The organism is Meiothermus sp., assembly GCF_026004075.1.
Lineage (GTDB): Bacteria > Deinococcota > Deinococci > Deinococcales > Thermaceae > Meiothermus.
Genome location: NZ_BPIK01000002.1, coordinates 166,655 through 607,960 on the forward strand (window position 1 = coordinate 166,655; position 441,306 = coordinate 607,960).

The 441,306-nt window shown below is 61.8% G+C and carries 439 protein-coding genes, 7 tRNA genes, 1 rRNA gene, 3 pseudogenes, 3 CRISPR repeat arrays and 2 riboswitches (2 of these 455 only partly in view); of the genes and pseudogenes, 189 read left to right on the top strand and 261 right to left on the bottom strand.

Features of this window, described 5'->3' with window-relative positions; all coding sequences use genetic code 11:
• Both Q0X18_RS16145 and Q0X18_RS13155 read right to left on the bottom strand, forming a co-directional pair.
• Positions 1–1,737, bottom strand: partial view of an MDR family MFS transporter gene (locus tag Q0X18_RS16145; protein WP_308446052.1) — the 5' portion only. It extends 954 nt beyond the left edge of the window; the window shows 1,737 of its 2,691 coding nt (coding positions 1–1,737); the start codon lies at positions 1,735–1,737; its stop codon lies beyond the left edge, outside the window.
• 9 nt (positions 1,738–1,746) lie between these two features.
• Positions 1,747–2,169 carry a MarR family winged helix-turn-helix transcriptional regulator gene (locus Q0X18_RS13155; protein WP_297563296.1) on the bottom strand — a complete coding sequence of 141 codons (423 nt, stop codon included), beginning with the start codon at positions 2,167–2,169 and terminating at the stop codon, positions 1,747–1,749.
• A 125-nt stretch (positions 2,170–2,294) separates the two neighbouring features.
• On the opposite strand from Q0X18_RS13155, the gene Q0X18_RS13160 reads away from it, so the two are divergent.
• Positions 2,295–2,705: a DUF3197 domain-containing protein gene (locus Q0X18_RS13160; RefSeq protein ID WP_297563297.1), complete on the top strand. Its 411-nt coding sequence runs from the start codon at positions 2,295–2,297 to the stop codon at positions 2,703–2,705.
• Between the two features lie 146 nt (positions 2,706–2,851).
• Here Q0X18_RS13160 and Q0X18_RS13165 read toward each other — a convergent pair whose 3' ends face one another.
• The 7 genes from Q0X18_RS13165 to Q0X18_RS13195 all read right to left on the bottom strand — a co-directional run bounded on the left by Q0X18_RS13165 (position 2,852) and on the right by Q0X18_RS13195 (position 10,405).
• Positions 2,852–3,181: a metal-sulfur cluster assembly factor gene (locus tag Q0X18_RS13165; protein WP_297563299.1), complete on the bottom strand. Its 330-nt coding sequence runs from the start codon at positions 3,179–3,181 to the stop codon at positions 2,852–2,854.
• Positions 3,182–3,278: 97 nt separating this feature from the next.
• On the bottom strand, positions 3,279–4,097 hold the full coding sequence (locus Q0X18_RS13170; RefSeq protein WP_297563300.1) for an ABC transporter ATP-binding protein: 819 nt from the start codon (positions 4,095–4,097) through the stop codon (positions 3,279–3,281).
• A gap of 74 nt (positions 4,098–4,171) precedes the next feature.
• Positions 4,172–5,380, bottom strand: a complete 1,209-nt coding sequence (locus tag Q0X18_RS13175) for an ABC transporter substrate-binding protein (protein WP_297563301.1) — start codon at positions 5,378–5,380, stop codon at positions 4,172–4,174.
• Positions 5,381–5,481: 101 nt separating this feature from the next.
• Positions 5,482–6,558, bottom strand: a complete 1,077-nt coding sequence (locus Q0X18_RS13180) for a branched-chain amino acid ABC transporter permease (protein WP_297563302.1) — start codon at positions 6,556–6,558, stop codon at positions 5,482–5,484.
• Between the two features lie 111 nt (positions 6,559–6,669).
• Entirely contained in the window at positions 6,670–7,566 is an 897-nt protein-coding gene (locus Q0X18_RS13185) for a branched-chain amino acid ABC transporter permease (RefSeq protein WP_374707532.1), read from the bottom strand.
• Positions 7,567–7,579: 13 nt separating this feature from the next.
• Positions 7,580–9,520 (bottom strand): long-chain fatty acid--CoA ligase, encoded by a 1,941-nt coding sequence (locus Q0X18_RS13190; protein ID WP_297563304.1) that lies wholly within the window; start codon positions 9,518–9,520, stop codon positions 7,580–7,582.
• 114 nt (positions 9,521–9,634) lie between these two features.
• Positions 9,635–10,405, bottom strand: coding sequence for an ABC transporter ATP-binding protein (locus tag Q0X18_RS13195; protein ID WP_297563305.1), 771 nt, complete (start codon positions 10,403–10,405; stop codon positions 9,635–9,637).
• Between the two features lie 410 nt (positions 10,406–10,815).
• Between Q0X18_RS13195 and rpmH the strand changes: the two genes are divergently transcribed.
• The 7 genes from rpmH (at position 10,816) to Q0X18_RS13230 (ending at position 15,658) form a co-directional block, all read left to right on the top strand.
• On the top strand, positions 10,816–10,974 hold the full coding sequence (rpmH, locus tag Q0X18_RS13200; RefSeq protein WP_297563306.1) for a 50S ribosomal protein L34: 159 nt from the start codon (positions 10,816–10,818) through the stop codon (positions 10,972–10,974).
• A 79-nt stretch (positions 10,975–11,053) separates the two neighbouring features.
• Positions 11,054–11,386 (top strand): ribonuclease P protein component, encoded by a 333-nt coding sequence (gene rnpA / locus Q0X18_RS13205; protein WP_297563307.1) that lies wholly within the window; start codon positions 11,054–11,056, stop codon positions 11,384–11,386.
• 44 nt (positions 11,387–11,430) lie between these two features.
• A complete protein-coding gene (gene yidD, locus Q0X18_RS13210; RefSeq protein WP_297563996.1) occupies positions 11,431–11,688 on the top strand; it encodes a membrane protein insertion efficiency factor YidD in 258 nt (85 codons plus the stop codon).
• A 13-nt stretch (positions 11,689–11,701) separates the two neighbouring features.
• Positions 11,702–13,078 (top strand): YidC/Oxa1 family membrane protein insertase, encoded by a 1,377-nt coding sequence (locus tag Q0X18_RS13215; protein ID WP_297563308.1) that lies wholly within the window; start codon positions 11,702–11,704, stop codon positions 13,076–13,078.
• Positions 13,079–13,340: 262 nt separating this feature from the next.
• Entirely contained in the window at positions 13,341–13,958 is a 618-nt protein-coding gene (locus Q0X18_RS13220) for a R3H domain-containing nucleic acid-binding protein (protein ID WP_297563309.1), read from the top strand.
• Positions 13,942–14,871 carry a peptide chain release factor N(5)-glutamine methyltransferase gene (prmC, locus tag Q0X18_RS13225; RefSeq protein WP_297563310.1) on the top strand — a complete coding sequence of 310 codons (930 nt, stop codon included), beginning with the start codon at positions 13,942–13,944 and terminating at the stop codon, positions 14,869–14,871. Before Q0X18_RS13220 ends, prmC begins: the two co-directional genes overlap by 17 nt.
• A 10-nt stretch (positions 14,872–14,881) precedes the next feature.
• Positions 14,882–15,658, top strand: a complete 777-nt coding sequence (locus tag Q0X18_RS13230) for an inositol monophosphatase family protein (RefSeq protein ID WP_297563311.1) — start codon at positions 14,882–14,884, stop codon at positions 15,656–15,658.
• Positions 15,659–16,022: 364 nt separating this feature from the next.
• Here Q0X18_RS13230 and Q0X18_RS13235 read toward each other — a convergent pair whose 3' ends face one another.
• Positions 16,023–16,727 carry an ABC transporter ATP-binding protein gene (locus Q0X18_RS13235; RefSeq protein WP_297563312.1) on the bottom strand — a complete coding sequence of 235 codons (705 nt, stop codon included), beginning with the start codon at positions 16,725–16,727 and terminating at the stop codon, positions 16,023–16,025.
• A complete protein-coding gene (locus Q0X18_RS13240; protein ID WP_297563313.1) occupies positions 16,727–17,866 on the bottom strand; it encodes an ABC transporter permease in 1,140 nt (379 codons plus the stop codon). The genes Q0X18_RS13235 and Q0X18_RS13240 overlap by 1 nt, the downstream gene beginning before the upstream one ends.
• A 93-nt stretch (positions 17,867–17,959) precedes the next feature.
• Here Q0X18_RS13240 and Q0X18_RS13245 point away from each other — a divergent pair, with 93 nt between their 5' ends.
• Positions 17,960–18,508: an LOG family protein gene (locus Q0X18_RS13245; RefSeq protein ID WP_297563315.1), complete on the top strand. Its 549-nt coding sequence runs from the start codon at positions 17,960–17,962 to the stop codon at positions 18,506–18,508.
• A gap of 29 nt (positions 18,509–18,537) precedes the next feature.
• On the opposite strand, the gene Q0X18_RS13250 is transcribed toward Q0X18_RS13245, so the two are convergent.
• The 4 genes from Q0X18_RS13250 to Q0X18_RS13265 all read right to left on the bottom strand — a co-directional run bounded on the left by Q0X18_RS13250 (position 18,538) and on the right by Q0X18_RS13265 (position 22,483).
• A complete protein-coding gene (locus tag Q0X18_RS13250) occupies positions 18,538–19,080 on the bottom strand; it encodes a hypothetical protein (protein WP_297563317.1) in 543 nt (180 codons plus the stop codon).
• Between the two features lie 69 nt (positions 19,081–19,149).
• A complete protein-coding gene (locus Q0X18_RS13255; protein WP_297563319.1) occupies positions 19,150–20,442 on the bottom strand; it encodes an ABC transporter permease in 1,293 nt (430 codons plus the stop codon).
• Entirely contained in the window at positions 20,439–21,152 is a 714-nt protein-coding gene (locus tag Q0X18_RS13260; protein WP_297563320.1) for an ABC transporter ATP-binding protein, read from the bottom strand. Before Q0X18_RS13260 ends, Q0X18_RS13255 begins: the two co-directional genes overlap by 4 nt.
• Entirely contained in the window at positions 21,149–22,483 is a 1,335-nt protein-coding gene (locus tag Q0X18_RS13265) for an efflux RND transporter periplasmic adaptor subunit (protein WP_297563321.1), read from the bottom strand. Before Q0X18_RS13265 ends, Q0X18_RS13260 begins: the two co-directional genes overlap by 4 nt.
• A 368-nt stretch (positions 22,484–22,851) precedes the next feature.
• On the opposite strand from Q0X18_RS13265, the gene Q0X18_RS13270 reads away from it, so the two are divergent.
• Complete coding sequence (locus Q0X18_RS13270; RefSeq protein ID WP_297563322.1) at positions 22,852–24,489, top strand: restriction endonuclease; 1,638 nt, start codon at positions 22,852–22,854, stop codon at positions 24,487–24,489.
• Positions 24,490–24,630: 141 nt separating this feature from the next.
• Here Q0X18_RS13270 and Q0X18_RS13275 read toward each other — a convergent pair whose 3' ends face one another.
• The 9 genes from Q0X18_RS13275 to Q0X18_RS13315 form a co-directional block, all read right to left on the bottom strand.
• On the bottom strand, positions 24,631–24,792 hold the full coding sequence (locus Q0X18_RS13275) for a hypothetical protein (RefSeq protein WP_297563323.1): 162 nt from the start codon (positions 24,790–24,792) through the stop codon (positions 24,631–24,633).
• Positions 24,793–24,824: 32 nt separating this feature from the next.
• Positions 24,825–25,883: a TolC family protein gene (locus tag Q0X18_RS13280; protein WP_297563324.1), complete on the bottom strand. Its 1,059-nt coding sequence runs from the start codon at positions 25,881–25,883 to the stop codon at positions 24,825–24,827.
• The gene (locus tag Q0X18_RS13285; protein WP_297563326.1) at positions 25,884–27,212 is read right to left on the bottom strand and encodes a TolC family protein; all 1,329 of its coding nucleotides are present in this window, start codon (positions 27,210–27,212) and stop codon (positions 25,884–25,886) included. It lies immediately after the preceding gene.
• A gap of 184 nt (positions 27,213–27,396) precedes the next feature.
• The gene (locus Q0X18_RS13290) at positions 27,397–28,293 is read right to left on the bottom strand and encodes an MBL fold metallo-hydrolase (RefSeq protein ID WP_297563327.1); all 897 of its coding nucleotides are present in this window, start codon (positions 28,291–28,293) and stop codon (positions 27,397–27,399) included.
• Between the two features lie 19 nt (positions 28,294–28,312).
• On the bottom strand, positions 28,313–29,668 hold the full coding sequence (locus tag Q0X18_RS13295) for a M20/M25/M40 family metallo-hydrolase (protein ID WP_297563329.1): 1,356 nt from the start codon (positions 29,666–29,668) through the stop codon (positions 28,313–28,315).
• 84 nt (positions 29,669–29,752) lie between these two features.
• Positions 29,753–31,372, bottom strand: a complete 1,620-nt coding sequence (locus Q0X18_RS13300; protein ID WP_297563330.1) for a long-chain fatty acid--CoA ligase — start codon at positions 31,370–31,372, stop codon at positions 29,753–29,755.
• Between the two features lie 99 nt (positions 31,373–31,471).
• Complete coding sequence (locus tag Q0X18_RS13305) at positions 31,472–32,386, bottom strand: MBL fold metallo-hydrolase (protein WP_297563331.1); 915 nt, start codon at positions 32,384–32,386, stop codon at positions 31,472–31,474.
• 87 nt (positions 32,387–32,473) lie between these two features.
• Positions 32,474–33,175, bottom strand: a complete 702-nt coding sequence (locus tag Q0X18_RS13310; protein ID WP_297563333.1) for an endonuclease V — start codon at positions 33,173–33,175, stop codon at positions 32,474–32,476.
• A 143-nt stretch (positions 33,176–33,318) separates the two neighbouring features.
• A tRNA-Arg gene (locus Q0X18_RS13315) sits at positions 33,319–33,394 on the bottom strand.
• A gap of 43 nt (positions 33,395–33,437) precedes the next feature.
• On the opposite strand from Q0X18_RS13315, the gene Q0X18_RS13320 reads away from it, so the two are divergent.
• The 3 genes from Q0X18_RS13320 to Q0X18_RS13330 all read left to right on the top strand — a co-directional run bounded on the left by Q0X18_RS13320 (position 33,438) and on the right by Q0X18_RS13330 (position 37,291).
• The gene (locus tag Q0X18_RS13320; protein WP_297563335.1) at positions 33,438–35,288 is read left to right on the top strand and encodes a peptidyl-prolyl cis-trans isomerase; all 1,851 of its coding nucleotides are present in this window, start codon (positions 33,438–33,440) and stop codon (positions 35,286–35,288) included.
• Positions 35,289–35,630: 342 nt separating this feature from the next.
• A complete protein-coding gene (rlmB, locus tag Q0X18_RS13325; protein WP_297563337.1) occupies positions 35,631–36,341 on the top strand; it encodes a 23S rRNA (guanosine(2251)-2'-O)-methyltransferase RlmB in 711 nt (236 codons plus the stop codon).
• A gap of 44 nt (positions 36,342–36,385) precedes the next feature.
• The gene (locus tag Q0X18_RS13330) at positions 36,386–37,291 is read left to right on the top strand and encodes a restriction endonuclease (RefSeq protein ID WP_297563338.1); all 906 of its coding nucleotides are present in this window, start codon (positions 36,386–36,388) and stop codon (positions 37,289–37,291) included.
• Here Q0X18_RS13330 and mltG read toward each other — a convergent pair.
• Genes mltG through alaS form a run of 3 tightly spaced genes read right to left on the bottom strand, consistent with a single transcriptional unit; the run spans position 37,288 to position 41,500 of the window.
• Entirely contained in the window at positions 37,288–38,364 is a 1,077-nt protein-coding gene (mltG, locus tag Q0X18_RS13335) for an endolytic transglycosylase MltG (RefSeq protein ID WP_297563341.1), read from the bottom strand. The two genes, Q0X18_RS13330 and mltG, sit on opposite strands and share 4 nt — an antisense overlap.
• Before the next feature lie 32 nt (positions 38,365–38,396).
• A complete protein-coding gene (gene ruvX / locus Q0X18_RS13340) occupies positions 38,397–38,801 on the bottom strand; it encodes a Holliday junction resolvase RuvX (RefSeq protein ID WP_297563342.1) in 405 nt (134 codons plus the stop codon).
• A 47-nt stretch (positions 38,802–38,848) separates the two neighbouring features.
• Entirely contained in the window at positions 38,849–41,500 is a 2,652-nt protein-coding gene (alaS, locus tag Q0X18_RS13345; RefSeq protein WP_297563343.1) for an alanine--tRNA ligase, read from the bottom strand.
• Positions 41,501–41,841: 341 nt separating this feature from the next.
• On the opposite strand from alaS, the gene Q0X18_RS13350 reads away from it, so the two are divergent.
• Entirely contained in the window at positions 41,842–42,954 is a 1,113-nt protein-coding gene (locus Q0X18_RS13350; protein WP_297563344.1) for an IMP dehydrogenase, read from the top strand.
• Positions 42,955–42,956: 2 nt separating this feature from the next.
• Here Q0X18_RS13350 and Q0X18_RS13355 read toward each other — a convergent pair whose 3' ends face one another.
• From Q0X18_RS13355 to Q0X18_RS13370, 4 genes are all read right to left on the bottom strand, one after another.
• The gene (locus Q0X18_RS13355; RefSeq protein WP_297563345.1) at positions 42,957–43,430 is read right to left on the bottom strand and encodes a DinB family protein; all 474 of its coding nucleotides are present in this window, start codon (positions 43,428–43,430) and stop codon (positions 42,957–42,959) included.
• Between the two features lie 253 nt (positions 43,431–43,683).
• Positions 43,684–43,778 (bottom strand) — tRNA-Ser (locus tag Q0X18_RS13360).
• A 79-nt stretch (positions 43,779–43,857) separates the two neighbouring features.
• Positions 43,858–43,947 (bottom strand) — tRNA-Ser (locus Q0X18_RS13365).
• A 74-nt stretch (positions 43,948–44,021) separates the two neighbouring features.
• Complete coding sequence (locus Q0X18_RS13370; protein WP_297563346.1) at positions 44,022–45,239, bottom strand: MFS transporter; 1,218 nt, start codon at positions 45,237–45,239, stop codon at positions 44,022–44,024.
• A 117-nt stretch (positions 45,240–45,356) separates the two neighbouring features.
• On the opposite strand from Q0X18_RS13370, the gene rlmN reads away from it, so the two are divergent.
• The 6 genes from rlmN (at position 45,357) to Q0X18_RS13400 (ending at position 50,457) form a co-directional block, all read left to right on the top strand.
• Positions 45,357–46,385: a 23S rRNA (adenine(2503)-C(2))-methyltransferase RlmN gene (rlmN, locus tag Q0X18_RS13375; protein WP_297563348.1), complete on the top strand. Its 1,029-nt coding sequence runs from the start codon at positions 45,357–45,359 to the stop codon at positions 46,383–46,385.
• A 43-nt stretch (positions 46,386–46,428) separates the two neighbouring features.
• Complete coding sequence (locus Q0X18_RS13380) at positions 46,429–46,920, top strand: FKBP-type peptidyl-prolyl cis-trans isomerase (RefSeq protein ID WP_297563354.1); 492 nt, start codon at positions 46,429–46,431, stop codon at positions 46,918–46,920.
• An 89-nt stretch (positions 46,921–47,009) separates the two neighbouring features.
• On the top strand, positions 47,010–47,840 hold the full coding sequence (gene rapZ, locus Q0X18_RS13385) for an RNase adapter RapZ (protein WP_297563355.1): 831 nt from the start codon (positions 47,010–47,012) through the stop codon (positions 47,838–47,840).
• A gap of 15 nt (positions 47,841–47,855) precedes the next feature.
• Positions 47,856–49,181: a uridine diphosphate-N-acetylglucosamine-binding protein YvcK gene (gene yvcK, locus Q0X18_RS13390; RefSeq protein WP_297563357.1), complete on the top strand. Its 1,326-nt coding sequence runs from the start codon at positions 47,856–47,858 to the stop codon at positions 49,179–49,181.
• 136 nt (positions 49,182–49,317) lie between these two features.
• Positions 49,318–50,004, top strand: a complete 687-nt coding sequence (locus Q0X18_RS13395; protein WP_297563358.1) for a glucodextranase DOMON-like domain-containing protein — start codon at positions 49,318–49,320, stop codon at positions 50,002–50,004.
• Between the two features lie 81 nt (positions 50,005–50,085).
• Entirely contained in the window at positions 50,086–50,457 is a 372-nt protein-coding gene (locus Q0X18_RS13400; protein ID WP_297563360.1) for a phage holin family protein, read from the top strand.
• Positions 50,458–50,473: 16 nt separating this feature from the next.
• On the opposite strand, the gene cobT is transcribed toward Q0X18_RS13400, so the two are convergent.
• The 23 genes and pseudogenes from cobT to Q0X18_RS13515 all read right to left on the bottom strand — a co-directional run.
• Entirely contained in the window at positions 50,474–51,520 is a 1,047-nt protein-coding gene (cobT, locus tag Q0X18_RS13405; protein ID WP_297563362.1) for a nicotinate-nucleotide--dimethylbenzimidazole phosphoribosyltransferase, read from the bottom strand.
• A 96-nt stretch (positions 51,521–51,616) separates the two neighbouring features.
• The gene (locus Q0X18_RS13410) at positions 51,617–52,033 is read right to left on the bottom strand and encodes a bifunctional adenosylcobinamide kinase/adenosylcobinamide-phosphate guanylyltransferase (RefSeq protein WP_308446053.1); all 417 of its coding nucleotides are present in this window, start codon (positions 52,031–52,033) and stop codon (positions 51,617–51,619) included.
• 6 nt (positions 52,034–52,039) lie between these two features.
• The gene (locus Q0X18_RS13415) at positions 52,040–52,585 is read right to left on the bottom strand and encodes a histidine phosphatase family protein (protein WP_297563364.1); all 546 of its coding nucleotides are present in this window, start codon (positions 52,583–52,585) and stop codon (positions 52,040–52,042) included.
• On the bottom strand, positions 52,582–52,917 hold the full coding sequence (locus Q0X18_RS13420; protein WP_297563366.1) for a hypothetical protein: 336 nt from the start codon (positions 52,915–52,917) through the stop codon (positions 52,582–52,584). The genes Q0X18_RS13415 and Q0X18_RS13420 overlap by 4 nt, the downstream gene beginning before the upstream one ends.
• Entirely contained in the window at positions 52,918–53,718 is an 801-nt protein-coding gene (locus Q0X18_RS13425) for an ABC transporter ATP-binding protein (RefSeq protein WP_297563367.1), read from the bottom strand.
• Complete coding sequence (locus tag Q0X18_RS13430) at positions 53,715–54,722, bottom strand: iron ABC transporter permease (RefSeq protein WP_297563998.1); 1,008 nt, start codon at positions 54,720–54,722, stop codon at positions 53,715–53,717. Before Q0X18_RS13430 ends, Q0X18_RS13425 begins: the two co-directional genes overlap by 4 nt.
• A gap of 64 nt (positions 54,723–54,786) precedes the next feature.
• On the bottom strand, positions 54,787–55,665 hold the full coding sequence (locus tag Q0X18_RS13435) for an ABC transporter substrate-binding protein (protein ID WP_297563368.1): 879 nt from the start codon (positions 55,663–55,665) through the stop codon (positions 54,787–54,789).
• 125 nt (positions 55,666–55,790) lie between these two features.
• Positions 55,791–55,967: riboswitch (cobalamin riboswitch) on the bottom strand.
• A gap of 56 nt (positions 55,968–56,023) precedes the next feature.
• Positions 56,024–57,229, bottom strand: a complete 1,206-nt coding sequence (locus Q0X18_RS13440; RefSeq protein ID WP_297563369.1) for a TIGR02710 family CRISPR-associated CARF protein — start codon at positions 57,227–57,229, stop codon at positions 56,024–56,026.
• Between the two features lie 178 nt (positions 57,230–57,407).
• On the bottom strand, positions 57,408–57,815 hold the full coding sequence (locus tag Q0X18_RS13445) for a putative toxin-antitoxin system toxin component, PIN family (RefSeq protein ID WP_297563370.1): 408 nt from the start codon (positions 57,813–57,815) through the stop codon (positions 57,408–57,410).
• Between the two features lie 8 nt (positions 57,816–57,823).
• The gene (locus tag Q0X18_RS13450) at positions 57,824–58,030 is read right to left on the bottom strand and encodes a hypothetical protein (protein ID WP_015586271.1); all 207 of its coding nucleotides are present in this window, start codon (positions 58,028–58,030) and stop codon (positions 57,824–57,826) included.
• Positions 58,031–58,087: 57 nt separating this feature from the next.
• Positions 58,088–59,999: direct repeats of the CRISPR family, unit length 35 nt; unit sequence GTTTCAATCCCCTTACGGGGCTTTTTGTTTGCAAC.
• A gap of 376 nt (positions 60,000–60,375) precedes the next feature.
• Positions 60,376–60,651, bottom strand: a complete 276-nt coding sequence (gene cas2 / locus Q0X18_RS13455; protein ID WP_297563373.1) for a CRISPR-associated endonuclease Cas2 — start codon at positions 60,649–60,651, stop codon at positions 60,376–60,378.
• A 1-nt stretch (position 60,652) separates the two neighbouring features.
• Positions 60,653–61,624 carry a CRISPR-associated endonuclease Cas1 gene (gene cas1 / locus Q0X18_RS13460; protein WP_297563374.1) on the bottom strand — a complete coding sequence of 324 codons (972 nt, stop codon included), beginning with the start codon at positions 61,622–61,624 and terminating at the stop codon, positions 60,653–60,655.
• Positions 61,621–63,087 (bottom strand): TIGR02710 family CRISPR-associated CARF protein, encoded by a 1,467-nt coding sequence (locus Q0X18_RS13465; protein WP_297563375.1) that lies wholly within the window; start codon positions 63,085–63,087, stop codon positions 61,621–61,623. The genes cas1 and Q0X18_RS13465 overlap by 4 nt, the downstream gene beginning before the upstream one ends.
• Entirely contained in the window at positions 63,041–63,829 is a 789-nt protein-coding gene (gene cas6 / locus Q0X18_RS13470) for a CRISPR-associated endoribonuclease Cas6 (protein ID WP_297563376.1), read from the bottom strand. The genes Q0X18_RS13465 and cas6 overlap by 47 nt, the downstream gene beginning before the upstream one ends.
• Positions 63,830–63,857: 28 nt before the next feature.
• Entirely contained in the window at positions 63,858–64,145 is a 288-nt protein-coding gene (locus tag Q0X18_RS13475) for a type II toxin-antitoxin system VapC family toxin (protein ID WP_297563377.1), read from the bottom strand.
• Positions 64,145–64,399 carry a type II toxin-antitoxin system VapB family antitoxin gene (locus Q0X18_RS13480; RefSeq protein ID WP_297563378.1) on the bottom strand — a complete coding sequence of 85 codons (255 nt, stop codon included), beginning with the start codon at positions 64,397–64,399 and terminating at the stop codon, positions 64,145–64,147. The genes Q0X18_RS13475 and Q0X18_RS13480 overlap by 1 nt, the downstream gene beginning before the upstream one ends.
• A 51-nt stretch (positions 64,400–64,450) precedes the next feature.
• Entirely contained in the window at positions 64,451–65,476 is a 1,026-nt protein-coding gene (gene cmr6, locus Q0X18_RS13485) for a type III-B CRISPR module RAMP protein Cmr6 (RefSeq protein WP_297563379.1), read from the bottom strand.
• Positions 65,473–65,835 carry a type III-B CRISPR module-associated protein Cmr5 gene (gene cmr5 / locus Q0X18_RS13490; RefSeq protein ID WP_297563381.1) on the bottom strand — a complete coding sequence of 121 codons (363 nt, stop codon included), beginning with the start codon at positions 65,833–65,835 and terminating at the stop codon, positions 65,473–65,475. Before cmr5 ends, cmr6 begins: the two co-directional genes overlap by 4 nt.
• Positions 65,832–66,674, bottom strand: a complete 843-nt coding sequence (gene cmr4 / locus Q0X18_RS13495; protein WP_297563383.1) for a type III-B CRISPR module RAMP protein Cmr4 — start codon at positions 66,672–66,674, stop codon at positions 65,832–65,834. The genes cmr5 and cmr4 overlap by 4 nt, the downstream gene beginning before the upstream one ends.
• A 10-nt stretch (positions 66,675–66,684) precedes the next feature.
• Entirely contained in the window at positions 66,685–67,863 is a 1,179-nt protein-coding gene (cmr1, locus tag Q0X18_RS13500) for a type III-B CRISPR module RAMP protein Cmr1 (RefSeq protein WP_297563384.1), read from the bottom strand.
• A 1-nt stretch (position 67,864) separates the two neighbouring features.
• Positions 67,865–68,974 carry a type III-B CRISPR module-associated protein Cmr3 gene (locus tag Q0X18_RS13505; protein WP_297563386.1) on the bottom strand — a complete coding sequence of 370 codons (1,110 nt, stop codon included), beginning with the start codon at positions 68,972–68,974 and terminating at the stop codon, positions 67,865–67,867.
• Positions 68,964–70,718, bottom strand: coding sequence for a type III-B CRISPR-associated protein Cas10/Cmr2 (cas10, locus tag Q0X18_RS13510; protein WP_308446054.1), 1,755 nt, complete (start codon positions 70,716–70,718; stop codon positions 68,964–68,966). The genes Q0X18_RS13505 and cas10 overlap by 11 nt, the downstream gene beginning before the upstream one ends.
• 92 nt (positions 70,719–70,810) lie before the next feature.
• Positions 70,811–71,110 (bottom strand): annotated as a pseudogene (locus Q0X18_RS13515) (HD domain-containing protein); the annotation flags it as partial.
• A 177-nt stretch (positions 71,111–71,287) separates the two neighbouring features.
• Between Q0X18_RS13515 and Q0X18_RS13520 the strand changes: the two are divergent.
• Positions 71,288–72,082: an enoyl-ACP reductase gene (locus Q0X18_RS13520; protein ID WP_297563389.1), complete on the top strand. Its 795-nt coding sequence runs from the start codon at positions 71,288–71,290 to the stop codon at positions 72,080–72,082.
• A gap of 201 nt (positions 72,083–72,283) precedes the next feature.
• On the opposite strand, the gene Q0X18_RS13525 is transcribed toward Q0X18_RS13520, so the two are convergent.
• Entirely contained in the window at positions 72,284–72,670 is a 387-nt protein-coding gene (locus Q0X18_RS13525; protein ID WP_297563391.1) for a S1 RNA-binding domain-containing protein, read from the bottom strand.
• A gap of 214 nt (positions 72,671–72,884) precedes the next feature.
• On the opposite strand from Q0X18_RS13525, the gene Q0X18_RS13530 reads away from it, so the two are divergent.
• Entirely contained in the window at positions 72,885–74,069 is a 1,185-nt protein-coding gene (locus Q0X18_RS13530) for an acyl-CoA dehydrogenase family protein (protein WP_297563392.1), read from the top strand.
• Positions 74,070–74,111: 42 nt separating this feature from the next.
• Complete coding sequence (locus Q0X18_RS13535) at positions 74,112–75,212, top strand: quinone-dependent dihydroorotate dehydrogenase (RefSeq protein ID WP_297563393.1); 1,101 nt, start codon at positions 74,112–74,114, stop codon at positions 75,210–75,212.
• 88 nt (positions 75,213–75,300) lie between these two features.
• On the opposite strand, the gene Q0X18_RS13540 is transcribed toward Q0X18_RS13535, so the two are convergent.
• Entirely contained in the window at positions 75,301–76,131 is an 831-nt protein-coding gene (locus tag Q0X18_RS13540) for a patatin-like phospholipase family protein (RefSeq protein WP_297563394.1), read from the bottom strand.
• A 152-nt stretch (positions 76,132–76,283) separates the two neighbouring features.
• Positions 76,284–76,691 (bottom strand): thiol-disulfide oxidoreductase DCC family protein, encoded by a 408-nt coding sequence (locus Q0X18_RS13545; RefSeq protein ID WP_297563396.1) that lies wholly within the window; start codon positions 76,689–76,691, stop codon positions 76,284–76,286.
• Between the two features lie 111 nt (positions 76,692–76,802).
• Between Q0X18_RS13545 and moaA the strand changes: the two genes are divergently transcribed.
• Positions 76,803–77,777, top strand: coding sequence for a GTP 3',8-cyclase MoaA (gene moaA, locus Q0X18_RS13550; RefSeq protein WP_297563397.1), 975 nt, complete (start codon positions 76,803–76,805; stop codon positions 77,775–77,777).
• A 118-nt stretch (positions 77,778–77,895) separates the two neighbouring features.
• Here the strand turns inward: moaA and Q0X18_RS13555 are convergent, their stop codons facing one another.
• A complete protein-coding gene (locus Q0X18_RS13555) occupies positions 77,896–78,327 on the bottom strand; it encodes a hypothetical protein (protein ID WP_297563399.1) in 432 nt (143 codons plus the stop codon).
• A gap of 98 nt (positions 78,328–78,425) precedes the next feature.
• Positions 78,426–78,965, bottom strand: a complete 540-nt coding sequence (locus Q0X18_RS13560; RefSeq protein WP_297563400.1) for an inorganic diphosphatase — start codon at positions 78,963–78,965, stop codon at positions 78,426–78,428.
• Between the two features lie 108 nt (positions 78,966–79,073).
• Between Q0X18_RS13560 and Q0X18_RS13565 the strand changes: the two genes are divergently transcribed.
• The 5 genes from Q0X18_RS13565 to Q0X18_RS13585 are packed head-to-tail and all read left to right on the top strand — an operon-like array spanning position 79,074 to position 83,224.
• Positions 79,074–79,685, top strand: coding sequence for a TetR/AcrR family transcriptional regulator (locus Q0X18_RS13565; protein ID WP_297563401.1), 612 nt, complete (start codon positions 79,074–79,076; stop codon positions 79,683–79,685).
• Complete coding sequence (gene ccmA / locus Q0X18_RS13570; protein WP_297563402.1) at positions 79,672–80,547, top strand: heme ABC exporter ATP-binding protein CcmA; 876 nt, start codon at positions 79,672–79,674, stop codon at positions 80,545–80,547. Before Q0X18_RS13565 ends, ccmA begins: the two co-directional genes overlap by 14 nt.
• Positions 80,544–81,665 carry an ABC transporter permease gene (locus Q0X18_RS13575; protein WP_297563403.1) on the top strand — a complete coding sequence of 374 codons (1,122 nt, stop codon included), beginning with the start codon at positions 80,544–80,546 and terminating at the stop codon, positions 81,663–81,665. Before ccmA ends, Q0X18_RS13575 begins: the two co-directional genes overlap by 4 nt.
• A gap of 57 nt (positions 81,666–81,722) precedes the next feature.
• Positions 81,723–82,574, top strand: a complete 852-nt coding sequence (locus Q0X18_RS13580) for a hypothetical protein (protein ID WP_297563405.1) — start codon at positions 81,723–81,725, stop codon at positions 82,572–82,574.
• Entirely contained in the window at positions 82,571–83,224 is a 654-nt protein-coding gene (locus Q0X18_RS13585) for an outer membrane lipoprotein carrier protein LolA (protein WP_119361596.1), read from the top strand. Before Q0X18_RS13580 ends, Q0X18_RS13585 begins: the two co-directional genes overlap by 4 nt.
• Positions 83,225–83,428: 204 nt before the next feature.
• Here Q0X18_RS13585 and Q0X18_RS13590 read toward each other — a convergent pair whose 3' ends face one another.
• Positions 83,429–85,030 (bottom strand): DUF262 domain-containing protein, encoded by a 1,602-nt coding sequence (locus Q0X18_RS13590; protein ID WP_297563407.1) that lies wholly within the window; start codon positions 85,028–85,030, stop codon positions 83,429–83,431.
• A gap of 53 nt (positions 85,031–85,083) precedes the next feature.
• Between Q0X18_RS13590 and Q0X18_RS13595 the strand changes: the two genes are divergently transcribed.
• Positions 85,084–85,890 (top strand): IS5 family transposase, encoded by an 807-nt coding sequence (locus Q0X18_RS13595; protein WP_119342530.1) that lies wholly within the window; start codon positions 85,084–85,086, stop codon positions 85,888–85,890.
• A 374-nt stretch (positions 85,891–86,264) separates the two neighbouring features.
• Positions 86,265–86,720, top strand: a complete 456-nt coding sequence (locus Q0X18_RS13600; protein ID WP_297563409.1) for an isoprenylcysteine carboxylmethyltransferase family protein — start codon at positions 86,265–86,267, stop codon at positions 86,718–86,720.
• A gap of 76 nt (positions 86,721–86,796) precedes the next feature.
• Here the strand turns inward: Q0X18_RS13600 and Q0X18_RS13605 are convergent, their stop codons facing one another.
• The 4 genes from Q0X18_RS13605 to Q0X18_RS13620 form a co-directional block, all read right to left on the bottom strand.
• Positions 86,797–87,447 carry an HAD family phosphatase gene (locus Q0X18_RS13605; protein ID WP_119361591.1) on the bottom strand — a complete coding sequence of 217 codons (651 nt, stop codon included), beginning with the start codon at positions 87,445–87,447 and terminating at the stop codon, positions 86,797–86,799.
• Positions 87,416–88,519 (bottom strand): sugar MFS transporter, encoded by a 1,104-nt coding sequence (locus Q0X18_RS13610; protein WP_297563410.1) that lies wholly within the window; start codon positions 88,517–88,519, stop codon positions 87,416–87,418. The genes Q0X18_RS13605 and Q0X18_RS13610 overlap by 32 nt, the downstream gene beginning before the upstream one ends.
• Positions 88,520–88,567: 48 nt before the next feature.
• Positions 88,568–88,642, bottom strand: a tRNA-Glu gene (locus Q0X18_RS13615).
• 66 nt (positions 88,643–88,708) lie between these two features.
• Positions 88,709–88,782 (bottom strand) — tRNA-Gln (locus Q0X18_RS13620).
• Positions 88,783–88,904: 122 nt separating this feature from the next.
• Here Q0X18_RS13620 and Q0X18_RS13625 point away from each other — a divergent pair.
• From Q0X18_RS13625 to Q0X18_RS13670, 10 genes are all read left to right on the top strand, one after another.
• On the top strand, positions 88,905–89,534 hold the full coding sequence (locus Q0X18_RS13625) for a hypothetical protein (RefSeq protein WP_297563411.1): 630 nt from the start codon (positions 88,905–88,907) through the stop codon (positions 89,532–89,534).
• 12 nt (positions 89,535–89,546) lie between these two features.
• Complete coding sequence (locus Q0X18_RS13630; RefSeq protein ID WP_297563412.1) at positions 89,547–91,409, top strand: hypothetical protein; 1,863 nt, start codon at positions 89,547–89,549, stop codon at positions 91,407–91,409.
• A gap of 94 nt (positions 91,410–91,503) precedes the next feature.
• Positions 91,504–92,265 carry a sugar phosphate isomerase/epimerase gene (locus tag Q0X18_RS13635; protein WP_297563413.1) on the top strand — a complete coding sequence of 254 codons (762 nt, stop codon included), beginning with the start codon at positions 91,504–91,506 and terminating at the stop codon, positions 92,263–92,265.
• A 183-nt stretch (positions 92,266–92,448) separates the two neighbouring features.
• A complete protein-coding gene (locus Q0X18_RS13640) occupies positions 92,449–93,204 on the top strand; it encodes a cytochrome c (RefSeq protein ID WP_297563415.1) in 756 nt (251 codons plus the stop codon).
• A gap of 14 nt (positions 93,205–93,218) precedes the next feature.
• Positions 93,219–93,710: a cytochrome C gene (locus Q0X18_RS13645; RefSeq protein WP_297563416.1), complete on the top strand. Its 492-nt coding sequence runs from the start codon at positions 93,219–93,221 to the stop codon at positions 93,708–93,710.
• A gap of 24 nt (positions 93,711–93,734) precedes the next feature.
• The gene (locus Q0X18_RS13650; RefSeq protein WP_297563418.1) at positions 93,735–94,379 is read left to right on the top strand and encodes a ubiquinol-cytochrome c reductase iron-sulfur subunit; all 645 of its coding nucleotides are present in this window, start codon (positions 93,735–93,737) and stop codon (positions 94,377–94,379) included.
• A gap of 9 nt (positions 94,380–94,388) precedes the next feature.
• A complete protein-coding gene (locus Q0X18_RS13655; protein ID WP_297563419.1) occupies positions 94,389–95,678 on the top strand; it encodes a cytochrome bc complex cytochrome b subunit in 1,290 nt (429 codons plus the stop codon).
• A 65-nt stretch (positions 95,679–95,743) separates the two neighbouring features.
• Positions 95,744–96,256 carry a hypothetical protein gene (locus Q0X18_RS13660; RefSeq protein ID WP_297563421.1) on the top strand — a complete coding sequence of 171 codons (513 nt, stop codon included), beginning with the start codon at positions 95,744–95,746 and terminating at the stop codon, positions 96,254–96,256.
• A gap of 467 nt (positions 96,257–96,723) precedes the next feature.
• Complete coding sequence (locus Q0X18_RS13665) at positions 96,724–97,266, top strand: FAD-dependent oxidoreductase (protein WP_297563422.1); 543 nt, start codon at positions 96,724–96,726, stop codon at positions 97,264–97,266.
• Positions 97,267–97,290: 24 nt separating this feature from the next.
• The gene (locus Q0X18_RS13670) at positions 97,291–98,031 is read left to right on the top strand and encodes an NAD(P)/FAD-dependent oxidoreductase (RefSeq protein WP_297564000.1); all 741 of its coding nucleotides are present in this window, start codon (positions 97,291–97,293) and stop codon (positions 98,029–98,031) included.
• Here the strand turns inward: Q0X18_RS13670 and Q0X18_RS13675 are convergent.
• The 11 genes from Q0X18_RS13675 to Q0X18_RS13725 form a co-directional block, all read right to left on the bottom strand.
• Complete coding sequence (locus Q0X18_RS13675; RefSeq protein WP_297563423.1) at positions 97,973–98,947, bottom strand: hypothetical protein; 975 nt, start codon at positions 98,945–98,947, stop codon at positions 97,973–97,975. The two genes, Q0X18_RS13670 and Q0X18_RS13675, sit on opposite strands and share 59 nt — an antisense overlap.
• Before the next feature lie 71 nt (positions 98,948–99,018).
• Positions 99,019–99,303 (bottom strand): hypothetical protein, encoded by a 285-nt coding sequence (locus Q0X18_RS13680; protein WP_297563424.1) that lies wholly within the window; start codon positions 99,301–99,303, stop codon positions 99,019–99,021.
• Between the two features lie 22 nt (positions 99,304–99,325).
• Positions 99,326–99,592: a hypothetical protein gene (locus tag Q0X18_RS13685; protein ID WP_297563426.1), complete on the bottom strand. Its 267-nt coding sequence runs from the start codon at positions 99,590–99,592 to the stop codon at positions 99,326–99,328.
• A gap of 465 nt (positions 99,593–100,057) precedes the next feature.
• Positions 100,058–100,756: a hypothetical protein gene (locus Q0X18_RS13690; protein ID WP_297563428.1), complete on the bottom strand. Its 699-nt coding sequence runs from the start codon at positions 100,754–100,756 to the stop codon at positions 100,058–100,060.
• A gap of 586 nt (positions 100,757–101,342) precedes the next feature.
• A complete protein-coding gene (locus tag Q0X18_RS13695) occupies positions 101,343–102,140 on the bottom strand; it encodes a hypothetical protein (RefSeq protein WP_297563430.1) in 798 nt (265 codons plus the stop codon).
• Positions 102,141–102,160: 20 nt separating this feature from the next.
• Positions 102,161–102,967, bottom strand: a complete 807-nt coding sequence (locus Q0X18_RS13700; protein ID WP_297563432.1) for an IS5 family transposase — start codon at positions 102,965–102,967, stop codon at positions 102,161–102,163.
• Positions 102,968–103,097: 130 nt separating this feature from the next.
• Positions 103,098–103,808, bottom strand: coding sequence for an adenosylcobinamide-GDP ribazoletransferase (locus Q0X18_RS13705; protein ID WP_297563433.1), 711 nt, complete (start codon positions 103,806–103,808; stop codon positions 103,098–103,100).
• Position 103,809: 1 nt separating this feature from the next.
• Complete coding sequence (locus Q0X18_RS13710; RefSeq protein WP_297563434.1) at positions 103,810–104,043, bottom strand: DUF5522 domain-containing protein; 234 nt, start codon at positions 104,041–104,043, stop codon at positions 103,810–103,812.
• A gap of 194 nt (positions 104,044–104,237) precedes the next feature.
• On the bottom strand, positions 104,238–104,675 hold the full coding sequence (locus Q0X18_RS13715; protein WP_297563436.1) for a CBS domain-containing protein: 438 nt from the start codon (positions 104,673–104,675) through the stop codon (positions 104,238–104,240).
• A 111-nt stretch (positions 104,676–104,786) separates the two neighbouring features.
• A complete protein-coding gene (locus tag Q0X18_RS13720; RefSeq protein WP_297563438.1) occupies positions 104,787–105,929 on the bottom strand; it encodes an MFS transporter in 1,143 nt (380 codons plus the stop codon).
• A gap of 199 nt (positions 105,930–106,128) precedes the next feature.
• Positions 106,129–107,013 (bottom strand): SIS domain-containing protein, encoded by an 885-nt coding sequence (locus Q0X18_RS13725; protein WP_297563439.1) that lies wholly within the window; start codon positions 107,011–107,013, stop codon positions 106,129–106,131.
• A gap of 111 nt (positions 107,014–107,124) precedes the next feature.
• On the opposite strand from Q0X18_RS13725, the gene Q0X18_RS13730 reads away from it, so the two are divergent.
• Positions 107,125–108,303: an MFS transporter gene (locus tag Q0X18_RS13730; protein WP_297563440.1), complete on the top strand. Its 1,179-nt coding sequence runs from the start codon at positions 107,125–107,127 to the stop codon at positions 108,301–108,303.
• Between the two features lie 330 nt (positions 108,304–108,633).
• Positions 108,634–109,266, top strand: a pseudogene (locus Q0X18_RS13735) (transposase).
• A 509-nt stretch (positions 109,267–109,775) separates the two neighbouring features.
• On the opposite strand, the gene purD reads toward Q0X18_RS13735, so the two are convergent.
• From purD to Q0X18_RS13750, 3 genes are all read right to left on the bottom strand, one after another.
• Entirely contained in the window at positions 109,776–111,017 is a 1,242-nt protein-coding gene (purD, locus tag Q0X18_RS13740; RefSeq protein ID WP_297563441.1) for a phosphoribosylamine--glycine ligase, read from the bottom strand.
• A gap of 345 nt (positions 111,018–111,362) precedes the next feature.
• A complete protein-coding gene (locus Q0X18_RS13745; protein ID WP_297563442.1) occupies positions 111,363–112,067 on the bottom strand; it encodes an L-type lectin-domain containing protein in 705 nt (234 codons plus the stop codon).
• Between the two features lie 244 nt (positions 112,068–112,311).
• Positions 112,312–114,651 (bottom strand): tetratricopeptide repeat protein, encoded by a 2,340-nt coding sequence (locus tag Q0X18_RS13750; RefSeq protein ID WP_297563443.1) that lies wholly within the window; start codon positions 114,649–114,651, stop codon positions 112,312–112,314.
• A 385-nt stretch (positions 114,652–115,036) separates the two neighbouring features.
• On the opposite strand from Q0X18_RS13750, the gene Q0X18_RS13755 reads away from it, so the two are divergent.
• Positions 115,037–115,549 carry a DsrE family protein gene (locus Q0X18_RS13755; RefSeq protein ID WP_297563444.1) on the top strand — a complete coding sequence of 171 codons (513 nt, stop codon included), beginning with the start codon at positions 115,037–115,039 and terminating at the stop codon, positions 115,547–115,549.
• 61 nt (positions 115,550–115,610) lie between these two features.
• Here the strand turns inward: Q0X18_RS13755 and purN are convergent, their stop codons facing one another.
• Together purN and Q0X18_RS13765 are read right to left on the bottom strand one after the other, a co-directional pair.
• Entirely contained in the window at positions 115,611–116,210 is a 600-nt protein-coding gene (gene purN, locus Q0X18_RS13760) for a phosphoribosylglycinamide formyltransferase (RefSeq protein WP_374707536.1), read from the bottom strand.
• Complete coding sequence (locus Q0X18_RS13765) at positions 116,207–116,860, bottom strand: HAD family phosphatase (RefSeq protein WP_297563445.1); 654 nt, start codon at positions 116,858–116,860, stop codon at positions 116,207–116,209. The genes purN and Q0X18_RS13765 overlap by 4 nt, the downstream gene beginning before the upstream one ends.
• 823 nt (positions 116,861–117,683) lie before the next feature.
• On the opposite strand from Q0X18_RS13765, the gene Q0X18_RS13770 reads away from it, so the two are divergent.
• Complete coding sequence (locus Q0X18_RS13770; RefSeq protein ID WP_119342530.1) at positions 117,684–118,490, top strand: IS5 family transposase; 807 nt, start codon at positions 117,684–117,686, stop codon at positions 118,488–118,490.
• 6 nt (positions 118,491–118,496) lie between these two features.
• Here the strand turns inward: Q0X18_RS13770 and Q0X18_RS13775 are convergent, their stop codons facing one another.
• The 3 genes from Q0X18_RS13775 to Q0X18_RS13785 are packed head-to-tail and all read right to left on the bottom strand — an operon-like array spanning position 118,497 to position 120,643.
• Complete coding sequence (locus Q0X18_RS13775) at positions 118,497–119,177, bottom strand: hypothetical protein (RefSeq protein WP_297563446.1); 681 nt, start codon at positions 119,175–119,177, stop codon at positions 118,497–118,499.
• 9 nt (positions 119,178–119,186) lie between these two features.
• Entirely contained in the window at positions 119,187–119,708 is a 522-nt protein-coding gene (locus tag Q0X18_RS13780) for a hypothetical protein (RefSeq protein WP_297563447.1), read from the bottom strand.
• A 35-nt stretch (positions 119,709–119,743) separates the two neighbouring features.
• Positions 119,744–120,643: a nuclear transport factor 2 family protein gene (locus Q0X18_RS13785; RefSeq protein WP_297563448.1), complete on the bottom strand. Its 900-nt coding sequence runs from the start codon at positions 120,641–120,643 to the stop codon at positions 119,744–119,746.
• A gap of 109 nt (positions 120,644–120,752) precedes the next feature.
• Between Q0X18_RS13785 and Q0X18_RS13790 the strand changes: the two genes are divergently transcribed.
• Positions 120,753–123,074, top strand: a complete 2,322-nt coding sequence (locus Q0X18_RS13790) for a helix-turn-helix domain-containing protein (protein ID WP_297563449.1) — start codon at positions 120,753–120,755, stop codon at positions 123,072–123,074.
• Between the two features lie 55 nt (positions 123,075–123,129).
• Here the strand turns inward: Q0X18_RS13790 and Q0X18_RS13795 are convergent, their stop codons facing one another.
• Both Q0X18_RS13795 and Q0X18_RS13800 read right to left on the bottom strand, forming a co-directional pair.
• Entirely contained in the window at positions 123,130–123,912 is a 783-nt protein-coding gene (locus Q0X18_RS13795; protein ID WP_297564001.1) for an ABC-2 family transporter protein, read from the bottom strand.
• A gap of 110 nt (positions 123,913–124,022) precedes the next feature.
• Positions 124,023–124,457: a universal stress protein gene (locus Q0X18_RS13800; protein WP_297563450.1), complete on the bottom strand. Its 435-nt coding sequence runs from the start codon at positions 124,455–124,457 to the stop codon at positions 124,023–124,025.
• Between the two features lie 239 nt (positions 124,458–124,696).
• Here Q0X18_RS13800 and Q0X18_RS13805 point away from each other — a divergent pair, with 239 nt between their 5' ends.
• The 3 genes from Q0X18_RS13805 to ndk all read left to right on the top strand — a co-directional run bounded on the left by Q0X18_RS13805 (position 124,697) and on the right by ndk (position 126,506).
• Positions 124,697–125,809 (top strand): type IV pilus twitching motility protein PilT, encoded by a 1,113-nt coding sequence (locus tag Q0X18_RS13805; RefSeq protein ID WP_297563451.1) that lies wholly within the window; start codon positions 124,697–124,699, stop codon positions 125,807–125,809.
• 78 nt (positions 125,810–125,887) lie between these two features.
• The gene (locus tag Q0X18_RS13810) at positions 125,888–126,076 is read left to right on the top strand and encodes a hypothetical protein (protein WP_297563452.1); all 189 of its coding nucleotides are present in this window, start codon (positions 125,888–125,890) and stop codon (positions 126,074–126,076) included.
• Positions 126,077–126,089: 13 nt separating this feature from the next.
• Positions 126,090–126,506, top strand: coding sequence for a nucleoside-diphosphate kinase (ndk, locus tag Q0X18_RS13815; RefSeq protein WP_297563453.1), 417 nt, complete (start codon positions 126,090–126,092; stop codon positions 126,504–126,506).
• On the opposite strand, the gene uvrB is transcribed toward ndk, so the two are convergent.
• Genes uvrB through Q0X18_RS13830 form a run of 3 tightly spaced genes read right to left on the bottom strand, consistent with a single transcriptional unit; the run spans position 126,503 to position 129,168 of the window.
• The gene (gene uvrB / locus Q0X18_RS13820) at positions 126,503–128,506 is read right to left on the bottom strand and encodes an excinuclease ABC subunit UvrB (RefSeq protein ID WP_297564002.1); all 2,004 of its coding nucleotides are present in this window, start codon (positions 128,504–128,506) and stop codon (positions 126,503–126,505) included. The genes ndk and uvrB overlap by 4 nt on opposite strands.
• Positions 128,507–128,560: 54 nt before the next feature.
• Positions 128,561–128,956, bottom strand: a complete 396-nt coding sequence (locus Q0X18_RS13825; protein WP_297563454.1) for a type II toxin-antitoxin system VapC family toxin — start codon at positions 128,954–128,956, stop codon at positions 128,561–128,563.
• Positions 128,944–129,168: a type II toxin-antitoxin system Phd/YefM family antitoxin gene (locus Q0X18_RS13830; RefSeq protein ID WP_297563455.1), complete on the bottom strand. Its 225-nt coding sequence runs from the start codon at positions 129,166–129,168 to the stop codon at positions 128,944–128,946. The genes Q0X18_RS13825 and Q0X18_RS13830 overlap by 13 nt, the downstream gene beginning before the upstream one ends.
• A gap of 56 nt (positions 129,169–129,224) precedes the next feature.
• Here Q0X18_RS13830 and Q0X18_RS13835 point away from each other — a divergent pair, with 56 nt between their 5' ends.
• Together Q0X18_RS13835 and Q0X18_RS13840 are read left to right on the top strand one after the other, a co-directional pair.
• Positions 129,225–129,461 carry a ribbon-helix-helix protein, CopG family gene (locus Q0X18_RS13835; RefSeq protein ID WP_297563456.1) on the top strand — a complete coding sequence of 79 codons (237 nt, stop codon included), beginning with the start codon at positions 129,225–129,227 and terminating at the stop codon, positions 129,459–129,461.
• A complete protein-coding gene (locus Q0X18_RS13840) occupies positions 129,461–129,859 on the top strand; it encodes a type II toxin-antitoxin system VapC family toxin (RefSeq protein WP_297563457.1) in 399 nt (132 codons plus the stop codon). Before Q0X18_RS13835 ends, Q0X18_RS13840 begins: the two co-directional genes overlap by 1 nt.
• Positions 129,860–129,905: 46 nt before the next feature.
• On the opposite strand, the gene Q0X18_RS13845 is transcribed toward Q0X18_RS13840, so the two are convergent.
• Positions 129,906–132,527 carry an S-layer homology domain-containing protein gene (locus tag Q0X18_RS13845; protein ID WP_297563458.1) on the bottom strand — a complete coding sequence of 874 codons (2,622 nt, stop codon included), beginning with the start codon at positions 132,525–132,527 and terminating at the stop codon, positions 129,906–129,908.
• A gap of 688 nt (positions 132,528–133,215) precedes the next feature.
• Between Q0X18_RS13845 and glmS the strand changes: the two genes are divergently transcribed.
• Complete coding sequence (glmS, locus tag Q0X18_RS13850) at positions 133,216–135,030, top strand: glutamine--fructose-6-phosphate transaminase (isomerizing) (RefSeq protein WP_297563459.1); 1,815 nt, start codon at positions 133,216–133,218, stop codon at positions 135,028–135,030.
• 68 nt (positions 135,031–135,098) lie between these two features.
• Complete coding sequence (locus Q0X18_RS13855) at positions 135,099–135,908, top strand: DUF72 domain-containing protein (RefSeq protein ID WP_297563460.1); 810 nt, start codon at positions 135,099–135,101, stop codon at positions 135,906–135,908.
• On the opposite strand, the gene Q0X18_RS13860 is transcribed toward Q0X18_RS13855, so the two are convergent.
• The 3 genes from Q0X18_RS13860 to Q0X18_RS13870 all read right to left on the bottom strand — a co-directional run bounded on the left by Q0X18_RS13860 (position 135,905) and on the right by Q0X18_RS13870 (position 138,970).
• Positions 135,905–137,083 (bottom strand): MFS transporter, encoded by a 1,179-nt coding sequence (locus Q0X18_RS13860; protein ID WP_297563461.1) that lies wholly within the window; start codon positions 137,081–137,083, stop codon positions 135,905–135,907. The two genes, Q0X18_RS13855 and Q0X18_RS13860, sit on opposite strands and share 4 nt — an antisense overlap.
• A 48-nt stretch (positions 137,084–137,131) precedes the next feature.
• The gene (locus tag Q0X18_RS13865; RefSeq protein ID WP_297563462.1) at positions 137,132–138,091 is read right to left on the bottom strand and encodes a branched-chain amino acid transaminase; all 960 of its coding nucleotides are present in this window, start codon (positions 138,089–138,091) and stop codon (positions 137,132–137,134) included.
• A gap of 78 nt (positions 138,092–138,169) precedes the next feature.
• Complete coding sequence (locus Q0X18_RS13870; RefSeq protein WP_297563463.1) at positions 138,170–138,970, bottom strand: DUF721 domain-containing protein; 801 nt, start codon at positions 138,968–138,970, stop codon at positions 138,170–138,172.
• 30 nt (positions 138,971–139,000) lie between these two features.
• Here Q0X18_RS13870 and Q0X18_RS13875 point away from each other — a divergent pair, with 30 nt between their 5' ends.
• Positions 139,001–139,792: a sulfite exporter TauE/SafE family protein gene (locus Q0X18_RS13875; protein WP_297563464.1), complete on the top strand. Its 792-nt coding sequence runs from the start codon at positions 139,001–139,003 to the stop codon at positions 139,790–139,792.
• A 9-nt stretch (positions 139,793–139,801) separates the two neighbouring features.
• Here the strand turns inward: Q0X18_RS13875 and Q0X18_RS13880 are convergent, their stop codons facing one another.
• Together Q0X18_RS13880 and recF are read right to left on the bottom strand one after the other, a co-directional pair.
• On the bottom strand, positions 139,802–140,176 hold the full coding sequence (locus tag Q0X18_RS13880) for a hypothetical protein (RefSeq protein ID WP_297563465.1): 375 nt from the start codon (positions 140,174–140,176) through the stop codon (positions 139,802–139,804).
• Positions 140,173–141,246: a DNA replication/repair protein RecF gene (recF, locus tag Q0X18_RS13885; protein ID WP_297563466.1), complete on the bottom strand. Its 1,074-nt coding sequence runs from the start codon at positions 141,244–141,246 to the stop codon at positions 140,173–140,175. The genes Q0X18_RS13880 and recF overlap by 4 nt, the downstream gene beginning before the upstream one ends.
• An 83-nt stretch (positions 141,247–141,329) precedes the next feature.
• Between recF and Q0X18_RS13890 the strand changes: the two genes are divergently transcribed.
• On the top strand, positions 141,330–142,166 hold the full coding sequence (locus tag Q0X18_RS13890; protein ID WP_297563467.1) for a DMT family transporter: 837 nt from the start codon (positions 141,330–141,332) through the stop codon (positions 142,164–142,166).
• Positions 142,167–142,177: 11 nt separating this feature from the next.
• On the opposite strand, the gene Q0X18_RS13895 is transcribed toward Q0X18_RS13890, so the two are convergent.
• From Q0X18_RS13895 to Q0X18_RS13905, 3 genes are all read right to left on the bottom strand, one after another.
• Positions 142,178–142,783: a GNAT family N-acetyltransferase gene (locus Q0X18_RS13895; protein WP_297563468.1), complete on the bottom strand. Its 606-nt coding sequence runs from the start codon at positions 142,781–142,783 to the stop codon at positions 142,178–142,180.
• Complete coding sequence (locus Q0X18_RS13900) at positions 142,783–144,954, bottom strand: primosomal protein N' (protein ID WP_297563469.1); 2,172 nt, start codon at positions 144,952–144,954, stop codon at positions 142,783–142,785. Before Q0X18_RS13900 ends, Q0X18_RS13895 begins: the two co-directional genes overlap by 1 nt.
• Positions 144,955–145,043: 89 nt before the next feature.
• Positions 145,044–145,979, bottom strand: a complete 936-nt coding sequence (locus tag Q0X18_RS13905) for a diguanylate cyclase (RefSeq protein WP_297563470.1) — start codon at positions 145,977–145,979, stop codon at positions 145,044–145,046.
• 110 nt (positions 145,980–146,089) lie between these two features.
• Between Q0X18_RS13905 and Q0X18_RS13910 the strand changes: the two genes are divergently transcribed.
• Positions 146,090–147,148, top strand: a complete 1,059-nt coding sequence (locus Q0X18_RS13910) for an MFS transporter (RefSeq protein WP_297563471.1) — start codon at positions 146,090–146,092, stop codon at positions 147,146–147,148.
• Between the two features lie 6 nt (positions 147,149–147,154).
• Here Q0X18_RS13910 and Q0X18_RS13915 read toward each other — a convergent pair whose 3' ends face one another.
• Positions 147,155–147,769, bottom strand: coding sequence for an MBL fold metallo-hydrolase (locus Q0X18_RS13915; protein WP_297563472.1), 615 nt, complete (start codon positions 147,767–147,769; stop codon positions 147,155–147,157).
• Between the two features lie 35 nt (positions 147,770–147,804).
• Positions 147,805–148,491 (bottom strand): sulfurtransferase, encoded by a 687-nt coding sequence (locus Q0X18_RS13920; RefSeq protein WP_297563473.1) that lies wholly within the window; start codon positions 148,489–148,491, stop codon positions 147,805–147,807.
• Positions 148,492–148,536: 45 nt separating this feature from the next.
• Here Q0X18_RS13920 and Q0X18_RS13925 point away from each other — a divergent pair, with 45 nt between their 5' ends.
• The 4 genes from Q0X18_RS13925 (at position 148,537) to meaB (ending at position 151,348) form a co-directional block, all read left to right on the top strand.
• Positions 148,537–149,124 (top strand): GNAT family N-acetyltransferase, encoded by a 588-nt coding sequence (locus Q0X18_RS13925; RefSeq protein ID WP_297563474.1) that lies wholly within the window; start codon positions 148,537–148,539, stop codon positions 149,122–149,124.
• A 276-nt stretch (positions 149,125–149,400) separates the two neighbouring features.
• On the top strand, positions 149,401–149,859 hold the full coding sequence (locus Q0X18_RS13930) for a hypothetical protein (RefSeq protein WP_297563475.1): 459 nt from the start codon (positions 149,401–149,403) through the stop codon (positions 149,857–149,859).
• Between the two features lie 158 nt (positions 149,860–150,017).
• Entirely contained in the window at positions 150,018–150,395 is a 378-nt protein-coding gene (locus Q0X18_RS13935; RefSeq protein WP_297563476.1) for a RidA family protein, read from the top strand.
• A gap of 26 nt (positions 150,396–150,421) precedes the next feature.
• On the top strand, positions 150,422–151,348 hold the full coding sequence (gene meaB, locus Q0X18_RS13940; protein WP_297563477.1) for a methylmalonyl Co-A mutase-associated GTPase MeaB: 927 nt from the start codon (positions 150,422–150,424) through the stop codon (positions 151,346–151,348).
• Positions 151,349–151,353: 5 nt separating this feature from the next.
• On the opposite strand, the gene Q0X18_RS13945 is transcribed toward meaB, so the two are convergent.
• Complete coding sequence (locus Q0X18_RS13945; RefSeq protein ID WP_297563478.1) at positions 151,354–152,520, bottom strand: aminotransferase class I/II-fold pyridoxal phosphate-dependent enzyme; 1,167 nt, start codon at positions 152,518–152,520, stop codon at positions 151,354–151,356.
• A 343-nt stretch (positions 152,521–152,863) separates the two neighbouring features.
• Between Q0X18_RS13945 and Q0X18_RS13950 the strand changes: the two genes are divergently transcribed.
• A complete protein-coding gene (locus Q0X18_RS13950) occupies positions 152,864–153,100 on the top strand; it encodes a hypothetical protein (RefSeq protein WP_297563479.1) in 237 nt (78 codons plus the stop codon).
• 46 nt (positions 153,101–153,146) lie between these two features.
• Positions 153,147–159,586: direct repeats of the CRISPR family, unit length 29 nt; unit sequence CGGTTCATCCCCGCGGGTGCGGGGAATAC.
• Positions 159,587–159,606: 20 nt separating this feature from the next.
• Here Q0X18_RS13950 and cas2e read toward each other — a convergent pair.
• The 13 genes from cas2e to Q0X18_RS14015 form a co-directional block, all read right to left on the bottom strand.
• Positions 159,607–159,987, bottom strand: a complete 381-nt coding sequence (gene cas2e, locus Q0X18_RS13955; protein ID WP_297563480.1) for a type I-E CRISPR-associated endoribonuclease Cas2e — start codon at positions 159,985–159,987, stop codon at positions 159,607–159,609.
• The gene (gene cas1e, locus Q0X18_RS13960) at positions 159,941–160,903 is read right to left on the bottom strand and encodes a type I-E CRISPR-associated endonuclease Cas1e (RefSeq protein ID WP_297563481.1); all 963 of its coding nucleotides are present in this window, start codon (positions 160,901–160,903) and stop codon (positions 159,941–159,943) included. The genes cas2e and cas1e overlap by 47 nt, the downstream gene beginning before the upstream one ends.
• 3 nt (positions 160,904–160,906) lie before the next feature.
• The gene (gene cas6e, locus Q0X18_RS13965) at positions 160,907–161,572 is read right to left on the bottom strand and encodes a type I-E CRISPR-associated protein Cas6/Cse3/CasE (protein ID WP_297563482.1); all 666 of its coding nucleotides are present in this window, start codon (positions 161,570–161,572) and stop codon (positions 160,907–160,909) included.
• Positions 161,559–162,278 carry a type I-E CRISPR-associated protein Cas5/CasD gene (gene cas5e / locus Q0X18_RS13970; RefSeq protein WP_297563483.1) on the bottom strand — a complete coding sequence of 240 codons (720 nt, stop codon included), beginning with the start codon at positions 162,276–162,278 and terminating at the stop codon, positions 161,559–161,561. The genes cas6e and cas5e overlap by 14 nt, the downstream gene beginning before the upstream one ends.
• Entirely contained in the window at positions 162,278–163,543 is a 1,266-nt protein-coding gene (gene cas7e / locus Q0X18_RS13975; protein ID WP_297563484.1) for a type I-E CRISPR-associated protein Cas7/Cse4/CasC, read from the bottom strand. Before cas7e ends, cas5e begins: the two co-directional genes overlap by 1 nt.
• Positions 163,540–164,142 (bottom strand): type I-E CRISPR-associated protein Cse2/CasB, encoded by a 603-nt coding sequence (casB, locus tag Q0X18_RS13980; RefSeq protein WP_297563485.1) that lies wholly within the window; start codon positions 164,140–164,142, stop codon positions 163,540–163,542. Before casB ends, cas7e begins: the two co-directional genes overlap by 4 nt.
• Positions 164,139–165,653 (bottom strand): type I-E CRISPR-associated protein Cse1/CasA, encoded by a 1,515-nt coding sequence (gene casA, locus Q0X18_RS13985; RefSeq protein WP_297563486.1) that lies wholly within the window; start codon positions 165,651–165,653, stop codon positions 164,139–164,141. Before casA ends, casB begins: the two co-directional genes overlap by 4 nt.
• 17 nt (positions 165,654–165,670) lie before the next feature.
• On the bottom strand, positions 165,671–168,367 hold the full coding sequence (gene cas3, locus Q0X18_RS13990; protein WP_297563487.1) for a CRISPR-associated helicase Cas3': 2,697 nt from the start codon (positions 168,365–168,367) through the stop codon (positions 165,671–165,673).
• Positions 168,368–168,370: 3 nt separating this feature from the next.
• Positions 168,371–169,366: a YafY family protein gene (locus Q0X18_RS13995; RefSeq protein WP_297563488.1), complete on the bottom strand. Its 996-nt coding sequence runs from the start codon at positions 169,364–169,366 to the stop codon at positions 168,371–168,373.
• Between the two features lie 583 nt (positions 169,367–169,949).
• Positions 169,950–170,999, bottom strand: a complete 1,050-nt coding sequence (locus Q0X18_RS14000) for a LysM peptidoglycan-binding domain-containing protein (RefSeq protein WP_374707539.1) — start codon at positions 170,997–170,999, stop codon at positions 169,950–169,952.
• 68 nt (positions 171,000–171,067) lie between these two features.
• Positions 171,068–172,234, bottom strand: a complete 1,167-nt coding sequence (locus tag Q0X18_RS14005) for a cation:proton antiporter (protein WP_297563490.1) — start codon at positions 172,232–172,234, stop codon at positions 171,068–171,070.
• Positions 172,234–172,404 (bottom strand): CBS domain-containing protein, encoded by a 171-nt coding sequence (locus tag Q0X18_RS14010; protein ID WP_297563491.1) that lies wholly within the window; start codon positions 172,402–172,404, stop codon positions 172,234–172,236. Before Q0X18_RS14010 ends, Q0X18_RS14005 begins: the two co-directional genes overlap by 1 nt.
• A gap of 63 nt (positions 172,405–172,467) precedes the next feature.
• Positions 172,468–172,689: a CBS domain-containing protein gene (locus tag Q0X18_RS14015; RefSeq protein ID WP_297563492.1), complete on the bottom strand. Its 222-nt coding sequence runs from the start codon at positions 172,687–172,689 to the stop codon at positions 172,468–172,470.
• A 167-nt stretch (positions 172,690–172,856) separates the two neighbouring features.
• Between Q0X18_RS14015 and Q0X18_RS14020 the strand changes: the two genes are divergently transcribed.
• From Q0X18_RS14020 to Q0X18_RS14040, 5 genes are all read left to right on the top strand, one after another.
• Positions 172,857–174,104, top strand: coding sequence for an S-layer homology domain-containing protein (locus Q0X18_RS14020; RefSeq protein WP_297563493.1), 1,248 nt, complete (start codon positions 172,857–172,859; stop codon positions 174,102–174,104).
• A gap of 92 nt (positions 174,105–174,196) precedes the next feature.
• On the top strand, positions 174,197–174,622 hold the full coding sequence (locus tag Q0X18_RS14025) for a hypothetical protein (protein WP_297563494.1): 426 nt from the start codon (positions 174,197–174,199) through the stop codon (positions 174,620–174,622).
• A gap of 156 nt (positions 174,623–174,778) precedes the next feature.
• Positions 174,779–176,005 (top strand): DNA polymerase, encoded by a 1,227-nt coding sequence (locus Q0X18_RS14030; protein ID WP_297563495.1) that lies wholly within the window; start codon positions 174,779–174,781, stop codon positions 176,003–176,005.
• A 117-nt stretch (positions 176,006–176,122) separates the two neighbouring features.
• Positions 176,123–177,970 carry a DNA polymerase III subunit gamma/tau gene (dnaX, locus tag Q0X18_RS14035; protein ID WP_297563496.1) on the top strand — a complete coding sequence of 616 codons (1,848 nt, stop codon included), beginning with the start codon at positions 176,123–176,125 and terminating at the stop codon, positions 177,968–177,970.
• Positions 177,971–178,033: 63 nt separating this feature from the next.
• A complete protein-coding gene (locus Q0X18_RS14040) occupies positions 178,034–178,309 on the top strand; it encodes a metal-sensitive transcriptional regulator (protein ID WP_297563497.1) in 276 nt (91 codons plus the stop codon).
• 3 nt (positions 178,310–178,312) lie between these two features.
• Here Q0X18_RS14040 and Q0X18_RS14045 read toward each other — a convergent pair whose 3' ends face one another.
• Positions 178,313–179,209 carry a hypothetical protein gene (locus Q0X18_RS14045; RefSeq protein ID WP_297563498.1) on the bottom strand — a complete coding sequence of 299 codons (897 nt, stop codon included), beginning with the start codon at positions 179,207–179,209 and terminating at the stop codon, positions 178,313–178,315.
• 96 nt (positions 179,210–179,305) lie between these two features.
• Between Q0X18_RS14045 and Q0X18_RS14050 the strand changes: the two genes are divergently transcribed.
• Both Q0X18_RS14050 and Q0X18_RS14055 read left to right on the top strand, forming a co-directional pair.
• Positions 179,306–180,964, top strand: a complete 1,659-nt coding sequence (locus Q0X18_RS14050; RefSeq protein WP_297563499.1) for a sugar phosphorylase — start codon at positions 179,306–179,308, stop codon at positions 180,962–180,964.
• Positions 180,965–180,986: 22 nt separating this feature from the next.
• Positions 180,987–182,033: a zinc-binding dehydrogenase gene (locus Q0X18_RS14055; protein WP_297563501.1), complete on the top strand. Its 1,047-nt coding sequence runs from the start codon at positions 180,987–180,989 to the stop codon at positions 182,031–182,033.
• Here Q0X18_RS14055 and Q0X18_RS14060 read toward each other — a convergent pair.
• On the bottom strand, positions 182,010–183,155 hold the full coding sequence (locus tag Q0X18_RS14060; RefSeq protein ID WP_297563503.1) for a transposase: 1,146 nt from the start codon (positions 183,153–183,155) through the stop codon (positions 182,010–182,012). The two genes, Q0X18_RS14055 and Q0X18_RS14060, sit on opposite strands and share 24 nt — an antisense overlap.
• A gap of 44 nt (positions 183,156–183,199) precedes the next feature.
• On the opposite strand from Q0X18_RS14060, the gene Q0X18_RS14065 reads away from it, so the two are divergent.
• Both Q0X18_RS14065 and Q0X18_RS14070 read left to right on the top strand, forming a co-directional pair.
• Entirely contained in the window at positions 183,200–184,270 is a 1,071-nt protein-coding gene (locus Q0X18_RS14065) for a Gfo/Idh/MocA family protein (protein WP_297563504.1), read from the top strand.
• Positions 184,267–186,123 (top strand): glycoside hydrolase family 36 protein, encoded by a 1,857-nt coding sequence (locus Q0X18_RS14070; RefSeq protein ID WP_297563505.1) that lies wholly within the window; start codon positions 184,267–184,269, stop codon positions 186,121–186,123. The genes Q0X18_RS14065 and Q0X18_RS14070 overlap by 4 nt, the downstream gene beginning before the upstream one ends.
• Positions 186,124–186,226: 103 nt before the next feature.
• Here Q0X18_RS14070 and Q0X18_RS14075 read toward each other — a convergent pair whose 3' ends face one another.
• The 3 genes from Q0X18_RS14075 to Q0X18_RS14085 form a co-directional block, all read right to left on the bottom strand.
• The gene (locus tag Q0X18_RS14075) at positions 186,227–189,403 is read right to left on the bottom strand and encodes an ExeM/NucH family extracellular endonuclease (protein WP_297563506.1); all 3,177 of its coding nucleotides are present in this window, start codon (positions 189,401–189,403) and stop codon (positions 186,227–186,229) included.
• Positions 189,404–189,719: 316 nt separating this feature from the next.
• Complete coding sequence (locus tag Q0X18_RS14080) at positions 189,720–189,923, bottom strand: DUF2892 domain-containing protein (RefSeq protein ID WP_297563507.1); 204 nt, start codon at positions 189,921–189,923, stop codon at positions 189,720–189,722.
• 151 nt (positions 189,924–190,074) lie between these two features.
• Positions 190,075–190,287, bottom strand: coding sequence for a DUF2892 domain-containing protein (locus tag Q0X18_RS14085; protein ID WP_297563508.1), 213 nt, complete (start codon positions 190,285–190,287; stop codon positions 190,075–190,077).
• A 183-nt stretch (positions 190,288–190,470) separates the two neighbouring features.
• Here Q0X18_RS14085 and Q0X18_RS14090 point away from each other — a divergent pair, with 183 nt between their 5' ends.
• Positions 190,471–191,076, top strand: coding sequence for a metalloregulator ArsR/SmtB family transcription factor (locus tag Q0X18_RS14090; RefSeq protein ID WP_297563510.1), 606 nt, complete (start codon positions 190,471–190,473; stop codon positions 191,074–191,076).
• Between the two features lie 136 nt (positions 191,077–191,212).
• Here Q0X18_RS14090 and Q0X18_RS14095 read toward each other — a convergent pair whose 3' ends face one another.
• Together Q0X18_RS14095 and Q0X18_RS14100 are read right to left on the bottom strand one after the other, a co-directional pair.
• A complete protein-coding gene (locus Q0X18_RS14095) occupies positions 191,213–191,749 on the bottom strand; it encodes a DinB family protein (RefSeq protein ID WP_297563512.1) in 537 nt (178 codons plus the stop codon).
• Positions 191,750–191,766: 17 nt separating this feature from the next.
• Complete coding sequence (locus Q0X18_RS14100; RefSeq protein ID WP_297563514.1) at positions 191,767–191,994, bottom strand: hypothetical protein; 228 nt, start codon at positions 191,992–191,994, stop codon at positions 191,767–191,769.
• A 282-nt stretch (positions 191,995–192,276) separates the two neighbouring features.
• Between Q0X18_RS14100 and Q0X18_RS14105 the strand changes: the two genes are divergently transcribed.
• A tRNA-Leu gene (locus tag Q0X18_RS14105) sits at positions 192,277–192,363 on the top strand.
• A 58-nt stretch (positions 192,364–192,421) separates the two neighbouring features.
• Here Q0X18_RS14105 and Q0X18_RS14110 read toward each other — a convergent pair.
• The 4 genes from Q0X18_RS14110 to dnaK form a co-directional block, all read right to left on the bottom strand.
• Positions 192,422–192,967 (bottom strand): DUF4256 domain-containing protein, encoded by a 546-nt coding sequence (locus Q0X18_RS14110; RefSeq protein ID WP_297563516.1) that lies wholly within the window; start codon positions 192,965–192,967, stop codon positions 192,422–192,424.
• Between the two features lie 7 nt (positions 192,968–192,974).
• Positions 192,975–193,850 (bottom strand): DnaJ C-terminal domain-containing protein, encoded by an 876-nt coding sequence (locus tag Q0X18_RS14115; RefSeq protein ID WP_297563517.1) that lies wholly within the window; start codon positions 193,848–193,850, stop codon positions 192,975–192,977.
• A 53-nt stretch (positions 193,851–193,903) separates the two neighbouring features.
• On the bottom strand, positions 193,904–194,458 hold the full coding sequence (locus Q0X18_RS14120; RefSeq protein WP_297563519.1) for a nucleotide exchange factor GrpE: 555 nt from the start codon (positions 194,456–194,458) through the stop codon (positions 193,904–193,906).
• Between the two features lie 67 nt (positions 194,459–194,525).
• Entirely contained in the window at positions 194,526–196,391 is a 1,866-nt protein-coding gene (dnaK, locus tag Q0X18_RS14125; protein ID WP_297563521.1) for a molecular chaperone DnaK, read from the bottom strand.
• A 280-nt stretch (positions 196,392–196,671) separates the two neighbouring features.
• Between dnaK and ftsH the strand changes: the two genes are divergently transcribed.
• Positions 196,672–198,552, top strand: coding sequence for an ATP-dependent zinc metalloprotease FtsH (gene ftsH, locus Q0X18_RS14130; RefSeq protein WP_297563523.1), 1,881 nt, complete (start codon positions 196,672–196,674; stop codon positions 198,550–198,552).
• 22 nt (positions 198,553–198,574) lie between these two features.
• Positions 198,575–199,747: an alanyl-tRNA editing protein gene (locus Q0X18_RS14135; RefSeq protein WP_297563524.1), complete on the top strand. Its 1,173-nt coding sequence runs from the start codon at positions 198,575–198,577 to the stop codon at positions 199,745–199,747.
• A 151-nt stretch (positions 199,748–199,898) separates the two neighbouring features.
• Here Q0X18_RS14135 and Q0X18_RS14140 read toward each other — a convergent pair whose 3' ends face one another.
• Positions 199,899–202,103, bottom strand: a complete 2,205-nt coding sequence (locus Q0X18_RS14140; protein WP_297563525.1) for an MMPL family transporter — start codon at positions 202,101–202,103, stop codon at positions 199,899–199,901.
• 199 nt (positions 202,104–202,302) lie between these two features.
• Between Q0X18_RS14140 and Q0X18_RS14145 the strand changes: the two genes are divergently transcribed.
• The gene (locus tag Q0X18_RS14145; RefSeq protein WP_297563526.1) at positions 202,303–202,536 is read left to right on the top strand and encodes a hypothetical protein; all 234 of its coding nucleotides are present in this window, start codon (positions 202,303–202,305) and stop codon (positions 202,534–202,536) included.
• A 55-nt stretch (positions 202,537–202,591) separates the two neighbouring features.
• Here Q0X18_RS14145 and Q0X18_RS14150 read toward each other — a convergent pair whose 3' ends face one another.
• Both Q0X18_RS14150 and Q0X18_RS14155 read right to left on the bottom strand, forming a co-directional pair.
• Entirely contained in the window at positions 202,592–202,942 is a 351-nt protein-coding gene (locus Q0X18_RS14150; RefSeq protein ID WP_297563527.1) for a P-II family nitrogen regulator, read from the bottom strand.
• A gap of 11 nt (positions 202,943–202,953) precedes the next feature.
• Positions 202,954–204,315 carry an ammonium transporter gene (locus Q0X18_RS14155; RefSeq protein WP_297563528.1) on the bottom strand — a complete coding sequence of 454 codons (1,362 nt, stop codon included), beginning with the start codon at positions 204,313–204,315 and terminating at the stop codon, positions 202,954–202,956.
• 256 nt (positions 204,316–204,571) lie between these two features.
• Here Q0X18_RS14155 and Q0X18_RS14160 point away from each other — a divergent pair, with 256 nt between their 5' ends.
• The 3 genes from Q0X18_RS14160 (at position 204,572) to Q0X18_RS14170 (ending at position 208,114) form a co-directional block, all read left to right on the top strand.
• Positions 204,572–205,480 carry an HrcA family transcriptional regulator gene (locus tag Q0X18_RS14160; RefSeq protein ID WP_297563529.1) on the top strand — a complete coding sequence of 303 codons (909 nt, stop codon included), beginning with the start codon at positions 204,572–204,574 and terminating at the stop codon, positions 205,478–205,480.
• Between the two features lie 46 nt (positions 205,481–205,526).
• Positions 205,527–206,225, top strand: a complete 699-nt coding sequence (locus Q0X18_RS14165) for a molybdenum cofactor biosynthesis protein MoaE (protein WP_297563530.1) — start codon at positions 205,527–205,529, stop codon at positions 206,223–206,225.
• A gap of 221 nt (positions 206,226–206,446) precedes the next feature.
• Positions 206,447–208,114: a 30S ribosomal protein S1 gene (locus tag Q0X18_RS14170; RefSeq protein WP_297563531.1), complete on the top strand. Its 1,668-nt coding sequence runs from the start codon at positions 206,447–206,449 to the stop codon at positions 208,112–208,114.
• 137 nt (positions 208,115–208,251) lie between these two features.
• Here the strand turns inward: Q0X18_RS14170 and Q0X18_RS14175 are convergent, their stop codons facing one another.
• On the bottom strand, positions 208,252–209,325 hold the full coding sequence (locus Q0X18_RS14175) for an aminopeptidase (RefSeq protein ID WP_297563532.1): 1,074 nt from the start codon (positions 209,323–209,325) through the stop codon (positions 208,252–208,254).
• A 144-nt stretch (positions 209,326–209,469) separates the two neighbouring features.
• On the opposite strand from Q0X18_RS14175, the gene Q0X18_RS14180 reads away from it, so the two are divergent.
• The 7 genes from Q0X18_RS14180 to Q0X18_RS14210 all read left to right on the top strand — a co-directional run bounded on the left by Q0X18_RS14180 (position 209,470) and on the right by Q0X18_RS14210 (position 214,258).
• Entirely contained in the window at positions 209,470–210,792 is a 1,323-nt protein-coding gene (locus Q0X18_RS14180) for an E3 binding domain-containing protein (RefSeq protein ID WP_297563533.1), read from the top strand.
• A gap of 139 nt (positions 210,793–210,931) precedes the next feature.
• Positions 210,932–211,441, top strand: a complete 510-nt coding sequence (locus tag Q0X18_RS14185; RefSeq protein ID WP_297563534.1) for a hypothetical protein — start codon at positions 210,932–210,934, stop codon at positions 211,439–211,441.
• A 15-nt stretch (positions 211,442–211,456) separates the two neighbouring features.
• Positions 211,457–211,831, top strand: a complete 375-nt coding sequence (locus tag Q0X18_RS14190) for a hypothetical protein (protein ID WP_036199965.1) — start codon at positions 211,457–211,459, stop codon at positions 211,829–211,831.
• Positions 211,832–211,841: 10 nt separating this feature from the next.
• On the top strand, positions 211,842–212,540 hold the full coding sequence (locus Q0X18_RS14195) for a DUF4384 domain-containing protein (protein ID WP_297563535.1): 699 nt from the start codon (positions 211,842–211,844) through the stop codon (positions 212,538–212,540).
• The gene (locus Q0X18_RS14200; protein ID WP_297564004.1) at positions 212,467–213,114 is read left to right on the top strand and encodes a PEGA domain-containing protein; all 648 of its coding nucleotides are present in this window, start codon (positions 212,467–212,469) and stop codon (positions 213,112–213,114) included. Before Q0X18_RS14195 ends, Q0X18_RS14200 begins: the two co-directional genes overlap by 74 nt.
• Positions 213,115–213,208: 94 nt before the next feature.
• Complete coding sequence (locus Q0X18_RS14205; RefSeq protein WP_297563536.1) at positions 213,209–213,772, top strand: YeeE/YedE family protein; 564 nt, start codon at positions 213,209–213,211, stop codon at positions 213,770–213,772.
• 3 nt (positions 213,773–213,775) lie between these two features.
• Positions 213,776–214,258 carry a DUF6691 family protein gene (locus Q0X18_RS14210; RefSeq protein ID WP_297563537.1) on the top strand — a complete coding sequence of 161 codons (483 nt, stop codon included), beginning with the start codon at positions 213,776–213,778 and terminating at the stop codon, positions 214,256–214,258.
• On the opposite strand, the gene Q0X18_RS14215 is transcribed toward Q0X18_RS14210, so the two are convergent.
• The 4 genes from Q0X18_RS14215 to Q0X18_RS14230 all read right to left on the bottom strand — a co-directional run bounded on the left by Q0X18_RS14215 (position 214,255) and on the right by Q0X18_RS14230 (position 216,897).
• Positions 214,255–214,944, bottom strand: a complete 690-nt coding sequence (locus Q0X18_RS14215; protein WP_297563538.1) for a class I SAM-dependent methyltransferase — start codon at positions 214,942–214,944, stop codon at positions 214,255–214,257. The two genes, Q0X18_RS14210 and Q0X18_RS14215, sit on opposite strands and share 4 nt — an antisense overlap.
• A gap of 71 nt (positions 214,945–215,015) precedes the next feature.
• Positions 215,016–216,206, bottom strand: a complete 1,191-nt coding sequence (locus Q0X18_RS14220) for an anion transporter (RefSeq protein ID WP_297563539.1) — start codon at positions 216,204–216,206, stop codon at positions 215,016–215,018.
• Positions 216,207–216,311: 105 nt separating this feature from the next.
• Entirely contained in the window at positions 216,312–216,515 is a 204-nt protein-coding gene (locus tag Q0X18_RS14225) for a hypothetical protein (RefSeq protein WP_297563540.1), read from the bottom strand.
• A gap of 160 nt (positions 216,516–216,675) precedes the next feature.
• Positions 216,676–216,897: a hypothetical protein gene (locus Q0X18_RS14230; protein ID WP_297563541.1), complete on the bottom strand. Its 222-nt coding sequence runs from the start codon at positions 216,895–216,897 to the stop codon at positions 216,676–216,678.
• Positions 216,898–216,962: 65 nt separating this feature from the next.
• On the opposite strand from Q0X18_RS14230, the gene hrpB reads away from it, so the two are divergent.
• The 3 genes from hrpB to Q0X18_RS14240 all read left to right on the top strand — a co-directional run bounded on the left by hrpB (position 216,963) and on the right by Q0X18_RS14240 (position 219,853).
• A complete protein-coding gene (hrpB, locus tag Q0X18_RS14235) occupies positions 216,963–219,443 on the top strand; it encodes an ATP-dependent helicase HrpB (RefSeq protein WP_297563542.1) in 2,481 nt (826 codons plus the stop codon).
• A gap of 103 nt (positions 219,444–219,546) precedes the next feature.
• Entirely contained in the window at positions 219,547–219,735 is a 189-nt protein-coding gene (locus Q0X18_RS16200) for a type II toxin-antitoxin system VapC family toxin (RefSeq protein WP_374707540.1), read from the top strand.
• A 34-nt stretch (positions 219,736–219,769) separates the two neighbouring features.
• Positions 219,770–219,853, top strand: a complete 84-nt coding sequence (locus Q0X18_RS14240; protein ID WP_297564005.1) for an ATP-binding cassette domain-containing protein — start codon at positions 219,770–219,772, stop codon at positions 219,851–219,853.
• Between the two features lie 82 nt (positions 219,854–219,935).
• Here the strand turns inward: Q0X18_RS14240 and Q0X18_RS14245 are convergent.
• A tRNA-Arg gene (locus tag Q0X18_RS14245) sits at positions 219,936–220,013 on the bottom strand.
• A 208-nt stretch (positions 220,014–220,221) separates the two neighbouring features.
• Here Q0X18_RS14245 and gatB point away from each other — a divergent pair.
• From gatB to Q0X18_RS14260, 3 genes are read left to right on the top strand one after another with little or no spacing between them, the layout of a single operon-like run.
• Complete coding sequence (gatB, locus tag Q0X18_RS14250; protein ID WP_297563543.1) at positions 220,222–221,646, top strand: Asp-tRNA(Asn)/Glu-tRNA(Gln) amidotransferase subunit GatB; 1,425 nt, start codon at positions 220,222–220,224, stop codon at positions 221,644–221,646.
• Entirely contained in the window at positions 221,643–222,650 is a 1,008-nt protein-coding gene (purM, locus tag Q0X18_RS14255) for a phosphoribosylformylglycinamidine cyclo-ligase (protein ID WP_297563544.1), read from the top strand. The genes gatB and purM overlap by 4 nt, the downstream gene beginning before the upstream one ends.
• Before the next feature lie 15 nt (positions 222,651–222,665).
• The gene (locus Q0X18_RS14260; RefSeq protein ID WP_013012374.1) at positions 222,666–223,298 is read left to right on the top strand and encodes a histidine phosphatase family protein; all 633 of its coding nucleotides are present in this window, start codon (positions 222,666–222,668) and stop codon (positions 223,296–223,298) included.
• On the opposite strand, the gene Q0X18_RS14265 is transcribed toward Q0X18_RS14260, so the two are convergent.
• Positions 223,299–223,532 (bottom strand): hypothetical protein, encoded by a 234-nt coding sequence (locus Q0X18_RS14265; RefSeq protein ID WP_013012373.1) that lies wholly within the window; start codon positions 223,530–223,532, stop codon positions 223,299–223,301.
• Between the two features lie 33 nt (positions 223,533–223,565).
• On the opposite strand from Q0X18_RS14265, the gene Q0X18_RS14270 reads away from it, so the two are divergent.
• Genes Q0X18_RS14270 through aguB form a run of 3 tightly spaced genes read left to right on the top strand, consistent with a single transcriptional unit; the run spans position 223,566 to position 226,640 of the window.
• The gene (locus Q0X18_RS14270; RefSeq protein ID WP_297563546.1) at positions 223,566–224,672 is read left to right on the top strand and encodes a PLP-dependent aspartate aminotransferase family protein; all 1,107 of its coding nucleotides are present in this window, start codon (positions 223,566–223,568) and stop codon (positions 224,670–224,672) included.
• Between the two features lie 29 nt (positions 224,673–224,701).
• Positions 224,702–225,748, top strand: a complete 1,047-nt coding sequence (locus Q0X18_RS14275) for an agmatine deiminase family protein (RefSeq protein ID WP_297563547.1) — start codon at positions 224,702–224,704, stop codon at positions 225,746–225,748.
• A 10-nt stretch (positions 225,749–225,758) separates the two neighbouring features.
• A complete protein-coding gene (gene aguB, locus Q0X18_RS14280; protein WP_297563548.1) occupies positions 225,759–226,640 on the top strand; it encodes an N-carbamoylputrescine amidase in 882 nt (293 codons plus the stop codon).
• 10 nt (positions 226,641–226,650) lie between these two features.
• Here aguB and Q0X18_RS14285 read toward each other — a convergent pair whose 3' ends face one another.
• Together Q0X18_RS14285 and Q0X18_RS14290 are read right to left on the bottom strand one after the other, a co-directional pair.
• Entirely contained in the window at positions 226,651–227,055 is a 405-nt protein-coding gene (locus Q0X18_RS14285; protein WP_297563550.1) for a type II toxin-antitoxin system VapC family toxin, read from the bottom strand.
• Positions 227,048–227,302 carry an AbrB/MazE/SpoVT family DNA-binding domain-containing protein gene (locus Q0X18_RS14290; RefSeq protein ID WP_297563552.1) on the bottom strand — a complete coding sequence of 85 codons (255 nt, stop codon included), beginning with the start codon at positions 227,300–227,302 and terminating at the stop codon, positions 227,048–227,050. Before Q0X18_RS14290 ends, Q0X18_RS14285 begins: the two co-directional genes overlap by 8 nt.
• A 92-nt stretch (positions 227,303–227,394) precedes the next feature.
• On the opposite strand from Q0X18_RS14290, the gene Q0X18_RS14295 reads away from it, so the two are divergent.
• Positions 227,395–228,165 (top strand): SDR family NAD(P)-dependent oxidoreductase, encoded by a 771-nt coding sequence (locus tag Q0X18_RS14295; protein WP_297563553.1) that lies wholly within the window; start codon positions 227,395–227,397, stop codon positions 228,163–228,165.
• 7 nt (positions 228,166–228,172) lie between these two features.
• Here Q0X18_RS14295 and Q0X18_RS14300 read toward each other — a convergent pair whose 3' ends face one another.
• The 5 genes from Q0X18_RS14300 to Q0X18_RS14320 all read right to left on the bottom strand — a co-directional run bounded on the left by Q0X18_RS14300 (position 228,173) and on the right by Q0X18_RS14320 (position 231,227).
• Positions 228,173–228,451, bottom strand: a complete 279-nt coding sequence (locus Q0X18_RS14300; protein WP_297563555.1) for a DUF4160 domain-containing protein — start codon at positions 228,449–228,451, stop codon at positions 228,173–228,175.
• 189 nt (positions 228,452–228,640) lie between these two features.
• Complete coding sequence (locus tag Q0X18_RS14305) at positions 228,641–229,132, bottom strand: 8-oxo-dGTP diphosphatase (protein ID WP_297563556.1); 492 nt, start codon at positions 229,130–229,132, stop codon at positions 228,641–228,643.
• A gap of 16 nt (positions 229,133–229,148) precedes the next feature.
• Positions 229,149–229,886, bottom strand: coding sequence for a zinc ribbon domain-containing protein (locus Q0X18_RS14310; RefSeq protein WP_297563558.1), 738 nt, complete (start codon positions 229,884–229,886; stop codon positions 229,149–229,151).
• Between the two features lie 60 nt (positions 229,887–229,946).
• On the bottom strand, positions 229,947–230,468 hold the full coding sequence (nrdR, locus tag Q0X18_RS14315; RefSeq protein WP_297563561.1) for a transcriptional regulator NrdR: 522 nt from the start codon (positions 230,466–230,468) through the stop codon (positions 229,947–229,949).
• Between the two features lie 39 nt (positions 230,469–230,507).
• Entirely contained in the window at positions 230,508–231,227 is a 720-nt protein-coding gene (locus Q0X18_RS14320) for an SDR family NAD(P)-dependent oxidoreductase (protein ID WP_297563562.1), read from the bottom strand.
• 354 nt (positions 231,228–231,581) lie between these two features.
• On the opposite strand from Q0X18_RS14320, the gene Q0X18_RS14325 reads away from it, so the two are divergent.
• Positions 231,582–232,544, top strand: a complete 963-nt coding sequence (locus Q0X18_RS14325; RefSeq protein WP_297563563.1) for a GNAT family N-acetyltransferase — start codon at positions 231,582–231,584, stop codon at positions 232,542–232,544.
• On the opposite strand, the gene Q0X18_RS14330 is transcribed toward Q0X18_RS14325, so the two are convergent.
• On the bottom strand, positions 232,501–232,698 hold the full coding sequence (locus tag Q0X18_RS14330) for a hypothetical protein (RefSeq protein ID WP_297563564.1): 198 nt from the start codon (positions 232,696–232,698) through the stop codon (positions 232,501–232,503). The genes Q0X18_RS14325 and Q0X18_RS14330 overlap by 44 nt on opposite strands.
• A gap of 27 nt (positions 232,699–232,725) precedes the next feature.
• Here Q0X18_RS14330 and Q0X18_RS14335 point away from each other — a divergent pair, with 27 nt between their 5' ends.
• From Q0X18_RS14335 to Q0X18_RS14350, 4 genes are all read left to right on the top strand, one after another.
• Positions 232,726–233,715, top strand: coding sequence for a GNAT family N-acetyltransferase (locus Q0X18_RS14335; RefSeq protein ID WP_297563565.1), 990 nt, complete (start codon positions 232,726–232,728; stop codon positions 233,713–233,715).
• On the top strand, positions 233,712–234,677 hold the full coding sequence (locus Q0X18_RS14340) for a GNAT family N-acetyltransferase (RefSeq protein ID WP_297563566.1): 966 nt from the start codon (positions 233,712–233,714) through the stop codon (positions 234,675–234,677). Before Q0X18_RS14335 ends, Q0X18_RS14340 begins: the two co-directional genes overlap by 4 nt.
• 199 nt (positions 234,678–234,876) lie before the next feature.
• On the top strand, positions 234,877–235,764 hold the full coding sequence (locus Q0X18_RS14345; protein WP_297563567.1) for a GNAT family N-acetyltransferase: 888 nt from the start codon (positions 234,877–234,879) through the stop codon (positions 235,762–235,764).
• A 142-nt stretch (positions 235,765–235,906) separates the two neighbouring features.
• Complete coding sequence (locus Q0X18_RS14350; protein ID WP_297563569.1) at positions 235,907–236,707, top strand: GNAT family N-acetyltransferase; 801 nt, start codon at positions 235,907–235,909, stop codon at positions 236,705–236,707.
• Between the two features lie 10 nt (positions 236,708–236,717).
• Here Q0X18_RS14350 and Q0X18_RS14355 read toward each other — a convergent pair whose 3' ends face one another.
• The gene (locus Q0X18_RS14355) at positions 236,718–237,242 is read right to left on the bottom strand and encodes a chromate transporter (protein ID WP_297563570.1); all 525 of its coding nucleotides are present in this window, start codon (positions 237,240–237,242) and stop codon (positions 236,718–236,720) included.
• Complete coding sequence (locus Q0X18_RS14360) at positions 237,229–237,831, bottom strand: chromate transporter (protein WP_297563571.1); 603 nt, start codon at positions 237,829–237,831, stop codon at positions 237,229–237,231. Before Q0X18_RS14360 ends, Q0X18_RS14355 begins: the two co-directional genes overlap by 14 nt.
• Positions 237,832–237,856: 25 nt before the next feature.
• On the opposite strand from Q0X18_RS14360, the gene Q0X18_RS14365 reads away from it, so the two are divergent.
• The 3 genes from Q0X18_RS14365 to Q0X18_RS14375 all read left to right on the top strand — a co-directional run bounded on the left by Q0X18_RS14365 (position 237,857) and on the right by Q0X18_RS14375 (position 240,374).
• Positions 237,857–238,642, top strand: coding sequence for a metallophosphoesterase family protein (locus Q0X18_RS14365; RefSeq protein WP_297563572.1), 786 nt, complete (start codon positions 237,857–237,859; stop codon positions 238,640–238,642).
• A 19-nt stretch (positions 238,643–238,661) separates the two neighbouring features.
• Complete coding sequence (locus tag Q0X18_RS14370; RefSeq protein ID WP_297563574.1) at positions 238,662–239,756, top strand: C45 family peptidase; 1,095 nt, start codon at positions 238,662–238,664, stop codon at positions 239,754–239,756.
• A gap of 126 nt (positions 239,757–239,882) precedes the next feature.
• Positions 239,883–240,374: a macro domain-containing protein gene (locus tag Q0X18_RS14375; RefSeq protein ID WP_297563575.1), complete on the top strand. Its 492-nt coding sequence runs from the start codon at positions 239,883–239,885 to the stop codon at positions 240,372–240,374.
• Here the strand turns inward: Q0X18_RS14375 and Q0X18_RS14380 are convergent.
• Entirely contained in the window at positions 240,371–241,576 is a 1,206-nt protein-coding gene (locus Q0X18_RS14380) for a TCR/Tet family MFS transporter (RefSeq protein ID WP_297563576.1), read from the bottom strand. The two genes, Q0X18_RS14375 and Q0X18_RS14380, sit on opposite strands and share 4 nt — an antisense overlap.
• A gap of 74 nt (positions 241,577–241,650) precedes the next feature.
• Between Q0X18_RS14380 and tsaE the strand changes: the two genes are divergently transcribed.
• The 6 genes from tsaE (at position 241,651) to Q0X18_RS14410 (ending at position 247,376) form a co-directional block, all read left to right on the top strand.
• Positions 241,651–242,076 (top strand): tRNA (adenosine(37)-N6)-threonylcarbamoyltransferase complex ATPase subunit type 1 TsaE, encoded by a 426-nt coding sequence (gene tsaE / locus Q0X18_RS14385; RefSeq protein WP_297563578.1) that lies wholly within the window; start codon positions 241,651–241,653, stop codon positions 242,074–242,076.
• A gap of 180 nt (positions 242,077–242,256) precedes the next feature.
• The gene (locus tag Q0X18_RS14390) at positions 242,257–243,501 is read left to right on the top strand and encodes an extracellular solute-binding protein (RefSeq protein WP_297563579.1); all 1,245 of its coding nucleotides are present in this window, start codon (positions 242,257–242,259) and stop codon (positions 243,499–243,501) included.
• Between the two features lie 102 nt (positions 243,502–243,603).
• Positions 243,604–244,518, top strand: a complete 915-nt coding sequence (locus tag Q0X18_RS14395) for a carbohydrate ABC transporter permease (RefSeq protein ID WP_297563581.1) — start codon at positions 243,604–243,606, stop codon at positions 244,516–244,518.
• The gene (locus tag Q0X18_RS14400; RefSeq protein WP_297563583.1) at positions 244,518–245,330 is read left to right on the top strand and encodes a carbohydrate ABC transporter permease; all 813 of its coding nucleotides are present in this window, start codon (positions 244,518–244,520) and stop codon (positions 245,328–245,330) included. The genes Q0X18_RS14395 and Q0X18_RS14400 overlap by 1 nt, the downstream gene beginning before the upstream one ends.
• 133 nt (positions 245,331–245,463) lie before the next feature.
• Positions 245,464–245,673 (top strand): hypothetical protein, encoded by a 210-nt coding sequence (locus Q0X18_RS14405; RefSeq protein WP_297563586.1) that lies wholly within the window; start codon positions 245,464–245,466, stop codon positions 245,671–245,673.
• Positions 245,673–247,376: a glycoside hydrolase family 125 protein gene (locus Q0X18_RS14410; RefSeq protein ID WP_297563587.1), complete on the top strand. Its 1,704-nt coding sequence runs from the start codon at positions 245,673–245,675 to the stop codon at positions 247,374–247,376. Before Q0X18_RS14405 ends, Q0X18_RS14410 begins: the two co-directional genes overlap by 1 nt.
• On the opposite strand, the gene Q0X18_RS14415 is transcribed toward Q0X18_RS14410, so the two are convergent.
• The 6 genes from Q0X18_RS14415 to Q0X18_RS14440 all read right to left on the bottom strand — a co-directional run bounded on the left by Q0X18_RS14415 (position 247,366) and on the right by Q0X18_RS14440 (position 251,125).
• Positions 247,366–247,992: a PepSY-associated TM helix domain-containing protein gene (locus Q0X18_RS14415; protein WP_297563588.1), complete on the bottom strand. Its 627-nt coding sequence runs from the start codon at positions 247,990–247,992 to the stop codon at positions 247,366–247,368. The genes Q0X18_RS14410 and Q0X18_RS14415 overlap by 11 nt on opposite strands.
• Entirely contained in the window at positions 247,976–248,470 is a 495-nt protein-coding gene (locus Q0X18_RS14420) for a DUF2271 domain-containing protein (protein ID WP_308446055.1), read from the bottom strand. Before Q0X18_RS14420 ends, Q0X18_RS14415 begins: the two co-directional genes overlap by 17 nt.
• A 38-nt stretch (positions 248,471–248,508) precedes the next feature.
• Positions 248,509–249,285: an FAD:protein FMN transferase gene (locus Q0X18_RS14425; protein ID WP_297563591.1), complete on the bottom strand. Its 777-nt coding sequence runs from the start codon at positions 249,283–249,285 to the stop codon at positions 248,509–248,511.
• Between the two features lie 211 nt (positions 249,286–249,496).
• Positions 249,497–250,204, bottom strand: a complete 708-nt coding sequence (locus Q0X18_RS14430) for an intradiol ring-cleavage dioxygenase (RefSeq protein WP_297563593.1) — start codon at positions 250,202–250,204, stop codon at positions 249,497–249,499.
• 85 nt (positions 250,205–250,289) lie between these two features.
• Entirely contained in the window at positions 250,290–250,550 is a 261-nt protein-coding gene (locus Q0X18_RS14435; RefSeq protein ID WP_297563595.1) for an SHOCT domain-containing protein, read from the bottom strand.
• 110 nt (positions 250,551–250,660) lie between these two features.
• Positions 250,661–251,125 (bottom strand): hypothetical protein, encoded by a 465-nt coding sequence (locus Q0X18_RS14440; RefSeq protein WP_297563596.1) that lies wholly within the window; start codon positions 251,123–251,125, stop codon positions 250,661–250,663.
• Between the two features lie 181 nt (positions 251,126–251,306).
• Here Q0X18_RS14440 and Q0X18_RS14445 point away from each other — a divergent pair, with 181 nt between their 5' ends.
• Both Q0X18_RS14445 and Q0X18_RS14450 read left to right on the top strand, forming a co-directional pair.
• Positions 251,307–251,969, top strand: coding sequence for a response regulator transcription factor (locus Q0X18_RS14445; protein WP_297563597.1), 663 nt, complete (start codon positions 251,307–251,309; stop codon positions 251,967–251,969).
• Positions 251,966–253,306: a HAMP domain-containing sensor histidine kinase gene (locus Q0X18_RS14450; protein ID WP_297563598.1), complete on the top strand. Its 1,341-nt coding sequence runs from the start codon at positions 251,966–251,968 to the stop codon at positions 253,304–253,306. Before Q0X18_RS14445 ends, Q0X18_RS14450 begins: the two co-directional genes overlap by 4 nt.
• On the opposite strand, the gene Q0X18_RS14455 is transcribed toward Q0X18_RS14450, so the two are convergent.
• From Q0X18_RS14455 to Q0X18_RS14465, 3 genes are read right to left on the bottom strand one after another with little or no spacing between them, the layout of a single operon-like run.
• Positions 253,294–253,914 carry a cell wall metabolism sensor histidine kinase WalK gene (locus Q0X18_RS14455; RefSeq protein WP_297564006.1) on the bottom strand — a complete coding sequence of 207 codons (621 nt, stop codon included), beginning with the start codon at positions 253,912–253,914 and terminating at the stop codon, positions 253,294–253,296. The genes Q0X18_RS14450 and Q0X18_RS14455 overlap by 13 nt on opposite strands.
• A gap of 5 nt (positions 253,915–253,919) precedes the next feature.
• Positions 253,920–254,567, bottom strand: coding sequence for a HAMP domain-containing protein (locus Q0X18_RS14460; protein ID WP_297563599.1), 648 nt, complete (start codon positions 254,565–254,567; stop codon positions 253,920–253,922).
• Positions 254,568–254,581: 14 nt separating this feature from the next.
• Positions 254,582–255,259 (bottom strand): response regulator transcription factor, encoded by a 678-nt coding sequence (locus Q0X18_RS14465; RefSeq protein WP_297563600.1) that lies wholly within the window; start codon positions 255,257–255,259, stop codon positions 254,582–254,584.
• 135 nt (positions 255,260–255,394) lie between these two features.
• Between Q0X18_RS14465 and Q0X18_RS14470 the strand changes: the two genes are divergently transcribed.
• A complete protein-coding gene (locus tag Q0X18_RS14470; RefSeq protein ID WP_297563601.1) occupies positions 255,395–256,678 on the top strand; it encodes an MFS transporter in 1,284 nt (427 codons plus the stop codon).
• A 47-nt stretch (positions 256,679–256,725) separates the two neighbouring features.
• Here Q0X18_RS14470 and Q0X18_RS14475 read toward each other — a convergent pair whose 3' ends face one another.
• Positions 256,726–256,965, bottom strand: coding sequence for a ferredoxin (locus tag Q0X18_RS14475; RefSeq protein WP_297563602.1), 240 nt, complete (start codon positions 256,963–256,965; stop codon positions 256,726–256,728).
• A 201-nt stretch (positions 256,966–257,166) separates the two neighbouring features.
• On the opposite strand from Q0X18_RS14475, the gene Q0X18_RS14480 reads away from it, so the two are divergent.
• Complete coding sequence (locus Q0X18_RS14480) at positions 257,167–258,234, top strand: [LysW]-lysine hydrolase (protein WP_297563603.1); 1,068 nt, start codon at positions 257,167–257,169, stop codon at positions 258,232–258,234.
• Between the two features lie 19 nt (positions 258,235–258,253).
• Here Q0X18_RS14480 and Q0X18_RS14485 read toward each other — a convergent pair whose 3' ends face one another.
• Positions 258,254–258,730, bottom strand: a complete 477-nt coding sequence (locus Q0X18_RS14485; RefSeq protein ID WP_297563605.1) for a tRNA (cytidine(34)-2'-O)-methyltransferase — start codon at positions 258,728–258,730, stop codon at positions 258,254–258,256.
• Positions 258,731–258,892: 162 nt separating this feature from the next.
• Here Q0X18_RS14485 and Q0X18_RS14490 point away from each other — a divergent pair, with 162 nt between their 5' ends.
• Positions 258,893–260,527 (top strand): GGDEF domain-containing protein, encoded by a 1,635-nt coding sequence (locus tag Q0X18_RS14490; RefSeq protein WP_297563606.1) that lies wholly within the window; start codon positions 258,893–258,895, stop codon positions 260,525–260,527.
• On the opposite strand, the gene Q0X18_RS14495 is transcribed toward Q0X18_RS14490, so the two are convergent.
• The 4 genes from Q0X18_RS14495 to Q0X18_RS14510 all read right to left on the bottom strand — a co-directional run bounded on the left by Q0X18_RS14495 (position 260,524) and on the right by Q0X18_RS14510 (position 264,825).
• On the bottom strand, positions 260,524–261,630 hold the full coding sequence (locus tag Q0X18_RS14495) for a DUF58 domain-containing protein (protein WP_297563607.1): 1,107 nt from the start codon (positions 261,628–261,630) through the stop codon (positions 260,524–260,526). The two genes, Q0X18_RS14490 and Q0X18_RS14495, sit on opposite strands and share 4 nt — an antisense overlap.
• Before the next feature lie 4 nt (positions 261,631–261,634).
• Positions 261,635–262,564 (bottom strand): MoxR family ATPase, encoded by a 930-nt coding sequence (locus Q0X18_RS14500; protein WP_297563609.1) that lies wholly within the window; start codon positions 262,562–262,564, stop codon positions 261,635–261,637.
• Positions 262,561–263,886, bottom strand: coding sequence for a DUF4129 domain-containing protein (locus tag Q0X18_RS14505; RefSeq protein ID WP_297563610.1), 1,326 nt, complete (start codon positions 263,884–263,886; stop codon positions 262,561–262,563). Before Q0X18_RS14505 ends, Q0X18_RS14500 begins: the two co-directional genes overlap by 4 nt.
• 132 nt (positions 263,887–264,018) lie before the next feature.
• Complete coding sequence (locus Q0X18_RS14510; RefSeq protein ID WP_119342530.1) at positions 264,019–264,825, bottom strand: IS5 family transposase; 807 nt, start codon at positions 264,823–264,825, stop codon at positions 264,019–264,021.
• 72 nt (positions 264,826–264,897) lie between these two features.
• Between Q0X18_RS14510 and Q0X18_RS14515 the strand changes: the two genes are divergently transcribed.
• Positions 264,898–265,080: a hypothetical protein gene (locus Q0X18_RS14515; protein ID WP_297563612.1), complete on the top strand. Its 183-nt coding sequence runs from the start codon at positions 264,898–264,900 to the stop codon at positions 265,078–265,080.
• Between the two features lie 145 nt (positions 265,081–265,225).
• Here the strand turns inward: Q0X18_RS14515 and Q0X18_RS14520 are convergent, their stop codons facing one another.
• Genes Q0X18_RS14520 through Q0X18_RS14530 form a run of 3 tightly spaced genes read right to left on the bottom strand, consistent with a single transcriptional unit; the run spans position 265,226 to position 266,558 of the window.
• Complete coding sequence (locus tag Q0X18_RS14520) at positions 265,226–265,513, bottom strand: metal-sensitive transcriptional regulator (RefSeq protein WP_297563613.1); 288 nt, start codon at positions 265,511–265,513, stop codon at positions 265,226–265,228.
• Between the two features lie 8 nt (positions 265,514–265,521).
• Positions 265,522–265,884 carry a rhodanese-like domain-containing protein gene (locus Q0X18_RS14525; RefSeq protein ID WP_297563614.1) on the bottom strand — a complete coding sequence of 121 codons (363 nt, stop codon included), beginning with the start codon at positions 265,882–265,884 and terminating at the stop codon, positions 265,522–265,524.
• Positions 265,881–266,558 (bottom strand): thioredoxin family protein, encoded by a 678-nt coding sequence (locus Q0X18_RS14530; RefSeq protein WP_297563615.1) that lies wholly within the window; start codon positions 266,556–266,558, stop codon positions 265,881–265,883. Before Q0X18_RS14530 ends, Q0X18_RS14525 begins: the two co-directional genes overlap by 4 nt.
• Positions 266,559–266,661: 103 nt before the next feature.
• Here Q0X18_RS14530 and Q0X18_RS14535 point away from each other — a divergent pair, with 103 nt between their 5' ends.
• Both Q0X18_RS14535 and Q0X18_RS14540 read left to right on the top strand, forming a co-directional pair.
• On the top strand, positions 266,662–267,021 hold the full coding sequence (locus tag Q0X18_RS14535) for a rhodanese-like domain-containing protein (RefSeq protein WP_297563616.1): 360 nt from the start codon (positions 266,662–266,664) through the stop codon (positions 267,019–267,021).
• 68 nt (positions 267,022–267,089) lie between these two features.
• Positions 267,090–267,746: a DUF2726 domain-containing protein gene (locus Q0X18_RS14540; RefSeq protein WP_297563618.1), complete on the top strand. Its 657-nt coding sequence runs from the start codon at positions 267,090–267,092 to the stop codon at positions 267,744–267,746.
• Between the two features lie 37 nt (positions 267,747–267,783).
• Here the strand turns inward: Q0X18_RS14540 and Q0X18_RS14545 are convergent, their stop codons facing one another.
• The 4 genes from Q0X18_RS14545 to Q0X18_RS14560 all read right to left on the bottom strand — a co-directional run bounded on the left by Q0X18_RS14545 (position 267,784) and on the right by Q0X18_RS14560 (position 271,571).
• Positions 267,784–268,413: an MBL fold metallo-hydrolase gene (locus Q0X18_RS14545; RefSeq protein ID WP_297563620.1), complete on the bottom strand. Its 630-nt coding sequence runs from the start codon at positions 268,411–268,413 to the stop codon at positions 267,784–267,786.
• A complete protein-coding gene (dxs, locus tag Q0X18_RS14550) occupies positions 268,413–270,278 on the bottom strand; it encodes a 1-deoxy-D-xylulose-5-phosphate synthase (RefSeq protein ID WP_297563622.1) in 1,866 nt (621 codons plus the stop codon). The genes Q0X18_RS14545 and dxs overlap by 1 nt, the downstream gene beginning before the upstream one ends.
• Before the next feature lie 129 nt (positions 270,279–270,407).
• Entirely contained in the window at positions 270,408–271,088 is a 681-nt protein-coding gene (locus Q0X18_RS14555) for a hypothetical protein (RefSeq protein ID WP_297563624.1), read from the bottom strand.
• A 9-nt stretch (positions 271,089–271,097) separates the two neighbouring features.
• Positions 271,098–271,571, bottom strand: coding sequence for a hypothetical protein (locus tag Q0X18_RS14560; protein WP_297563626.1), 474 nt, complete (start codon positions 271,569–271,571; stop codon positions 271,098–271,100).
• A gap of 25 nt (positions 271,572–271,596) precedes the next feature.
• On the opposite strand from Q0X18_RS14560, the gene Q0X18_RS14565 reads away from it, so the two are divergent.
• Entirely contained in the window at positions 271,597–272,355 is a 759-nt protein-coding gene (locus Q0X18_RS14565; protein ID WP_297563628.1) for a hypothetical protein, read from the top strand.
• Positions 272,356–272,432: 77 nt separating this feature from the next.
• Here the strand turns inward: Q0X18_RS14565 and Q0X18_RS14570 are convergent, their stop codons facing one another.
• Complete coding sequence (locus Q0X18_RS14570) at positions 272,433–273,095, bottom strand: PspA/IM30 family protein (protein WP_297563629.1); 663 nt, start codon at positions 273,093–273,095, stop codon at positions 272,433–272,435.
• A gap of 102 nt (positions 273,096–273,197) precedes the next feature.
• Positions 273,198–273,491: a hypothetical protein gene (locus Q0X18_RS14575; protein WP_297563631.1), complete on the bottom strand. Its 294-nt coding sequence runs from the start codon at positions 273,489–273,491 to the stop codon at positions 273,198–273,200.
• Between the two features lie 95 nt (positions 273,492–273,586).
• Positions 273,587–274,465: direct repeats of the CRISPR family, unit length 35 nt; unit sequence GTTTCAATCCCCTTACGGGGCTTTTTGTTTGCAAC.
• Positions 274,466–274,877: 412 nt separating this feature from the next.
• Here Q0X18_RS14575 and Q0X18_RS14580 point away from each other — a divergent pair.
• Positions 274,878–275,888 (top strand): polyprenyl synthetase family protein, encoded by a 1,011-nt coding sequence (locus Q0X18_RS14580; protein ID WP_297563634.1) that lies wholly within the window; start codon positions 274,878–274,880, stop codon positions 275,886–275,888.
• A gap of 58 nt (positions 275,889–275,946) precedes the next feature.
• Positions 275,947–277,017, top strand: a complete 1,071-nt coding sequence (locus tag Q0X18_RS14585; protein WP_297563636.1) for an LLM class flavin-dependent oxidoreductase — start codon at positions 275,947–275,949, stop codon at positions 277,015–277,017.
• Between the two features lie 5 nt (positions 277,018–277,022).
• Here Q0X18_RS14585 and Q0X18_RS14590 read toward each other — a convergent pair whose 3' ends face one another.
• The 5 genes from Q0X18_RS14590 to Q0X18_RS14610 are packed head-to-tail and all read right to left on the bottom strand — an operon-like array spanning position 277,023 to position 280,837.
• Entirely contained in the window at positions 277,023–277,892 is an 870-nt protein-coding gene (locus Q0X18_RS14590) for a DMT family transporter (protein ID WP_297563638.1), read from the bottom strand.
• 1 nt (position 277,893) lies between these two features.
• Positions 277,894–278,220, bottom strand: a complete 327-nt coding sequence (locus Q0X18_RS14595; RefSeq protein WP_297563640.1) for an AzlD domain-containing protein — start codon at positions 278,218–278,220, stop codon at positions 277,894–277,896.
• Entirely contained in the window at positions 278,213–278,926 is a 714-nt protein-coding gene (locus Q0X18_RS14600; protein ID WP_297563641.1) for an AzlC family ABC transporter permease, read from the bottom strand. The genes Q0X18_RS14595 and Q0X18_RS14600 overlap by 8 nt, the downstream gene beginning before the upstream one ends.
• Complete coding sequence (locus Q0X18_RS14605) at positions 278,917–280,176, bottom strand: pyridoxal-phosphate dependent enzyme (protein ID WP_297563644.1); 1,260 nt, start codon at positions 280,174–280,176, stop codon at positions 278,917–278,919. Before Q0X18_RS14605 ends, Q0X18_RS14600 begins: the two co-directional genes overlap by 10 nt.
• A 4-nt stretch (positions 280,177–280,180) precedes the next feature.
• Positions 280,181–280,837 carry a GntR family transcriptional regulator gene (locus tag Q0X18_RS14610; protein ID WP_297563645.1) on the bottom strand — a complete coding sequence of 219 codons (657 nt, stop codon included), beginning with the start codon at positions 280,835–280,837 and terminating at the stop codon, positions 280,181–280,183.
• A 162-nt stretch (positions 280,838–280,999) separates the two neighbouring features.
• On the opposite strand from Q0X18_RS14610, the gene Q0X18_RS14615 reads away from it, so the two are divergent.
• The gene (locus tag Q0X18_RS14615; RefSeq protein ID WP_297563647.1) at positions 281,000–282,655 is read left to right on the top strand and encodes an N-6 DNA methylase; all 1,656 of its coding nucleotides are present in this window, start codon (positions 281,000–281,002) and stop codon (positions 282,653–282,655) included.
• 90 nt (positions 282,656–282,745) lie between these two features.
• Here the strand turns inward: Q0X18_RS14615 and Q0X18_RS14620 are convergent, their stop codons facing one another.
• The 5 genes from Q0X18_RS14620 to dnaA all read right to left on the bottom strand — a co-directional run bounded on the left by Q0X18_RS14620 (position 282,746) and on the right by dnaA (position 289,683).
• On the bottom strand, positions 282,746–283,885 hold the full coding sequence (locus Q0X18_RS14620) for a hypothetical protein (protein WP_297564007.1): 1,140 nt from the start codon (positions 283,883–283,885) through the stop codon (positions 282,746–282,748).
• A 24-nt stretch (positions 283,886–283,909) separates the two neighbouring features.
• Entirely contained in the window at positions 283,910–285,334 is a 1,425-nt protein-coding gene (gene pyk / locus Q0X18_RS14625; protein WP_297563648.1) for a pyruvate kinase, read from the bottom strand.
• A gap of 17 nt (positions 285,335–285,351) precedes the next feature.
• Positions 285,352–286,626, bottom strand: a complete 1,275-nt coding sequence (gene eno, locus Q0X18_RS14630; RefSeq protein WP_297563649.1) for a phosphopyruvate hydratase — start codon at positions 286,624–286,626, stop codon at positions 285,352–285,354.
• Positions 286,627–286,722: 96 nt separating this feature from the next.
• Positions 286,723–287,808 (bottom strand): DNA polymerase III subunit beta, encoded by a 1,086-nt coding sequence (gene dnaN, locus Q0X18_RS14635; RefSeq protein ID WP_297563650.1) that lies wholly within the window; start codon positions 287,806–287,808, stop codon positions 286,723–286,725.
• Between the two features lie 555 nt (positions 287,809–288,363).
• Positions 288,364–289,683, bottom strand: coding sequence for a chromosomal replication initiator protein DnaA (gene dnaA, locus Q0X18_RS14640; RefSeq protein WP_297563652.1), 1,320 nt, complete (start codon positions 289,681–289,683; stop codon positions 288,364–288,366).
• A 147-nt stretch (positions 289,684–289,830) separates the two neighbouring features.
• Between dnaA and mnmG the strand changes: the two genes are divergently transcribed.
• The 4 genes from mnmG (at position 289,831) to Q0X18_RS14660 (ending at position 294,003) form a co-directional block, all read left to right on the top strand.
• Entirely contained in the window at positions 289,831–291,639 is a 1,809-nt protein-coding gene (gene mnmG, locus Q0X18_RS14645; protein ID WP_297563653.1) for a tRNA uridine-5-carboxymethylaminomethyl(34) synthesis enzyme MnmG, read from the top strand.
• A 75-nt stretch (positions 291,640–291,714) separates the two neighbouring features.
• On the top strand, positions 291,715–292,443 hold the full coding sequence (gene rsmG, locus Q0X18_RS14650) for a 16S rRNA (guanine(527)-N(7))-methyltransferase RsmG (RefSeq protein ID WP_297563655.1): 729 nt from the start codon (positions 291,715–291,717) through the stop codon (positions 292,441–292,443).
• The gene (locus tag Q0X18_RS14655) at positions 292,437–293,201 is read left to right on the top strand and encodes a ParA family protein (protein WP_297564008.1); all 765 of its coding nucleotides are present in this window, start codon (positions 292,437–292,439) and stop codon (positions 293,199–293,201) included. The genes rsmG and Q0X18_RS14655 overlap by 7 nt, the downstream gene beginning before the upstream one ends.
• Positions 293,185–294,003: a ParB/RepB/Spo0J family partition protein gene (locus tag Q0X18_RS14660; protein WP_297563657.1), complete on the top strand. Its 819-nt coding sequence runs from the start codon at positions 293,185–293,187 to the stop codon at positions 294,001–294,003. Before Q0X18_RS14655 ends, Q0X18_RS14660 begins: the two co-directional genes overlap by 17 nt.
• Positions 294,004–294,021: 18 nt before the next feature.
• On the opposite strand, the gene Q0X18_RS14665 is transcribed toward Q0X18_RS14660, so the two are convergent.
• The 3 genes from Q0X18_RS14665 to Q0X18_RS14675 form a co-directional block, all read right to left on the bottom strand.
• Positions 294,022–295,929 (bottom strand): ComEC/Rec2 family competence protein, encoded by a 1,908-nt coding sequence (locus Q0X18_RS14665; protein ID WP_297563659.1) that lies wholly within the window; start codon positions 295,927–295,929, stop codon positions 294,022–294,024.
• A 128-nt stretch (positions 295,930–296,057) separates the two neighbouring features.
• The gene (locus Q0X18_RS14670) at positions 296,058–296,411 is read right to left on the bottom strand and encodes a ComEA family DNA-binding protein (RefSeq protein WP_297563660.1); all 354 of its coding nucleotides are present in this window, start codon (positions 296,409–296,411) and stop codon (positions 296,058–296,060) included.
• Positions 296,412–296,450: 39 nt separating this feature from the next.
• Positions 296,451–297,272, bottom strand: coding sequence for a hypothetical protein (locus tag Q0X18_RS14675; protein ID WP_297563661.1), 822 nt, complete (start codon positions 297,270–297,272; stop codon positions 296,451–296,453).
• Positions 297,273–297,404: 132 nt separating this feature from the next.
• Between Q0X18_RS14675 and Q0X18_RS14680 the strand changes: the two genes are divergently transcribed.
• Complete coding sequence (locus Q0X18_RS14680; RefSeq protein ID WP_297563662.1) at positions 297,405–298,085, top strand: glycerophosphodiester phosphodiesterase; 681 nt, start codon at positions 297,405–297,407, stop codon at positions 298,083–298,085.
• Positions 298,086–298,139: 54 nt separating this feature from the next.
• Positions 298,140–298,334, top strand: a complete 195-nt coding sequence (locus Q0X18_RS14685; protein ID WP_297563663.1) for a hypothetical protein — start codon at positions 298,140–298,142, stop codon at positions 298,332–298,334.
• 7 nt (positions 298,335–298,341) lie between these two features.
• Here Q0X18_RS14685 and Q0X18_RS14690 read toward each other — a convergent pair whose 3' ends face one another.
• Positions 298,342–299,361, bottom strand: coding sequence for a low specificity L-threonine aldolase (locus tag Q0X18_RS14690; protein WP_297563664.1), 1,020 nt, complete (start codon positions 299,359–299,361; stop codon positions 298,342–298,344).
• Between the two features lie 33 nt (positions 299,362–299,394).
• On the opposite strand from Q0X18_RS14690, the gene Q0X18_RS14695 reads away from it, so the two are divergent.
• A complete protein-coding gene (locus tag Q0X18_RS14695) occupies positions 299,395–300,999 on the top strand; it encodes an acyl-CoA dehydrogenase family protein (protein ID WP_297563666.1) in 1,605 nt (534 codons plus the stop codon).
• Positions 301,000–301,003: 4 nt separating this feature from the next.
• Here Q0X18_RS14695 and Q0X18_RS14700 read toward each other — a convergent pair whose 3' ends face one another.
• Positions 301,004–303,019, bottom strand: a complete 2,016-nt coding sequence (locus Q0X18_RS14700) for a molybdopterin-dependent oxidoreductase (protein ID WP_297563668.1) — start codon at positions 303,017–303,019, stop codon at positions 301,004–301,006.
• A gap of 57 nt (positions 303,020–303,076) precedes the next feature.
• On the opposite strand from Q0X18_RS14700, the gene Q0X18_RS14705 reads away from it, so the two are divergent.
• The 3 genes from Q0X18_RS14705 to Q0X18_RS14715 all read left to right on the top strand — a co-directional run bounded on the left by Q0X18_RS14705 (position 303,077) and on the right by Q0X18_RS14715 (position 304,947).
• On the top strand, positions 303,077–303,256 hold the full coding sequence (locus Q0X18_RS14705) for a hypothetical protein (RefSeq protein ID WP_297563669.1): 180 nt from the start codon (positions 303,077–303,079) through the stop codon (positions 303,254–303,256).
• Between the two features lie 416 nt (positions 303,257–303,672).
• Entirely contained in the window at positions 303,673–304,173 is a 501-nt protein-coding gene (locus Q0X18_RS14710) for a hypothetical protein (RefSeq protein ID WP_297563670.1), read from the top strand.
• Between the two features lie 228 nt (positions 304,174–304,401).
• On the top strand, positions 304,402–304,947 hold the full coding sequence (locus Q0X18_RS14715; RefSeq protein WP_297563672.1) for a hypothetical protein: 546 nt from the start codon (positions 304,402–304,404) through the stop codon (positions 304,945–304,947).
• Here Q0X18_RS14715 and Q0X18_RS14720 read toward each other — a convergent pair.
• A complete protein-coding gene (locus tag Q0X18_RS14720; protein WP_297563674.1) occupies positions 304,944–305,222 on the bottom strand; it encodes a hypothetical protein in 279 nt (92 codons plus the stop codon). The genes Q0X18_RS14715 and Q0X18_RS14720 overlap by 4 nt on opposite strands.
• A gap of 229 nt (positions 305,223–305,451) precedes the next feature.
• Here Q0X18_RS14720 and Q0X18_RS14725 point away from each other — a divergent pair, with 229 nt between their 5' ends.
• Together Q0X18_RS14725 and Q0X18_RS14730 are read left to right on the top strand one after the other, a co-directional pair.
• Positions 305,452–306,036 (top strand): hypothetical protein, encoded by a 585-nt coding sequence (locus Q0X18_RS14725; protein WP_297563675.1) that lies wholly within the window; start codon positions 305,452–305,454, stop codon positions 306,034–306,036.
• Positions 306,037–306,250: 214 nt separating this feature from the next.
• Entirely contained in the window at positions 306,251–306,697 is a 447-nt protein-coding gene (locus Q0X18_RS14730) for a hypothetical protein (protein ID WP_297563677.1), read from the top strand.
• Positions 306,698–307,963: 1,266 nt separating this feature from the next.
• Here Q0X18_RS14730 and Q0X18_RS14735 read toward each other — a convergent pair.
• Positions 307,964–308,104 (bottom strand): annotated as a pseudogene (locus tag Q0X18_RS14735) (IS5/IS1182 family transposase); the annotation flags it as partial.
• A gap of 371 nt (positions 308,105–308,475) precedes the next feature.
• Between Q0X18_RS14735 and Q0X18_RS14740 the strand changes: the two are divergent.
• The 7 genes from Q0X18_RS14740 to Q0X18_RS14770 all read left to right on the top strand — a co-directional run bounded on the left by Q0X18_RS14740 (position 308,476) and on the right by Q0X18_RS14770 (position 313,045).
• Positions 308,476–308,598, top strand: a complete 123-nt coding sequence (locus Q0X18_RS14740; RefSeq protein ID WP_297563678.1) for a hypothetical protein — start codon at positions 308,476–308,478, stop codon at positions 308,596–308,598.
• A 327-nt stretch (positions 308,599–308,925) separates the two neighbouring features.
• A complete protein-coding gene (locus Q0X18_RS14745; RefSeq protein WP_297563679.1) occupies positions 308,926–309,282 on the top strand; it encodes a hypothetical protein in 357 nt (118 codons plus the stop codon).
• A 32-nt stretch (positions 309,283–309,314) separates the two neighbouring features.
• Positions 309,315–309,719 (top strand): hypothetical protein, encoded by a 405-nt coding sequence (locus Q0X18_RS14750; RefSeq protein WP_297563681.1) that lies wholly within the window; start codon positions 309,315–309,317, stop codon positions 309,717–309,719.
• A gap of 255 nt (positions 309,720–309,974) precedes the next feature.
• Positions 309,975–310,529: a C39 family peptidase gene (locus tag Q0X18_RS14755; RefSeq protein WP_297563682.1), complete on the top strand. Its 555-nt coding sequence runs from the start codon at positions 309,975–309,977 to the stop codon at positions 310,527–310,529.
• Entirely contained in the window at positions 310,526–311,296 is a 771-nt protein-coding gene (locus Q0X18_RS14760; RefSeq protein ID WP_297563684.1) for a hypothetical protein, read from the top strand. Before Q0X18_RS14755 ends, Q0X18_RS14760 begins: the two co-directional genes overlap by 4 nt.
• Positions 311,297–311,303: 7 nt before the next feature.
• A complete protein-coding gene (locus Q0X18_RS14765; RefSeq protein WP_297563686.1) occupies positions 311,304–311,579 on the top strand; it encodes a hypothetical protein in 276 nt (91 codons plus the stop codon).
• An 89-nt stretch (positions 311,580–311,668) separates the two neighbouring features.
• Positions 311,669–313,045, top strand: a complete 1,377-nt coding sequence (locus tag Q0X18_RS14770; protein ID WP_297563688.1) for an FAD-dependent oxidoreductase — start codon at positions 311,669–311,671, stop codon at positions 313,043–313,045.
• Here Q0X18_RS14770 and Q0X18_RS14775 read toward each other — a convergent pair.
• From Q0X18_RS14775 to Q0X18_RS14800, 6 genes are all read right to left on the bottom strand, one after another.
• A protein-coding gene (locus tag Q0X18_RS14775; protein ID WP_297560458.1) for an IS5 family transposase occupies positions 313,042–313,913 on the bottom strand; the annotation gives its coding sequence in 2 pieces (ribosomal slippage) (positions 313,042–313,565 and positions 313,565–313,913; 873 coding nt in all). The genes Q0X18_RS14770 and Q0X18_RS14775 overlap by 4 nt on opposite strands.
• 67 nt (positions 313,914–313,980) lie before the next feature.
• Entirely contained in the window at positions 313,981–314,541 is a 561-nt protein-coding gene (locus Q0X18_RS14780) for an IS630 family transposase (RefSeq protein ID WP_297563689.1), read from the bottom strand.
• The gene (locus tag Q0X18_RS14785) at positions 314,541–315,053 is read right to left on the bottom strand and encodes a winged helix-turn-helix domain-containing protein (protein WP_119361502.1); all 513 of its coding nucleotides are present in this window, start codon (positions 315,051–315,053) and stop codon (positions 314,541–314,543) included. Before Q0X18_RS14785 ends, Q0X18_RS14780 begins: the two co-directional genes overlap by 1 nt.
• A gap of 211 nt (positions 315,054–315,264) precedes the next feature.
• Positions 315,265–315,861, bottom strand: coding sequence for a hypothetical protein (locus tag Q0X18_RS14790; protein WP_297563691.1), 597 nt, complete (start codon positions 315,859–315,861; stop codon positions 315,265–315,267).
• Positions 315,862–315,870: 9 nt separating this feature from the next.
• Positions 315,871–320,346, bottom strand: a complete 4,476-nt coding sequence (locus tag Q0X18_RS14795) for an alpha-2-macroglobulin (protein ID WP_297563692.1) — start codon at positions 320,344–320,346, stop codon at positions 315,871–315,873.
• Positions 320,347–320,358: 12 nt separating this feature from the next.
• Positions 320,359–321,093, bottom strand: coding sequence for a DUF1175 family protein (locus Q0X18_RS14800; RefSeq protein WP_297563694.1), 735 nt, complete (start codon positions 321,091–321,093; stop codon positions 320,359–320,361).
• A 77-nt stretch (positions 321,094–321,170) separates the two neighbouring features.
• On the opposite strand from Q0X18_RS14800, the gene Q0X18_RS14805 reads away from it, so the two are divergent.
• Entirely contained in the window at positions 321,171–321,782 is a 612-nt protein-coding gene (locus tag Q0X18_RS14805; protein WP_297563695.1) for a lysoplasmalogenase, read from the top strand.
• 164 nt (positions 321,783–321,946) lie between these two features.
• Here the strand turns inward: Q0X18_RS14805 and trmB are convergent, their stop codons facing one another.
• On the bottom strand, positions 321,947–322,867 hold the full coding sequence (gene trmB, locus Q0X18_RS14810) for a tRNA (guanosine(46)-N7)-methyltransferase TrmB (RefSeq protein ID WP_297563696.1): 921 nt from the start codon (positions 322,865–322,867) through the stop codon (positions 321,947–321,949).
• Between the two features lie 181 nt (positions 322,868–323,048).
• Between trmB and Q0X18_RS14815 the strand changes: the two genes are divergently transcribed.
• Positions 323,049–323,723 carry a hypothetical protein gene (locus Q0X18_RS14815; protein ID WP_297563698.1) on the top strand — a complete coding sequence of 225 codons (675 nt, stop codon included), beginning with the start codon at positions 323,049–323,051 and terminating at the stop codon, positions 323,721–323,723.
• Here Q0X18_RS14815 and Q0X18_RS14820 read toward each other — a convergent pair.
• From Q0X18_RS14820 to Q0X18_RS14835, 4 genes are all read right to left on the bottom strand, one after another.
• A complete protein-coding gene (locus tag Q0X18_RS14820) occupies positions 323,720–324,397 on the bottom strand; it encodes a queuosine precursor transporter (protein WP_297563699.1) in 678 nt (225 codons plus the stop codon). The genes Q0X18_RS14815 and Q0X18_RS14820 overlap by 4 nt on opposite strands.
• Before the next feature lie 66 nt (positions 324,398–324,463).
• Positions 324,464–324,988, bottom strand: coding sequence for a hypoxanthine phosphoribosyltransferase (gene hpt, locus Q0X18_RS14825; RefSeq protein WP_297564009.1), 525 nt, complete (start codon positions 324,986–324,988; stop codon positions 324,464–324,466).
• On the bottom strand, positions 324,906–325,811 hold the full coding sequence (locus Q0X18_RS14830) for a pseudouridine synthase (protein ID WP_297563700.1): 906 nt from the start codon (positions 325,809–325,811) through the stop codon (positions 324,906–324,908). The genes hpt and Q0X18_RS14830 overlap by 83 nt, the downstream gene beginning before the upstream one ends.
• Before the next feature lie 48 nt (positions 325,812–325,859).
• On the bottom strand, positions 325,860–326,666 hold the full coding sequence (locus Q0X18_RS14835) for an enoyl-CoA hydratase/isomerase family protein (RefSeq protein WP_297563701.1): 807 nt from the start codon (positions 326,664–326,666) through the stop codon (positions 325,860–325,862).
• A gap of 64 nt (positions 326,667–326,730) precedes the next feature.
• Between Q0X18_RS14835 and truB the strand changes: the two genes are divergently transcribed.
• Positions 326,731–327,660 (top strand): tRNA pseudouridine(55) synthase TruB, encoded by a 930-nt coding sequence (gene truB / locus Q0X18_RS14840; protein ID WP_297563703.1) that lies wholly within the window; start codon positions 326,731–326,733, stop codon positions 327,658–327,660.
• Positions 327,661–327,663: 3 nt separating this feature from the next.
• On the opposite strand, the gene Q0X18_RS14845 is transcribed toward truB, so the two are convergent.
• Positions 327,664–328,113, bottom strand: a complete 450-nt coding sequence (locus Q0X18_RS14845; protein ID WP_297563704.1) for an Lrp/AsnC family transcriptional regulator — start codon at positions 328,111–328,113, stop codon at positions 327,664–327,666.
• Positions 328,114–328,222: 109 nt separating this feature from the next.
• Between Q0X18_RS14845 and ald the strand changes: the two genes are divergently transcribed.
• Positions 328,223–329,326, top strand: a complete 1,104-nt coding sequence (gene ald, locus Q0X18_RS14850) for an alanine dehydrogenase (RefSeq protein WP_297563705.1) — start codon at positions 328,223–328,225, stop codon at positions 329,324–329,326.
• On the opposite strand, the gene Q0X18_RS14855 is transcribed toward ald, so the two are convergent.
• The 12 genes from Q0X18_RS14855 to Q0X18_RS14910 form a co-directional block, all read right to left on the bottom strand.
• A complete protein-coding gene (locus Q0X18_RS14855) occupies positions 329,310–330,362 on the bottom strand; it encodes a 3-dehydroquinate synthase family protein (protein WP_297563708.1) in 1,053 nt (350 codons plus the stop codon). The genes ald and Q0X18_RS14855 overlap by 17 nt on opposite strands.
• Positions 330,343–330,888, bottom strand: coding sequence for a shikimate kinase (locus Q0X18_RS14860; protein ID WP_297563709.1), 546 nt, complete (start codon positions 330,886–330,888; stop codon positions 330,343–330,345). Before Q0X18_RS14860 ends, Q0X18_RS14855 begins: the two co-directional genes overlap by 20 nt.
• A gap of 49 nt (positions 330,889–330,937) precedes the next feature.
• Positions 330,938–332,089, bottom strand: a complete 1,152-nt coding sequence (gene aroC / locus Q0X18_RS14865) for a chorismate synthase (protein ID WP_297563711.1) — start codon at positions 332,087–332,089, stop codon at positions 330,938–330,940.
• 106 nt (positions 332,090–332,195) lie between these two features.
• Positions 332,196–333,713 (bottom strand): secretin N-terminal domain-containing protein, encoded by a 1,518-nt coding sequence (locus Q0X18_RS14870; protein ID WP_297563712.1) that lies wholly within the window; start codon positions 333,711–333,713, stop codon positions 332,196–332,198.
• Positions 333,714–333,722: 9 nt separating this feature from the next.
• A complete protein-coding gene (locus tag Q0X18_RS14875) occupies positions 333,723–334,739 on the bottom strand; it encodes a hypothetical protein (RefSeq protein WP_297563713.1) in 1,017 nt (338 codons plus the stop codon).
• Positions 334,736–335,359, bottom strand: a complete 624-nt coding sequence (locus tag Q0X18_RS14880; RefSeq protein WP_297563714.1) for a type 4a pilus biogenesis protein PilO — start codon at positions 335,357–335,359, stop codon at positions 334,736–334,738. Before Q0X18_RS14880 ends, Q0X18_RS14875 begins: the two co-directional genes overlap by 4 nt.
• Before the next feature lies 1 nt (position 335,360).
• A complete protein-coding gene (locus Q0X18_RS14885) occupies positions 335,361–336,026 on the bottom strand; it encodes a flagellar protein FliT (RefSeq protein ID WP_297563716.1) in 666 nt (221 codons plus the stop codon).
• Complete coding sequence (pilM, locus tag Q0X18_RS14890) at positions 336,019–337,155, bottom strand: type IV pilus assembly protein PilM (protein ID WP_297563717.1); 1,137 nt, start codon at positions 337,153–337,155, stop codon at positions 336,019–336,021. Before pilM ends, Q0X18_RS14885 begins: the two co-directional genes overlap by 8 nt.
• A gap of 177 nt (positions 337,156–337,332) precedes the next feature.
• Positions 337,333–338,340: an isocitrate/isopropylmalate dehydrogenase family protein gene (locus Q0X18_RS14895; RefSeq protein ID WP_297563718.1), complete on the bottom strand. Its 1,008-nt coding sequence runs from the start codon at positions 338,338–338,340 to the stop codon at positions 337,333–337,335.
• 373 nt (positions 338,341–338,713) lie between these two features.
• Complete coding sequence (locus Q0X18_RS14900; RefSeq protein ID WP_297564010.1) at positions 338,714–340,177, bottom strand: lyase family protein; 1,464 nt, start codon at positions 340,175–340,177, stop codon at positions 338,714–338,716.
• Between the two features lie 59 nt (positions 340,178–340,236).
• Positions 340,237–342,189, bottom strand: coding sequence for a diguanylate cyclase (locus tag Q0X18_RS14905; RefSeq protein WP_297563720.1), 1,953 nt, complete (start codon positions 342,187–342,189; stop codon positions 340,237–340,239).
• 2 nt (positions 342,190–342,191) lie between these two features.
• Complete coding sequence (locus Q0X18_RS14910; protein WP_297563721.1) at positions 342,192–343,433, bottom strand: S8/S53 family peptidase; 1,242 nt, start codon at positions 343,431–343,433, stop codon at positions 342,192–342,194.
• A gap of 228 nt (positions 343,434–343,661) precedes the next feature.
• A riboswitch (cyclic di-GMP riboswitch) is annotated at positions 343,662–343,747 on the bottom strand.
• A 459-nt stretch (positions 343,748–344,206) separates the two neighbouring features.
• Here Q0X18_RS14910 and Q0X18_RS14915 point away from each other — a divergent pair.
• The 17 genes from Q0X18_RS14915 (at position 344,207) to Q0X18_RS14995 (ending at position 360,926) form a co-directional block, all read left to right on the top strand.
• Entirely contained in the window at positions 344,207–345,244 is a 1,038-nt protein-coding gene (locus Q0X18_RS14915; protein WP_297563723.1) for an HD domain-containing phosphohydrolase, read from the top strand.
• A gap of 115 nt (positions 345,245–345,359) precedes the next feature.
• A complete protein-coding gene (locus Q0X18_RS14920; protein ID WP_297563724.1) occupies positions 345,360–346,193 on the top strand; it encodes a carbohydrate ABC transporter permease in 834 nt (277 codons plus the stop codon).
• A gap of 34 nt (positions 346,194–346,227) precedes the next feature.
• A complete protein-coding gene (locus tag Q0X18_RS14925) occupies positions 346,228–347,022 on the top strand; it encodes a carbohydrate ABC transporter permease (protein ID WP_297563725.1) in 795 nt (264 codons plus the stop codon).
• A gap of 128 nt (positions 347,023–347,150) precedes the next feature.
• Entirely contained in the window at positions 347,151–348,350 is a 1,200-nt protein-coding gene (locus Q0X18_RS14930) for an ABC transporter substrate-binding protein (protein ID WP_297563726.1), read from the top strand.
• Between the two features lie 239 nt (positions 348,351–348,589).
• Positions 348,590–349,828 (top strand): LeuA family protein, encoded by a 1,239-nt coding sequence (locus Q0X18_RS14935; protein WP_297563727.1) that lies wholly within the window; start codon positions 348,590–348,592, stop codon positions 349,826–349,828.
• Positions 349,829–349,880: 52 nt separating this feature from the next.
• On the top strand, positions 349,881–351,131 hold the full coding sequence (locus Q0X18_RS14940) for a 3-isopropylmalate dehydratase large subunit (protein ID WP_297563728.1): 1,251 nt from the start codon (positions 349,881–349,883) through the stop codon (positions 351,129–351,131).
• Entirely contained in the window at positions 351,124–351,627 is a 504-nt protein-coding gene (locus Q0X18_RS14945) for a homoaconitate hydratase (protein WP_297563729.1), read from the top strand. Before Q0X18_RS14940 ends, Q0X18_RS14945 begins: the two co-directional genes overlap by 8 nt.
• 21 nt (positions 351,628–351,648) lie before the next feature.
• Positions 351,649–351,957, top strand: a complete 309-nt coding sequence (locus Q0X18_RS14950; RefSeq protein WP_297563730.1) for a paraquat-inducible protein A — start codon at positions 351,649–351,651, stop codon at positions 351,955–351,957.
• A 22-nt stretch (positions 351,958–351,979) separates the two neighbouring features.
• A complete protein-coding gene (lysW, locus tag Q0X18_RS14955) occupies positions 351,980–352,144 on the top strand; it encodes a lysine biosynthesis protein LysW (protein WP_297563731.1) in 165 nt (54 codons plus the stop codon).
• A gap of 50 nt (positions 352,145–352,194) precedes the next feature.
• Complete coding sequence (gene lysX / locus Q0X18_RS14960) at positions 352,195–353,040, top strand: lysine biosynthesis protein LysX (RefSeq protein WP_297563732.1); 846 nt, start codon at positions 352,195–352,197, stop codon at positions 353,038–353,040.
• A 3-nt stretch (positions 353,041–353,043) separates the two neighbouring features.
• Entirely contained in the window at positions 353,044–354,084 is a 1,041-nt protein-coding gene (gene argC / locus Q0X18_RS14965) for an N-acetyl-gamma-glutamyl-phosphate reductase (RefSeq protein WP_297563733.1), read from the top strand.
• Between the two features lie 3 nt (positions 354,085–354,087).
• Entirely contained in the window at positions 354,088–354,654 is a 567-nt protein-coding gene (yjjX, locus tag Q0X18_RS14970; RefSeq protein WP_297563734.1) for an inosine/xanthosine triphosphatase, read from the top strand.
• A 21-nt stretch (positions 354,655–354,675) separates the two neighbouring features.
• A complete protein-coding gene (locus tag Q0X18_RS14975; RefSeq protein ID WP_013014967.1) occupies positions 354,676–355,485 on the top strand; it encodes a [LysW]-aminoadipate kinase in 810 nt (269 codons plus the stop codon).
• A gap of 26 nt (positions 355,486–355,511) precedes the next feature.
• Positions 355,512–357,290, top strand: coding sequence for an acyl-CoA dehydrogenase (locus Q0X18_RS14980; RefSeq protein ID WP_297563735.1), 1,779 nt, complete (start codon positions 355,512–355,514; stop codon positions 357,288–357,290).
• 227 nt (positions 357,291–357,517) lie between these two features.
• Positions 357,518–358,948 (top strand): phosphodiester glycosidase family protein, encoded by a 1,431-nt coding sequence (locus tag Q0X18_RS14985; RefSeq protein ID WP_374707541.1) that lies wholly within the window; start codon positions 357,518–357,520, stop codon positions 358,946–358,948.
• Between the two features lie 216 nt (positions 358,949–359,164).
• Positions 359,165–360,430, top strand: a complete 1,266-nt coding sequence (bshA, locus tag Q0X18_RS14990; RefSeq protein WP_297563739.1) for an N-acetyl-alpha-D-glucosaminyl L-malate synthase BshA — start codon at positions 359,165–359,167, stop codon at positions 360,428–360,430.
• A 22-nt stretch (positions 360,431–360,452) separates the two neighbouring features.
• Entirely contained in the window at positions 360,453–360,926 is a 474-nt protein-coding gene (locus tag Q0X18_RS14995) for a CYTH domain-containing protein (RefSeq protein ID WP_297563742.1), read from the top strand.
• A 716-nt stretch (positions 360,927–361,642) separates the two neighbouring features.
• Here the strand turns inward: Q0X18_RS14995 and Q0X18_RS15000 are convergent.
• Positions 361,643–361,882, bottom strand: a complete 240-nt coding sequence (locus Q0X18_RS15000; protein ID WP_297563744.1) for a transposase — start codon at positions 361,880–361,882, stop codon at positions 361,643–361,645.
• Positions 361,883–361,995: 113 nt separating this feature from the next.
• Between Q0X18_RS15000 and ilvA the strand changes: the two genes are divergently transcribed.
• Entirely contained in the window at positions 361,996–363,228 is a 1,233-nt protein-coding gene (gene ilvA / locus Q0X18_RS15005; protein ID WP_297563747.1) for a threonine ammonia-lyase, read from the top strand.
• On the opposite strand, the gene Q0X18_RS15010 is transcribed toward ilvA, so the two are convergent.
• The 3 genes from Q0X18_RS15010 to crtI are packed head-to-tail and all read right to left on the bottom strand — an operon-like array spanning position 363,225 to position 366,687.
• Positions 363,225–364,382, bottom strand: a complete 1,158-nt coding sequence (locus Q0X18_RS15010) for a DNA cytosine methyltransferase (RefSeq protein WP_297563748.1) — start codon at positions 364,380–364,382, stop codon at positions 363,225–363,227. The genes ilvA and Q0X18_RS15010 overlap by 4 nt on opposite strands.
• Positions 364,383–364,386: 4 nt before the next feature.
• Positions 364,387–365,037, bottom strand: coding sequence for a SinI family restriction endonuclease (locus tag Q0X18_RS15015; RefSeq protein ID WP_297563750.1), 651 nt, complete (start codon positions 365,035–365,037; stop codon positions 364,387–364,389).
• Between the two features lie 9 nt (positions 365,038–365,046).
• The gene (gene crtI, locus Q0X18_RS15020; RefSeq protein ID WP_297563752.1) at positions 365,047–366,687 is read right to left on the bottom strand and encodes a phytoene desaturase family protein; all 1,641 of its coding nucleotides are present in this window, start codon (positions 366,685–366,687) and stop codon (positions 365,047–365,049) included.
• Between the two features lie 127 nt (positions 366,688–366,814).
• Here crtI and Q0X18_RS15025 point away from each other — a divergent pair, with 127 nt between their 5' ends.
• Positions 366,815–367,786: an NADPH:quinone oxidoreductase family protein gene (locus tag Q0X18_RS15025; protein ID WP_297563754.1), complete on the top strand. Its 972-nt coding sequence runs from the start codon at positions 366,815–366,817 to the stop codon at positions 367,784–367,786.
• A complete protein-coding gene (gene solA, locus Q0X18_RS15030; protein ID WP_297563755.1) occupies positions 367,783–368,952 on the top strand; it encodes an N-methyl-L-tryptophan oxidase in 1,170 nt (389 codons plus the stop codon). The genes Q0X18_RS15025 and solA overlap by 4 nt, the downstream gene beginning before the upstream one ends.
• 183 nt (positions 368,953–369,135) lie before the next feature.
• Here the strand turns inward: solA and Q0X18_RS15035 are convergent, their stop codons facing one another.
• The 3 genes from Q0X18_RS15035 to Q0X18_RS15045 all read right to left on the bottom strand — a co-directional run bounded on the left by Q0X18_RS15035 (position 369,136) and on the right by Q0X18_RS15045 (position 372,722).
• Positions 369,136–369,630 carry an NUDIX hydrolase gene (locus Q0X18_RS15035; protein WP_374707537.1) on the bottom strand — a complete coding sequence of 165 codons (495 nt, stop codon included), beginning with the start codon at positions 369,628–369,630 and terminating at the stop codon, positions 369,136–369,138.
• Positions 369,631–369,928: 298 nt separating this feature from the next.
• Positions 369,929–371,417, bottom strand: a 16S ribosomal RNA gene (locus Q0X18_RS15040).
• Between the two features lie 168 nt (positions 371,418–371,585).
• Positions 371,586–372,722: a site-2 protease family protein gene (locus tag Q0X18_RS15045; RefSeq protein ID WP_297563762.1), complete on the bottom strand. Its 1,137-nt coding sequence runs from the start codon at positions 372,720–372,722 to the stop codon at positions 371,586–371,588.
• A 58-nt stretch (positions 372,723–372,780) separates the two neighbouring features.
• On the opposite strand from Q0X18_RS15045, the gene rsmI reads away from it, so the two are divergent.
• The 5 genes from rsmI (at position 372,781) to Q0X18_RS15070 (ending at position 377,039) form a co-directional block, all read left to right on the top strand.
• Positions 372,781–373,581: a 16S rRNA (cytidine(1402)-2'-O)-methyltransferase gene (gene rsmI / locus Q0X18_RS15050; RefSeq protein WP_297563763.1), complete on the top strand. Its 801-nt coding sequence runs from the start codon at positions 372,781–372,783 to the stop codon at positions 373,579–373,581.
• A gap of 161 nt (positions 373,582–373,742) precedes the next feature.
• Positions 373,743–374,711: a 6-phosphofructokinase gene (gene pfkA, locus Q0X18_RS15055; RefSeq protein ID WP_297563764.1), complete on the top strand. Its 969-nt coding sequence runs from the start codon at positions 373,743–373,745 to the stop codon at positions 374,709–374,711.
• 39 nt (positions 374,712–374,750) lie between these two features.
• A protein-coding gene (locus Q0X18_RS15060; RefSeq protein WP_297557946.1) for an IS5 family transposase occupies positions 374,751–375,622 on the top strand; the annotation gives its coding sequence in 2 pieces (ribosomal slippage) (positions 374,751–375,099 and positions 375,099–375,622; 873 coding nt in all).
• A gap of 211 nt (positions 375,623–375,833) precedes the next feature.
• A complete protein-coding gene (gene msrA, locus Q0X18_RS15065; RefSeq protein WP_297563765.1) occupies positions 375,834–376,379 on the top strand; it encodes a peptide-methionine (S)-S-oxide reductase MsrA in 546 nt (181 codons plus the stop codon).
• Between the two features lie 27 nt (positions 376,380–376,406).
• Positions 376,407–377,039, top strand: coding sequence for a viroplasmin family protein (locus Q0X18_RS15070; protein ID WP_297563767.1), 633 nt, complete (start codon positions 376,407–376,409; stop codon positions 377,037–377,039).
• A 6-nt stretch (positions 377,040–377,045) separates the two neighbouring features.
• Here Q0X18_RS15070 and Q0X18_RS15075 read toward each other — a convergent pair whose 3' ends face one another.
• Positions 377,046–377,531 carry a hypothetical protein gene (locus tag Q0X18_RS15075; RefSeq protein WP_297563768.1) on the bottom strand — a complete coding sequence of 162 codons (486 nt, stop codon included), beginning with the start codon at positions 377,529–377,531 and terminating at the stop codon, positions 377,046–377,048.
• Between the two features lie 75 nt (positions 377,532–377,606).
• Between Q0X18_RS15075 and Q0X18_RS15080 the strand changes: the two genes are divergently transcribed.
• From Q0X18_RS15080 to pheT, 3 genes are all read left to right on the top strand, one after another.
• Entirely contained in the window at positions 377,607–377,780 is a 174-nt protein-coding gene (locus tag Q0X18_RS15080; RefSeq protein WP_297563770.1) for a hypothetical protein, read from the top strand.
• Between the two features lie 198 nt (positions 377,781–377,978).
• The gene (gene pheS / locus Q0X18_RS15085) at positions 377,979–379,058 is read left to right on the top strand and encodes a phenylalanine--tRNA ligase subunit alpha (RefSeq protein ID WP_297563772.1); all 1,080 of its coding nucleotides are present in this window, start codon (positions 377,979–377,981) and stop codon (positions 379,056–379,058) included.
• Between the two features lie 12 nt (positions 379,059–379,070).
• The gene (pheT, locus tag Q0X18_RS15090) at positions 379,071–381,425 is read left to right on the top strand and encodes a phenylalanine--tRNA ligase subunit beta (protein ID WP_297563773.1); all 2,355 of its coding nucleotides are present in this window, start codon (positions 379,071–379,073) and stop codon (positions 381,423–381,425) included.
• A 3-nt stretch (positions 381,426–381,428) separates the two neighbouring features.
• On the opposite strand, the gene Q0X18_RS15095 is transcribed toward pheT, so the two are convergent.
• From Q0X18_RS15095 to Q0X18_RS15110, 4 genes are all read right to left on the bottom strand, one after another.
• The gene (locus tag Q0X18_RS15095; protein WP_297564012.1) at positions 381,429–381,896 is read right to left on the bottom strand and encodes an NUDIX hydrolase; all 468 of its coding nucleotides are present in this window, start codon (positions 381,894–381,896) and stop codon (positions 381,429–381,431) included.
• Between the two features lie 23 nt (positions 381,897–381,919).
• Positions 381,920–382,996: a peptide chain release factor 1 gene (prfA, locus tag Q0X18_RS15100; RefSeq protein WP_297563775.1), complete on the bottom strand. Its 1,077-nt coding sequence runs from the start codon at positions 382,994–382,996 to the stop codon at positions 381,920–381,922.
• Positions 382,997–383,064: 68 nt separating this feature from the next.
• Positions 383,065–383,679 (bottom strand): lysophospholipid acyltransferase family protein, encoded by a 615-nt coding sequence (locus tag Q0X18_RS15105; RefSeq protein ID WP_297563777.1) that lies wholly within the window; start codon positions 383,677–383,679, stop codon positions 383,065–383,067.
• A gap of 36 nt (positions 383,680–383,715) precedes the next feature.
• Complete coding sequence (locus Q0X18_RS15110) at positions 383,716–384,585, bottom strand: ion transporter (RefSeq protein WP_297563779.1); 870 nt, start codon at positions 384,583–384,585, stop codon at positions 383,716–383,718.
• Positions 384,586–384,921: 336 nt separating this feature from the next.
• Between Q0X18_RS15110 and Q0X18_RS15115 the strand changes: the two genes are divergently transcribed.
• Positions 384,922–385,152, top strand: a complete 231-nt coding sequence (locus Q0X18_RS15115; protein ID WP_297563780.1) for a hypothetical protein — start codon at positions 384,922–384,924, stop codon at positions 385,150–385,152.
• Between the two features lie 116 nt (positions 385,153–385,268).
• Here the strand turns inward: Q0X18_RS15115 and Q0X18_RS15120 are convergent, their stop codons facing one another.
• Entirely contained in the window at positions 385,269–385,931 is a 663-nt protein-coding gene (locus Q0X18_RS15120) for an SDR family NAD(P)-dependent oxidoreductase (RefSeq protein ID WP_297563782.1), read from the bottom strand.
• A 79-nt stretch (positions 385,932–386,010) separates the two neighbouring features.
• Here Q0X18_RS15120 and der point away from each other — a divergent pair, with 79 nt between their 5' ends.
• A complete protein-coding gene (der, locus tag Q0X18_RS15125) occupies positions 386,011–387,372 on the top strand; it encodes a ribosome biogenesis GTPase Der (protein WP_297563784.1) in 1,362 nt (453 codons plus the stop codon).
• A gap of 23 nt (positions 387,373–387,395) precedes the next feature.
• Here the strand turns inward: der and Q0X18_RS15130 are convergent, their stop codons facing one another.
• The 4 genes from Q0X18_RS15130 to Q0X18_RS15145 all read right to left on the bottom strand — a co-directional run bounded on the left by Q0X18_RS15130 (position 387,396) and on the right by Q0X18_RS15145 (position 392,205).
• Positions 387,396–388,442 (bottom strand): protease complex subunit PrcB family protein, encoded by a 1,047-nt coding sequence (locus Q0X18_RS15130; protein WP_297563785.1) that lies wholly within the window; start codon positions 388,440–388,442, stop codon positions 387,396–387,398.
• 104 nt (positions 388,443–388,546) lie between these two features.
• Positions 388,547–389,614 carry an ABC transporter permease gene (locus Q0X18_RS15135; RefSeq protein ID WP_297563787.1) on the bottom strand — a complete coding sequence of 356 codons (1,068 nt, stop codon included), beginning with the start codon at positions 389,612–389,614 and terminating at the stop codon, positions 388,547–388,549.
• The gene (gene nikB, locus Q0X18_RS15140; protein WP_297563788.1) at positions 389,607–390,527 is read right to left on the bottom strand and encodes a nickel ABC transporter permease; all 921 of its coding nucleotides are present in this window, start codon (positions 390,525–390,527) and stop codon (positions 389,607–389,609) included. The genes Q0X18_RS15135 and nikB overlap by 8 nt, the downstream gene beginning before the upstream one ends.
• 127 nt (positions 390,528–390,654) lie before the next feature.
• On the bottom strand, positions 390,655–392,205 hold the full coding sequence (locus Q0X18_RS15145; protein WP_297563789.1) for a glutathione ABC transporter substrate-binding protein: 1,551 nt from the start codon (positions 392,203–392,205) through the stop codon (positions 390,655–390,657).
• Between the two features lie 220 nt (positions 392,206–392,425).
• Here Q0X18_RS15145 and Q0X18_RS15150 point away from each other — a divergent pair, with 220 nt between their 5' ends.
• A complete protein-coding gene (locus tag Q0X18_RS15150) occupies positions 392,426–392,803 on the top strand; it encodes a YkvA family protein (protein ID WP_297563790.1) in 378 nt (125 codons plus the stop codon).
• Here the strand turns inward: Q0X18_RS15150 and Q0X18_RS15155 are convergent.
• From Q0X18_RS15155 to Q0X18_RS15190, 8 genes are all read right to left on the bottom strand, one after another.
• A complete protein-coding gene (locus tag Q0X18_RS15155; protein ID WP_297563791.1) occupies positions 392,800–393,345 on the bottom strand; it encodes a GNAT family N-acetyltransferase in 546 nt (181 codons plus the stop codon). The two genes, Q0X18_RS15150 and Q0X18_RS15155, sit on opposite strands and share 4 nt — an antisense overlap.
• A 4-nt stretch (positions 393,346–393,349) precedes the next feature.
• Entirely contained in the window at positions 393,350–393,694 is a 345-nt protein-coding gene (locus Q0X18_RS15160) for a cupin domain-containing protein (protein WP_297563793.1), read from the bottom strand.
• A 16-nt stretch (positions 393,695–393,710) separates the two neighbouring features.
• On the bottom strand, positions 393,711–394,424 hold the full coding sequence (locus Q0X18_RS15165; protein WP_297563794.1) for an ABC transporter ATP-binding protein: 714 nt from the start codon (positions 394,422–394,424) through the stop codon (positions 393,711–393,713).
• Positions 394,411–395,217 (bottom strand): ABC transporter ATP-binding protein, encoded by an 807-nt coding sequence (locus Q0X18_RS15170; protein WP_297563796.1) that lies wholly within the window; start codon positions 395,215–395,217, stop codon positions 394,411–394,413. The genes Q0X18_RS15165 and Q0X18_RS15170 overlap by 14 nt, the downstream gene beginning before the upstream one ends.
• A complete protein-coding gene (locus tag Q0X18_RS15175) occupies positions 395,214–396,647 on the bottom strand; it encodes a branched-chain amino acid ABC transporter permease (protein WP_297563798.1) in 1,434 nt (477 codons plus the stop codon). Before Q0X18_RS15175 ends, Q0X18_RS15170 begins: the two co-directional genes overlap by 4 nt.
• Positions 396,644–397,624: a branched-chain amino acid ABC transporter permease gene (locus Q0X18_RS15180; protein WP_297563799.1), complete on the bottom strand. Its 981-nt coding sequence runs from the start codon at positions 397,622–397,624 to the stop codon at positions 396,644–396,646. The genes Q0X18_RS15175 and Q0X18_RS15180 overlap by 4 nt, the downstream gene beginning before the upstream one ends.
• A 364-nt stretch (positions 397,625–397,988) precedes the next feature.
• Entirely contained in the window at positions 397,989–399,149 is a 1,161-nt protein-coding gene (locus Q0X18_RS15185) for a branched-chain amino acid ABC transporter substrate-binding protein (RefSeq protein WP_297563801.1), read from the bottom strand.
• 282 nt (positions 399,150–399,431) lie between these two features.
• Entirely contained in the window at positions 399,432–400,793 is a 1,362-nt protein-coding gene (locus tag Q0X18_RS15190; RefSeq protein WP_297563803.1) for a glutamine synthetase family protein, read from the bottom strand.
• A gap of 294 nt (positions 400,794–401,087) precedes the next feature.
• Here Q0X18_RS15190 and Q0X18_RS15195 point away from each other — a divergent pair, with 294 nt between their 5' ends.
• Positions 401,088–401,837 (top strand): hypothetical protein, encoded by a 750-nt coding sequence (locus Q0X18_RS15195; protein ID WP_297563804.1) that lies wholly within the window; start codon positions 401,088–401,090, stop codon positions 401,835–401,837.
• A 42-nt stretch (positions 401,838–401,879) separates the two neighbouring features.
• Here the strand turns inward: Q0X18_RS15195 and Q0X18_RS15200 are convergent, their stop codons facing one another.
• The 3 genes from Q0X18_RS15200 to Q0X18_RS15210 form a co-directional block, all read right to left on the bottom strand.
• Positions 401,880–402,983, bottom strand: a complete 1,104-nt coding sequence (locus Q0X18_RS15200; protein ID WP_297563805.1) for a sorbosone dehydrogenase family protein — start codon at positions 402,981–402,983, stop codon at positions 401,880–401,882.
• Positions 402,984–403,065: 82 nt separating this feature from the next.
• Complete coding sequence (locus Q0X18_RS15205) at positions 403,066–404,247, bottom strand: sorbosone dehydrogenase family protein (protein ID WP_297563806.1); 1,182 nt, start codon at positions 404,245–404,247, stop codon at positions 403,066–403,068.
• Between the two features lie 43 nt (positions 404,248–404,290).
• On the bottom strand, positions 404,291–405,469 hold the full coding sequence (locus Q0X18_RS15210) for an IS256 family transposase (RefSeq protein WP_297559156.1): 1,179 nt from the start codon (positions 405,467–405,469) through the stop codon (positions 404,291–404,293).
• Between the two features lie 208 nt (positions 405,470–405,677).
• On the opposite strand from Q0X18_RS15210, the gene Q0X18_RS15215 reads away from it, so the two are divergent.
• Entirely contained in the window at positions 405,678–407,345 is a 1,668-nt protein-coding gene (locus tag Q0X18_RS15215; protein WP_297563807.1) for a bifunctional UDP-sugar hydrolase/5'-nucleotidase, read from the top strand.
• Positions 407,346–407,670: 325 nt separating this feature from the next.
• Positions 407,671–410,259, top strand: a complete 2,589-nt coding sequence (locus tag Q0X18_RS15220; RefSeq protein ID WP_297563810.1) for a GAF domain-containing protein — start codon at positions 407,671–407,673, stop codon at positions 410,257–410,259.
• A gap of 34 nt (positions 410,260–410,293) precedes the next feature.
• Here Q0X18_RS15220 and Q0X18_RS15225 read toward each other — a convergent pair whose 3' ends face one another.
• The 5 genes from Q0X18_RS15225 to gabT form a co-directional block, all read right to left on the bottom strand.
• Positions 410,294–411,319: a spermidine/putrescine ABC transporter substrate-binding protein gene (locus tag Q0X18_RS15225; protein ID WP_297563812.1), complete on the bottom strand. Its 1,026-nt coding sequence runs from the start codon at positions 411,317–411,319 to the stop codon at positions 410,294–410,296.
• Positions 411,320–411,354: 35 nt separating this feature from the next.
• Complete coding sequence (locus Q0X18_RS15230; RefSeq protein WP_297563813.1) at positions 411,355–412,140, bottom strand: ABC transporter permease; 786 nt, start codon at positions 412,138–412,140, stop codon at positions 411,355–411,357.
• Between the two features lie 58 nt (positions 412,141–412,198).
• Entirely contained in the window at positions 412,199–413,104 is a 906-nt protein-coding gene (locus Q0X18_RS15235; protein WP_297563815.1) for an ABC transporter permease, read from the bottom strand.
• Positions 413,097–414,152: an ABC transporter ATP-binding protein gene (locus Q0X18_RS15240; RefSeq protein ID WP_297563816.1), complete on the bottom strand. Its 1,056-nt coding sequence runs from the start codon at positions 414,150–414,152 to the stop codon at positions 413,097–413,099. The genes Q0X18_RS15235 and Q0X18_RS15240 overlap by 8 nt, the downstream gene beginning before the upstream one ends.
• Before the next feature lie 99 nt (positions 414,153–414,251).
• Positions 414,252–415,556: a 4-aminobutyrate--2-oxoglutarate transaminase gene (gene gabT / locus Q0X18_RS15245; RefSeq protein ID WP_297563817.1), complete on the bottom strand. Its 1,305-nt coding sequence runs from the start codon at positions 415,554–415,556 to the stop codon at positions 414,252–414,254.
• 72 nt (positions 415,557–415,628) lie between these two features.
• Here gabT and Q0X18_RS15250 point away from each other — a divergent pair, with 72 nt between their 5' ends.
• Entirely contained in the window at positions 415,629–415,871 is a 243-nt protein-coding gene (locus Q0X18_RS15250) for a hypothetical protein (protein WP_297563818.1), read from the top strand.
• 19 nt (positions 415,872–415,890) lie between these two features.
• The gene (locus Q0X18_RS15255; RefSeq protein WP_297563819.1) at positions 415,891–416,574 is read left to right on the top strand and encodes a TIGR02466 family protein; all 684 of its coding nucleotides are present in this window, start codon (positions 415,891–415,893) and stop codon (positions 416,572–416,574) included.
• Here the strand turns inward: Q0X18_RS15255 and glyA are convergent.
• Positions 416,571–417,803, bottom strand: coding sequence for a serine hydroxymethyltransferase (gene glyA / locus Q0X18_RS15260; RefSeq protein ID WP_297563820.1), 1,233 nt, complete (start codon positions 417,801–417,803; stop codon positions 416,571–416,573). The two genes, Q0X18_RS15255 and glyA, sit on opposite strands and share 4 nt — an antisense overlap.
• A 52-nt stretch (positions 417,804–417,855) precedes the next feature.
• Between glyA and Q0X18_RS15265 the strand changes: the two genes are divergently transcribed.
• From Q0X18_RS15265 to Q0X18_RS15275, 3 genes are all read left to right on the top strand, one after another.
• Positions 417,856–418,110, top strand: coding sequence for a hypothetical protein (locus Q0X18_RS15265; RefSeq protein ID WP_297563822.1), 255 nt, complete (start codon positions 417,856–417,858; stop codon positions 418,108–418,110).
• Between the two features lie 3 nt (positions 418,111–418,113).
• Positions 418,114–418,989, top strand: coding sequence for a DMT family transporter (locus Q0X18_RS15270; protein ID WP_297563824.1), 876 nt, complete (start codon positions 418,114–418,116; stop codon positions 418,987–418,989).
• Positions 418,990–419,097: 108 nt separating this feature from the next.
• Entirely contained in the window at positions 419,098–421,221 is a 2,124-nt protein-coding gene (locus Q0X18_RS15275; protein ID WP_297563826.1) for an alpha-amylase family glycosyl hydrolase, read from the top strand.
• Here Q0X18_RS15275 and Q0X18_RS15280 read toward each other — a convergent pair.
• The 13 genes from Q0X18_RS15280 to Q0X18_RS15340 all read right to left on the bottom strand — a co-directional run bounded on the left by Q0X18_RS15280 (position 421,180) and on the right by Q0X18_RS15340 (position 431,298).
• Positions 421,180–421,839 carry a histidine phosphatase family protein gene (locus Q0X18_RS15280; RefSeq protein ID WP_297563828.1) on the bottom strand — a complete coding sequence of 220 codons (660 nt, stop codon included), beginning with the start codon at positions 421,837–421,839 and terminating at the stop codon, positions 421,180–421,182. The two genes, Q0X18_RS15275 and Q0X18_RS15280, sit on opposite strands and share 42 nt — an antisense overlap.
• 10 nt (positions 421,840–421,849) lie before the next feature.
• The gene (locus tag Q0X18_RS15285; protein ID WP_297563830.1) at positions 421,850–422,344 is read right to left on the bottom strand and encodes a hypothetical protein; all 495 of its coding nucleotides are present in this window, start codon (positions 422,342–422,344) and stop codon (positions 421,850–421,852) included.
• A 44-nt stretch (positions 422,345–422,388) separates the two neighbouring features.
• On the bottom strand, positions 422,389–423,195 hold the full coding sequence (locus tag Q0X18_RS15290) for an IS5 family transposase (protein WP_297563831.1): 807 nt from the start codon (positions 423,193–423,195) through the stop codon (positions 422,389–422,391).
• Positions 423,161–423,655, bottom strand: a complete 495-nt coding sequence (locus Q0X18_RS15295; RefSeq protein WP_297563832.1) for a hypothetical protein — start codon at positions 423,653–423,655, stop codon at positions 423,161–423,163. The genes Q0X18_RS15290 and Q0X18_RS15295 overlap by 35 nt, the downstream gene beginning before the upstream one ends.
• Positions 423,645–424,319, bottom strand: a complete 675-nt coding sequence (locus Q0X18_RS15300; protein ID WP_297563835.1) for an ABC transporter ATP-binding protein — start codon at positions 424,317–424,319, stop codon at positions 423,645–423,647. Before Q0X18_RS15300 ends, Q0X18_RS15295 begins: the two co-directional genes overlap by 11 nt.
• An 11-nt stretch (positions 424,320–424,330) precedes the next feature.
• Entirely contained in the window at positions 424,331–425,563 is a 1,233-nt protein-coding gene (locus tag Q0X18_RS15305) for an ABC transporter permease (RefSeq protein ID WP_297563837.1), read from the bottom strand.
• A gap of 9 nt (positions 425,564–425,572) precedes the next feature.
• Positions 425,573–426,304: an outer membrane lipoprotein-sorting protein gene (locus Q0X18_RS15310; protein WP_297563838.1), complete on the bottom strand. Its 732-nt coding sequence runs from the start codon at positions 426,302–426,304 to the stop codon at positions 425,573–425,575.
• Positions 426,305–426,318: 14 nt separating this feature from the next.
• The gene (locus Q0X18_RS15315; RefSeq protein ID WP_297563839.1) at positions 426,319–427,554 is read right to left on the bottom strand and encodes an FtsX-like permease family protein; all 1,236 of its coding nucleotides are present in this window, start codon (positions 427,552–427,554) and stop codon (positions 426,319–426,321) included.
• Between the two features lie 15 nt (positions 427,555–427,569).
• Positions 427,570–428,058 (bottom strand): GbsR/MarR family transcriptional regulator, encoded by a 489-nt coding sequence (locus Q0X18_RS15320; protein WP_297563841.1) that lies wholly within the window; start codon positions 428,056–428,058, stop codon positions 427,570–427,572.
• 113 nt (positions 428,059–428,171) lie between these two features.
• Positions 428,172–428,528, bottom strand: a complete 357-nt coding sequence (locus tag Q0X18_RS15325) for a DUF4383 domain-containing protein (protein ID WP_297563843.1) — start codon at positions 428,526–428,528, stop codon at positions 428,172–428,174.
• A gap of 9 nt (positions 428,529–428,537) precedes the next feature.
• Positions 428,538–428,987 carry an Hsp20/alpha crystallin family protein gene (locus Q0X18_RS15330; RefSeq protein WP_297563844.1) on the bottom strand — a complete coding sequence of 150 codons (450 nt, stop codon included), beginning with the start codon at positions 428,985–428,987 and terminating at the stop codon, positions 428,538–428,540.
• Between the two features lie 234 nt (positions 428,988–429,221).
• Positions 429,222–430,358 carry a VLRF1 family aeRF1-type release factor gene (locus Q0X18_RS15335; protein WP_297563845.1) on the bottom strand — a complete coding sequence of 379 codons (1,137 nt, stop codon included), beginning with the start codon at positions 430,356–430,358 and terminating at the stop codon, positions 429,222–429,224.
• Positions 430,359–430,437: 79 nt separating this feature from the next.
• A complete protein-coding gene (locus Q0X18_RS15340; protein ID WP_297563846.1) occupies positions 430,438–431,298 on the bottom strand; it encodes a bacterial transcriptional activator domain-containing protein in 861 nt (286 codons plus the stop codon).
• A gap of 125 nt (positions 431,299–431,423) precedes the next feature.
• On the opposite strand from Q0X18_RS15340, the gene Q0X18_RS15345 reads away from it, so the two are divergent.
• Complete coding sequence (locus Q0X18_RS15345) at positions 431,424–431,858, top strand: universal stress protein (protein ID WP_297563847.1); 435 nt, start codon at positions 431,424–431,426, stop codon at positions 431,856–431,858.
• A gap of 224 nt (positions 431,859–432,082) precedes the next feature.
• Complete coding sequence (locus Q0X18_RS15350; protein WP_297563848.1) at positions 432,083–432,949, top strand: DMT family transporter; 867 nt, start codon at positions 432,083–432,085, stop codon at positions 432,947–432,949.
• A gap of 25 nt (positions 432,950–432,974) precedes the next feature.
• Here Q0X18_RS15350 and Q0X18_RS15355 read toward each other — a convergent pair whose 3' ends face one another.
• Positions 432,975–433,535 (bottom strand): IS630 family transposase, encoded by a 561-nt coding sequence (locus Q0X18_RS15355; protein WP_297557198.1) that lies wholly within the window; start codon positions 433,533–433,535, stop codon positions 432,975–432,977.
• Positions 433,535–434,047 (bottom strand): winged helix-turn-helix domain-containing protein, encoded by a 513-nt coding sequence (locus Q0X18_RS15360; protein ID WP_119361502.1) that lies wholly within the window; start codon positions 434,045–434,047, stop codon positions 433,535–433,537. Before Q0X18_RS15360 ends, Q0X18_RS15355 begins: the two co-directional genes overlap by 1 nt.
• Before the next feature lie 237 nt (positions 434,048–434,284).
• Here Q0X18_RS15360 and Q0X18_RS15365 point away from each other — a divergent pair, with 237 nt between their 5' ends.
• Positions 434,285–436,333 (top strand): prolyl oligopeptidase family protein, encoded by a 2,049-nt coding sequence (locus Q0X18_RS15365; protein WP_297563849.1) that lies wholly within the window; start codon positions 434,285–434,287, stop codon positions 436,331–436,333.
• Here the strand turns inward: Q0X18_RS15365 and Q0X18_RS15370 are convergent.
• On the bottom strand, positions 436,305–436,976 hold the full coding sequence (locus Q0X18_RS15370) for a phosphoribosyltransferase (protein WP_297563850.1): 672 nt from the start codon (positions 436,974–436,976) through the stop codon (positions 436,305–436,307). The genes Q0X18_RS15365 and Q0X18_RS15370 overlap by 29 nt on opposite strands.
• Before the next feature lie 105 nt (positions 436,977–437,081).
• Here Q0X18_RS15370 and Q0X18_RS15375 point away from each other — a divergent pair, with 105 nt between their 5' ends.
• The 3 genes from Q0X18_RS15375 (at position 437,082) to Q0X18_RS15385 (ending at position 440,665) form a co-directional block, all read left to right on the top strand.
• On the top strand, positions 437,082–438,074 hold the full coding sequence (locus Q0X18_RS15375; protein ID WP_297563851.1) for an ATP-binding cassette domain-containing protein: 993 nt from the start codon (positions 437,082–437,084) through the stop codon (positions 438,072–438,074).
• Positions 438,075–438,134: 60 nt separating this feature from the next.
• Positions 438,135–439,733 (top strand): glycerol-3-phosphate dehydrogenase/oxidase, encoded by a 1,599-nt coding sequence (locus Q0X18_RS15380; protein ID WP_297563852.1) that lies wholly within the window; start codon positions 438,135–438,137, stop codon positions 439,731–439,733.
• A gap of 125 nt (positions 439,734–439,858) precedes the next feature.
• Positions 439,859–440,665: a M48 family metallopeptidase gene (locus tag Q0X18_RS15385; protein WP_297563854.1), complete on the top strand. Its 807-nt coding sequence runs from the start codon at positions 439,859–439,861 to the stop codon at positions 440,663–440,665.
• A 13-nt stretch (positions 440,666–440,678) separates the two neighbouring features.
• On the opposite strand, the gene pdxH is transcribed toward Q0X18_RS15385, so the two are convergent.
• On the bottom strand, positions 440,679–441,306 hold the 3' portion of the coding sequence (gene pdxH / locus Q0X18_RS15390; protein WP_297563855.1) for a pyridoxamine 5'-phosphate oxidase. Its footprint extends 5 nt past the window's final position; only the last 628 of its 633 coding nucleotides appear in the window; its start codon lies beyond the right edge, outside the window; it ends in the stop codon at positions 440,679–440,681.

Sequence of the window (441,306 nt, forward strand, 5' to 3'; positions counted from 1 at the left end):
CATCAGGGCCTCGTAGGCTTTGATATCCCCCTCGAGCGCCGACACCATCAGGCGTTCCATCCGCTCAAACTGCGCTGGAATACCCCCTCTGGTCAGCTTCGATTTGAACTCCGCCGGCAGGTTGGGGTCGCGCATCAGGGCCTCATAGGCCTGGATATCGCCCCTGAGGGCCGCTACCACCTGGCCCTCGAGCCGCTCAAACTGCGCCGGGATGCCGCCTTTGATCAGGCCTTCCTTAACCTGGGTGGGCACCTGGGCATCCTGTAGTAGGGCGCTGTAAGCCTGGGTATCCCCCTTGAGGGCGGCTACAATCTGGGCCTCGAGCCTGGCAAACTGCTCATCGAGGTTAAGACCAACCCCCGCCTCGTTACTCCGCTGCACCAGCGCACCCGGGCGGCAAGCCGCATCGTCGGGGAATACCTTGCAGGTTTCGGCGCTAAGGCTCTTGGCTAAGAGCGTGCCCATCAAAGCGATGCCCACAGTCGAGCCAATCTGCCGCATCAACTGGGTAAAGGCCGTGGCCGAGCCCAACCGCTGGGGCGGTACCTTGTTCTGAGCAGCAATCTGCAGAAGCGACTGGGCAGGCCCCAGCCCCAGCCCCAGCAGGAAGAAGAACAGCACCGCCAGCCAGAGGGGGGTATCTACTTTAATCAGGAAGTGCAGGGTGAGAAAAATTGCCAGCAGCCAGCCGGTTCCCAGCAGCAATAGGGGCTTGAAGCGGCCCAGCCGCCCCGAGAGCACCCCACTGCCGGTGGCCCCCAAGACCACCCCTAGCGTAAGGGGCAGCACCGTCACCCCCGAAGCCGAGGCCGAGACCCCCTTGACCACCTGCAAGTACAGGGGCAAGAAAGCCACCGCCCCCAGGAAAGCAGGGCCATAGAAAAAGGTCGCCGCCGAGGCCAGGCTAAAGCTGCGCACGCGCAGAATCGAGAGGTCAAAAAGCGGGTGTTGTACACGGTTCTGCGACCAGACCCACAACACCAGGGCCAGCGCGCTCAACCCCAGAAGGCCCAGAATCTGAGCGCTTAACCAGGGGTAGGTACTGCCCCCCCAGGAAAAAGCCAGCATCAGCGGCACCGTCCAGACCACCAGCAAGGCAGCCCCCAGGTAGTCGAAGCGTTCGCGGTGCTCCGGGCTAAGGCGGGGCATATAGCGCAGAATGAACCACAGCGCCACCGCCCCTACGGGCATATTGATGTAAAAAACCCAGTGCCAGGAGAAGTGGTCGGTTAGGAGACCCCCCAGCCACGGCCCCACCGCACTGCTCACCCCAAAGATGGCCCCAAACAGCCCCCCCACCCGTCCACGCTCGCGTGGGGGGAAGAGCACCGCGATGGTGGTCAGGGCGAGGGCGAATAAAGCCCCACCGCCTATCCCCTGAACGCCCCGGAACAGGATTAACTCGGGCATGTTCTGCGACAAACCTGCAAGCGCCGAGCCCAGGAGGAAGATGGCAATCGCCACCAGCAAAATAGCCTTACGGCTGAAAAGCTCGGTCAGGCGACCAAAGATGGGGGCCGAAACGGTAGAGGCCAGCAAATAAGCGGTGGTCACCCAGGCATAAAGCTCTGCACCGTTGAGATCGGCGATGATTTTTGGTAACGCTGTTGAAACGATGGTCTGATCCAGTGCAGCCAGAAAAAGTCCGAGCAAAATACCAATCAGAGTTAGCCGGGTCTCACGGGAGACGTCATTAGAAGAAACTTGGGTGTTGGGTTCGCTCGAGGGGTTGCTCATGATTGCTGCTTACTCCTTTGGGGTGGAGGCCTCTTCCTGGGCTAGAATTTCCAGCCATTCGGCAAATTGCTGACGCTGGGTGGGGCTCAACCGCTCCAGTCTGCGTTCCAGGGCCTCCAGCATGTGCCGACGGCTTTCTTCCAGCACCGCCTGACCGGCCTGGGTCAGCGCAAAACGGTAGCGGCGCAAGTCGGTAGGGTCGAGTGAGCGCACCACCAGACCGGCCTGCTCGAGCCGCTTCAGCATCTGGCTCACAGTCGGAGCCGGTATCTGCATAGCCCGCACCGCTTCAGTCGGGTAGTGGTGCCGTTCGATTTCAGCCAGGAGCCAGGGGTCGGTTGGGGCTAAACCAAGGCGCTCGAGGTGGGGCGTTACCTCTTCCCGCAAACCACGGGATAGCCGCCATAGGTTGGTAAGCAAGCCCCAGGTCATACTTCCGTCAATATACTTTCAAAATGAAGTATTATCAAGTGAAGTATTCATGAATGAAATATTTGCGAATCTACTTTTCACTCGCAAAACACCAAGGTTACAAACAGGACGATAAAATGGTGATTATGGAAATTGTAGGCCTTCGCGGCGCACCCCAAGAAACCCTTCGAGCTCTCAAGGAAGCCCTGAAAGGCATTGACTTCCCCGAGGCCGTAGTGACCTATATCACCGACTGGCAGGATCAGCGGGCCAGGGCTCGTTTTGCCGTTTTTGTACGGCAGGGCAAACACCGCGTTTTGAGCCGGGATGCCTTCGGCCCGCGGTTCGGCCTCGAGGGCGACGCAGCCCTCAAAGAGCTAACCCTTTGGTTTATCGAACGCGGCGTAACCGAGTTTAGGGAGGCTGTGATTCCCCCCTCCGAGTACGCCGCCTTGTTTGAGCTCGAGGCGGAAGAAGCCCAGAAGCTGATTGTGGCCAGCTCCAACCCCACCGACCCCGCGCTCTACGTCAAGCGGGAGTTCACCAGCCGCATGTAGCAGGCCGTTATACCATTTCCGCTTGAATCCTTCACCATTAGACGTAGTCAGGAGGTGAAGGATTCAAGCCGACCGAAGGGAGTAGAAAAGCATTTCGGCGGTATCGTTTAGGCTTTCAAAAGTGACTGATACTGCCGAAATGCGTATTAGACGTTGAAGCCAAACATCCGCATCTGGCGCTTGCCATCCTCGGTCATGCGGGCGGGTGTCCAGGGGGGCGTCCAGACAAAATCCACGTTTACCGCATTGACGCCTTCCAGGCGCATGACCGCAATCTCGGCATCGGCCTTGACAATGTCCTGCGCGGGGCAGCCAATGGAGGTCAGGGTCATGGTGATGTCTACAATGCCCCCTTCCTTGACCTCGGCGTCGTAGACCAACCCCAGGTCCACCACGTTCACCGGAATCTCCGGGTCGCGCACAACCTTGAGGGCCTCCAGAACCTGTTCTTTGGTGGGCAGCGTGGTCTCGCTCATGGCTCCCATGGTACTTTAGGCCGGGCCGGTTCATTCTGACCTATGTTGCAAAAAAAAAGAGCGAGCCCTCGCTCGCTCCTCCAAGCCATACCGGCCCTCACATAAAGCGCTTGCGCCGCCGGTAGCTCTTAACGTCCTTGAAGCTCTTGCGCCCGCCCGACTTGGCTACGCCTAAATAGAACTCCTTCACGTCGGGGTTGGTTTCCAGGTATTCCTTGGTGCCCTCGAGGGCAATCCGGCCCGACTCCATGATGTAGCCGTAGTGGGCCACCGAAAGGGCCACTCGAGCGTTCTGTTCCACCACCAGCACCGTCACGCCTTCCTCGGCGTTGATCTGGGCTACGATGTCGAAAATTTCCCGTACCAGCAGAGGGGCCAAACCCAAACTCGGCTCATCCAGTAGCAAAAGCTTGGGGTTGGCAAGAAGCGCCCGCCCAATGGCCAGCATCTGCTGCTCACCCCCCGAGCAGTAGCCCGCCAGGCGGTTTTTGATCAGGGCCAGCTTGGGAAAGTAGTGGTAGATGCGCCCCAAGTCCTCCTTCACCTTGGCTCCATCCCGCCGGGTCGCCGAGCCCACCCGCAGGTTTTCCTCCACCGTCAGGTGCTTGAACACCCGCCGTCCCTCCGGCACCTGCACAATGCCCTTTAGCACAATCTGCTCGGGCGGCTTGTTGGCAATGTTTTCGCCCCGGTACAGGATGGAGCCCGCCACCACCTTGCCGTCCTCGGGCACCAGTAACCCCGAGATGGCCCGCAGGGTGGTGGTTTTTCCAGCTCCGTTGGGGCCCAGCAAAGCGGTAATCTGACCTTCAGGCACCTTCAGCGATACCCCGCGTAGCACCTGGATGATGTCCTTGTACACCACCTCGATGTTGTTGACTTCCAGTAGGATGTTCCCAAGGTCTTCGGGGCGCATATCACCTCACAGGAAATTGAAGGCCAAAAGCATCGAGCATAGGTCTGCCTTTGGCCTTCAGCTTTTTGCCTCCTTTAGGGGTTCCGTACCTGCCGGAACAGCGCCGAGGTAAAGGGGTCGGTTACCGGAACAAACTTACCGCCTTTGGCCTCCAACACCCGCAGGCCCTCGGCCCCAGTCTGCTCGGTACGGGTAAAGTCAATCTCGATACCTGCCTTGGTCGAAACCGCAAAGCCGGGCTTGAAGGCGTTGGGGCCGTTCATACCAATAATAGCCTGGTAAACGGTCTCGTTGTCTATGCGCCCATTAAAACGCTGGGCCGCCCGCTTCATGGCCTCTACCGCAATGGCCGCTGCCAACATCCCGGCGGTGTAGTTGGTGGAGTTGAGGATATCGGCGCTGCGGTTGTATTTTTGGGCTAGTTGTTTCTGCAGGTTGATGCCAGGGGCGTTCTCGTCCAGGGTATAGTAGCTGCTGGCCCACAAGAAGCCTTCGGCCGCATCGCCTGCCAGGCGAATCAGGTCAGCGCCACCGGTATAAACCGCCCCCATCTGCTTAATCTTTTTGTCCAGGCCCAAGCGCTTCGCGTCCTTGAGAATGTTGGCCACCGGCCCGGCTACATTTTGGTGGATGATGAACTGAGCACCAGCCGCATCAAGGGCCCGCAGCAAAGCAGTATTGTCCAGGTTTCCACCACCCACCTCCCGTACATCCACAATGGTCTGCCCCAACCGCTGGGCAGCCCGGCGGGCATGGTCTACCACTGCCCGCCCAAAGGGGCTGGGGTTAACCACCAGGGCAATCTTGGCATTCTTAGTGGTGCGGTTGATGTACTCCATCAGCGCCACCACCTGCTCGGAGTAGCTGCTTACTGGCAAGAACATGTACTGGTTGTTGGGTGGGTCAATCAGGCCAATATGGGCCGAAGCCGGAATGGTGGGCATCTTCACTTCGTTGATGAGGGGCTTGAGTTGCAGCATGGCCCCAGTGGAGTAGCCCAGATAAATAGCTGGCTTGGCCCGATCCAGGGCTTCTTCAAAGATACGCTGAGTATTGGGGTTCTGGTACTGGTCGTCACGCACCGTGCAGTTCAGGGTTACGTTGGGAATCAGCTTTTGCTCGTTGGCATACTTGCAGTAATCCTCAATGCCCGCCCCATACGGCCCCCCCACATCCGAAGTAGGGCCGGTTATGGCCCCCGACCACAGCAGGTTCACCGTGCGCCCCTGGGCCATGGCCAGCCCCAGGCATGCCACCGTTGCTAACACTATTGCTCGCTTCATGTTGCCTCCTCTGCTCTGTTTACTTCAGCTCTGATTGCAACGCGCTTAACGCGATGTTGCCCATCTCGACGGGAGAATACATTTGCTTCACTCCCCAGCAGCTAGTACTTAAACGGCCACGTTCGGAAATAGCTTCGCAAAAGCCGCCACCAGTTGTACAAGCCCCTTGGCTCGAAAACCAGGAACAGCACGATCACCAGGCCAAAGGAAAGGGGCAGCAGGGCCGAGGCCACATCCACACCCGCTGGAGTGATGCTCTGGATGAAGGCGTTGGACTTCATCCACTCAGAGAGGCGCTCCATGTAGAGCCGCAAGAACTCGATAAAGGCCGGGCCCAGTAGGCTACCCACCACAGTGCCCAGCCCGCCCACAATGGCCATGGCCAGGAGTGCCACCGAGCGGCCCAGGGTAAACTCTTCAACCACCACCGCCCGCTGCATATAGGCCAGCAAGCCTCCGGCCACCCCGCCATAAAAGGCCCCCAGGGCAAACGCCATGAGCTTGGTGCGGCCCGGATCCATGCCCATGGCATCGGCTGCGCGGTCGTTATCGCGCACGGCGATAAGCGCCCGGCCATACTTGCCCCTTAGCAGGTTGCGCCAGGCTATCACCATAAGCACCAGCACGAACAAAATTACGTAGTACCAGAAGTAGTTGTGGTTGCGGAAACCGATTTCCAGGCCCAAAAAGTTGCGCATCTCCACCGGAATGGCCGCCCCCTGTGCCAGGGCCGGGCTGCGCCCCACCACCCAGACGAAAATCTCTTGGAAGGCCAGCGTGGCCAGCGCCAGGTAGAGGTGTTTGACCCGAAGGCTGGGAATCCCCACGATGAACCCGACGATGGCCGCCGTAAAACCACCCAGGGGGATGGTCAGCCAGAAGGGCAGGCTGGGTGCACTCAGGGCCACCGTATAGGCCCCTACCCCCATGAACGCTGCCTGTCCCACACTGATCAGGCCCGCGTAGCCGGTGGTGATGTTGAGCCCCAGCACCGCAATGGCGTAAATCAGGATGAAGTTGAGCACCAGCACCTGTGAGCGCTCCAAAAACATGGGCAGGACACACAGGGCCACCAGCAGCAACACCACCGAGACAATCTCGCGGTAGTTGGCAAAAATGGTGGTGTCCTGCACGTAGGAGGTGCGGTAGTTGCCGGTCTGGGCCCAGGGGTTACGCATGGGCACCTCCGGTGCGGCAAAGTGCAAGCTTCGATGGTTGGCTCATATCAACTCTGCGCGTCCGAGGGACGTTTTCCCAACCTTTTGAGCCACTCATTACCAGGCTTGGAATCATACCCGCTCGATCTCCTCGGTGCCAAACAGTCCGTGTGGCTTGAACCAAAGCATGACCAGCAGCACCACAAAGGGCATCACGTATTGCGAACCACCCCCCACCAGTCCAATCTGGCTGAAGAGGCCATCCAGGTAGGCAGTGGAAAAAGACTGCAAGATACCGATGACGATACCCCCCACCACCGCACCCGGCACCGAGTCCAAACCGCCCAGAATTACAGCGGGGAACACCGCCAGACCAATGGCGATAAGGCCATCCTGGTTCAAGCCCGAGACCGTCCCCACCACAATACCGGCTGCGGCTGCAGTCAGACCAGCCACCGCCCAGGCCAGCGCAAACACCCGCTGCACCGAGACCCCCACGCTCATTGCGGCCATCTGGTCGTCGGCCACAGCCCGCATCGAGACCCCCAGCACCGAGCGCTGGAAGAACCAGCCAAAAAGCAGCAAGAAAACCACGGTGAAGCCAATGGCCAGAAGCTGCGGGTACGAGATGTTGATGGCCCCCAGATTGAGCCCTCCTGCGGGCAAAAAAGCCGGGAAGGTAAAGTTGCCCGAGCCAAAGGGGGTGAGGTACATCAGCCCGTCTAACACGCTGGCCAGCCCAATGGTCACCATGATGACCGAGATAATCGGCTGGCCCACCATCCGGCGCAAAAATACCCGCTCTACCAGAAAGCCCAGCCCCGCCGTCAGCAGCATGGCGGCCAGCGCTGCCAGCCATATGGGGAGTTTGATCCAGACCGCCAGGGCATAGGCCATGAAAGCCCCAATGGCAATAAACTGACCGTTGGCAAAGTTAATAACCCGGCTGGACTTGTAAATCAGCACAAATCCCAGCGCTGCCAGGGCGTATATGCAGCCCACGGCCACACCAGAAATGAGGTTTTGCATAAAGTCAATCACACTACACCCCCACCAATTCGGGCTTTCCGTCGGCCTCGAGCACCCGTACCTCCACCGAGACTTTTTGCACCGTGCCGTCCTGGTATTTGAACTCGGTATCTACCTGTACTTTGTCGGTGCCGCCATACAGCGCATCCACAATGGGCTGGTAGCGCTGCATGATGAACTTCCGGCGCACCTTGCCGGTGCGGGTTAGCTCGTCGTCGTCGGCGTCGAGCAGCTTATAGAGCAGCACGAAGCGCTGAATGCGCAGGTGCTCGGGCAGCCCCTCATTGACGGTCTGGACCTCCTTGCGGATGAGTTCGGCCACCTGCGGTTTTTGCGAGAGGTCAATGTAGGTGGTGTAGGCAATCCGGTTGTCCTCGGCCCATTTGCCCGCGGTCTGCGGGTCTACGTTGATGAAAGCGGTTAGGAAGGGCTTCTGGTCCCCAAAGACCACCGCTTCTTTGATGTAGGGGCTAAACTTGAGTTTGTTCTCGATAAACTGCGGACTGAACATCTGCTGGGTACTGGTGTGCATCACATCCGATACCCGGTCAATTACCACCAGGTGCCCTTCAGGCGTGAGGTAGCCGGCGTCACCGGTGTGCAACCAGCCATCGGCAAAGGTCTCGGCGGTGGCCTCGGGATTCTGCCAGTAGCCCGCCACCACCGCGTCCGACCGGCATAGAATTTCGCCGCGCTCACTGATTTTTACCTCGCCGCCGGGAATGGGAACCCCCACTGTGTCGGCCCGCACATCGCCGTCGCGGTGCACGAAAGCAATCCCGATAATCTCGGTCTGGCCGTAGATTTGCTTGAGGTTGACCCCAATGGCGTGGTAAAAGCGGAAGACATCCGGGCCCAGCGCCGCCCCCCCGGTATAGGCCCGGCGCAGCCGCAAAAAGCCGAGCTGGTCGCGCAAGGGCTTGAACATAATCTGGTCGGCGAACCAGTAGGCCAGGCGCAATCCTAGGGGCATGGGTTTACCGCGCATGCGATAGTCGGCGGCGCGGTAGCCAATTTTGAGCATCTGCTGGTAGACCCAACGGTTGAAGGCGTAGGTCTCGGAGATGCGCACCCAGATCTGGCTCTGTGTACCCTCCCAGACCCTGGGCGGGCTGAACATCACGTGCGGCCCGATCTCCTTGAGGTCGCTCATGGCGGTCTCCACCGACTCGGGCATGTTGACGGCAAACCCACCGGCCAGGGCCATCCCCACCGACATCATCTGCTCACCAATCCAGGCGAAGGGCAGGAACGACAGGTAGTCATCGGTGGGCTTTAGAGGGTCAATCTCCTGCAGCGCCACCCCCATGTGCAGCAGGTTGCGGTGCCGCAGCATGGCGGCCTTGGGGCGGCCCGTGGTGCCGGAGGTGAGCGAGAGGTGGCAAACGTCCTCGGGATGGCCCTGAGCGATGCGTTCCTCAACGGCCTGGGGGTGCTTCTGCAGGTATTCCTCGCCCAGCCGCTCCACCTCGTCGAAGCCGATAATCCAGGGGTCGTCGCGGTAGGCCCGCATCCCCCTGGGGTCTTCGTAGATGACCTTACGCACGCTGGGAATTTCGCTGCGGATTTCCAGGAGTTTGTCTACTTGCTCCTGGTCTTCGGCCACCACGAAGGCTGCCCCGGTGTACGAGAGCACATAGGCGATCTCGGGGGGCAGTGAAGACTGATACACACCCACCGAGATGCCCCCTAGAGCCTGCGTGGCCAGTTCGGCGTAGAGCCACTCGGGGATGTTGTCGGCAATTACCGCCAGCCGCTCCCCTTTTTCAAAGCCCAGGGCCAGAAGTCCCGCAGCGAAACGGGTCACGTGGCGGTAGTAGTCGGCAAAGGTGATCTCGTTCCAGATGCCCAGATCCTTCTCGCGGATAGCCACCTGTTTGGGCATCGCTTTAGCCCGCATTTGCAGCACTTGCGGGAGGGTGTATTTCTTGAGTTCGTAGCCCGAAGGCATCATGGTTGACCTCTGAAGAGCGGGTAAAGGCGAAAAAAGAGAAAGGTGGAAAGAGGTAAGCAAAGGCCTTTGAATTCCCTTTTATCTTTGCTCTTTCCCCTTTCCACGCCTCTCGCTTTATGCCACATGATCCACCCCCACATAGGCCTCCTGTACCCGCGGGTTCTGGCTGACCTCCTCGGGCAAGCCGGAAGCGATGACCTGACCGAAATCCAGCACATACACCCGGTCGGAGATGTCCATCACCACGCCCAGGTCGTGCTCGATGAGGATGATGGTGGTGCCCCGTTCGGCCCGGATATCCAGGATGAAGCGCACCATGTCTTCTTTTTCTTCCAGGGTCATGCCAGCCATGGGCTCGTCCAGCAGCAAGAGCTTGGGCGAGAGGGCCAGGGCACGGGCCACCTCGACCCGCTTGCGCACCCCGTAGGGCAGGTCGCCCACCAGGGCTTTGCGGTAGGGCTCGAGCTCCATGAAATCTATAATCTCTTCGCAAAAACGGCGGTTCTCCACCCCCACCCGCATGGCCCGGCCATAGATCAGAATGTTGTCCAGCAGGTTGTAATGGCCAAAGGTATGGCGGGCCATCAGGAGGTTCTCCAGCACCGACATGCCGGTGAATAATTCGATATTTTGGAAAGCCCGGGCAATGCCAAATTTTGTGACCTGGTGTGGCGAGGCGTGGGTCAGGTCGTGGCCCTCAAAGGTAATGCGGCCCGCGCTGGGGTGGTAGAAACCGGAGATGCAGTTAAGCAGGCTGGTCTTGCCCGCGCCGTTGGGGCCAATCACCGAAACCAGCTCGCCCTGGGCGACCTCGAGGGAAACGTCGCTCAACGCTTTTACCCCGCCAAAGTTTAGTGAAACGTGTTCTACCTTGAGCTGCACCAAGCCTCCTGAAACTTCCTAATGAACACCTCTAAGGCGCGTCGCTTTCGTTGCCCAAATGACTAACAAACGAGCGTTTGGTTGGGGCTGAGTATACCGATGGGCCCTGTGGTATGTCAACGCTTTACGGCTTGACATGCAAAAAAACGTTATATTGCAGGTATTGCACAAAACCTTGGTTTTTTGTCATGGGAGCGGTTCCCGGCAACAACCCGCGCCAAGCAACCCACATCCTAGTTCCGTCGCAGGGATCACTTCAAAAGGCTCAGAAACTCCCTACCTTCCCATCTCTTCGGCCCTCGGCCCTACCCCCGCTTCCCGCTTTTGGGTGAGTGTGCTACACTTTTGGGGTTGCCTGGCTCGACCCGGCAGGATATCTCATCTGGCCTCGCAGCCAGTTTTTGGAGGAAGCGATGAAACGCACTTGGCAACCCAACAAGCGCAAACGGGCTAAAACCCACGGTTTTCGCGCCCGCATGAAGACCGCCGATGGCCGCAAAGTTCTGGCCCGCCGCCGCGCCAAAGGCCGCGTAAAGCTGACTGTCAGCAGCGAGCCCCAGCTCCGTCGCTAGGCCCAGGGCGGCCTCCTAGCTCCCCGTTGCTGGGGAGTTTTTTCCTGCTTTTGGTCGCTCCTTTTCTTTTAGCGCACCCATGCCATTCTCTTCCCTCAAAGGTGAAAAAGCCTTCCAGCGCCTTCGTGGGGGGCGCGTGGGGCGTGGCAGGTATCTGACCGTGCGCTGGTTTCCGCTGCGGCCCACCGCCTTCAACCCGGTGCGGGTGGGTATTGTGGTCTCGAATAAGGTCTCTAAAAAGGCCACCGTGCGGAACAAAATTCGGCGTCGCCTGCGGGAGATTCTGCGAAAAATGTACCTTCCGCCGTGTGAGATGGTGGTCGTGGCCCAGCCCGAAGCGGTAAACGCGTCCTACTGGGACTTGCTCAAAGATTTAACCCATGCCCTAAAAAAGAGCGGGCTGGTACAATGACACAGGTTGGTTTGCTCTATCGTAGGAGCTTGGAGCATCGGGTGATGATCAATCTGTTCTTAAAAGGAAGCGTGCGCTTCTACCAGCGCTTCATATCCCCCTTAAAACCACCCACCTGCCGCTTTTATCCAACCTGCAGCCACTACGCGCTGGAGGCGCTCGAGCGTCATGGGCCTTTTTGGGGCCTGTACCTGAGCGTCAAGCGCATTCTCAAGTGCCACCCCCTGCATCCGGGTGGGCTGGACTATGTACCCACAGAAAGGCCTCGAGTCCGCTGGAATCCCCTGGACTCGCTGAAATAGAAGGAGCAACTGGATGAAACGTTGGTTCTGGATAAGTTTGGCTTTATTTGCCCTAGCCCCCGCCTTTGCCCTCACCCCCGAGTGGCGCGATGTGGACGTAAACAAAGACGGCAAGCCCGAGAAGGTGGCCGTCACCAACCTGGCCGATATCGCCTTCAACGAGCAGGGGCAGATAGTGGGTTGGTACATCAAAACCGTGCGCGCCACCGACTTCAAGGGCAACTACGACCGCGCCCCCAACCTGGTACGGGCTGGCCAGACCTTGCCCGGAACCCTCGAGGGCTTCACCCCCACCAGCCGCGAGTTTACCCGCCGGGAACAGGGCAACCCCGAAGCCGACTTCATCGCCCGCTTCAGCGACGGCAGCACCACCCTGACCTACACCATCCACCCCCGTTTCCTGACCATAGACGTAGACGTGCAAAGCCCCACTCCGCGCAAGCTGGTCTGGACGGGCATCGGCGGCACCGACACCCCCATCACCAAGTGGCTGGGGCAGGGCAACAACCAGCCCCTCAATGCGGGGCAGGGCCCGGCGGTGTATGTGGGCTGGCAAACCCAAAGGGGCGCGGGTTTTGCCATGTTTGTGCGCCCACAGACCCCCACCCCCATCACCCTCACCCAGCTCAACGGCGCGGGAATTGCCGAGATTAGCGTTCCGGCGGGCAACTTCAACCTAAAGGTATACGGTGGGGCCAACGAGCTGGTGCGCCTGAGCGTGGAGAACTTCTACGAGCTGCCGGGGGTTTTCCAGCCCAACATCTGGGGTCAGGTGTCGCTGGGCCTGCTGTGGCTGCTGGAGGAAGCCCACCGCCTGGTAGGGGGTAGCTGGGTACTGGCCATTGTGTTGGTGACCATCCTGATCCGGCTCTTGATGTGGCCCCTGATGCACCAGCAGTACAAGAGCATGGCCGAAATGCAAAAAATCCAGCCCCTGATCAAGAAAATTCAGGAAAAGTACAAAGACAACAAAGAAAAGCAGCAGGAAGAGATGATGAAGCTCTACCAGGAACACAAGATTAACCCCCTGGGCGGCTGTTTTCCCTTGCTGCTCCAGATGCCCATCTTGTTCCTGATGTACAAGATTATGGTGGGCTACGAGTTCGGGCAGGGCTTTTTGTGGATCAGAGACCTCGCGCTACCCGACCCCCTGTATATCCTGCCATTTTTGTATGTGGTGGTGTTGCTGGCCTCTACCTGGCTCTCGGCAGCCGGGAACAAAGATGCCCTGCGGCAGGGCATGCTAATCAACCTGGTGTTCGCTTTTCTTCTGTTCAGCTTCCCTGCCGGTGTAACGCTGTACTGGCTACTCTCAACGGTTATTAGCGTGGGGCAGCAGTGGTTCATCAACAAGCAACTGGGCCTGCCCATGTACCCAGCCAAAAGCTAATCGGTCTGATCACGCTCACCGGTACGGAACATGCGCCGTACCGGTGTGATTTTTGGAAAATTCTGGACACCCGCCTGGTTACGGTGCTTCTTATACGCATTTCGGTAGTATCGTTCACTTTGACAAGCCTAAACGATACTACCGAAATGCTTTTCTACTCCCTTCGGTCGGCTTGAATCCTTCACCTCTGACTGCGGCGGGCGGTGAAGGATTCAAGCGGAACCGGTATTATGCCTGGTAAGCTATAATCGGACGATTAGTTATGGATGACAAAAAGCGCGGACTCGACGATCTGTTATCCGACCTGGGGATTGGGGAAAACGAAACCGCCCCCGAGGTCGTACCGAAGGAGGAAGAGGCGGCCCCCATCGTGGCCCAACCCGCCCCAGCGCAAGACCCTAAAAGTGTCCTCGAGCACTTCATGGTGGGGCTCTTGTTGCGCCTCGACCCGGCTTACTCGGTGGATATTGTTCAGGAGGAGAACCTCTTCCGGGTCGAGATTCTAGGGGGCGACTCGGGGCGGGTGATTGGGCGCGAGGGCAAAACCCTGCAAAGCCTCGAGTTCATCGCCAACGTAGCCATGGCTAAACACTTTGGCTCGGCCTACCGAGTGGTGCTGGACGCTGCCGGTTACCGCCGCCGCAACGAGGAGCGCATCCGGCGGATAGCCTCGGACGCCGCGCTGCAGGTGGAGGTGAGCGGCCAGCCCATCGAACTACCCCCCATGCGCCCTAGCGAACGGCGCATGATTCACGTAATGCTCAAGCAGCACCCCAAAGTGACCACCACCTCGGTGGGCGAGGGGGAGGAGCGTCACGTCGTCGTGATGCCTAGGGATACCAGTAACCCCCCTGCCTCACTAGATGAAGCCGACGGGTAAAAGTTACCTGGAACTCCTGAGGGAGTTTCAGCGAAGGCTCGAGGTTGCTGGAAAGCCGGCTGTGGAGTCCCGCTGGATTCTGGGCCACGCCGCCCGCCTGGGTGAAAAAGAGCTGACCACCCGGCTGATGCAGCCGGTTCCGGTGGATGTAGAAGAGGCGGCCTGGGGCCTCTTGAATTTGCGCCTGAGCGGCCACCCCCTGCAACTGCTGCTGGGCGAGGCCGAGTTTTATGGGCTTAGGCTCAAAGTAGAGCGCGGGGTTTTGATCCCAAGGCCGGAGACCGAAGGGCTGGTCGAGCAGGCCCTGGTTCACCTGCCATCGGATGCACCCGCACGGGTTCTGGATATCGGCACGGGCAGCGGGGCCATTGCGCTGGCCGTCAAGGCCATGCGGCCCCAGGCCACGGTCTGGGCCACCGATATTAACCCCAAAGCCCTCCGGCTCGCCAGAGAAAATGCCCTGCGCCTGGGCCTCGAGGTCTCCTTCCTGGAGGCCCCCTTTACCGCCAACCTGACGGGGCTCGACCTGATTATCTCCAACCCGCCCTACCTGCCCGACAGCTACCGCGAGGAGGCCCCACCCGAGCTGGCCTACGAGGATACCAGCGCCCTCTACGCCGGCCCCGAGGGGCTCGACGTGGCTCGAGCGCTCCTGCCCCAGGCCTGGGAGGCCCTCCAGCCCGGCGGCTGGTTGTGGCTCGAGCTGGCTCCAGAAAACATCTACACGCTACTGGCCGAGGCCGCCGCCCAGGGCTGGCGGGAGGCTCGAGTACTGTACGACCTGGCCCAAAGGCCCCGTTACCTGAGCGCTCAAAAACCTGCCCAGGCCGCTGCTGAGCTTGAAGATGAGAAGGCTGGGCTGGCTGGCCTCGAGCAGGAACTAACTCAGCAGCCCCAGCAAAAACCGCGATAGAATCTGACCCATGGACTTGCGTGCCTATCTGCAAACCGCCCTCGACGCTGCCTATTTAGCCAAAGGTATCCACCAGTACTACCAGGAAAAAGGCTTTACCCAGAGCACCAAGTCCACCCCCACCGATCTGGTCACCCAGGCCGACCACGAGACGGAGGCGGCCATCCGAGAACTCATTGCTTCGCGCCACCCCGACCACGTGGTGCTGGGCGAGGAGCAGGGCCAGGACAAAGAGGGGGCCTTCCGCTGGATTGTAGACCCCCTGGACGGCACCGTAAACTATGCCCACGGTTTTCCCTTTTACGCAGTGAGCATTGGCCTGGAAGCCCACGGCGAGGTGGTGCTGGGGGTGGTTCTGGATACCGCCCGGGGCGAACTGTTTACCGCTACCAAGGGAGGTGGGGCCTTTATGAATGGCCGCCCTATTCGGGTCTCCACGCGTTCAAACCTGGTAGGAAGCCTCCTGGCCACCGGGTTCCCCTACGATGTGAACAAAGACGCCGAGAACGTGACCTACTTCCAGCGGGCCCTGTCCAAGGGACTTATGGTGCGACGGCCCGGTGCGGCGGCCCTCGACCTGGTGTATGTGGCCGCCGGGCGCCTGGATGGCTTTTGGGAGGTGAAGCTCAACCCCTGGGATGTGGCCGCGGGCTGGCTCATCATCACTGAGGCCGGGGGGCGGGTAACCGGCCTTCAAGGGGAGGAGTACCGGCTGGGCAACCGCTACCTGGTGGCCTCCAACGGCCTGATCCACGAGTCGCTCCTGGACACCATCCACGGACGATAAATAGGGGGTATTTTGGAGAAATCCCCTGGAGTTAGGGTGGCCCTGGGGTACACAGTACCCGCTGCCGACGCGGACATATTCCTCGACCCCACCAGGCGGGTCTGCCTGACCTGTGGAATGGAACTGCCCAGGGATTTTGCGACTGCTTGTGGTTTGCAACGGCGCTGCCCCATACTGTGCGCACAAATACCCACTGGGTGACTGTGCAGATTGATGGAGGATTCGCTCGCTGGTCGAGGCCGCCCCTGCACCGGAACCGGGAGGCTACCCTGTTGCTGCTTTAAGCCGCTATCAGTTGTTGGCTTGGGTGGTTCGGGCGTTGCAGCTTTCCGCTTCTAAAAGCGTTGCACTGGATATGCGTGGTTTATCGAATACTCGAGGCAGTTGGTGTAGCTGAGGTGGCTTCTTCCATCTCTACCAGCCGGCCATCCCTTAGTCGAAGAATGCGATCGGCTTTGCGAGCCAGCTCGAGGTCGTGCGTCACCAGAATCACCGTGCGACCCTCCTGGGCTTGCTGTAAAAGCAACTCCACCACACGGGCCCCTGAAACCGAGTCGAGGTTGCCGGTAGGCTCGTCGGCAAACAGGATGGGGGGATTCAGGGCCAGGGCGCGGGCAATGGCTACGCGCTGCTGCTCCCCGCCCGATAGCTTGCTAGGCAGGTGTCTGGCCCGCTGGCCCAGCCCTACCGCCTCCAGAAGTGCAGTAGCCCTGGCGGTGCGCTCCTTGGGGCTAACGCCCGCCAGCATCATGGGGAAAGCCACGTTTTCCAGCGCGGTTAGGGTGGGAATCAAATTCCACTGCTGAAATACAAAGCCCATGTATTTCAGGCGCACCTCCGAGCGGCCATCCTCGGTTAAGGCAGAAAGTGGAATGCTGCCCATGCGCACCTCTCCCTCGCTGGGGACATCAAAGCCGGCCAGCAGGTTCAAGAGGGTAGTTTTACCCGAACCCGAGGGCCCCACAATAGCCGTTAAGCCCGCCGGAAACCGGTATGTGAAGTGATCTACAGCCACCACGTCAATCTCGCCCTGGTGGTAGCGCTTTTGTAAGTTAATGGCCTCGAGCATCACAGCCTCCCCAGCGCCTCGACCACCTTGAGCCGGCTGGCGGTTCGGGCCGGCAAAAACCCAGCCAGCAGCCCCAGCACCACCGCCACCAGGAGCGCGAAGAAGGCCAGGCGAAAGGTGATGGCGGAGAGGGCCAGGCCCACCTCGCGCCCGGTGAACCAGTTCACCAGCCCGGAGGCTACCTGGCCCAGGAGCAGGCCCAGAAGCCCCCCCACCACCCCCAACAGCAGGGCTTCCAGGAGCACCAGCCTAAAGATAAAACCCTGCTTGGCCCCCAGGGCCCGCATCAGGCCAAACTCCCGGATACGCTCGTAGACCGACATCATCACCGTGTTGGCGACCAGCAAGCCCCCCACCACCAGCGCCACCAGGCTGATGCCAAAACGCACCAGATCGGAGATGCGCACCGCGCGCTCGGCGAAGCGCAGCACATCCCCGGTGGTCTGGGCGTTCACCCCGGCGATCCGGGCCTTGATGGCCGCGGCCACCTGGTCGGCTTTGAATCCTTCCCGCACACCTACCGCCGCTGCCGTGTAGTTGCGTGTGCCCAGGGCCTCCTGCACGACGCTAGAAGGAACGTAGATGATGTTGTCGGAGAGGCCCCCGTTGGGCTTCAAAATACCCTCTACCCGCAGCGAGATGCTGGGCGAGAGGCGCAGCACCTTACCAAGGCCGAGTTGGTTGCGCTCGGCCAAGCGGCTACCCACCACCGCACCTTTGGGGCCTGGAACCAGGCTGCCCGCGGCCAGGGTAAGGTTGGGGTACAGCGCTTGGGGGCTGAGACCTTCGGGGATCCCCTGAAAAACGAAGGCGCTCTGGGGATCCAACCCCCCTCGAGTCAGTACTACATACGGGATCACCTGGCTGATACCCAGTTCGGAGGCAGATTTTTTCAGGGCCTCTACCGTTTCGGGCCGCAGCTCTGGGTAGCCTGGGCTAAAGGCTTCGACACCCTCCGGCAAGACCAGCACCGCAGGCCCCACGGTGGATAACTCGGCTCCCAGGGCTTTACGCAGCCCCTCGCCAAATGACAAAAAAAGCACCATAGAGGCTGTCGAAACTACGATGCCCAGCAAAGTTAGGATGCTGCGAACAGGCCGGGCCCGCAGGTTGCGGTAGATGAGTGCCAGAACTTCCACGCCCATCAGAATACCTGTAAAAGGTGGTCGGAGGTGGGTAATCCACGCCAAGATTCTCGCCAGCGGCCCTCCTACCCACGATAGACTGTAGGCATGCAGCTCATTACGGTGTTTGGTTCATCGAGGGCACAGCCGGGCACACCTGCTTTTGCCGAGGCCCAGGCCTGGGGGCGGGCCATTGCCCAGGCCGGGTTCGGCGTGGCCACCGGCGGCTACAACGGGGCCATGGAGGCCGTCTCGCAGGGGGCCAAGGAAGCCGGGGGGCTGGTAATAGGCATTACCGCACCCAGCCTGTTTCCCCAGCGCAACGGGCCCAACCTGCACGTGGATTTGGAGCTGCCCTCCTCCTCGCTGCTCACCCGCATCGAGCGGCTGATTGACGTGAGCGTGGCCTGCCTGGCCCTGCCCGGTGGGGTGGGCACCCTGGCCGAGATTCTGGCGGCCTGGAACCTCAACCACATCGCGCAGCTACACGGCAAGCCGCTCAAACCGCTGGGGGTGCATGTGGGCTGGCTCGAGGTCATCCGCCCCGGCCTCGAGGTCACCCCCGACAACCTGGAGCTGCTCACCCCCATTGACTCGCTGCAAAGTCTGAAAAGGTTTCTAAACGGGCTTCCTAGCTCTCCAGCTCCCAGAAGGTAAAGCCGCTCGAGGCCCCGGCTCACCCGCCCTTACTTTTTGCTCAAGAGGGCAATTAGGTTCTTGAGGTTATCGGCCGCACGGGGCTGCTCTTTGAAGGGGTTATAGGGCTTGCCCTGGGTCACGGCCTGGAAGAACCCCCCTGGGCCCCCCTGCCGCGGCTGGCCCTGGAAGTTGCCCTGACCGGCCTGGGGGTTCTGCCCGGCGCTTTCGCGCCGCTGGCGGGCCTCCTCCCGCTGCTTGAGGATGGTCTGGTCGATCCACTTGAGCTGGGCCGGGGTGAGGATGTTGTCCTCGATGTTGCTCAGTATCTTGCTGGCCTCGGCGGGCTTGAGGTCGGTGCGGTTTTGCAGGTCGCGCAGAATGGGCAGTAGCTTCTGGGCCTGGGCCTTGGTAAAGGCCAGGCCCCGCTGCTTGTCCAGCTCGTCCAGAAGCCCAATGGTAGCCACCAGATCCAGCACCGGACGGTAGGCCTCGAGCCGCTGTCGCATCTCCGGGCTAAGGTTGGGTGGCCCGCCCTGGGCCAGCGCTAAACCTAAAGCCAGTATGGCCAATAAGCCCATCAGTCTCTTCATGTGTGCCTCCCGTTTGGGTAGTTTGCAACCGCTTTGTGTAGAAGCGATAAAGATTGGCCTGGCCGGATGCTACTCGTACCTGAGCGACTCCACCGGGTCGAGCCGGGCCGCCCTCGAGGCCGGGTAAAAGCCGAAGAACACCCCCACCGCCACCGAGAAGACAAAGGCCAGCACCATGCTAAAGGGGTCGAAGACCGGTGTCACCCGCAGCAGTTGCCCCACACTGCCGGCCATGGCCAGACCCAAAAAGATGCCCAGAATGCCGCCCCCCACCGAGAGCACCACCGACTCCACCAAAAACTGGGTCAGGATGTCGCGGGGCTTGGCCCCCAGGGCCTTGCGGATGCCAATCTCGCGGGTGCGCTCGGTCACCGAGACCAGCATGATGTTCATGATGCCGATGCCCCCCACCAGCAGGCTAATCCCGGCCACCCCGCCCAGGAATAGGGTCATGGTCTGGGTTACCTGGTTGACCGAGGCCAGCGCGTCGGCCTGGTTCTGCACACTGAAGTCGTACTCGCTGGGGTCGGTCACTTTGCGGCGCTGGGCCATAAAGTCGGTGAGTTCCTGCTGCAAGCGGCTGAGTGAGTCCTTGTCGGGAGCCTGCACATAGATGGCATTTACCCTGGGCTCGCCGGTGCTGCTGCGCGAGAGGCGTTGGAGGTAGGTCGAGAGCGGCACCATCACCTGGTAGTTGGGGCTGGCAAAGCCGGAGTCGCCCTTGTCGGGCAGCACCCCCACCACCGTAAAGGAGATGCCGGCGATGCGGATACGCTGCCCCAGGGGATCCTGGCCGCCGAACAGGTCCTGGGCGATGCCATACCCAATCACCGCCACCCGGCGGCGGCTTTGCAGGTCGGCCTCGCTAAAGAAGCTGCCCTGGGCGGGCTGGGCGTTGCGCACGCTGGCGTAGTCGGGCCAGGTGCCAATCACGGTGACGTTGAGGTTGTTGGCCCCCACCTTGACCTGCTGGTTGCTTTGCAGGGCCGGTGCCACACCGGCCAGGCGATCCGCGAAGGCCGATTTCACCGCTTCGGCGTCGGCCAGGGTGATGGTCTGGGGACCTCCAAAGCGCACCAGGCCAAAGCCCCCGCCCCGCCCCCCGGTGTTGCTGCCGATGGTGAGCAGGTTGGTGCCCAGGCTTTGCAGGCTGCGGGTGATGTTGGCCGTGGAACCCTGCCCCACCATGGTCAGGGCCACCACCGCCGCCACCCCGATAATCACCCCCAAGGTGGTGAGCACCGAGCGCAAAGGGTTGCCCAGAATGGCCCGCCAGGCAATGCGGAACACCTGCCAGAGGTTCATGCCGGCTGCGTGCGAACGCACTTTTTTGGGTGCTTGCGTCGCTATGGATGCGCTCATGCCACACCTCCTACAGCCCGTTTGCGGTGGGGGTTGGGGCCGTCGGACTCGATCTGCCCGTCCCGGATGCGCACGATGCGCCCGGTGTACTCGGCGATATCGGCCTCGTGGGTCACGATAATCACGCAGGTGCCCTCGTCGTTGAGCTCCTGGAACAGCCGCATCACCTCGGCGGCGGTTTTGGAGTCGAGGTTGCCGGTCGGCTCGTCGGCCAGCAGGATGGAGGGGCGCATGGTCAGGGCCCGGGCGATGGCCACCCGCTGCTTCTGGCCGCCCGAAAGCTGGGAGGGCAGGTTCTTGAGCTTGTCGCCCAGGCCCACTTTTTGCAGCACCTCGAGGGCGCGCTCCCGCCGTTCGTGGGGGCTATAACCGGCGTAGGTAAGAGGAACCTCCACGTTCTCCAGCACATTCAGGCGCGGCAACAGGTGAAAAGCCTGGAAAACAAAGCCGATCTCCTGGTTGCGCACCTCGGCCCGCTCGTTTTCGGTCAGGGTGGTGACGTCCCGCCCGGCTAAAACATAGCGCCCCTCGGTGGGCCGGTCGAGCAGGCCGATAATCTGCATCAGGGTGGTTTTGCCCGAACCCGAAGGCCCCATCAGGGCCACCATCTCGCCCTGGCGAATCTCCAGCGAAACGCCCTTGAGGGCCTCGAACTCGAGCGCCCCGCTTTTGTACACCTTGCGCACCTGGTGGAGGGCCACCACCGTCACCGGCCACCTCCGATAGGCAGGCGCAGGCCGCCCTGGCCGCTGGAGTTGTTGGAGGTGGGCTGTACCCGGCTGGGCAGCACCACGGTCTGGCGCGGCTCGAGGCCCTCTAATATCACCTGGTTCACCCCGTCGTCGGGCCCCAGCACCACCCGCACGGTCTCCCTGCTGCCGTCGGGTTGCAACACGTCCACATAGGCCCGGTTGCGCACGGTCTGCACCGCTCGCTTGGGAATGGTCAGGGCCTCCGGAATCTCCTCGGCGATGATCTCGCCCTCGGCGGTCATGCCGGGGCGCAGCTTGCGCTCGGGGTTGGGCACCTTGACGGTCACGTAGAACACCGCGATGTTCTGCTGGATGCGGGCGCTGGGCGAGATGGCCGTCACCACCCCCTCAAAGGTCTCGTTGCTGAAGGCGTCGAGGGTCACCTCCACCTTCTGGCCCACCCTGACCTTGGCAATCTCGCTTTCGTCAATCTGCACCAGCAGGTTGACGCTGCTGTCGTCAATCAGGGTGAGCAGGGCGGTGCTGTTGCTGACCGTAGCCCCCACCCCGATGCTCCCCACCTGGGCGTTGACCTCCGAGACCACCCCGTCGAAGGGGGCGTAGATTTTGGTGCTGGCCAGGTTTTCCTCGGCGTTTTTGACCTCGAGGCGAGCCTGCTCCACGGCGATCTGGGCGTTCTTGAGATCCTGCGCGTTGGCGTTGCTGCGGAGCGTGAGGGCCTGCCGAGCGGTGTTGAGATTGACCTGGGCGATCTCCAGGCTGGCCTGGGCCTTGGCGTAAGCGTCGCGCGCGCTTTGCAGGCTCTGGGCGCTGGCCCCTCCCAGGTCGAAGAGCTTCTGGGTGGCCTCGAGGTTGGTGCGGGCGGCCTCGAGGTCGCGCCGGGCGTTGGCATAGGCCACCTCGGCGCTGGCCAGGTTCTGCCGGGCCGTAGCCAGGGCGCTCTGCTGGTCGGCCCGCAGCTTGTCCAGGTTGGCCTGGGCTTTTTGCAGGGCCAGCCGGGCATTCTCCAGGGCGCGGTTGTAGTTGGTGGGGTCGAGCTGCACGATGAGCTGGCCTTTTTGCACCCGGTCGCCCACGGTGGGCAGCTTGAGCACCGTGCCGTTTACGGCAGGCTTAACCGCCAAGGTTTGCACGGCCTCGAGGGTGCCCGGCCCCGAGACCGAGACCCGGAACACCCCCCGCTGCACCGTGGCGGTCTCGATCGTAGGCGCAGTGCTGGTGGGCTTGGGCCGCAGGAACCAGTAGGCCGCACCCCCCAGACCGGCCAACACCAAAGCCACAACCAGCCAAAGCCAGGGTACGCGGATACGGGAACGGGCTTGTGTCATGTTCACCCCTCGAGTTTCTCCCAGGATATCCAATGTTCGGTGTATGCCATGCGAAGATTTGGTGAAGATGTGCCGCGCTTGATTTGGAAGGGAGTTGTGCCTAGTATGAGGCTATCAAAAAGTTTTGTGTAGGAGCCTTGAGGCGTTGGGCGACGAATCCTTCGATGCAGCGCCAGAAAGGAAAAGATTTTTGGGCGGTTATTTCTACGTGAAGGGTTGAGTGGAAAGGTTATATAAACCTTTGGTGTAGGTGTACAGGTGTAATTGTAAGACGAAATGATATGTGCTCGATATTGACCGCACCCGTACGTAAAACTTCAAGATGGGTCAAGAACCAATGGTAGGGAACTTTTTTTGGAGAGCGAGTTATGGCCAAACTAGGTGTTTCTAGCTTTATTAAAGCAATCGCCCGTGACGCGGCTCGAACCCGTCGCCAACAAGAGATGAATCGCAAGCGCAAACTACGTGAACAGGAAGCTCGTCGTAGAGAAGATGAGCGTCGTAGAGCGCAAGCTGAGATTCTCGTCAAACGCCAACAAGCACAAACTGAACGAGAAAGAAAACAACTAGAAAAAGAGGAAAAACAGCAATATATTCAATCTCGCATTGAGGAAGTTGATGAACTCAACGCCGAGTTGAGTGAACGGATAAGAGATCTCAGCCAGATATTGCAGCATACCCTGGATAAAAATGACACAATTGCCTTTAGCTCTCTACGAGTTGTTGAAGAATTTCCACCTTTTACACCTCCCCAAGAGTTACTTACTGTTGAGCCGCCAGATAAGCAGTCATACTTACAAAAAGTCAAGCCAATGGGAATTATTGAAAATGCATTGGGCATGAGGGGCAGGTATCAGCGTGAGCTCCAGGCGGCAGAAGCGCAGTATCTCAGTGCACTTAAGACATACGAGGAAAAGAGGGTTAGGCTTGAACAACTCAAGAAGGAATATGAGAATGCCCGCCAAGTATTTCTAAGAAAGGTTCAGCAACGTGATCAAGAAGTTGCTGAACTCGAAGCAGCTTATAAAGAGGGTGAAGCATCAGCAGTTATGACGTATACAAGTATGGTTTTGGAGCGTTCTGAATATCCTGAGGACTTCCCTCAAAGTTTTCGATTAGCTTACTCACAAGAGTCCAAAGAAATGGTGGTTGAATACGAATTTCCTGGAATTGATGTAATCCCAGTCGTTGCTGAGTACAAGTACAACAAAGCCAAGGATCTTATAGAGGAGAAGCCTCGAAAACCAGCAGAAATCAAGGCTCTTTATCAGGATATTGTAATCGCGATAACCCTGCGAACTATTCACGAAATTCTCGAAGCCGACCAAGGAAATCACATACAGGTAGTTACTTTCAATGGTTTCGTTAACGCAGTGGATCCAGCCACGGGGAAGGATGTGCAGCCTTGTCTTATATCGGTAAGAACAACAAAAGATGTATTTATGGACATCAACCTAGAAAGAGTTGATAAACAGGTATGTCTTCGGAATCTCGGAGCTCGAGTTTCTTCAAGTCCAGAGGAACGGCTGCCGGTCAAACCTGTTGTTGAATTCGATATGGTAGATAGGCGGTTTATTGATCAAGAAAATATCCTGAACAATCTAGACTCACGCCCCAACTTGATGGATTTGAGTCCAACAGAGTTTGAGAACCTAGTTAGCAATTTATTCGGCAAAATGGGCCTAGATACCAAATTAACTCGATCGTCCAAAGACGGTGGAGTTGACGCTGTTGCTTTCGATACTCGCCCGGTATTGGGGGGAAAAGTTGTCATCCAAGCAAAGAGGTATAAAAATACGGTGGGTGTTTCTGCGGTGCGCGACCTCTACGGCACTATGTTAAATGAGGGTGCTAGCAAGGGAATCCTTGTAACGACAAGCAGTTATGGATCCGATGCTTACGACTTTGTCAAGGATAAGCCGCTTGAGCTAATTGATGGTGGAGGACTTCTCTATTTATTGGATCAGGTCGGTATCAAAGCGAAGATTATTATGCCATCGGAATAGAAACTGAGCTTTCTAGAACTTTGAGCGCTCCAGATGCACGATAAAGTCGCAATGTTTTGACTGTTTCGAGGGTGCTTTGTAGCTGAACTATAGCGCTAAAAACTCCTCAGTGGAGATTGAGGGCAAGCGCTTATGGAGTGCTTACCCTTCGTCCTCGGGCATGGCCTCGAGCTCGGCTTTCAGGTCCTCGTCGCCCGAAGCCGTCCAGGCCTCGAGCAGCCCGATGAACCGCTGGGCCTCCTGACGCATCTCTTCCAGCAGTAGGCGGTTGCGGGCTTGGATTCGCTCGAGGCCGTCTATCATCCCTGCGTCTCCTCGATTAGGACTCCAAAGGGCTAGGGCGCACTGGCTGCCCGCACCAGGCCGGTGAAGTCCTGGCCGGCGGCCACCGAGAAGGCCGCCAGGGCCCTCCAGTAGTTGCCCAGGGCCTGCACCAGGGCGTACTCAGCGCTTCTAAGCGAGACCTGGTCGGCCTGGAGCTGCAAGGCCGAGATGGTACCGGCCCGCAGGGCGGCCTGGCTCTGCTCCACCACTTTTTGGGCGTTGGTCAGGTTGGCCTGGGCCAGGGCGATGTTTCGGAAGGCGTTCTGGGCGGCCTGGTAGGCGTTGGTGAGGCTGGTCTGGGCGTTTTGCTGGGCGGTTTGCAGGGTGCGCAGGTTGTTTTCCAGGCTGGTTTTGGCGGTGTTGAGCTGAACTGCCGGGGTGTAGTCGTTGTCGGCCAGCTTAACGTTGAGCTGGGAAAGCTCCACCGCCTGCTGGGCTTGCAGCACGCTGGGGAGGCGCTCAAACAGGCCGTTGCGCAGGGCCTCGAGGTTGGCTTCAAGAGCGGGCGGGTTTGGGGGAGCCGCCACCGTCACGTTGCCCAGTTCGCTCAGGCCCAGGAGCGCGGCGAGCTGGGCAGACAGCACCGGTATCTGCGACTGGGCGTTGGTGAGCGACTGCCTCGAGCTGTCCAGGGTGGTCTGGGCGCGGGCCACGTCCAGCGCGGTGGCGTTGCCCGCGGCCTGGCGGGCCTTGGCCACGTCCAGGTTGCGCTGGTTCAGGGCCACCTGGGCCTGGAACAGGGCCACGTTCTGCTGGGCTTCGTAGAGGTTCGTATAGGCGTTCACCACGCTCTGCATCACCGAGAGCCGGGTGGCCTCGAGGTTGACCTGGGCCAGCCGGGCGTTGTGCTCGGCCTGGGTGAGGGCCACAATCAGGGTGCTGGGGTCGGCCTTGAGGGCGTTGAGCTGGAGGGTGGCGTTTTGCAGGGTGGCCTGGGCGCTTTGCAGCGAGGGGCCCCGGCTATAGGCCTGCGCAAGGGCCTGTACCAGGGTCAGGCTGTTCTGGGCCAGCCCAGCCGAAAAAACCAGCACTGGTAGCAGCCAAAAAAAGCGTTTTGCGAAGCGAATCATCTATCTTCCTCCAAGGGTTGCGGTGAAGTCGGTGCCCAGGGCGTTTTGCAGGGCCAGGGCGGCCAGTTGGGCCTGGATCAGGGCGGCCTCGAGGTTGCGCTGGGCCTGGAGCTGGCTCACCTGGGCCGCCTGCACCTCCACGCTGGTGCCGGTGCCGGCCTGGAGCCGGGCCTGGGCGGTGCGCAGGTTCTGGTTGGCGATATTCAAGGCGGCCCTGGCCGCGGCAATGGCGGCCTGGGCGGTCTGCAGGTTCTGATACTTCTGCCGCACATCCAGCTCGGCGGCCCTGCGGGCAGTTTCCAGGGCCTGCCGGGCTGCTTGCAGGGCGGTCTGGGCGGTGCGGATGCGGCTATCGCTTACGGGGTCGAAGATGGGTACGCTCAGCGAGAGCCCCAGGCTATAGCCCTGGGCCGGCGAACCGCTTCCGGTACCCTGCAACACAGGCAGCGCCGCCGAAAGCGAGGCCACGCCGCTCTTGAAGTTAAGGCCCGCCGAGACCGAGTTGCCGCTGCTGCTGTAAGCCGCGCTCATCGAAGCGTTGGGAATCAGCCGGTCGCGCTCGGCGCTGGCCAGGTTTTCCTCGGCGTCGCGGAGCTGGGAAAGGGCCCGCAGCACATCCGAGCGGCCTGCCAGAGCCCTTTGCAGCAGGGCTTCCAGGCCCTCATCGGGCAGGCTGGGTTCCTCGGGGGGGGTGGTGGGGCTCCCGAGCTGCTGGGGGTTCAGGCCCAGGGTGCCCGCCAGGGTGAGCCGGGCCAGCTCGAGGGCTCCCTGGGCGCTCACCAGGCTCGAGCGTGCTGTGTCCAGGTTTTGCTGGGCGGTGAGCAGGTCGCTCAGGGTGGCGCTGCCGGCCTGGTTCTGGGCGGCCACAATCTGTAGCTGACGCTCGCGCAGGGCCAGGGTGGCCTGGGCCTGGGCCAGGTCGGTCTGGGCCTGGCGCAGGTTGAAGTACTGGGTGTGCAGGGCGATGTACAGGCTATTCCGGGCGTCGCGCCGGGCCAGGGCGGCCCGCTCCAGGGCCCGCTCGGCGCTGCGCACGGCATCGGCGCTGCTCGACCAGGGCAGAACCCCTATGCTGGCGGTGCCGGAGAGGGTTAGGTTGCTGCCTGCATTTTCCCGCAGGGTGTAGTCGGCCCCGCCCGATAGCTTGAAGCCCAGGGCGGCCAGGGCAGCCTCGAGCTGCCGTACCGCGCTCTCGTAGTTAAGGTCGGCGCTTTTCCAGTCCAGGGTGTTAGGCAAAGCCTGGAGAGCCTGGGGGAGCTCGAGGCCTTGCGCCAGGGCCGGAGGTGCTAGGGCCAGCAGGGTTGCGATAGATGAAAGAAATTTATTCAAAGCACCACCTCCACTCGGGTCATCTTTGACAAGGCTGATGTAAGCGCAAAGAACAAGATGTGTAGGTTTGGTGAAGGGAGCTTGCAGTCAATTCAGGAGCAAACCCGGGAAGGTCTTGTGGTTTTTGTTTTGAAAGCTGTGCTAACAGCCCCCGCGTCTCATAAGGTTCATCCGCAACCAGCCACTAGCTCATCACCTCTTCCGGGTGGTGCTTGTTCCAGTAGCGCACCAGCCCATCCACGCTCATCCAGGCGGGGTCGGCAAACTCGTACTCCTGTATTTCTTCCTCGGAAAGCCCCGCGGCTCGGAGGGTGGCGGCCACGTAGGCCTCGAAAGCCTGCACCATCTGCTCGCGGGTGAGGCCGGCCTTGAGTTGTTGCTTAATCCAGTCGGCCCACTCCAGCAAGCGCGCTTCCAGTGCGTCCAGATGGGGCCCTACGTCCTCGGTTTCGCCAAAGTGGGTCAGGTAAATCTTGCTCAGCTTCAAGGCCCGTATCCGGGCGATGGACGCACGCCAAGCTTCAATGTGAATTTCTGGCGGGGGGCAGGGGGGCAGCACCGGGCCGCGCCCAATTTTGACCCCGGTTACGTCGCCGCCGATCAGCACCTCGCCAATCCGGTAGGCGTGGTGGTGGTAAGCATGGCCGGGGGTCTCGAGGGCCTCGATCTGGGCCTCGCCAATCTGGATCACCTGCCCGTCCTGGACGATCTCGATCTGGCCCTCCGGCACGTGGCCCATCTGGCCCCAGAGTTCTTCCATCCGGTCGCCGTAGATGCGGCTGGCCGAGGCCCAAAGCTTGCTGGGGTCTACCAGGTGCGGCGCCCCCTTGGGGTGGACGTAGATGGTCGCGCCCCGCTCGGCCATGCGCCAGGCGGCGCCCGCGTGGTCGAGGTGGATGTGGGTCACGAAGACGTGCTTAACGTCGGAAGCGGCGTAGCCCAGCGCGTTGAGGCCATCCAGCAGCACCGAGAAGCGCGACTCCGGCCCGGTCTCGAAGAGCACCGGCCCCTGGCTGGTTTCCAGCAGGAACGAAGCAATTACCCTGGGAGCCCGGTCGTGAAGGTCGAGGATGTGGATCACAGGCCTATTGTATGCCGGCCTAAAAGATGCCTGCAAAGCCGTCCAGAATGCGGGCGATGTGCCGGGCGGCGTTGTGGAAGTCCTGGATGCGGATGTTCTCGTTGGGGGCGTGGGTGCGGTTGGTGATGCCGTAGCCCACCCCCGCGTCGATGACCGGGATGTTCAGGGGCCCGGCAAAGGCATACACCGGCGAGCTGCCCCCGGTGAGGGGGATGCGCTGGTAGGGCTTCTGGTAGACCTCCTGGGCTGCGCGGGCCGCCAGCTCTACCAGGGGGTGCTGGGGGTCGGAGCGGGCCGGGAACATGTAGTCGGCGTGGGTAATCTGCACGTCGGTGAAGCCTTCGGTGTCGAGGTGGGCCCGCAGCTTTTGCAGGATGTCGGTGGGATCCTGGTCGGGCACCAGGCGGAAGTCGAGCTTGGCCTTGGCCCGGGCCGGAATCACGGTCTTGGTGCCCGGGCCCTGGTAGCCGGTGGTGATGCCCTGGATGTTGCAGGTAGGGTTGAAGACGGCCTTGCGCAGCTCGAAGCCGCTCAGGTTGTTCACAAAGCCCCGCACCCCAAAGGTCTGGCGCAGGTAGGCCTCGAGGTCGGGTAGGTTGCGCAAGAGCTCGAGATCCTGCTCCGAAACAGGCCGCACATGGTCGTAGAAGCCGGGAATCAGGATGCGCTCGTTCTCGTCCTTCAAAGAGGCCAGCACCCGCACCATCCGCCAGGCCGCGCTGGGCAGGATGTGGGCGTTGCCGGAGTGGGCGTCGCGCGAAAGGGTCTCGACCTCCAGCTCCAAAGCCAGAATCCCCCGCCGGCCCAGCGAGGTGCCGGGCCGTTCTTCAAAGTCGATGCCCCCCTCCTCCCAGATGGCCCCGTCGCATTTGAGCAAGTCCAGGTGATCCTGCACGAACCGGGCGATGCCGGGGCTGCCCACCTCCTCGTTGCCCTCCACTACGAAGAGCACCCCACAGGGCAGCTCGCCCCCATGCGCGGCCCGCACCGCCTCCACCGCGGCCAGGCGAGCCATAAACTCGCCCTTGTCGTCCTTGGCCCCGCGGGCATAGAGCTTGCCCTCGCGGATTTGCGGTTCAAAAGGGGGCGAGTCCCACAGCTCCAGCGGCTCGGGGGGCTGCACGTCGTAGTGGTTGTAAAAGAGCAGGGTGCGCTCCGATTTCCCGGCGGCCCGGCCCACCACCACCGGGTTGCCGTAGCCCTCGAACTTCCAGGTCTCAAAGCCATGCTGTTGCAAGATTTGTTCGACCAGTTGGGCGCACTCGAGCACCCCCTCGCCGGTGGCCGAGACACTGGGCTGGGCGCAGAGGCGGATGGTCTCTTGCAGGTAGGCCTCGAGGTGCTCTTGCAGGTAGCGGTCTATGGCTTGCGACATAGCCAGACTATAACCCTGTCCAGCACCCCTTGACCATTACGGCTTTTTGCTTCCCGCAGCCAGAAAGTTTTCCCGAAAGACCCTCTAGGATGAAGCCGCCCTGGACTTGTAATCCCTGAACTGCTCCCGCAGCTTGGACTTGAGGAACTTGCCGGTGCTGGTACGGGGAATCTCGTCCAGGAAGACATAGGCATCCGGCAGCCACCACTTGGCAAAGCGGGGCTCCAAAAACCGGGCCAGCTCCTCCGGGGTGACACTGGCCCCCTCCTTGAGCACCACTGCGGCCAGCGGGCGCTCGTCCCACTTGGGGTCGGGAATGGCGATCACCGCGGCTTCCTTGACGGCCGGATGGGCCATCAGGGCGTTCTCCAGGTCAATCGAGCTAATCCACTCGCCGCCGGACTTGATCAGGTCTTTGGTGCGATCGGCAATGCGGATGTAGCCCTCGGGGTCAATCGCCACCACATCGCCGGTGCGGAACCAGCCGTCGGGAGTCCACTTGTCGGACTCTTCTTCCAGGTTGTAGTAGCTCGCGGCCACCCAGGGCCCCCGCACCTGCAGCTCACCCAGCGACTGCCCGTCCCAGGGCACCACCCCCTGCTCACCCACCGCCCGTATCTCCACCCAGGGGGTGGGCAGGCCTTGCTGGGCCCGGTAGCGGTACTCGAGCGCTGGGTCGCCCCGCAGGTGGCGCTTGAGCCGGCTCACGGTGCCCAGCGGGCTCATCTCGGTCATACCCCAGGCGTGCAGCACGGTGTGGCCCAGGCGGTCGAAGGCCCGGATCATGGCCTCGGGGGCCGCGCTGCCCCCCACCACCATCTCCATCGGTTTGAGTTTCCAGCGGGTGGGTTCTTTCTCGAGGGCTTGCAGCACCCCCAGCCAGATGGTGGGCACCCCGGCGGTCTTGGTCACCTGTTCCGACTCGAACAGGTCCAGCAGGCTCACCGGGTCGAGGTGGGGCCCCGGCAGCACCATCTTGCTGCCCACCATCACCCCGGTAAAGGGCAGCCCCCAGGCCAGCACGTGGAACATGGGCACCACCGGCAGCAGCACATCGTGGCCGGCCAGGTTCAGGGCATCGGGCAGGGCCGAGGCCAGGCTGTGCAGGGCAATGGAGCGGTGCGAGTAGACCACTCCCTTGGGCTTGCCGGTGGTGCCGGAGGTATAGCACATCCCGGCAGCGTCGCGCTCGTCGAGGGCGGGGTAGGCAAAATCGGGGTCGCCGGTAGCCAGGAAGTCCTCGTAGCTCAGCAGGCCCTCGGGCACCGGCTGGCGCGAGAGGGGCACCACAATCACCTTCTCCAGGTTCACCTGCTCCTTTACCGCTTCATACAGCTTCAAGAGCACGTCGTCTACGATCAAAAACCTGTCCTGAGCATGGTTGATGATGTAGGCGATGTCGGAGGGGTGCAGGCGCAGGTTGAGGGGGTGCAGCACCCCCCCGGCTACCGGCACGCCAAAGTAGGCCTCGAGGTGGGCGTAGGTGTTCCAGGAGAGGGTGGCTACGCGGTCGCCTTTTTGCAGCCCGGCCTTTTGCAAGGCTGAGGCCAGCCTGCGCGAACGCTGGTAAAAATCGCCAAAGGTGTAGCGGTGCAGCGACCGGTCGGGCAGCCGGGTCACGATTTCTTCCTTTGGAAACAGCTTGCCGGCCCGCTCCAAAAGGTGCGGCAGGGTCAGGGGAAAATCCATCATGGTGGACTGCATGGGCGTCTCCTCTCGCTTCGGGTTGTAACAAAAGTGTAACAAAAGTATAAGACCCCCTCGAGGCCTTTACCACGAGGGGGCTGGGTTCTGAAAACTGGCCTAGAAAGTGAAGAAGGCCGGCACGAACTCGTAGGCGTTGCCCGCGCGGCGCACGTAGCCCACACCCGGCCAGGCGAAGTGGTAGCCCACCACCATAATCCGCTCTGCCGCCGCGGCCTGCCACAGCCGGGCCCGGGTGGCCACGGCCTGCTGGGGGTTGTTGTCAAAGCCCAGGTAGTGGTCGGGGAAGCGCAGGGAGAGGATGTAGTGGCCCCCGGCATCGCCCAGGTGCCACAGCGTCCGCCCGCCCGAGGTTACCTGTACGGCCAGGTGTCCCACGGTGTGGCCCGGGGTATCCACTGCGGTAATGCCGGGGGCAATCTCGGCACCGGGACGCACCCGGGTAAAGCGGTCGCGCAGGGCCACCAGGTTGGCGGGTGGGGTGGCCTGGGAGAGCCAGAACTGTAGCTCGGTCTCGCCGATGATGTGCTGGGCGTTGGCAAACACCGGCTGCCCATCCCGCACCAGACCGCCAATGTGATCGCCGTGGCCGTGGGTGATGAAGACGATATTGATATCGCCAGGCCGCAGGCCGGCGTTGGCCAGGTTGTTCAGCAGTTGCCCGGCCTGGCCCCGGCCCGTATCAATGAGAATTTTGGCCCGCCCGGTGTCAATGACCATGGGGTTGAAGTTGTTGATGAACTGGGTGGGCTCGAGGAAGTGCTCCCGCAGGGCTGCTTCAAACTCGGCCTGCCTGCCGGGGGTCGCCCCCCAGTTGGGGAAGGCGTTGCCGGGCGGGGTCTGGCCGTCGCTCAGCACCGTAAAGGTGAAATCCCCCAGCTTAAAGCGATAGAAACCGGCTCCATTGGGCATGGTGGGTGTTTGTTGGGCTATGGTGGGTATCGTACCGGCAGCAGCCACCGCACCGGTAGTACCCAGCAGCTTGAGGGCTTGACGACGAGAAACTTTACTCATACGGGCCTCCTTAGGGTTTTCTCATTTTGCTTGACGAAATAAAGTACGTAAAAAAACATAGCTTAGGGGGTGTGGCCCAATGTAAGCTCATCTCACATTGACCAGCCGCCGCTGCAACCCAGCGTGCAGGTGGGCCTGGCGCAGGGGCTCGGGCAGACGGGTCTTCCCCATCAGCGAGCGCATAAATGCCAGGCTCTCTTCCATGCCCACCCGGTGGCCCGGCGAGACCACCAGCGGCCGAACCCCGCTGCGGCTGCGGAAAAGCCAGCCAATCTGCGTCTCCCCATCCAGCAAGCGCACCGCCGAACCCGCCTCCAGGGGTAGTGGGCTTTCTGGCCGGCCGAAGAGCAGGGTCTTGGCAACTCCGATGGTTGGGAGGTTCAGGTGCACCCCCAGGTGGGCGGCTATGCCCAGCCGCCGGGGATGCGCGATGCCCTGCCCGTCTACCAAAAGCACCTCGGGCAGGCGGGATAACCGGGCCAGGGCCGCCAGGTACAGTGGGGCCTCGCGGAACGACAGATAGCCGGGGATGTAAGGAAATAGCTCGGCCTCGTCCATCTGGGCCGTGGCGACCTCGAGCACCCCCCCCGTCTGCCTATCCCACAAGACCGCCACCGCCACCGAGGGGCCTTTTTGCCTGGAAAAACGGGTCGGGTGGGAAGCATCCAGAGCCCCGATATATCGGGCTTTACAGGGGTTCCCTGCCAGTACCACAGACTGGGCCAGCGTGCGTTGCAGCGCCGCGGCCTCCTGCAGGGTGCTGGGCCGGGCAAAGCTATCGAGGCGCATAAACCATCCGCCTAATATGCTACAATCGGCCCTTGGCGTAGGTTCGCTGATGCTTAACCCTGGTCTTACCTTATCGGGGTACAAAGAGTTCGGTGGGCGATGCTACCGGAAAAAAGGCCGGGCTAGGCCCGACCTCAGAAGGTTGGCGCACCCGACAGGACTCGAACCTGTGACCTTTCGCTCCGGAGGCGAACGCTCTATCCACTGAGCTACGGGTGCATAAGCACAGAGAAGGGTAGCACCGCATAGAGGAGGCAGTCAAGTGTTTGGAATCAACAGAAGGGTAATTGCGGTTATTTTTGGGGTTCTGGCCCTGGCGTTTGTGGTGGGTTCGGTGCTGTTGTTCACCCCCCAGGGCCAGCGCAGCACCCAGGGCAAAATCGAATTCACCGTGAACGGTCGTCCGGTGTACGAGCTCGAGCTCGCCAGAGCCCAGCAAGCCGACCCCATTTTGAGCACCAATCCCCAGGGGCTCCTGAAACGGCTGGCCGAGATCAACTTTACCGATAAGCTTATCGTGACCACAGCGCTTTTGCAGGATACTGCCCGCATTCGGGTCTCGAGCGGGGAGCTCAAAAAAGAGCTCGATACCATCAAAGAGCGCTTTGGCCTGCAAAAAAAGGAAGACTACGACCGCTTCCTGACTCAGGTAGGCTATACCGATTCGCAACTGCGCAACGAGCTGCGCGATCAGATTCGCATCAATAAGCGCGTTGAGGAAATACAGAAAAAAGCCGAGCCGACCGAAGAGGAGATGCGCCTGTATTTCGAGCTCAACCGCGAGCAGTACAAAAACGAAGAGCGGGTACAGGCCCGTCAGATTGTGGTGGATGACAAGGCCACCGCCGACAAAATTTACGCCGAGGTGACCGCGGCAGGGGCCGATTTTGCCGCCATCGCCAAAGCCAACTCCAAGCTCAACGCCGAGCAAGGTGGGGCTTTGGGGGCCGAGGCAGGCAAGAGCGAGCCCGGCCCGGTGACCCGGGTGGTCTTCCCCAATGCTGTGGCCGATGTGGTCTTCAAGCTGCGCGACGGACAGATCAGCAAGCCCATCGAAGCCGGGGGCCGCTTCTACATCGTGAAGGTAGAAAAGTATCTTCCAGCAGGCGACGTGAAGTTTGAAGAGGTCAAAGACCGGGTCAAGGAAGACGCTAAGCGTATCAAGGGCCAGGGGGCGCTGGAAGCCTACCTCGAGGAGCTGCGCGCCAAAGCCAACGTCAAGTTTGCCGAGGGCTCTACCCTCAAGTACGAGAACCCCGTGGTGGCTAAGGTCAACGAGGCCGAAATCAAGCTGGCGGAAGTAACCCAGTCGGTCTTTGCCAACCCCCAGGTTCCCCAGCTAGTACAGCAGGGTCTGGGTGAGCTGGCCGTGCAGTTCTTTATGCCCCAAACGCTGGAGCAGTTTATTAACCGGGAGGCCGTCTATCAGGCTGCTCAAAAGCTGGGCCAGCCTTTCTTTGGCTCAAAATCCGATATTGTCACCCAGGCTCAACAGTGGAAAACCCGCGACATCACCGTAACGGATGCTGAAGTACGCAAGTACTACGACTCCAACCTGGCCAACTTCACCATCCCGGCCTCGGCCAAAGTGCAGGCGGTGAACTTCAAAAAGGAAGATAAAGCCAAAGCCGATGCTTTCCGGGCTGCTGCCCTCAAAGGCGGCAAGCTTGAAGACCTGGCTAAGGCCAACAGCGGCACCGTACAGGACTTTGGCGTGGTCAACCCCGGTACTATGCCGCCGGTACCCAACCGGTTGGTCTTCCTGACTCGCGGCACTTTCCCCAAAGGGCCACTGGGTGAGGTAAGCGAGGTGGTGAAGCTCGAGGACGAAAGCCACCAGGTGCTCATCGTCAACGACCGCAAGGCCGAAGTCCTGCGCCCCTTCGAGGAGGTCAAGGAAGAAGCCCGCCAGCAGGTACTGGCCAGCCGCCGGGCCGAGGCCGCTCAGAAATGGGTGGAAGAGGTGCGTAAGGCCGCCAAGGTGGAAAACAACCTGCAAAAGGTGCTTTCAGCCCTAACCCCCAAGGAAGAACCCAAGAAGGAAGAACCCAGCACCAACTCCACCCAGCCCGGCAATAATCAAAGCAACCCCTCCACCCCGGCTAACCGCTAGCCCTGTTTGGTGTATGACCCTCCCCACCTTGGGGAGGGTTTTTTGTTAGCTGTTATCGCGGTTCATACCCTTTCCGCTTGAATCCTTCACCGCCCTGCGCAGTCAGAGGTGGAGGATTCAAGCCGACCGAAGGGAGTAGAAAAGCATTTCGGTAGTATCGTTTAGGCTTGTCAAAGTGAACGATACTACCGAAATGCGTATCACTCCATTTTTTACCTGTCCTGGCAGAAAAAGCGAGTTTGGAATAGTTTTGTTGTCTTTTGTGGGTTGCCGAGTTCTTTTTGCGTATCGCCCTAAAGAACCGGAAAGCTGTCTATGCAAGCCTGGTATTAGACTATTTCCATGCTGATCTATGGGCGTAATCCGGTTTTGGAAGCCCTGCGCGAAGGCCAGGTGGGGCAGGTTTGGGTAGCCAAGGGCGTGGAAACCTGGCTCTTGAAGGAGCTTGACAAGCTGGGGGCTTCGTACAAACTGGTGCCGCGCATCGAGCTCGATCAGATGGTGCGCACCACCCAGCACCAGGGTCTGGTAGCTGAAATCGAAGAGGCCACCTACGCCGACCCCCAAGCCCCCTTCCTGGTGGCGAAAAAACGCGGCGAGCAGGTTTTGCTGGTGGTGCTGGATGGTATCACCGACCCACGCAACTACGGGGCCATTATCCGCAGTGCTTTTGCCTTGGGAGCGCATGGGGTGGTGACCGAGGAACGCCGCAGCGCACCCCTATCTGCACTGGTGATGAAGGCTTCGGCGGGTACGGCCAGCAAGATCCCTTTGGTGCAGGTCAAGAACATCGCCCGCTACCTCGAGCAGCTCAAACAGCAAGGGGTCTGGGTCTATGGCACCAGCGGCAAGGCCAGCAAAACCATAGCCGAGCTCGACTACCAACGCCCGCTGGCTGTTGTGGTTGGCTCCGAGGGTGAGGGTATGCGCCGCCTGGTGGCAGAGCACTGCGACGAGCTGGCCAGAATCCCCCTGGCCGAAGGGGCCGAGAGCCTGAACGCGGCGGTGGCGCTGGGGGTGGTGCTGTATCAGGCAGGGCTTTCTCGCGGCTGAAACAGACGAAGCAAGTCTCATCGGGCAAGTAGAATGGTAATGAAATGCCAATTCCAAGCTACCAGCGATTCATGTACCCATTGCTCGAGATGGCAGCAGACGGTGAAGCGCACTCGATGGAGGAAGCCTACGAGGTGCTGGCCGGAAAGTTCAACCTAAGCAAAGAAGATCGGGCTGAATTGCTGCCCAGTGGTGGGCAAAGTAGGTATGAGAACCGCGTCGGATGGGCCAGAACCTACTTAACAAAAGCAGGTTTGCTGGAGTCGCCTGGCAGAGGGCAATTCAAGATCACTGCGGAAGGTCGCAGAGTTTTGCAGTCGGGCATTACTGAACTCAACAACCAGTACCTTATGCAATTCCCTGGGTTTGTTGAGTTTAAGCGTAGAGGCCGCACTGTAGATGAAACAAGCTCAGAAGAAGAGGTTAGCAACGAGACAACACCGGATGAGCAGCTCGAGCAGCTGCATCTAGTTTTGAGGAGACAGCTAGCACAGGAGCTTTTGGCACGTGTCAAGCAGTGCTCACCTGCATTCTTTGAGCGTCTTGTGGTTCAGCTTTTGGTAGCAATGGGTTACGGCGGTTCGGTAGCAGATGCGGGTAAGGCAGTGGGGCGAAGTGGGGATGATGGCATTGATGGCATCATCAAGCAAGACCGGCTTGGCCTGGACAATATTTACATTCAAGCCAAGCGTTGGGAAAGAACCGTCCCAAGTGAAGTTGTCAGAACCTTTCACGGAAGCCTAGCCCTTCAAAGAGCAAGCCGAGGGGTTATCATCACCACCTCGGACTTTTCCAGTAGTGCGATTGAAACAGCTAAGGCGCTCGGGAATATCGTACTAATTGATGGAAATACCCTGGCAGACTTCATGATCGAGTACAACGTTGGAGTCACGGTAGCGGCCAGGTATGAGGTGAAGCGGGTTGATAGGGACTTTTTTGAAGAGAGTTAGCGATAATACTTCGCGGTATCGCGCAGATGCCCGTCGAAACTTACATTCAGAAACAAGCGCCCCTGGGCGTGTAGGAAGTAAAGGTACTTCTGGCCTTTTTCGTTGGTGCGCACCGGGTTAAGCACCGCTTGCAAGGCCTCGGAGCCAGGGTTGCCGATGGCGCCCGGAGGCAGGCCGCGTCGGGTATAGGTGTTGTAGGGGGTGTCTTTGGCGAAGTCGCCCGCGCCCCGATCGAGTTCGGGCAGACGCTTGCCCAGGCCGTAGGCCACGGTGGGGTCGGCCTGGAGGGGCATGCCAATTTCCAGGCGGTTGAGGAAAACCCCTGCAATCAAGGGCTTTTCGCTGGCATTGGCAGCTTCGGCTTGCACAATGGAGGCCAGCGTGACCCAGTCGTGGATACTTTGAAGGCCAAGCTGCTGCAGGCGGGCCTTGGCAGCAGGGGTGAACTCCTGCTCCATGCGGCGGGTCATGGTGCGAATGACGTCTTCGGCGGTGTAGTCGAGGGGGAAGTCGTAGGTAGCGGGAAAGAGGTAGCCCTCGAGGGTGGGGCCTTTGGCCTCAGCAGGGCGCAACTCGGAGGGAGGGTTGTTGACCAGCTCGAGGAATTTGGGGCCATCCAGGTTGTTTTCGCTCAGGCGCTGGGCCATATCCACCGCCCGCCAGCCTTCCGGAAAGGTGATGCGCACGGTGAGGGGGCGGGACTCATCGGTGATGGCCAGGGCAATGGCCCGCAACCCCTTGCCCTCGAGCTTGTAGTAGCCAGGCTTGAGTTCTTTATCCTGGCCGGAAAAGCGCAGATACAGGGCAAACATAGAGCCCGAACGCACCAGTCCGGCCTGCTCGAGGATGCGACCAACCGCCGCGGCCCCGCTGCCTTTGGGAATGCGGATTTCGGCCGTGGTGCCGGTGGGGCCCATCAAATACAGGGCATAGCCAAAAACCGCCGCCACCAGGGCAAACATGAACAGCACCCCCCGCAGAATCCAGCGGGTGGGCGACTTACCCCTTTCTTGGGGGTCGTCGAGGGCTGCAACAGGCCCATCGGGAGGGGTTGGCTTGTTCGAATCGTCCATGCTAAAAGCTCCACGGCTCGGTACGGCTTGGCTTATACACCCGCCAAATAGGATTCCAGCAGCGCGATGGCTGCGGCTTCGTCCAGCTTACCTTTCTCCTGTCGAATGCGCTTGGGGGCATTTTTGAGGCGGTTTTGTCCCAGTTTGGTGGTGTAGCGCTCATCCAGCAGCTCGACCTGCATACCCCGCTGGCGCATGGCTTCCACCAGGGCCAGCACCCGCTCGGCCTGGGCGCTGGGCCGGCCGTCGGTGCGCAGGGGCAGCCCCACCACAAAGCGCTCGGCCTGCTCGCGTTGGGCAAACGCGGCCAGGGCCTCGAGGTCGGCCTCGAGGTTTTTGCGCACCAGGTAGCCCCGACCAAAAGCCCAGGGTGAACCGGTTTCGCCCACCGCCAGGCCAATCCGGGCCTCTCCCACGTCCAGCGCCACTACCCGCATCTACCCTATTATCTCCTCCAGCTATCGGGTGCACATGAGGCCAAACACTATTCCAACACCTGCTCGAGCGCCCCAAAGGCTTTGTCCAGGTCGAAGCCCCCGCCCTGGGCCAGGGCCCCCTTGCCGCCGCCGCGCCCGCCGGCGACAGCCGAGAGTTTCTTCATCACCGCACCAGCATCCAACCCCCTGTCCAGGGCCTTTTTGCCCACCTTGACCACCAGGTGCTGCCCCGAGCCCACCGCCACCAGGTCGGCCTGGTGCTTGTCCAGCAGCTCGTCGGCTGCACCCCGCAAGGCCCCGGCCTCGAGACCCTCGAGCTTGACTGCCAGATACCTGTAGCCGTTTGCTTCCTTGAGCGAGATGCCTGCCGCGCTGCCCCCAAGCTGGGCTCGAGCCAGATCCAGCTTCAGTTTTTCGATCTCTTTCTCACGGGCCTTGAGTTCGTCCTGGAGCTTGCTCACCCGCTCAAGCAGGTGCTCAGGGGTCGTACCCAGCTCGCGGGAGAGGCCGCCCAGCCGGTTCAGCATCTCGCGCACGTACTGCGTAGCCCCGGTTCCGGTCAGGGCCTCAATGCGCCGCACCCCCGCCGCCACCGACTCCTCGGCCACGATCACAAAGGCCCCAATCTCGCCGGTGCGCCGCACGTGGCAGCCACCGCAGAGTTCCTTGGAGGTCACGTTGTCGATGGCCCCTTCCACGCTCACCACCCGCACCACGTCGCCATATTTTTCGCCAAACAGGGCCATGGCCCCTTCCTTGCGGGCTTCCTCCAGGGGCTTGTACGTATAGCTCACCGGGAAGTCGGCCTGAATCCAGCGGTTCACCAGCAGCTCGACCCGGACCAGATCCCTGGGGGCAATCGGCTCAAACTGACTGAAGTCGAAGCGCAGCCGATCCGGCCCCACATAGCTGCCTTTTTGCTGCACGTGGGGGCCCAGCACCGCCCGCAAGGCAGCGTGCAGCAGGTGGGTGGCGGTGTGGTTTTTCTCGGTATCGCGCCGGTGCAGATCCACCAAAGCCCGCACCGTCGAGCCCGCCTTAAGGATGCCTTCCTCCACCCGCGCGATATGCAAAAAGATGCCATCGGGGTTTTTCTGGGTGGTCGAGACCCTGGCCCAGCCCCCTTCCCATTCCAGCACGCCCGCATCCCCCACCTGGCCGCCCCCTTCGGCGTAAAAGGGGGTTCTGTCCAGCACCACCTGCACCTCGGTGCCAGCCGGTGCTTCCTCGATGGTTTGCTCGCCCACCAGTAGCAGCTTGACCTGGGCCTGGGCCTCGAGGCTCTCGTAGCCCACAAACTTGGTGCCCCCGTAGTCGGCGGCCAGGGCCGAAAGGGCCTCGTTGGACTTCTTGAAAAGCTCCTTGCTGAAAGCGGCGGCGGCTCGAGCCCGCTCCTGCTGTTCCTCCAGGGCTTGCTCGAAGCCTTCGGTGTCCACCTGAACCCCGTGCTCCCCGGCAATTTCGATGGTTAAGTCGAGCGGGAAGCCGTAGGTGTCGTAGAGGGTAAAGGCATCCCGGCCCGCCAGGGTATCGCCCGGCTTGAGGTTGGCCAGCATCGCGTCCAGGCGCTTGATACCGCTCTCGAGCGTGCGCAAGAACTGCTCTTCTTCAATTTTGATTTGTTTCTGTACGCCCTCGAGGTTCTCCTTTAGCTCGGGGTAGACCCCGCCCATCACCTGGGCCACCACCTCGGCCAGCCTGTACATGAAGGGCTCGCGCAGGCCCAGCAAATAGCCAAAACGCACCGCCCGGCGCAGCAAGCGGCGCACCACGTAGCCGCGCCCGGTATTGGAGAAGTGCACCCCATCGGAGAGGATAAAGGTCACGGCGCGGGCATGCTCGGCAATCACCCGGTGGGCCACCGAGCTGGGGCCTTCGTAACTGATACCGGTCAGCTCTACAATTTTGGCAATCAGGGGCTGGAACTCGTCGGTCTCGTAGAAGTCGGTCACGTCTTGCAGCACCATAGCCACGCGCGCAAGGCCCATACCGGTATCAATGTTGGGCTTGGGGAGGGGCTCCAGCACACCGCCGTCCTTGCGGTCGTACTGTGGAAATACCAGGTTCCAGAGCTCCACAAAGCGGTTGGACTCGCGGGTCTGGTAGTAGTCGGCCCAGGTATCCGAACCAAAAGCCGGCCCCCGGTCGTAGTAGATCTCGCTGCAGGGCCCACACGGCCCGTTGGGGCCTTTGGTGGGGGCGTTCTGCGGCCAGAAATTCTCGTCGGCGTCGAAGCGGTGAATTTTCTCGGGGGGTACGCCCACCCGCGTCCAGTGCTCAAAGGCTTCGTCGTCGTCTTTGTAGATGGTCACGTAAATGCGCGCCGGATCCAGACCCAGCCACTTGGGGTCGGTCAGGAACTCCCAGGCCCACTCGATGGCCTCTTTTTTGAAGTAGTCGCCAAAGCTGAAGTTGCCCAGCATCTCGAAAACGGTCTGGTGGCGGTTGGTGTGCCCCACGTTCTCGATATCGCCGGTGCGCACGCATTTCTGGCAGGTGGTCACCCGGTACCACTCGCCCTCGTAGCCAGGGAAAACTGGCTTTTTGCCCAGAAAGTAGGGCTTGAGGGGGGTCATGCCCGCGTTGATGAAGAGCAGGGTAGGGTCGTCCTGGGGCACCACGCTAAAGCTCGGCAGGCGTAAATGCCCCTTGGATTGGAAGAACTGGAGAAATTTTTCGCGGATTTCGGCGGTTTTCATCGTGGCCTCTCAAACTAACTCAGCATAAAAAAAGATGCCCCGCTAGGCAAACCCCACCAGTCATTTCAAAACGAAACGCCGGGGTTAGTGGGTAGCTCGAGCGAAGGGAAATGGCCTCGAGCCAGACATCATACGCATTTCGGTAGTATCGTTCACTTTGACAAGCCTAAACGATACTACCGAAATGCTTTTCTACTCCCTTCGGTCGGCTTGAATCCTTCACCTCTGACTGCGTCCAACGCTGAAGGATTCAAGCGGAAAGGGTATCACCTCTTGTAAAGCCGGCCCACTGTAGCAGGCGTAGTAGACCCCCCGTCCAGGCTTTAGTACAATTTTGGCCCGTGAACTACGGAATTTTTGATGGCATCGCCCAGGAAGCTCTGGAAAAAACCCAGGCCGACCTGGCCCGCTACCCCTACGAGCGTTTTGAAACCTACTACACCTTCGCCGACAAAACCATCATCCCCACCTTTCTGACCCAGCCGGTCTCGCGCCGCCAGGTGGAGGTGCGCCAGCTTTTTTACACCACCAAAGGCACCATCGAGATTTTCCCGGCCTTTGGGGCTTCCATGAGCATGATGCGCAGCCGTTTTGCCCGCGACGTGTGGGACGGGGGCAACGGGGGGGTGCACATTCTGCCCAGGGTGGGGCTTTCCGACGAGGAGCGCCTCCGGGACGTGCAGGCCAGCGCTCCGGCCCTGGTGGGGGCTGCTTTGGGCACGAACGAGAAAGAGGAGTTTCTGGCCGAGCTCTTCGCCCAGCCCAACCTGATTTTCGCCTCGATTGACATCGCCCACGGGGCCAACGCGGCGGTGCTGCCGGTGCTGGCCAAGATTCGCGGGCTGGGCATTGATAGCGGGGTGATTCTGGGCAATGTGGGCTCCATCGAGGGCTTCGCCTACGCCTACTGGCTGATGAAGCTCTCGGGCTTCCGCCACTTCATCCTCAAGGTGGGGGTGGGGCCGGGCTCGGTCTGCACCACCCGCATCAACACCGGGGTGGGGGTGGGCCAGCTCTCGCTGCTGGAGGAGGTTCGCCGGTTCCAGTCGGTGGTGGGGTACAGCGACGTGCAGATTATCGCCGACGGCGGGGTCAACAGCTCGGGCGACTTTGTGAAGGCCCTGGCCTACAGCGACGGGGTGATGATGGGCAAGTTCTTTGCCTCCGGCAGCTTCGAGGACGAGGTGCTCATCAAGAAAGACGGGCAGCTCGAGGGCGTTCTGCTCTACGGCATGGCCTCCATGCTGGTAACCGAGAAGCGCAACTTCATCGAGGGCTCCTCGCAAACCCTGCGGGCCTTCCACCACACCGCCCAGGAGGCCATCGCCCGCCTGCGCGAAGGCCTGCAGAGCGCCATGACCTATGTGAACGCCACCAACCTGACCGAGTTTAGGGGCAATGTGCGTTTTGCCAAGAACTCGGCGGCAGCCATCACCGAGGCGGGGGTGCACTAGACTCAGCGAGCCATCTGCAGCACCTCGCGGATGCGCCAGAAAGCCAGGTAGAGGTGATGGGCTTCGTGCACCAAGAAGAGCTCGAGCCACTCCCGTAGCAGCATGGGCCCGGCTGCGCTGTGGATGCCAATGCGCTCGAGCTGGGCCTCGCTCAGGGCCGCTACCTGCTGGTTAAGCTGGGCCCGCAGTTCTTTGAGCTGGTTCAACACCTCCTCAGGAGAACGCTCCACCAGCAGCAAAAAGGCCGGTTCGGTATCGGGCTTCAGCCGCTCAATCAGGGGGGTTTCTTCCTGCAGGATGCGGGCCATGCGGTCCTGGGTGACCAGGGTGAAGTGGGCCAGGTGGGCAAAGTTCTCGTGGGCCGACCATTTGTCGGGCAGGCTGCGCTGGCGCAGTTGTTCAGAGGTAGCCTGGCCCAGAATTTGGGGCAAACCAGCCAGCGAAAGCTCAAAACGGGCTAGTAGAGTGTTGTTCATATTGTAATAGCATAGGCCAAGTCGGCGTTTCATACCGTTTCCGCTTGAGTTCTTCACCGTGGAGCGCAGTCAAAGGTGAAGGATTCAAGCCGACCGAAGGGAGTAGAAAAGCATTTCGGTAGTATCATTTAGGCTTTCAAAAGTGAACGATATTGGCGAAATGCGTATCAGATGTAAAAACCCAGGCCTCCAAGCAAAAAGCTGGGGTCTTGGCCCCAACCCTTGCCACAGCTTTCTTTGTACTGCTCTATTCTGGCGGAGGAGGGGGGATTCGAACCCCCGATAGGGACTTTCGTTCCCTATAACGGTTTAGCAAACCGCCGCCTTCAGCCACTCGGCCACCCCTCCATCCAACTGTTCGGTTTTGGGGGCTGTCCCTAAAACCGCAACCGATACTTTAGCACAAAATCCGGTAAATGAAATAGCCTGGCGGAGGGAGAGGGATTCGAACCCCCGGTAGACTTGCGTCTACAACGGTTTTCAAGACCGCCGCTTTCAACCACTCAGCCATCCCTCCAGGACAGCGCATTCCTAACTATGGCTAAGCTCCCCTGGGTTGTCAAGTAAAATCATTGATCCGAATCCTGGGGTTTAGCGCACCGAGCGGATCTGGCGAACCAGGATGGTGCCCAGTACAAAGCAAACCGCCGCTATCAAGAACAGTACCGTATAACCCAGACCGGGGCTTTGGCGGTTGAAGGCATCGAGCATGGCCCCAAATCCGCCCGCTAAAACCTGCGGCAGTACGATGGAGGTCTGCCAGATACCCATATCGGTGGCATGGGCCTGGGGGTTGGGCAGCACATCGGAGACCAGGGCCCAGTCCACTGCCAGGTAGGCCCCATACAGCACCCCAAACACCAAAGCCAGCACCATCAGCACGTCGTAGCGGGGCAGTAGCAGGATCGGCAGCATCAGCACCGCCAGCCCCACCCCGGCTACGTAGATGAGGGGTTTACGGCCATGCCGGTCAGACAAACGCCCGGCCGGAACCGCAGACACCGCCGCTCCAATGGAGATGAGCAGGCCCAGCAGGGCCACCGCCTGAAAGGCTTCGGTCGCTAGGGTTTGACCGAAGGTCTGGAAGGTTTGTACCACATCGGCCAGATAGTACTGCAAATAGGTTTGCACCACGTACTGGGCCAACATCACCAAAAAGCGGGTGAGCCAGACCCAGCGAAAATCGGCGCTGCGCCAGGGGGCTATCATGCTCTCCCACAGCCCCCGGCGCTGGGGCCTCAAGCCCGGCACCTCGCGGATCAGGCTCAGAATCATGCCGGCTGCGGCCAGGTTGAGCAGGGCAATCAACAAAAACTGCCACTGTAGGTTGGCCAGCAGGAAGCCCACCGCCCCCGCCGCCACCTGACCCCCTACCTGGAGCGCACCCAGCCAGCCCGAGGCCACCCCTCGCTCGCGTCGGGCCGTGAGGTCGGGGATCAGGGCCGAGTAGGGGCCGGTAGCCATGTCGTCGGCCAGTTGCAGCAGCAAATAGGCCACCACCAGCTGCCAGTAACTGCCTGCATAGGCCATCCAGACCAGCGAGCCTGCTGTCAGGATAGTTCCTATTGCCAAAAATGGCATTCGGCGGCCCACCCGGTCAGAGATGTAGCCCCAGATGGGCGGCCCGATTAAAGCCATTACCGCCCCCAAGGCAAACAGCAGCCCCAGGCGGGTAGCCCGCTCGGGTTCGGGTACCAGCTCTGCCACCCGCGCCGGTAACAGTACGAGTAGAATCAAAAACCACTTGAAGCTGCTGGCAAACCAATAAGAGGAAAGCACCAAATACCAAGGGTTGGTGTGAGCGCGCATTTGCCCCAGTATACGGGCGGCTGACAGGAAAGCCGTCAGGAGGTCGGCGCATTGGAAGCCCGAGAACCTCGAGCCGCCCACCTTCTGAAGCAGTCGCGCCCGCTATACTAAAGCGTTATGGCTTTGCCGCAAGACCAAACCCCCCTACTTTCGCTGCCCATCGAAGAGCTTCCGGGCCAGGGCTACCGCCGGGCGCAACTGGCTGCCTGGCTCTACGCTAAAGGGGCGCGGCAGTGGGAGGAGATGACCGACCTGCCCAAGGCCCTGCGGGCCGAGTGGGCCGAGCAGTACCGCATCTCGGAGTTCGCCGAGGTGACCCCCTTCCCAAGCCAGGACGGCTCGGTCAAGTACCTGTTCACCCTGCTGGACGGCCAGAAGACCGAGGCCGTGTACATGCCCTATCTGAACCGTAAAACCATCTGCATCTCCAGCATGGTGGGCTGCCCGGCGGGCTGTACCTTTTGCGCTACCGGCCGGATGGGCTTTGGGCGCAACCTGACCGCCGCCGAGATTCTGGATCAGATTCTGTTTACCGCCCACCATCAGGGGCACACCCCCCGCGAGATTCGCAACGTGGTGCTGATGGGCATGGGCGAGCCGCTCCTGAACGTAGATAACGTGTTTGCGGCCCTCGAGCGCATGCTACACCCCGAGGGGCTGGCCATGAGCCCGCGCCGTGTTACCCTTTCGACCGTAGGGATTCCCCGGGGCATCTACAAAATGGCCGAGTGGGGGCTCGAGGTGCGCCTGGCCCTCTCGCTCCACGCCCCCGACGACGAAACCCGCCAGCAAATCATCCCCACCGCCCACCGCTACAGCATCGCCGAAATTATGGAAGCTGTGCGGCACTACTACGCCCAGACGGGCCGCCGCATCACCCTGGAGTACACCCTGCTCAAGGGCATCAACGACCACGACTGGCAGGCCCGGGCCCTGGCCCAGCACTTCAAGGGCATTAGCGTCCACATGAACCTGATTCCCTGGAACCCCTGGGAGGGGGCCCCGCATCAGGGCACCCCCAGGGCGCAAATCCTGAAGTTCGCTGCCATTCTGGAGCAGCAGGGCATCCCCACCTCGGTGCGCTGGAGCCGGGGGCGCGACGTGGGGGCGGCCTGTGGCCAGCTCGCGCTGAAGCAACCCGCCTGAGCCAGTCATCGCGCTGGGCAAAAGCCATACAATGGGCAGCGATATGAACCGAAACGTCATCGTCATAGTGGTTATCGTGCTGGCTTTGTTGGGTATGGGGGCCTATTTTCTGTTTGGGCAACGCCCAGGCAGCCAGACCAGCGCAGACAGCGGCACACTCTGCGCCAACCAACCCCCTGCCGCTACCGGCCTTACCAACGAGGGCGTCACCGCCCTCCGCATCGAAGACCTCAAGGAAGGCAACGGCCCCCAGGCCATCACCTCCAACACCGTGCGGGTGCAGTACATCGGGCGGCTGGTAGATGGCAAGCAGTTCGACACCTCCTGCCAGCCGGGCCGCACCCCCTTCGAGTTCACCCTGGGGGCGGGTGAGGTGATTCCCGGCTGGGATTCGGGCATTGTGGGCATGCGGGTCGGCGGTCAGCGCCGCCTGATTATTCCGGCCAATCTGGCCTATGGCGAGCGCAGCCCCAGCCCCGATATTCCCCCCAACTCGGCCCTGGTTTTCGACGTGGAGCTGCTGGAGATTCGGTAAGCACCGTACTGAAGCTGTTGACCCTTGGCGTACAAAAGCCGCCGATATACTTGAATGCGTACTACCAGTGGGTAGGTTGGGGTGAATTAATGCGGTTTGTGGTGCTCAGTGGACAAAGCGGGGCCGGCCTGACTTCGGCCCGGATGGCCCTAGAAGACCTGGGCTATTTTTCGGTAGACAACCTCCCGCCCCAGCTCTGGGCAGACCTGCTGCAAACCGTGGAGGCCCGGGGCATCCACAAGGTGGTGGTGGTGCTGGACATCCGAGCCCGCAACCTGCTCGACGAGGTGGATACCGTACTGAGCCAGCTCAAGCCCTTCATCATCTTTTTGGAGGCCAAGTCGGACATCCTGCTCAAGCGCTACAACCTGTCGCGCCGCCTACACCCGCTGGGCATGGGCAACCTGCTGCGCGAGATTGAGGAAGAGCGTCTGGCTTTGGCCCCCCTGCGCGACCGGGCCGACCTGGTGATTGATACCTCCGAGCGTTCCCCCCGCCAGCTCAAGGAAGCCCTCGAGGCCGCCCTGGGCGAAGAGGAGGGGTTTTTGCTGCGGATTTTTTCCTTCGGCTTCAAGTGGGGCCCCCCGCAGGACGCCGACCTGGTGCTGGACGTACGCTCGCTGCCCAACCCCCACTACGACCCGGTGCTCAAAGCCCGCCCCGGCACCGACCCCGAGGTGGCCGGGTATGTGTTTGCCGATAAAAAGAACGAGCCCCTCTACCGTGCCCTGCTGGCCACCATCGGGCTTTCGGCAGAAGGCGCTCGCCAGACCGGGCGGGCTGCGTATACGGTAGCCATCGGCTGTACGGGGGGTCAGCACCGCAGCGTGGCGGTGGCCGAACGCCTGGCCCAGGAGCTCTCGAGTCGCTTTCGGGTGGAGCTCGAGCACCGCGACCTGGAAAAAGCCCTCTCGGCTTGAGGGAGACCGGCCCCTATGATCTGGAACAAGGCCAAACGCCCCAACCTGCAAAGGCTCGCCCAGGGCCTGCGGGCCAACCCCGCCGACGACCGCTTCCTTAGCTCGTTGCGCTGGCTGCTGCCGGGCATGCGGGTCAAGCGGTATGCGTTTTTGGCTGCCCTGGGCATGCTATGCATGTTTACCGGGGTGGTGCACCTCTCGTGGCAAACCTCGCTCCTACCCTGGTTCTTGCAGACCACCCGCTGGGCCGGCTACTTTTCCATCCCGCTGTGGATCTCCGGGGGGCTTTGGCTGCTGGGTGGCCTGGTGCTGTTTTTGATGGGCTTGCGCTGGATGAACCGCAGCATGCTCTCGGCCATCACCGACCCCAGCTCGGTCTCCAAGCAGGTGTACATACGCCGGAGGCTCGAGGCCGGCCCCCGCATTGTGGCCCTGGGCGGGGGCACCGGGCTTTCGCGCGTGCTGCGGGGCCTCAAGATGGAAACCGCCAACATTACCGCCGTGGTAGCAGTCACCGACGACGGCGGCTCCACCGGGCGCCTGCGGGTCTCGTTTGGGGTTCCGGCGGTGGGCGACCTGGTGGACTGCCTGGCAGCCTTATCGGATGCCGAGGGTCTTCCCGACCTAATGGAGTACCGCTTCCAGCGTGGGGAGGAGCTCAAAGGCCATACCTTTGGCAACCTGATGCTGGTCTCGCTGTCCGAACTCAACAACGACTTCGCCAAAGCTATGCGTCAGGCCAACCAGGTGCTGCGCCTGCGCGGCGCGGTATGGCCCGCTACCTACGAAGCGGCCCGGCTCTGGGCCGAACGCGAGGATGGCTCGCGGGTGCAGGGGGAGACCGCCCTGCGCGAACAACCCGGCCGGATTCGCAGGGTGGGGTTGGCCCCTATTGGGGTAGCCGCCATGCCCGAGGCCATCACCGCCCTGCAAAAAGCCGATTTGATTGTGCTGGGGCCGGGCAGCCTCTATTCCAGTGTGATTCCCAGTTTTTTGCCCAAGGGCATCCAGATCGCTATTCAGCAGTCTCCGGCCAAGCTGGTCTACATTGTCAACATCATGAGCGAGCGCGGCGAGACCGAGGGCATGGATGCCTACGACCATTTTCACGCGGTCGAGCAGCACCTGGGCCGCAGGCCCAATGTGGTACTGGTCAATAATGCTCACATCCCAGACGATTTGCTCAAACGCTACCGGGCCGAGGGCCAGATGCCGGTACACTTCAACCCCAAACGTTTCGAGGGGCTGGGGGTACAGATTGTGGCCGACGATTTTTTGGAGCCCGGCTTTGCCCAGCACGACCCCAAACGCTTGGTCAAAGCCCTAATAAACCTGTGCTAGGCTAAAACATCCCCTTGATATGGGGCCGCAGACAGGGTAGGGTGTGGGCTCGTGGGCAGCTCTGGCTCACCTGTTACCTGTATTCACACATATACCACCGTGGCATTGTTGGGTATTGCAGGGAAACCCATCCGCCATGATCCCCCTTCTCTTCTCCGACCCTGTAGGTGACGACTATGGCCTGGGCTATGCCTATCCTCGAGCGGCCCTGTTTGCCGAGGCCGGCTTTGCCGACCTGACCGGTTTTGAAGCCCTTCGCAAAGGGGAAAAGGTGGTACTCCGGGTCAGGCTCCACCGCTATCCAAACCCTGGCAACGCCCCTAACGGCTTTTCGCTGGCTAGCATCGGCATCTATATCCATACCGAGCCCGGCGGCCAGGAAGAACTCCCGGGAGCCGGCTTCAAAACCCCCCCAGGGCAGGGGTGGAACTGGGCCTATTTGCTAACCGGCTGGAAAGCCGAAGAGCACCGACCCGATGGCAGTGTGCAGGCCGTTCCGGTTGCGAAGAATGGAGACTGGCTCGAGCTTTCCCCCAACCTGCCCCCAGGGGACTACGCCTACTACGTGGCGGTGGGGCTCTACGACCCCTTCACGCCCTGGCACTTTCGCCCGGTGCGCCCCGGTGGGGGTACCTGGACGATCGATGGGCCAGCAGACGCCCCCGCCGCCGTAGACGTGCTCGCACAAAACCAGCACCAGGCCTACCAAAGCGGTGTGCTGCACCCCACGCGGGCCATCCAGAACCGCATCCCCTGGGCCATCCTGAGCGCTGCTTTGGGAGTGCTGTTTATCCTGCTGGCCTTCCGCTTTCCTCGACGGTGAGCTTATCTCTTGCTTCGCTGAAGCCAAGCTGTGCCAGGGGCTTCGGCTATCCGGACAGGCCCAGGCGGTGTACCCTGGGCTATGCGCGGTTTCTTGCTGCGGTTGCTACTCAACACATTGGCCCTGTGGATCGTAACCCAGCTCTATGGCGGTCTCTTTTTCGCCAGGGGCAGCAGTCTGGGTGATTATCTCCTAGCCGGGCTGGTATTTGGCCTGGCCAACGCCTTGCTCAAACCGGTGTTGTTGTTGCTTACCCTGCCCTTCAATATCCTGACCCTGGGTCTGTTTACCCTGGTGGTCAACGCCGTGATTTTATTGATTGTGGCGAGCCTGACCCCGCTGGAGGTGCGGGGGTTTGGTGGGGCTTTGATTGGAGCCGTCTTGCTCTCGGTGATCAGCTTCGGACTCAATCTGCTTACTGGGCCTTCGGATCGAAAAGAGAGGCGTCGCTGACCGACCCAGCCTTTGACTATGGCGCCGTAGTTTGCGACACCCCGGCCTGGGCAAAGGTAGCCATCCCTGCCATTACCGAAGCCGCCGCCCGCAGGATGGGAAAGCTCAAAACCGCCCCGGTGCCCTCACCCAGGCGCATGTCCAGCTCGAGGATGGGCCTTAGCCCCAGCGCCTCCAACTGCCTTCTGTGCCCCGGCTCCAGCGAGCGGTGTCCGGCGAAAAGATATTCGCGCACGTTCGGCTCGATGCGGCAGGCCAGCAAAGCCCCGGCGGTTACCGGGAAGCCGTCGGTGACCAACGGCAGGCCGGCCTCGGCCCCGGCCAGAAACACCCCCGCTATCGCCGCAATTTCCAGCCCCCCCAGCTCTGTGAGCAGCTCGAGCGGCCCGGCTTGAGTAAGGTCGCCCAGGCGGGACTGAGCTCGCTGCAGCGCCCTGCGGACGACCTGCACCTTTTGCTGGTAGCGGGCCTCGTCCACCCCCGTACCGCGCCCGGTCACCGCCTCAGCCTCCAGACCCAGCAAGGCCGCGGTGAGGGCTGCCGCAGCGGTGGTATTGCCGATGCCCATATCGCCGGCGGCCAGGAGGGTAGCGCCCTCGGCGATGGCCCGGCGGGCGGCCTCGGCCCCGACCCGGATGGCCTGCTCGGCTTCGGCGCGGGTCATGGCAGCCTCCTGGGCGATGTTGCCGGTGCCCGACCGCACCCGCTCCGGCGACGGAACGGGGGAGTTGATGCCCACGTCGAGCACGTAAACCTGGGCGTCGGCGGCTCGAGCAATTTGATTGATGGCCGCGCCCCCCGCCCGAAAGTTCAGGAGCATCTGGGCGGTCACCTCGGATGGGTAGGCCGAGACGCCCTCGGCGGCCACCCCGTGGTCGGCGGCGCAGACGATCACGGCGCCCTTGCCCAGCGTGGGCCGCAGGGTCTGCTGGATGGCGGCCAGGCGAACCCCCAGTTCCTCCAGATACCCCAGCGAGCCCGGCGGCTTGGTGAGCTGATCCTGGTGGGCTCGAGCCTGGGCCAGCCATTCTTGGGGGATGGGTGGGATGTTGAAGTGCATCATAGACTATTTAATCTGTACCGGAATGCCCGCCACCAGCAGGTAGACCCGGTGGGCCTCCTGGGCGACGCGGGTGTTGGCCGCCCCCAGCAGGTCGCGTTAGTGCCGGGCCAGGGAGTTCTCGGGCACGACGCCCAGGCCCACCTCGTTGCTGACCACCAGCAGGGTTTTGCCGGTCTGGGCCCGAACCGCCAGCAGGTGCTCGAGCGCGGGCAGCACCTCGAGCCCGGCCAGCATCAGGTTGGAGACCCACAGGGTCAGGCAGTCCAGCAGCACCACCCCATGCCGGGCCTCCTGCAGGGCCTGGGGCACCTCGAGCGGGGCTTCCAGGGTTTCCCAGGTGGGGGGGCGCTCGGCCCGGTGCTTAGCGATGCGCTGGCGCATCTCCCCGTCCAGCGGCTCCGCTGTGGCGATAAAGCTCACCTGCGCCTGCCCCAGGGCCAGGGCCTGGGCCTGGGCAAAGCGGCTCTTACCGGCCCTGGCTCCCCCCGTGATGAGCACCAGATGGTTCTGCACAGGGCCTCACCCCTTGTCCTCGGGTGTCCGCACGAAGCGCACCCGCTTGTGCGCCCAGTCCACCCCTACCACTGCACAGGGCGGCAGGAAGCGGTCTTGATCTAGCTCCCGCAGCACCATGCGCAGCACCCCCCCGTGGGTGAAAACCAGGTGGCGGCCCGCCGGCAGGCGGTCGAAGAAGCCATACACCCGACAGCGCAACTGGGCGGTGGACTCCCCCCCGGGCGCCTGGAAGCCATCAAAGGCCAGGAGCGCCGCTTTGTAGGCCTCGGGCAGCTCGGCCCACTTCAGGCCCTCGAGCTGGCCGAACTCGAGCTCGCGCAGCGCCACCGAGACTTCTTGGGGTTCGCCGTAGGCCAGCCGGGCGGTCTGGATGGCCCGTTGCAAATCGGAGGCCACCACCCGCTCGAAGCGTTCGGCGGCCAGCCAGCCCGACAGAGCCCGGGCCTGCTGCTCGCCCAGCGCGGTAAGCGGCACATCGCTCCAGCCGGTGAGCCGCCCCTCCTGGTTCCACGGGGTCTCTCCGTGCCGCACCAGCCAGAGTTCGCTCATGGCTCCACCCAGGCATAAAAGGGGGTCTCCACGAACTCCGGCGGCCCCGCCAGATACAGCCCCAGCCCCGGCAGGCGCAGCACCGGGCCCTCCTGCTCGAAGTCCAGGGGATCGGCAGGCAGGGCATACAGCAGGGTTTCACCCGGCGGCAGCCCGGCCCGCATCAGGTGGGCGTGCCCCGCCCCCCGCCCCATGCGCACACACGTGGTCTGGGCCGAGCGCATCACCGCCACATAGCGCGCCAGCCGCGGCCCGTCCTGGGTCATCAGGCGGCGCACCTCGCCCAGGTCGAGCACCAATAGTTTGGGGGTAACCTTCAAGCTGGCCTGCATCTACCCTCCCAGGAGCACCACCGGCTGGCCCTCGATCCACCGCACCCGCACCTGCCGGCCATACACCTGCTGCAACAGGGCCTCGCTCAGCACCTCGCCCGGCCGGCCCTGGGCCAAAAGCCGCCCCTCCGACAAAAAAGCCACCCAGTCGGCCTTACCGGCCAGGTTGGGGTCGTGCAGCACCGTAAGGATGCCCAGCCCCTGGGCCCGCAAGCCCGCCACCAGGGCCAGAAACTCGGCCTGGTGGTGCAGGTCGAGGTGGTTGGTGGGCTCGTCCAGCAGCAAAAACCTGGGCCGCGCCGCCAAGGCTCGGGCCAGCAAAACCCGCTGCCGCTCCCCGCCCGAGAGCGTGGGCAGCAGCCGGTGGCGGAACCCGCTCACCTGGGTCTGCTGCATGGCCCATTCCACCGCCTCCCGGTCGGCCCGGCCCCCCCGCCCCAGCAAGCCCAGGTGGGGGGTGCGGCCCAGGGCCACCACCTCTTCTACCGTGAGGTCTTCGGGGTAGCCGCCGTTCTGCGGCAGGAAGGCGATCTGCTGGCCTCGAAGCCAGCTCGAGTACCCCCCCAGGGGCCGCCCGCCCAGGTACACCCCCCCTCGAGTTGGCTTCAAGAGCCCGGCCAGTAGGCGCAGCAGGGTAGACTTCCCCGAGCCGTTGGGCCCCAACAGGGCCAGCCACTCCCCCGCGTTCAGCTCGAGGTGGATATCCTCCAGCACCGCCCGGCCCCGGTAGGCAAAGGAGACCTCGAGGGCCCCCAACCCCCTCACCACAGGCCCTTCGATCACAGCCTTCCCCTCGCTCATACCCGCCGCCCCCGCCACAGCAAGTACAGGAAAAAGGGCCCCCCCAGCAGCGTGGTCACGATGCCCACCGGCAGCTCCGCCGGGGCCACCAGCACCCGCGCCCCCAGGTCGGCCCAGAGCAACAGCACCGCCCCTCCCAGGGCCGAGCCCGGCAGCAGGTAGCGGTAGTCGCCCCCCAAGAGCCGCCGGAGCACGTGCGGGGCCACCAGGCCCACAAAACCGATGATGCCGGCCTGGGCCACCGCCGCAGCGGTCAGCAGGGTGGCGGCCCCAATCAAGAGCAGCTTGAGCCCCTCGAGCGGCAGTCCCAGGCTGCGGGCGGTCTCCTCGCCCAGGGTGAGGGCGTTGAGGGTGCGGGCCAGCAGCAAAAAGAGCGGCAAGGTGAGCAGCAGGTACAAGGCCAGCGACCCCACCCCCGGCCAGCTCAGGAAGGCCAGGTTGCCCAGGGTATAGGCAAACACCGCCCGCACCCGGTCGGCATCCTGCAGCATCAGGTAGCTGGTCAGGCCCACCAGCACGCTTCCCACCACCACCCCGGCCAGAATCAGGTCGTGGGTGCGGCTGGCCCCACCCGAGAGAAAAAGCACCAGCAGAACGGCCCCAATCGCCCCCAGAAAGCCAAACCAGGTGGCCGAAGCGGGCAGAAAACTGAACACCGCATGCTGGGCAAAGGCCCCACCCAGCCCCCCCGCCAGGCTCACCGCCAGCGTGACCCCAAAGGCCGCCCCCGCCGCCGAGCCCATCAGGTAGGGGTCGGCCAGGGGGTTGCGAAACAGGCCCTGGAAGGCCGCACCCGAGAGGCCCAGCGCGGCCCCCACCAGCAGGGCCCCCAGCACCCTGGGCAGGCGCAGCTCGGTGATGATGGGGTTCTCGCCGAGGCCCAGCAAAGCCCGCACCACCTCATCCGGCGCAATGGGCACGGCCCCCTGCCCCACCCCCAGCACCAGGCCCAGCACCAGCAGGCCCAGCAGGCCCGTAAAAACCAGCAGCCGCCGACCGAGCATTCGGCCCCGGCGCCCCCCCGCAAGGGGGGATACGCGGCCTGGATAGGTGGTCTTTTGCATGGTTCTAGCGCAGCTCGGGGTGGAAGCAGCCCACCAGGAGTTGCAACCCCTGGGCTACCCGCGGGCCGGGCCGCGAGAGCAGGTTGTCCTGCTGGCCGGTAAAAGCGCAGATGCGCTGGTTGCGGATGGCCGCCAGGCTGCCCCAGCCCGCCCGCTTGGGCAGGTCGGCGGCCCCTGGATGGGTGAGCACGATAACGGCGGGGTTCTTCTGCACCACCAGCTCGGGGCTGATCTGGGGGAAGAGCCCCAGCTCCCTGGGGACGATGTTCTGGCCGCGGGCCTTGGTAATCAGCACGCCGATGAACGATTCGGGCCCCACCGTGTAGGGCGTGGGGTCAATCTCGTAGTAGACCGTGGGGCGCTGGGTGGCCTTGGCCGCCCGGGTCTCCACCGCGTACACTTCGCGTTGTATTTGCGCCACCAGCCGCTCGGCCTGGGCTTCCAGCCCCAGCACCCGGCCCAGCAGGCGGGTGGTGCGGAAGATGTCGTCGTAGGTTTCGGGCTTGATGGCAAAGGTAGCGACCCCGGCCCGCTCGAGCCCCTCGTGCAGCTTGCCGTAGATCGAGACGATCACCAGGTCGGGCTTGAGGGCCAGGATGGCCTCGAGGTTGGGGTTGAAATACCCCCCCACCTTGGGCAGCCGCTTGACCTGCTCGGGAAAATCGGAGAAGTCGTCCACCCCCACCAGCCGCCCACAGGCATTCAGGGCGCACACCGTCTCGCTGACCGAGGGCAGCATGGCCACAATGCGCTGGGGCGCGGCTTTGAGCGTAACGCTGCGGCCCAGGTCGTCGGTCAGGGTGCGCGGGAACGGCTGGGCCAGGCCAGAGGTTAGTAGCGCAAAGCTTAGAGCCAGAAGCAAAAGCCAGAAAAATCTCTTCATCGCGTCCCTCCCCAACCCGGTCTCGCCGCTGGGCGTAAAAAAACGCCCTCGGGAGTGAGGACGCTACAGATAATGTAGAGATTCCCCGAGACTCCTCCTTCATGCGAGAGGTGCCTTCTCTATCGGAGTTGAGAAGGCGTTTTGGCAGGTATTCGGACTTCGGGCGGTGGCTGGCGACCGCTCTGCGGATCGCTTAAGCCCCAATGCACCGTTACCGCTGCGCGACAGTGCCGGACTTTCACCGGACTTCCCCACTTTAAGCCAGGGCTACGCGCCCAGGCACCAAAACTTGACCGGGTTGTCGGGCCCTAACGGGCCTGTTTCCAGGCTACACCCCCCAAGCCCACCCGACAAGCACCTACCAGTTGGGCCAGGCCGGAGCGGCCTCGAGGCCCTTTTCACCCAGGTAGTCTTGCAAACCTTTCAGGGCCTCGGGCTTAACCGGCTTTACCCCGTGGGCCAGAATGCTGCTGTGGCGCTGCTGCAACAGGCCTTGAAGCTGGCTCGAGTAGTCACCATAGAGCTGCTGGGCCAGGGTTCCGGTATTGCCCAGCCGGGTGTCAATTTCAAAGGCCAGCCCCAGGGCCTCCTTGAGTCCGGGGGTTTTTCGACCGGCCAGATCCTGTAGCTTGTCGGGGTAGGTGGAAGCCAGGCGCAGCTCAATGCCGGTGCGCTCGTACAGGTCGGCCTCGGCAGCCAGCTCCACCGCCCGGTAAAGCCGGGCCAGGGCGTCGTCGTAGCGGCCCCTGGAGGCCCGGCGCTGGGCGTTGGCCAGGAGGTCGGCCAGCAGGGCAAAGGTGGGCTTGCCCTCCCGATCCAGGATGGCCCGCAGCCGGGCTTTGGCCTGCTGCAACTCCTGCAACGCCCGTACCTTGGTTCCGTGCCCCCAGGCCTCGGCAATGGCAAGGGCGGGCTCGAGGTGTGCTTCCAGCTTCTGCCAGGCCGCCTTGTGGTAGAACAAGTCCCACTCCAGCATGCCCTCGGTAATCCCCTTCAGGTGCTCGTAAAAGCGCTTTTCGGAGGGGGTCAGGGGCCGGGCCAGCAGTTCGTCCAGAAACTCCTGTGCGGCCCGGTAGTCGCACTGGTTCCAGGCCCGCCGGAAGCCCTCCCACTCGCGCAGGCCGTAGCGGTAGGTGGGGTCTTCCAGCAGCCGCAGCCGCTCGCTGCCGCTTTTCACCCGCCCCTGGCCGTCGCGGGCCTCGCCGCCCACATAGCTAAAGGTAACGCCCTGCCCGGTAAGGGCCAGCACCAGCCCCGCCGACATGGTTTTGGTGCCCCCGGTAATATCGGCCACTATGGCCCGCGCCTCCCACTCGAGCGCCTTTTGCAACGCCAAGCGCCCCTTGCGAAACACCTCGCCCAGGTCTTCGGGGTCGTCGAGCAGCAGGGTATGGTAGCGCAACTCAGCCCTATACCGCTGGATAAGCTCTGCCGACACCACCTGCGAACCCTGGCTAGCTATAAAAATCACCCCCTGCGGGGTGTGCTCGGTCAGGGCAAACTCGAGGGGCTCCAGGGTCTGCCCCACCCCCAGAATCAAAACTGTGTTTAGTTGCTCCTGCACGCCCCCAATCTATCAAACTTCACGCGGCCTTTGCGTGGCATTTGTTTACAACCCTGGGATGGCTATGCCACCCCCCCACCTGCGACAAGCGATGGTCAAATACCTCTGCCAACCCCACCAGGCCCAGAAACTATTACTCAAACCCGATTTGGGCAAAATCAGCACGCTGCAGATTTGACTAAAGGCCATAGGGATCCAGCTTTTTTAGGAGCCAAGTTACGCTTACAACCGGGATGTTATGGACTTTTTTGAGCGACAGCAAGTCGCTCTTGTCCCCTGTAACCAAGTAGTCGGCTTTGGCGGCCAGCAACGTCCCGATGATCGCATCATCATCGGGGTCGGGCGAAAGGTGCACCCGCTCGGGCGTAACCACCTGCGAGGCTTGTTTGAACTGCCGTATAAACCGACCGATTAGCACTTTGTTTTTAACTTTGGGAAACTTTTTTTGAATTACCCGCTTGAATTCTTCGATTTGGTCTTGGGAGGTCACAATTTCAAAACGCTTTCCCTCTAGCCCCAGATCAACCACCAGATGATGTGCTCTACCACGGGTCAGGATGGCCGCTATCAAAACATTGGTGTCCAAAACAACTTTCAACTTTTCTCCAGCGTTCGGAATACTTCTTCTTCGGTAAGCCCGCTGGTAGCACTGATTCTCCTCGCCAGCTCTGCAGCCTCCAAAGCGGCTTTTTTGCGCTTGGCTTCCTCTCTTAGAATTTCCCGTAGCCGTTTGTACCAGCCTGGGCCATAAGCTTCTTTGAAGCGCTCGAGTTCCTTTTCTAAAGTAGTGGGCAGAACCATAATCTCATGATAGCTCACCCCTGTTAGCCCCGCCACAGCGCCGCCTGGCCCAGTCGAGTTTCAATCCCCTTACGGGGCTTTTTGTTTGCAACCAATCAGACATACGCCGCCATCTCATGGGATGGCGAGTTTCAATCCCCTTACGGGGCTTTTTGTTTGCAACCGGCGGGACTTCACGGTCAACGCCCTGGCCTACCCCATCTGGGAGTTTCAATCCCCTTACGGGGCTTTTTGTTTGCAACGTCGCCATTATTGCCGCCTTCAGCGGCGGCTTCTGGTCGTTTCAATCCCCTTACGGGGCTTTTTGTTTGCAACACGGCAAGAGGAATGAGGTTGTTAGAAAAACTTATGTGTTTCAATCCCCTTACGGGGCTTTTTGTTTGCAACCTAGGTTTGTGAATGCCTTTGCCCTCCCCGCTGAGGCAAAAGTTTCAATCCCCTTACGGGGCTTTTTGTTTGCAACATAGCGCAACCCGACGATCTTGGTGGGGTTAGGCGCTACGGTTTCAATCCCCTTACGGGGCTTTTTGTTTGCAACAGGGGCAGCTTCCGCTACCCCTTGGCCGTTTTTGAGTAGTTTCAATCCCCTTACGGGGCTTTTTGTTTGCAACGGTATACCTGCCAGTCCTGCGCCGGGAGAACGGGGTTTCGGGTTTCAATCCCCTTACGGGGCTTTTTGTTTGCAACTGTGAGAAACGTTACGCACGTATCTCATGATTATCACGCGTGTTTCAATCCCCTTACGGGGCTTTTTGTTTGCAACTAGAGAAGCTCGAGGCCGCCGTGCGTGTAATAAAGAAAGGGTTTCAATCCCCTTACGGGGCTTTTTGTTTGCAACCACCCTCAACGCCCACACCCAAGAGGGTGTATGGACGTGGTTTCAATCCCCTTACGGGGCTTTTTGTTTGCAACAACTCGAGCTTCTCTACAACCCCCGTGAGCCGTGCGATGTTGTTTCAATCCCCTTACGGGGCTTTTTGTTTGCAACAAGCCAGCATCGAGGCGTTCACGTTCGTTGGAGGAAACTCCAGTTTCAATCCCCTTACGGGGCTTTTTGTTTGCAACACTACGCACCGTCACCGTGACGCCTACCGAACTCGATATGTTTCAATCCCCTTACGGGGCTTTTTGTTTGCAACGTGGATTACCTGGGAAACGCCCTGTACATTGAACACGCCGAGGTTTCAATCCCCTTACGGGGCTTTTTGTTTGCAACTCGGTCTTCATCGAGGGCCGGCTGGTGCAGGACTCCTGGGCGTTTCAATCCCCTTACGGGGCTTTTTGTTTGCAACTCAACCCGGCGCAACCACGCTCCAGTCGGGTGCCCGGCGTTTCAATCCCCTTACGGGGCTTTTTGTTTGCAACAATCGCTGAGGAAATGGCAGCGTTGCAAGCCAAAGCCAAGTTTCAATCCCCTTACGGGGCTTTTTGTTTGCAACCCGTGGTCGGGTCAGGGACTTTGCTGGCGGGGGCGCAAGTTTCAATCCCCTTACGGGGCTTTTTGTTTGCAACAAACCGAGGTGGTGCGTTCGGTGCGGGTGAAATCGCAGCCGTGTTTCAATCCCCTTACGGGGCTTTTTGTTTGCAACTGTAGATCAGCCGTAGCTGCTGATCCGCATCCGGCGTAAGTTTCAATCCCCTTACGGGGCTTTTTGTTTGCAACACTTTCCCCAACGCTCAAGAAATAGTTACCCGCCAGGTCTCGTTTCAATCCCCTTACGGGGCTTTTTGTTTGCAACACATTAGCCCTCTTGCCCGAGCCGGGGCGGGTAATCCCCGGGTTTCAATCCCCTTACGGGGCTTTTTGTTTGCAACCGGCTGCGCCGGTACTCCGTGGGAGTAGTCCGTGATGTTAGCTGGTTTCAATCCCCTTACGGGGCTTTTTGTTTGCAACCTGGGGCATGTCCATACGCTGGACAAGTCGCACCCCCAGCGTTTCAATCCCCTTACGGGGCTTTTTGTTTGCAACAGCATACCCCGTTAAACGCCGTGCTGTACAGGGGTGCTGGAGGGGGTATTTATGAGAAAATGGAGTTATCCACAGCCCCCCTGTGGATAACTGGGGTAAAAAGTGCGTTTTTTGCGATGAGGGCTTACTTTCCCACACTTTTAGATTTTTTGTGGCGTGGGTTTGCCTTTTTCATCGCAAAAACTGGCTTTCAAAGTGCGCTGTCGAATTGCTCGACAACAGCATTATAGCATTTTGCGCAAAACATAATGGGTTATTTGGTGAAAGTGTTTCCATGCTGTGCTGGACTGGTTTCGGGCTGGGTTTTGTGTGGGGTGGGGTGCGATCGCGCAGGCATTTTTGGCGGGTGGGGGCAAGGTTATGGGGGGTGTAACGGCTAGAGAATCAGGAAGTCGGGGCTTTGGGTGAGGCGGCCCAGGCCCAGCACCTCCACCGTGCCGCCAATGGGGTAGATGCGGACGCTATCTTGGGAGAGCTCGAGCTTCTTTTGCAAAAGCTGCTTGAGTTGCTGGAGTTGCCCTGGGGCCAGCCAGCACTCGAACACCGAAAGCTGTACCCGCTCGCCAAAGCTCTTGAGCACGTTGGCAACCTTGACCCGGCGACCATCGTCGGGGATGTCGTAGGCAATGGTGTAGAAGCGTTCGTCGGGCATTTCACCTCCACAGGTAGAAAGGTGTGTAGGGTTCGCGGCCCAGCATGGCCGCCTTGAGGCGGGCCGCCTGGGTTTCGATGAGTTCCTGGTAGGGCTTACGGAAGCCCTTGGGGTGCTGGGCCTCCTGGCTAAAGCGCTCCTCGAGCCGCCTGAGCAGCACCTTGCGCCCGGCCTCGTTCAGATAAACCCCACCGTTGCGGGCCTCGCTGTGCTGCTGGGGGTTTAGCTCGCCGCGCAAAAAGGCCGCAACTACCACCGCGTCCACCACCGGAACCCTGAACTCCTCCATCAGGTCGAAGGCCAGGGCGGGGGCCCGGCGGCCCTCGGTGTGCAGCAGGCCCAGCTCGGGGTGCAGGCCAGCTATTCCAAGGGCCAGCAGCACCCGGCCCAGCAACACCATGTAGCCATAGGAGAGCGCGGCATTCACGGCATCGGTGGGGGGGCGGCGGTTGCGCCCAGAAAAGCCGTAGGGCGCAAGTACCGCTTGCAGCCCGGCAAAGTAGGCGCGGGCGGCGTTGCCTTCGATACCGCGCAGGGCCTCGAGGCTCCGGGCCTGGGGCAGGGCCTCGAGGGCGGCCTCTATCTCGGCCTGCTGGGGCGCGGTGGGGGCCTGGCGTGCGAGGCGCTCGAGCAGCATCTGCCCCGAACGCAGCTTGCCCAGCAAAAAGCCCTGGGCCAGCGGAAGGGGGTTTTGCTGGGCCAGAAGCTGGGCCCGCAGCACCTCGGGCGCAAGGCTTTGGGGGGCCTGGGCCTGCCCGTAAAGCTGGCCCTCCAAGGTGGCGTACAGCACCGGAACCCCCTGCCGCAACAGGAAGGCCAGGGCCGGGGTGGTCAGCCGCACATTGCCCCAGACCACCACCCCCCGCACCTTGCGGGCGGGCAGTTCGGCCAGGGTTTGCTCATCGAGCTCTACCCGCAGGCGGCCCTGGGAGAGGCGCAGGGTGGAGGATTGCTCGGTGAGGTGGAGGGTCACGATAGGGGAATGGGGTCGAACCTGACCTCTGGCAAGCCTCCACTTTGAACAAGAGCCACCAACACTTCAGACAGGTTTTTGGCGTTGTCCTCTGTGGGAAGCGTAAAGCCGTGGGCAAAAACCGAGGTGTTACGGGTTTTAGTGAGTCCGAGCACCTTGTTTACATTGACGGCTAAAGCCGGCCCATCCCCTAAGGCCCGGAGCAAAAAGAAGGCGGTGATAAAGTCTACCGCGCTTTTTTCTATCAGCTTGTCGTCTGATCCAGCCTTTGCAGCTTTACGCTCAGCTTGGTACTTCTCTTGGAAATCTTCGATAGAGGTATGGTTTGCAGCGCACAATCCCGGAAAGTCCGGCTTCTCTGTGTCAAAACCCCTGAGCGCAAGGCGGTGTTGCAAGAACAGCTCGAGGGCGCGGTAGCGCAAGAGCACGGCTTCGGCTATACGGCCCGTTTTTAGTCGCTTTTCGGTCATAAAACCGAGAGCTGCCAGCACGCAAGCCACTTGTTGAGGGTCTGCCAGAGGCGCTATGCTCTTGTCTTTGGCAGAAAGTGCCTCGGTAAGCTGAACAACGGCCTCGAGGGCTTCTTTTTGACGCCCGATGGTAGCGATGTGTTTAGTAAGGAAACTTTGCCTATGTGCGGGTTTTTGTAGTAGCTCGAGCAGATCATTAAGCCTGTCTTTGGCCTGCTTGAACTGGGCAGCATCCAAAGATTCGTAAGCCTCCGATAACACCGCCTCGAGGCTATGCGCCCGCCCTTCACGATCTTTAGCTTGGTCAAAAAGCTGCTTTGCAAGCGAAAAATCACCCCGTTTGTAGGCGTCTTTGGCGCGATGGTATATCCAGTCGGGTACGACCTCACGGGGGTTCTCGAGGCGCTTCAAAAACTCTGTTCCTGCTACAGGACGGCGTAATTCATCGTCGTATTCTTCGTTGTCTACGTAGTAAACATGCGCCGTGCGCCCCTCCTCGGCCAGCGAGAAGGCAAACATCGCCAACCCAGCCACCATCGCCTTGGTGCCTCCAGTCGGGTCAAAGGCAATGGCTGCACCCGGGGGAAGTTCGTCTACCTTTTGCCGCACCTGTTTATAAATGTCTTCTGGGTCGCTACGGCCAACCAGGAGGGTCTTGATGCGCTCCACCCCCCACCCCAATTCCCTCTCAATCCGCCCGCAGAGCTTTTCGGTGTCTTTGGTGTGCAACAAGTACACTCTGTCTGCATCCAGCGCCCGAACTGAAAGAATGACCGGCTCTGGCGTTGTTCCTACCGTGTGAAAGGAGGCCACATACTGCTGCTGTCCTCGATCTGCAAAGCCCTCTTTTGTGAGGGGCCAAATTTGCGTATCGTACAGCTCTTTGGCTTTTTGGCTCTGAGGAGAAGGTTCCGCTCGATTTGCACTCTCTTGCTTTATAAGGGTTTTATACTCCGCCCACAGTTCCCTTAAGCGCTCCTTGTTCTGATTCATCGGGCCTCCTTTCTTGTTGCAAGGGGTCAAACATCCGCACCCGCCCAAACCCCAGGCTGGTCTTGGCCCCTACTCCGGCGTAAAAGGCAAAGCGCCCCAGGGCCTGGAGCCACTGGGCCTCGGTGGGGCTGGCTTTGGGCAGATAGTAGACCACCCGGCCCACAAAGCCCACCCCCCGCTCGTCCTGGTTGGGGGCGATGTGGTGGGTGCGGCCCTGGAACTGGCCCACCAAAAGGCGCTCCCAGGCTTCCTGCACCTCCTGGGGCACCTTTACCGGAGCAAAGGCGTTCCAGCGCTGGGTGAGCGAGTCGAAGACCAGCCGGGGCTCGGGCAGGGGGTAGCTGTGCCCCTTGCGGCGGAAAAAGGTGGGGCTAGCAAACTGAAGCCCCAGGCTGGCGGTGGCCTGGCCCTGGAAGAGCCTGGGATAGGTGCTCACGCCGGCCCAGGGGTGCTCTTCTTGCAGCACCGCGCGCACCCGGAAGGCCTCCTTGAGCCGCACCGTCTGGCCTGCCAGGCCAAACAGATGGGGCGAGAGCCGGGCATACAGGCCCTCCTCCAGAAAAGCAATCCGCACCCACCACTGCCCCAGGGCTCCGCCCAGCCCCAGGCTGAAGGGGTTGTGCTGGGCCGCGTGCAGCTCGGGGTCGAGGGTCTTGAGCAAGCTATACACCAGGCCGCGCCAGCCGTCGGGGTCGGGGCGGGCGGGGCCCTCGAGGGGGAGTATCAGTGCTGCGAGTATCATGCCTGGTCGGTCTGGGCGAAGTCGTCGCCTACGTAGGCCAGAGGTGGCGGCCCTTGCCGTAGCGGCGGAAGGCCGAGAGGGCTTCGCGGTAGTGCTCTGCGTCAAACGGAACAATCTCCACGCGCAAGCGGCGCAACAGGTCTTCGAGCACAAACAATTGGGTTTCGCCCTCCCGTCGCACAAGCACCATTGCGGCTTCCACCAGCGGTGGAGCCCCCACGAGTAGCTGTTGGGCTTGGTTGAGCCGACGCGCCACCTCCGGATAACCGGGCTCGCGGAAGAGAATATGGAGCAGCACCGAGCTATCCAGAACCATCAGACCCCCTCCGGGCCAAAGCCCAGGATTTCTTCCTCTTCCTCTTTGGTTGGGCGGCGGCCTTTAGGGAGCAGATCGTGCATATCCCGCAGAAACTCCTCGATCACCTCGCTTCGTGGGCGCTCGGGCCGAGCCAGCCGGGCCTTGCGTTCCAAAAGGGCCTTGCGGATGGCCTCAGTCTTGGTCTCGCCGGTCAGACGGGCTACTTCTTCGGCCAGGCGCTCGACTTCGGGGTTTTTGACGGTCAGGGCCATGGGTTCAGTGTAGCTTGAAAAAAGCCGGATTTCAGTAAGGCTCAATGTGGCTTATCCCATTAGTTCCATTAGTTTCTGATACCAGTTTTTCTCCTCCTTGCCCTTGAGCAACTTGGCCGATTCCAAACGCTTCCAAATCTGCTTTGCAGCAGATTGCTTTTCTTCCACAGAGGCCTCGAGGTTGTATAGCTCAACAATGAGCGCCGGTGCTTGGGGAGCCAGGTCTTTGTCTTTAATCTGACCAAACCGCTGAAGCAGCAAGTCTACCGGCGATGTGGGCGCGGAGGGCGCAGCAGCTTGGGCTTGAGCTTTGGGCTCCTCGAGCCGCATACGGCCGTACCCCGAGGTGGTCTTGGCCCCGATGCCCTCCTCCCGCAAGGCCAGTTCCAGAATTTTCCAGGCAGCCTCGAGCCAGGGCTTCCCCTCCTCCTTGCTCACACCGGAAGCCAGGCCGAGGGCAAAGAGGAACTTGCCCGTCACGCTCAGAAAAGGAACCGGAATGGGGCTGTCCCAGTCGGCAGGAGGCACGTTCTCACCGCTGTAGTAGTCGCTGTGGTGAGGGGTCATCACGTCCGGGTGTAGCTGATACACGATAGGCACCGCATCGAAAAACACCAGCAGCCCGGCCTCCTCGGTGGTGCCAAAGAGGGCTTTTTGAGCCTCCCCACGGTGAAAGTTTTTCGGGTCGAGATCGCGAGCCCAAGCTGCACCCTCCAGACGAGTAGCCGCAAAGCGGCTTAGGAGGCCTTTGATGGCTGAGCCAGGGATGTAAGGAACTCCGTAGGTGCGGTGCAGGGTGAGGTGGGTCTCGAGGACGCTCTCTCCCCCTAACCCCACCACCAGCCGCCCCAGGGTCTCTACCTCCCGAATCTCGGCCTCAAGATGTTCCAAGGCCTGTCGATAGCGGTTTCGGTAACCCTCATAGTCTTTTGGAGCAACGGTTCCCGCTACCTGCGCTACCAAGGTGCGCTTGGCTTCGCTGTCCTCCTTCGCCGTGCTGGTGATGTACTTGTCCAGCCACAGCCCGGCATGGGTAGTGGGCTGCTTGTTCAAACTCTTGAGATCATTGCGCCTCATTCCCCGGCCCCCGCTTCCACGTCCAGCACGCTCTGGGCGAAGCGTTTGTACCACTGCGCCACTGCCAGCACCTCGCGGCTCAGGCGGAGGTACTGGCTGAGTTGGGCCTCGCGGCTTTGTTTGAGAAGTTCAGTCTTGGAAAGCCCAAGGGTCTGCGCCAGATCTTCCAAAAAGACCCGGTGGGCCTCCTTACCCCGCGACTCCACGAAGGCCAGGGCCTGGGCCAGCCCAGCCTGCCGCACCAGTACCGGAAGCTTGTGGGCCATACCTCCGTACTGATCCCGCCAGCTTGCTTCTTTGCCCTGATGCTGCGAAATCCGTTCAAAAGCCGACTTGGCCCGCTTTTGCTCCCGCGTCATCCTGCACCCCCCAGCCGCAGTTGACATAGCCCTCGGCCCACACTGGCCTTACCGCCCATCTGGGTATAGCCCAGAAGGGGCTTGAGGTCGTCCAAGGACACCGCCACCTCTTTCTTGCGGCTGCTGCCAAGGCTCAACAGCCCGTATAGCAAACTCTCTGCAGGCAGGCTCTCCTCGTACCACAAAGCGCCCTGGGCCACGGTTTTAGTCTCGTCCTCGAGGCGGATACGGGCCACCACCTCGGTGGCGGTCTCGAGCAAAAAGCCCATCACATCGTCGTGAACCAGGCAGATGCGGCCCTTCACCGGGGCCTCACTCTGCTGGGTCAGCCAGGTTTCCCAGGCTCCCAGTTCTGGGCTGGCCTGAAAGCTCAGGTCGAGGTCTTCCAGGTAAACCTTATCCCCTACTTTGAGCGTGCTGTTCTGGGATACATGACACCAGGCATCCGACGCAGGCGCAGTTGGCAGCGCAGGCGGATCAAGCCTGGCGAAACCAGCCTCGCGGGCAAAGCGCTCCATCAGGTAGGGGCTGGTAACATAGGCAAATACCCCTGCTAGGCTGCGTACCGGGAAGAGCAGTAGCTTGGCATCGCCGAACACCGCAGCCCCGGCGTGCTCCGAAGCGCTGCCGGTCTCGGGGCCAAAGAGGGCCAGCAGCTTTTCTTTGTCCAGCTTGCCACTGGCAGCATCCCGCAACACCCCCTTGACCGAGCTGCCGGGCAGATAGGGAATGCCGGTGGCCCGCTCGCGGGCGATGGGCAGGTCTATGCTGCCCACCCCCTGGCCGGTGCCGGGGTGTAGAGGGGAAAGGGCGTGTAGGAACAGGATATGGGTGTTCACAGGTGTCCTCCTATAGCTGGTTGAGGAAGGCCAGCAACGGATCCGCCTCACCCTTGAGCGGGGTAATCCGCTGGGCCTCCGATTGCGTTAGCTGGATATCTACTGCTTTACCGGTCTGCAAAGCCACCCCACCCGGTGGCGTTCGGGGGGTGTTCAGGATTAGCACGATCGAGCGTTTATCTGCAAGGGGTCGAAAAATGAGTGGACTGGCCAGACGCTCGATTTCCGAGCTGGCAGGAACAATCTGGGTGCTGGGGTCGTCACTATCCTTGAAGTGAACTACGATAGGCAGGCCAAACTGGGCTCGAGGGAACTTGAGGATTGGCGGTTGCAGGATGGGCTGGCGGTGTTTAGGTGCAGCCCGACCCAAGAGGTTTCGGATGGCATCGGGCTCTGGCCAACGGCTCCGACCGGGGCGGTTGGGCTGCTGACCGGCGTTACGCGCCTGGCGAAACTTCTGATACAAGTCGGCCACTTCCCGCCAGGAACGCTCTACCAACCGCCACCGCGCCCCGCTCAGGCTGGGAACTCCTTCCGGAGCCTCGCCCTTACGCACAAATTTGTTCCACTCGGCTTGAATAGCCTGCTGCGTTGGAGGGGTAGCGTCTTCAGGCCAGATAGCCCCAAAACCCCTACGGGTACGCCCACCCACCCCGCCAAAGTGCTCCCAGGCCCATAGCGCGGCTTCTATTTCTTGACGTACCCTTTCCGGATACCGCAAACGCAACCGAAAGCGCACCCCCACCCGCACCGGATAGTTTTTGGGGTCTTGTCTGTTGCTTTGCAAGGGGAAGGCCACGTAACCCGGCGCAATTTCCGGGCGGTTCTTGGGAAAACTTTTTCCTGGCTCGAGGTAAAAAGGTTCTCTTTCTTGGCCCAAGTCCAGAGGTTCTATCTCCAGCACCAATGGGGAGGCTAGACCTTTATCACCTGAGGACGCGCCGAAAAGCTCAGCCTCCTGCTCTCGCATGGCTTGGAGGGAGAGCCCTCCTGCTCGGGCCGCCCGCCACCAAAAGCGAAGCTGCCCTTTGATTTCCGTAGCCCGCACAGCGCTGACCGGGTCGGCATACTTGGGGTTGACTCCCCCGCCAAACAGAGGAGTGAGCAGGCGGTAGGTTCGCTCGAGCTCTATCCAGCCCGACTTGAGCTTAGGGTGGTATTCTTCTTGAAATACAGGAACCTTCCGCACCTTAAACCTCCAGAGTCTCCAGCTTTCCCGTCCAGCTCCCCACCACAGCCAGGCCGTACCCGTCTAAGCGATCCTGTGCCTCATCGCTCAGGTTCTGCATCCAGACCTCCTTGAGCCAGTTTTCAATCTGAGCTTCGCTCCAATCTGGGAAACGCACAAAATAAACACTGCCCGCCGGCACCAGCCGTCGGCTGGGTTTGGCCCTGTTCTGCTCTAAGTCCCAGCCCGAGACCACCGTAGCGCGCCCCAGGGCTACCGCTTCGATTATGGCTCCTTGCACACTGCGCCCTCGAGGTAGGTAACCCTCGGCAAAAGTGGCTGGGGTTAGGAAGATTACCCGAGCCGCGCGGTGTTGTTTGAGGTGCTCGAGCAGCCCTTGGGGAGGCTCGGGCTGGGCCACGGTCTGCTCCTGCCAAAGGGCCAGACGGCGTTCGCCACCCAGGGGAAAGATGCCGCTTGGAGCACCCTCAACCCAGAGGGCCAAGGCCAGGCGGCGCACATTTTTCTCGATCTTTCGGACAAACTCGAGGCCTGAGGTCTGGAACAGATACCCTTCTTCCGCGGTCTGGGTATTTGGGTCGAGCTTGAGATGGGTACGCACCTCGCCTACCGGCCCGTCGTGTCCCAGGGATTCCCGAATAACCTCCCCCTGCAAGGGTGGTTCTTGTAGCCAGCGCTCAAAAGCAACCCAAGGCCAGAAACGCGGCATGGCCAGGGGCTTGCTTTTGCTATTTGGGCGCGCGATCCCCACCGGACAAAGGCCTTCGGGTAGGTTGGTCTGGACGCCCTGACCTAGATCGAGCGGCAACAGGCGATGCAGGTTGGGCCTCTCGCCTCCGCTCAACAACACCGCATCGGCGGGGGCAGGGGCCATCAGCTGCCAGCCTCCTCCAAGCTGCTCAGCCAGAAGCGGCCCCCGAATCCCGATCTGCCGCGCCCTTGCTGCGTCCTCGGGAAAGCGCCATCCCTGGCTCAGACCAATGCGGGTACGAACGGCTCCGGCCAGGGTTTGGGGCATAGGGAAGGGTAAGCTACGGGCTCGAGCCCCAGGGCTACTGGTAAAGGGACGGCCGTCTCGAACAATCAAGGGGTCGCGGGGTTCAATGAGCATCGAGCACCTCCAGAGATTCTTTGGGAATAGCGGCTTGTTCGTAGGCTCTAGCCAACACCTTGGCAACGATCAGTTCATCGGCCAAGCGAGCCACGTCCTCAGGCGTGCCCAACAGTTTGCCCAGTTCTTCACGGTAGGCTTTTTGCATCTCCTTGCGCCCCAGGATGCGCCTGGCCTCGAGCACCAACGCCTCCTCCATGCCGCTCACCCCACCGAGCTCTCTTAACAGGTGCTTGAGTTCATAGGCAGCCTTGGTCGGTATTGAGTCCATCCGCAAAAGGTCGGCATAGCGATACAGCCGTCGCCCCAAAGGGGTCTCTTCGTCCCAACGGCCCCGTACCATCCGCTCGCTGCCACTCCGGGGGCTGTAGGCTACCGCCAGGGCATTGCGTTTTTTGTCTGGAGGGGTTTTGGAGGGCCCCTCTTTGGCAAACTTTTCGACCCGGCGAACCAGCTCGAGGGCATCTTGCAAGGGCTCGAGGTGGTGCACAATAGCCAGACCCACCGAGAGTGTGGGGTCTTGTACTTTCCCAAACCCCCTCATGGCATCCCGGAATGCCTGGGCCAAGGCTTTGGCACAGCGCAGGGCAGTGTGCAGAGGCAGCAGGGCCAGCACATCGTCACCCCCGGCATACACCAGGCAGCCCTTGTGCTGCTCTACAATGCCTTGCACCCTGGCGGCAAAGTTCAGCGCCAATTTGTTGGATAGATTTCGGTGGGCTTGCCAACCGCGCTGGCTCTGATGGTCAATGGCCTCGCCCATCCGGTCGCCATCGGCGTGCAATAGAACATAGTACGGTTCGGGGCGGCCCAGGTATCGGTACATCTCGCCAAGGATTGTTTTGGCCTGTTCCCAAGCTGAGCCCGGTTGTTCAAAGAACTCCCCAAGCCGACCTTCAAACAACAGACGGGGATCGTAATGGGCGAGCAAGGTATCACGTACTACCGGATGGGCCCAATCCACACGGGCCGGTTCACCTACCTGGCTGGCGAGGCGCTCGAGGTAAAAGTGAAGCGATTCTGTTTGTCCCCGCCTTTCAAGCCCCTCCAAGTAGGGCAGAGCAGCCAGGTGCGAGGTGCTGAGAAAGCTACGCTCCGGCCATAGCCGCTTCAGTAGATCTACCCCGCTCAGTTCCTCACCCGGACGTACCCCGTTAGCCATGCGCCAGTCTGACCCAGACTGGTGAATAACGCTCTCCCGCACACCATCCAGCGAGCTTTTGGGCACGTTCGCAGCCCAGGTCACCGGCCCAAAATCACGGGTATTCTTGCGAGCGGCCATGGCCGCAGCCAGCCGATCGCGGGCTTTGGCATAGCCGCCCTCCAACGGTACACAGGCCCAGTAGACCTCGAGCAGATCCTCTATCTGCTTTAGGCTCGTAGGCATGTCAGTATGAGCTTCGTGCTCCTGAAGTATTTCTCTAGCACGACCCTGAATGTAAGAACGGGCTGAAGCAATGGCTTCCTTCGCCAACTCTGCACAACTTTCGACCTGATCTACTTGGATCAGCACCACATTAGGAATGCCGGACTTGCGTAATTGCTCAAAGTGATTGAGATCGTTGGGTGCCGGGAAAATAAGGTTTTGATATCCCACCTTGTCCGCCAAGTGTTCTGCTGCCTTTCCGGCCGCCTCACTTAGCAGCCTACTGCCCGCGTATAGATCGCGGGTACGGCGGGCACTGGCGATGAAATCCTGCACCGGGCCAAAGGCGATTTGCAAAAGATATCCCATAGCACTCATCTCCCCAAAGCCATCGCCCGCACCAACCCTGTCTCCGCTGGCTGACCGAAGCGAGGCGCAAAAAGTGCTCTTTCTAGCGATTGCGCGTTCAAGCGCTCCCTCGAGGCGTAGGTATCGGCCAGGGCCACGCACCACTCTTCGGGGGTCTGGGGCTGGTACTGGGGCTTGTCGCGCCAGCCCTCGTGGTGGCGGGCTGCGGTCCGGGCCAGCCAGAAGGGCTCGAGGCCCGCCCGCTCAAAAAGCCCGCGGTGCCTCCCAATGACCCATGCGGTGTAGGCCGGGTGGCTCCAGTCCGAAAGCTCTTCCGGCGGATGACCCCAGTGGGCCCGCTGATAGAGCTTGCCGAGGTCGTGCAGCAGACCCAGGGTAGCTAAACTAACAGTATCCAGCATACGTTGGGCCAGTTATACAACAAATTTTCAATCGTGGTAGCGCGAAATAAACCAGATACGGCTTTTGGGTAGTTGTTGGTTTGAAAATATTGAAAACGCCCCATCATACTTTTTTGCAGGTACGCCCAGAAATCCTTTAAAACCGTTCTTCTTGAGGTGGTATAAGATACGGGGGTTATGGTTCCGATTGACTTGTCCGGCAAAAAAGCCCTGGTGATGGGCGTGACCAACGAGCACAGCCTGGGCTGGGCTATCGCCGAAAAACTGTATGCCGCCGGGGCCGAAGTGGCTTTTAGCTACCAAGGCGAGCGGCTCCGGGAAAAGCTCGAGAAACTCACGGCGGGCCGTCCAAATCAGCGCCTGTACCAGGTAGATGTCACCGACGAAGCCGCACTCAAGGCTATGTTTGCCGACCTGGGTCAAGCCTGGGGCGGCCTAGATTATCTGGTGCACTCCATCGCCTTTGCCCCCCGCGCCGCCATGGAAGGACGGTTCATTGACACCACCGCCGCCGACTGGAACACCGCCCTGCAGGTCTCGGCGTATTCACTGGTCGCCGTAGCCCGCGAAGCCGAGCCACTGCTACGGGACGGGGGTAGCCTGGTCACCCTGACCTACTACGCCTCCGAAAAGGTGGTACCCAAATACAACGTGATGGGCATTGCCAAGGCCGCCCTGGAAGCCAGCGTGCGTTACCTAGCCTACGAGTTGGGCAAGAAAAACATTCGGGTCAACGCCATCAGCGCCGGGGCTATTCGTACCGTAGCCGCCATGAGCATTCCCGGCTTTCGCAAGATGGTAGCCAAATACAACGCCACAGCCCCCCTGGGCCGCATGATTACCCACGAGGAAGTGGGTAACCTGGGTTTGTATCTGCTCTCTCCCCTATCAAGCGGCACCACCGGCCAGACCGTATACGTGGACGCAGGCTACAGCATTATGGGCATGAGCTGGGATGACGCTCAGGAATAAAGAGAGCCTCGCAACCTCTTGTTTTTGAGGCGCTCATCCAGGAAAAAACTCCCTACTGCAAGCAACTTTTGAGTCGAATGTTGCGCCTGGCGTTCATGCCAGCTCTTCCAAACAACCCCAGCAAAGCGCCGCTCCTTAGAATTTCTCTGGAGCGGCTAACCTTGGGCAGTTTCTTTTCGATGGGCGAGACGGGCAAAAAATCTATCGGCGCTTGCGCCCACCCTTTCCACCGCTGGACTTTTTGCCTCCACCGCCACCAAAACCACCTGAGCCGCGCAAAAAGCTTTTGAGCTTGTTCTCGAACTCGGGAGCCTGGCGGGGCAAGCGCTTGGGTCGGGGGGGCTCCACGGGGGCGGGGGTAAGTTCTTTGATAGAAAGGTCGAGGCGGCCTTTCTCGTCGCGACCCAACACCAAGACCGAGACCACATCCCCTTCATTCAGGTGATCGCGGATGTTCTTGACGAACTCGTGGGCCACCTGCGAGATGTGCACCAGACCCGATTCCCCGCTGGGAAACTCGATAAAAGCCCCAAAATCCATGATTCGCGTGACGCGACCCTCTACAATTGCACCGGCTTTAAGCTCCATTCAGGCGTTCCTCCAAAACGACACGCAATCCCATAGCTCAGGCGTACTAAAGCTGTTGGGGATTCACGATACTTTACTATATCACCTCGAGCCCACTTCTTCACAAAGCGAAGTTTTTACTAGCACTGAAGGAAGCAGTCGTGTCTCAAAACATGTAACGCATTTACAACACCAGCAAGTAAAAGTGATATATTTAGGACACGGAGGAACCAAAATGATCGCCAACCGCCCCAAGGAGTTATGGTTTGAGCTCGATAGCGAGGAACGCCAGATTATTGGTGCTTTGCGGGATTTTTTGCAGGCTGAGGTGGCCCCTACCGCCGCCGAGCGCGACGAGACCGGCGCCTTTCCGTTTGAAATTGTGAAGAAGCTCGGCGAGATGGGCGTAATGGGGGCTCAGGTACCCGAGCAGTATGGCGGGGCGGGGCTCTCGACGCGTATTTTTGCTCGCATTATCGAAGAAATTGCAGCAGTAGACGGTTCGCTGGCGCTTACCGTGGCCTCGCACAACAGCCTGTGCACCGGCCATATCCTGATTGCCGGCAACGAGCAGCAAAAGCAGCAATTCCTGCCCCGGCTGGCCTCCGCCGAGGCGCTGGGGGCCTGGGGGCTCACCGAACCGGGCAGCGGCTCGGACGCAGCAGCTATGCGCACCAAAGCCGAAGAAACCAGCTCGGGCTGGGTACTTAACGGCTCCAAGCAGTTCATCACCCAGGGGTCGGTGGCTGGGGTGTATGTAATCAACGCCCGCACCGACGCCGCCCCCAGCGAGGAAAAGAAGCACCTGGGGCTCTCAGCACTGGTATTTGAGGCCCCCATTCCGGGCCTGCGGATTGGGCGCAAGGAGCGGAAGCTAGGGCTCAACGCTTCGGACACCGCGCAGATAATCTTTGAGGATATTACCTTGCCCAAAGAGGCCCTGCTGGGTGAGCGGGGCAAGGGCTTCTACGATGTGATGAAGGTGCTCGAAGGCGGGCGCATCGGCATTGCCGCCATGGCGGTGGGGCTGGGGCGGGCTGCTCTGGAGTTTGCCGCCAAATATGCCCTCGAGCGCGAACAGTTTGGCAAGCCCATCGCCGAGTTCCAGGCGGTCTCGCACAAGCTGGCCGATATGGCTACGCAGCTAGAAGCCGCCCGGCTCTTGTACCTGAAGGCCGCCGAACTGCGGGACGCCGGTAAGCCTTTCGGCCCGGCCGCAGCCCAGGCCAAGCTCTTCGCCTCGGAGGTAGCGGTGCAGGCCTGCGACGAGGCCATCCAGATCCTGGGCGGCTACGGCTACATCAAGGAGTACCCGGTCGAGCGCTACTGGCGCGACGCCCGCCTGACCCGCATCGGGGAAGGCACCAGCGAGGTGTTGAAGGTGATCATCGCCAAGCACCTGCTGGCCCAGTACCGCTAGAAACCCTTCTCCCCCCTCCCTGCGCCCTGCTATCCTTTTCCGGTGTACGAACTGCTCAAACCCTGGCTGTTCCGCCAAGACCCCGAGACCATTCATGAACAGGTCATGTGCTTGTTGGCCTGGCTGGGGCAGCGGGGGCCCAGTCTACAGCTCCTCCAGCGGTTTTTTGGCTTGTCCGACCCGCGCCTCGAGGTCGCGGCGTTTGGCCTGCGCTTTCCCAACCCCATCGGCCTGGCCGCGGGTTTCGACAAAAACGCGGTAGCCGTGCGAACCTGGGCCGCCCTGGGCTTCGGGCACGTGGAGATTGGCTCGGTTACAGCCCTGCCCCAGCCGGGCAACCCCAGGCCCCGCCTGTTTCGGCTGCCCCAGGATCAGGCGCTAATCAACCGCATGGGCTTCAACAACGAGGGGGCCGAGGCCATCGCTCAAAGGCTAGAACGCTTACAACAAACCTTTGGCCGACCCCCGGTGCCGCTGGGCATCAACCTGGGCAAGTCCAGGGTCACCCCCCTGGAGGAAGCCCCACAGGACTATTTGCAAAGCCTCTCCCGGCTCTGGCCCTATGGCGACTACTTTGTCATCAACGTAAGCTCCCCCAACACGCCGGGGCTCCGGGCCTTACAGGACAAAGAGCGGTTGGAAGAGCTGCTGGCCGCGCTTACCGGTTTTGTGCAGGGCCGGAAGCCCCTGTTGCTCAAAATTGCCCCCGACCTCACCTGGGAGCAGATTGACGAGATTTTGGGCCTGGTGGAAGATTACCGGCTCGCGGGCCTGATCGCCACCAACACCACCACCGCCCGCACCGGCCTGCAAACCCCCATAGACGAAGCCGGCGGCCTCTCGGGCAGGCCCTTGCGGGCGCGCTCGCTCGAGGTGCTCCGATACCTGCACGCGCGGCTACAAGGCCGCCTGCCCATCGTCTCGGTGGGGGGTATTTTCAGCCCGGAGGACGTGTGGGAACGGCTGGAGAACGGGGCTACCCTGGTGCAGATATATACCGGCCTGGTCTACGAGGGGCCCCTGATGGTGAAAAAGCTGTGCAGGGGGCTGCTGCAAAGAATGGAGCGAGAAGGTGTGCGCAGCCTGAAAGAGCTCATACCGTTTCCGCTTGAATCCTTCACCGTTGGACGAAGTCAGAGGTGAAGGATTCAAGCCGACCGAAGGGAGTAGAAAAGCATTTCGGTAGTATCGTTTAGGCTTGCCGAAGTGAACGATACTACCGAAATGCGTATCAGCCCGACTCCATAACCAGCAGTTCGCGGATTTCCTCGAGCTTCCCTTCGGCAGCTGCCTCGCCGTCCTGGATGGCCTGCTCGAGCTGCTGGAAGCTAAAAAGCCCGATACCCTCGAGCTTGGGCCGCAGCACCAGGTCGGGGCGCGAGACCGCCAGCTTTACCTCGGCCAGCCGGATCTGCATAATCTCCACCGAACGATACACGTTCTGGATGGGGTTGGCGTCAATGCCCCGGCGGAAAATCTGCTGCCACCAGGTTTTCTTCTGCGGGTGCTCGCGCAGCACCTCCAGCGGGGTCACATCCACCGCAATCACCCGCTCGGCCCCCAAAAAGCGCACCAGGTCTACCGGAATCTGGTTCAGAATGCCGCCGTCGGCCAGCAGTTGCTCACCCACCCAGATGGGGTTGATAACCCCGGGGTAGGCGATCGAGGCCCGAATGGCCTGAAACACATCGCCCTGGCGAAAATACACCTCGGTTCCGGTAATCAGGTCGGTGGCGGTGATGCCCAGGGGAATGGGAAAATCTTCCATCTGGCGGGGCACATAGGGCTCCAAAAAACGCACCAGCTCGCTGAAGTTGAGCATATCGCTCAGAGGGTTCAGGTCCAGAAAGCGCCAGAAGGACACCTGGGACAAAATCCGCTCTACCTCGTCGGCAGAGTGGCCAGCGGCAAAAACCGCCGCCATGATGCTGCCCATGCTGGTTCCGGCGATCACGCTGGGGCGGAACCCTTCGCGCTCCAGCACCCGCATCACGCCAATATGGGCATACCCCCGGGCTCCTCCACCGCCCAGGGCCATTCCAAAGCGCTTGAAATCCGGCATACCTTAGCCTAAACCCAAAATGGCCCGTGTTGCATTTAGACGGGATGCTTCCCCATGGGGCCCCAGGTTGGTGGGAGCAATGCGTTTAGGGAATAGACCGTGCCGCCTAGGGACTTCTTCGCACGTTCATCCCCAAAACCAGCAAACCAGTGTCAGGAAGCATCCAGAAAGCGCTCCTTTAGTTCCGGGGTCGGCACCATACAGCGCTCGAGCCGCCCAAAAAGGCGGTAGCGGTTTTTGGCAACCAGCCGGTAAATCCAGTCCCGCCATCGCTTAGGCAAGAACCGCAGCACAGCCACCACGCGCCACACCCCCCCCAGCCGGTAGAGGATGTGCAGGGCGGCATCCGACTCCAGCCAGACCCGCCCCTCCTCAACAACCACCACGCTGTCGGCCAGGGCCGCAGCGGTAGGAATGCCGTGCTGGCGGAGCAGCCGCTGTCCGGCTTCGGACTGCTGCGAGGCAAACACAAAGCGCCGGGCCCTGTCGTGGCGAAGGATAAACTGCACAGTACGGTGGCAGAGGTTGCAGACGCCATCGAACAGCACCACCGTCTTCATGGTTTCAGTTTAGTGCGATAGGGCTCGAGGGAATGTGGCAGGGATATTTGTAACCCGCCTTGCGCCATAGGCTAGGCGTGTTGTTAGAATGTGCAACACGGGGTAGCCAAAGTGAAACTCATTGACCAATACGGGCGCATCATCAAGGATCTACGGCTTTCGGTCACACCGCGCTGCAACCTGCACTGCCTGTACTGCCATCCGCTGGGCTGGGAACAGTCGGAGCCCCCCGGCACCATCTCGGTTGAAGACACCCGCCACTTCCTGAGGGCCATGCAGCTACTAGGTCTGGAGTCGGTGCGTTTTACCGGCGGCGAACCCCTGGTGCGCAAAGAACTTCCCCAGATGATCGCGGTGGCCAGCGAGCTGGGCATCCCCGATATCGCCATCACCACCAACGGCCTTTTGTTTAAGCGGAAGGCCAAGGAGCTTTTGAGCGCGGGGCTCAAACGCATCAACCTCTCGATGGACGCGGTGACCCCCGAGGTCTTCCGAACCATGACCCGGGGCGGGCAGGTCGAGAAGGTCTGGGAGGCCATCGAAACCGCCTGGGAGCTGGGCATGCACCCGGTCAAAATCAACGCGGTGATGATCCGGGGCATGAACGAACAGGAGGTAATTCCGCTGGCCTCGCTCTCGCTGGAAAAGCCCCTCGAGGTGCGCTTCCTGGAGTATATGCATCTCGACAACTCCAACCCCGAGCTCTACCACGCGCGCTTTATCAGCGGGGCCGAGACCCGCGCCAAAATCGAGGCCCACTTTGGCCCCCTCGAGCGCGTAGATAACGACCCCACCGCCCCCGCGCGGGTTTACCGCATCCCCGGCGCGGTGGGTACGGTGGGCTTTATCAACCCGGTTACCGAGCCTTTTTGCTCCAAGTGCTCCCGCCTGCGCCTAACCTCCGACAAAAAAATCCGACCCTGTTTGCTGACCGACCTGGAGATGGACATCGCCTGGGCCTTCGAGGCCGAGAACCCTGTCGAGGCCCTGGTAGACGCCATCCTGCTGGCTACCGACCGCAAACCGGCCTTTGGCAACACCCTACCCACCCTGCGCGAGCGGGTGATGGTGGGGATTGGCGGCTAAGCGCCCCACGGGAAGCTTCGCCTCTTGGCCCCTCGCAGCAAACCGAATTTTTCTGCTCGAGCACCTATTTGCACTTCCCGCGGGGGCCTCAGAATGAGGAAAATCAGTGGTAGGGTACCTAGATGACCCCGTAGTTGTAGGTCTCGTGGCGGCCGTTTTTGTCCACAATGGCCCACCAGCGGTGCTCAGAGAGCGAGGGCATCTGCAGCAAGAACACCCAGTACTTGCTGGGGTTTTCGCCGCCATCGGGCTGGATGGGGCTTTCGGGCGTGATCAGGGTGAGCTGGGAGTCACCCGCATTCATGAAGTCACGCACAGCATTTTGCAGCTCTTCGGGCTCCGGTTCATCAGGGAGATCGTAGGCCGAGGGGTCGGCTTCAATCAGACTTAGAGGGCTTTGATCGTCGTCACCGTCTTCAATAAAGCTCGTAATGGCCGCCTCGAGGGCCTCGAGAAAACCATCTTCATCGGAAACTGAGGGCACCTCAACCGCAAGGTCGGGCACTTCCAGCGCTTTTAGCAACGACTCGATTCGCTCTTGCAAGGCCATAAAGTAACTCGTTCTACATAACCACATGTGCCCCCGAACGGTCAAGCTACTGCAAGCGGCTCTTGCGCTCGTTGGCAATATGCAAGCAATACAATTTTTTAGCGGTTTTTCGCCTCTTTGAAGCGCTCGATACAGGCCTTGACCTCAGCCACTGCCCCGGCCCTGTCTTTCCAGCCCGCCACCTTGACCCACTTGCCTTTGTGGGCCTCCAGGGCCTTGTAGGTCTCAAAGAAGTTCTGGATCTCCTGTTTGTAGGCGGTGGGTACGTCGTTCAAGTCCTGGATGTGATCCCAGCGGGGGTCTTCGGCCACCACCCCGATGATTTTGGCATCGCCGCCCTTCTCATCCTGCATGTCCACCATACCCACAATCCGCACATCCACCACCACACCCGGCAAAAGGGGGTAGGTGGAGAGGATGATACCATCCAGGGGGTCGCCGTCCTCGGCCAGGGTGGAGGGAATGAAGCCGTAGTCGCCGGGGTAGAACTGGGCCGTGGGCAGCACCCGGTCGAGCTTGATGGCCTCGAGGTCGGGGTCGTACTCGTACTTGTTGGAAGAGCCGCGCGGCACTTCAATCACCATGTGGACAATTTCAGGGGCTTTTTTCCCAACGGGTAGATTCTTGAGGTTCGCCATAGCGCACCTATTCTGACATCCTCTCGCAAAAGCGGCAAAGGTTTATGGCCCAGGCGCGTGGGGCAGGTGTTGTACAGACAGCGCCTCAGGGTTAGTATAGATGTAAGTATGTACTTACTTTCAAGCTTCGATGAAGCCGACTCCACCCGCGCAGCCCTCATGCGTGCGGGATTGGAGCTCCTGGCCGAAAGAGGCTACAAAGGCTCCACCACCCGCGAAATCGCGGCCAGGGCCGGGGTCTCCGAGGTTACGCTGTTCAGGCAGTTTGGAAGCAAGAAAGCCCTGCTGCAAGCGGCGGTGCAAAAGCTCCGCCCGCCGGTAGAGCAGGTTTTGCCCGGCTCATCCCACAAGGAGGTGGCCTGGTCTTCGCTCGAAAACAGCCTGCTGCACCTGGCCCAGAACTATATGCGAATGCTCGAGGCCAACCAGGGGCTTCTGGTTCGGCTCCTGCCCGAGCTGGCCCGCCACCCCGAGTTGCGCGGTGAAACAGGGCCCTTGGGCTTGCGCAAGGCCATGTCGGCAGTTTTTGAGTATTTTGCTGAGCTGCAAAAACAGGGCTTGCTACGTTCCGATGAATCCCCTTCCCAGGTAGCCGTCGCGCTGCTGGGGCCGCTCTTTGCCAGGGTACTGCTTCTGGGCGCGATGGGGATTCAACCTCCATTCGACTTGCAAGCCCACGTGCGGGGTTTTCTGGAGGGAAGGCGCTATGGTCAGCGTTGAGCAGGTCTCGAGGCGGTTCGGCCATCTGGTAGCCCTGAACAAGGTGAGCCTGGAGGTTCACCCCGGCGAGGTGTTTGGCCTGCTAGGGCCCAACGGTTCGGGCAAAACCACCCTGATTCGTATCCTGAGCGGAGTCTTGCTGCCCAGCGCGGGCCAGGCCCAGGTGGCCGGGCTAAATGTGGGCCGTTACCCCGACCAGGTCAAGGCCGCCATCGGCTACGCTACCCAGGAGGCCAGCGTCTACCGCGACCTCACGGTGCGCGAAAACCTGGAGTTCCGCGCCCGGCTCTACCTGGAAGCTCGCGCAGTGCCCCCAGCCGTTGAAGCAACTTTGCGGCGGTTTGGCCTGCAGGACTTTGCCCACCAGCTTGCCGGGGCCCTCTCGGGGGGCTGGCGGCAGCGGCTGGCCCTGGCCCAGGCGGTGGTGCATGGGCCCAAGGTGGTGTTTTTGGACGAGCCCACCACCGGCCTCGACCCGGTTTCGCGCCGCACCATCTGGGATCTGATTCACCAGGAAGCCGCTCGAGGCGCGGTCGTACTGGTTACCACCCACTACATGGACGAGGCCGAGCGCTGTCACCGGCTGGCCCTGCTGTATGGCGGCCAGGTGGTGGCCCAGGGCACCCCCCACGAGCTCGAGCAGCTCGCGCTGCAGCAAGCCAGGGTGGCTTACTGCGAGACCGACCTTCCCCTCGAGCACATCCGGGCCCTGCCGGGGGTGCTGGATGCCTGGCCCAGCGGGCGCGGGGTGCGGCTGATTCTGGAGCAACAGGCCTCCCTCAGCCTGCCCCTCCAGACCGTATACCCCAACCTCGAGGACGTCTTCATCATCCTGACCCGTCACCACGGGGGTGCCGCATGAACCGCATCGCCGCCCTGGCGCAAAAGGAGTTCACCCAGATCCGCCGCGACCACGTGCTGTCCCGGCTTATTGTGGGGCTGCCCATCGTCATGACCCTGTTGTTCGGCTACGCCATCAACTTCACCCTCTCGGGCATCCGCCTGGCCGTCTACGATGGTTCGCAAGACCGCATCAGCCAGTACCTGCTGCAAGAGCTGCAAAAGGAAAACCGCTTTACCCTCACCTACATCGCACAAAACCCAGCGGAGGTTCCGCAGGCCATCCAGAAAAACCGGGCCCGGGTCGGCCTGGTAATTCCTTCGGGCGCCCTGCAGACCGTGCGGCAGGATAAAGCTGTGCAGCTCGAGGTGTTTGTGGATGGCGCCGACCCCAACTTTGCCTTCCAGGCCCAGGCCGCCCTGCGCAAGGTGCTGGGAGACGTCAACAGCCGCCTGCTGGCGGGCAAGGTGCTGGCCGGAACCGCCACCACCCCGCCCCTCACCCCCACCCTGCACACCCTCTACAACCCCGACAACAAAACCGCCTGGTTTACCATCCCGGGCATCATCGGCCTGATTATGACCATTTTTACGGTGCTCCTGACCGCGCTTTCGATCGTGCGCGAAAACGAGGGCCGCACCATGGAGGCCCTGATTGCCAGCCCCATCAAACCCTACGAGGTGGTGCTGGGCAAGGTGCTGCCCTATTTTGTGATTGCCACCCTGGTGAGCCTGGTGGTGCTCTCGATCGGGCACTGGGTGTTTGGCGTGCCGGTGCGTGGGAGCCTGCTGCTGCTGTTTGGGCTCATCGTGCTCTTTGTGCTGGGCTCGCTGGGGGTGGGGGTGCTGATTTCCACCCTGGCCCGCACCCAGATTCAGGCCGTGTTTGGTACTTTTGCCTACATCCTGCCCACCATTTTTCTTTCGGGGTTCGTATTTCCAGTGGACGGGATGCCCCTTTTCTTTAGGTGGTTGGCGGCGGTGATCCCGGCCCGCTATCTGATTGATGGCACGCGGGGGGTAATGCTCCGGGGCGCGGGCCTCGAGACCCTCTGGGTAGACCTGGTGGCGCTCGTCATTTTCAGCGTGGCCGTGCTGGGTCTGGCCAGCCTGCGCTTTGGCAAACGGCTGGCGGCCTGAGGGGCGCTGGATGGTATCGTTAGCCTGCTCTTTCTGACCGTGAGGAAAAGAACGCTCATGAAAGGATTTCACCCATACCGACGTCTCCTGCAACTCGCCCTGGCGGCGGTGGGTCTACAGCTTTCGACCCTCGGCCTTGGGCAGTCCCTCACCTTCGGGCTTTTTGGCCGCCTCTCACCCGACCACCTGACCCCCACCCTCGAGGCCACCCTCCCGCTGGGCGAGCTGGAGCTACGCGCACGGCTGCAGCGCGATGCGCTGGGCCTGGGGTTGAACGGCGCGCTTGAGCTAAGCGCCCTGGGCCGGCTGAGCTACGGCGCAGGCTTTAGCCTGGGCTTTGCCGGCTGGGGCTTGCAGGCCGGGGCCAGCGCCGTCCTGGGCCCGGTGGCCGCCAGCCTGGAGGCCCTGTACAGCAACACCCCGCGCTCGAGCCTGTGGGTGGGCGACGAGGCCGAAGGCGGGCTGAAGCTGGGGCTGGGCGGGCGCTACCGCCTCGAGCCCCGGCAGACCCTGGGCCTGCAACTGGGCTTCAAAAACAGCCTGGCGGGTATCGCCAGCGGTTCGGGGGAGCTGAGCTATGCCCTGCGACAGGAACAGACCTACACCTTTGGGCTGGGGGTGGACGATTCGCGCCTGTACGGCCTCTTGGGCTGGCGGGGTGAGCTGGACGAGGCCGGGACGCTGCTCGAGGCCACCCTGCGGGCCGGGCAGCTCAACCGGCTGGAAGCGGCCCTAACCGCGCCTTTAGACGAGGAGCAGCTCAACAATCTTAAGCTGCGCCTAACCGTGGCCTACCCCTGGGCTGCTACCCTGGGGGTGGAGGCCTACGGCTTCCGCGCCGATGCAAGCTACGAGGGCAGTTTTTCGCTGTGGTTGCGCTACCGGCTCAGTTTTGGAGGCAGTGAATGAAAAAACTACTGGCAATCGCCTTCCTATCCCTTGGGCTGGCTACGGCCCAGAGCATCGCCGAAATTACCCGCCAGGTGCAGGCCAACATGGAACGTTCGCCCTGGGAGGCCACCGTCACGGGCAAGGTGCAGCTACCCGACGGCAGCACCCAGGAGGCCGAGTTCCGGCTCCAGGTGATTCCGGGCAAGGAGCAGCTCGCCCGGGTCGAGTTCAAAAAACCCGCCGCCCTCGAGGGCAACTTTGTGGTGATCTCGGATAAGGAAGTCTGGAACTACCTGTTCCTGACCAACCAGCTCATCATCCAGCCCCGCGCCAAAGCCCGCATCGAAGGCCTGGGCTTCAACCTGACCGACCTCGGCGACTTCGAGGAGCTTACCCAGCGGGTCACGCTGCGGCTTCTGGGCGAGCAAAACACCCCCGCCGGCCCGGCCTGGCGCATTGGCGGCGCCCCCAAGGACGCCTCGCTGGGCTTTGCCAGCATGGAAATTCTGGTGCTCAAGTCCGACCCCCGCCCCCTCTCCATCACCCTGCGCGACAGCAGCAACAAGGTGCTGGCCGACCTTAATCTCACCAACTTCCGCCGGGCCAACCTAACCCCCCAGACCCTGCGCAAACGGCCCGCCGATGCCGAGGTGCTGCGGCGCAACTGAACTGGGATTGCAACCTTTGCCCATCTTTACCTGAGCCTAGGGCACTCTGGCTGGAGTGGAGTGGACTCGAGGGCAGGGGTAATTTCCCTCACTGTGCTAATGCAATGCTTCTTCGCAGTTCAGCACAACAGTGAGGTTCAAGCGCGGCACGTAGCGAAGCAGAGCGGCGTCGCCTGCAACCCGTTGTTATGCCGCCCCTTTTGATCAACTGGGGTTACCCTGCTCCAGAATCTCAGGGTCTACGACTCGCTTTGCCGATTTCCATATTTCTTCCCTTCGTTTCTGCCGAAATGCATCAAAGGTAACTGCATCGAATTTCAGTAATAGCGGATTGTCGGCATATTCAGAAACAAGCAAGTGTTTATCAATCGGGATGCCTTGTTGTTTTAGGCGATTGAAATACGATTCGGGAAGTTCGGCTCGCTTGCGAATGTTGTCTGTTGCGCCTACAAAACGCAAGTTGCCTATGTCGTTTATCTCTGTGCTTCCATATCCTAAACGATTTCTGAGCATGTATTGCGGGTAGATGTGGTCTATGTGCGGCTCGTTGCCTTTATATGCCACATCAAATGGCGAGTTGCCCCAACGGTCACAATAGACAATGTTCAAAATTATTGCCCGCAGACGGTTCTCCGACAAGTGCGACTCCTGCAATTCCACAGAATAGCCGTGAGACATACCAAAGTATTTCTTTATCTCGCTCAAGGGAAAAGCACCACCATTATCCTTGCCTACGACAGAATGCAAGGTGTTCAAAATTGAGTCGGTGGAACTTCTATACCAGTTGAACAGTTGCGCTTTGTGATAATAAGCCGCCATAAGTAAGCGATTCGCTTCATTCGGTTGAGGGTTGTGAAAAAGGAAGTCGAAAACAGGTATCAGGGCGTTGTAACTACGAACCAGCTTGTCAGAAAACATGCGTATATCGTGTACGATAAAATCGCGTAACTGCTGAAAGGCTTTTTCAGCTCTATCCCACGTTTGCTCAATATGCTGTATGAGCGTTTCACCACGCGCGCCATAGAATTTCTCTTTCTGTATTTCAGCACCTTCACCATGAGCGAGCAGGAGACATTTAAGAACAAAATCGCTGTCAATACCGAGTTTCCCGCCGTTAAGAAGGTTTACAACTTGCTCAACGCGTTCTTCAATGTCATCCCAGCCTTCTTTCATCGCCGCGAACATCAAATCGCCGGCTGTAAGTTTTGTCCCGCCCGAATTGACGCGGACGAAAATCTCAAGGATTCGGCGGTATGGGTATTGTTTTGCAACACCGTCCAGTTCATCAACCCAAAAATGCTTATCATGATTCAAGATTGAGTGAAGTTGTTGCAGGTTAGCCCTTACACGCCGCTCGCGTAACCTTCGCTTCTCGGTTTCTTCCTGAAGTTTGTCTTCAAGTAAATCGTTTATCTCGTCCGCAATGTTCAGCGGATTGCCATTCGCATACTTTTCTGTTAGGTCGCGGACACGGAAAAACGGCAACTCTAGTGGCTGAGCACTGAATATCAACTTGTGTAAAACGTCGCCGTTATCAACTTCTACATCACCCGCCGTGATGTCGAAATATGCTTCTTCGATTGCGTTTGAATCATCGTGTATTCCACCACGAAAAATCGCGTGCAGCGTTTGTAGGCGTTGTTGTCCATCAAGTACAAAAACCTTTTCGATACCCGCCGCAGAGCGATTCATGTCGTAAAGCGTAGACAAATCAGCGTCGAAATCAATCACTGGCATGAAGCGTCGAGCGCGTATTTCCTCTTTTGTGCGCCAAAACAGAAAAGTCTGTATTGGATATTCACGCATTAGAATCTACAAACCACCTTACCCAAATCAGGCACTGCAGTTATGTTTAGAGCATGAACCGCCGTGCTTACCCATCGGACGTCCGTGATGAGGAATGGGCTCTGGTGCTGCCCTATTTGACCCTCGCCCCGCTGGAAGCACCCCAGCGCAAGTACGACCTGCGCGAAGTGTTCAACGCCCTGCGCTGGATGGTTCGAACCGGTGCTCAGTGGGACTACCTGCCCCACGACTTCCCACCCCCCCATATCGTTCAGGCGCAAGCCTACCGCTGGATGAACCGGGGGGTCTTCGAAGACCTGGTACACGACCTGCGCATGACCCTGCGAATGCTCCAGGGCAAAGCCGCCCATCCCAGCGCTGCCATCTACGATGCTCGCACCCTACAGTCCACCCCGCAAAGTGGGGAGCGGGCCGGATACGATGGGTACAAACGACGCAAGGGAAGCAAAGTTCACCTGGCGGTAGATACCCTGGGGCATCTGCTGGCCCTGGTAGTAACGGCGGCCAGTGAACAGGAACGGGCCCAGGTGGGAGCCCTCAGTCAACAGGTGCAGGAAGTGACGGGGGAGCAGGTGGAAGTGGCCTTTGTGGATCAGGGTTACACTGGGGAGGAAGCGGCACAAGCGGCAGAGGCGGAAGGCATCGCCCTGTGTGTGGTCAAGGTGGAAGGGGCCAAACGAGGATTCGTGCTGCTGCCGAAGCGTTGGGTGGTGGAACGTTCGTTTGCCTGGACATCCCGGTTTCGCAGGCTGGCGCGAGACTATGAGCGGCTGGCTGAGACCTTGCGAGGTTGGCACTGGTTGGCTTTTTCGATTCTGATGACAGCGAAAACTGTGGAGCTTTTACGAACAGCTAGTTAGCAGGCTCTAGGCTGTCGAACAGCTTGCCCATTTGTTCTCTCTCCCACACAAAAGGACGTTGAATGTGCGGGAGTAATATGCGATGAGCGTCAATGTCTTCAAGAAGCCTAAAAAGTGAGCGAGGTGTATAACTCATTGACGTTTAACTCCGATGGAAGTGGCACAACTAGTAACTATACCGCAAGTTTATCTGCTTCCTGATGTAGGCTTCTTTCATTCAAATATCCCTCCTTTTCTAGCTTGGTACAGGTAGGTATCCAGGGTTCGTCTTTCGGCCTAGGTTTATAGGTTCCGGCTACTTTGGAGTCAGATTTTATCCCATTTTCCCGCCTTCACAAGCCCCAAATGCACCCCAACCCCTGTATCCTGAAGCCATGCGCCTGGGCGAGCGGGGCGAGGGGTATGTGGTGGGGCAGTTTGCCCTGCTGGGCCTGCTGGTGCTGGCTTTGTGGGTTACGCCTTCCTTTAGCCCGCCCTGGCTGGGGGGGCTGGGGCGGGGGCTGGCCTGGGTGGGGCTGGGGGTGCTGCTGCTGGCGGCCTGGCAACTGGGCCGCAACCTGACTGCTCTGCCCAAACCCAGGCCGGGGGGCTACCTGGTGCAGCAGGGGCTCTACCGGGTGGTGCGGCATCCCATCTACTGCGGGGTGCTGCTGTGGGCGCTGGGCAGCAGCCTGGCCCACCTGAACCTCTGGACGCTTCTGTTGTGCGGGCTGCTGTTTGTCTGGCTCGACCGCAAGGCCAGCCTCGAGGAAACCTGGCTTCAAGAGCGCTTCCCCGAGTACAGCGCCTACCGCCAGCGGGTCAAAAAGCTGATTCCCTGGGTCTACTAGATACCCCACGGGAAGCCACGCCTGTTTGCGCTTCCCGCGGGGGCCCCAGGTCGAGAAAAAATCGGCGGTAGGGGGCTTAGCCCAGCGCCCGCAGCCAGTCCCACAGGCGCGGGTCGGTGTAGTCGGGGATGCACAAAAAAGCCCCCGCCTGGGCCAGGGCCTCGGGTGGGTGGCCGGTGGTGAGGGCCACGGTGGGGATGCCGGCCCCCACCGCCGAGCGCACCCCGGAGGGGGAGTCCTCGAAGGCCAGGGCCTCCTGGGGGGCGAGGTTTAGGTGCTGCAGGGCCGTTTGGTAGGGCAGCGGGTCGGGCTTGCCGGCGGGCAGGTCTTCGGACAGGACGATGGGGTCGAACATTAGCCCCAGCCGCTTTAGCAGGTAGTGGGCGTTCTCCCTGGGGGCGTTGCTCACCAGAGCCTGGCGCAAACCCTGGCTTTGGGCCCAGTCCCACAGCGCCTTTAGGCCGGGCAGGGGTTGCACCTCGGAGGCCAGCTCGCGGAAGCGGGCCTCTTTTTGCTCGAGGAAGGCCGCACCCTGGGCCTGGGAAAGCTGGGGCAAGAGGCGCGCTACAATCTCGGGGTTGAGGCCGCCGCTGATCTGGGTCTGGTAGAAGTGGTGATCGCCCTGGATGCCGTAGCGGGCTAGGCCCTCGAGCCAGGCCTGCTCGTGCAGGCGGTCGGTGTCGGCCAGGGTGCCGTCAAGGTCGAAGAGCAGGGCCCTCAGCTTCACTTTTCCTCCAGAGCAGGTAGGTCATGCCGGCCATCCAGGCCACCACCAAGAGCATACCGGGGGCCAGCGCCGCCTTGGGTAGCAGGGCAAATCCCGCCGGAACCAGGTTGCTGCCCACCGCCGCCGCATAGAACAGAAAAGCCAGCCCACGGTAGCCAAGGTATCTCTCGGTAAAGGCATAGAGGGTGGGAAAGGTGGGGGCCACCCAGAACCCTACCAGCGGAAAAACCCAGGCCAAAGGGGGCGCGAAGTAGCACAGCGCCACCAGCAGCGCCGCCAGGTGCAGCCCCACCAGCCGGGCCAGGGGGTTGGCGGCTACGAAGTCGGCCAGGAGCCAGCGGCCCAGGGTCAGGCTCACCCAGTACAGCGAGAGCAGCACCCCCACCCAGCGGGGGTCGTAGCCCAGGTGGCGCAGGTAGAGGCCGGAGAAGCTCGAGACCACCAGCTCCACCGCCACATACGAGACCGCCGCCAGCAGCACAAAGGGCAGCAAGCCCGCAGGTGTATGGGTTGCTTCGGAGTGGGGACGTGCCCGCGTCGCGGGGGCTTTCCACAACAGGCCCGCCGCCACCAGGGCCACCAGCGCCAGCACCGCGTAGCCCATGCGCCAGCCCAGCCCCACCATCAGCAAGGGGGCCAGCACCGCTCCTACCCCAAAAGCCGTGTTGATGCGGTAGAGCACGGCCAACTGGCCCTTGGGGTAGAGCTCGAGGGGCAGGGCGTTGCAGTGGAAGTTGACCACCGCCACCCCCAGGCCCAGCAGCAAAGCCGCCCCAAAGACCCCGCTCATCTGGGGGGTCAGGGCCATTAACAGCAGGCCCAGCCCCTCAACCAGCAGGGCCAGGGCCAGCCAGGGGTGGCGCCGGCGCAGGCGGCTGCCCAGAAAAATGCCCAGCAAGGCCCCCACAAAAAAAAGGTTGAAGTACCAGGCCAGTTCGGGGCCCACGCCAAACCCGGCCTGCCACTGGGGAATGGCCGCCCCCACCGCCGCCCCAATGGCCCCGGTCATGAACAGCCCAAGGGCGCTGCCCCAGGTCAGGCGCAAACGTTGGGCGTTGGTTACCGGGTTCATGGGTGGGCTCTCACAAAGCTAAAACCCCCGGTGCAAACCGAGGGCTGTTGGTGACCCCAAGGGGATTCGAACCCCTGCCGCCGCCTTGAAAGGGCGGTGACCTAACCGCTAGTCGATGGGGCCGGGTTGGGTTTATCCCGGAGGTACTGCCCTGCACCTAGGTCGGGGTGCAGCCCTTCGAGATAAATCTGGCTGGGGCACGTGGATTCGAACCACGATTGACGGAGCCAGAATCCGTAGTCCTGCCGTTAGACGATGCCCCAACAGGGAGCCTGTTCGAGCAGGCAACGGGTATGGTACAAGATGACCCGGTTTTTGGCAAGCCCTTCACTATAATCATTCCCAGGCTGGGGCTTTCCGGCCTGAACCCAGCGTGGGAGGACAATTGGACAGAACCGCACAAAAAATCATCGAGGCCCTGTCCCAGGTGGTCTCGCCCCTGGCAGCCAGCAGCCTGCTCAAACGGGCGCTGGGGGGGCAGTCGCCCGAGGCACTGGAGCCGCAGCGCTGGGCCGAGCTGATCGAGGGGCCGTTGCAGCAGGAGCTTAAAGGAATCCTGCCGATGAGCGGTCTTTTGCCCGAGCTACAACAGCTGGCGCAGCAGCTCAAGGCCCAGCCTCAAAGCTCTCAGCGGGCGCAGGCCCCCACCATCGAGGCCACCGACCTCACCGAGTACGTAAATCTGCAAAGCGAGCAGGATCGCCACAACCTGGTGCTGGAGATGGCCCGCCGCGAGGGGACGCTGGCGGTGGTGCTGGATTCTGGTTATGGACAGGAATACCGTCTGGGAACCCATAAAGAAAACCTGGTGGGCCTGCTCTCAATCGCGCATCGGTTACTTGACCGTAAAGGGCGCTACCGGGTGTTTTACACTGTGTTCAGGGAAGCCCAGCTGGTGCTGCGCCCGTTAGGCCAAGGCTATCTGGCTGTGCTCACACGCAATGAGGCCAATCTGGGGCAACTGTTATATCGAATGGGCAAAATTGAAGCCCTCCAGATGGGCGCCGAGCAATAGGAGGTTATGACCATGAAGGGTTGGTTCGCAATCATCGCGCTGTTCAACCTGGCCTGGGCCGCTCCGGCCCTTAGCTTGTACGACCAACTTGCGCCCACGCTGGATCAGGTACGCACGCTACAAAATAGCAACCCCGCGCGGGCCCTCGAGCTCCTTTCTAAAGCCGAGGATGCATTCCGTAAAGGGGCAGGCGAGCTGGCCCCGGTACTGCGCGAGGGCATCCAGCAGTCGCTGGCTGATGCCCGGCAGGCCTTGGCCCGCCGCAGCAACGCCGACCTCGAGGCCCGCATCCAGATCATCAAGGCCATCCTGGGCAAGGCCCTGTACGACAACTACTTTAGCGCCCTCGCAGCGGGCAACAGCGCCGACGCCAATCGCCTGCTGCCCAAGGTGCTTTCGGCCAGTCGGCTGCCCAACAGCCTGCAGTCCCAGATACAAACCCTGGCCGCTGCAAATAACCTGGATGGGGTGCGTCAATTGTTCGAGCGCACCTATGCCCAGGGCATTCTCAATGCCCTCCAGCGGGCCCAGGCCCAGACCAGCGCCGTGCAGGCCTACCTCGAGGCCACCCGAGCCTATGCCCTCTACCTGATCGTACAAGACTCACCCCGCGCCCGCAGCCTTAGCGCCAAAGGATTTGTAGATGCCCTCGGCAAGCTCTCCACTGGCAATCTAAATGGTTTCAAAACCGATGTGCAGGCTCTGGTAGCCCAGGCCCAGAACTTCCTGAAAGCGACCTCGAGCCCGCAAAGCCAGCGGCGAAGTACTCCTACCACCGCCGCTCAAAACCCCCCCGCCACTGGGGGGGTTCGCCTAGAAGCACCCCGCACCCCACCCGCTCCCAAGGAAGCGGCTCCTGCCCAGGCGGCCATAGCGCAGACCCGCCCACTCACCACCCCACCCCCCAGACCGACCTCTACAACACGGCCTGTTCAGGTGGCCTCTACCCCGGATGCCTATCAACAACTACTGGGCGACCTGCGCTTCTTGATAAAAGACAACCGCAAGCTCGAGCGGGTGGCCGATAGCCTCACGGGGGCCGGCATCTACAGCATTGACGACTGGAAGCGGGCCCTGCTCGAGGTGCGCGGTCGCCTTATGGAAGCCCAGGTTCAGGCCGAAACCGGCCAGACCGACCTTGCTCGCCGCACCCTGGCCCAGGTTAGCACCCGCTACAAGATCGCCATCGCACCCTTGATTGAAGCCCTGCGACCCGAACTGGCCCGGCGTACTGGCCAGGTCTTTGCTCTAGCCGAAAACGCGGTGGGATTGCGCACCAGCGACTTCACAGTGCTTTCAGGGGAGCTGCTGGAAAACAGCCTGGCCCTGGAAGGTAGAAGCCTGGGGGCCTTTCATGACCTACAGGTCTGGTTGCTGCAAACCATTCTGGGTATCCCTCGGGCTTTCTTGTTCATCCTGGCCGGACTGCTGGCCTTTTTCCCGCTTTACCTGCTCACCCTTACCTTTGGAGGGCGCAACGTCTACTGGCGCTTCCTGGGCCTGGCCTTTTTCTTCCTGCTGCTGCCAGCCATGATGGAAGGCCTATCCTACATCGGCTCCATTCTGTCCGACCCGCGCTACGGTCGGCTGCCCTTCCTGAGCATTCTCACCAACCTGTCCATCCAGCAAAACCTGGTGGCCCAGTTGTTCTGGGGCCTGACGGTGTTCCTGGTGATCATCTTCGCCACCATTGGTCTGCGCGGCATCGCAGCCCAGTTCGGCTTGCTGCAAAACCAGCGCACCCCAGTACAGCGCAGCCGAAGCTCCACCATAGCCCAGACCGCTGCGGGCGGTGTGGTAGGCACCGCAGCCAGCACCAAGCCGCACCCCGGGTTGACCAGTGAGACCATCGTGGAGTGGGATGAGGAGTTCTGAAAAACCTGCACTTTTCCAGAGTTAAGCCAGCCCCGCAGACCATGTAACGCCATACCCCCAACGCCCAGGCGGTATAATCCACCCGGTTTTTCTTATGAAACTGGGTTTTAGCCCTCTGACCGCTGGCCTCAGCTACCGACAGTCCCTCGAGTTGGCCTCTGAGCTGGGCCTGTTTCTGGAAATCGCCTTCGACCAGCACGAAATGGATCCCCGGCTGCCCAAGGCCCGGGAGCTAGCCGAAATGGGTCGGGCCGCCGGGGTGGGCTTTACCGTGCACCTGCCCTTCGTGGACTGGAACCTGGTCTCGCTGGTGCCGGAGGTGCGGCGGCTCTCCCTCGAGCGCACCCAGCGGGCCATTGCTTTTGGGGCCGAGATTGGCGCAGCTTGTGGGGTACTACACACTGGCCTGGTTCCGCTGCGGCTACCCGAGGCGGTAGCCCACGCCCACCAGCTCGTACAGGAGGCACTCGAGCAACTGGAGCTGGCTATCCCGGTAGCCCTGGAAAACCTGGGCCTGAGCAAAGCCGATCTGCTCGAGACCCCCGACGAACTGGCCAAGCTGCTGGAGGCTCATCCCCACTATGGCTTCTGCCTGGATGTGGGGCACGCCCTGATTCAGCGGGGCCCCGGTGGCCCCCAGGAGTACTACCACCTGCTAGCCCACCGCTTGCTGCACCTGCACCTGCACGACAACCGGGGTGATCGGGACGAACACCTGCCTTGCGGGGATGGTGCGGTGAACTGGGCCTGGGTGCGGGGGTCGCTGGGGGATTTTGGTGGTACCGCGGCCCTCGAGGTCACGGGCGGCGCGGAGGGTGTGCGCCGGAGTGTGGCCCTGCTACGTAATGGTTTCTGAATTGATTCCAAGCTATATTCTGGCAGCGTGCAAGCTTTAATTGTTACAATCCCTATTAGGGACATTTGCCCCAACATAATTTTTTATGATTGACTCACCGGGGCGCAGGCCCCTAATTTTCTGGTAGTCTTGAAAGCAGTGCCCAGGCCTCTTTAAAGAGGCCTGGCCAGGAGGAATCAAGCAATGCCGATTGAGCGAATCGAAGTCTATCTGGATGGCGGCGCCGAACCCGTGCAGGTGCTCACTCAACCCCCCTTCAAAGTGACCTACGACACCCGCTCGCTAAGTGACGGGGAACACCTATTGCGGGTAGTCACCCACTACACCAACGGGGCCCGGGAAGTGAAGGAGATCCCCTTCAAGGTAGCCAACACCCCCGGTGTGCTGGTGCAGGGCCTCGAGGAGGGCAAGGAGGTCTCGGGCACCCTGGAGGTTACCCTGCGGGTGGCCGATCCTGACGTCAAACCCACCCGTGAGCGCTTCCCGGGACTGGGCGCAGCCATCGCTACCGCTGTTATTCTGGGCGGGATCTGGCTCTTCTTTGCCGCAACCGGTGTGACCAACAAAACCCTCGAGGAAGTAGCCAAACCCCCTGCCGCTGCCGAGGCCGGCGGTCACGGGGGCGATAATGGCGGGGCGGTTGCGGCGGTGGACGAGGCCCTCAAAGCCAAAGGCGAGCAGGTATACAGCGCCAACTGCGCCGGCTGCCACCAGGCCACCGGCAAGGGCCTGCCGGGGGTCTTCCCGGCCCTGGACGGCAGCAAGAACGTGGCCGATAAGGCCTACACCATCAACATCCTGCTCAAAGGCAAGGGCGGTATGCCCGCTTTTGCCCAGCTCTCCGACGAGGAGCTGGCTGCGGTGGCTACCTACATCAAGAATAGCTGGAGCAACAAGTTCGGCGGCGTGACGCCCGACGAGTTCAAGGCGGCCCGCTAAACCCTGGAGGGAAGATGTATCGCAACGACACAGTAGTTCCCTACTTCGCTCTGGTCTTCTCGGTGGCCTTGTTCCTGATGGCCTACCTCAACAACCAGATGCGGGTGGTGCACGAGGCCGGGGTGGTGCCCCACCTTACGGTGGGCAACATCGGGCTGATGGCCTTTGCCGTGGTGCTCTTCGTGTATGGCTTTATCGGGCTCATGAGCAACTGGCTCGAGGGCTCCGAGCTGTACCCCGGCAAACACGAACCTGAACCCAGCAGCCTGCCCATGGTGGCTGGGGTGGTACTCTCGCTTCTACTGGTGATGCTCTCGGGCTTCTTCGTACGCGCCCTGGTGTTTGCCAACAACCCCGAGATCGGCTACTACAACGCCACCACCCTGCAGGCTGGGGTGTTTGCCTCAATGATGCTCATCCTGGCCTTGCTAATCGCCATCTACAAGAAATACTTCATGCCAGAAGAAGTCTTGGCCGAAGATGAGAAAAGCGACTTCCCCTGGTAGCGACAGAGTTTGGAGGATTTGAACATGGCTGATCATGAAGCCACTGCCCATCATCACGAACACCACCCTGAAGATCCCCAGGCCCACGCCACCCGCCGAGCCATCCTGCAAGCGGCCATTGGTGTGAGCGCGGGCGCTGCGGTGCTCTCAACGCTGTGGGTGGGTGCGGGCCTGGTACCTCGCGAAGAAAAGATTCCCAGCAAAGAACCGGTAGCGGTGGGTGATACCCTGGTCTTTGCCACCGGCCCCAAAGCCGACCAGGAGATCACCCTGGATGACCTGCGGGCCGCTCAACGGGAAAGAATCCCCTTCATCATTGCTTTCCCTAAAAGCCCCGAGAACGTGGTCAAAAAAGACCTGATCACCAACACCATCATGGTCATCCTGGCCGACCCGGCCAAGATGAGCCCCGAAACCCGCCAGTACGCCTCCCCCGAGGGGGTTCTGGCCTATTCGGCGGTCTGCAAGCACCTGGGCTGTACGGTGAGCCAGTGGCAGAACGACACCTGGCTCTGCCCCTGCCACGGTGGCAGGTACGATATCTACAACCAGGCCAAGGTGGTGGGGGGCCCCGTGCCCGCCCCGGTTCCCCAACTGCCCGTCAAGGTGGAAGGGGGCAAGGTGGTGGTGGCGGGCGAGTTCCTGGGCAAGCCTGGTGCCGACGTATAGGGAGGAAGTATGTATCAGTGGTTAGACGATCGCTTGAGCATCGGAAAGCTATATGCCAAGGCTTTCCGCAAAGCCTTCCCGGTGCACCACTCGTTCTTCCTGGGCGAGATTACTCTGTTTTCCTTTGTGACCCTGGTGCTTACCGGCATTTTCCTGACCCTCAACTACGAGCCGTCCATACGCCCGGTTTCGGGCTCGCTCTCGGGTGGACAGGAAGTACCCGCGGCCTATTACTCGATTCTCTACATTGACTCGCTGCCCTTTGGGGCGGTGATCCGCTCGCTGCACCACTGGGCCGCCCACATCATGATTGCCGCAGCCTTCCTGCACATGCTGCGCATCCACCTGACCGGGGCCTACAAGAACCCCCGCGAGCTGAACTGGATTGTGGGGGTGTTTTTGCTGGTGCTCGCCATCATCACGGCCTTCACCGGCTACGCCCTGCCCTTCGACAACTACGCCCTCACCGCCACCAAGATCGGCTACGAGATTGGCGCGGCGGCCCCCTGGGTGGGCAAGCTGCTCTCAAATATCCTTTTTGCCGGCGAGCTCTCGCCCACCAACACCCAGACCATCCCCCGGCTCTTTCCTATCCACGTGCTCTGGCTGCCGCTGGCCCTGATGGGGCTGATTGGCGCGCACCTGGCCATCATGATCAAGCAGAAGCACACCCAGCCCAAGTACGCCGAAAAGGTCGCACCGGGCAAGATTGTGGGGGTGCCGCTCTTCCCGCAGCAAGCTGCGATGATGGGCATTCTGTTTTTGGTCTACATCGCCGTGACCACCTTCATCGCCGGGGCTTTCCTGGCCCACCCGGTGCAGGCTTTTGGCCCCCCCACCGCCAACACCCCGCCGGTTAAGCCCGACTGGTACTTCATGTGGATCTACGGGATTTTGCAGATCATCCCGGCCAACTGGCGCTTTGAGTTCCTGGGGGCCACTTTTGGCCCGCAGTTCTGGGGCGGTATCCTGGTGCCCACGGTTATCATTTTGGGGGCCCTGGCTATTCCTTTCCTGGACTACTCCAAAGAGAAGCAGCGCTACCTCGAGCTCCCCAGCCAGCACCCCTTCCGCACCAGCTTTGTGGTGGGGATGCTGATGTTCTACATCATGAGCACCCTGGCCGGCTACAAGGTGGATCTGGGTCTCTCCAACGGGCTGCTGTGGGTACTGGTCTTCATCGTGCCCATCGTTACCGGGGTGGTCTGCTACATCATCATGAAGGCCATCTACGGCAAGGACTGGAACCAGGAGCCCGAAATCAAGCTGATTGGCAAAGGCTCCGCTGCCGACGATTAAGACTCGTTCAGTCCCAAGGCGCTCCCCTGTGGAGCGCTTTTTTTGCTTCCGCTGCATAATGAAGCATGCACGAGCCGTACATCCTCCTGTGGGATGTGCCCGGTGCGGCCCATCGGGAATTGGAAAACCTGGGGGCTACGTCCAGCGGCGGCTATTGGTGGCTGCATCCCCCGCTCGAGCCCGACTTCGAACACCTGTACCAGCAGCAAGCGGGTTTTGCGGAGCGTGCAGCCCAGCTCTCCGAAAAGCTCCGCTGCACCGCCCTGGGGGTGATGAACCTCGAGGACACCGCCCTGCTGCTCTGGGCCTACCACCGGGGCCGGCTGGTTTTTCAGTACGACTCCAACCCCATGTACCTGGGCTGTCCGGTGTGTTCATACAGCAGCGAGACCGTGGGGGCCTTGGTGCACGGGCTGGACGAGCTGTGCCGCCTGCGCGGCGTGCCCCAGCGCCAGCAAGCCCTGCGTGCCTGGCTGGTGCGCCGCCGGGGGCTGGGGTTTATGAGCGAACGCGAGCGGCTGGAAAAAATCCTGGCCCTGCTCGAGCTGCCGACCTCGAGTGCATACACACCGCAATAGAGACCCACCCCAGCGCATGGCTAATCATCCCCGCACCGTCGTGGCGTGCCAGGTCTACCCGAGTGCGGCCTGCTTCTCGCTGTTCGCTCGGGCCATATTTTCCATTTGAATAAATATGCAATTGCGAAATATGGCACTATCATGTCCAGGATTCGATTACCGGTACTTTGTCGCAACAAAAAATACGGTTTTTGCCTCAATTGTGCGTAATCCTTCATCGGGCTTTGGGGCCTCGAGCTAAACTGAACCTACCCCGCAGAGGGGAAACCAAGCCAGAAAGGAGGTTGATCGAGCACCGCAAGGAACTTCCCATTGCTGGTTAGACGTTGATTACAAGCAATTCGACGAACTGCCACCACACGGTATGCCACCGTGCGATGGAGCGACTAAGTCGGCAGGGTGATGCCCGAGCATCCAGAACAATTCTCGGGAGAAAGGTTCACAGAAGTGTAAAAAGGTAGATTCGCATGAAGACGCTCGTCATAGGCGCCGGAGCCGCCGGCCTGGCCGCGGCCCAAGACCTACAGAAAGCGAAGCATCAGGTTACCGTTCTTGAAGCCCAACACCGCGTCGGAGGACGCATCCGCACCGATAGAAGTTTTGCTGCTGTACCTATCGAGCTGGGCGCGGAATTCATCCACAGCAGCCAGGTTCCCACCTATCCCCTTCCCGCACAGTTTGGCCTGCGCACCCTCTACTTCAACCAGCAGGACGACACCCTGGTACGCCTGCCGGATGGCAGCCTGCGCACCATTGCCGAGGTCGGCTGTAAGGAACTGGGATACAACAACATTCGGCTGGTGGACTGGCCCCAGGCCATCGGCGAGGAGTCGCTGGCCGCGTACCTCCAGCGCAACCGGCTCGAGGGCCAAAAAATCCCCTACAAGCTGCAAGAGTACATCTCCGACTTCGATGCTCCAGAAACCCTCAGCGCGCAGGCCGCGCTGGAGTTTCTGTGCGACAAGTCCGCCGAGGAGGGGGATTACCGCATCCTCGAGGGCTACGATTAACTAGCGATAAAACTTGCGACCTCACTGGACATCCGGCTGGGGGCCGTGGTGGAGACGCTCGAGTGGGGCCCTTTTGGCGTCAAGGCCCTCACCACCGATGGGCGGGTCTTCCTGGCCGACCAGGCCGTGATCACCGTGCCGCTGGGCGTGCTGAAAGCCGGTAAGATCCGCTTTGTGCCGGAGCTGCCCGAGGCCAAGCGGGCAGCGCTGCAGCAGTTGGGCATCGCGGACGCGGTTAAGCTCTTCTTCCTGTTCGACGAACCCATCCTCCCGCCCGGCATTGTGGAGCTTTACGTACCCGGCCACAACCCCGACGAGTGGTGGAGCAGCGCCGCCGGCCACGGCGTAAACTTCGAGATTCTAACCGCCTTAGCCACCGGCCCCAGGGCCCGCGAGCTGCTGGCCCTGCCAGAGGAAGAGGCCCTGCGGAACGCCCTGCAAACCCTGCGCCAGGCCTTAGGCCGCCCCGACCTCACCCCCCGCCGGGCCCGGCTGGCCCACTGGCAGGACGACCCCTACACCCTGGGGGCCTACTCCAAGGCCAGCGTGGGGGCCTCCCAGGCCCGCCGCATCCTGGCCCAGCCGGTGGGCAACCGGCTCTTCTTCGCCGGCGAACACACCGCTTCCAACGCTTGGGCCGCCACCGTGCACGGGGCCTATGCCAGCGGACGGCGGGCCGCCCGCGAAGTCCTGCAAGCCCGCGCGCTCACCTATTCGATCCCCCGTTCCGAAACCCTGCGACCCGCCCTGCCCTTGGGGGCATGACGGGGCATTGGCCAGAGACACCACAGACTGCCCAGTACGGCGAAAAACCGCCGTGCTGGGCATTTACTGTGGACTGGGGTATTGCCGCGTTGAAAGGAGGAACGCGGCAGCGAAGCCAAAAAAGGTCCACCACCGCTTGCTCATGGAAGCACCTCGAGCCCAACCGCCAGCCTGAAGCCTCGAGCTTGCGCGTCAGCCGGTAGCGTTGACCGCTCTTGGCGTGTACGGCCACCTCGCCAAACAGCCAGATGGCTTCGCGGGTGAGACCCTCCACCAGACCGGACAGGCTCACGAGCTGCCCCACCTGCGCACTGCCAGACAGTTGCTGGGCCTGCGCCAGGCTCAGGTAGGGCAGGCTCGAACGGGGCGCCGGGTACTGAGCAGCGGCAAGGCTCGGCGCGCGGCCCTCCAGCCGGGCCAGGCTCACGTAAACCTCACCCACCAGGCCCACCCCTTCGACCCGGACGGGAAAAACGTAGTAACCCGAGTAGGCCACCTCGAGGGCACGGGCTTTTTCCAGGGCAATGAGTTCCACCATGGCTTCGAATTCCTGGGGGTTCTCTGCACGCAAGCGAGCCAGATCGGGCGTAGCCTGGGCAATCTGTAGAGCCTCTGAGCGGTTGAGCGCGGCGAGCTGCATCACCTCATCGGGGGTAGGGCGCACCAGACTTTCCACCCTAAGCGGCGTCTCGAGGCGAACCCTGGCCGCATCCAACCGTCCATCAGGAGCAGTGATACCGCTCAGAATCTCCGGCGGTAAGGTCTGCCGCCAGTACTCGGGCGAGGTCTCCCGTACAGCTTGCATAACGGCCTGGACAGCCTCGCCGGGACTCACCTCGAGGCGCGACATCCCACGCAGTTCTTCAAGCTGGGCCCGGTACGAGCGCCCCGGTTGAGGAACCAGGATTGACGCCACACAACCGGACAGTACAAATAAACCCATGACAAGCCAAACTGCCGCTTGGTAGTTGTGTAGCGTAATACCTCCTAACCTGCAAAAATTACGATGAGCGAGGAAACCAGAGCCAGCAAGCCGCTAATGAACAGAGATACGTCTACGAACGGCTGCAAATCCGGATCGGGATGTTTCGCCTTACCGATGGTAGTAAACGATAAAACCAGCAGCCCCACCGCCATGACAAGATACAAAAAATCAGTGAGAACCGGCGATTTGCGGAGAATTACCAGGTTGGCGAAAACATTGATAAGGAAGAAACTTGCGGCCAGCCTGAATAGATACTTGCTCGTTTCGTTTAGTGCTTTGCGTTGCATGGATGTACTCCATCTACCGAAGTCACGGCAAGATTTGATACGAGGGTTTTACGAAGAAGCCGTAAAAGAGTGAGAGTAGAAAATACAGCACACCTAGCGCCAGGTAATTCCAGTGGACGAAACCTGTGAGTTCGGGACGCCGTGCAATTAGCTTGCGGTTGACTCCAAAAATGGCCTGTAGCCCCATCGTTAGCGCAAACAAGAACCAGAGAAACTCCGGGCTCGAGACCCATGCACCAAGGGACAGACTTCCGGAAGTGACACCCACGCTCGCCTTGACCGCCATCATGCTAGCCCCGGCAAAGAATGCTACTCGACCGAAAAACTCGAGGGTGTAGTGTTTTGTAGTATTCACTGCGTTCACCTACCTGGCGCATATTTACTGCAGTGGAAGGTCTTCGTAAGCGTTTTCATCTACTTACGCAAACGTCCACCAAAGCACCAACATCACAAATACTGCGGCGAGTATGGTCACTACCCATAGAAAAAAGCGCGTTGTTGAAGGCTCCCATGCCTTGGGCAACCACCTCATTTGTAAGAACAGACCTTGTGCAATAAGTGTCAGTGCTAATAAGGTGAACAGAAAGTGCATATCCCCAAGCGCCCAGCCTGCGCTCTGCCACCTTGCAAGAGCTGGTATCAAGAGAAGGCTACCCGCTAACAGCAACGACCACCTCGCCAATAGCAGTGGTAACTGAGTGGCACCGTTTTTTTTATCGTTTGCAGTTCGCATTTCGCTACCTCTTGCCTAAGACTACGGAATACATCCTTTTGCCTTCATCACACGATTATACGAAGCTAACGCCACGCCATATGCGGCCAGGGCAACACCACACCAGGGTGAAAATGGAATTGCGCAAGCCGCCAGCCCTGCAGTTGCCAGTAAAAGGCCGGCTATAGCAAGAACAATATCAGGATCTCTTGGGTCACATTGAACTGATACATTTTTATTATCCGGACTAATTAGCGAAGAGAGACTAGTGAATGCGGCAACCCTCCCTATTACCACGTTCTGAACAGATGGCTTTACATTTGCGTTGGCAACACTCCCAGTAACTGCCATATTTCGATTTATATCTGCAATCGCAATCCTTGGGTTCTTATTATCAGAGGAAAGATAGGTCAATAACACTGAACCAATCTCAGCCCCCTCTGAGGCAATGATTAAAGTCCATTGACCGTTGTGGTCAGTACCCAAAGGAATTCGGGTGATGGCTTCTCCGCTGGAGTCAACTGTTTGTGCAGCATTCGACCAGTCTGGATATTTCCCTTCCTGTGCCGCCAGACGCGCTACGAGTTGGAATTCTGGGTTGGCCTCTATTTGCGCCCGGATTTCGGGGGATACAGCGGTTGGGTTTGGCTTTGTTTCCACTACCCTGGGCGTGCTCGAGCACCCCGCCAATACCAGCAACCCCACCATCAGCCAAGCCAGCGCCTTGCGTTTGTGTAGCATAATGCCCCCTTTGGAAAGTTTTTTTGCAATTTAGACCAACCCCCCCCAATGTGTAGTACAAGTTACATTTCGTGCTTAATCCACCACACCCCCACCAATCCCCAAAACCTCTCGGAACCAGGTACATGGTACATATAGCCTAGGGAACGTGCTTAGAACGCGCTTCTAACTGTAAAGGAAAGCACTGGAAATCCCAGGACTATGTCCCCATAGTAGGTACCACCACCCGGAGTGGCACAGGGCAGTGTGCTGGCTGAAAAGGGGCTGTTAGGGAACCAGGGAGCCGTAACGCTACAAGGCGCACCGTTATAGTTGGCCCCAATTACGCTGATTCGCGCAGAGCCAGGATACGGTGTAGGAGCAGAGACGCCTCTAACTGTGGCTCTAAATTCTGTTCTGGAAAGAACCTCGCACCCGCCAGCCACACCAGGCCCTACAACCCCCACCGAGGCGTTTGCCACAAATCTGGAATCAATATAAGTAATCGGACAGCTTCCGCCGGGAGGGGTTACCCTAACGTTGCAGCTTGATTGAGCCGAAACCAGAGAAACAAGTACAGCGACCGCCCAGACGCGCAACCCCACAATCACCACTCCCCTTTTAGCTGCAGGTGTATGGGCTGGCCCTCCAGCAGGAGCTTCATACCAGCGTAGTTAGCCCCGAAAGCCCGGAGGCTCACCCGCGATGGTGTTGGAAGCTCCCCTGGAACCACAGCATAGCGATAACCGGTTGGGCTATCCTTGAAACCAACAATACGACCGCTGCTATCTTTCTCTGGAATCAAAACTGAAAACGGGTTTCCGTTTTCGTGAATCCAAGCCCAATAGAGCTCGCCCCTCTCGGTCTCGTAGGGAAGGGTAGCGACCGGCGTTGGAAACTCGCCATACCTAATGATAATTCCGCCTGCATTGCCGGTCTCGTCAAAGGGCAGGCCGTATACAGGCGCCCACACCTCTGCAATGTAACCAACCTCGGGAACCCATAGGCCCCCCACGTACCAGTCGGCAAACTCACGCCGTGCCGCCAGAATGTCATGTTGGCTAGGCTCCTCACCGAAGCTTCTGTAATACTGCACGACTGCCTCCTCGCTGCTATCCAAAAGGGTTTTGGCGCGGCGCAGCTCGAGGCGAGGTATGCGATCCTGCCGAAAATTACCCCGGTCATCCAAAAAGATGGAGCGGTACGGCTTCCGCTGCAGGTCATTCCAAAACATGCTGAGGTGATCGGGGTGGATTAGACCTTGTATCACCTGTTCTGGGGTTCGTTCCCACAACATACCATCAGGATGGCGCGGTTTGAGATGAGAATCTCGCTTCACACTGCCGCAAGCAGAAAACAAAAGCACACATGCGACCGAAATTATTGCGTATAGCGTAAAACGCATCGTTTACCCCCTAGAGACTGCTAATTAGTCATCCGTAAAAGCTCCACAGTTTTTGCCGTCATCAGAACTGAGAAGGCCAACCAGTGCCAGCCTCGCAAGGTCTCAGCCAGCCGCTCATAGTCGCGCGCCAGCCTGCGAAACCGGGATGTCCAGGCAAACGAACGTTCCACCACCCAACGCTTCGGCAGCAGGACGAATCCTCGTCTAGCACCCTCCACCTTGACCACACACAGGGCGATTCCTTCCGCCTCCGCCGCTTGTGCTGCCTCTTCTCCGGTGTAACCCTGATCCACAAAGGCCACGGCCACCTGCGCCCCAGTAACTTCCTGTAGCCGTTGGCTCAGTGCCCCCACCTGGGCCCGTTCCTGTTCGCTGGCCGCCGTCACCACCAAAGCCAGCAGATGGCCCAACGTATCCACCGCCAGGTGAACCTTGCTCCCCTTGCGTCGCTTGTGCCCGTCATACCCGGCCCGCCCCCCACTTTGCGGGGTGGACTGCAGGGTGCGAGCGTCGTAGATGGCAGCACTGGGGTGGGCGGCTTTGCCCTGGAGCATTCGCAGGGTCATGCGCAGATCATGTACCAGGTCTTCGAAGACCCCCCGGTTCATCCAGCGGTAGGCTTGCGCCTGAACGATATGGGGGGGTGGGAAGTCGTGGGGGAGGTAGTCCCATTGAGCACCGGTTCGGACCATCCAACGCAGGGCGTTGAACACTTCGCGCAGGTCATACTTGCGCTGGGGAGCCTCTAGCGGAGCGAGGGTCAAATAGGGCAGCACCAGGGCCCATTCCTCATCACTGACGTCCGATGGGTAGGTACGACGGTTCATGATCTAAACATAATCGCATGGCCTGATTTGGGTAAGGTGGTTTGTAGATTCTAGCGAAAACGGCTTTGGTGAGGACAAACTTTTATAAAACTGTAGACAGACCAACCCCCCCCCCAATGTGTAGCACAAGTTACATTTCGTACTTAATCCACCACACACCCACCAGCAACCCCGCCACCTCCCCCAGCTCCACCAGCGCCCCGTACACATCGCCGGAAAGCCCACCGCCCAGCCTTCTGGCAGCCCAGGAGGCCAGCAGTAGCATCGCCACAACCACGGCCAGCGCAACCCAGGGGAAGAAGTAGATGGCTGGCAGGGCAAACACAAAAGCCAGGAAGACTCGCCCCTCACGGCTGCGGGCCCCCAGGCCCTCCTTGCGGGCCGCCGGAAAGAGGTTCATGGGCAGGAGCAAAGCAAAGCGCACCAGGGCGGGCAGGCACAAAAGCAGCCAGGGCGAGGGGCTCGAGGCCAGCAACTGCCATTTCAGGAGCAGCACCACAAACCCCACCCCAAAGGCAAAGCTGCCCATGTGCACATCGCCCAGGATGCGCAGGCGCTCGGCGGGGGGCTTCATGGAGAGCAGGGCGTCGGCGGAGTCCAGCAGGCCGTCCAGGTGGAGCATGCCGGTGCAGGCCAGCCAGACCGCCAGCAGGATGGCCCCTTGCAAGCCGTCGGGTAGGGCAGTGGTCAGCCACGCCACCAGCGCCAGCACCCCGCCAATCAGGTAGCCCGCCAGGGGGTAGAAAGCCGAGGCGGCCTTCATTTCGCCGTCTTTGACCTCGCCCAGGTTGGGCACGGGAAACGTGGTTAGAAAGCCTACAGCCAGCCAGAAAGGGCGCACCTTAAGGTTGTACCAGAACCACCCCAAAGCGCGCCTCGAAGTCTTCTTTGGTCTTGATGGGACGGCCCTCGAGCCGCAGTTGCACGGTCTGGGCCTGAATTTCTTTAGGGTAAGGACAGTGGCGGCACTTGGAGCCACAACAATAGCCGCGCTTGCGGTGATAGACCTCGGTGAAAACGTAGAGACCGTTTTCGATATAATAATCCACGTTTTCTTTGAGTTCTGCTCTGGCCATTATTGTTTCCTGGTGCCCAATTCTCTGTCTTTCGGCTCCGACGCTACACGCCCAGGGCTAGCGTTAGATTGATTCTAAAATATTTTCCAGGCCCAATAGCAGCCTAACCCAATATGAGTCCCTCTATCCCTTCAAGGGGCTTCTTCGGTGGCTTAATTCCACCGCTCCGCGGCAGGTGTCAGAGGTACTCGAGGTTAGCGCGAGCCCGTGATGTAGCTTTCCAGCTCGGCAATCATGAACTCCTGCTGGGTCATGATGGCCTTTACCACGTCCCCAATCGAGACCACCCCCACCAGCCTGCCCCCCTCGAGCACCGGCAGGTGGCGTACCCGGTTGCCGGTCATAAGGTTCATGCAGTCGGCTACAGTAGCGTCGGGGGTAACAGTGATGAGGTCGTCGGTCATGACCTCCCCCACCCGGGTGTCTTTAGAAATGCGACCCATCAGGACAATCTTGCGGGCATAATCGCGCTCGGAGAAAACACCCACCAGTTGGTCGCCTTGCATCACCATGAGGGCCCCCACATCGTAGGCGGCCATGCGCTCGAGGGCCTCAAAGACGGTGGCCTCCGGCGAGATGGCGTGTACCATATTGCCCTTGGCCTGTAGCAACTGCCGTACCGTGCTGGTCATAGCGAACACCTCCCCAAACAGGTGTACTAAGCGGCTGGCTTTTCCACTTCCCCTTAGATTCGGAGTGTATGCGCTATTCTACTCTGTTCTGCCCGCATTCTGAAATAGGGGCTAGGCGGCTCGAGGCTGGGGCTGGGCCTCACGCACCGCCAGGGATAGGGTCAGGGCCGGCACCAGCAGCAGGCCCAGCACGCTCAGGCTCTCGAGCACCCCAAACCGCTCGATAATCGGCCCCACCACCCCATACAGAAGCCCGGCAAATCCCCAGGTAAAGCCCATCAAAAGCCCCGAGACCGTGGCCATCTGGCGTGGCTCGTGCTCCTGGGCCATCGTAACCGCCACCGGCACGCCCGCATTCATCAGCGCCCCAGTGATGGCCAGCAGCCCCACGTAAAACCAGTTTTCTGGCGGAACCACCAGCAAGGCAATGTAAAGCGGAATAGCAAAGATCATGGTTCCCACCAGCACGTTACGCCGCCCCAGCCGATCCGACAGGGTTCCGCCCAAAAAGGCCCCGACGGTGGCCGAAATGCTGTAGACCGACAGCGTGAGGGCCACCTGGGCATCGGAGATACCGCGCTGATGAAACCAGAACGGAATGGTGGTGGAAAAGCTCATAAACACGATGCTACGCAGGGTCGAGACGGCCCACAAGCGAGCCACATGCCCACGAAAAACCCGCTGCAAATCCGCAAAGGAAGAGGGTCTGGTCTGTAGCCGGGTGGGTGGCGCCTGGCGCAACAGCAAAAAAGCCGGAACCAGGGCCACGGGAATGAACCAGGCCAGGGTTTGCAGTCCCCCTTGGTTGACGGCCGCGAGCGAGACGATAGGCCCCAGCGAGATGCCGATGTAGCCCCCCGTACCAAAAAAGCTCATCCAGAAGCCACGTCGGGCAGGGTCGGCGTACTGCCCCACCAACGCCGCCCCCGCCGAGTGAAACAGGGCCGAGCCCAGCCCCGACAGGGCCAGAACCACCCCCGCCACCCAGAGGTTGGGGAAGAAGCCCAGCAGACCACCCCCCAGGGCCATCAACAAAGGGCCCAACGCGGCCAGAAGCCGGCGGTCGTACCGGTCGGCCACCAGCCCAGCCAGGGGTTGCAACAAACTGCCGGTCAGAGACTGCAAAGCAACCAGCAACGACACCGCGCCGTAACTCACACCAAATGCGGTCTGGAGCTTGGGCAGCAGAGGGGTCAGAAATGCACCGAATAGATCGTTGGTGGCATGAAGCCAGGAGAGCAGAAACGGCAGCACCCCAAGAGCATACGCTGACCGCTGGGTCAGAAAAAGCGATTTAGGAATCAAAGCGCTGTGGTGACGCACGGTTTATTTGCCGCCTCGAGTTCTGCACCTTCGCAGGATGGCTCTTATACGCATTCCTACTCCCTTCGGTCGGCTAGAATCCTTCACCTCTGACTGCGTCCAAAGGTGAAGGATTCTAGCGGAAACGGCATTACGTGGCCTGCCTCAGGTTGTCCAGCACTTCCCAGTCGCCCGGCTCTACCCCGTACAGCAAGGCCAGGTAGTAGCTGGCCCAGGCCACCCGGTACCAGTAGCACAGGGCTTTGGCCAGGGTGCCTTCGGCCTCGGGCTCGGGGAGTTCGATGAGGGTATCCACCCGGTTTTCCAGGATCTCCTGGGCGTAGCTTCGGCGCTCGTCGTCGCCCATCAGCACGGCGGCAATGGGATCGCCCTGCTCGTGGCGAGCCTCCAGCGCCGTCACAAAGAACTCCAGGGCCGACGGTGGGGGAGTGAAGGAGAGGCTTTTGCCGATGCGGCTGAAGGTTTGTTGCAGGGCCTGGCCCAAACCTGGATAGCGGTCGGGCACCACCCACATGGGGGTGCGCTCCAAAAGCGAGTAGGCCATGAACTTGGCCGGATTTTTGCTCAGACTTACCTCGGGGCGTAAGCGGTCGCGCTCCCTTAGCAAAGCCCGGTCTATGCGGGCCAGCTCGGCTTGCTGGCCTGTGGCCAGGAGCAAAAAGCGCAGGTAGCGGTAGGTGGATAGGGGGTGGGCCAGAACTTCGACCTCGAGGTTCTCCCTAAAGCCCAGTCGAACAATCTCCGCACCGCTGACCGATGCGTAGAGCCCTGCCCCGGCCGCACCGCCAAAGTCGTAGCCCCCCTCCAGCACAAACTGCGTACCGGTGGCGGTAAGCTCCTGGGCAAAGTCGCGCGCCAGTTGCGCCGCCCACCAGCCCTCGCCAAACCCCACCACCCCATAGGGCGGGGCGTACCTAGCCTGGGGAACCGGCCCACTGCCCACCAGGTCGCGCAGGTCGAAGGCCAGGCCCAGACGATCAGCCAGGTAGGTTTCTTGGGCGTCGAGGTCGCGCATCTTCCTCCAGTTTACCCGCCTCTTGGCAAAAGGGTTTTTACGGTCAGACCGTTTGCTTGAAATTGCTGTGGCGTTTGCAGTTCTGGGCAAATACGGTAGCCTGAGCCTCGCATGTCGCCCTGGTCCGTCCTCGCCGCTGCCATGACCGCCGGAACCGCCGTCTCGCTCATCGGACAGGCCTACCCTACCCTGGCCCCCTACATCCGTACCGACCTGGGGCTTTCGCTGGCCGCCGTGGGTCTGCTCAATACCTACATCTACCTCGGCACCATGCTGGGCTCGCTGCCCTCGGGCTGGCTCACCGACAAGCTGGGTAGCCGCACGGTGATGGTTGCTGGCGCCCTGGCGGGCGCCGGTTTAGCAATTACCATTGCACTCGTTGCCAAGTCCCAGTGGATGTTTATTCCATTTTTGTTTCTGGTGGGGCTGGTGGTGGCCTCGGCCACACCCGCCGGCTCGCAAGCGGTCGCCCAGTCGTTCCCGCCCGAACGGCGCGGCCTGGTGATTGGGCTGCGCCAGATGGCGGTGCCCTTAGGGGGTGCGCTGGCGGCCGCCCTTTTACCTGCGGTAGCCCACCTCACCAACTGGCGCTGGGCTTCGGTGGTCACAGCCATAATTGCTGTACTGGCCGCCCTCATCGCAGTCCGGCTCTACCACGAACAACCGCCCCGGAAACCCCTGCCCAAAAGCACCTTTCCAGGGCTGGGGCAGGTGCTGCGTGAGCGCAATATCCTGCTGGCCGCTACCGCCGGTGTGACCCTGCCCACCGGGCAGTTTGTAATGATTACGTACCTGATTCTGTTCCTCAAAGAACGTTATGGGGTTCCCGAGCTGACCGGGGCCGCCCTACTCACCGCAGCCCAGTTCGCCGGTGCTTTTAGTCGGGTATTCTGGTCGTGGCTTTCAGACAGGATGGGGGGCCAGCGCAAACCCTTGCTGGTCATGATGGTGGGGCTGGCCGGGATCTGTGCCTTGGTGCTGGCCTGGCTTCCCCCCGGCACACCCCTGCTGCTCAAAGCCCTGATTGTGGTGCTGTACGGGGCCACTGCGCTCGGCTGGCAAGGGCTGCATTTTTCGCTGCTAACCGAACTTTCGCCACCTGGTTGGGAGGGTCGGGTGGTAGGGTTTGGGCTGGTTTTTACCTCGATTGGGATTGCCTCCGCCCCCCCTCTGTTTGGTTTGCTGGTAGATTTCAGCAACAACTACGCCCTGGGCTGGATTGCCCAGGCCGCCGTTTTTGGCATTGGGGCCCTGCTGCTCTCCAGTATTGTGGAGAAGCCCCACGGTTGATGGCATCTGGTGCTATACCAGATTTATTTGTTTTGTCGCCGCTTACCGACAGAGTGGCGATATTTGCTATTATTTGTGATATTTTTCACATACGACGCATATGCGACGGCACATGAGGCATACTCTCCACGTCAACCTCAAGGAGGCTCAAACAAGGGGAAATCTGTGCTGGCACCAGTTCGGAGCTATCCACACCTCGCCCACATTGTGCTGAGATAGCGCAAGCAAGAGGGTTATTGAGTGCAACTCTTAGCTTGGGAAGCATTATGAAACAGTCTAGAGGCTCCTAGGAACCTATCCCAAACGCGGTAAGCAGATTATGTTTAGGACATGGAGCCGACAACACGCAAGCCTTACCCCTCCGACGTGAGCGACGAGGCGTGGGCCTTTGTGATGCCCTACCTGACCCTGTTGCCTCTGGATGCAAAGCAGCGCAAATACGATTTGCGGGAAGTGTTCAACGCTCTGCGTTGGCTGGTAAGAACCGGCGCTCTGTGGGAGTACTTGCCCCTTGACTTCCCACCCCCCCAGATTGTCAGCGAACAAGCCCGGCGCTGGATGAATAGGGGCGTGTTTGAGGATTTGGTGCATGACCTGTGGGAAACGCTGCGGCTGTTGCAGGGCCGAGCGGCTCAGCCCAGCGCAGCCATCTATGGGGGTATACCGGCTCCGAGGCTGAGCAAGCTGCGGCCCAAGAGGGGATAGCCCTGTGTGTGGTCAAGCTAGAAGAGAGCAAGAAGGGTTTCGTCCTGCTGCCCAGGCGCTGGGCGGAGTGCGCGTAACGCATAGCGGCAAAGCCGCTACCCGAGGGTGGTCGAACGCAGTTTTGCCTGGATGGCTCGTTTTCGCCGCCTGGCCCGTGACTACGAGCGTCTTACTGAGACCCTCGAGGGTTTTCAATGGCTGGCTTTCTCCATTCTGCTTTTGCCGAACGTTCTGGATGGTTTACGTTTGGCTTCCTAGCAGGCTCTAGGTCAGGCCTGGCAAGCCCAGAAAATACCCGAGGTGCTCGAGGTGTTGTGTAGCTGGGCTATTGCGCTAGGCGCAGAAAACCCCTTGGTTCCAAAAGTATTGCGGCTCGTGGCCGGACACCCCCTGGCCTTTGAGGCCGATAAAGTAAGAGCCCGCACTGTGTTACGTGGGACTTCTGAGGGCGAGACACTAACGCTCGAGCGAGCAGTGGAGCGCTTTTTGTACTAGTTTTATCAAGTTTGTTCGACGAAAAAAGCGCCTCATATGCATTCCGGCAGCACGTGGTTTTAAGCGCCGCTCCTACTGTGGGCACAAATATCCACTGGGCCACTACCCTGGTTGATGGAATGCCAATTCTGCTCATATCGCGGTTCCCTCTACTTGTGCCGCCAGTCCCAGTAGCAAAAAACGAGTTCGGCACGATTTTTTGACTTTTGAGGACGGCTGGGTTATTTACAAGAACCGCTCTAGTTTGTATGGAGAGTTGCTGGGAATTGCCATCAAATCACTTTCCGGCCAATATCCCGTCGGTAAATAGCCCGCTCGAACTTGACTGCAGCCACCCCAGCATAGGCCCGCTCGATGGCCTCGCGCAAGTCGCGCCCCAAACCCACCACATTGAGCACCCGGCCCCCGTTGGTAACTAGCCCCTGCGGGCCCCGGCGGGTTCCGGCCTGGAAGTACAGCACCTGCTCCGGGGGTAGCTGGGGCAGCGAGAGCGGCAAGCCTTTGTGGGGGTCGTCGGGGTAACCGGGCGCGGCCATCACCACACAGGCCGAGGCCTGGGCCCGCCAGCGGATTTCCAGCTCGTGCAGGCGGCCCTCCACCACGGCCAGGGCCAGCTCCACCAGGTCGGTCTCCAAAAGCGGCAGGATGGCCTGGCACTCCGGGTCGCCAAAGCGGGCGTTGAACTCCAGCACCTTGGGCCCGTCGTCGGTGAGCATCAGGCCGGCATAGATGACCCCTTTGTAGACAATCCCTTCGGCCCGCAGACCGTCTACCAGGGGTTTGAGCACCCGTTCGACGATCTCGGTCATCAGGCCGGGTGCCAGGGGGTAGGGGCAGATGGCCCCCATACCCCCGGTCATGGGGCCGGTATCGCCGTCCAGCAGGCGCTTGTGATCCTGGGAGGGCAGCAGGGGCTTGATGGTCACGCCGTCAGTCACGGCCAACACGGTGACCTCGGAGCCGCTCAAAAACTCCTCGATGACGATCTCGGCCCGCTCGGGCCCCGAGAGGATGTTGGTCACGGCCTGCTTGGCCTGCTGCAGGCTGGTTGCCACCGTCACCCCCTTACCGGCTGCCAGGCCCGAGTCCTTGACCACAATGGGCGCCCCTACGGCCTCGAGGTAGGCCAGGGCATCAATGACATCGCTAAAACTGCGGTGTTTGGCGGTGGGGATACCGAAACGCTCCATCAGCCCCTTGGCAAAGGCCTTGGAGCCTTCAATCATGGCGGCCTTCTGGGTCGGCCCAAAAATTTTGAGCCCCCTGGACATAAAGGCATCGGCAATCCCTTCCACCAGCGGCCCCTCCGGCCCCACCAGGGTCAGCTCGATGCCCTCCCGAAGAGCCCATTCGGCCAGCCACTGCACGTCGCCATCCCAGGGAATACACTCGGCCAGCTCGGCCATGCCGGGGTTGCCCGGCGCGGCGTACAGCTCGCGCACCAGCGGCGACTGCGCCACCTTCCAGCAAATCGCGTGTTCCCGCCCACCCGAACCCACAACCAACACTTTCACGAAGCTAAGAATAACAGGGGGGCGGGGTCTAAAGGGATAGGGCCTAGGAAACAACCGGCCCAAAACAGACCCCATCATGTGCATTCCGACAGTATCGTTCACTTTTGAAAACCTAAACGATACTACCGAAATGCGTATTATGGGTATCTCCATCAGTAGGTTTACGGGCATCCCGTTCGCTCCGGGGTCGCCGACCGGCTGACGCAGAGGGGGTTTTCGGAACTTTAAAAGGCGCGGTTAATCTGACAACCACCCCAGCAGGCAGTGCCCCCCGATCCCCTGGATTGCGGTGGGCACTGCTGAGGGCAAAAATTCGGCCAGTCGGGCCAGGAGGTTCGTAACGGGTCAAGGTTTGACGTAGTGAACGTTGAAGGCTATACCCGTCCCGGATGTGAACCCGACGAACACGCTGTTCCCGAGACTGCCAGGCACGGTGTATTCGATGCGTTGGGTTCCATCTAAGAAGACCCTCAGGCGGCGACTGTTGGCGTTCCAGACCACCCGCAAGGTGTGTTCGCGGTTGTCCTCGAGGTTGCTCAGCGTAACTACCTGATCGCCCGCAAGATGGTGCTGACCCCCCGAATCTTGGCCTGGGCGGTTCGGGATCAAGAGGGCGATGTGATCCTCCAGGGGATCGTAGTCATTCTGCCAGGTGTCCATCTCGACCCCCAGCACAGCAGTGGTCAGTTGCCCGAAGCCGATGTTCAGACCTTCGCCGCCCTCGTAAGGTTCGGAGGGGAGGGCCGAAACCCAGGTGTAAACGATGCCATCGGCTCCCTCGTCGTTGTCCCCAAGAAAGACCTGGTAGGAGCAGTCGAAATCTTGCCGTAAATCAAGCGCGGTCTGGCTAAAAATTGCCCCTTGGAGGAACGTCTGTTGATCTGTCAAGTTGTAACGCCCGGCACTTTGGGCTGCCGACCCGCGCAGCACCCATGAGGCAGCGGGGCATACCGCCACCGGCTCTGGCCCGGGGGTGGGGGCAGTCTGACCACCGCAGGCGGTCAGAAAAAGGATGGACGCGCTGAGGACAACAGGATAGAAATGCTTCATGGTTTCTCCTTGGGCCGAGGGGAAGGAGAGTCTGCTGCGGTGCGCTCGAGCAAGAACGTCTCAAGTGCCTCCAGCGAGGCGAAAACCTGGCGAGGCCCCGGGTGAGGCGGGTGGAGCGCTTCGAGGCTGTAACGCCAGAACCCTCCTCCGTCGCTCCAGAGGCGGAGTATGTAAACAGCCTCGTCGCGAGATGGTCTTCCCTTCAGCACTTTTTCAGGGTACGGTGGGGGGTGTCAATTGGCCGTCAATCAGTCGGCGTAACCGTGAATAGAGTGGCCATAAACTGCTCTCGCAAGGTTTTTGGAAGCCCACAGGACTGACGAAGGGCCAGCGCCCATAGCCCCGCGCGCACGGTCGAAGCCTTGGCGGGTAGGCCTTCTCGGTCATACAGCTCGGCTAGAACCTGGTGTCCGGTGCGGCAAATGCTAAACTCTTGCCCTTCCAACATGGCTTCAAGCGCCGCGCTGTGGTAGGGCTGAAAGCTCAACAGGGCCAGGCGAGCCTGGGTGATGTGTCTCAGTAACCCGAAGTAAGGTGTTTCGGGGAAAGGGTAGTTTAGATGCAATCCCAAGCGCTTGGGGTCTGGGCTTTGCAGCATCAGCTCGATCCGGCCCCGCAGGGCTAGGTCATGCAACTTGGCCGCCTCCAACTCCGCCAGTAGGGTTTCGGCCTGGAGCCAATCTTGCTGTATGAGGGCGACATTTAGGCGAGCCGAGAGCACGGCCCGGTGGTCTTTGGCAGCCTGGGCCAACTCCTGGGCATGCAGGGTGTGTTCCAGGGCTTTCTGGGGCTGGCCAAGCTGGGACTCGAGTTCACCCAGCAGGCAGAGGGTCTGGGCGTGCAGGCTGGGGTTGATACGCTCGGTGAGCTCGAGGGTCTCGCTGAGGGTGTTCCAGGCAGCGCCCAGTTGTCCCAGTAAACCGTATACCAGCGCGAGGTTGCGGAACGCAAAGGCTTCTAGGCGCGGGTCGTTCATGCGTCTTCCGACTTCCAGAGCTTCCCGAAAACCTTCGATGGCGCGGCTGTAGCGGCCCATCTTCTCGGCGGTGACGGCCAGGTTTTGCAGAACGCTGGCGGTGATGGCCAGCTTGCCACTGGCCCGCGCCAAGGTCAGGGCCTGTTCCAGGTACTCCAGCGACAGCTCGAGCCGACCCTGCATCCCATATACCGCCCCCAGGTTACCCAAGGCCCGCAACCGGATGGTGGGTTCCTCGCTATGGCGGGCGTAGCCGAGGGCGACTTCAGCAGCTTCCAATTGCCCTTCGGCCATCCTGGCGGCCCCCAGTGTGAGGGAGACGCTTTGCTGAAGATCGGTGCGATTGAGTCTGTGGGCTACTTGTAAAGCCTGCTCGGCCTCTTGTATGGCCAAGAGCGGGCGGCCCCTGCGGATGTAGGCATTCGCGCTGCGATGGTGGAACTGGTAAAAAGCCAGGTCATCTTGAATTAGCCGGGCGAGCCTGCCCAGCTCCTGACATGCCGCCTCGAGCAAATCCAAGTTGTTGTGGGTTTCGGCGATCAGTGAGAGACCCGTCAGTGCCTCGAGTCGCTCTGCACCGGGCTGGCTGAGCCAAAGGGCGAAGAAAAAGCAGCGTTCGGCCAGCGGGTACTGGTTCGCAGCTAATGCCGCTTGGCCTGCGCGCAAAAACCACGGCAGCGCTCGGTCGGTTTCGCGGGCGTTAAGCCACTGCTCGGCTATGAGCAGGCTTTGATCCGGGTGAAGCCGCTCGAGGGCGGCTGCAATGCGGCCACATAACAGCTTTTTGACGGCAGGCTGAGTTGAGGGTGGGTTGGCCGGGGCGGGATAGCCCTCGGCTTCGGCGATATCGAATGGATCGGCGTCTAGTACCTCGCCCCAGAATGACGCGCTCCAGTTACCCTTCAGTAATTCCTTGGCCCGCCACAACCGCTGGGCTAAGGTGAGCTGCCCCGATGTGAGGCTATCCGGCAAGGTCTGCCCCGCCCGAACCGACTGAACCAAGGCCAGGGTAGACTCCAGCGGCTCTGTGTTGAGCTCTTCCTTAAGCCGCCGTCGTAGTTCCTCGAAGACCTGTAAGGCGACCTGGGGGTTGCCTCGGTTGGTCTCCAGACGGATCAGGGATTGGGCGGCGGTTTCGTGAAGGGGATCAATATCCAGCAATTCACGCAAATACTGGGCGGCTTGTTGAGGCTGCTCATGGGTCGCCTGCCACAGCCGTTCGCGCCGCAGTTCTTCCAGCTTGCGACGCTGTAGCTCGTGCCATTCCAAAAAGCTGTCGGGGAGTCTGGGCGGCAAATCCGGCCAAAAGGGTTGGCGCAATTGTTCTAGGCTGGGGTTCTCGAGGTCGTGGCGGGCCAGCACCCATAGGCGCTCTTCCTCTTCGCGCAGCCAAGTATCCACCCCTTCGATTTGACGCAGCAAGTACAGTGCCTGGCGCAGGTTGCCCCTGCCTTTCTCTTCCCACAACAGCTCGGTCAGTTCGGCACGACTTAGGCCCTGCGGGTGCAAAGCCAGTAAGGCCACCATGCACTGGGTTTTCCCCCTTAGGCCCAAGTCGTGATCCCTCCAAGAGATGCGTAACCGGCCCAGAAGGGTTACTTCAATCATAGACGCAATTATCACTGATATTACGCTAGTAGTCTGGTAAAAATACCAGTTCGCTTCGAACAAAGCCAGGCCAGCTAGATTGACTTGATTGAATAATCTGGAAGCCCTTTCGCATTTCTGCAGTATCATTCACTTTTGAAAACCTAAACGATACTGCCGAAATGCTTTTCTACTCCCTTCGGTCGGCTTGAATCCTTCACTCTTGATTACACCCAAAGGTGAAGGGTTGGAGCGGAACCGGTATCAAACCACCCACACCGACACATCTCGATGGGCGGGGGAAGGTTGGTTGCCCTAGGGGGCTACATCTCCGAATCTAGCTTTTGATTCTCCCCCTTGCACTTCGGAAGCAGTTGTTTTACCTTACCTCTCTAAGGAGGAAAAAATGAAAGAAATTAGCCGCAGGTGGCTTCTCCGGGTGTCGGCGCTTGTAGGGGCTGCTTCTTTGATGAAGGCCCAGGCCAACGACCGCGTGGAATACAGCCAGTTCAAGAAAGAAACGCCGATGGCCGTGGTCTATCATGTGGACTTTGGCGACCCCGCCCGTTTCGGCCAGATGCTCACAAATATCTCCAACCACCTTTCCGTCTACGACAACGACGCCTTCAAGATCCGGATTGCCGTAGTGGCCCATGGAGCAGGGGTGCATCCGTTTTTGAAGGATCTGGAAGGAACCCCCTGGTCTACCATCCAGTATGACCGGGAAGCCCTTTTTAATCGTATCAAGCAGCTCGCCCAGCTAAGCATCGAGTTCTACATCTGCGAAATTACCTTTACCCGCAACAACATCCCCAAGGATAAGCTTCGCCCGGATGATTTCATCAAGTGGGTTCCTTCGGGGGTAGGGGCCTTGGGAGAGCTACAGGCCAAAGGCTACGCCTACATCAAGGTGGGGTAGTCTCGGGGGCTACAGGCATCCGCCCGACACGTACCCATATCGTGGCTTACGCCGACTGGCTTCACGACACCTCCCCCTTCAACACCCGCCGCACAGCCTCGGGGTAGGCCAGGTGTTCCTGTTCCAGAATGCGAGCGGCCAGGGTTTCTTCGGTATCGCTCGGTAAAACCGGCACCCGGCGCTGCAGCACGATGGGGCCGGTGTCCATTCCGGCGTCCACAAAGTGCACCGTGCAGCCCGTCTCGCTTACCCCGGCCTCGAGGGCCTGGCGCTGGGCGTGTAGGCCCGGAAACTGCGGCAAAAGCGAGGGATGAATGTTGAGGATGCGCCCCTCCCAGGCCTGCACAAATCCCGGCGACAACAGGCGCATAAAGCCCGCCAGCAGAACCAGGTCTATGCGGTGGTCGTGTAAAAGCTGGCCCGCTACCCGTTCAAACTGTTCACGTCCGCGTTCTTTGGGCCAGGGTACATACTCGGCTTCTATCTGCGCCTCAACGGCCTTTTGCAAGGCCAGGGCCTCGCGTTTGTCGGAGATCACCAGCACGATGTGGCCCAGGGGGTTGTCGTGGGGAAAAGCCTTGAGCAGGGCCTCGAGGTTACTCCCCCGCCCCGAGGCCATCACCGCGATGCGGGCAGGCCGTCCCAAAGGAAAGTAGCTCATCCGATTACCCTCCAGTTGCGCTCTACGGCCAGTGCCCGCAGCCTGGGTTCGGGGTATACCGCCACCGGCTGCTCGGCCAGCTCGAGCATCGGTACGTCGGGCAGGCTGTCGCCATAGGCCGCATAGAGCGCCTCACCGCGCAAGAGTTTGCGCAGGTGCTCGGCTTTATGCGCCCCCGAGCGCACCGGCCCCCGCAGCCGACCGGTAAAAACCCCGCCCTCGACCTCGAGGGGCGTACCCAGCGCCACCACCCCCTCCCCCATCCGCCGCGCGAACGCCTCCAGAATAGGCTGGAAGGTGGCCGAGCACAGCACCAGCCGCCGCCCGTCTTGCCGCAGCCTGAGGAGTTCGTCCAGCACGTCCAGACGCCGCTTGGGCCAGAGTTCGTTGGTCACTACCCACTCGCTCACCGCAGTAAGTTCGGCCTGCCCTAACCCCGCCAGCAGCCCCGCGGCCCCTTCCATAAAGCGATCCTGAAAGGCCCGCTTGTCTTGCAGGCCCAGCCGTGCGGCCACTGCGCCCGGCAGGTTCCGATAGAAAAACCACTGGTATTGCGCGGCCAGCCCGTGCGCCTGCATCCAGGCGGCCATGCCCCGCCAGGTCTCGCCGATGGTAAGGGTGCCCTCGAGGTCTGCTGCAATGGTGTTCATAGCTCTTCGCTAAAAATACCATTTACACCAGCCGCGAGCAGACAGGGCGGGGTTCTTCAGGAACTCAGGGCAAGAGCAATACCTTGGGTTCTTGGCCCCTGGGCTCATAGAAGGAACCTTTTCTAGCGTAGCGTAAATGAGTAATAGGTACACCTGCCAGTCCAGACCGTGATGGGCCCCTTGCTGCGGCTGGGATCGGGGGCGTTGACTTTCACAGTCACGCGGCAATCATCCGTTCTGAGCCCGCTGTTGTGGACGTTATAGAGCTCGAAGATGTAGCTAGTGGAGGCGGTTTCGGAGAGGAGGCAGCATTGACAGATGCGATAAAAAATACCTGGACGGTCTTCCACAACCCAGGCCCCCAGGCTCGAGCGCACCGTGTGAACGAGCTTTTCAGCTCCTTAAGGGCAGCCGTCGCTTTCCTCTCGTCCTCGCTAGAGTAGAGAGCATCCAGTAGCTCGAGCTTGCCCACCCCCGGCTCGTCCCAAAAGACTAGCGCCAGCCCGACCCGCTCGAGCGCCACGCTTTTGAGGCGGGGATGTATTAGGGTTGTGAGCCCAATCCGGCCATCCGTAGAATCCAGTCTTACCATGGCCCGGATTCCAGGTTAGCCAAAACAGCGTTATATCCGCGTTACTCATCCACAACACTCCTCTGCGAGCACATGGGAGTGTTATCTTTGAGTCGTCCTTATCTAAGTGCCCACCCCTAATTTTCCCTCCACTGTTTGCAGCGCGACGGGCCCAGGGGCGGAGCTTCTGTGGGGTACTTAGAATCTACAAACCACCTTACCCAAATCAGGCACTGCAGTTATGTTTAGAGCATGAACCGCCGTGCTTACCCATCGGACGTCCGTGATGAGGAATGGGCTCTGGTGCTGCCCTATTTGACCCTCGCCCCGCTGGAAGCACCCCAGCGCAAGTACGACCTGCGCGAAGTGTTCAACGCCCTGCGCTGGATGGTTCGAACCGGTGCTCAGTGGGACTACCTGCCCCACGACTTCCCACCCCCCCATATCGTTCAGGCGCAAGCCTACCGCTGGATGAACCGGGGGGTCTTCGAAGACCTGGTACACGACCTGCGCATGACCCTGCGAATGCTCCAGGGCAAAGCCGCCCATCCCAGCGCTGCCATCTACGATGCTCGCACCCTACAGTCCACCCCGCAAAGTGGGGAGCGGGCCGGATACGATGGGTACAAACGACGCAAGGGAAGCAAAGTTCACCTGGCGGTAGATACCCTGGGGCATCTGCTGGCCCTGGTAGTAACGGCGGCCAGTGAACAGGAACGGGCCCAGGTGGGAGCCCTCAGTCAACAGGTGCAGGAAGTGACGGGGGAGCAGGTGGAAGTGGCCTTTGTGGATCAGGGTTACACTGGGGAGGAAGCGGCACAAGCGGCAGAGGCGGAAGGCATCGCCCTGTGTGTGGTCAAGGTGGAAGGGGCCAAACGAGGATTCGTGCTGCTGCCGAAGCGTTGGGTGGTGGAACGTTCGTTTGCCTGGACATCCCGGTTTCGCAGGCTGGCGCGAGACTATGAGCGGCTGGCTGAGACCTTGCGAGGTTGGCACTGGTTGGCTTTTTCGATTCTGATGACAGCGAAAACTGTGGAGCTTTTACGAACAGCTAGTTAGCAGGCTCTAGAGGCCCACCCGCACATCCTTGCTACCGGTATCGCCGTACTCGCCCACCCGCAGCACCAGGGCCTTGACCTCGGTTCCTTTGGGCACCGAGAAGACCACTGCAAAGTTCATGGCTGCGCCGGGCAGCAGGGTGAAGCCGCCACCGGTATTGGTGCCAGAGGGGCTATCGTAGGCGATGTGCGGAAAGGAGCGCCCGTCGGCCCCGGCCAGGGCGGTGTTGCCGGGGTTGTTGATGCCCAGCGAGGGGGCCACCGCGCCCGACTGTTTGGCGTTGCGCAGGCTACCCGTAACCACCACCAGCTCCTCGTCGGGGTTGCGGGGTTGCACGGTGAGGCTGTTTTTGTCGAAGCGGGTGGTATAGCTTTCCATCCGCTCCACCTTTTGCACCTGCACCCGGAAGAGCCCGGTTAAAATCTGATCCCCCACCTTGCCCTGAAACTGGCCCATGAGTTGATTGGCTCCACCCGCCGCGCGAATCTCGTAGCCGCCCTGTACCTTCACCACGCTCTGACCCAGGGCCTTGGCCACGTCGGCCACCGGCACGTAGGCGGTGCCCTGCACGGTGATAACCCGCGTGGAGGCCACCTGCCCGTTCAGAATCAAGCGCTGGGTACTCTGGGCCAGGGCCAGAAGCCCCAGGCCCAGCCCAACAGCCATCACAACTTGCCAAAACTTCATGGGTTCCTCCTATTTGAACCGCTGTATCCGCTGGATGATGGCCTGGGCCCATTTGCGATAGAACGCCGGGCTGTCGTCGGGGTGGTTGGAGAGCAGAAAGGCATACTCGCGGTAGCGGAAAACCAGGTTGTAGGACGCGCTTTGGTCGGGCCGCATCAGACCCCCTTCGTCCCCAACCGGAAGGCCTGTCCAGCTCGGGGCTTTGTCACGGATCATCTCGAGCCAATACTTGGCCCCTCGAGCGCTGCTTTTGAAGTACTGCAACTGGGCAAATCCACCGCTCGTGAGGGCATGAATGCAGTAGGACATGGGCTGCGCCCCGCCCACGGCCAGGGCCAGGCTCTGGGCAAAGGCGCTGGGGGCGGGCTTGCCGTCCTGCAGAACCCCGTTGTTGTGCAGCACCATTCCCACCGAGCCCAAGGCGTTGGGGGTGCCGCTGGGGTTAAAGACACCCAGCAGGTAGCAGGGGTGGGGGTCTTTCTGGGCCAAGGCCAGCCCGACCAGCAGAAAGAGCCAAGCAAACTTCTTCATCCAGTACCTTCCTAAGAGCGCGGCTCCCAAACCCCTCAGCGGCTCGCGGGAGCTTGTTGCGCGGCCTGTATCTTCTCGAGCTGTTCGGGTGTGAACTGCAGGGTGGGATAGAAGAAGCGAATCTTGCCGTTCTCGACCACAAACTGTGCGCGATAGGCGATGGGATCCACCCCAATTCTGCGGAAGCGCTCGAGCGAGACCATTCCCATAGAAATCACCAGGTTGCCGTTGGCCTGGTACTCCCTGGGCATGACCCGCGTGGTCTTGACATCCTCGCGCAACCACAGGTCGGCAATCTGCTTCTTGCCGGAGAGCAGCAGGGTTCCATTCATTACGAAGGCCCCGCTGTCGTCGGCAAAAAAGGCGAAGGTTTTTTCGAAATCGCCGGTGTTGGCCGTCTCGTGGTAGGCCTTCACGACCTCGATTGGGTTTACGCTGGGGGCAGGGGCGGGCGGTGCACCGGCCTGGGCCTCGCGCATTTTTTGTTGTTGCTCGGGGGTTAGGGTCAGCACCGGCCCAAAGAAGCGAATCTTGCCGCTCCTGTCCACCAGATACTCGGTGCGAAACTCCACCGCCCCCACCCCGGCTTTGACGAACCGCTCGAGCAACACCGTGCCGGTGCTGACCACCAGCGCACCCTGCATCTTCCAGTCGCGCGGGGTCACGCGGGTGGATTGGTTTTCGGAGGCCAGCCACCGGGCGATCTGCGCTCTGCCGATGAAAAGCCCAACCGGGGTGTGCACAATTGCGTCGTCGGCGTAAAAAGCCAGGGCCCGATCCAGATTGCCAGCGTTCAACACCTGGATGTACTGTTGGGCCACGGCGATGGGATCGGGCGCGGCGGGCTGCTGTGCGGTGGTTTGGGTGGGCACACAACCGATCATTCCAATGACGAGCAGGCCGAGAATACTGTTTTGAATAGAACTGGTTTTCATCTCTACCCTCCTTCTTTTTCGTATCCTCCTCTGCGGAGAGATACACCTAGAACCTAGCCAACGGGCTGCGGCTTTGGGTAACGCAAAGTGCTACAATTACCGTGACAGGGTGAGTTGTCTGGAAACAGGTTCCTTTGGCTACTGGCTGAAGCGCCGCCGCAAGGCGCTGGATTTGACCCAGACCGAGCTGGCGCGGCGTGCCAAATGTGCCACCGCCACCATACGCAAGATTGAAGCCGATGAACGCAAGCCGTCCCCCGAGCTGGCTGGCTTGCTGGCCGATGCACTAGAAATTTCACCGCAGGAACGCAGTACTTTTTTCCAGGCCGTGCACGATGTGCGCGCGGTTGAGCGACTGCTGCGCGGCGATTTCGCGAAAATCGTTCGACCAGTGCCCAACAATTTGCCCGCTCCCCTTACCTCCTTCATCAACCGGGTGCAGGATAACGCCACCGTTGTTGCCCTGCTGACGCGCGAGGATGTCCGCCTGCTCACCCTGACCGGCCTGCCGGGCATCGGCAAAACGCGTTTGAGCATCTCCGCTGCCGAAAACCTGCTCGAGCATTTTCAGGATGGCGTGTGGTTTGTCGAGCTGGCCGCGGTTACCGAGCCAGCCCTTGTCTTGCCTGCGATCATGCGGGTACTCGACATCGCCGAGTCGGGCCCACAAACCCCGCTCAGGCAGCTGACCTCGGCATTGCAAGGCAAGCGCGTGTTGCTGGTGCTCGACAACTTCGAGCAGGTGCTGGATGCTGCCGCTGAGGTGGCCGAGTTGCTGAGAGCCTGCAGGGGATTGAAAGTTTTGGTGACGAGCCGCGTACCTCTACACCTTTACGGCGAGCATGCGTATGTTTTGCCGCTCATGTCGGTGCCAGAACGTGAGCAAACGCCCAGCCAACTTGTTCAGGCCGAGTCCGCACAGCTTTTTCTGGCCCGGGTAAAGGAACACCAGCCCCGGTTCGCAATTACTGCGGCCAATGCACCGCTGATTGCCGAGGTGTGCGTGCGGCTCGAGGGTGTACCGCTCGCGCTGGAACTGGCCGCCGCCTCTTTGCGCCTTATGACCCTCGAGCAGCTCGTGCAAGCATTGAGCGGCGAACCCCACTGGCTCTCGGCTTTGCGCACAGCAGCGCGCGATCTGCCGCCGCGCCAGCAAACCCTGTATAACGCACTGGCATGGAGTTACGGCTTGCTCGGCACAGGCACGCAGCAGGTGTTTCGCCCGCTCGGGGTATTGCGAGGGGGTTTCGATTTATCGGCGGCGAGCGCGGTTTGCGGGTTGGATGAACACCTGGTTGGCAACGCCCTGGCAGAGCTGACCGACCAGCACTTGCTCGCGCACGATGGCACACGCTGGCGCATGCTGGAGATGATCCGCGAATTTGCCCAGGAACAGATGGCCCCGGCTGAACTCGCCCTGGCGGAAGAGCGCCACACGCGCTATTTTGCCGCGCGTTTGAACGCACCCGCACCGCTCGAGGCTTCATTTATCGAACCCGACCATGCCAATTTTCTTGCAGCCCTGGAATGGGCCTGTCGCCAAGGCGATGCTGCGCTGGCCCTGACCATGGGTAGACCGCTGGCCGATTTTTGGGAGACCCGGGGATATTTGCTCGAGGGCTTGGAAAAGGCGCGTGCGGTGCTGCGGGTCTCGGAGAATGCCGAGCCTGGGTTGCGCCTGAGTTTTTTGAACGGCGCCTGCCATCTGGCCTGGAACCGTCACGACTTTGCAGCGGCGCTGGAGTTCTCCGATCAGAGTATTGCACTGGCTAAAGCCCACCGGTTAGGCCTGGCCTGGGCGCTCAACACGCGCGGGCGAATTTTTATTGAACAAGGGGACTATGCGCGTGCAGAACAAACCCTGCGCGAATGCCTGCAGACCGCAAAAAAGACGCATGAGGAACACGCCCTGGGGCTTGCGCTCACCCAGCTTGGCGAACTGGCCTTGGCCCTCGGAAAGCTCGATGAGGCGCAAAAGCGATCCCTTCAGGGGCTCGAGCACCTGGATAAGCGCGTCCCCCGGTTTTTGGCGCTGGCCCACACCAACCTGGCCGAAATAGCCCTGCTGCGCGGCGACGGCACGACTGCACAAGAACACCTGCAGCTTGCTTTGCCCCATATTCACAGCCATGTTCGGCGGGTGCTCTGCTTTTTCACCACCCTGGCCGGCTGGTGCGCCACCCGCGAGCGCGTACTCCTGGAAGATGCCCGGTGCGCTGCGGTATCGCTGGGTGTGGCAGCCGGGTTGACCGAGCGCACCGGTACGCCTTTGTCGGCGCTGTATCGCACTTTGCAGGAAAAGCGGCGTGAAAGTGTGCAACAACGCCTCACCGACCTCGAGTGGCAAGAGATGTGGTACCGCGGTTACGCCATGTCGAAAGAGCAGGCCGTTGTGTTCGCCGATAAACTGCTTCGGACGGCCTGCGCTTAGAACCTTATTGGGGCAGCACCAGCGGCTTCCCTTGGAGGCCGTTGTCGTCAGAAGCCTAGGCCCCCATACCGGAGAACTGCCGGAGCCCTTTGCGCCATAGCCAGCGGTTGATCACCCAGAAGACCGCAAACCAACCCCCCAGCACCAAGAAGCCCTGCCCCACCCCACCGGGCACCGGCAGCCCGGCAAACAGCGCCGCCGGGAAGTAAACCAGGTAGGGGAAGGGCGTGAAGAGGGCAAGGTTGCGCACCACTTCGGGAAACACCGAAAGGGGGGCAATCAGGCCCGACAAAAACATGTAGGCCACAAACCATAGCTCCTCCACCGCAGCCCCGCGCTCGGTCCAGAAGCACAGCATGGCGAAGGTGTACTGCATCAGGAAGCGCAGCAAAAAAGCCGCCACCGAGGCGGCCAGGCCCAGCAGCACCCCCTCTACATCGGGCACAAAGCGGGCCTGCGGATATACCAGCAGAAAAACCGCCACAATCAACAGGCCAAAGGGCAGCCGGGTCAGGCGCTCGGCCAGGTGCTGCATCAGGTGATCCCAGCCGGGGTCAATGGGCTTCAAGAGCTTGAAGGATAAGCGCCCCTGCACCACGTCGTCCTGGAACTCCCAGATCACCCAGATGATGGTGAGCTGGCGCACCAGAAAGACGCACAGAAAGTAGCGGGCAAACTCCGGGGCCGAAAGCGCAAAGCTGCCCCCTTCGGCGGCCTGCGTCCAGACGCCCATCAGAATAAGCGGCAGCATGGCCGAAAGGGCCCACAAGAGCACCTCGGCGCGGTATTCCAGGAAGTAGGCGTACCAAACAGCCAGAAGGGCACGGAGTTTGCGCAGCACCCCTTTAGTTTATGGCAGATTCAGGAGCCAGATACCGCCTCTGCAAAAGGCGCGTAGCAATTAGGCCATGCGGGGTGATTCATCTGGTATAGCAAAAACCACCGTACTCACTTGCAGCGCAGCACCAGCACCGGCCTGTCCGAGCGGTGCAGCACCGCCTCAGTCACCGAGCCCAGCATGAAGCGATCCAGTCCGCTGCGCCCATGGGTGCCCATCACGATCAGGTCGTGGTTTTTGGCCTCGTTCAGGATGGCCTCCACCGGCCTGGCCTCCACCAGCTTGGTCTCAGCCTCGACTCCTGCGGCCTGGGCCAGTTCGCTGGCTTTGCTCAGGGCTTCGTTCCCTACCCGCTTGAGATCTTCGAGCAGCTCGAGGCCGTAGGGCACGCTCTCGGGGCTAATCCAGAGGCTCGAGCTGATGTTCTCCACGACGTACAAGAACGTTACTCGAGCTCCCATGTTTTTGGCCAGTTCCAGGCCTTCGCGAATTGCAACTTGACTGCAATTGCTACCATCGGTGGGCATAAGGATTCTTTTGTACATTGCGCTCCCCCTGTTGTGTTGCTTCTAATCTAAGTCCTCCCCATCGGGACGAAAGACCTTATTGACCTGTAACGCCCCAAGGCTATCACGTAACGCTCTCTTTATATAGCAAAAAAGCGATTATGGCGAGATGTTTGGGCTCGAGCTTCGTCAAGCGCAAATAACCAAAATTAACGTAACAGCCCGACGTGCATAAAGCCGAGGGACTTTGCAAAACCCGCCTACAATCGCAATTGCCTATGACTTTTCCTGAGCTACTCGCAAGTCTGGTTGCCAAAGGGGTTTCCGACATCCACATGCACGCGGGTTTGCCCATCATGGCCCGCCTACACGGCAAACTCACCCCCATTACCCAAAGCCCCCTGACCCCTCAGTACACCGATGCGCTGGTAGACATGATGTGCAACGAGCGGCAAAAAGCCACCTTTGCCGAACGCAGTCAGGTAGATCTGGCCTATGCCATACCGGGTGTAGCCCGCTTTAGGGTCAACCTGTTTCGGCAGCGGGGTTCGGTTAGTTGCGTGATGCGGGTGGTCAATTCCGACGAAAACAAGCTCAAGATTGTCTCGCTCCCGCAGGAAACCCTCAACTACTTCCGCGACAAAGAAAAAGGTTTGGTGCTGGTTACCGGCCCCACCGGCTCGGGCAAGTCCACTACTCTGGCCCGTATCATCGACGAGATTAACCAGCATCATTCCAAGATGATCATCACCCTGGAAGATCCCATCGAATATCTACACCGTAGTAAAAAATCTATTGTCGTTCAGCGGGAAATTGGGCAGGACGCCCCTAGCTTCAAGGATGGTTTGGTCGCAGCCATGCGCCAGGATCCCGATGTCATCATGATTGGCGAGATTCGCGACCACGCCACCGCCGCCGCCGCCCTGGAAGCAGCCCAGACCGGACACCTGGTCTTCTCTACCCTGCACACCCTCGACACCGTTCGCACCGTCAACCGCGTGCTCGACCTGTTCCCCCCCCACGAGCGGGAGGTAGCCCGCATTCTCTTTGCCGAGTCGCTGGTGGGGATTGTTTCCCAGCGCCTACTTCCCAGCAAACAAGGGGGGCGGGTTTGCGCCATGGAAATTCTCAAGGGCAACCTGCGCATCCGCGACCTCATCCGCGACCCCGACCGCTCCAACGAGATCTACGAAGCCCTTAAGGACTCCTCGCTGGATGGAATGCAGACCTTCGACGACCACCTGGCGGAACTCTACGCCCGTGACCAGATCGACCTGGAAACTGCCCTTGCCCATGCCACCAGCGCACAGTACGTGAAGGTCAAGGCTCTGCAAATCAACGCAGCCCGTCAGACCCTAATAGACGAGTCGGTGGTACAGCAGACCAATTAAAGCGACGCTCAGGAAAAAATGGCATAACCCCATCCAAACAGAGGGGCATCAAACATAAAATCCAAGAAGCCATCATTTATGGTTGATGAGCCCGCCAAGGTACGAACGCCCTCGGCCAAGCGGGAAACCTGGGTCAGGGCAGTTCGTCGCGCAATGGCAGCAAGCTACCCACATCTGGCAGACGCCGCCACCAAGCAGACCTTCACGGGGCTGCAACAAACAGCCTATCCCCGCATCACCCTTCTGCATTTGGCCGGTAGCGTGTAAACTCTAGTGCGGTATGGAACGCACCTACATCATGGTCAAACCCGATGGCGTGCGCCGGGGCCTCACCGGCGAGATTATCAACCGCATCGAGCGCAAGGGCTTCAAGATTGTGGCGATGAAGAAGATGGTCATATCCCGCGAGACCGCCGAGACCCACTACGGCGAGCACAGGGGCAAACCCTTCTTCGAGGGGCTTGTCAACTTCATCACCAGCGGCCCGGTGGTGGCGATGGTGGTGGAGGGGCCGGGGGCCATCGCCGAGATGCGCCGCCTGATGGGGGCCACCCGCCCCTGGGAAGCTGCTCCCGGCACCATCCGCGCCGACTTTGCCACCACCGTGGACGAGAACATCATCCACGGCTCGGACAGCCCCGAGAGCGCCCAGCGCGAGATTGGTATTTTCTTCAAGCCCGAAGAGATTATTGGTTAGCGTCGGCGCCGGCGTTTATTCTTCCCAGCGGTAGTGGGTTCGGGCAGGCCCTTGATGCGGGCCTCGAGGCTCCGCATCTGGTCGCGCAGGCTGGCGGCCTTCTCGAAGTCGAGGGCCTCGGAGGCTGCCCACATCTCGGTCTCGAGCTGCTCCAGCAGGCTTTGCAAAAGCGCAGGGTCGTCCAGCACTGCCTCGGCGGCCTCGGCCTCGTAGTCCTCGGGCTTGACCAGCTTGCGCACCGACTTCTGGATGGTGGCGGGGGTGATGCCGTGCTCGAGGTTGTAGGCCTCCTGCAGGGCCCGGCGGCGGTTGGTCTCGTCAATGGCGGCCTTCATAGCGTCTGACACGGTGTCGGCGTAGAGGAACACCTCGCCCCCCACGTTGCGGGCGGCCCGCCCGATGGTCTGGATGAGGGAGCGTTCGGAGCGCAGGAAGCCCTGCTTGTCGGCGTCCATGATGGCCACCAGCGAGACCTCGGGCAGGTCGAGGCCCTCGCGCAGCAGGTTGATGCCCACCAGGGCGTCAAAGTAGCCCAGCCGCAGGTCGCGCAGCAGGGCCTGGCGCTCGAAGGCGTCGAGTTCGTGGTGCAGGTAGCGGGCCCGCACGCCGTGCTCCACCAGGTAGGCCGTGAGTTCCTCGGCCATGCGCACCGTCAGCACCGTGACCAGGGTGCGCTCGCCCCGCGCCGCGCGGGTGCGGATGGCCCCCATCAGGTCTTCGATCTGGCCGGTGGTGGGTTTGACCGTCACCCTGGGGTCTAATAGGCCGGTGGGGCGGATGATCTGCTCCACCACCCGGCCCGAGACCTCGAGCTCGTAGGGCCCCGGTGTGGCCGAGACAAACACCACCTGCCCCACCCGCTCCAGAAACTCGTTGAACTTGAGGGGGCGGTTGTCCAGGGCGCTGGGCAGGCGGAAGCCGTAGTCCACCAGGGTTTTCTTGCGCATGTAGTCGCCGTTATACATCCCCCGAAGCTGGGGCACGCTCACGTGGGACTCGTCCAGGAGCACCAGGTAGTCCTCGGGGAAGTAGTCGAGCAGGGTGTAGGGCGGCTCGCCGGGGGCCTTGCCCGATAAAAACCGGCTGTAGTTCTCGATGCCGGGGCAGGTGCCCATCACCTCGAGCATCTCCAGGTCGTAGAGGGTGCGCTCCTTGAGCCGCTGGGCCTCCAGCAGCTTGCCCTCGGCCTCGAACACCTTGAGCCGCTCCTCCAGCTCCCGCCGAATCTCTGGGATGGCCTCCTTGAGCCGCCACTCCGGGGTGGCGTAATGGGTGGCCCCCAGCAGCACAAAGCCCGGCAGATCTTTAAGGCGTTCGCCCGTCACCGGATGCACCACCGTCACCCGGTCGATGGTGTCGCCGAACAGCTCGATGCGGATGGGCTCCTGCTCGTAGGCCGGCCAGACCTCGAGCACCTCGCCCCGGGCCCTGAAACGCCCGGCCTCGAGCTGCAGATCGCCCCGCTCGTACTGCAAGTCCACCAGCCGCTCAATCAGGCGCTCGCGGGGGCAGTCCTGCCCCACCTCCACCACCAGGCTCATGTTCTTGTAGTCCTCGGGGCTGCCCAGGCCGTAGATGGCCGAGACCGAGGCCACCACAATCACGTCGCGCCGGGTGAGCAGGCTGCGGGTGGTGGAGTGGCGCAGCCGCTCGATCTCGGGGTTGATGCTGGCGTCTTTCTCGATGTACAGGTCGCGCCCCGGCACGTAGGCCTCGGGCTGGTAGTAGTCGTAGTAGCTGATAAAAAACTCCACCGCGTTTTCCGGGAACAGCTCGCGGAACTCAGCGGCCAGTTGCGCGGCCAGCACCTTGTTGGGGGCCATGACCAGGGCCGGGCGCTGCAACGCTTCGATCACCTTGGCCATGGTCACGGTCTTGCCCGTGCCGGTCGCGCCCAGGAGGGTGACAAAGCGCTCGCCATCGCGCAGGGCTTCGGTGAGGGCGGCAATGGCCTGGGGCTGGTCGCCTTTGGGTTCGGGGCCTTGGTAGCGGAACATCAGGGTTTTAGCTTAGCGAAAAACCGGCACGTTCTGCCTACATCAGAATACAATCCCTTACCAGAAGGTCTCCACCCCAAAGCCCCTTATCTTGGGGTCGTTGGTCAGCAGCAGGGCTGCTTCCACCTGGCTTTGGGCCGCCAAGATGCGGTCGAAAGGGTCTTTGTGATCGGTGGGTAGTTGGGGGGCGAGCAGCACGTGCGCCCCCTCGATGCAGAGTTCCTCCGCCAGAAATACGCGTAGGTAGGCCCGGTAGTGTTGCAGGAAATCCCCACCCAGGGCCAGCCTTCCCAGCTTATGCTTGATGGCGATCTCCCACAGCGAGGCCGTGCTCACCAGGCGGGTGTTTTTGGGATCCTCGAGCAACTGCCGGGTGCGGGTGGGCAGCTTGTGCGGTTCGTACAGGGCCCAGAGCAGGGTGTGGGTGTCCAGCAGCAGCTTCACCCCTGCCACGGCGCCAGCTCCTCCTCGGGCAGCGGCTCAAAGAAGGCATCCTCCACGGTGCCCTTCAAGAAGCCCAGCGGCACCTTGTCCACCGGCTCCAGGGGCACCAGTTTGGCGTAGGGCTTGCCATACTTCGAGACCACCACCTCCTCCCCCGCATGGGCGCGCTCGAGCAGCTCAGAAAAGCGCTGCTTGGCCTGGTGCACGGTAACGATCTTCACGTTTTTATCCTACATATTTTGACCAACTTTTACAAGCTATATGCTAACATAAACATATGAAGCGAACCACCATTTACCTGGATCCCGAACTCGAGCTGCTGCTCAAGCTCGAGGCCCGGCGTTCAAAAAAGCCCGTGGCCGAGATTATCCGCGAGGTGCTGCGCAAGGGTATCACAGCAAAACGCCCGCGCTCTCGGCACGTCGGCGCGTTTGATAGCGGCCATACCACCGACGCTGAGCGTTTTGAAGAAGTGCTGGACGAGCTGGGGTTTGGTGATCCGGAGAACAGTTAATGCTCCTGGATAGCGGAATCCTTATCGCTTATTACAACCGCCGCGATGAGTGGCATCAGGCGGCAGCCCGTCTCTTGGATGCAAAAGAAATACTGTTGCTGCCAGCCCCGGTCATCCCCGAAGTAGATTATCTGCTTGGTAAGCGCATGGGCCTGGCCGCTCAGATGGCACTCTACGAGGATATCGGGTCGCAGGTCTACCAGGTGGTCGATCTATCCGAAGCCGGATACCAGCGGGTTTTTGAGCTCTACCAGCAGTACCAGAGCCTCCGCCTGGGTTTCGTGGATGCTGCTGTTATTGCCATAGCCGAGGAGCTGGGCATCGGGCAGATTGCCACCCTCGACCGCCGGCATTTTGGGGCGGTGGAGGCCCGAATCAAGCTCGAGCTGCTGCCCTGAAAAAAGAACCCCGCCCTTTCGGGCGGGGGTTTCAGACCTTGGGGACTTAGAAGTTAACCTTGTAGGCAATCTTGAAGCCCTGACCGTGGGTCGCATTGCCGTTGTTGACAACATCGAGGTCGGCGTAGCTGAAGACCAGATCCCAGTAGGTCCAGGTGAAGTAGAGGCCCTTCACGCCACCGGTGTTGGTGCCAGAAGTGCTGTAGATATCGTTGACGCTGGGGTCGAAAGCCTTGCTGGTTGAACCAACGAGAACCGACGCAACGTTCGTGGCATCGTAAGCGCCGTACTTCACTTCGAAGCTGGAGTTGGCGAAGAGGAAGTTCGCAAGCTTCACGCCAAGGGCGTACACCGTCTCGTTGGTGGTGCCGGTGGTGCGAGTGGCCCCCTCGGCCATGAGGCTGGCACCAAAGAGCAGGGGCTGGGTGGAAACCTGGACTCCAAACTTGGTGGTTACAGTGCTAGCGGAGTCGTTGTAGCGGCCAATGGCCTTGACCTTGGCGGCGCCGAGGTCGAGGTTGACATCGCCGTAAGCCCCGAGCGAGGTGGTACCGGCGACGTAGTTGTTGGTGTAGAAGCCCGTGGCGTTGACGTTGGCGGCACCGAGGGCGAGAGCAGCCGTGACCTTAACACCCCAGTTGGAGGGATAGGTGCCGGTGCCGGGCTTTTCGTCTGGAACGGTGTTTTGATCAACGCCGCCCGAGCTGGCGTTCTTGTAGAAGCCCTCGAGGGTGATGGGCCCGAGGCCGAAGGTGGCGGTAGCACCGAGGGCGCTGTAGCTCCCCGCAGCTTTGCTGGCACCGCCGTAGGTGTAGTTCTGGAGGTAGCCGTTCAGCTTGAAGATACCCAGGGTGGCTCCAGCAGTGATACCGAAGCCGGTCTGGTCGTTGGCGAAGGGAGCAGCGTTGTTGCTGGATCCGGCGGTGAAGTTGGCATCGCCCGAGAGCATGTTGGCGGCCGTGATGGCGGCGCCAATGTTGCGGTAGTTACCGCTCAGGGTGAGGGGGCCCACCCCGGCATCCGCCCTGATATAGAAACCAGTACCGCTCACGGCGGGGTTGGGCGCGGCGATGTTGTCGGCGGTGCCGAAGTACTCGCCGATCAGGTTGATAGGACCGAGCGAGGTCTTGAGATCGATGCCGTAGGCGGTGCGGGCGGGGGATTCTACGCCGCCGCCAGCCTGCTGGTCGAGGCCTTCCTGGGCAAAGGAGGCACCCACGTTGATGGGCCCCACGCCAAAGGTAGAACGAATCGCGCGGAAGTAGGTGTTGTCCCCGTCGTTGGCGCCTTTAGAGCCGTAGACCACCGTGGTGGTACCGCCCAGCAGGAACGGAGCATTCGCGACAAATCCGTGGCCACGGCTGACGGCATCGTTGTCGAAGACGTACTCGGTGAACTTATTCTTGACGCTTTGACCGAAGGTAAAGGTCAGGGCCTGGCCGTCGGCAACCTTCAGCGTGGTGGAGATTGTGTTCACCGTAAGGTTTAGGGCAGGATAGGACGTGCCAGCAACCGGGTTAGTAACTGAGGCGTTGATGCTGAAGTTGACTAGGCCGGGGTAGGTGTTGAGCTTGCCCGGGTCGGATACCGCCGTGCGGTCTTTGAAGCTAAACTTCACCGACAGGCTAGCGGTGGTCTTGCCTTCCTCCACCTGGCCCATATCTACTTCGTCAACCGTCAGGCCGTCCCCATCGCTGTCGCCGGTGGAGAAGTTGCTGGTGTACAGACGATCGATGTCGAATATATCGCCAGCACCCCAGGCGCGCTTGACCTGGTAGGTCAGGCCCAGGCTACCCGAGATGGTGAAGGCATTGGACTCCAGGGTAGCTACGCGCTGATCCAGGGCCCCCACGCGGGTATCCAGAGCGCTCACCCGGTCGGACAGACGCACCAGGTCGCTGCGCAGGGCAGTGGCGAACTCCTGGATGGCGCTCACGTCTTCGCGGTTGGCAAAACCTTCAAAGTCCACGTCGCCCAGTTGCTTCTCGAGGGCGGTCACCCGGTCTTGCAGGCTGAGCACGTCCTGGTTCAGCAGAACGGCCAGCTCGTTGAGGGCGCGGATGCTGTCGGCATCGGCTTCCACCTGGGTCTTGAGGGCGGCCACATCGCCTTCGACGCCATCGAGGCGCTCGGCCAGCACCTGGGCCTGGGCCAGGGCGGTGTCGGCAGCCACGCTGGCGGCTTCCACGCGGTCGGCCAGGTCGGCCAGGGCGGCTTCGTCCATACCAGCGGGCTCAGCCTTCATGGCCTTGAGTTCCTCGATGGCGGCCTCGAGGCGGGCGATGTCGTCCTTGGAAGCGGCGTTGTCTTCCAGGGCCGATACGCGCACGCCCAAGGCGGCCAGCTCGGCGGCCAGCTCCTGCACCGCGTTGCGGATGGCGGTCATATCCTCTTCGCTCATGCCGCCTTGACCCTTCACGCACTCGCCACCCTGCTGTAGCTCGGTAAGCAAGCGCTGGAAGATCAGGGCAGCCTGGTAGCGGGTCAGGTTGGTGTTACCACGGTAGGTTCCATCGGGGAAGCCCGTGATAAGACCGCAGGCCGCGATGCGCTCGACAGCTTCTTTGGCCCAGTGTCCGGCGGGTACGTCGGAGAACTGCGCCTGACCGAAGCCTAGACCGAGCACGGTCAGCAACCCAGCCAAGTAAACTACTAGCTTCTTCTTCATTCTGCCTCCTCAAACTCCCGCAGGTGTCCAGATGGATACCACACGAGAACCTGATGTTGCGGAGGTGCAGGATTTTTTTGTGGGGCGAGTTGCCGTGTTTCCTCTCCCAAAAATCCCTTACACCCGCAACGGACGCTCGGTAAGAGACGACCCCACTCACGGGGCTCAAAAAGCTCTCACCTTGCACATCCGGGGGGTATCATACCCGTGTATTTATCGGGCTGTCAAGTATGAACAGGCGCTCAGACGAAAAAACCGTACAATACAGAGGGGTTTATTAAGACCCGGAAAGGAGGGCAAACTACAAAGTGAGGAGCGCAGGGGGTCGGGGAGCTACGGGGCACTAAACCGTCCAAAGCCCCATCCCGACCTTACGAGGTGGCGGTCTTTAGAAGAGATAAGCAGCAAGCTGCGAAAGATCGAGTGGTTCCGCGGATGCCGCCAGGGTGTGAACCTCCCCCTCTCCGCTGGCCCCTGGGCCAGAGCAGCCCCGTGGGAAAGCCGGTTGCGTGAGCGCCGGACAACCAAGGGGCAGGGTTCAAGTGAAGTAGAACTTTCTATCGGCAAGCCATACCCGCCTACCCTTAGCCTGTTGAGCTGGCTGGGGCCGTCCTGGGGGTTTGGTGCAAATAGCGGTGGGTTGGGCCGCGAATTGGTCTATGGTTTTGATAAGAAATGAGGTAAGAAGATGTGTGGAATCGTGGGATATGTGGGGTTTCGAGAGGCATCGGATGTAATTCTGGATGGGCTCAAGCGTCTGGAGTACCGGGGCTACGACTCGGCGGGCATTGCGGTTAAGGTTAATGGGCACCTCGAGGTGATCAAAAAGGCTGGCAAGCTCCAGGTGCTGGCCGACAGCCTCAAGGAGCATAACCTGAGCGGGCAGTTTGGGGTGGGGCACACCCGCTGGGCCACCCACGGGGCCCCCACCGACCCCAACGCCCATCCCCACACCACCGAGAAGGGCGATATTGTGGTCATTCACAACGGCATCATCGAGAACTACCTGCCCCTCAAGGAAGGTCTGATTGCCCGGGGCCACACCTTCACCTCCGAGACCGACTCGGAGGTGCTGGCGCACCTGATCGAGGAAAAATACCGGGGCGACCTGGTGGAGGCGGTGCGGCTGGCCCTGGCTGAGGCCTACGGGGCCTACGCCCTGGTGGTGGCCCACCAAGACCACGAGGAAATTGTGGTGGCCCGAACCGTGAGCCCGCTGGTGATTGGGCTGGGCGAGGGCGAGAACTTTGTGGCCTCGGACGTACCGGCCCTGCTGCCCTATACCCGCCGGGTGATCTTCCTGCACGACGGCGATATGGCCGTGGTGCGCCGCGATGGGGTTACGGTCACCGACCTGGCCGGCAACCCGGTGGAGCGTGAGGTGGTGACGGTGGACTGGAGCCTCGAGGCCGCCGAAAAAGGCGGGCACCCCCACTACATGCTTAAGGAAATCTATGAGCAGCCCCGGGTGCTGGAGAACACCCTGGGGGGCCGCCTGCACGAGGAAGAAGCCGGGGTAGAACTGGGGCTCAAGCTCGAGCCCACCCGCTACGACAAGGTGCACATCGTGGCCTGTGGCACGGCCTACTACGCGGCCTGGGTGGGCAAGTACCTGCTGGAAGCCCTGGCCCGCGTGCCGGTGGAGATTGACGTAGCCTCCGAGTACCGCTACCGCGACCCGGTGGTGGACGACAAAACCCTGGCCATCTGCATCAGCCAGTCGGGCGAGACCATCGATACCCTGGAGGCCATCCGCGAGGCCAAGCGCAAGGGGGCCGGCACCCTGGGGGTCATCAACGCCAAAGGCAGCAGCATCACCCGCGAGGTGGACGACACCCTCTACATCCACGCCGGGCCGGAGATCGGGGTGGCCTCCACTAAGGCCTACATCGCCATGCTGGCCGCCATGGCTATGCTGGCGGTCTGGATGGGCCGGGCCAGGGGCACGCTGGACGAGAAAACCGCGCGGGAGTTTCTGGGAGAGATGCGCAAACTGCCCCGGCTGGTGGAAGAGACGCTCGAGCTGCGCCCCCAGGTGGCCCACATCGCCGAGAAGTACCACCAGGCCCAGGACTACCTGTTCCTGGGGCGGCATATCCAGGCCCCCACCGCCTACGAAGGGGCCCTCAAGCTCAAGGAGATCAGCTACATCCACGCCGAGGCCTACCCCGCCGGCGAGATGAAGCACGGCCCCATCGCCCTGATCGACGAGCGCCTGCCGGTGGTGGTGCTCGCCACCCAGAGCCCCTTCTACGAGAAAACCGTCTCCAACATCCAGGAGGTGCGGGCCCGGGGCGGGCGGGTGATTGCCGTCGCCACCCAGGGGGACACCGAGGTGAAAAAGTTTGCCCAGGACGTGATTTATGTCCCCCAGACCCACCATCTGCTGGCCCCGGTGGTGAGCGTGGTGCCCCTGCAACTGCTGGCCTACGAGACGGCGGTGTTCTTGGGGCGCGACGTGGATCAGCCCCGCAACCTGGCCAAGAGCGTAACGGTGGAGTAGCCGAGCCCGCATAAACGCGCCGCCCGCGGGCGGCGCGTTTTTTTGGTTCCTGTGCCACAATAGGCGGGGTGGAAATCTACCTGGGCACCGGCGGCTACACCAACGAGGACTGGGTGGGTCTTTTATATCCGCTCGAGGCCAAAAAAGACCAGTGGCTCTCGATATACGCCCGCCACTTCAACGCCGTGGAGCTGAACTCCTCGTTCTATAACATTCCCGGCCTCAAAGCCTTCGCCGGGATGCTCAAACGCAGCGAAGGGCGGGTGCACTGGGCGGTCAAGATTCACCAGAGCATGACCCACGAGCGCAAGGCCAGCGACGAGGATTACCGGCGGCTTTTTGAGTCGGTGGCCCCCCTGCGGGAGGCCGGGGTGCTGGGGCCTTTTTTAGCCCAGTTTCCCCAGAGCTTTCACCGCACCCCCGAGAACCGCAGGTATTTTGCGGCGCTGGCCCAGCGTTTCGCCGACAAAACCCTGGCCCCCGGCGGGCTGGCGGTGGAGTTTCGCCACACCTCCTGGGACAACGAGGAAGTGCGCGAAGCCTTCCGCAAAGCGGGCCTGACCTGGGTCAGCACCGACTACCCACCCCTACCCGGCCTGCCCAAAAACCAGCTCCACATCACCAGTGAGATCGCCTACATCAGGCTCTCGGGGCGCAACAAGGAAAAGTGGTACGAAGGCAAAGACCAGGCCGAACGGCACGACTACCGCTACAGCGAGGAGGAGCTGCGCTTCTGGGTGCGATCCCTGCAAGCTGCTTTGGAGCTCGAGCCCCTCACCCAGGTCTGGTTCATCTTCAACAACACCACCAAGGGGCACGCCCTGGTCAATCTGGAGATGCTGAGAAAACTGCTGGAGGAAGCCGGGCTATTCCCCTAGCGCTGACCGGCTAGCTGGGGCCGGGCCAGGAAAAACATAAGTGCCAGCCCAATCAGCGTGGCCGAAAAGATATAGGGATAAGCCGGGGAAAGCCCATACAAAGAGGTGCCCACCACCGGCCCCAGCATACGCCCCAGGGCCTGGGCCGCGCTGGATAGACCGGCCACCACGCCCTGTTCGTCATCGGAGACGGCCAGCGACTGGGCTGCCGTGAGCCCTGGGGTAGCCATCGAACCCAGCCCCAGCAAAACCAGCGAGGCGGTGAGCCAAGCGAAGCTTGGCGCGAACACCAGGCCCAGGTAGCCTAGCAGCAACAGGGCCAGCCCAAGGCCCAGCAACGCCCTGGGCGGCCACCTGACCACGCGCACCCAGAAGCCCTGCACCAGTACCCCCACAATGCCAAAAATCACCAGGGCCAGGCCTACAGTCTGGGCGGTCTGGGCTGGGGTGAGTCCCAGGCGATCCTGGTACAAAAAGGCCACGGTCTGCTCCATGGCGATGGAAGCCAGGTTGATGCTCAAGCCAATGAGGAGCAACGGCCGGATGCGGGGATCGGCCCAGGAGAGGCTCGAGGGGGCTGGGGTGCGCTCTTGGGCCTTGCGTGACTCAGGGAGAACCCACCATACAAACAGGGCATTCAAAAGGGCCAGGCTGGCGGAAAAAACCACCGGCACCAACAAGCCAAAGTGCGCCAAACCTGCCCCGATGGCCGGGCCAAAAATCACCCCGAGGCCAAAAGCAGCCCCCAGGATGGCGAAGTTCTGGGTGCGCTGTTCGCGCGGGGTGATATCGGCCAGGTAGGCCTGGGCAGTGGGCAGGGTGGCCGAAGAAAACGCGCCCCCCAAGAGCCTGGAAAGGAGCAGACATCCAAACAGACCCCAGCCCGAAAGCACCTGCTGGTAGCCCAGCCAGGCAAACAGCGCAAACAAGAAAAAACTGGCCGCGAAACCCAGAATGCCCATCAACAAGATGGGCTTGCGCCCCACCACCTCGCTGCGTCGCCCCCAGTAGGCAGCTAGGATGAACTGCATCAGGGCGTAGCCGGTGGAAAACAACCCCACCTGTACCTCGCTCAAACCCAGCTCACGCGACAGGGGCCCCAGAATGGGAAACAAAACCGACAGGCCCAGAATGCTGTTGAACAGGGTAAGGAATAACAACAAGAGCGGTTTCACCGCCCAACAGTTTATCGCCTGGGCCGCCCGGTCAAAAAACGCTCTGGCTTATTGAACGTAGGTCAACCAGGCCTCGTATTTGGGGTTTTTGCCGTGTACCACGTCCATATAGGCAGCCCTGATCTTCATGGTGTGCTCACCTGCCTGGCCCCTGCCGATGGCCCGGTGATCCAGGTAGGAAACAGGCGTAACCTCGGCGGCCGTGCCTACCATGAAGACCTCGTCGGCCATGTAGAGCTGGTCGCGGGTGGCCCGCACCTCGCGCACCTCGTAGCCCAGGTCGCGGGCAATGGCGATGACCGAGTCACGGGTGATGCCCATCAGGTTAACCGAGTGCTCCACCGCATAAAGCACACCATTACGGAAAAAGAAAATGTTTTCCCCCGACCCCTCGGCCACAAAGCCTTCCTTGTCGAGCAGCAAGGCTTCGTCGGCCCCCGCCTGCTGGGCCTCCACGCGGGCCAGGGCGCTGTTGACGTAGTTACCCCCCACCTTGGCCTTGCCAGGCATCACGTTGGCCGGGAAGCGAGCCCAGGACGAGGTAATCAGCCGGGCTCCCTTGCGCACAGCCTCCTCACCCAGGTAGGTGCCCCATTCCCAGGCCGCAATCATCACCTCGGCGGGGTTGTTGGGCAGGGGGTTCACCCCCAAAGTGTGGGCCCCCATCCAGGCCAGCGGGCGGATGTAGCAGCTTTTATAACCGTTGGCCCGGACGACCTCCTGGATGGCCTGGTTAATCTGCTCGGGGCTAAAGGGCAGCTCGAACATCATGACCTTGGCGCTGTGAAAAAAACGCTCGGTGTGTTCTTGCAGGCGGAAAATGGCAGGGCCCCGGGAGGTCTCGTAAGCCCGGATACCCTCAAACACGCTGGTGCCGTAATGAAGGGCGTGGGTCAGTACCGAGACTTTGGCCTCTTCCTGAGGCACCATCTGCCCGTTGAACCAGATGAGCCCAGCCTTCATCTTGCTATCGCCACCAACGCTTTTGGTTTTGGTCTCGGTTGCCATGTTTCCTCCAAGGACGAACGCGGTTCATTTGCTATGCATCCCTCGCGGCAGGCCAGGGAAGCGCTGCGGACTCCACCATCATACTTCTTTGAGCAGCGAGGCCAGGGTATCGGGCAGCAGGTGGCGGTGGCTTCGAACCTCCTGTTCACCGGTGCGAAGCTGCAGGTAACGCCGGGCGGTGTCTTGCAAGATGGGCATTAACTCGGGTTGCTGAATCACCTGGGGCAGCAGGTCGCGTAGCTGGGCCTCGAGCTTCTGTTGGGCCAGGTAGCGGGCCGCCTGCAGAGGCTCGCCCTCGAGGCGGTTCTTTAGTGGAAAGCGTGCCAGTCGCGCCGCCTCACGCTGCACAGTAGGCGTATCCAGCAGCTTCTGGCAGGGCTTGCAAGGGTGCACCGGGCTGGGCACGCTGCAGATGGGGCATGGCGGGTAGGGGTTGCCCTTCTGCCTTTGCAGTATGGCCCTTCCGGCCCGCAAAATCACCCCCTGGAGGTCTTGCGGCGAGCGCCCGGCCAGCTCTTGCAGCCGGGCCTCCTCTTCTGGGTCTAGTTTGGGCAAGGCTTTTGGCTTGTTTTTAGGCCTGGCTTTTTTCTCGACGCCTACCACGAACCGCAGTTCCTGTACCAGTCCGGGCTGCTTTTCCTGGTAGCGCCTGAGGAACTCCTCCCGCAGATAGGTAAGCTGGTGGGCCACCACCGCATCGACCACCCGCACGAACAACACCCCGTCTTCCAGGCGGTCGGCCTCGGTGAGCTCGCTCAGGGCCGGCCCGGCAATCTCGGGCCATAGCGCCAGGGCCTGGCCCCGCCGAATCCCGCTGATCAGCCCTTTTTGGCGCAAAATTTTGGCGACAATCTCGGCAGATAGTCTGGCCTTGGACATCCCCCTACAGGGTAGGCAAAAGGGCTCCCCTTGGCTACTGCCCGGCCCACCAATGGGCCGGGCTGGGGTATGGTAGCGGTGATGGAGCTCAGCCCCCAATCCTGGGCGGTGGCCCTGCTGGCCGCCTGGTTGGTGGGTGCTTCTAAAGCCGGGTTATCGGGTGCAGTAACGATTGCCGTGGTTCTGTTTGCCAGCATTATCCCGGCCCGCGAGGCCACCGGCGCTTTGCTACCGGTGCTGATCTGCGCCGATCTTATCGCTGTCAGCATGCTGCGCAACAACGTGAGCTGGCAAGCGCTTATGCGAATTTTCCCCTGGACAGCGGTGGGGGTGGGCCTGGGCACAGTGATGCTCTACTTTAGCAACGACGCTCAGGTGCAGCGGGTGATCGGGGCCATCGTGGCTGGCATGACCCTGTATCAGCTCTACCGCAAGGCCCGCAACCTAAACGACGTGAAGGTTTCCAGGCACCCCGCCTTTGCACCCAGCATGGGCGTGGCGGCTGGTTTTACCACCATGGTGGCTAATGCGGCTGGGCCCTTTGTGCTCATCTATATGCTGGCTATGCGCATGGGGAAGCTCGAGGTGGTGGGTAGCATCGCCTGGTACTTTCTGGTGGTCAATCTCTTCAAGGTGCCTTTTGCAGTAGGCCTGGGCCTCATCACCTGGGAGTCGCTTGCCTTCAACCTGTGGCTAACGCCCGCGGTGGTGCTGGGAGCGGTGGCAGGCCGCCGGCTTCTAAACCACATCCCACAAAGCACCTTCGAGTGGATGGCGCTCTTGCTGGCCCTGCTGGGGGGCCTGCGGCTGCTCCTGGCCTAGGGGGGTCTTTCAGCGTTTGCGTTTATTTGTGGGTTTCTTCTGGGCTTTCTGGCTGGGCTTGCTGGCAGCCGGTAAGGGCCTGGCCCAGACCCGCCGCAGCCAGACCAAACCCCAGACCGAGGCCAGGCCCAACCCCAGTGCGACAGCAAACGTTGTAACCGCCACGCGCAACCAGGAGGGGTGCAGGCGCTCGCCCGAAGGCAGGGTCACAGGCCCGCTCGAGGTCGCCAGCACTTCGGCGTAGGGCAGCAACCGCAGCAGCAAAAAGCCCATAAGCAGCGCCACCAGACCCGCCAGAATAGCCAGCCCCAGCAACAGGGCCCAGACCAGCCCGCGCCGGGCCTCCTGGATCGATGGAGCATCTATTTCTCTCCCGGGCTTCATACGCTCCACACCCCGGCCTCGATCTCGATCACGGCCCCGGTGCCGGGGGTTTCCAGGCCGGCCAGGATGGCCTGCGGCAGGCTCTGGGCATAAGCCAGCAAGGCCCCCCGCCGGCGGTTGTCCAGCTCACTGTGCCACTCGTCCACCAGCAGCAGCGGGGCTTCCTCGTAGTGCTGCCAGAGCAGGCGGTGCTCGGCCAGGCGCAGGGCCAGGGCAATGCTGCGGCACTCGCCCCGGCTGCCAAACCGCGCCGCCTCGCGGCCCGAGAGCAGGATGACCAGGTCGTCGCGGTGGGGCCCCACGCTGGTAGCCCCGCGCTGGAGGTCGTCTTGCAGGTTATCCTCCAGGGCTTGCAAAAAGCGGTCGGGGTCGGTGGTTTCGGACAGCTCTATGCTCAACTCACCCGGCGCCAGCTCACGGTAGGCCTCGCGGGCCAGGGGGGTGAGCTTGGCCAGCATTCGGCGGCGCAGGCTAAGAATTTCGCTGCCATACTTGACCAGCTCATGGTTCCAGATGCCAATGGAGGCCCTTGTTGAGCTGGGCACACCCTCGCCCTGTCCCCTAGAAGTCGGACGAAAGCCGCTCTTTAGCACGGCATTGCGCTGCTGCAAAGCCCGGCTGTACTGGCTGAGCATTGAGCGGTAGCGGGCCGAGAAGCGCGAGAGCAGCACATCCAAAAACCGGCGGCGCTCCTCCGGGGGGCCCAGCACCAGCTCGAGGTCGTCGGGGCCCAGCAACACCGCGCCGGGCAGCTGGGCCAGCTCACGCAGCGAGGCCGGGGCCTCGTTGAGCCGGTGCTCGCGGCCTTCGCGGCTCAGCTTTACCTCCAGGCGGCTGTTGCCAAACTGGGTCTCGATCTCGGCATGCAGCCAGGCCTCTCCCTGACCAAAGGCGATGCGCTCGGCCAGACCGTTGCGCAGCTCACCACCCAGGGCCAGCTCGATGGCCTCGAGCAGGTTGGTCTTGCCCTGGGCATTTCCCCCCACCACGGTGGTCAGGCCCGGCCCCGGCGCGAAAACTGGGGTGAAAAGGTTTCGGAAGTTTTTTTGCCGCAAGCGCAACAGACGCACTGGCTATAGGCTAAGGGCCCCAGGCTTTAGGCTCAAGACCAGAAAGCTCATTTGCTGCCCAGCCATAGCGTATGCTGGCGCTCATGAGTCCCGAACTGCTCGCGGTTTCTTTTGCGCTGCTTTCGGCTATTTCGTGGGGCGCAGGTGACTTTAGCGGAGGGGTGGCGGCCCGCCGGCTCAACCCCTACCTGATTGCTTTGCTGGTGCATGCCACCGGTTTGCTGCTTTTTACTCTGCTGGCCCTGCTGCGCGGTGAAGCCTTCCAGCCCAGCGACATCCCCTGGAGCCTGGGCGCAGGGCTGGCGGGCTGTGTGGGGCTGGTGTTCCTATACAGGGCCTTCGAGGCCGGGCAGATGGGGCTGGCGGCCCCCATTGCCGGGGTGGTGGGGGCCGGGCTGGCAGCCCTGGTGGGGGTGGTGCTCGAGGGTTTCCCCGCTCCGCTACAACTGCTGGGCTTTGGAGTGGGTTTGCTGGGCGTCTGGCTGGCGGCCCGCCCCGAAGGCGGCGCTGCCTCGAGGGGGCTGGCCTACGCTTTTCTGGCGGGTCTGGGGTTTGGGGGTTATTTCACCCTGATTAACCAGGTAGAGGGCCTGTTCTGGCCCTCGGCCCTGGCCAAGCTCACCGCCACCACCCTGATGCTCGGGCTGGTGGGGAGGCTGGGTCTCTTACGGCGGGAGGCCAGGCTGGCGACCAGCCTGGGTCTGGTGGTTCTGGCCGGGCTCCTGGACGCCGGGGGCAACCTGCTCTTTCTGGCAGCCGCCCAGGCCGGACGATTGGACGTGGCTGCGGTAATTTCCTCGCTGTATCCGGCCTTCACCGCCCTGCTGGCCTGGGGCCTGCTGCGCGAGCGTTTAGGCCGGAGTCAGACCGTGGGGGTGTTGCTTTCCTTGGTAGCCATCGCCCTGATCGCTTCAGGTTGATACAAATCCCCCTACAGCTTCAGGCCGTACTCGTAACCCCAAGAAAACGTCTGCAAGCGGATAAACCCCATCCGCTCATAGAAGGCCACCGCGCCCACGTTGCGCCGGCCCACCCCCAGGTGCACGCCTGGTACCCCCAGCCGGCGCAGGCGCTCCAGAAACACCTCCATCAGCCTGCGGCCCTGCCCCTGCCCCTGGGCCCTGGGCAGCAGGTCGATGTGCAGGTGGGCCGGGTAGGTGTCGGCCAGGCTCGAGGGCACATAGCCTTTGTGAATCAGGCGAATCATAGCGGCATCCCTGGAGGTATCGGCCTCGAGCGGCAGGGGGTACTTTTGTCGCAGCGGCGGCAGCCACACCGCCTCCATCCAGGCCGCAAACTCGAGGGAGTCGCGGCAGCCCAGCACGTAGCCGCACACCCCCTCGAGGTCGGTGAGCACAAAGGTCAGGTCGGGCTCGCGAACGGCATAGGGGGCGGCATAGAAATGGCCCAGCAGCTCGGGGTCGTGGTACAGGCCGCTGGCATCGGCCCCGCTGTCGCCGGTTAGCAAGCAGACGCGGTAAAGCTCGGGTAGATCGGTCGGCGTGTAGGGGCGGATGGCAAAACCCATGCCTTGCATCAGTCCTCCAGCAGCCCCACAAAGCTTTGCGGATCGGGGTCTATCCGGAGCCGGGCACCGCGCACCGGGGGCAGGTTCGCCATCAGGGCCTGGACTCGCTCTTCGGAGCTTTTGAGGAGCAGGTGAAACACGTACTGGCCCCGCAAGCGGGCCACGGGGGCCGGGGCTGGGCCCAGCAGCTCGCCTGGCTCGGCGCTGGCTCGCAGGGCGTGGGCTAGCTGGTAGATGGCATCGCGGGCCACTGGCTCCTTAGCGTGCGCGACCTCGAGCTTCACCATCCGGCTAGCCGGGGGGTAGCCCAGGGCGCGGCGCAGGGTCAGCTCAACCTCCATAAAGCCCTGGGGGCTGGCGGCCTGGAGCGCCCGGTGGGCGGCGTGCCCCGGCTCAAAGGTCTGCAGCACCAGCAGCGGACGGCGGTGGGGGTGCAGGTCGGCGAGCTGCCACAACAGCCGGTGGTAGCGCTCGGCCGCCCGAAAGTCGGACTCGAGGACGAACCCGTCGGCGTAGGGCAGCAGCACCAGGGCCAGCTCGGGCAGCACCGGCGCCCGCAGAATGGCGGTGGTGCCCACCAGCACCCCCGGCGCACCGGCCAGCAAAGGGCGCAGGTCGTCTTTGGCCTCGGCGGTGTAGCGGTAGCGGGGTAGGGTGGGCAGGTACCGCTCCAGGGCCTCCACAAGCCACTCCACCCCCGGCCCTCTGGGGTCGAAAACGTCGGACTGGCAGCCAGGGCATAGCCCGGGTGCTTTCTCTTCGTGGCCGCACTGGTGGCACTGCAAGAGGCCCAGCCGTCCGCTTTTGTGGTAGCGCAGGGGTAGGGCGCAGTTGGGGCACATGGCCTTCCAGTCGCACTGCTTACAGCGCAGCACCGCGCTATAGCCTCGCCGGGCCGAGAGCACAATGGCCTGGCGCTTTTTCTCCTGCACCTGCTGCAACAGGGCAATGGCAGCGCCCGTAAGGGGCCAGCCCCGCTCCTGGCGCAGATCCAGCAGGTGCAGCCGCGGGTGGGGCGGGGGTAGCAGGTAGGATGGTTCGCCCCAGACCTCCAGGCTGTTGACGCTCGAGCAGTAGTGGATGGGCACCCCCAGGCCCTGGGCCCGCAGCCGGGCCAGCCGGGGCACGAAGGCCCTCGAGCCCCCCGGAAGCTTGTAGGCCTCGGCGGCCTCCTCCACCACCACGATGCGTTCCCAGTTGAGCGGAAGCAAGAGCCCCTGATAGGTTGCCAGCACCCACCGGGCCGCCCCTTGCACAAGCCTCCCCCACACCAAGCGGCGCTCCTCGGCTTTCATCTCGCCGTGTAAAACGGCGGCCTCGGGGAAGAAGGGCTGGCATTTTTTGAGCAGCGAGACCTCGGGGAAGAGCACCAGGGCCGGGCCCTCTTGCACCAGGCCCGCCAGGGCCCGCAGGCGCTCCAGCAGCCGCCCCCCTTGCAGCCGCACTGGCCGCAGGGGTAGCTCCAGGGGCTCGAGCGGCCGTGTTGCAACAGCCTCGGGGGCTGGCGTCACCTCCACAAACCCGATATAGCCCTTCTCCACAAGGCCCTTTACCACCCCCACCCCCACCCCGGCGGCTCGAGCCAGCGCCGCCATGCTCTCCACCTGGCGCAGGTCGCGCAGGGCGTACCAGGCCGCTTTGGCCTTCTCGCTCAGCTTTTCCGAGGGCTCACGCAGCACCATCAGGGCCTGGGCCAGGGTGCGCCGCTCGGCCACCTCTTCCTGCAAAACCCCGGCCTCGCGCAGCAAATCCAGCAGTTTGGGGTCAAAGCCCTGGGCTTCCTGCCAGCCTTCGGCCAGGGCTTCCAGGCCCCTGGGCAGCACCGCGGGGTCGGCCCCGGGCACAAGCCGCACCCGGTGGGTAAGGGGGGGCTCGAGAAAAGGCAGCAAATCATTGAGCAACGTGCCCACCGGACAGAAGCTATCGCGGGCGGCCACTTGCAGAAACTCGAGGGCCGAAGGATTAAGCCAGGGCCGCGCATCGAGGTAGGCCAGAGCCTCACGCAAGGTAAAGGCCTTCTGGGGGCTCTCCTCACGCCCCACCACCACCCCCACCCGCAGCTCGCCGCGCCAGGGCACCACCACCCGGTAGCCCTGCACCTCGGCTCGAGGGTCGGCGTGCGGGGGCAGGTACGACATCGGCTCCACCGGCAGGGGCAGGGCGACCTTCAAAACCCACATCCCGCTCAGATTACCCGAGGGCGCAGGGCGGATTGCACCCCCCAAACCCCCATTACTCCGGAGAAGTTCGTCGTGCAACCACCCGGCCGCTAGGCCCTGGGCATCCCAGCCAGGCTTTGCAGGGGCCGCCGGTGGCTTCGATACAGCAGCTCCTGGGCCTGGCGCAGGGCCTCCTCCAGGGTCAGGCCGTTGCAGGCCACCCAGACCACTCGGGCGTTGGGGAAGCGTCGGCTCAGGCGCTCGGTCAGCTCGTGCCCGCTCACCAGCCCGATGTGCAGCCCACAAAACAGATGGTCGCCCATGTGGTACAGCCCGTCCCCCTGCTGTACGGCTTCGCGCATGATATGCCCCAGTTCCTGCAAAAGCTGGGGATTTTGCTGGACATCTGGGAGCAGCCAGTAGGAGAACAGGAGCGGCTGGTCGCTGCGGCTAGCCAGGGCCTGGTAGCGTTCGTAGTCGACCTCGAGGGCCAGGCGGGTGCTCAGGCCGGTCTGGCGATCGAAAAGGGCCACCTGGGATAGCTCCTGCTGGGTTGCCTCGAGCCTGCGGATGGCCCTGAAAACCGCCCATCCCACCAATCCCCCCAGGGCCCACAAAGGCCACACCGCCCAGTACGGCCCTGCCTCGGGGTGGGGCATCAGCGCCACCAGGAAGATCAGGCCCCCCACCATGACCCACGGCCCACCAAACAACGCCAGCACCGTCAGGAACAGGGTAGCCAGCGTGGCGCTAGCATAAAGCACAAGCTCCCGATTCCAGCCGGGCATCACCGCCCCCGGTTGTTGTAGGGCCCAGATGAGCAACCCCAGGGCCATCCCCAGGTGAACCATCAGCGCCCCCTGCGGGTATCGCTCGGACAGCGGGAAAATTATCAGGGTGACCGTAAGGTAGGCCATTGCAATCATTTTGATGGCATCGGCACCAATCCCTAGCTGGATCAGCGCCAAAGCGCCCCCACCAAATAGGGCGGTACGCCAATACAAGCTGTGAAACCAGGCCCCAACCGGCTCAGGCAGATGCGGCATAGGGGCCATTGTAAAAAAGCCCTCCGCCCTGGGGGGCCAAAATAGCCATAATTCCTTAGATTGGCGTTACGCGATACCTCGAGCAGGAGCCCACCCGATATGCTTTGGATGTGGGCGGGGCCTTGATTCCAGCGGGTGTTCTCATCTACGTGGCCCTGTACTCGGTAGTGCCGATGCTGCCCGGCCTGGAGCGCCTGTTTGGTACCGCCCCCGGCAGCACTCACCTGGGTATTAGCCTGCCCTTTCTGGTACTGGTGCTGCTCTCGCCCCTGGTGCCGCGGATTCGCTTGCCGGTGGGCCTGGTAATGGGCGGCGGGCTATTGGGGGTGGGTTTGTTTGGTGTGCTGGCCGGGCTGGCACCCAACCTGGAAATCTGGACGCTCTGTCGAGCCCTGCAGGGTGCTTTTGCAGCAGCCGTGCCTGGGCTTTCGCTGGCCTTACTACCCAAGCTGTACCCTGGCAAGCACGCCCAGATGGCGGGGTTTTGGGTAGCTGGCAACGTCTTGGGTGGAGGTCTGGGACGGGGGTTGGGGGGCCTGTTTGCCGAGTGGTGGGGCGAGCGCTGGGCCATCGTCTTTCTGGCCCTTCCAGTTGCCATCGTCGCTCTGGCCGTGCTGCGCGCCCGCGACTACCTGGCCCTACCGCCCCCCCAGTACACCCTGAGGGCCTGGCCCTTATACACACTGGGATTTGCCCTCTTGTTCATCAACTTTTTTGTAGCCAACCTGCTACCCTACCGCCTCGAGGCCCTGGGTTTGTCGCAGGCCCAGATTGGGGGGATATTTTTCGCCTACCTGGCCGGCATTCCCGGCAGCGCCCTGGCTGGTGTACTGGTCAAACGGCTGGGTGAGGTGCGGGCCTTCCGGCTGGCCTTTGGCGTGGTCAGCCTGGGCCTGCTGGCGCAGTTACCCGACCTGCCCTTGTGGATTCTGGTGGGCTTTGTGATCATGATGGCCGGCATCTTCACCGCCCAGGCCATCGCCGGTGGGGTCTCGGGGCGGGGCGGGAGTGGGGTGAGCGGCACCTATGTGGCGGCGTTCTACCTGGGTGGGACGGTAGCCGGCCTGGTATATCCACCCTTCATCGGGCAAAGCCCCCTGTGGGGCCTCGAGGTGGCCCTGGGGGTCTCGCTGCTGGCGGTGTTGCTAGCCGGACGGGCCCTGCGCTGATCCGGTTCAGCCCGCCAGGTAAGGGTTACTCGCCAGCTCCTCTGCGAGGGTAGTGGTGGGGCCATGCCCGGGGTAGACCACCGTTTCGGGCGGCAGTTGGGCGATTCGCTGGAGCGAGGCCAACAACGCCTGGGGGTCGCTGCCCGGCAGGTCGTAGCGGCCAATGCTCCCACGGAAGAGCACATCGCCGCTCACCAGGTAGCCGGGCCGGTAGAAGCCCACATGCCCCGGCGCGTGGCCGGGTAGAAACAGCACCTCGAGGCCCAGGCCAAAGTCCAGGGTCTGCCCTTCGGCCAGGGGCTCGATGGGTTCGGGCGGCTGGGGAATGGAGAGACCCCAGCGGGCCGCACTCAAAGCTGCGCTGCGGTAGAGCGGCAGGTCGGCCGGGTGCAGGTAAACCGGTAGCTGCAAAGCTTCTACCAGCGGGGCCACCGCCCCCACGTGATCGAAGTGCGCATGGGTGAGCAAAATCGCCTCCGGCTTTAAACCCACCCGCCGCACCTCGGTCAGAATGCGCCCGGGCTCGTCGCCAGGGTCTACAATTACCCCCCGTCCATCCTCGCCTACCAGCAGGTAGGTGTTTTCCTGCAAAGGGCCTACAGCCAAGCCATACACCTTCATGCCCTACAGCCTACAGGCAAATTCTGGCGAGGGCCTCAGGAACGTTCTACCGGCAGGTCGGCCTCGGCCTCCCACTCGAGCATGCTGCCCAGGTAGTTGCGGGCCTGCACCCCCTGCTGGCGTAGGAGCCAGAAGGCGCTGGCGCTGCGCGCGCCGCTGCGGCAGTGCACCCCCACCGCTTGGCCGGGCAAAAGGCCCAGGGCCCCAGCGTTGTCCAGTCCAAAAGCGCCCAGGGGGATGTTTTTGGCCCCGGGAATCCGGGCGGTGGCAAACTCGTGGGGTTCGCGCACATCCAGCAACGGATACGGCAGTCCGGCCAGGATTTCGTCGGCGGTGAGCAGGATCTCGCGGTTGAGCTGGGCCCAGGGCTCACCGGCCACCGGCTGGGCTGGGGGCTGCTGGGTGGCTCGAGACTCCCACCCCTGCGGCCACAGGTACACCTCCAGCCCCCCCAAGGCCAGCATGAAAGCGGTTTTGGTCAGGCGGGTGTTGAGTCCCATATCGTAGACCACCACCGGGCGGTGGGGGCCTGCCCCGATGCGGCCGTTGAGCTCGGCCAGGGCTTGCTCGAGCTGTTCTAGCTCTTGCTCGCTGCGCAAGCGCCCGCGGAAGCCCGACAGGTCGAGGTTAATGGCGCCCTCGAGGTGGCCCTGTGCGTACTCGGCCGGGGAGCGGCTGTCGATGAGCAGGGCGTGGGCAGGGGGATCAGTGGAGATAATCATCCTTTCAGATTGTACCGGGCCGGCCCCCTGTTTATGCTGAAAAGCATGAACCTGCGCGTGGATGTTTTCTCCGGTGCCGAGGTGGCCCCCTTCATCCCCGAGCTGGCCCGCCTGCGCATGGCGGTTTTTCGGGAGTGGCCCTATCTGTACGAGGGGAGCCTCGAGTACGAGACGCACTACCTAGCCAAGTTTATGAACCTCCCCGAGAGCACCCTGGTGGTGGTGCGGGACGGTGAGCGGGTGGTAGGGGCCTCCACCGCCCTGCCCCTCGCGCAGGCCGAGGCCGAGTTCCAGGAGCCCTTCATAAAGGCCGGGCTGAATCCCCAGGCCTGGTACTACTTCGGGGAATCGGTGCTGGAGCCGGCGTACCGGGGCCGGGGGCTGGGGGTGGCCTTTTTTCATCACCGGGAAGCACGGGCCCTGCAGCTCGGCTACCGCCAGGTCGCTTTTTGTGCGGTGGAGCGCCCCGCGCATTACCCCCTCAAGCCCTCCGATTACGTGCCGCTGGATGCCTTCTGGCAGCGGCGGGGGTTTACCAAGCGCCCCGACCTGGTGTGCTATTTCACCTGGCGCGACTTAGACCAGCCTCAGGAGACCCCCAAGCCCCTGGTCTTCTGGGTGAAGCACTTCTAATGGAAACCGCATGAATTGACAACCGTTTCACATTTGAGTTTTTGAAAAATATCCTGTCTCAAACGGATAAAACTTGCGTATCCCCTTGAGAAACATTCAGATACCCACAGAGTTATCCACAGGTAGAGCCGGGTTATCCACAGAGTTATCCACAGGCCCGTCTTTTTTATGAGAAAAAAATGAATCAAAGCCTAAGGGCCGTCTGAATTTTCCTAGGCCCTCCTTTCACTTGCTTTATAGCCCCAGCCTATAGCATGATGGGTATACGGGTTGCATATGCCAGCCTCGGACGCCATTCACATTGAGCTGAAGCCATTTCTGCGCTTCGTAGCTGGCCTTTTGAACCGATGCCCCCGCTGGGTGGCCTCGCTAACCCCGGATCAGAAGCACCTCCTGGCCCAATCGCCCACAGGAACCCGGTATGTCTTCCAGGCCTTCTCCCACCTCTCCGGTCTGGACAGCGCCTTGCAAGACGCACTAAGCGCCAAGCAAGCCCACCAGGCCGAGGGCGTCGTGCTAATTCTGCTCGACCAGCCCCAGGGCGCTTCGTTCGGCGAGCTGGCCCAGGCTCAGGGGGTGCAGCTTTGGACTTTGGCCGATGTGGACTATCTGGTCATGGCTGCCGACCTCGAGTCCAACGACCCCCTGGCCTACCTGGGCCTCGAGGTCTACCCGCCCAAAACCACCATCGCTCCCCCACCCACCACGGCTTCACAGCCCACCCAGGGCTTTTGAGCTGTTCCTATACCAGGATTACCCCAACCGTTCCCCAAACTGGGCAGCGGTGTGGATTACTTTGTAGAGTCGCCGAAGCACAAGCTTGCGCTGGCGCGTCTTGTCTTTCTTTGGTGGGACAGCGCCGATTAAGTCGGCATGTGGTATAAGCTGTGGGTATGAGTCAACAGCGCGTGCAAACCGATCAAGCCCCTCAGGCCATCGGCCCCTACAGCCAGGCCATCGTGGCCGGCGGGATGGTGTTTTGCTCGGGCCAGATTCCCCTTACCCCTTCCGGCGAGCTGGTCGCGGGGGATGTGGAGGCCCAGACCCATCAGGTCATGAAAAACCTGGGAGCGGTGCTCGAGGCCGCCGGAAGCTCGTATGCCAAGGTGGTGCAGACCACCTGCTACCTGGCCGATATGAACGACTTCCCGGCCTTCAACAAGGTCTACGCCGAGTACGTGCGCGAGCCCTTCCCGGCCCGGGCTACCGTGCAGGTGGCCCGCCTGCCCCGCGACGTGAAGGTGGAGGTGGCCTGCATCGCCCTGCTGTAGGGGCCTGGCCGCGATACACTAACCCCATGAGCCTCTACGAGCGCTTTCTGGCCCAGGACGTGCGGGCCCTGGCCCGGGCCATCACCCTGGTGGAGTCGGGCTATCCCGAAGGGCAGGCCCTGCTGCGGCAACTGCGCGGGCGCGGCCAGGCCAAAGTGGTGGGCCTGACCGGCAGCCCGGGAGCCGGCAAAAGCACCCTCACCGACCGGCTGATCGAGGAGGCCCGCAGGCGGGGCGAGCGGGTGGCGGTGCTGGCGGTGGATCCCAGCAGCCCCTTCACCGGCGGGGCCATCCTGGGCGACCGCATCCGCATGATGCGCCACCACCAGGACAAACAGGTCTACATCCGCTCGCTGGCCAGCCGGGGGGCTTTGGGCGGGCTGGCCGGGGCCACCGTGGCCAGCCTGGCCCTCCTGGAGGCCTTTGGCTTCGACCGCATCTTCGTGGAGACGGTGGGGGTGGGGCAGAGCGAGGTGGACATCGCCCGCGTGGCCGACACCACCGTGCTGATTCTGACCCCTGCCGCCGGCGACGCGGTGCAGGCCTTCAAGGCCGGGGTGATGGAGATTGCCGACGTGTTTGTGGTTAACAAGTTCGACCTGCCGGGCGGCGAGCGCATCGTGCAGGAGCTTAAAACCACCCTGGAGCTGGCCGCCCCCCGCCCGGCGGGCTGGAAGCCACCCGTGCTCACCGCCATCGCTCCCAAGGCCGAGGGCATTGCGGAGCTGTTCGAGGCCCTCGAGGCTCACCACCAGCACCTGCAACAACACAACCTGCTCGAGGCCGACCGGCTCGAGCGCGCCCGCTTCGAGGTGGAGAGCGTGATCCAGGAGTGGGGCCGCCGCAAAACCCGCGAAGGCCAGGCCCTCATCGCCCGGGTAGCCAGGGGCGAACTCACCCCCGAGGAGGCCGCCATGCAACTGCTGAGCGGGCCCCTGGGCGTTCAGGTCTAGTTGCTTCAATCTGTAACCACGCTGCGCATGAAGGCCCCGATCTGCTGGGCCGCCCGGCGCAGCACCGCCTCGGGCTGCACCAGAGCGAAGCGCACATACCCCACCCCTCCTGGCCCAAAAGCCCGTCCCGGCGAAAGGGCCACGCCGGTCTGGGCCACCAGGGCTTTGGCAAAGGCCAGGTCGTCCAGGGCCAGGCTGGAGGGCAGCCGGGCCCACAAGTACATCCCGGCCTCGGGGAGCGGCACCGTCCAGCCCTGCTGGGCCAGGGCCTCCACCATGGCTGCCCGGCGGCGGGCCCAGGTCTGGGCGTCGGCCTGCAGGCGGGCCTGGGGTACGGCCAGCGCGGCCATGCCCATGCGCTGGATGCCCAGGTACTGGTTGAAGTCAATGGGGGCTTTGAGGGCTTCCAGGCTGGCGATGGCCTCGGCGTTACCCAGGGCAAAACCCAGCCGGAAACCGGCCAGGTGGTAGCTTTTGGAGAAGCTAAAAAGCTCCACCACCCGCTCCCGCCCTCCCGGCAGGGCCAGGGGCGAGGGGGTGGGTTTCAGGGCCTGGTCGAGGTAGGGGTTGTCGTGGATGAGCAGCAGGTCGTAGCGGCGGCAGAACTCGAGCGCCTCCGCAAAAAATTCCTCCGAGGCCAGGGCCGCGGTGGGGTTGTTGGGGTAGTTGAGCAGCAGCGCCTTAGCCCGCCGGGCCACCGCCTCCGGTACGGCCCACAGGTCGGGCAGCAGGTGCTCGCCCAGCGGCATCAGGTGAACCTCGAGGCCCGCCACCTTGGCCGCTCCAAAATAGGAGGGGTAGGCCACATCGCACATCAGCAGAACCTCGCCGGGGTCGGCCACGGCCATCAGCAGATGGGCCAGTCCCTCCTGCGAGCCAATCAGGCTCAGGGCCTCGCGCCGGGGGTCGAGCTGCACCCCGTAGCGCCGGAAGTACCAGTCGGTGGCGGCCTCGAGGAAGGGCAGGGTGCCCGACTTGAGGCAGTAGCCGTAGCTCGAGGGGTCGTCTATGGCCTGTTTGAGGGCCTCCAGGGCCTCTGGGGGCGGGGGCAGGTCGGACGCTCCAATCGAGAGATCCACCACCTCGAGGCCCTGGGCGCGGGCCTCGGCCTTGGCCCTGTCCATCTCCAGAAAAACTCCTCCACCGGTGGGGGTGCGGCTCGAGCGAAACATATGGGTTCTACCATACCGCAAACCGCTCAGTGGTACCTCGAGTGGTTTTCCAAACACCCGGCGGCCTAGCAATACGCCTGTGCGCAGCTCAGGAGCTTCGACCCCTCCTGGTTTGCTATAATGTAGGGGCTGCCCGGGAGTTTACGTGACAACTAACAAGCTAACCGTCGCAACCCTGAACGATCACCATCTATTCGTTTTGGCGCGATGGCTGTTATACATAGGAAGAGTTTGAGCAGCTCTAGCTGTAACCAATCGAGGCTTCTGGCGGAGATTACGAGGCACTTAATTGCGGTGCGTATGTTGAACCCGAAGACTGGTTTCTGAATAGCTTGAGGTAGTTATGGCTCCCCACCCGATATCCGAACTGTACGACGAAATGTACATCTTGTACCGGGAAGGCCGCTATACCCGAGAGGACTTTGAGCGGCTCTGGCCGCAAATGGTGGAGATTGCCCGCAAAAATAACGACTGGGATTTGCTGAGTACAGTTCGGCTGCTTACTCCCCAGGAGTGGCTCCGGGATGCGTGGCAGAAGGTGCTAGCTGAAAGCCGCGCAGCAGAAAAAAGTCCCGCATAATCGAGCCAATCTCGCCAATCCATACCCTGACCCCAATCGGGGCCCACGGCTCATCCCCGCGGGTGCAGGGAATACCTGAGATCAACGCGGCCTATGCGATGGCGCAACGGTTCATCCCCGCGGGTGCGGGGAATACTTCACTTGACACCCGTTTTGACGCTGAGTATACGGTTCATCCCCGCGGGTGCGGGGAATACTTAGGCTTCGTTGAGGGCCTCGAGCAACTGCTCGGTTCATCCCCGCGGGTGCGGGGAATACGTGGGGCCGCCCGAGCCGAGCGGTACAAGTCCCGGTTCATCCCCGCGGGTGCGGGGAATACGCCCCCAGGGGGAGCACCCGGCCCACCCCGGTCGGTTCATCCCCGCGGGTGCGGGGAATACAAGGGTATGACGAAACGGATGCCCGGCGTGCTCGGTTCATCCCCGCGGGTGCGGGGAATACCCTGATTGATGGCCGCTAGCGCTTCCGGTAGGCGGTTCATCCCCGCGGGTGCGGGGAATACAGGGGTATGCGTTCACCTGTGGGCCTGGACTCCGGTTCATCCCCGCGGGTGCGGGGAATACGGGCCAACTGGTTGGCGCACCATCGGATGGAGCGGTTCATCCCCGCGGGTGCGGGGAATACACAACAACAATCAGGTAACGGCTCAGGACGTGCGGTTCATCCCCGCGGGTGCGGGGAATACCCACCCGTAGTATCAATTACCATGGGCAACCGCGGTTCATCCCCGCGGGTGCGGGGAATACTTGAATGTCCTCCGGCCTGAACACATCGCCCCCGGTTCATCCCCGCGGGTGCGGGGAATACAAGCTGGCCTTTTCGGCCAGAGAGGCGATGAACGGTTCATCCCCGCGGGTGCGGGGAATACGCAGCATTTTGATTCCCCAGGTTTGCCCCCGGCGGTTCATCCCCGCGGGTGCGGGGAATACTGCTCCCGCGAAACCTGTCCGACAAACTCGCACGGTTCATCCCCGCGGGTGCGGGGAATACTTGCTGCTGGCTCTGTGCCTGCGCCTGCCCAGCGGTTCATCCCCGCGGGTGCGGGGAATACATCGGGCCATCGAAGCTGGCCCCCTTGTAAATCGGTTCATCCCCGCGGGTGCGGGGAATACAGAACATGCAGGGCCAGCTACGCGACCCCGTGCGGTTCATCCCCGCGGGTGCGGGGAATACCCGGAACCACAGACTCAGAGATGCTGCAGCGGCGGTTCATCCCCGCGGGTGCGGGGAATACGTATCGGCTGGACTCGGGCGAGACCCTGCTGCACGGTTCATCCCCGCGGGTGCGGGGAATACGTTCGATTGACGCGGGTTGGCCTATGTTGCTGGCGGTTCATCCCCGCGGGTGCGGGGAATACCAACGGGCTGCCGAATCGCTGATATTGTCCACCGGTTCATCCCCGCGGGTGCGGGGAATACTTCGCCATGTAGTGCGTCTGCACCAGGTACTTCGGTTCATCCCCGCGGGTGCGGGGAATACGCGTTGCCACAACCGGCGTGGCCGCTCTGCGCCGGTTCATCCCCGCGGGTGCGGGGAATACGTCATCCTCAGCGGGCGCCTGCCCGTCTGGCCGGTTCATCCCCGCGGGTGCGGGGAATACTCATGTCCTCAAGGTGGCGGGCCGGTTTGTGGGCGGTTCATCCCCGCGGGTGCGGGGAATACGGCAAGGTGGCCCTCGTGCTCTTCCTCCAGGGCGGTTCATCCCCGCGGGTGCGGGGAATACTGGGATGGCAAGGACTCCGGCGGGTATCGTGACGGTTCATCCCCGCGGGTGCGGGGAATACGCGTAGACGCCAACAGTCCAGGCGCACCCACGCGGTTCATCCCCGCGGGTGCGGGGAATACATGAAGCGCGTACCATTTGGGCCTGGCGCTAGCGGTTCATCCCCGCGGGTGCGGGGAATACGTGCCGTATTCTGCAACATCCCGGATCAGCCGCGGTTCATCCCCGCGGGTGCGGGGAATACTCCTACAATCGTAAAAAATTACGAAAGCTCTTCGGTTCATCCCCGCGGGTGCGGGGAATACGAGGACACGCGCCTCATTCTTAGCCGTGGGATGCGGTTCATCCCCGCGGGTGCGGGGAATACTGGCTCAACTTCTCGCCCTGCCCCCCCAAACCCGGTTCATCCCCGCGGGTGCGGGGAATACGCATGGGGCCCCCGCTAGACGGAACACGTAACCGGTTCATCCCCGCGGGTGCGGGGAATACTTGCCGTCTGGCTGCCGATGGATTTGACCGGCGGTTCATCCCCGCGGGTGCGGGGAATACGCCAGCGGTCGAGCTCCCCCAGGTCGTAGAGCGGTTCATCCCCGCGGGTGCGGGGAATACGAATGGCTGTATAGATACTGCAGAATGGCAAACGGTTCATCCCCGCGGGTGCGGGGAATACAGCTTCTCGATTCGGCGCTTGAGGGTGGTTGTCGGTTCATCCCCGCGGGTGCGGGGAATACTCGGCGCTGGCGGACACCGTTCAAATACACGGCGGTTCATCCCCGCGGGTGCGGGGAATACGTGGATCAGGTACGTGCGCTCATCGTCAACTATCGGTTCATCCCCGCGGGTGCGGGGAATACAACAGTTTGAGCAGTACGCCGAGGAATACGGCCGGTTCATCCCCGCGGGTGCGGGGAATACGGCCTACTCATCAGCAGGATGGGGAAATTAGCGGTTCATCCCCGCGGGTGCGGGGAATACGTCTGGCTGGCCCCGAACACAGCGCCGGTGTAGGGTTCATCCCCGCGGGTGCGGGGAATACGCTATCTAGGCGCTGATTGGCTGCTATTTGGCCGGTTCATCCCCGCGGGTGCGGGGAATACGTTAGGGGGTGCTCAAAGCTGAATTCCTCGTCCGGTTCATCCCCGCGGGTGCGGGGAATACTGGTGGATGATGCCGAGATTGGCCTGAATCCGCGGTTCATCCCCGCGGGTGCGGGGAATACTCCCTTGATCTGCTCCCGAATCGAGGCCAGGTCGGTTCATCCCCGCGGGTGCGGGGAATACGTGGCGGGAAAGGCTCTTCCGCAGGCAAGCTAGCGGTTCATCCCCGCGGGTGCGGGGAATACGGCTTTTCGCCATCCGCAAGCGCCGGAGCGAACGGTTCATCCCCGCGGGTGCGGGGAATACGCCCCTTGGAGGTTGTTCTGCCATTCATACGCCGGTTCATCCCCGCGGGTGCGGGGAATACTTGCGAGGCTTCGTAAATTTTTACGATGCCCTCGGTTCATCCCCGCGGGTGCGGGGAATACGCCGAGCGCTCGGAGCGCGGCCACGCCGATGCCGGTTCATCCCCGCGGGTGCGGGGAATACCGCACCGAGTGGCAGGCCGATGACAACGCAGGCGGTTCATCCCCGCGGGTGCGGGGAATACGTCACGAGTCCTCGGGCCCTCGCCCACGTACCACGGTTCATCCCCGCGGGTGCGGGGAATACGCAACTCCTGAAGCTGCTCAAGCCGGGCGACCTGCGGTTCATCCCCGCGGGTGCGGGGAATACGGTTCGGCTTCTTCAAGGCGCTTCTGAAAAAACGGTTCATCCCCGCGGGTGCGGGGAATACAGTTCTGCGTCCAGTGTGCTGTACTCATCGAGCGGTTCATCCCCGCGGGTGCGGGGAATACGAAGAAAAGCAGTTGATTGACGAGACTAAAAACGGTTCATCCCCGCGGGTGCGGGGAATACGCATACCCTGCTACACCTTGCAAGCGTTTACCCGGTTCATCCCCGCGGGTGCGGGGAATACGTTGCGAGGCTTCGTAAATTTTTACGATGCCCTCGGTTCATCCCCGCGGGTGCGGGGAATACGCCGTCAAAGCTGGGCCGTGGGTTGGCCCCGCCGGTTCATCCCCGCGGGTGCGGGGAATACTTTTCTGCGCCCCTGGCTGGCCGTCCATGATGTCGGTTCATCCCCGCGGGTGCGGGGAATACGAGCGCCGCTGAACCGCCCGAGCGGTTTCCTCGGTTCATCCCCGCGGGTGCGGGGAATACATGTGCTCGATGGTTCCTACTGCCAGGTTTGCCGGTTCATCCCCGCGGGTGCGGGGAATACGAGTTGGCCGATCTGCTGGAGTCCGGGGTGATCGGTTCATCCCCGCGGGTGCGGGGAATACGGCTGTAAGCAAATTTGCAAGCTCATGGCGGTCGGTTCATCCCCGCGGGTGCGGGGAATACAACCGATTCAATCTGGTGGGGGTTTCCGTGCTCGGTTCATCCCCGCGGGTGCGGGGAATACTTATCGCGCGCCCAGTAGCGCACCGCATCCTGCGGTTCATCCCCGCGGGTGCGGGGAATACTGGCGCAACGCCGAGAAAACCGCCCGCCAGACCGGTTCATCCCCGCGGGTGCGGGGAATACATCTGTAACAGACCAATAGGCGTAGCAACATCCGGTTCATCCCCGCGGGTGCGGGGAATACCTCCGTGCGGTAAGCCTTCGGGCGGCCCCAGGCGGTTCATCCCCGCGGGTGCGGGGAATACGCAAATCTAGCTCCTGAAGCTGCAGTTCCAGCGGTTCATCCCCGCGGGTGCGGGGAATACTCGGCGCTGTAGCCGATGGCCTCGAGGCCCGTCGGTTCATCCCCGCGGGTGCGGGGAATACGATCGTTGTCGCTCAGCGCGGCGCGCTCCTGCGGTTCATCCCCGCGGGTGCGGGGAATACACGTTCCCGCCGCTGTGGCCAAAGGGCGCCCGCGGTTCATCCCCGCGGGTGCGGGGAATACGCGCTCGATCTCGACCGTGATCGGGGTCCAGGCGGTTCATCCCCGCGGGTGCGGGGAATACGGCTTGCAAGACGCGCTCAATGTACCGGGGCACGGTTCATCCCCGCGGGTGCGGGGAATACGAGCGCTGGGGAGGTGGAGGTGGCAGCTTAACGGTTCATCCCCGCGGGTGCGGGGAATACGCACTGCTTGCCAGAATACACGTAGCCGCACTTCGGTTCATCCCCGCGGGTGCGGGGAATACGCGCTTGCTCCGCAACCCTTCACAGCGCCACGCGGTTCATCCCCGCGGGTGCGGGGAATACAATGGCAGCCACCCCGCGATGGACTGGCGCAACGGTTCATCCCCGCGGGTGCGGGGAATACCTCACGGAGGGGATATTGACCAGGGCGGAGAGCGGTTCATCCCCGCGGGTGCGGGGAATACGATACCCCGCTCGTCCACCTCCACCACGTACCGCGGTTCATCCCCGCGGGTGCGGGGAATACGCCCCACCCCCAGTGGCGGTGGTGGCGGCGATCGGTTCATCCCCGCGGGTGCGGGGAATACCAAGTTCCACCCTGAGCGGCGCTGGCGCTTCGACGGTTCATCCCCGCGGGTGCGGGGAATACGGCTGAGTAAAATCTAAGTTGGAAACAAATTCCGGTTCATCCCCGCGGGTGCGGGGAATACAACGGCAGCCACCCCGCGATGGACTGGGCCAACGGTTCATCCCCGCGGGTGCGGGGAATACGAGGGCTGGAAGGCCGAGAACGGCTTCACGGACGGTTCATCCCCGCGGGTGCGGGGAATACGGCCTCTAATCGCCGAACTCAAGCGGCGTAGCCGGTTCATCCCCGCGGGTGCGGGGAATACGTCAGGGGGCCATCAATGACAACCTTCTTCCCCGGTTCATCCCCGCGGGTGCGGGGAATACTTGGGAAGCGCAAGGGCAGCCGGGTCGGTGGCGGTTCATCCCCGCGGGTGCGGGGAATACGCTGGTGGGCCACCCTGGAGCTTGGCCGGGAGCGGTTCATCCCCGCGGGTGCGGGGAATACTATATGGCTAGACAGCAACTAACCGACCTGGACGGTTCATCCCCGCGGGTGCGGGGAATACGCTGATCAAGCCCGATCCGGCCCCGACCAGGCCGGTTCATCCCCGCGGGTGCGGGGAATACCAGGGAGTCGTCGAAACGCTGAAACGCGTTGGCCGGTTCATCCCCGCGGGTGCGGGGAATACGACCCACGCAACCCCTTCATGGCCCATCTGCACGGTTCATCCCCGCGGGTGCGGGGAATACACCACCTCACCGGCGAGGGTGCGTGCATATGCCGGTTCATCCCCGCGGGTGCGGGGAATACGGAAGGCTTGTTACGAATCCAGAAAGACTCTTCGGTTCATCCCCGCGGGTGCGGGGAATACTCTGAGTGGTTTGACCTCGAACACGTGGCTTGCGGTTCATCCCCGCGGGTGCGGGGAATACCTTCTCCAGGCCCGCTACGACCACCAGAACCGCGGTTCATCCCCGCGGGTGCGGGGAATACGGTAAGGCAAAGCTGGCCGCGTCAAAAATCTGCGGTTCATCCCCGCGGGTGCGGGGAATACGTGTTGATGAGCTGCTCGGCCTGCTGGAGTCGCGGTTCATCCCCGCGGGTGCGGGGAATACTTCTGCACCCCCACGACCACCCGAGAGCCGGTCGGTTCATCCCCGCGGGTGCGGGGAATACTCCGGTCATCGCCCTTTTTCTCCAGCCAGCAACGGTTCATCCCCGCGGGTGCGGGGAATACACTTGATTCTAACAGCAAAACTAGCCGCTCGAGCCCCCGGAAGTGTCAGAATCCCGAGTCTGATTGTCAAGATTCGCCCCTGGGTTGCTTTTTCTGCTGCGTTTTTGGTGCATGCGCTCCCACTCGGCGTTCTTCACGGCCACCAGGGTCAGACCGTCGAAGTCTACGAGGGTGCGGGTGGTGTCGCCATGGGTTCGGATAGCAAAGCCCTGTTCGTTGTTGGTGCGGTAGAGCAGACAGCAGCGGCCAGCGGTTTTTTTGGCGACGCACTTTTCCCAGAGCAGGTCGCGCACCAGCGCCGAAACGCTGCCCACGAACACGCCGGTGCTCACCTCGAGCATCCAGCGCGAAAGCTCACCCCTCAGGGTCTTGGGTACCTTCTCCAGGACGATCACTACCATAGGCTATCCCACCTGGAACCGGGCCGTCGGGATCCCATAGCTCGCCCGGCGCCGCGGGGTCGGCAGCGTAGGGGTCGGGGGTCTCGAGAGCATCGAAGAGGCTGTGCAGGTCGGAGACGATGCGCTCGAGCAGTTTGACCTCTTTTAGCTGCTCGCGCAGGGTGTGGCGCACACGGCGCTCGACGCCCACCTCCGATTCGGCAACCACCCGGAAGGCGGTGGGTATGAGGGTTTCGGCCTTATAGATATCGGCCACGTCGTAGACGAAGGAAAGCTGCTTGCCGGTGTGGATGAAGCCCAGGGCCGGGCTGTAGCCAGCCGAGAGGATGGCGGCGTGGGCCAGGCCATACAGGCAGGCTGCCCCGGCGGAGAGGGCGCGGTTGATGGGGTCGGCGGCGGCCCAGTTGCCCCGCTGGTAGTTGCGGCCCTTCCACTCCACGCCGGTCTCGCGGCTCCAGCGGGCGTAGGTCTCGCGCACCCGCACCCCTTCCAGGCCCCGGATTTGCTCGAGGGAAAGCTCGGGCGACAGCGGCTCGGGAAAGCGCAGCCGGTAGAGGCGTTTGACCACCTCGAGGTGAGCCTCGGGGTCGGCCCAGGCCCGCACCTGGCGCATCAGGTTGGCGCTGGAGCGGGTCTCCCCCATCCCGCTAGCGTAGAAGCGCACCATCTCCTCGCCCACCCAGAACACCGAGCAGCCGTTGTTGGCTAGCTGGCGTATGGCGGCGTGGGTGATGGAGGTGCCAGGGCCCAGCATCAGCACCCCCAGCGCCGCCGCCGGGATGGCTACCACCCCTTCCTGGCTGTAGTAGGCCACCGCCTGGTCTTGCTGCTCGAGGCGGCCATGCTCCAGGTAAAGATACGAGAGCCCATCGCGGAATTTGGGGAGTTCCTGGAGGTTGCGGGTCTCGTACTTCATGGCTCAGCCTCTAGCTATAGATAAAAGCCCCAGACCCAAGGCTTTAGAATGTCCCACACCGCTTTCGAGCAACCGAATGAACTCAGTGGTGTTGGTTATGCGCAGATGACCCTGATACAAGACGACCCGCAAAATCATGTGACTTTGCGTTTGCCGCTTCGATACCTTCCAAACCCTCGAGTCCAACACGTGGACACTAGGAATTCGAACCCCATCATCTGCGTCATGGTGCAGCAATTCAAACCCACCTTTCACCCCTTGTCGCTCGAGCCACGCAATCTGCTCATTCTCCTTGGCAATTCCTCGACGCTTACTTTTACCCGATTTTTCATCGAACTTGGTAACAGTTGGATTGGCTCTTAGCCTGAATCGGTAAACCCGTCCGGAATTAAGCCGTGAAATCAGAGTGTACGATTTATGATCTTTCTCTATCAGGTAGTCTTCCCAACCCTCACGCCCCAGCATCCGCGTCCAAGCAGGCTCGGTGCGGCTTTGCAATAGCACATATGGGGGATCATGGCGTGTTCCTTCCTCGAGCCGCCAAAGGAAGCGCTCCTTTTTAGGGTTTTCAAACAGCCAGCACAATGTAGAGTGCATCTCGTAGGGGTTCTCGAGGTCTGCCCTTGCCCGAGCATTCTTTAGGTTCAGGACTAGTTTAGAGAGGTACATCTTTTAGCTCCTCTCCCCAGGTTTGAGTTCTGGAATAGACCAACCGTGCACCAAACTGGCGCTTGGAAAAAGCATCTATTGGCACATCATTACGGATTTTGCCCTCACTGGCCTCTATCTCGTAACGAACTTTTTGGGGAGTGGGGCTTGTAAGTCGCGTGTGGCTCTGGTCTAGCAAATACTGATAAGAAACCAACGCTGCAAGCAGACTTGTGTTTTCCTTTAGGCCGTCTTTCAGCCACACCGAAGGGCTGGGCACATAACCCTTGCGGCCCAAGAACAAGGGCCAGGTTGGGTTCCTTAGGGCTGCATGAGCCTGCTGCAACATCTCCAAATCCTCACCCTCCAAACCCACCAAAAAAACGGCATCGGCAAGGTAGTAGCGCCGAGATTGCACCGTGTTATCTCTTTGATCTACCTTGCCATCTTTGGATTTCATTACCCCCATTGCAGTTTGGTAGTCGTAAGCGCGGGTTCCCTCGCGGTCTACTCGAACGCCCATTCTGAGCCCTGAAAGCTGCTTTAGAGTGGGTATGCTCGGGTTGAGTGGCTTATCCCACACCGACCGATCCACCCCCAAAGCAGCGCAAAGCAAACCCAGCACCCCACTTTTGCTTGGCTCGGGGAGGGTGTCTCGTTCGCTAAATCGGCTTTGAACGCCCCAGGATTGCATGGGGCCAGCCAGGCGAAGCAACAACGTATGCATTAGTCCTCCAAAATTGCTCGAGCCTTTGCTAAGGCATCGGCTATAGCTTGCTTAGCGGCTTTTGGCTCTCCAAATTTCGAGGTTAGATAGGGCGCAGCTTCTTTGAAGCGCGACCAAAAAAACACGCCATTGGTTTCATCGTAATTCTGATCCAACCACCCCCACTCCTTGTCCAGTTCAGAGATAGAGCGCTCAACATAGCCTTCAGGCCCTTTTGAAATAGGCCGCTCAAAGGCATTGGCGAGGTTGCGGGGCTGGGCATTGGCTTGAACACGAACTGCACCAAAGCTGGGCAAGTTATGGGCAGCAAAAGTGTTCTGTTTACCGCTGGGTACCGAATAGACAAAAGCTTTCAGGAAAGCCTCGAGGCCGCTTAAGGCTAGCTCTTTGTCAGGTACAACCTTTCCCTGCTCATCCTTGGCACCCCCAAGGTTTTCCGCGAGCTTGTCGAGGTTAATAACTGCATAGCGGTAATAGCAAGCGCTACCAAACTCCACTTCGCCAATCATGTCCGCCCCAGCTGTGTCTTCGGGCCTAAGGTCATCCACCGCGGTATAAAAGTCAAATTCTCTAGGCAGAGAATGGGTTGAAATTGCGTGGGCGAACTGACCAGAAGCATCTACATTTTTCTCGGGCAAATCGGCCAACATGCGCCCAAAAAGCGCCAGATCTACGGCCTTGCTTCCATCGAAAGCCTTCTCGAGTTTGTCCGTGAGCTCTTTGCCCAAGGCTCTCTTGACAACGTCCTTGAATTTGTCTTTGTTATCTAGCGCGCCCTTGTACTTTTTATCTGAACGCAGCTTCTCGCGATATTTCCTCACTTCTTCGCCCGCCGCCTTGGCAAGATTCCAATTCTCCGACAACGCTTGCACAACCGCTTCGAGGCGATCTTGTCCCATAAAAATGAGGTATTCAGACTTGAGCTGTCGATTGGCATAATCCTCTTCGCCTTTTGCTTTTTCCTCCACATGGAATGCGCCAGTAAGGGTCAGCACTGCTTCTGCAACCCATTGCGCCTCGTCCCCTTTGTGGCTAAGGCACTTGGTTAGTTCTTCGTGCAGACGCTTGGAGCGAACGGCTCGATTTTCAGGGGCCAGCAACTCGAGGTTTTTTACATAGTCCCGCATTGCTTTTTTCCAAGACTGGCTCGATATGCGAGCACGGCGCACACCGCCAAAGAGACAATCCTTGTGGCTACCGGTATCATCGCGGTTAAGCAGCGAGGGAACAAAGCTTTGCAGCAGGTGAATTTCCAATAGTTTCATAGCTCTTCTCCTTCCTGGTTCTCATCGTCTTGCGATTGCTCATCAAGGTTGCGGTAGTTAAGGGCACGGTAATACTGGCGTGACCAGCGATCTTTGGTGGCTTCGTTCCAATGCTCTAGGTCTTTGAGCAGGCTGGCCCAGTCAATCTTTTTTTCCTTGAGCAGCCGCGACCATTGGCGCAGAACATACCCCAGTTCCTCGCGCTCACAGTCCAATAGGTATAAAAAACGTTTCTCGAGGCTGCTAATCTTATCTGAGTCTTCGCTGTCTCTGCGTTTATCTTTTGTGACTTCACCTGCGGCTTTGGCAAAACTGGTTTCGGGCCAGTCATCGTCCGCGGCAAGTGCTGCAAAGTCGTCACTTTCGGGGCCGGTGTAGCGCTGGGCATATAAGCCTGCTACCCAATAACGACAGAAGTTTTGCCAATCCTTACCCTCTTCGATATACCGGATAAGATGGCGCGTAGCTTGGGGCGGGTACTTGGCCTGCTTGGATAGATATACATCTGCGGATTCTCGCAGCGTCATGCGCAAGCCCGCCCTAGCACTCCGCTCCTTTCGGCTCAACTCTCGAATAAAACCTCTGTACATTTCACTCATGTTTTCACCTCCTGGGTCTTTAGGCCCAAAGTTAACAGCTCACGATGCAGCTTATCCTCACCCATTAGCACAGCGCGGCGCTCGAGGGCGCTATTCCCAATCGCCCGACGTGTAAGGTTGTAAGCCTGCCAAGCGGTATCAACCAAATTCTGAGTCCACTCGCGGTAGGGAACCTCTGGATCATCGGCTCTGCCTAGGCCGCTTAGAAAATGGGTAAACTCAACCTCGAGGCGAGACCAGTACACCCGCATTAGTGGTAAGTTATCCAGTACATCACCAGCCAATTCAGCATCGGAAAGCTCGCGGGCAAGAACGTAACCTGCTCCACGCAAGGCTTTTCCAATGTCCTCAGCTAATTGAGTGGCCTGTCCAATCTTGATGCGCTTCTGCTCATCAGCCAAGACGCTTAGCGGCAGTGGGTATACCTCATTGTTCCAAGCATCCACTACGGGTTTACCTGGACGGGCTACCTGACCCAAAATTTGCAGCCGCAACTCCCCTCGAGGCACTAGGTATGGCCTAAGTTCGTCATGGTTGACTTGTCGTAAAATCTGGGGCATCAAGTCTGCGTTAGGTGGAACCAGCGCCTGAAAATCCCTCCAGAAAGCCTTTTCGAGCGAAAACCTAACAGGTATCCGATCAGCATCCCCCTTTCTGGGTTTTTGGTAGGCTAGAGCAGGGTCTCGAAACACTCCCTTGGCTTGGAACCCTGAGGTATACATGATGGTTCTGACCAACCCATCCTCGGGAATCAGGCGAATTGCGCGGCTCTGCCAGGTATATAACCGCACCGGGCACACGTCCCCCTGGAGTGAACGGACTTGACCTTTTTGCAAAGTCTCGTAGGTAACCGCGGGTTCTTCCCAAGAGGGGGTGTCTTCCTCAACATCTTCTTCGTCCGTGTACCAAACCAGATTGGCAACTAGAGTCTGGAAAAGGTTCTCTCCCAAGACAAATACCAAAGCCCCACGAGGCGATGGGGCATCGGTGAAGTTCATCAGACCACCACCCGCCACCCCGCCACACAGCGAAAATGCCTGATGCGCCACCAACCACCGCGCTGCTTCGGCATAACTTATGGCTGGGGGCTGGTCATCAAGGGAATGATCAAACAAGGCCTTGTTGTTGCCACTCGAGCGCTCCACCGCCAGCTTGGCAATTGAGGTGCTTTTCAGCTTGAGGTCACCCACCTGAAAGAACGGCTCGGGGCCAAATAAGAAAAAACGCGAGGAGTATTTCTCGAGATATTGCTCCACAGCAGGCGAGAAGCACCCTTGCTCGAGCAATCGCTGCACATCCGATAGGCCGAGCGGCCCCTGTATGGCGCGATGCACAATCGCCAACAAAAGCCGGTACAGCGAAGCCACCACCAACGGACTGGCATCCTCAACCGCTCGAAGTTGGCGCGCACGCCTAAACAGCTCGCTAAGACCGACCATGTCAGGCTTCCCGTCCAAGGTGCGAACAAGAATCCAGCGCTCTTGGATTAAGTCAAACTCATGTTCTTGCAAAATGACCTCCTCGCATCTCATCTGCGTTCGTAAACCACACCCAGTTCATCATCAAGCCTCACCTCGAGTTGGCCGATCACACACCTTTTGTCTTCGAGCTCCAACACCCGCACATGCCGCAGCAATGCACTCTCCTTCCAACTTACTATGGGTTTATCCGCCAAATAATCGAATATTTCACGGTTGCTTAACACCACAGCGGTTCGAAGCAGTTCCTTTGCGTGGGCAAAAGTGGGCTCTTCCTCTAATGAAACCCGCACGCCCTGGAGGCTATAAAGTTTTCCCTCACGTCGCTCTAGCAACACTACAGTCACGCTGGGCTCGCCCAGACGGGTTACTGCCCGGAAGTTCTTGTTCAGTTGGGGGTTTTCATCATCGATTTTTCGGTCGTCATCTGGCACATGTTCAAAAAAACGCTCAGGCCGGATGAGGGCGCTATCTTTCGCCAGTCTGCGTTCTTTTTTTCGGTCTTCCTCGAGTTTTTCCATTGCCGCAGATAGGTCTTGCTCGAAGTCTGGCCCAAAACTGCCCTCGAGTTTTCCTTTGCCGTAAACCTTCTCGATCAGAGAGTGTTCTCCCTGCAAGTCATGGGGTAGGCTCAGCATCGCACCGGTGTTTAGGCGATGCCGCAAAACCGCCCAGGTTCGCAAAAGCGTTGCTCGGTCGTAGACCATGTGCCAGTAATAGAGGGTCAGGTCTAGGCTCGAGTAATCCTCAGCTAGACCTGACACATACAAAATAGGCTTAGCGTGGCTACCACGCAGAGTTCGCTCAAAAGCCTTGGGATCGTTATGGCGGTGCAAACGGCCCGCTCGTTGCAGGAGTAGATCTATGGGGCACAAATCGCTGACCAGGACATCAAAATCGGCATCTATAGATTGTTCAAGGGTTTGCGTCGCGATTACGATGCTCCTTCGCAAGGCTTTATTGTCTTTACCTAAATGATCAATAACCCAATCCTCAATCTCCTTACGCTGGTGTGCGGGGAATCGGGCGTGAAAAAGCTTCAACGTGGGTTTTTCGCTTTGTTCTGACAACCTAGCTTGTACCGCCTTATACAACGCTTGTGCCCGACTAACCGTGTTGACAATACAACCTATAGCCCCTCCACCCTGGCTCAACTCAACAAGTTTCTTAGCCAGCCCTTCCACTTCTAGTGGAGCAGGCTGAATGGAGTATTTCAGGGCTCGGGTCTCGAGACCCACAACCACCGCTTTCCCTTTGTCAGCCTTTGTAATTCGGGGGTATGGTGCATCTTCTTGAGGAATCTCACTATCCCAAGCTTTTAGCAGCCTGTGACGAACCTGCTCCGGCAAGGTGGCCGATAAAAGAATCACACTGCTATTCATGGCTTTGAGCCAAGCCAGCAGACGCTCAATCAAAGTTGAAGTGTAGAGTTCGTATGCATGAACTTCATCCAAAATTACAACTCGATTACCCAAACCCCACAATCGCACAAAGTGGTGTCCAACATTCAAAATACTCAACAGTGTTTGGTCTACAGTACCCACAGCGTGAGGAGACAGCAACCCGTGTTTGCGGTGGCTAAACCACTCATGCGCAACAACGCTTTGCTCATGTTGAGCTTCTTCTCCAATCTGCAAACGCATTTCCTCAAACCTTTTGTCGAGTAGAGCTGCCCCATGAATGAGTTGCAAGTCGGGGGGTCTGGTATATCCCAACTTACTCAAATATTTTTTCCCTACCCGCTCGAACATTGCATTCCCCGTGGCTTGCGTAGGGAGTGCCACGTAAAAACCGCGATGACCAACTTGGTTCTGAAGCATTAGACTCGCATATAACGCTGCTTCGGTCTTACCCGAACCCATCTGGTCTTCGATCAAAAGCAAAGTTGGCTGACTTTGGTTGCTAAGCAATTTCTGGGTATGGCCTTGCAATGGGCGTGGCGGGAAGCCAAAAAGGTCTTGAAAACCGATTGTGCATTTTTCCATTTGGGGCCATCCAATATCCTCGAGAGCTTGTCTAGCACAGTCCAAAGCCTCTCCATAAAAAGCCGCCAAATCCGTAGTTTGACGCTCGAACTTGAACCAGCGGATGTTGGAGCCAATCCAATCTGCAAAGCTGACCAGGCCTGCCAAGCGCATAAAAGCTTGTCCTGATAATTCAGCCCCCCTTGGAGGAGGATATTTCGATGCCTGAGTAAGGTCTAATACTTGCTTCAGAAGCCAGTGTTGTGCTTCTTCCCACAAACCTGAGCCTTTTCGCAACCGAGCATCGCGCTTTTCTTTCCCATCCGCTCTAAACCCGTGGTGCGCCCCTAGTGCATCAGCAATTTGACAGGCAGCTTTCTTAGGAATCTTCAAGACAACGAGCAATTCCTCAAGTAAGATTTGGCTCACCACCCCGTGTCCTGCAGCTTTACCCTGTACCTCTGATTCTTCCCATTCAAAGCCACCTTGCTCCAAAAGCTCTTTCCCTCGTTCACGCCCATTGCGCTTCCACTGCAATTGAAAGGCGGGAAAGGCTTTTCCAAGGTCGTGCAAACCACCCAGTGCTGCCAACCAGGGGATAACAGCGTCGGGCTCGAGACCCAAATCCTCAGCATAGAGTTTTCTTAGTTCCAATCCTTCACGCTCGAGGATAGCTTGTACACAAGCTGCAACATCGAGTAAGTGGGCAACAAGTGGCAGATGCAAGCCGTCGGTTCGCCCTCTATCGCTCTTGGCCCACAAAAACCTGGCGGGTTCATTCATAGGCTATTCTCCCAAAGCCGCCACCTGCCGCGCCTCCGAAAGCCACCGCTGCCGCAGGCGGGCCGGTTCCAACACCTCCACCCGAGGCCCCCAGCTCTGCACCCAGGACAAAAGCTCCAGGGGGAAGTTGTCGTTGTCGGTGCCCACGGTAATACAAACCTCGAGGCCCCCGTCGGGGAGCCTCGAGGCAATACGCAGGTTGGGGTAGCCGCCCTCCAAGATGCGGTAGGCGGCCTCGGGGCGGAAGCGAAGCCGAACCTCCACCGGCACACCGCCGCTGCTGCCCACCACCCCCCAGGCATTGGAGAGGTAGTGGCGGGGGTCGAAGTCCGGCGGGATGGTGTAGGCCCCCGGCTCGCCCACCGCCCGCACCCGGCGCATCCGGCTCAGCTTGTAGGTGCGCAGGGCCTGGTGGTAGCCGCGCTCGAGGCCAATCACATACATCCCCAGGTTGGTGCGGGCCACCTCGAGAAAGTAGACCTCGAGCACATTTTTGCGCGGGCGGCCCGAGCCCCCGGGCTTGAGGTAGTCGAACTCGATACGCTGGCGCTTGAACCAGGCCTCGGCCACCACGGCCATGGCCTGCCCTTCATCGCGGTGCTGCAGGGTACGGCGCTCGAGGTCTTCGGTGCTCTTGAGCGCCAGCTCCTGGGCCGGGGAGGGCAGCCGCCGGGCCAGTTTTTTGAGGGCCGATAGGTAGGTGGGTTCGTAGCCGGGGGTGTGGTGGTAGAGCATCCGCAGGGCGCTGTGCGTGACCAGGGCCTCCACCGGGCTCAGCTCGTGGCTTTGCAGCAACTGATACTGTGGGGAACGCCCCACCCTGCCCACCTCCACCGCCTGTAAGTCCTCGAGCAGGTAGCGCAGGGCCGTGCGCTTATGCACCCCCAGCACCTGGGCCAGCTCATGGGCCGTGTAGGGCCGGGCCGCCAGCAGGTCGCGAACCTCTACCAAACGCAGCGCCTTTCTGTAGTCGGCACTTTCTCGGCGTAGTTGACCCATATAGCTTTACCTACCCGCAAGTTTAGGTGCTGGCGTCCAGGTCTCGTCCAGATTGTCAGAACAGCTTTTATTTTGCTCATAAAATTTGATGGAAGTATACTCAGCTTTACCAGATTTTTCCTCATGGTAAACGCCGCCACGAGGTGAGGGTTACCAGAACTACCCGCCCCCACAACATTTGGGCCCACCGTCTACAACCCAATGGCCCGGCCTATTCCCCGGGCCGCCTGCCTGTAGCGCCAAGGCCAGCAGCACCAGCAGCAGAATTCCTTTTTTTAACCAACCAGATACCTTTTTGTGAATGCGGTGTTTGTTTTCCACGCCCGCCAGTGTGGGCCTCGAGCGTGACAGAACCTGTCTCGCATCTTCTGCAACCGAACAAATCCTAGGAGTTCGGGTTTATGCGCATTCCGGCAGTATCGTTCACTTTTGAAAGCCTAAACGATACTGCCGAAATGCTTTTCTACTCCCTTCGGTCGGCTTGAATCCTTCACCTATGACTACGCATGGCGGTGAAGGATTCAAGCGGAAACGGTATTACATCAGAACCCGAACTCGAGCCGGCCCTATTGTTTGTCGGTATTCAGGGGTGCACTGCCTGCAAGGCCTCCACCCGCTTGGCCCCGCGATAGACCCGCTTGTAGAAAGGGCTATCCAGGCTTTCGATCACCACCCGGCTGCCGTAGCTGTTGGCGTGGGCGAACACGCCCCGGCCCAGGTAGATACCCACATGGTCAATCTGGCGGCCCCCAAAGCTGAAGAACACCAGGTCACCCTGGCGCATCGCGCCCTGCACAGTGGTAAAGGCCGCCCACTGCTCGCGGCTGGTGCGGGGCAGCTTAATGCCAATCTCGGCATAGACCTGCTGTACAAACGCCGAACAGTCCACCGCGCGGTCGGAGTTGGCCCCAAACACATAGGGCAGCCCCAGGTACTTGAGCACCACCAGAATCAGGGGGTGGGTGGGGTCGTAGTCGGTGTCGGCGGGCTGGCTGGGCTGGGGCTGTGGGGTGGGTTCGGGTGCAGGCTGGGGGGAAGCTGGCGGCTGAGGTGGGGTGGGACTGGGGAGCGGGCTCGAGTTAACCAGATTGGCCGAGGAGCCCGCGGGTGGGGCAGGATTGGGGTTGGCAGGGGACGGGTTGGAAACAGAAGCCGATGGGTTTGCAGATGGGTTGCTGGGGGCCGCCACGCCCACCTGGGGAATCCGGAGCACCTGGCCGGGTGAGAGGCTGGTGCCCTCGAGGTTATTTTCCTGCTGGATGGCCTGCACCGTGGAGCCGTAGCGCCGGGCGATGGAAAAAAGCGTATCCCCCCGCTGAACGGTGTGTTGTACGGTGCGGGCTGGCAGTTGCAGCACCTGCCCTACGCTCAGGGTGGCCTCGCTCAGGCCGTTGAGCCGCATCAGAATTTCCACGGTGGTATCGTGGCGTTTGGCAATGGAGTACAGGGTATCGCCGCGCTGCACGGTGTAGGTGGGGCCGCTCTGGGCCAGCACCAGCGCAATAAACCAGGGCAGCACCGCAAAAAGAGCGGTCTTCAGAAAGAGCGGCCCTGTCGGAGCTATGAGGTGTGCTTTTACGGGCCTGTTTTTTGCCGCTGGGGGCAGCAATAGCGAAGGCCGCGATATGCGCATCACAGCGTAAGTATACGCCCAACCATGCCGGTTTTGCGTTCATGGACGATTAATAAAGGGTTTGAGCTTCAGCCTGAGCCCTCCGAGCCGGGTCGGCCTTCGGCCCAGGCAATGGCAGGCCGCAGGAAAAGCGGGGCCAGCAGGGTGGTGCCCACCACCATAAAGAGCACCAGGGCGTACTCTTCCTCGTTCACTGCCCCTGCCGACAGGCCCAGCGCGGCTACAATCAGGCCCACCTCACCCCGGGGGGCCATGCCGATGCCCACCACCACCGCCCGGCGAAGGCCCTGGCTCAGGGCCCCCAGAAATCCGCCCAGGAGCTTGCCCAGCAAGGCAATGAGCAGCACCCCGCTGCCCACCAGCAACACTTTGGCGCTCATCAGCGCGGCCAGCTCGAGCCTCACCCCCACCATGGCGAAGAAGATGGGGGTCAGAAACTGGCCCACAGATCGGGCGGGCTCCTCGATGGCCAGCTCCTCCCGCACCTCGGCCAGGAGCATCCCGGCCAGGAACGCCCCCACAATGGGGGCCAGTCCGATGGCCGCCGCCAGCGCCGCCAGGCCCACCCCCACCAAGAGGGCAAAGCCAAAGGGGTTACCCAGGGTAAAGTGCGGCAGCGAGACCCGCCGCAGCCAGGGCACCAGCAGCATGGCCCCGCCTACGAACAGGACCGAGAACAGGGTGATGCGCACCGCCACCGTCAGCTCGAAGGCGCCGTTTTGGGCCACCCCGTTCACTACCGCCAGCACAATTAGGCCCAGCACGTCGTCAATGACCGCCGCGCCCAGGATGATGCGGCTGTAGTTGCGCGAGAGCACCCCCAGCTCCAGGAGCACCCGGGCGGTAATGCCCACGCTCGTCGCCACCAGGGCCGTGCCCAAAAACAGCGCTGGAAGCTGCTCGAAGCCGATGCTGAGGCCAAAGAAATACCCCCCCACAAAGGGAAACAGCACCCCCAGCACCGCCACCAAGAAGGCTTCCTTGCCCACCGCCAGAATATCGCGCAGGCGGGTCTCGAGGCCCACCATAAAGAGCAGGAAAATGGCCCCCAGTTCGGCCAAAAACTCCAGGACTTCGCCGTCGTGTACCAGGCCCAGCACCGCAGGCCCCACCAGCAAACCAGCCAGCACCTCACCGATCACCACCGGTTGCTTGAGGCGGGCAAACAGCCAGCCCACCACCTGCGCGGCCAGCAGCAGAAAAAACACCTCGAGCAAAGGACTTGAACCGTGCATCAGCGCCCCCGCACAAACAAACGCAGGAAGTCGGAGCGGGTGAGGGTACCCAGCAGTTGCCGGCGTTCATCCACCACCAGCACCCGGCGGTACTGCCGATCCTGCAGCATCAGGCCCAGGGCTTTTTCGATGGGGTCGTCGGGCCCCACCATGGCTACGTCGGTACGCATCAAGCGGTGTACGGGGGTGTTTTTGTAGCGCTCGGCCAGCCGGTCGAAGGAGCCAGGATCTACCTACTCGTCCAGAAAGCGCAGGGCTTCCACGTCGGAAAACGGGACTTTCTGTGGCTCAGGCAGCATCTGGTCGATCTCGAGCAGCCCCACCACCACCCCCCCATCGTCCACCACCGGCAACCCCCCCAGGCGGTGCTCGAGCATGAGTTCAGCAGCCCTGTACAGGGTTTCGTCTTTGTGTACGGTGTAGGGACGCAATCCCATCAAATTTTTCACCTGCATGCTGGGATTGTACCCAAAAACCCCCGACAAAAGCTCAAAACATGAAATGGGTGATAAGGTTCCCAATTTCACTTATAGTCCAGCTACAATAGCCCCTCACCCTGGCTGCGTAGCGTAGGAATCGAAGCCAAATCGTTCTGGCTTCAACAGCCAAAAAGGAGGTTTATATGCGAAAAAGCCGTGTAACCTTATTAGGGTTGATACTGGCCGTATTTTTCGGTGCATTTGCCCACGCCCAGACCCAGTTCCGGGATGTTCCGGCCGGGCACTGGGCCCGCCAGGCCGTGGAGTTTGCCGTGCAGTGTGGCCTCATCGAAGGTTTCCCCGACGGCACCTTCCGTGGCAACCAGAACCTGACCCGCTACCAGGCCGCCCTGATTTTCTTCCGCCTGTACCAGACCAACCGCCTCGAGAACACCCGTCCCGAGTGCCGCTTGGCGGTTGAGCGGGGTGCACAGGAGGTAGCGCCCGAACTGCAGCAATTGCAGCAGCGTTTTGCAGCCCTCGAGCGCACCACCCAGGATCAGGCCGCCCGGCTGGCCGCGCTCGAGGCCGAGGTCAAGCGAGCCATCGAGACCAGCGAAAAGGCGGCGGCCCTCGAACAACGCCTGGCCGCCCTGGAGCAGCAAGTCCAGCGGCTGGCCCAGGCCCCGGCCCAACCTGCCCCCGCCCAGCCGGAAGGCCCCACCCCGGCCGAACTCCAGGCCCGCATCGCCGCCTTAGAGCAGCAGGTTCAGCGGCTGGCCCAGGCCCCCGCCACCCCCACCGCCACGCAGGATGCGGTAGCCCTCGAGCGCCGTATCGCCACGCTGGAAGAGCAGATTCGCAACCGTCCCGATGCCGCCCGCGTGGCTGCCCTGGAAGAGCAGGTGCGCGGCCTGAGCAACCAGGTCACCACCCTGCAAAACCAGGTGAACGAGCTGCGCCAGCAAGCCCAGCAACCCGCACCCCAGCCGCAACCCCAACCCCAGCCTGAAGTACGGCCAGTGGCCCCCGTCACGCCCCCGGCCCGCAACCTTTACTTTGGTGCAGGCGCCGCGCTTGGCATCATCCCGCAGCCAGCCGGTGGCATCTTCGATAGCAGCAACCTCAACCTTACCGGTATGGTAGGGGTGAAGAATGTGTTCCTGGGCTTCGGCCTGCGGGCCGGCCTGGATTACAACCTCAGCACCCAGGCCCTGGGGGTCGAAGGCTACCTGATGCGCCACTTTGGCAGTGGGCTTGTTAGCCCCTACCTGGGGGTGGGCGCCCGCTTCCTGCCCGCCCAGGCCAACCCCATCTACGGCTCCGCCGCCGTGGGGCTCGACCTCAACCTGTTTGGCCCCCTCGGTCTCTTCGTGGAGGGCAACCCCCGCTTCGAGAGCGGCGGCAACTTTGGCCTGGGGGCGCGGGCTGGCCTCAAGCTGAACTTCTAACGCGCACCCTTGAATAATAAGAGCCCTCGCCTCGGGGGCTCTTTGTTTTTTTGAACCACCAAGGACGCCGCCGGTGCCTATAATTCCCTAGGATGCGTGCTTTTTTGGGATGGTTCATCGTCGCACTGAGCGGGTTTTTTGTGGTGGCCGCCATCAGCGACCTGGTGTCGGGCAACTCGGGAGAAGAGGGGCCTGGGGTTCTGGCCGGCATGGCGGTGTTTTTCACCATTGTGGGGGTGCTGGGCTACCGGCTGGCAACCGCCAAAACCCCCCAAAGCGTCGCGCAATCGCCCGAGCAGCGCATTCTGGCCGTAGCCAAGCAGATGCAGGGCCGGGTCACCCTGGCCGAGGTGGTGCTGCACTGTCAGCTAGAAACCGAGCAGGCCCGCGCCCACCTGCGCGAGATGATACGTAAGGGGCTGGCCGAACTCCACCTCAGCGACCAGGGGGACGAGGTCTATATGTTCGCCGGGTTTGCGCCCGAGACCAAGGAAACCGCCAAAGACCCCTTAGACTGAGCGCCCAGTACGGCCCAAGCCGCCCCCAGCAAAGGAGGCCCACCCCAGATACCGAGGCTATTTGCCCTTGCAAAAACATGACGCTTGTATTATGTAATATACATAATCACCGAAATCCATTCGGTGTGTACCATCCCCCACATCCTGGAGGTTCGCATGGGCATCCACTACCTGTTTCTGGACATGAACGCTTTCTTTGCCTCGGTGGAGCAACAACTCCGGCCCGAGCTGCGCGGCAAGCCCGTGGCGGTGGTGCCCATGCTGGCCGAGACCACCTGCTGCATTGCTGCCAGCTACGAGGCCAAGCGCTACGGCATCAAGACCGGGACGCTGGTACAGGATGCCCGGCTGTTGTGCCCCAGGCTCGAGCTGGTCGAAGCCCGCCCCAGGGAGTACATTCGCGTGCACCATCAAATCCTGCAGGCGGTAGACAGCGTGCTGCCCGTCGAGGCGGTGCTCTCGATTGACGAGATGGTCTGCAAGCTAATGGGGCGGGAAAAGGAGCCCGAAAACGCCCTGCAACTGGGTAGGCAGGTCAAAGAGGCCATCTACCGGCGCGTGGGGGGCCAGCTTCGCTGCTCGGTGGGGCTGGGGCCCAACCGGTTTCTGGCCAAGGTGGCCGCCGAGATGCACAAACCCGACGGCCTGACCCTGTTGCAGCCCTCCGACCTGCCCCACCGGCTCTACTCGTTGCAGCTGCGCGATCTGCCGGGCATCGGCCCCGGTATGGAGCAGCGCCTGTTCAAGCACGGGGTGACCACGGTGGAGGGGCTCTACCGGCTTTCTGCGCTCCAGCTCGCCCAGGTCTGGGGCAGCCGGGTGCACGGCTTGGCCTGGTGGCACCGCCTGCGGGGCGCCGACCTGCCCGAGACACCCACAAGGCGGCGCAGCCTGAGCCACTCACACGTGCTGCCCCCGGCGCTGCGTAGCGAGGCCGGGGCCCGCGCGGTGCTCACCCGGCTGGTGCACCGGGCCGCCGCCCGGCTGCGCCACGAGGGCTACTGGGCGGGTTCGCTGGCCCTGTTTTTGCGCTTTCTAGACGGTGGCGAGAGTCGCAAATGGGAGGCCTGTATCCGCATCCAGCCCAGCCAGGACACCCTGACCCTGTTGCGGGTGGCCCTTGGGCTCTGGCAGCAGAAGCCCGAGGGCACCCCCTTCAAGGTGGGGGTCGCCCTGGGCCACCTGACGCCGGCGCTCGAGCTGAGTGAGCCGCTGTTTGAGTCCGAGCAAAAACTGGTGCGGCTGGCCCAGGCCATGGACAAAGCCAACAGCAAGTACGGCCCCCAGGCCCTCTACTTTGCCGGTATGCACCGCACCGAGCAGAGCGCCGTGACCCGCATCGCCTTTAATCGCATCCCCGACCTGGATTTGCCGGAGATATAGGACTTACTCGCAAGACTGTGTTTTCGGAGGGCTGGCGGCCCCGACGGGTCTCGCAATCAGGCGCATAATCGACACCCTGGCTTTGCGCTTTTGGCTCCGGGCCTTAAGCTAGAACCCGTGAGCGCTCTCTACCGCCAGGCCCGCCCCTCCACCTTCGACGAGATGGTGGGGCAGGAGCATGTCAAGGAAGTGCTGCTCAACGCCCTGCGTTCGGGGCGGCTGGCCCAGGCCTACCTGTTTTCGGGGCCCCGGGGGGTGGGCAAGACCAGCAGCGCCCGGCTGATTGCCCAGGCGGTCAACTGCTCAAGCGATCCCAGGCCCTGCGGCACCTGTGAGGGCTGTCGGCTGGTGCGGGAGGGGCGGCACCCCGACGTGCTGGAAATTGACGCCGCCTCCAACAACTCGGTGGAGGACGTGCGCGAGCTGCGCGAGCGCATCCTGCTAAGCCCCATCCTGGGCCAGCACAAGGTGGTGATCCTGGATGAGGCCCACATGATGTCCAAGAGCGCCTTCAACGCCCTGTTGAAGACGCTGGAGGAACCCCCGCCCCACGTGATTTTCATCTTTGCCACCACCGAGCCCGAGCGCATGCCCCCCACCATCCTCTCGCGCACCCAGCACTTCCGCTTCCGGCGGCTTTCCGAGGCCGAGATTGTGGAGAAGCTCGAGCGCATCCTGGCCGGGCTGGGCCGCGAGGCCGAGCCCCCGGCCCTGCAACTCGTGGCCCGGCTGGCCGACGGGGCCATGCGTGATGCGGAGAGCCTTTTGGACAGGCTGCTCACCCTCGAGGGCCCCCTCACCCTCAAGCAAACCGAGGACGCCCTGGGGCTGCCCCCCCAGGAGGCGCTGTTTGCGGTGGCTGAGGCCCTGGACAAAGGGCAGCTTCGCCCGGCTTTGGAGCAGGCCCACCACCTGTACACCCAGGGCTTCGCCGCCCGCACCCTGGCCCAGGGGCTCCTGGAAGCCCTGCGGGCCGGGCTGTATGGGCGCATGGGGCTGGGCACGGGCCCCCACCTGAACCAGCCCGACGAACGCCTGGTGGCCGCCATGACCGCGCTGGACGAGGCCCAGGAGCGTCTCCTCAAGCGCTCCGACGCCCTCTCGCTGGAGCTGGCCCTCCTCGGCGCTTACCAGGCCCTCCACCAGGCCCCTACCGCCTCGAGCGCAACAACAGCAGTTGCACCGCCCAGCATCCCCGATTTCGACCCCAGGCCCAAAAAGCTCGAGGCCCGCAAGGAGGCCCCCGCTGCCCCGGCCAGCACCCCATCCCCTTCTCCAGGTGTGGCCGACCTTGCTTCGGAGTGGCGGCGGGTCATGGGCGCGCTCAAGATGACCATCCGCGGCTTCGTGCGCGAGGCCGAGCCGCGCTTTGAAGAGGACAGACTGGTGCTTCTGTTCCCCGAGCGGGCCAGCTTCCACTTCCAGGGGGCACAGAAGAACCTCGAGGACATCCAGAAGGCAGTTCGGGAGGTGCTGGGTCTCGAGCAGGTCGAACTGCGCCTGGGTGGGAAAAAAAAACTAGCGGATGAGCCTGCGGGGTTTAGTCCCAACGGCGCACGGAGTGCGCTCCGTCCCGAAGGGGATCGTCCACATGGTGTACGGTCGCCAGACCGTCCAGAAGGGGATCGTCCACCAACCCCACCCCCAACGGAACCCCCCAGCACCCCAGATATAGCCGCTCCAGCTTCCCCCCCCACCGATGCGCCCTGGGAGGAACCCGGTCTCTCCCTGGAGGGAGGCCCGCCCGAACCGGAACCCTGGCCCCCCGAAGCGGCCCTCTTTGACTCCAACCCGCCCGACGAAGCCCTCGAGGAGACCGAAGGCCAGCCCGGCCTGCTCGAAGACCCGCGTTTTCAGAAGCTCATCCAGCTATTCGGCGGAAGGCTGCGCAAGTTTTACCCCGAGGCTCCGCGCGAGGGGGCGCTCGAGGCTCCCGCCCTCGAGAGCGAAGGGGAGCCAGACTGAGGGCAGGGAAATGCTCAATGGATTGCGCTCATCGCAATGTGTGGGGTGTAGACTAACATTGCCATGAATACCACCGACCTCAACGGGGAGACCCTGGACGGCATTCTCAAGCGCTTGCGTCGCATAGAAGGACAGGTGCGGGGCTTACAAAAAATGGTCGAGGAAGGGCGCCCCTGCGAGGAAGTACTCACCCAGATGACCGCCACCAAAAAAGCCATGGAGTCGGCTTCTACCCTCATCCTACAGGAGTTCCTGACCCTCTGCGCCCTTGACATCGCCAGGGGCGACAACCAAAAACCCGCACAAATTGCCGCGATGCTGCGTAAGTTTGCAGGATAAGGCTCAATCTCGAGCCCGAATCTGGGCCACCACCCACCGCATGGCGTCGCTGCCCTGGGCGGTAACGCTGCTGTGATCCTCGCGGGACTGGAAGCGGAATAGGCGGGTTTTGGAGCCGTCGAGCCGGTAGTCGGGGTCGTCGTCGTGGATGAAGTTGACCGGGGCCAGGTTGAGCGGGCTGCGGCTCACCACCTCGAGGCCCACTCCCACGTTGGGCGGCACCACATCGTTGAGATCCTGTTTGGCCGGCAGACCCGGCACCGCCACCACCTTGCAGGGGCCGCCGCCTTCATCTTCGTTGAGCGGGAAGGGGCGGCGCAACCCGCGGGCATCGTAGTAATCCTGAATGATGCGGTTGTTGCGCATATTATCGGTGTCCCAGAAGCTACAGATGGCGTCCAGGTAAATGAAATAATCGAAGCGCACCTCGGGGTGGTTCCAGGCCAGCAGGCTGGCCCAGACCGTGCCGTGGGAGTGGGCCAGCAGCACCACCCGCGTAGGGTTCTCGAAGCCCCGGATCCAGTACTCGTAGACCCGCTTTAGGTACCCCTCGGCCTCGAGGTAGCCCGGCTCCTGCTGCCTGGAGATGCCGCTGGTGTGGGCGTACAGGAAGGCCGAAACGTCGAAGTACTCCACGCTATAGCCCAGTTCACGAAAAACCCCGACCACCGTCTGGGCGGTCTGGCGGGGGGTGGTGCTACGGGGAAAGACTTCGTCGTCGAGGTAGCCATAGTTGTCGAAGGGCGGGTTGCAGCCATCCCCCACCACCGGCAGCGAAGCGCAACGCCCCGAAAAACCCATCACCACTACATCGGGGCTGCCTGCCGGTCGCAGGTTGCGCTGCGACGGGGCGGGCAGGCAGGCGGCCAGCAGCACTACCAGCCAGAGCAGGCGCCTCATGGGTTTTAGGTTACAATTTTGGCGTTCTTGAAGAACATAGCGAGGGGTCGTTCTGCCATAATCGAGCCAACCCCTGAGGAGCGACCGCATCCCACCATGACCGCGCACGTGAAGCTGAAAGACCACCTCGAGTTCCTCTACCCCGGTCGGGGCCAGGAAGTGCTGGGGCAGCTCATGGCCCTGCTCGAGCGCTACCCCGACCTGGCCCGGCCCCACCCCACCCCCCCCTGGAGCGAGCAGGACGCCTTCCTGATCACCTACCCCGACCAGATCACCCAGGCCGGCGAACCCCCCCTGCAAACCCTGCACCGCTTCCTGCGCCAGCACCTCCAGGGGGCCTTCTCCGGGGTGCACATCCTGCCCTTTTATCCCTACACCTCCGACGATGGCTTCAGCGTGGTGGACTTCAAGCAGGTCAAGCCCGAGTGGGGCACCTGGGAGGATATCCAGGCCATCGCAGCGGATTTCCGGCTGATGGCCGATCTGGTGTGTAACCACGTCTCGGCCTCGAGCCCCTGGTTCCAGGCTTTCTTAAAGGGCGACCCCAGGTACCAGAACTACTTCATCACCGTGGAGCCCGGCACCGACCTCTCGCAGGTCTTCCGGCCCCGCGCCCTGCCCCTCCTCACCCCCTTCCAGACCCAGAGCGGCGAGAAGCTGGTCTGGACGACCTTCTCCACTGACCAGATTGACCTCAATTTCGCCCACCCCGAGGTGCTGTTGGAGGTAATAGACGCCCTGCTGCACTACGTGCACAACGGAGCACAGCTCATCCGGCTCGATGCGGTGGGCTTTATCTGGAAGGTGATCGGGACAAGCTGCATACACCTGGAAGGGGCCCACCGCATTGTCAAGCTGATGCGGCTGGTGCTGGATATAAAAGCCCCCCAGGTGGTGCTGGTTACCGAGACCAACGTACCGCACCAGGACAACATCGCGTATTTCGGCAACGGCCACGACGAGGCCCAGATGGTCTACCAGTTCCCGCTGCCCCCTTTGGTGCTGCACACCTTCCGCACCGGCGACGCCAGCAAGCTGGCCGCCTGGGCCGCCAGCCTGAAGCCGCCCTCCGAGCGCACCACCTTCTTCAACTTCCTGGCCTCGCACGATGGGCTGGGGGTGGTGCCGGCCCACGGCATTCTGGAGCCCGAAGAAATCGAGGCCCTCGTCCAGCAAGCCCTGGACCACGGGGGCCGGGTCAACTACAAGGACACCCCGGCGGGCCCGGTGCCCTACGAGCTGTGCCTGACCCTGTTCGATGCCCTCAATCATCCCCACGGCGACGAGGACGAAGACCTCAAGATCGCCCGCTTTCTGGCGGCCCATGCCGTTCTCCTGAGCTTGCAGGGTGTGCCGGGGGTCTACATCCACAGCCTCTTCGGCTCGCCCTCCGACCACGCGGGTCTGGAAGAAAGCGGGATCAACCGCCGCCTCAACCGACACAAGTTCACCGGGCCGGAGCTGGCTGGGCTGCTCTCCAACCCTCATTCGCGCGCCCACAAGGTGCTGGCCCGCTTCAGCCACCTGCTCAAGGTGCGGGCTTCTCACCCGGCCTTCCACCCCAACGCGCCCCAGACCGTCATGGCCTCGAGGGAGGTGCTGCGCATCATCCGGGGCTACCGCGACCGGCAGGTGGGGTGCTACATCAACGTGACCAACCGGCCCCAGCCCATCCGGCGGGTGGGGCGCGACCTAATCAGCGGCAAATACTTCGCCGGCAGTCTGCCGCCCTACGGAGTGGTGTGGCTGGTTTGAGAAAGATGCTATGGGACAACAGATGGTTTTTCCTTCACCTCGGCAGGTTGCCCTCGAGGACACCCCCGACCCGCCGCTTGGGCCCGGCGAAGTGCGGGTTCGGACGCTCTTCTCCGGCATCAGCGCCGGCACCGAGCTGACCCAGTACCGCGGCAGCAACCCCTACCTGCACAAGCGCTTCGACCTCGAGCGGCGGCTGTTCGTGGACGACCGGCCCGGCCTGGCCTATCCGCTCAAAGGGGTGGGCTACGAGCAGGCGGGCGAGGTGGTGGAGGTGGGCCCGGAGGTCACACAGCTTCGGGTTGGACAGAGAATTTGGGGCTCCTGGGGCCACCGCAGCCCGGTGGTGCTGGCCGAATCCACAGCCGCCCCCAGGGTTTTGCCCGAGGGCACCGACCCCCGCCTGGGCATCTTTGCCCGCATCGGGGCCATCGCCCTGGGTGCGGTGCACGATGCCGAGATTCATTTAGGCGAGACGGTAGCCATTTTTGGCCTGGGCGTGGTGGGGCAGATCGCCCTGCAACTGGCCCGGTTGAGTGGGGCCCGCGTAATCGCGGTGGATGGCCTCGAGAAAAGGCTGGCCCTGGCCCGCCAGCTCGGCGCAGAACACACCCTGAACTTCCGCCAGGTCAACCCCGGCGAGGCCATCAAGGCCCTTACCCAGGGGCGCGGGGCCGATGTCAGCCTAGAGCTGAGCGGTGCGTACACCGCCCTGCACGAAGCCATCCGGGCCACCGCCTATAACTCGAGGGTTGTGGTAGCCGGCTTCTTGCAAGGCGAGGGGGTAGGCCTGCGGCTGGGAGAGGAGTTCCACCACAACCGCATCGAACTGGTCTCCTCCCAGACCCAGGGCATTGGCCCCCGCCTGGCCCACCGCTGGGATCGCCTCCGGCAGGAGCAGACCATCATGCAACTGGCCACCCAGGGTAGGCTGCACCTGCTGCCCCTGATTACCCATACCTTCCCCTTTGCAGAGATCGGAGCCGCCTTCGCGCTGCTGGATCAACAGGCCAGTGAGGCGGTACAGGTCGTGCTGGAGTTCCCGTCAACCACACTGACCAAACCCTAACGGGTTCCGGTCAGGGCTTGCAGGGACAGAACCATGCAGCGCACGATTCGCTTCCCCCACGTTCGGCCAGTTGACAATGGCCCGACGGCCAGTGTTGACCGCCGCGATGCGGTCGGCAAGCCCAGCGAAGCCGCAGACCACACAGGTAAAGGTGCGTTGGTTGGGTCGGTTGGCCCGCTCGGTGTGCCCGCAAACGGGGCATTCCCGAGAGGTGTTCTTTGGGTCAACAAAGACCAGGGGCACTCCCACCCGCTCCGCTTTGTACCGGAGCTTCTGCCCCAGGTCATGGAACGCCCAGCTATGCAGCGTGGAGCGCTGAGGCCGTCGAACCCTGACCCTCTGGCGAATGCCCTTGAGGTCTTCCAGGGCAATCGCCCGATTCGTGCGTTGGGCCTTCTCCACGATGCGCTTGCTGATGCGGTGGTTGAGGTCGTTGGCGAAGCGCCGTTCTTTTCCACTGAGTTGCTTCAACCTTCTCTTAGCCCCCTTGGTTCCCTTCTTCTGGAGTTTTCTTCTGAGCCTCCGGTGGCGGTGTCTGACCGAGTTGAGGTGCGCTCCCGAGTAAGTCTCGCCGTCCGAGTCGGTGGCGATGTTGACGATGCCCAGGTCAACCCCCAGCACGTCCCTGACCTCGATGGGGTCAGGCTCCTCGACGTTGACCGTGGCGAAGAGGTAGAACTCACCGCTTATGTAGGCCAGGTCGGTCTCGCCCTGCCGGGTCGCCAGCAAACGCCGCTGGTACTCCCCGCACGCGAAGGGGATGGTCTGACGACCCTCCACCGTCCAGATGGAGACCGTAGAGGCCGCGAGGTTCCAGGAGAGGATGCGGTCGTCGTAGGTGATGGCCGCCAGTTCACGGAAGGTGCGCCGGGTCTTCCTGTCCAGCTTGTAGGTATCCACCACCCGCGCGTTGGCCCGCACCACCATCTGAGCCGAAAGGCCAAAGCGTTTCTTGGTGGCGTGGTAATGGAGGTGATGCAGTGGAACCTGTTTGAACGTCTTGCTCTCCCAGGCGATGGCGGAAATGTGGTTGCAGGCCATGTTGAAGCGCCGCATGGTCTCCAGCAGGCACGCCCGCTGTTCGGGCGTGGGCCGCAGCTTGACCTTGGCGGTGAGCTTCACAAGGGTAGTTTATCAAATCTTCAATACTTGAAGGAGGTGAGCGGGTGCAGCGCTCTAGTGAGCGCCTGGGGCTCTACCTCCCCGACCATACCTGGTCGGGGTCTCTCACCCCAGACCCCAATCGGATGAAACCCCTCAAAACTGCCATCCTCGGCTGCGGCGGCTTCGCAAGACGCCACGCCCAGGTGCTGCAACAACTCCCCACCGAGGTTCAACTGGTTGCCTGCTGCGACCGCAACGCCTGGAAAGCCCAGGAATTATCCGCTCAGTACAGCGTCGGCCAGGCCCAAGTCTTCACCGACCATACCCGTATGCTGGAGGCCACCGACCTGGATATCCTGATCGTCTGCCTCCCCCCCTACGGCCACACCGACGAGGTAGAGCAGGCCGCCCAGCGCGGCATTCACCTGCTCATCGAGAAACCCATCGCGCTGAGCCGGGACAAGGCCTGGCAGATGGTCGAGGCCAGCGAAAAGGCCGGCATCAAAACCCAGGTGGGTTTTATGTACCGCTTCGGTGAGGCCCTGGAGTACCTGCGCACCCTGGACAGCGGCCCCATCGGTCTTTTTAGCGCCCGCTACTTCTGCAACGCGCTCCATGCCCCCTGGTGGCGCGACAAAGAAAAATCCGGGGGCCAGCTCGTCGAGCAGGTCATCCACATGTTCGACCTGATGCGCTACCTGATGGGCGAGCCGGTCACGGTCTACGCCAAGCAGGCCAACCTCTTCCACCAGCAAACCCCTGGCTACACCGTCGAGGATGTGAGCGCCACCATCGCCACCTTCCCAAACGGCAGCCTGGGGGTCGTCTACGCCAGCAATGGGGCCATTCCAGGCCAGTGGATCAAGGACTTCAAACTGGTTGCACAGAACCTTACCGCCGAGTTTAGCGACACCAACCAGGCCCGCTTCTTCTTCACCGCCCAGCCGGGGGTGCCCACCCAGACCATAGAGTCCAGCCGCGACCCCTACCTGGCCCAGCTCCAAGACCTCATCCAGGCCATCCGCAGCGGTGGCCCCACCCGTACCCCCCTGCGCGAAGGCGCGAAGTCGCTGGAACTTGTGCTGGCCGCTCGAGAGTCTGCCGAAAGTGGGGCCGAGGTCAGGTTGGCATGAACCTTACCCTCAACCCCGATCAGACCCTGAACTTTCTGGGAAGCGACATCCGGCTCTTGCAGGCCCGGCCGGTGGTCAACGGGCGTTTACTCGAGATCACCTCGGCAAAGGTGGAGCAAGAGCATCCAAACCGGTGGCGGGCGCGCTACCACAGCCCGATGGGGGTCTTCTGGGTGAAGGCCTGGCGGGAGGAACCGATCTGGAAACTGAAGTTTGGATTGGATGGTTTCACCGGCAATTTCCCACTAGACTCCTTTGGGCTGCACTTTGCGCAGATCGTGGGAGCCCAGAAATACCTGCGCCAGGGCTACCATAGCTGGGACGGGGCCGGGTATGTGGCCATGGGCGAGGCCCGCCAAACCGGCTATGCGCTCACCCAACTGCTGGGCGCGTCTGGCACCAACAGCGTGGTTTTGGGCTTCGACCGGCACCACCGCTTCCAGCACACCTTCACCTTTGAAGACTCCTCGCTGCGCCTCGAGGTGCTGTGGGATCGAAAAAGCGCCAGGCGAATCGAGTCGGAATGCCTGCTGATCTTCGAGCAGGACGGCGTCGAAGAGGCTTTGCGCAGTTGGGCGCAGCAGGTAGCCCAGGCGGCCCCCGACCCCCCGCGTCGGCCTGCCCAGCCCATCACCGGCTGGTGCTCGTGGTACAACCTGTACGCCGCCATCAGCGAGGAGAACATCCTGGAGCACCTGCGCGGCGTGGAGAAGGTCTGCAAACGCGAACACCTGCCAATGCAGGTCTTCCAGCTCGACGACGGCTTTACCCCCGAGATGGGCGACTGGCTCGAGGTCAAGCCTCAATTCCCCCGAGGGATTAAGCCGCTGCTGGACGAGATTCGCGCGGCGGGCTTGGTTCCGGGGCTGTGGATTGCCCCGTTCGTGGTGGGCAACCGCAGCAGGCTGTTTCAGCAGCACCCCGATTGGGTGCTGCACGAGCACAGCGGCCAGCCGCTGGTGCAGATGCGCTTTTACGGTGAGTTCCGCTGGCACAAACGCAGCGAAGAGTACTACATCCTCGATGCAACCCATCCCCAAGCCCTCGAGTACCTGCGCAACGTTTTTCGCGTCTGGCGGCAGGACTGGGGCTGTGAATACTTCAAAACCGATTTCATGTTTTTCGGGGCCGAGTATGGCCCGGACCGCGTGGCCTACCATACCCCCGGCCTGAGCAGAATGGAGGTCTGGCACCGGGTAGCCCGGATGATTCGCGCCGAGATCGGGGATGCGCTGTGGGTGGGCTGCGGCATGCCGCTGTGGGCCTCGGTCGGGCTGGTAGACGGCAACCGTATCGGGCGCGATGTGGGGGCCGAGTGGCTGCCCGATACCTACGAACGCCTGTACGGGCTGGCCCTGCGCAACTTCGGCAACCACCTGCTCTGGGAAGCCGACCCCGACTGCGTGCTGTTGCGCGAACGGTTCCATTACCTGAGCGAGCAGGAGCAAACCGGTCTGGCCTTGTTTTTCGGGATGATGGGTGGGGTTCTCCTCACCAGTGACGCCCTGGACGAAATTTCCACTGAACGGCTGGCGTTGTGGCGGATGCTGCTACTCTCTGCGGGAGGTTCCTGCCGCTATCCCCTGCTGGGTTCGGACGACCGGGTGCTGGTGCAGGTCAGGGGCCATTGCCCGGCAGCGGTGCTGGCCTTCAACCTGAGCGACCAGACCGTCCAGCGCACCTACCCGCTGCACACGCTGGGCTTGCCGGCTGGGCTGGTGGGTTACGACTGGCACCGGCGCGAATGGCTACCCCAAAACGGACAACTCGCCTTTACCCTGGGCCCCCACCAAAGCGCCCTGGTCTTTTTGAGCGATGGGCCGCTCGAGCCGCCCCCCACCCAGCTTCCGTAAGCCTACCGTGCGGCCCAGGCCAGCAGGTACTGGGCTGGGTAGTAAAGCGGCAGGCCCAGAAAAACCCACCCCAAGGCTAGGGGTGGGTCTGGCACATGCAACCCTACTTCACAAAGTTGAAGTTGGCCCGATAGGTAATGCCGTTGCTGTAGCGCACCACCACCTGGCGGCAACTCCCCGCCCAGCTCTTCTCGGTTTTCCAGGGATAGGTGTAGCGGTCCAGCAGGGGGTCGTAGCTCAGACCGCCGTTGCTGCTGGTGGGGTTGGTGCCATTTACCGCGGCAGTAGACCCACAGGGAATGGTCTCCCACTTGGGGTATCCCGGCGCAAAGATGTTGAGCCCCTGGTTGCCGCCCAGGCTAAAGATGAGCGGGATCGACTGGCCCGCATTAGCGGTGTTAAAGGCCGGGAAAGGCGCAACAGGGCCAAAGAACCACGCGCCCGGCGCAGTCAGATTCAAGCCCACCACCACCGGGTCGTGGTCAGACACCCGGTATTGATCGGGGGCGTAGAGCAGGGCTTGCAGGCTGGGGGTCTTGAAATCGGTGTTGTAATCGAGCACGCTGGGTTCGTCGGCGTTGATATGGTACTCAGCCACCCCCGATACCTGGGCATTCAGCGAGGCCGAGGCCAGCGCGTGGTCGAGGTAGCCCCACTGCCCGTCGAACACGTACGAATACGCATCGGGGCCCAGACGGGTCTCGAGCAGGTTGATAAAGCCTGCGTTCTTGAGGGCGGTAATGGGGTCTTCCTGGGCATAGGAGTTGTAGTCGCCAATCAGGAGAATGTCCGGGTCAGCAATGCCGGTGGGGTTCGTGGCCAGCCAGGCCGCTAGTTGCTGAGCGGCGTAGGTGCGCACAGCATTGCAGTTGCCCTGGCCGTCGCCCTGGTCGGGCAGGTCGCAGGCCGAACCCTTGCTCTTGAGGTGGTTCACGTTCACGATAAAAATGGCCCCGTTATCGTTTTGCTGGAAGGCCTGGGCCAGCGAGGCCCGGTTGCGCGGGGCACTGTCGCCGCCGTTGACAAAGGCCGGGGTGTTGAGCACCGCGGTCTGTCCCACCGGGGTCACACGGGCCGGCTTGTAAATCAGGCCCACCTTGATGGCGTCGGTACCCAGGGCGTTCACCTGCCCGGTGGCCGTATCGGCATCAATAAAGGCATAGGTTCCGGGGGCGGTGGCTTCGTTGAGCTTGTTCACCAAAAAGGCAATGGCGCTATCGGGGCCGTAGCCGTCGTTCTCCATCTCGTTAAAGCCCAGCACATCCGGGTTCATGGCCAGGATGGCCGCCACCGTCTTGGGCCACTGGCGGTTGAACTCGGCCAGGGTATCGGCCCCGCGGCAGTCGGTGGGCAGGCCCCCCACCCCGTTGGTGCAGTTGTCCACGGTGTCGGGCAGGCCATCAAAGGTATTGAAGAAGTTGAGCAGGTTGAACCCCACCACCCGCAGCGTGCCCCCCACCTCAGGCGGGGTGGTCGGACGTGGGTTAGCCGCCACAAAATTGACGTACCCATTCAGGGCCCCAATGGGCCGCACCCGGTAGGCATTCCCGCTGGCGGCATTGCCGGCCCAGGTATAGGTCATCACCCCCACGATGCCAGTCGCGGTGTCGCCCCCGCGCAGGGTGTTGCTGGCGCTCAGGGGCTGGCCGTTCCGCCCAAACAGGATGGGGTCGGGGTTCTGGTTTTGCAGGGCGTCGTCCAGGATGATGCGGTTGAGGTTGTTCTGGGCTTGCAGGGCATTGGCGGCAGCGCCAGGGGTGGTGACGTGGGTGGGCTGCTTCAGCCGCCCGCTCGAGGAGAGCACCACCTGTCCAAAGCGCCCAAGCTGGAAGTGCTCGGTTACATAAAGGGTCTGGGGCAGCCGCACCAGCATGCCCTCGTAGCGCTCGGCCTCGGTGGCCGAAGCGAAGGGCAGGGTCACGTCGGTCGGCGTGACGGTTCCGGTTCCGCACTTGGTAATGGAGGTCGCGCTAATCTGGGTCTGATCCTGGAACTCACCCGCCGTTCCCACCACCCGCACCACATCGCCCAGGCTCACGCTATTGTTGTTGCCGTTGAACACGAAGATGCCATCGGAGGTACTCGCATCCCCATCGCCGCTGGGGTCTTGGATGTAGAAGCCCCGCAGAGCCGGGGTGGGGCCTTCGTAATCCCCCACCACCACGCCTTTAGTCACCACATTGCCGGTAATGGCTGCCGACATGGCGCTGCCCTGAATCTGGTAGATGGGGGTATGGGGCAGGTCACAGACCGAGACCGGGTTGAAAGCAAGCTCAAAGTTGGCGGTCATGGTGTCGGGGGGGTCGAGGGTATCCACATCCGAGACCTGGGCCGCAAACACCGTAAGGGTGCAGCTCTCGCCCGAGGCAAAATCGGTGTTGGGGTTGATGACAAACTGCGTCGAGGTGGCGTTGGCCGTGACCACCGTATCGGCCACGGTGCGGACACCACTGGTAGAGCAGGTAAGGCCAAACCACGCACCGCTCACGTTCACCGGCTTGCTAAAGGTGAGGGTCAGGTTGTCGTCGGGGTTGATGGTGCCGCCCGAGGCCGGAACTGTGGAGACCACACTGGGGGCCGACTCATTGCAAAAGTTGCGGGCCGAGGCGGTGTTGCGGGGGCTGGGGGCGGCCGCTTCAAAATCGGCTGCGTTGTTGTCGGTCTCGGTACAGCCGTTGCCCTTCCGAAGGGCTGCGGTAGTGTTGGAAAGTGTGGGGGCCGCGCCCGAGCCTTCAAAGAAATTGGCGCCGCCGTATCCCACCAGGTCCACAATCTGGGCCAACTGGGCATCGGAGCAAGGGGTGGAACCCCCGTTACAGCCCAGCGGCGTGGTGCTCGATACAAGAGCAACCTTTCCAGCCCCCGCCGCCATCGCAATCGGGGTGGAGTCCACCATATCCGGCGTGGGAAGCGGTGCGCCTGCCGTGCCCCCTGCTTGCTGCACCAGGTAGTACTGTCCAGGCTGTAGGGTCACGTTGGGCAGTTCGGTAATCTGGGTGCTGCTGGCGCCAAAATTGCCGGTTCCGGTCGCACTGGCGTACTGGATAGACCAGCCACTCAAAGACACCGGCGTGGTGCCGCGGTTGAACAGCTCTACAAAGTCGTGGGTATAGGGCGCTCCGCTGTTGCCACCCCCACCGTAGACCTGGCTGATCACCACCCCATTTGAAACTGCCTGGGCGCTGAGCCTGGCTTGGGGTTGCGCAGGCGGGGCCTGCGTACACGCCGCCAGCGCGATTAAGACGAGCGATAGAACACTCACGCGTAAAGATGGCTTCATACATTCTCCTAGCCAAACTGTATTGACCCACCGTCAGGTTGTTTTGCAAACCAACCCAGCAAAAAGCGGTTGTATCTAGCCTAGCGCAGTATCGCGTTTCTTTCGCCATTACCAGGCATATCTTTCTTGGGTATGCCGGTGCTATAACAGCGAATAGGGCCCTCTTTCGTTGGGTTGGTGGTCTGGTGTTAGTGGTGACGATTTGTTCGGCCCGTGAAAAAACCCCGGCCTTGCAGGCCGGGTTTAGTAAGGCGTATGTATGGTTATCGCGGTTCCCTCGTTTTTTGGGGATTGCCAGGTTCTTCTCGAGGTTGCTCTAGGAGGCTTTTCCTCGAGTATTGATCTTAAGCGCTGCCCAGATAGGGCAGAAGTTAAGGGTAGCGGTTACCACCATAATTACCCCCAGCAAACCAAACACCCAGGCCCAGATACCGCTGCTACCGAAAAAGGCAATCAGGAAGAAGACCACCGCCAGGATGTAGCGAATGAGCCGATCCGTGCTGCCTACGTTGGGAATCATAGTTTCCTCCTCGGTGGAAGCGGGCCATGCCTATGGCACGCGGAAGTCTGCGCATTGGCTTTAGACTGGCCCGATTCGCCTTACATCTTACACTCCACCCACTTAAGAACATCTACCCTTCTGTTTACATTTATGGCCTATCCGCATGGCACTAGGCCTTGCGCTGGGGCACCGGGCAGGTGTTGATGCCCAGGAGGGCATACAGCGGGCAGAAGCCAACAGCCGCCGTCAAAAGCATGACCACACCCAGGCCCGCCGCCACATAGATCCACACCCCTGTGGCCACCGTAAAAGCCAGCAGGAAAAATACCACCGCCAACGCCAGACGGATGATCCGGTCGGTTGTACCTTCGTTGGGTTTCATACTTGCCTCCTCGAGCCGGTTTGTTCTGCGCTTGCGAACATAACCGAATCTCTACTGGTAAGGTATGCTGTATTTAATGCTATATCAATAGTGAAAATAGCGGAAATATCTATGGCGAACGGGCGGGTGGCTGAACAGCCCATCCGCACGCAGAGTCCAGCACAAAGGTGAACAGGAGCGCCCATGAGCATTCCCCGTCAACTGATGGAATACCTCAAGCAACACGGCCCCAGCACCATCAAAGAATTGATGACCCACCTGGGCCTGAGCGAGACCGCTGTTCGTCACCAGCTCAGTAGCCTCGAGAAAAGCGGCTGGCTGGTCAAAGAGCAGCGCCGCCTGGGCAAAGGCCGTCCCGCTACGGTCTACAGCCTGACCAAGGCTTCGGAAGGCCTCTTCCCCAAGCGCTATCCCGAGTTGCTGGACGCGGTGCTGGCGGAGGCCGAGCGCGAAGGCCTGATCGAGCGGCTGCTGGAGGGGGTGGCCGAGAGCATGGCCCGGGAATTGCGGCAAAAGCTCGAGGGTCTCGAGGGCCCGGCCCGGCTCGAGGCCCTGCTTGCCCACATGGACTATGGCGATATGCTGGGCACCCTGGAAGAAACCCCGGCTGGCTGGGAGCTCAAAGCCCACAACTGCCTTTACTACGCCACTGGGCAACGCTTCGAGCAGGTGTGCAACCTGCCCCCCAAGGTGATTGCCAGAGCCACTGGCCTGCCCGCCGAGCGCCCTTTTTGTCAGCGCGACGGAAAGCGGGCCTGTCATTTTCTCATCTTCAAGCACCCTGTGTAGGACAATCCGCAGCCACCGCTCTGCATACCCCTCTCTGGCCCGGCTAAAAGCTCCTTTCCATCACTGGTGAACAAGTCCGTAAAAGTGTTGTGTCTTCGATCAGGGTGCTCAGGGAACTACTCATCGGGACGCGGCGCTATCCAGGGCTGCTCAATCGGTGACGAAGCTGGTTGAGATGATGCCGTTCGTGATAAGCCAGGGTTTGCAGCCAGCCCAAGGCCGTAAGTTCGCCAAAAAAAGGATGGGCGTAGGTGGGGGGCAATGGCAAGCATTCACCACTTTCGGCCACCTCGAGTAGCAGTCGTTGGCGTACAGTCTCCAGGCGTTCTAGTAATTGCGTGCGGGTCAGGCCTCCTTTGGGCTCCATCTGGGGTGGGGCCAGCAAGCGGCCATCGGATCGGGTCTGGCCGGGCAGCGAAGGCGGAAACGGCTCGGCCTCGCCCAGCGCCACTTTGCGAAGGCGTCGGATGATTTTTCCCCCCGACTCCTCAACCAAAGCGACGTGCTCGAGCACCTCCGCTGGGCTCCAAACCTCGGGCTCAGGTCGCCTAAAAAGCAGTTCATCGGTAAGGCTATCGACAAGCTGCAGCAGCTCTTGCCTCGAGCGCCCCAAATGCCGAAGGCAATTCTCCGCATCGCCAAAGCGGGACGTCAACTCTTGTGCAGATGGCATGAGGGCATTTTATCAAGCTAGGCTTTGTCGAAGGCCTCGCGCAGTTTGTTGGTAAAGGGTAAGCAGACCAGGCCCTTCAGGTAGAGTTCGTGCACAGCGTCTATTCCAGCAATTTGTTGCAGCCGCTCAAGCGAGACCTGCACTTCGTGATCGGGCAAGCAAACCTTGACCTGGTTTATGGTTCCCGGTACCCACTCGCACTGAATACCTACCCTCGCCGCCACCTCTTGTTGAAGCGCTTGCATATCAACACCCCCTTCTGCCAGTAGCCTTAAAGAGTGTTTATAGCCGAACGGGCTGGCTTAGCGCAGTGAAAAATGTCCCGTTATTTGTGATAGATCAAGTACGTTGTTCTAGTCTCAATTATAGTCAACTTAATATGAGAATTGGTTCTAGGTTCAGAGCGGCCTCAAAAGTGTGCCGAACTTCGTTTTTTGCCAGGACTAGCGGCAAAGGTAAATCGTGATACCCTCAAACGCGCACGGCCTTGACAAGGAAGCGGCCCCCGACTAACCTTAGTTTTGCCTGCCGGGATGGTGGAACTGGTAGACACACTATCTTGAGGGGGTAGCGAGCGCAAGCTCATGCGGGTTCAAGTCCCGCTCCCGGCACCAGCCACAAAGCGATTGCGGTGCAGCCTGTAAACTGCACCGCTCTGTTTTGCAGCCCTGATCAAACCCTCAAGCAGCCGCGAAATCCGCGAGCCGCGTAGTAGGAATCGGCCCCATTGTGGTAAATGAACACGCGGTCGTAGCGCCGGTCGCCAAAGATGGCCCCGCCCAGCCGGCGGATGGCCTCGGGGGTTTTGAGCCAGCTCGAGGTCCTGGTATCAAACGGGCCCAGTTGCTGCAAGGCCTGGTACTGCTCCTCGGTCAAAAGCTCGATACCCATAGCCGCAGCCATCTCCAGGGCTGAGCCAGCAGGTTTGTTGTGCTTGCGAGCCAGTAGGGCTTCCCGGTCGTAGCAGAGGCTGCGACGGCCCTTGGGGCTTTCGGGGGCGCAGTCGAAAAAGATAAAAGCCCCGGTCTTTGGATCGTGGCCCACCACATCAGGCTCGCCGCCGGTATTTTCCATCTCCAGAAGCGAGGCCAGCTTATCGGGCTGGGCCAGGAGGCGGGCCTCGAGGTCGGCCCAGCGCAGCCCTGGGTGGCGGTGGGGGTGCTGCTCAAAGCGATCTTTGAGCAGCCTGAGCAAATCGTCGCGCTGCTTGGAGGTCATGTCTATGCTATCGAACCTTGACCAGCTCGGCCAGTTGGGCGTACAGGCGCTCTTCCTCGGGGCTGGGGTTGGTGGGGATGGTCACCCGCACCTCGGCGTACTGGTCGCCCCTGCTTTTGTCTTTGCGGGGCCAGCCCTTGCCGGCCAGGCGCAGCTTGCGCCCGGCCTGGGTTCGCCTGGGAATGGTGATTTCCACCGGGCCGTCGAGGGTCTGCACCCGCACCTTGCCCCCTACTACGGCAATGGGGGCCGGTACCTCCACCACGGTGTAAATGTCATCGCCTTCCAGGCGCATCTCCGGTCGGGACTGCAGCTTGACGCGCAGATATAGGTCGCCCCCGGCGCGCCCCTTGCCGGCCAGGCGGATCTTCTGGCCCTCGCGCACCCCCGGTGGAATGCGCACCGTAAGGCGCTCGGGGCCGATGGAAATGGTTTTTTCCCCGCCGCGGTAGGCCTCCTCCAGGCTCAGGGGCAGCTCGGCCTCGAGGTCGCCCGCCACCCGGCGCGCACCCCGGCTTGGCGCCTGCTCGAACAGGTCGCCAAAGCCGCCAAAACCACCCCGACTACCAAAAAGCTGCTGGAAAAAGTCGGAGAAATCGCCCACATTGCCGGTAAACCCCCCAAAGCCACCCTGTTCCGGTGGGGGGCCCTGCCAGCCCGCGCTGCCCGCGGCCGTGCCGTAGGTATCGTAGTAGCTGCGTTTTTCCGGGTCGGACAGCACCGTGTAGGCCTCGTTGATTTCCTTGAATTTCTCTTCGGCCCCCGGCTCTTTGCTCACGTCGGGGTGGTACTTACGGGCCAGCTTCTTGAACGCCTTCTTGATTTCGTCTTCGGTGGCGTTTTTAGAAACCCCAAGAATTTTGTAGTAGTCTTTGTAGGCCATATTCATCACGAAGCTATGCGTAAGGCTTAGGGCCGAGGGCCGAATCCCGGAGGTTAGTTACTTTCGGTGCTCGGTTTCGGGCTTTCGGCCTCTTCCGGTTTGGCACCGCTGCCCACCACCACCCGCGCCGGCCGCACCAGCAGGTCGCCGTACTTGAAACCCTGCTGGTAGACGTGCATAACCTTGCCTTCCTCGCCCTCCGCGGCCCCGATGGCCTCGTGGTAGCGCGGGTCGAACTCGGAACCCACCCCCGGCACGGCCTCTACCCCCAGGCTTTTGAGGTTGCGGGTAAAGTTTTCCAGCACGCTTCTAACGCCCGGAATCAGGTCTTCGGGTTTCACGCTGGCAAAACCCAAAGCCCGCTCGAGGTCGTCCATCGTACCCAGCAAGGCCCGCACCGCATCGAACTTACCGTTGCGCTGGGCGGCCTCGAGCTCCTGCGCCATGCGCTTTTTGTAGTTTTCGAAGTCGGCGTAAAGGCGCAGGAATTTGTTTTTGGAGGCCTCGAGCTCCGCTTTCAAAAACTCCACCTCGCCCTTGAGGCGCTCCACTTCGGGCAGGTCATTTTGGGTCTCTGGGGATTCAACCACAGGTTCTTTATTCTCCATATATCGCACCTCTATGGGCCAAAGGTGGGGTGCAGGAGGCACGCCCCCACACCCCACCTTCTGCAGCCTAGTCAGCCGGTTTGTAGTCGGCGTCAATCACGTCGTCGGACTTGGGCGTGCTGCCCTGGGCCTGGCTGCCGGCAGTTGCCCCTTGCTCGTAGGCTTGCAGGGCCGCGAGCAGTTCTTCGGTAGCCTGGCGCAGGTCGGCGTCGGAGGCGTCGGTATCCACCAGGGTCTTGGCCTTGCTTATTGCGGCCTCGAGGCGGCTCTTGGCCTCGGCGGTGCTCTCCTTCTCCCCCATCACCCGCTCAGCCTGGATACGCGCGGTATCGAGGTTGTTCTTGAGCTCAGCGTGCTCTTTGCGCTTACGGTCGGCCTCGGCGTTGGCCTCGGCTTCCTTCACCATGCGCTCAATTTCCTGCTCGGAGAGGGTGGTGGTGTTCTGGATGGTAATGGAGGCTTCCTTGCCGGTAGATTTCTCCTTGGCGGTCGCATGCAGGATGCCGTTGGCGTCGATGTCGAAGGTTACCTCGATCTGGGGCACGCCGGCCGGCATGGGCGGGATGCCATCGAGGCGGAAGCGGCCCAGGCTCTTGTTGTCGGCGGCCATGGGGCGCTCACCCTGCAGCACGTGGATCTCCACCGAGGGCTGGTTGTGCTCGGCGGTGGTGAAGATCTCCGACTTGCGGGTCGGCACGGTGGTGTTGCGCGGAATCAGCACCGTGAACACCCCACCCTTGGTCTCCACACCCAGCGAGAGCGGGGTCACGTCCAGCAGCACCACGTCTTCCACGTGTCCGGTCAGCACGCCGGCCTGCACCGCCGCCCCCAGGGCCACCACCTCGTCGGGGTTGACGCTGCGGTTGGGCTCCTTGCCCAGCATCTCCTTCACAATCTGCTGTACCGCCGGCACGCGGGTAGAACCACCCACCAGCAACACCTCATCAATCTGGCTGGCGCTCAGGCCGGCATCGCGCAGGGCCTGCTCAACTGGGCCGCGGATTTTCTTCAGCAGGGGCTGGATCAGCTCCTCGAACTTGGCCCGGGTGAGCTTGCGCTCGAGGTGCAGGGGGGTCTTGGAGACCGGGTCGAGGCCGATGAAGGGCAGGCTGATGGTGGTCTCGGTGACCGCCGAAAGCTCGATCTTGGCCTTCTCGGCGGCTTCAATCAGGCGCTGCAGGGCCTGCCGGTCGGCCTTCAGGTCTACCCCGCCCGACTCCTTCTTGAACTCCTCAGCCAGCCAGTTCACGATGGCGTGGTCGAAGTCGGAGCCACCCAGGTGGGTATCGCCCGCGGTGGCCTTGACCTCGAAGACGCCCTCGCCAATCTCGAGCACCGTCACGTCGAAGGTACCCCCGCCCAGGTCGAAGACCAGCACGGTCTCGTGGCCTTTTTTATCCAGGCCATAGGCCAGCGCGGCGGCGGTGGGCTCGTTGACGATGCGCAGCACCTCGAGGCCGGCAATCTTACCGGCGTTGGCAGTGGCCTCACGCTGGGAGTTGTTGAAGTAGGCCGGTACGGTAATCACCGCCTTGGTGATCTTCTCCCCCAGCTTTTTGGAGGCGTCGTCCACCAGCTTGCGCAGAATCATGGCCGAAATTTCTTCGGGGGTGTAGAGCTTGCCGCCAATGTCCACCCGCACCCCGCCGTCGGGGCCCTTGACCACTTTGTAGGGCACCCGCTTGACCTCATCCTGTACCTCTTCCCACCGGCGCCCAATAAAGCGCTTGATCTCGAAGACGGTGCCCTCGGGGTTAAGCACAGCCTGACGGCGGGCTACCCGGCCTACCAGCTGGTCGCTCCCTTTAAAGGCCACCACGCTCGGGGTGGTGCGCTCGCCTTCGGCGTTCTCGAGCACCACCGGGCTGCCACCTTCCATGACGGCAATTACACTGTTGGTCGTTCCTAAATCAATTCCTACGGCTTTTGCCATATATCCTCCACTGGCCGCACTAAGCACGGCTCACTGAAATACATGATAGCTCTTATTATCAATATAGTCAATAGAGTTGAGTGTGGTGTTATCAAGTTTGTAATTGTAGCCGCGCCCGCACCGTGTGAGACACGACCATATCAGGTGTCGGTTGCCAAAGGCCCCAATCCAGTATGAAGCACCCGACCACATTGGTCTAGCGGAAAAGTAATCCGCCTTTATCTGAATCCGTTCTTTTAACTACCTTTGTACCCACAAATCGGTGTACGCTAAAAAAACAATGAACCGCCTGCCGTTCAACTTATGGTTTATCTTGTTTGCAGCTATTCTGGTTGCCTGGGCCTTTAGCCTAACCTCCAGCCAGCAACCCACCAATCAGATTGCCTATACAACTTTTCTTAATGAAATTGACCAGGGGCGGGTAGCCAAAATTGTGGTGGATGGGCGGCAGCTCAACATAACCCGGCGCGAAGACGGCGATCAGTACGTCACCTTTGCGCCAGGCCCCATCGATACCAGTACCATCCGCGAGTGGGGCGACAAAAAAATCCAGGTGGAAATAGCTGCGCCCAGACGGGAAAACCCCTTGCTTGGCTTCCTCATTCCTCTGCTCTTAATTGGTTTGCTGATCGGCGTTTTCTTCTTCTTCTCGCGCAACCGGGGCCCTTCGGGCGACAACGCCTTCAGTTTCACCAAGAGCCGGGCCAAGGTGCTAACCGAGGCCCCCAAAACCAGCTTCAAAGATGTAGCTGGCTGCGAGGAGGCCAAAGAGGAGCTGAGAGAAATCGTCGAGTTTCTCAAAGCCCCGGCCCGCTTTCACGAGATGGGGGCCCGCATCCCCAAAGGGGTGCTGCTGGTGGGGCCGCCCGGCTCGGGCAAGACCCACATTGCGCGGGCGGTGGCCGGCGAGGCCAAGGTGCCCTTTATTGCAGCCTCGGGCTCCGACTTTGTGGAGATGTTCGTGGGGGTGGGGGCCGCCCGGGTGCGCGACCTGTTTGAGACCGCCAAGCGCCACGCACCCTGCATCATCTTCATAGATGAAATTGACGCGGTGGGCCGCCGGCGCGGCGGCGGCGTAGGCGGCGGCAACGACGAGCGCGAACAAACCCTCAACCAACTGCTGGTCGAGCTGGACGGCTTCGAGAAAGAAACCAGCATCATCATCATGGCGGCCACCAACCGCCCGGATGTGCTCGACCCGGCCCTCTTGCGTCCGGGCCGCTTCGACCGTCAGGTGGCCATTGATGCCCCTGATGTGAAAGGGCGTGAGCAAATCCTTAAGATTCATGCCAAGGGCAAGCCCCTGGCCGAGGATGTGGATCTGGCCCTGCTGGCCAAGCGCACCCCCGGCTTTGTGGGAGCCGATCTGGAAAACCTGCTCAACGAAGCGGCCCTGCTGGCCGCCCGCGATGGCCGCAAAAAAATCACCATGAAAGATCTGGAGGAAGCCGCCGACCGGGTGATTATGGGCCCTGCCAAAAAGAGCATGGTGATCACCCAAAAAGACCGCGAGGTCACCGCCTACCACGAGGCGGGGCACGCGCTGGCAGCGCACTTCCTCGAGCACGCCGACAACGTGCACAAGGTGACCATCGTTCCGCGCGGACGGGCCATGGGCTTCATGATGCCCAGCCGCCAGGACACCCTGCACTGGAGCAAAAAGCGCCTGACCGATCAGATTGCCGTGGCGCTGGCAGGCCGGGTGGCCGAGGAACTCATTTTCGACGATGTGACCACCGGGGCCGAGAACGACTTCCGCCAGGCCACCGACCTGGCCCGGCGCATGATTACCGAGTGGGGGATGCACCCCGACTTTGGCATGGTAGCTTACCAGGTGCGCGAGGACACCTATCTGGGCGGCTACGACACCCGCCAGTACTCCGAAGACACCGCCCGGCGCATTGACGAGGCCGTGCAAAAGCTGTTGCAAGAGCAGCACGACCGGGTGCTGGGCCTGCTGACCGAGAAACGGGAGCTGCTCGAGCGCGTCGCACGGACGCTTCTGGAGCGCGAGACCCTGAATGCCGAGGAGTTCGTGCGGGTGGTGGAAGGCGAAGAGCTGGAAAGCCTCGAGCCTGTCGGCGAGCCCCCCAAAGACAAGGAAGAAAAAGAGCCCCCACGCGTTGTGCCCAAGGTCAAGCCCAATCTGGGCGGGGCCTGAGGTTTTTGGGTAAGCTGTCGAAGTGCGCGCTTACTGGGATCACCCCTACCAAAGCGAGTTCGAGGCCCAGGTGGTGCGGGCCTGGAGCGAGGGCGGGAAGCACTACGCGGTGCTCGACCAGACCCTCTTCTACCCCACCTCGGGCGGCCAGGCCTGTGATACGGGCCGCCTGGGGGGGGTTGCGGTGCTGGAGGTGCTCGAGGACGCCAAGGCCACCGGCCCGGTGATCCACCGGCTGGAAAGCCCCCTCTTGGAGGGGCAGCGCGTGGTGGGCCAGCTCGACTGGGCCCGTCGCTACCGGCACATGCAACGCCACACCGCCGAGCACATGCTGGGCCAGGCCTTTTTGCGGGCCGCAGGCTGGAACGTGGTGGCCGTCAATATGAGCAACCCGGTCTGCACCATGGACTTCGACGGCGCCCCCGACGAAGCGGTGATCCGCCAGGCCGAGGCCCTGGCCAACTGGGCGGTATATGCCAACACAGCGGTACGAACCTACTTCATCAACGACGCAGAAGCCCCGGCCCACGGCCTGCGCCGCGCCCCCAAGGTGGCCGGTATCATCCGGGTGGTGGAGATCGAAGGCTGGGACAAGGTGGCCTGCGGTGGTCTGCACGTGGCCCACACCGGCGAGGCCGGCCCCATCAAAATAACCCGGTTCGAACGCTACAAAGGCGGCACACGCGTCTACTTTTCGGCCGGCTGGGAGGCCCTCGAGCTCTTCGACCAGGAACACCGCCTGCTCTCCCGTCTGGGCGAACGGTTTAGCTCGAGCCCCCTCGAGCTCGAAAAGCCCATTGGCAACTTGCAGGATGAGTGGCGCAGGGCACGGGCCGAAAACGCCGCGCTCAAGGACGAGCTGGCCGAGCGCATCATGCGCGACCTGCTGGCCGGTTTTCCCAACCTGACCATGGCCGCCCAGGTACCCCACATCGTGCTGGACATGGTGGGCAAGCGCCTGGCCGAGTGGCCGGGGGTGCTGGCCCTGCTGGTGGCCCAGGCCGAGGACAAGGCCCGCTACGTTCTGCTCAAGCACCCCAGCCGCAACGAAGACCTGCAAACCATCTGGGAGGAGGTGCTCAAGCCGCTGGGGGCCCGGGGCGGGGGGGCTTTGGTCAAGCTGGGGGTTATGCCCCTGAAAGCGCTCCACCCGGCCCTGCTGGCCTTCGAGCGTTACCTGGCCCAGGAGCGCTAATACCGTTTCCGCTTGAATCCTTCACCGTCATGCGTAGTCATAAGGTGAAGGATTCAAGCCGACCGAAGGGAGTAGAAAGGCATTTCGGCAGTATCGTTTAGGCTTTCCAAAGTGAACGATACTGCCGGAATGCCTATAAGACCGGAAGCGACTACGGCTCGAGCCGCACCTGAGGCATGACCCGCCGGAGCGGCTCGGGCAGCCACCAGTTCCACCGGCCCGCCAGCACCAGCACCGCTGGCACCAGCACCAGCCGCACCAGGGTGGCATCCAGAAACACCGCCACCGCCAGCCCCAGACCGATGGTCTTGTTGGCTACCACCTGCCCCACCACAAAGGCCGAGAACACGATAATCATGATCAGGGCGGCGCTGCTAATCACCCCGGCGGTGCGCTCGAGGGCAAACCGCACGGCCTGGGGGGTGTCCAGCCCGGCCAGATGGGCCTCCTGCACGCGGGAGAGCAGAAATATCTCATAGTCCATGGAAAGCCCAAAAATCACCGCAAACATCAGGATTGGGAGCGAGCTGTCAATGCCCCCTACATCGGTGGGCGCGCCCACCAGCCCCGCCGCAAACCCCTCCTGAAACACCAGGGTTACGAGACCGTAGGCCGCCCCCACCGTAAGGGTGTTCATCAGGATGGACTTGAGGGGGATGATCAGGCTACGGAAGGCCACGGCCAGCAAAAGGAAGGTAGCCACAAAAACCGTCCCGATGGCGGCGGGCATGGCCCCCACCAGGGCCTGGGTGAACTCCATCGAGCCAATGGGGGCACCGCCCAGCAGCACCCGCTGAAACCCGGCCTGCTGCGCTTCCTGCTTGAGACGGGCATACCATTCGGGGATGCTGGGGGCCTGGACGGCATCCTTGGGGATTACGGTGAGACGCAGGTACTGGCGGTTCTGGCTGATGTACTGGTTGGTAAGACCCACCAGCTCGGCAAACCCGCCCTGGCCTTCCAGCCTGCCCGCCAGGAAGGGCGAGACCACCAGCCGCACCTCCGGCCAGGCCGAAATACGCTGCTCGAGCGCCCGCCAGCGGGCCCGGTTTTGGGGGGTAAAGCCCTCCTCGCCCAGGTCGAGCAGCACCTCGAAGGCATCCAGCGCCCCCCCAAGCTCGAGCTGCCGGATGAGCTCCAGGCCCTTGCGCGACTCCACACTGGGGCCCAGTCCAAACGCGCCGGTGTAGCCCAGCTTCATCTGGGTGGCCGGCCAGGCCAGCGCCAGAAGCAACCCCGCCACCCCAAACGACCACATCCAGGGGCGCTGCATCACCGTGCTGGCCCAACGACCCCAGAAGGGGCTGACCTTTCCACTGCTGGTAGGTTTGAAGGCCCAGCGGCGCGGCGCGTTAACCCGCTCGCCCAGCAAAGCCAGAATGGCCGGAAGCAGGGTGATGGAGGCCAGCACCGTCAGGGTAATGGACATCACCCCGCCCACCCCCATCGAGCGGATGAAGGTCAGGTCGGGCACCAGCATGGCCCCCATGGCAATCGCCACCACCAGACCGCTCGAGGCCACCGTACGGCCGGCGGTCTGGGCGGTGATGGCTGCGGCGGCCTGCGCCGTGCGGCCCGCGGCCAGTTCCTCGCGGAAGCGATTGACCATCAGCAAGGCGTAATCGATGCCGGCCCCCAGCGAAAGCATGGTAATCACCGAAAGCGCAAAACTGCTCACCTCGCCCACAAGCGTCAAGAAAAACAAACAGGCCAGGCCGGTGGTGATGGCCACCACCCCCACCAGAAGGGGCAGCCCGGCCGCCACCAGGGCACCAAAGGCCAGGAGCAGCACCAGCCCGGTTAAAGGCAGGGCCATCAGCTCGCTGCGCTTGACATCGGCCTCCAGCAGGTGCAAAAAGTCCTTGGTGACGGCGGTGGCCCCGGTGACATAGAAGCGAATTTCGGGCGTCTGGGCGGCTTTAGCTTCACGCCTCAAGGCCTCGATGACGGCCTCGCCGTTCTCCAGGCGCGTGTCCAGCAGGGTGGCGGTTATTTTGCCGTCCTGGCTTTGTTGCTGTAGCGGGCTGGGCGCATCGTAGCGGCTCAGGCGAAGCACACCCTCGAGGCCCTCGATTCGGGCTATGAGCTGGTTGTAGACCTGCCGGAAACGGGGGTCGTTCTCGGGAAGGCTGGACTCGCTCACCAGCACCGTGCGGTCTACAGGCTCTTGAAAGAATTGATCCGACAAGATTTGCAGCACCTTTTGGGCTTCGCTGTTCTTCACATTGCTGGCGTTGGCGGCCAGGTTTTGTGGGGCCAAACGGGCGGCCGGGATGGCCAGCAATACCAACACAACCCAAACGAGGATGACCTGGACAGGATAGCGGGTGACGAACTGGGCAAGGCGGGCAAACATAAATCGCAACGACCCCAAACTGCCCCAATATGCTCCTTCCTTCACAAGAGGACAAGGGCGGATGCCGCAATTGGAGGCGTGCTTTTGATACCAGTTCCGCTTGAACCCTTTACCTTTGGATGTAATCAAAGGTGAGGTGTTCAAGCCGACCGAAGAAAGCAGGAATGCGTATGACGCCGGGTAGGATACAATTATCCCAATGGACATCTTGGTTACTGCGCTTTTGTTCGGCCTGGTCGTCTATTTCCTTTTTCGGGTGCTGCGAGGGGTATGGCCGGCTCGATGGCTGGCCCGACCGCGCAAAGCCATCGAGAAATGCCCGGTCTGCAAGGATGTGCTCAACCCCGCCGAAATTAGTGCACTGCGCCAGGGGAGACGCAAATGTCCAGAGATGGCCCGCTGCCCGTACCAGCGCAGCCGGTGGCTGAATTAGATCGACACAAATAAAAGCCAGGTGGATACCACCTGGCTAAAATGGCAGAAGATCTCTAAGAAACCGGTGTAACAGCAGCGGTATCTTGCTCGCCAGTGCGAATGCGGTAGACCTTTTCCACTGGCAGCACGAAAATTTTGCCATCGCCCACCTCACCGGTACGTGCGCTGGACAGGATGGCCTGCACTGTAGGCTCAACAAAGTGATCCGAAACGCCGATTTCCAGCCGCACTTTCTCCGAAAGCTCCATCTTGACAGTAGTGCCTCGGTAGGTCTCAACCCGTTCGGTCTCGCCACCATGGCCCTGGATGCGGCTAATCGACAGGCCCCGCACCTCGGCCTTAAAGAGGGCTTCCAGAACATCGTTGAGCTTCTCGCTCCGGATGATAGCAACAATTAGTTTCATCACGCCCTCCTTTAGTCGGTGCCACCTGCTGGCTTGGGTTTAGCCGCCGGCACAGGGGTCTCACTCTTGAGTAAAATCGCACCCTCGCCGCTGGTGTAGGCTTCTTCGCCGTGCTGCGTAATGTCCATGCCCACACCTTCTTCCTTGGCCGTAGCTTTGAGCGGAATCATGGCACCAACCAGCTTAAGCAGCAAGAAGGTAATGGTACCGCTGTAGATCATAGCAATCAGCACAGCAAATGCCTGAATCAGTACTTGGGCCGGATTGCCCGCAATCAGGCCATCAAACAGGCCATTAACCGACTTTTGGGCAAACACCCCGGTCAAAATAGCCCCTGTTATGCCTCCTACACCATGTGCCGCGAACACATCGAGTGAGTCGTCCATGCCGCTCCTAGCCCGCCATAGCAGCACGTAGTAGCTGGGGAAGGCCCCTATTGCACCCATAACCATGGCAAACAAGGGGGAAACAAAAGCGGCCGCAGGAGTAATTACCACCAATCCCACTACAATCGCAGTAGCAAGCCCTACAGCGGTCACCCGCCCTGTGCGCATCAGGTCAATTAACGACCACATCACAATGGTTGCAGCAGGGGCCAGAATAGTGTTGGTCATGGCCAGCCCGGCTGTCGCACTGGCCGCCCAGGCGCTCCCTGCGTTAAAGCCAAACCAACCAAACCACAACAACGCCGCACCCAGCAAGACGAAGGGCACATTGTGGGGCAGAATGGCCTGTCGGCCAAAATCTTTACGGGCCCCCAGCACCAGGGCCGCTACCACCGCAGCAAACCCAGCGTTAATGTGAACCACCGTCCCGCCAGCGAAGTCCCAAGCACCCAGATCGGCCAGGAAGCCACCTCCCCAGACCCACTTGGCCAGGGGAGCATAAACAGCGAGGCTCCAAAGGGTGATGAACAGCAAAAAAGCTGAGAAGCGCATCCGCTCGACCACCGCACCCGATATCAGGGCGGCAGTGATGATGGCAAAAGTACCCTGGAAGATCATCCAGAGCATGTGGGGGATGGTGATGGAAACAATCGCCCCCCTGTTCTCCATACCCACGTTGTTCAAGAACAAATAGCGCAGGTCACCGATAAAGTTGCCGTCTCCCGAAAGAGCCAGGGTGTAACCCAGCAAGGCCCAGGTCACAGCTACAAAACCCAGCGCCGAGAAGCTCATCATCATGGTGTTGAGGGCGTTCTTGGAACGAACCATCCCACCATAAAAGAAAGCCAGCGCCGGCGTCATCAGCAAAACCAGACCGGTAGCTACCAACATCCAGCCTGTGTCGGCAGCGCTGAACTCAGGATCTTCGGCAAAAGCCAAGCCGCCCAGCAGGGTCAACAGGAACAGTGGCAGTCGAAGGCTCTTCATTAACACTTCACCTCCTGAGCAAAAGGCTAGTGGTGGTCTGTGCAAATTGTCAATACTTTTTGTGACAAATGTTCATTTTTTTGATTACAATTTGCCATTTATTTGTGCGTATATCATAAGATATCGAAGTATTTTTCGACATGTGTTCGATTTTTTACGAAATTCAAGTCTGCATAACTCGCGGGACTGTAATCTGCCCACAATGCAATCGGTGATACCCCCAGAAGCCGGTTTAGTTCTAAACTAGAAGCTGAATATGACCGAGCGGCAGCGGCGCATTCTGCATCTTCTGGTGGATAGTTATATCCAGACCCAGGCCCCCGTGCCTTCGGGGGTACTGGCCCAGCAGTTGTCGCTTTCGCCTGCCACCGTGCGGTACGAGCTGATTGAACTCGAGCAGCGAGGCCTAATCGGTAAGCCCCACACCTCGGCAGGCCGTGTGCCCACCCGGGCCGGATTCCGCCACTATGCACTCTCCAAACTGCCCCCCAGTCCCTTACCCCAGGCCACCCTGGAAAAGCTGGCCCAAGTGCTCGAGGATGCCGGCCCAAGGCGAGAAACCCTGCTCGTGCAGGTAGCTTCTAAACTTGCTGGCTACCCCGCCATGCTGCGGCTGAGGCCCCAGCGTGCACCCAAGCTGTTACAAGTGCACCTTTCCAACCTGACATCTGGCAAGGTGCTGGCCGTGGCGGTGCTGGAAGGTGGGCGGGTGCGCGAAGCCCGAATCGAGCTGTCCTTTACACCCACTGAAGCCCAGCTCAACGAAGCCGAGCAGCGCCTGTACAAAGCAAGTGAGCCAATTAAAGCCAGTACGCCCGCCATGATGGAGCTTTACGAGTCTATTGCAAGAGCCTTTGCTCAGGGCAGCCAGGAGGAGTACCGCGAGGGAATGGGGCTACTGCTCAGTGAACCCGAAGCCCAAAACCCTTTGTTTTTGCGGCAGGCTATTGCGGTGTTCGAGGCTCCCAGCGACCTCACCTTTACCCCTCCGGGAGGCCTGAACGTTCGGGTAGGTGAGGACGAGGGGCTTTCGCTGGTACAGGCGGGTATCAGGGTCAACGACCAGATCGGTGAGCTTACGCTCCTTGGGCCGTTGCGTATGCGCTACGAAAGAGCCCTATCGGTAGCCTTCACCATGAGTCAGGTATATATGGGCAAGCCTTGATCAAAGCTTATGGACACCCAGGCCCTAATCCAGGACAATCTTTTGTATGCGCGTACATGTGTTGCTTTTCGCTCTTTTCCGTGAGCAAGCAGGGCAGGCTCGGCTACAGCTCGAGCTGCCGGAAGGCTCTACCGTGGCCGATGCCAAAGCCTTGCTGGAAGCCCAGTTTCCCCTGCAACTCTCCGGCGGGCTGGCCGCCATCAACGAGCAGCTCGCGCAACCCGGCGACCTCTTGCAGGATGGTGACGAGCTGGCCTTCCTACCGCCTGTTTCAGGCGGCGCCTCGGCGCCTGCAGAAACATCTGCCGATATCGACAGCTTTGGCCTAACCTACGAGGCTCTGGCTGTACAGCCCTGGGTCGACTGGGCCTCGGGCGACCCTTACGGAGCAGTGATCAGCTTTCTGGGCACTACGCGCAGTCCCAACAAAGGCCTGGCGGTTACCCATCTGGAGTACGAAGCCTACCCCGGTATGGCCGAAAAGGTCATGCAGCAAATTATTGCCGAGATGCGCGCACGCTGGGTGCTGGGTCGGGTGGCCCTGTGGCACCGATTAGGGCGGATAATGCCCAGCGAGGGCTCTATCTTAATCGTGGTCTCGTCGCCTCACCGCCCGGAGGCCTTCGAGGCTTGCCGCTATGCCATTGAGCGGGTCAAACAAATCCTGCCGGTTTGGAAGAAAGAATTTCTGCCCGATGGCTCGCATTGGGTAGAAGGCCATGCACCCGAGGGGCACCGACTTTAACAGAAAGCCTGCTCCAGACTGAATGCCTGCTCTTGCCGTAGGGTTGTGTCGCGTTGGACAAACGCGAGCTGCTATGCTATAAATGACAGGTATGTCTCAACATAGGGTTTAGTATCCCTGGGGAGACAACCCATCGCGCAGACTATCGAAAACCCAGCCCCAGAGTGATCTGGGCGGGATTTTGGCGCGATGAACGGCAAAGGCAGAGAGGAAACAGGCGAATGGAAGACCAAGCTACCCAGACTCCAGTGGAAACTGGAAAAGAACCCCAAGTTTTTAGCATGGAGCAGGCCCTGCAAGATGCAGAGGCTCGGCTCGAGAAGACCGTCCAGCGCGGCCAGATTGTCACCGGCACGGTGGTGTTCGTCACCAACGACGGCGTTATGGTAGACATCGGGGCGCGCACCGAAGCCATTATCCCGCTCAACCAGCTCACCGAGGAAAACCTGCCCGAAGAGGAGCTCAAGAATCTTCTCAAGCCAGGCGATACCGTTACCGCCTACGTGGTGCGGGCCGACCTCGAGAACGGCCAGGTGGTGCTCTCCAAAAAGCGAGCCGAAGCCGACCAGAGCTGGGTCAAGATTCAGGCCCTCTATGAGCAGGGCGAGCCGGTGATGGTGCAGGTTAAGGAAAAGGTCAAAGGGGGTCTGGTGGCGACCATCGAGGGCATCCGCGCCTTCCTGCCTGCCAGCCAAGTAGACCTGAAGCGCACCCCAGACCTTGACGAGTATGTGGGCCAGAGCTTCCTGGTCAAAATCATCGAACTCAATCGCAAAAAGGGCCGCATCATCCTATCGCGCCGCACAGTGTTGGAAGCCGAGCAAAAGGCGGCCCGTAGCCAGATACTCGCCAGCCTGAAGGAAGGCGATATCGTCGAGGGCCAGGTTGTTGAGGTCACCGAGTTCGGCGTGTTCGTAGCCCTAGGCGGTGTGGACGGCCTGGTACACCGCAGCGAGATTACCTGGGGTCGTTTCAATCATCCAAAGGACGTGGTGCAAAAAGGCCAGACCGTCAAGGCCAAGGTGCTATCGGTAGATACCGAGCGTGAGCGCGTCAACCTTTCGATGAAAGCCCTGACCGAAGACCCCTGGTTGACCGTTTCGGAAAAGCATCCCATCGGTTCCAAACTCACCGGCAAGGTAGTGGGCCTGACCCAGTTTGGGGCTTTTGTAGAGGTGGAGCCTGGGTTGGAAGGTCTGATTCACATCAGCGAACTCTCCTGGACCAAGCGTCCCAAGCACCCCGGCGAAATCTTGAAGGAAGGGCAGGAAGTAGAGGCCCAGGTTCTGCGCATCGACCCAGAGGAGCGCCGGCTCTCGCTGGGCTTAAAGCAGACCCAGCCCGACCCTTGGAAGAGCCTGCCTGACCGTTACCCTCCCGGTACTCCGGTTAAGGGCAAGGTGACAGGCCTTACCGACTTTGGTGTATTCGTGGAGATCGAGCCGGGTATCGAAGGCCTAATTCACGTCTCCGAACTGGCCTACGAGCGCGTTGAGAAGCCCTCCGAGATGTTCAAGAAGGGCGACGAGGTTGAGGCCGCCATCCTGCAAATTGACCCGGTGGAGCAGCGTATTAGCCTCTCGCGCAAACGTCTCCTAACCCCGCCTCCCCAGGCCGTCGGCGTTCCCAGCAGCGAGGAAGGTGAGGGCCGCAAAGGCCGCCGCGAAGGCAAGGAAGGCGAGCGTCCCAAACGGAAAGGCAAGGGTGGCCCCCGCGAAGGGCGCAACCGCGACCGCGACTACGACTATGGCATGGGTGGTGGGGCAGCCGCCTACACCAATTACGACCCCAGCGTAGCCACTGCTTCCAATACCAATGTCAAGCTAGGTGATGTGTTTGGCGACCTCTTGAGCCAGCTTACCCTGGAAGAAGACAAGGAAAAAGCCTAACCCTTCTCTGTTAGCGAATAGCCGCCCAGTTGGGCGGCTTTTTTTCGACACAACTTCTTCGGCAAGCCAGCAGTCGGGATCTCGCTTTACATAAACTGCGTGGCAGCAAACTTAGGGGGAGCCACGGAAGTTCTGATCTACAACCCTACAAAGCGCCCGTTCTCCTGCAGCACCTCGCCATCAACCAAAAGGCGTCCTCCTTGGCGCAGATCCAGAATTAAGTCCCAGTGAATCGAGGAGGTGTTGGTTCCGCCGGTCTCGGGATAGCTCTGACCCAGGGCCAGATGCGCTGTACCGCCAATTTTTTCATCGAAGAGAATAAGGCCGGTAGGGCGGCTGATGCCAAAGTTGGTACCGATACCAACCTCGCCCAGGCGGCGAGCCCCAGGGTCGGCCTCGAGCATTCGTAGCAGGTATTCCTCCCCAGTCTGAGCGCTGGCCTCTACTACCCGCCCTTCCCGAAAAAATAAGCGCACCCCCTCCACCCGCTGCCCCGATACCACTACCGGCAGGTTGAAGTGTACCTGGCCCTCCACTGAGGCCTCGAGCGGGCCGGTAAACACCTCGCCACTGGGCATATTGCGCTTACCGTCGGAGTTGATCCAGGTGCGCCCTTCCACCAATAAGCGCAGGTCGGTTTCGTCAGTCTGAATGCGGAGTTCTTTTACCTTTTGCAGCCGCTCTATAAGAGCAGCCTGGAAAGCCGAAAGTTCGTGCCAGGCGGCAATGGGATCGGGGCGGTCGAGGTACAAGGCCCGTTCGACAAAGGCCCGAAAAGCAGCGGTAGACATGCCCGCCTGCTGGGCATAGCCGGCAGTAGGGTACAGGGTCAGGCACCAGCGCCTGCGGGCCCGTGCTCGTTTGTAAGTCCGCCACCCGGCTTCAAAGCGGGCCATGCGGGCTGGAGGTACCTCGCTAAGCTCGAGCGGGTTCAGGGCGCTCTCGATGCGCAGGCTGGCATCTACTTGTTCCATAAGGCGCATCTGGGGTAGCGGCGGCTGATCCAGCCAGGCCTCGCCCCATTCGAAAAAAGGCCTCGAGACCGCCGCCGGGAAAAGCTGCACGATGGGATAGGCGCCATGTTGTAAAACCACCTCCTGCAGGGCCTCGAGCAAAGGTAGCGCTGCGGGTTCGGCTTCAATCAGCACGGTCTGGCCCGGCTGTAGATCCAGACAGTACTGCACCAGCAAAGAAGCAAAGCGACTTTCCATACCTCAACGTTATACCGGAGGCGAAAACATTCTCAGAGCTGCGAGGCTCGAATAGCCCACAAAGTAGGGCAATTTAGCCCATCCGCAGACCATTGGGCGAATATGCACGTAAAATCGCCACTTCTGCGCTATGATGTAAAAAGCATGAGCGAAGTCAAAATCACACCGCTGGCCCGTCGTCTGGCGGAAGAAAACGGCATAGATTGGCACCAAATTAAGGGCACCGGCCCCGACGGCACGGTAGTAGAGCGGGATATTTTAGCCTTTCTGGCAAGGGTAATGGCCGGTGAGGTCAACCTGCCCCCTACCCCCGAGGAAGTAGCCCCTCCCCCTGGCGCCGTGCCCGACATGGCCCAGGCTCAAGCCGCTTTACAAAAAGAGGGGGTACAGCTCGGCGATCTGGTTCCCTCGAGCCCCACTGTCCCACCCCAGCCGCCAGCATCGGCCCTGCCCACCCTGGAAGACATCGAGTTTGATATCGACCTCGACACCATACCTCCTCAGGTACCTCCGGCTGCAGCTGCCTTCGAGGAAGCCCCCACCCTGGCCCCCGAGCCCGAAATCGTGCCCAACTTCGAAGAACCCGAGCCGCTGGTAGCCTCCGAACCCCTCTCCACCCTCCAGTGGGATGAACCCGAGCCCTTCCCCAACCTCACAGACCCGGCAACGGAGGTCAATCCCGAACTGGCCAGCCTGCCCCCCCTGCCCACCGAGGCCGACCTCGAGCCCTCCAGCAGTACCAACAAGCTCATCTGGGAGACTCAGGAAATCCTGACTGCCCCCGAGATTCCTGCCCCTGCACCCGAACCCCTGGCAGCAGGCATGAGCTTCACCAATGCCCCCGAACCCCCCCTGGCTGAACCAGAGCTCCCACCTACACCTGAATTCCAGGCTCCGGTGGAGACCCCTCCTGCTCTCTCACCTACTCCACCCGCAGAACCGTTGACACCGCCCGAACCTGAGCCCGTGGCGGCCCCCGTATCCCCTGCTCCCAGCACCCCAGTGTTGCGGGTTCAGGCCTGGCAGCGCCTGGTTGAAATTGGGCCAGCACAGGACGCTGCCCAGACCCTGAGCGAGGCCTGGCATATGGAAGTAGGACTCGACGCCCTGCTGTACCGCGCCGCCGACAAAGCCCTGTCCGACACTCAAACACCCCTGCGCCCCACCAAAGGCCACCTCGAGGGCAACGAGCTCAAAAGCCTGCGGGTAGCCCCCTCCCAGTCGTTGCGCGGCGCGCTGGACTCCTTGCGTATGGCCTCTGAACCCGCCGAAGGGCTGGTGGTGCTCTCGCTGGCGGACAGCGCCTTCGACCAGGTCATCTTTCCTGGCCTCTCCACCCTCACCCTGGGCCGGGCCAGCGGCGGCCATGCTTTGCTCTCGCTTTCCGGTGATATGCAAGCCGACCAGGCCGGAAAGCTCCTGGAGCGCGTGGCCTACTACCTCGAGCGTCCCATCCTGCTGGCGTAACCTTTCAGTTTAGTCAGCAATTTTGTAAAACTTGCAAAAAATCCGTTCTGTAGGAAGTTTGTAGGAAGTTTGATTAATTTCGCTTAAGACAGCGTGTCTACAACTAGGCACAGGGAGGGGCTTGTGCTAGGCTCGAGGCATGAGAAAATTACCCTGGCTGTTGCTCCTGCTACCCCTGGTGCTCTCGAGCTGCATTATTGTGGTGGGTTTACCGGCATCCGACTTCCGCTTCGACAGCAACTGGCGTCGAACCTCCGATGGAGCCTACGTTTTCTGCACCAATCAGGACTCCTACATACGCTATAGCTTCCGGGCACCCGACCCCGACCGCATTCAGAGCATTACCGAAATTTATCGAGGGAACATATCAGGAAGAACCTTGGTGGAGCCTCGTCCGAAAGCGGATTTGACCTACTCGAATGGAAGGTACACCTTTGTGGGTAAACTGACCTTCGGTCAGACAGGTATTCCGCAAAGCCTGCAACCATTTTCAATTGTAGTGACGCCCACCCTTCCACCGCCCGTCACCACCAATCCCCCACCCACCTCCAAGAACGGGGAGACTGAGGTAACCGTCGAAGTGGTTAGCACCGCTGGAGTAACTTACAGCGGAACCTACACCTACGACACCTACGCTAACTGCCCCTAGAAAGGAAGTCTGACTATGCTTCGCCCGCTTCTGCTTCTTTTGCTGGCTTTTGCCCTCTCCTCGTGCATCCTTCTGGTGGAAGAGGACGAGCCCCGGCGACCCGTGCAGCCGGTGCAGCCTGTTACACCGGTACAGCCCAGCATTGTGACGCCCGGCCCCGGCAGCTTTACCTACCGTTGCAGTGGGGGCACGCTGGTGGTGAACTACCTCGACAGCAACAACCTGCGGCTTTTCTACGACGGTGCTTTCCAGAGCCTGAGCCTGGTGCGGCGCAGCCCGACCCTGCTGTTTAGCGGCGGGGCCGGTGGGGCCTACACCTGGGAGTGGACGGGCAGCCGTGGCACCCTTACGGTGCGGGGCCAGGTGGTGCTGAGCAACTGCGCCCTGTAGGGGGTCAAATATGCGATACCTGCTTGGAATTCTAACTTTATTGGGGCTGGCACTGGGCCAGGCCCTCACACCCAAGAGCATCATTGTGAACCCTGCCCCGCCCCCCGACCTACAGGTGCGGGTCTGGGTAGACAAAGACCCCAACAAAACCGGCAACCCGGTCTATCAGTTTGGCGAGCCCATCCAGATCTCGGTGCAGGTGACCCAGCCGGCCTTCGTATACCTCTTTAGCGTGCGGGCCACCGGCGAGATTAGTGGGATTCTGCCCAACGCCTTCGAGCAGCAAAACTTCCTGCAGGCTGGCGAGGTGCGCACTTTCCCCGGCCTTGGGGCCCCCTACACCTTTACGGTGGAAGGCCCGGCGGGGCAGGACAGGGTGCTGGCTGTGGCCAGCCGCCGCCCGCTGGATGTTTCGGAGATTGTGGACATCCAGACCGGGCGGGCCCGCATCCAGGGCGAGGGCAACCTGGCCCGGGCCCTCTCGATTGTGGTCACGCCCATCCCCACCAACGACTGGGTGACCGATGAGGCCTATTACATTGCCGGGCAACTGCCCCCGCCCCCCCCCCAGCACCGGCACCCTGTCGCTGAACAGCAGCCCCAGCGGGGCTCAGGCGCTCATCAACGGGCGCCTGGTGGGCAACACCCCCCTCACCCTCGAGCTGCTGCCGGGTACGTACAACCTCGAGCTCCGTCGCAGCGGCTATAACCCCCTGCGCACGGCCTTTACCATCCAGGCCGGCCAGGTCACCCGGCTCAACCTGACGCTCGTAGCCACCCCACCACCCACCGGCGTGCTGGCCGTGGACAGCAACCCCAGGGGGGCCCAGGTGCTGGTGAACGGCCGGGTGGTGGGCAACACCCCCCTCAACCTCACCCTCAACCCCGGTAGCTACACGGTGGAGTTGCGCCGCAGCGGGTTCAGCCCCTTCCGCACGCTGGTTACCATTCAGGCGGGCCGCACCACGCGCCTGACCGTCAACCTGGTCAGCATTGCGCCACCCCCTCCGCCCGTCCAGCCGGTGCAACCCGTGCAGCCGGTGCAGCCGGTGCGCCCGCCCTCGGGCTCCTTCACCTACACCTGCCAGGGTGGTACGCTGGTGGTCAACTACATCAGCAGCAACCAGGTGCGCCTGTTCTACGACGGGGCCTTCCAGACCCTGCCCCTGGTGCGCAGCGGCGCGGAGCTGGTCTATTCCAACAACATCTACACCTGGGAGATTGGGCAGCTGGGCCGCCTGATCGTGCGGGGGCAGGTGGTGCTCTCGAACTGCCGAATCTAGTTTTTCGGTGCCTCGAGCTGCCAAAGGGCTCGAGGCGCTCTTTTTGCGGATTAGTTTACAATCTTTATCAGCTTTTATTTCATGATAGAGACCTATGGACTGGCTCACACAACCCTGGCCCTGGTACGTGGCCGGCCCCCTAATTGGCCTGACCGTACCCCTGCTGCTCCTCGTTGGCAACCGGCGCTTTGGCATCTCCTCCTCGCTGCGGCATGTGTGCGCGGCGCTGGGCAGCCGGCTGCCCTTCTTCCGGTACGACTGGCGGGCCGAAAGCTGGAACCTGGCCTTCGTGCTGGGCATCGTGCTGGGGGGGTTGGTGGCGGGGGTGCTCCTGGCCAACCCCAACCCGGTGCAGCTTAATCCCCAGACCGCGGGGGCGCTCCAGCAGATGGGGGTCTCGGCGGATTCGGGTTTTCTGCCCAAGGAATTGTTCTCCTGGCAGGCAGTGTTGAGCCCGGTGGGATTCTTGTTTTTGCTCCTGGGCGGCTTTTTGATTGGCTTTGGGGCCCGCTGGGCGGCGGGGTGCACTTCGGGCCACTCCATTACAGGCCTGGCCGCGCTGCAACTTCCCTCGCTGCTGGCAACCCTGGGCTTTTTTGCCGGTGGCCTGGTCGCGGCCCACTTCATCCTGCCCTGGGCCCTGGGTCTCCTGAGGTGAAGCATGGCGCTCCCGATTCGTGACGAGTTCGAGCTGCAAACCAAAGCCCGCACCCCTGGCGCGTTGGGCCTGCTGGCGTATCTGCCCTACCTGCTGGCCGGGGCTTTCTTTGGTTTTGTGGCGATCCGGAGCGAGATCGCCTCGTGGTACCGCATCTACGAGATGTTCCGCTTCGAGTCGTTTCACATGTACGGGGTGATCGGCAGTGCGGTGGTTACCGCGGCCTTCTCGCTCTGGCTCCTGCGGAAACTGGGGGTGAAGTCGCCGGACGGCGAACCCCTGCGCGTGCGGCCCGCCGATCCGGGGCGCTATCGCTACCTGCTGGGCGGGATGGTGTTTGGGCTGGGCTGGGGGCTGGTGGGGGCCTGCCCCGGCCCCATCTACGCGCTGTTGGGCAGCGGCTATGCCGGGGCGCTGGTAATTCTGCTGGGGGCGCTGCTGGGCACCTATGTGTATGGCCTGATGCAACGCCACCTGCCGCACTAAGGGCGCTGCTCCCAAAGCGCCAGGGCTTGCTCGAGGTAGGCCCGCTCCTGCTGCACTTGCTTTACCGGGGGCAGCCCGGCCAGGTGCTGTTGCTTCTCCTGAAGTTCGGCCCATAGCAAAGGATGCCGGGCCTTGAGCAGCAGCGGCCCGTAGCGCAGGGCGGCCTCGAGCGGCAACCCGCTGTAGGCCGTACAGGGCCCCCGCACCAGGGTCAGGATGCTGTAGCGCCAGAAACCCTGCACCATCTGCTCCTTGACCAGGGCGTAGCCGGCCTCCAGCGCCCAGCGGCGCAGGGGCAGGGCGCTGTCGTTGGGCTGGAGTACCAGGCGGGGCGGTAGCCGGGCTGGGTGGGCCGAGAGGATTTTGACCATCAGCCGGGCCCCCATCCCGCACAGGCTCAGCGAGTCGGCCTCGCCCGGTTCCAGAGGCCCCAGCCCGTCGCCCAGCCGCACCTCCGCGCAGAGGCCCTCCAGCGCCCGCCTCGAGTTCTCCCAGGGCTCCCTGTGCTTCTCCACCACTATCACCCTTTGCACCCGTCCGCTCAGGAGCAGGTAGCGCGGCAGCAGGGCGTGGTCGGCCCCGATGTCGGCGTGGGTGGGGGCGCTTATTTCCTGGGCGACGGCCTCTAAGCGGGGCTCGAGTTGATATAAAATCTGCGCGTGAGTGGCGCTTGAAGCGCCACTCACTTGCCGCGCCACCTGGCGCGTGCGAGGGTCTCTTTCTAAACCTTTTGGGTCATCCATACACAAACTTGGCATTAACGGTAAATCCAGGCATAGGCCACCAGCAACGTTATCAGCGTGAGCGGCAGGCCAAAGCGCAGGTGCTCCCCAAAGCTCAGGTGGTAGCCCTCGCGCCGGGCCGCCTCGGCCACAATCAGGTTGGCCACCGAACCCAAAAGGGTCAGGTTGCCCGCCAGGGTGGAGGCCGCCGCCAGCAGCAGCCAGCCCTGGGTATCCCCCGCCGGGATCAAGGGGTACAGCAGCAGCACCGCCGGCACGTTGGAGATGAGGTTGGAGAGCAGCACCGTTACCCCCGCCAGGCCGGGGGCGGTGGCGGCCAGGGGCTCCAGCAGGGCAAGGATGCCCAGCTTCTTGACCGCTGCCGTGACCATGAACAACCCGGAGAACATCACCAATAGCTCCCAGTCCACCCGCATAAAAAAGCGCTCCGAGCGGATGCGGCGGCTCCACAGCAACAGCCCTGCGGCAATCAGGGCGGCCTGGGCCAGCGGGTAGCCCAGCACAAAGGCGGCCAGCAGGGCCAGGGTAATCCAGGCCCCTTTGAACAAAAGCGCCCGGTTGAAGCGGAAGCGCAGGGGCGGCAAAGGCGGCAGGGGGGCCCTCGAGCGCACCGCCGGATACAGCGCGTACAAAAGCCCCACCTGCACCGCCAGGCCCACCAGGGCCACCGGGGTCAGGGCTGCGGCAAAGTCCAGGTAGGTAATCCTGGACAGGCTTCCCACCACGATGTTCTGGGGGTTGCCAGTGAGGGTGGCCACGCTGCCCAGGTTGGTGGCCCCGGCCAGGGCCAGCAGGTAGGGTACGGGCGGCAGCCCCAGGGTGCGGGTGAGGGCCAGCACCAGCGGGGTAAAGAGGATGGCGATGGTGTCGTTGAGGAACAGCGCCGACAGCAGGCCGGTACCAAAGGTGAGCCAGACCAAAAGGCCCAGCGGCGAGCGGGCCAGGTGCACCAGCCCATTCAGCGTAAGCTGGAAAAAACCCGCATAGGCCAGGTGGGTGTTGAGCACCATCACCCCAAACAAAAACCCCAGGGTATGGGGCTCGAGGGCCCGCCAGGCCTCCTCGAAGTTGAGCACGCCCAGCACAATCAGGAAAGCCGCCCCAGTAAGGGCGATGGCCGCCCGGTTCATGCGGTAGCCGGGCCAGTAACCCAGGCCCAGGCCCAGGTAGGTCAGGCCCAGCACCAGGTACGCGAGTATCTCCATGCCGTTCATCCCAGCCTCTACGATTTTCCCATACACTTGGACGCTGGAAGCAAACCACAAAATGTGGGAGGCCCCGGTCAGAGGCCCCCCATACCCAAACTTGCATCAAACCTTTTCGATGCGCCGCTCGGCCGCCTGCAACACCTGTAGCAGGGCCTGGGCCTGCTCGAGCCGCTCGATGAAGAAGCTCGAGCCGGTCTCACTCAGGGCCGCGTACTCACCGCGTTCAGTGTCTATTCGCACCGCTACCACCCGCCGGGCCTGGATGAATATCTCGGCCCAGGGCAAGTATTCTTCGGTTCTGCTCATACCCATCAAAAATAGCGGAGAAAAGCCAGTAGCCATGTCGAAATTCGACATCAAAAAGGCCTCGAGCGTTTCTTAGACCTCTTAGTCAAAAACATTGCCTGCGCCTTGTAGGACATGAGCAGCTTCAGTCCGCCAGTGTAGGGCTTAGGGGTGTTACGCGCTAGCGGGCACTCAACCAAGCCGGGCTCTGGGGCCAGAGCAACGCCAGAAGCTCCCTTAGACCCATCAGGCTACCGGCTAACACCAGCGTCAGAATCAGCCAAACCGAAATCACATCGCCCAAAGCCGGCGAATCGGTGCGCCAGAACCGGGGCTGCCGTACAAACTGGGCGGCCATATAAGCCGCAAATACCGTGAATAGAAACCAAATCAATCCGAGCATCTTGTACTCAGGGTAGCAGCCTGGCTGACCCGGGCCTGTGCAAAAATACCAGGGAAGTTGGGGCCATGTCCGATATCAGTCTGCCCATCTATTCTGTTTTACCCGCGCTGCAAAAGGCTCTGGACACGCACCGCACGGTCGTCCTACAAGCCCCGCCTGGTGCGGGCAAGAGCACGGTGCTGTCGCTGGAACTGCTGAAGGAACCCTGGCTCGAGGGCCAGAAGATCTGGATGCTACAGCCCCGCCGCCTGGCCGCCCGCAACGTGGCGGCCCGTATGGCCGACCTGTTGAGGGAGCCGGTGGGCCAGACCGTGGGCTACCAGGTGCGCTTCGAGCGGCGGGTGGGGCCTGCCACCCGCATCGAGGTGCTCACCGAGGGCATCCTGACCCGCCGTCTGCAACAGGATCCCAGCCTGGAGGGGGTGGGGCTGATTCTCTTCGACGAGTTCCACGAGCGTAGCCTCCAGGCCGATCTGGGCCTGGTGCTGTGCCGCGAGGTGCAGCAGGCTCTGCGCCCGGATCTGCGCCTCTTGCTGATGTCGGCCACCCTGGACGCAGAGGGGCTGGGCACGTTTTTGCAGGCCCCTGTCCTGACGGCAGAAGGGCGGCAGTACCCGGTAGAGATCCGCTACCTGCCCAAAGACCCCGAGGGCCCCCTGCCGGGGGTGGTGGCCGGTGCGGTCTCGCGGGCCCTGGCCGAGCACGCGGGCGATCTGCTGGTCTTTCTGCCGGGGGTGGGCGAGATTGCCCGGGTAGAGCGGCTGCTGATGGAGCGGCACCCGGAGATAAAAATCACCCCGCTCTACGGCGACCTGCCGCTGGCCGCCCAGCAGGCCGCCATCCTGCCCGATCCGGCGCGCCGCAAGGTGGTGCTGGCGACCTCCATTGCCGAGACCAGCCTGACCATCGAGGGCATCCGGGTGGTGGTGGACTCGGGGTACTCGAGGCTCCCCCGCTTCGAGGCCCGAAGCGGCCTCACCCGCCTGGTCACCGTGCGGGTCACCCGCGACGCCGCCCAGCAACGGGCCGGGCGGGCCGGACGCCTGGGGCCGGGGGTCTGCTACCGCCTGTGGAGCCCGGCCACCGATGCACAGCTCCTGCCCCAGCGCCGACCGGAGATTCTGGAAGCCGACCTGGCCTCGCTGGTGCTCGAGCTGGCCCGCTGGGGGGTGCAGGATCCCTACGCCCTAGACTGGGTCACACCGCCCCCCGCCGGGGCCCTCCGGCAGGCCCGCGATCTGCTCGAGGCCCTGGGGGCGCTGGAGGGCCCGACCCTGACCGAGCGGGGCAAGGCCCTGCTCGAGTGGCCCACCCACCCCCGGCTGGCCCATTTGCTGCTGGAAGGCCTGGCTTTGGGGCAGGGCACCCTCGCCGCCGACCTGGCGGCGCTGCTGGAAGAGCGCGACCCCCTGCCCCGTGAAACCGGGGCCGACCTGGGCCTGCGCATCGAAGCCCTGCGGCACTGGCGCCAGACCCGGCAGGCTTTGCACGGCGCCGAGACCGGCGTGCTGTCCAGGGTGGAGCGTCTCAGCCAGGAGTGGCGCAAACGGCTGGGGGTGACGGCCGACAACCGCCCCCCCGACCCGCACACGGTGGGCCTGCTGGTGGCCCAGGCCTACCCCGACCGCCTGGCCCACCTGCGCGAAGGCGACCGCCTGCGCTACCGGCTCTCGGGGGGGCGCGGGGTGCGGCTGGGCGAGGACGACCCCCTGGCCGGCACCCCCTGGCTGGCGGTGGCCCATCTGGACGCTGGCCAGGAGGAAGGGCGCATCTTTCTGGCTGCACCGGTCGAGCCCGAGCACCTGGCCCCCCTGGCCCGTCCCGTGGAGCATATCGCCTGGGATGCCCGCAACGGGGTTTTGCTGGCCCAGCGCGAGCTGCGGATTGGGGAGGTGGTGCTATCCAAAGAGCCCCTGGCCCGCCTCGAGCCCGCCAGGCGCCGCGAGGTGTTGTGTCGGGCCGTTCGCAGCGAGGGTTTGGGGCTTCTGCCCTGGACGGAAGCGCTGCGCCAGTGGCAGGCCCGCGTGCTGAGCCTGCGCAGTTGGCGACCCCAGGAAGGCTGGCCCGATGTCTCCGATGCCCACCTGCTGGAGACCCTCGAGGGCTGGCTGGCCCCCTGGCTGGACGGGGTCTCGCGCCGCGAGGACTTCGGCCGGCTCGAGCTCGGGAGCATTCTGGAGGGGCTTTTACCCTGGCCGCTCCCAGCCCGCCTGGAGGCCCTGGCTCCCACGCGGCTCGAGGTACCCAGCGGCTCCAAAATCAAGCTCACCTACAGCCCCGATGGCAGCCCGCCGGTGCTGGCGGTCAAGCTACAGGAGCTATTCGGACTGGCCGATACCCCCACCGTCAACGAGGGACGCACCCCGGTTTTGCTGCACCTGCTCTCCCCCGCCGGGCGGCCCATCCAGGTGACCCAGGATCTCAAGAGCTTCTGGAACAACACCTACCTCGAGGTGCGTAAGGAGCTGCGCGGGCGCTACAGCAAGCACCCCTGGCCCGAAGACCCCTGGAATGCCGAACCCACCCGGAAAACCAAGCCACGGTAAAAACGCCTACGACTCGGCAGGCTCTGGCTTCAAATACCCCCCACGCACCGTCGCACCCACCACCATGCCGGCCACCACCCCGTTCGCCCCATACGTCGTTCCAATGCGAATCCCTAAACAAATACTGCTCGACACCAACTTTTTTATTTCCCTCCGGCGCAAAGAGCCGGAGGCAATCAATTTTCTTAGCCGCCTTTCACGCAAGCAAATGGTTACCTCCGCGATTGTGCAAATGGAATATACCACTCTGGCCGAAAAAAACTTCGAAGCCCCAACTAGGATCAAAAAATAGGCGATTGGTGTAACTACAGTTAAGCGGCCAAACCTTGCGTATACTCATCACAGGCAAGTCGGGTTCTGGGAAGTCCACCCTGGCCCGCTCCATCATTCAGCAAATACAGAGTCAGTAGCGGCATACGACTATCGTCAACCGCAAATGTGCGTTTGCCGAGCTGGCCTGGAACAGCTACCGAGGACGATATGTCTTGAGACTGGTGCGCCCGGCAGGACTCGAACCTGCGACCTAAGGTTTAGGAAACCTTTGCTCTATCCATACTGAGCTACGAGCGCGAAAGGCTTGCCCAGGCAAGCAATCCAGATTGTAACATCTACCCTCCAGGGCATCCATAGGCCCAAAACGATAGCAACCAGCTCTCATCAAAGCAGGTTGCAACAGCTACTGCCTCACCATAAATAAAAACTGGTTTGCAGGCGTGTTGTTCAGGGGCTCGAGGCCACCTGTAGTCCCCGGAATGAAGCAGCCTATAATGTTTCCGGTATGCCCGATTTCGAAGCCGTGGTAGGGCTGGAAGTCCACCTGCACCTCAAAACCAAAAGCAAGATGTTCTGCGGCTGCGATGCCAGCTATTTTGGCGACCCGCCCAACACCCACACCTGCCCGGTCTGCCTGGGCCTGCCAGGGGTGCTGCCGGTGGTCAACGCCCAGGCCGTGGAGTACGGCATTCTTTTCGGGCTGGCCCTGAACTGCCAGATTGCCCCCTGGACGCAGTTCCACCGCAAAAGCTACTACTACCCCGACATGCCCAAAAACTACCAGATCTCCCAGTACGACCTGCCCATCGCGGCCCACGGCTACCTGGAGGTGGAGGGGCAGCGGGTGCGCATCAAGCGGGTGCACCTCGAGGAGGACGCGGCCAAGTCCACCCACCCCGAGGGGGCCTCCTATTCCCTGATTGACCTCAACCGGGCCGGCTCCCCCCTGATCGAGATGGTCACCGAGCCGGACATCCGCACCCCCGAGCAGGCCCGGGTTTTTCTCTCCCACATTCGCTCGATCGCTCAGACCCTGGGGGTATCCGACGCCAACCCCGAGGAGGGCAAGATGCGGGCCGATGTGAACGTCTCGGTGCGGCGGGTGGGGGAGCCGCTCGGAACCAAGGTCGAGATCAAGAACCTGAACTCCTTCCGCAGCGTGGCGCGGGCCCTCGAGTACGAGATACGCCGCCAGCAAGAGATTTTGCGCAGCGGGCGCAGGGTCGAGCAGGCCACTTTGGGCTTCGACGAGGCCGCTGGCAAAACCTACGTCATGCGCCTGAAGGAAGGCGAGGCCGACTACCGCTACTTCCCCGACCCCGACCTGCCCCCCATCGTGGTGGACGAGGCCTGGCTTGAGCGGCTCCGCGCGGCCATGCCCGAGCTGCCCGCCCAGAAATACGCCCGCTACGTGGAGGCCGGGGTGCGCCCCTACGACGCCGAAATCCTGGCCTACAACCCCTCGCTGGCCCGCTTCTTCGACCAAACCCTGGCCCACCACCAGGGCAACCCCCAGACCGTCGCCAACCTGCTCAACGCCGAGGTGGCCGGTTATCTGAACGAGCGGCTGGTGGAAGTGCAGGAGACTGCCCTCACCCCCCAGCACCTGGCCGCGCTGGCAGGGATGTTCGAGCGACGCGAGATCACCAACCGGGTCTTGAGCCAGCTACTCCCCGAGGTGATGGAAGGGGCCGACCCCTTGAAGCTGGTGGAGGAACGCGGCCTGCGGGCGGTCGCGGACGAGGGCGCGCTGCGGCCCCTGGTGGAGCGGGTGGTGGCTGCCAACCCCAAGGTGGTGGAGCAGGTCAAGGGTGGCAACCTCAAGGCTGCCAACGCCCTGCTGGGCCCCATCATGAAGGAGACCCGGGGCACCGCCAAGGCCGACGTGGTCAAAAAGATGCTGGGCGAGATGCTGGGGGTCGAGCTATGAACTACCGGGACGCGGGGGTGGACATTGAGCGCAAGGCAGGCGCTCTGAAGGCCGCCGCCAGCAAAATCGAGGAAACCTACACCCCCGAGGTGCTGCGGGGCCTGGGGGCCTTTGGGGGGATGCTCGAGGTCGCCCGGCTCAAAGCAATGGCCGAGCCGGTGCTGGTGGCCTCTACCGACGGGGTGGGCACCAAGACCCTCCTGGCCGCCCAGACCGGACGCTACAGCGGGCTGGGTTTCGATATCGTGAACCACTCGGTCAACGATCTTTTGGTGCAGGGGGCCCGGCCGCTCTTCTTCATGGACTACATCGCCAGCGCCCGGCTGGAAGCCGAGGTGCTGGCCCAGATTCTGGCATCGCTGGCCGAGGCCTGCAAGGCGGTGGGGATCCCCCTGCTGGGGGGCGAGACCGCCGAGATGCCGGGGGTGTATCAGGAGGGCGGCCTGGATCTGGTGGGCACCATCGTGGGGGTGGTGGATAAGGCCCAGGTGGTGGACGGCTCCAGGGTACAGCCCGGCGACGTGCTGCTGGCCCTGCCCTCCTCGGGGCTGCACACCAACGGCTACAGCCTGGCCCGCAAGGTGTTCGCGGGGTGGAACCTCGAGGAACCCCGGCCCGAGTTGGGCGGGCAGTCGCTGGCCGAGGCCCTGCTGGAACCCCACCGCTGCTACCTGAACGAGGTAGAAATCTTGCAGCGCGAGGGCCTCGAGATCCACGCCATGGCCCACATCACCGGCGGGGGGGTGTTCGAGAACCTGCCCCGGGTGCTGCCGGAGGGGCTGGGGGCCGAGATTCGGCGGGGCAGTTTCCCCATCCCCCCCATTTTTGAGCTGATCCAGCAGGCTGGGCACATCGCTGAGCAGGAAATGTACCGGGTCTTCAACATGGGGCTTGGTTACATTTTGGTCTTAAGTCCAGACACCGCCCCCATAGCCCGGCAACTGCTACCGCAAAGTTACCCCGTAGGGTATATCATGGAAGGGTCAGGGATTAGAGTTGTCTAAGCCCGACACCCTCCTATGAAAGAACTCTGGCTGGTACGCCACGGCGAGACCCCCTGGAATGCCGAGGGGCGTTTTCAGGGTCATTACGACATCAATCTCTCCCCGCAGGGCCTGCACCAGGCCTTCCGGGTGGCCGAACGCCTGGCCGCCTGCCGCCAGGGCTTCGATGGCCTGTACAGCTCCGACCTGCAAAGGGCGGCCCTCACCGCCAAGCCCATCGCCGAGGCCCTGCGCCTTACACCTACCTTCGACCCCCGCCTGCGCGAGATTTACGCCGGCGAGTTGCAGGGGCTGTTGCGCAGCGAGATGCAGGTGCTCTACCCCGAGTTCCACGAGGCCATCCAGCGCGACCCCTGGAACACCAAGCGCCCCGGCGGCGAGAGCATGGCCGACCTAGCCGCGCGGGTGCAGGAATTTATCGAGGAGCTACCGGAAGGCCGGTTTATCGTGGTGACCCACGGGGGGGTGATCCGGGCCGCGCTCAAGATTGTGCTCGAGCTGGAGAATGGTTCCTGGCGCAAGTTTCAAATCCAGAACACCTCCATCACCCGCCTGCTCTACCCCGAAGGCACCGCCCTCTCGATTGGGGATGTGGGCCACCTCGAGGCCTGGGCCGAGGGGCTGATGGACGAGGCCACGCTCTCGTAGCTACCTCGACCAGCGGATGCTCAGTTCTTCTCCATCCCCCATGGCTTTAGCCAGCAGCTCGATGAGGGCCGGGTCGGCGCCCTGCTCGCGCCAGGTCTCCAGTAAATCCGCATTCAGGTAGTAGTCCTGATCCTGGGCGTGTTCCTCTTCCATCTGGGCGACCAGGAACGAAAGCTGGGCCTCGCTAATCTGGCCGATGGGCGCGCCGGTATCGGCGTTGAACAGTTGCACCATGCCCATAGTGTAGCAGGTGGGTATACTGCGGGCATGGACAAGCCCTCCCGACTCAGACCGGCCTCCTGGCTGGTGGCCGCCGGCCGCCCAACCGCGCCCGGCGAACCCCTGAACACCCCGTTGGTTCCGGCCTCCAACTTCATCCTGGGGCAGGAACGGGCCTACGCCCGCGACGGCGGCACGCCCACCTGGGAGGCCCTCGAGACCCTGGTGGGTGGGCTCGAGGATGGGAAGGCCGTGGCCTTTGCCTCGGGCATGGCCGCGGTGGCGGCGGTTTTTGATCAGCTTCCGGTGGGGGCGGTGGTGGTGCTGCCGGACGACTGCTACCAGGGGGTGGTGGGGCTGGCCCTGGCCGGAGCCGAGAAGAAGCGCTGGTCGGTGCGGCGGCTGGCCCTGGAGGATACCGAGGGCTGGGTGCGGGCCTGTGGCGAGGCCGACCTGATCTGGATCGAGTCCCCCTCCAACCCGCTGCTCACGGTGGTGGATCTGGCCGCCATCGGACAGGCCCCGCGCAAACCCGGCGCCATTCTGGCGGTGGACAACACCTTTGCCACCCCCCTCAACCAGCAGCCCCTGGCCTTGGGGGCCACGGTCTCGGTGCAGTCGGCCACCAAGTTTATCGGGGGCCACTCCGACCTGCTCGGGGGGGTGGCCACCACCCGCGACGAAGCCCTCTGGCAGGCCCTTCGAGCCTCCAGAACCTTGACCGGCGCCACCCCCGGCACCCTCGAGGCCTTCCTGGCCGTGCGGGGGGCGCGCACCCTGGCCCTCCGCCTGCAAAAAGCCCAGGAGAACGCCCATACGCTGGCCCTTCGCCTCGAGCAGCACCCCCGGGTGGCCCGCGTGCGCTACCCAGGCCTGCCCTCCCACCCCACCCACGCCACCGCCAAGCGCGTGCTGAGGGGCTTTGGCAGCATCATCTCCTTCGAGCTGCACGGTGGGGCCGCCGAGGCCGACGCGGTCTGTCGGCGCGTCCGGCTGATCCGCCACGCCACCAGCCTGGGGGGGGTGGAGTCCACCATGGAGCGCCGGGCGGCCATTCCGGGGCAGGAGCACCTCCCCCCTTCCCTGCTGCGGCTGAGCGTGGGCATCGAGGATGTCGAGGATCTCTGGGCCGACCTCGAGGCCGCCCTGCAATAACCCGCTCAACCTGCTATACTTTTGGCTTTGTGGAGAACCTCACCCCCCGCGCCCTGGGCTTCCGCATGCCCGCCGAGTGGGCCCCGCACGCCGCCACCTGGACGGCCTGGCCCTACGACGAGGAGAAATGGCTGGGCTACCTGGAGCCTGTACGACAGGAGTTTGCCGCCTTCGTGAACACCCTGGCCCGCTTCGAGCCGGTGCACCTGGTGCTGCACGACGAAGAATCCGAGCGGGACGCAAAAGAGCGGCTGACTGGCCCCATCCACTTCCACCGCATCCCCCACGACGACCTGTGGCTGCGCGACTCCGGGGCGATTTTTGTAACCCGTACCCCCCCATCGGGGCCGGTTGAGGTGGCCGCCGTCAGCTGGGAGTTCAACGGCTGGGGCGGGAAGTACCCAGCCCAGCAGGACAACCAGATGCCCTTGCAGATGGCCCGCATCCTGGACATGGGGCTGTTCGAGGCGGGCATCGTGATGGAGGGGGGGAGCCTCGAGGTCAACGGCCAGGGGGTGGGCCTCACCACCCGGCAGTGCCTGCTCTCGCCGGCGCGCAACCCCGGCCTCGACGAGGAGGTGCTCGAGGGCTACCTGCAACAGTTTCTGGGCATCGAGCACCTGATCTGGCTGGGCAACGGCCTCGAGGGCGACCACACCGACGGGCACATCGACACCCTGACCCGCTTCACCTCGCCCCACACCATCGTCACAGCGGTCTGCCCAGACCCCGACGACCCCAACCACCGCCCCCTGCAGGAGAACCTGGAAATCCTGCGAAGCCTGGGGGGTTTTCGCATCGTAGAGCTGCCCCTCCCCAAAAACCCGCTCTGGCTGGATAGCGAAACCCGCCTCCCCCTCACCTACGCCAACTTTTACATCGCCAACGGCGCCGTGCTGGTGCCCATCTACGGCGACCCCCACGACGAACAGGCCCTGGAAATCCTGCGCCCGCTCTTCCCTGGACGCGAGGTGATCGGCCTCCAAAGCCGCTACCTGATCACCGGCGGGGGCAGCTTCCACTGTGTCACCCAGCAGCAGCCCGCCGGTGCCATATGGCCGGGTGAGGAACGCTAGAGGAGCCGCCATGACCAAGCTAGCCGTTGTTCAGATGTCCATGACCGCCGACCGCGAGCAGAACGTGGCCAAGGCCACCCAGATGGTGCGCCAAGCCGCCGCCCAGGGCGCACAGATCGTGCTGCTGCCCGAGCTTTTCGAGAGTCTCTACTTCTGCCAGGTCGAGCGGGAAAGGTTCTTTGCCCTGGCCCACCCGGTCGAGCATCACCCTTTTCTGCCGCACTTCCAGCAGCTAGCCCGGGAGCTACAGGTGGTGCTGCCCATCTCGTTTTTCGAAAAAGCGGGGCAGGCCTACTTCAACAGCCTGGCCCTGATTGACGCCTCGGGGGAGGTGCTGGGGGTTTACCGCAAGTCGCACATCCCCGACGGCCCCGGTTACGAGGAGAAATACTACTTCAACCCCGGCGATACCGGCTTCAAGGCCTTCTCTACCCGCTTCGGCCACGTGGGGGCCGGCATCTGCTGGGATCAGTGGTTCCCCGAGTGCGCCCGCAGCATGGCCCTGCTGGGGGCCGAGATTCTGCTCTACCCCACGGCCATCGGCTCCGAGCCGGTCGAGGCCGGTGGGGTGGATACCAAGGATATGTGGCAGCGGGCCATGATCGGCCATGCGGTTGCGAACCTCTGCTACCTGGCGGCGGCCAACCGGGTGGGCACCGAGGTGGTGGAGGGCCACACCCAGACCTACTACGGCTCCTCCTTCATCGCCGACTACATGGGCAACAAACTGGCCGAGGCCGGCCGCAGCGAAGAGACCATCCTGCTGGCCGAGCTCAACCTGGAGGAAGCCCGCGCTTTCCGGGCCGGTTTTGGCTTCTTCCGCGACCGCCGGCCCGAGCTGTACGGCCCCCTCCTGACCCTGGACGGCAAAACCCGTCCCCCCCGGTCTTGACACCTGGCACCTAACGGATTAACCGCAGGCCGGGGAAGACCGCGGTGAAAACCGTGTCGTCGAAGCTCATCACCCCGAGCCCGTGATGCTCGGCATGGGCGGCAATCAGGAAATAGGCCAGGATTCTTCGCGGGAGCCCGCCCTTGCGCCGTAGCTGCGCGTACTGTCCAAAGCCCCTACCCGCCGCTTCCCAAACCGTGGGCGGCATCTCCCAAAGGGTAGATATCTGGGCTTTCTGAAGGAACAATTGGATGCCCGGGGCATCGCTCGAGGCCATCAGCTCGGCGTGTACCACCGGCGAGAGAACCAGCGCCTCCAGGGCCCCATACTTTTTCAGGAGCTGCCGGGCACGGTCGTGGTGGACATCCGCCTTGTTGAGCGCCGAAAATATCACGTTGGTATCCAGGCTAATCATCCAGACTCCGCATCTCCCGCACGTACCGCACGGCATCATCGTGGGTCTCGGCGCGTAGCGCGGCGAAGTCGTGCTCGGCAAGCACCTCGTCGAGCACCTTGGACAGGTCGGGGCGGATCACCCGGATCTCGAGACACCCCTCCTTGACCACGTACTCCACGCGGTCGCCCGGCTTGATGCCCAGCGCCTTGCGGACTTCTACCGGTAGAGTAAGTTGATATTTTCCACTTACTAATCCTTGCGCCATAAACTTACTGTAGCAGAAAGTGAGGTTGTATGGCATGGCAGCAATCGAGGGACGGATCCTCTTCCCCCACACAGGCTGGCTTTGGATAAACTTTGGACATGTTTCACGGCAAAGTGGTACTAGTCACCGGCGCAGCCAGGGGCATTGGACGGGCCATCGCCGAGGCTTTTGCGGAGGAGCGGGCTCTTCTGGTTCTGTGCGACGTGCGGCCCGAGGGCCTCGAGGTAGCCAAGCACCTGGGAGGCTTATTCGTCTACGCCGACCTGGCCCAGCCCGAACACCGCGAGCGTTTTGTCGAGCAGGCGGTTAAGCAGTGGGGCGGGGTGCACGTCCTGGTCAACAATGCAGCCATCGCGCCGCCCGGCTCGGCGCTCAAGGTGGGGCTGGCCGACTGGCGGCAGGCCCTGGAGGTCAACCTGACCGCCCCCATGCACCTCTCGGCGCTGGCCGCGCGAGAGATGGTCAAAAACGGTGGGGGTGCGATTGTGAACGTAGCCAGCGTGCAGGGCCTGTTCGCCGAACAGAACAACGCGGCCTACAACGCTTCCAAAGGGGGCCTGGTCAACCTGACCCGCTCCCTTGCACTCGACCTGGCCCCCATGAACATCCGGGTCAATGCGGTGGCCCCTGGGGCCATCGCTACCGAAAACGTGCTGGAGGCCATTCAGATGTCCCCGCACCCCGAACTCACCCGCCAGGACTGGGAAGACCTGCACGCCCTGCGCCGCTTAGGCAGGCCCGAGGAGGTCGCCCAGGCGGTGGTGTTCCTGGCCTCCGAGAAGGCCAGCTTTATCACCGGCGCGATTCTGCCGGTAGACGGCGGCATGACCGCCAGCTTCATGATGGCGGGCCGGCCGGTTTAGCCAGCGCCTACTGTTCGTGCAGCAGCAGCTCGCCGCTGGGCTTTTCGCCCTCGGTGCCCCGGACGTTGGCCCAGTGTTTGAGCAGCTGGTCGCGGGCATCCAGAATGGCCTGCTGGATGCGGCCCAGTTCGGCACGGGAAAAACCGTTGTTGGACTGCAAGGCCAGCGGCTGCAGCGAGAACTTGGCCACATGCCCCTCGTGTTTGACGCAGATATAGGGGGGCTCGAGGTTATAGCCCGAGTTGACATAAAAGCGATACTGTCCCGAACGGTGAAGAGTAATCATATAGGGCTGGTTCCTCCTGTGGTGTGACAAATAACCGTGAATATAAAAGAAGACGTAACGCCATAGTAGCAAAAAGAAGCCCCGCCGGTATGAGATGGTGTTAATCTCCGTCGGGGCCTGTTGCATCCGAGGTAAACGGGGTTCTCTCCCCTGCGGCTTCGGGCGGCCTCAGTTCGGAGGACAGGCCGACTAGCGGCTAAACGACCAGGAGAGCACCTGGCCCCTGCGGTAGGGCATCACTCCATGAAAAGGCCGTGGATCGGCATCGAAAACCAGCGGCAAGAAGTACCGGTCGCCCGGCCACATGGGCAGCTCCTGGCGCAGAATTTTTTGGATGGGTACCCAGTGCAGCTCGCCTTCGCCGTTGGCTGTATGGGGGCTGCCTGTCCACTCCGTAATCAGAAAAATGAAGCCGAACCAGTCCTCGCCCTGCCGGCCAAACCCCGGCCAGGAAATGGTGCCGCGCAGGTTGAGTTGCAGTGCGGTGAGGCCGGATTCTTCCAGGATTTCCCGCCGCATGCCTGCCGCTACGTCTTCGTGGGGCTCGAGCTTGCCGCCCAGGCCGTTGTATTTGCCATAGGCCGGATCCTGAGGCCGGGCGTTGCGGTGCACCAACAACACCTCCTGTCTGTCTGGCGACAGAACGAAGCCCAGGGTAGCCAGGATGGGGGTATAGGGCATGAGCGCGCGACCGGGGCTACTCGCCTTTCCACAGGATGCGCCCACAGGAAGGGCAGCGCACCACCTTGCTGGCCTGGTGAACCTGCTGGGCCACGTGCATGGGAAGCTGCACATTGCAGGCCGTGCAGCGGTAGCCGCTGCCGGTTTTGGTCATTTTAGCCAGGCCGGTGCCTTTGCGGGCCCTGCGGATGGACTCGTACTCCTTTACGATGGCGCTCGGGATTGTAGCTGCCAACTGGTCGCGGTTGACTTTTTTAGTCTGGTATTGGACCTCGAGGGCATCCACCCGCTCCTGGTTGGCAGCTTCCAGCGCCTGGAGCTTGGGTCTGGCCTCCTCTACCTGCGCTTTGACCTGGGCCAGTTCCGCCTCTAGCTTTTCGATCTGCTCGAGCAGCGGCATAATCTGACCGACGATATCCTTATTGTTGCCCTCGAGGTCTTCGATCAGGCCCGACAACTGGCGAATCTGCTCGCCGTACTGGGTCTGCTCTTTAGCCCCGGTGGCCTGGGCCTGGGCTGCCTTGGCTTTTTCGCGCTTGCTTTTGAGGTCTTGCAGCTCGAGGTCGAGCTTGCTGTAGGCCAGGCGCACCTCGTTCAACTGCTCTTGCAAATCGCCCAGGTGGATTTCCAATTCCCTCAAGTGCACACGGGCCTGCGCCAGCTCCTCGGGTATGCGGGATTGATCTTCGCGAATCTGGTCAAGCTCGAGGTCGCGTTCTTGCAGGCGGTTCAACTCGGCCAGTGGGTCACTCACATCTATAGTCTAACACCCTCGAGCAGGCCAAAGGCTAGGGGCCTTCACCGGCCCAGCTTCCTAAACCGTTCCCAGTTTGGCCTCGTCGGCCAGATCGGGCGTTTCTTCTTCCGTCTTTTGGGCCTTTTTACCTTTGCCGGGCTTACGATCGAGCTTACGCACTTCCTCGATAAAGTTTTCCAGACTATCGAATTCGCGGTAGACCGAAGCGAAGCGAATGTAGGCCACCGGATCGAGTTCCTTCAAGAAAGCCAGCGAGCGCAGCCCGATCTCTTCAGAGGTAATTTCCATCTCTTTGACGGTATCTTCAAAGCCAAAAGCAAACTCCTGCAGCACCTCCGGGTCAATGGGACGCTTCTGGGCCGCTAGGCTCAAGCCCCGCAATAGTTTGTTGGGGTCAAAGGTTTCCTTGCGTCCCGAGCGCTTGATAACCAGGAGTGGCTCCACCTGGGCCCGCTCGTAGGTGGTAAAGCGACGCTTACAGGCCGGGCACTCCCGGCGACGTCGAATCACCGAGCCCTCGTCCGAAGGACGGGAGTCCAGCACGCGGCTATCGGGATGTCCACAGAAGGGGCAGTTCATAGACCTGACCTCAGCGTGCAGAGTGCAGTTTCTACCTCCTCACGGCAGCTCCCTCAGCAGGTCGTAGATTTCCGGCTGGTGCGGCGGCTCAGGCAGAAGAACCTCCAGGAGCTGGCCCCGCACCCCCTCTGAGACCATTGAACCAAGGGCTACCGCTACCCGCACCAGGGAGCGGTCGTGCTCTTCCCCCACAGGGTCGCGACTAGGGATGACCCCATTAACCCGCACGTTGGTGGGGAATATGCGGGTTGCGCCTTCTATCAGACCGCTTACCGCACCGCGAATGGCAGCTACATGGGGCTGTTCACGCTGCAAGGGCGGAAGTACCAGGGTGACAAATCCGCCTCCACTCAAGTAGCGCAAACCCTGCTGCAATACGTACAGGCTCGACTTTACATCGGCGTTGAGTAGGTCGTACCACTCAGCCTCTAATAGCTCGACAAAGGGGGTTTTACTCTCGGCGCTGGTTACGTGCACAATTCCATCGAGCATTCCGAATAGCTCCTCGATTTTCTCGAAGGTGTTCATCACATCCAGCACCACCGACATATCCCCCCGGATGGGGATGGCCGGCGCACCAAACTGCTCAACCTCCGAAGCAATGGCGGTAGCCATTTCTACGTCGGGGTCAACCGTAATAACCGTAGCCCCGTTGCGGGCATAGGAACGGGCGATAGAGCGCCCAAAACCACGCCCGGCGCCTGTCACCATGACGATGCGCTGCTCCAAACCCAACAAATCTCGTGAAAATTCGACCATTGCCCCTCATCATAGCGCAAAAGGCTGTGTAGGGCGTAGCACGAGGAACAACCCGTCTTGCGGAGTTTATTGAACCCGTGCTATATTTCAGAAGTTAGATAAACGTCGCAAAGGAGGTGAACCCATGACGATGATTTCCCACTTTATGCCTGCCCCTGGAGTCGCGTCGGTGGTTTGCCGCCCTACGGTTGCGTTAATGCCATAAAAGCATTCCCGTATATCCGAGCTGGGGGCGAATCCAAAAGCCCCCAGCTTTCTCATGGTCTTGCGAGAGGAGCGTGATGGAAGTCGTTCAAATCTGTAGAGTCTGGCAGATCGCCCAGGAAAACACTCCCCCATTTACTGAGGCTTTATATGAACATCCGTCCCTTCGACTTTTCCGAGGCCGACTACCAGGCCTATGCCACCGTTCGCCAGGCGGCCCACCCCGAAAGCCCGCTAGACCTAGCCGGGCTGCAACACCTGGATCGTACTCGAGCCCCAAGCGATGTGCTGGCGCGCTTTGTGGTCGAGCAAGCGGGGGAGGCTGTGGGGGTGCTGGAGTACGCCACCCCCTACTACGACCCCAAGCCGGGGGTGCTCGAGGTGGTCTACTACCTGCACCCCTACCACCAAGTTCTGGAAGGGCCCTTATGGCAGTTCTTGCAGGGGCACATCGCCCCACACCAGCCCCAAGAGCTACAGGCCACCGTGCGGGAAGACTGGCCCCAGTACCGCTTTCTAACCGCCCAGGGCTTTGTCGAGGTGGAGCGCCGCTGGGTATCGGTGCTCGACCTGGCCCATTTCGACCCCAGTGCCCTTGCACGCCCCCTACCGCCGGGTATTACCATCCAGTCCCTCAGCGCCCTGCCCTGGCAGGAGGAGGCTTTTCAGCGCGACCTGTACGCGCTGGAAATCGAGCTGCTGGGCGATGTACCCACCGCCGAGCCCATCACTCCCTGGCCTTTTGAGGTCTGGCAGGAGCGCAGCCTCAAAGACCCCAACCTGCTGCCCGAGGGGTTCTTCGTGGCCCTCGAGGGTGCGCATCTGGTAGGGGTGAGCATGCTCTTCAAGTCCCACCGCCCCCAGACCCTGCAAACCGGCCTCACCGGGGTGCGCAAAAGCCACCGCCGCCAGGGCCTGGCGCTGGCCCTCAAGCTGCGGGCAGCGGAATTTGCCCGGGCCTACGGAGCCCGGTACATCCGCACCTCCAACCATCAGAGCAACCGCCCCATGCTGGCCATCAACGAGGCCCTGGGGTTTGTGAAGGAGCCGGCCACGGTGTTGCTGCGTCTCAGTCCCGTACCCCAAAAACCCGGCCAATCAGGTAGTCAATGAGCAAAAACAGCACCACCAGCATCAGCAGGGCCCCCCACCAGGGGGTGTTGACCCAGATCAGCACGAAGGTGCGCTCGAGCAGTTTGAACAGCAGGAAACCAAACACCACCGTGGTTCCGATGGCGGCCAGCTTTTGGCGGATCTTTTGGCTCACGGCTCCAGCTTAGCATCCGAGGATGATATGAATAAACTAAACATCAGACCCTTTGAAGAGCGCGACTACCCGGCCATCGCCGAGGTGTATATAGCAGCCTGGCCCGACCAGGCCCACAGCGAGGCCAGCCTGCGCGAGCACGACCACCACGCGCCCGAGGTCAAGTGGGGCCGTTTTATAGCCGAGCAGGGCGGAGAAGTGGTGGGTGTGGGCGAGTACACCCAGTTTGAGGGCATGTACCACCCGCAGAAGTTTGGGGTCTGGGTGACGGTGAAGCCAGCTTTCCGTAGCCGGGGGATTGGCAAAGCCCTGTACCAGCAGGTGATGGAGGCCCTAAAGCCCCACGATCCCATCTCGATTCTGAGCAGCACCCGCGAAGACCAGCCCCAGGCCATAGCCTGGCTCGAAAAGCTGGGTTTCGTGGAGAAGATGAAGTACTGGGAGTCGCGCCTTGATGTGCAGAACTTCGACTTCGCTCCCTGGGCCGGCAAAATAGAGGCGGTGGAGGCCGCCGGTTTCCAGCTCAGAAGCCTGAAGGAGCTGGAGGCCGACCCCCAGCACCGGCAGAAGCTCTACGACCTCTGGCTCGAGGCCCGCTTAGATGTACCCCGTCCGGATGCCCTGAGCGAGGTGCGCTTCGAGGACTACTGCAAGTGGGTGTTTGAGAGCAACTACTACCTGCCCGAAGGCCATTTTGTGGCTATAGACAAAACCACCGGCCAGTACGTGGCCCTGAGCACCCTCTGGAAAACCGACGGCGACTATCTGCAAACCGGCCTCACCGGCACCCGCCGGGCCTACCGCCGTAAGGGCCTGGCCCTGGCCCTCAAGCTCAAAGGCATACAGCTCGCTCAAACCATGGGCATCCGCGAGATTCGCACCGGCAACGAGTCGAACAATCGGGCCATGCTTGCCATCAACGAGGCCCTGGGCTTTGTGAAGCAGCCCATCTGGACGGACTATGTGCTGGCGCTTGGGGAAGAGACCTCGAGCCCCGCCGAACAGGAGTTATCATGAGCTTTTCGATTCGACCCTTCACGCCCGCCGACTACCCCGAGCTGGCCCAGATTCGCAACGCCAACTGGCCCGACAACCCAGTGCTGCCCGAGACCCTCGAGGCCAATGACAAGCGCCTGAAGCCGGGGCTGGTGATGCAGCGTTTGATTGCTGAGCGCGATGGAGTGATGCTGGGTAACGCACTCTTTTTTCACATGGAGTGGATGTACCATCCGCAGAAGTTTTACGTGGGCCTTACCGTTGACCCTGCACATCAAAGAAAGGGTATCGGCACGGCTTTGTACCAAAAAATGATGGAGGAGTTGCAGCCCTACGACCCCATCAAACTGGTAGCTTCGACCAGAGCTGACAAACCCGCAGCCCTTAGATTCGCCGAGAAACGTGGTTTTATCGAGGAGTTCAGGGCCTGGGAGTCGAAGCTCGAGCTGGCCAAGTTCGACCCCGCGCAGTGGGCCAAGGACGTTGAAAAAGTGCTGGCTCAGGGCTACCAAATCAAGACCCTGGCTGAACTCGAGGATGATCCCGACTACGAGCGCAAAATGTATGAGCTAGATCACGCGGGCAGTTTTGATGTGCCGCTGCCACCCGGCGAGAGCTTCACCTTTCCTGACATGGAACGCTACTGGGAGAACGTCCGTTCCAACCCAGACTTCCGCCCTGAGCTGTGGTTCCTGGCGGTGAAGGACGGCGAGTACGCAGGCGTCTCGATGCTCTTCCACCGCCCCGCCGACAATGACCTGAATACCGGCTTCACCACAGTAAAGCGGGCGCACCGGCACAAGGGCGTCGCGCTGGCGCTCAAGGTCGCAGCACTGACCCACGCCAAAAATCTGGGTAAAACCGCAGTCCGCACCGAGAACGCCCAGACCAACCGCTCGATGCTCGGTATTAACGAAGCCCTAGGCTTCGAGAAAATGCCCGCGTGGATTGATTTGGTAAAGGTTCTGCGCAAGGAAAACTAGTGTGCTACCGATTCTGCTTATAACTGACCGAAAAGCAACGGAAAAGACCCTCGGTCGCCCCTCAGGCCAAGTCGCTTGCGCGATTCCGGCGAAGCCGGAACCTATTCGGCGCGGCAAGTGAGTGGCGCTTTATGCGCCACTCAAGCGCAGATTTAGTATGAGTTCCAAACCTTGTACAAAGCATTCACGGGGCTATTGAATGACCTTCGACTCGAGACCTTACAGGCCTGCCGACTTAGAGCCGCTGACCGCCTTCGTGATCGAGTGCTGGCGCCGCACCCCCACACCCAGCGAGCTTATGTGCCCCGGCGACTTTGTCTGGGGCGTGCTTCAAAATGCCAGCTACAAACCCGAGGAGGGGATTCGCATTTGGGAACAGGGCGGCGCGGTGGTGGGCTTCGTGCTCCAGAAACGAGCCAAGTTCGACCTCTACATGGCCCCGTGGCTCTCGCCGGAGGAACGGTCAGAGTTGCTTCGAGCGATGGTCACCCACGCCGAGACACACGCCCTTCGTCTCGACCCCACGGCTAGGGTCAGCACCAGCGCGGCCCGCAGCAACCTCGAGACCATCCAGACCCTACAAGCCCTCGGGTACGCCCAGAGCCCCTTCATGATGTACTTCCTCGAGCGCCCGCTGGACAAGGACATCCCCCCACCCAGGCTGCCCGAGGGCTTCGTGGTGCGCCACCTCGAGCCACATGAAATGGGGGAGCGGGTGGACATCCACCTCGAGGTCTGGCACCCTTCGCGGTTTTCCATGCAGAGTTACCTCAACATCCGCTCCGCCCCCCTCTACCGCCCCGACTTGGATCTGGTGACGGTCGGCCCCGAAGGCCGATTCGCCTCGTACTGCATCATCTGGTACGACCCGGTTAATAGGATCGGAGAGTTCGAGCCGGTGGGCACCCGCCCGACCTTCGAGGGCAGGGGCTTGGGGCGGGCGGTGCTGACCGAAGGTTTCCGCCGCCTGAAGGCGCTGGGGGCAAAGACCGCTTGCGTCGCCTGCGAGCCAGATACTTTAGAGTTCTACCAGTCCGCCGGATTCACCGAGGTCAACCAATGGCTAGACTTCAGCAAGACGCTTTGATCCGCCCCTTCACGATGCAAGCGCGCCCCCTGCTTCGCTCCGCTACGCCAACTACGCCCCGCTGTTGATCATCAACAAGAAGCTGGGGTTTGCAATGGGTACTACCCAAATCTCTTTTCGAAAACTGCTGAGGAGAACGGCTATGAAGCTAAAATCACTGGGCCTCCGCACCGAGCTGATGCTGCGTAGCTTCGAGAGCCATATCGAAGTCAAGCCCAGCTACATCGTGGTGCGCACTCCGCAAAACCCCACCTACCGCTGGGGCAACTACCTGATTTTCCAAGCGCCGCCCGAACCCGGCGATTTGCAACGCTGGAAGCAGATTTTTCACGATGAGTTGGGCTCGCTGAACCACTTTGTGTTTACCTGGGATTTTGTGAACGGTGAGCAAGGGGCAGCGCAGGAATTCCTCGAGGCGGGTTTCTGGTTGGAACAAACCGTGGTACTAACAACGCAGAAGGTTCATCCCCCCCGCACCCTAAACACCCATTGCCAGTGCCGCGCCTTCCATTCGGACACCGACTGGGCGCAGTGGCTGGAAATGGCGCTGATCCAAAACGCCGCCCTGCCTGCCGAAGAACGTGAGGGCGAAGGGTATGAAATCTTTCTGAAGCACAAAGCTGCCGAGTACCGACGCATGATTGCCGCAGGTTGGGGAAACTGGTTCGGGGCGTTTGTGGGTGGGAAACTGGCAGCTTCGATGGGGTTATTTGCCAAAGACGGGCTGGGGCGTTTTCAGAGCGTGGACACCCATCCCGACTTTCGCCGCCAGGGGCTGGCTGGAACCCTGCTATACCACGTTGCCCAATACGGCTTTGGTGAGCTGGGTGCAAAGGACTTGGTGATCCTGGCCGACCTGCACTACTTCGCCAAAGACCTCTACACCTCGGTGGGGTTCCGACCCACCGAACATCTGGTCGCCCTCGAGTGGGCCTTGGCATAACACCAGCGCCTTACAAAAGCCCCGTCAGCAGCCCCAACAGCCCCCCTCCAGCAATTACGATTACCACACTCACACCGCGGTAAATCAGGTAACAGGCCAGGAGCACCCCCAGGCCCCAGAAGAGCGAGTCCACGCTGAGCTGAACCAGCACCAGAACCATGCTGGCGCTCAGGCCCATGCTGATGGGCACCAGCGCCTTGCGCAGGGCCCGGCTCCACTGGGCTCTGGACATCCAGGCCCAGCCCCACACCAGCCACATGGCCCCCACCGCGCCGGGCAAAAACATGCCCAGGGCCGCGGCCAGGGCCCCGCCCAGCCCCGCCGCGCTCAGGCCGTAGAACAGCACCGCCAGCATATTGGGCCCCGGTACAAACTGCCCCAGAGCAAAACCATCGGCAAACTCCTGCCGGGTTACCCAGCCGTTGCCGATGATGACGCGGGCCATCTCGGGCAGGTTGGCCATGCCTCCGCCAAAACTAAGCACCCCAAAGCGCAGGAAGGCCAGGAAGACCTCGAGGGTTTCACCCACGGCCATCGGCCCCCATCTCGTGGCTTGGCCGACTTTGGGCGGGCTCCGAAGGCTTTTGCGCGGCTTCTTGCCAGTACAACCCCATTCCCACCGGAACCGTGAGCAGCAGCACCAGCAGCAATTGCCAGTGCAGCAGGCCATAGGTCACAAATACCACCAGCGCCAGCCCCACGGCCTTGAGGGAGTCTAGGGCGATGGGGGCCTGGCGCAGCATGGTGGCCAGAATGAGGCCGATGGCCGCCGCCGCCACCCCGTTGAGGGCGCTCTCGGCCAGTGAGCCGGGCACCGCTCCAAAGCGAAAATAGGCAAAGCTCAAAAGCAGCATCAGCAGAGCCCCAGGGGTCAGTACTCCCAACAGGGCTAGCATTCCACCCACCACCCCACCCAGCCGCGTCCCGATGTGGGCGGCGGTGTTGGCGAACACCGGCCCCGGCAGGATGCGGCACAGCGCGGTGGTCTCCAAAAACTCCCGCTCGTCCATCCAGCGGTGCTTCAGCACAATGCTCTGATAAATCTGGGCCTGTCCACCCCCGCCAAAAGCCACCAAACCCACCTGCACAAAAGCCAGAAAAAGTCGGCTGCGCGGCACCTTCACCCTTTGGATGATACACTGTCGGGCGGTGCATTACGTCGTCGGCGACATCCACGGCTGCCTTCAACCCCTCGTCCGGCTCCTGCAGCGCGAGGGCTTTTTGGGTGAGGGGCTCGAGTGGACCGGGGGCCAATCCCAGCTCTGGTTCCTGGGCGACTACACCGACCGCGGCCCCGATGGGGTGGGGGTGATCGAGCTTTTGATGCGCCTGGAGCTCGAGGCTTCCGCCGCTGGGGGCGCTGTGCATGCCCTCCTGGGCAACCACGACCTCATGCTGCTGGCCGCACATCACTTTACCGATACCGAGATTCCCAGCTTCAAGCGCCAGGGCCAAAGCGTGACTTTTCACCAAATCTGGAAACAGGTCGGCGGCCAGGCCCGGGATCTCGAGCGCCTGAACGAGGCCCACATCGAGTGGCTCTCCAACCGCCCCGCCCTGGCCCGGGTCGAGAATACGCTGCTGATGCACGCCGACAGTTTGTTTTATCTGGAATGGGGCGACAGCCTGGAGCAGATTAACCGCAGCCTGCGCGACATCCTGCACTCGGACAGGGTTGAAACATGGGATCACCTGGCCGAGCAGTTCGCCAGCCGGTTTGCTTTCCTCGAGGGGGGCACCGCCCTGACCGAGGAATTTCTGGGGCAACTGGGCGGCCACCGGCTGGTACACGGCCACACCCCTATCTACAGCCTGATTGGCTACCCGCCCCAGAGGGTGTTCTACCCGCTGGAGTACAACGATGGCCTGTGCTTCAACGTGGATCACGCCCTGTGGCGCGGTGGGCCGGGGTTTACATTCCACCTGGGCCCCTAGGCCCATAATGGCAGAGGGTATGCTACCTTATCTGCAACTCTCCGGCCCGCCCTACGAGCAAGGCCATCAGCAAGGAACCGCCTGGGCCGGGCAAATCGCCCACAACCTCGAGCTCTACTTTCGCCGCTTCGAGGTGGAGTGCAGGCTCTCCCCCAGCGAGGCCCGTGAACGGGGGGCTCGCTACTTCCAGGCCATCCGGGCACAAAGCCCAGCCTACGCACAGGGCATCGAGGGCATCGCCGCGGGGTCGGGGCAACCCCTGGTAGATATCGCCACCCTCAACGTGCGCTACGAGATCGTCTACTACCAGTTCGCCCAGGACACCCCCCCGGTCTACCTGCCCCACGAGGCCCCCAACGGCTGCACCGCCTTTGCCCTGATGCCCGCCCACAGCGCCGACGGCCACCTGTGGCTGGGCCAGAACTGGGACTGGATGGAAGGGGTACAGGGGGCCCTGCAGCACGTCACCGAGCCCGACGGAACCCGCATCCTGGCCTTTACCGAGGCCGGAATTTTCGGCGGCAAGATCGGGCTCAACTCCCACGGTCTGGGCCTGTGCATCAACGGGCTGGTCTCGGTAGGCGACAACTGGGCCGGGCTGGGCAAGCCCTTCCACCTGCGCACCTACGAGGTGTTGCGGCAGAAAAACCTCGAGGCTGCCCAGGCCGTGGTGCTGGAAGAACCCCGCACCGCCTCGGGCAATTTCCTGCTGGGGCAGGGGGCCCAGGCTGTGGATATCGAGGTCTCCCCCCAGGGCGTCTGCCGCTGGCAGGACGAGCGCCAGCTGGTGCACGCCAACCACTACCTGGCCCCCGAGCGCTACGGCATCGAGGTGCCGCCCATCGAGTGGCTCGACCGCTCGCACCACCGGGCCGAGCGCCTGGCCCTGCGGCTGGGCGAGGTGGAAAAACCCGGCCTGGAAGACTTCAAAGCGGCCCTGTCCGACCGGGATGGCGCTCCTTATGCGGTCTGCCGCACCGCCAGCCCGGAGGAATACGCGCTGGGCGAGCCCTACCGCACCATCGTTTCGGTGATTATGAACCTGGGAACAAAGGAGCTCTGGATCTCCGACGGGCCCCCGCACGAGAACCCCTATGTGCGCTACCAGGTTTGAGTATACCTGGATAGGAGACCTACCCCATTACGATGCCCACAAATACGCTGCACAGTGAGCAGAGATTTACCCATGTACGCTTACAAGGCATCCGTGGGAACCGCCACTGGTAGCTAGAATAGTCCTATGGCCCGCATCCAGGTGGCCCAGGGCGACATCACCGAGTTTGCCGGCGACGCCATCGTCAACGCAGCCAACAACCACCTCATTCTGGGAAGTGGGGTGGCCGGGGCCATCCGGCGCAGGGGCGGCCTCAGCATTCAGGAGGAATGCGACCGCCACGGGCCCATCCGGGTGGGCGAGGCGGCCCTCACCGGGGCCGGCCAGCTACCCGTGCGCAAGGTAATTCACGCGGCGGTGCTAGGCGACCAGCCCGCAACCCTGGACACCGTCCGCAGCGCTACCCAGGCCGCCCTGCGGCTGGCCCTGGAGCACCGGCTCTACAGGCTGGCCTTTCCCCTGCTGGGCACCGGGGTGGGCGGGCTGGACGTGCCCCAGGTGGCAGAAGTCATGCTGGAGGAGCTCGAGGCCGCCCCCGACCCGCTGGAGATCACCCTGTACGGCTACAGCCCGGCCGACGCCGAGGCCATCCGGCAGGCCCTGGCCCGGCGCCACTAACCGCCTCGCAGGCCGCGAAACAGCCGGGCGGTGTTGGCCGCTGCCGCGGCGTAGAGCAGGGCCCCCACAAAAAAAGGCAGCCCCACCAGCCAGGGGGCCACTTCGGGCCTCGCTACCACCGAAAAGAGGAACCCACCCAAAAGACCGCCCACCGCCACCGTCAGGCTTTGCAGACCGGCCAGCGCCCCTTGCAGGGTGCCCTGCTCTTGAGGCGAAACCTCGCGGGTCAGGAAGGACTGGATGAGGGGCTGGCCCAGGTTGCTCAGGGCGGCCAGGGCGATGATGGCGTACATCATCCAGCCCTGGGTCGCCAGACCGTACAGGGTGAAGGAGAACAGCCCCACGCTCTGGGCCAGGATCAGCGCCCGGCGCTCCCCCAGGCGGGCCACCACAGGCCGAACCAGCCCGGCCTGGACAATCACGCCGCCCAAGCCCACCAGAAACAGCGAGAAGCCCACCTCGAGCGGCTTCCAACCAAACTTATAGGCGGTATACAGAACCCAGACGCTCTGCAAAGCCCCGAAAGCCAGAAAGATGAGCGAGAGGCTCAGGGATAACCCCCGCAAGATGGGGGTTTTCCGCAAGACCCCCAGGGCCACAAACGGGTTGAGCGAGCGGGCCTGGGTGTTGCGGTTTTCCGGCTTGAGCGACTCGGGCAGCACAAAGTAGCCATACAAAAAGTTGAGGAAGGCCAGCCCCGCCGCAAAGTAGAAGGGCAGGCGCAGGTCAATGTTGCCCAGCAGCCCTCCCAGCACCGGCCCCAGCACGAAACCCATCCCAAAGGTGGCCCCAATCAGGCCAAAGTTGCGGGCCCGCTCTTCGGGCCTGGAGATATCGGCAATGTAGGCGTTGGCGGTCGAGAGGCTGGCCCCCAATGCCCCGGCAATCACCCGCGCAGCAAACAGCACCCAGATGGACTGGGTGAGGGCGGCAATCAAATAATCCACGGCGGTGCCCACCAGCGAGGCCAGCAGCACCGGGCGGCGCCCGTAGCGGTCGGAGAGCATGCCCAGGATAGGGCCAAAGGCGAATTGCATCACGGCGTACACCGCAAAAAACAGGCCGTTGAGCCGGGCCCCCGCCTCCACGCCGCCGGCCAGGGTCTCGATGAGCTTGGGCAAGACCGGAATGACCAGACCCAGGCCCATCACGTTGATAAGTACCGAAATCAGGATGAAGGGAATAGAGGCGCTCTTCGACATGACCGCGCCATTATGACACCCGCGGCCCGGGCGGATTGGAAGCACAGGCTCATCCAGGCGATAAGCTAGTAAGCGTGCTGCTGAAGCATCTGGAAGACACCCGTTCGGTTGCCCACCGGCTCGCACAAAGCCTGCCCGAAGGGGCGCTGGTGCTGCTTACGGGGCCCATGGGCGCGGGCAAGACCACCCTGGTGCAGTTCATCGCCCAGGCCCTGGGGTTCCAGGGCGAGGTGACCAGCCCCACCTACACCCTGATTCACGAATACCCCAGCCCGCAGGGCCTGATCGTGCATATCGACGCCTACCGCATGGCCGACCAGGAGGAGCTTTTTAATCTGGGCCTCGAGGACTACCTGCCCGAGGCCCGCCTGGTGCTGATTGAATGGGGGAAGCCTGAGGTGTTCCCGGATAGCCTGGAGATCCGCCTGACCCCTACCGAAGATGGACGGAGGCTCGAGATCATCCCCCACGGCCACGCGCCGCTCCCGAAACTGGCCTGAGCACCCCACGGGCAGCTTCGCCCTTGGGGCCCGTCGCGGCCAACCAAGTTTTGCTGTTCAGAAAGCTATTTGTTCCCCAGAATGAGGAAAAATCCGTTGTGGGGCACGGGGCTCTTTTTGGAGGGGTGACCGGTTGGTCATATAATGGGTACGACCCCTCGAGGTTAAAGGAGGCAGTTCATGCGAAAAGCCCTAGTCATCCTGATCGTTTTGTTGGGAGCGGCGCTGGCCCAGGGTCAGGTCACCATCACCTACTGGCAGTACGACTTCAGGAGCAAGGTTGAGGCGGTGAACGAGCTGATCAAAAAATTCGAGGCCGCCAACCCCGGCATCAAGGTGCAGCACCAGACCTTCCCCTTCGATGCCTACCAGCAAAAAGTGGCTTCCTCGATTCCCGCGGGCCAGGGGCCGGATGTGGTCAACCTGTTTTATGGCTGGCTGCCCACCTGGGTCAAGGCCGGGTATCTGCAACCCATGCCCGCCGAGTACATCAAGGTGCTGGATAGCGAGTTCTCGAGCCTGGCCCAGGCCGCCAAGGTAGGGGGCAAGCTCTACGGCATGCCCACCGCGGTGCGTTCGCTGGCCCTGTTCTATAACCGTGACCTCTTGAACGCCGCCGGCTTCAAGAACCCGCCCAAAACCTGGGACGAGTTTCTGAGCATGGCAGCCAAGCTGACCATCAAGGACGGCAACAGGTTCACCCAACTGGGCTACGCCATGGCCCCCGACGGGCAGGATCACCACCTGGTGCGCGAGGTGCTGATCCGGCAGTTTGGCGGGCGGCCCTACTCCGACGATGGGCGCCGGGTACTTTACGGCGATGCCGCTGGCCTCAGGGCCTTCACCTTCTACACCGACTGGCTCAAAAAGTACAACGTGGGCACCCTGGGCAACCAGTTCTTCCCCGGCAACAACGCCTACCGCGACGCCTTTATCGCCGGCAAGGTGGGCATGATTATTGATGGCTCGTTCGCCATCGGCACCATCCGCAGCGGGGCCAAGTTCAACTGGGGTGTGGCCGAGCTGCCCGTAGAAAAAATTGGCGCCCGCAAGGTGAACTACGGCTCCTTCTGGATGCACGGCCTGACCCCCCTGGCCACCGGGCCCAAGCAGGCGGCCTCGCTCAAGTTCTTGGAGTTTCTGGTCTCCGAGGAAACCCAGCGCTACTGGCTCGAGAAGGTGGGCGAGCTGCCGGCCCGCAAAAGCCTGATCAAAGACCCCAAACTCACCCTGGACAAGGTCTTTGGCCCCTTCGTGCTCTCGCTGGCCTATGCCAAAGCCACGCCTTTTGTGGATGAAATCGGGCAGCGCAAGGTCATGACCGATGCCATCAACCGGGTGCTGCTGGAAAACAAAGACCCGGCGGAGTCCTGGCGCATGGCCGTGGCCGAGGAGCAAAAGCTGCTGGACGCGTTCTGGAAGTAGCGCACCCGGCTCGAGGGATTCTTCGCCAGGGGGCGAGGAATCCCTTTTCCACCCAACACAAGCGACTATGAGGGGACTTTGGAGTCCGGTATGGCATTTTCTATGAGACCCTCTGAGCCCACCCGACGCGGCGTATCGCTGGCGACCCGCGAGGCGCTGTGGGCCCTGGCCTTCCTAGCCATCCCGCTGGCCTTTTTCCTGTTTATCCGCATCTGGCCGGCCTTCCAGGCCCTGTGGCTCTCGCTCTTCAACTGGCACGCCGACCCCAGCCAACGGCCTTTTGTGGGCCTCGAGCACTACCACCAGATGCTGGACGACCGGCTCCTGCTCAAAGCCCTGCAAAACACGCTGGCCTACACCCTGCTGGGCGTTCCCCTGCAGCTATTGTTGGGGCTTTGCATCGCCCTCTTGCTGAACGCGGTAACGCGCTTCCGGGAGGTGTTCCGGGCCATCTACTTTGCGCCCTACGTGACCCCTGCGGCCGCCATCGCCTGGGTGTTTAGCTGGATGCTCTCGCCCAATTTTGGCATTGTCAACGAAATTCTGGGGGTGTTCGGTATCCCGCCCCAGCCCTTCCTGACCAGCCCCTCCCAGGCCCTGGTCACCGTGACCATGGTGGTGGTGTGGCAGAACCTGGGTTTTCAGGTGGTGCTATTCCTGGCGGGCCTGCAAAACATTCCCCGCGACTACTACGAGGCCGCCCGCATAGATGGGGCCAGCAACTGGCAGCTCTTCCGCCACATCACCCTTCCGCTTTTGAACCCGGTGATGGTCTTCTCGGCGGTGATCGGCACCATCGGCTTCTTACAGCTGTTCACCCAGGTGGTCAACCTCAACTTCACCGACCAGGGCGGGCCGCTGGGCTCGACCCTGACCCTGGCCCTCTACATCTACCAGCAAGCCTTTGCCCGGTTTGACCTGGGCTATGCCGCCGCCATCACGGTGCTGCTGTTTGTGATTATCCTGGCCATCACCCTGGTGCAACTGCGGCTTTTGTCTCGGCGGGTGGAGTACTGATGAAACGCCTGTCCACGCTCCTGATCTACCTGCTGCTCATCCTGGGCAGCCTGGTGATGTTTTTTCCGTTTGTGTGGATGTTCCTGACCTCCCTCAAGCCCTTCGCCGAGATTTTCGAGCTCAGGGTGCTGCCCCAGGCCCCTACCCTGGACAACTACCGCGAGGTGCTGTTCAAAACCCAGTTTCCCCGCTGGTTCCTCAACAGCCTGATTGTGGCGCTCATCACCACGGCCTCGGTGCTGTTCTTCGACGCACTGGTGGGCTACACCCTGGCCAAGCTGCGCTTTCCCGGCAAGGGGTTCATTTTTGTGCTGATCCTTTCGACCCTGATGGTGCCCACCGAGATGCTGATCATCCCCTGGTACGTGATGAGCACCGAGTACGGCTGGAGCAACACCTACTGGGGTCTGCTGTTTCCGGGCCTCATCAGCGCTTTTGGGGTGTTTCTGATGCGGCAGTTTTTCCAGACCCTGCCCACCGACCTGCTAGATGCCGGGCGGATAGACGGGCTGAGCGAGTTTGGGGTGTTCTGGCGCATCGCCTTCCCACTGGTGCGCCCGGCCCTGGCGGCTTTGGGTATCTTTACCTTTCTGGGCAACTGGAACGCCTTTTTGTGGCCCCTGATTGTGGTACAGACCGCCGATATGCGCACCATACCGGTGGGGGTGGCGCTGTTCTCGAGCGAGGCCGGCACCGCCTGGAACCTGATTATGGCGGCCAGCAGCCTGGCGGTGCTGCCGGTGCTGCTGGTCTTCCTGTTCTTCCAGCGCCAGATTATCGAGGGCGTGGTGCTGACCGGGGTCAAGGGCTAGAGCGGTTCTCGGAAAGAGCTGAGCAATCTTCAAAAATCAACACCGCTTCGCTGGACTCGTTTTTTGCCGCTAGGACTAGCGGCAAAAACAGAGGGAACCGCGATGAAGGGGTTTTCCTGGTAATCTGGTCGGCATGAACCAGCGCCTGGGCCAGAGGCTATGGCAGCAGTACCGCGGGCATCTGGTCAGCTTTGCCGCGGGGGTGCTGGTGGGCGTGATGTTCGCCGACTGGCTGCGCAGCATCGTGACCGTTCTGTTCGTGCTGGGGGTGCTGGGGGCGATGTACTTCATCTGGGTCTACTTCGATAAGCTCAAGAAGCAGTGTGCCGCCTTATGGAGCTGATGACGCCCGCCCCCATCCTGGACGCACCCCCCGAGCACCTGCCCACCGGGAACCTCGAGGTGCACGTAGAAGCCAGCCCCCAGGCCCCCTCCATTTCGCGCATCGGGGTGGCCTCGCTGGGGCTCAATGGGCTGCTGGACTGGGTAGGTGAACCGCTGCTGGAAGTGTCCGGGCGGGGCTGGCAGGTCTCGCGCCTCGCGGACTGGATTCCCTGCTGGGAGAACGAGCACCTCACGGTTACGCTGCTGGCCCCCTGGGGGGAGCGGGGGCTGGCGCTGCGCCTCGAGCCCAAACAGAAGGGCCCCCTTCAGGTGGCGGGGAACCTCGAGTACCTGGGCCTGCGGCGCTTCCGGGAGGAGCCGCTCGACTGCGTCTTCCACAGCGGGCAGGACGGCTGGACGGGGAGCTATGTGCTGGAAGCCCGCACCTACCGTACCCTGCTGGCTTTGGGCCTGCAGGCCGACCCCCCGCCCCGTCGCACCAACTGGGGGCCGCAGTTCGTGCTCGAGTGGGACACCGGCCCGGTCACGCTCTACCTGGGCCTGGCCCCCGAAAGCGATGGGGCCCGCACCACCGCCCTGCACCTGCGGCGGGTGGGCTGGGAGAGCCTGCTGCGCAAGACCCTGCACAAGCTGGCCTTGCTGACCACCCACTACAGCGGCCCCCTCTACGAGGTCTACCGGCGGCATCTGATTTTCAGCTACTTCTACGCCCAGGCCGACACCCTGGAGGGCGAGCCGGTGCTGCTCACCTCGAGGAGCCCGCACTACTACGTCTCGGGGGCCTACTGGGCCCGCGACGCGCTTTTGTGGTTTTTTCCGGCCCTGCTCAAGGCCGACCGCAAACGGGCCAAGGCGGTGCTGAAAGCGGTATTTCAGCGCCAGGCCCGCTGGCCGGGGGAGCACGCCCAGTACCTGAGCGGGCCGCCCCTGTATCCCGGCTTCGAGCTCGACCAGGCCGCGGCCTACCCCCTGGCCCTGGCCCGCTACCTCGAGGCCACCGGCCCCAACCCCGAGCTGGTGGCCGAGCTGCGCGAGCCCCTGGCCTGGGTGTTGGCACGGGTGGCCGAGGAAAAACACCCCTCCCTCACCCTCTACCGCACCTTCCTCTCCCCCACCGACGACCCGGTCAGGGAGCCCTACCTGACCTACGACAACGCGCTGTGGTGCGTGGCGCTGGAACGGCTGGCCCCCTTCTGGCCGGAACCCGAGGCGCTCAGGCTCGAGGCCCGCACCCTGCGCGAGACCCTCTACCGCCAGGCCGAGCGCAACGGGCGTTTCGTTTTCAGCTTTGAGCCGGGGGGCCCCCACACCTTCGCCGACGAACCCGCGGGCAGCCTGCTGCTGCTCCCGCACCTGGGCTTCTGCAGCCGCCAGGATCCCATCTGGCAGGCCACCGCGCTCTGGATTCTGGGAAACGACAACCCCCACCACTACAAAGGGCGCTTCCCCGGCGAGGGCTCGGCCCATTTTCCCTTTCCCTCGGGCTTTGGCCTGGCCAACCGGATTCTCTCGGGGCTGATGCGGCCGGCAGGGGACGCGCTCATGATCCTCGAGCAGGCCCCCCTCGACCAGGGCTACGCCTGCGAGTCCTTCGACCCCGAGACCGGCCAGGCCCGCACCGGGGTGGGGTTTGCTGCGCTGGCCGGCTTTATTGCCTACGCGCTGGCCGCGGGCAAAGACCCCAAAGGGCCTACCGTATAGCCAGCCAGGTCAGAAGCAACAGAACACCCAGGCCCGTCAGTGCCACGGTCAAGGCCGCGCTGCGGGTTTTGCGGAAGTACAGCGAGAGCACGAAGCCCGTAAGCGCCACCAGCAACAAAAACCCGCCCGAGAGGTCAATCAGCCAGGCCCAGGCCGGGCCAGCATCCCGCCCGCGGTGCAGATCGTTCAGGACGGCCACCGGCCCCTGGGCCACCACCTTGAGGGTATAGCTGCCGTCGGCCCGGCTAATGAAGGCATCGGCGGCATAGCCAGGGGCGCGGAAGCTGATGGAAGCCTCCTGGTCGTCGGCGCGGGTGTCGCTCACCTGCCCTCGTAGGCCGTGGGCGGCCCGCAAGGCCTCGGCAGCCTCGAGCCAGTTGACCTCGCCCCCTTGCTGCCAGCCCTGGGGCAGGGTGCCTTGGTAGGTGTGGATGGTCTGGGCATTGCCAAACACCCACTCGGGATGGTTGAGGGTGATGCCGGTAGCGGCAAAAAACAACACCACCAGCAGGCTCAACATAGAAGCGTAGAGATGCAGCCAGCGGGCCAGGGCATAGACCCTCGAGCGCAGTGGTTTCTGCGCTTTTTCCACTGGCATCTCAGCCCTGCCGATCATAGGAAAGGCTCACCTCCTTAAGCTCGCCAGCCACGTTGTAGCTGCGCTTGAAAGGGGTCTGGGCCAGGGTGACTTTTTCGCGGAACAGCTCGTAGGGGCCGTGCTCGCGCACCAGCTCTACGCACACGTAATAGTCGCCCTGATTAACCAGGTTGCCCTTGTCGTCCTTGCCGTCCCAGCTCAGGGTGTAGCGCCCCGGCATCCGGGTAGGGCCCGATACGGCCTCGGTGGGCTCGTTGCTGCGGTACCAGCGCCGGAGTTCGTTGAGCCAGCGCGGGCCCTTGCGGGACTGCTCAAACCAGACCGCCAGGGTGCGCACCGGCAGGCCCTGGGCGTTCTCGAGCCAGACCGCCACATAAGGTGCGCGGTATCGCGTACCCCCTCCCACAAACTCGAAGGTAATGTCCAGCTTCATACCCGCCCACCGGGCCTGGGCCAGGCTTTTACCAGCCCACAGGGTGAGTACAAGACCAATCATCCAATACACAAAGTTTCGACGGCTGATAAAGGAGCGTTTCATCGAATCACCTCGGTTATTTGCTGTGTAAAGCTGGGGTTGGTATGGGTGCGTCCGTTGGCCTCCACCAATAAGCAGCCCACCCCAAATACCTCGGCCAGGGCCAGGCTGAGCATGGGCTCGAGCACACAGAAAGCCGTGGCCAGCACATCGGCGGTGGCTGCGTCTGGGGCCAGCACCGTGGCCTGCACCATCTGGGTGGCAGGCCGGGCCGTGCGGGGGTCGAACAGGTGCGCTCCCCGCTGCGAGCGACCACTGGTGGCCACGCCCTGGTTGCAGACCGAGAGCCGGGCCAGCGGCGGGGCGTTGTCGGCCACGTCCAGGGGATCGGCCACCCCAACCCGCACCGGCTGCGACCCGATATGCCGGATCTCCCCGCCCAGGTTGAGCAGCACCTCCTCGGCCCCCTGCGCTACCGCGGCCTGGGCCGCGCGGTCGGCGATATGCCCTTTGGCCAGGGCGTTTAAGGTGAGGGGCAGCGCGGTGAGTTTATGGGCTACACGGCCCTCCAGCCGCCACAGGGGGCCCTTGAGCGCCTGGCGCAGGGCCTCGAGTTCGTCCTCGGTGGGTTTGGGGTTTTGCCTGTATAAAGCCTGGATGGCCGCAGCCGCCGGGTTAAAGGCCCCGTGGGTGTAGGCCATCCAGCCTTCGGCGGCGTGCAGCAAGGCATGGAGTTCCGGCGAAAGCTGGGCTATGCCCTGGGCCTGCCAGCGCGCGAGTTCGGAGTCGGGCGAAAAGCTACTGAAGATGCGCTCGAGGCGCTCAATTTCGGCCAAGCTGGCGGCCTCGGCGGCGCGGGCTTGCCGCGGGCCCTGGCTCGCACCTGAAGGGTCAGGGTCGTACCCAGCACCCCCTCGTAGTGGGCCTGATGCAGGTACGGGCGTGGTCTGAATAGGGCCAGCGGCATCACGGGTGCTCCTCTCCGCAGGGAAGTATCCCCGTGCGGCATAAGGTTTGCGTAAACAAAGGATGAAGCTTTGGTGAAGGCTAGAGGTTCAGTCCGATGTCGAAGGTAGCGGCATAGCCCTGCCCGCTCTGGGTCAGGTTGAGCAGGAGCTGGCTCCCCCCGTTGCGGTAGATGCCGTCGTTGGCGTTGCGGGTACGGGTGCCCGTTTTCACATAGGGCGGGTTGGCAAAAATGCGGTCGCTCAGGGCATCGTCGAAGAAAAGCTGCGAGGTGAAGTCGCGGTTCTGGTAGCGAATTTTGAAGTGGATGTGCACGGTGCGGCCCGGATACCAGCCGGGGTAGATGGTGGTGAACTGGGCCACCCCCTGGGCATCGGTGATCTGGTGGCCGCGCAGCCACTTCTGCCCGCGGGTGTCGGCGAAGCGATCCTGCACCCCGGAGTAGAGGCCCTGGGCGTCGCACTGCCAGATATCCACCATGGCCCCCGGCAGCGGGGTACATCCGCTGGCCGAGACCCTCGAGACCACAAAGCGCAGGCTCAGGGGCACCCCCGGCTTCACCACCCCCGTGGTGGGGTCGGAGCGGATATCGGAGCGGTTGAGCTGGGTATCCACAAAGTAGGGCCCCTCGGTCAGGGCCGGGCGCACAATGCAGGAAGGCAGCGTGCCCTGCGCATCGGCCTTTTGTCCCAGGAGTCCGCTCACCCCGGCCAGCCCGCCCAGGCCCAGCGCCATCAGCACCTTACGGCGGTTCAAAATCGTTCCAATCGGTTTATCGTCGCTGTCCATCCTGGCCCTCCCTTTTTTCCAACATTTTCGACGCAAATGGTGGCAAACGGGTTAGGAAAATAGGGGTTGAACCCCGCTGTTATGCCTAACCGCCCAGGTTCTTCTTAAGGGTCTCGAACTCGGCCTGGCTGATCTCGCCTTTGGCATAGCGCTCGCGGGCGATCTCCAGGGCCCGGTCGGGGGCCGCTTTGCTGCCATTGGTGGGGCTGCGCAGCAGCCGCACAATCAGCGCCACCACCAGCGCAATCAGTCCGAGCAACAGCAGGGCCCACAGCACATCGTCCATCCAGCCAAAGCCGTAGTAGCCGAAACCATCCCAACGTCCACGGTGATCCATCATCCACATACTGCGCCTCCCACGGCAAAAAAGTGGTCCCGGGTAAGCCTTTGCTTTTGTAGTAGGGGCGTGTGGCCGAAGCTTCAACCACACGCCCGACTTCTACTACCGGACAGGGCCTAGCGCCACCGCCCCCGGGGGCCGTCCCAACCACCCCGGCCCCCCAGGCCCATGCGCAGTTGCACCGGCTGGGCCACAAAGGCCTTGGCTACAGCCTGGCTGCTGGCTTTGAGGGTATTGGCCTGCTCGGCAGTAAGCCGCCCGGCCTGCTGGGCCTGGTCAATGGCCTGGTTGCGGGCGGTGACCAGGGCCGCCTCGAGGGCCGCTGGGGTCTTGCCGAGGTCGGTGGCCACCTGGGCCAGGGTCTTGGTGCCACCGCTCAGCACCGCCAGCTCGGCGGGGGTGACCCCCAGGAACTGGGCCGCGCTCCAGTACAGGTTGCCAATCAAGCCCCTTGGGGCCATCATGCGCTGCATGGCCCTGGGCTGCATCGGGGCGGGCTGGGGCGCCGGGGTTTGCTGGGCAAAGGCACCCGCTACCGCCAGGCTCGAGACCAACAACAGGGTTTTTAGCGTCTTGTTCATACTCTCCTCCTTCCGGAAAGCCCTCTGGCTTTCCCGAGAAGAAGTTTGCGGCAGGGCAGTTACGAGGCAGTTACGAATCGCTGAGAAGGTCTCTCATGTGCAAGAAGCCCGTACCTAGCGGTTTTTTGATGGTAACCCCGCTCATAACCCATCCATAACCCCTACAATGCAAGCTATAGGCATGCGGCTCTTGCTGGTGGAAGACGAGCCCAACATCGCCCGCCCGGTTCTGCGGGCTCTGGAGGCCCAGGGCCATCAGGTGCGCCATGCGCCCGACCTGACCACGGCCCGCGCGCTGCTGGCCGAGGCCGAGCCCGACCTGATGGTTCTGGACGTGCGCCTGCCTGAGTCGGAGGATGGGGGGTTTATTCTGGCCCGTGAGGCCCGCGCCGCCGGCTACAAAGGCCCCATTCTCTTCATGACCGCCCGCGACGCCCTGGCCGACCGGGTGATGGGCCTGGACGAAGGCGGCGACGACTACGTGGTCAAGCCCTTCGACCTGCCCGAGCTTCTGGCGCGGGTGCGGGCTTTGCTGCGCCGGGTGAGCGAGGTTAAGCAGAGCCGGGTGCAGCGAGGCCCCCTCGAGCTCGACCTCGCCCAGCGCAGCGTGCGCTGGGAGGGGCGGCTGGTGGAACTCTCCCCCCGCGAGTACGCCCTGCTGGAACGACTGGCCCTGTTTCCGGGCCGGGTCTACAGCCCCGAGGAGCTGCTCGATCTGATCTGGGGGGAGGAAGCCTCCGATACCGGGGTGGTCAAGGTGTGTGTGCACCACCTGCGCAACAAGCTGGATAGCAGCGTGGTGCGCACGGTACCGGGGGGCTACCGGCTGGGGGTAGAGCCATGAGCCTGCGGCTGCGCCTGGCCCTGTTTATCGCCCTGGCCATTGCCCTGGCCCTGCTGGTGCAGGGGTTTTTAGGGTACGCCAGCTTCGAACGCTTGCAGATGGGCAACCTCGAGCGCGACCTGAACGCCTACCTCGCCCGCATCGCCGACCAGCTCGAGGGCCGCCGGGGCCCCCCACGGCTCTTCAGGCGTGATCGGGACGGCGATTCCGGCACCGAGTGGATGGAGCGCCTGCGGGACAACACGCCCCTGCTTCCCCTTCCAAACCCCGCACCGGTGGGCACCATCGCCCACGCCCGGCTGGTGCAGGGGCAGGTGGTACTGCGGGAGTGGGGCAGTTTTCCCAGTGAAATTCCCCTGGACTACCACCCCGCGGCCCGGCTCGAGCAGAACTGGCTCTACCGTAGCGTGCGCCTGGGCCCCGGGCTCTACCTGCAGGGGGCGCTCGAGGCCAGCCAGGTGCGGGCCAGCCTGGCCGGCTACCAGCAGACCGTGCTGTTCACCGCCCTGGTGGTGGCGCTCCTGGGGGCCGGGGTGGCCTGGCTGGTAAGCGGGCCGGCCCTGCGGCCCCTGCGCCACCTCCAGCAGGCCGCCCGCCGGGTGGCCGACTCAGGCGACCTGAGCCTGCGGGTGCCCGCCGAGGGCAGCGGGGAGCTCCTGCACCTGAGCCAGACCTTCAACCAGATGCTCGAGCGGCTCTCGGCCTTCCGCCAGCGCGAGACCGAGTTCACCCGCAACGCCGCCCACGAGCTGCGCACCCCCCTGACCTCTTTGCGCTTGCAGCTCGACGCGCTGCAGCAGGGGCTGGCCTCGCCCGAGGAAACCCTATCGGTGGTGCGCGAGGAGGTGGAGCGCATGACCCACCTGAGCGAGTCGCTCCTGACCCTGGCGCGGGAGGGCCGGGGGCAGCGGGTGGGGCTGGACGTGGCCCAGCTCGCCGAGGAGGTCGCACAAAAAGCGGGCGTGCCCTACCAGGGGCCCCTTCACCTGGAAACCTCCGGTGACCCCTTTCTGCTGCGCCAGGCCCTGGAAAACCTGCTCTCCAACGCCCAGAAGTACGCCCCAGGGGCCCCGGTGCGGCTCGAGCTGGCCCACTCCGACGACCGGCAGTTCGCCATCCTGCGGGTGCAGGACGAAGGGCCGGGCATGCCGCCCGAGGTACTCCAGCGGGCCACCGAGCCCTTCTACCGCGCCCCCGGCACCCGGGTGCCCGGCAACGGCCTGGGCCTGAGCGTGGCAGCCCAGGTAGCCCAGGTACACGGGGGTCGGCTGGAGCTTAAGAACCTCGAGCCCCGCGGGTTCGCAGCCGAGCTGTGGATCCGGGTTCAACCGGCCTGATGGAGTGGCAGGCGCACCTCGAAGAGCGCTCCACCCTCGGGGCGGTTGTGGGCCGCTACCGTCCCCTTGTGCAGCTCCACCAGGGCCTTGACGATGGAGAGCCCCAGCCCGCTGCCGCCGGTGGCCCTCGAGCGCGAGGCCTCGGCCCGGTAGAAGCGGTCGAAAACCTTGTGCAGGGCTTCTGCGGGGATGCCGGGGCCGCTGTCCAGCACCCGCAGGTGGGCGTGGGTGGTGTCTTTGGCTACTTCCAGGGCAATCTTACCCCCGGCCGGGGTATGCTCCAGGGCGTTGGTGAGCAGGTTCCCGATCACCTGGGCCAGCCGGTCGGGATCGGCCCGCACCGGGACGGGCCCCTCGGGCAGTCTCAGCTCGAGCGCAACCTGCTTGGCCTCCAGAGCAGTCCCAAAGGCAGCGGCCATCCGGCGGGCCAGCTCGGCCAGGTTCAGCGGCTGCAAAGCCAGGTTGAGCCGCCCGGCATCGGCCAGCGAAAGGGTGCGCAGGTCTTCAACCAGGCGCGAGAGCAGCCGGGCCTGCTGGTGCAGGCGGTCTATCTCGCCCATCTCCAGGGGCACAACCCCATCCTGAATGGCCTCGAGGCGGCCCTGCATCACCGTCAGGGGGTGCGCAGTTCGTGGGCGATATCGGCAATCATGGCCCGGCGCTCGGCCTCGAGCTTTTCCAGGGCCTCGGCCATGCGGTTGAAATTGCGCGCCAGACGCGCTATCTCGTCCTCACCCCTGGGCGCGGGAATGCGCACCGACAGCTTCCCCTGGGCCAGGCTGCTGGCTGCAGCCGAGATGGCCTCGATGGGCCGGGCCATTCGGCGGGCAAACACCAGGGCCACCAGCACCCCCAGCCCGGTGGCAATCAGGCCCGCAATCAGCAGGTTTTGCTGTAAGCGGGCCTCCAGGCTGGGCCGGCGCAGGCGGGGCGGGGCCTGCAGCCGAACCGGAGGTGCAGCGGGGTTGTCCAGGGGGGTGATCCAGAACACCGGGTTGGGGTTGTCGGGGTCATCGGAGGGGCGCATCTGTACCCGAATTTCGCGGCCTTCCGCCAGCATCTGCCGCAGCTCGGGGGTCAGGCTCAGGCTGGGCGGGCGGCCCTCGTTGCGCCGCAAAAAGTCGCGCACCTCGGCGGGCAGTTCCCGAAAGGTACGCTCGCGCTGGAAGGTGTTGAGGGCCACCGTCAGCAGGCTGGTGGTGACGGCCACCAGGGCCATTAGAAGGCTCAGACGGACTTCAATGCGGTCAAAAAGGCGCATACAAGCTACCTACGTCAGGTTTCGACCCACAGCCGGTACCCCACCCCCCGCACGGTCTCCAGAAGCCCCGCACCCCCGGCGGCCTCGAGCTTCCGGCGCAGGTTCTTGAGGTGCACGTCCACCACCCGCTCCAGCGCCTCCGAGTCGGGCAGGGCGGCCTCGAGCAGCTCGGCCCGGCTGAAGGCCCGGCCAGGGGTGCGGGCCAGGGTTTCCAGCAGGCGAAACTCGGTGGGGGTGAGCTCGAGGCGCACCCCGCCCAGCCGGGCCACCACCTTCTCACTATCTATCTCCAACGGCCCCACCCGCAGGATGCCTTTGGGGGCCTCGGCCAGCACCGCCCGCCGCAGCACCGCCTTGACCCGGGCCACCACCTCGCGGGGGCTGAAGGGCTTGGTTATGTAGTCGTCGGCCCCCAGCTCCAGGCCCAGCAGCTTATCCAGGTCTTCGGTGCGGGCCGTCACCAGGATTACCGGGGTGTGGCCGTTGCTGCGGATACGGCGCAGCACCTCGAGGCCGTCCACCTCCGGCAGCATGATGTCCAGAAGCACCAGGTCGGGCCGGGCCACTCGAACCAGGTTCAAAGCCTGCCGCCCATCGGAGGCCCGCTCGGTGCGAAACCCTTCCCGACGCAGGTAGCCCTCCAAAATTTCCGCGATCTCCGGCTCGTCTTCCACCACCAGTACCAGTGCCATCGGCTCCAGTGTATCGGCAGACCCGGCCATGCCCCCAGTCTGCCCGCAGGCCATGAAGGGCCGGGGTGGGATTTATGTAGATTTGGGGAAGCCCGCCCTTTGCAAACCTGACCCATCGGTCAATAATGGGCTTTCGTGACACTGCCCCCCGGCGAGCCCCGCCGTTCACAAACCCTGGCCATCTGGGAAGGCCTGCTGGCCATCCTGTTCATCAACTGGAGCACCGGCATGGTCATGACCGGCTATGCGCTGTGGCTGGGAGCGCCCCCGGTGGCCCTGGCCATCCTGGGTGCGCTGCCCATGGTGGGGCAGATGGCCGCGCCGCTGGCCCTGTTTTTTCGGGGCAGCCGGAAGGATCTGAGCGCGACCCTATCGGTCTTTGGGCGGGGCCTCTTCATCCTGATGCTGTTTGTACCCCTGATGCCCGAAGCCTGGCGCATTCCGGGCATGTTGCTGATTGCCGCACTTTCACAGTTGATCGTGGCGCCGGTCAACGTGCTGTGGACAAGCTGGATGGCCGACCTGGTGCCGGAGCAACAACGGGGCCGGTACTTCGGGCTGCGCAACGGGCTGCTGGGTCTGGTGGGCACCCTGGGCAACCTGGCTGCCGGCGGCCTGATTGACGCCCTGGGCAAACCCTGGGGTTTCTTGCTGGTGCTGGGCCTGGCGGTGGGGGCAGGGATTGGGGCCACCTTCATCCTGCGGCGGCAGTTTGAACCCCCGGTAGCAAGCACACCCCCTCGCTTTGCAGAGTTCGTGCAACCCCTCTCCGACCGGCGCTTCCGGGGGTTTTTGGGGTTTGTGGTGCTGTTTTTGGGGGCGGTGAGCGTGGGAGGGCCTTTCGTGTTTCCGCTCTTCCTCGAGTATGCCCGCATGAGCTTTACCCAGGTGGGCCTCTGGACGGTGATTGCCGCAAGCTGTGGGCTGGTGCTGAGCCCTTTGTGGGGCCGGCTGGCCGACCGCATTGGGCACTGGCAGGTTTTGTTGTTCAGCAGCAGCGTGGCCGCCCTGGTACTGCCCCCTTTGTGGCTGGCCGGTGGGCCGGGCCGCCTCGAGACCATCTGGATGGCCGCGGTCTTCGACGCCGTGGCCTGGGGCGGAATTGGCACCGCCCTGACCAACGTGGCCCTGCAAAGTGCCTCGCCGGAAAAGCGCAACCTCTACCTGGCCTGGTACTGGATGGCCTTTGCGGTAGGGGGCATCCTGGGCTCTTTGCTGGGCGGGGCGCTGGGCAACCTGCACAAAAATCTCCAGCTCTTTCCCAGCGCCTACCACCTGCCCATCCTGGTCTCGATGGGGTTGCGGGTGGTGGCGGTCTACTACCTGGGGTGGCGCATCCGGCGCGATAGGAAAAGGGCCTCGCTGGAGTCAAAAGCAGCGCCTTCCATGCCTGCCGAAAACAAAACACCTGAATCTTAAAAAAACCAGGGCCGGGGTAATCCCCGGCCCACCAAAACGCAAGGGGTTTACTCGAGGCCCGAGAGCCTGCGGTTTTTGGCGATGTAGTCGCGCCACTGCTCGGGCACGTCTTCCTCGGGGTAGATGGCCGAGACCGGGCAGGCCGGCACACAAGCCCCGCAGTCAATGCACTCGTCGGGGTGGATGTAGAACTGGTCTCCACCGTCGTAGATGCACTCCACCGGGCAGACTTCGACACAGGACTTGTCCTTGGTGCCGATGCAGGGTTCAACAATCACATGGGGCATGGTTTTCCTCCGTTGGTTGGGCTTGGGTAGATGGGCAAAGCGCCAAACTGGCTCTTATTCTAAGGAATTTTGCCAAAAGTCAAGGGGCGGTGCGACTGTTTTGCATCGGGTACAAGCGGCTGTGAACCCTCAAAACCCACTGGTGCTATTCTAAAAACGTTTGGGCTCTAAGAGGCCCGACTGCAAGACCCCACAACTGCTATGGACAATGGCCTGAGCTTAGACCCCGTCGAGTTTTTGAAAGGCGCCCTGGAGATTCCCTCGGTCTCGGGGCAGGAGCGCGCGGTAGCCCAGTACCTGGCCGAGGGCATGCGAAGGCTGGGCTTTGCCAAGGCCTGGGTAGACGAGGCCGACAACGCCCGCGGTCAGATCGGCACGGGGCCGGTACAGGTGGTGCTTCTGGGCCACATTGACACCGTACCCGGCGAGGTGCCGGTGCGGCTCGAGGGCCAGAAGCTGTTTGGCCGCGGCTCGGTGGATGCCAAGGGGCCCTTTGTAACCTTCATTCTGGCCGCCGCCGGCCTGCCACCGGAGGTCCTGCAAAAGCTCACCCTGCACCTGGTGGGGGCCACCGAGGAAGAGGTGCCCAGTTCTAAAGGGGCCCGCTACGTGGTGGACAAGCTCAAGCCCGACTACGTGGTGATTGGGGAACCCTCGAGCTGGCAGGGCATCACCCTGGGCTACAAGGGCCGTCTGCTGGTGCGGGTGCGGCGCGAGAAGGACAACTTCCACTCGGCCCACCACGAGCCCAACGCCGCCGAGGAGCTCATCAGCTACTTTGTGAGCATCAAGGCCTGGGCCGAGGCCATGAACAGCGGCCAGGGGCCCTTCAATCAGGTGCAGTACAACCTGCGCGACTTCCGTATCGAACAACCCGACACCCGCCAGCTCGCCGAGATGAAGTTCGACCTGCGCCTCCCGCCCCGCCTCTCGGTCGAGGAGGCCATCCGCCACCTTTCGGCCTATGCCCCACCGGTTCTGGATCTCGACTTCTCCGGGCGCGAGGTGCCCTACGTAGGCCCCAAGGACACCCCCCTCACCCGCGCCCTGCGCATTGGCATCCGCCAGGCCGGGGGCGAGCCGGTGTTCAAATACAAAACCGGCACCTCCGACATGAACATCGTGGCCCCGCACTGGAAGGTGCCGATGGTGGCCTACGGGCCAGGCGACTCCACCCTCGACCACACCCCCAACGAGCACGTGGAAATACCCGAGTTCCTAAAGGCCATCGAGGCGTTGCGCATTGCACTTACCCGGCTGGCTAAGTAGCGTGAGAGTTTCGACGCGCTCAGCCGCCCTCTGTTTTGGCTGGAAGACCCCATCCCACCTGCCTCAGCGCCTCGTACAGCCCCACCCCCACCGCCACCGCCAGGTTGAGCGAGCGCCCGCCCCTGCCCGGCATGGGAATGGTCACGCCGGGAAAGCGCTCCAATACCTCGCTGGGGAGTCCACGGCTTTCCGGCCCAAACAAAAGGTAATCGCCGGGTTGGTAGCGCACCTCGGTATACAGCCGCGACACCTTGCTGCTAAAGGCCCAGATCCGGCCATCCGAGGGCAAGGTCTCCAGAAAAGCCCCCCAGGAGTCGTGCAGAACGTAATCTACCTCGGGCCAGTAATCCAGCCCGGCCCGCCGCAGTTTGGCGCTATTCCACTGGAAGCCCAGCGGACGAATCAGGTGCAGCTCGGCCCCGGTGGCCGCGCAGGTACGGGCGATGTTGCCGGCGTTCTGGGGAATTTCGGGCTGATAGAGCACCACCTTGAACATGGCCCGAATTTATCGCATCAATTCGGTTTGCGGCGGCCCCTTGAAAGCCGTTAGATTAAGATTGGCAACCCCAATTAACGGGATTCGCGACCAGAAGTAACGTGTGGGTGCACATTTCTGCACATCTTTTCAAATTTTCACTGCTACCTTCAGAAAAGAAGGATGGCGGCGTACCCCGAGATCGGACTCATGTTGCTGGCTGCGGTAGCCGGTTTGGCCACCTGGTGGCTGGCCAGGAGTGAGCCGGTCTGGCGCTGGGCCAGCCTGGGGATGCTGTTTTGGGGACTTCAGATCGGGGTAGGTCTCCTCGAGCGCCAGGCGGAACCCCAAGCGCCCCTTACCCTTTCGCACGCCCTACTGCTCATAGCTGCGCTGGCCTGGAAAGCCACTCTGCGCTCATTACCCCTGCGTGAAGCACCCCGCCTAACCCTGGCCCTGCTACCCTTTGCCGCACTTGTACCGGCTACCTTGTTTCTGGCTTATTCAGCCCAGCCTTCCCAGATGGTTCAGATGGTATGGCTGGCCGACCTGCTGCCCTTGTTGCTGGCGCTACCCCTCCTGGAAGCGGCCCTGCGGGGGCAGGCCAGCGAAAGCCGCCTGGTCTGGGGCTTGGGGCTATTGCTCAAGGCGGGCGGGAGCTGGGCCCTGGGGCTGGGCTGGCCCCCCCATGGGTTTGCGTATCTGGCCTGGGCTCTAGGCTTTTCCCTGATTGGCTGGGGGGGCTACCTCGAGGCCACCGAGTCCCGCCTGAGTAAAGGCACATTGGCCTCGGTACTTGTAGGACTACTGGGCAGTCTGGTGGTGCTGGGACTCGAGCCTCACGTCCAGCAACCCTTCCACAGCTTTTTCCTGGTGGGTTGGGGGTACGCCGTGATGTTCGTCCTAGCCGGCATCGGATGGGTGGTGTATTTGCGAATTAGCAGTGCCGAGCGGCAGCTCGAGCTCTGGATCAACCTGCTCGAGAGCCTCTCCAGCAAAGCCCAGTCCACCCAGAACCTCACGCCCCAAGGGGTGCTGCACAGCGTGATGGAGGGGCTCCAACCTCTGTACGGCAACCTGGTGGGGATCGAAGTGCGCTCCGACGTAACCATCCGGGCAGGGCAGAACGGCCCCTACGTGCACACCTTCGAGCTGGCCCTCGACACCCCTACCGAGGGACGGCTCTACTTTTCTGGCCCACCCAAAGACGAGCGTGGGCTGGAGGCCCTGGCCCCCCTGCTCACCGAACGGCTGCGGCTCTCCCTGGCCCTCAACGAATGGCGCAACAAAGCCTACACCGACCCCCTGACTGGGCTCTTGAACCGCCGCGGTTACGAGCGTCAGGTGCAAAGGCTGCTTCGGCGAGCAGGAGAAGAGGGTAAGCCCCTAAGCCTGGCTCTGCTGGACATAGACCACTTTAAGCAGATCAACGACACCTACGGCCACCCGGTCGGCGACAAGCTGCTTAAACAGTTGGCCGAGGTGCTGCGCAAGGCCAGCCGGAGCGACGACCTGGCAGTGCGATTGGGGGGAGAGGAGTTTGCGCTGGTGCTGTTCGGGGCCGACCTCGAGGACGCCTACCGGGTGCTGGAGCGCATCCAGAGCGAGGTGCGGGCCCTGCAGATCAGCCCCATCGCCTGGCGGCTGAGCATCTCGGCGGGGCTGGCCGGTGGTGAAATCCCCCCTTCGATGGCCACCGTGCAGCGCTGGCTCGAGCAAGCCGACCAGGCCCTCTACGAGGCCAAGCAAGCCGGACGGGATCGGGTCTACCCTGTTCCACCCTCCAGCCAGTTCCTGGAGGATTTGCTCGAGCTTTAAGGTTGGTGACCCAACCCAAGAACGCTTTGGTTACCACGCAGGATGTGCACCTGCACCCCCTCCGAGACCAGATGATTTCGCTTTCGCAAAAGCTGCTGCACCCCGTCTGTCATGCCAAATACCCTGCGCCCTTTCTCCCCCGGCCATAGAAAAAACCCTTCGGGCAAAGCCACCAGGTGCACCTGGGATGTCCGAGCTCGGGCACGTAAGGCACCTTCCAAAACCTTTGCCGAGGCCAGCATGGTTACGAGAATTAGGTTGGTACCAGGTTCCGGGTCGGGCACCGGCGTAGGGTTCTGCTGGGGCCGGGCTCGGCCCAGCTCAGCCAGCAGTCGCTGCTCGTGGATAGTGCCAAAGCCTACTGGTATAGACCTGCCTCCCAACGATAGCCCCACCGCCAGCCCCTCTTCGGACGCCGCACGGAGCAGACTGGCCGCCAGGCTGGAGGCATGCTCGAGGTAGACTTCCCCTACCCTGCCCTCCCCTTGCAAGTCCAGGTGCAGCCAGATTGCGCTGCTCTTGACCCGCTCGAACTCCCGCATCATTAGCTGTCCGTACCGGGCTGTGGCCTTCCAGTGCAGGTGTCGAAGCGGATCGCCAGGCGTGTAGGCCCGCACACCCACAAACCGGGTGGCATCCTCCATGCCCCCCTCGGCGGGGTGACCATCGGCCAGGAGGGTGCGCCTAAGATGGGGAAGCAATGCCGGATGTATCTCAGGATAGACCACCACCGCACCCCGCTCAAGGCTGAGGTGCACCTCGCGCTCGAGTACACCCAGCAAATCCCGCACAAAAACCCGGACACCGGGTAAGTGATGCTCCCCCCGGCGTCGCGCCAGCAGTAAAAGCTTGTCCTCCAGACGCCATCTCCCCCAGACCAAGGCCCGTCCGCCCCAGGCCATTACCCCCAAGGGGGCCGACCCATCCCCCTCGAGTCTGGCAAAAAGCGGAACCCAGGTTTGGAGCACCATCTGAACCTGGGCCTCGGCCTTCTGGCCCGAGAATAAAAAAGCCTTAGAGGTTACCGTGCACCGGGCTCGAGCCCACCGCGGCCCCAGCAGCAGCAGGCAAACAATCAACAGCGGTAGCAGCCAAACCCACATCGCCTCAAGCCTCAACCGGAACCGGAAGGCTTTGCAGAATTTCCTCCAGTACCCCCTCGGCTCTGGCCCCCTCGAGCCGAGCCTCGTAGTGCAGCAGCAGGCGGTGGGCCAGCACCGGCACGGCCGCCCTTTGAATATCGTCCGGTAGCACAAAGTCACGCCCTGCTATGGCTGCTTGGGCCTGGGCAAAGCGCTGTAAAGCCAGTGCCGCCCTGGGGCTTGCCCCCAGCAAGACCTGGGGGGCCCGCCGGGTGGCGTGCACGATGGCCAGCAGGTAGTCCTCGAGGTCGGGCTCGAGGTACACCTGCCGAACCTGTTGTTGCAACTGCACGATCTCCTGTGCGTTGGAAAGCGGCTCCAGGGCGGCTTCCGGGCTGGTTTCCCGCAGGCGGCGCAAAATCTCCCGTTCGGCCTCGGGTTCTGGATAGTGAAGACGCAGGCGGCAGATAAAGCGGTCGAGCTGGGCCTCCGGAAGACGGTAGGTTCCCTCCTGTTCGATGGGGTTTTGGGTGGCGATCACCCAGAAAGGCTGGGGCAGGGGATGGGTCTGTCCCTCCAGGGTAACCTGGCTCTCCTGCATGGCCTCGAGCAGGGCCGACTGGGTCTTGGGGGTGGCCCGGTTGAGTTCGTCGGCCAATAGCACACCCGTAAAGATGGGCCCCGGACGGAAGCGAAACTCGCCATTGTGGTAGATGTAAACCCCGGTTAGGTCGCTGGGAAGCAGGTCGGGGGTCATCTGTACACGGCGGAAGGATAGGCCCAGGCTGCGGGCTAAAGCCCGGGCTAGGGTGGTTTTGCCCGTGCCCGGCACATCTTCCAGGAGCAGGTGTCCCCCCGTCAAAAGGGCTGCCAGGGCTTGCTGAATCACCTCGGCTTTGCCCACAATAACCCGCTCTATCTGTTGCTCAATACGCTGGTACCAAGGTGCAATCATAGGGGTGGAAACCTCCGGGTTATCTCCTCGACCAGGCGGCGGGCCTCCTGGCCATGCTCGGGCAATGGTTTACCGCCATAACGTACCCGCTGGTAGAGCTCGAGCAGCCGAATCAGCGCATCTCTGACCTGGGGCTGTCGGGCCAAAACATCCTGCGCAAACCGGGCTGGGCTCGACGAAGGAGGCCTTGGCAAACCCAATTCCTGCATGCGCTCCTCGAAACTTCGGTAGGCCTCACGAATGGGGTCTTGTGGAGCGGTGCGGGGCCTGGGTGGGTGGTGTTTGACCGGGGTCGTGGGCAAATCGAGTTCCTCAGGTCGCTGTAGCTGCCACGCCCAGTACAGCATGCCCAGCAGCAAAAAGAACCCCGCCAAAGCCATCAAGAAAGCCAGCAAATATCCGGTTTCAGTAAAGCCAGGGGGTACACTGCGAGCCTGCCACTCCACCACCGGGGTAGCAGGCAGTCCCTCCCCACGCGGCCAAACCCATCCACCCCCCCAACCACTTCCCCGCAGCCCCGAGAGCAGCAGGGCCCAGGTAAGGGCCACCGCCAGAACCGGCAGCAGAAAAGAGCCCCGGCCCGGCGCACCCTTGGCTCTATTTCCCCAGAAGGTCAGCACCAGCACCAGAGCCACCATCAGAAGCATCGCCAGGTGCAACCCATCCAAGGCCCGGTTCAAAAAAGGTAACCAGGACTCGAGGGGCGAGCCAGCAGGGCGTACCCAGCGCACCGCAGGCCCCGAGGCCTCGGGGGCTTCCCGGATGGCGGGGGCCGAAGGTGTCTCGAGGGGCCGCGTCTGCTCGATTGGAGCTGCAGGGCTTGGCAGCCGCAGTTCCAAATGACCCATCCCAAGCACGAAAAGAGCGCCACAAAGCACCAGGGCCCCAAGGCCTGCCGGGTTCCACCAAAACCCGCGCCCGACGTTTTGGGCTTTGGACCACTCCCAAACCAGCCCCCAGACCAGATGTAACCCCAGCAGCAGAGCAAAAACCAAACCCGAAGGGTAGAAAATCAGCAATCCCAGACCTGGCCATAAAGCCCAGCGCTCCTGCCGCAGCATCTTGCCCACCATCACACCAAATATCCAAAGTAAAGAGGTGGTTTGGAACCAATTATTCCAGGCCTGTTCCCAGGAAGCCGGGGAAGTGAGCAGGTGCAAAAGACCCGGAAAAGCGGAAAACCATAGGAATCCATCCCGGTAATGGCTACGCCACAAAAGCACAAATAGCCCCATTCCCAACAGCAGCCCCAGGCGCAGCTCTGCTGCGGCCACACCCAGTAAAACACCCCCCAACCCCACCACCAGTGCCCACCGAGCCAACAACTCATTTGAAACTGTTTGTCTGGAAACGAAAAAACCCATAGCGGCGGATAAGTGGTTCAAACCTGCACCGAATCCTCAGACTATCTTAGGCCTTGACACGCAAAAAAAAAACAGCTAACCTAGAGCCTGCTAACTAGCTGTTCGTAAAAGCTCCACAGTTTTCGCTGTCATCAGAATCGAAAAAGCCAACCAGTGCCAACCTCGCAAGGTCTCAGCCAGCCGCTCATAGTCTCGCGCCAGCCTGCGAAACCGGGATGTCCAGGCAAACGAACGTTCCACCACCCAACGCTTCGGCAGCAGCACGAATCCTCGTTTGGCCCCTTCCACCTTGACCACACACAGGGCGATGCCTTCCGCCTCTGCCGCTTGTGCCGCTTCCTCCCCAGTGTAACCCTGATCCACAAAGGCCACTTCCACCTGCTCCCCCGTCACTTCCTGCACCTGTTGACTGAGGGCTCCCACCTGGGCCCGTTCCTGTTCACTGGCCGCCGTTACTACCAGGGCCAGCAGATGCCCCAGGGTATCTACCGCCAGGTGAACTTTGCTTCCCTTGCGTCGTTTGTACCCATCGTATCCGGCCCGCTCCCCACTTTGCGGGGTGGACTGTAGGGTGCGAGCATCGTAGATGGCAGCGCTGGGATGGGCGGCTTTGCCCTGGAGCATTCGCAGGGTCATGCGCAGGTCGTGTACCAGGTCTTCGAAGACCCCCCGGTTCATCCAGCGGTAGGCTTGCGCCTGAACGATATGGGGGGGTGGGAAGTCGTGGGGCAGGTAGTCCCACTGAGCACCGGTTCGAACCATCCAGCGCAGGGCGTTGAACACTTCGCGCAGGTCGTACTTGCGCTGGGGTGCTTCCAGCGGGGCGAGGGTCAAATAGGGCAGCACCAGAGCCCATTCCTCATCACGGACGTCCGATGGGTAAGCACGGCGGTTCATGCTCTAAACATAACTGCAGTGCCTGATTTGGGTAAGGTGGTTTGTAGATTCTAACGCACGAAAGGAGAGTTTATGAAGGTTGTCGTTGTTTTGACCTTACTTTCGGTGTTTGCAATTGGGGCCGTGGCTTGGTACAACGCAGCATCCCAGCCCGAGCAAACTGCATGCATGCGCATTCGGGACTGCCACTTCCCCGAAAAAGGCCCTCTTGTCGGCATTCCGACCATCTGGGGCTCCAAAGTGGTAAATATCTGATACCGTTTCCGCTTGAATCCTTCACCGCCATGCGTAGTCAGAGGTGAAGGATTCGAGCCGACCGAAGGGAGTAGGAGGGCATTCCGGCAGTATCGTTTGGACCTTCAAAAGTGAGCGATACCGCCAGAATGCGTATTACAGAAAGTTACTTCCGCAACAGCCGCACCACCTCGACCAGTTGCGCCGGCGTGGGGGGCTCGAGGTCGGCCTGGCACTGGGCCAGGTAGGCCTCCAGGATCTCCTCCCCCACCGATTCCAACGCGCTCTTCACCCCGCTCAACAGGGTGAGAATTTCCCGGCACTCCCGGTCTTCCTCCACCATCTTTTGCAGACCGCGCACCTGACCTTCCAGACGGCGCAACCGGTGGATAATACGGGTTTTTTCGTCCGGGCCAAAGCTGGCGTTGGGGGTGGGTTCAGAAGCGGTGGACATAGCAGATCCTACCGGGTGACGGGGTACCTACGGGACATCCAGGCCTGAATGCCGCCGGTTACCAGGTTTAGGTTCCGGTAGCCTTTGCCCATCAAGTACTGCACCGCCACCGCGCTGCGGTTCTGGGTGTTGCAGTGGATATAGACCGGCCGATCCTTGGGCACGCGGTTCCACCAGCGTTCAATCTCCTGCAGCGGCCAGTTGACCGCGCCCTTCACGTGACCCTGGGCAAACTCCTGGGGCGTACGCACATCAATCACGAACACCTTGGGGTTGGACAAAGCCGCCTTGAGATCGTCTACAGTGACAATCTTAGGCTGGGCCAGCCCCCAGGAGAGCAAGGTCAGGAGCAGAAGGGCTGCTAGCCTCATGCCACCACCCCAGCGCTGGCCTTGATGGCCGCCTCCACGAAGACCCGGTCGGGCTGCCCACCCAGAATGCGCTGCTGGGTCGTGCCGCTGATGATGGTATCGGGCACCCCCGAGATGTTGTAGCGCCTCGAGAGCTGGGGGAACTCGCTGGCTTCTACCCCTTCGGCGATGATATTGGGGTTGTGGTAGGCCAGCTTGTAGGTCGCCAGCACGGCCTGCGGGCAGTAGGGGCAGGTGGGGGTCACGAAGGCCTGCATACGTACCGGCGAGGCAACTTTTTGCAGATCGGCCTGCGACTTTTCACCCAGCTTGCTCTCGCCGGTGCCCAGCATCAGCAAGGTTTCGATCAGGGTGCTGAACTCGTAGCCAGCCGGCAGTCCCAGGAAGCGGATGTTGTTGCGGTTCGAGCCTTTTTCCCGCAGCAGAATGGTGGGTGCATAGCTCAGGCCCAAGGCCTGGGCCTCGGGGTCGGAGTGGATGGAGCGCTGCTCCAGGCTCAGGTGGGGGTTCAGGGCCACCACTTCCTTGAGCAGGCCCAGGGTTTCGTCCTGCAGCCCTACCTCCTGGCCGGGCAGCTCGAGGCCCGAGGTGGTAAAGACCACCACTTCCACGGGGTTCTGGATGGGGGCCAGCATTTCACGCACCTGGGCTTGAATTTTCTCGTCTAAAAACATGATTTCTCCTTTGGCGAGGGGCCACATATACCCCTACCGGTATGTTCAGTATACCCCCAGGGGATATATTTCGCAAGGGTGGTTGACCACTAGACTGAAAAGCATGTGGGGTTGGTTCAAAAATTTGCTGGGTCTGGGGGCCAGGGTGCCCCGGATTAGTGCGCTAGAAGCCCAGGAAAAGCTCAGGGCCGGGGCGCTTCTGATTGACGTGCGCACCCCCCTCGAGCGCAAACTAAGCAAAATACCGGGCTCCCAGGGCCTGCCGCTGGCCGAGCTGCCCAGGCGCTGGGAAAGCCTGCCCAAAGACCGGCCCATCATCTGCTTTTGCGAGAGCGGCAGCCGCAGCCAGCAGGCCGCCGAGTTTCTGGCCGAGAAGGGCCTCGAGGTCTACAACCTGGCCGGGGGAATTTCGGCCTGGCAGGCCGCGGGGTTGCCGGTGAAGAAGGGCGACTTGCAGCGCTAAAGTCCTCAAGCGGTCTTATTGGTGCAGAAAAACCCTACCCTGCTCGAGCGAGCTTTAGAGTGAGACATATGGAAGTATTGCTTTTAGCGTTTATCGCTTTTTTGATTTTATTAGGCTGGGTGTTCTTGGGGAAAAACCGGGATGGCTCCGCCCGATCCGCCTCGATTACTTACACCAAGAAACATGCCCTGCTCAGCCCTGCCGAGCGCTCGTTTTATGGTGTACTTCAACAAGCCGTTGGCAATACTTACCATATTCACGCCAAGGTTCGTCTAGCCGACCTTATCCAACCGGCCTCAAGCCTGTCCCGCTCAGACTGGCGTACAGCGCTCAATCGCATTGACCGCAAGCATCTGGACTTCGTTTTAGTAGATCCCAGCACCACCGAAGTGATGTATGCCATAGAGCTCGACGACAGCAGTCATAGTTCCGACAAACGCGTCCAACGCGACACTTTTGTGAATGCCGCTTTAGAATCAGCAGGTTTGCGCTTAATTCGTGTCCCAGCCAAGAGTGCCTACAGTCTGTCAGAGGTACGAAGTATGCTGGGCTTCGAAGCAAACCCACAATCCTCCGGCACGACAGCACCTGCAACCCCAACCTGCCCTAAGTGTGCTGCCCCAATGGTCAAACGCCAGGCCAGCCGGGGTGAGCACGCAGGTAAGCTCTTCTGGGCTTGTAGTCGCTATCCAGAGTGCAGATCGATTGTATCCATCAATAATTAAACGGCAGTACTGGGGACGGCTTACCCACCTAAAGCTACTACTCCGGCAAGCCCAGTCTTTTTGCCAGCGCCTTTACAGCCTGTTGGGTGGTGGGCGGCCCGTGCCCCACGTAGATCTTCTGGGCCTCGAGGCGGGCGATCTTCCCCACCGTGCGCCGGGCCTGTTGGGTGTCGTGGTTGACCATGGCCGGGGGAACCCAGGGGCCTTTCGCACCTACCCGCAGCGCGTCGGCGGCCAGCAAAACCCCTTCGCGCAGCAGGCCAATCTGACCGGGGGTATGGCCGGGCAGGTGCACCACCTGCCAGCCCATCACTTCCGCGCCTTCTTCAACGGGTGTCAGAGCTTCTCTGGGCACCGGCCGGGGGCTGTTGGCAATCCAGTCACCCAGCCAGGGAATGGGCGGAAAAGGTGGGCGGCGCGCTTCCCCGCTAATGAAGGGGATGTCGAGCGGATGGGCGTAGATGGGCAGCCCGTAGCGCTCCCAGAGCATCCGGGCCCCGCCCACATGGTCGAGGTGGTGGTGGGTGAGCAGCAGGGCCACCGGCCTGCGCCCCCCCAGGTGCCGCAGCAGCCTTTGGTTCTCCTGCGGCATGCCGGAGTCCACCAGCAATAAACCCTCCGGGGTGTCCAGCAAGTACAGGTTGGCGGTCAGCGAAAAAACTTGCATCAAGGCTTTATTGCTTCGCCAATCGTCTGAAGCGAAACCCCCATCTCGGCCAGGGCCGCCCGGATGGCCGCAGCGTCAATGCCGGCCTCGCGGTGCATGCGGGGAATGGAGCCGTGGTCGTAGAAGACATCCGGCAGGCCCAGCACGCGGATATCGGGTTTCAGGCCCAGTTCATTGAGGGCTTCCAGTACCGCGCTGCCAAAGCCCCCCATCTTCTGGTGGTCTTCGGTGGTCACCAGCTTGTAGCCCTCGAGGGCCAGCGCTTCCAGCATCCCCTTGTCCACCGGCTTGAGGAAACGGGCGTTGATGACGCCAATCTCGGGGTGATCCTGGGCGGCCTCGAGGGCATACTTGAGGGTCTTGCCAAAGGCCAGTATATAGGCCCTGGAGCCCTCCTTCAGCACCTCCCAGCGGCCCCACTCGATCTCGGGCCAGGCCCCCTCGGGGACTTTTTCCACGTTGTCGCGGGCGTAGCGGATGGCGATGGGCCCGCCCAGCTCCAGGGCCTTCTTGAGCATGGCCCGAAGCTCCAAAGCATCCTTGGGGGCAGCAATCTGCACGTTGGGCACGGTGCGCAGGTAGGCGATATCGAAAACCCCGTTGTGGGTGGCCCCATCGCCCCCCACAATCCCGGCCCGATCCACCGCAAACACCACCGGCAGGTTCTCGATGGCGATGTCGTGGATGATCTGGTCGTAGGCCCGCTGCATAAAGGTTGAGTAAATAGCCAGCACCGGCTTGAGGCCCCGCAGGGCCATACCCGCCGCCACCGTGGCCGCCACATCCTCGCAGATGCCGGTGTCCAGGTAGCGCTCGGGGTGGGTCTGGGAGTACTTCACCAGCCCCGAACCCTCGCGCATGGCCGGGGTGATAACGAAAAGCCGGGGCTCCTTATGGGCCAGCTCGGTCACCGCGTCGCCGAAGGCCGCCGACCAGGAGTAGCCCTTGCTCACCTTCTCGGGGTTCTGGGGGTTGAAGCCGGGCGGCCCGTGCCAGTAGATGGGGTCTTCCTCGGCCACCCCGTAGCCCTTGCCTTTCTGGGTCACGATGTGCAGCAGGGTGGGGCCGTCGAGTTCTTTAATCTGCTCCAGAATGTGAATCAGGCCCGGCAGGTCGTGCCCGTCCACCGGCCCCACGTAGCGGATGCCCCAGGCGTAGAAGGGGTTCTCCTGGTGCAGCATCAGCTTGGCGGCCTCCTTGGCCCGGTCTACCAGGTTGAAGAGCCGGGGCGAGATGCCCTCCAGAACATGCTTGCCCCACTTCTGGGTGTCCTGTACCCACTTTTTGGTCTGGTACTCCTTGAAGTAGCGGTTCAGAGCCCCCACGTTCTCCGAGATGGACATCTCGTTGTCGTTGAGAACCATCAGCAGCCTGGGCTTACGCTCGCCAATCACATTGAGCGCAGCCAGGGCCATCCCGCCGGTTAGGGCCCCGTCGCCGATGATGCCCACCACGTGGTAGTTTTCGCCCAGGGTATCGCGGGCAATGGCCATGCCCAGGGCATTGGCCAGCGAAGTGGAGGCGTGGCCCACCGTAATCGCGTCGTGCTCGCTCTCCGAGACCTTGGTAAAGCCCGAGATCCCCCCTTCCTGGCGGATGGTATGGATGACTTCCTTGCGCCCGGTCAGAATCTTGTGGGCGTAGGCCTGGTGGCCCACATCGAACAACAGGCGATCCCTGGGCGAGTCGAAGACCCGGTGCAGGGCCACAATCAGCTCCACCGCCCCCAGCGAGGAGGCCAGGTGGCCGCCGTTCTGGGCGCACACCCGGATAATCTCGCTACGCAACTCCTCGGCCAGTTGCAGCAGCTCTTCTTGCGAGAGGGTTTTTAGGTCTTGCGGTTGGTTGACCTTTTGCAGAATCACATATGCCTCCCAAAACGACCCGGTGATAACCCGACTGTCGCGCGTATCCTGTTCACAACTCTAGGGGTTTGTGGGCCGCTTGCAGTACCCCAGGGAACAAAGGGCCGTGCCCGTTGGTTGGCGATTGGTCTATTTGAAGTTGCGGTCAATCAGCGAAAGCCCACCCTGGTCGCTGAAGTTCACCGAGCTGTAGATCTCGCCCACCCCAGGGTAAAACCAGATCTCGAAGCCCTCCCGCAGGCTGGGGTTTCGGGGGTCGCGCACCTCCCAGGCGATGCGGAACACCTCGAAGCTGCCCGCCGGTACGGTCACGTTGGACTTGCCCAGCACCGTGTAGGTGTAGTCCAGCACCCGGTCGCTCACCCGGGTCACGTTGTTGCCGGTGCGCAGCTCGATGACCTCGCGGGTCTGGCCGCCCCAGCGCGCCCCTGCCACCAGGCTGGCCTGGGGCGGGTATTCCTGGATGGGGGGGGTGTAGCGGGTCACCTGGAGCCGGTCGAAGTCTTCCATGCCCAGGAGCCGCACCCCGCTGGCGTCCACCTGGCGGTAGTAGGAGCGCTCGAGGCCCCGTCCGCTCAGGCGGTAGCGGATGGCCGGCTGGCCCTCAAAGGTGGTGGGGCCCAGCACCGATAAACGCACCGGCGGGTCGCCCAGGGAAGCCCGGGGCGGGAGGTAGACCCAGTCCAGCCCCGGCTGGGAAGGGTAAAAACCCACCGGGCCCTGAATGAGGGCGGTATTGGTCTGGGGTTCGGTGGCGCGGGGTGCACAGGCCCCCAGCAGCAGCAGTAGTAGCAGGGCAATTCGTCGCATCGCCCCAATTTACCCTCGGGTGGGGTGGGGTGGATGTAAAACCTCGCGCAATTCGATTAAGAGCTGCGGCAGCTCGGCCAGGGCCGGGGGCTCTTCGGAACCCGAGACCAGCAACAGCTCGGCCCCCAGGCGCTCGAGGTACTCCACACCCCGCTCAAAGCCCCGCATAAGCTCGTGGTGGCGCACCAGCAGGCGGTCGCGGGTGGGGCCTTCGGTGCTGGGCTTGGCTAAAAAACGCTCGAGCTCAGCCAGTTGCGGCAGCAGCTTACGCAGGTCTCGCCCGTACTGCTGGGCCGGTTTGAGCGCATCGTGCAGATGGGGCAGCCGCCCCCCCAGCCGCCCAATCTCGGCCAGGGCGGCCTCCAGCCGGTGGGCCTGCTCTTCTTGCGCGGGTGGCAGGTTCCGGCTGGCCCCAAACACCCAGACCAAAAGCCCCACCGCCAGCAACAAGAGCATCAGCTCCAACAGGGCAATACCGGCCATGTTGCCTTAAGGATACGCTATAGGTATGCCCTGGCAGTACGTACCCCTGCTGCACCACCTGGAGGAGCTCTATCGGAAGCCTCGAGACCCCACGCGCTTCCGGGCCTATCTAGCCAAGGTATTGAACGCCCAGGGCGACGACGTGGAGCTGGTGCCCCTGATTGCCGCCAACCCCATGGCCAAAGAACACGCACTGGCCTATGTGCAGGAACTGCTGGCCTTGCAGGCCGAGGCCCTGGCCCAGTCTGCGATGGAGGAGGCCGCCCAGCAGCTACCCGCAGTTCAGGCCCAGCTCAAGGTTTCGCTCACGGTGCTGGACGATGCCAGGGGCGGCTGGACCCACCGCTACACCACCCAAAAAGGGTTATGGGGGCTGAGCGAGCGGGAGCTGGCCCTCGCCCACCGCTACGGCTGGGTCTCAATTCCTTGCTGGACTTCCGAGAAGCCCTCCCCCGAGTACATCCGCCAGCAGACCCGGCTGCACCTCTATCAAGCAGCTTGGTCGTACCACCAGGCGATACCGAAAACGCTACGAGAAATCCTGGTCTACGAGGGCCAGGCCCTGCGGTTTGCCGGTGCGGTGCAGTGGCTCGACGACGAGGAGCTGGCCTACACGCGGGCGGTGCTCGAGCCCCACCTCGACAGCACCCACTACCCCACCCTGCTGGTAGCCCTCGAGGGCGACCCCGCCGCTCAGGCCCTGGGCTACCCGCCGCTGGGACTCTCACCCAAAGCCGGTCTTGCTTTAGCTTTAGCCGAAGCCACCACCCACAACTCTAGCTAGTCCAAAAGCAATAACCCCCGATTTGCTCGGGGGTTCTGCCTGCTTTCAACTATCCGCAATCAATGCTGTAACGCGCCCTACGCCATCCCCAGCTCGCGCTTGAGGCGGGCCAGGTCGTCTTCAACGGCCTTGTTGCTGCCCAGGCTTTCCAGCTCCTTCTCCACGTCGCTTTTGTCCAGCTCCGAAAGGGCCGCGTGCTTGTCCTCCATGGCCTCGATGCGGCGCTCCATGTCCTCGAAGGCCTCCACCGCGCTGTGGGCGTCTACCTTGGACTCGAACCTGCGCACCGTCTCGGCGGCCTCCACGCCCTTCTTGCGGGCAATGAGCAGGGCTTTCTTGGCCTCGGACTCCTGAATTTTGCCTTCCAGGGCCTTGAGCTGGGTGGTGAGCTGGTTGACCAGGGACTGTTGCTGGGCCACCTGCTGGGCAAAGCCATCGGCCAGGGCCTGAGCCTGCTGTTTGCGCTTGAGAGCCTCGCGGGCCAGGTCTTCGCGCTCGCCCTTGAGGGCCTCGGCGGCTTTTTGCTCCCAGGCCCGCGCCTGCTCGGCGTAGCTTTGCTGCTCGCGCTCGAGCTTCTTCAGCTCGGCCATGGCCTCGGCCACCTCCATCCGGGCCTCGCGCAGCGTGGAGCGCATATCCTCCAGGGCCTGCTCGATGATTTTTTCCGGGTCTTCGGCCCGTTTAATCAGATCGTTGATATTGGCCCGAATCAGGCGGGAAAGGCGGTCGAGAATACCCATAGTTGTTCCTCCTGCAACCCAGTGTAGCGCACCCCCACCCCCCTCACAACCTCCGCCGCGCACAAAGCCGGGTTTTGCCGGACAAACGCCCCAAACGGCGCTTCACCACTCGGGGTCGTCTTTTTTTGTTGGCCGTATTTCAAACTCGCCCTCGAGCGGGTTGTACACCGGCTCCCAGTCCCTCTTGCCCGGCGAAAAGGTCTCCTGGTGCGGGTTGTATTTCGGCGGCGCAGGAATAGCCGAAAACTCGCCGTTGGTTGGCAGATACGAGAACCCGTTGCCCGCTGGGGCAAACTCGTGGCGGTTTTGGAAGGGGTTGTACCGCAAAACCCAGTCTTCTGGAACCATCTCGAATTTATTTGTGTAGGGGTTGTACTTCTGAACCAACTTTGCCATCTTTAAAGCTTACTCCACTCATAAGATGCTTTTTGGTCACAACAGCCAGCCCCCAGACGGCCGCCAAGCTTTCCAGGGCAGCCGTTTAGGGGGTGACTCCAATCCCCTTACGGGGCTTTTACTATCGCCAAGCGCCAGTACCTCCAAGAGGGGGATGAGGATAGTTTCAATCCCCTTACGGGGCTTTTTGTTTGCAACGCAAGCGCCGGTACACGTGGGGGCTTTCGTCCACGTCACGTTTCAATCCCCTTACGGGGCTTTTTGTTTGCAACCCGGTTATCCCGGCTTGTTCTGTCCAGCGCACTGGCTTCAAGTTTCAATCCCCTTACGGGGCTTTTTGTTTGCAACCCCAGCGCCCACACCGCATACTGACTGGCCTCGCCAGTCAGTAGTTTCAATCCCCTTACGGGGCTTTTTGTTTGCAACGAGCGCCCTGCCACCGTCCGGCGCTACAAGCGGGCTGCCCACGTTTCAATCCCCTTACGGGGCTTTTTGTTTGCAACTGCAGGTTAGGGTCGGAAGAGGACATGCGCCCCGAAACTGTGGTTTCAATCCCCTTACGGGGCTTTTTGTTTGCAACTGCCGGGCGGCAAACACGAGGAACAAGACCGGTTGTTGGAGGTGGTTTCAATCCCCTTACGGGGCTTTTTGTTTGCAACGGGAAGATGTACCCAATGTCGCCGTCATAATCAGCACCGGGTTTCAATCCCCTTACGGGGCTTTTTGTTTGCAACCCCAGTCACCGTGGCCCACTTCTGCAAGCGCTCGGCGTCGTCGTTTCAATCCCCTTACGGGGCTTTTTGTTTGCAACTGAACCCGTTAGAGCGAACCATCGACACTATGAGCCGGCTCAGTTCGTTTCAATCCCCTTACGGGGCTTTTTGTTTGCAACTCACATGGTCCGAGGGTGCTGGTGCACAAGCCTCTGAGGCTTTGGGTGTTTCAATCCCCTTACGGGGCTTTTTGTTTGCAACAGCATACCCCGTTAAACGCCGTGCTGTACAGGGGTGCTGGAGGGGGTATTTATGAGAAAATGGAGTTATCCACAGCCCCCCTGTGGATAACTGGGGTAAAAAGTGCGTTTTTTGCGATGAGGGCTTACTTTCCCACACTTTTAGATTTTTTGTGGCGTGGGTTTGCCTTTTTCATCGCAAAAACTGGCTTTCAAAGTGCGCTGTCGAATTGCTCGACAACAGCATTATAGCATTTTGCGCAAAACATAATGGGTTATTTGGTGAAAGTGTTTCCATGCTGTGCTGGACTGGCTTCAGGCTAGGTTTAGTGTGGGGTGGGGTGCGATCGCGCAGGCATTTTTGGCGGGTTGGGCGGGGTTTACGCTCGTTGTAACGGGTGTCGGGCGGGGGCGGGTGGGGGTAGTATTTGGGCATGGTTGCCGATCTTTCTCCGGCCCAGGTGCGGGCGGCCATCCAGCAATACCTGCTGGACGCGCTGCCCAAGCCCGAGGCGGCTACCCGCCTCGAGCTGGCCCAGTTTGCCCGGATGCTGCGCGACTACCCCGAGCGCGGCGGCAAAATGCTGCGGGGTACGCTGCTGGTGTACACCGGGCTGGCCTACGGGGCTTCGCTGGCGGGGGTGCTGCCGGTTGCGGCGGCGCTCGAGCTTTTCCAGAACTGGGCCCTGATTCACGACGACATCGAGGACGCCTCCGACGAACGGCGCGGCAAACCGGCTTTGCACAAGCTGTACGGGGTGCCGCTGGCCCTCAATGCCGGTGACGCGCTGCATGCCCGGCAGTGGGCCCTGCTGGTGGAGGCGGGGGCTTCCCGGGCGGTGCTGCTCGAGTTCGTGCACATGGTGGAGCAAACCGCCCAGGGGCAGCATCTGGAGATGAGCTGGATGGAGGGGCAGCGCTTCGACCTAGGCGAGCCGGACTACCTGGAGATGGTGGGCCAGAAGGCTGCCTACTACACCGCGGTGGCCCCGCTGCGGCTGGGGGCGCTGGCCGCCGGGGCAGAGCCGCCCGCCGCCTTCAGCGAGGCCGGGATGAAGCTCGGCATCGGGTTTCAGATTGTGGACGACGTGCTCAACCTGATGGGCGACCCCGCCAAGTACGGCAAGGAAATTGCCGGCGACCTGTGGGAGGGCAAGCGCACCCTTATTTTGCTGCGCTTTTTGCAGCAGGCCAGCCCCGAGGAACGCCGCCGGGCCGAGGCCCTGCTGCGCATTCCCAGGGAGCAAAAGCCGGCCCCGGAGGTGCAGTGGCTGCACCAGCGGCTGTTGCAGTCGGGGGCGGTGGCCCATGCCCAGCAGGTGGCCGAGCGGCTGCTGGCCGAGGGGCTGGAGGCGCTCGAGCCGGTGCTGCGCGGGGCCCCACGGGGTGCTTATGGGGCGCTGGTGCTGGAAATCCTGCAAAGCCTGGTGCGGCGGGAGGCGTAAGCCCGCCCATAGTAATCCAGTCCAGGTTTACTAGCGCTATAAAAAGTAAACTGCAAGCATGGAACCCAAGCCCTTTGAAATTGGCCTCTACACCTTTGTAGAAAACACCCCCGACCCCTACACCGGTCGGCTTCAAGACCCCGCCCAGCGCATGCGGGACTTGCTCGAGCAGGCCCATCTGGCCGACCAGGTGGGGCTGGACGTGTTTGCGGTGGGCGAGCACCACCGCGAGGAGTACCTGGCCTCGGCCCCGGCGGTAATTCTGGCCGCCATTGCCGAGCGCACCCGGCGCATCCGGCTCACCAGCGCCGTGACCGTGCTCAGCTCCGACGACCCGGTGCGGGTCTTCCAGCAGTTCGCCACCCTGGATCTGCTCTCGGGGGGCCGGGCCGAGATTATGGCCGGGCGGGGTTCTTTTATCGAGTCGTTTCCGCTGTTTGGCTACGACCTGGACGATTACAGCGCGCTGTTTGAGGAGAAGCTCGAGCTTTTGCTAAAAATCCGCGAGCAGGAGCGCGTCACCTGGAGCGGCCGCTTCCGCCCCGCCCTGCACGACCAGCCGGTTTATCCCCGTCCGGTGCAGAACCCCCTGCCGGTCTGGGTGGCGGTGGGCGGCACACCCCAGTCGGTGGTGCGGGCTGCCACGCTGGGTTTGCCCATGGCCCTGGCCATTATCGGCGGGATGCCCGAGCGCTTTGCCCCCCTCTTCGACCTCTACCGCCAGACCGCCCGGCGGCTGGGCCACGCCCCCCAGCCCCTTTCCGTCAACTCGCACGGCTTTATCGCCGACGACCCCCGGGAGGCCCTCGAGCTGGCCTACGCCAGCAGCAGCTACATCATGAACCGCATCGGACAGGAGCGCGGCTGGCCCCCCCAGAGCCGCGCCCAGTACGAGGCCTCCACCGGCCTGCGCGGGGCCAACTTTGTGGGCCACCCCGAGCAGATTGTCGAGAAAATCCTGTTCCAGCACAAAATTTTTGGCCACCAGCGCTTCTTGCTCCAGCTCACCGTGGGCACCCTCCCGCACCGCAAGGTTCTGCGGGCCATCGAGCTGCTCGGCACCGAGGTAGCGCCGGTGGTGCGGAGGGAGATCGCCTCCAGAAGCAACGCAAGCGTTGCCACGATCTGAACGCTTCAGCGCCGCACCGCCAGGGCCACCCCCAGCGCGGCCAGGCCCATCCCCAGCAGGGCTAGCCCCCCCAGCCGCTCGCCGAACAGAAAATAGGCTTCCAGCGCGGTGGCCGGGGGCACCAGGTAAAACAGGCTGGCCACGCGGCTGGCCGAGTTGTGCCGGATCAGGTACATCAGGAGCAGAATGGCCCCCACCGAGAGCACCAGCACCAGCCAGGCCATGGCCAGGATGAACTGCGGCGTCCACTGGATCTGCATGGTCTCGCGAAAGAGCAGGGACAGGACAAATAACCCCGCTGCCGCCGCCACGTACTGCACCACCGTCCCGCCAACTAGGGGCATCTGTACGGCAAAGCGCTTCTGGTACAGCGTGCCCAGGGTGGTGGAGAGCAGGGCCAGGACGATGGCCACAAACGCCGAGGGCTCGATGTGCAGGACTCGAGCGCCCAGGGCTTTCTCCCCCACCACCAGCCCCACCCCCCCAAAGCCCAGCAGCAGGCCGGCCCACTGCACCGCGCTCACCCGCTCCCGTAGCAACGGCTGGGCCAGGAGGGCGGTCAGGATGGGCTGCAAGCCCACAATCAGGGCCGCCAGCCCGGCCGGCATCCCCCTCGAGATGGAAAAAAACACCCCGCCCAGATAGCCCGCGTGCAGCAGCAGCCCCGAGACGCCGATGTGCAGGTTCAGGGCCCAGCCGCTGGGCCAGGCCGAGCGCAGCACCCCGGCCAGCGCCGCAAGCAGCCCCGCCACGATCAGCATCCGCACCCACAAAAAGGTGAAGGGCTCGGCGTAGGGCAGCCCAAACTTGGCCCCCACAAAGCCGGTGCTCCACAGGAGCACAAACAGAAGGGGCGCTATGGTCGCAAGCCTCAACCTAGACCCCCATCCCCTGCAGCAGCCACAGCGCCGCCATGCCCAGCAAAAGCGTAAGCAGGATGTTCTTGAAGCGCCAGGCCACCACGGCTGCAATAATTCCGGCCAGCAGGCGCTCGTTGTCCAGCCCCAGCGCCCACTGCCCTTTGGGGGCCAGGAGCGCGGGCAAGACCAGCCCAGCCAGGGTAGCCGCCGGCACGTAGCGCAGGGCCTGTTGCAGGCTGGGGGGCAGGCTGAAGCGCTCGAGCATCGCCAGGGGTATGTAGCGCAGGGCAAAGGCGATCAGGGTCATGCCCAGCAGGGTGATCCAAAGCTCTATGTCACTCACTGCGCACCCCCATCCGGTTTTCCAGCCAGACCCCCGCCCAGATGCCGGCCAGGGCCCCAATAAACAGGCCCGAGCGGTAGGGCAGGCCCATCAGGGCGGTAGACACCAGCCCCCCCACCAGGGCCGCCAGGAGGCTGGGCCGGCTCTGCACCGCGGGCACCAGCAGCACCAAAAAACACAGCGGCACCGCAAAGTCCAGCGACCAGGCCTCGGGCAGCCGCGCCCCCAGCAGCGCCCCCAGGTAGGTACAGGCCACCCAGCCCAGCCAGAGCACCGCCCCTATGCCCAGGTAGAACCAGGGGGTGAGGCGCGGGCCCAGTTTGTCGTACTGGTTGAGGGCCAGGGCGAAGTTCTGATCCACCATCAGGAAGGCGGCCAGCAGCTTCATGCGCCCGGACAGGGCCTCCAGCGGCTTGGCCAGGGCGCTGCTGTACATCAGGTAGCGCAGATTAACCACCAGGGTCGCCAGCCAGACGAAGAAGATGGACGCCCCCGCCCCCATGAGCTGCAACGCCACGAGCTGCGCGGCCCCGGCATACACCAGCCCCGACATCAGGGTCACTTCCACGGCGTTCAGACCGGCCTTGATGCCGGCAATGCCGGTAACCAGGCCAAAGGGCACGATGCCCACTGCAACCGGCAGCGAGGCCAGCGCGCCCCGCCAGAAAGCCGCTCGAGGGGTGGAGGGAAGCGCATCTACAGCCATGCTTTCATCTGCTCCTCGGTCAGGTTGGAGCCGCACAAAACGGCCGCTACCCGCTTACCGGCAAATAGGGCGGGGTTCTCCTGTATGGCCGCCAGCCCCGCTGCGCCGGAGGGCTCGAGCACCAGGCCCAGGTGGGTATGGGCCCGCCGCATGGCCTCGAGCAGGGCCGCATCGGTCACCAGCAGTACCTCGTCCACCAGCCCCTCCATATCCTGCAGGGCCTCGGGAATGGGCACCCGCACCCCAATGCCGTCGGCGATGGTGTGGATGCGCGGGTGCTGCACAAGAGTGCCCGAGCGCCAGGACTCTGCCATGGCCGGAGCGCCGGCAGCGCCCACCCCCACCACCCGTACCTCCGGGGCCAGGGCCTTGACCCAGCGGGCCACCCCGCCCAGCAAGGCCCCGTTGCCCAGGGGCACCACCACCGCCTCGAGCGGCCCTTGGTACTGCAGAAGCTCCACCGCAATGCTGCCCGCGCCCTCGGAGATTTCGGGCTCCTTGCCGTCCTCCACCATCCAGGCCCCGGTCTCCTGGCAATAGCGCTTGGCCTCGAGCTTGGCCGCGTCGAAGTCTTCGCCCACCAGGCGCACCTCGGCCCCCAGGGCCCGCATGCGTTCGACCTTGAGCGGGTTGGCGTTGACCGAGGCATAAACCACCAGCGGTAGCCCGTGCTTGCGGCAGGCATAGGCCATGGCCTGCCCGAAGTTGCCGGCGCTGGCACAGACCAGTTGCCGGGTGTCGCCGCGCTCCACGACCTTGGAGATGAAGTAATCGGCCCCCCGCCCCTTGAAGCTGCGGATGGGGTTCAGGGTCTCGACCTTGACCACCAGCTCCAGGCCCAGCATCGCGCTCAAACTTTCGGCGGGGAACTGGGGCGTGTTTAGAAAAACCGGATCAATGACCTGGGCCGCCTGCTGGATGTTTTCGAGCTTCAGCCGATGGGGAATGTCCGAGACCCCAAGCGCGGTTCGCATATAGCTCGAGCCATTGGCTTCACGGGCTAGGAAACCCCGATCCACCAGCTCGCGGCGCAACAAGGCCCAGTCCTCGAAAGTGTGCCAGGCTTTCAGGAGGAGATTGATTTGCGTCTCGTTATAACTTTGACCCGACTGGAATTTCGCCGCCAGATATTCGATCACCGCCGTTTTCTCGGCGGGCTTTGTAGGCCAGCGCACCACCTGGCCTAGGGGGTTGAGCAGGGGTCGCAATCGAAGATACGATGCCGGTTGGGCCGACTTGGTTTCTGCCATGGGACTATCCTTTCAACCGGGCCAGGGCGTTGTGAAAGTGGCGGTACAGGCGTTGTTGCGCGGCTTCCACATCAGCGCTTTTTATGGCTTCCATAATGCCCTGGTGCTCCTCCACCGAGACCAGCCCCAGCTTGGGACTGCCGAAGTAGGCCAGCTCGAGGCGGTGGTGCTTCACCCGCAGGCCGCGGATGATCTCTATCAGTTCGGGATTGTCGCAGTGGCGCACATATTCATCGTGAAAAGCCGCATCGGCTTCTACCGCTGCAGGAATGTCGGCATTTTTGAGTGCAGACTGGAGCGCCCGGTTGGCTTTGCGCATGGTACTCAAGCTGGCTTTATCCAGCCACGGAAAAGCCAGCCGCAGGGCCAGCCCGTCCAGCACCGCCCGGATGGGATAAATTTGCTCGGCTTCTTTCAGGTCTACCGGCCTGACCCGTGTCCAGCGGTTTTTGGCGGTCTCGACCAGCCCTTCATCCTCCAGGCGGCGCAGGGCCTCGCGCACCGGGGTGCGGCTCACGCCCAGGCGCAGGGCCAGCTCCTGGTCACGCAGTTGTTCACCCGGCTCGAGCACCCCCTGCACAATCCAGTCACGCAGTTGGGCATACACCGACTCGCGCAGGATGGGGCGCTCGAGGGTCAGGGTGGTTTCGGGGATGGGCATATTTTGCCTTTCGGTTCGGAATGTTGTGCCTGTACCTACTCCGCCAAGGTGTGCTGAGCTATAGCGAGACCCTCGCGGTTTGGTGAGATGTAATATATCACACCCTGCTCTCAGGCGCGGCCAGCCGGGCAAACTGGGGTTGGTAATGATAGGCTGAACCCGATGGCTTATACGGTTCAAGGCCCTTCTGGAGAGGCTGCCAAGGCTTTTGGGGCCTACTACACCGACGCAACCGTCGCCGACTTTCTGGTGCGCTGGGCGGTGCGTGCGCCGGCGGATACCGTCCTGGATCCTTCCTTTGGCGGGGGTGTTTTTCTGCACGCAGCGCTCCGGCGGCTCTTGCAACTGGGCGGCAACCCGAGAAATCAGATCTTCGGTATCGAAATTGACCCTGCCGTTCACGTCCAGACCCAGAAAGTTCTGGCCGAACAGGGCGGTATCTGCCCCTCCAACCTGATTTGCAGCGATTTCTTCGAGGTATCGCCGGGCTGGATACCCGCCCCCACCGCCGTGGTGGGCAATCCACCCTTCATCCGCTATCAGCGTTTCTCAGGGGAGGGGCGGGCCCGGGCGTTGGCGAAAGCCGCCTCCGAGGGTGTTGCGTTGAGCCAGCTATCGAGTTCCTGGGCGCCATTTCTGGTACATTCGGTGGCCCTGCTCTCGAAGGGTGGGCGCTTGGGCATGGTCATCCCCACGGAACTCCTGCACGCCGCCTATGCCAGACCGCTGCTCGAATACCTGGCGGGCCGTTTTGAACGGATTACCCTGGTCACTTTTAGAGAACGGCTTTTCCCCCACCTGAGCCAGGACACCCTGCTCTTGCTTGCCGAGGGAAAAGGCGGCCAGGCTTCCCAATTCCATCTGCTCGATTTAGCAGCGCCCTCCGACCTGGAAAAACTCGAGCCCGGTCGCTGTCAAACCCAGCCTATCGAAGCACAGGAGCTGGCCTCAGGCCGCACGAGAGCCATCGAATACTTAATTCCGCACAACGCCAGGGCGCTTTACCAGGAGTTAAGCCATTCCCCCCTGACCACGCGCTTGGGCGCACTGGCAGATGTGGGCATTGGCTACGTCACCGGGAACAACCTGTTTTTTCACCTGAGCCCCGGCCAGGTTGCAGAATGGGGCATTCCACCCCAGTACCTCAAGCCCGCTGTGCGAAGGGCTCGAGGGCTCAAGGGTCTAAGGTTTAGCGAAAGAGACTGGCAGGAAGCCCTGCCAACCGGAGAAGCAGGGTATCTGCTGCATATATCCAGCAATGAAGATCTCCCAGATGGTTTACGGCGCTACCTCGCACACGGCGAAAGCCAGGGCGTACACCAGGCCTACAAATGCCGCGTTCGCGAACCCTGGTACAGCGTCCCCCAGGTCTACCCGCCGGATGCCTTTCTCACCTACATGAGCGGCAACTACCCGCGGCTGGTGGCCAACGACGCCCGCGCCGTAGCCCCCAATAGCCTTCACGTGCTGCGCCTTCGCTCAACCCAAGGGCGTGCGGGTAACCTGGCGGGCCTGTGGCAGACCTCCCTCACCCGCCTGAGCGCCGAGATTGAAGGCCACGCCATGGGGGGCGGGATGCTCAAGCTCGAGCCCGGCGAGGCAGAAAAAGTGGTGCTGGCCGCGCCCGGCCTGCCCCCAGAATCGCTTTTGGCCCTCTCCCAGGAGCTGGACTCGCTGGTGCGCGCGGGCCGTATCGAGGCTGCCCAGAACCTGGCCGATGAGGTGGTTCTTGTCCAAGGACTCCGGCTGACCAGGGCAGAAATTGGGCTTTTGCGCAGTGCGACAAAAGCCCTCCAGGAGCGTCGGTATCTCAGATAAACCGTTTCATACGCACTCTCCTACTCCCTTCGGTCGGCTTGTACCCCTCACCCTCGATTACAAAGGTGAAGGGTTCAAGCGGAACCGGTATCAGCGCGTTTCTAGCCTGACCCCTACGGTGGTACGCGGTTTGAATCCTGGCAAGCTGGGATTCAGGTAATTCGCCGGCTCGAGATTATTTTGCAAAAAGCGCGCGAAAAAAGCGGTGGCAAAGTGCTTGACCAGGTCGTGGGCGCGCTCCATGTCCCACACCGGCTCAAAGCAGCGCCAGTAGTCCTCTTCCCTACCCCGCACCTCGGGGGGGCACTCCACAAAGGGGTTGTGCTGGGCGGCGGCCAGGCTCAGGAGGTACTTATCCTGCGAACCGGCCTGGCGGAAGTACTCCAGCGCGTCGCGCCGGTAGGTGGCCACATCGTCGGCTTCGCCCGCCGCTACAAACAAAGGAACCCTGAGGTTAGCTAGCGAGCGGGCCCCAATCCAGGGCTGACCGTAGGGGGCCATGGCGAACACCGCCTTGATACGGGCGTCGGGCTTGGCGGCGTTCAGGCCGCGCTGGGCCTCGAGCTGCGCAAAAAAGGGCTGGGCAAAACAGGGCCCCTCGTTGTTGCTGGCCCAGCAGTATTCGTTCAAGGCCGCACCATCCAGCCCCGCACCGGCTGCGTTGATCACGCTGTAACCGCCATAGCTGTAGCCCAGCAGCCCCACGTTGCCGGCGTCTGCACTCGGAATCTGCTGGGCCACCGCGCCGATGGCAAACAGAATATCCAGCGGCCTGTCCACAATGCTGCTGATGTAGTTTGGCTGGGTCAGGGTCTGGTAGGTTGAACCGGGGTGGTCGAGCGCGGCCACCACAAAACCCCGGCTGGCCAGATGCTCATTCAGGTAAGCAAACTGAAAGCGGGTGCCGGGCTGGCCGTGCGAGGCCACAATCAGCGGGAACCTGCCGCTGGCGGGCGCGGCGTCCCGGTTGGCGCGTCCGGCAATCCGAACCGGGGTCTGCCCGATCACGCTCTGGTACACCGTGTTCTCTTGGGTTCCGCTGGCAGGGTACCAGACCTCGACGGTAATGCTTCGGTTTTGACGGCCTGGGTCGGTGAGTTGCAGGGTTCTGACCCCCACCACCGCGCTGCCTCGAGCTGCCAGGGGCGGTGCGTCCGGGCGTTTCACGTTCACTCCTTGGGCCATCGCTAAGCCGCTCAAAAGCAGCACCGCTGCCAGGCGCTTCAGCATCCCTTGCACAGATTCCTTCCGGCTTCAGCTAACCCGCTCCACCCGGATCATGTTGGTGGTACCGCGCACCCCAAAGGGCACCCCGGCGGCAATCACCACATACTCGCCCACCTCGGCCAGGCCGGTCTCTTTGGCTTTGGCCACTGCAATCTCCACCATATCGTCGGTATCTTTGGGGTCGGGGGCCAGCAGGGGCAGCACATCCGAGACCAGGGCCAGCTGGTTGCGCACATGGGGGTTGGGGGTCAGGGCCAGAATCGGCACCGGGGGCCGGGTGCGGGCCACCCGGCGGGCCGCCCCGCCGGTGGAGGTGAACACCACCACGGCCTTGGCCCCGGTAGACTCCACCACGTCGTCCACGGCTCGAGCGATGGCATCCTGCACAGTGCGGGTAGCCGGCGGGCGCAGGGCGTTGAGGCGGTCTTTGTACTCCTGGGTGGCCTCGATAGTCTTGGCCACCCGGCTCATAAACGAGACCGCCTCTACCGGATACTGGCCGGCGGCGGTCTCGGCCGATAGCATCACCGCATCGGTGCCATCGAAGATGGCGTTAGCCACGTCCGAGGCTTCGGCGCGGGTGGGGCTGGGGTTTTTAATCATGGACTCCAGCATCTGGGTAGCAGTAATCACCGCCTTACCGGCCTGCACCGACTTGAGGATGATGCGTTTCTGCACCGCCGGCACCTCCTCCAGCGGCATCTCCACCCCCAAGTCGCCACGGGCCACCATAATGCCGTCGGCCTCCTCGAGGATCTCGTCGAAGCGGGCCACCGCGCTGGGCTTCTCGATCTTAGCCATCAGCCGGGCGCGGGAGTTGTGGCGGGTCAGGTAGTGGCGGGCCAGCAGCAGATCATCGCGGCTGCGCACGAAACTAATGGCCACCCAGTCCACATCCAGCTCAGCGCCCAGGGCGATGTCGTCAATGTCTTTATCGGTCAGGGCCGGAATCGAGAGGTCGGCACCGGGGATGTTGATGCCCTTGTTGTTGGACAGCCGCCCCCCCACCAGCACGGTGGTGTGGATGTCGTTGATGCGAACCTCGTCTACCCGCAGCCGGATATTCCCATCGTCCAGGAGCAAAATCTGTCCTGGGGTCACATCGTTGGGCAGGCCCCGGTAGGTGGTCGAAACCCGGGTTTCATCTCCCTCTACAGGCTCGGCGGTGATAACGAACTTCTGCCCGGCCTGCAGCTCCACGGCCCCCTCGCGAAAGCGTCCGCAGCGAATCTTGGGGCCTTGCAGGTCTTGCAGGATGGCCACGGTGCGGCCCAGCTCCACAGAGGCCTCCCGGATCATGCGCACCGACTCCCGGTGGTCTTCGGGCAGGCCATGCGAGAAGTTGAGCCGGAAAACGTCAACCCCGGCCTCGATCAGAGCCCGTATCACTTCGGGCGAACGCGAGGCGGGCCCCAGGGTGGCCACAATTTTGGTTCGTTTCAAAAGTCCCATAGTCTCGGTCTCAGGCCCTATTTTTTGAAGGCCCCAAAGCCCAGGAAGCGCGCCCCCGTACCCAGCTCCTCTTCGATGCGCAAAAGCTGGTTGTACTTGGCCAGGCGATCCGAGCGGCTGGCCGAGCCGGTCTTGATCTGGCCGGCATTAACCGCCACGGCGATATCGGCAATGGTGTTATCCTCGGTCTCACCCGAGCGGTGCGAGAGGATGGTGGTGTAGCCGGAGCGGTGGGCCAGCCGGATAGCCTCCAGGGTCTCAGAGAGGGTGCCGATCTGGTTGACCTTGATCAGGATGGAGTTCCCCACCCCCATCTCGATACCGCGCTTCAGGATGGCCGGGTTGGTTACAAACAGGTCGTCCCCCACAAGCTGGATGCGCCGGCCCAGCCGTTCGGTCAGGAGTTTCCAGGTCTCCCAATCGTCCTCGGCCAGCCCATCCTCGATGGAGACGATGGGGTACTGGTTGACCCAGTTCTCCCAGTAGGCCACCATCTCCGGGCCGGAGAGCGACTTACCGTCGGCCTCGAGCACGTAGCGGCCCTCCTGATAAAACTCCGAGCTGGCCGGGTCGAGGGCAATGGCGATCTCCTGACCGGGCTTGTAACCGGCCTTCTCGATGGCCGTAAGCAGCACCTCCACCGCTTCCTCGTTGGACTTGAGGTCGGGGGCGAACCCCCCCTCGTCCCCCACATTGGTATTGTAGCCCTTGGCTTTCAAGACCGACTTGAGGGCGTGGAAGGTCTCGACCCCCGCCCGCAGGGCCTCCGAGAAGGTGGGCAGGCCGCCGGGCACCAGCATGAACTCCTGGAAGTCCACGTTGTTGTCGGCGTGCTTACCCCCGTTGATCACGTTCATCAAAGGCACCGGCAGGGTCACCCCCTGCACCCCCCCTAAGTAGCGGTAGAGCGGCAAGCCCAGCCCGCTGGCCGCTGCATGGGCCGTAGCCAGCGAAACCGCCAGGATGGCATTGGCCCCCAGGTTGCCTTTGTTGGAGGTGCCATCGAGCTCGAGCATGGTTTTATCCACGGCCTCCTGATTAAGCGCATCCAGCCCGATCACCTCGTCGGCAATGCGCTCGTTGATGGCCGCTACCGCCCGCAGCACCCCTTTACCCCCAAAGCGGGGGCCGCCATCCCGTAGCTCCACCGCTTCGTGGGCCCCGGTGGAGGCACCCGAAGGCACCATGGCCCGCCCGCGGGCTCCCGACTCCAGCACCACCTCGGCCTCGACGGTGGGGTTGCCGCGTGAATCCAGTACCTCGCGTCCTTTTAGCTCAACAATTGTGGTCATTGGTCTGTGCCTCCTTGCTGGAAACGCTTCTATTTCCCGCAACCGCTTAAGAGTCTACACCTCGAGGTCAGGGCTGCGTTCGCTGTAATGTGAACCTCAAACCCGCAGGGGAACCACTACTGCCAGATAACCCGCGTCTTCTACGGCCTGCACCACACTGGGGCTGGTAGGGCCGGACAGCTTGATCCGCACCGCCCCTTCAATGGGGTTCAGTGCATCAATCATGTACTGAGCGTTGTAGGCCACCATCAGTTGGGGTTCGCCCGAAGCTTCAATGTGCAGCTCTTCTCTACCCCGACCATAATCACCCTCTGCATCGATATCGAGCTTCCCATCGTTGAATAGTAGGTTGACACGGTGGTTGTTACGGTCAGAAAGCACCGCAACCCGCTTGAGGCTTTCACGTAGAGCCTCGGCAGGCAGAGTAGCTTCCAGCACAAAATTCTGCGGAATCACCCGGGTGTAGTCGGGGAACTCACCCTCCATCAGCCTAACCGACATCCGAATCGCCTCCCCTACCAGCGTCAGGGTGCCCTCACCCACCGCCAAGGCCACCTCACCCTGGGCATCCTTGAATACCCGTACGATCTCATCGGCGCTGCGGGCTGGAATGACTAGTTTTCGGGTTTGGAGTTGCATAGGCAGATCGTAAAGGGCCAATCGATAACCATCGGAGGCCACCGCCCGCAAACTGGTGGGGGACATCTCGAGCTGCACCCCGCGGAAAATCGCGCGGTACTCATCGGAGCTGGCAGCATAACGCACGCGGGCAATGGCCTGAGCCAGACGTGCAGCGCCTATTTTCTCTGATCCAGGCGCCACAAAAGCCAGCTCGGGGTAGCCATCTGGGCTGGTGGTGGAAAGTTGGGTCTTGAAGGCCCCCGAGTGCAGTTCAAGGCGCTCTCCATTTCCAAAAATTAGCCCTACCATTTCACCGGGAGCACTGCGTACGATCTGGGCAAAGGTCTGCGCTGGTATCAGCACCTGGCCTACACCCTGTATCTCGGCAGGCAATTTGATCTCAATATCCACCTCACCGTTGGTGCCACGTAAAATCAAACCCTGATCGGCGAGTTCGAGGGGCAGATAGGTCAGAATGGGATTGGAGCTGCGGCTAGGAATGATCCGCTCGAGGATCGAGAGTCCTTCGGCAAGGGTACGTTTGGGGATGCGAACTTCCACGCTGGCCTCCGTGTTAGGCGATGATCCGGGGCCTTAACCCCGCTAAGCCCACACATTCTATCAGTCTACGCAGCCTGCCGTAATCGGTCATAGGCTTTTTTCGATCAAGGTATTTTTGCTGGGTTTCAGTCTGGTTTGAATAGTAAATTCCCAATCCCCCTATTTGGGTACCGTATGGATGATTGGATTGGCGTTGACTTTTTGGGATTATCTCGTTCTGTTTTTTGCGTTCCTAGATTTAAATACTTCTTCTCTTAAAGAATTTTAAAAAATAATAGTAGTAGTAATAGGGCCTGTGGATATGTGGATAACGGTAGTTTTACTCCCATGGTTATCGAATTGGACTTGTGGATAAAGGGTGTGGAAAATTGTGCATAAGCTGTGGATAAGCTGTGGAGAAATCGGATGGTTATCCACAACCTTGGTGTAGACACATTTATCCACAGGTATATCCACAGGGTTATCCACATGTTATCCACAGGGTTATCCACAGGTTGAATTAATTTATCCACAGTTTTAGGGGTTTTGATTATGCTATTTAATTAATTGGCCCCGCTATCGCAGCCGCTCCTTGATACTTTTAATGGCTTGCTGGAGACTCGAGTCAATGTCTAGGCTTTCTTGGATTTTTTGTATGGCATAAAGCACAGTCGTATGGTCGCGCCCATCGAAGAATTGCCCTATTTCTGGCAGGGAGGCGTGGGTCATTTCACGGATAAGGTACATGGCGATTTGTCGCGGAATCACTACCTCCTTACGCCGACCAGCGCCCCGTATCTCCTCTAGCTTTAGGTTATAGTGCTCAGCTACTGCCTTGAGGATTTCCTCCGGCGTTAGGCCTACCTCAGAGGCTGCAAACACGTCGGAAAGGGCTTTAACGGCCACAGCCTTGCTTAGCTGCACACCATTGAGCGAAGCATAGGCAATAACCCGCATAAGGGCGCCTTCGAGCTCGCGGATGTTGGAGGTAATTTGCTTGGCAATGTACTCCAGTACCTCTTCGGGAATGCGCATGTTGCGGTACTCGGAGTTCATTTTGAGGATGGCCACTCGAGTCTCGAGGTCAGGGGGTTGGATATCGGTAATCAAGCCCCACTCGAAGCGGCTACGCAAGCGGGCTTCAAGGGTCAGAATGTCTTTTGGAGGCCGATCGGACGACAGGATAATCTGTTTGCGGGCCTCATAAAGGGCGTTGAAGGTATGAAAAAATTCCTCCTGAGTGCGCTCTTTACCAGCAATGAACTGGATGTCGTCTACCAACAGCAGATCCACTGATCGATAGCGATCCCGAAACTCGGTCATGCGATCTTCACGGATTGCGTTGATGAGTTCGTTGGTGAAGGTCTCGGTGGAAACGTACTCGATCTTTTTTTCGGGAAAGCGCTGGGCTACCGAATGCCCCACGGCGTGCATCAAGTGAGTTTTACCAAGACCCACGCCACCGTAGATGAATAGGGGGTTGTAAGCATTGCCGGGCGATTCAGCTACGGCCACGGCTGCGGCGTGAGCGAGGTTGTTGTTCTGCCCTACCACAAAATTCTCGAAGATGTATTTGGGGTTAAGTCGGGTACGGGCCTCTTGCGATTTGGGTGGTGCTGATGCAGAGAAAATGTCTTCCTGGACGGGTTTTCCCGGAATTACTTTGAGCTCAAAACGAGGGGTTTGGGCCCCCAGGCGGGTTAGAGCTTCAGTCAGCAGTTCGGCGTAATGATCTTCAATCCAGCCTTTGAAGAAGCTGGTAGGAACCCCCAGCTCGAGTGAGCCATTGACCACGCCCAGTGGCTGAATCTTCTCAAACCAAGTGTGGTACTCCACCTCGGTGATACTTTGACGTATGTACTCGAGCACATTCTGCCAAACGGTGTTTTGGGTCAAGGTCAATCCTCCGGTAATAGACAAGTTCACACATTTTACCGAGTTATCCACAGGCGGGAAATACCCTGTGGATAATTGGCGTGCGCCTTCGGCAGAGATTGGTATCCAAAGACCTCTGATAGAATACAAGGCTAGGGGCTTATCTGGATGAAGGCTTATGACGTGATCGTGGTGGGTGGAGGCCATGCCGGCATTGAGGCGGCGTGGGCCGCGGCTAGGCTGGGAGCCAATGTAGGGCTGGTTACTTCGAATCCTGAACGTATTGGCCTAATGCCCTGCAACCCTGCAGTAGGTGGGCCTGGCAAAAGCCAGCTGGTTGCGGAAATTGAGGCCCTGGGTGGACTGATGGGGAAGCTGGCCGATGCTACTGCCATCCACACCCGCGTTCTCAACCGTTCCAAAGGCCCTGCGGTACAGAGCCTGCGCGTTCAAGTAGATCGTGACCTGTATGCCCTCGAGGCCCAGCGGGTGCTGCTGGCTCACCCCCAGATTGAAAGCGTTCGGGCCGAGGTAGCAGCGCTGTGGGTTGAACAAGGAGTACTGCGGGGCGTTCTGACTGTAGACGGGCGCCGATTGAAGGCCCAGGCTGTAGTGATCGCTAGCGGCACCTTCCTACAGGGGGTGGTCTGGTACGGGCGCCAGTCGCGCCCTGCTGGGCGACAAGGCGAACCGCCAGCCCGCTTTCTTTCCGATAGCTTGCGGACCATCGGCCATCGCTTGCTGCGCTTTAAAACCGGAACTCCGCCCCGCATTCAGGCCGATTCGGTTGACTATGACAAACTAGAAGTGGTGCCTGCAGACGATCCCCCCGAGACATTTGCTGGGGTTCCCGGGCCTTATGCGACCGCACGCCCCACCTGGCAGACCCGTACTACTGAGTCGACCCACCAGCTTATTCAGGAAAACCTGCACTTATCGCCCTTATACGGAGGGGATATCGAGGGAATAGGCCCAAGATATTGCCCCTCTATCGAAGATAAAGTGGTTCGCTTTGCTGATAAAGAGACGCATCTGCTCTTTGTCGAGCCCGATGGGCTGCACACTACAGAGCTGTATTTGCAGGGCTTCAGCTCTTCCCTACCTCCAGAGTTGCAGACGCGCATGGTGCAAACCCTACCGGGATTTGAACGAGCGATCATCCAGCGCTATGCCTATGCAGTGGAATATGACGCAGTGGATCCCTTAGAACTAACGCCAGGGCTTCAGTCTCGGAGGCTTTCAGGCTTGTTTTCTGCTGGTCAGATCAATGGTACTTCGGGCTATGAAGAAGCGGCCGCCCAAGGCTTGTTGGCTGGATTCAACGCGGCTCGTTATGCGATGGGGCTTGCAGAGGCCCATTTACCGCGGGAGTCTGGCTACATTGGGGTCATGATCGATGACCTGGTTCACCGGGGGGTGGATGAGCCCTACCGAATGATGACCTCGAGGGTGGAACTTCGTCTGCTGTGCCGATCCGATAATGCCGATGAGCGCTTGGTTCCGCTGGCGGTTCACTGGGGTTTGCGCCCCGTGGATGACTTGGAAGCAGTACAGGCCAAGTACGCTCGGGTTCAGGACGAACTGCTCCGGCTGCAGAAAACTAAGATTAATGGGATACCGGCCCTGCAGTTCCTGCGCCGCCCCGAGGCTAGTTATGCACAGATTTTGCAGGTCATAGGCCAACCCGAGGTTTCTTTGAGCAAAGACGAGGCCTATCAAGTCGAAGTACGGGCCAAATATGCCGGATATATGGAACGGCAGGCCAAGCTGCGAGAAAAATTGAAAGAACTAGAGTCATACCGCTTGCCAGCAGACCTCAATTACGCCCTAATACCGAGCCTTTCCAAGGAAGCCATAGAGAAGCTAAGCCGGATTCAACCACAGTCGGTGGCGGAGGCCTCGAGGGTTCCTGGGATTCGCGACTCAGACATTACCGCGCTTTTGATACACATTACCAAGATACCTGCATCTGCATAGACTGTTTCGGAGGAGTGTTTCACGTTTTACATAAACAAGACTGTTGGTTGGAGCAGCACACACTGGAAATAATCCATGCAAATGACGCCCACAGGAAAACAGTTATTGTTGAAAGCGGCAGCAGAGCTAGGGTTGAACCTCGAGACCCACATCCCTCAATTCTCCAAGCTTTTCGAACTGCTCACCGAGGTCAATCAAACAACCAACCTCACGGCCATTCGGGACGAACAGGGTATAATCCTAAAGCACTTTGTAGACTCTTTAACCTGCCTGACCTATCCCGGGTTGCTGGAGGCGATGTCGGTGATAGACGTAGGCACCGGCGCTGGGTTTCCGGGTTTGCCGTTGGCGATTGTGCGACCGGATACGCACTTTGACCTCCTTGACGCTACGAAAAAAAAGATTGAGTTTGTCGCTCGAGCAATTCAGACCCTGGGGTTGCAAAACGCCCGGGCTCTATGGGGGCGCTCCGAGGAGCTTGCTCATGAAAATGTAAAACGTGAAACATATGGGGCGGCCCTGAGTCGAGCCGTGTCCTCCTTGGCAACGGTGGCTGAACTGACGTTGCCGTTGGTGCGAGTGGGGGGATTTGTGCTGGTGCAGAAGGGTGCTAACGTTGAACAGGAAATTGCGGGAGCCAGAGGAGCGCTTCGTAAACTTGGAGGGGAAATAGATCAGATTTTGCGACTGGAGTTGCCCATATCCAAAGAGGCACGCAACCTGATAATTCTCAGAAAAGTTGCAACCACGCCACCAGCTTACCCACGCAAACCTGGGGTTCCGGCAAAAAATCCGTTATCCTAGTGGGCAAGGTGAAGCGAATTGGTGTTGTAAATCAAAAAGGGGGTGTGGGCAAGACCACAACGGCTGTGAATCTGGCAGCATATTTGGCTAAAGCCGGACAAAAGGTGCTGCTGGTTGACCTTGACCCCCAGGTCAATGCTACCTCGGGGGTGGGACGGGCTGCTCATCAACATAATATCTATACTGCACTGATGGGATCAGGCCGGGTTCAAGATGCGGTGGTTAATGTGGCCGATGGGCTTGATCTGCTTCCCTCGAGCCCAGATTTGGTTGGGGCTTCGGCTGAGCTCCTCGAAAAACCCACCCGACTGGCCGAGGTATTGCGGCCACTCGAGCCCCACTACGACCTGATCTTGCTGGACGCGCCACCAAGCCTTGGGCCTATCACCATCAATGTGTTGGCAGCGGCGGAAGGCTTGATTGTACCGGTGCAGGCCGAATACTATGCCCTGGAGGGCATTGCCGGCCTTATGGAGACCATCGACCAAGTGCGTACCAGTTTGAACCCGGCCTTGCGACTCCTGGGTGTGTTGATTACTATGTACGACCCCCGTACCCTACTGTCCCAGCAAGTAGAGAGCAATATTCGCGCGAATTTGGGAGAAAAGGTTTTCTGGACAGTGATTCCGCGTAACGTTCGTTTAGCCGAAGCTCCCAGTTACGGTCAGGATATAAGTCAGTATGCGCCGACCAGTAGTGGCGCGCATGCCTACCGACGCCTGGCTGAGGAGGTGATGCGCCGTGTCCAAGAAGCCTAGCGGTCTGGGCAAGGGTTTGGAGGCTTTGCTACCCAAAACCACAACCTCTTTAACCAAGCTTCCCCTCGCACTTATTAAGCCCAATCCAGGGCAACCCCGCCGCCTCTTCGACCCAGCTGCCCTGGAAGAACTGGCAGCCTCGATAAAAGAAAAGGGTCTGCTACAACCGCTGCTGGTACGCCCAAAGGGTGATATGTACGAGCTGGTGGCCGGTGAGCGGCGCTTCAAGGCTTCTCAGATTGCTGGATTACGTGAGGTTCCGGTGGTCATTAAGGACATCGGCGAACGTGAAGCCTTAGAGATAGCTCTTATTGAGAACCTACAGCGCGAAGATCTAAACCCCATGGAAGAGGCCGAGGGGTACAAGCGCTTGGTGGAAATGGGCATGACTCAAGAAGAGGTGGCCAAGGCGGTGGGAAAAGCCCGCGTAACGGTTACCAATGCCCTTCGTCTGCTGCAACTAACCCCCGAAATCAAAAAAGCCTTGGAAGAAAACAAGATAAGTGCCGGACATGCCCGGGCCCTCTTGATGCTGCCAGAATCAAAGCGAAACTGGGGATTGTCGGAGGTGCTGGCCAAACAGCTCAGTGTGCGGGAGACCGAAAGACTCAAAGATAAGCTAGCGGCCTCGAGCACGCGCTCCAAGAGTGAAGAAGCCTATGCTGATATTGCACGTCATCTCTCGCACCGACTGGGCACCAAGGTGCGCTTTACAAGCATGAAAAAAGGCAAGATAGAAATCAGCTACCACTCCGAAGAAGAACTAAGTGCGATCTTGCAGGCGCTGGGCTACGAGGGCTGATACCAAGTTCGGTGTAAATCACCGAAGCGGAATTCGTATAGCCCCTTCCACGTCGGTGCGCCGGACTTGTAAGCCATATTGGTTTAGTCGTTCCAAAACAGCGCCTGACGGATGACCGTAAGGGTTGTTTCCTACGCCAATCAATGCCACCGTAGGCTGAAAATTCTGTAACAGATGGGTGCTGGTACTGGTCTCGGAGCCGTGGTGTCCTACCTTGAGAATGTCTACCGGTTGAGCCTCCCAGTAGATCTCGGCCGAAGCTGGGGCATCGCCGGTAAACAGCACCTTTCGGCCGTTGTACTCCAGAACAAACACCAGACTACGTGCGTTATCCTCGATCTCGAGGCCTTGAGGCCCAAGGAATCGCAGACGGGCTCCAGCCAGCATCAGCTCGGTTCCAGCACGAGCAAACAAAACCGGAACCCTGTGCAACTCAGCACTTCGATGCAGAGCATCATCCAGCGCGTCTCCCCGAACCCGGGGCCCACTGACCAGGGTACCGACCGGAAAATTCTCAATGATTTTTGGCAGCGCCTCCACATGATCGCCGTCGGGATGGGTAGCGATGATCAGGTCGAGATCATCTACCGCCAAAGCCCTTAATGCCTGTTCTAGTCGCGGGTAAGCCCAGCCACGGCCCCCGTCTACCAGGATTTCCACTCCTCCAGGAAGCCGCACCAGAATCGCGTCGCCCTGACCCACATCAAGTTGCCAAAGCTCGGCGCGGGGCGGATACTGAGATAACACAGAAGCCAGCACCGCTGTAGCAGTAAGTCCGCCGGCGTGTGACCAACCAAGATAACCATATAGCCCGAGCAGCAGAGGAAAAACGCCGAGGTAATACAAACCGAACCCCAGTGGGCTGATCTCACCCCAGTGGAGCATGGGCCCGTTAGATAACCATCCGACGATATTCAGAATAAACGTACCCAGAATTTCGGTGGGGATGGCTAGTAAGCCACCCAACACAAGTTTGAGGAAGCCCAGAGGAACTATAACGCTAAGCAGTGGCAAAACCAGGAGGTTTGCAATAGGGGATATCAACGGGAGTTGGTGGAAGTGGTGAAGTATGAGGGGAAGAATCAGGAGTTGAGCTGCCAGCGTGACAGCCACCGAAGACCATACCCACTGCTTCCAGCCCTCGAGCCGCGGTATACGTGGAAGCACCAGGGCCATACCCAGTACAGCCAAGTAGGAAAGTTGGGCGGAAAGGCTGAAGATGGCGTGGGGCTCGAGTACCAATTGCACAAACAAAGCCAATGCCAATGCGGACAGAAGCGTTACCCGGCCACGCCCCATGAATAGCCCCAACAACACCAGACTGGCCATGATTACTGCCCGCACCAGCGAGGGCTGGGGCCCGACTAGCCACAGATATAGCAAAAGTAAAGCAATGGTTACCAAATAGCGCCAGACTCCAAGCCAGTAAAGCAGCAGCACGAAGAAGCTGGTCAGAATCCCCACGTGAAGACCTGATAGGGCCAGCGCATGAGCCAGACCGGCTCGCTGGAACTCTCCGTAAGCCTCGCCTAGATCGCGCCGTTCCCCCAGGGTTAAGGCAGAGATCAGGGCGGCTACAGAAGGGGAAAGCCCAGCCAGGAGCTGGTTTTTTAGGTGTAGCGAGGGGTTGTATGGAAGGGACTCATAACGCACCACTCGACCAGCACGCAAGACTGCAGTGACGCCCAGCCCGCGCAGCCAGGTTTGCTGATCGAACCCTCCCGGGTTACGCTTGGTGACGGGGCGCAGCAAATGGCCTTCCAAGGTGTAGAACCCATCCCGTAGCCTGGGGAAATAATGCACATATACCCGTCCTTGCGATGTGTGTAGAAACCCCTCTTGTAAAGTTCCTTCGAGACGCACCCATTGCCCGATTTGAGGGGTCCACGGATCTTTAGCCCAGTTCAGGTGCAGTATCACCAGCATATAGGCCAGAAGACCCAACCAGCGCGCTATTTGCGAGAGCCAGAGCCCGCCCAGTAAGCCCACGAAGGCCAGGGGGGTGAGCTGGCTAAGAGCCCCCAGCAAAGCGCCTAGCCCCAGGGCGAGGGGGATCATAGGGTAACCAAGGGACGCAGTCGCTCCAACAGCTTCGAACCCACGCCCTTGATGCGGTCGAGCTCATCGATGGAACGGTAAGGACGACCCTCGATGATGCGCTGGGCGAGTGCAGGGCCAATGCCAGGCAGGCTCTCGAGCTCGGCTTGACTAGCAGTGTTGAGACTGACCTTGTCGACCTCGGGCAAAGCGGGGCCGGGCTTTAGGGCTGGCGGAACTGATGCCGAGGCAGCCGTGGGGGAGGCTTTGAGCTCGACGGGGGCAAAGCGCACACTCAGATTGGGCCAGAGGCTTGCTAATCCAAGCCCAAGTACCACAACCACATAAGCTGTGCTTAGCCACCGCTTCATAAGACCCAAAGGGGGTTATCTCACGGGTGCTGGGCAAGGTTAGTAGGGCTCAGATAAGCGCCACTGAATTAGCGCTAGTGAAAGACCGACGGCAATTACCCCTAGCGGAACCCAAATATCGCTGGTCAAGCCCATGTTTACCACCAAATACCCAACTGTAACCACGGCCGTAATCAGCGCGGATACTTTTAGCAAGACCGAGATAATGCGCTGGGTTGGGCTAAGACTTTTGGCAGCAGTGTGCGCCATGGGCGTCGTGGTTACGCTGCTTTGCACCTCTTGAGTCGAGATGGTGGGGGTGGTTTTGGGCTCGGACACTCCGGTGGCCGTGGCAGACCTGGGTGAGCCGTCGTAGGCCCAAATGGAGTTGGTGGGCTCGTCGGGCAGGGTTTTGGCTGGTTCGGTGATGTGGATCTGACTTGGAGCAGCCTCAACTACCGGTGGCGCTTCTTGTGGTGTAGGGTAGGTGGGAGGAGGGGTGGGGGTGCTGGAGGCCCTGACCTCACCCTCGTCACGCACGTCGGGCGCTGGTGGGGGCGTTTCGACTTTTGAAGACCCCTCGGCCTTGGCCCTCAGGACATGTCCCTTAAGCGACTCCAGGAAGAGCTTTAGCTCCTCTTTTTGGAAAGCGGCTGGGGCGATGGCCATGAGGATTCCCTGGTCGCTCATGACATCCACGGTGCCCGTCTGCTTATTGACGCTAATGCGCTTGATTTGGGCAAGCTGTGCGCTCTGGTGGGCGTTGTCGTCTAAGTAAAACAATTCACGGCTGCTTAGGGCCAGAAGACCGCCAGGGCCCTCGAGCCGAGCAATGATCTCTGACTGGGCCAATTGTAGAAGGCGCTCATCGTATTTACCCATGAATAGCAGTCTACAACATACCAAGGCCAGCTTGCTTCATACTTCGCGCAAATTTCAGCCAAAGATGGTTCAACCGTGCCTCCCGGGCACAAGGGCCGGTATTGTTGGATACTCTAAGAAAGAGGAAACCAGATGACTTTTGCCCGACCAATGCTGCTAGGTCACCGTGGCTCACCACATCGAGCCAAAGAAAACACCCTCGAGTCCTTTCGCAAGGCCCTGGAGACCGGCCTGGACGGCATCGAGCTCGACCTGCACCGCACCCGCGACGGGGTGCTGGTGGTGCACCACGACTTTGAGCTACAGGGCCAGCCCATCGCCGCGCTGGACTGGCCTACCTTGCAGCAACAAGCACCCTGGCTGCCCCGGCTCGAGCAGGTCTTTGCGCTGGCCGAAGAGTTTCCGCAGGCCTGGCTCAACCTCGAGCTCAAAAGCCAGCCCGGCCCTTCGGATGGGCGTGAAGCCCTGCTGGTGCAGGCCTTACACGGCTGGCCGGGCCGCGCGCGGGCCTGGATTAGCAGCTTCGACCCGCTGGCCCTGATCCGGCTGTACCGCTTAGGGGTGGGTGTACCGCTGGCCCTGCTCTACTCCGAGCCCGAGATGGAGGAACTGGTGCCCTGCCTGCCAGTGCAGGGGGTGCATCCGCAGGCCAATTTATTGAGCCGGGAAAAAGTAGAGCACCTAAAGGCTCGAGGGCTGTTTGTAGTCACCTGGACAGTTAACCAGGTCAAAGCCGCGCGGGAACTGCTGGATTGGGGTGTGGATGGGGTAATCGGCGATTGGCCCGAGCAGTTACTGGCCGCTCGAGGTTGATCTGACCGCGGATTTTGCACCTGACTTACCTGATTCTTGCGCTAGTCTTTTGATATGCATGAAGTGCAGTTCAAACTTATTGCCGCCACCGATCCCGATATATTTCAGGAACGCCTCAACCGCTTTGTAGAGAATCTTCCAGAGGAGGCCCTTCTGGTAGATGTGAAGTTTTCCACCTCCCAGACCGGCTCGCAAACCACCTATGCCGCCTTGGTGCAGTACAAGTCGGTTGAGGCGTGGAAGGAGTAGGGGAGACCTAGGCCACCTGCAGGGTCTGCTCGATGCGCTGTAGGGCCAGGGGAATGTCTTCGTCTTGTAGGTCGCGGTGGGTGACGAAGCGCACCCGGCGGGGCCCCATGGCGTTGGCCAGCACGCCCAGCCCGCGCAGGCGCTGGACGAAGGCCGGGGCCTGGGGTATCTGCACGTACACCATGTTGGTCTGCACGGTTTGCAGGTCTACCTCGAGGTGAAGCCGCAACAACCCCTCGGCCAGGGCCCGGGCCATCTGGTGGTCGCGGGCCAGGTGTTGGGGGCCTTCGGTCAGGGCCAGGATGCCCGCCGCGGCCAGCACCCCCGCCTGCCGCATGCCGCCGCCCAGCAGCTTGCGGTAGCGCCAGGCCTCGGCGCGGTATTCCTTGGGCATCAGCAGGATGGAGCCTACCGGCGCCCCCAGTCCTTTGGACAGGCAGATGGAGACGGTGCGGAAGCCTTTGGCAAGCTCGAGCGGGGTGGTGTGGAGCGCCACGACCGCATTGAAAAAACGCGCCCCGTCCAGGTGGGTGGGCAGCCCGGCCTGTTCCGCCACCTGCTGAATGGCCCGCTGCACGGCGATGGGCACCACCGTGCCGCCCGCGGTGTTGTGGGTGTTCTCCAGGGCAATCAGGCCGGTGGGAGCCTGGTGCACCGAGGTGTGGATGGCGGCCCGCACGGCCTCGGGGTCGGGTATGCCGTAGGGGGCCTCTACCAGCCGGATGGTTCCGCCCGAGAGCACCGCCAGCGAGCCCGGCTCGTACTCGTAGATGTGGGCCCCTTTGGGGGCGATCACCTCCTGCCCGCGCTTCAGGTGCAGCATCAGGGCCACCTGGTTGGTCATGGTGCCGCTGGGCATGAAGAGGCCGGCCTCAAAGCCCAGCATCTCGGCGGCCAGGGCCTCGAGGCGGTTCACGGTGGGGTCTTCACTGTACACGTCGTCGCCGACCTCGGCCTCGGCCATGGCCTTGCGCATGGCCGGGGTGGGCTGGGTTACGGTGTCGGAGCGGAGGTCAATGGTGCGCATAGGCCCTATACTACTGCTGAAAGCGGGGTTGTTATGGAACACCAGTCCTATGCCTATGGCAAGAACCACTGGGCTTTGGAGCCCGACCTCCCCGGCATTCTGAGCCGCTACTGGAAGGGCTGGAGCGCGCACCAGTCCGAGCTCGAGCGCTTTGGGGCACTGGCCGGGGGCGCGGCCTACCGCATCGCCGACCACGTGGACAAGGAAGCCCGTCCGGTGCTGGTGATGCACGACCTGAACGGCCAGCGCATTGACCGGGTGCGGCTATCCCCGGCCCAGGAGGCCCTCAACCGCGAACTGGCCGCCATGAACCGGGCCCCCTACCAGGGGGGAAGCTGGCACCTGCATTTCGCCCAGGGCTACCTGCTGGCCGACCCCGGCCTCTACTGCATCCAGACCATCACCAACGCCACCCTCTACGCCATCCACAAATACGCCCCCCAGTTTGCCCGCTGGAAGGAGGAGCTCTTAGCGGGCCGGGCTTTTGGCGCGACCTGGATGACCGAGGTGCAGGGCGGCTCCGACCTGGGGGCCAACCAGGTGCGGGCGGTGCCCGAGGGGGCGGTCTGGCGGCTGTGGGGCGACAAATACTTCTCCAGTGGGGCCGGCCTCACCGACTACGCCATCGTCTCAGCCCGGCCGGAGGGCGCACCGGCAGGGCCCAAGGGCGTCGCGCTGTTCCTGGTGCCACGGCTGGACAGCCAGGGCCGGCTCAACTACCGGGTGCGACGCCTCAAGGACAAACTCGCCACCCGTGCGGTGCCCTCGGGCGAGGTGGAGTTTGAAGGGGCCGAGGCCCACCTGATCGGGCGGGCCGAGGAGGGCATCTACTACATCCTGGAGACCCTTACCCTCTCGCGCCTGGCCAATGCCTGCGGGGCCATGGGGCTGGCCCGAAAGGCCCAGCTCGAGGCCCTCTTCCGGGTGCAGACCCGCCGGGCCTTCGGCAAAAAACTGGAGGAACACCCCCTGGTGCGCCGCGACCTGACCGACCTGGCGGTGCGCATCGCCGGCGGCCTGGCCCTGACCTTCCGCGCGGTGGCGGCCTGGGACGAGGCCTGGCAGGAGACCCCGCCCTACAGCCCCCGCTACCACTACGCCCGGCTGCTGGCCCACCTGGCCAAGGCCCGCACTGCCGAGCACGGCACCTACTGCACCCAGTTGGGCATGGAGCTTTTCGGCGGGGTGGGCTTCGTGGAGGACTTCGCCATTGCCCGCCTGGCCCGCGAGGCCCTGATCACGCCCATCTGGGAAGGCCCCGCCAACGTGCAGGCCCTGGACACCCTCGAGGTGCTCTTCCGCAAAGGCGCCGCTGAACCCTTCCTGGCCGAGTTTGGCGCCAAGCTCGAGGCCATACCAAGCGAGGAGGCCCGACAGGCCCTGGCCCGCCTGCGCCATACCCTGGATTACCTACAAACCCTGTCCCCCGAAGAAGCCCAGTGGCACGCCAAAGAAGCCCTGCGCACCCTGGCCGATGCGGCCGCCGTGGCCCTGCTTTACGAGCTGGGCAGCGAGCGCCACGCCAGGCTGGCGGCCCTGTACGCCCGGCGCTTTCTGGCCCAGGAGGAATACCCGGCATGGGCCATGCAGGATGAAGCGCTGTGGCGGGTTGCTCTGGAGCCTACGCCCGCCGCTTGAGGATTCAGTCCAGGGCCTCGAGCCGCACCGGGTTGGAGTGGAAGGTGGAACCCTCGCCCATGTCGGTCAGGTGTTCGCCGGTGAGCCAGTTGATGCCCTTGCCGTCCGGCGCGGGCTTTTCCCACCAGGTGCCCTCCAGCACCACCGTGCCCCGGATGGGGGCCTCGCTCACCCGCACCCGCCGCACCACCGAGCCGTGCTGGGAGCGCACCCGCATCTGCGCGCCGTCCAGCGCGCCAAAAGCCCGTGCGTCCTCGGGGTGTACCAGCAGGGTGGGCTCCCCCCCTTCGCCCTGCACCAGGCGCTCGATGTGCCCGTAGGTGCTGTTCAGAAAGTGCTTGGCGGGGGGGGTCATCAGGATGAGCGGGAACTCCGGGGTGGGCTCGGTCAGAATCACCTGCGGCGGGGGGTCGAACTGCACCTTGCCCGAAGGGGTGCAGGCCCGCTCGGTAAAGGGCTGGAAGCCGCGGGGGATGTTGAGCCGCAGGAAGCCCTCGGCCTTGAGGCGCTCGAGGGTGATGCCCTTTAGCCAGGGATGGTCGGTGTCTAGAAGCGAGCGGGCCAGGGTCTCGGCGTCCCAGTAGAGGGTGGGCTCCTCCAGGCCCAGCCGCTGGCCCAGCTCGGCGAAAACCCAGGTGTTGGGCCGGGCCTCGCCCTGGGGTGGCATCACCGCCTCGTTCCAGGAGAGGTAGTAGTGGCCGTAGGCGGTGTAGAGGTCGGGGTGTTCTAGAAAGGTGGTGGCGGGCAGCACGTAGTCGGCGTAGCGGGTGGTCTCGGTGAGGGCCTGCTCGAGCACCACCGTAAAAAGGTCTTCGCGCTGCAGGCCCTTTTGCACCAGGTCGGAGCGCGGGGCCACCACCGCGGGGTTGGAGTTGAAGACGAACAGGGCCCGGATGGGCGGTTCCAGGGCGGTGAGGGCGCTGCCAATCTGGGTCATGTTGACCTGCCGGGGCGGGGTGGGCCGGGCGGCCAGCAGGTGGGCGCCCCCCAGGTAGCGGCGGTTGAGGGCAAAGGCCCCCGAGGTGGTGAGCAGGGCCCCGCCCCCCGGGTACTGCCAGGCCCCGGTAATGGCCGGTAGCAGAATCACCGCCCGCAAAGCGCTGGCCCCGCCGGGGTGGCGGGTCAGGCCGTAGCTGGTGCGGATCAGGCTGGCCCTGGCCTGGGCGAACTCGAGGGCCAGCCGCTCCACCGTTTCGGCGGCTACCCCTGTGACAGCCTCCACCCTCTGCGGCGTCCATTCTTCCGCCACCTGCATAAAGGCCTCAAAGCCGGTGGTCATGCGGGCGATGTAGGCCCTGTCGTGCAGCCCGGCCTTCACAATGGCTCGAGCCATCCCATAGGCCAGGGCCGCATCGCTTCCGGGGCGAATCTTGATGTGCTCGTCGGCAAAACGGCTGGTCAGGTTTTCGTAGGGGTCAATGTGCACGATGCGGGCCCCGTTCTGACGGGCTTTTTTCAAAAACGGGGTCAGGTGGGTGTGGGTGTGCAGGCTGTTGATGCCCCACAGCAGAATAAACCTGGCCTGGGGGACATCTTCCGGGTCTACCCCATAGCGGTCGCCGTAGCTCCTCACCCAGGCTTCCCGGCCCGCCGTCGCGCAGATGGTGGTCTGAAGCTCGCTGGCCCCAAGCGCTCGGAAAAAGGTGAGGGAATGCTCGTACTGCATGAGCCCCATGGTGCCGGCATAGTGGTAGGGCAGAACGGCCTCGGGCCCGTGCGCTCCAATCACCTCGCGCAGACGCCCGGCAATCTCGTCCAGTGCGGTTTCCCAGCTCACCCGCTCAAACCGCCCCTCGCCCTTTTTGCCCACCCGCCGCAGCGGGTAGAGTGGGCGCAGGGGGTGGTGGTTGCGCTCGGGGTAGCGGTAGGTCTTGACGCAGGCGAAGCCCTGGGTGATGGGGTGGTGGGGGTCGCCCTCAATTTTGAGCAGGGTGTTGCTTTCCTCGTCAATGCTGGCAATCAGTGAGCAGGCATCGGGGCAGTCCAGCGGGCAGGTGACGCGGGCTTTGCGCACAGTCATAAGAACCATGCTAAAAACCCGGATGGCGCCTGTCCATGCAGCGCTTACAATGCCTTAATGAAGGCTTTAGTTATGGCCGACCAAAGTAGTCCAAATCACACTGGGGGGGGTGTGTTGTTTTGCTATACCAGTAGTGCCAGCGCTGGTATCGAAACCCCCAAAGGAGGAACCATGCAGCGAATCGTTCAATTCCTAACCATACTCACCCTGCTGATCCTTACCCCGGCCCTGGCCTAGGGCAGCCAATCCAGCTTGAAGCCAACCAACCCGGCCCTGGTGCTGCCGGTGGGGCAGGAGTTGAGCGATGAAGAGCTGGCGGAAGTGGAGGGACGGTGGCTTTGGGCCGCTATAGGTGCAGCAATGGGAGCTCACTCTGCCGTAAGTGCTTGTGAATGCAGCGGTTGGCGAGCAGTAGGTGCAGCCGTAAGCGGTGCGGCGCTAGGCGTGGTGGGTGGAGGCAAAGGTGAGCTTGTGGAGATAGCGTTTAATGCGGCGAGGCAGCTTGGCTCCAAGGTGGGCCAGGCAGCGATGGCAGGTGTGGGTGTTGGAACTGCATGGAGCACCGAAGTGGGTGTGCAAGCGGCAGGTAGGGCTTGGAGTTCCAATAGATAGTTTTGTGAGAGAAACGGTTGCCCCCAAACGGGGGCAACCAGATGGAGCTGGAGGATCTGATTCGGATGCTAAAAAAGCTCGGCAGACTATTTCCAGTATTTCACATCATCGGGTTCCTCCTGATAACTAGTTGGACATCTACCGCATTCAACCCATATGTGGAGGACAAAACTTTTGATTGGACGCTTGGGGAGGTGCTGATTAAAGTCAGTACTCTTTTGGTTGGCTACTATTTCGCTCACATTCTCACCTTTATCAACTGTGGCTCGTTCAAGGGATATCCTGAGTACCGGGCGTTGTTCGGGCCGAGTCCGGCACCATCTCAAAGGCGGGGGCTGATGGCTGGGGTGTTACTGGCGATTTTGGTATGGGTCGCCGCAATCTTGCTATACGTTTACGGAAGAAGCTTGGTGAGAGGTGATTTAGACATAGACATAATACTAACAAACGTAATAGCGACATCATTGGTGGTTTTACTAGGCCTATTTCTGGATTGGCGATTCAACCAGTTTGAGGCCTCACGACAGTTGATGCGGATATGACGCCATGCTAGCGATAGATGCTGCTCGGAGTTGTAGAGAAGGCTGCTCGGCAAGGGAGGTTGTAGTAAAGGTCGCGACGGGCGCTGTGTCGGGAGCTTTCTTTGCTGGAAAAGCCGAAGTAATAGAAAAAGCTATGGCCGGAGGTGCGAAAGCCGTAGCTCACATCATTAATGGTGTAGGCTATGGCGCTGTTCAAGAGGGCATTGGCGCTTACAAGGAACCCCGAAGATGAATAAAACCCAAACTCATGGGAGCAAGCGCGCAAAATCACCTGGCGGGATTCACCGACTCTGGCACGATCCCGCCAACCAATGGTTGTTCAAGACCTTGCTGTTTATATTTGGTGTGGGTTTTGTTGTGACCAAAGAAATTACTGCGGGTCTAACAGGGTTGTTTTCAAAGGTATATTTTGCCCACGCGATTGCATTCGCGTTTGAGGCGAACGACGGATTAGCGAAAAGATACTGCAACGCTTTTCACGTATCGCGAACACCAAGTAAAAAGAGCTCCTTTGTGATGTTATCATCGATTCTGGCTCTATTCATTGCAGATGTTGTGGTTGGCTGGCTGGTGTTAGTGTTTCTAAGAAACACGCCCCTGACATTGCAGGCTTTTTCTTGGCATATTTCCATTATGGTTGTGCTGATTTTTATTGCTCTTTTGGTAGATGGTCTCAAGTGCCATTTGAGGGGTGCTCGATATCTGTTTGGCCAACGCATACTTACATCTGACCAAGTTACAGAGGAACCATGCAGCGAGTCATTCAAGCCCTAACCGTACTCACCCTGCTGGCCCTTGCCCCGGCCCTGGCTCAGGGCAGCCAATCCAGCTTGAAGCCAACCAACCCGGCCCTGGTGCTGCCGGTGGGGCAGGAGCTGAGTGATGGGGAGCTGGCTTCCATTGAGGGTGGAAATCCAGCCCTTGTAGTTCTTGGTATCGTGGTTGCGCGCGCAGCGGCTAGAGCTGCTGTTGAGGTTGCAAAGTCGGCTTTTTATGGTGCTGTGGGTGGGGTGGCACAAGAAGTAGGTGCTGCGGTTAGATCTGGTCAAACCAGTATGGGTCAGCTAGCAAGCGCTGCAGCGGCTGGTGCTGCTGGGGGTGCAGTGACAACTTTGACTAGAAATCCAGCGGCCCAGGCTGTGGCCGGCGGTTTTGTGGCAGGCTATGTGCAGGGACGCTAAGGATGCAAGTGCAGGAGATGGTCTTGGCTTAGTTTCCGATGTGTAGCTGTGTCCAGGGGGTAACTCCCCTGGATACGAATGGGGGAAGGTAGAGAACTTGGATGCCGACTTTCTGAACAACTTGCTGGCTGTTGTTCTAACAGGAATTTATGTTTGGGTACTAATAGACATAATAGACAGCCTACTCTTCGGTAAGAGCCTTTTGGTAGATAGGGTTTTTTCGGATCTCCGGATTTCGATTACATCCAGAGACCTAGTACGGCGACAGGTTTTGATAGTTTCGATTCTCGCTTTGATAAATAGCGTAATCTCCTATGCCTTATTCCTCCAGCAGGGTACGCTTAATTCTCCTTCCATTCGGATACTCTGGCTGTTTAGTCTGCTTATTGTCGCTGTTGATTTTATCTCGCTCAAAAAAGAAATTGCAAACACAAACTTTTCAAAACCCGTGATTGCTGGGGCGGGTTCTGGAGCAAAGCGAGAATCTCGGGTTGGCCGCAAGAGGTTTTTCGCGTTTTGGATTCCGAAGCTGAGCCTGAATTTTGCCATTGCCCTGGCGTTGGTTTGGCTGATTGATCTGGTCAACGACAACCGAGATAGCATCGGAGGAATGCTAATTCAGGCCCTTCCCTTGGCCTTGCTACTGCTGGTAATTGGGTTTTTCCATAAGCGAGAGAGATGAGTTGAGTTCTGGTTGCAGGGGCTTGCTTAGGTTTGTGCGGGGGAGGGATGGCAACAGGTGAACAGTCATAAGAATCGTGCTAAAAACCCGGAGTGCCTTAATGAAGGCTTTAGTTTTGGCCGACCAAAGTAGTCCAAATCACGCTGGGTGGGGGGGGTTGTTTTGCTATACCAGTAGTGCCAGCGCTGGTATCGAAACCCCAAAAGGAGGAACCATGCAGCGAGTTGTTCAAGTCTTAACCATACTCACCCTGCTGGCCCTTGTCCCGGCCCTGGCCCAGAGTAGCCAAACCAGCTTCAAGCCAACCAGCCCGGCCCTGGTGTTGCCGGTGGGGCAGGAGTTGAGCGATGGGGAGCTGGCGGAGGTGGAGGGAAAAATATTCTGGTTTGCGGTGGCAGGAGCTGTAGCGGGTGCAACTTACGAAATTGCTCGACAAGCGTTCAGCTTTGAGCAGCCGGACTGGAGGAAAATAGGGGTGTCGGCTCTCGAGGGTGCAGCGATGGGCGCTTTTCCGGCTGTAGCTGCCTATGGTAGAGCAGCAACAGTCATCAAAGGTGCTGCTGAGGGTGTAAATGCTACAGCACTTGCTGCAAGCGCAGGTACAGTGGTTGGAGCCGCTAGAGGAGCCACACAAAACCCTAATACGAAACCGAACCGATAGAGTCGGCCTTGCTTAGTGTAACTTTTTCACGTACTGGGTATACTTGAGATGCCACCAGTCAACATGATCAGAAAGCTTCTAATTTCCTCGGCCGTAGTTCTGTACACTATGGCTGGGGGCATTCTACTATGCCTAGTTTACTACCTGCGAGGTGCAGATATATGGAGTGAGTTGGCCGCTCGAATGCCACTGGCGTTTGTTCTGGGGGTTGTGTTCGGATTTATTTTCTACCATAGGTCAGATGCAATATTCAAAACTAACGCCAAGAATAGTTTTTTTCTTATGTTCGACGCCATTTCGGCTCTCCTGCTAGCGGCGCCTATAGTGATTTATATTTGGGGTATTGGCATTGTTTGGATGATCGTTTTTCCTCTTTTGCTGGTAGTGTTGCTAATCATCTTCTTTCAGTGGATCCGAAATTCGGCCTATGAGTAACACCATAGGAATCAGCACGTTACGACCCGAGGAAGGTATGCCTCCAAAGAAAGTCCTGAACGAAAGCACTTTTTTGTGGAAGGTATACACGATCTTCGTAGCCCTAGCTATTTCAGGTGTTCAGATGTACACCTTCCTAATTCTCAATTGGAATTTTTTTGCCTCAGTCGGTTTATCTTTGTTTTTGCTAGCGATTGTTCTTTCTTTCACACATGTCGACTGGGCACGGATTCGATATGTATTGCGTAGAAAACAGCGTAAGTAAGACGAAATGCACAAGATTCTAACGGTGCAACCAACCGATAACCACATACATCTCCTTGGGGTAAGCTACTTTGAAGTGTAGACTCCTCCTTCTGTCGTACGCATTTCTTGCCAGCTAATCTTCTATTGGGTGCGGCTTTTGGCGCGGGTCAGGAGGTTTATCATCAGCTCACAACTCGTGGAAGAATTGAGGACTGGGGAGCAGTAGCTTTGAGCACGGCTCTCGGTGCGGCTGGTAATGCTGCTCTTGGTGGGATCGGAGGTTCGGTCTTGGAGGCTATTGCCTCGGCAAGGGTTGGGGCATACTTCGTAGCGGGGGGTATGGCAGGGACGATTAGAGGACACTATGACAACGCTCAAAAGGGTAGGCGGTAGGATTCTTTTCATCGTTTTGAAGATGATTGGAAGAATCACTTTGTGTTTTGTACTCATGGTAGTCTTACAGGCGTTGTCCATGTGGTTGTTTGGTTTTCCTGAAACATGGGAGGAGATCCTCTCCCGCGCTGTGTGGATGTCTGTTCCACTTTGGCTCTTATTTGATCTTCCCAAACTGCTTTCTAGAGCCTGCTAGGAAGCCAAACGTAAACCATCCAGAACTTTTGGTAAAAGCAGAATGGAGAAAGCCAGCCAGTGAAAACCTTTGAGGGTCTCCGTAAGACGCTCGTAGTCACGGGCCAGACGGCGAAAACGAGTCATCCAGGCAAAGCTCCCAGTGCCCAGGCGGCAGCTTGCTGAGCCTCGGAGCCCGTATAGCCCTGGCCCACTCCTCATCGCTTACGTCGGATGGGTAGGGTTTGCGGGTTGTCGGTTCCATGTCCTAAACATAACCTGCCTACCGCGTTTGGGATAGGTTCCTAGGAGCCTCTAGGTTTGTGCGGGGGAGGGATGACAACAGGTGAACAGTCATAAGAACCATGCTAAAAACCCGGATGGCGCCTGTCCATGCGGTGCTTACAATGCCTTAATGAAGGCTTTAGTTATGGCCGACCAAAGTAGTCCAAATCACACTGGGGGGGGGTGTGTTGTTTTGCTATACCAGTAGTGCCAGCGCTGGTATCGAAACCCCAAAAGGAGGAACCATGCAGCGAGTTGTTCAAGTCCTAACCATACTCACCCTGCTGATCCTTACCCCGGCCCTGGCCCAGGGCAGCCAATCCAGCTTGAAGCCAACCAACCCGGCCCTGGTGCTGCCGGTGGGGTAGGAGCTGAGTGATGCAGAGTTGAGCCAGATAGAGGGGAAGTGGCTTTGGGCAATAGGGGGAGCTGTTGTCTCAATTGCGGCTGGTTATGCGGAAAAAGCTGCCGCGGGTGAAGCCTACACGTGGAAAGATGCTGCCAAAGATGCCATTGCTGGGGCGATGGGTACTGGAATTGGTAAAGCCGCTGGTATGGTTGGTAAAGCCGTCGAAAGGGCTATATACGTTCCTAGAGGCACTGGAAACGCGGTGGAATTTGCAGGTGGTGCAGTGGGCACGGGTACTGTTAGGGGCGCACTAGATCGTCGTCGTCCATAAGTTATAAGAAACCCTATGAAGCGCCTCAGAGAAAGCCTTCTTTATTCATCGGGCATAGTTGTTGCCCGAGAGCTTATATCGCCTTCAAGTGACCTTGGAGTATTGGTTTTGCAATCGACGATTGTATTCGCCTTGGTATATTTCCTACACCCTTTCATTACCTATCTTGAGGAGAAATTTTTGCGAAAATTTGCGCGCGGAAGTCAAAGAAAATTTGCTGCCTATGAAGCGTCGTTTATTACGTTTGCGGTCGTAGTTCTTGTTTACCTGCTGTGGCCGGGCGTATTTTGGCTCGTTTTGCTTGTTGTGGGAGTTGCTAGTTACTTGCTGCTATACTACCTTGTCCTCTGGCTAAACAGCACAACTGGCTGATAGCTTCACGCGCCTCCTGAGGTAACCTAACTTTGAAATATAGACTCCTCCTTCTGTCGTACACATTTCTTGCCAGTCTAGCCGGCCATGCGCTGGTTGGACTGGTTTTCGCATTGCTTGGCTCCCAGAGCTTTGAAAATGTTATTTATGGCAATCTGGACACTATTTTGCTCGTTTCCACCGTTATCGCGCTTACCCTTACCCTCACGTCCCAGGGCCTAAACCCGACCGTCTTCTTTCCTGCATGGCGGAGAAATGTTTTTAGCTTACTGGTGGGTATTTTTGCTGGACTGGTGCTGGCGGTTTATTTTCGGGAGGAGTTTGGTCTTGCACGCATTCCCACATATTTAGCCGCTATGGTAGCGACTACTTTACTGGCCTTAGTGGCTTCCAAGGTCTTGCTTGGCCTTATTCGGGAAAGGGACATAGCTATCTGAAAAAAAATGAGGGGATCTGTCGAAAGTCTTCGTAATTACATCAGGCTAACATTTGTAGGCTACGCCACCTCGAAAGTTTTGTTCGGGAGGCCCGCCGATTGGAACACTGTTGTGCTGATGTCTGTTTTGCATGGGCTCATTTTGTGGGTGGGGGAAACCTTCTTTGGGAAAAAGTAAAGCATGAACCGTAACTTCCTGATACTTCTGTTTTTCCTGTTTTGTGTTCATGGCCTGGCGCAGCCCACACCGTATCGGGTGTCACGATACCAGGGTGTGGTAGGGCAGACCGACTGGTTTACCTGTGGCCCGGCGGCGGTGGCTACGCTGCTGCGCCACTACTACGACCGGGCGGATGTGGACGAGGCCAGGGTGCTGGAACTGGCCTTGCAGGCTATGCAGAAAAACGAGGGGGAGGTGCGGCAGGTGGGCATCCACGTCCTGGCGCTGCGCCAGGCCATGCAGGCCTTAGGCATAGAGAGCCGGGGTTTTCGGCTGAGCCTAGAACAGCTCAGGGACTATTTCGAACGCGACGGTTTGCCGGTGATTTTGCACACCACCCAGCCCGAACCCCACTACGTGGTGGCGGTGGGGGTGGTGGAGGGGCAGGTGATGCTGGCTGACCCGAGCTGGGGTCGGCGGCTTCTTCCGTTGGAGGGGCTGCTGTCGGAAAAGGGCTTCAGCGGGGTGGTGCTGGTGCCGCTACCGGAAGAGCGGACGGCGGGGCTGGCTAAGGCTCGCCAGGCCCAGGCCCTGGAATGGGCGCAAGCCCGGTTGGGGCGTCTGCGCGGCCTGGTGCGGGGGCTGCCATGAGAAGGCTCTGGTGTGTGCTGCTTGTTTTGGGCGGGCTGGCGCTGGCGCAATCCCAACCCATAGACTCGCTGGTGCGGCCCCAGGATAGGCCGGGCCAGCTTCGTTACAGCCTTGCCCTACGCTATGCCCCTCTGCAGACCTCTGGGCTAGGGGAGGAGGCCGAACGGGGGATTTTTGCATTTACGCGGGTGGAGCACGGATTGCTCTTGTCGGGCGCGCTCGAGCTTACCCTGGATGCGACCTGGAAGGCCTTTGTGGGCTTGTCACCAGAGCTGGTGTACTTTCAGACCGAGCGGCGTTTTGCCCAGGAGCTCGAGCGACTGGGCACGTATGAACTGGCCTTGGGCGGGCTGCTGGGTTTGGAAGCCCGGCTGCCGGAGTGGGGTGGGCTCGAGCCCCGCGTCGCAGTAGCGCTGGGCTATCCCTGGGCTTTGCGGTACAGCCTTTCCCTCAGCCTGATACGCGACCCCGTGGTCTTGGTGGCCCAGATAAGCCTCAACGATGCCCTGGATGAGCGGCCCACCCAGCTATCCTTCACGCTGGGAACGGGTTTCGTGGCTAATGAACGGATCAGCATGCAGCTCGCGGGCGAGCTGGGGCTGAGCCTCGAGCCCCTGATTCTGCCAAGTGCTGGACTCCGCCTCAAAACCACCTACACCCTCGAGACCCGCTCCGAACAGCAGCTTGCCAGTCTGTTGAGCCTCCAGGCCACCGGGGAGCAACTGCGGCTCGGGTGGGGGCTCGAGCTGGGCGGTATCCTGCGATAATGAAGGGGTGCAAGGCCGCCGCTGGCTGATCTACGCCACCCTGCTCCTCTGGCTCCCATTGGTCATGGCGGGGGGTTCCTGGCTGCTTGCCCGCAGCGTAGCGGCCCCGCTGTTTGTCGCCTACCTGAGCCTGTTTTGCCTGGTGGTTTCGCTGGGGCTGTTCTGGGTGGGGGTTGTGCAACTGCTGCGCTGGCGGCTGCGGGTGGCCGATTTGCTCTGGCTGGGGTTGTATGGGGTAGGGGCCGGGTTATACGCTGCACTGGTCGCACTGCTCAGGCCGTAGTGTTCGCAGCGGGATGATGGGATATGATTTGCGCTATCTGAGCGCGGTGCATCCGCGGCCCGATTCCAAACCCAAACCGGAGGAGATAGATGGCAGAGCAGTTGGACGCAAACCGCCCCTTACGGGTAGCAGTCATTGGTGCGGGGCCCTCGGGCATCTATGCCACCGAGGCCCTGATCAAACAGAGCGAGGTGGCGGTCTCGGTGGATGTCTTCGACAGGCTGCCCACCCCCTATGGCCTGGTGCGCTATGGGGTGGCCCCCGACCACCAGACCATCAAGTCGGTGACCAAGGTGATGCAGAAGGTGCTGCAAGACCCACGGGTGCGGTTTTTGGGCAACGTCGAGTATGGCCGCGACCTGACCTACGCCGACCTAAAGCGCCACTACGATGCAGTGGTCTACACGGTGGGGGCCTCCAGCGACCGCCACCTGAACATTCCCGGTGAGGAGCTGCCGGGAAGCCTTTCGGCCACTGAGTTTGTGGCCTGGTACAACGGCCACCCCGACTACCAGAACCTGGACATCCGGCTGGATGTGCGGGGCGTGGCGGTGGTGGGCATGGGCAACGTGGCGGTGGATGTGACCCGCATTCTGGCTAAGACGGCGGAGGAGCTGGGCCGAACCGACATTGCCGACCATGCCCTGCCGGTGCTGGCCCAGAGCCAGGTCACCGATATCTACATGCTGGGGCGGCGGGGGCCGGCCCAGGCCAAGTTCACCACCAAGGAGCTGCGCGAGCTGGGCGAGCTTCTCAACGCCGATGTGCTGGTCAGGCCGGAGGAGCTCGAGCTCGACGAAAAAAGCGCGGCTTCCATCGCCCACGATCCGGCCATGCTCAAGAACCTCGAGGTGCTGCGGGAGTTTGCGGCCCGGCCCCTCAGCGGCAAGCCCCGCCGGATACATATTCGCTTTTTCGTTTCGCCGGTGGCGGTGCTGGGCGAGGGCCGGGTGCAGAAAATTCGCCTGGAGAAAAACCGCCTGGACGAGAACCTGAACGCGGTGGGTACGGGCCAGTTCGAGGAGCTCGAGGTGGGGATGGTGCTGCGCTCAGTGGGCTACAAGGGTGTGCCCCTACCCGAGGTGCCCTTCGACAGCCGCAAGGGGGTCATCCCCAACCAGGGCGGGCGGGTTTTGCGCGAGGGCCAGGTGGCGCTGGGTGAGTACACCGCCGGCTGGATCAAGCGCGGCCCCAGCGGGGTGATTGGCACCAACAAGGCCGATGCCACCGAGACCATCAAGCTGCTGTTGGAGGATGCCCCCCGCCTGCCCCGGGCCCCCGAGCCCAGCCCCGAGGCGGTTACCCAGCTATTGCAGTCGCGCGGGGTGCGGTACGTGACCCTCGAGCGCTGGCTCAAGCTCGACCAGCACGAATGCGCCCAGGGGCAGGCCCAGGGCCGCCCGCGGGTCAAGGTGACCAGCGTAGCGAAGATGCTCGAGCTGAGAGACTGTCTTAATACTTTCTAGGAGGCCAATCTTCTGACCATAAGCCGAATCATCGCTGTGTGGATGAAGGTCTCTGAGCTCTCAGGTAGAAGCTCATAGTCCCGGTTCAGCCTCCGATTGAAGCTCAGCCAGGCAAACGTCCGCTCCACCACCCATCTGCGGGGAATCACCACAAACCCCCGATGCCCCCGCGTCCTCTTCCGCACTTCCTCCTCCAAGTCCTCCGGAAGAGGCTGGTCTTTAGGCCACCAAATACCCCGGAAGTTGGCATCCGGCCTGCGCACCACCTCCACCGTCCAGCCCAAGGTGCGCCGAACCCATTCCTCAAACCTGCGCTTGTACCCCCCATCCACAAACAGATGCGACAACCGCTTCGACAGCCCCCTGGCCCCCTCCAGCAGCTCTCGCCCGCCCTCCGCATCCGTGAGGTGGGCGGGCAGCACCTTGACTCCCAACACCAGCCCTTGTGTATCCACCAGCAGATGCCGTTTGCGCCCCTTTACCTTCTTGCCCGCGTCATACCCCCTGACCCCCCTTTTCCCGAGGTCTTCACGCTCTGGCTATCCAGAATCCCCGCGCTGGGTTCGGGCAGGCGTCCTGCTTTACGGCGGGTTTTCTCGCGCAGGGTGGTATGTATCTGTTCCAGAAAACCCGATTTGCGCCACAAACGGAAGTAGTGATAGACGGTTTTCCAGTGGGGCAGGTCATAAGGCATCATGCGCCAGGCGCAGCCGGCGCGGGTGATGTAGAAGATGCCGTTCAGGATTTCCCGCCAGGGATTCTCCCGGGGGCGATGGGGGGCGGCGGAGGGCTGGGGCATCAGGGGTGCCAGTATGGCCCATTCCTGGTCGGTCAGATCGCTGGGGTAGCGGCTTTGTCTGAGTTCCATGCGTGACTATAGCATGAGGGAGGCTATTAAGACAGTCTCTGATATGAAATCCTTTTGATTCATTCCCCTAACATCCCCCCGGCCACCAGTGAAATAGGGTGTAGCTCTGGATAAGCGCGGGCTGGGTTTGTAGGTAAGCGCACCGGGCTTCCACCTTGGCCCACAGCTCCTCTTCATCCTGCACCTGCCCATTGGCCACGACCGCGTCAATGAGCCCCCAGACTCGTTCTACCGGCTGCAACTCGGGCGAGTAGGGTGGCAGATAACACAGCCCCAGGCCCTTGGCTGGCTCCACCCGCCCCGAGGTGTGCCAGCCAGCCTGATCCAGCACCACCAGTACCAGCTTGCCCGCCCCCGCCCCCCGTAGCCGGGCAAAGGCCTCCAACACCAACTGGAACCCCTCCACCGAGACCGAGGGCAGCAGCCAGTACTCGCTTTCCCCCGTACCCGGTCTTATGAAGGCGTACACATACAGCCAGCGATAGCGGGGCCGCTCCTGCGCTAGCGGCGCCCTCCCTCGCAAGGCCCATACCCGTCGGCGGATGGGCTTCAGCCCTATTCGGCGCTCATCAAAGCCCCACACCTCCAACTCCAGTTCAGGAAAGAGCAACCTGAACAGGAAAACCATCAGAAAGAGCTTTTTTTGAAAGCCTCCTGCCGCTTCGCATCCGCCTCCCGGTGGCGCGGCCGGGGGCGCAGCGGGGCCAGGCCCAGGCGACGCATCCAGTACCAGGCCCGCCGCCCATCCACCGGACGTCCCAGCCTTTCAGCCAGCCACTCCGCAGCGTTGCGTATGCTCCAAAGCCCGTCCCTGGGATGGGGCTGGAGGAGGGCCTGGCGGAAGCCCTCCTGGAGTTCGGGCGGTACGAGGGGGGCCCGGCCTTTGTTCTCGTGCCGCAGATTCTTCATGGGCAGGCCCTGATTGTAGCGGTGGATTACCTGACGCACCCAGCGATCGGTATAGCCCAGATTCCTGGCTACCTCGGGGATGCTCTGACCCCTGGCCAGCAGCCAGAGAGCGTGCCAGCGGGCGCGTTCGGTGTGGTCTTGGGACTCCCGGTAGAGGGCGTGGAGGTTATCCGGATGGTGTCGCAGTTGGAGTTCCAACCGGGGGCGGCGCTGATGTTGGGCCAGTTGCATGGCTCCATTTTAGTGGAAAGAGTCTTGAAGATTTCTTATGACACAAGATTGATACCGTTTCCGCTTGAATCCTTCACCGTTGGACACAGTCAGAGGTGAAGGATTCAAGCCGACCGAAGGGAGTAGAAAAGCATTTCGGCAGTATCGGCTAGGCTTGCCAAAGTGAACGATGCTGCCGAAATGCGTATGAGCGGATTAAACAAGCCGCCCATCAAGGCCGCTGGCGCAGATTCTGGCCAGCTTGCCAGCGCCCCACCCACCAAAATGCGGTGGCCATCGCCCGGCTCAGGGTTGCCGGATCGGGCGGGCTGGCCAGCAAGCGCTCCAGCTCGGCCTCGCCGATGTTTTCCAGCGGCCTGGCCCGGGGCCGGTCGCCGGCAAAGCGCAGGGCCATCCCCTCGGCCTTCCAGCGGGGCCATCCCGCGGGCTGGGCCAGGTGAAAGAGCTCGTGGCGCAGGGTATGTTCCAGCGCGCCCCGCTCCAGTAGAAGCCGCAAGCGCTGGCTGTCAATCTGCTTTCTGTTCCGGCTAGCTGCGGCCAGGATGAACCAGGGCAACCGGGTTGCGGCGGTGTAGGACTTCAGGTGGGGGTGCACCACCACCCGCACCGCTGGGGGCGGCGGGTAGCCGGCGGCGATCAGATCCCGCCGCGCTTTTTGTAGCACCCTGAACACCTCGGGTAGGTGCCGGGCGTCCTCCGGCGAGGCTGTCTCTACCACGAAGCCGGGCGCTCTGGCGGTCTGCCAGGTCTGGGCCAGGGCAAGGGGGGAAAAGACCCCAAAAGCAAGCAGCACCCAGCGCCAGCGCACCGGCTCACCTCACTCCCTCACCTGTAGCGTCTGCACCGTTCCCACCCCGCGCACCTCCGGCTCGTACATCATCCAGGCCAGGGTAGGCAGCGCGGTGAAGCGGCCAGGGGTCTCGGCCCGCAGCACGTAGGTGAAGGTGACGGGGCCGCTCAGGTAGCTGAAGAAGAACTCCACCTGCCGGTCGCGGATCTCCCGCCCGTCGAACCAGTAGTTCCAGCCGTAGTAGTCGTCGCCGAAACGCGAGCGCACCCCGGCAATGCGGAAGGAGTCGTCGTTTTCCACCACCACCAGGCCCGCCGGGGTGGGTTCCTCCACCACCACATACCTCAGCGCGCCCTGCTCGGGGCGCACGGTGAGGGTTACCAGCACCAGCTCCCCGGCCTTGACCGGGCCGGTCAGGGGGCTCTGTTCGTAGACAAAACGTTCGGCTTTGGCGTCGTAGCGGGGGGTGAGCCTCTGGTAGGTACGGGCCACCCGCAGGCCGCGGGACTCCGGACGCAGATACTCCTTCTCCTCGAAATAGCTCACGCTGCCGCTGGTATACAGGCGGTTGTTACTGATGACCTGTACTTCGTTCTCGCCCACCTTCAGGCCTTCCAGGGCGAGTTCGGCCCCTCGGGCCGGAACCTTCAGGGTTTGCGTCTGTCCGTTGACCCGAACCTGCACCTCCTGTTCGCCGGGCTGTTCGTCGGTCGCCTTCGCAAGGGCCAGCGCAGCGATCACCACTGCGGCGGTGTCCTTGGTGGAGACCCAGCGGGCCCCCCGGCGCTCCTGCATCAGCCAGTTCACAACCTTGGGGACGGCAGGGTGGTTGGGGCGCAACTTGGCCAGGGCTTCCAGGCCTCGAGCGGTGGCCTCGATGCGGTCGTCGTTCCAGGCCCAGCGCGGGGCCCGCACCTCCCAGTAGGCGGTGCGTTCGCGTTCGGTTATTTTAGCCAGGAGACCCTCGAGGGCCTGCTCGGCCAGGGTTCGGTTGCCGTTGTGGTGGTAGGCCAGCACGATGAGCGCATGGCCGTAGGGGGTGAGGTCGGGCCTTTTCAGGTAGTCTTGCAGGTAGCTAAAGTCCAGCGGCGGGGTTTGTTGATAGGCGGTTCGGGTCAGTTGCGGCTGATTGGAGCGCTGCAAGCCACCAGGCGCACGAACGAAGTCTGTACCGATGGAGGAACGTTCCCTGGGCATATACGCGGGCCCGGCCAGGGCGAAGGCATAGGCGGCGTAGGCCACGGCGTCGGCGGCATAGGTGGGGGCGTCGGGGCGGTTCAGGGTTTTGAGCAGGTAGGCGACGCCCCGCTCGAGCACCTCCGGCCGCACCCGGTAACCGGCCTCCTGGGCCTGCAAGAGCCCGGTCAGCACATAGGACGAGATGTAGAGCGAGGAGTCGTCGTGCTGCCAGAAGCCCCAGCCGCCGTCGTCGTGCTGGAAGTCGTAGAGCCGCTTGAGGCCCACCGCCACAAAGTCGTCCAGATTTTGCACGAGCTCCTCGGGGAGCTGGGCCAGGGGGCCGGCTTGCCGGGCCAGCACACTGGGCAAAAAGCGGCTCATGGTCTGCTCGGAACAGCCGTAGGGGTAGCCGGCCAGGTAGGCCAGCGCCGGGGTCACGGCGGCGGCCAGCGAGGGGGTGAGGTAGAGCCGGCCCCGCGTCTGGCCGGGGTCGGTGGCGGGGGGCAGACTAAACGCCCAGCGATCCCCCGACTGCCCGGCCCAGCCCAGCTCCTGCTTGAGGCCCTTTGGGAAGATGGGCAGCCGGGTGCGCAGGGCATCGGAGGCGGCCGGGGTGAGGGCCGCAGCTTCCAGGGTAGCGGTGCCGCTTTGCGGGGCTCGCACCAGGTAGCCGGCGGCGGCCCGGCCCCCTGCGGGTAGCTGGGCCGGTGTGGTAGGGGGGGTGAACAGGCTGAGCCCGGTGGCCTCGAGCCGTAGCTGGCCGGTCTGGCTCTGGCCCAGGTTGTTCTGCCCGATCACCCGCAAGGTAGCCTCGTCCCCCCGAACCAAGAAGCGCGGGGTGCTCAGCCGGGCGATTACCGGCAGGGTGGTGGTTACGGTCTGGGTGGCCTGCCCAACGGTATCTGCAAGCGAGATGGCCCGGGCGGTCAGGCGCCACTGGGTCAGGTTGTCGGGGAAGCGGGCCTCTACCGTGGCCTCGCCCTGTTCGTCGGTCTCCACCGCGGGCAGCCAGAGGATGGTATCGCGGAAGTCCTCCCGCACTTTGGGCGCCGCCAGCGATTCCTTGGATTGCCCAAAGACGGCCTTGTCCATCGGGGCCCGGCCTGCTACAGCAGGTGCTGGGGCCACGTTGCCAAAGTAGAAGCCTCCGGCGGTCTGGGTGCCCACCACGTTGGACTTCAGGCCCCAGAAGAAGGCCCGGATGTCCGGGGCTTTCTCGGGCCGTACCAGGTAGATGGCCTCGTCCACCAGGCCCAGCGTGACCTGGCTTTTCACCGGATGCCCGCTGGCGTCGGTCACTTTGAGCCGGTAGATGGCGGTCTCGCCCGGCTTGTAGGTGGTTTTGTTGGAGGCCACCGCCACGTTCAGGAATTTCTCCGCTGGTGGCAGCAAAAAGCCCGCTACCTCGCTGTAGTACTCGCCACCCCCCAGCACCGTGACCGCGAGGTAGCCGTTGGGGGCCATCTCCGGGGTGAGCTTTAGCTCGTAGGTGAAGGTAGAGCCCCGGAAGCGCACTATTTCGGGCTTGCGGAGGCCCGGGCCTTCCAGGTTCACCAGGGCCCAGCCGTCGGCCACCGGCGACTGCACCACGAAGCGGGCGGTCTCGCCCACCCTGTACTGGGGCTTGTCGGGGGTAATCTTCAGGCTTTTATAGTCCCAGAACCAGTACGAACCGTCCGAGACCCAGACCCCCTCCTGGGCCTGGGTGGCCCGCCCGGCGCTGTCGCGGGCCTCCACCACCAGGGCATACGAGCCCTGCCTGGGCAGCCTGAGCTGTAGCGTGGCCTGGCCCCTGGCGTCGGTGCGCCCCTGGAGGCGGGCGGTGCGTTCCTGCTGTTCGCCCCGGCCCCGCGCCCAGTAGGCGCGGTTGGCGCTCAGGGTGAAGGGCAGCGCGACCGGGTTGCCCTCGAGGTCCTCGGCCTGCACGGTGACGGTCAGGATGTCCTGGGTCTGGTAGGCGTAGCGGTCGGTGCGGACGTTGAGCACCACGCCGGCCCGGTAGGCGGTGAGAAACCCGGTTCCGCTGATCTCCCGCCCGGCCTCGTCGGTGACACCGACCTCGAGGGTCAGCCGGTAGTCTTCCCCCAGGGGCTTCAAGGGCACCTCCACTACCAGCTCCCCCTGGGCATTGAGCCGCCCTTCGCCCCGCTCGATGATCCGGCCCTCGTAGGTGTCTTCGTAGTCGAAATTCTCGTAGAAACCGAAGCTCGAGACGTAGGCAAAGCGGTAGTAGGGCCGCTGGATGAGGGCGTAGCTGACCTTGCCGCCCGCCACCGGCCCGCCAAACAGGTACTCGCCTTTCACCACAAAGCGGGCCTTCTCCCCCTGCACCGCTACGGGTTTCTCGGGGGCCACCTCCACGCGGTACTCGGGCTTGACGAACTCCTGCACCTCGAACTCGCCGGTGTGCTCCTCGCCCTGTAGACGGGCCACCACCGTATACCCGCCCAGCCGCACGTCCAGCCCCAGGCGAAACTGCCCGGAAAAGCTGCCGTAGGCGTCGGTGCTGAAGCGGCCCGAGAACACCTCGTTGTCGTCGAAGTCGCGCACCACCACCTCCACCGGCTGATTGGTGATGGGGCGCAGGCCGCTGGCGCTGCGGGCGGTACCCTTGAAAAACACCGTGTGGCCGGGGCGGTAGACCGGGCGGTCGGTGACCAGATAAAGCCGGTTCTTTTCCAGGTTCCAGCGCTGCCAGTAGGCGCTGCTAAAGGCCCAGGAGCTGCCCGAGCGGGCCGCCACAAACAGATTTTCGGTATCCGGTAGGTTGCTCTGGAGCAGGGCCAGCCCGCCCTCGGCCCGCCCCTGCTGCACGATGCGCCGGTCCTTGGAGACAAAAATCTGGGCGGTGCGCGGCTGTCCGCTATCCAGGCTGGCGGTATAGGCCAGGATTCGTTGCGGCTCCGACTTGACCACCAGCCCCAGGTTGGTCACCAGGATCAGCGTGGCCGAGGTAGGGCGGGGGGCGCCAATCTGGGCCAGGTACAGGCCCTCGGGTAGCCGCCCCAGGCTCACCTCGCCGTAGGGCCTATTCTGGGTGCGAAAGACCGGCACGGTACGCACCGGCGACAGATCCAGCTCGCCGGTGCGCTGAAAGTCGCGCGGGCCGCCCAGTTCCACCACTTTCTCGGGGTTGCGAATCCGCAGGATACGGATCTGGCTGTGGCCACCCCCCGGCAGATAGTACTCCAGCCGCACCGGCTGGGTGGGGCTGTAGGTTCCGCCGCCGTACAACTGGGGTTCCGGGCGCTGGGCCGACCCTGGTATCAGACTCAACAAAAACAACCCAAATATGCCGAACCCTGCTCGCCCAAAACGCTTCATCTCCATAGCCTCCTAATAACTCACAATTTTCCAGCGGTAAAAGCCCAAAAAGTGGGGGTTGTCGGGCCGGGGGTGCCAGTATTTCTGGGGGTGCTTGTTCAGGGTTTCCAGGCTCACCATGCGCACCTCGCCCCCTTCGGAGGGGGCGTAGCCGGTGTGGTAGACCACCAGGTTATTTCCCAGGTACACCATGCTGTGATAGGCCGAGCCCCGGGCCAAAGGGCGCACGAAAAACAAGAGGTCGCCGCGCCGGGCTTTGTCGGGGGTGCGGCCCAGGAAGACGCTCGAGTACCGCATCAGATACATGGCGCTGGCCCAGGGTACCAGGCGGCCAGCCTGCACATCGTCCGGGCGGTAGGCCCCCGGCTCGATGCGGAAGACCGCGCGGCCAATCTGGGGCAGGGGATAGGCGCTCAGGGGCGGGGCTGCTACCCTGGGCAGGTAGGGAAATTTCTGGAACCAGGCTGCCGTTTTGGGCTTCAGGGCCTCAAAAAAGGCAAAGCGCAGCAGGCCGGCGCAGTCCTGCTCCTGGGGGGGCCAGGCGGGCGAGGGGGCGGTGAACTGGGCCTCGGCAATGGCCGCAAACCACTCCAAAAACGCCTCGCGCTGGGCGGCACTGTGGAACTCGGCAACGTCGGGGTAGCCGTCCTGGTCGAGGTCGGCAAGGTTAGACGACGGCGCGGCCAGACCTACCGTCAGAATCAACCCTAGTAGCCCCACCCACTGCCTGCTGGCCCGGTGTTTCATGACCAATTCCGATTGTAGCGTGACCCAGGGTAAGCTAGAGGCCGTCTAAAGGCCGGCTCAAGGCGGTGTGGAACGTTATGAACGACTGGAGTTGGGGGGTGCTTGGGCTGGGGGGACTCAGCCTAGTGGGGCTGCTGTGGGCAGAGTGGCAGAACCGGCGCGCGGCTCGAGCCCTCTTCAAATCCCTGTGCTCGCTGGGCTTCCTGCTCTTCGCCCTTAGCCTGGGCGTGGAAGGCTGGTTCGCACAGCTTGTGCTGGTGGGGTTGCTGCTTTCGGCGGTGGGGGATGTGCTTTTGCTCTTTGGCTCGAGCCGGGCTTTTCTGGCCGGTCTGGGGGCCTTTCTGCTGGCCCACCTGGCCTACCTGGGGGCTTTCGCGCAGGTAGGCACGCCCTCCTTGGGGGGTTTGCTGCTGGTGCTGGCGATGGGGTATGGCTGGCTGCGCTGGCTATGGCCCCATCTGGGAGGCTGGAAGGCCCCGGTGCTGGCCTACGGGGTGGTCATCAGCCTGATGCTCTGGGCTGGGCTGGGCACTGCCCAGAGCGAGATCTGGCTGGGGGCGCTGCTCTTCTACCTTTCCGACCTGTTCGTGGCCCGCCAGCGCTTCGTGGTGCAGCAGCCGCTGAACCCGTTGCTGGGCCTGCCGCTTTACTACGCAGCCCAGTACCTGCTGGCCTGGGCCGCACGGTAGCCTTACGGAAGCTGGTTGGGAGGCGGCTCGAGCACCTGGGGCAGAGTCGCTTACGCGATTTCGGCAGAGCCGAAACCCAAGGCAGAGTCGCTTACGCGATTTCGGCAGAGCCGAAACCTTTGTGGCGCGGCAAGAGGGGCTTTGGGCGGAACTCACACATGAAATTAGTACGAGCGCTGCATCACCTGAAGCCCCTGGCCCTCGAGCCAGCCTACCAGCCATTCCACCGCCGCTTTAACGCCGACTGTGCTAAGTGGCGCGCCAAAACGGCCTATGCCCACATACAGGCCGTGGGCGCTGGGGCGGGCCTCCAGGAGCACATCTTGAATCAGGTCTTCTTCCTCGAGGTGAGTGTGGAAATAGTAGCCGCCTTGGGGATCCAAAGTACGGGTGGCCTCGAGCAACACCGCTGTGCCGCCCTCAAAACGAACCACAGTTTTCTCGAAGCTCTTAATTTCGGGCAGTGTACCAGATAGCAAGGCATGGGGCATGGGATACCTCGGAAGGGGAAGCCAGGGGGTGGAATCCTCGGCGATTTTGCGAAACACCGCATGATAAAACTGACGCCCTTGTTCCTTCCACTTGAGCGCATACTTAGTGGTGAGGTGATGTGCAGGGGGTGGTGGGGTCTGGACATCGAATAGTCCACTGGCCCTGCCCTCGGCCTGGGCGAACCTCCAGTATTCCTCGTGATCGGTGGTGAGCAGTAACTCGCCGCCCTCGGCCAGCCGGGTTGAAAGACGGCGAAAGAAGTGTTGCTGTAACAGGCGATTCTCCTGGTGCTTGGACTTGGGCCAGGGGTCGGGGAAGTTCACATAGACCCTTCTCAGGCTGTGTGGCGCGACCAGGTTGCGCAGGGCGAAACCGGCTGTGCCGTGGTAAACCCGTATGTTGGTCAGACCCTCGCGCCGAAAGCGCTTCAGGGCTCTGGCTACCGAACCCGCCGAAACTTCCACCCCCAGGATCTTCCACTCGGGGTATAGCTGGGCGATCTGAGCGGTAAATCGCCCGTCGCCAAAGCCGACCTCGAGTATCTGCGGTGCTTCAGGTAGAGGAAGCTCGGTCTCGCCCAGACGAATCAACACAAGGAGCCATTATAGAACGGCCTTCAGAAAGAGTGGTACAGCCCCGGACGCAAAAAGTGCTTTTCAAGACGCATTTTTTGCCAGCGAGAGCCCCGCAACACCTGCATCCGTGGGTCACGATAAACAAAGTCCGATGGCTGGCGTTGCGGTGCCTACAGAGGGTGGTAGACTTGAACCAGCTATGGTAGATGTGGGCCTCGAGCAAGCCTTTGCCAAGGTACGGGCGTTCCTGGAGGGCGACTTTGAACACCCAGGCCTGACCCTCTACGATTTACAGAATCTGGTGGGCTACAACAGCCGCGTCAAAACCGACGGCCCGCTCTCGTACACCCTGCCCCCGGAGCCAGCCTTGAGTGGAGTGGCGGCAGTGCGCCTGTACTACTACCCCAAAGACCCCGAAGTCAACCTAATTGTCGAGATTGAAGACAAAGCCCGCAAACGCCACCTGCGACACTTTAAGTGGAACGGCATTTCCTGGACGGCAGCCCGGGGCCTGAAGGCCGACCTGACGGCCACCCGCGAAGTGCTGCCCTCGATTGAAGAGATGGGGGGGGACTTTTTCTTAGGCTATGCCTCCGAGGAAGCTAAAGAGCTGGCCGAGGCCATTCGCCGCGGTGAGGCAGCGGGGGCCAAGTACATGCTGTGTACCCGCGACAACACCCGCATCTTTTATGCCCCGGCCAGCTCGCCTCCGGCGGTGCCCTGTCCCCGCTGCGGTAACACCAACATGATTTTCAAGACCCTGACCCTGGCTACTCCCGAAGATCGCATCGAGGCGATTTTGCGTGAGCAACGGGCTTTGCGAACGGCGCTGGAAGATCTGCTGCTCTACCTCAAGCGTAAGCTGGGGCCCTAGCGCAAAGCAAATGGATTGAAGCGGGTGTCGCGGTCGTAGTAGTCTTCGTTCTCGGCTCGCTTTAAAAAGCCCACCACACCATAGGTAATGGGCGTGAAGAGCACCTCCACACCAACCTTAAAGATGTAATTTGAGACAAACACTGTCCAGAGCAGGTTGTTGTCCCAAATGCCATAAAAGGCCACCAACAGAAAAATGGCGGTGTCCAAGCCCTGTCCTACCAGGGTAGAACCGATGGTACGCAGAGCTAAAAAGCGCCCCTGGGTAGCCACTTTGAGCCGGGCCAGAATATAGCTGTTGGCAAACTCACCCACCCAGTAGGCCACCAGGCTGGCCAGCACGATGCGGGGTACCAGGCCCAGGATGGTAGAGAAGGCCTCCGCCGATTTTTGGCTAAACTCGTCGCTGGGTGTGGGCAACGCACTCACCAGGCCGAAGGTGAGCGCAGAGAGCAGCAATAAGAAAAAACCAGTCCAGATCACCCGGCGGCTTCGCTTATAGCCATACACCTCGGTTAGCACGTCACCAAAGATGTAAGCCAGTGGGAACAGCAGGGTACCGCCGTCGAAGGTAAACGGGCCGAAAAGCACCACTTTGGTCGAGGCGATATTGGAGACCACCAACACCACCACAAACAGGGCTGTAATGAGGTCGATGTAACGATAGGTTTTCATAGCAAGTTGGCGTGCGCTGCAGAGGCGCGTAGGGTTGGGTTTGACTGGCCCGGCAACAGCCTACTTCTAGGCCTGCGAAGTGATGAAGGGTAGGTTGCGGTCGAACTGGCCGCGATCGAGGCCGTAGCCATACACAAAGGCATCCTCGATTTCAAAGCCCAGATAGTCGATCGGAACCTCGACCTGGCGTCGGGAGGGTTTGGACAGCAAGGCGGCAATTTTTAGCGAGGCAGGCTGCCGAGCCTCCAGCATACGCAACAGATAGTTGATGGTGATACCGGTGTCCACGATATCTTCCACCACAATTACATGCCGGCCCGCAATCGGAAGCCGCAGGTCTTTTATGAGCTCCACCTCGCCGCTGGTTTTCTGGCTGTCGCCATACGAGGAGACTGCCAAAAAGTCCATGGTTAGCGGCATATCAATGGCCCGCACAAGGTCGGCCATGAAGACGAAGGCTCCGTTGAGCACACAGACCAGATGAGGTTCCTGACCCTGGTAATCGCGTTTAATCTGTTCGCCCATCTCGCGTATGCGGGCGGCGATTTGGGTTTCGCTGATTTGTACTTTGCCGTTTCCGGGTCGAAAGATGCTCACTGCTCGATTCTACGGCACTCTTCTGGACTCGTACATCGGCCTGCGAGTTTTTTGGGCTGGAGTGGGCTTTGGATTTGACCAGAGGAGCGGTTGGGACAGGCTTCCGGGTTTGGGCTGGCTTGCGCAATTCGGCACTGCTATACAGCAACTTGATCTCTTCTGGGGTAAGGTAGCGCCACTCACCGGCCTCGAGCTCACCCAGCTCTATGGGGCCCACGGCCAGCCGCACCAGGCGCTCTACCGGATAACCCACCTTGCCCAGCATTCGGCGCACCTCACGCTTGCGACCTTCGGTTAGCACCAGCTTGACCCCGTCTTTGACCGGGTAGGCCTCGAGGGCCTGGGCCAGCCCATCCCCCAACATGACCCCTTGCACCAGCTGCTGGCAGGCCTTTTTACTAACCTTGCCGTTTTTGCACCAGGCCCGATAGAGCTTGGGCACCTGGTTGCGGGGATGGGTGAGGTACTGGGTCAGATGGCCGTCGGTGGTCAGGAGCAGCAGCCCCTCAGTGTCCTTGTCCAGCCGCCCGACCGTATGCAGGCCAGGGTGCTTGGGAACCAGCTCGTAAACAATTTTTTCGGCGTGCTCATCCTCGTGGGTGGTGGTGTAACCCTTGGGTTTGTGTAGCGCGATGACCACATTTTTTTGCGGCATACGCACCCGTTCACCGTCCAGCCGCACAATGTCGCCGGGCTGCACGACCGCACCGATGGTGGCGACCTGCTGATTGATGGTCACCCTTCCCGCGCGGATTAAGTCCTCGGCTTTGCGGCGGCTGGTGACCCCCGCACGGGCTAAAAATTGCTGTAAACGCATACCCACCATAGTATTACTTGCCGGGTCAAAGCGTATCAGGGTGTGTTGCTACAGAGGGGACTTCTTCTGGAAGTGGGGTGGGCGCTTTTCGCGCAGCGAGCGCAGACCTTCCTGGGCATCGGGGCCCAGGAAGCCCATAAACTCGAGGGCCAGCGAGGTGTCGAAATTGGGCCCCATCATGCGCAGCCAGTTGTTGAGGGCATACTTGGTAAAGCGAATGGCCGAAGGCGCGCCCTGGGTCAGCCGGGTTGCAATTTTGAGGGCCTCGCTATAGACCTCGCTATCCTCCACGCAGCGCGAGACCAGCCCAATGCGCTCGGCCTCCTCCCCGGTGAGCGGCTCGTTCAACAAAAGGTGGTACTTGGCCTTGCTCATACCGCAGAGCAAGGGCCAGATCATCACCGAGTGGTCGCCGGCCGCGACCCCCAGCCGCACGTGCCCATCCACGATGCGGGCGTTTTTCCCAGCCACACTGATATCGGCCAGTAGCGCTACGGCCAGCCCAGCCCCTACCGCCGGCCCCTCGATGGCCGCCACGATGGGCTTGGCGCAGTTCACCACCCCGTACACCAGGTCGCGGGCCTCCTTCCAGACCCGCAGCAAGGTTTCGTAATCCCGGATCATCGCCTCGATCATCTCGAAGTCGCCGCCGCTGCTAAAGGCCCCGCCCTCGCCCCGCACCAGCACCGCCCCGATGCTTTCATCGGCGTCGATATCCCGCCAGACATAGGCCAGCTCGCGGTGCATCTGGCTATCGGCGGCGTTGAGGCGGCCTGGGTTGGAGAGGATGACCTCGAGCACGCCCTCGCCGGGTTCGGCAAACTTCAGACGCTGGTAGCGTTGTCGCCAGTTCATGCTAAAAGTTTACGCAATGCGCTGACTAGCCGTGCCGGCTTATTTATGGGTACAATCCGCTGGCATGGCCCTATTTGCCGTGAACAAACCGCTGGGGCGCACCTCGCACGACGTGGTGGACATGGCCCGTAAACTGCTGGGCACACGCCGGGTAGGTCATACCGGAACCCTCGACCCTCTGGCTACGGGCGTTCTGATCCTTGCCACGGAGGCCTCCACCAAGCTGGTGCCTTTTTTGTCCGCAGAAGAAAAAGAATATATCGCCTGGGTTTCTTTTGGCGTCACCACCCTGACCCTGGATGCCGAGGGGCCTATTGTGGGGCCTGTGACCAGCTATCCAAGCCAGCGCGAGATTGAAGCCGCCCTGCCCTGGTTTTTGCAACTGACCGAACAGACCCCACCGGCTTACTCGGCGGTAAAGGTAGGGGGGGTCAAGGCCTACGAGGCGGCCCGCAAGGGGCAGGCCCTCGAGCTGACTCCCCGCCCGGTCAAATACTACGAGGCCAGGCTGCTGGCCTATGACCCCGCGCCCATACCCCACCGCATTGCCCCCTCGGCCACCGGCTGGCAACTGGCCCCACGGGGCCGCCCGGTCGAACTGCCCAGGCCGCTGGGTGATTTCCCGACCGCGGTGATTCGTTTAGTGGTGGGGCCCGGTACTTATGTGCGCTCATTTGCCCGCGATCTGGGCCAACGGCTGGGCACCCAGGCTTTCCTCTCGGGGTTGGTGCGCACCCGGGTGGGGAAGATTGGCCTCGAGCAGGCCCAGGAGATCGAACACCTGGATGTGAGCAGAACCCTGGACGAGCTCGAGGCCCTTTCCTGCCCCAGCGTGGAACTCACACACGCCGAGGCCAAACGGGTGATGGAGGGGGTTCCCCTGGCGATTCCAGCCAAAGGCCTGGTGGCCCTGGTGGGCCCCAAGCGCCGCCTGGTGGCCATTGCCGAGGGCGATGGCTTCAAGCTGCGTATTAAGCGGGTCTTCAAGGCGTAGCGATTAACCCACCTCGAAGATTTCTTTGAAGACCGGCTGCGACAGCACCACCGAGGTGCGGGTGCTGCCATAAAAGCCGAGCTGCTGGATTAGCTCCTGTAAATGTTCCACCGAGGGGGTGCGTACTTTGGCTACAAACGACGACTCGCCGGTGACGAAGTAACACTCCCGCACTGCCGGGGTGGCCTGGGCAAACTCGAGCATCTGCTGGTAGCGGTGCGGTGGGGTGGCCACCTCGATCAGGGCGGTGATGGTGTAGCCGAGGGCCTCGGGGTTAATCCGGGCCCCATAGCCCACGATAATGCCGGCGTCCTCGAGGCGGCGCACCCGCTCGGTGACCGACGGTGTCGAGAGCCCCACCCGGCGGCCTAGCTCGCTGTAGGAGAGCCGCCCGTCGCGCTGTAGCTCGTTCAGGATGGCAATATTGAATTTGTCCAGCAGTTTGGAAGCCATAGAGCCTATTATGCCTTAAGAAAATCAAATAGATTCGACATCTATCCTTAAGTTTTCACTTTCTTTTGAAGGTCAGTCGGTCTAGGCTTGGGGAAAACAGGAGGTTGTTATGGTGATTGGTGTTCCCAAGGAAATCAAGACGCTCGAGAACCGTGTGGCCCTTACGCCGGGGGGGGTGACCAGCCTGGTGCGGCGCGGGCATAAGGTGCTGGTGCAGCAAGGGGCCGGGGTGGGTTCGGGCCTATCCGATGCCGAATACCAGAAGGCGGGGGCCGAGATCGTAAGCGCCCAGGAAGCCTGGGCCGCCGATCTGGTGGTCAAGGTCAAGGAGCCCATTGCCGAGGAGTACAAGTACCTGCGCCAGGGTCTGATCCTGTTCACCTACCTGCACCTGGCCGCCGATGAGCCGCTTACCAAAGCTTTGCTGGCTGGGGGTACGACCGCCATCGCCTACGAAACGGTGCAGCTCGAGGATGGCTCCCTGCCCCTGCTCACCCCCATGAGCGAGGTGGCCGGGCGCATGGCCCCGCAGGTGGGGGCAGCGGCCCTGGAGAAGCCCCACGGCGGGCGCGGGGTGCTGCTGGGGGGCGTGCCGGGGGTGGCCCCGGCCAGCGTGGTGATCATCGGTGGTGGCATTGTGGGCACCAACGCGGCCAAAATCGCCCTGGGCATGGGTGCTCAGGTGACCATTCTGGACGTGAGCAAAGCCCGCATGCAGTACCTCGACGACGTGTTTGGCGGTCGGGTGATCACCCTGGCTTCCACCGAGGCCAACGTGGCGGCCTCCATCCGCCACGCCGACCTGTTGATTGGGGCGGTGCTGATTCCGGGGGCCAAAGCCCCCAAGCTGGTTACCCGCGAGATGCTTTCCACCATGAAGGAAGGTGCGGTGATTGTGGACGTAGCCGTGGATCAGGGGGGCTGTGTCGAGACCATCCACCCCACCACCCACGCCGAGCCCACCTATGTAGTAGACGGAGTGGTGCACTACGGGGTGGCCAACATGCCGGGGGCAGTGCCGCGCACCTCCACCTTTGCCCTCACCAACCAGACCCTACCCTACCTGCTCAAGCTGGCTGAGAAGGGCCTGGGCGCGCTGCAAGAGGATGCAGCCCTGTTGCAGGGTCTCAACACCCACCAGGGCCAACTGACCTGCCGGGGGGTGGCCGAGGCCTTTGGCCTGCCCTATGTCGAACCTAAAGCGGCTTTGTAGTGCCGTGCTCGAGGGAAAGCAGCAACTCGAGGAATTCCTCATAGCAGCGCACCAGCACCTCTTCTGATACGGGCCGAATCTCGAGCCGCCCCATGCCCATGGGGATGACCCAGTTAAGGGCCTGGCTCACCTTCTTCTTGTCGCGGCTGAGGAAAGGGGTGAGATCTGCCCAGCTCAGGCGGGGGGGTGGCGGAGGGGTGAGCCACTGCAGGAGTTTTAGCACCTTGGGTACCAGATCCGCCCCGCCATGGGCCCGGCCCAGCAGGGCGGCGTAGAGCAGCCCGTAGGCCACTGCTACCCCGTGGGGTATGGCCCCATGGGTGGCGCCCTCGAGAGCATGGCCCAGGGTGTGCCCCAGGTTGAGCTTGCGGCGCTCGTTTTGCTCGGTGGGGTCGGCCTCCACCACCCTTACTTTGACCATCACGGCGCGGGCCAGGTAGGGCTCGAGGCCTTCCCAATCGGGTGAGACCGGCTCTACGTTGACCAGCAGCTCGTCACCAGCGATAAGGCCGTGCTTGAAGGCTTCTACCAGCCCCTCCTTGAAGGTTTGGGGTGGAAGGGTGCGAAGGGTGTGTAGCTCGGCATATACCCCTGCCGGGGCATAAAAAGCGCCGACCAGATTTTTACCTTCGGGCAGGTTAATGCCGGTTTTGTTGCCCACCGAGGCGTCTACCATGGCCAGGGTAGTGGTGGGTAGGCTGATGTACCGTATTCCGCGCAGGTAGGTGGCGGCCACAAACCCGCCCAGATCGGTAAGACAGCCTCCACCCACCACGTACAGCGTGGTGTTGCGTGGGAGGGCCTGCTGGGCCAGCCAGGACAGCACCCGGCCATAGCTATCGAGGCTCTTTGCGCCTTCGCCACCGGGCAGCCCTAGGCTTAGCGGAACATCCAGGCGGGCAGCTACTCGCTGGGCGTAATCCCGTACGGCCAGGTCGTAGAGGAGGGCCCGGGGGCCAGGGGCCTGGGGGAGCTCGAGGTCGAAGCCGATGTGAATCGGATAGGGAACTGGGTATCTAATCTGCAGTTTCTGCATACGCCCACAGTTGGTCGATAATTTCATCTACCACTTCGGCGACGGGCCGATTATCGGTAGAGACGTGAATTGTAGCCTGGCGATAGATGGCCTCCCGCTCGGCCAGTAGCTGCTGGATGCGTTTGAAGGGATCGGGGTTCTCGAGCATGGGGCGCTGTCCAGGGCGACGGCTGATGCGCTCGAAGATGGTGGCGGGGCTGGCCCATAGTGCCACCACCGGCCCCCGCTGCAACAGTTTTTGCCGATTCTCTGGGTTAACAAAAGTACCGCCCCCCAGCGAGAGCACCAAAAAATCTTTCTGGGTTAGCTCGTTTACCGCCTCGGTCTCGAGTTGCCGAAAAGTAGCCTCCCCCAGGTGGCGGAAAATGTCGGCTACCGAAAGCCCCATCTCCCGCTCGATGTAGCGATCGAGGTCGATGAAGTGCAGCATCAGCTCGCGAGCCAGCTCCCGCCCAATGCGGCTTTTGCCCACGCCCATAAAGCCGGTGAGGGCTACCCAGGTAACGGGGCGTTCAATCTCGATCATAAAAGGGGGCTGTTCCCAGGATGCGCGCTTGCTCGATAGCCGTCAAAACCTAGTATTCCAGCACCCGTTGCTTGTATCGCTCGACCCGCTCGACCAGCTCGCCCAGGGTGTCGCCGCCAAATTTCTCCAGGTAGGCCTGGGCCAGCACGATGCCCACCAGGGCCTCCAGAATTACGCTGGCCGCCGGTACCGCGGTCACGTCGGAGCGCTCCCGGGCGGCATCGGCTGGCTGGTGTGTCACCACATCAACCGTGGGTAGGGGCTTCATCAGGGTGGCGATGGGCTTAAGAGCGGCGCGCACCACCAGCTCTTCTCCGGTGGTCATGCCGGCTTCGGTGCCTCCGGAACGATTGCTCTGGCGGTAGTAGCCCCGGCCGGGCTCCCAGTAGATGGGGTCATGAACCTGCGATCCCGGCTTCATGGCGTTGCTAAAACCAGGGCCAATCTCCACCCCCTTAATGGCCGGAATGCTCATGACCATCTGGGCGATGCGCCCGTCGAGCTTGCGCTCCCAGTGCATCTGGGAGCCGAGCCCCATCACCAGCCCTTTGAAGCGGGCTTCGATGACGCCGCCCAGGGTATCGCCGGCGGCCTTGGCCTCGTCTATGCGGCGGATCACCTCGGCCTCGGCCTGGGGGTCGGTCATCCGCACCGGGCTGGTTTCGATGCGTTCCTTGAGGCTCCAGTCGAAGGGAACCTCGCTCCAGACCCCGGCCATCCCGTCCACGAACGAGGCGCTTTCCACCCCAAAAAACGAGAGCAGCTTATGAGCGATGGCCCCTATCGCTACCCGCATGGCGGTTTCGCGGGCCGAGGCGCGCTCGAGCACATCACGTAAGTCTTTATGCCCGTATTTGACACCCCCCGCAAGGTCGGCGTGACCAGGCCGGGCCGCCGTAAGGGCCTTTTTGCGCGGCTCGTTGCCGGGGGCCGGATCCATGATCTCGAGCCAGTTGCGGTAGTCGGTGTTTTTGATGACCAGCGTAACCGGGGCTCCGGTGGTGCGCCCGGCCCGCACACCACTTACGAACTCCACCGTATCGGTCTCGATGACCATCCGCCGCCCGCGCCCGTACCCACCCTGGCGTTTTTTGAGCCAAGGGTTGATATCTTCAACGGTCAAAGGTAGCTGGCTGGGCAGGCCCTCCACGATGCCGGTAAGTTGTGGCCCGTGGGATTCTCCAGCAGTTAGAAAACGCATGAACAGAATCTAGCATAACCGCGGCCAAGTCCAAAACCAGGTCGCTGCTGCTAAGGGGCCTGCAGAAAAAAGCCGGGCCAGCGCCCGGCCTTCATGTGGATACCACCTAACGTTGAGCGGTGTCCTTGACGATGTTACCGGTGATAATCACGATCAGCTCGTCGTCTTTGATCGAGGAAGTGCGCTGCTTAAAGAGTTCACCCAGCAAGGGGATATCACCCAGCAGAGGCACTTTGGTCTCGGAGGTATCGGTGACTTTCTGAATCAGACCCCCCAGCACCACGGTCTGCCCGTCGCGGATGCGCAGTTTTGACAGGGTGGACTGCTGCGGAATGCGGATGCTGCCTGCCGGGCCATCGGCGGGGTCGCCGCCGGTCTGGGTGAAGACCTCGAGCAGGATGTTGCCATCCGTCGAGATTTGCGGACGCACCCGCACCAGCAGCCCGTAATCGAACTCGCGCACCGAGACCTGGTCGCCGATGGTAATAGGGATGAGCAGCCGGCCCCCTACCTTAATTTCCGCACCCTTGGCTCCGGTAGCCCGCAGATCGGAAGTATCGGCACCATAGTTGTCCTCTACCAGCACATTGGCATCACTCAGGCGGCGTGAAAGCTGCTGTTTTTCCAGCGCGTCCAGCACGGCCCGGATATTGAGTGAGGCCAGGCTGCGGGTGGCATCGAAAATCAGGTTCAGACCGGTGGACAGGAAGCTGGCGATCAGGTTGCCCCCCGAGACGGTCTCCCACTTGATACCCAGGTTGCGAATAACCTCGCCCGAGACTGCCTGCACCCGGATCTGGAGCTGCACTTGCTGCACAGGCCGATCCAGGGTGGGAATTAGGCGCTCGGCCAGGGCAATCTGGTCGGCGGAACCGGTGACGATGAGGGTGTTGGTACGGGGTTCGGCCACCACCGTCACCTGGGGCGTGGCCTGGGCCTGGGCCTGCGCGGGTGCTGCCTGGCCTTGCGCCTGGGCCGCAATGGCCTTGCCCAGCACATCGGCCAGCTCGCTGGCCCGGGCATGTGAGAGGGCAAACGACTTTTGTACAAGCGGAATGGTTGCAGCAGGAGCCTTGGGCACATCTATACGCTGCAGAAAGTTTAGGGCATCCGTTACCGAACGCGATGGGCCGCTAATAGAGAGCACGTTCTGCCCAGGCACAGCGCGTACAGTAACGCCAGGCACCTCCTGCTGAACAAAGGTGGCCAGGGCTGCAGGATCACCCGAGCGTACCTGATAAAACTCCCGTACTGCCGGCTCGCTGGGCTGGGCAGGCTGGGCGGCTTGACCGCGGGCCCGATCCACCACTTCCTTAGGCCCTACCACGATCACGTTGTTCTCGAGCAGCGCGTAGGTGATGCGGCCATCGCCGTAGGTGTTGATGAGTAGATCCCATACCTGCCGGAAGGGCTTGCGGTCGATATCTGCGCTAACGTTGACGTTGGGGATATCGCGAAGAATAGGGGAGAGCCCCACACTGCGGGCCAGCGCATCCAGAAGGGTGGGTAGGGGTAGGTTGGTGCCAATGTTGCTTACCGGTTGATCGAAGCGGGCATCCCTGGGCAAAGTACCCTGGGCCAGCGCCAGACTCAACACTACCAAAAGAGCAAACAAACGCTTCATATTCACCGCCTAGGGGTTATCCATTGTGAGGTTCAGGCTATCTGAACCTTGCACCAAAAGGGCTTCTTTCGCGCTCAGGCTTTTGAGCAGTACATCGCTACCGGGAAGGGTGCGGCCTACTGGCAGCACTGTAAAGCCGTCCTTGCTCTGGAAAATGGCTACGCTGGTTGGGCCCAGTACCACCCCCGAGAGCTTTAGGTTTTGTTCGCGCACAAATCGAGCCAGGGGGCTTTCCTGAACGGTTTCTTGCCCACGGGCCAGGTCACTTTTAGGCTCGAGCACCTGGGCCAGCCGGGCGTTGATTTCGGCCCGTGCGAACTCGAGGTTGCTAGGGGCCGTGGCAGCTGGCGCCACATCCAAAGCTGCCTCTTCCTTGATCGGACTGGCAGTGTCGCTTAGCTCACGCTCCAGGGGTGCGAGCCGGATGGGCAGGGTGCCCGACCCCAGGCTGACCGCACCGGGTAGGCTGGCGCGGGCCGTACCCTGGGCCAGGCGAGGCTGGGCAGTGGGAGTAGAGGGTGGTATTGGGGTAGGCCGGGTACCGGGCAGGCTGGGACGGGGTAGTGGGGTGGTGGGCTGCCGCACCTGTACCTGGGCGGTTTGGCGAGGGATAGGTTGGGCGGCCACCGGCGGTGTCGTGGTCGGACGGCTGGCAGCGGTTGGGGCCGGTTGAGCCACGGTGGGCGGGGCGGTTTCGATGATCAAGGGTACGAAGGGGTTGGGTGGCACCGTGACGCGAGGCTGGGCCGCCAACGTGCCGGTAGCTGCTTCACCCTGACTGGTGGGCTGTTCGTCGCGGGGGGCCTCGGTGACCAAGAAGGGTACGGGAAGCACCTCGAGCGGCCGGGCGGTGGTCACGGGTGCTGTGGGCTCTACCGGCGCCGGTGTTGGGGCTGGCGCTGCTGGCTGCTGAGCTGTTTGGCTTGGGCGGAAGAAGCCAACATACCAGGCCGCGACCGCCCCTACTAGCAGGGTTGCGACCAGCGCCACTTTAGCCGACTGGGGCATGCGCTGGAGGAAATTCATGGCCGACCTCCAGGCTGATTGGGCTGGCCTTGCTGGGTTCCCTGGGCGGGCTGGCCCTGGCCGGTATAGGTGTACACCGTCATGGTTAGGCTGGTGTTGATGATGGGGTTGGTGGCCTGGGCCTCCGTAGCGGCAGGCCCGCTGCCACCAAGGGTAAGGTTGAGGCCCGAGACGGTGGCGAACCGCTGCAGCCCCTCGAGGTTCCGTAAAAACACATACAGCTCGGGGAAGGGCGACTCGACCTGCAAGGCCAGGTTGGTGGCCCGTACGTTGGCGACACCCTGACTATCGCCAGCACTGCGGCTTAGAGTTCGCAGTACTACCCCGCTTTCCCGAGCGGTTTGCGCCAGAGAACTCAGAACCCGGCCAAGCTGTTCGGTGGGAGGTAGCTCGCGCAAAAACTGTTGCCGCTCGGCATCCAGGCGGGCGATGGTCTCGCGCAACTGGGGCAGCGCACGCTGGGCTGCACGGCCACGGTCGCGTTCGACAGTAAGACGGTCTACTTCGGCCTGTAGCTCCGGTATGCGCCCTTGGAGGGGCTGGGTTACCAGGAAGTACCACATCGCACCAAGCAACAAGGCCGCCACTATGGCGACGATGGCCCACTCACGCTGGCCCATTCTAGCGAGAAGGGCTACCACTGTCCTCACCTCCCGTCGTGTTGCTGGCGGTTGCCGCGGCTTGGCCGACCAGGCCGATGGTGGCCCCGAAGGTGTAAAGCTGTCGGGTCTGATCAAGGCTGGCGTTCTGGAAGTTGATACCAAAGCGCGGCGAGTTTTCGAAGGCCTCGACGAAGCGAATCAGAGCGTTTTGCCCAATGGCTTCGCCTTGCAGGTTGAACTCTACGCTGACCGGCTTGCCATCGTAGAGGCCGTTTTGTACGTTGCTCTGAATCTCCTGGGGAGTAAGGCTTTTGGTGCCGATGCTGCGCAAGGCTACCCCAAACCGGCGGCCTTCCCGCGGGATCTGATTGATGACCTGGGCCAGGTTGTCTGACCAGGGCACAAAGCGCTCGCGCAGTTGGTTACGCACTGCGAGGAGCTGCTCGAGTTCGCGCTGCTGTTGGTTGAGGCGGTTTTGCTCGGCGATGAAGGGGCGTAGCACATCCACCTCTACTTGTAGCTGGTCACGCTGATTTTCCAGTGCCTGCACTTTCGAGAGAGTCGAGAAGTGGAGAAAGGCCACCGTCCCCAGCATCGCGAGCACCACCGCCACAGCGGCCAGGCGCCACCAGCCAGGCTCAACCCGACGGCGCAGGTTCTTGGGCAGGAGGTTGAGTTTAATCAAGTGGATTCACCCCCCGTAGGGCCAGACCCACCGGTACCGTGAACTCTGGCGCCAGACCCCGCAGGTACTCTAGATCGAAGCGACTCTTGTCGATCTGGAGGCCCTGCCAAGGATCGGCGATTTCCAGCGGGATACCGAGCGTGTCAGATAAAAGCGGCACCAAGCTTCGCAGCTTACTGCCACCTCCGGCCACAAAACCCTGGTCTACACCGAGGTCGCCTACTTGCACCCGGAAGAACTCCAGACTGCGACGCAACTCGGTGGTCAGCTCGACCAACACCGGCCGAATTGCGTCGTACATACGGGCTGGATTGAAACGCTCGCGCTCGGCGTCGAAGTCGAGCAGCAAGTCCTCGTCTTCGGTGGGGATGGTGGCCAGGCCGTAGTTTTTCTTGGCCTCCTCGGCGGCCACCAGATCAAGGTTGAAGGCCTTTGAAATGGCGGCGGTGAAGTCCTTGCCAGAGAGGTTGATAACCCGGTTCAAGAGCAGCCGCTCGCCGCGGGTAAGCACCAGTGCCGAGGACTCCGCCCCAATCTCGAGGAAGAGGGAGATTGGTTCGCGGTCGGTAGCTACCAGCCGGGAGGCCAGGGTACGCAGCCCAGCAAAAGGCTTTACGTCTATTACCAGCGGCTCCAGGCCAGCCGCTTTGAGGGCCTCTACCAAGCTGGCCACGGTTTCTTGCCGGGCAGCACCCACCACCACGTCCATCTGCTCACCGTCCGGTATGGACTCGAGGGTATCCAGGGGCGCATAGTCCAATACCACCTCGTCAATCGGGAAGGGAATGTAGCGCTCGGCCTCCCAGCGCACCGCTTCCTCCAATTGCTTGAGGGGCATTTTGGGTACCTGCAAGGTACGGGTAATGACCGCTAGGTTGCTGGCCGCTGTAACCACATAACGCTTGCGGGTACGCATTTCGGCCTGCATTTCCTTGATAACCTCGGCCAGGGCCCCCGGCTCGATGATCGAGCCCTCCTGAACAACCCCTGGCGGGGTAGGCCTGATACTCAGGCTTTTCAGGCTGGGGGGAGTTCCGGACAGCTCGACCATTTTGATATTGGCCGATCCGATCTCGAGGCCAAGCGCCTCGACCCTGGGCCTCAGCAACCCGCCAAAAAAATCACGCACGCTGCCCCCTTTCCCACATAAATCCAAGACTACGTGTCAGTATAGCACGGTAAATCTGCGCTGCAGCGGTCATACTGCCCACTCTAGCCCAGGCTTTAACCTTTGGGCCGTGCATTTGCACATTCAATCTTAATGCTCCTCGCCCAGGAAGTTAGGCGCAGGGGGGCTGGTTGTTGCCTAGAGAGCCCGGGCCACAGCCTCGGCGAACTGGAGGGTGGTGGCGTTGCCCCCCAGGTCGGGGGTGCGGGGGCCTTCCTCGAGTACCTTGTCCACGGCGGCCTCTACTCGGCGGGCGATCTCGTGCTCGCCTAGGTGCTCCAGCATCATCACGCCTGAGAGGATGGTGGCTGCCGGGTTGGCAATGCCCTTCCCGGCGATATCCGGTGCGCTGCCGTGCACTGGCTCAAACACGGCGTGCCTGGTGCCGATGTTACCGCTGGCGGCAATGCCCAGGCCGCCCACCAGCCCAGCAGTAAGGTCGGAGATGATGTCGCCGAACAGGTTGGTGGTCACGATCACGTCGAAGCGCTCGGGGTTGCGCACGAGCTGCATGGCGCAGTTATCGATGATGATGTCCTGGGTTTTGACCTCGGGGAAACGAGCTGCCTCGGCCAGCACGGTGTTCATGAACAGGCCCTGGGTCATGGGTAGCACGTTGGCCTTGTGTGCTACGTGGAGCTGCTTGCGGGGGCGGCTGGCCGCCAGCCGGGCGGCATACTCGCCGATGCGGGCGCTGGCTTTGCGGGTAATGACCGTATCGGCAATGGCAATCTCGCCCTCGAGGTAGGTGCGTTCCTGCTCTACATAGAGCCCTTCGGTGTTCTCGCGCACCACGATCAGGTCGACCCCCGGCCTCGAGCCCGGTACGGGGTGGTGCTTGGCTGGACGCACGTTGGCAAACAGATCCAGCTTGCGCCGCATGTAGCGGATGGCCCCGAAGAAGCCCGGTACTTTTTTGGTGGGGCTGGTGGCCGCGCCGAAGAGGGTGGCGTCGGTGTGGGTAACGGCCTCGAGGGTTTCTTCGGGCACTGAGATACCTATTCGCTCGAAGGTCTCCCAGCCGGCCTGGGCCTCGACGAACTCAAACTTGAGTCCGGTGGCCTCCAGTACCAGCCTGGCTGCGGGAATCACTTCGTGACCGATGCCGTCGCCTTCAATCAAACAAATCTTGTAGGTTTTGCTCACAGTATCACCCTGGCTATTTTACAGCCGCTCCCGAAAATAACCGATATCTGGGGTGGTTTGGCTTCGACGGACTCAGCCGGTTCCCACGTCGGATTACACCGAGAAGCGCTGGTTGCAGGAAGCCGCCGTATATCTTTTCCTGATAGGCTATATGGCCATGTAGCACTATGCTGACCGGAGCTCAAGCGATAGGCATGAGGCTTATATTTTGGGGGTGGTAGCATTGTCGAGCGCACTGGCCTCGAGCGCCCGCTGTACCAGGGCTTCGGTGGCTAAAGGGGTGAGTAACACTCTTGAGACTTCGGCCTCGAGGTGGTTACCTATGCGCCAGGCCGGCTCTGCTGGGAGGGTGTGAAATTCGGGTGGAGCCCGATTATGCCCCGTGCAGTTGGGTTGAGCTCTGTAGACGTGTGTCCCCCAGCAGGCTCAAAGGCTCCTGGGCCAGGGTGCGCAGGGCCTTGCGGCGGCGGCTTTTGAGCTCCTTGAGCTCCAGGCGCTCGAGCCTGAGTCGGTTGAGGGCGTAGTCCAGATAGACCGCCTGGGCCTCGGGGGCAGCTCCGCCCAGCACCTTGCGCCGGGAAATAAAGCGTTCGGGCTCCAGGGCCTGCAACAGCTCGGGGTCGCCAAACCCCAGGTGGCTTTGCAGGTCGTCCAGGCCCAGCTCGGCTACGGTGCGGCCTTTGCTGCTCAGCTCGCGCAGCATGCCCTGCACCTTGGGGTAGGCCTCGGCCAGCGAAAGGCGCTTTCCGGCGACCAGCACATCCACCAGCTCGGAGGCCAGGACGCTGCGGTCGCGCAGGCCCTGGGCCAGTACCTCGGGCACAAAGCGGCTTTCCTGCAGGGCCACCCGCAAAAGCGCCACTGCCCCCTCGGCGGCATAGAACAGGTTGTAGAGGGGCTCGAGCACCCCCGGCCCGTGGTCGTTGACATCGCCAAAGGGGGTGCTGTAGTTGAGGTGGCCCAGGGTGGTGGGGCCGCCCATCAGCTCGGCCAGGAAGCCCCGCACGTGCTCCAGCACCACCGGGTTGACCTTCTGCGGCATGATCGAGGAGCCCTGGCTGATTTTTTCGGCGACCAGGAACCCCCCCTGCTCGGCCCAGAACAAAAGATCGGCCACCAGGCGCGAGAGGCTGGTAGCCATGCCGGCCAGGGCATAGGCGATCTCCAGGGCCCAGTCGCCGGCTGCGATGGCGTCGTAGGTGTGCTCGAGGGTGCCCCCAAACCCCAGCCACTGGGCTAAAGCCTTGCGATCCACCGGGTAGGGGCTCCCGGCCAGGGTCGAGGCTCCCAGCGGGCACTTGTCGGTGGTCTGGAAGGCCGAGCGCAGCCGCTGGTAGTCGCGCGAGAGCAGGTTTTCCACCCCGGTCAGGTAGTGCCCCAGGGTGGTGGGCTGGGCCGGGCGGTGGTGGGTGTAGGCGGTGAGGAGGGTCTGGCGGTGGTTCTGGCCCAGGCCCAGCAGTTCCCGCCTTAAGTCCGATAGCGAGGTCAGAACCCGCAGCAGCCGCTCGCAGGCATAGGCGCGGAACACCGTCAGGTCGAGGTCGTTGCGGGAGAGGCCCCGGCGCAGCGCGCTGGCGACCTCGGAGCCAAAGCGCTCGCGCAGGTAGAAGTCTATGGTGAAGAACACATCCTCGAGCTGCCCGCTAAACCCTGGAATGGGGTCTTTGCGCAACTGGCTGAGGGCCCAGGCGGCCTCCTTGGCCTCCACAATGCCGAGCTTGCCCAGGCCCAGGGCATAGGCCGTGAGGGCATCGAAAAAATAATCGCCCAGATGCTCTTTGGCAAAGCGAAAATGCCGTTGTAGCACCCAGCGACGGTACAGGTTGTGCCAACGCATGCTGTTCACCCTGCTTCAAGCCTACACCCGGCCTGGCTTCAGGGGGTGTGCTTTTAAGCTCAGGGTATCGCCAGACTCAAAGTTTTGTATGAAATTGAGTCCTCCTGGCGCAAAATGCTAGTGCGCTGGGCTTTAGCGGCATACATCCGCTGGTCGGCGAGTCGGAGGAGGGTTTCTTTGCTGGTGCCATCCTGTGGATAAACCGCAAGACCGATGTTAACCCCCAAGGCCATCCCCTCGATCTGGATGGCTTGAATGGCTTTAGCATAGCGCTGGGCCACTTGTATGGCGCGATCGGCCGTGGTGCGGGACAGAATAGCGGCAAACTCATCCCCGCCCAGGCGGAACAGGCCATCGCTCTTGCGGCTCGTTTTTTGGAGGGCCCGGGCCACCCGCACCAGGGCTTCATCGCCGGAGGCATGCCCCAGTTGGTCGTTAATGGTTTTGAAGCCTTGCAGATCCAGCACCAGCAGTGCAAATGCTTGCTGATACCGCCTCGAGCGGGCCAGTTCCTCATCGAAAAACTTGTTGAAAGCCCGGCGGTTGGCTAAGCCGGTGAGCGCATCGCTCAGGGCAGCCTCGGCAAGGCTCTGGCGGATGTGCGTCTGATGAAGCAGGGCTGCAACCGGGGTTGCGAAGAAGCGGGCGACCTCCAGGGAATCCGAACCAAACGCCTGGGGGTCGTGAAAGTTGTCCAGATTGAGCAAAGCCAGCACGCGGCCCTGATAAAGCACCGGGACGGCCAGGTTGGACTGAATACGCCTGGTATGGGCGACCAGGTGTGTCTGTCCTGCAGAGCTGCTGGCGCTGCGCTCCTGAATGGAGGCCAGTTCGCTGGAGAGGATGCGCGGCTCACCGGCATACCACCCCGCGGGGTGCTGGCCGTACCACTTGAGGTGATCCTGCTCGCTAAAACGGAGGCCTTGCAGGCTTTCCAGGTCGTATCCAACCACCGCCTGGAAGCGGAAACATTCGCCCTTGCGCACCAACAGGCTGCCGGCCTCGGCGCCCGGTATCAGCTCAACAGCCGAGGTTAACACCTGCTGGTAGAGGCTCTCGGAGTCTTCCAGTGCGGCTTTGTGTGAGAGCTCCAGCACGCGCTCCAGGCGCTGCCGGGCGATGGCACCCTCCAGGGCCAGACCTATTGATCGGCACGCCATAGCCAGCAAATCCTGTGTGCAGGGCAGCCAGGGGTGTGGTTCTGGGTGGGCCAGACCCAGCAGTACGCGGGCTCGAGGCCGATTGGAAACGCCAACGGGATGAACAGCAATGCTCTGTATCGAGGGATTTTGCTCTAGCTGGTCAATAAAGATGGGCTGTTCGGTGCGGTGAACTATCCAAAAAAGCCCCTGGCTATCGGAGATGTGGGCCTGCCAGCAATCGTCTGGGGGCTGCTTTACATCAAGCCGGGCCAGGACGCGCATCCGGCTGCCCTGTTGTTGCAGGATAATTCCATGCTGTACGCCCAACGCCGAGGTCAGCAGGGCTAGAGCCCGTTCGGCCAGCGCCGTAACCGAATCGGCCGTGACCAGAGCCATGGAGAGCTGGTGCATCAGATGGGCTTCAGCCTGCTCAGTGATGGAGGTCAGGCGGCTGCTTGCGGCCTGGGCAAGCTGCTCGAGGTAGTCTTGCGCTGAAGGCCCAAAAGCCTGGCGGCGTTTCAGAACGACTATGGCAGCTATCCTGTTGCGTTCGTACAGGGGAATTGCCGCACAGTTGTGAGAAGACCGCCCGCATCGCGTATACACCACTGCGCCCTGGGCGTGGGCTTGTATGGCCACTTGCTCGAGGGGCTCGGTCTCGCGTGGGTCGCTGATGCTATGCAGCCGCAATTCCTTGTGCTGAAGCCACCATACCCCTACCTGAACGCCCAGTGGCTCGAGCAGCCTGGGTATGGCCGTTAGCAGTTGCTCGCGGTGGTTTGCGGCCAGCAGGGCCTGCAAGGCGTGGGATAGCAAGGCAAGCTGGTGGGGGGTTTCCTGCTGCTGTTGCAAATCGGGGTGATGAGTCATGGTTACCCCCTGGGGAAGCAGGGCGGGTTGCTGGGTTCCACCACTTTGCCCACATCGACCAGGCCATAGCCGATCTGACTGTCCCAGGCTGCGGAGTTTTGCGCGGCGCTTGTGAGGCAGGCGCGCACCTGGGCCAGCCGGGCGCTGGGGCTGCTGGGGGGTGTCTGGCCCAGCAGTTGCTGCTGCAGCAGGTACAGACCGATGGCCCCGCTGATGAAAGGTGCCGAGGCCGAGGTGCCATAGGCCAGGGCATACGCCCCTGGGTTGGGCCCGTGGGCTACCGGCACCCCGGTGCCCGGGGCCACGAACTCGAGCCCCTCGCCATAGTTGGAGGCGTAGCCGCTCAGCCAGTGGGCCCGGGCCTGGCTGGCATCGGTGGCCCCTACCGCGATGACAAAAGGTGAGGAGGCGGGGTAACCCACTGCGGGCAGGTCGGCATTGCCGCTCGAGGCCACCACCACCAGACCTTGCTGGGTCACCTGCTCCAGGACGTGCTCGAGGTACGGGTCGCTAAAGCCGGGGGCAGAGATGGAAAGGGACAGGTTGACAACCTGGGCTGGCGTGGGATTGACAAAGAGCTGACCGGCAATTTGGGTTGCTCCGGCCGCATATTCCAGCGCCTGGGCTACTTGCAGCGCGCCGGTTTGCTGGTTGGCGTCAAATACCTTGATGGGCAGTACGCGCAACAGGTTATAGCCCACACCGGCCAAGGCCGTTCCGTTGTTGGTAGTGGCGGCGATGATGCTGGCTACCTGCGTTCCATGGCTGGCACCGGTGCCGGGCTCAGGCTCCACTGTACCCCGGATGGGCCGGGGATTGCTGAGGTCTTTACCCACCACATCCAGCCAGCTATCCGGGGGGGTTAGGTTGGGGGCTAGATCGCTCCGCTGAGTGTACACGCCGGTGTCGATCACGGCGATGACCGGTGTTGGGCATCTCGCATTGCCCGCTCTTAGCTTTTGCCAGGCTTGTTCGATCTTCATCTGCTGGAACAGGGGGGCCTGCTCCGCCAGGTAGCTGGGGTTGTTGGGGGGTACGGCCAGGCTGGTGGGCTGGTAGAGGTATTCGGGTTGCACGTACTGTCCCAGGCCCTGCTGGTACAGTTGTTGGGCGGCTTTGGCTTCCTGCCCCGGCTGGGTGCGGTACAGGCTCCAGCCTCCGCCCAGATCCTGCACCCGCTGGGCCCCCAGGTTTTGCGCGCTGGCGTTGTGGCTTTGCAGGCTCGGCCCTTGTTTGTGATACACCAGCAGCCGCCCCGCCACGTGCGGAACATCAAAGCGGCCCAGCCCCACCTTACTAAACGCCCTGACTGTGGTTTGTTGGCTTCGCGCCCCGACATCGCCGCAGGGGGGGCTAACCTCAAGGCCCTGGGTGGTTGTGCACGAGGTTAGGGCCAGACCGATCCAGCCCGCAATAGCCAGGCCGATAAAACTCTTTACTTTGGGGACTCTCCAGCAAGCAACGGCAGTACTTTTGGGTTCGGCCGGTTGCACCACTGGCTCCCCGTTTCCCTTGGTGCCCAGATTGGGAATCACGGATCATCACCTCCGAACTTGGTTTTTGGTTTGGGGTGCTGAGATCAGCATCCCGCAAAACAGCCTTTAACGCCGCCAAGGTCAGCCCTGAGCAAAATATAGGGTTGGCTCTGGTTGTGTTCTTTCCCACAAGCGCTTGCATGGCTGACCACCCAGAAGCAGTATAGAGGGGCGGGGGTGTGGGCTGGGTTCAGAAAGCACACAGAACCGGCTGAAGGCCTCGATCCCTTCCCAAACAGTAAAACTCCCATGGGAGTTCCCGCTTGCGACCTCCGGGCTATGGGGTGGGTGATGGGCTAAAAATACAGTGTAGGAGGCTTTTGGCTTTGTAATGGTCTTCCACTTGTGCAAATAAACCACCAGGCTTTCTGAAACCTGGTACAATAAACATTTCAGCTTGTGAAAAGATCCTGGTTGAATGTGCCAACAAGCGCTAAGGTTGTGTTGTTGTGAGGGGTGGGCTTTCCGTGCAACTGGTAGACATGACCGTTTTTATTATGGACGATGAGCCATCCAGCGTGGCGTTATTGCAGAGAACCCTCGAGCGTGTAGGATTTTCCCGCATATACGCAACCACCGACCCAACCCGTTTCGAGGAGTTTTTGCACCGGCTTAATCCCGACGTCATCCTCCTGGATATGCACATGCCGCAGCGGAGCAGCCTGGAGATACTCAGATTTTTACAAGAACACCGGAAGGACAACGGATATTTGCCGGTTCTGGTGCTCACGTCCGACGCCACCGCTGCGGCCAAGCACCGGGCCCTCAACCTTGGGGCTGCCGATTTTTTGCATAAGCCCTTTGATCTGCTCGAAGTGGTGCTCCGGGTGCGCCATCTGCTGGAGATCCGCTATTTGCACCTGCGGCTAAAGGACGAAAACCTGCGCCTGGAGACGGCGGTGCAGGCCCGTACCCAGGAGCTGCAAGAGGCGCACCTGGATGTGCTAAGGCGTTTGGCCTATGCAGCGGAGTTTCGCGATGACGATACGGGCTCGCACGTACACAGGGTGGCGGAAAATGCCAGCCGATTGGCCCAGCGTTTAGGCTTGGAGGCTGGCTGGGTCGAGGTGATCCGGCGGGCTGCGCCCTTGCACGACATTGGAAAGATCGCCATACCAGATGCCATTCTCCGCAAAACCTCCCGGCTCACCCCCGAGGAGTACGAACTTATGAAAAGCCATACCGTGGTGGGTGCGGCGATGCTCGAGGGGGGCAAGTCGGTTTACCTGCAAATGGCCCAGCGAATTGCCCGCTCCCACCACGAACATTTTGATGGAAGCGGCTACCCAGACGGCTTGAAGGGTGAGGCCATCCCGTTAGAAGCCCGCATTGTAGCGGTGGTGGATGTGTTTGATGCCCTGGTGAGCCAACGACCCTTCAAACAAGCCTGGCCTGTGCCGGAGGCCGTGGCAGAAATTAGGCGCCAGGCAGGTCTTCATTTTGATCCCGCAACGGTTGAGGCGTTCTTGCGGTGTGTTCGTGCCGGGGATGTTTTGTTGCCAGACACATTGGTCGGGTAGACTCTCGGCTTTGGGCAGCTCTGCGTAAAAATGCGTAGCAAACACACGAGGATGAGAAGCTGTTTTGATATAGTACCCTGGTGCTGTTTGGCTACGGCTAGACAGGGGATGACCCATGGGCCGCAATAATGCTTTCTCGTTTGCTCTCCCAGCAGTTGTTACGCTGGGTCTGTTTTTGCTGTACCCGTTTTTAGATGTGCTGCGCTTTTCAACCTGGGACTGGTCGGGTTTATCCGAGCCCAGACCTATTGGCCTCGAGAACTACCACAATATTCTGCGCGACCCCGATTTTTACAAGAGCCTGCGCATCACCCTGATTTTTGGTGCCATGACCCTGCTGCCTTTTGTCCTGCTTTCGGTGCTGCTAGCTCTGGCTTTGGACGGCCAGCCCTATGAACGCCCCATCAAGGCCCTGCTCTTTTTGCCGGGGCTAGTTACGCTGGGGGGGGCCGCGGTGGCCTGGTACACCCTATTTTCACCTGAATATGGCGCGCTGGCCTCGCTGGTTCCGGTGCCGCGCTGGGATCAGAGCCCCTTCTGGGCTTTGGTACTGATAATGCTTTTTACTATCTGGCGGCACATCGGCTATGGGGTGCTGGTGGTCTCGGCCCGGCTAAAGGCCATTCCCAAGGCCCTGCTCGAGGCTGCCGCCGTAGATGGGGCTACCCCGGCCCAGTCCTTCCGCTTCATTACCCTGCCCCTACTGCGCCCGGCCATTACTTTTCTGATGGTGATCGGTACCGTTCTAACCCTGCAGGGCTACACCGCGGTATTTTTGTTGACCCGTGGGGGCCCCTTTGGAGGTACCGAGGTACTCGGCTACTACCTCTACAAAACCGGCTTTGAAGCAGGGCGTCTGGGTTATGCGGCGGCCCTTACGGTGGTTATACTTCTGCTAACCCTGAGCTTTGCCTTGGCCCAAGCCCGGCTCTTGCGGGAGGAAAGGTGATGGCTGGGCTTGTTCTCCACCTGGAGGTGTACCCATGCGCTGGCTAGGGCACATGCTGGTATGGACAGTGGCCTTTTTGGTGGCCCTGCCCTTTATCTGGATGGCCTATGCAGCTTTTATTCCGCCCGAGGCGGTATTTAGTGGCGAGATATTTGGGCGAATGGGGTTTAGTCTGGCCAACTTCGAAGTGCTGGGCCGGGAGGGTTTCTGGGAAGGTTTTTGGGGGCGTTTGCTGTTCTCGGTACTCCTGACCGGGAGTGTGACCCTGCTACAGCTCACCACCGGCTTTTTGGCCGCTTACGCCATCAAGGAGGGCGCTAAGATTCTGCCGTTCTTTTTGGTATTGCTGGCTATCCCGGTTGAACTGCTGCTGGTGCCCCTGTACGGAGTCCTGGCAGGACTGAAGTTGTTGGACACTATTTGGGCCTTGGTGCTGCCCTTTGCAGCTAGCCCCTTTATTGTGTACCTGCTGTTCCAGGGGATGCGCACCGTTCCGGAAGAGCTGCTCGAGGCTGCCCGGCTCGATGGGGCCGGCCACCGCGTTTTGCTCTTGCGTATCCTGCTCCCGCTTTTGCGCCCTCAACTAATAGCCGCGGGCGTACTGGCCTTCGCCGCCCACTGGAACCTGGTGCTCTATCCGCGAATTGTGGCTGGCAGTAAAGAACTAAAAACCGTTCAAACCTGGATTACCGACCTACAGCGCCAAAACCCAGCCGACTGGGGCCCCCTATCGGCAGCGGCCCTGGTTGCAACCCTGCCCTTAATCATTGTTTACCTGCTTTACGAGCGGAGAATAGTTGAGACTTTCGAGGAAGGCCTCAAAGGGTGAGCCATACCGGATTCCCTGGGTGATCGTTGCTACTTAAACCCGCTCGCTTGAGTGAACTTTTTTCTCATGCAGGGTGTGGCAAACTGAAACGGGGTTTGCCCAGTGGCAGACCGTGGAGGATAAAGCAGATGCGTTTTTTGATCGTGCTGTTGGTGGGTCTGGGGTGGGCTTTGGCCCAGCGCCCGATCGATATCCCTTTTTGGCATACGGCGGGGCCTCCAGGCCAGGAGCCTCTGGAGGAGATGATTCGCGAGTTCAACGCTCGGCAGCGGGACTACCGGATTGTGCCTAGCTTTGTGGGGGACTACCGCGAGGGGGGGTTAAAGCTCTTGGCGGCGCTGCGTTCCGGTGGCGCGCCAGCGCTGTTTCACGCCGAGATCTCTTTCCTGGGGCGGATGGTTCAAGATAACGTAGCCCAGCCTCTGGATGAATACTTGGGAAGCCTGCCCGGAGATTTTTATCCTGGATTTTTGGAGACCGGCAAGCTGCGAGGCCGCACCTACGGGCTGCCCATAGGCCTCTCGGTTCCGGTGCTGTTCTATAACGCCGACCAGTTTAGCTCTAAGGGATTGAGCGCGCCGCGCACATGGGACGATGTGGTAACTGCGGCCCAACGCCTGACTACCCGTGCCGCCAAAGGCTACACGGTCTCGAGCGACATCTACAGCTTTGTGGTGCTGGTAATGAGCCGCGGGGGATCCATCGTCAACAGCCAGGGCCGCCCCGACTTCGCCAACCCCAAAGTGGTTGAGAGCCTCGAGTTCTTACAGGGCATGGTGCGGAAGAACATCGCCCAGAGCCGGAACATCGCCGAGGCCCAGTTCTCTGTAGCCGACTTTTTGCGCACCAAAACCTTTATGGGCGTTGCGCCCATTACCCTGTGGCCGCTGATCGAGAACCGCGCCCCTATCCCTTTCAGGCTGGGAGTTGCAGCGGTACCCCGCGTGGAAGGTGGAAAAGTACCGCTGGCGGGTGGCACCCTGGTGGTGCTCCGCGGGGCTAGCGAGCAGCAGATCCGCGGTGCAGTGGCCTTCTGGCGCTTCGCTATGGAGCCGGCTAACATCGCCAAATGGGTCAAGGCCACCTACTACATGCCCATGCGCCGGGCTGCTCAGCCTTTGCTGGAAGACTTTTACAAAGAAGATCCCCGTCGTCGGGTGGCCTTCAGCCAGGTAGAGCACGCCGACGTGTGGCTGCAAGACCCCGAGTTTACCATCTGGTATAGCTTCCTGGAGGATGCCCTCGAGCGCGCCCTGAAAGGCAACGCCAACGCCAGACAGGTGCTGGAAGAGGCCCAGCGCCGCGCCAACAGCGTTGAGCGCCGCTGATCTGGGATGAGCCGGGGCTTTAGCGTGGCTGGATCCTCGGGAACCTGGTATGAGTGAAGTTCATGCTGGTCGATCCATTACACCGTCTTGACAGCAATACGGTGCGTGGGTACACTTCCCCCTGGGATGATCTTAAGTGCAAAAAAACCCAGTGCCGGGAGGCTAGTCTGAGCTAGCCCGCGCACTGCGTATCCCGGCCCGCACACAGCTTGCGGGCGGTTTTTTTTATAAAGGAGTTTATGCCAGCGCCCACCCAAGCCCACCGCATTGAAATTGTGGATACCACCTTCCGTGATGGCCAGCAGTCACCGCTTTTGTTCGATACTGAGAAGTATCGCTTCACACTGGAAGAGAAGAAGGTGCTGATGACCGGCTTGCTCGAGCTGGGGGTTACCCACTTCGAGTTTTTTTCGCCGGTGGTGGGGGTGGCCGAGGCGCAGGATGTGCGGGAGCTGATAGCCCATGCCAGCGCGCTTAGCCAGAAGCCCCTTCGCTTTCTGGCCCACTGCCGCTGCAACCTGGAAGACATTGGGCGGGCGCTCGAGATCGGCTGCAACGGTCTGAACCTCTACCTGGGGGTTTCGCCTCTGGCCCAGCAGCACAATGCCCAAAAATCCCTGGAGGAATCGGTTCAACTGGCCCAGGAGGTGATTGCTGCTACCCGCGCGGCCCACCCCGACCTGTATATCCGATTTAGCGCCGAGGATGCCTTTCGTACCCCGCTCGAGGACATTTTTTGCCTCTACGATGCGGTTTACCCCTACGTGAATACCCTGGGCATGCCCGACACCGTGGGCATCGCCGAGCCCGAGGACGTGAGCGCTGTGGTGGCCCAGCTACGCCAGCGCTATCCTGAGGTGGCACTCGAGTGCCACTTCCATAACGACCGGGGCCTGGCCCTGGCCAACGTAATTGCCGCGGTGCGGGCGGGGGTGCGCTATGTGGACGCCTCCATCTGGGGCCTGGCTGAGCGTTCGGGCATCCCCTCGGTCACGGGGGTGCTCTTCAACCTCTCGAAGCGCTACCCTGAGATTGCCCAGCAGTACAACTTAAGCCAGTGCTATCCCCTCAATGTGCTGATGGCCTCTATTCTGGGTACGCTGGTGCCCTACACCGAGCCGGTCTCGCTTACCAACCGCACCCATACCGCCGGCGTGCACCAGAAAGCTGTTCTGAATGAAAAGAAAGTCTACGAGGCCCACAACCTGCACGACTTTGGGGTGGATAAAAACCAACTGCTGCTAGGGCCGCTATCGGGCTGGAACCTGATTTACTACTATCTGAAAGAAGTGGAAGGTTTCGTGATTAGCAAGGAGCAGGCCAAGCAGATTGCGCAAGAGTTCAAGGGCCGCACCGGCGAGATTGGGCGCCAGAAGAAACCCGAGGAACTCCTGCTGGAAATTGCAGAGGCGTATGGCCTGCCACGCCATACCCTGCCCGAAGAAGTGCCCACCGCACGTTTGGAAAACCTGGACTGAGGTTTTTTATGCTTAAGTGCTGCAGTAAAACATGTTTGGATGGGAGGTTGTGATGGGGCTGACTATGGCCGAAAAAATCCTGTCTGCACGAGCCGGGCGTCAGGTGCGAGCAGGTGAGTTGGTAGTGGTTGAGGTAGACCAGGTGATGGTGGTGGACTCCATCGCCGGGAGTTTTTTCAAGCGACTGGAGCAATTGGGCGCCACACCGCGTTTCCCGGAAAAGGTCGCCATCGTGATTGACCATGTGGCCCCTGCGGCCAACGTGGAGGTAGCCAAGGCGCAGAAAGAAATTCGGGCGTGGGGCAACCGGTATGGCTGCCGGGTGTTCGACGTGGGGCGGGGCATCTGCCACCAGGTGCTGGTGGAGGAGCGCCTGGCCTTGCCAGGGGGTATTGTGCTGGGCTCGGACAGCCACTCCACCACCTACGGCGGCATCGGCTGCTTTGGCAGTGGGATGGGGGCCACCGACATCGCACTGGCTGCGGCCTCGGGGCGCACCTGGCTGCGCGTGCCGGAAACCGTCAAGGTCACCTTCCGGGGGCAGCTCGCACCGGGCGTGACCGCCAAGGATGCGGCCCTCGAGATGATTCGAGTGCTGACCGCCGATGGGGCTACCTACATGAGCATTGAGATGCACCTGGTAGATGGGGCCGAGGCCCTGAGCCGTAGCCAGCGCCTGACCCTGGCCAACCTTACGGTGGAGGCTGGGGCCAAGTGTGGGCTGGTGGTGCCCAGCGGCGAGATTCTGGAGCTGTACGAGGTGCCCGACTGGCTCTACCCCGACCCCGATGCGGTTTACGTGCGCGAGATCGAGATCGATCTGGCGGCCCTGACCCCCCGGGTCTCGGTGCCGTTTTATGTGGATAACGTGGAGGATGTAGCCAAGGTGAGGGGTAAGAAGGTGGATCAGGTGTTTGTGGGCACCTGCACCAACGGACGGCTGGACGACCTGCACCAGGTGGCCGAAATTCTCAAAGGCCGTAAAGTGGCGCCGGGGGTGCGGCTGCTGGTGATACCGGCCAGTTCGCAGGTACTCGAGGAGGCCACTGCCGATGGCACCCTGCTCACCCTGCTGCAGGCCGGGGCCACGCTGGGCACCCCGGGCTGTGGGCCCTGTATGGGACGGCACCAGGGCGTGCTGGCCCCCGGCGAGGTGTGCGTGAGCACCTCCAACCGCAACTTTAGGGGTCGGATGGGGGCGGCCGATGCCGAAATTTACCTGGCCTCGCCCCGGGTGGCCGCTGCTTCGGCGGTTGCCGGTTACATCACCACCCCGGAAGAACTGGAGGTGACCCATGCCTAGGGTCTGGAAGTTTGGCGATGCCATCAACACCGACGACATTTTGCCGGGCAAGTATGCCCCTTTTATGGTGGGTGAGGATAAGTTCCACACCTATGCTTTTGCCCACCTTCGACCCGATTTTGCCGCCAACTACCAGCCGGGCGATATTCTGGTTTGCGGTAAGAACACCGGCCTGGGCTCTTCGCGCGAGTATGCCCCGGAAGCCCTGCGCAAGCTGGGTCTGAAGGCCATTATCGCCAAGAGCTACGCCCGTATCTTTTATCGCAACCTGGTTAACCTGGGCATCATGCCCTTTGAGGCCCCGGAGGTGGTGGAGGCCTTGCAGGATGGCGACGAGGTGGAGCTGGACTTCGAGCAGGGCCTTTTGCGGCGCGGGGCCGAGACCTTCCGGCTCCGCCCGCCCCCGGCCTTTCTGCTGGAAGCCCTCAAAGAGGGCAGCATTTTGGAGTACTACCGCAAGTATGGGCGGTTTCCTGGTGAAGGTCTTGAAGGGTAAACTGGGGCGGTTGAGGCCTTTATGGATATAGAAGTGATCTGTCCGGTATGCAACGAGCCCAACTACCTGCTCGCCGAAGACCTCGAGGAGCTCACACCCGATGATTACCTGGAGTGTGAGTCCTGCGGGGCCTATCTGCAAGTTCTTTCGACCGACCCGCTCGAGGTGGTGGCAATCGAAGATGGTGAAGAAGGTTTTTTTGTAGACTGCCCCGAGTGCGGCCTGACCTTCGAGGTGGATGGCAGCGAAGAAGAGGTGGTATGCCCCGAGTGCGGGCACCGTTTTGCGCCGGACTGGTCGGAGATAGACGAGGAAGACGATCTGGAATAGCTACGAGGTAGAAGGAGGGATTATGACAGCCGAGTGTGTGGAATGTGGAAGCCCGATCGAACTGGAGAGCCCTGAGCTGGGGGAGCTGGTGGTTTGTGAGACCTGTGGTGCGGAGCTCGAGGTGGTGGGGCTGGAGCCCCTGAGGCTACAGACGGCCCCCGAGGAAGCGGAGGACTGGGGCGAGTAAATAGCACCCGGGAGCGGGCCCGCCGGCCTGCTCCCGACCCCTGATTTTTTATGCTGGCGATTCTGTACGACCGCATCCGCCCCGACGAGGAGATGCTCTTCAAGGCTGCCGAGGGGCTGGGCATTCCTTTCAAGAAAATCTACGCCAAGCAGATGCCCATGCGCCTGGGGGAACGCCCGCCGGAGCTCGAGGGCGTTACCTGTGCGGTGGAGCGCCTGGTCTCCCAGAGCAAGGGTCTGGCGGTCTCGCGCTACTTAAAAAGCCTGGGGATTCCGGTGGTGAACGCCCCGGAAGTGATCGAGGTGTGCGGGGACAAATGGGCCACAAGCTGTGCCCTGGAGGCCCATGGGGTGCCCCAGCCCAAGACCGCCCTGGCCACCGAGGCCGAGGAAGCCCTCAAGCTGATCGAGCAGATGGGCTACCCGGTGGTGATGAAGCCGGTGGTGGGGAGCTGGGGCCGCCTGCTCTCGCTGATCCGCGACCGCGATGCCGCCGAGACGGTGCTCGAGCACAAGGAGGTGCTGGGGGGCTACCAGCACCAGCTTTTCTACATACAGGAGCTGGTGGACAAAGGCGGCCGGGACATCCGGGCCTTTGTGGTGGGGGATACCTGCATTGGGGCCATTTACCGCTCCTCGACCCACTGGATTACCAACACCGCCCGCGGGGGCAAGGCCTCCAACTGCCCGGTGACGCCCGAGCTGGCCGAGCTGGCGGTCAGGGCGGCCCGGGCGGTGGGGGGTGGGGTGGTGGCCATCGACCTGTTCGAGTCGCCTCGAGGCCTGCTGGTCAACGAGGTCAACCACACCATGGAGTTCAAGAACTCGGTGAGCACCACCGGGGTGGACATCCCGGCCAGGATTCTGGAGTACGCCTGGAGCTTGCGACTGCGTTAGGCTATGAGCGAGAAAAAGACGGTTTCGATTGTGGGGGGCTCCGGCTACGCCGGGGGGGAGTTCTTGCGGCTGGCCCTGGGGCACCCGTACCTCGAGGTCAAACAGGTCACCTCGCGCCGCATGATGGGCGACCCGGTCACGCTGGTGCACCCCAACCTGCGGGGTCGCACCAACCTGAAGTTTGTGGATCCGGCCAGCCTCGAGCCCTGTGATATTCTGGTGCTTTCCATGCCGCACGGGGTGGCGGCCAAGGAGTTCGAAAAATACCAGCACCTGGCCCCCGTGATCGTGGATCTGTCGGCAGACTTTCGCCTGAAGAACCTGGATCTGTACAGGAAATACTACGGCGAAGACCACCCCCGTCCCGACCTTGTGGGCCAGTGGGTCTACGGCAACCCCGAGCTGTACCGCGAGGCCCTCAAAACCGCCAACTACATCGCCTGCTGTGGCTGTAATGCCACCGCCACCATCCTGGGCCTCTACCCCTTGCTGCAAGAGGGCCTGCTGGCCCCTGGGCCCATCTTCGCCACGGTGATGATCTCCACCAGCGCCGCCGGGGCCGAGCCCAGCCTGGCCTCGCACCACCCCGAACGCGCGGGCAGCATCCGGGCCTACAAGCCCACCGGCCACCGTCACACCGCCGAAATTCGCGAGAACCTGCCGGGCCAGCCCGAGCTTCACCTGACTGCCATCGCCACCGACCGGGTGCGCGGCATCCTGATGACCGCCCAGACCTTTTTGCGCCAGGGCCTGAGCGAAAAAGAGGTCTGGGGGGCCTACCGCAAGGTGTATGGGGCGGAGCCTTTCATCCGCCTGGTGAAGCTCAAGAAGGGCATCCACCGCTACCCCGACCCCAACGTGGTGGAGGGCACCAACTACTGCGATGTGGGCTTCGAGCTGGAAGAGGATACCGGGCGGTTGGTGGTGATTGCGGCCATTGACAACCTGGTCAAGGGAACTGCGGGCCACGCCATCCAGAGCCTGAACGTGCGGATGGGCTGGCCCGAGACCACCGGCCTCGAGTTCAGCGGGCTGCATCCGTAGGCTATGGTTGTCGTCGGTAGCACCAACCCGGCCAAGCTCGAGCCCGTGCGCCTGGTGTTCGCGGAAATGTTTCCGGGCCTGGAGGTGCGCGGGGTGGAGGTGCCCAGCGGGGTGCGGGCCCAGCCGATTGGCTACGATGAAACCCTGCAGGGGGCCCTAAACCGGGCCCGGGCGGCCCTGGCCCAGCCCGGTGCGGTCTGGGGGCTGGGGCTGGAAGCCGGGGTGGAGTTCAACGCCCAGGGGAGCTGGCTCTTCAACATAGCGGTGATCCTGCGGGCCGATGGGCGGCGGGGTATGGCCCGCGGCGGCTCGGTTTTGCTTCCGCCGCGGGTGGGGGAGCGCCTCTTCAGAGGCGAGGAGCTGGGCCTGATCATGGACGATCTGGTGGGAAAAAAAGACACCAAGAAGGGCAGCGGTGCGGTGGGCATCCTCACCCTTTCGCGCATCGAACGGATGGAGTTCTGGCGGCACACCCTCGAGCTGGCCCTGCCCCCTTTTCTGCGCCCGGAGCTTTATCCACTAGAGGGTGTGGCGTACCTGTTCCCCGACACCCAGGGAAAATCGGTATGATGGCGGGCTAGAGGTTGGGCGATGATTGTAGTCAAGGTAGGCGGTTCGGAAGGCATCAACTACGAGGCGGTGGCGAAGGACGCTGCTTCGCTCTGGAAGTCGGGCCAGAAGCTCATCCTGGTGCACGGGGGCAGCAGCGAGACCAACAAAATTGCCGAGGCCCTGGGCCACCCGCCGCAGTTTCTGACCCACCCCGGCGGTCTTACCAGCCGCCTTACCGACCGGAAGACCCTGGAAATTTTCGAGATGGTCTACTGCGGCCTGGTGAACAAGCGCATTGTGGAGCTGTTGCAAAAAGAGGGCGTCAATGCCGTGGGCCTCTCGGGGCTGGATGGGCGCATCTTCGAGGGCAAGCGCAAGGACGCGGTCAAGTACATCGAAAACGGCAAAATCAAAATTCACCGGGGCGACTACACGGGCTCGGTGGAAAAGGTGAACACGGCCCTGCTGACCCTGTTGCTGGAGGCGGGCTACCTGCCGGTGCTCACCCCGCCGGCGGTCTCGTATCAGGGCGAGGCCATCAACACCGACGGCGACACCGCAGCAGCCCTGCTGGCCACGGCCTTCAAAGCCGAGGCGCTGCTGCTCCTTTCCAACATTCCGGGCCTCCTGGCCAACTTCCCCGACGAGTCGAGCCTGATCCGCGAGATTCCGGCAGCCCGGGTGGGCGACCCCCAGTACATGAGCGTGGCCCAGGGCCGCATGAAGAAAAAAGTGCTGGGGGCGGTAGAGGCGGTGCAGGGTGGGGTGGGCCGGGTGGTGTTTGGGGATGCCCGCATCGAGCAGCCCATCTCGGCAGCGCTGGCGGGGGCCGGTACGGTGGTGCGGTAAACCCCAGGCGGTACAATCGCCTCAATATGGAAAAGCTCATCTCCCGGCGCGACCTCGAGTTCCTGCTGTACGAAGTGCTGGACGTGGAGGCCCTCACCCAGCGCGAGCGTTACCGCGACCACAGCCGCGAGACCTTCAAAGATACCCTGGATGTGGCCTACCGCATCGCAGTCGAGCAGTTCGCCACCCACAACAAGAAAAACGACCAGGAAGAGCCCTGGTTCGACGGCGAGCGGGTGCACACCAACCCCGAGGTCAAGGCGGCCCTCGAGGCCTACCGCAAAGCCGGCCTGTTTGCAGCCACACACGACTACGCGCTGGGCGGCATCCAGCTGCCCTACGTGATTGCCACGGCCTACGGCGCTTTGTTCAAGGCGGCCAACATCGCTACCGCCAGCTTCGCCCTGCTTACCGCGGGCAACGCCAACGTGCTCCGCAAGTATGGCTCGCCAGACCAGCAGAAGAAATACCTGCTGCCCCAGCTCGAGGGCCGCTTCTTTGGCACCATGTGCCTCTCCGAGCCCCACGCTGGCTCCTCGCTCACCGACCTCCTGACCCGCGCCGAACCCCAGGCAGACGGCACCTACCGGCTCAACGGCTCCAAGATGTGGATTTCCGGGGGCGACCACGAGATTGCCGAGAACATCGTGCACCTGGTGCTGGCCAAGATTCCGGGCGGGCCACCGGGGGTCAAGGGAATTTCACTATTCATCGTGCCCAAGTACCTGGTGCACGAGGATGGCCGCCTGGGGCCCCGCAACGGGGTGCGGGTGGCCGGCCTCAACCACAAGATGGGCTACCGGGGGATTCCCAACTGCTTGCTGAGCCTCGAGGACGCGGTGGGTGAGCTGGTGGGCGCGCCGCACCAGGGTCTTTCCTACATGTTCACCATGATGAACGAGGCCCGCATCGGGGTGGGCATGGGCGCGATGGCGCTGGCCTACACCGGCTACCTGCACGCGCTGGAATATGCCCAGACCCGCACCCAGGGCCGTCGTCTGTACGACAAGAACCCGGCCAGCCCCGCGGTTCCCATCATCCAGCACCCCGATGTGCGCCGCATGCTGATAATGCAAAAAGCCTACGCCGAGGGCTGCTTGCACCTGTGCCTGTATGCGGCCCGGCTGGTAGACGAGGAGCGTACCGCTCCCACCCCCGAGGCCGCCGAGCAGGCCCGTTTGCTGCTCGAGGTGCTCACCCCGGTGGTCAAGGGCTGGTCGAGCGAGCTGGGTATGCGGGCCAACGAGCTGGCTATTCAGGTGCACGGGGGCTATGGCTACACCCGCGACTACAACGTCGAGCAGTTTTACCGCGACAACCGCCTCAACGCCATTCACGAGGGCACCAACGGCATCCAGGCCCTCGACCTGCTGGCGCGCAAGGTGGGGATGCAGGGAGGGCAGGGCTTCCGGCTGTGGGCGCAGGAGGTCGAACGAACCATCCAGGCCAGCCGGGACACCGAGGCCCTGCGGCCTTACGCCGAAGCCCTCGAGCAGGCCCTGCAGACCACCACCCAGGTCACCCAGCACCTGCTGAACAAGGCGGCCCAGGGGGAGGTGGAACGGGCTTTTGCCAACTCCTTTGCCTATCTGGAGCTGTTCGGCACGGTGACGCTGGCCTGGCTGTGGCTGGAGCAGGCGCGCAAAGCGTTGGGAAAGGAAGGGGCTTTTTACCGGGGCAAGCTCGAGGCCGCCCGCTACTTTTTCCTCTACGAACTCGACAAGGTGCCCCTGCTGGCTGCAAGGCTGATGCGCCTGGACGATGTGTTTTTGTACCCCGAGCAGGACTGGTTGATCGCAGGGTGATCGGATAGTTTGCCCAAGCGTCGGGTTGCTCCTTGATCGGTGCCGGATCGCAGCTTCAGGGACTACCTTTTTGTCTCTTTGCGCCTTTGACATAAAAGGCCGATTGAGCCTTTGCCCATCTTTATGTGACCAATATGGTTTGAAATAGAGCCATGGTGCGTTGGTGGATGATTCTATTGGTGCTTTGGGGGGTGGTCTACGCGCAAACCCCCCTTTCCTCGACGCCGATGCTGCCGGCTTCCAGGCTGGGGCTGAGCGTGACCCAGGAGAACGGGGCCACCACCTTTCACAAGGATGGGCTGAGCTTTACCTATGTGGAGGGTCTGGGCTGGATCCCCCCATTGGAGGCCGGCCTGCCCCCACCCCAGGGGGCCATGCTGCCGGTAGAGGTAGCCCGGGCGGTGGGCCTGGTGGCAGCACCGGAAGCCGGGGTGCGCTATTCTGCCAGCGCCAACCGCTTGCGCCTGGTATTCGATCTGCCCGAGGGCGACGCGGTGCAGCCCGTGCCTTCCGATCTGGCCCCGTACCCAGGTACCCTCGAGCTGAGTCTGCCCTACTTTGCGCCGGGGCTCGAGGCGGTGCGGCCCGCAGGGGTGGAAGTAGAGGCCCGCTACGAACTGCAAAGCACCCAGCTGGTGCTACAAGCCCCGCCGGGCCGCTTCTACCGCTACCGTACTTTTTTGCTTTCCAATCCCAGCCGCTACGTGCTGGATGTCTACTACCTCGAGCCCGAGCGCGAAGAGGCCCTTATGCCAGGCTTCCGCTACCGCGAAGTGTGGGCCTGGACGCCCGAGCCGGTGCGCATGTACTGGCTCGAGGCCCTGCCGGGCCGCTGGCGCATGGAGCCGGTGGGCCGCCCCGGCGAGCGCAAAGTGTTGCCGGAGATGGCCCCCGGGGCCCTGGCCATCCTGAATGGCGGCTACTTCGATGGCCGTACCGGGACACCCATTGGCCTCTGGGTGCGCGGGGGGGTGCCCCTCAGCCTTCCTTTTGGCCGCAGCGCGCTGTTCTGGCAGGAGGATAGTTTGTTTGCCGGACGGCCCCGGTTTGCGGCCTCGGTGCAACTCATGGACGGGCGTAACCTGCGGGTGGGGCTCAACCTGGCCCGGGCCCGCTATACGGTGCATACCCTGCCGGGGCTGGTGGGCAGGGCCGGTGAGGGGGTACATGTCGTGCAGGGCGAACAGATTATCGCCACCTACCCCGCACCTTACGAGCTCCCCGAAGGTTTTTGGGCGCTTACATTTCCTGTGGAAGAACCCATCGCCCGTACTGGCGAGACCCTGCGGCTATTGGTGAGCCTCGAGCCACCGGCAAACCACGCGCTCGAGGCTGGCCCTTTGCTCATCCAAAGCGGGGCCAATGTGTTCGACCCCAACGCCGAGCCCTTCCGCGACCGCGCCCCGGTAGAGGCGGTGGCGGCCCAGTCGGTGGTGGCCTGGTCGCAGGAGGGAGCGCTGTACTTTATCGTGACCGAGCCCATGCGCCCCGAGGCGCTGGCCCGGGTGCTACAGGGGCAGGGCTTCTGGGGGGCCATCCGCATGGACGGCGGGGGCTCGGCCCAGCTCTGGGTGCAAGGGCGCTTGCGCAATCCGGGCAATGGCCTGCTGGGGGTGCGCCCGGTGGTGAATGGGCTGGCGCTGTATCCCAAGCCATAGAACGCTTCTCGGAAAAACCAGCCCTCCTCCCATGGTGGCCTGGATCTGGTCATCCTAATAAAATTGGGGTGGGGCTCTCGGCATTTTCTCACATCTGCACTTTAAGCTCGATAGGCCCCCTACCTGAAGTTGCGCTGACCCGATGCATGCAGTATGGAGCACGACTTTTAGGGGTGTCCGGTTCCGAATCTTGAGCTAACCCGAACAGGAGGTTTTATGAACATCGCAATTCTTTGTCACGCCAGCGCAGGGGGTTCGGGTGTGGTGGCAACTGAGCTGGCCCTGGCCCTGGCGGGTCTGGGGCATGATGTGCATCTGGTGGCTACCGAACGGCCCTTCCGCCTGACCGAAGAACGGCTCAACCAGCTTGGTCTTAGCAGCAACCTGCGCTCGATGGGCCAGAACCCGGTGGGTGGGCTGGGCCGCATTTTTCAGGCCTCCAAACAGAGCGTGGCCCGCTGGTTGGGTCTGCTCAAAAAGCCGTTGCGGGCTGGTTCCCTCAACTTCCATCAGGTGCTGAGCGCCGACTACCCCTTGTTCCAGGAGCCCCTCACCACCCTTACGGCGGCCAACTCCATTGCCGAGCTCATCGAACGCTTCAAAATCGATCTGGTGCACGCACATTACGCCATTCCACATGCGACGAGCGCCATCCTGGCTCGTGAGATGGGGCTGGACATCAAGGTGATAACCACCCTGCATGGCACCGACGTTACCCTGGTCGGGCGTGAGCCGGCTTTTGCCAAAACCACCCAGCACGCGGTGCGCAGCTCGGACGCGGTGACAGCAGTTTCCCGTGCACTGGCCGAGGAGGCCCGCACCCAGCTGGGGGTGGAGCGCGAGATTGAGGTGATCTACAACTGGGTGGATCCGGAGCGCTTCCAGCCCAACAGAGACCCGGCCTACCGGGCCCGCTTTGCCCAGCCTGAGGAGGCCATCGTGCTGCATGTCTCCAACTTTCGCCCGGTCAAGCGCCCGCTGGATGCGCTACGGGTGTTTGCTGGTATTCTCGAGCGCATGCCGGCCCGCCTGCTTATGATTGGCGATGGACCGCTGCGCCAGGAGTGCATGGAGCTGGCCGATGAGCTGGAGATTGCCGGGCGGGTGCAGTTTTTGGAATCCACGCCCAGCATCGAGAAGTTTATGAGCGTGGCCGATCTGTTCTTGCTGCCCTCCGAGCAGGAGTCCTTCGGTCTGGTGGCCCTCGAGGCCATGGCCAGTGGGGTGCCGGTGGTGGCGAGCCGGGTGGGCGGGCTGCCCGAGCTGATTGAAGAGGGTAAAACCGGTTTCCTGCGGCCCATGGGGGATATACCGGCGATGCTCGAGGCCAGCCTGGAAATCCTCACCAGCCGCACCCGTCGCCGCGCCATGGGCGAGGCGGCCCGCGCGCGGGCTATCGAGCACTTCCGGCCCGAGGTGGTGCTGCCCAGGTACCTCGAGGTCTACGAGAAGACCCTCAATAAAGTGCTTGAAGCGGGGTAGCGCACGCCCCATACAATCAGGCATGGGCCAGGAAATCGAACGTAAATTTCTGGTGCGTTCCTCGGTCTGGAAGAAGGGGGCGGTGGGCACTCCTTACCGCCAGGGCTACCTGTGCCGACAAGAAGAGCGCACGGTGCGGGTGCGCATCGCCGGCGATGAAGCCTATCTGACCATCAAGGGCCAGGCCCTGGGGATGACCCGCCTCGAGTACGAGTACCCCATCCCCCTGGCCGAGGCCAGCGAACTGCTCGACCGGCTTTGCATAAAGCCCCTGATCGAGAAAACCCGCTACCGTGTTGAGTTTGGCGGGCGGGTCTGGGAAGTGGACGAGTTTATGGGGGAGAACCGGGGCCTGGTGGTGGCCGAGGTGGAGCTCGAGTCGCCCGACCAACCCCTCGAGCTGCCCGACTGGGTGGGAGAGGAGGTCACCCACGACCCTCGCTACCTGAATGCCAACCTGGTAGAACATCCGTTCTCGAGGTGGGGCAGGCCCTGACCTTTGGCACAGACTTCTCGAGTGCTCATCGGCCTGCAAAAATCACCCATGCTTACCGCGTGAGTCCAGGCACACTGACGTTATATCTTTCGGATCTGATCAAGCATTCCGCCAGAATCTCCACCATGCTGTGAGGCGGGTGGGCCGATTGCTCTAAGTATTCCACCGGAAGATTTGCCCTTTGGCCCGCAAAAGCAACCTGAGCTTTCCTTCTCGAACACTTATACGCATTTCGTCAGTATCGTTCATTTTTGAAAGCCTAAACGATACTGCCGAAATGCTTTTCTACTCCCTTCGGTCGGCTTGAATCCTTCACCTTTGACTACGCCCCACAGTGAAGGATTCAAGCGGAAACGGTATTAGAGACTGTCTTAATACTTTCTAGGAGGCCAATCTTCTGACCATAAGCGGATCATCGCTGTGTGATGAGGTCTCTGAGCTCTCAGGTAGAGCTCATAGTCCCGTTCAGCTCCGATTGAAGTCAGCAGGCAAACGTCGCTCACCACCCTCTCCGCGTCCTTCGCACTTCCTCTCAAGCGCTTGACTCCACACCAGCCTTGTGTATCCACAGCAGATGCCGTTTGCGCCCTTTACCTCTGCCCGCGTCATACCCCTGACCCCCTTTCCGAGTCTTCACGCTCTGGCTATCCAGATCCCGCGCTGGTTCGGCAGGCGTCTGCTTTACGCGGTTTCTCGCGCAGGTGGTATGTATCTGTTCAGAAACCCGATTTGCGCCACAAACGGAAGTAGTGATAGACGGTTTCAGTGGGCAGGTCATAGGGCATCATGCGCCAGCGCAGCCGGCGCGGGTGATGTAGAAGATGCCGTTCAGGATTTCCGCCAGGGATTCTCCGGGGGCGATGGGGGGCGGCGGAGGGCTGGGGCATCAGGGGTGCCAGTATGGCCCATTCCTGGTCGGTCAGATCGCTGGGGTAGCGGCTTTGTCTGAGTTCCATGCGTGACTATAGCATGAGGGAGGCTATTAAGACAGTCTCTTATTTGTTTCTCCCCGCGGGGCCCCGGGATGAAGAAAATTCAGTGGTAGGGCACTTAGCGATACAATCACCGCATGGCAGTGCGCTTAGAAGACATCCAGGCCGCCCGTGAGGTAATCCGCGAGATCGTCGCTCCCACCCCCACCCTGCCTGACCCGCTCACCTCCGACGAGCTTGGGGCGCAGGTTTTTGTCAAGGCGGAGTGTTTGCAGAAGAGCGGTTCCTTCAAGATTCGCGGGGCCTATAACAAAATTGCCGCCCTCACCCCCGAGGAAAAAGCCCGTGGGGTGATCGCCCCTTCGGCGGGCAACCACGCCCAGGGGGTGGCCCTGGCCGCAGCCCTGCAGGGCATCCGCTCGGTGATCGTAATGCCCCAGCACGCCCCCCTCACCAAGGTGGTGGCGACCCGCCGCCTGGGGGCCGAGGTAGTGCTTTATGGGGCCAGCTTCGACGATGCGGTGGCCCACGCCCACGAGCTGCAGCAGCAGCACGGCTACACCTACGTGCACGCCTTCAACGACGAAAAGATCATCGCCGGGCAGGGCACCATTGGCCTCGAGCTGCTCGAGGCCCTGCCCAACCTGGACGTGCTGGTGGTGCCCATCGGCGGGGGCGGCCTGATTGGCGGCATCGCGGTAGCGGTCAAGAGCCTGCGCCCGCAGACCCGGATTGTGGGGGTGCAGGCGGCGGGCTGTGCGCCGGTCAACCCCTCGCTCAAGGCCGGGCATCCGGTGAGCGTGCCGGTGGCCCAGACCATCGCCGACGGCATTGCGGTCAAACGTCCAGGCGAGCTAACCCTGCCCCTCATTCAGCAGTACGTAGACCAGGTGCTTGAGGTCACCGACGACGAGATCGCCCGCGGCATTGCGCACTGCGCCCAGAACCTCAAGCTGGTGGTGGAGGGGGCCGGGGCTGCCGGGATGGGGGCCATCCTGGCCGGCAAGGTGCCAGTGCGGCCCGGCCAGACCGTCGCCACGGTGCTATGCGGGGGCAACATCGACGGCAACCTGCTTTCCCGGGTAATCGAGCAGGTGATGGTGCGGCAGGGCCGCTACCTGCTGCTCAAGCTGGCGGTGGTGGATCGTCCGGGGGCGCTGGCGCGGGTGGTGGATCATGTGGCCGCCGCCGGGGCCAACATCATCGATATTTTCCACCGCCGGGCCCTCTGGCTGGCCCCGCTGGGCAAGGTGGGGGTGGAGCTGGTGCTGGAGGTGCGCGACGCCGAGCATGGCGAAGAAGTGTTGGCGCGGCTCGAGCAGGCCGGCTACCACCCCGAGCGGGAACGGGTGGGGGAGTGGCCGGATTAAGAGCTGGGTTTGCCCGCCAATTCGAACAGACGGCCCTGCCGGATGGTGGTTCGCGATTCCCCCCGCATGGTTGCCACAATGCTCTCGCCGATGGCTTTACCCAGGCCCACCGGAACGGCGTTGCCAATTTGTCGATAGCGATCTGCCATTGAACCACAAAACAGCCATTCGTCGGGAAAGCCTTGCAGCCGGGCTGCTTCCCGGACGCTAATGGGCCTTAGCTCAGAGGGGTGGCACATGTCGGTGGCTTTTTGTGCAGGGCTTGTGGTGACGGTGGGGGCTGGTTTGTCCCAGGCCAGCCGGCGATAAAAACCCACCTTCCCTCCCCCAGAGGTAAACGCCCCCCCCATGGCTTCCGGCCAGAGTTCGGGGGGTAGATCGCGCCAGTTGCCCCCCTCAGGAATCAGGCGCAAAAAACGTAACCGCGACTCGGGGTAAGGTGGATACTCCGGAGATGGATCGTCTAACCCATCCCAGGCCTCGCGTACTGTGCGCCAGCGGGGTAAGTGCAGACCATCTTTGTGGTGGGTAGGTCGGGGCAGGGCAATAGGTTCGTGGTCTCGACTACCAATAATAATCACCCGCTCGCGCACCTGGGGCACACCATAGTCGGCCGCATTGAGCAGGCCGTATACATAGGAGTAACCAAGGCGATCAAACTCCCCAAGGATGACCTGAAAGGCTGAGCCTGGAAGTTCATCGGGTTCGTAAGGGGGAGCCCCTTTCCCCCGCTCCTTGATGGGGCGGTGGCGGATGGCAGCCGACAGGAGGCCCCGCACATTCTCCATCACAAAGAAGCGGGGTTGCACCCCCTCGATAAGACGAACGAAGTCTCGAAAAAGGCTCCCTCGAGGGTCCTGTATAGCAGCCCGGCGCCCTGCAGTGCTGAAGGGTTGGCAGGGGGGGCCGCCGGAAATGAGGGTAACCTCGCCTACGCGCAGGCCAGCGGCCTCGAGCAGTATCTCTGCGGTCACCTGCGTTACGTCCTCAAAAATGGCCGCTGTGCGACCAAGGCGCTTGAGGTTGTACTGAATGGTTTGGCGAGCTATCGGGTCTAGCTCAACCAAAACTTGCGTAATGAAACCTGCCTGCTCCAAGCCCAGATCTAGACCCATCGCCCCGGAGAACAGAGAAATATGCGATAGGTTATGCACAGCTCTATTTTAGGCTATTTGCGTAAGCTTCAATATAGCGATGAAAGCCTTCTTCGCTCAAACTCACTTCCTTAACGGGGAAACTGGGCCAATTGGTTTTGCCCGTTTTCGAATTGATGCGATGCCACTTCTTAATGGAAGTGCCCTGGCGGATAGCAGAAGAAGAGCTGTTTTCGCTGTTGTCTCGATTCTTGACCTGCAGCGCAGTGCTAAGGTCGCCAGACAGGAAGTCAACCGAACGCACGGTATTGCCAGCACACCATACCCAGCCCTGTGGCTCGAGCTGCTCGGCAATGTAGCGTTCCAGTAGTTGGCCCAGCAGGTTTTCTGCTGCCATCGATTGGCGGTGGTGCTCCGATACGACTGACAGATCCCTTAGCCCAGCAAATGCCTGGAGAATCACGTCCACAGCGGGATCAGGGGTGGTTCCAACGGCGCGAAACTCCAGGCGTTGCTCTCGAGCCCCGTAATAGCGCGTAATGTAAAGCTTCAAATAAGTGGGCAAATCCTCGCCCTCCGGGCTTAACCTGCCGATCTTGGGGAAGGCCCTGTGCTCTGCACAGTAGCGCAGAATGACCTCGAGGCGGCCATCCCAGGGACGGTTAAGGGAACGGACAATGTTGTGAGCCACCTCCAGCAAACCTTCAAAATTCATCCACCAATACTAAACGCTTATCGGCTCTCTGTGTGAATGGTTTTCCACAGGCTTATCCACAATTCCGAAGTCCTCGGCAATCAGCCGGGCGGTCATCTTGGCCGACATCATCACGCTGGGAGTGCCCGCGCCGGGCTGGGCTCCCGCGCCCACCAGGTAAAGGTTGGCGATGTCCTCGCTGCGGTTGTGGGGCCGGAAGTAGGCCGACTGGGCCAGGATGGGCTCGGGCCCAAAGGCGTTGCCCAGGTAGCTATTCAGGGTGTGCTCGAAGTAGTCGGGGGTGATAAAGCTCTTGTGTACCAGGCGCTCCATCAGGCCCGGCAAGTAGCCGCGCTCGTCCAGGAAGCGGAGCACCTTGTTCACAAAGGGCTCGCCCAGCAGATCCCAGTCCAGTCCGCTACCGTTGTGGGGTACTGGAATCAGGGTGTAGGCCGCGTGGTGGCCGGGCGGGGCCAGGCTGGGGTCGGTGAGAGTGGGGATGTGCAGGTACTGGCTGAAGTCCTTGGCCAGCACCTTACGCCCGAAGATGTCGCGTAGCAACTCCTCGTAGCGCGGCCCCAGGATGATGTTGTGGTGGCGCAGCTTCTGACCCTCGGTGCCATCGGCCTTGAAGCCAAAATAGATCACCACCAGCGACATGCTCTGGGGCCGTTTTTTCACGATAAGGTCAGAGTGCCAGAAGCGGTACTCGGGCTCGATTAGCTTCAGGTAGGTGTGGGCGTAGTCGGCGTTGGAGACCACAATATCGGCGTGCAGCACGCTGCCGTCGGCCAGGGTGATGCCCTTGGCAATTTTCTTTCGGCCCTCGCGCACCACGTTAATCTTCTTGACCTCGGCGTTGTAGCGCATTTTGCCGCCCAGCTCCTCGAACTTTTGCACGAAACCCCGCACCAGAGCCCCGGTACCTCCCAGGGCAAAATGGATACCCCAGGTTTTCTCCACGAAGTGAATCATGGCGTAGATGGCCGGTACGCTGAGGGGGTTGCCCCCGACCAGCAGGGTCTCGAAGCTGAAGACCTGGCGCAGCTTGGGCGACTTGAAGTACTTGCTGGCAAAGCTAAACAGGGTGCGCACCGCATCCAGCCGTAGCAGGTCGGGCACCACCCGCAGCATGGTGCCCAGGTCGCCGAAGTGGGTGTAGCCGAGCTCGAGGAACCCCCGCTGGAAAATGGCCCTGGCGTCGGCGTGGAAGCGCTCGTAGCCCTCGAGGTCGCCCGGCTCGCCCAGCTCCTTGACCTGGCGGCGGGTGTTCTCGGGGTCGCCGTCGTAGTCGAAGAAGGTGCCGTCGTCGAAGTAGATGCGATAAAAGGGCAGAATGGGGACGATCTGCACGTACTTGCTGGTGTTGGGCCCCCCCGAGAGGCCGCTCTTGATGCGCTTGTCCTCGCCCCGCACCTCGGGGGGGAAGTCGGGCAGGTGCAGGTTGGGTTTCCCGCGCTCGAGGCTAAACAACTCCTCGATGAAGTGCGGCACGGTTATTACGGTGGGCCCCATATCGAAGGTGAAGCCGTCCACCTGCCGCACGTAGGCCCGCCCGCCGGGGCCGTCCAGTTTTTCTACAATGGTGGTATCGAAGCCCAGGCTTTGCAGGCGGAGGCCCATGGCCAGGCCCCCAATACCCGATCCAATCACAATGGCCGTTTTCGTCATATCACCGCCAAGGATACCCCCTGGGGCCAGGGACATTTTTCGGCGGTGCTACATTCTGCGGAGATAATCGAACCTACCAGATTATTTCCGGTGGCGGCAACAGGCCTTGGGATTTATGCTGTGCAACATGAAAGCCATTCAGGTACAGCGCGCTGGCGGCCCCGAGGTCTTGGAGCTTACCGACCTTCCCAAACCCAGCCCCGGCCCTGGGCAGGTGCTCGTCCGGGTCGAGGCCGCAGGGCTCAACTTCGCCGATATCCTCTACGTGGCCGGTGAATACCTGGTGCGCACCCGCTACCCCACGGTGCCGGGCATGGAGTTCGCGGGAGTTATCGAGGCCCTTGGCGAGGGGGTGGATGGGTTGCAGCCAGGGGCGCGGGTGGCGGCCCTGGGGGGTAGCGGCGCTTTTGCCGAGTATGCAGTGGTGCCGGCCCGTTCGGTGCTGCCGCTGCCGCCCCAGATGAGCGCAGCCGAGGCCGCGGCCTTTCCGGTCTCCTACTTCACCGCCTACTTTGCCCTGAGAACCCAGGCCCGGGCCCAGCCCGGCGAATGGGTGCTCATTCAGGCGGCTGCCGGTGCGCTGGGTACGGCTTCCATTCAGATTGCCAAGCAGATGGGCTTGCGGGTGATCGCCCTGGCTAGCAGCGAAGAAAAGCTGGCCCTGTGCCGCCGCCTGGGGGCCGACGTGACCCTGCTCAACACCCAGGACAACCTTGTCGAGGCTGTCAGGAACGCCACCGAGGGCAAAGGGGTGGACATCCTGATGGAGGTGGTGGGGGGCGCGGGTTTCGCCCAGAGCCTCAAGATGCTGGCCTACAGGGGCCGCTTGCTGGTAATCGGCTCGGCCTCACGCGAGATGGCCCAGATGTACCCGGTGGGCCTGATGAAGGGCAACCAGAGCGTGATTGGGGTCTGGCTCACCCCGTTCCTGAGCGACCCCGCCGAGATGCAGGCCGCTGTGGCCTTCCTGATGCCCCTGGTGGCTTCGGGCCAGATCAGGCCGGTGGTGGGGGAGCGCTTCAAGCTGGAAGAGGCCGCCGAGGCCTTCCGGTTCGTGCTGAGCCGCAAGAACACCGGGAAGGTGATTCTGGAGCCATGAACAGCGCCGATATAGTGGTGGTGGGCCTGGGTGCGATGGGCAGTGCTGCGCTGTACCAGCTTGCCTGGCGCGGGGCCCGGGTGATCGGCCTGGACCAGCACAGGCCCCCACATACCTACGGTTCCAGCCACGGCGAGACCCGCATCACCCGGCAGGCCATTGGGGAGGGGGCAGCGTATGTGCCGCTGGTGCTGCGCTCGCACGAGATCTGGCGGGAGCTCGAGGCCCAGAGCGGGGCCTCGCTTTTCCTGGCCTGCGGGGGCCTGATTCTAAGCAGCTCGGTGGGCGAGGCCCTGCACCACGGCAAGCCACAGTTTTTGCGGCGCACCATCCAGGCGGCCCGGCAGTTTGGGATTCCCCACGAGGTGCTGGACACGGCCCAGATCGAGGCGCGCTTTCCCCAGTTTGGCCTGAAGGGCGACGAGACCGGTTACTACGAGCCGGGGGCCGGGCTGCTCTACCCCGAGCGCTGTATACAGGTTCAGCTCGAGCAGGCCCAGCGCCTGGGTGCGAGCGTGCACACAGGCGAAAGGGTGCAGAGGATTATCCCCCAAGCCGATGGGGTCTGGCTCGAGACCGATAAGAACCGCTACACCGCGGCCAGAGTGGTGGTAAGCGCGGGGGCCTGGGCAGCCGACCTGCTGGGCGAGCCCTTTAAGCGGGTGCTCCGGGTCTACCGCCAGGTGTTGTTCTGGCTCGAGGCCCAGGATGCCCACACCTACGCACCGGGGCGTTTCCCCATTTTTATCTGGATGTTTGGCAGCGGCGAGGGCGAGCACTTTTATGGCTTTCCCCAGGTGGCCCAAGGGGTGAAGGTAGCCACCGAGCAGTCGCGGGTATCCACCCACCCCGACTGGGTCGAGCGCAGCGTGCAGGGGGTCGAGATCCAGGCTTTCCTCGAGCGCTATGTGCAGGGCCGGTTGAAAGGGCTGGGCCCTGCCTGCCTCAAAAGCGCCACCTGCTTGTATACCTCCACGGCCGATGGAGACTTCATCCTCGACCACCACCCCGATTCCGAGCGCATCCTGGTGGCCTCACCCTGCTCGGGCCACGGCTTCAAACATTCGGCGGCGGTAGGGGAGATCATGGCCGAGTTGGCCCTACACGGAAAAAGCACCCTGGATTTAAGCCCTTTTCGCCTCGGTCAAAGACCGGCCTGGGCATAGGCGGGCTTCAAATACCCATGGGGGGTATGATATGCTTCCTGGCGATACGGAGGATGTTCGATGCTCTCGAGTGTAACCCCAATGGAATGGATGCTGGGCGGCGTGGTGGGGCTGGGTTTGCTGTTGATCATTCTTTTGATCACCGCCCCGTTTGCCGAGGTGTTTAAAAAGAAAGATTGAGCTTTACGGTTGCGCGCCGATGGGCACCCGTGCATCCCAGGCGGCCAGGGCCTTGAGAACGGCGTTGCGCTCGTTCTGATGCGAAAGCCGCTTTAGGGCCTCGCGTACGGGGAACCAGGCCACTCCGTCTACCTCTTCCTTTTGCGGCTGGGGGGTTCCGCTCACGTAGCCCATCAAAAAGTGGTGCACCTCTTTGGTAACGGTGGTTTGTATACCGTCGTCCTTAACGGTGAAGTGATAGCGAATGCTGCCCAGTGGGGCCAGCACTTTGGCCTCGATACCGGTTTCCTCGCGCACCTCGCGGACAGCCGTTTGTGGATAGCGCTCGCCAGGCTCTACCTGGCCCTTGGGCAGACTCCAGACCCGCCCGTCCTTGATGGCAATGAGAAGCACCTCGAGGCCCTTGCCCCCGGCCCGCTCCCGCAATACCACCCCTCCCGCCGAAGTTACACGGCGGCGGGATTGTGGCAGTGCCTGGGATCCTCTAACCCCAGCCACGCCGCGTCTGGGTTTACGACGGCGCGAACCAACTGAATAACGCATACTGTAGCAACTTTCCAATGACCCAAAAATGGGTACCTGGTTTTAGTGTACATGAAACATGGGTGTTTGTCGTGCACGAAGGCACATAAGCGGAAGCTTCGGCAGGTAGAGCAAGGTTGGTTTACAACGAGAGATCAAACAAAAAAGCGCCCCGAAGGGCGCTTACCTTGAACAAAGAAAGATCAGCCGAGCTTGCTTGCAATACCAGAGGTATTACAAGATGACGCAGACACGCTGCGTAAATGCTCCTTAGAAAGGAGGTGATCCAGCCGCACCTTCCGGTACAGCTACCTTGTTACGACTTAGCCCCAGTCATGAGCCTTACCCTAGGCGCCTGCCTGTGGCTCCCGGCGACTTCAGGCAAAACCCACTCCCATGGCTTGACGGGCGGTGTGTACAAGGCCCGGGAACGTATTCACCGCGGCATGGCTGATCCGCGATTACTAGCGATTCCAGCTTCATGGGGTCGAGTTGCAGACCCCAATCCGAACTGAGCCTGCTTTTGTGCGATTGGCTTCCCGTTGCCGGGTCGCAGCGCTTTGTAGCAGGCATTGTAGCACGTGTGTCGCCCAGGTCGTAAGGGCCATGCGGATCAGACGTCATCCCCGCCTTCCTCCTACTTTCGTAGGCAGTCTCGCTAGAGTGCCCAGCCGAACTGATGGCAACTAGCAACAAGGGTTGCGCTCGTTGCGGGACTTAACCCAACATCTCACGACACGAGCTGACGACGACCATGCAGCACCTGTCTCTGGGCTCCCTTGCGGGCACCCCCGGCTTTCACCAGGGTTCCCAGGATGTCAAGACCTGGTAAGGTTCTGCGCGTTGCTTCGAATTAAACCACATGCTCCACCGCTTGTGCGGGCCCCCGTCAATTCCTTTGAGTTTCAGTCTTGCGACCGTACTTCCCAGGTGGAGTGCTTAACGCGTTAGCTACGGCACCCAACAGATGTCGGACACCCAGCACTCATCGTTTAGGGCGTGGACTACCCGGGTATCTAATCCGGTTTGCTCCCCACGCTTTCGCGCCTCAGCGTCACAAATCGTCCAGGTAGCTGCTTTCGCTATCGGCGTTCCTTCCGGTATCTGCGCATTTCACCGCTACTCCGGAAATTCCGCTACCCTCTCCGACCGTCTAGCCTCACAGTATCCAACGCACCCCCGAAGTTGAGCTTCGGTCTTTAGCATCGGACTTGAAAGACCGCCTACACGCCCTTTACACCCAGTAAATCCGGGTAACGCTCGCACCCTCCGTATTACCGCGGCTGCTGGCACGGAGTTAGCCGGTGCTATTACCTCGGTACCGTCATTATCGTCCCGAGTTCAGAAGTTTACACCCCGAAGGGCTTCGTCCTTCAAGCGGTATCGCTCCGTCAGGCTTTCGCCCATTGCGGAAGATTCCTAACTGCTGCCTCCCGTAGGAGTGGGGTCCGTGTCTCAGTACCCCTGTGGCTGATCGTCCTCTCAGACCAGCTACGCGTCGTCGGCTTGGTAGGCCATTACCCCACCAACTACCTGATGCGCCGCAGGCCCATCCCAAAGCGCCGAAGCTTTAAACATCGGTCAAAACCGAGGTTCACATCCGGGATTAGCTAAGATTTCTCCTAGTTGTCCCAGACTTTGGGGTAGGTCACCTACGTGTTACTCACCCGTCCGCCACTAACTGCCGAAACAGTCCGTGCGACTTGCATGTCTTAGGCATACCGCCAGCGTTCACCCTGAGCCAGGATCAAACTCTCCATATATGCTCGCCCTGAGGCGAGACTGAGTAGACCTGTATCGAAGGTCTTTCTCGTTTATAAACGTCCGAGAAAACGACGTATGGTTCGTGTTTCTGCTGATCTTTCTTTGTCAAGGTGCTTGGCTACCTCGTGGCAGCGCAACGAGAAGTGTACCGACTACCCCAAAAACTGTCAAGCCCTCCCGGTGTGCGGGTTGGAGTGGGCAGACAAACTTATCTGTGCAGCACGGAGTTGCAAGGCCCGCAGCAGGTCGGTTTTGCTCAGGATGCCAACCAAATTACCCTGCTCATCTGTAACCAGGAGCCTCGAGAATCCCTGTTCGGCCATGCGCTGCAAGGCGGCGAGGGCCTCGGTGTCCTCGTTTACCTGCAAAGGGGGGCGCATCCGCTCGAGCACCCGGGTCTGGGGCGAGGCCCCGTGCAGGTCTTCCAGGCCAATCAGGCCCAGGAGCCGTCCTTCTTCCACCACCGGGTAGCCCACGTGCCGCTCGAGCATCATCTTTTCCAGGAGTTCGGCCACGGTCAGGGCGGGCGACACGGTGCTTACCTCGCGGGTCATCAGATCGCGCACCCAGAGGCCCTCGAGGGTGCGACTGAGCACGGTTTGCTCGGCCTCGGCGCTGGCCGCCATAAAGACGAAAAAGGCGATCAGGAGCATGAAGAGGTTGCCGATGAGCAGGCCCAGCAGGCCCAGGGCAAAGGCCATCACTTTACTGACCGCGACGACGGTGCGGGTGGCCTCGAGGTAGGGTTTGTACAGGGCCAGCAGGCTGCGCAGGATGCGTCCACCGTCGAGGGGCAGGGCCGGTAGCAGGTTGAAGAGGGCCAGGCTCAGGTTAATCAGGCTCAGGTAGCCCAGCAAAAACTGCCCTTCGGCAGCGGGGGGTGCGATGCTGCGCAGAAGGGTAAACAGGCCCGAAAGCAGCACGCTCACGATGGGGCCGGCAATGGCGATGACGGCCTCGGCCCCGCGGGTGCGGGGGATCTGCTCGAGCTGGGCCACCCCACCCAGGAGCCACAGGGTAATCTCGCGGGTTTGTACGCCATAGGCCCGCGCCGTGAGGGCGTGCCCCAGCTCGTGAACGAGCACGCTCAGAAAAAGGCCCAAAGCCGCCAGCAATCCCAGCAGATATGGGATGGGGCCCTGCAAAAGTTCCGGAGGGGCGCTAATTTGTAGCAGTCGCAGATAGACCGGAAGCTGACTGCCGATCAGAAAGGCAAAAAGGGGCAGCACAATCAGAAAGCTCAGGTCGAGCGAGATGGGAATGCCCAGGAGCCGGAAGGGCAGGCGGATGGTTTTGGCGAACATTTAGACGTATAGTACTACCCTGCAAGAAACCCCCTCAAACAACGGGTAGACTAGGCCCATGCGCCTGAGCCTGGTACCCACCCCCATCGGCAACCTCGAGGACATCACCCTGCGGGCTTTGCGGGTGCTCAGGGAGGCCGAGGTGGTGGCCTGCGAGGACACCCGGCGCACCGGCATTCTGCTCAAACACTTTGGCATCTCCAAGCCGATGGTGCGCCTCGACCAGCACACCGTGGGCCAGGCCCGGCAGCTTTTGGAGGGGTACGAACGGGTGGCCTACGTGACCGATGCTGGTACCCCCGGTATCTCCGACCCCGGCGCCGAACTGGTGGCCTTGGCCCTAAAAGAAGGCTGGCAGCTCGAGGTGCTGCCCGGCCCCACCGCGCTAATTCCGGCCCTGGTGGCCTCGGGCCTGCCAACTGCCCGCTTCGCCTTCGAGGGATTCCTGCCTCAGAAGCGCTCGGAACGGCGGGCCCGCTTGGCGCAGGTGGCCGGCCGTACCGTGGTGCTCTACGAGGCTCCCCACCGCCTGCGCGAGACCCTGCAGGATCTGCTACAAATCTACGGCCCCGAGCACCCAGTGGCGGTGGCGCGGGAGCTTTCCAAGCTGCACGAGGAAGTCTGGCGGGGCAGGCTGGCCGACGCGCTGGAACACTTCAAAGAACCCAGGGGTGAGTTTGTGCTGGTGCTGGGCCCCAAAGCGGAGCCTACAGAAGCCCCTGGGCAAGAAGCAGAAGCAGTGCTCGAGCATCTCAAAGCCCAGGGCCTGAAAGGCAAAGCCCTGGTCAAAGCCCTGACCGAGGCCGGGGTTCCCCGCAACCGGGCCTACGAACTCGCTCATAAGCCGGATGCGCCCTAAGTACCCTCTGAGGGCCCCAGGATGAGGGGCAATTAGCCTAAGGGCACACAGTCGTTCGCCGATGCCTGGACGGTGGGTGCTACAAATACACTTTCTGGGTAAACTAACAGGCAGTTTTTGGCTGAAGGCGCTGGCAAGTTCTTCTCTAGGAGTACGGATTGATGAAGCGAATAGCAGTTTTTACCAGTGGAGGCGACGCGCCTGGCATGAACGCGGCCATTCGGGCGGTGGTGCGTTCGGGTGTGGCCCACGGCCTCGAGGTCATCGGCATTCGGAGCGGCTACCAGGGCATGATCGAGGGCGACTTTGTGCCGATGGGACCCCGCGACGTGGCCAATACCTTGCAGCGGGGGGGTACCATTCTGCTCACCGCCCGCAGCAAAGAGTTTATGACCCCCGAAGGCCGGGCCAGAGCGGCTGAGAATCTGAAGAGGGCCGGCATAGACGGGGTCATCGCTATTGGGGGCAACGGCACCTATGCCGGCGCGGCGAAGCTGTTGGCCGAACACCACATTCCGGTGGTGGGCGCGCCCGGCACTATTGACAACGACCTCTACGGCACCGATTACACCATTGGCTTCGATACGGCGGTGAACACCGCGCTAGAAGCCATTGACCGCATCCGCGATACCGCAGCCAGCCACTCGAGGGTCTTCTTTATCGAGGTGATGGGCCGCCATGCGGGTTTTATTGCGCTCGAGGTGGGCATTGCTGGGGGGGCCGAGGTGATCGTGATTCCCGAGATACCCACCGACGCCCAGGCCTGTGCCGAGGTTATAAATAAATCGGCGGAGAAGGGCAAACGCTCTTCCATTGTGGTGGTGGCTGAGGGGGGCTACGAGGGCGGCGCCGAACAACTGGCCAGGGACGTGCGGCAGTACTCGGGCTTCGACGCGCGGGTGACGGTGCTGGGCCATATCCAACGGGGCGGCAGCCCTACCGCCAAAGACCGGGTGCTGGCGAGCCGCCTGGGGGCTGCCTGCGTAGAAGCCTTGCTAAGCGGGGCCAGCGGGGTTGCGATTGGCGAAGTTAACGATGAAATCCGCCTCACCCCTTTCAAGGAAGCCATCGAGAAGCGTAAGGATATCAACCACAAGAAATACGAGCTGGCTAAAGTGCTGGCTTTATGAGAGACTGTCTTAATAGCCTCCCTCATGCTATAGTCACGCATGGAACTCAGACAAAGCCGCTACCCCAGCGATCTGACCGACCAGGAGTGGGCTATTCTGGCACCCCTGATGCCCCAGCCCTCCGCCGCCCCCCATCGCCCCCGGGAGAATCCCTGGCGGGAAATCCTGAACGGCATCTTCTACATCACCCGCGCCGGCTGCGCCTGGCGCATGATGCCTTATGACCTGCCCCACTGGAAAACCGTCTATCACTACTTCCGTTTGTGGCGCAAATCGGGTTTTCTGGAACAGATACATACCACCCTGCGCGAGAAAACCCGCCGTAAAGCAGGACGCCTGCCCGAACCCAGCGCGGGGATTCTGGATAGCCAGAGCGTGAAGACCTCGGGAAAAGGGGGGTCAGGGGGTATGACGCGGGCAAGAAGGTAAAGGGGCGCAAACGACATCTCTTGGTGGATACCCAGGGGCTGGTGCTGGGAGTCAAGGTGCTGCCCGCCCACCTCACGGATGCGGAGGGGGGGCGAGAGGTGCTGGAGGGGGCCAGGGGGCTGTCGAAGCGGTTGTCGCATCTGTTTGTGGATGGGGGGTACAAGCGCAGGTTTGAGGAATGGGTTCGGCGCACCTTGGGCTGGACGGTGGAGGTGGTGCGCAGGCCGGATGCCAACTTCCGGGGTATTTGGTGGCCTAAAGACCAGCCTCTTCCGGAGGACTTGGAGGAGGAAGTGCGGAAGAGGACGCGGGGGCATCGGGGGTTTGTGGTGATTCCCCGCAGATGGGTGGTGGAGCGGACGTTTGCCTGGCTGAGCTTCAATCGGAGGCTGAACCGGGACTATGAGCTTCTGCCCGAGAGCTCAGAGACCTTCATCCACACAGCGATGATTCGGCTTATGGTCAGAAGATTGGCCTCCTAGAAAGTATTAAGACAGTCTCTGATACCGTTTCCGCTTGAATCCTTCACCGTTGGACGAAGTCAGAGATGAAGGATTCAAGCCGACCGAAGGGAATAGAAAGGCATTTCGGTAGTATCGTTTAGGCTTGCCGAAGTGAACGATACTACCGAAATGCGTATGACCGTTGCCTGTCTCACATCAGCCTGCGCGGCTTCGGCGTAAGAATGCAATCATGCAGACTTTAGAAGTCGCCACCCTGGGCGGTGGGTGTTTTTGGTGCCTTGAAGCCGTTTTCGACGAGCTAAAAGGTGTGGTGGATGTGGTTTCGGGGTATTCGGGGGGGCATGTGCCCAACCCCACCTACGAGCAGGTGTGCAGTAAGCAGACCGGCCACGCCGAGGTGGTGCAGATTACCTTCGACCCCAGCGTCATCTCGTACCGGGAGGTGCTCGAGGTCTTCTTCACCATCCACGACCCCACCACGCCCAACCGCCAGGGCAACGATGTGGGGCCGCAGTACCGCTCGGTGATTTTCTATCATTCCCCGGAGCAGCAGGCCGTGGCCCAGGAGGTCATACAGGCCCTGACCCAGGCCAGGGTGTGGGAAAACCCCATCGTGACCGAGCTGGTGCCGTTTGAGCGGTTTTACCCCGCCGAGGACTACCACCAGGAATACTTCAAACGCAACCCCTACCAGCCCTACTGTACGGTGGTGGTGGGCCCCAAAGTGGCCAAGTTTCGTAAGCAGTACTTCGATCGGCTCAAGCGCGCGGTTTGAGTGGGGTTCAGGGTAGACTCCTGGGGCATGGCTCGAGCAGCAAAGAATCAAAACAAGCATTACGTGGTCTGGAAGGGCCGAAAGACCGGTATATTCTCCTCCTGGCCCGAAGCCGAGGCGCAGGTCAAGGGGTTTGTGGGAGCCGAGTACAAATCTTTTGAAAACCTGGATGAGGCCCGCCAGGCCTTTGCAGGCAGATACCAGGACTACCTGGGCAAGAGAGCCACGCAGAAGCGGCTACTAGAAGCCCCTCCGCCGATTACCCCCAGCTACTGTGTGGACGCAGCCTGCAGTGGCAATCCGGGGCTGCTGGAGTACCGCTGTGTGGAGACCGCTTCGGGCAAGGAGATTTTTCGCCGGGGGCCCTTTGCCCAGGGCACCAACAACGTGGGCGAGTTTTTGGCGATTGTCGAGGCCCTGATGCTGTGCAAGGAGAAGGGCCAGACCTGGCCCATCTACTCCGACTCGATTAACGCGATTGCCTGGGTAAAGGCAAAAAAAGCCCGTACCAACCTGGTGCGCACCGAGCAAAACGCCGAGTTGTTCGAGCGCATAGCCCAGGCCGAGGCCTGGCTACGCTCCCATACCTACCCCAACCCAATTCTCAAATGGCAGACCGATAGCTGGGGAGAAAACCCGGCAGATTTTGGAAGGAAATAGGTGGGCTCAGGGATGGTTGACGTGTGGGAGCAAAGCTCTCTTGATCACGGGATTTCCTGCCGCCCAGTCGAACAGGGGGCGGGCAAAGGGGCTGCTGACAATACCGTCTTTGACCCCGCTGGGAATTTGTTCGGAAGGATAGCGCAGCGCGCCGGTGGAAGCCACAAACTCGCTGGGGAAGCCGACCCAGATGACAAAGGCCAAGAACAGGCCCCATACCAACCCCCCCACACCACCAATGATTCCCTCGAGGATAGGGGTTAGAGAAGCTACCGGAATGAGGTGGCTCACATAAGCCATTCCCAAACCCAGGGCCAGCGCCAGAAAGGGCAGCGCTGCAAGGGGAAGCAGTGGCCCTACCCAAGACATCACCAACACATACAGTACCAATGCGGGTATAACTGCCAGTGTGAAAGGAACCCCTTGGCGAATGCCTACGCCGAGGGCCGCTGAGAGAACCAGTAGGGCCATTAAATCGAGCCAGCTAAGCATCAAGCCGAAGTATACCTGCCCGGTGTACTGCCACAGTGCTACTTTGACCAAAGCAGGTTTGTTTACAATGGGCCAGTGGAACCCCTCCAACTGGCTGGATTGTTGCTGCTGGTGATAAGTGCAGTAGAAGTAGCGCTCTGGCGGGTGTTGGCCCCGCGCAACCCAAACCTCAACAAAGCCTTCCCCATCCTGATGGTCAGTGCGGTGGGGACGGCTGTGCTGGGGCTGCTGTTGTTTATTGTTGGGTGACAGCAAGGCCGGGCGACGTGGTAGTCCCGAGTAAGGGCTGCGATTGACCGGGATTTCGGTCGGGTGATAGGCTAACCCACAAGTATGGCCAGGAGGTGGTTTTTTGGCTAGGCCCGCGGGAGACGCAATTCTCTCGTGGGCGGCCTGTGTGCCGCCCACCGCGTTTGGGTAGACTGGGCGAGGTTTGTTGGAGGTCGCATGGATATTGCAGCAGCGCTAGAAGAAATCGGCAATGCGCCCAATTTGGAGAGCCTACAAAGCTTGAAGGTGCAGTACCTGGGCAAAAACGGCCGGGTGACCCAGGAGATGAAAACCCTGGGCCAGCTCCCACCCGAGGAACGCAAGGAAAAGGGCCGGGTGCTGAATGAGTGGAAGCGGGCCCTCGAGGAGGCGCTGGAGGTGCGCGAAGCCCAGCTAAAGGAACAGGCCCTGCAGGCCCGGCTCGAGCAGGAAGCCCTGGATGTCTCGCTGCCGGGCTACGCTTTTCCTTCAGGGGGGCTGCACATCACCAGCCTGATTATGCAAGAGCTGGTCAACATCTTTCGCAGGCTGGGTTTCAGCGTGGTGGAAGGCCCCGAGGTGGAGAGCGAGTTCTTCAACTTCGACGCCCTGAACATGCCTGAGTGGCACCCTGCGCGGGACATGCAGGACACTTTCTGGGTTGAGTTCAATCGTGCGGCGTCCGCTTCCAAAGAAGCGTTTAACATTCAGGGGCCTTTTGGCGAGGATGTGACCGATCTGGGCGGGGCGGTGCTGCGCACCCATACCTCGGGCATGCAGATCCGCTACATGATCCAGCACACCCCGCCGTTCAGAATTGTGGTGCCGGGTCGGGTGTTCCGCTACGAACAGACCGACGCCTCGCACGAGGCCATGTTCCACCAGCTCGAGGGCCTGGTGGTGGGGCCCAGCATCACCATGGCCGATCTCAAAGGAGCCATCAGCGAGCTGGCCCGGGGGCTTTTTGGCAAGGAGGGCAAGGCCCGCTTCCAGCCCACCTTTTTCCCTTTTGTGGAGCCAGGGGTGCAGTTTGCCATGTGGTGGCCTGAGCGTCAGAAGTGGCTCGAGCTGGGCGGGGCGGGCATGGTGCACCCCTACCTGTTCAAAGCGGTGGACGACTACCGCGAGCGGCAGGGCCTGCCCAGGGCCTACCAGGGCATGACCGGCTGGGCTTTCGGGATGGGGGTCGAGCGGCTGGCCTTGCTGCGCTACGGTATCCCCGATATCCGCTACTTTTACCAGAACCGACTGAGCTTTTTGCGGCAGTTTAGAGGCTAGTGGGGTTTGCAGATGAAAATTGTCTATAGCTGGCTCAAGGAATTTCTACCCGATGCGCCCAGCAGCGAGCGCCTGGAAGAGCTTCTGGCCGGACTGGGCCTCGAGACCGAGTCCATCACCCGGCTGGCCCCACCGCCCAGCGGGGTGGTGTTTGGCCGGGTGCTGCAGGTCGAGCCCCTCGAGGGCAAGGAGGTGCGCCGGCTTGTGGTGGACATTGGGCAGGAGGTGCAGGTGATCTCCGGTGCGCCCAACGCCAAAGTGGGCATGGGGGTGGCCCTGGCCCTGCCGGGTACGCTGCTGCCCGATGGGAGTGAGCTGCGGGTGCGCACCATCGCCGGCCTCGAGTCCTACGGTATGGCCCTTTCGCCCAAGGAGCTGGGGGTGGGCGATTATGCCGGGGGGTTGCTCGAGTTTGCGCCCGAGGCCCTGCCGCCCGGTACCCCCCTGGCCGAGGCCTGGGGCCCCGACGAGGTGATCGAGGTCGAGATCACCCCCAACCGCCCCGACTGGCTCTCGGTCTACGGGGTGGCCCGCGACCTGGCCGCCCTGGGCCTGAGCCTGGTGCGGCCTAGCCCCAAGCCCCAGACCATGCCCCTACCACTGCCGTTTGGAGTCTGGATCGAAGACCCCGAGGGCTGCGACCGCTTTACCCTGTCCTATGCGCAGGGGGTGCGGGTGGGGCCCAGCCCGCTCTGGGTGCAGCGCCGCCTGTATGCCGCAGGGATGCGGCCCATCTCCAACGTAGTAGACGCTACCAACTACGCCATGCTCGAGCTGGGCAACCCCATGCACGCCTACGACGCCGCCTTCATTCGGGAGGGCCTGGTGGTGCGCCGGGCTCAGAAGGGCGAAAAACTGGTCACCCTGGACGGGCAGGAGCGCACCCTGGACGAGCGCGACCTGCTAATTGCGGTCAAGGACGGCCCACAGACCCGCCCCGCCGGGTTGGCTGGGGTGATGGGGGGTCTCGAGGACGAGATCCGCGAAACCACCAGCGCGGTGGCCCTCGAGGTGGCCCACTTCGACCCGGTGCGGGTGCGCCGCACCGCCCGGCGGCTGGGCCTCAAGACCGAGGCCTCCTACCGCTTTGAGCGCGGGGTGGACAAAGACGGGCAGCTTTTAGCCGCCGATCGCTTTATGGAGCTTTTGCAGGCCTGGGGCGGCCCTGGGGTGCAGGTGGCTCAGGATCGGCTCGACCTCAACCACACCCGGCCCCACCCGCCCATCGCCTTCCGGCCCGCCTACACCTCGAGGCTGGTCGGGCTCGAGTACCCCGAGACCACCCAGGCCGAGGTGCTCCGCCGCCTGGGCTGCACTGTGGAGCCCACCGATCAGGCCGGCGTCTGGGCTGTGACCCCGCCCAGCCACCGCGTAGACCTGAACATCGAGGAAGACCTGATAGAGGAGGTGGCCCGCATTGTGGGCTACGAGCAGATTCCCACCACCCTGCCCAGCTTCTTCCCACACCCCGACAACCTGGGTGTGGAGGCCCCCTACGAGGCCAACGAGCGGCTCAAGCAGGTGATGGCTGGGCTGGGCTTTCAGGAGGTGCTGAACTACTCCTGGTCTTCCCCCGAGGAATGCACCCTGATGCGAGCGCCGGCCCCCACGGTGTTCATGCAGAACCCCCAGACCCCCGACCGCACCGCCCTACGCACTGCTCTCTACCCCGGTCTGCTCAAGAACCTGCAAACTGCCCTGACCCAGGGAGAAGAGGGGCCTTTTCTGCTTTTCGAGGTGGGTAAGGTCTTCAGGCAGGTCGAATCCCTGCACCTGGCGGCTTTGCTGTGCGGTGACCCGGTTCCGGGTCTGTGGCAAAAGGGCCTGGAAGGCAGCTTTTTTGCCCTTAAGGGGCTCCTCGAGGCGGCTGCACACAACCTGGGGAGCCGCGTGCGGGTCGAAAAAGAGACTGTGCCCTACCTGCACCCCGGCATCAGCGGCGCGGTCTGGTGGAACGAGCAAAAGGTGGGGCAGATCGGCGCGCTGCACCCGGCCATTGCCGCGGCGCTGGAGCTGCCGCAGGTGTTCTTGTTCGAACTGACCCTCCCCCTCAGCAAGGGTTCTGGAGGTTTCGTGGATATTGCCAAGTACCCGGCTTCTATGCGCGACCTGGCCGTGGTAGTACCGGACGCCACCCCCTATGCCGAGGTCGAGCGGCTGATTCGTGCGGGCGCTGGGGAATACCTGGAAAAGCTCGAGCTATTCGATGTATACCGGGGCAAGCCCCTCGAGCAAGGGCAAAAAAGCCTGGCCTTCCACCTTACCTTCCGCCACCCCGAGCGCACCCTGACCGACCCGGAGACCGATGGGTTTATGCAAAACATCATCGCCGCGCTCGAGCAAAAAGGTTTTGCCATTCGCCGCTGAGGCTTATACCCGGGTGCCCTCGCCGCCCCAGCTCGAGTACGCATAAAACCGGCCCCGCTCCCCCCGGATATAGTCCATGAGGGGCTCCAGCAGGGGCCGGTGCTCATCCAGCTTGACCGCGACCTCCTCGGCCGTAAAGAAGCGGGCCTCCACGATGTGCCCATCGGGGTCTTTGGGGTTGAGCAGGCCCTCGTAATCGGCGCGGAAGGCCATGGCGATGGTGCGCTCGCTTTTGCGGGCGTCCTCCACCTGCACCACGTAGGCCAGGTGCTGGATGGCCTTGATGCGCAGGCCGGTTTCTTCCTGTACCTCGCGCACGATGGCGGCCAGCACGGTTTCCCCAGCTTCGACCATCCCCCCCGGCAGGGTATAGCGTACCCGGCCACGGCGGCTCCAGTCGTTGGCGACCAGCAAGACCCGCCCCTGCCTGTCCATCAGGATGGCGGCCGCCACCAATAGGTCACGTCGCAACCCATGCATAAGACCACCTGCGCCTAGGCGGTCTTGGGTGCGGCGGACAGAGCCTCGAGCTGCCGTTCCTGGTCGGCTTTGCGCAGGGCCTCGTGCAGCTTGGAGAGGTCGCCGGCCAGCACCCCTTCCAGGTCGTGGGTGGTGAAGCCGATGCGGTGGTCGGTCACGCGCGACTGGGGGAAGTTGTAGGTGCGGATTTTCTCCGAGCGCTCGCCCGCCCCAATCTGGGCCAGGCGGTCTTCCCGGCGGCGGGCGGCTTCCTCGGCCCGCTTGATCTCCAGGAGGCGCGAACGCAGGATGGAGAGGGCTTTTTCTTTGTTTTTGATCTGGCTGCGCGACTCCATGCAGGAGACGATCATGCCGGTGGGCTTGTGCAGAACCTGCACCGCGGAGTCGGTGGTGTTGACCCCCTGGCCTCCCGGCCCCGAGGCCCGAGAGACGGTGATCTCGAGGTCGGCGGGGTCGATCTGGACATCCACCTCCTCGGCCTCGGGCATCACCGCTACGGTGGCGGTGGAGGTGTGGATGCGGCCCTGGGTCTCGGTGGCGGGCACCCGCTGCACCCGGTGCACCCCGGCCTCGTACTTCAGGTAGCCATAAGCCCCCGGCCCGGTCACCTCGAAGGAAACCTTGGAGACCCCGCCCAGGTCGGTGAGCGAGGTGTCCAGGACTTCGACCCGGTAGCCGCCCTGCCGGGCGTACTCCATGATCATGTCGCGCAGCTCGGCGGCAAACAGCGCGGCCTCCTCGCCCCCGGTGCCGGCCCGGATCTCCACGATGGCGTTCTTCTCATCGAGGGGGTCTTTGGGCAGCAGCAGCAGCTCGAGCTCGGCTTCCAGCTCGCGGATGCGGGGCTCGAGGGCCGCGATGTCGGCCTGGGCCATCTCGCCCAGCTCGGGGTCGAACTGCAGTTCGCGGGCCTCCGCCAGGTGGGTCAGGGCTTCTTTGTAGCTACGAATGGTTTCGACCAGGTGGCCCATCTCGGCGTAGCGCTTGCTGATGCGCTGATACTCGCTCTGATTGGTGAGCACCGCCGGGTCGGCCAGTTGGCGCTCGAGCGCCTGGTACTCGGCTTCTAAGGACTCAAGTTTCTCCAGCATACACGGTCACTATCTACCAGAATAGCGCGGAAGCGTGGGCGCGGGTAGGCGCGACCTTGCATTGTGGGTTAGGCGGGTGGTTCGCCGTCTTTGGGTTTAAGGCGGATGGGGCTTTGTTTGCGGGGGTCTTTGCCCACCTTGTCCTGGTAAAAGGCCCGGATCTGCTCGAAGTCGGCCTCGAGGTCGCCCGTGGGGGTGAGGTAGCCGCCCACCCCCACCTCTTTCTTGCGGTAGTCAATGTAGGCCAGGGCGATGGGCACGCGGGCTTTGAGGGCCATGTAATAGAACCCGCTTTTCCAGTAGGGGGCGCGGCCGCGGGTGCCCTCGGCGGCCACCACCACCCACAGGTTGTCGTGCTGCTCGAAGATGCGCGCCACCTGGCCCACAAAATCGCCGCCTGCCTTGGCCCGATCCACCGGAATGCCCCCCAGCCACTTCATTACCGCGCCCAGCACCGGCGGAAAGAGCTCTTTCTTGCCCACCCAGCGAAAGCGGGTGCCCGAGGCCATGCCCCACAGCAAGGCATATAGAAAGTCCCAGTTGGAGGTGTGGGGGTAGCCCACCAGCACGAACTTCTGGCCGGGAGGCGGGGCCATCACGGCCGTCCAGCCCAGCCGTTGCAAGGCCCATACCCCAAAACGCTGCCAGGGCGTCCGGGGCTGAATTGCGTAAGGATGCTTCATGCTACCGGTATAGCATAAAGGATGGCATCGAGCAGCTCACCCGCGGCGCCCGGCCAGGTTATCCAGCAGGGCCTGGGCCTCGCGCAGTCTGGCCTGTAGCTCTGCCAGCCGGGCCTCGAGGTCGGAGGATGGCGCCTTGCGCTCCTGCAGGCTCTTGCGCATCTCGTCCATGCTATTCACGATGATGCCCACCAGCAGGTTCAAAAACACCAGGGTGCCCAGCAGGACAAACGAGACCATATACACCACCGCGACCAGCGGCTGGGCCTGGGGCTGGACACACAGGGCCGGGTCGGGCAGCTCGAAGCGCTCGCAGCCAAAGTACTGGACGCGCAGCACATCCACCCAGCCTTCTAAGGTCAGGATGCTGAAGAGGGTGAGCAACGCGGTGTGCAGGTTGCCGAAGTGGAAGGGGTCGTTGGCCCCGAACAAAAACACCCCGGCCACTGCGTAGACGTAGAGCAAAAGCAGCATCAGCAGCAAGACGTAGCCGATGGAGGGGATGCTGCGCAATAGCGCGCCCAAAATAATTTGCAGGTCGGGGAGGGTGCGGACGAGGCGCAACACCCGCAGGAGCCGCAGCAGGCGGGCCGCCACCGCGTAGGCCCCCAGCCCCGGCAGCAGGCTCCCCACCACGATCAAAAAATCGAAGACGTTCCAGCCGTCGAGGAAATAGCGGAGCGGCCGGGGCCACAGCGCCCCCATGCGCAGCAGCACCTCGAGGGCAAAAATAGCCAGCACCAGGTTGTTGAGCAGGTGGAGGGCGGGGCCGTAGCGCGCCATGAGGGGCGGGTAGGTCTCGAGGCCCACCAGTATGGCAGCAAACACGATAACAGCGGTAACAAAGCGGTTGAAGGCGGCCGACGCCACCAGACGACCCAGGGGATTGGGTGTAGAGGCACTCACAGGCCCAAGTATAGGCTCTGGCAACCTCCTGGCCGGGCGTGCAGCCTCATAGACTGGAAAGGTGAACCGTTCACCATACGCTCATCGAGATGAGCCTCTGGGTGGTTGCCTGGTCAGTTGGCTGGGCAACAGCGGCTGTTGTGGTGCAGTTCCCTGCACTTTACAATAGCCTGGGAGTTGCTAGCCTACCTGGGGTTTTGCTGGTTCTGCCACTTTACACAATGATTTTGTTTCTGTCAGGGTGGCTGGGTGGGATTTTTCTTCAGTTCTTGCGTCGTTCGAGCAAGAGCAGCAATTCAATAAACGGACAGGAAGGCTTCACGGCGGAGGGTAGGCATGCTGGGGAAAAGTAAATCCAACCGTCATTTGGAAAAAAATCTAACCAGGATCCTGATATCACTTTTTGCACTGGTCATCGCTACGGTGAAAGGCGATGTGGTTATTAACTGGAATTCAGGCTTAGCCGTTGCAGTATGGGTCATAGTATTTTTCGCTTTAAGTCTGAACGCTGCACTCGCGGTGTTGGCTTTGCTCCGTGGTGCACGTCCAGATAGGCCCTCTGCATAGGAATAAGTCTGGGTAATACAAACATGTTCTCTAAGACGGTATCCCCTGTTTAAATCCAGAGCCGAGCGAGCTTTACGGAGAGGTGCTACAAGAAGTTTGCTTTGATGAAGTGGGCCTTATCCCTGGTAGACCACCTCGGTCTTCCACCGGCCCGCAGGCTGGGTGTGCAGCTCCCAGAACTTTTCGGCGATTAGGTCGGGGTCGAAAGGGGTGTTGCGCCGGATCGGGCCGGCGATGGTCACGGTAGCGGCATGGATGCCTTCGTGGTAGAGCTCTTTGCTCAGGGCGCCCACCAGGGCCCGCAGGGCGGCTTTGCCAATGGAGAGCGCGGCCTGGTCGGGCTGGGGGTTCAGGGCCAGGCCGCCCCCGGTAAAGAGCAGGGTGCCCTGGCGGCGCGAGAGCATGCCGGGGATGACCAGTTGGGCTGCCAGCAAAGCCCCGTAAAGGTTGACCTGGAGGGTTTGCTCGAGGGCCTCCCGGCTCAGCTCCGAGGCCCGGCTGCCCTGGGCGGCGTAGGCGTTGTACACCAATACCTCGATGGGGCCGAGCGCTTTTTCGGCCTCACGGACGGCGGAGATGAGCTGGGAGGTGCGGGCTACGTCGGCAGGAAAGGTTTGAACCGTGCAACCATCGAGTTCCAGCGCCCCTGCGTAGTTCTCCAGGCTGGCCACACTGCGGGCGATCAGGCCCAGCCGGTACCCCTCGCGGCCAAAGCGCCGGGCCACCGAGAGCCCAAGGCCCCGCCCCATTCCAACCACCAGGCAGACTTTAGGCTTCATATGGCGCATGGTAACATCAAGAATGCTGTTTATGGCCTTATGTAACGTGGGCCAGCTAGAACCGAAAGCGGGTTGAGTTATGTATAGAGTGGTGATTGTGGGCCGCCCCAACGTGGGTAAGTCGAGCCTGTTCAACAAGCTTTTGGGACTGCGTACCGCCCCGGAGAAAGCCGCCAAGGCCGGGAGCCAGTTCGCGGTGGTGGCCGATGTACCGGGGGTGACCCGCGACCTCAAAGAGGGCGTGGTGGAAAGCGAGCAGGGCCGCTTCAAGCTGGTGGATACCGGCGGCTTGTGGTCGGGGGATGTGTGGGAGAAGAAAATCAAGCAAAAAGTGGAGCGCGCCATCCAGGACGCCGACCTGGTGCTGTTTGCGGTGGATGGGCGCAGCGATATTGCTACTGCCGACCTCGAGGTCGCCGACTTTTTGCGCCGCCAGGGCAAGCCGGTGTTGCTGGTAGCCACAAAAATAGACGACCCTAAACACGAGGCCTACCTGGGGAATTTCTATGCCCTGGGTTTTGGCGAGCCCGTCCCCACCAGCGCGGCCCACAGCCGGGGCTTCGATGAGCTGCTGGAGCGTATCTGGGCCCTGCTGCCCATCCGCCAGGGGGAGAGCGAGCCCGAGGTCGTACCCATCCGGCTGGCCATCGTGGGCCGGCCCAATGCGGGCAAGTCCAGCCTGCTCAACGCCATCCTGGGCGAGGAACGGGTGATCGTCTCGGAGATACCCGGCACCACCCGCGACTCCATCGATGTGGAGTTCGACTACGGGGGTAGCCGGTTTTTGCTGGTCGACACCGCTGGTATCCGCAAGCGGCCCGAGACCGGGGTGGAGGAACAGGCCATCGTGCGGGCCCACCAGGCCATCCGCGACGCCGATGTGGTGCTGCTGGTGATAGACCCCAAGGAGCTGGGCGACCACGAGCTTAAGCTAGCCAACGAGGCCCTCGAGGCTGGCAAGCCGGTCATCCTGACCATCACCAAATGGGACCTGATCGAGACCAAGGAAGAGGCCAGGCGGGTGCGGGCCGACCTGGCCCTCAAACTCTCACACGTGCAGCACCTGCCCCTCCTGTATGTCTCCTCGGTGACCAGGCAGAACCTGCACAAGCTTCTTTCCGAGGCCGCCCGGCTCTATGAGCTGGCCCGGGTTCGCTTCGAGACCGCCGAACTCAACCGCTGGCTTTCGGTCTGGAGTACCCAGACCATGCTCCCCAACTTTAAGGGCAAACCCCTCAAGCTCTTCTTCCTCACCCAGCCCGAGGTGGCCCCCCCCACCTTCGTCTTCTTTTGCAACCACCCCGAGTTTGTCACGCGGGCTTTCGAGGGTTTTTTGCGCAACCGCATCGGCGAAGACCTGGGTTTGCGCGAGATTCCCTTCCGGATGGTCTTCCGTGGGCGTCGGGAGCAGCCAGGCAAAGGAGCAGGAGAGAGGGAGTAACGAGACGCGCCAGCGCTTGGGGCTCAGTTCCCCGCGCTGGCCAGGAGCCGCCCGTTTGCGTCTACGAACTCAACCCTGCTGAACCGCCCGGGCACCTCGAGCATCACGAAGGGGCTGGTCAGGGCCTGGGTCAGGATGGCCCCTGGCGCGGGGCTCACCAGGCGCAGGGTGACCCGCAGGGTACTGCCCGAAAGCTGGCTGCTCACGTACTGCACGCCATAGCCGCCGGTGGGCTTCTGGCCCCAGAAGAAGGCCACCACCCGGTTCTGGCTAAAATCTACCGATGGGGTGGTGGGCTGGGGAATCTGGTTGCCAGTGGCCAGCCGCCAGACGCTAAGGAGTTGCTCGGTGCTGCTAACCAGGAAAGCAGCGGGGGTTGGGGCGGTGTAGGCCGACTGGCTGCCTTGCCGCAGGACGCGGGGACTGGGACTGGGGTTAGGGGGCATAAAGACCAACTCCGTCTCGAGGCCGTACTGCACGGCCAGGGCCGCCACCCGGCTCTGGCTGGGGGCGGGGGTGTAGCGGTTGGGCTCGAGGGCCGGTTGAACCTCGTACAGCACCACCGGGCGGCCCCCGCGGCGGGCCAGGATTTCCCGCAGCACCACTGCGTTCTCGGCCGCGGACAGTTCTTCGAAACGGGGTATGCCGGGCCGGTTCTCTACGACCTGTGCGCTATCGCTGGCGAAGCTGCTCCCTAGCCTCGACCAGTCCCCATCGAACAACCAGGCGCTTTGCACATTGCGGCTGGCCCGCACCACAAACTGCGAGCCAAAGAAGGTGCGACTGGTCTGGGCTACACGCGGCTGCGCCGGCCCAATTTCGCGGTAGAGGGCCTCGCCATCCACCAGCAAGGCCTCCGGCACGGCCAGGGGGCTGCTGGAGGTGCCTCTGGTAAGGGCCAGCGTACGCCCACCAAGCTGCACCACCTGGGGCTCGCCGTAAAAGTACGTCCAGCGCTCGGTGTTCTCGGGGAATAGCACCTGAATTTCGGTGGCCCGGTAGGTAGGCTGACCCGGCTCGGGGATGCAGCCTGCCAGGGCCAAAAGGATAAGACCCAGCCAAGGTTTCATACCCCCATATTAGCGGCTTTGCGGATGTACCGGGTCTTGGGTGAACCTTTGCTCAACAAGAGGGGGGCTGGGTTGGATCGCCGTGAGAAGCTGATAAAAGTATCTTACCGCAAAGCCCTGGGGTCGAGGGCATCGCGCAGGCCGTCCCCGAGCAGGTTGAAGCCCAGGGCTACGAACATGATGGCCAGCCCTGGAAAGGTTGCTACGTGTGGGGCCGTGGCCAGGTATTCACGCCCCCGTGCCAGCATCAGCCCCCATTCCGGTTCGGGGGGACGCGCCCCCAGGCCCAGAAAGCCCAGTCCAGCGGCAAACAAAATGGCCACCGCCATCTGCAGGCTCGACTGCACGATGATGGGGGAGAGGGCGTTGGGCAGAATGTGCCGGAGCATGATGCGCAGATCGCGGCTACCCAGGGCGCGGCTGGCCTCCACAAACTCCCGGTCGCGCAAGGCCAGCACCGAGCCCCGCACCAGCCGGGCGTATACCGGAATAGCCGCGATACCCACCGCAATCATCACGTTGGTCAGGCCGGTGCCCAGAGTGGCCACCAGTACGATGGCCAGCAGGATGCCGGGAAAGGAGAGCATCACCTCTACAATGCGCTGGGTGATTAGGTCGAAGGTGCCGCCAAAGTAGCCGGAAAAAAGCCCCACCGGAACCCCTACCAAAAGACCAATGGTCACTGCGATAAGCCCGATGGAGAGCGAGATCCAGGCTCCATGGGCCAGCCGGCTCAGGATATCGCGGCCCTGTTCGTCGGCCCCCAGCAGATAAAACTTAACCGGGCCGTCCACCCCAAACAAGTGCAGGTCACTGCGCAGCAGGCCGCCCCACCAGACCCAGGGCTCACCGCGCACAAAGAACCGGATGGGATACAGCTCCTGCCCCACCTCGAGCTGGCCCAGTGGGGTACGGCTAACCTCGCGCACCCAGAGGCCGGGCTGGCCCTGGGGGCCCCTCAGCTCCACACGCATGGGGGGAACATAGGTGCCGCGCAGGTTTTGCTCAACCGGGCTATACGGTGAGATGAAAGGTGCGAAAGCTGCCACCAGCACGAAAACACCAATAAAAACAAACCCCGTGAGCGCCAAGGGGCTCCGAAACAAGCGCCGCCGCCAGCGGGGTAGCTCGCGCCTGGTCGGGGTGGAGGTATTCGCCACTGGTTTAGTCATAGCGGATCCTCGGGTCAATGGCGCCGTACAGCAGGTCTACTATCAGGTTAATCAGGATAAAGGCCACCGCAATCAGGAGCACAGCCCCCTGGACGACCGGGTAGTCTCGAGCCAGAATCGAACCCACCAGCAACTGTCCAATGCCCGGCCAGGCAAACACCGTTTCGGTAATAACCGCACCCTCCAGAAGTCCGCCAAACTGCAGGCCGGTAATGGTAACCACCGGAATCAGGGCGTTGCGCAGGGCGTGCTTGAAAATTACCACCCGACCCGCCACCCCTTTGGCCCGCGCCGTGCGGATGTAGTCCTGCGAGAGCACCTCCAGCATAGCGCTGCGGGTCATGCGGGCCAGAATGGCAGCGGTGCCGATGCCCAGGGTGATGGCGGGGAGGATCAGGTGGCGCAAAGTACCCGTACCGGCCACCGGAAACCAGCCGAGCTGCACCGAGAAGATCAGAATCGCCATCAGGCCAAACCAGAAGACCGGCATCGAGACCCCAATCAAGGCCCCCAGCATGGCGAGCAGATCGAAGATGGTGCCGGGGCGGATGGCGGCGATGATGCCCGCCGGTATGCCAATCAAAAGCGCAACCAGCATGGCCCCCAGGGTGAGCCGGAGGGTATTGGGGAAATACTGGCTTAGCTCGTAGGTCACGGGTTTTCGGGTGCGAACCGACTCGCCCAGATCACCTTGGAGCACATTGAGGGTGTAAAGCCCAAGCTGGGTGTACCAGGGCTGATCCAGACCAAAGCGCTGGCGGATGTCGGCCAGGGTCTCAGGGGTAGCGAACTCGCCAGCCAGGAGCTGGGCGGGGTCGCCGGGAGCCAGCCGCACCATCAGGAATACGGCCAGCAAAACCCCGAGCAAGGTGGGGATGACCGTTAGCAGGCGACGGAAAATATAAGTGGTCATGCGTAGATTTCACCAGACTTGAGGTGCGGGACTGGTTGACGTCGCTGGATATCCTACCCAAGGGCTGTTCGCCCTGCAAGAAGAATCCCGCCACAGCCCTTTGTGGCGGGGTAGGCTTGCATATCTTTCAGCGCTGGCTTGAAGTCCGGAAGCTGGCCTGGGTGGCAATAAGGCGCTCGATGGGGTGTACGATAAAACCTTGCACCTCGCGACGGATGGCCGTGACCTGCTGTTCAGAGTGCAGGAAGGCCCAGGGGGCATCGTTGTAGATGATCTGCATGGCTGTTCTGTAGAGCTGTTGCCGGGCCTGAGGGTTGGTGGCAACCCGGGCCTGCTCGAGGATGCGATCCAGGCGGGGGTTGGCGTAGAAACCCCGGTTAAAGCCGTTGGGGGCTTGTTGCGAGGAGTGGAAGAGGCCAAACAGGCCGTAGTCGGCATCGCCCGTTACCGTGCCCCAGCCCAGCATAGCCATCTGGAACTCGTTGCGGTCGCGCGGTTGGTTGCTGGCGGCCAGGTAGGCGCCCCACTCGAGGGTCTGGATCTGGGCCTGTACCCCCACGGCCCGGAGCTGGCTCTGCACCGCTTCAGCTACGCGGATGTCTTGCAGATAACGTCCGTTGGGGCTGTGTATGGTAAAGCGCAGGGGGTTTTGGGCATTGTAGCCGGCCTGGGCCAGCAGTTGCCGGGCCAGGTTGGGGTTGTACTCGTAGCTGCCAATCTTGGTGTATCCAAAGATACCGGGGCTGATGGGGGCGTCGGAGGGTCGGCCAAAGCCGCCCAGCACAAACTTCACAATCTCTTCCTTGTTGATGGCGTGGTTGATGGCTTTGCGCACCCGCACATCATCAAAGGGCTTTTTGGCCTGGTTGAAGTAGAAGAAGATGGTGCGCACGCTCGGGGTGTTGACCACCTCGATCTCGGGGCGGGCGCTCAGGCGCTGCACGTCCTGGGGTGGCACCCGCACGGCCACATGGGCCTGCCCGGTCTCGACCAGGGCCATCCGGGTGGTGGCCTCCGGTACGGCCAGGAAGCGCAGGCGCTCGATAGCCGGCTTTTTGCCCCAGTACTCCTCGTTGCGCACCAGCTCCACAAACTGACCCTTCTGCCAGCGGTCGAACTTGTAGGGGCCGGTGCCCACCGGGTTGTCGCGGTAGCCTGTGCCCAAGCGGCGGATGGCGGCTGGACTCTGAATGGCGGTGGAGCCATGCGAGAGGTGCGCCAGCACCGGGGCAAAGGGCTCGGGCATGCGCAGGCGCAGGGTGTGGCTGTCCACCACTTCGAAAGCGCTAACCCGACCGCGTAGCAAGAAGGCAAACGAGGAGGCCAGCTCGGGGGAGATCAGTCGCTCGAGGTTGAACTTTACGGCTTCGGCGTTGAAATCGGTGCCGTCGTGGAATTTGATGCCTTTGCGAAGGAACAGGGTTAGCGTTTTACGGTCGCTGCTAAAGCTATAGCGCTCGACCAGCAGGGGCACAATTTTGCCGTCGGGGGTGTACTCAAACAGGGTCTCCACCACATGGCTCACCACCGTGCCGGAAGGCGAGTCGGTGGCCAGGGGGGCATCCAGCGAGGTGGGGTCGGTGCCCTGGGCAATTATCAGGGTGCGGGTCTGGGCCAGGGCCCAGGATAACAAGAGAACCAACCCTAAGGTGAGCCAGAACCGGATTCGCATGTTCATTCCTCCTTTACAGTCGCTGCCTGCAACATCGGCCCACAGGACTCAGCAAGGTTCCAAAGAAAGGGAACTGTTCTGGCATCCGAGCTGCAGGTAAACGCTGCTTGTAAGACGAGGTTAGCATAAGGAAAAGAGGGGGCCCGATCTTGCAGCTTGGCTTACATTCTTAAGCCCAGCTCATCCATCCGGTCGAGGTGTTGCTACCATTTAGAGGAGGGGTTTTATGGGAGAACTACAGCAGATCGAGGCCGTGCCCATCCAACCCACTGAGCGCTACAGCGAGGCCGCCTTCTGGCGCAAGCTGCGCAGGTTTGCCCGCAAAGCAGGCCGCGAGGTGGTGGAAAAAGCGCTCTGGCTGTACTACACCCTAAAGCGCCCGGAGACCCCGGCCTGGGCCAAGCGCACCATTGTGGGGGCGCTGGCTTACTTCCTTCTGCCCTTCGATCTGGTGGCCGATCTGGCCCCGCTGGTGGGCTTTACCGACGATTTGAGCGTTCTGCTAGCGGCCATCGCTACGGTAGCCGCCCACATTACCCCTGCGATTAAGGAACAGGCCCGGCGCAAGGCGGATGAGTGGTTTGGCGAGCCGTCGCCCAGCTAGCCATAAGCCCCGGGCCAGGGGCCGGGGGTTTGGTCGGGGATCTCCATTAGCCTGGTCTCGGTTTTGTAGAGCTGCATCCCCCGGGCCTGGTAGTTGGCCAGGGCGGCTGGGCTATCGAGTGAGCAGGTATGCACCCAGACCCTTTGGGCCCCCAGCCGCCAGGCTTCCTCGAGCGCACAGGTTAGCAAGTGGCCCCCCAGCCCCATCCCGCTAAACTGCGGCAGCAAGCCAAAATAAACAATTTCTATGTTTCCCTCTGGCTGCACCTCGAGCTGAAAGTAACCCGCTGGCGTACCTTTTAGCAGCAGCACCCAGGTGTGCAGGTGGGGGTTCTGGGCGTACTCGAGCCACTGCTGATACGTCCAGTCGGCCTTTTCGTACCAGTACCAGTTGCCGCCCACGCTGCGGTAGAGGAAGTGCTGCAACTCGGCGCTGGGAATTTCGGCTTTGATAAGCTGCAACCCCTCTATCTCAAGGTGCTTAGGGCGTAGCTCATGGGGGGAGCGCATCTCGAGGTAGTAGGTGGTGACCTCCTTCTGCATGGGACTATTTTTGGGCCTCGAGCCGCTCGAGCAAGTCCTGCCGCACCGGGTGAAAGGCGTCGAACACCACGCTATCCTCGAGGAAGAGCACCTCGTGCTCCACGCTGGAGGGGATGTGCACCAGGTCGCCCGCGCCGAGCTCGAGCCACTCCTCCCCGACCCGCATCCGCAGCCGCCCCGAGACCACCAGGGTGATCTGTTCGTGGGGGTGGGTGTGAGCGGCCAGAGGTGAGCCTGCTTTCCCCTCGGCCCGCATGAGCATCAGTTGCTCACCAGCAAAGGGCCGTAGCACCGCGCCGGGCACCTCGAGGCCCTTCAGGTTGGCGGACTGGGCGTATTTGGTTTTCATGACCCGCTCCAGAAAACTAGTGCCCGCCCAGATAGGCTTCCTGAATCTCGGGCCGGGTCGCCAGCTCTTTAGCCGGGCCGCTCATGGTGAGTTGGCCGGTCTGTAGCACATAGCCCCGATGGGCAATTTGCAAGGCCAGGCGGGCGTTTTGTTCTACCAGCAGAATGGTTTTTCCCTGCTGATTGAGCTTCTGGATAATCTCGAAGATAAAATCCACCAGCACCGGGGCCAGGCCCATCGAGGGCTCGTCCATCAGCAGAAGCTTGGGGTCTTGCATCAAAGCACGGCCAATCGCCAGCATCTGCTGCTCGCCGCCCGAAAGCGTGCCCCCTTTCTGGTTGCGGCGCTCGGCCAGGCGGGGGAAGAGGGTAAAGGCCTGCTCCTTGCGCTCCTGCACCACTTTGGGGTCGCGGATGAGAAAGCCGCCCATCTCGAGGTTCTCCTCCACCGTCATGCGTGGGAAGATGCGCCGCCCCTCGGGTACGTGCCCAATGCCCAGCCCCACAATCTTATCGGCAGGCAGCTTGTGGATGGGGTTGCCCCGGTACACCACCTCGCCCTTGCGGGGCTTGTTCATCCCGCTGATGGTGCGCAGGGTGGTGCTCTTGCCCGCGCCGTTGGCGCCAATCAGGGTCACAATCTCGCCCTCCTCAACCGTGAGCGAGACGCCCTTAAGTGCGTGAATGTGGCCGTAGTAGGTGTGGATGTCCTTGACTTCAAGCAGAGGCATGGGTACCCCCTCCAGCCTGCCCGGCGGCGCCTTTGCCCAGATAGGCTTCAATCACCTTGGGGTTGTTGCGGATCTCAGCCGGCAGCCCCTCGGCAATCTTGGAGCCGTACTCGAGCACCGCAATCCGATCCGAGATGCTCATCACCATGGCCATATCGTGCTCGATCAGCACGATGGTCAGGCCCAGGTCGTCGCGCAGCTTGCGTACGCGCACCTTGAGGTCTTCGGTCTCTTGCTCGTTCATGCCGGCTGCCGGCTCGTCCAGAAACAGCAGCTTGGGTTCCAGGGCCAGGGCCCGGGCGATCTCGAGGCGACGCTGCTCCCCATACGAAAGCCCCGAGGCCAGCTCCTCGGCCCGCTTGTCCAGGTTCATGTAGGCCAGCAGCTCCATGGCCCGCTCTTTTGCCTTGCGCTCCGAGGTATGGAATCGCGGCGTATGCAACAGCACGTCCAGGTAGCTCTGATGGGTGAGGCTGTGGTGCCCTACCAGTACGTTTTCCAGTACGGTCATAGCCTTGAACAGCCGGATGTTCTGGAAGGTGCGACCAATGCCGGTGCGGGCTACCTTATCCGGGGAGTAGCCGGTAATGTCTTTGCCAAAGAACACCACCTTGCCGGTGTCGGGCTTGTAAATTCCGGTCAGTAGGTTGAAAAAGGTGGTCTTGCCAGCCCCGTTGGGGCCAATCACCGAGAAGATTTCTCTGGGGCGTACCTGTAGGCTTACGTCGTTGACCGCCACCAAGCCGCCAAACTTTTTGGTGGCGTTTTGTACGTCTAGGGCGAGTTCGCTCATTTGCCACCGCCTTCCTTGGCTTCCTGACGGGCTTCCTGTAGCTCGGCCCGGTGTCTTTGCTCGGGTATAAGCCCCTCGGGCCTGAAGATCATCATCAGAATCAGAATCAATCCGAAGACCAGGCGCTCATACTTAGCAGGGTTGAGCTGGGGTGGCAGGTTGGCCATGTTGTAGCCCAGAATGGTCACTCCAGTCTGCCGCCAGGTATTCAAGAGGTCGGAGAAATCCTTGAGGATACCGATGTTGAGCACCGTGACCGCTGCCGCGCCCACCACCGCCCCGCCAATAGAACCCATGCCGCCTAGAATCACGAAGGCCAGGATATTAATAGAGGCTTGCAGGGTAAAAGACTCAGGGCTCACGAAGGTTTGCTTAGCGGCGAACACTGCTCCCATAGCGCCGGAAAAAGCTGCGCCGGTAGCAAAAGCCAGGAGTTTGGTGGGCAGCAGTGGAATGCCCATGGCCTTGGCGGCAATCTCGTCTTCACGGATGGCTACCCAGGCCCGTCCGAAGCGGGAGTTAGCCAGCCGGATGTTGACGAGCACCACGATGCCGATCACCACCAGCACCAACAGATAGAAGAAGAACGAATAGGCGATGGGCTCGTCGATTGGGCGACCATACAGGCGCTCGGCCCCAATGGCCCGCAGGAACTCGGTGAGTGGGCCCACATCGGGGCGGTTGACCGGGGTGATGCCCTGGGGGCCGTTGGTGATGTTGAGGGGTTTGTCGAGGTTGTTGGCGAAGACCCGCACCACCTCGCCGAGGCCCAGGGTCACGATGGCCAGATAGTCGCCCCGCAGCCGCAGGGCTGGTAGGCCAATCAAGACCCCGGTAATGGCCGCCGTAATAACGGCCAGGGCCATGAACAGGTACAGGTAGTTGCCTGGTAAGCCCTCCGCAGGGTAACCGGGGATGAACTGGGCGGCTTGCGGCGAGCCGAAAATACCCCAGGTATAGGCCCCAATGGCGAAAAAAGCCGCAAAACCCAGATCCAATAGCCCAGCCTGCCCGACCACCACATTGAGACCCAGGGCCAGCGCCGCAAAAATCCCGATCTGGATGCCCAGCTCAAACAGGAAGGAGTTGGTAAGACCCGCAATGGGTACGGCAATAAACAGGATGGCCAGGGCCAAAGCAATGCGCACCAGCTTGCTCAGGTTGGGCAGCAAGAAGGCTGCCACCAGTACCCCCAACAGGCCATAAAAGGCCAGTTTGTCGTTGGGGTTAAGCCGTAGCAAGATGGTGAGCGCCAGGGCCAGCACGGCTAGGAGACCCGAGCGCCAGGCAGTAGGTAGCTTACCCAAACTGACCAAGCCCACCGATACCAGCAAGGCCAGGTTGGTCAGTCCGTTTTGTGGCGCTAAAAAGGCCCCGAGAATCGAAAGGGCCGTGAAGGCCAGGGTGAAAGGAAAGATGAACTGATTCATACCTTTTCACTCACATTCTGACCAAAGATGCCTTGCGGTCTGAAGAGCAAGAGTAGCACCAGGGTGAGAAAAGCGAACACATCCTTGTACTCCGTGCCAAAGTTGCCGTTGGTTAGGAAGGGGAGGTAGGTACCTGAGAGGGTCTCGAGCTGGCCCAGAATGAGCCCCCCGACCATGGCCCCCGGAATGTTCCCGATGCCCCCCAGCACCGCCGAAGTAAAGGCTTTGAGGCCTGGCAGCACCCCCGAGTAAGGGGTTACATTGGTGTAGAGCAGCCCGAACAACACCCCGGCCACCCCACCCAGCGAACCTCCAACCAGGAAGGTGCGCGAGATGATGGTGTCGGGGTTGATGCCCATCAGGGCGGCGGTTTGCATATCCTGTGAGACGGCCCGAATGGCCTTCCCGAGCTTGGTGCGATTCACCAGGTAGGTGAGCCCAATCAGCATCAGGATGGAAACCACAATAACGATAACGCCCTTGAACTGAATGGTGGTTTGTAGGGGCAGTTCAAACACCTGGTTGAGCACGTCGTAGGTGCGGTACTGCATATTGAACTCGTTGTGCCTTAGCGCAGCGTAGATACGGGTCAGGTCTTGCAACAAGAACGAGACCCCGATGGCGGTGATCATGGGCACCAGGATGTTTTTACTGCCCCGTTTGCGCAGAGGCCGGTATGCGAAACGCTCGACCAGCACAGCCACAATGCCCGAGCCTGCCGCGGCGAAGACCAGGGCTACCAGCAACAGCAACAAGGGATTGGCGATTACCGGCGCTTCGGGGTTGCCCCAGAAGCGGAAGACCTCGAGGCCGACCACCGCCCCAATCATGAACACTTCGGAGTGGGCAAAATTAATCAGCCCCAACACCCCATACACCATGGTGTACCCCAGGGCCACCATAGCGTACACAAACCCCAACAGCAAACCCTCGAGCAGGGTTTGCGGCAGGATGGCAAACAGATCTGCAACCGTCAAGTAAACCTCCTGGTCTTTAGGATTATACGAACGCACATATAGGGTTCATTTAGGGTATGCGTTCTTTTTCAGCGTTAACCTGCCAGAGTATATAGGCTGCACGCAAACCTGACAACAGTATGAAATGGCGTCTGCAAAAGGCAAACTGACCCAATGGTCAGTTTGATACCGCTTCCGCTTGAACGCTTCACCTTTGGGTGTCATCAAAGGTGAGGGGTTCAAGCCGATCGAAGGGAGTAGAAAAGCATTTCGGTAGTATCGTTTAGGCTTGCCGAAGTGAACGATACTGCCGGAATGCGTATGACGTAGACCAAATAGTAAGAAAGGCTCCCGCGTACGCGGGAGCCTCAGGCAAACGCAAAGCTTACTGGCGGGCAGCAGGGGGTGCGAACTGAATCACGCGCAGCACTTCGCCAGGATATTTGGCTTCCTTCATGCCAACAATGTAATAGTCAGAGAGCTTGCGGTCGCCCTTGCTGTCGAACTCGATACGGCCGGTCAGACCATCTAGCTTGACTTCACGTACGGCACGGGCCACTTGCTCGCGGGTGGGTTTACGGCCGTTGTTGGCTTTAATGGCGGCCTCGAGGGCAGTCAGGATCACGTTGGCGGCGTCATAGGCGTACACCGCATAGGCTTCAGGGTCTTTGCCGAACTTGGCTTTGTAGCGCTGTGCAAAAGCCGCGGCCTTGGGCAGGGTGCTGATGGGGCCGGCAGTGGTGGTAAAGATTACACCCTTGGAGGCCGAGCCAGCAATTTTGACCAGGTCGGAGGCATCCAGACCATCGCCGCCCATGAAGGTAGCGGTAATGCCGCGCTCACGCATCTGCTTGACCAGGACGCCGCCCTTGTCGTAGATGCCACCGTAGTAGACCAGGTCGGGGCGCTGGGCGCGCATCTGAAGGATAAGGGGTTGGAAGTTGGAGGCTTCCTCGGTACCTACCAGGGCAACCACATTGGCGCCCAGCTCTTTGGCGCGGGCCGCGAAGGCTTCAGCAAGGCCCTGGCCGTAGGGGGTTTTGTCGTGAATCACGAACAGCCGGTTGCGCTTGAGCACCTTAACGGCGTACTCAGCACCCACCGGGCCCTGTACATCGTCGCGACCGCAGATGCGGTTAACGCTCAGGTAGCCACGGTCGGTCACACGGGGGTTGGTGTTGGCCGGGGAGACCATGACCAGGTTGGTGTCTTTGTAGATCTCCGAAGCCGGGATAGCCACGCCCGAGTTGAGGTGGCCCACAATGCCCAGCAGATCGGGATCGTTGACGATACGACGGGCGACCGCTACGCCCACGTCCGGAGTAGCCTGGTCATCCTGGGGGCTGAACTGGAGCTGGAAGCCAAGCTGCTGGAAGCGGGCTTGAGCATCCTCGATGGCCATCTGAGCACCTTGCTGGATGGCGGTGCCCAGACCCGACTGGGGCCCGGACAGGGGTGAGACCGAAGCGATCTTGATCACGTTGGACTGGGCCGAGGCTACACCCAGAGCCAATGCGCCCAGTGCTAGAATTGCGAGCTTTTTCATGCCGATTCCTCCTAAAGAACCAAAAGTTTAGCCTTAGATGGCTGGCCTATTCTACCCAACCCATGCCGTGGTGTGTCAATCTGGGTGGTTTTATTGTTTTCCAGCCATTTTGAGCGTACACAATTTTAGTTAATCTTCAACCAGCGTTCCGGAGCTGCTAAGCTTCCTTATTGCAGATAGCTGCGCGGATATCCAGGCCACCAATCCGCCTTTTGATGGAGCGACATCGGCTGAAATTACGACGGCACAGAAGCCAGCTGGCCAGGCCGCATTGAAGGCTGGCTAGTACTCGGCCAGGTACTGGTCGAGCTCCCATTGATGAACGGCGATTCGGTAGGAGTTCCACTCTACCTGCTTGGCATGGAGGAAGTCTTTGTATATCTGTTCGCCTAATGCCGCCCGAATGACCCGGTTCTTTTGCAGGGCCTCGAGGGCCTCGTGCAGGGTTCCGGGCATCTCGCTTACGCGGTACTTGCGCCGGTCGCGCACCGAAAGCTCGTATACGTCGCGCTCAATGGGCGGTGGGGGGGTTAGGTTGCTCTCGATACCCTCGAGGCCCGCCCCCAGGATTACCGCCAGGGCCAGGTAGGGGTTGCAGGAGGGGTCGGGGAAGCGAAACTCGGCCCGGGTGCCTGTGCCGCGCCGCTTGGGCACCCGAATCATGGCGCTGCGGTGCGAGACCGACCAGGCCACACTGGTGGGGGCTTCGTAGCCAGGGGTCAGGCGCTTGTAGGAGTTGACCAGCGGGTTGGTGATGGCGGCCATGCCCTCGGCGTGCTCGAAGAGGCCGGCGATAAATTGCAGCGCAGTTTTGGAAAGCTGGTGGGGCCAGACCTCGAGCTTCCCCTTTGGCTCATAAAAGGCATTCTCGCCATTTTTGAAGAGCGACAGATGGAAATGCAAGCCCGAACCGTTAATGCCGGCAATGGGCTTGGGCATAAAGGTGGCATGCAGCCCATGGTTGATGGCAATTCGCTTGACCACAAATTTGAGGGTGGTTAGGTTGTCGGCCGCCTGCAGGGCATCGGTGTACTTGAGGTCTATCTCGTGCTGGCCGGGAGCGCCTTCGTGGTGGGCGGCCTCGAGCTGCAAACCCATCCGCACCAGCATGTCCACCATATCCCGGCGGGCCTCCTCGCCTTTGTCGGTGGGGGCCAGGTCGAAGTAACCGGCCCGGTCGTAGGTATGAATGGTGGGGCCACCCTCCGGGCTGCGGTTGAACAAAAAGAACTCCACCTCGCTACCCACATAAAGGTTGTCGAAGCCCTTTTTCTGGGCCCGCTCGATCTGCCGCTTGAGCGCCTGCCGGGGGTCGCCCTCAAAGGGTTTGCCATCGGGGTAGGCGATATCGCAGATGAGACGGGCCACCGCCCCTTTGGTGGTGGGCTCGAGGTCGCTGGGGTAGACCACAAAGGTGTTGTAGTCGGGCTTTAGCAACATGTCCGACTCTTCCACCTCGGTACGACCAAAGCCCTCAATGGAGGAGCCATCGAACATAATTTCGCCGTCCAGTGCTTTCTCGAACTGAGTAACCGGCAGCTCGACTACCTTGTTGATGCCCAGGATATCGGTGAACTGTAAACGCAGGAAGCGCACCTGGCGGTCTTTGAGCTCCTGCAATAGGTCTTGCTTGGTCCGTGCCATATATACAGCATACCGGTTGTGGCGACCGCCTTTGATACCGGTTCCGCCCGAACCTCTTACCTTTGGGTGTAATCAAAGGTGAGGGGTTCAAGCCGACCGAAGAAAGTAGGCGTACATTCCAACAGTTCGTTCAGGCTCTCAAAAGTGAGCGATATTGCCGGAATGCGTATGAGCGACTCGCCCGCACAAACGAACCCCATTGCATTAAGGAAATTTGCAACCCCTCTCAGTTATGGGGCGTACCCAGCCCCTATGATTGGGCCGTTTGTGGCGCACGAGCCACCCGGAGGAATCATGAAAAAAACTTTGCTAGCAGTCTTGGCTTCGTTGGGTATAGGAGGGGCCGCAATGGCCGACGGCTTTTCCATCACGGGAAACCTGCAATTCCTGCCCGAGTTTGGCTTGGTAGGCGGGCAGTTCACAACCCCTTACCGTAGCTACCGGGGTACTGCACTGAACTACACCTTCAACCTGACCGATAACATCGTGGCCGGAGCCAGCCTGCGCCCAGGTTTTTTTGCCGGACAGTTTGTGCTGGCCAGCCGGGCCGGGCTGGTGGGGGTTGCCAAGCTGAACGAGTCCAGTAGCGGCTATGTGGAAGGGGCCGTTCGTTTTGGCTCCAACCAGGTCATTCTGCCCGGCCCCTTTAGTTTCGACTTTGACGCAGGTGCGGAAATTTTTATTACCCAGCGCGTGGCCGATGCGGCGGTGCTGTATGGGGGGGCGGGCCTGGACGCCACCCTGGTGGTGGTGCCATCGGTATCGCTAAACGCTGCAGCCAACGCCTATGCCGGTTTGAAGCTGGAACTCACCCGCGACCTCAATGCCTACCTGGAGGGCGGCCTTCGCTACCCCTTTGGCCTGAGCCTGGGCTACGATGTGACCGCTTCGCTGTACTACACCGTTTTGCGTGGGCTGCGGCTGGGGGTCTATGGGGGCTACGCCAACGCCAGTGGCGCGGCGGGTGCCTGGAAGCTGGGCATTGCGGGTGAGTGGACAGAAAAACCCGAGACCCTGGGTACGCCCGGTAACTACCTGCCCTGAGCTTGGATGAAGCAAGTTTGCCTCCCTTACGGGAGGCTTTTTTTAGCGCTGGGTCATTCGATAGATCGTACCGCGGTGATCTATCACATACAGCTCACCCTCAGCATCTTCGCCAAAAGAACTGATGTTTAGATCGGTTTTAAGCACCTCCCGGCTCTGCCAGCCGCTGCCCTGAGGGGTAGCAGCCCAGATGCGACCGCTTACGTAGTCGGCATAAAAGTAAGCCCCACGAAAGGCTGGCATGGCGTTGCCGCGGTAGCGGTAGCCCCCGGTGATGGAGCGGCCCTGGTCGTGGGTGTAGGTCAGCACGGGCATTACCAGACCGTTGCGGTCGCAGTTTTGTGGGGGGTTGAAGCACCGATTCCCCTCCATAATGCGCCAGCCATAGTTCTCACCGCCTTTGCTGTTAGCAGGTTGAAAGTGTACCTCCTCCACGGCGTTTTGTCCGACATCTGCGACCCACAGGTCGCCGGTCTGACGATCGAAGCTGAACCGCCAGGGGTTGCGCCAACCATACGACCAGATCTCGCTGCGACGACCGGCCAGAACAGGGTTGTCAGCGGGGATAGCATAAGGCCGGTTGCCCTCGCTACGGTTCACATCTATGCGCAGGATCTTACCCAGCAGAGTGTCGAGCCGCTGGCCGGCGTTGAGGGGGTCGCCGGCCGCGCCCCCATCGCCCATACCGATGTACAGCATGCCGTCCGGGCCAAAAGCGATCATGCCGCCGTTGTGGTTGGCATAGGGCTGCTCGATGGTGAGCAGGATCTGGGCTGATCCTGTCTCGGTGCGGTTGCCGTTTGCGCGGTAGCGGGCAATTACGGTATCGCCGTTGCGGTTGGTGTAGTTGATAAAGAACAAATTGTTCTGGCGAAAATTGGGATGGAAGGCCAGTCCCAAGAGACCCCGTTCACCGCAACAGGAAACCAGGTTGCTTATGTCTAAGAATGGCTCTGCAAGCAGCCGCCCGTTTTGCCAGATGCGGATGGTACCGCCTTGCTCGAGGATAAAAAGCCGCCCGGTATTGTCTGGGGAATAGGTGAGGAACAGCGGGCGGCTCAGGTTGTTGGCGATTGGAACCAGGTTAATAGATTGCGCGGAAGCCAGGCCGAACCACACCAGAGCAAAGCAAACAATCTGTCGCATAAACGCAGTGTAGCCAGGCTTTTTCTGAGGTCGGTGTGTGCAGGCTACAGGTTGACTCGCCAGGTTTGGTGCGGGGTCTGTTTTAGGGCCGATCCTCCAGCCGCCAGACCTGTCCCCCGAAAAGACTCATAACATATAGCTCCCCCTGCTCGTCTTCGCCGAAGGAAGCCAAGCCACCTCCGGCCGAGGTAATCTCGGTTTTGCGCTCCCAGGCCCCATTGACCTGGTACAGGCTCCAGAGATGGCCCGAGCCAAAGTCGGTAAAAAAATAGCGGCCTCGCATCCGGGGATAGCGTGTGCCACGGTAAACGTAACCGCCAGTCACCGAGTAGCCATCACTGCGCCCATAGACGTGCACGGGCTGGGTTAGGTTACTGCTGCCACAACCAGGGGCTATGCTGTTGTCGTAACAGTTGGTGCCTTCCATGATTTTCCAGCCGTAGTTGAGCCCCTTGCCGCCGCCCACGCCCCGGTTGACTTCTTCCTGGTTGTTCTGACCCACATCGCCGATCCAGAGATCGCCGGTCTGCCGGTCGAAGCTGGCCCGCCAGGGGTTGCGCAGTCCGTAGGCCCAGATTTCCGAAACCCGCCCGCCCAGGCTGGGGTTATCGGGGGGAATGCGATAGTTACGGCCCAGCTCGCTGCCATTAATGTCAATGCGCAAGACTTTGCCCAGCAGATGTCGATTTCCGCTCTGGGGCTCGAGGCGCTGGGCGTAGTTTTGCGGGTCACCACCTGAGCCCCCATCCCCCAGTGGAATGTAGAGCATTCCGTCGGGGCCAAAACCCAGCCAGCCAGCGTTGTGGTTGTCGTAGGGCTGGTCTACTGATAGCACCACCTGCTCAGAACTGGGGTCGACCATTTTGCTGCTGCGGTTGGCTGTGTAGCGGGCAATGACGGTATCGCCGGCGCTGTTGGTGTAGTTGACATAGATGAAGCCGTTGTTGCGGTAGTTGGGATGAAAAGCCAGGCCCAGCAAGCCCTGTTCGCCGCCTTTGGAGGTCTTTGCGGTGATGTCGAGGAAAGCTTGGGTGCGCAGGGCCCCGTTTTCGATGAGCCGAATACGCCCGGCTTTTTCCACTACATACAGGTTTCCGCTACCGTCGCCAGCATGGGTCAGATAAAGCGGCTGGCTCAGGCCGGAAGAGACGAGCAAGCTCAGGTGAAGCGACGGTTCACCTGAAGTGGGCGGGTCGGATGGATCGGGGGATAATCCTAGACAACCCGTACATACCGCCACCAAACTGGTTAGCCAATAGCGCATAAAAACCTCCCTCGAGCCCAAATACAACCAACGTAGGGTCGTGTCAAGATTTATGTGTAGCAGTCTGTGTAGAGGGGAAGTACCGCTCCTTCAGCATCTGTTCTAGCATCTCCTTTGCCTCGGCAAAGCCTCTGAGTGTACGCTCTGTCCATTTGCCCTCCTGCCTTTCGCTCTCCAGATACAGCACTTTGAACACCGCCTCCGTTGTAGGAAACTTGTGATCCCGTACCTTGGTACTGCGTCTTATCTCCCGGATAAACCGTTCCATCGGATTGGTGCTCCGAAGGTAGGGCCACAGCACCTTGGGATAGCCATAGAACCGCAGCAGCGCCGCGGAGTCCTCCCACCAACCGCTCACCAGCCGCGGGTACCTCGACCCCCAGGTTCGCCGCAGCCGCTCCAGGCCTTCCAGGGCTTCCTGTCGGCTTTCCGCCCGGTACACCCCGCGTAGATGCTCGGCCACCGCCCCCCGATCCCGTGCACGCACCTGTGCCAGGCTGGAGCGCACCATGTGCACCACGCAGCGCTGCCATTCGGCGCCGGGGTAGACCCTTTGGATGGCCGCCTCCATGCCGGGAAGGCCATCGGTCACGAAGAGCAAGACCCGCCGTAGGCCCCTTTGCCACAAGCCCTTCAACACCTCCTCCCAGGCCAGAGCGCTCTCTGCGGGCAGGAGCCAGAAGCCCAGCACCTGCCGCTCCCCGCTGGGGGTGATGCCCAGCGCCACATACACCGCCTCTTGCTGAACCCCCAGGTCGTCCCGCATGACCCTCAGAAACAGACCGTCCAGGTAGACCACGGCCAGTTCCTCCGGCAAAGGCCGCTGGCGGTACTGCTCCGCCGCCCGCAAGACCTGGTCGGTCAGGCTGCTAAGGGTCTCGTGGGTATAGCGGTGCCCCAGCAACAGGCTCAGCACCTCCGCCGCTTTGCGCTGCGTCACCCCGGCGGCATACAGGGCCACGGCCACCTCCCCCACGTCCACCAGGCGCCGGGCATAAGGTTCCAGGAAGCTGGGATAGTAGCACCCCTCGCGATCCCTGGGCATCTGGAGGTTCACTGAACCAAAGCGGGTCGAAAGCCGCCTGGGGTAGTAGCCGTTTTTGCGTCCTCCGTGTTCCCGCAAGAAGGCCTCCCGGTCGGCGTCCAGCAGAATCTGCAAGACCTCGGTGGCTGTTTCCCTTACCGCTTCGCGCAAAATCATCTGTAGGGTATCCTGATCCATGGGGTACCTCCTTGTTGATTGCGGTACCCCCTCTTTTTACACAAACCCCTACACATAATTCCTTACACGACCCAACGTAGTGAACCGTTCTGAGGAGTGGCTGAAAATTGCCTCAACTTTTGCGGTGTATACGAGGGCAAAATGCACTGAAATGATGTTGACCTGGTGGCGGTATAGAATAGCCTTGCAATATTAGCGAGGAGGAACTATGCGCCGTAGAGAAGTACTCAAAGCGGGTTTGGTGAGTGGAGCCGCGCTGGCTGGCCTGACACGGGCCCAGGGGGGCAGCTTCACCATGACCATCGTTCACATCAACGATACCCACGCCCACCTCGAGCCCACCGGCGGCCTTACCCTGGGGGGTCAGCGAGACCAGCGCCTGGGTGGTTTTGCTCGGGTGATTTCGCTGTTTGACCGCTTACGTGCAACTGCGACCAACCCCCTGTTTTTGCACGCGGGTGATGTATTCCAGGGAACCCTCTATTTCAACCAGTACCAGGGGTTGGCCGACCGGCACTTTCTACATCGCATGGGTATCCGGGCCATGGCACCTGGCAACCACGAGTACAACCTGGGGCCCGATGGACTGGCTAACTTTTTGAACGGGGTGCGTTTCCCGGTGGTCTCGGCCAATACCGATGTCTCGAGGGAGCCCAAGCTGGCCGGACGCATCAAGCCCTATGCGGTGGTGAGCGTGGGAGGGCAGCGGGTAGGCATCATTGGCCTGACAACCCCCGACACCCCCATTATGTCCAGCCCTGGCCCCAACGTTCGTTTTACCGACCCGGTTCCGGCTACCCAGCAGGCTGTGGTGGAGTTGTTAGCCAGGGGCGTGAAGTACATCGTGGTACTCTCCCACCTGGGCTACTTGCAAGACCAGGAACTGGCCCGCAAGGTGACGGGTGTTCAGGTAATTGTGGGCGGTCACAGCCATACCCTGCTGGGCCAGACCCCCTTCCCCGAGCTACGCCCTGGTGGGGCTTACCCTACCATCGTGAAAAACCCCGAAAACAAAGATGTGCTGGTGGTGCAGGCCTGGGAATGGGCCAAGGTGGTAGGCCGCCTGCAGGTTACCTTTGATGAGCGGGGTGAATTGGTGGCTCACCAAGGCCAGGTTATCCCCATGACCGCCAATCTGCCGGAGGATCGTTTCGCTCTCGACGCCATTTCTGCCTACGGGTTGCCCATTGCAGCACTGCGGGCCCAGGTGATTTCCAGGGCTGCTGTTGCGCTCAACGGCGAGCGCAACGACGTACGCCGCCGCGAGACCAACCTAGCTAACCTGATTGCCGATGCCATGCTGTGGAAAACCCGTCAGGCTGGTACTACCATTGCGCTGCAGAATGGTGGGGGCATACGTGCAACCATCCCGGTGGGGAACATTACGGTTGGGCAGGTCAACGAGGTATTGCCCTTCGGCAATACCTTGGTGGTGCTCGAGCTCAAGGGCAGCGAAGTTCTGGCTGCGCTAGAAAACGGCGTTTCCCAGTGGGAGCAGATCGCAGGCCGCTTCTTGTCGGGGGTGGCCGGCATTCGCTACACCTTCGACCTTTCCCGTCCGGCAGGTAGCCGGGTAACCCAGGTTCAGGTGCAGACCCCTACAGGTTTCCAGCCGCTCGACCCCAACGCCACCTACCGGGTTGTCACCAACAACTTTATCGCCAGCGGTGGGGATGGCTTTACCGTCTTGCGGGACGCCAAAGGCTTCCGGGTGGATACTGGTTTTGGCGATGCCGAGGTGCTCATCGAGTACCTGCGCACCCAGCCTTCCTGGGAGCCGCGCCTAGAAAATCGCATTACCATTCTCAATGAGCCCCGCAGTCAGCGTTGGGAGGGCCCCTTTTACGTGGACAGCTTTTTGCGGGTAAAGGTGTAGACCCGAGATGGGGTGGCTGGGTGGTCAGTCGCTATAAGACTGGCCACCCAAGTCAATTAAACAATCCCCATTTGGTAACGAGTGAAACTTGTACACCTGGTACACCCAAGGGGTGGTATCGCCCTCCGCTAGGCGGGTAACTTTGGCCGGGTTGGTTTGCCGCCGAGCTAACCGAATCTGGTATTGGACTCGGGTATATAACTTTCGGTTTTTGTCCGCTTGAATCCGGCACGAGGGCCTATTTCGCCACTTTTGCCGCGCGTCAAGCGAGGTCTGTGATACATAAACTTTTTTGCAACCGATTCGGCTTTAGGCTGGGCTGGAGATGCAGGGGTTTTATCAGGGCATGCTGGCCTTATTGCGCGCGCTGGTTGGAAGCCCCACCCTGGAAGATTTGCTTACAGATGCCCTTGAAGGGGCCATGCGCTTGATTCCGGGGGCTCAGGCCGGCTCGGTTCTGCTGCGTGAGGGTAGCGAGTATCGTTTTGTGGCCATGCGGGGTCACAACATTGCCCTGCCCAGCTATCTCCTAAGTCTAGAAGATGAACTGCGCTGGTATGGTGGCAGTTTACAGGAGGCTCAGTCCGGCTGGCCCACGATAGTTCAGGTGCAATCCTCACTCAGTGGGCTATCGCCCCAGGATCGCCAATCCCTGCACCGTATTTATTGGACACTCAACGTTCCTATCCCGTTACAGGGCAGGGTAGAGGCCTGGCTGTGCCTGGATCGCCTCGAGGCCACCCCATACCCTGCAGAAGCCCTGCCTTTAGCTAGGGAGCTGGGGCAGAGCCTCTGTGTGGTGTTGCAAACGCTCAAAGAGCGGCAGAACACCCAGGCTCGCCTCGAGCGTGAAGAGCGTCTGGCCCGGGTACTGGGGGTGCTCTCCACCTTTCGCGAAGCCGATTTGCTATGGCAGTCGCTGCCCCATCTAATACTGGAAATTTTGGGCGTGGAGCGTGCGATGGCCTTGCGACGGGAGGGCGGCGACCTAAGGGTTCAGGCTGCCATCAACTGGAGCGAAGCCACCGGCCTTTTGGTGCCTAAAGGCAAGGGGATTTCCTGGGTAGCCCTCAAGGAGCGACGGGTACAGATGGTGCGCCTCGACGACCCCCGCCTTTGCCTAAACACTTCGATTAATCCTGAGGAGTACGCCGCTTTTGTGCCGCTTCAGGATGCTCAGGGTGAGGGTTTTGGGGTGGTGGTGGCGTACTCAAATACCCCTTTTGTACCGGAAGATGCGTCTGTGCTCGAATCATTTGGCCGTGGGGTGGGGCAGGCCCTAGCCCGTCTAGAAGCGCAGGCGGCCCAGAAACGTGAATTGGCCCGCCTGCAAAGTCTCACCCTGGCTGGCCAGCGCCTTACGGCAGCGCAAACCACCCACGAGCTGTTGCAGCTTATTGTGAGGGAAGCCTTGGGGTTGACCAAGGTCTCGACCAGCCTTGTGACGCTTTATCGGCCCAAAGACGATGTGCTCGAGGTGGTTGCGGCAGCCGGTCATGCCGCCGAAAAGGCAGCGGGTACCCGGCACAGGCGGGGTGAAGGCCTGGCCTGGCGGGTGCTGGAGCAACGCAGCCCCCTGTATTTGCCCAACGCTGCTCTCGAGCCTCACGCTGTATTTATCTCGGGGCACCGGGTCGGGGCTGCTTACCTAGGCGTGCCGATGGGCGATCTCGAGGGCCATACCGTAGGGGTGCTGTCGGTGGATACAGCCGGGGCAGGTGGGGAGATACACCCCCAGGATCGCTATGTTCTAGAAGCGCTGGCCAGGATGGCTGGGGTTCTGCTCTCGCGCTTGCAAGCCCTCGAGCAGGCCAACCGGGAGATGGAACGCTACCGCAGGCTGGTGCAGATGTCCTCCGACCTCGAGACCCTGGACGAGCCTGCTTGCATGGCCCAGCGGGCTTTGGAGACACTCATCGACCTGACGGGGCTTTCTGCCGGTGGCTTTTTTCGCCTGGAACTGCAGGACGCAAGCCGGGGCAGGGGTTGGATGCGGCTGGTTTTGGGGCATGAGCGGGCCGGGGAGGGGCGCTTACAGCATTTCGCCAACCTGCCCGTTACCCTGGGCCAGGGGTTTATGGGTAAGGCCCTGGCCAGCGGTAAGGTGCAGCGCATCGAGGACTACCAGGACTGGGAAGGGGCCTGGCCGGAGCTGAAGGTTTACAAGTTAAGAACCCTGCTGACCGCCCCTTTGTTTTTACGGGGTGAGCCGTATGGGGCCCTCATCCTGGCCAGCTTCGACCACAAAGCGCACATCTTGGAGGAACACATCTCCCTTTTGGAGGCGGTGGCGCGGCGCCTCGAGCGGGCGCTGGAACGAGCAGCGCATCTCGAGGAAATTACTCGCACCCGCGAGGATGCCTTACGGGCTTTGGGGCTGGGCCTGGAGTTGCGCGACCTGGAGACCAGAGGCCATACCGACCGGGTGGTAGCCCTGACCGAGGCCTTGGGCCGGCACCTGGGTTTCCTCGACCTCGAGGGGTTGCGCATGGGGGCTTACCTGCACGACCTGGGCAAACTGGCCATTCCCGACTCCATTTTACTCAAGCCCGGAACCCTCACCGACGCCGAGTGGCGCATCATGCAAAGCCACTGCGACATCGGGTTCGGTATGCTGGAAAACCTGGGTTTCCTGTCGCAAACGGCCCGCAATATTGTACGTTACCATCACGAGCGTATAGATGGTTCCGGCTATCCTTTCGGACTGACCTGCGACGAAATTCCACTCGAGGCCCGCTTGTTTGCGGTGGTGGATGTCTACGATGCACTGATTCACTCGCGCCCTTACAAAGCGGCCTGGACACACCAGGACGCTTTGCGCGAGCTACGAAAACAGGCCGGGCTGACCCTCGATGCCAGTATGGTACACGCATTTATCGAGGTGGTAGCTAGGTGGGTTGGGGCCAGGAAGTGAGCTGTGCTACGTCCTGCTCTGCTTGAATCTTGTATTACCGGCTCTTGACGGCCGTCCAGACCTCGTCGTAGAGGCGGGTGTCTTTGCCCAGGTCGAGCACGAACTCGAGCTTCTGCATGGTAGCGGCATCGGGGTAGATGGCCGGGTTCTTGCGGTCTGCGGGGTTGATGAAGGGCAGGGCGGCTTTGTTGGGGGTGGCGTAGCGGTTGTAGTTGGAGAGCTGGGCCCCAATTTTGGCGTCCAGAATAAAGTTGATGAACTGGTGGGCGGCCTCGGGGTTGGGGGCACGGGCGGGGATGGCCATGTTGTCCAGGAATAACGCGGCCCCTTCCCTGGGCACCACAAAGCCCACATTCTTGTTCTCGTCGGCGGCCTTGAGGGCGTCGCCGTTGTAGACCACCGCGTAGGTGGCCGTACCGGCGACCAGGCGGTTCTTGGCCCCCACGCCGCCTTCAAAGCCCAGGAAGCGGGGGTTTTTCTTGGCAGAGAGAAGCACCTGGCCGGCGGCCCGCACCTCGGCGGGGTTCCTGGTATTGATGGACTTGCCCTGGAAGCGCAGCGCCGCCCCCAGCATCTCGCGGATGGAGTCCATCAGCACGAAGGGCTTATCGGCCCCTGGCCCCAGAATCACGCTCCAACTGGTGGGGGTGGGGACGCGGTCTTTGCGGTACATGATGCCCGACATGCCCCACTGGTAGGCCGCGCTGTAGCGGTTGCCGGGGTCGAAGGGGGGGTTGGCAAACTTGGGGTCGAGGTTTTTCAGGTTGGGGATTTTGCTCTTGTCGAGGGGCTGGATCAGCTTGAGCTGGATCAGGGTGGGGATGATGTAGTCGCCCGGTACGATGACGTCGTACTGCGAGACCCCCCCGGCCTGGAGCTTGGCCAGCATGTCCTCGTTGGACTCGTAAAGGTCGATGCGCACCCGCAGATTGAACTTTTGCTCAAAGGCTTTGATGATGGCCGGGTCCATGTACTCCGACCAGATAAAAAGCCGCATCTCGCGGGGCTGGGCCAGGGCGAAGGACAGAGCCAGCAGGCAGAGGGCAAACAGGCGTTTCATGGTTCCTCCTGATTGGCGCTAGTTTACCGTAGTTTTTATCGCCGTGTAAGGCGCTCGGAGGCCAGCACCAGGAGCACTGTAACCAGGAAAATCAGGGTGGAGAGGGCGTGAATCTCGGGAGTGACGCCCCGCCGCACCGAGGCGTAGATGAGCAGGGGCAGGGTTTGCGAGGTGGGGCCGGCGGTGAAGAAGCTAATCACGAAGTCGTCGAGGGAGAGGGTGAAGGCCAGCATGGCCCCGGCTACGATGCCAGGGGTGAGCAGGGGCAGCAGGACGCGGCGCACATAGTAGCCGTAGCTGGCGTAGAGGTCGCGGGCGGCCTCGTCGAGCTCGTGGCCCAGGCTCTTGAGGCGGCTGCGCACCGTGAGGGCCACAAAAGCAATCTGGAAGGTGACGTGCCCCAGCACCATGGTGAAGAGGCCGGGCTCGAAGAGGCTCGAGACCGCCCGGAAGGCCCCAAAGGCCACCACCAGGGCCACCGCGAAGATGATGTCGGGGGTGACCACCGGCAGGTAGAGCAGGTTCTCCAGGAAGCCCTGGCTTCGCCGGGGCCAGGGATAGCGCTCCAGGGCGATGGCAAAAAGCGTGCCCAGCACCGTGGCGATGAGGGTAGAGACCAGCGCCAGCACGAAGGTGTTGCGGGCGGCCTCGAGGATGTCCGGGTTGCTGAAGAGCCGTACATACCAGTCCCAGGTAAAGCCCGACCACTGCAGGCCGTAGCGGGTTTTGTTGAACGAGAGCACCGCCACTGCCAGCATGGGCAGGTACAGAAAGGCCAGGGTGGCCAGGGCCGCGCTGCTGATGAGGGGGTTCAGGCGCATGAAGCCCTCCCGTGTCTTTGCAAGCCAGGGCGGTATAGGCGTGTGGTGCGCGCCGGGGTCATACCAGATCCACGTCCTTTCCCCGGCGGCGGTAAATCGCCAGCCCAATCAGGGTCATGACCATCAGGCCCAGGCTGACCGCGGCCCCATAGGGCCAGTCGCGGCTGGCGTAAAACTGCTGCTGGATCAGGTTGCCCACCAGCAGGTACTTGGCCCCGCCCAGCAGGTCGGGGATCACGAACATGCCCATGGCCGGGATAAAGGTCAGGATGATGCCCACCGTGAGGCCCGGTAGGGTCTGGGGCCAGATGGCCTGGAAGAAGGTGCGGATGCGGCTGGCGTAGAGATCCTGGGCGGCCTCCACCAGGCTCCAGTCCAGCCGCTCCACGCTGGAGAAGAGCGGCATCACCACAAAGGGCAGAAAAGCCGTAATCATACCAATATAAACCGCCAGTGGGCTGGGGTAGAGGCCGCTGTCGGGGGCCAGCAGGCCCAGGGCCTGGGCCAGTTTGGCAAAGGGAAAATCGGGGGCCAGGAGCATCTGCCAGGCGTAGGTGCGGATGACCAGGTTGGTCCAGAAGGGGATGATAACCAGGGCCAGCCAGAGGTAGCGGGTGCGGGGGGGGCGGCTGGCGATGAAGAAGGCCAGGGGGTAGGCCAGCACGATGCAGATGAGGGTAGTCACGAAGGCCACCCAGAGGCTTCGCAGCAGAATCAGGATGGTGTCGGGGCTCCAGCCGAAGATGCCATAGCCCAGAAGCCGGCGGTAGTTTTCCAGGCTGAAGTTCCAGACCACCTCGCCGTACTGTCCCCGCTCGGCAAAGGAGAGGGCCACCAGCGAGAGGCCCGGAATTACCAGCAGGCCCAGAATCCAGATGGCGGCGGGTAGCAGGAACCACAGCCCCCGGCGGTAGAGCTGGGCCGGGGTGGTCAGCTCGCCGAACCAGACCATGCGCCTATTCATCCAGCACCACCAAGGCATCTACAGGCAGCTCGGCCCAGAGTTCCTGCCCGGCCTGCAGGGTGGGGTGGGGGGCGGTGCGCACCCGGATATCGCAGGGCTCGAGCCAGGCTTCCTGATAAGCCCCGCGGTAGACCGCCTCGCGCACCCGCACCCGGAGGCCGTTCTGCCGGGGTTCTACCTCGGTGAGCCGCACCCGTTCGGGCCGGATGGCCACATAGCCCTCGTCCCAGGGCGGGGTCTGGCCCAGGGCCAGCTTGCCAAAGGGGGCCTCGAAGCCCATGGGGAGCCGTTTGCCCTGGATCAGGTTGGCCGCCCCCAGGAACTCGGCGGCGTAGCGGGTGCGGGGCCGCTCGTAGACCTCGTCCGGGGTACCGACCTGCTCGAGGTGGCCCATCCGCATGAGGGCGATGCGATCCGAGACCGCCATGGCCTCGTCCTGGTCGTGAGTGACCAGGATAAAAGTCAGGCCCAACTGCTGCTGGAGCCGCCGGAGCTGCACCTGCACCTCGGCCCTGAGTTTGGCGTCGAGGGCGCTCATGGGCTCGTCCAGCAAGAGCACCTGCGGTTCGTTGACCAGGGCCCGGGCCAGGGCCACCCGCTGACGCTGCCCCCCCGAGAGCTGGTGGGGCAGCCGCTCGGCGAAGCGCTCGAGCTGGAGCATCTCCAGCCCGTACCTCACCCGCCGTTCCACCTCGAGCCTGTCTATGCGGCGGCTCTTGAGGCCAAAGGCGATGTTTTCCCGCACTGTAAGGTGTGGGAACAGGGCGTAGCTCTGAAACACGGTGTTGACCGGACGCCGGTTGGCGGGGAGGGGGGTGAGATCCTGGCCCATCAGCACCACCCGGCCCTCGGTGGGCACCTCGAGGCCGGCGATAATCCGCAGCAGGGTGGTTTTGCCGCAGCCCGAGGGCCCCAAAAGGGTGAAGAACTGGCCCGCGGGCACCTCGAGGCTCACCCCGCCCAGCGCGGTAAAGTCGCCGAATTTTTTGACCACGTTCTGTATGGAAAGGGACTCCCCCGTGGCTGGGGGCCGTATAGCGACGGTCATGGTTGGCGAACAGATTACCAGAGGGAGCCGGAGGTTGACCAGGGAGGCGATCGAAAAAAACACCCGCCCCCTACAGGAGGCGGGCCATGCAAACCTGGGCTATCTGGCTTCGTTCAGGGCCTGCTCGAGGCTGGCCTCCAGAATCTCCAGGCCCTTGCGGGCCTCGGCCTCACTTACCACCAGGGGCACCAGGCAGCGGATCACGTTGGCGTGCATCCCAGCCTTGAACAGGAGCAGGCCCTTCTCGCGGGCGACCTCGAGCAGCCGGTTGGTGAGCTGCGGGTCGGGGCTCTTGCTGCTGGGATCCTTGACCAGCTCCATGGCAATCATGGGCCCCAGGCCGCGCACGTCGCCCACAGTCTGGGGGAAGCGGGCCTGAATTTTGCGGAAGCCCTCGTGCAATAGCTCGCCCAGCTTCTGGGCTTTTTCCAGCAGGTTTTCCTGCTCGAAGATGTCCAGCACGGCCAGCGCGGCGGCACAGGAGAGGGGGTTGCCCCCAAAGGTGCTGCCCAGCCCGCCCACCGCGGGTGCGTCCATAATTTCGGCCTTGCCCAGCACCCCCCCGATGGGCAGCCCACCGCCGATGCTCTTGGCGAAGCAGATCAGGTCGGGCTCCACCTCGGCGTGCTCGATGGCCCAGAATTTGCCGGTACGGCCAATGCCGGTCTGTACTTCGTCGTCAATGAAGACGATGCCGTGCTTCTGGGTCAGGCTCCGCAGGGCCTTGAGGAAGGGCTTGGGGGCCGGTACGAAGCCGCCTTCGCCCAGTTGCGGCTCGATGATGACCGCGGCCACCCGCTCGGGCTGAATCTGGGTATCGAAGACCTCGTGCAGGCCGTCCAGGGCCTTGCGGGTGTCGATCCCGTGGTACTCGCTGGGGTAGGGGGCGTGGTAGACCTCGGGGGCGAAGGGGCCGAAGTTCTGACGGTAGGGATTGGATTTGCCGGTGAGGGTCATGCCCATCAGGGTGCGCCCGTGGAAGCTACCCCGGAAGGCGATCACACCGGGGCGGTTGGTAAAGGAGCGGGCAATCTTGATGGCGTTCTCGGTGGCCTCCACGCCGGTATTCAGAAAGAAGGCTTTCTTATCGCCGGAGATAGGCGCGGTGGCCGTCAGCCGCTCGGCCAGCTCGATGTAAGGTTCGTAGGCTGCTCCCGGAAAGCAGGTATGCAGGTAGCGGCGCAGCTGCTTTTCCACCGCCTCCACCACCCTGGGGTGGTTGTGCCCCACATTCAGCACCCCAATGCCGCCAAACCAGTCCAGGTACTCGTTGCCGTCTACATCCCAGATTTTGCCGCCCTCGGCGCGGGCCACCACGATGGGGTGCACCTGCGAAATACCCCGTGGAACAACTTTGTGCCGCCGTTCGATGAGGGCTTGGTTTTTGGATGGGGTTTGGGTCATAGACTTCCTCCAGACGTTTCCTAAAGTCTAAACCCCCAGACAGGCCTTGTGTACCCCGTGTAGAATCGCGCCATGCTCACCAAAGCCCTGCAAACCCTGGGCCTGCTCTTTTGGACGGGTTTCCTGGTCTACTTTACCGCCTACCTCTTCTCGCTCGGCTACCGGGTGCAGAACCTGGCCCAGTGGGCCCTGATCGCCCTGATGTTCCTGGCCTGGGTGGCGGTATGGGTGGGGCATGGCCGCTGGCTGGGTCTGCTGGTGGGGCTGCAGCTTGGGCTGGTGGTGCTTTTGTACCTGCTGAGCCTCAGGCTTTAGATTAGGGCGAGGTGTCTTTATGAACACATCCCCGGTGCAGATGCTCTGGCCCACGCCCATCCTGGTTCGTAAGTTCGAAGATGCCACAGCGGTGAACCCGGAGCTCCTCCGCCTCTTCTACCGCGAACTGGGTGAGCAGGGCTTGCAGGGAACCGTCTACAGCAGCTCGGATGACATCCTGGTGCGCTACAACCACCCGGCCTTGCAGGCTTTGTTTGGCTTTATCTCCGACGCGGTCTTCGAAATCGCCCGTACCCTGAACGGGGCCATCTGGCAGCAGGCCGGGGTCAAAAACCTGCGTATGGAGATCGTGGGGGCCTGGTTCCAGATTCAAAACCGCTACGGCTTCCACGACATCCACAACCACGGCAACTGTTCGTGGTCGGGGGTTTACTACGTGCAGCTCGACCCTGTCCAGCAGCGGCGGCAGCACCCGGTGCTGGGGGCGCTCAACGGCATTACCCGCTTTTACGCCCAGCATCTCAACCTGCTGGGCGGGGCCCACATGGACATGGGCAACGCCTACCTCCAGCAGTCCACCTTCGACGTCACCCCCGAGGAAGGGGTGCTGGTGGTCTTTCCAAGCTGGCTACTGCACAAGGCCATGCCCTACGACGGCGAGCGCGACCGGGTGATTATCTCCTTCAACGCCCAGGTGCACGGCGAGCAGGGCAACAAGGCCTTCGAGTACGGCTTCCACTAGGGCAGGGGGAACTGCGAGGCGAAGGCCCTGACCTCGGCCCTGAGGGTTTCGGGGTCTTCGCCCTTCAGGGCCCGGTCAATTAGGTCGGCGATGATGGGCATGTGTTCTTCGGTCATGCCGCGGGTGGTGATGGCCGGGGTGCCGATGCGGATACCGCCGCCGTGGATGATTTTCTCGGTGTCGTAGGGCAGGGTGCTCTTGGAGATGGTGATATGCACGGCGTCGAGCAGCCTGGTGGCCTTGCTGCCGTTGAGGCCCTGGGGGCGCAGATCCACCACGAAGAGGTGGTTGTCGGTGCCGCCCGAGACGATGCGGTAGCCGCGCTTTTGTAGCTCGGCGGCCAGGGTCTGGGCGTTTTTGATGATCTGGGCCGCGTAGGTTTTGAAGGAGGGCTGCAAGGCCTCCCAGAAGGCCACCGCCTTACCGGCAATCACGTGCTCCAGAGGGCCCCCCTGGGTGCCGGGAAAGATGGAGCGATCGAGGATGGCGGCAACCTCGAGGTCGTTGCTCAAAAGCAGGCCGGAACGCGGCCCGCGCAGGGTTTTGTGGGTGGTGGAGGTCACGATGTGGGCATAGGGCAGGGGGGAGGGGTGCAGGCCCGCCGCCACCAGCCCCGCGATGTGGGCGATGTCGGCCATCAGGTAGGCCCCCACCTCGTCGGCGATCTCCCGGAAGGCCTTGAAGTCGAGGATGCGGCTGTAGGCGCTGGCCCCGCAGATAATCATTTTGGGTTTGTGCTCCAGGGCCAGGGCCCGCACGTCCTCCATGTGCAGAAGCTCGTCCTCCGGGCGCACCTTGTACCCGATCACCTTGTAGTTCAGGCCGGAGAAGTTGACCGGGGAGCCGTGGGTGAGGTGGCCGCCGTGCGACAGATCCATGCCCAGCACGGTATCGCCGGGCTTGAGCAGGGCCGTGTAAACCGCGATGTTGGCGCTGGAGCCAGAATGGGGCTGCACGTTGGCCCAGGCCGCCCCAAAAAGCTGCTTGGCCCGCTCGATGGCCAGGGCTTCTACCTGATCCACCACCTCGCAGCCGCCGTACCAGCGCTTGCCGGGGTAGCCCTCGGCGTACTTATTGGTGAGCACGCTGCCCACGGCTTCGCGCACCTGGGCCGAGGTGAAGTTTTCCGAGGCGATGAGCTCGAGGCCGTTACGCTGGCGCGCTTCTTCCTGGCGGATCAGGTCGAAGATCAGTTCGTCGCGCGGAGGGGTTTCGGGAGCCTTGATCACGCTTCAAGTATAGCAATATCAAAATACCCGCTAAATCCGGTACACTGGGGCTATGAGCGTTTTGGGGCGCATCTCTTTGATACTGGGGCTTATCCTTCTGATCGTTGCGATTATCTTAGCCACCATGAATTTCATCATCATCCGCGACTACCTGGTGGCCCTTACGGCCCAGCGCAGCCGCGACTTTTACAACGTGAACCCCCGCCTCTGGATTACCTATCTGGTGGTGTTTGGCTCGGGCCTGTTCCTGGGTCTGGGGCTGGTCTGGAGCTGGATGGCCCGTCGCCGGAATTCCGCTGCCGAGTAAGCCTTGACTGGGTATCTCTACGTGCTGGCCGCCGCCTGTTTGTGGGGGCTGCTGGGGGTGGTCTCGCGCTGGGCCTTCGAGCAGGGGGTGAGCCCCCTCGAGGTGGCTTTCTGGCGGGCCGCCCTGGGGGCGGTGCTGTTTGGGGCGCAGGCAGTGCTGATTCAAAAAGTGCGCCTCGAGCGCGCCGACGGCTGGGCGGTGCTGGGCTTTGGGCTGGTGGGCATCTCGCTTTTTTACGGGGCCTACCAGCTTGCCATCGGAAGCGGTGGGGCGGCCCTGGCCGCGGTGCTGCTCTATACCGCCCCGGCCATTGTGGCCCTGCTCTCCTGGCTTTTTTTGCGCGAGCCCATGGACGCCCACAAGGTGGGGGCGGTGGGCCTGACCCTCTTGGGTGTGGCCCTGGTGAGCCTGCAAGGGGGTGGGGTCAGGGTTACGCCAGCGGCGGTGTTCTGGGGCCTGCTCTCGGCCCTGACCTATGCCACCTACTACCTGTTTGGCAAGCTTTATCTGAACAAATACAGCACCCCCACGGTGTTTTTGTACGCGCTGCCGGTGGGGGCGCTGGGGTTGCTGCCGTTTGTGCACTTTGTGCCCAAAAACGCCGAAGCCTGGGCGGCCATCGCCTTCCTGACCGTGGCCTCCACCTTTTTCGCAGTCACGCTCTACTTTGCCGGCCTCCGGCGCCTGGAGGCCACCCGGGCCTCGGTGGTGGCGACCATCGAGCCGGTGGTGGCAGCCTTTGTAGCCTGGCTGTGGTGGGGCGAGCGCTTCAGCCTGCTGGGCTACCTGGGGGCCGGGCTGGTTCTGGCGGGGGTGGTGTGGATGGTGCTCAGGCCGCAGACCAGACCTGTGAACCTCGAGGCTTCGCGCTCGAGCTGAACCCTTGCTCACTTCCTCCAGGGTGTCGGGTTATAGTCTAAGAGTGGCTTTTAGCGTTATGCGAGCAGAGCGGAGGTAGAGGTGCGAGGACAGAGGCATTGGATATGGTTGTGGCTGCTGCTTCTGGGCTTCTCCTGGGCCCAGCAGAGAGTTCCCGTCACCTTCACCTACGACCCCCCCTACGGCCTCGAGGTGCGCTCGGTGAGCCTGCGCGGTAGCTTCAACAACTGGGCCGAGCTACCCATGCAGAAAACCGAGGACGGGGTCTGGCAGGTCACGGTGGAGCTGCCGCCGGGCCCCATCCAGTACAAGTTCTTCATCAACGGGCAGTGGCCCAGGGACATGTGCGAGGACGAGACCTTCGGCACCCCGCAGGTGGACGCCGAGGCCGAAGGCTGCACCGACGACGGCCAGGGCGGGAAAAACGCGCTGCGGGAGGTGGGCCGGGTGGCCGATGCGCCCACCGAGGCCGGCGGGCTGGCTCTGGAGCACGACCCCAGCCAGCCGCGCTTTGTCTCGGAGGCGGCGGGCCGCCTTTCGGTGCGCTTCCAGGTGCCGGCGGGTAGCATCCGCTCGGCGGTGCTGCGGGCCGACCGCGACTATCCCTTTGCCCTGCAACTGACCACGCTCGAGGGGGAAACCTGGCGGGTGGCCCTGCCGCCCGCGCTCCGGCAGTACCGCATTGGGGTGGTGGACAAAGACGGCCAGGAACACACCTTTGGCCCCTTCGAGGTGCCGGCCCGGGTCTTCCGGGCAGTGGGCTGGGTGGCGGGGCGGGTGGGGTATCAGATCTTCCCCGAGCGCTTCTGGAACGGCGACCCTCGCAACGACCGCCGGGCCCTGGAGGCCACCCAGGCCCGCTTCGACCAGACCTGGAGCGGCAAACCCCCTTACCTCTCGCGCTGGAGCGACCCACCCGGCGACTACCACTGCTGCCAGCAGTACTACGGCGGCGACCTGGCCGGGGTGCTCGAGCGCCTGCCGCACCTGCGTGCGCTGGGGGTGAACCTGATCTACTTCAACCCCCTTTTCGATTCGGGCTCGGCCCACGGCTACGACACCCACGACTACGTGCGGGTCTCGCCCAAGTTTGGCGACAACGCCCTGCTTAAGCGCCTGCTGGCCGAGGCCCGGCGCCAGGGCATCCGGGTTATCTTCGACTTTGTGCCCAACCACACCGGCCTGGGCCACTGGGCTTTTCAGGATGTGGTGAAGAAGGGGCGCGAATCGCGCTACTGGGACTGGTACTTCATCCGCCGGTGGCCCTTCACCCCCGGCGATGGCCGCGCCTATCTGGGCTGGGCCGACCTGGGCAGCCTGCCCAAGCTCAACACCGCCAATCCCGAGGTGCAGGACTACCTGATCCGGGTCTCCAGGTTCTGGCTCAACTTCGGCTTCGACGGGATTCGGGTGGATGTAGCCAACGAGATCTCCACCGAGTTTGTGCAGAGATGGCGGGCCGAACTCAAGGCCCTGAAGCCCGAGGCGTACCTGGTGGGCGAGGTCTGGGATCTGCGCCCGCAGTATCTGCAGGGCGACCAGTTCGACTCGCTGATGAACTACACCCTGGGACGCGGGGGCTCGCCCCCCGCCATGGGGGGTATTCTGGGGTTTGCTAGGGGGGGGCCTTTGCAGAGCGGGGCGCGCGTGCTGGGCGAGCTGGCCCGGGTCTACGCCACCTACCCCGAGGCCGTGGCCGCCATGGGCTTCAACCTGATCGGCTCCCACGACACCCCCCGTGTCCTGACCGAGCTGGGCGGAGGGGGCCTGCGCGATACCCCCAGCCCGGAAGCCCTGGCCCGGCTGCGGCTGGCCTCGGCCATGCTCTATGCCCTGCCGGGGGCCTCGGTGATCTTCCAGGGTGAGGAGTGCGGTTTTACCGGCGAGCGCGGGGTGTGGCCCATCAACGAGCTGTACCGCTACCCGTTGCAGTGGGACAGGTGCCGCGCCGATGTACTCGAGCACTACCGCTTGCTGGGCCGCCTCAAGAGTCAGATTAAAGCCTTCCAGAGCCCGCTTTTCCGCACCTACCTGGGCGAGGGCACGCGCCTGGCCTTTTTGCGGGGGGAGCCGGGGGTGGGCGAGGTGCTGGCGGCCTTCAACAACGGCCTCGAGGCCGCCCCGCTGCCCCTCCCTCCCGGCCAGTGGCGCGATGCGGTGGAGGGGCGGGTCTACCAGGAACAGGTGCTTTTAGCTGGGCTGGGGTGGCGCTACCTCGAGCGGGTTCGCTAGGGAATTAAAGCCCATCTCGAACCTGTCTAAATGCCAGGTATGCCGGTCTGGCCGGTACTCCAGCACCGCATAGCCCAGGTCGGCGAAAGAGAACCTGAGGCTGGGCGTACCGTTGCTGGGGGAGAGGCCAAAAATGGCCCATAGCGCACAGTTGAGGATTTTCCCGTGGGCCACCACCAGGTACGAGCCCGCGCCCCGGTTCACCAGGTTCTGAACCGCTCTGGCGGCGCGGGTGTAAGTTTCCCACTCGCTTTCTCCGGTGCCGTCGAATGGCTTTTCGTAAGGGCTGCGAAAAAGGGGCCTGGGGAAGCGCTGCTCGGCTTCCTCGTAGGGGAGACCGGCAATTTTGCCGTTGTCCTGCTCCATCCAGTCGGGATCCAGCTCCAGCGGCACCCCCAGCCCTTCGCTCATCAGCTCTGCTACGGCGCGGGCCCGCTGGAGGGGGCTGGAGATGATGCGATCGAAGTGGAACTGCTTGGTGCGAAACTCCGCCAGGCGCTGCTGGGCCTGGGCCCGGCCCACCTCGGTGAGGGGGGCGTCGTAGCGGCCTTCGTGCACCCGCAGGTCGTCGCTCAGGGAGCGGCCATGACGCAGGAATGTGACCAGAACCCGACTCATGGGAGACAGATTACCAGAGCTGGGGAAAAGCCCGTAGCCACAGGCTCAGGCTAAGGGTGGGCGTGGGGCCCCCCTGGGCGCTGAGCCCGGTGCTCAGCTCGAGGTCGGGCTGGCCCAGGGTATAGCGCATACTCAAAAGCCAGCGTGCGGGGTCGTCGAGCCGGAGATGGGCCTGGAGAACCCAGCTAGCCTCCTCTTGCGGAAGCAGCACCTGCCCGGCCAGGAAGTAGCCGGCGGGCTGTAGCGGCAAAAGACCGGCGTAGCCGCCCTCGAGCGTCCACACCCCCTCGCCCAGGCTGCCGCTCAGGCCCAGCGCGTAGCGGGCCTCGAGGGGCTCGAGCAAAAGCCAGCCCTCCCCGTAGATCACCACCTCCGCCACGGTGCCGCTGCCGCCCAGGCCCAGCACCCAGCGGGCGGGGTAGAGGGCGTGGGCCTCGAGCTCGAAGTCGCCGAACTCCTGCCGCAGGCTGAGCACCGGCAGCCACCGGCCTGCCTCTTCCAGCACCGCCAGGCGCAGCCGGCTGGCCTCGGGGTTCCAGCTAGAGCCTGCTAACTAGCTGTTCGTAAAAGCTCCACAGTTTTCGCTGTCATCAGAATCGAAAAAGCCAACCAGTGCCAACCTCGCAAGGTCTCAGCCAGCCGCTCATAGTCGCGCGCCAGCCTGCGAAACCGGGATGTCCAGGCAAACGAACGTTCCACCACCCAACGCTTCGGCAGCAGGACGAATCCTCGTCTAGCACCCTCCACCTTGACCACACACAGGGCGATTCCTTCCGCCTCCGCCGCTTGTGCTGCCTCTTCTCCGGTGTAACCCTGATCCACAAAGGCCACGGCCACCTGCGCCCCAGTAACTTCCTGTAGCCGTTGGCTCAGTGCCCCCACCTGGGCCCGTTCCTGTTCGCTGGCCGCCGTCACCACCAAAGCCAGCAGATGGCCCAACGTATCCACCGCCAGGTGAACCTTGCTTCCCTTGCGTCGTTTGTACCCATCGTATCCGGCCCGCTCCCCACTTTGCGGGGTGGACTGTAGGGTGCGAGCATCGTAGATGGCAGCGCTGGGATGGGCGGCTTTGCCCTGGAGCATTCGCAGGGTCATGCGCAGGTCGTGTACCAGGTCTTCGAAGACCCCCCGGTTCATCCAGCGGTAGGCTTGCGCCTGAACGATATGGGGGGGTGGGAAGTCGTGGGGCAGGTAGTCCCACTGAGCACCGGTTCGAACCATCCAGCGCAGGGCGTTGAACACTTCGCGCAGGTCGTACTTGCGCTGGGGTGCTTCCAGCGGGGCGAGGGTCAAATAGGGCAGCACCAGAGCCCATTCCTCATCACGGACGTCCGATGGGTAAGCACGGCGGTTCATGCTCTAAACATAACTGCAGTGCCTGATTTGGGTAAGGTGGTTTGTAGATTCTAACCCGGGCCCCCCAGCGGCCCTGGCGGTTGCCCAGCGGGCTGAGGGGCTCGAGGCCATAGGGCAGGCTCAGGCGGGCGACCTCGAGGGGCAGCCGCTCGAGGCCCGCGCTCACATCCAGTTCGCCCTCGCGGTAGAGCGCGTACAGCTCGGTGAGGCCGGCCTCGGCGGTCACCAGGCGGGAAAAGTTCACCCCCGGATCGAGCACCAGTTGAAAGCGCAACGGTTGCAGGTCGTAGCGGGCCTCGAGGTGGGCCCCCAGGCCCCAGCTTGCGCTCGGCGGCAGGTGGCTGAAGACCAAAGCGGTGCTGAAGCGGAGCTCAAGCCGGGTCTCCAGGTTCTGGGCCAGCCCGGGCTGGCAGCCGCAGGCCAGCCACAGCCCCAGCAACCACGCATGGCTAGGCCGCAATCTGCCCATCCTCGAGCCGCACAATCCGGTCTACCCGCTCCAGGAGCCGGGGGTCGTGGGTGCTGAAGACAAAGGTGATGCCCTGCGCGCGGTTGAGGGTGCGCAGGTGCTCGATCAGGGCCAGGCCGGTTTTGGAGTCGAGGTTGGCGGTAGGCTCGTCGGCCAGGATGATTTTGGGCTGGGCGGCCAGGGCGCGGGCCACCGCCACACGCTGCTGCTGCCCTCCGGAAAGCTGGTTGGGCCGGCGATGGGCAAAGTCTTTCATGCCCAGGGTCTCTAGCGCACGCAGGGCCTTTTCCTCGCGGGCCTCCCTGGGCTCACCGCGCAGCTCGAGCACAAAGGCCGCGTTCTCCAGCGCCGTCAGCACCGGAATCAGGTTGTAGGCCTGAAACACGAAGCCCAGGTTCCACAGCCGCAGGTGGGCCAGCCGGGTTTTGGAGAAGCCATCTATGCGAACACCGTCCAGCCAGACCTCGCCCGCGGTGGGCCTGTCCAGGCCCCCCATCAGGTGCAGGAGGGTGCTTTTGCCGCTACCCGAAGGCCCGGCCAGGGCGGTAAACTCGCCCGGCTGTATCTCCAGGTTGACCCCCCGCAGGGCGGGCGTCTCTACAGTGTCCACCTTGTAGATTTTGGATAGCTCCTTGACCTGCAAAACAGGCTTCATCTCCCACCTCTCTAAGCGGTAAAGCGCATGGCTTCCACCGGTTCTAGGCTGGCCGCAACCCTGGCCGGCCACCAGGCCGCCAGCAGGCCGGTAGCCAGGGCAAACCCCAGGGTGATGGGGATGTCCCAGGCCCTGAGGCTCAGATAGATCGTTTCGGGCAGGCCAAACACCCCGCCCACCTCGCCATAGAGGGCCTCGAGCGAGAACCCGCCCGAGAGGGCCGCAATGGAGAGCAGGCCCAGCCCTCCGCCCACCAAAGCGCCGCTCGAGCACAAAAGCAGGCTTTCCAGCACCACCATCCGGGTGACCTGGGCCGGCCCGGCCCCCAGCGCCACAATCACGCCCAGCTCACGGGTGCGCTCGAGCAGGCTCAGGTAGATGGTGTTGAGCACCAGCAGCCCCGCCAGCCCGAAAAACAGCGCGGCGAAAATCAGAACCAGTGGGGTTAGCAGGTCGAAAATCTGGGCGATGGCCGGGCTGGCCTCTTTCCAGCTTTCCAGGCGCAGGCCCGGCCCCAGTTGCTGGGCTAGCTGGGCCTGGATGGGCCCAAGCTGGGCATCCTGGGTATAGCGGGTGAAGGGAAAGTGCAGCTCGATGCGGGTGGCGCTGCCCGGCGCGGCCAGCTCCTGGGCAGCCGCCAGGGAGAGGTAGGCGCTGCGGGCCTCCACGGCAGGGTCGGGGAAGCGCAGCAGACCCACCAGCCGGTAGGCCGCCGCCCCGCGCCCGAGTGTGCCGGGGGCGTACACGTAGACCGGGTCGCCCAGCCGCAGTTTGAGGGCTTTGGCCAGGGCCTGCCCCAGCGCGATGCCCTCGAGGTCGCCCACTGCCGGTAGCGCCCCTTCTACCAGATGCTGCTGGATAAAGCGCGCACGCATCTCGGGCGGGCGCTGGTCGCCCAGGAGCAAGGCCCCCCTCGAGCGGGTCTCGCCAGCGATCAGGGCGGGAACCTCGAGGGCGATGACCCTTGCGGCCTGGGTCTTTTGCGCCAGTTGGGCCTCCACCCCGGCGGCGTTTGGGATCAGCAGATCGCGGAACTCACGCTTTTCCCGGTAGCCCTCCACCCGCACCTGCAGATGCCCCACCGAGGCCGTGAGGTTGTTGTAGATGCCGTTTTCCATGGCCCCCAGAAAACTCAGGTAAAACAGGGTGAAAAACACCGCCAGAGCCACCGCCCCTACCGTCATCAGGCTGCGGCTGCGGTGCCGCCAGATGTTGCGCCAGGAAAGACTCAGGAGATTGAACATAGCCCCTCGCTAACAGCCAGCCTCGAGCGCCCGCACCGTAAAACAGCTCTCGGGGATGGGCACGCCAAACCGGTAGTTGCTGTAGACCATCTGGGTGCGGTGCCCCGGACGTAGCAGATCCTCTACCGTGACCTGGGTGGGGAAGCTACGCCCCCCAACCTGGGCCCACTGGGCAAAGGTTATTTTGCGCACCGCCTGGCCGCGCTGGTCGTAGTAGAGCACCTCGCGTGGGACAAAGCCGGGTTTGCTGGCCCGCAACACCAGCTTGCCGTAGGGGGTGGGGGCCTGGGGCCTGGGGAGAAGCTCCAGGGTAATCTCGGTATCGCTTTCTGCTTCGACCCTGGGGGTGAAGTCTTGCTCGAGGTCGCGCCCGGCCAGGTCGCTGTAGGAAAGGTCGGAGCCCAAAAAGCTATCGCTGCGCCCGCTGGGGGGCAGCCGCAGAACCCGCTTGAGGGTGGGGTTGTACAACTGAATGTTGTCCCCCACCCGCAAAAAAGCCTGCCCGGCCTCCCTGGGTGGGGCTTTGACCCAGGTGATGGCCCGCTCGTTGCCGTCCGAGGCTACCTCGAGCACCAACTGGGTCTGGCGCTCCGGGCGGGTGATGTTCAGGGTGAGGGTAGCCCGCAGGCTGCCCCCCCGCTGGTTGTCCACCACGGCTTTGAGCACGGCCTGAGGGTCGGTGGCAGCGTTGCTGGGCCCCAGCCCGAGCAAACATATAAGCAACAAAAATCGTAGGTTCATCCAGGGCCTCCGGTTTACTCCGTTCGCATGGCCTCGGCGGGGTTGAGGGCCAGCACCCGCCGGGCCGGAATCAGAATCGAGAAAAGCGCGGCCAGGGCAATGGTCAGGGCTGCATAGAGCGCATACAGGGGGCTCTGGGCGGTGTAGATTTCACCACCGATGCCCAAAATCTCCCAGGCCGCCCCATAGCTGGCAAAAACAGGCCCCAGCACGTTCTGGGTGGCCATCCAGTAATTGAGCGCATAGCCCAGTACCAGCCCCAAAGCCCAGCCCAGGCTGGTGGCAAACACCGTCTCGAGCGTGACCATGGCCGCCAGGCGCGGGGGGGTCATGCCCACGGCCCCCATCATGCCGAACTCGCGGGTGCGCTCGAGCACGCTCACCAGCACGGTGCTGGTCACGGCCAGGGCAGCAAACAGCGAGAAAATCATCCCAATCAAAAAGGTGGAGCTCTGTTTGGTGCCAATGGCCGAGGAGAGCCCGCCCAGCAACTGGGTCAGGTCGTAGGCCCGCAGGTTCTCCGGCAGCACCGGTTGCAAAGCCTCGGCAATCCGGGCCTCCTGGCCCCGGGTTACGTCCAGGGCTACCCCGGTGGCGGTTTGCAGGCCGGTGAGCACCCGGGCGTCCTGGATATGCACCAGTACTGTGCCCCGGTCTACCGGGGCAATGCCCGATTTCACCAGCCCCACCACCTGCAACCCCAGGGCCTGTGGCCCGGCCAGCGCCGAGGTGTCCAGCACCACCCGCTCCCCCAGCCGCGCGTCCAAGCGCTCGGCCAGTTGCTGTCCCAGCACCACCTCACCAGGCTGCTCCAGCATGCGGCCCTGGGCAATGGCGCCGGGTAGGTTGCTAACCTTGGCCTCGAGCAGGGGGTCTACCCCTCGAGCCCGCACCGCATCGGCGGTGTAGGCCGAGCGAATCAAAGCGGGGAACTCGAGGCGCGGCGCAGCGGCCTTTACGCCGGGCTGGGCCTCCACCCTGGGCAAAAAATCCAGGCTGGGCAGACCCTGCTCGGGGTCGGGGTCTTCGAAATATTGTGGAGTGGTGATGAGGGCCGGTGCGCTCAGGAATCGGGCGTTGCCCACCTGCACCGACTGAGCAAAACCGTCTTGTACTCCCCAGAACAGAATGGTGGTGATGGTGGCATAGGCCACCACCAGCACCAGCAGCCAGGTACGCCGCCGATGCCGCCAGATGTTGCGCCAGGCCAGCCGGGGTAGGGCAGGGGCGCTTGTGGTTTTGGGTGTCATCGGAACCTCCTGGGTTCAACTGCGTGGCTTTGGTTTGGGTTTGCCTCTACGCTTGCGGCGCTGTTCCAGTCGCTCAAACATGCCTTTCAGTTCTTCTTCAAAAAAGCTATATATCTGGTGCATCTCCAAAAGCCGCTCACTTCGCTCCGGCGGTGCATTTTCCATCAGTTGCAGCCCCTTTTCGGCCAGTTTTTTGTAGGTAACCAGGCTGGCCAGGCCGTTTTTGACGCGCTCGGTCCAGATGCCGGGGCGCACGCGGTAAAAATCGCTCCGGGCCCCGCGCTTGGGCACTTTTTCGATCAGGTGCATCTGGGTGAGTAGCCGGGTCATGGTGCTGATGGAGGCCTTGCTCACGCCCAGGGTGGCGACCAGCTGAGCAGCGGTCTGTTCGGGGGGGTCGCAGACCATCAGCCAGCCCAGGATTCGCCCGGCTATCCGCGGGAGCCCCGCAGCTTCGTAGGCCAGGGCGAACTCCTCGACAAAATCATGCAGGACATCGGACACAGCCTGAGTTTATACAGTTTTGTAGAGTTTAGTCAATACTGAACAAAATAGCGCCATGAACCATGGAGAAACGGGGTGAGGTTTCACCCCGTTTCGGACGATGGGTTTGCCGGTCAACTAGCCGTTCTGGGGGTTCCCAGCCAGTCGTAGATCAGCACCACCGCAGCAATCAGGTTGACTACGATGTTCCAGCCGCCGGTGGGCAGGCCCAAAAAGCTGCTGCTGAAGAACCCGATGAGGGCCAGCGCGGCATAGACCAGGCCAATCACTGCGGCCATCATGTGGGCCAGCCGATCACCGGTAAAGTAGCCATACAGCAGAGCTACGGCAGTAATCAGGTAGACGATGGCCAGGCTGGTGTTGCTGGGAATAAATCCCAGAATCAGGCCATTTGGCGCGAAAAACAGACCCAGGACGGCCAGCAGAGCAAACACCAGTCCCATGAAAAGGTCAATTCTTTGCGCCGTCATATGTCCTCCTTACACCTTGGCAGGGGTCTTGATAGGAATAGCCTTGGTTGGGGTGGTCTCGCTCTTGGGCAGGGTGAGCGTGAGAACCCCGTTCTCGAACACCGCCTCAGCTTTATCGGTCAACACCTCGCTGGGCAAGGTTACCGAGCGCTCAAAGCGGGTATAGCGGTGCTCGCGCAGGTGGTAGTTGCGCTCTTTCTTTTCTTCCTCCTTTTTGGCCTCGCCATAGATCCGCAGCATGTCGCCGCGCACTTCAACCTTGATGTCCTCGGGTTTGAGGCCGGGAATCGAGGCTTTCACCACGATATTGTTGCCTTCTTCGTAGATGTCGAGCGGCATGGCCGCTACCTCTTTGTCGAGGAATGGAAACTCACGACGGAACAGGCTTTCATCAAACAAGCGCTCGATTTCCCTCCGCATGTTATCCATTTCGCGCCAAGGGTCGAAACGAGCCAACATACACATGCCTCCTTTGGTCTTTTTGGCGTGGGTGGCTGCACGCCAGATTGGGACTTGGGCCTACCCTCTGGTGTTCCGAGCTGCCACCTAACCCGAAACCCAGAGGCGTTTACCGTCGAGCATGGGCTCCTTCGAACACGGTTTGAGAACGTGCCTTCGGGTGCCCATTACTAACCACTTGGGTTACATGACACCTTCTTTCTCAAAAGATAAGCGACTGCCGTTACCAGACCATTACCAACGGGGGAGTCCGGCCAGACCGCCTAATTCCTTGTGCAAGCGCGCCTCGGCAGGCCCCCGTACGAACTCGAGCCGGGTTCCATAGGCAGCGGCTAGCTCGGGCAGCACCAGTTTCAGCTCGACTTCTTCGGGCTGATCGGCGCCGTGCGCCTGGGCCACAGCAGGGCTGCTGCCCACCCAGCCATCCGGGGCACGATAGACCTTGCCCTGGGGGTTCCAGGGGGCTACAAGTAGGTAGAGCCTGCCCTGCTGCAGGAGTTCGAGGGTCTGATCCAGCCCGCCCACCCCCCGTTCGACCAGCTCGCCCAGGAGTTTGTTTTCCTGTTCGCGCTCGAGGGGTTCCAGCACCTCCTGCACCCGCTTCAGCACCTCACCGGCCTGGGCGCTGGGGGTAGGCAGGGAGGGGAGGGTGGCAACGACCCGCTCGCGCAGCCGGCGGGGCAGCATTTCTTTGAATACCTCTACCTCGACTTTGGGTCCCATCAGCACCAGCCGCTGGATGTTGCGTTCATTTACGGTCTGCTCCAAGAGCCCGGCCAGCCGTTTATAGAAGCGGTGTGTCCAGGCCTCGAGCCGGCGCTCGAAGTGGTCGGTGTCGGCCGCCGCCCGATGGATACCGCCCTGGGTGTAGCGACGGCCCTGGCTGTCCTGGGTGAGCTGTTTCCATTCTTGAGGCCCTACGGCCCGGAAAGCCCCCGGCAGCTCCTCAATCTCGCCCAGGTACACCTCGAACATGCGCCATTTTTCGCTGTCAATATAGACCACCCCGACCCGCTCATACTCGTCGAGTACGTACAGAATGGGGGTCAGGTAGGGCTCACCCCAGCGGGCTTCGGCGCCCTGCACGAGGGGCAGGTCTACCTGCAGGTCGTAGATTTCCATCCAGCCCTCGGCGGCAAAGACCACCCGACTACGGGCCTGGGGCAGCCTCTGCTCGAGCGCCTCCAGAACTTTTTTGCCGACCTCGGGTGGAGCCTGGGTGGCTTCGATGGCTTCGCGGGCCCGCAGCAGATAGGCCTTGCCCTGGTTGTCTGGGTTGGCAGGGTTAACATCCAGATACAGCGACAATACCGGTGCAACCCTTGGGGCCACAAACTCGCGGATATAGCGTGTAACTTCTTGTGTCAGCATAACAACCTCCTTGCGCTTGATAAGCAGGTGTGGGCGCTGCTCCCTAACTCGATTCAACGTTTCGCCAATTACCTAGCCATTACAGGCCTGAGCGATGAAGTTGCAAGGCTGGTGCTGTGGCTAGCTGGTTTACATGGCCGGTCAGGCTCGAGCTACTGGGGTTGTGGTAGGGCAGAAGGAGCTGGTTTTGCTTGATGCGCTCGGCCAGGGCCTGGGTTTCGGGCATGGGCGTATCGCCTAGTTCTTCGCGCAGAAACTTTGTAAAGCGGCGGTAGTGCTCGATAGCCCCATAGCTATCGCCCGCAGCGGCCAGACACCACATCAGGCGTTGGTGATAGTTCTCGCCCAGATAGGGGTCTTTTTTGAGCGCTTGCTGGAGATATAAAGCAGCTTGACGCCAGTCTGCGCGGTCGTAGTAGATGAGGGCGACCTCGAGCAAGGCTTGTATATACGCTGTCCTGTGCTCCTCGCGGGCCTCTGAGACCCAGTTATTTGCAAAGCCCGGCAGGTAATCGCCTTGGTACAGGGCAATGGCCTTCTGGTAGGCTTCCAGCCGGGCAGTATCGCAGCTTGCGCGCTGGCCCTCAGCCAGTGCCTGGTAGAAGCTGTACAGATCGGAGCTTCGCAAAATCGTTTCGCTCAAGCGGTAGCGTCCATGGTCTTCTTGGACGGCTGCGGGGTTCTGCAGGGCGGTGCGAACCCGAAAGAGCGTTACCCGGAAGCGGTTGTTGGCCACCGGATCGGGGTCGAGGCCCCACAGGGTCTCGAGGATTTCCGCCTTACTCCTGCCCTCCGGGTACGAGAGCAGGTAAAAGAAGAGTTCTTCGGCGGTATGGGCGTGCCAGATAGCAGGACGGCCTGCGACCAAAACCTCCACCTGGCCCAAGGTGCGTACCTGGGTAGGCGGAGCCTGTTCTGAACGGTACGACAACCTTTTCATAATTTAATTTTTGTTACAAACCCATTACCGCTTCATCCGCCAAAAGGAGTAGCCGGCGCGAGATTGCGGCCTGTAACAGGCTGGTAATGCCCTGGATTCATCCTGGGCCCAAGTAGGAGGTGTTTGTGTTGCGCCACATTCTGGTTCCGGTAGGGCTGGGGCCGGGTAGCCTGGCGGCTGTCCAGTATGCGCTTGGCCTTTCTCGCTGGCTGGGCTGTAAGGTAACGCTTTTGCACGTACTCGAGCACCCCAACCCTTCGATCGGTGAGGCCCTGACCAAGATGGCCCAAGGGGCGCGCCATCCCCCTACAGTGCTGCTGGTTGAAGCCCACAGCCAGAGCATTGGGGCGGTGGTAGCCCAAACCGCCCAACAAACCCGTGCCGACCTGATTGTGATAGGCCGCCGCGATACTGCGCAGAAAGCTCCGGAAGAGCTGGGATTGGTGGCTCGGAGCATACTGGCCAACGCCAAAGTACCCGTTCAGGTAGTGCCCAGTGTCAAAGTGGTGCAAAGTAAACCCTGGATTCAGCGCTTTACAGATGAGGTGCTCGAGATTTGAACAAAGTCCTAGGGCCTATGAGTTGCACCGCGTTGGGATGATACGCATTTCGGTAGTATCGCTCACTTTGACAAGCCTAAACGATACTACCGAAATGCTTTTCTACTCCCTTCGGTCGGCTTGAATCCTCCACCTCTGACTGCGCAGGGCGGTGAAGGATTCAAGCGGAAAGGGTATGAGGCCAGGGCCATCGAAAAGCGCGGGAAGTCGGTAAACTTTTCTTCGTGCGCCGAGATCTGTTGTTGGGACTCCTTTACCTGAACCTGGCTACGCTGTTCTGGGGTAGTACCTTCGTGCTGGTAAAGGACAGCCTGCAAACCCTGGGGCCGGGGCAGATCAATTTTGTGCGTTTCGCCATTGCTACACTGGTTTTTGTTCCATTTTTGCTCCGGCGCGACCCCCGGCTCTGGGGAGCGGGCCTCGAGCTGGGCGCGGTGCTTTTTTTGGCCTATCTGACCCAGACCGTGGGCCTGCAGTACACCACGGCCAGCCGCAGTGCCTTTATCACCACGCTGTATGTGGTGGCCCTGCCCATGCTACTGGGGCTGTTGGGGCAGCGCCTGGGCTGGCCCATCTGGCTGGCGGCCGGGCTGGCGATTGGGGGGGTGGGGCTTCTGTCCTACGATGGTTCACCGCCCAACCTGGGCGACCTCTGGACGCTGGGAACCGCCCTGGCCTACGCCGTGTACATCTGGCGCTTAGAACACTTTGCGCGCCAGCACGCAACCCTGCCGCTGACGGGCATACAGATGCTCACCGTTGCGCTTTTGTCGCTGGTCTGGATGCTCTGGGAAAAGCCGGTATGGAACGCGGCTGGCTTCCCCTACTTTTCGCTTCTGTACCTGGGCCTGGTGGCCTCGGCGCTTTGCATCTGGTTGCAGGCCCTGGGGCAGCGGCGGGTTCCAGCCCCCCAGGCTGCGGTGATCTTTACCCTCGAGCCCGTTTATGCGGCGGCTTTTGCCTATATTTTGCTGGGGGAGCGGCTGGGCTTGCAGGGCTTGATTGGGGCAGGCCTGATTATCACGGCCACCCTGATCAGCCAGCTCAGAAGCCCCAAACCCCATCCCGAGCAGATAACCCCGGAGATGTGATATGAAATCCTTTTGATTCATTCCCCTAACATCCCCCCGGCCACCAGTGAAATAGGGTGTAGCTCTGGATAAGCGCGGGCTGGGTTTGTAGGTAAGCGCACCGGGCTTCCACCTTGGCCCACAGCTCCTCTTCATCCTGCACCTGCCCATTGGCCACGACCGCGTCAATGAGCCCCCAGACTCGTTCTACCGGCTGCAACTCGGGCGAGTAGGGTGGCAGATAACACAGCCCCAGGCCCTTGGCTGGCTCCACCCGCCCCGAGGTGTGCCAGCCAGCCTGATCCAGCACCACCAGTACCAGCTTGCCCGCCCCCGCCCCCCGTAGCCGGGCAAAGGCCTCCAACACCAACTGGAACCCCTCCACCGAGACCGAGGGCAGCAGCCAGTACTCGCTTTCCCCCGTACCCGGTCTTATGAAGGCGTACACATACAGCCAGCGATAGCGGGGCCGCTCCTGCGCTAGCGGCGTCCTCCCTCGCAAGGCCCATACCCGTCGGCGGATGGGCTTCAGCCCTATTCGGCGCTCATCAAAGCCCCACACCTCCAACTCCAGTTCAGGAAAGAGCAACCTGAACAGGAAAACCATCAGAAAGAGCTTTTTTTGAAAGCCTCCTGCCGCTTCGCATCCGCCTCCCGGTGGCGCGGCCGGGGGCGCAGCGGGGCCAGGCCCAGGCGACGCATCCAGTACCAGGCCCGCCGCCCATCCACCGGACGTCCCAGCCTTTCAGCCAGCCACTCCGCAGCGTTGCGTATGCTCCAAAGCCCGTCCCTGGGATGGGGCTGGAGGAGGGCCTGGCGGAAGCCCTCCTGGAGTTCGGGCGGTACGAGGGGGGCCCGGCCTTTGTTCTCGTGCCGCAGATTCTTCATGGGCAGGCCCTGATTGTAGCGGTGGATTACCTGACGCACCCAGCGATCGGTATAGCCCAGATTCCTGGCTACCTCGGGGATGCTCTGACCCCTGGCCAGCAGCCAGAGAGCGTGCCAGCGGGCGCGTTCGGTGTGGTCTTGGGACTCCCGGTAGAGGGCGTGGAGGTTATCCGGATGGTGTCGCAGTTGGAGTTCCAACCGGGGGCGGCGCTGATGTTGGGCCAGTTGCATGGCTCCATTTTAGTGGAAAGAGTCTTGAAGATTTCTTATGATACGCATTCCGGCAGTATCGTTCACTTTGACAAGCCTAAACGATACTGCCGAAATGCTTTTCTACTCCCTTCGGTCGGCTTGAATCCTTCACCTCTGACTGCGTCCAGCGGTGAAGGATTCAAGCGGAAACGGTATGACCCGGCCCAGGTTTTTGTCTGGCGACAGGGCCGCCTCGAGGCTTGTATATTGTGCAGGATGAAACTTTCGTATCCCCCTGCCCCCACCGCAAAGGTGGTCGAGGAGCTGCACGGGGTGCAGATTCCCGACCCCTACCGCCCCCTCGAGGATCCCCAGGCCCCCGAGACCCGGGCCTGGATCGAGGCCCAGAACCGCCTCACCTTTGGCTACCTCGAGCAGATTCCCTTGCGGGAGACCCTCCGGCGGCGGCTCGAGGAACTCTGGAACTACCCCCGCGTGCTCAGTTTCTTTAAGCGTGGGGGCCGCTACTTTAGCCTGCGCAACGACGGCTTGCAGAACCAGAACGTGCTGTATGTGCAGGAACACCTGGAGGCGGCCCCCCGGGTCCTGCTCGACCCCAACACCCTCTCCGAGGACGGTACGGTGGCCCTGAGCAACTATGCCGTCAGCCGGGATGGGCGCTACCTGGCCTACGCCCTGAGCAAAAGCGGCTCGGACTGGCTCACCTGGCGGGTGCGCGAGGTGGAAACGGCCCAGGATCTGCCCGACGAGATCCGCTGGAGCAAGTTTAGCAGCGCGGCCTGGCTGCCCGATGGCAGCGGGTTCTTCTACAGCCGCTACGACGAACCCGCCGAAGGCACCGACTACACCGGGGCCAACTACTTCCAGAAGGTCTATCTGCACCGCTTGGGCACCCCCCAGCAGCAGGACGTGCTGGTCTACGAGCGGCCCGACCAGAAGGAGTGGGGTTTTCAGGCCTTCGTGACCCACGACGGGCGCTACGAGTGCCTGCACGTGTGGCGGGGCACCCACCGCGAGAACCTGTTTTTCTACCGGCCCCATGGCTCGGAGGAGCCCTTTGTTGAGCTGGTGGGCGAGTTTGTGGCCTCGTTCGAGTTCATCCGCAACCAGGGCTCCCGCTTCTACTTCAAAACCAACCTGGAGGCCCCCCGGGGCCGGGTGGTGGTGGTGGATGTGGCCCGAGGGGGGCTGGAAACCCTGGAGACCCTGGTGCCCGAGGGCGAGGACACCCTGAGCTTTGCGGAGCCCGCCGGGGACGGGCTGGTGCTGGGCTACCTGCACCACGCCAGCCACCGGCTGGAGCTGGTGGATCTCGAGGGGCGCCCCCGGGGCCGCCTGCCCCTACCCACGCTGGGTATGGTGCCGCTGGTGGCGGGCGAGGAAGACGACCCCGAACTCTTCTACGGCTTCACCTCTTTTTTGTACCCCCTCACCCTCTACCACCACCACCTGACCACCGGCCAGACCCGGCCCCTGTTCACACCGCCCCTGCAGTTCGACCCCAGCCTTTACGAGACCCACCAGGTGTTTGTGCCCAGCCGGGATGGTACGCGCGTACCCCTGTTTTTGGTGCACAAAAAAGGGCTTCAGCTCGACGGGCAGAACCCCACCTTGCTGTATGGCTACGGGGGCTTCAACATCCCCATGACCCCCGCCTTCAACCCAGGGCGGCTGGTCTGGCTCGAGCAGGGCGGGGTGTTTGCCCAGGCCTGCCTGCGCGGGGGCGGCGAGTACGGCGAGGACTGGTACCGGGCCGGCACTTTGGAGCGTAAGCAGAACGTCTTCGACGACTTTATCGCCTGCGCCGAGTGGCTCATCGCCCAGGGCTACACAAAACCCCAGCGGCTGGCTATTCAGGGGGGCTCCAACGGGGGGCTGCTGGTGGGGGCCGCCCTCACCCAGCGCCCGGAGCTGTTTGGGGTGGCGCTGCCGGCGGTGGGGGTGCTGGATATGCTGCGCTTCCACAAGTTCACCATCGGCTGGGCCTGGGTCTCGGATTACGGCTCGCCCGACAACCCCGAGCACTTCCAGTACCTGCGGGCCTACTCGCCCCTGCACAACCTAAAGCCCGGCACTCACTACCCGGCCACCCTGATCACCACCGCCGACCACGACGACCGGGTGGTGCCCGCGCACTCCTTCAAGTTCGCGGCAGCCCTGCAGGCCGCCCAGGGAGGCCCGGCCCCCATCCTTATTCGCATCCAGACCAAGGCCGGGCACGGATTGGGCAAGCCCACCCGCATGCTGATCGAAGAACAGGCCGATATCTACGCCTTTACCCTGCACCAGATGGGCCTGGCCTAGCCGAAGCGGCCTGCAGCAGGGCCAGCACCTCTTCGTCCGAGGTCTGGGGGAAATGTTCGTACCACAGGCCGACCGCTTGAAAGAAGGCTGGGGTTTCCAGGCAGACCACCTCGTCTACCAGCGCCTGGATTTCCGCCACCGTATCGGGCGGGGCCACCGGCACGGCCACCACCAGCCGGCCGGGGTGGTGTTGTCGGGCTGCGGCGATGGCGGCCTTCATGGTGGCCCCGGTGGCCAGCCCATCGTCCACCAGCAGAACGGTTTTGCCCTTCAGGTCGGGGAAAGGCCGGTTACCGCGGTACAGCCGCTCACGGCGCTGTAGCTCGGTCCACTGCTGTTGCTCAACGGCGGCCAGGGTGTCGGCCGAAACCTGCAAACTGTCCACGATCTCCTGGTTGAGCACCCGCCCCCCGCCCGAGGCGATGGCCCCCAGGGCCAGCTCCTCGTGGCCGGGGGTGCCCAGCTTGCGCACCACCCAGACATCCAGGGGTGCGCCGAGCCGTCGGGCCACCTGAAAGGCCACCGGCACCCCCCCTCGAGGTAAACCAAACACCAGCAGGTTGGGCTGCCGGTCGTAGCCCAGCGCCACCAGCCGCTCGGCCAGCAGTGCACCGGCCTGGTTACGGTCCTTGAAGGGTTTCATTGCAACCTCCTTGGGATACCCTCTTCATGCACAACCTTACACCCGGCCATTACCAGAGGGTTACACCCCGGATTTGTACTGCCCTGACGGGCTATACTGCTTCAGGTGAGCCAGATCCGGGCCGAACACCTCTCCAAGTTCTATCCGGTGGCCCTCAAAGAGCCTGGTTTTGTGGGCACCATCCGGCACTTCCTCAAGCGCAAATACCGGCAGGTCGAAGCCGTCAAAGACGTCTCTTTCCAGATTGAACCAGGGGAGATGGTGGGCTTTTTGGGGCCCAACGGGGCTGGCAAAACCACCACCCTCAAGCTTTTGTCGGGCCTGATTCACCCCAGCACGGGGCGGCTCGAGGTCGCCGGACACCAGCCCTTCAAACGGGAGTACGCTTTCTTGCGCAAGATTACCCTGGTGATGGGCAACAAGCAGCAGCTCATCTGGGATCTGCCGGCGGCCGACAGTTTCCGGGTCAACGCCGCGGTGTACGAGATTCCCGAGGGCGAGTTTAAGAAGCGGGTGGCCGAGCTAAGCGAGATGCTCGCGCTCGAGGGTAAGCTGAACCAGCCGGTGCGCAAGCTCAGCCTGGGGGAGCGCATGAAGGCCGAGCTGCTGGCCGCGCTCTTGCACCGGCCCCAGGTGCTGTTTCTGGACGAGCCCACGCTGGGGCTGGACGTGAACGCCCAGGTGGCGGTGCGGGAGTTTTTGCTCGAGTACAACCGGCGCTACCGGGCCACCATCCTGCTCACCAGCCACTACATGGCCGACATCACCGCGCTGTGCGAGCGAGTGCTGATGATCCACCAGGGCCGGCTCATCTACGACGGGGGGTTGGAGGGTTTGCTCGAGCGCTTCGCCCCCTACCGCGAGGTGCACATTCAGCTTGGAAAGCCCATCGAGAAAGACCGCCTGGAACAGTTCGGCGAGGTGCGGGCCTGGGAGGGGCTCGAGGCCCGGCTGCTGGTGCGGCGGGAAGACCTGGTTCACCGGGTGAGCCGGATGCTGCACGAACTCCCCATAGACGACCTGGAAGTGCGGGAGCCGGCCATCGAAGAGGTAATCGGGCGGGTTTTTGCCGATACCCGGCTGGTAACCGATGGTTAGGGTAATCCCCCCTTTGAGCATTGGCCCAGCCTTCGGGGTCTGGGTTAGTCTGGTGGTGCTATGGAGCGCACCCAACTGCTGGAGAAACTCGCCTCGGAAACCTTCGACCTGCTGGTGATTGGGGGTGGGGCCACCGGGGCTGGGGTGGCCCTGGAAGCCGCCAGCCGGGGCCTCAAAACCGCCCTGGTCGAACGCTACGACTTTGCCGAGGGCACCTCGAGCCGAAGTACCAAGCTGATTCACGGGGGGGTGCGCTACCTCGAGCTTGCCATCAAAACCTTTGACAAAGTACAGCTCAACCTGGTGCGCGACGCCCTGCACGAACGGGCCATCATGCTCAGGAACGCCCCCCACCTGGCCCGGCCCCTCTGGCTCCTGACCCCTCTGTACAGGGTGTGGGAGGTGCCCTACTACTACACCGGGCTGAAGCTCTACGACCTGCTGGCCGGCCGGGCGCGCCTACAGCCCGCGCAGTACATCAGCGCCCAAGGAACCCTCGAGCGCTTCCCCGCGGTCAACCCCGACGGCCTCAAGGGTGCAGTGGCCTACCAGGACGGGCAGTTCGATGATGCCCGCTTCAACGTGGAGCTGGCCCTGACCGCTGTGCAGCAGGGTGCAGTGGTGCTCAACCACCTGGAAGTAACCGGGTTGCTCAAGCAAAACGGCAGACTATCGGGCGCTGCCGTCAAAGACCGCCTGTCTGCAAAGGAAATCGAGGTTTCTGCTCGGGTGATCGTCAACGCCACCGGCCCCTTTTCGGACCATATCCGGCGCCTGGACGACCCCGAGGCCCCCCCTTTGCTCAAAGCCAGCTCGGGCATTCACATCGTGCTGGACAAAAAATACAGCCCTTCCGATACCGGTTTGCTAATCCCCAAAACCGAGGACGGACGGGTGGTGTTCGTGCTGCCCTGGCTGGGGGGAACCCTGGTGGGCACCACCGATGATCCCGCCCCGATTGTAGATCACCCCAGGGTGAGCGAAGCGGAGATTGAGTACGTGCTCAGACAGGTAAGGCCCTACCTGGGTGCGATCCCCAGGGAGGCGGTGCGCGCGAGCTGGTCGGGCCTGCGCCCGCTGGTCTCGCGTCCGGATGCCGACACCGCCCGGCTGGCCCGCGACCACCTGATTCAGGAGAGCGCCTCGGGCCTTTTAACCCTAACTGGTGGCAAGTGGACTACCTACCGCAAGATGGCGCTGGATCTGGTGAACTACGCCGCTAAGAAATTTGGCTTGCCAGCAGGTGAATCGCGCACCGAGCAGCTCCCGCTGATAGGCGGACAGGGCTTTGAACCCGAGGGGGCCCGAAAGCTCGAAGAGATGGGACTTCCCCCAGATGTGGCCCGGCACCTGCACCGGGCCTATGGTGCCCGCGCCCAGGTTGTGGCCCAAATTGCCATGGAAGGCTACAACAACCGGCTGGTGCAGGCCTGGCCCTACCTCGAGGCCGAGGTCATCTATGCCGTCCGCCACGAGATGGCCCGAACCCCCCTCGACGTGCTGGCCCGCCGCACCCGGCTGGCCTTCCTGGACACCTCGGCGGCGCTGGGTGCTGTGCCCCGGGTGGCCGAGCTGATGGGCCGCGAACTGGGCTGGGACGCAGATAAGGTGGTGCTCGAGCAGGAAAAGGCCAGGTCGCAGATACTCGAGGCGATATAAGGGGCTTGCCGCGCTGGGTGTGGGATATCAAAAGCCCGAGTATGTTTGTAGGAAAAATGCGCTGTAAACGTGCAAACCTGCATCTCACCATTTGATTTGCTCGTTCTGGATACCATTAAGCCCAGATGCCAGAAACAGAAAAAGCCACCCTGCACTACCAGAACAGAACGATTCGCTATACCATCCGCCGCAGCGCCCGCCGTCGAACGGTGGGGATCACCATTGATCCCCAAGGGGTGCGGGTGGCTGCCCCTGAGCGGATGCCCCTGGAACAGGTGGTGGCCCTGGTCAACACCAGAGCCCGCTGGATCGCCGAGAAATACGCGGAATTCAAGAACCGCCTGGGGCCAAGAAAGCGTTTCGTGAGTGGGGAGGAGTTTTTATACCTGGGTCGCCGGGTTAGTTTACAAGTACAAACCGAGCCTTCTACCTCAGGTGGACGCAGGCGCGATGGGCGTGGCTTCCTTTTCCAGCCCGAGCTATTCGACTTTGACTTTTCCTCCAGGAGCAGACAAAAGACCGCGGTAGCCCTCAAAGGCAATGTGCTGCTGGTGCAGGCCGGAGCCTCCAGCGTGCACAGCAAAGAGGTGCGCGAGATGCTGGAAAACTGGTACAGGTCACGCGCCGAGGAAGTCATTACCCGCCGGGTTCAGCACTACGCGCTTCAGCTTGGCTGGCCCATGCCCAAGGTGCTGATCCGCAACCAGAAAAAGCGCTGGGGAAGCTGCAACGCCAGGGGGGAGCTGCGCTTCAACTGGCGGCTGGTAATGCTGCCCTTGCGGGTGCTGGATTATGTGGTGGTGCACGAGATGGCCCACCTTAAGGTGCTCAACCACAGCCCCCGCTTCTGGTCTTTGGTCGAGCGGATTATGCCCGATTACAAAGCCCGCCACCAGGCTCTACACGAACTGGGGCTGGGTTTGTACTGGTAGGCAGCCTGACACCTCAAGGGGCCAGCCGCTCTATTTTCCAGCTTCCATCTGGCTGCAGGCGGTAGACCAGCCGGTCGTGCAGGCGGCTGGGGCGGCCCTGCCAGAACTCGAAGGTGTCGGGTTTCAGACGGTAGCCGCCCCAGTGGGCCGGACGGGGTACGGTCTCGGGGTAGCGGGCCCTGAGCTCTGCGACGCGTTGCTCGAGCACCTCCCGGCTGGCAATCACCTGGCTTTGCGGGCTGGCCGCCGACCCAATCTGGCTGTCGTAGGGGCGGCTGGCAAAGTAGGCGTCGGAAAGCTCGGGCTCGACCTTCTCGACCTGCCCTTCGACGCGCACCTGGCGCTCGAGGGGCGGCCACCAGAAATTGACACAGGCCCAGGGGTTGGCCTCGAGCTCCCGTCCCTTACGGCTTTGGTAGTTGCTGAAAAACACCAACCCCCTTTCGTCCAGCCCCCGCAGCAAGACCACCCGGCTGCTGGGCCGCCCGTTCGGGCCTACCGTGGAGAGGGTCATGCCGTGGGGCTCGTAGAGGTGGGTCTCGATGGCCTCGGCCAGCCAGCGCTCGAGCTGCCGGAAAGGGTTAAGGTCGGCCTCCTGCTCGCTGAGGGTTCCGTAGGTATAGTCGCTACGAAGGTCGCGC

What these genes read in the sequence shown, in the direction of transcription:
- Q0X18_RS14290 (WP_297563552.1), bottom strand. Translation starts at nt 227,302, where the DNA reads ATGGCGCAAGGATTAGTAAGTGGAAAATATCAACTTACTCTACCGGTA.
- Q0X18_RS14100 (WP_297563514.1), bottom strand. Translation starts at nt 191,994, where the DNA reads ATGCAAGCGCTTCAACAAGAGGTGGCGGCGAGGGTAGGTATTCAGTGC.
- Q0X18_RS14190 (WP_036199965.1), top strand. Translation starts at nt 211,457, where the DNA reads ATGCTTCGCCCGCTTCTGCTTCTTTTGCTGGCTTTTGCCCTCTCCTCG.
- Q0X18_RS14875 (WP_297563713.1), bottom strand. Translation starts at nt 334,739, where the DNA reads ATGAATTTCCTCCAGCGCATGCCCCAGTCGGCTAAAGTGGCGCTGGTC.
- Q0X18_RS14485 (WP_297563605.1), bottom strand. Translation starts at nt 258,730, where the DNA reads ATGTTCAAGGTGGTGCTCTATCAGCCCGAAATTCCCCAGAACGCCGGC.
- Q0X18_RS13155 (WP_297563296.1), bottom strand. Translation starts at nt 2,169, where the DNA reads ATGACCTGGGGCTTGCTTACCAACCTATGGCGGCTATCCCGTGGTTTG.
- Q0X18_RS13420 (WP_297563366.1), bottom strand. Translation starts at nt 52,917, where the DNA reads ATGCAGGCCAGCTTGAAGGTTACCCCCAAACTATTGGTGCTCGACCTG.
- cmr5 (WP_297563381.1), bottom strand. Translation starts at nt 65,835, where the DNA reads ATGACGCGGGAGCAAAAGCGGGCCAAGTCGGCTTTTGAACGGATTTCG.
- Q0X18_RS14620 (WP_297564007.1), bottom strand. Translation starts at nt 283,885, where the DNA reads ATGCTGAAGCGCCTGGCAGCGGTGCTGCTTTTGAGCGGCTTAGCGATG.
- Q0X18_RS14995 (WP_297563742.1), top strand. Translation starts at nt 360,453, where the DNA reads ATGGGCCAGGAAATCGAACGTAAATTTCTGGTGCGTTCCTCGGTCTGG.
- Q0X18_RS13430 (WP_297563998.1), bottom strand. Translation starts at nt 54,722, where the DNA reads ATGCTCGGTCGGCGGCTGCTGGTTTTTACGGGCCTGCTGGGCCTGCTG.
- Q0X18_RS14510 (WP_119342530.1), bottom strand. Translation starts at nt 264,825, where the DNA reads ATGAACCGCCGTGCTTACCCATCGGACGTCCGTGATGAGGAATGGGCT.
- Q0X18_RS15230 (WP_297563813.1), bottom strand. Translation starts at nt 412,140, where the DNA reads ATGCGCCTGAACCCCCTCATCAGCAGCGCGGCCCTGGCCACCCTGGCC.
- Q0X18_RS15265 (WP_297563822.1), top strand. Translation starts at nt 417,856, where the DNA reads ATGAGCGTTTTGGGGCGCATCTCTTTGATACTGGGGCTTATCCTTCTG.
- Q0X18_RS13745 (WP_297563442.1), bottom strand. Translation starts at nt 112,067, where the DNA reads ATGAAGCATTTCTATCCTGTTGTCCTCAGCGCGTCCATCCTTTTTCTG.
- Q0X18_RS15025 (WP_297563754.1), top strand. Translation starts at nt 366,815, where the DNA reads ATGAAAGCCATTCAGGTACAGCGCGCTGGCGGCCCCGAGGTCTTGGAG.
- Q0X18_RS14005 (WP_297563490.1), bottom strand. Translation starts at nt 172,234, where the DNA reads ATGCACGGTTCAAGTCCTTTGCTCGAGGTGTTTTTTCTGCTGCTGGCC.
- Q0X18_RS14535 (WP_297563616.1), top strand. Translation starts at nt 266,662, where the DNA reads ATGTGGGGTTGGTTCAAAAATTTGCTGGGTCTGGGGGCCAGGGTGCCC.
- Q0X18_RS13945 (WP_297563478.1), bottom strand. Translation starts at nt 152,520, where the DNA reads ATGTTTCGCTCGAGCCGCACCCCCACCGGTGGAGGAGTTTTTCTGGAG.
- Q0X18_RS15105 (WP_297563777.1), bottom strand. Translation starts at nt 383,679, where the DNA reads ATGAAGCATCCTTACGCAATTCAGCCCCGGACGCCCTGGCAGCGTTTT.
- Q0X18_RS14740 (WP_297563678.1), top strand. Translation starts at nt 308,476, where the DNA reads ATGCAGCGAGTTGTTCAAGTCCTAACCATACTCACCCTGCTGATCCTT.
- Q0X18_RS13840 (WP_297563457.1), top strand. Translation starts at nt 129,461, where the DNA reads ATGCTCCTGGATAGCGGAATCCTTATCGCTTATTACAACCGCCGCGAT.
- Q0X18_RS14500 (WP_297563609.1), bottom strand. Translation starts at nt 262,564, where the DNA reads ATGATTGCACCTTGGTACCAGCGTATTGAGCAACAGATAGAGCGGGTT.
- Q0X18_RS15250 (WP_297563818.1), top strand. Translation starts at nt 415,629, where the DNA reads ATGCTCACCAAAGCCCTGCAAACCCTGGGCCTGCTCTTTTGGACGGGT.
- Q0X18_RS14350 (WP_297563569.1), top strand. Translation starts at nt 235,907, where the DNA reads ATGAAGCTAAAATCACTGGGCCTCCGCACCGAGCTGATGCTGCGTAGC.
- Q0X18_RS15385 (WP_297563854.1), top strand. Translation starts at nt 439,859, where the DNA reads ATGCCAGAAACAGAAAAAGCCACCCTGCACTACCAGAACAGAACGATT.
- ilvA (WP_297563747.1), top strand. Translation starts at nt 361,996, where the DNA reads ATGGCAGTGCGCTTAGAAGACATCCAGGCCGCCCGTGAGGTAATCCGC.
- Q0X18_RS14115 (WP_297563517.1), bottom strand. Translation starts at nt 193,850, where the DNA reads ATGGCCTACAAAGACTACTACAAAATTCTTGGGGTTTCTAAAAACGCC.
- Q0X18_RS13650 (WP_297563418.1), top strand. Translation starts at nt 93,735, where the DNA reads ATGGCTGATCATGAAGCCACTGCCCATCATCACGAACACCACCCTGAA.
- Q0X18_RS14380 (WP_297563576.1), bottom strand. Translation starts at nt 241,576, where the DNA reads ATGTCGAAGAGCGCCTCTATTCCCTTCATCCTGATTTCGGTACTTATC.
- Q0X18_RS15115 (WP_297563780.1), top strand. Translation starts at nt 384,922, where the DNA reads ATGCTGGGGAAAAGTAAATCCAACCGTCATTTGGAAAAAAATCTAACC.
- ccmA (WP_297563402.1), top strand. Translation starts at nt 79,672, where the DNA reads ATGGTCAGCGTTGAGCAGGTCTCGAGGCGGTTCGGCCATCTGGTAGCC.
- Q0X18_RS13235 (WP_297563312.1), bottom strand. Translation starts at nt 16,727, where the DNA reads ATGCTCGAGGCCATTAACTTACAAAAGCGCTACCACCAGGGCGAGATT.
- Q0X18_RS13640 (WP_297563415.1), top strand. Translation starts at nt 92,449, where the DNA reads ATGCCGATTGAGCGAATCGAAGTCTATCTGGATGGCGGCGCCGAACCC.
- Q0X18_RS13245 (WP_297563315.1), top strand. Translation starts at nt 17,960, where the DNA reads ATGCAGCTCATTACGGTGTTTGGTTCATCGAGGGCACAGCCGGGCACA.
- Q0X18_RS13710 (WP_297563434.1), bottom strand. Translation starts at nt 104,043, where the DNA reads ATGGCCAGAGCAGAACTCAAAGAAAACGTGGATTATTATATCGAAAAC.
- Q0X18_RS13585 (WP_119361596.1), top strand. Translation starts at nt 82,571, where the DNA reads ATGAAAAAACTACTGGCAATCGCCTTCCTATCCCTTGGGCTGGCTACG.
- Q0X18_RS14025 (WP_297563494.1), top strand. Translation starts at nt 174,197, where the DNA reads ATGCGTGCTTTTTTGGGATGGTTCATCGTCGCACTGAGCGGGTTTTTT.
- Q0X18_RS14090 (WP_297563510.1), top strand. Translation starts at nt 190,471, where the DNA reads ATGAGCATTCCCCGTCAACTGATGGAATACCTCAAGCAACACGGCCCC.
- Q0X18_RS13190 (WP_297563304.1), bottom strand. Translation starts at nt 9,520, where the DNA reads ATGATGCCTTCGGGCTACGAACTCAAGAAATACACCCTCCCGCAAGTG.
- Q0X18_RS15310 (WP_297563838.1), bottom strand. Translation starts at nt 426,304, where the DNA reads ATGAACCTACGATTTTTGTTGCTTATATGTTTGCTCGGGCTGGGGCCC.
- Q0X18_RS14930 (WP_297563726.1), top strand. Translation starts at nt 347,151, where the DNA reads ATGCGTTTTTTGATCGTGCTGTTGGTGGGTCTGGGGTGGGCTTTGGCC.
- Q0X18_RS14495 (WP_297563607.1), bottom strand. Translation starts at nt 261,630, where the DNA reads ATGTGGGTTTGGCTGCTACCGCTGTTGATTGTTTGCCTGCTGCTGCTG.
- Q0X18_RS13370 (WP_297563346.1), bottom strand. Translation starts at nt 45,239, where the DNA reads ATGCGCGCTCACACCAACCCTTGGTATTTGGTGCTTTCCTCTTATTGG.
- Q0X18_RS13950 (WP_297563479.1), top strand. Translation starts at nt 152,864, where the DNA reads ATGGCTCCCCACCCGATATCCGAACTGTACGACGAAATGTACATCTTG.
- Q0X18_RS13355 (WP_297563345.1), bottom strand. Translation starts at nt 43,430, where the DNA reads ATGAACAACACTCTACTAGCCCGTTTTGAGCTTTCGCTGGCTGGTTTG.
- rpmH (WP_297563306.1), top strand. Translation starts at nt 10,816, where the DNA reads ATGAAACGCACTTGGCAACCCAACAAGCGCAAACGGGCTAAAACCCAC.
- Q0X18_RS14670 (WP_297563660.1), bottom strand. Translation starts at nt 296,411, where the DNA reads ATGAAGCGGTGGCTAAGCACAGCTTATGTGGTTGTGGTACTTGGGCTT.
- Q0X18_RS15045 (WP_297563762.1), bottom strand. Translation starts at nt 372,722, where the DNA reads ATGTTCGCCAAAACCATCCGCCTGCCCTTCCGGCTCCTGGGCATTCCC.
- Q0X18_RS13565 (WP_297563401.1), top strand. Translation starts at nt 79,074, where the DNA reads ATGTACTTACTTTCAAGCTTCGATGAAGCCGACTCCACCCGCGCAGCC.
- purN (WP_374707536.1), bottom strand. Translation starts at nt 116,210, where the DNA reads ATGAGCTACTTTCCTTTGGGACGGCCTGCCCGCATCGCGGTGATGGCC.
- Q0X18_RS13870 (WP_297563463.1), bottom strand. Translation starts at nt 138,970, where the DNA reads ATGTCCAAGGCCAGACTATCTGCCGAGATTGTCGCCAAAATTTTGCGC.
- cas6e (WP_297563482.1), bottom strand. Translation starts at nt 161,572, where the DNA reads ATGTACCTCTCTAAACTAGTCCTGAACCTAAAGAATGCTCGGGCAAGG.
- Q0X18_RS14075 (WP_297563506.1), bottom strand. Translation starts at nt 189,403, where the DNA reads ATGAAGCCATCTTTACGCGTGAGTGTTCTATCGCTCGTCTTAATCGCG.
- Q0X18_RS15330 (WP_297563844.1), bottom strand. Translation starts at nt 428,987, where the DNA reads ATGTTGGCTCGTTTCGACCCTTGGCGCGAAATGGATAACATGCGGAGG.
- Q0X18_RS13415 (WP_297563364.1), bottom strand. Translation starts at nt 52,585, where the DNA reads ATGAGCGAACTCTGGCTGGTGCGGCACGGAGAGACCCCGTGGAACCAG.
- Q0X18_RS13575 (WP_297563403.1), top strand. Translation starts at nt 80,544, where the DNA reads ATGAACCGCATCGCCGCCCTGGCGCAAAAGGAGTTCACCCAGATCCGC.
- Q0X18_RS14225 (WP_297563540.1), bottom strand. Translation starts at nt 216,515, where the DNA reads ATGAGCAGAACCGAAGAATACTTGCCCTGGGCCGAGATATTCATCCAG.
- Q0X18_RS13170 (WP_297563300.1), bottom strand. Translation starts at nt 4,097, where the DNA reads ATGCGCCCCGAAGACCTTGGGAACATCCTACTGGAAGTCAACAACATC.
- glmS (WP_297563459.1), top strand. Translation starts at nt 133,216, where the DNA reads ATGTGTGGAATCGTGGGATATGTGGGGTTTCGAGAGGCATCGGATGTA.
- Q0X18_RS15145 (WP_297563789.1), bottom strand. Translation starts at nt 392,205, where the DNA reads ATGAACATGCGAATCCGGTTCTGGCTCACCTTAGGGTTGGTTCTCTTG.
- Q0X18_RS14320 (WP_297563562.1), bottom strand. Translation starts at nt 231,227, where the DNA reads ATGGTCGAATTTTCACGAGATTTGTTGGGTTTGGAGCAGCGCATCGTC.
- ald (WP_297563705.1), top strand. Translation starts at nt 328,223, where the DNA reads ATGGTGATTGGTGTTCCCAAGGAAATCAAGACGCTCGAGAACCGTGTG.
- Q0X18_RS14975 (WP_013014967.1), top strand. Translation starts at nt 354,676, where the DNA reads ATGATTGTAGTCAAGGTAGGCGGTTCGGAAGGCATCAACTACGAGGCG.
- Q0X18_RS13525 (WP_297563391.1), bottom strand. Translation starts at nt 72,670, where the DNA reads ATGGAGCTTAAAGCCGGTGCAATTGTAGAGGGTCGCGTCACGCGAATC.
- Q0X18_RS13475 (WP_297563377.1), bottom strand. Translation starts at nt 64,145, where the DNA reads ATGGTTCTGGATAGCTCGGTGCTGCTCCATATTCTCTTCCGCGAGCCC.
- Q0X18_RS14935 (WP_297563727.1), top strand. Translation starts at nt 348,590, where the DNA reads ATGCCAGCGCCCACCCAAGCCCACCGCATTGAAATTGTGGATACCACC.
- aguB (WP_297563548.1), top strand. Translation starts at nt 225,759, where the DNA reads ATGACCAAGCTAGCCGTTGTTCAGATGTCCATGACCGCCGACCGCGAG.
- meaB (WP_297563477.1), top strand. Translation starts at nt 150,422, where the DNA reads ATGAGCCTCTACGAGCGCTTTCTGGCCCAGGACGTGCGGGCCCTGGCC.
- Q0X18_RS14555 (WP_297563624.1), bottom strand. Translation starts at nt 271,088, where the DNA reads ATGCGACGAATTGCCCTGCTACTACTGCTGCTGCTGGGGGCCTGTGCA.
- Q0X18_RS14170 (WP_297563531.1), top strand. Translation starts at nt 206,447, where the DNA reads ATGGAAGACCAAGCTACCCAGACTCCAGTGGAAACTGGAAAAGAACCC.
- Q0X18_RS13660 (WP_297563421.1), top strand. Translation starts at nt 95,744, where the DNA reads ATGCACGAGCCGTACATCCTCCTGTGGGATGTGCCCGGTGCGGCCCAT.
- Q0X18_RS14760 (WP_297563684.1), top strand. Translation starts at nt 310,526, where the DNA reads ATGAGAAGGCTCTGGTGTGTGCTGCTTGTTTTGGGCGGGCTGGCGCTG.
- Q0X18_RS13425 (WP_297563367.1), bottom strand. Translation starts at nt 53,718, where the DNA reads ATGAGCGAGGGGAAGGCTGTGATCGAAGGGCCTGTGGTGAGGGGGTTG.
- Q0X18_RS14070 (WP_297563505.1), top strand. Translation starts at nt 184,267, where the DNA reads ATGAACCTTACCCTCAACCCCGATCAGACCCTGAACTTTCTGGGAAGC.
- Q0X18_RS13530 (WP_297563392.1), top strand. Translation starts at nt 72,885, where the DNA reads ATGATCGCCAACCGCCCCAAGGAGTTATGGTTTGAGCTCGATAGCGAG.
- Q0X18_RS15280 (WP_297563828.1), bottom strand. Translation starts at nt 421,839, where the DNA reads ATGAGTCGGGTTCTGGTCACATTCCTGCGTCATGGCCGCTCCCTGAGC.
- Q0X18_RS15195 (WP_297563804.1), top strand. Translation starts at nt 401,088, where the DNA reads ATGAAAAAAACTTTGCTAGCAGTCTTGGCTTCGTTGGGTATAGGAGGG.
- Q0X18_RS13880 (WP_297563465.1), bottom strand. Translation starts at nt 140,176, where the DNA reads ATGAAGCCCGGGAGAGAAATAGATGCTCCATCGATCCAGGAGGCCCGG.
- Q0X18_RS13750 (WP_297563443.1), bottom strand. Translation starts at nt 114,651, where the DNA reads ATGATTGAAGTAACCCTTCTGGGCCGGTTACGCATCTCTTGGAGGGAT.
- Q0X18_RS13655 (WP_297563419.1), top strand. Translation starts at nt 94,389, where the DNA reads ATGTATCAGTGGTTAGACGATCGCTTGAGCATCGGAAAGCTATATGCC.
- Q0X18_RS14265 (WP_013012373.1), bottom strand. Translation starts at nt 223,532, where the DNA reads ATGGTGCAACTGTTCAACGCCGATACCGGCGCGCCCATCGGCCAGATT.
- bshA (WP_297563739.1), top strand. Translation starts at nt 359,165, where the DNA reads ATGAACATCGCAATTCTTTGTCACGCCAGCGCAGGGGGTTCGGGTGTG.
- Q0X18_RS14055 (WP_297563501.1), top strand. Translation starts at nt 180,987, where the DNA reads ATGGTTTTTCCTTCACCTCGGCAGGTTGCCCTCGAGGACACCCCCGAC.
- nrdR (WP_297563561.1), bottom strand. Translation starts at nt 230,468, where the DNA reads ATGAACTGCCCCTTCTGTGGACATCCCGATAGCCGCGTGCTGGACTCC.
- Q0X18_RS15290 (WP_297563831.1), bottom strand. Translation starts at nt 423,195, where the DNA reads ATGAACCGCCGTGCTTACCCATCGGACGTCCGTGATGAGGAATGGGCT.
- Q0X18_RS14370 (WP_297563574.1), top strand. Translation starts at nt 238,662, where the DNA reads ATGCTACCTTATCTGCAACTCTCCGGCCCGCCCTACGAGCAAGGCCAT.
- Q0X18_RS14665 (WP_297563659.1), bottom strand. Translation starts at nt 295,929, where the DNA reads ATGCTGGTGATACTGCACCTGAACTGGGCTAAAGATCCGTGGACCCCT.
- Q0X18_RS15165 (WP_297563794.1), bottom strand. Translation starts at nt 394,424, where the DNA reads ATGCCTCTGCTTGAAGTCAAGGACATCCACACCTACTACGGCCACATT.
- cas2e (WP_297563480.1), bottom strand. Translation starts at nt 159,987, where the DNA reads ATGGTAGTGATCGTCCTGGAGAAGGTACCCAAGACCCTGAGGGGTGAG.
- Q0X18_RS13775 (WP_297563446.1), bottom strand. Translation starts at nt 119,177, where the DNA reads ATGAAGTTTTGGCAAGTTGTGATGGCTGTTGGGCTGGGCCTGGGGCTT.
- Q0X18_RS13995 (WP_297563488.1), bottom strand. Translation starts at nt 169,366, where the DNA reads ATGGGTCAACTACGCCGAGAAAGTGCCGACTACAGAAAGGCGCTGCGT.
- Q0X18_RS13835 (WP_297563456.1), top strand. Translation starts at nt 129,225, where the DNA reads ATGAAGCGAACCACCATTTACCTGGATCCCGAACTCGAGCTGCTGCTC.
- Q0X18_RS13560 (WP_297563400.1), bottom strand. Translation starts at nt 78,965, where the DNA reads ATGGCGAACCTCAAGAATCTACCCGTTGGGAAAAAAGCCCCTGAAATT.
- Q0X18_RS14050 (WP_297563499.1), top strand. Translation starts at nt 179,306, where the DNA reads ATGACCGCGCACGTGAAGCTGAAAGACCACCTCGAGTTCCTCTACCCC.
- Q0X18_RS15300 (WP_297563835.1), bottom strand. Translation starts at nt 424,319, where the DNA reads ATGAAGCCTGTTTTGCAGGTCAAGGAGCTATCCAAAATCTACAAGGTG.
- Q0X18_RS13275 (WP_297563323.1), bottom strand. Translation starts at nt 24,792, where the DNA reads ATGATAGACGGCCTCGAGCGAATCCAAGCCCGCAACCGCCTACTGCTG.
- Q0X18_RS14260 (WP_013012374.1), top strand. Translation starts at nt 222,666, where the DNA reads ATGAAAGAACTCTGGCTGGTACGCCACGGCGAGACCCCCTGGAATGCC.
- Q0X18_RS13695 (WP_297563430.1), bottom strand. Translation starts at nt 102,140, where the DNA reads ATGCGTTTTACGCTATACGCAATAATTTCGGTCGCATGTGTGCTTTTG.
- Q0X18_RS13715 (WP_297563436.1), bottom strand. Translation starts at nt 104,675, where the DNA reads ATGACCAGCACGGTACGGCAGTTGCTACAGGCCAAGGGCAATATGGTA.
- Q0X18_RS13920 (WP_297563473.1), bottom strand. Translation starts at nt 148,491, where the DNA reads ATGATTATCTCCACTGATCCCCCTGCCCACGCCCTGCTCATCGACAGC.
- Q0X18_RS14700 (WP_297563668.1), bottom strand. Translation starts at nt 303,019, where the DNA reads ATGACTGTGCGCAAAGCCCGCGTCACCTGCCCGCTGGACTGCCCCGAT.
- lysX (WP_297563732.1), top strand. Translation starts at nt 352,195, where the DNA reads ATGCTGGCGATTCTGTACGACCGCATCCGCCCCGACGAGGAGATGCTC.
- Q0X18_RS15225 (WP_297563812.1), bottom strand. Translation starts at nt 411,319, where the DNA reads ATGAAACGCCTGTTTGCCCTCTGCCTGCTGGCTCTGTCCTTCGCCCTG.
- Q0X18_RS15365 (WP_297563849.1), top strand. Translation starts at nt 434,285, where the DNA reads ATGAAACTTTCGTATCCCCCTGCCCCCACCGCAAAGGTGGTCGAGGAG.
- Q0X18_RS15070 (WP_297563767.1), top strand. Translation starts at nt 376,407, where the DNA reads ATGGCTCGAGCAGCAAAGAATCAAAACAAGCATTACGTGGTCTGGAAG.
- Q0X18_RS14785 (WP_119361502.1), bottom strand. Translation starts at nt 315,053, where the DNA reads ATGCAACTGGCCCAACATCAGCGCCGCCCCCGGTTGGAACTCCAACTG.
- alaS (WP_297563343.1), bottom strand. Translation starts at nt 41,500, where the DNA reads ATGAAAACCGCCGAAATCCGCGAAAAATTTCTCCAGTTCTTCCAATCC.
- Q0X18_RS15370 (WP_297563850.1), bottom strand. Translation starts at nt 436,976, where the DNA reads ATGAAACCCTTCAAGGACCGTAACCAGGCCGGTGCACTGCTGGCCGAG.
- Q0X18_RS13305 (WP_297563331.1), bottom strand. Translation starts at nt 32,386, where the DNA reads ATGAGTAAAGTTTCTCGTCGTCAAGCCCTCAAGCTGCTGGGTACTACC.
- cas7e (WP_297563484.1), bottom strand. Translation starts at nt 163,543, where the DNA reads ATGAAACTATTGGAAATTCACCTGCTGCAAAGCTTTGTTCCCTCGCTG.
- Q0X18_RS14160 (WP_297563529.1), top strand. Translation starts at nt 204,572, where the DNA reads ATGACCGAGCGGCAGCGGCGCATTCTGCATCTTCTGGTGGATAGTTAT.
- gatB (WP_297563543.1), top strand. Translation starts at nt 220,222, where the DNA reads ATGCCCGATTTCGAAGCCGTGGTAGGGCTGGAAGTCCACCTGCACCTC.
- Q0X18_RS13450 (WP_015586271.1), bottom strand. Translation starts at nt 58,030, where the DNA reads ATGGTTCTGCCCACTACTTTAGAAAAGGAACTCGAGCGCTTCAAAGAA.
- Q0X18_RS14820 (WP_297563699.1), bottom strand. Translation starts at nt 324,397, where the DNA reads ATGAAAACCTATCGTTACATCGACCTCATTACAGCCCTGTTTGTGGTG.
- Q0X18_RS13680 (WP_297563424.1), bottom strand. Translation starts at nt 99,303, where the DNA reads ATGCAACGCAAAGCACTAAACGAAACGAGCAAGTATCTATTCAGGCTG.
- Q0X18_RS13215 (WP_297563308.1), top strand. Translation starts at nt 11,702, where the DNA reads ATGAAACGTTGGTTCTGGATAAGTTTGGCTTTATTTGCCCTAGCCCCC.
- Q0X18_RS15155 (WP_297563791.1), bottom strand. Translation starts at nt 393,345, where the DNA reads ATGCAGAAGGAGGTCACCACCTACTACCTCGAGATGCGCTCCCCCCAT.
- Q0X18_RS15015 (WP_297563750.1), bottom strand. Translation starts at nt 365,037, where the DNA reads ATGAATTTTGAAGGTTTGCTGGAGGTGGCTCACAACATTGTCCGTTCC.
- Q0X18_RS15235 (WP_297563815.1), bottom strand. Translation starts at nt 413,104, where the DNA reads ATGAATAGGCGCATGGTCTGGTTCGGCGAGCTGACCACCCCGGCCCAG.
- Q0X18_RS15325 (WP_297563843.1), bottom strand. Translation starts at nt 428,528, where the DNA reads ATGACGGCGCAAAGAATTGACCTTTTCATGGGACTGGTGTTTGCTCTG.
- Q0X18_RS14430 (WP_297563593.1), bottom strand. Translation starts at nt 250,204, where the DNA reads ATGGACAGCGACGATAAACCGATTGGAACGATTTTGAACCGCCGTAAG.
- Q0X18_RS14800 (WP_297563694.1), bottom strand. Translation starts at nt 321,093, where the DNA reads ATGAAACACCGGGCCAGCAGGCAGTGGGTGGGGCTACTAGGGTTGATT.
- Q0X18_RS15170 (WP_297563796.1), bottom strand. Translation starts at nt 395,217, where the DNA reads ATGAGCGAACTCGCCCTAGACGTACAAAACGCCACCAAAAAGTTTGGC.
- Q0X18_RS15355 (WP_297557198.1), bottom strand. Translation starts at nt 433,535, where the DNA reads ATGGTTTTCCTGTTCAGGTTGCTCTTTCCTGAACTGGAGTTGGAGGTG.
- Q0X18_RS14795 (WP_297563692.1), bottom strand. Translation starts at nt 320,346, where the DNA reads ATGAAGCGTTTTGGGCGAGCAGGGTTCGGCATATTTGGGTTGTTTTTG.
- Q0X18_RS14150 (WP_297563527.1), bottom strand. Translation starts at nt 202,942, where the DNA reads ATGAAACTAATTGTTGCTATCATCCGGAGCGAGAAGCTCAACGATGTT.
- cmr6 (WP_297563379.1), bottom strand. Translation starts at nt 65,476, where the DNA reads ATGAGGCGCAATGATCTCAAGAGTTTGAACAAGCAGCCCACTACCCAT.
- cas1e (WP_297563481.1), bottom strand. Translation starts at nt 160,903, where the DNA reads ATGAAGTACGAGACCCGCAACCTCCAGGAACTCCCCAAATTCCGCGAT.
- truB (WP_297563703.1), top strand. Translation starts at nt 326,731, where the DNA reads ATGGCCCTATTTGCCGTGAACAAACCGCTGGGGCGCACCTCGCACGAC.
- yvcK (WP_297563357.1), top strand. Translation starts at nt 47,856, where the DNA reads ATGATCTGGAACAAGGCCAAACGCCCCAACCTGCAAAGGCTCGCCCAG.
- lysW (WP_297563731.1), top strand. Translation starts at nt 351,980, where the DNA reads ATGACAGCCGAGTGTGTGGAATGTGGAAGCCCGATCGAACTGGAGAGC.
- Q0X18_RS14580 (WP_297563634.1), top strand. Translation starts at nt 274,878, where the DNA reads ATGGTTGCCGATCTTTCTCCGGCCCAGGTGCGGGCGGCCATCCAGCAA.
- Q0X18_RS15130 (WP_297563785.1), bottom strand. Translation starts at nt 388,442, where the DNA reads ATGAAACCTTGGCTGGGTCTTATCCTTTTGGCCCTGGCAGGCTGCATC.
- rsmI (WP_297563763.1), top strand. Translation starts at nt 372,781, where the DNA reads ATGCGCCTGAGCCTGGTACCCACCCCCATCGGCAACCTCGAGGACATC.
- Q0X18_RS14880 (WP_297563714.1), bottom strand. Translation starts at nt 335,359, where the DNA reads ATGGGCCAGCGTGAGTGGGCCATCGTCGCCATAGTGGCGGCCTTGTTG.
- Q0X18_RS13540 (WP_297563394.1), bottom strand. Translation starts at nt 76,131, where the DNA reads ATGCCGGATTTCAAGCGCTTTGGAATGGCCCTGGGCGGTGGAGGAGCC.
- Q0X18_RS14690 (WP_297563664.1), bottom strand. Translation starts at nt 299,361, where the DNA reads ATGCGCACCATTGACCTCCGCTCCGACACCGTAACCCAGCCCACCCCG.
- Q0X18_RS13685 (WP_297563426.1), bottom strand. Translation starts at nt 99,592, where the DNA reads ATGATGGCGGTCAAGGCGAGCGTGGGTGTCACTTCCGGAAGTCTGTCC.
- Q0X18_RS13800 (WP_297563450.1), bottom strand. Translation starts at nt 124,457, where the DNA reads ATGTACAAAAGAATCCTTATGCCCACCGATGGTAGCAATTGCAGTCAA.
- Q0X18_RS13520 (WP_297563389.1), top strand. Translation starts at nt 71,288, where the DNA reads ATGGTTCCGATTGACTTGTCCGGCAAAAAAGCCCTGGTGATGGGCGTG.
- Q0X18_RS13865 (WP_297563462.1), bottom strand. Translation starts at nt 138,091, where the DNA reads ATGGCAACCGAGACCAAAACCAAAAGCGTTGGTGGCGATAGCAAGATG.
- cas6 (WP_297563376.1), bottom strand. Translation starts at nt 63,829, where the DNA reads ATGATACTCGCAGCACTGATACTCCCCCTCGAGGGCCCCGCCCGCCCC.
- Q0X18_RS13890 (WP_297563467.1), top strand. Translation starts at nt 141,330, where the DNA reads ATGAGTCCCGAACTGCTCGCGGTTTCTTTTGCGCTGCTTTCGGCTATT.
- Q0X18_RS14145 (WP_297563526.1), top strand. Translation starts at nt 202,303, where the DNA reads ATGGACATCTTGGTTACTGCGCTTTTGTTCGGCCTGGTCGTCTATTTC.
- cas10 (WP_308446054.1), bottom strand. Translation starts at nt 70,718, where the DNA reads ATGAGTGCTATGGGATATCTTTTGCAAATCGCCTTTGGCCCGGTGCAG.
- Q0X18_RS13700 (WP_297563432.1), bottom strand. Translation starts at nt 102,967, where the DNA reads ATGAACCGTCGTACCTACCCATCGGACGTCAGTGATGAGGAATGGGCC.
- Q0X18_RS13845 (WP_297563458.1), bottom strand. Translation starts at nt 132,527, where the DNA reads ATGAAGAAGAAGCTAGTAGTTTACTTGGCTGGGTTGCTGACCGTGCTC.
- Q0X18_RS14140 (WP_297563525.1), bottom strand. Translation starts at nt 202,103, where the DNA reads ATGTTTGCCCGCCTTGCCCAGTTCGTCACCCGCTATCCTGTCCAGGTC.
- Q0X18_RS14870 (WP_297563712.1), bottom strand. Translation starts at nt 333,713, where the DNA reads ATGAAGCGTTTGTTTGCTCTTTTGGTAGTGTTGAGTCTGGCGCTGGCC.
- Q0X18_RS15315 (WP_297563839.1), bottom strand. Translation starts at nt 427,554, where the DNA reads ATGACACCCAAAACCACAAGCGCCCCTGCCCTACCCCGGCTGGCCTGG.
- Q0X18_RS15380 (WP_297563852.1), top strand. Translation starts at nt 438,135, where the DNA reads ATGGAGCGCACCCAACTGCTGGAGAAACTCGCCTCGGAAACCTTCGAC.
- Q0X18_RS14445 (WP_297563597.1), top strand. Translation starts at nt 251,307, where the DNA reads ATGCGGCTCTTGCTGGTGGAAGACGAGCCCAACATCGCCCGCCCGGTT.
- Q0X18_RS14195 (WP_297563535.1), top strand. Translation starts at nt 211,842, where the DNA reads ATGCGATACCTGCTTGGAATTCTAACTTTATTGGGGCTGGCACTGGGC.
- Q0X18_RS14205 (WP_297563536.1), top strand. Translation starts at nt 213,209, where the DNA reads ATGGACTGGCTCACACAACCCTGGCCCTGGTACGTGGCCGGCCCCCTA.
- Q0X18_RS13230 (WP_297563311.1), top strand. Translation starts at nt 14,882, where the DNA reads ATGGACTTGCGTGCCTATCTGCAAACCGCCCTCGACGCTGCCTATTTA.
- pfkA (WP_297563764.1), top strand. Translation starts at nt 373,743, where the DNA reads ATGAAGCGAATAGCAGTTTTTACCAGTGGAGGCGACGCGCCTGGCATG.
- Q0X18_RS14805 (WP_297563695.1), top strand. Translation starts at nt 321,171, where the DNA reads ATGAACGACTGGAGTTGGGGGGTGCTTGGGCTGGGGGGACTCAGCCTA.
- Q0X18_RS13935 (WP_297563476.1), top strand. Translation starts at nt 150,018, where the DNA reads ATGAGTCAACAGCGCGTGCAAACCGATCAAGCCCCTCAGGCCATCGGC.
- Q0X18_RS14015 (WP_297563492.1), bottom strand. Translation starts at nt 172,689, where the DNA reads ATGCAGGTGAAAAATTTGATGGGATTGCGTCCCTACACCGTACACAAA.
- Q0X18_RS14285 (WP_297563550.1), bottom strand. Translation starts at nt 227,055, where the DNA reads ATGATTAGCCTGGATACCAACGTGATATTTTCGGCGCTCAACAAGGCG.
- pheT (WP_297563773.1), top strand. Translation starts at nt 379,071, where the DNA reads ATGAAAATTGTCTATAGCTGGCTCAAGGAATTTCTACCCGATGCGCCC.
- Q0X18_RS15150 (WP_297563790.1), top strand. Translation starts at nt 392,426, where the DNA reads ATGGGAGAACTACAGCAGATCGAGGCCGTGCCCATCCAACCCACTGAG.
- ftsH (WP_297563523.1), top strand. Translation starts at nt 196,672, where the DNA reads ATGAACCGCCTGCCGTTCAACTTATGGTTTATCTTGTTTGCAGCTATT.
- Q0X18_RS13175 (WP_297563301.1), bottom strand. Translation starts at nt 5,380, where the DNA reads ATGAAGCGAGCAATAGTGTTAGCAACGGTGGCATGCCTGGGGCTGGCC.
- Q0X18_RS14340 (WP_297563566.1), top strand. Translation starts at nt 233,712, where the DNA reads ATGAGCTTTTCGATTCGACCCTTCACGCCCGCCGACTACCCCGAGCTG.
- Q0X18_RS14185 (WP_297563534.1), top strand. Translation starts at nt 210,932, where the DNA reads ATGAGAAAATTACCCTGGCTGTTGCTCCTGCTACCCCTGGTGCTCTCG.
- Q0X18_RS14695 (WP_297563666.1), top strand. Translation starts at nt 299,395, where the DNA reads ATGGAACACCAGTCCTATGCCTATGGCAAGAACCACTGGGCTTTGGAG.
- Q0X18_RS14515 (WP_297563612.1), top strand. Translation starts at nt 264,898, where the DNA reads ATGAAGGTTGTCGTTGTTTTGACCTTACTTTCGGTGTTTGCAATTGGG.
- Q0X18_RS14390 (WP_297563579.1), top strand. Translation starts at nt 242,257, where the DNA reads ATGCGAAAAGCCCTAGTCATCCTGATCGTTTTGTTGGGAGCGGCGCTG.
- Q0X18_RS15240 (WP_297563816.1), bottom strand. Translation starts at nt 414,152, where the DNA reads ATGACCGTCGCTATACGGCCCCCAGCCACGGGGGAGTCCCTTTCCATA.
- Q0X18_RS13395 (WP_297563358.1), top strand. Translation starts at nt 49,318, where the DNA reads ATGATCCCCCTTCTCTTCTCCGACCCTGTAGGTGACGACTATGGCCTG.
- Q0X18_RS13380 (WP_297563354.1), top strand. Translation starts at nt 46,429, where the DNA reads ATGAACCGAAACGTCATCGTCATAGTGGTTATCGTGCTGGCTTTGTTG.
- Q0X18_RS14575 (WP_297563631.1), bottom strand. Translation starts at nt 273,491, where the DNA reads ATGGCAAAGTTGGTTCAGAAGTACAACCCCTACACAAATAAATTCGAG.
- Q0X18_RS15255 (WP_297563819.1), top strand. Translation starts at nt 415,891, where the DNA reads ATGAACACATCCCCGGTGCAGATGCTCTGGCCCACGCCCATCCTGGTT.
- Q0X18_RS14905 (WP_297563720.1), bottom strand. Translation starts at nt 342,189, where the DNA reads ATGACTCATCACCCCGATTTGCAACAGCAGCAGGAAACCCCCCACCAG.
- Q0X18_RS14815 (WP_297563698.1), top strand. Translation starts at nt 323,049, where the DNA reads ATGGTAGATGTGGGCCTCGAGCAAGCCTTTGCCAAGGTACGGGCGTTC.
- Q0X18_RS14845 (WP_297563704.1), bottom strand. Translation starts at nt 328,113, where the DNA reads ATGGCTTCCAAACTGCTGGACAAATTCAATATTGCCATCCTGAACGAG.
- Q0X18_RS13180 (WP_297563302.1), bottom strand. Translation starts at nt 6,558, where the DNA reads ATGCGTAACCCCTGGGCCCAGACCGGCAACTACCGCACCTCCTACGTG.
- Q0X18_RS14560 (WP_297563626.1), bottom strand. Translation starts at nt 271,571, where the DNA reads ATGGCCGGTATTGCCCTGTTGGAGCTGATGCTCTTGTTGCTGGCGGTG.
- Q0X18_RS14165 (WP_297563530.1), top strand. Translation starts at nt 205,527, where the DNA reads ATGCGCGTACATGTGTTGCTTTTCGCTCTTTTCCGTGAGCAAGCAGGG.
- eno (WP_297563649.1), bottom strand. Translation starts at nt 286,626, where the DNA reads ATGACCACAATTGTTGAGCTAAAAGGACGCGAGGTACTGGATTCACGC.
- Q0X18_RS14230 (WP_297563541.1), bottom strand. Translation starts at nt 216,897, where the DNA reads ATGCTCGGATTGATTTGGTTTCTATTCACGGTATTTGCGGCTTATATG.
- Q0X18_RS16200 (WP_374707540.1), top strand. Translation starts at nt 219,547, where the DNA reads ATGCGAATCCCTAAACAAATACTGCTCGACACCAACTTTTTTATTTCC.
- Q0X18_RS13590 (WP_297563407.1), bottom strand. Translation starts at nt 85,030, where the DNA reads ATGCGTGAATATCCAATACAGACTTTTCTGTTTTGGCGCACAAAAGAG.
- Q0X18_RS13900 (WP_297563469.1), bottom strand. Translation starts at nt 144,954, where the DNA reads ATGTGGGTTTTGAAGGTCGCCCTGCCCCTGCCGGTGGAGCCGATGTCG.
- Q0X18_RS13915 (WP_297563472.1), bottom strand. Translation starts at nt 147,769, where the DNA reads ATGAAGGTGTATGGCTTGGCTGTAGGCCCTTTGCAGGAAAACACCTAC.
- rlmN (WP_297563348.1), top strand. Translation starts at nt 45,357, where the DNA reads ATGGCTTTGCCGCAAGACCAAACCCCCCTACTTTCGCTGCCCATCGAA.
- casB (WP_297563485.1), bottom strand. Translation starts at nt 164,142, where the DNA reads ATGAGTGAAATGTACAGAGGTTTTATTCGAGAGTTGAGCCGAAAGGAG.
- Q0X18_RS14435 (WP_297563595.1), bottom strand. Translation starts at nt 250,550, where the DNA reads ATGTGGATGATGGATCACCGTGGACGTTGGGATGGTTTCGGCTACTAC.
- Q0X18_RS13765 (WP_297563445.1), bottom strand. Translation starts at nt 116,860, where the DNA reads ATGAACACCATTGCAGCAGACCTCGAGGGCACCCTTACCATCGGCGAG.
- Q0X18_RS14540 (WP_297563618.1), top strand. Translation starts at nt 267,090, where the DNA reads ATGGAAGTATTGCTTTTAGCGTTTATCGCTTTTTTGATTTTATTAGGC.
- Q0X18_RS14600 (WP_297563641.1), bottom strand. Translation starts at nt 278,926, where the DNA reads ATGGCTGTAGATGCGCTTCCCTCCACCCCTCGAGCGGCTTTCTGGCGG.
- Q0X18_RS13690 (WP_297563428.1), bottom strand. Translation starts at nt 100,756, where the DNA reads ATGCTACACAAACGCAAGGCGCTGGCTTGGCTGATGGTGGGGTTGCTG.
- Q0X18_RS14940 (WP_297563728.1), top strand. Translation starts at nt 349,881, where the DNA reads ATGGGGCTGACTATGGCCGAAAAAATCCTGTCTGCACGAGCCGGGCGT.
- Q0X18_RS13310 (WP_297563333.1), bottom strand. Translation starts at nt 33,175, where the DNA reads ATGCGCCTCGATAGCTTTGCCCGGCCCAGCACCCTGCAGGAGGCCGCG.
- Q0X18_RS13600 (WP_297563409.1), top strand. Translation starts at nt 86,265, where the DNA reads ATGCGCCTGGGCGAGCGGGGCGAGGGGTATGTGGTGGGGCAGTTTGCC.
- rsmG (WP_297563655.1), top strand. Translation starts at nt 291,715, where the DNA reads ATGCAAATGACGCCCACAGGAAAACAGTTATTGTTGAAAGCGGCAGCA.
- Q0X18_RS13220 (WP_297563309.1), top strand. Translation starts at nt 13,341, where the DNA reads ATGGATGACAAAAAGCGCGGACTCGACGATCTGTTATCCGACCTGGGG.
- Q0X18_RS14375 (WP_297563575.1), top strand. Translation starts at nt 239,883, where the DNA reads ATGGCCCGCATCCAGGTGGCCCAGGGCGACATCACCGAGTTTGCCGGC.
- Q0X18_RS13725 (WP_297563439.1), bottom strand. Translation starts at nt 107,013, where the DNA reads ATGCGCGACCTCGACGCCCAAGAAACCTACCTGGCTGATCGTCTGGGC.
- Q0X18_RS13730 (WP_297563440.1), top strand. Translation starts at nt 107,125, where the DNA reads ATGTCGCCCTGGTCCGTCCTCGCCGCTGCCATGACCGCCGGAACCGCC.
- Q0X18_RS14400 (WP_297563583.1), top strand. Translation starts at nt 244,518, where the DNA reads ATGAAACGCCTGTCCACGCTCCTGATCTACCTGCTGCTCATCCTGGGC.
- mnmG (WP_297563653.1), top strand. Translation starts at nt 289,831, where the DNA reads ATGAAGGCTTATGACGTGATCGTGGTGGGTGGAGGCCATGCCGGCATT.
- Q0X18_RS13805 (WP_297563451.1), top strand. Translation starts at nt 124,697, where the DNA reads ATGACTTTTCCTGAGCTACTCGCAAGTCTGGTTGCCAAAGGGGTTTCC.
- Q0X18_RS15000 (WP_297563744.1), bottom strand. Translation starts at nt 361,882, where the DNA reads ATGGAACTCAGACAAAGCCGCTACCCCAGCGATCTGACCGACCAGGAA.
- Q0X18_RS14745 (WP_297563679.1), top strand. Translation starts at nt 308,926, where the DNA reads ATGAAGCGCCTCAGAGAAAGCCTTCTTTATTCATCGGGCATAGTTGTT.
- Q0X18_RS13265 (WP_297563321.1), bottom strand. Translation starts at nt 22,483, where the DNA reads ATGACACAAGCCCGTTCCCGTATCCGCGTACCCTGGCTTTGGCTGGTT.
- prfA (WP_297563775.1), bottom strand. Translation starts at nt 382,996, where the DNA reads ATGCTGGAGAAACTTGAGTCCTTAGAAGCCGAGTACCAGGCGCTCGAG.
- der (WP_297563784.1), top strand. Translation starts at nt 386,011, where the DNA reads ATGTATAGAGTGGTGATTGTGGGCCGCCCCAACGTGGGTAAGTCGAGC.
- Q0X18_RS14110 (WP_297563516.1), bottom strand. Translation starts at nt 192,967, where the DNA reads ATGACCTCCAAGCAGCGCGACGATTTGCTCAGGCTGCTCAAAGATCGC.
- Q0X18_RS13255 (WP_297563319.1), bottom strand. Translation starts at nt 20,442, where the DNA reads ATGAGCGCATCCATAGCGACGCAAGCACCCAAAAAAGTGCGTTCGCAC.
- Q0X18_RS14305 (WP_297563556.1), bottom strand. Translation starts at nt 229,132, where the DNA reads ATGCCCTATACCCCCATCCTGGCTACCCTGGGCTTCGTTCTGTCGCCA.
- Q0X18_RS14945 (WP_297563729.1), top strand. Translation starts at nt 351,124, where the DNA reads ATGCCTAGGGTCTGGAAGTTTGGCGATGCCATCAACACCGACGACATT.
- Q0X18_RS14270 (WP_297563546.1), top strand. Translation starts at nt 223,566, where the DNA reads ATGGACAAGCCCTCCCGACTCAGACCGGCCTCCTGGCTGGTGGCCGCC.
- crtI (WP_297563752.1), bottom strand. Translation starts at nt 366,687, where the DNA reads ATGACGAAAACGGCCATTGTGATTGGATCGGGTATTGGGGGCCTGGCC.
- Q0X18_RS15075 (WP_297563768.1), bottom strand. Translation starts at nt 377,531, where the DNA reads ATGCTTAGCTGGCTCGATTTAATGGCCCTACTGGTTCTCTCAGCGGCC.
- pyk (WP_297563648.1), bottom strand. Translation starts at nt 285,334, where the DNA reads ATGGGACTTTTGAAACGAACCAAAATTGTGGCCACCCTGGGGCCCGCC.
- Q0X18_RS14030 (WP_297563495.1), top strand. Translation starts at nt 174,779, where the DNA reads ATGGGCATCCACTACCTGTTTCTGGACATGAACGCTTTCTTTGCCTCG.
- Q0X18_RS14045 (WP_297563498.1), bottom strand. Translation starts at nt 179,209, where the DNA reads ATGAGGCGCCTGCTCTGGCTGGTAGTGCTGCTGGCCGCCTGCCTGCCC.
- Q0X18_RS14040 (WP_297563497.1), top strand. Translation starts at nt 178,034, where the DNA reads ATGAATACCACCGACCTCAACGGGGAGACCCTGGACGGCATTCTCAAG.
- Q0X18_RS14610 (WP_297563645.1), bottom strand. Translation starts at nt 280,837, where the DNA reads ATGCCCATCCCCGAAACCACCCTGACCCTCGAGCGCCCCATCCTGCGC.
- Q0X18_RS14585 (WP_297563636.1), top strand. Translation starts at nt 275,947, where the DNA reads ATGGAACCCAAGCCCTTTGAAATTGGCCTCTACACCTTTGTAGAAAAC.
- Q0X18_RS13930 (WP_297563475.1), top strand. Translation starts at nt 149,401, where the DNA reads ATGCCAGCCTCGGACGCCATTCACATTGAGCTGAAGCCATTTCTGCGC.
- Q0X18_RS14685 (WP_297563663.1), top strand. Translation starts at nt 298,140, where the DNA reads ATGCATGAAGTGCAGTTCAAACTTATTGCCGCCACCGATCCCGATATA.
- Q0X18_RS14615 (WP_297563647.1), top strand. Translation starts at nt 281,000, where the DNA reads ATGGCTTATACGGTTCAAGGCCCTTCTGGAGAGGCTGCCAAGGCTTTT.
- Q0X18_RS14920 (WP_297563724.1), top strand. Translation starts at nt 345,360, where the DNA reads ATGGGCCGCAATAATGCTTTCTCGTTTGCTCTCCCAGCAGTTGTTACG.
- Q0X18_RS14710 (WP_297563670.1), top strand. Translation starts at nt 303,673, where the DNA reads ATGGAGCTGGAGGATCTGATTCGGATGCTAAAAAAGCTCGGCAGACTA.
- Q0X18_RS14780 (WP_297563689.1), bottom strand. Translation starts at nt 314,541, where the DNA reads ATGGTTTTCCTGTTCAGGTTGCTCTTTCCTGAACTGGAGTTGGAGGTG.
- Q0X18_RS14155 (WP_297563528.1), bottom strand. Translation starts at nt 204,315, where the DNA reads ATGAAGAGCCTTCGACTGCCACTGTTCCTGTTGACCCTGCTGGGCGGC.
- Q0X18_RS14835 (WP_297563701.1), bottom strand. Translation starts at nt 326,666, where the DNA reads ATGAACTGGCGACAACGCTACCAGCGTCTGAAGTTTGCCGAACCCGGC.
- Q0X18_RS14730 (WP_297563677.1), top strand. Translation starts at nt 306,251, where the DNA reads ATGCAGCGAGTTGTTCAAGTCTTAACCATACTCACCCTGCTGGCCCTT.
- aroC (WP_297563711.1), bottom strand. Translation starts at nt 332,089, where the DNA reads ATGCGTTTTCTAACTGCTGGAGAATCCCACGGGCCACAACTTACCGGC.
- Q0X18_RS13330 (WP_297563338.1), top strand. Translation starts at nt 36,386, where the DNA reads ATGCCAATTCCAAGCTACCAGCGATTCATGTACCCATTGCTCGAGATG.
- cas2 (WP_297563373.1), bottom strand. Translation starts at nt 60,651, where the DNA reads ATGCCCGACGAACGCTTCTACACCATTGCCTACGACATCCCCGACGAT.
- Q0X18_RS15135 (WP_297563787.1), bottom strand. Translation starts at nt 389,614, where the DNA reads ATGACTAAACCAGTGGCGAATACCTCCACCCCGACCAGGCGCGAGCTA.
- Q0X18_RS14985 (WP_374707541.1), top strand. Translation starts at nt 357,518, where the DNA reads ATGCTGCCGGCTTCCAGGCTGGGGCTGAGCGTGACCCAGGAGAACGGG.
- Q0X18_RS14335 (WP_297563565.1), top strand. Translation starts at nt 232,726, where the DNA reads ATGAATAAACTAAACATCAGACCCTTTGAAGAGCGCGACTACCCGGCC.
- mltG (WP_297563341.1), bottom strand. Translation starts at nt 38,364, where the DNA reads ATGGACGATTCGAACAAGCCAACCCCTCCCGATGGGCCTGTTGCAGCC.
- Q0X18_RS15205 (WP_297563806.1), bottom strand. Translation starts at nt 404,247, where the DNA reads ATGCGCTATTGGCTAACCAGTTTGGTGGCGGTATGTACGGGTTGTCTA.
- Q0X18_RS14715 (WP_297563672.1), top strand. Translation starts at nt 304,402, where the DNA reads ATGAATAAAACCCAAACTCATGGGAGCAAGCGCGCAAAATCACCTGGC.
- Q0X18_RS13400 (WP_297563360.1), top strand. Translation starts at nt 50,086, where the DNA reads ATGCGCGGTTTCTTGCTGCGGTTGCTACTCAACACATTGGCCCTGTGG.
- Q0X18_RS14480 (WP_297563603.1), top strand. Translation starts at nt 257,167, where the DNA reads ATGGACAATGGCCTGAGCTTAGACCCCGTCGAGTTTTTGAAAGGCGCC.
- Q0X18_RS13300 (WP_297563330.1), bottom strand. Translation starts at nt 31,372, where the DNA reads ATGCAGTCCACCATGATGGATTTTCCCCTGACCCTGCCGCACCTTTTG.
- Q0X18_RS14405 (WP_297563586.1), top strand. Translation starts at nt 245,464, where the DNA reads ATGAACCAGCGCCTGGGCCAGAGGCTATGGCAGCAGTACCGCGGGCAT.
- purM (WP_297563544.1), top strand. Translation starts at nt 221,643, where the DNA reads ATGAACTACCGGGACGCGGGGGTGGACATTGAGCGCAAGGCAGGCGCT.
- Q0X18_RS15215 (WP_297563807.1), top strand. Translation starts at nt 405,678, where the DNA reads ATGCGCCGTAGAGAAGTACTCAAAGCGGGTTTGGTGAGTGGAGCCGCG.
- Q0X18_RS13770 (WP_119342530.1), top strand. Translation starts at nt 117,684, where the DNA reads ATGAACCGCCGTGCTTACCCATCGGACGTCCGTGATGAGGAATGGGCT.
- cobT (WP_297563362.1), bottom strand. Translation starts at nt 51,520, where the DNA reads ATGATGCACTTCAACATCCCACCCATCCCCCAAGAATGGCTGGCCCAG.
- Q0X18_RS13635 (WP_297563413.1), top strand. Translation starts at nt 91,504, where the DNA reads ATGAAACTGGGTTTTAGCCCTCTGACCGCTGGCCTCAGCTACCGACAG.
- Q0X18_RS15200 (WP_297563805.1), bottom strand. Translation starts at nt 402,983, where the DNA reads ATGCGACAGATTGTTTGCTTTGCTCTGGTGTGGTTCGGCCTGGCTTCC.
- Q0X18_RS15305 (WP_297563837.1), bottom strand. Translation starts at nt 425,563, where the DNA reads ATGTTCAATCTCCTGAGTCTTTCCTGGCGCAACATCTGGCGGCACCGC.
- Q0X18_RS13185 (WP_374707532.1), bottom strand. Translation starts at nt 7,566, where the DNA reads ATGCAAAACCTCATTTCTGGTGTGGCCGTGGGCTGCATATACGCCCTG.
- Q0X18_RS15185 (WP_297563801.1), bottom strand. Translation starts at nt 399,149, where the DNA reads ATGAAAAAGCTCGCAATTCTAGCACTGGGCGCATTGGCTCTGGGTGTA.
- Q0X18_RS14440 (WP_297563596.1), bottom strand. Translation starts at nt 251,125, where the DNA reads ATGAACAAGACGCTAAAAACCCTGTTGTTGGTCTCGAGCCTGGCGGTA.
- Q0X18_RS14010 (WP_297563491.1), bottom strand. Translation starts at nt 172,404, where the DNA reads ATGCGTACCGACGTAGCCATGGTGGGGCCCGACGACCCCATCGAAAAA.
- Q0X18_RS14415 (WP_297563588.1), bottom strand. Translation starts at nt 247,992, where the DNA reads ATGATCGGCAGGGCTGAGATGCCAGTGGAAAAAGCGCAGAAACCACTG.
- Q0X18_RS14680 (WP_297563662.1), top strand. Translation starts at nt 297,405, where the DNA reads ATGACTTTTGCCCGACCAATGCTGCTAGGTCACCGTGGCTCACCACAT.
- Q0X18_RS14300 (WP_297563555.1), bottom strand. Translation starts at nt 228,451, where the DNA reads ATGATTACTCTTCACCGTTCGGGACAGTATCGCTTTTATGTCAACTCG.
- nikB (WP_297563788.1), bottom strand. Translation starts at nt 390,527, where the DNA reads ATGACCACTTATATTTTCCGTCGCCTGCTAACGGTCATCCCCACCTTG.
- Q0X18_RS13665 (WP_297563422.1), top strand. Translation starts at nt 96,724, where the DNA reads ATGAAGACGCTCGTCATAGGCGCCGGAGCCGCCGGCCTGGCCGCGGCC.
- Q0X18_RS14675 (WP_297563661.1), bottom strand. Translation starts at nt 297,272, where the DNA reads ATGGGTAAATACGATGAGCGCCTTCTACAATTGGCCCAGTCAGAGATC.
- Q0X18_RS14000 (WP_374707539.1), bottom strand. Translation starts at nt 170,999, where the DNA reads ATGCGCATATCGCGGCCTTCGCTATTGCTGCCCCCAGCGGCAAAAAAC.
- Q0X18_RS14180 (WP_297563533.1), top strand. Translation starts at nt 209,470, where the DNA reads ATGAGCGAAGTCAAAATCACACCGCTGGCCCGTCGTCTGGCGGAAGAA.
- Q0X18_RS14570 (WP_297563629.1), bottom strand. Translation starts at nt 273,095, where the DNA reads ATGGGTATTCTCGACCGCCTTTCCCGCCTGATTCGGGCCAATATCAAC.
- Q0X18_RS13905 (WP_297563470.1), bottom strand. Translation starts at nt 145,979, where the DNA reads ATGCCGCATCTGCCTGAGCCGGTTGGGGCCTGGTTTCACAGCTTGTAT.
- Q0X18_RS14410 (WP_297563587.1), top strand. Translation starts at nt 245,673, where the DNA reads ATGACGCCCGCCCCCATCCTGGACGCACCCCCCGAGCACCTGCCCACC.
- Q0X18_RS13270 (WP_297563322.1), top strand. Translation starts at nt 22,852, where the DNA reads ATGGCCAAACTAGGTGTTTCTAGCTTTATTAAAGCAATCGCCCGTGAC.
- Q0X18_RS14915 (WP_297563723.1), top strand. Translation starts at nt 344,207, where the DNA reads ATGACCGTTTTTATTATGGACGATGAGCCATCCAGCGTGGCGTTATTG.
- Q0X18_RS14980 (WP_297563735.1), top strand. Translation starts at nt 355,512, where the DNA reads ATGGAAAAGCTCATCTCCCGGCGCGACCTCGAGTTCCTGCTGTACGAA.
- Q0X18_RS14085 (WP_297563508.1), bottom strand. Translation starts at nt 190,287, where the DNA reads ATGAAACCCAACGAAGGTACAACCGACCGGATCATCCGTCTGGCGTTG.
- Q0X18_RS14520 (WP_297563613.1), bottom strand. Translation starts at nt 265,513, where the DNA reads ATGTCCACCGCTTCTGAACCCACCCCCAACGCCAGCTTTGGCCCGGAC.
- Q0X18_RS13295 (WP_297563329.1), bottom strand. Translation starts at nt 29,668, where the DNA reads ATGTCGCAAGCCATAGACCGCTACCTGCAAGAGCACCTCGAGGCCTAC.
- Q0X18_RS14705 (WP_297563669.1), top strand. Translation starts at nt 303,077, where the DNA reads ATGAAGGCTTTAGTTATGGCCGACCAAAGTAGTCCAAATCACACTGGG.
- Q0X18_RS13595 (WP_119342530.1), top strand. Translation starts at nt 85,084, where the DNA reads ATGAACCGCCGTGCTTACCCATCGGACGTCCGTGATGAGGAATGGGCT.
- msrA (WP_297563765.1), top strand. Translation starts at nt 375,834, where the DNA reads ATGCAGACTTTAGAAGTCGCCACCCTGGGCGGTGGGTGTTTTTGGTGC.
- Q0X18_RS13580 (WP_297563405.1), top strand. Translation starts at nt 81,723, where the DNA reads ATGAAAGGATTTCACCCATACCGACGTCTCCTGCAACTCGCCCTGGCG.
- Q0X18_RS14175 (WP_297563532.1), bottom strand. Translation starts at nt 209,325, where the DNA reads ATGGAAAGTCGCTTTGCTTCTTTGCTGGTGCAGTACTGTCTGGATCTA.
- Q0X18_RS14830 (WP_297563700.1), bottom strand. Translation starts at nt 325,811, where the DNA reads ATGCGTTTACAGCAATTTTTAGCCCGTGCGGGGGTCACCAGCCGCCGC.
- Q0X18_RS14530 (WP_297563615.1), bottom strand. Translation starts at nt 266,558, where the DNA reads ATGTTTTTAGACGAGAAAATTCAAGCCCAGGTGCGTGAAATGCTGGCC.
- argC (WP_297563733.1), top strand. Translation starts at nt 353,044, where the DNA reads ATGAGCGAGAAAAAGACGGTTTCGATTGTGGGGGGCTCCGGCTACGCC.
- cas5e (WP_297563483.1), bottom strand. Translation starts at nt 162,278, where the DNA reads ATGCATACGTTGTTGCTTCGCCTGGCTGGCCCCATGCAATCCTGGGGC.
- Q0X18_RS15120 (WP_297563782.1), bottom strand. Translation starts at nt 385,931, where the DNA reads ATGAAGCCTAAAGTCTGCCTGGTGGTTGGAATGGGGCGGGGCCTTGGG.
- Q0X18_RS14120 (WP_297563519.1), bottom strand. Translation starts at nt 194,458, where the DNA reads ATGGAGAATAAAGAACCTGTGGTTGAATCCCCAGAGACCCAAAATGAC.
- rnpA (WP_297563307.1), top strand. Translation starts at nt 11,054, where the DNA reads ATGCCATTCTCTTCCCTCAAAGGTGAAAAAGCCTTCCAGCGCCTTCGT.
- Q0X18_RS13785 (WP_297563448.1), bottom strand. Translation starts at nt 120,643, where the DNA reads ATGAAAACCAGTTCTATTCAAAACAGTATTCTCGGCCTGCTCGTCATT.
- Q0X18_RS14545 (WP_297563620.1), bottom strand. Translation starts at nt 268,413, where the DNA reads ATGCAAGTTTTTTCGCTGACCGCCAACCTGTACTTGCTGGACACCCCG.
- Q0X18_RS15340 (WP_297563846.1), bottom strand. Translation starts at nt 431,298, where the DNA reads ATGAAAAGGTTGTCGTACCGTTCAGAACAGGCTCCGCCTACCCAGGTA.
- Q0X18_RS13160 (WP_297563297.1), top strand. Translation starts at nt 2,295, where the DNA reads ATGGAAATTGTAGGCCTTCGCGGCGCACCCCAAGAAACCCTTCGAGCT.
- Q0X18_RS14325 (WP_297563563.1), top strand. Translation starts at nt 231,582, where the DNA reads ATGAACATCCGTCCCTTCGACTTTTCCGAGGCCGACTACCAGGCCTAT.
- Q0X18_RS14355 (WP_297563570.1), bottom strand. Translation starts at nt 237,242, where the DNA reads ATGGCCGTGGGTGAAACCCTCGAGGTCTTCCTGGCCTTCCTGCGCTTT.
- dnaK (WP_297563521.1), bottom strand. Translation starts at nt 196,391, where the DNA reads ATGGCAAAAGCCGTAGGAATTGATTTAGGAACGACCAACAGTGTAATT.
- Q0X18_RS13645 (WP_297563416.1), top strand. Translation starts at nt 93,219, where the DNA reads ATGTATCGCAACGACACAGTAGTTCCCTACTTCGCTCTGGTCTTCTCG.
- Q0X18_RS14465 (WP_297563600.1), bottom strand. Translation starts at nt 255,259, where the DNA reads ATGGCACTGGTACTGGTGGTGGAAGACGAGCCGGAGATCGCGGAAATT.
- Q0X18_RS13465 (WP_297563375.1), bottom strand. Translation starts at nt 63,087, where the DNA reads ATGAATCAGAACAAGGAGCGCTTAAGGGAACTGTGGGCGGAGTATAAA.
- Q0X18_RS13555 (WP_297563399.1), bottom strand. Translation starts at nt 78,327, where the DNA reads ATGGCCTTGCAAGAGCGAATCGAGTCGTTGCTAAAAGCGCTGGAAGTG.
- Q0X18_RS14860 (WP_297563709.1), bottom strand. Translation starts at nt 330,888, where the DNA reads ATGATCGAGATTGAACGCCCCGTTACCTGGGTAGCCCTCACCGGCTTT.
- Q0X18_RS14605 (WP_297563644.1), bottom strand. Translation starts at nt 280,176, where the DNA reads ATGGCAGAAACCAAGTCGGCCCAACCGGCATCGTATCTTCGATTGCGA.
- Q0X18_RS13165 (WP_297563299.1), bottom strand. Translation starts at nt 3,181, where the DNA reads ATGAGCGAGACCACGCTGCCCACCAAAGAACAGGTTCTGGAGGCCCTC.
- rapZ (WP_297563355.1), top strand. Translation starts at nt 47,010, where the DNA reads ATGCGGTTTGTGGTGCTCAGTGGACAAAGCGGGGCCGGCCTGACTTCG.
- Q0X18_RS15175 (WP_297563798.1), bottom strand. Translation starts at nt 396,647, where the DNA reads ATGAATCAGTTCATCTTTCCTTTCACCCTGGCCTTCACGGCCCTTTCG.
- Q0X18_RS14770 (WP_297563688.1), top strand. Translation starts at nt 311,669, where the DNA reads ATGGCAGAGCAGTTGGACGCAAACCGCCCCTTACGGGTAGCAGTCATT.
- gabT (WP_297563817.1), bottom strand. Translation starts at nt 415,556, where the DNA reads ATGACCCAAACCCCATCCAAAAACCAAGCCCTCATCGAACGGCGGCAC.
- Q0X18_RS13545 (WP_297563396.1), bottom strand. Translation starts at nt 76,691, where the DNA reads ATGAAGACGGTGGTGCTGTTCGATGGCGTCTGCAACCTCTGCCACCGT.
- Q0X18_RS13925 (WP_297563474.1), top strand. Translation starts at nt 148,537, where the DNA reads ATGAACCTGCGCGTGGATGTTTTCTCCGGTGCCGAGGTGGCCCCCTTC.
- ndk (WP_297563453.1), top strand. Translation starts at nt 126,090, where the DNA reads ATGGAACGCACCTACATCATGGTCAAACCCGATGGCGTGCGCCGGGGC.
- Q0X18_RS15210 (WP_297559156.1), bottom strand. Translation starts at nt 405,469, where the DNA reads ATGGATCAGGATACCCTACAGATGATTTTGCGCGAAGCGGTAAGGGAA.
- Q0X18_RS14020 (WP_297563493.1), top strand. Translation starts at nt 172,857, where the DNA reads ATGCGAAAAAGCCGTGTAACCTTATTAGGGTTGATACTGGCCGTATTT.
- hrpB (WP_297563542.1), top strand. Translation starts at nt 216,963, where the DNA reads ATGTCCGATATCAGTCTGCCCATCTATTCTGTTTTACCCGCGCTGCAA.
- Q0X18_RS13810 (WP_297563452.1), top strand. Translation starts at nt 125,888, where the DNA reads ATGGTTGATGAGCCCGCCAAGGTACGAACGCCCTCGGCCAAGCGGGAA.
- Q0X18_RS15335 (WP_297563845.1), bottom strand. Translation starts at nt 430,358, where the DNA reads ATGCTGACACAAGAAGTTACACGCTATATCCGCGAGTTTGTGGCCCCA.
- Q0X18_RS15220 (WP_297563810.1), top strand. Translation starts at nt 407,671, where the DNA reads ATGCAGGGGTTTTATCAGGGCATGCTGGCCTTATTGCGCGCGCTGGTT.
- Q0X18_RS13755 (WP_297563444.1), top strand. Translation starts at nt 115,037, where the DNA reads ATGAAAGAAATTAGCCGCAGGTGGCTTCTCCGGGTGTCGGCGCTTGTA.
- Q0X18_RS13895 (WP_297563468.1), bottom strand. Translation starts at nt 142,783, where the DNA reads ATGCAAGGCATGGGTTTTGCCATCCGCCCCTACACGCCGACCGATCTA.
- prmC (WP_297563310.1), top strand. Translation starts at nt 13,942, where the DNA reads ATGAAGCCGACGGGTAAAAGTTACCTGGAACTCCTGAGGGAGTTTCAG.
- Q0X18_RS15360 (WP_119361502.1), bottom strand. Translation starts at nt 434,047, where the DNA reads ATGCAACTGGCCCAACATCAGCGCCGCCCCCGGTTGGAACTCCAACTG.
- Q0X18_RS13610 (WP_297563410.1), bottom strand. Translation starts at nt 88,519, where the DNA reads ATGAACCCGGTAACCAACGCCCAACGTTTGCGCCTGACCTGGGGCAGC.
- Q0X18_RS14855 (WP_297563708.1), bottom strand. Translation starts at nt 330,362, where the DNA reads ATGCAGAAACTGCAGATTAGATACCCAGTTCCCTATCCGATTCACATC.
- Q0X18_RS14460 (WP_297563599.1), bottom strand. Translation starts at nt 254,567, where the DNA reads ATGCGCCTTTTTGACCGCATTGAAGTCCGTCTGAGCCTTCTAATGGCC.
- Q0X18_RS13435 (WP_297563368.1), bottom strand. Translation starts at nt 55,665, where the DNA reads ATGAAGAGATTTTTCTGGCTTTTGCTTCTGGCTCTAAGCTTTGCGCTA.
- Q0X18_RS13630 (WP_297563412.1), top strand. Translation starts at nt 89,547, where the DNA reads ATGAAGGGTTGGTTCGCAATCATCGCGCTGTTCAACCTGGCCTGGGCC.
- rlmB (WP_297563337.1), top strand. Translation starts at nt 35,631, where the DNA reads ATGCTGATCTATGGGCGTAATCCGGTTTTGGAAGCCCTGCGCGAAGGC.
- Q0X18_RS13280 (WP_297563324.1), bottom strand. Translation starts at nt 25,883, where the DNA reads ATGATTCGCTTCGCAAAACGCTTTTTTTGGCTGCTACCAGTGCTGGTT.
- Q0X18_RS14490 (WP_297563606.1), top strand. Translation starts at nt 258,893, where the DNA reads ATGGCGGCGTACCCCGAGATCGGACTCATGTTGCTGGCTGCGGTAGCC.
- Q0X18_RS13480 (WP_297563378.1), bottom strand. Translation starts at nt 64,399, where the DNA reads ATGGCCCTGACCGTCAAAAACCCCGAAGTCGAGCGCCTGGCCGAAGAA.
- solA (WP_297563755.1), top strand. Translation starts at nt 367,783, where the DNA reads ATGAACAGCGCCGATATAGTGGTGGTGGGCCTGGGTGCGATGGGCAGT.
- Q0X18_RS15160 (WP_297563793.1), bottom strand. Translation starts at nt 393,694, where the DNA reads ATGAAAACCAAATACGCCCAGTCCGCCAACCTGAAGGGCCTCGAGGTG.
- Q0X18_RS14210 (WP_297563537.1), top strand. Translation starts at nt 213,776, where the DNA reads ATGGCGCTCCCGATTCGTGACGAGTTCGAGCTGCAAACCAAAGCCCGC.
- Q0X18_RS14950 (WP_297563730.1), top strand. Translation starts at nt 351,649, where the DNA reads ATGGATATAGAAGTGATCTGTCCGGTATGCAACGAGCCCAACTACCTG.
- Q0X18_RS14450 (WP_297563598.1), top strand. Translation starts at nt 251,966, where the DNA reads ATGAGCCTGCGGCTGCGCCTGGCCCTGTTTATCGCCCTGGCCATTGCC.
- Q0X18_RS14475 (WP_297563602.1), bottom strand. Translation starts at nt 256,965, where the DNA reads ATGCCCCATGTGATTGTTGAACCCTGCATCGGCACCAAGGACAAGTCC.
- Q0X18_RS14565 (WP_297563628.1), top strand. Translation starts at nt 271,597, where the DNA reads ATGCCCTGGCAGTACGTACCCCTGCTGCACCACCTGGAGGAGCTCTAT.
- Q0X18_RS14345 (WP_297563567.1), top strand. Translation starts at nt 234,877, where the DNA reads ATGACCTTCGACTCGAGACCTTACAGGCCTGCCGACTTAGAGCCGCTG.
- Q0X18_RS13780 (WP_297563447.1), bottom strand. Translation starts at nt 119,708, where the DNA reads ATGAAGAAGTTTGCTTGGCTCTTTCTGCTGGTCGGGCTGGCCTTGGCC.
- Q0X18_RS14925 (WP_297563725.1), top strand. Translation starts at nt 346,228, where the DNA reads ATGCGCTGGCTAGGGCACATGCTGGTATGGACAGTGGCCTTTTTGGTG.
- Q0X18_RS14220 (WP_297563539.1), bottom strand. Translation starts at nt 216,206, where the DNA reads ATGGAGATACTCGCGTACCTGGTGCTGGGCCTGACCTACCTGGGCCTG.
- cas3 (WP_297563487.1), bottom strand. Translation starts at nt 168,367, where the DNA reads ATGAATGAACCCGCCAGGTTTTTGTGGGCCAAGAGCGATAGAGGGCGA.
- Q0X18_RS13250 (WP_297563317.1), bottom strand. Translation starts at nt 19,080, where the DNA reads ATGAAGAGACTGATGGGCTTATTGGCCATACTGGCTTTAGGTTTAGCG.
- ruvX (WP_297563342.1), bottom strand. Translation starts at nt 38,801, where the DNA reads ATGCGGGTAGTGGCGCTGGACGTGGGAGAGGCCCGGATTGGCCTGGCG.
- Q0X18_RS14420 (WP_308446055.1), bottom strand. Translation starts at nt 248,470, where the DNA reads ATGATTGGTCTTGTACTCACCCTGTGGGCTGGTAAAAGCCTGGCCCAG.
- yidD (WP_297563996.1), top strand. Translation starts at nt 11,431, where the DNA reads ATGATCAATCTGTTCTTAAAAGGAAGCGTGCGCTTCTACCAGCGCTTC.
- Q0X18_RS13505 (WP_297563386.1), bottom strand. Translation starts at nt 68,974, where the DNA reads ATGCTCATTGAACCCCGCGACCCCTTGATTGTTCGAGACGGCCGTCCC.
- Q0X18_RS14900 (WP_297564010.1), bottom strand. Translation starts at nt 340,177, where the DNA reads ATGCGTTGGCACAACCTGTACCGTCGCTGGGTGCTACAACGGCATTTT.
- Q0X18_RS14080 (WP_297563507.1), bottom strand. Translation starts at nt 189,923, where the DNA reads ATGATTCCCAACGTAGGCAGCACGGATCGGCTCATTCGCTACATCCTG.
- Q0X18_RS14395 (WP_297563581.1), top strand. Translation starts at nt 243,604, where the DNA reads ATGAGACCCTCTGAGCCCACCCGACGCGGCGTATCGCTGGCGACCCGC.
- Q0X18_RS15190 (WP_297563803.1), bottom strand. Translation starts at nt 400,793, where the DNA reads ATGGCACGGACCAAGCAAGACCTATTGCAGGAGCTCAAAGACCGCCAG.
- yjjX (WP_297563734.1), top strand. Translation starts at nt 354,088, where the DNA reads ATGGTTGTCGTCGGTAGCACCAACCCGGCCAAGCTCGAGCCCGTGCGC.
- Q0X18_RS14525 (WP_297563614.1), bottom strand. Translation starts at nt 265,884, where the DNA reads ATGAGGCTAGCAGCCCTTCTGCTCCTGACCTTGCTCTCCTGGGGGCTG.
- Q0X18_RS14095 (WP_297563512.1), bottom strand. Translation starts at nt 191,749, where the DNA reads ATGCCATCTGCACAAGAGTTGACGTCCCGCTTTGGCGATGCGGAGAAT.
- pheS (WP_297563772.1), top strand. Translation starts at nt 377,979, where the DNA reads ATGGATATTGCAGCAGCGCTAGAAGAAATCGGCAATGCGCCCAATTTG.
- Q0X18_RS14455 (WP_297564006.1), bottom strand. Translation starts at nt 253,914, where the DNA reads ATGCAGGGCCGCCTCGAGGCCATTCAGGATGGGGTTGTGCCCCTGGAG.